This window comes from Streptomyces sp. NPDC098101 (genome assembly GCF_044760185.1).
Classification (GTDB): domain Bacteria; phylum Actinomycetota; class Actinomycetes; order Streptomycetales; family Streptomycetaceae; genus Streptomyces.
Genome location: NZ_JBIWAS010000004.1, coordinates 169,894 through 631,266 on the forward strand (window position 1 = coordinate 169,894; position 461,373 = coordinate 631,266).

The following is a 461,373-nucleotide window of genomic DNA, read 5'->3' on the forward strand; positions in this document are numbered from 1 at the left end:
TCGCCGAGGCCTGCGGCATCCGGCACTTCACGGGCCCCGCCGGTTCGGCCACCTGGTTCGACTGCAACGCCCTGCACGGGTCGGGCGACAACATCACCCCGTACCCCCGGAGCAACGTGTTCCTGGTCTTCAACAGCGTGGAGAACCTCCCGGAGGCGCCCTTCGCCGCCCCGGTCCGGCGTCCCTCCTTCATCGCCGCGCGCCCGTAACCCCGGTACGCGTCCGCGCAAAGGGCTCGCGTCCCGGTCTCCCGGGGCGCGAGCCCTTCGCGTACGTGCCGCCGGTCGCTCACCCGGTGGCGCGCGGCTGCTCGAACATGCCCTCGCGCAGACGGTTGAGGCTGCGGGCCAGGAGCCGCGAGACGTGCATCTGGGAGACGCCGAGCCGCTCGCCGATCTGCGACTGCGTCAGCTCCTCGACGAAGCGGAGGTGGAGCAGCAGCCGGTCGCGCTCGTCGAGGGCCCCCACCAGCGGGGCGAGGGTGTGGAAGTCCTCGAAGAGCGCGAGCGCCGGGTCCTCCTCGCCGATGAAGTCGGCCAGGGCCGCCTCGTCCTCCTCGTCGCCGCCGTTGATCGCGGCGTCCAGCGAGGTCGAGTTGTAGCCGTTCGAGGCGATCTGCGCCTCGACCACCTCCTCCTCGGGAAGACCCATCAGCATCGCCAGCTCCGCGACCCGGGGCGCCCGGCCGAGCCGCGAACTCAGCTCGTCGGTCGCCTTCGCCAGCTCCACGCGCGCCTCCTGGAGCCGGCGGGGCACGTGCACCGCCCAGGTGGTGTCGCGGAAGAAGCGCTTGATCTCGCCCACGATGTACGGCACCGCGAAGGTGGCGAACTCCACCTCGCGCGAGAGGTCGAAGCGGTCGATCGCCTTGATCAGGCCGATCATGCCGACCTGGACGATGTCCTCCATCTCGTCGGCCCGCGCGCGGAACCGGCCCGCCGCGTACCGCACGAGCGACATGTTCATCTCGATCAGGGTGTTCCGGACGTACTGGTACGCCTCGGTGCCCTCCTCCCGCTCCGCCAGCTCGCGGAGGAACACCTTGGTCAGGGTACGGGCGTCCTGCGGCGCGACCTCGTGGGGAGCGTCGAGGACGGGCAGGTCCTCACACGTACCGCTCGTCACGTACGTCGCCATCGCCTCGGCCGTCTCGATGCGCACGCGACAACCTCCTCTTTCTCACGGTCCGTTCAGCAGTTCCGGTTCTCGTACCCCCACTTTCCGAACGCATTCCCCGAAACGGGACGTCCCCTCCGGTCGGAGTGGCGCGCATCACTTCCGTACGAACGGGCAGGCGAATTCCGTCACCTGTTGAGGAATCAGGAAGAAAGGGACCTCGTGATGAACACTCGGAGCGACACCCGGTCCCGTACGCCGGCGGCCCCGACGGCCCGCCCCGGCGCCGGAGCGTACGGGCCGTCGCCGGTCGGTACGCCCGCGCAGGCGCGGCAGCTGGTCTGCCACACGCTCGCGGCCCTCGGCCCCCTGCCGCCGGGCCAGGTCGACGACCTGCTGCTCGTCACGTCGGAGCTGGTCACCAACGCGCACCGGCACGGGGGCGGGGTCACCGACTTCGGCATCGCCGTCGGTCCCGACCGCGTGACCGTGTCCGTGGCGGACGCCAGCGGGGAGGCGCCGCGCCACGAGCGCCGCGAGGAGCTGCGCCCCGGCGGCTTCGGCTGGCCGATCGTGCTGCGCCTGTGCCGGGAGGTCACCGTGGACACCCGGCCGGACGGCAAGACCATCCACGCGGCGGTGACGGTGGACCGGTGAGCGGCGGCCGCGCCGGAACGCGCGGGACGGCGGACGGAAGGACGAGAGGGGTGACCACGCCCGAAGCGTGGTCACCCCTCTCGCGTTCCCCTTCCGGGGAAGGCGTCCCCCTTTTCCGGGGGACGGTGCCGCAACGTTTGTTCAGAGCAGGTCCCGACGGTCGTCCTCGGTGACCGTCGGTGCGACCGGGGGGACGATCATCCGGCGCCGGCGCAGCACGCTGACGTAGGCCGCCGTTCCGATGATGCCGACCGCCATGAGGATCAGCCCGACCAGATCGAGATTGACCCCCTCCATCTGCCAGTCCGACGCGAACGTGAGAATGGCCCCCACCGCGATCAGAATGATGAAAGCTCCCAGACCCATGATTCCTCCCTAGTGGGTTGGACGGTCATCGGGTACCCAGGACCGGCGTCCTCATCCCCGATCTCCCCGCACGGGCCGTTCGGTGACCGGGAGTCAGGAGCCCGTCCGCGCGGGCTCGCCCTCCTTCGGCCGGTCGGGGGCGTCCGCCGGCGGACCGTGCAGCCGTACGGATTCGGGGCCGGCGGAGTGGCGTTCGGCCCAGGTCTCCAGGGCGGCGCGGCAGGCGTGGTCGAGGTGCTGGAGTCCGGAGAGGTCCAGTTCGACCGGGCGGTCCCCGGGCAGGGCTTCGAGCGTGTCGAGTATCTTCGGCAGCCGCAGGAAGGTGACGTTCCCCGACAGGCTGACGCGCACCGGTCCGTGGCCGTCGTCGACGCGCTCGACGCGGAGGTGGGAGGCGTCCCAGGCCGCCTTGGCGACGGAGAGGGCGAGTCCGATCAGGACCCCCTCGAACATGTTGACGGTGACGATCGCGACGGCCGTCACGACGAGGACGAGCGCCTCGCCCCGGTGGCCGCGCCACAGCGTGACGAGCCCCTTGAAGGGGATCAGCTTCCAGCCCGCGTGGACCAGGATCCCGGCGAGCGCGGCGAGCGGCACGTACTCCAGGGTGGCGGGCAGCAGGGCGGCGAAGAGCAGCAGCCACACGCCGTGGAGCACCCGGGAGGCCTTGGTCCTGGCTCCCGCCTGGACGTTGGCCGAGCTCCGTACGATCACGGCGGTCATGGGCAGCGCGCCGAGCGCGCCGCAGAGCGTGTTGCCGACGCCCTGGGCGAGCAGTTCCCGGTCGTACTCGGTGCGCGGTCCGTCGTGCAGCCGGTCCACGGCCGCCGCGCTGAACAGCGATTCCGCCGAGGCGATCAGCGCGAAGGCGAGGACGGTGCCGAGCAGGGCGAGGTCGGCCAGGCCGGCGAAGGCGTCCGCGCCGGGCACGCGCACGGCGTCCAGGACGCCGCTCACCCGCACGGTGGCGACCGGGAGGTCGAGGAGGGCGGTGGCGAGGGCCGCGAGGAGGACCGCGACGAGCGCGCCGGGCACGGCCCGTGCCTTCGACGGCAGGTGCTTCCAGCCCACGACCACGAGGATCGTGCCGGCCGCGACGGCGAGCGGCACCAGGTTGGCGGGGGCGGTCAGCGCGCCCACCAGGGCGGCCGGAAGTCCGGCGAGCCGGGCGAGGCCGGAGTCGGGGGCGTCGAGGCCGGCCGCCGCGTAGAGCTGGCCGGCCACGATGACGAGGCCGATGCCCGCGAGCATCCCCTCGACGACCGAGAGGGAGATGGCCCGGAACCAGCGGCCCCATCTCAGCAGGCCCATGAGGATCTGGAGCAGTCCGGCGAGGAGCACGATGACTCCGAGCGCGGCGAGCCCGAAGGTGCGGACCGCCTCGAACACGAGGACGGTGAGGCCTGCGGCGGGTCCGGAGACCTGGAGGCTGCTGCCGCGCATCAGGCCGGTGACGATCCCACCGACGATGCCGGTGATCAGGCCGAGTTCGGCGGGCACGCCGGAGGCGACGGCCACGCCGATGCAGAGCGGCAGCGCGACGAGGAAGACGACGAGCGAGGCCGCGAAGTCCTGGCGGAGATGGGGAAACTGCCGGAGGCGGAGCGAGGAGGGTGACATGAGGATCTCCCCTCATGGGGTTCGAGAGCGGGGGGCGGGCCGGTGGTCGCACGGACGAACGGGGCGGGGCGGAACGGCCCGTGGCCGGGCACGGCACGTCCCTCCCCGGCAGTCCCACCGGCATCACGCTTCACCAAGAAGAGGTCAAGCGAAGACCAACGAAGGGTAATACGCACTGGTGGGCCGGACCGTGAACAACCCGGCCCCGGGCAGGGGTTTCCGACCGGAACCGGACGGAAGTTGACGCGATCACCCCTACGGAGGGCGCGCGGGGGCGCGGAACGCCGGAGCGCATCGGGTCACAGGCGCCCGCACACGCGCACGGCGGGAGGGCGTACGGTCGCCCGGCGGGGCTCACACGGGCGCCGGGCCCGGGTTCACCACCAGTAGGCGGGGTACTTCGGTGCCGCGCGCCGGACGCGGGAGGCGGCGAACGCGGTCAGGACGAGCAGGACCGTGGAGCCGAACAGGAGGGGGACGAACCGGCCGGGGGCGGGCGCCTGGAGCACGACGACGACGGCGGTCGCGCAGGCCGGCGAGTGCGGGGTCCGGGCCAGGGTGGTGAGCGCGAGGGTGACGCCGGCGGCGAGCGCGGCGGCCCAGGCGCTGCCGCTCGCGGCGGCGGCCACCGCGTATCCGGCGCCGGCGCCGAGCAGATGGCCGACGACCACGCTCCGGGGCTGGGCCAGGGGAAGCGCGGGAGCGCAGTGCACCAGGGCGGCGCTGGCGGCCAGCGGGGGTATCAGGACGGGCTCGTGGAGGAGGGCGCCGAGGCCGACGAGCCCGAGGAGGGCGGCCGTGGCGGCGCTGACGCTGTGGACGGCGGCCCCGGGCGCGGGCCGGGCCGGGGCCCGCCCGGCCATCCTCGTCCGCCGGGGACCTTCCGAAGCGGAGCCGGGGGCGGGGGCGGTGTCGCGACCGGGAGCGGTGCCGGGACGGGCGGCGGCGTCGAGGCCGGGGGCCGCACCGGGGACGGCAGGGGCGTCAGGAGCGGCGGGAACGGCGGGAACGGCGGGGGCGGTGTCGGTGCTCATGCGATGCGGTGTTTCCGGGGCAGGCGGCCGGGGCCGGGCGAAGCGGGGACGGGTGGTCGTACGGGTCCCTGTGGTCGACAGTCGGCCCGGTCTCGCGCCCGGTCCTGGTGCGGCGGCGCAACCTCCCCCCACTCTAACCAGCGGTTTCGTGGCGTCGCGGGCGGGGTCGGGAGAGGATCCCGGCATGAACGAGACTCCACGCGCCGACACAACGGGCACGGCAGGCACGGCGGGCACGACCGGCGCACCCGGCACCGCCTCCTTCGCCCTCCTCCCCGGCGCCCCGGACTCCCCCGTCCTCCTCCACGTGCCGCACTCCTCCCGCGCGGTGCCCCCGGACGTGCGGGCCGGGATCCTGCTCGGCGACGACGAACTGGCGCGGGAGCTGGACCACATCACCGACGCGCACACGGCGGAGATCGCCGCCTCGGCCGCCGCGACGGCGGGCACGGCCCCCTGGCGGTTCGTCAACCGGCTCTCCCGTCTGGTCGTCGACCCCGAGCGCTTCCCGGACGAGCGGGAGGAGATGGCGGCCGTCGGGATGGGCGCGGTGTACACGCGCACCACGCACCGGGCCGGGCTGCGGCCGGACGGGTTCGACCCGGCGCCGCTGCTCGACCGGTACTTCGCGCCGTACGCGCGGGGCATGACCGGGGCCGTGGCCGACAGGCTGGCGGCGACGGGCCGGGCGGTGGTGATCGACGTCCACTCGTACCCGGGCGAACCGCTGCCGTACGAGCTGCACGGCGACGGTCCCCGGCCCCCGGTCTGCCTCGGCACCGACGCCTTCCACACGCCTCCCGCGCTGCTCGACGCGGCGCGGGAGGCGTTCGGCGGGTTCGGCGGGGTGGGGACGGACAGCCCCTTCGCCGGGACGTACGTGCCGCTGCGGTACTACGGCCGGGAGCCCCGGGTCCACGCGCTGATGGTCGAGATGCGCCGGGACCTCTACATGAGCGAGCCGGGCGGGGCGGCGGGCCCGGGGGCGGCGGCCCTCGGAGCGGCCCTGGCGCACCTGGTGGACGCCGTGTCCCGCACGGTCTGAGGCCCGTCCCGCACGGGCCCGGACAGTACCCTCTCCATACCGGCGTAAAATGGGGCAAATGAGCATATCCCGATACGAGCTGGTGTTCACCGACGTCACGGGCGCCACCCAGGACGTCGTGGTCGTGGAGCGCACCCTCTACAAGGGCTCCGGGGGGCACCCCGTCTACACCGACCCGACCGGCATCATCCGCGCGGAGATCAGCGACCGGGGCGAGGTGCGCGTCATGCCCTCCGGAGGGCACCAGGACCCCGCCCACGCCGTACGGGCCCGGGCCCTGCCCGAGGACGACGCCGAGGATCCCGCCTCCCCTGCCCCCTGATTCCCCCTGAGGCCGCACGCCCCGGGCCCCGGTCGCCACCCCCCGTTTTGGTTTGTCGGACGATCGTCAATACGATCCGGCGATGATCACGAGAAAACGGCTGGCGACCGGGGCCTGCGCGCTGCTCGCCGCTCTGGGCGCCGCGCTCCTGCCGACCCACGCGGTCGCCGACGCGCCGGCGGCGAAGGAATCCCCCAAGGTCGAGCTGGTCCTCGACGTCAGCGGCTCGATGCGGGCCAAGGACATCGACGGCAAGTCCCGCATGGCCGCGGCGAAGCAGGCCTTCAACGAGGTCCTCGACGCGGTGCCCGAGGAGGTGCGGCTCGGCATCCGGACCCTGGGCGCCGACTATCCGGGACAGGACCGCAAGCAGGGCTGCAAGGACACCCGCCAGCTCTATCCGGTGGGTCCGCTCGACCGGACCGAGGCCAAGACGGCGGTGGCCACCCTGGCCCCCACCGGCTGGACCCCGATCGGTCCCGCGCTGCTCGGCGCGGCGAAGGACCTGGAGGGCGGTGACGCCACCCGCCGGATCGTGCTCATCACGGACGGCGAGGACACCTGCGCCCCGCTCGACCCCTGCCAGGTGGCCCGGGAGATCGCGGCGAAGGGCATCCACCTCGTCATCGACACCCTGGGCCTGGTGCCGGACGCCAAGACCCGGCAGCAGCTCACCTGCATCGCGGAGGCGACCGGAGGCACGTACACCTCGGTCCACCGCACCGATGAACTCTCCCGCCGCGTCCGGCAGCTGGTCGACCGCGCGGCCGACCCGGTCGTCACGCCCGTCGCCGCCCGGGGCGCCGCGCGGTGCGCCGACGCGCCGGAGCTGAAGCCCGGTCTGTACACGGACCGCGAGTCCTTCGGCGAGCACCGCTGGTACCGGGTGGACCTGCTGCCCGGCCAGGAACTGCGCGCCTCCGTCAGCGTGTCGGCCGACCGCGCCGTCAACGACGACTACGGGGTGCTGCTGCGCGCCGTCACCCGCCACGGCCGGGAGATCACGCGCGGCTCCGAGGCCGGCGACGGCCGCACGGACGTCATATCCACCGGACTCCGCTACCCGAAGCCGGAGTTGGACGGCACCGACTCCGACGACCTCAAGCCGGCCGCCGAGACGGTCTGCCTCCAGGTCAGCAACTCCTTCTCCGCTCCCCCGTCGGTCAAGACCACGCCCGGGATGCCGATCGAGCTGACCGTGGACGTCGTCGACGGTCCCGCGACCGCGTCCGACGTGGCCTCGTTCGGCCTCGGCCGGGGCTGGTGGCTGCTCGGGGCACTGGTGCTCACCGGCTTCCTGGCCGGTCTGATCTGGGGCTGGCTGTCCCGCTGGCGTCTCGCCGTCTGGAGGACCCGCTGATGCGCACCGTACGCACGCTCGCCGCGGCCGCGCTCGCGGGCGCCGCCCTGCTCGGGCTCGCGGCTCCGGCCGCCGTCGCCGACTCGCCCTCCGCCACGGCGACTCCGGACACCCGCTCCACCCAAGGGCCCACGGAGGCGGGCACCACCTTCCGCACCGCCGCGCGGTTCCTGCCGGGGCAGCAGGCGACCGCGCAGGCCGCCACGGGCGACTACCTGTACTGGGTGTTCCCCGCGGACACCGGGCAGCGCCCGACGGTGAACGCCTCGGTCACCCTGCCGGACGCGGCCCTCCGGCACGGGCCCTCCACCTGGCGGATCGACGTGTACGACGGGCTGCGGCGCCGTCAGCCGTGCATGTACGGGATGCAGTCCCGCACGGCGGCGAAGGACGCCGCGAAGGTGGAACTCGCCTGCGTGCTGCGTCCGGTGCGCGCCTCGGCCGACGCCTGGGCGAACGACCCGCTGCCGGGCAGCTACTACGTCCGGCTGACCGTCACGGGCCTGCCGGACGAGGACCTCGGCCAGCCGTTCGGCGCCCGGCTCGGGGTGGACGTCAAGGACGAGGGCGGCGCCCACGCCACGGACGGGGCGCTCGCCGCGCCGCTCGTGCCGGGCGCGACGACCGCCGACCGGGCGGACGCCGACGCGGGCCGTCCGTCCGCCGTGGAGGCGGCGGCCCCGGAGGACGGCTGGTCCTCCGGCTGGTGGTCCGACCGCTGGCTCTGGACGCTGGCGGGCGGCGTCCTCGCGGCGCTCGCGGGCATCGGCGGCTACGTCCTGACGCGCGGCGCGGGCCGCCCGTCACGGGTTCCGCCGGCCGCCTGACCCCGCCCGGACCCGTCGAGGGCCCCCACCGCTTCCATGCGGTGGGGGCCCTCCCCGTCCCGCTGGCCACCCCCTCCAGCAGTTGACCATTCAATATAATTAGATGGATTTGCCCCGTTTCCGACCGATTCCTCTGGTAAGAGGCGTGGATAAGCGAGACGAGAGAGAGCAGGAGGGTCGACATGATCGCCCGAGAGCAGATCCACGCCGTGCTGGACCACCCCGTCTACGACGCCGAGGGCAAGAAGGTCGGCGACGCGAAGCACATCTTCGTCGACGACGCGACCGGCCTGCCGGAGTGGGTGACGGTGAAGACCGGCATGTTCGGCACCAGTGAATCCTTCGTCCCGATCAAGGACGCGGCTCTGGTCGACGACCACCTGGAGGTCCCGTACCCCAAGTCCACCATCAAGGACGCGCCCAACGTGGACGTCGACGCCGGCGGACACCTCTCCGAGAGCGAGGAGCACCGTCTCTTCGACCACTACGGCATCGCGTGGGACGACGCCTGGCAGCAGGCCAACCAGCCCGGTGAGGGCGGCTGGGCCCACGGCGGCACCGGCACGGGCACCACGGCCGGCACGGAGACCGGGACCGCGACCGGCCCCATGGGCACCGCCGAGGGGTTCGCGGCGGGCGGCGCCGCCGGACGCGCCGCGCACACGGACGACGACGCGATGACCCGCTCCGAGGAGCAGATGCACGTCGGCGTCGAGCGCACGGAGGCCGGACGCGTCAGGCTGCGCAAGTACGTGGTGACGGAAGAGGTCCAGCAGACCGTGCCCGTGAGCCACGAAGAGGTGCGGATCGAGCGGGAGCCGATCACCGACGCCAACCGTGACGAGGCCCTGTCCGGCGCGGAGATCACCGAGGCCGAGCACGAGGTCATCCTCCACGAGGAGCGCCCCGTCGTGGAGACCCGGACCGTTCCGGTCGAGCGGGTGAGCCTCAAGGCCGACGAGGTCGTGGAGGAGCAGACCGTCTCGGGCGAGGTCCGCAAGGAGGAGATCGAGGTCGAGGGCCTCGAGAACCCGGACGACCCCGACGCCCGCGGCCGGAAGTACTGACCGCCGGACGACCGGCCGGTGCCGCCCCGCGAGCCGGGGCGGCACCCCCTGATACGGGAGCTCGCGCTCCTGGGCGCGAAGGCGAAGTCGCGCCGCACCGGTGGCCCGCCCCTTCCGGGGGCGGGCCACCGGCCCGTCGCGGCCGGGGTCCGTCCGTCACGCCATGCGGCGGGCGCCCTCCAGGACGGCCTGCCGGATGCGGTGGTAGGTGCCGCAGCGGCAGATGTTGCGGATCGCGTCGAGGTCGGCCTCGGTGACCTCGCGGCCGGCCTCCCGGGCCCGCCGGACCGTCGCCACCGCCGTCATGATCTGCCCCGGCTGGCAGTAGCCGCACTGGGCGACGTCGAGGTCCAGCCAGGCCTCCTGCATGGGGTGGAGTTCACTCCCGACGGTGTCCGGGAGGCCTTCGATGGTGGTGACCTCGTCGGTCGGCGCGAGGTCGTCGACGGGGACGGCGCAGGGCGTGAACTCCCTGCCGTTGAGGTGGCTCGTACAGGCCCGGCAGACGCCGACCCCGCAGCCGTACTTGGGCCCGGTGACGCCGAGGACGTCCCGGAGGACCCACAGGAGCCGGACGTCGCCCTCGACGTCGGCGGTGACGGCCTCGCCGTTCAGGATGAAGGTGTGCTGCGGCACGGGGGCTCCAGGTCTCAGAGGGCGCGGGCGCGGCCGTCGACGGGCGAGGCGGGGACGGGCGGGACGGTCGGCAGGGGGGTGAAGGCGAGCGGTGCGGCGTGGTTGAGGGGGAAGACCGTCGGCATCGTGCCGGTGGCCCGGCCGTAGGCGCAGGCGACGGCGGCCATGGCCCCGGCGACCGCCAGCTCCCCCGCGCCGCCCGGCTCGTCGCCGGTCGGGGGCATCACGATGATCTCCAGTTCCGGCGGGGTGTTCCACTGCCGGGTGTAGAAGTACTGGTCCCAGCTGCCTTCGAGGAAGTGCCCGTCCTCCAGGTGGAGCCCGGAGGACAGGGTGATCGCGATGCCGTCCGCGATGCCGCCCATCATCTGGGCCTCCAGGCCGCGCGGGTTGACGGCGAGGCCGACGTCGACGGCGCAGACCACCTTGGTCACGCGCGGCCCGGTGTACGCGTTCGGGACCTTCCGGCCGGTGGTCTCCGGGCGGCAGTCGATCTCCGCGAGGACCGCCACCGCCGAGTGGTACTCGGTGTGGACGGCGATGCCCTGGGCGGTGCCGGCGGGCATGGTCCGGCCCCACTCCCCCGCCCGCGCCACCTCGTCGAGGACGGCGCGGGCCCTCGGGTCCTTCACCAGGCGGCGGCGCAGCGCGTACCCGTCCTGGCCGGTGCGCTTCGCCACCTCGTCCAGGACGAGTTCCTGGGCGCAGCGGACGTTGGGCGAGTAGATGTTCCGCATGGAGCCGGTGTTGAAGCCCTTGTCGGTCTCGGCGAGCAGCTGGGTGGTGACGCCGAGGTGGTAGGGGCTGATCTGGGTGAGCTGGAACATCGTCTCGGAGAACGCCAGGTCGGCGACGGGCAGTCGGGCCGCCTCCGCCGTGAGGAGTTCGCCGATGCCGTGCCCGAAGTCGGTGGCGATCGAGGTGTGGCGCTGCTCGTACGTGAGGATCTCGCCGAGCGCGTAGGTGGCCCGCACCCGTGAGGTGGACATCGGGTGCGTACGGCCCTGGCGGAAGTCGTCGGTGCGGTGCCACATCAGTTTGACGGGCTTGCCGAGGGCCTTGGAGACCTCGGCGGCCTCGTGGGCGGCGTCGTGGAAGAGCTTGCGGCCGAAGGAGCCGCCGCCCTCGGTGACGTGGACGCGGACGGCCGAGGGCGGCAGGCCCAGCGCGAGGGCGATCTGTTCCTGGGCGACGATCGGCGCCTTGAGCGAGGCCCAGATCTCGGCGGAGTCGGTACGGACGTCCGCGATCGCGCAGTTGGTCTCCAGGGCGGCGTTGCTGGCGAAGTGGAAGGTGAAGCGGGCGTCGACGGCCTTGGTGAGGAGCGGCAGCGGCGGGACGACCAGCGGGAGTTCGGCCCGGCGGAGCTTGGCCAGGACGGTGGCGTCGGAGGCGCCCTCGGCGGTGCCGGGGCCCCAGTCGACCCGGAGGGCGCGGACGGCGTCGACGCACTGGCCGAAGGTGCGGCCGCGGACGGCGACGCCGGTGGAGACGGTGACGACGTCGGTGACGCCGGGCATGGCCCGGACCTCGGCGAGGTTGGCGACGGAGCGGACCGTGCCGTTGATGGTGGGCGGGCGGCAGATCATGGTGGGCAGCGCGTCCGGGACCCGGAGGTCCATCGCGAACTTCTTGCGCCCGGTGACCGCGGCGAGGGCGTCGATCCTGTTCCGGCCGGTGCCGACGACGCGGAAGCGGGAGCGGTCCTTGAGGGTGACCGCGACGGCGGAGTCGGAGACGGCGGCCGCCTTCGCGGCGAGTTCGCCGTAGCCGAGGAGTGCGCCGGTCGGGGAGAGGACGGCGCCGGCCTTCGTGGTGAGGGTGCCGACGGCCTGGCCGAGGACGAGGGAGGCGGCGTGCAGGAGCCGGCCCCGGGCGACGGCGGCGGCGACCCGGAGCGGGGTGTAGGTGGAGACGGTGGTGTTGGAGCCGCCGGTGAGCTGGTTGAAGAGCAGTTCGGGCCGGGCGTCGGCGAGCGTGACCCGCACCTTGTCCAGGGGGAGGTCCAGCTCCTCGGCGACGAGCATGGCGCTGGAGGTGGTGACGCCCTGCCCCACCTCGGCGCGGGGCAGGGCGAGGTGGGCCGTGCCGTCGGGGTCGAGGCGGATCGTGAGGAGGTGGCTGGTGGGCAGGGCGGCGAGGGTGAGCAGGTCGTTGAGGTCGAGGAGTTCGGCCGGGCCCGGGGGCGAGGGGACCAGCGCCGGGGCCGCAGCGGCCGCGCGGGGCGCGAGGGCCTCGGCGCCGAGCTGGGCGGCGACGGTGAGGGTGGGGGCGGCGAGGACGTACCCGAGGAAACGGCGGCGGCCGATGCCGGGCGCGTCGCCGGGACCGGGACCGCCTGTGCCGTGTCCGCCGGTGCCGGATGCGCCTGTGCCGGGTGCGTCGCCGGTGTGCGGCCCGTCGGCGCCGCTCGTGTGGTGCTCGTCCCGCCCCGGGCGGCGCCTCGTCATCCGGTTGCCCTTTCGCCACGGCCCCGGCCCCTACCGCCGGGTCACCTCGAATGCGGTGATCATCGCTCATGTGGGCGGCCCGCGGGGCCCCTTCGGGAGAGACGGCCGTAGGGTGCCGCCATGACCGAGACCGCACGCGTCACCGCCGTCCGCCGCTCGTACGACACCGTCGCCGCCGACTACGGGCGGCTGCTCGCCGACCAGCTGGACGCGGTCCCGCTGGACCGGGCGGTGCTCGCCGGGTTCGCGGAGGAGGTGGAGCGGGCCGGCCGGCCCCGTACGATCGGGGACCTCGGCTGCGGGACGGGGCGGGTGACGTCCCATCTACGGAGCCTCGGCGCCGAGGTCTTCGGAGTGGACCTGTCGCCGGGCATGATCGCGGTCGCCCGCGCGACCCACCCGGGACTGCACTTCGAGGTGGGGTCGACGACGGCGCTCGACCTGTCGGACGCCTCGCTGGGCGGGGTCCTCTCCTGGTACGCGACGGTGCACATGCCGGAGGACGAACTCGTCGCCTCCTTCGCGGAGTTCCACCGGGTCCTCGCACTGGGCGGGCAGCTTCTGCTCGCCTTCAAGGCGGGCGACGAGCGGGTACGGCTGGAGCGGGCGTACGGGCACGAGGTCGCCCTCGACGTGTACCGCCGGTCACCCGACCGTCTCGCGGACCTCCTGGCCTCGGCCGGTCTCGTCGAGTCGGCCCGTCTGGTGCGGAAGCCGGAGGCCGGGGAGAAGACGCCGCAGGGCTTCCTCCTGGCGCGCAAGCCGCGCGACCGAGCCGAACCGGGGGCGCGCGCCGCACCGGACCTCCGCGCCGCTCCGGGGTCCGGCGCCCTTCCGGAACCGGGCCCCGCCTCGGAGCACGGCCCCGCCTCGGAGCACGGCGCCCTTCCGGAGCCCCGTGCCGCTCCTGAGCTGGGCGCGGGAGATCCGGGCGCGCTGGCCGCCGCCCGCGATCAGGGCGTTGACGGAGGCCATCGGGTCCGCGCCGACCGACCGGGCGAGCAGGGCGCCGACGAGCACCGGTCCGAGGGCCACCGCGAGGGCGGCACCGGTGGCGGTGACGTGCTGGAGGGGGCGGCTGCGCCGGGCTTCGGAGGTCATGCGCCCAGTCAAGCGGCGGGCGGGGGCCGCCGTATCGGTCGGCGTACTCAGGTGCCCGCACCGCGCTACTCAGGTTCGGTCCGTGCGGGCCCGCCGGCCCGCCCCGGCGTACCGTGGGCGGGCCGACCGTACGAGCACGAAGGAGCCCCGCCGCCATGGCCGACTACCGGATCGAGACCGTCCGCACCGGATACCGGAACTGGACCGCCCGCAACGACCGGGGCGCGGAGGTGCGGATGGCCGCGGCGGACGACGCCGACGCGCAGCCCTCGTTCACGCCGGTCGAGCTGCTGCTCGCCGCGATGGGCGGCTGCGGCGGGCTCGTGATCGACCGGACCGCGCGGGCGGTGGACCACGACGACCTGCGGATCGTGGTGGAGTCGGTCTCGGGTCCGGAGGACGACGGCCGGGTGGGCCGGATCCGGGTCAGCTACGAGTTCGACCTGCCGGACAGCAACCCGAAGGCGGCGGAGGTGTTCGCGCGCGGGGTGCGCCTGACCCATGAGAAGTTCTGCACGGTGAGCCGGACCGTGGAGCACGGCGCGCGGGTCGAGGCGGTCCTGCCGGACGGCACGGTCGGCTTCGAGGGCTGACGTTCCGCCGGGCCGGGTCCTTCACTCCTCGATCGCGCCGCCGATCCGGCGCAGATGCCGCCGGAAGGTGTACGAGGGGTCCTCGGCCCGGCCCGCCAGATAGGCGTCGAAGCGGGTCTGCTCGCGCAGGGTCCGCCCCTCCTCGATGCGGCGGGCCTGCTCCCGTTCGGTGCGGAAGAGGGACAGCGCGGTCTCCAGGACGGCTCCGGCCCGGTCGGCGGCCACGAACAGCACCCCGTCGTCGTCGGCGAACACCACGTCGTCCGAGGTGACCTCGTGCTCCCCGAACCGCGCGGAGCGCAGCGCGTCCGGCTCCCGCGGGTCGAGGCGCACGGGGCCGGGGGCGTGGCGGCCGTACGAGAAGACGGGCAGTCCGATCCGGACGAGGTCCGGGGTGTCGCGGTGCAGTCCCCAGACGGCGATCCCGGCGACGCCCGCCGCCCGGGCCTCCAGGACGGCGAGGTCCCCGACGCAGGCCTCGTCGCGGCGGCCGGCGTTGTCGATGACGAGGACGTCCCCGGGCTCCGCGCGCGTGAAGGCCTCCAGGAAGACGTCGACGCTTCCGTAGTGCCGGACGGGGAGCGCCCGCCCGGCGAGCCGCTGCCCGTCGACGACGGGCAGCACCCCGGCGGGCGCGGCGCGCAGCGGTTCCCCGAGCCGTACGCAGGCGTCGGCGACCAGGGGCGTGGAGAGCTCGGCGAAACCGGCGAGGTCCTTCGGCATCGGGCGTTCCGTTCCGTGAGGCGGGCGGGTTTTCGTGATGCTAGGGGGTGCGCCCGGACGGAGGACAGTTCCGGCCGCCCGGCGTGCGGGCGGAACCGTGCCTTCCTACGATCGGTGGAGGGACACGTCTCTCTGCTCTGTCCGAGCGGAACGGGAGCGAGGGAACATGGCAACCGAGGACGCCGCACCCGAGGACCGGCCGGCGGATCTGAAGCACAACGCGATCGGCTTCGTCGACGCCCTCGTCATCGGGCTCAACTCCACCTCCCCCGCGTACTCCATCGCCGCCGTGATCGGCCCGATCGTCGCGCTCGCGGGGATCTACGCGCCCGGGGTGATGGTCGCGTCCTTCGTCCCGATGCTGCTGATCGCGTCGGCGTTCTACTACCTGAACAAGGTCGACCAGGACTGCGGGACGACCTTCTCGTGGGTCACGCGCGCGATGGGGCCCTGGGCGGGCTGGCTGGGCGGCTGGGCCATCGCGATGACCGGCGTCCTGGTCGTCGGCTCGCTCGCCGACGTGGCCGTAAGCTTCGGGCTGCTCGCCGTCGGCCTCGACGGCTGGGTGGAGAACTCCTTCGTGCGCCAGCTGCTCACCGTGCTCCTCATCCTCGTGATGACGGCCGTGTGCGTCATCGGCACCGAGCTGTCGGCCAGGGTGCAGAACGTGCTGATCCTGGCCCAGGTCGTGTTCCTGCTGGTCTTCGTGTGCGTGGCGCTCGCCAAGGTGTACGCGGGGACCAGCGCGTACGACGCGGTGGAGCCGTCGTTCGACTGGCTGAATCCGTTCGGCGCCGGCGGCGCGGCCCTCACCGGGGGGCTGCTGCTCGGCGTCTTCATCTACTGGGGCTGGGAGTCGGCGGTCAACCTCACGGAGGAGGTGGAGGACTCGGCGACCGCCCCGGGCAAGGCGGGCCTGTGGTCGACGGTGATCCTGCTCGTGACCTACGTGTCGGTGGGGTTCGCGGTGGTGGCCTACGCCGGTCCCGGCTTCCTCGCGGAGAACGCCGACGAGGAGGAGTTCATCTTCGCCCAGCTCGCCGGGGACGTCCTGGGCGGCTGGGACTGGGTGCTGCTCCTCGCCGTGTCCACGTCGGCGATCGCCTCCACGCAGACCACCATCATCCCGGCCTCCCGGACCGCCCTGTCGATGGCCCGCCGCCGGGCGCTGCCCGCGTACTACGGGCACATCAGCACGCGTTTCCGCACCCCCGACGTCAGCACGTGGTGGGTCGCCGGGATCGCCATCGTCTGGTACCTGACGGTGAACCAGATCAGCGAGAACGCGCTCCTGGACTCGCTCACCGCCCTGTCGCTGCTCATCGCCTTCTACTACGCGCTCACCGGGGTGGCCTGCGCGGTCTACTACCGCCGTCACCTCTTCGAGAGCCTGCACAACTTCCTGCTGATCGGGCTCGGCCCGCTGGTGGGCGCGGGGCTGCTGACGTGGCTGCTCGTGCGGTCGGTCGCCGACATGTCCGACCCGGCGAACTCGTACAGCGGCAGCTCGTGGCTCGGTCTCGGTCCGCCGCTCGTCATCGGCCTCGGCATCGCCGCCGTCGGGGTGCTCATCATGATCGTGTGGCGGCTGCGGGCGCCCGCCTTCTGGGACGAACGTCCGGGGGTGGCCGATCCGGACGTGGTCCGGGGCATCCGCGAGGGGAGGGACTGAGATGGCGATCGTGCTCGGGTACGACGAGTCGCCGGGGGCCGCCCGCGCGCTGCGGATCGCGGTCGAGGTGGCGGCCGCCTTCGACGAGACGCTCGTCCTGGTCTACGGCGCGGCGGCCCCCGGTCCCACCGGGGAGGAGTACCGCTCCCACCACGACGCCGTCCTGCAGGCCGGCCGCACCGGTCTGGAGCACGCGGTCGCGGAGGCCGACCGGGCGGGCGTGCCGACCGTCGTCGAGGTCATCGACGAGAAACCGGCCCAGGCCCTCATCGACGCGGCGACCCGCCACGCGGCCCGGGTCATCGTGGTCGGCAGCTGGAGCGAGAGCCCGATCCGCGGCGCCCTCCTCGGCTCCACCCCGCACAAGCTGCTCCACATGTCGACGGTGCCGGTGCTCTGCGTGCCGCCGGAGGAGTGAGGGCTTCCGGAGGGGGCGGCGGGGTCACTGGACGACCGTGACGCGGGCCAGGGCCCAGGAGGTGTGGTCGAAGGAGGTCCTGTCGTTGGCGTCGGTGACCTCCAGGCGGAGGACCCGGACGCCCCGGACGTCGAGGTCGAGGGGGACGGGGCCGGTGGCGGCGGTCAGGACGCCGGTGGTGTGCAGGATCCGGTCGTCGCCGTACACGGTGGCGCGGGTGGCGCCGACGGAGCTCTGGCGGGCCGAGAAGTCGTCGATGCCGACCAGGGCGGTGAAGCGGTCGGCTGCGCCGCCCAGGTGGAAGGCGACGTCGCTGTACGCGTGGACGCCGAGGCCCTTGGGATACGGGGTGCCGCCGAAGGAGATCGGGGTGCCGTCGCCCGCGGCGTTCTTGCCGTTGGAGGCGTCGCGCTCGACCGGGCCCCAGCCGTTGACGGCGCTGATCCAGGGCAGGTCGGAGAGGTAGCCGTCCCGGGTGGGCGCCGGGGGCGGGGTGGTGGCGGTGCCGGTGGCGGCGTACCGCACCGGGCCGCCCGGGGCGGTGGCGGTGCCCTCGGCGGTCAGCGTCCGGGGGGCGCCCGCCGGGGCGCCGGCGGGCGGGGTGACCTGCCAGGCGGCGGTGAGCCGCGCGCCGGGGGCGAGCCGCGCCGCCGTGGTGGCCGTGGTGGCGCGCGCTCCAGCCGGCCGGGACCTCCAGGGCGAGGGCGGCCGAGGTCCAGGGGCGCGCCGAGCCGTTGGCGAGGACGGCGGTGGCGGTGAAGGGCTTCCCCGGCACGGCGAGGGACGGCACCGTCAGGGACGCCCCGAAGGGGGTGCGCGGGTACTGGTCGCGCCAGGAGGAACGCATCAGGGCGACCAGTTCCGTGACCCGGGCCGGGTGGCGGGCCGCGAGGTCGGAGGTCTCGCCGGGGTCGGTGGCCAGGTCGTACAGCTCGACCTGCCACTGGTCGTCGGGGAGCGCGCGGTCGCGGACGGGGGCGAAGCGGACCGCCTTCCAGCGGTCCTTGCGGAGCGCCTCGGCGAGCCAGCCGGCGCGCTGCCCGTCCTGGGCGTTGGCGCGGGAGGTGACGCCCCTCTCGTCGCGGTACCAGTAGAGGTGGTCGTGGCGGGCCGGGTCCGTGCCGCCGGTGAGGAGGGGCGCGGCGGACAGGCCGTCCACGTCGGTGGGGGCGGGGGCGCCGCCGAGTTCCGCGAGGGTGGGGAGGAGGTCGGTGAGCGGGGTCGGGCGGTCGCTGGTGCCGGGCCGGACCCGGCCGGGGCCCCAGGCGACGAGGGGGACCCGGATCCCGCCCTCGTACAGGTTGCGCTTGTAGCCGCGCAGCGGTCCGTTGGAGTCGAACAGGTCGGGGTTGACCCCGCCTTCCTCGTGGGGGCCGTTGTCGCTGGTGACGAGGAGAACGGTGTCGTCCTCCAGGCCGTGGGCGCGCAGCCGGTCGACGACGTCGCCGACGAGGGCGTCGAAGAGGCTCACCTGCGCGGCGTGCCCCTTGTTGGCCTCGCTCCAGTTCCGGGAGGCGTACGCGCCGGTGTCGGGGACGTCGCTGGGGGCGTGCGGCACGGTCGGGGTCAGGAAGAGGAGGAACGGTTCGGCCGCGTGCCGGTCGACGAAGTCGAGGGCCTTCCGGCGCAGCAGGTCCGGCGCGTAGGCGCCCTTGGCGCCGTTCGCGTTGGCGGGGATCGTCTCCTTGGCGCCGTTGTGCCAGAGGTACGCCGGGTAGTACTGGTGGGCGTGGCCGTGGTCGATGTAGCCGTAGAACTCCTCGAAGCCCCGGGCGTTGGGGTGGCTGTCCTGGCCCGCGCTCTCCGGTCCGAAGCCCCACTTGCCGATGAGGCCGGTGCGGTAGCCGCGCGCCCCGAGCACCTGGGCGAAGGTGGTGTCGGCGGCCGTGAGGGCGCCCTGGGCGCCGGACGGGTTGGCGCGTACCGTCGCGTGCCCGGTGTGCAGCCCGGTGAGGAGCGAGCAGCGGGAGGGGGCGCAGACGGCGGCCGTCGCGTAGGCGTCGGTGAAGCGCAGTCCGGCGGCGGCGAGCGCGTCGACGCGCGGGGTGGAGATGAGTTTCTGTCCGTACGCGCCGAGTTCGCCGTGTCCGAGGTCGTCGGCGAGGACGACGACCAGGTTCGGCGGCCGGGTGGCGGCCGCCGGGGTGTCGACGGCGGCCCCGGGCGCCGCCGGTGCCGTCCCGGCCGTCAGCGCCTCGGCGGTGCCGGTCGCCGGCAGGGCGCCGAGGCCGAGCGTGGCGGCGGACCCGGCGAGGAAACGGCGGCGGCTGGACATGGCGGGGCTCCTTGGGCGGAGGGGGAGGAAGGCGGGGCGGGGCACGGCCCGTCGCCGATCATGGACGTGCCCGCTCCGGCGGACCATGCACAGGACATGAAGAACGTGTGACACGGCGCCGGCCGCCGGGCCCGGACCCGGACGTCCCGGCCGGACGACCGCCCCCGCCCCGCCCGTGGGCCCTAAAATCGAGGGGCCCGCGCGGAGCGGCGGGGCCGTGCGGAAGGGGGCCGGTGGTGAGGTGGAGCGCCGATGCCCTGGTGGGGGTGCTCGTCGTCCTGACCGGTGTGGGGCTCATGACGGCCGGTGTGGTCTGGAAGGGGCGGGCCGTACGGCCGTTCGCCGCCTCGCGGGCGCGGTCCGTCGCCCGGCGGGAGTACGCCCGGGACCTCCAGCGGGCGGCCGACCTGGTGATCGCGGCGGCCCGCCGGGCCGCGGGCGAGGGCGAGCCGGCGATCGTCACCGTGCAGGCCGTGGTGCGGATGACCGAGGAGCGCTACGGCTACGACGGGGTGGAGCGGCGGCACGCGGCGGCGGCGCTGCGGCGCCGGTACGAGCACGGGCGGTGCGCCGCCGACTGCGTCACGGACGCCTACGGCTGAACGTCCTTGCCGGGCACGGGCGTTCCCTGGTGGTAGTACATGCGCAGGTGTCCGCCGTCCGCCTCGGGCGCGCGGCGCCAGAGCGAGCTGCGCCGGGCGTGGTGGCCGTCGCGGACCGTCTCGTAGGTGAGGTGGACGACGCCGGGCGCGAGCAGCGTCCCGGTGAAGGCGGCGGGCTCGTAGTGCGTCCCGGCCTCGGTGTCGCCGGCCATGCCGGGGAGGGCGTCGAGCATCTCCTCGTACGTCCAGCGGCGGCCCGAGGCGCCGACCTCGGTGAACTCGGGGTCGAGGAGTTCGACGGCGAGCGCGCGGGAGGCGCGCACGCCGGGGTCGAGGAGGCGCAGTTCGCCCTCGACGGCCTCGCGGACGTCGGAGTCGGCGTGCCGGGGGGCCCTGGTTCGCTCGTCTTCTTCCATACGGACATTGTGCCGCCCCGCCGTGCCGTCCGGCCCGGGGTCTCCCGGGCCGGACGGTACGCGGGCGGGCTCCTTACTCGAAGGCCGCGGCGGCCTCCTTCAGGGCGGCGGCGACGGCCTCGGGCGCGTCGGGGCCGGGGGCGCCGGGCCGGTAGGTGACGGAGCGGAGGCGGCCGGTGAAGCGGAAGGAGCGGTGGCGTTCGTAGAGCGGCCAGGAGACCGGGGACTTGCGGTCGACGCCGACGCTGATGCCCTGGAAGGGCGCCATGCCGATCAGCTGGTGGACGCTGTCGGGCGCGGCCCGGTGCTCGCCGTCGACGGTGACGGCGAACCGCCAGCGCAGGCCCTCCTCGGCGGTGGCGGTGAGGAGGACGTCGTGCGGGCCGGGGCCGAGGGGCCCGGCGTCGGTCTCGTGGAGGGTGCCGTACTCGTTGTACGCGAGGACCAGGCGCCCGTCCTCCACGTACAGGCTGTAGCCGCCGCCCTGGTCGCCGTGGGAGACGAGGACCCCGTCGCCGGTCTCCTCGACGGCGACGGCGATCTCGAAGGAGCGCAGGGAGACGAGCCGGGAGGAGCGGTAGCGCTCCAGTTCGGGGGTGCCGGGCAGCAGCGTGAGGGGGCGGGTCAGGCGCTGTTCGGCGGGGTTGCGGCGGGCGAGGGCGCCGCTGTGGTCGGGCAGCGGGAAGACGCCGTTGCGCCAGGCCGCGTCCTCCCAGGCGGCCGACAGCTCCTTGACGAGTTCGGGTTGTTCGGCGGCGAGGTCGTGGATCTCGGTGGGGTCGGTCCTGATGTCGTACAGGGCCCACTCGGAGTCGTCGTAGGGCGCGCCGGGGCGGTGCAGGGTGACGAGTTTGCGGCCGTCGCGGTAGTGGCTGCGGTTGCCGGTCATCTCGCAGTACTGCTCGGGGTGGGTGGAGTCGTGGGCGGGGTCGGCGAGGACGGGGGTGAAGCTGACGCCGTCCGGCTCCTGGAGGGGGACGCCCCGGCGGCTCTCCGGCCGGGCGAGACCGGCGAGTTCGAGGAGGGTGGGGGCGATGTCGGTGACGTACTGGTACTGGGGGCGGAGTCCGGCGGCGAGCCGGCCGTCGCGGACGCCGTCCGGCCAGGACAGCACGAAGGGGACGCGGACGCCGCCGGCGTAGGTGTGGCCCTTGTAGAGGCGGAAGGGGGTGTTGGAGGCCATGCCCCAGCCGCGCGGGTAGTGGACGAGGCTGCGGGGGCCGCCGATCAGCTCGGGGTCGCGGTCGACGTCGGGGTCCCAGTCGCCGGGGAGGCGGGGGTGGTGGACGAAGCGGCTGAAGTAGGAGCGGGTGCCCTCGGCGCCGCCCTCGCCGGTGCCGCCGTTGTCGGAGGTGAAGACGACGATGGTGTTGTCGAGTTCGCCGAGCGCGTCGAGGGTGGCGGTGAGCCGGCCGAGGTTCTGGTCGATGTTGTCGACGAGGGCCGCGTACACCTCCATGTAGCGGGCGTAGAGCTTCCGTTGCTCCTCGGTGAGGGAGTCCCAGGCGGGCACGTCGAGTCCGGCCTCGCTGTTGCGGGCGGGGAGTTCGGTGCCGGGCGGGAAGAGTCCGGCGGCGAGCTGGGCGGCGAAGCGGCGCTCGCGCAGGACGTCCCAGCCCTCGTCGTAGCGGCCCCGGTGGCGGGCGATGTCCTCGGCCCTGGCCTGGAGGGGGCCGTGGACGGCGTTGTGGGCGAGGTAGAGGAAGAAGGGCTTGTCGGGGTCGTGGGCGCGCAGCGACTTCACCATGGAGATCGCCTGGTCGGTGATGTCGTCGGTGTAGTAGTAGTCGTCGGGGAACTCGTCGATGTCGAGCGGGCTGTTGTCCCGGACGAGCTGGTGCGGGTGGAAGAGGCTGGTGAGGCCCTCCAGGACGCCGTAGTACTGGTCGAAGCCCTTCTGGAGCGGCCAGTTGCCCCGGTGGTCGGCGGCGTTGGAGGCGGAGTCGCGGACCAGGTGCCACTTGCCGACGGCGTAGGTGGCGTAGCCGGCGTCGTGGAGGAGTTCGGCGAGGGTGGGGATGTCGTCGGCGATCTCCATGCCGTAGCCGGGGAAGCCGGGGTCGGAGTTGGCGACCATGGCGTAGCCGACGCGGTGCGGGTTGAGGCCGGTGAGCAGGGCGGCGCGGGCCGGCGAGCAGAGCGGCATGGTGTGGTAGTTGGTGAGCCGCACGCCGTCGTCGGCGAGGGCGTCCAGGACCGGGGTGGGGATCTCGGAGCCGAAGGGGCCGATGTCGCTGAATCCCATGTCGTCGACGAGGACGACGACGATGTTCGGGGCCTTGGCGGGCGGGGCGGTACGGGCGGGCCAGGCGGGCTCGGACTCGGCGAAGGTGCGGCCGACGCGTCCGGCGAAGCCCTCGTAGGGGTCGCGGCGGGGAGGGGTCGGTGCGGCTTCGCCGGGGGTTCCGGTGGTCATGCGGGGGCGGGTCCTTCCGGGGTGAGCGAGCGGGCGACGCGGAAGCCGCCGTGGCCGGTCGAGGAGTCGGGCGTGTTGTGGGAGCGGGCGGCGACCCGGTAGCGGTTGCAGTAGGAGGCGTGGCAGAGGTACGAGCCGCCGCGGATGACGCGCTCGGCCGTCTCGGCGGGTGCGGTCGGGGCGAAGGCATCGGCGGGGGCGAAGGCGTCGGCGGGGTCGAAGGCATCGGCGGGGGCGAAGGCGTCGGCGCACCACTCCCAGACGTTGCCGGAGGTGTTGTACAGGCCGTGGCCGTTGGGCTCGTACGCGGTGACGGGGACGGTGCCGATCCGTCCGCCGGGGCGGTCGGAGCGGTGCGGGAAGTCCCCGAGCCAGGTGTTGCACCGCTCCCGGCCGTCCGGGGTGAGGTCGTCGCCCCACGGGTAGCGGGCGCCGTCGAGGCCGCCGCGCGCCGCGTACTCCCACTCGGCCTCGGTGGGCAGCCGGACGTCCGCCCAGGCGCAGTAGGCGAGGGCGTCGGCGTACGAGACGTGCGTGACCGGGTGGTCGGCGCGGCCTTCGAGGTCGGAGCCGGGTCCTTCCGGCGCTTGCCAGGAGGCTCCTTCGACACCGAGCCACCAGGGGGCCTGCGGGACCCGGCCGAGGACGTGGCGCCCGGCGGCGGGGTGGAGCAGCAGGTGGAAGACGAAGGAGGAGCCGAAGCGTTCGGCGTCGGTGCGGTGTCCGGTGGCCTCGACGAACCGCGCGTACCGCGCGTTGGTGACGGCGGTGGCGCCGATCGCGAAGGGCGCGACGGTCACCTCCCGCACGGGCCCCTCGTGGTCGGCGGGGTAACCCTCGCCGAAGGCGTCGCCCATGCGGAAGGTGCCGCCGGCCAGTTCGAGCAGGGCCTGGTCCGGCGGGGCGGTGCGTACGGTCGGCAGCGGGAGCAGCTCGACGGCGGCCGGGTGGCCGTCGCCGCCCGCGCAGGTGCGGCCGGGGGTGCAGCAGGCGCTCACGCGGACACCGCCTCCGCCGTGACGGGCAGGGGCACGGCCGTGACCGGTACGGGTTCGGGCGCTGCGGCGAGCAGCGCGCGGGTGTAGGGGTCGCGGGGCCGCTCGCACAGCTCGTCGGCGGCGCCGGTCTCCACGATCCTCCCCTCGTGCATCACGGCGATGCGGTGGCTGACCTGGCGGACCACGGCCAGGTCGTGGGCGATGAAGACGAGGGCGAGGCCCAGGTCGCGCTGGAGGTCGGTGAGGAGGCCGACGATCTGCGCCTGGACGGAGACGTCGAGCGCCGAGACGGGTTCGTCGCAGATGAGGACGGACGGCTCGGGGGCGAGCGCGCGGGCGATGCCGACGCGCTGGCGCTGGCCGCCGGAGAAGGACCGCGGGTGCCGGTCGGCGGCGGCCGGGTCCAGGCCGACGAGACGGAGGAGCTCCGCGACGCGGCCGGGCCGCTCGGCCGGGGTGCCGAGCCCGAAGGCCCGCAGCGGCTCGGCGACGATCTCCCCCACGGTCATGCGCGGGTTGAGGGAGGCGTACGGGTCCTGGAAGACCATCTGGACGCGGCGGCGCACGGCGTGCAGTTCGGCGCGGCCGGGGCGGGTGACGTCCCTTCCTCCGAGGAGGATCCGGCCGCCGTCGGAGGGGTGGGCGTGGGCGAGGACCCGGGCGAGGGTGGACTTGCCGGAGCCGGACTCGCCGACGATGCCGAGGGTCTCCCCCGCCGCGAGGGTGAGGGAGACGTCGTCGAGGGCGGTGAAGGTGCGGCGGCCCCGCCCCCGGTACGTCTTGCGGAGCCCTTCGGCGGCCAGGACGACGGCGCCGGGCGCGGGCCGTTCGATCCGGACGGGCGGCGGGGGCGGCGGCAGCGGCTCGGCCCGTTCGGCGGCGGGCAGGCAGGCCGCGCGGACGGTGTCGGTGAGGGCGACGAGCGGGGGCGCGGTCGTGCGGCAGTGGTCCTCGGCGAGGGCGCAGCGGGCGGCGAACGCGCAGCCGGCCAGGGGGAGGGAGAGGTCGGGCGGGGTGCCGGGGATACCGGTGAGGCGGGTGCCGGAGGGCGCGGAGAGCCGGGGCACGGCGGCGAGCAGGCCGGCGGTGTAGGGGTGCCGGGGCCGGGTGAGGACCTCGGCGGTGGGGCCGTCCTCGACGACGGTGCCGCCGTACATGACGAGCACCCGTTCGCAGGCGCGGGCGACCACGCCCATGTTGTGGGTGATGAGGACGAGGGCGGTGCCGGTGGTGCGGGTGAGCTCGCCGAGGAGGGTGAGGATCTGGTCCTGGACGGTGGCGTCGAGGGCGGTGGTGGGCTCGTCCGCGAGGAGGATGTCGGGTTCGCCGGCCAGGGCCATGGCGATGAGGATGCGCTGGCGCTGGCCGCCGGAGAACTGGTGCGGGTGGTCGTCGAGGCGGCGCTCGGGGTCGGGGATGCCGACGAGGCGCAGGAGTTCGACGGCGCGGGCGCGGCGGGCGGCCTTGTCGCGACGGGCGCCCTTGGGGCTGCGGGACGGCTTGCGGGGGCTGGTGGTGCTGGTGCTGGTCTCGGTCTCCGTACTGATTCCGGTGCTGGTACCGGTACCTGTGTCTGTGGCGGCCGTGGACCCGCGGGCCCGGTCGCCGTGCGCCCTGAGCACCTCGTCGAGGTGGCGGCCGATGCTGAGGACGGGGTTCAGGGCCGTCATCGGGTCCTGGAAGATCATGCCGATCCGCGCGCCGCGCACCTCCCGCAGCCGGTCCTCGGTGGCGGCGGCGAGGTCCTCCCCGTCGAGGAGGACGGAGCCGCCGGTGATCCGGCCGGTGCCGGGGAGCATCCGGAGCAGGGCCAGGGCGGTGGTGGACTTCCCCGAGCCGGACTCGCCGACGACGGCGAGGGTCTCGCCCCTGCGGAGCGTGAAGGAGACGTCCCGGACGGCGTGCAGGGGCCGGCCGTCGGGGGTGGTGAACCCCACGTCCAGGCCCCGGACGTCGAGGAGCGGAGGGGTGGTCATCGGCGTATCTCCCGGTTCAGTGCCTCGGCGACCAGGGAGAGGCCGAGGACGAGCGCGGTCACGGTCACGAGCGGTCCGGCGGCGAAGTGCGGGGCCTGGGCCAGATAGGGCATGGACTGGCTGAGGACGGCGCCGAGGGTGGGTTCGGGCGGCCGGACGCCGACGCCGAGGAAGCTCATGGCGCCTTCGATGAAGACGGCGACGGTGAGGGAGACGGCGATCTGGACGACGAGCGGGTCGGCGGCGTTGGGCAGGATGTGCCGGGTCAGGATCCGGCCGCCGGAGGTGCCGCCGACGCGGGCGGCCGTCACGTACTCCCGGCCGCGCTGGACGAGGATCCCCGTGCGCAGCAGCCGTCCGAAGACGGGGATCTCGGCCAGGGCGATCACCAGGATCACGGGCAGCCGGCCGGGGCCGAGGATCGCCGTGATGGCGAGCGCCAGGATCAGTCCGGGGAAGGCCAGGATCAGGTCGAAGGCGCGCTGGACGACGGTGTCGGCGACCGGGTGGGCGGCGGCGGCCAGGGCGAAGAGGCAGCCGAGGGCCGCGCCGAGCGGCACGGCGACCGCGATGATGCCGAGGTCCGCGCGGATGCCGTGGAGCAGCCGGGACAGCAGGTCGCGGCCGAGGTCGTCGGTGCCGAGCGGATGTCCGGGGGTGCCGGGTCCGGCGAGCGTCAGGGCGCTCTGGTCGGTGGGGGCGTGGCCGGAGAGCAGCGGGGCGAGGAGTCCGGCGAGGACGACCAGGCCGACGAGGGCGAGTCCGGTGCGGCCGCGGGCGGTGGCGAGGGCGGCCCGGTAGGGGTGGCGGGGCCGGCGCGCGAGGGGCGGTGCGGCCTTCGTGAGGGTGGTCATGGCGGTCACTCCCACCTGATCCGGGGGTCGAGCCAGGCGTGGACGAGGTCGGTGAGCAGTTGGACGAGGACGAAGACGGTGACGAGGAGGAGCAGCAGGTCCTGGACGACGGGGTAGTCCCGGCGGACCAGGGCCTGTTCGGCGAGCTGGCCGAGGCCGGGCCAGGCGAAGATCGCCTCGACCAGGACGGCGCCGCCGAGGAGGTTGCCGGTCTGCATCCCGAGGAGGGTGACGACGGGCGGGAGCGCGTTCGGCAGGGCGTGGCGCCAGAGCAGGCGGCGGGGGGCGACGCCGGCGGCGGTGGCGGTGCGGACGTAGTCCTCGTCGAGGGCGCGTTCGATGCCGTCCTTGAGGTAGCGGCCGAGGACGGCGGCGCTGGGCAGGGCGAGGCAGAGGGCGGGCAGCAGCAGGTACTGGACGCCCAGGTCGGGTGCGGTGAGGAGGGGGACGCGGCCGCCCGGGGGCAGCGCGCCGAGGAGGACGGAGAAGAGCAGGACGAGGAGGACGCCGGTGACGAAGGGCGGTACGGCGAGGGCTCCGGTGGTGACGACCCGTACGGCGGTGCGCACCCAGGGGCTGCGGGAGGTGGCGCCGAGGATGCCGAAGGCGGCGCCGAGGACGACGACGAACAGCAGGGCGCCGAGGGTGAGTTCGACGGTGGCGCCGAGTCCGTCGGCGATGAGGTCGGCGGTCTGTCCGCCGATCGCGTAGGACGGTCCGAGGTCGCCGGTGAAGAGGTCGCCGAGCCAGTGGAGGTACTGGGCGGGCAGGGGTTCGTCGAGGCCGAGGCGCGCCCGGATGGCGGCCTCGGTCTCGGCGCTCGCGTCGGGTCCGGCGAGGACGGCCGCCGGGTCTCCGGGGACGAGCCGGAGGACGGCGAAGACGACGAAGGAGGCGACGAGGAGGACGAGGAGCGCGGAGGGGAGCCTCCGCAGCAGATAGCCGCGCATCTCAGCCCGCCAGGTAGGCGTCGTCGAGGTTGAGGTAGGCGAACTTGTTGAGGGTGACGCCGTGCAGCTTCTTGGCGGCGACCTGGACGGAGCCCCGGATGACGAGGTCGATGATGAACGCCTCGTCGAGGAGGGTGTCGGTGATCTGCTGCCGCAGGGCGTTGGCGCGGGCGCCGGTTTCGGGGGTGGTCCAGGCCTCGCGGACGACCTTGGTGTAGTGGGCGGAGCGGAACTTGGAGGTGTTCTTGGCCTCGTTGAAGGGATAGGCGCTGACGGCGAGGGTGGACGGCTGGACCTGGGCGAAGCCGTGGCTCATGGTCCAGAGGCCCGGCATGGACTGGGAGATGAGGTTCTTCTGGGCGGTGGCCGGGTCGGTGGGTTCGAGGGTGACCCGCACGCCGATCTGCTTGAGGTCGTACTGGATGGCCTCGGCCACCGCGGTGTCGCCGGGCAGGTTGATGTGGAGGAGCGGCAGGTCGAGCGTGGTGTGGCCGGCGGACTTGAGGAGTTCGCGGGCCTTGCCCGGGTCGTAGGTGTAGTGGGTGCGGCCGGCCTCGCTGAAGGCGGGCGAGGACTTGGGCCAGGGGGTGGCGGAGGCGAGTCCGTAGCCGCCGAGGACCTGCTTGAGGATCCGCTCGCGGTCGATGCCCCAGGCGAGGGCCTGCCGGACGGTCTTGTCGTTCAGCGGGGCGACGGTGGTGTTGACGCCGAGGTAGTGGGCGCCGCCGCCGGTGGCGTACTCGCTGATGACGAGTTCGGGGTTGGCGGCGAGGACGGCGAGGTTCCGGCCGGGGACGCCGTAGGAGAGCTGGGTCTGGCCGGTGCGCAGGGAGGAGAGGAGGGCGTCGGCCTGGGCGACGACGCGGAACTCGACGGCGTCCAGGTAGGGGCGGTCGGGCTGCCAGTACTTCTCGTTGCGGGTGAAGCTCAGGCCGGTGCCGGGGCTCCACTTGGTGAGCTTGAAGGGGCCGGTGCCGTTGAGCTTCTTGCCGGCGACGGCGTCCTCGACGCTGTTCCGGTCGGTGATGATCATGAACTCGAAGAGGTCGAACAGGTTGTTGACCGGGTGGGCGAGCTTGAGGACGAGTTCGTGGTCGCCGCGCTTCTCGAAACCGGTGATCGCGGCGGCGGTGGCCCTCAGCTGGGCGGCGCGCAGCGGGTTCTGGAGGTTCTTCACGGCGAAGATCACGTCGTCGGCGGTGAAGGGCCGGCCGTCGTGGTAGGTGACGCCGGTGCGCAGCTTGAGGGTGATGGAGCGGCCGTCCTCGGCGTACGCCCAGGAGGTGGCGAGCTCCGGCTGCGGCTTCAGCCGGTCGTCGTAGCGGACGAGGGTGTTGTAGATCAGCCGCTGCTGGAGCGACTGGCCGCTCTGGGCGAAGAGCAGGCTGGGCGTGAAGTCCGAGTTGATGGCGACGGTGAGGGTGCCGCCGCGCCGGGGCTCCGTGGACGCCTTGGCGCCGGGCGCCGGGGACTCGCCCTCGGCGACCGCCGAGCGGCAGCCCGCCAGGCCGAGTCCGAGCAGCAGGGTGCCGCCGCCCGCGGCGCGCAGGGTGGTGCGCCGGGAGAGGGCGGTGGGCGTGGTGGAGAACAGCTCGGTCATCGATGCCTGCCTGTGAAAGGGGTGGAGGTCCGCAGGGCGCGCGGAATTCTTTCCGCTGCGGAAGGAAGGAGCCACGAGAAGGGGTGGGGAGGGCGCCCGGGGCCGGGTACGGAGGTACGCGGAACCGGTCGGGGGATTCGGGGGATCGCGGAGAGGTGCGGCGGGGAGCCCGGGAGCCGCGGACCCGCCGGGAGCGTCGGGTCCTTCGCGTCACGGCGCGGCCGGAACGCCGGGGCGCTCGCCGGCCGTCGGTGACGGGGGTGCGGCGGGCGGACCGGGTCCTACGGGGCCGGTACGGGAGCGGCACGGCCGGTGCGACGACCGGCGCCGGGATCAGGCGCGGACGGCACAGACCGCGCTGGCCTGTCGACAGAGGTCGACGTGCCTGCGGGAGATGAGGCGCATGTCCGGATTCACGGGAGCAATATGACAGCGGCTTCGCGGAGCGGTCAACCGGCGTTGACCGCATTCTGAGACGACCTCACCCTTTCCCCTCTGCGGGCAGGAACTCTTCGAGGGTCTCAAGAGGCCTTCTGAACAGGGGATTGAGGAGAACCGTGCCCGCCGCGACGGGCAGCGTGGCCGGTCCGGCATGTGGACTGACGATGCGTTCGGGGTCGCCACAGACGTGCGAGAGGTCGATCGCGGCGCCCCGGATCTCCTCCAGGTAGTCCGGTTCGATGACGCTGGCCTGCTCGGTCACGACGACCAGGTCGGGGTTGAGGACGTCGAGCAGGAGCGCCACCGCGCGGCCGACCGCGCGGGCCCGTTCGCGCAGCAGCCGGTCGGCGCGCCGGTCCCCGGCCGCCGCCGCGTCCACCACGAGGGAGGTGTCGGGCTCGGGCACGATGCCGCGGCGCACGGCGGTGCGCCCGAGGGCGGTGTTGGACGCGGTCGCCTCCAGGCAGCCCGAACGCCCGCACGGGCAGGGGGCCGTGGAGTCGGGGACGGGCAGGTGCGCCACGTCGCCGGCCGCCGCCCCGGGCCCCTGGTGCACGACCCCGGCGAGTCCGACGGCCGCGTCGACGACGTTGCCGACGAAGAGGTGCACGAGGCTGCGGCGGGCGGCGGGCCGGCCGAAGAGGATCTCCGACTGGGCGATGGAGCGGGCGTGGTTGTCCAGGCGCACGGTGCGTCCGCCGAGGCCCCGGGCGAGTTCGGCGGCGAGCGGCCGGCGGCGCCAGCCGAGGGCGTCGTGACGGACCACCACCCCTTCGGCGGGGTCCACCCAGCCGCCGATCGCGGCGCCGACCCCGAGGAGGGGGCGGCCCCGGGTGTGCGCGTCGAGGAAGCCGCGCAGCTCGCGGGCGAGCTCCCCGGGCAGGGTGTCCGGCGCGATGCCCTCGTGCGCGTGGGTGTGCCGGGCCAGGACCCGGCCCCGCAGGTCGACCAGGGCGAAGGTCGAGCCGGGGACGCCGAGGTGGACGCCGCCGACGACGGGCCCTCCGGTGGCGCCGATGTGCAGGTCGACGGGGATCTGGGGCCGTCCCACTCCCCCGCCCCCGGCGAGTTCGGGCAGTTCGCGCAGGAGGCCGAGCCGGGTGAGGTCGGTGGCCTGGCGCGAGACGGCGGCGGGGCTGAGGCCGGAGAGCCGGGCGACGGCGCCGCGGGCGACGGGTCCGTGGTCGAGGACGGTCCGCAGGACGGTGGCGGCGTTCGCCTCGCGCCTGCCGTCGCCCGCCATCCGGGGGCCGTGCGGGGTGATCGTGGTCATTGGGAGAGCCTCTCTCGGTCGCCGGTGCGGCGGTCCGGCCGGTGGTGCGGGTCCGGTTGTCGCCGCGGTGGTCCGGTCACTGTTGCGGGGGTGTGAAATCCCGTACGGCCGCCGGTACGGCCGCCGTCCGCCGTGCGGAACCGGCCGCGTTCCACGGAGCGGAGGGAATCACCGCTGGTCAAGGCGGGTTCGGCAGGGTACGCAGGGCCGGGGCGGCGGCACCGGGCAGGCGCCGATTCAACCACCGGGGGCGGCGGTTCGGGGAGCGGACCGGCGCTTGACGCGCGGCGGCGGCCGCTGCGAGGCTCCGGGACATGTTCGCGACCTCCTCCTGTCCCGCCGTCTCCGGCGTCTGACCCTCGCGACCCTTCGCGTGACCGGTCCGCCGGCCCCGCTCCCGTGACCCGGCCGCCGCCGGACCCGCCCTCGTACCGCACCGGGACCCTCACCCCGCTCCCGGCACCGGCGCCCCCGTCCATAGGGACCCACGCGCCGATCGATTACTTCCGCTCCGAGATTAATTCCTCCGGGCTTGCTTCCCGGACCTCCGAAAGGACCCCGTCATGTCGACCGCAACCACCTCCCCCGACGTCCGGAAGGACACCGCCCGGAAGGCCGCCGCCCAGGGGATCACCGTCCAGAAGGTCGGCGGCCGCCTCGGCGCCGTCATCTCCGGCGTCCGCCTCGGCGGCGACCTGTCCGCCGAGACCGTCGCCGAGATCCGCGCCGCGCTCCTGGCCCACAAGGTCGTCTTCTTCCGGGGCCAGGACCACCTGGACGAAGAGGCCCAGGAGGCCTTCGGGCGGCTCCTCGGCACGCCCGTCGCCCACCCCACCGTCCCCTCCGCCGACGGCCGTTACTCCTTCCCGATCGACTCGGACTACGGCGGCCGGGCCAACCAGTGGCACTCCGACGTGACCTTCGTGCCGGCCTACCCCGCCTTCTCGATCCTCCGCGCGGTCGTCATCCCGCCGTACGGCGGCAACACCCTGTGGGCGAACACGGCGACCGCGTACGAGAACCTCCCCGAGTCGCTGCGGGCGCTGGCCGACGGCCTGCGCGCGGTGCACTCCAACGACTACGACTACGCGGCCCTGCGCCCCGGCGTGCTGCCCGAGCAGCTCGTGCGCTTCCGCGAGATCTTCGCCTCGACGAAGTTCCTGACCGAGCACCCGGTCGTGCGGGTCCACCCGGAGACCGGCGAGCGGACCCTGCTGCTCGGCAACTTCGTGCAGCGGATCAGCGGTCTGACGGGCGCCGACTCCCGGGACCTGTTCTCCCTCTTCCAGCGGCACGTCGAGCGTCCGGAGAACACCGTCCGCTGGCAGTGGCAGGTCGGCGACGTCGCCATCTGGGACAACCGCGCCACCCAGCACTACGGCGTGGACGACTCCGACGAGCACGACCGCAAGCTGCGCCGGGTGACCATCGACGGCGACGTGCCGGTCGGCGTGGACGGGCGCTCCTCGGTGCTGCTCTCGCCCGAGTCCGTGCCGGACCCGGCGTTCGGCATCGCCTCCGGCGCCTCGACGGCGGACACCGCGACGGACGCGACGGCGGACACGGCGGCCGGCGCGGCGGAGACCCCCGCCGCATGACGGGAGTCCCGCCCCGGGTGATCGTGGTCCTCACCGACCAGCAGCGGTGGGACACCACGGGCGTCCACGGCAATCCGGCGGGGGTGACCCCCGAGTTCGACCGGCTGGCCCGCGAGGGCACGCTGGTCGAGCGGGCGATCACCCCCAACCCGGTCTGCGCGCCGGCCCGCTCGGCGCTGCAGACCGGCCGCTGGCCGACCTCCACCGGGGTCTTCCGCAACGGGCTCCCGCTGCCGGAGGACACGCCCACCCTCGCCTCGGTGCTCGGCGCGGCGGGGTACGCGACCGGATACATCGGCAAGTGGCACCTGGCCGGCGAGGAGAACCCGGACGGCCCCGTGCCGCCCGCGCGCCGGGGCGGCTACGCGCACTGGCTGGCCTCGGACCGGCTGGAGTTCACCTCGGACGCGTACCGCACGGTGGTGCACGACGAGGAGGGCGAGCCGGTCCGGCTGCCGGGCTACCGCTCGGACGCCCTGGTCGACGCGGCGATCCGGTTCGTCGCCGACCACCACGACCGGCCGTTCCTGCTCTTCCTCTCGCTGCTCGAACCGCACCACCAGAACCCGACGGACGACTACCCGGCCCCCGCCGGGTACCGGGAGCGGTACGAGGGCCGCTGGCTGCCGCCGGACCTCGCCGCGCTGAGCCCCGGCGCCCCGCACGGCGGCGCGCACCGGCACCTCGGCGGCTACCTGGGGCAGGTCAAGCGGGTGGACGAGGGGGTGGGCCGGCTCCGGGACGCGCTGCGCTCCCTGGGCATCGAGGACGACACGGTCCTCGCCTGGACCGCCGACCACGGCTCCCACTTCCGTACGCGCAACTCCGAGTACAAGCGGTCGGCGCACGACTCCTCGGTGCGGGTGCCGTGGGCGCTGACCGGCCCCGGCTTCCGGGGCGGCGGCCTGGTCCGGCGGCCGGTGTCCACGGCCGACCTGATGCCGACGCTGGTCGAGGCGGTGGGGCTCGACGTGCCCGAGGGGGTGCAGGGCAGGTCGCTGCTGCCGCTGGTCGGCGGCGGGACGGACCCGGACCGGCCGGAGTCGGTCTTCGTCCAGATCAGCGAGGACCACGTGGGCCGCGCGGTGCGGACCGAGCGGTGGAAGTACGTGGTGTCGGCACCGCCCGGGACCGACGCCTGGCGCGAGCCGGCGGCCGACCGCTACCGGGAGACGGAGCTGTACGACCTGGCCTCCGACCCGTACGAGCTGGAGAACCTGGTGGGGCTCGTCTCGCACCGGGAGGTGGCCGACGGGCTGCGGGAGGCGCTGGCCGGATGGCTGCTGCGGGTGGAGGGGGCGGAACCGGTGCTCGAACCGGCCGAGCCGCGCACGCTCCCCCAGCGGCACCCGGACTCCTTCCCGCACGACCGGGTGCCGTGGGAGGGGGTGAGGTTCGGACACCACTGAGGTACACGACCACGGATCGGGCGGGTCAGGCGGGCTTGGCGTAGTCGCCGAAGCCGGCCCAGTCGAGGACCACGCACGGCTCGTCGCCGAGGACCCACGCGTCGTGACCGGGTTCGACCCGCATGAAGTCGCCCGGTCCGAACTCCTCGGTCTCGCCGCCGTCCATGACGACCTTCAATCGGCCGCCGACGACGTATCCGACGTGCGCGGCCCGGCAGCTGTCGGTGCCCGCGATCGGTTTGACGTGCTTGGTCCACTGCCAGCCGGGCTCGAACACGGCGCGGCCGACCGGGCCGCCCGCGTCGGTCAGCAGGTCCAGCCTGCCCTTGCCGTCCTCGAAGGGGCGGGTCTCGTCCGCCGCGTCGAAGCTTCTCCGCACGATGCCGGTCATCATCCGCTCCCGGCGCTGGAAGGCCGATTCCCCGAGTTCCCTTCCAGGCTACGCCGGTCCTTTGCCGAACGGGCGGCGCCCTTTGGCGGAACCCAGCACATCCGGAGCCCGAATTCTGTACACATCCCTCAAGGGACAGAACTACACATAAAGGCCAGATAAGAGCACAATGAAACAGCGGCGCATTGCGCCGCAAGCGCGGCCCGACTTGCAGGACGCAGAAGGAGGCGAGTCACATGGCCGACGTCTCTCATCGACCCGGTGATATCTCGGGGCACCCCGACGCACCGGAAATGCGGGACCGATACGCCCGTATGCTCCAGACCCGAGGTGTGGCGGCGGTCGAGGAACTCGTGATCCTCGCCGGCGTCTACGCGGCGATCTCGGCCTGGACGGTCCACTTCGCCGCGGCCCGGCCGGAGCTCGCCCTCAGCAACCTGGTCGTCGGCATCGGCATCGCGCTGCTCGGCCTGTGCATGTCGATGGTGCCGGAGCGGTCGCAGGACCTGAACTTCGTGGTCCTGCTCCTCGGCGCGTGGCTGATCGTCTCGCCGTGGGTGGTCACGCGGGGCCCGGACACGGGCATGATCCTCAACAACGTCATCACCGGCGCGTGCGTCTGCCTGTTCGCGCTCACGGCCGGCGGACTGCTCATGAGCAAGAGGAGGACGTGACGTCCGGGACCTCTCCGTCCCCCCACTGACCCCCTTCGGAACGGCGGCACCCCAACTACCAGGAGGTGCCGCCGTTCACTGTCCCCCATGGACGAACCGCATCCGGACGGTAACGAATTGACCCACACCGTTTCGGCCACCTAAGTTCTGCGTAAAGCTTGCTCCACAGGGACAGGCTCTCCCGCTCGCATACCCAGTCCTTGGGGGGACAAAGTGAACTGGTACCTCGACGTTCTCAAGAAGTACGCGGTGTTCAGCGGCCGAGCGCGCCGCAAGGAATTCTGGATGTTCACGCTGTTCAACTTCATCGCAGCGGTCATCCTCTCCATCCTGGACAACATCCTGGGCATACAGATCCTGAGCCTCATCTACACGCTGGCCGTCTTCCTGCCGGCCCTCGGCGTGTCCGTCCGGCGTCTGCACGACACCGGCCGTTCCGGCTGGTGGATCCTGATCGCCCTGGTCCCGCTCGTCGGCTTCATCGTCCTGCTGGTCTTCAACTGCCTCGAGGGCGAGCAGCAGCAGAACGCCTACGGCCCGAACCCGAAGCTGGCCCCGGCCTACTGACGGTCCCCGCGCCGAAGCACCACACCTGTCCGTGGCCCCCGGAGGATTCCTCCGGGGGCCACGGCCGTGTCACGTCCGGGCGTGGGCCCGGCGGGCCGCGTCCAGTTCGGCCCGGTCGGGCGGCCGGGCCCCGGCCCGGGAGACGGTCACGGCCGCCGCCGCCCCGGCCCGCGCGAGGAGTTCGGCCAGCTCCCCGGCGGCGAGGGCGCCGAGGGCCGCCCGGTCCCGCCCGGCCAGCGCGTCCAGGACGGCCGACATGAACGAGTCGCCCGCGCCGACGGTGTCGACGACGTCGACCGGGGGCGCCCCGGCCGCGACCGTGTGGTGCCGGGTGACGGCGAAGGAGCCGGCCGCGCCCCGGGTGACCAGGACGACGGCCGGGCCGAGGTCCAGCCAGCGGGCGGCGACGGCCTCCGGCTCCTCCCCCGGATACAGCCAGGCCAGGTCCTCGTCGCTCGCCTTGACCAGGTCGGCGAGGGCGACGCAGCGTTCGACCCGGGCGACGGCCGGGCCGTGCTCCCCCATCAGTTCGGGCCGCACGTTGGGGTCGTAGCTGACGGTGGCCCGGTCGCGCAGCCGCTCGGCCCCGGCCAGGACGGCGGCCGCGCCGGGGGCGGTGACGGCCGCGATCGAGCCGATGTGCACGTGGGCGGGCGCCCCGGCGGGCGGTTCCCCGGCCTCCAGCGTCCAGGCGATGTCGAAGGCGTACGTGGCCCGGCCCTGCGCGTCTAGGCCCACGACCGCCGACGGGGTGCGCTCGGGACGGCCGCGGCTCTCCACCCGTACGCCCGCGTCCTTCAGATGGGCACCGATCAGACGCCCGGCGGGGTCGTCGGCGAGCTGGGTGAGCAGGGTGACGTCCCGGCCCAGACGGGCGAGTCCGTACGCGACGTTGGCGGGGCTGCCGCCGGGGTGGACCCGGTCGGCGGCGCCGGAGCCCTCCGGCGCGCGGACGATGTCGGCGACGCACTCGCCGATCACCAGGAAGGACATGGTCGGAACTCCTCGGAGCGGGAGCGGACGTCCCGGCCGCCGACCGTATCGTGTCACCCGCGGCGCCGCCGGTACAGCACCTGGTGGGCGTCCCACTCCACGAAGGACTCGGCGTGCTCCAGGCCGACGGCCTCCAGGAGCCGGCGGGAACGGTGGTTGGCCTCCTGGGTGACCGCGACCACGCTCGGCCCGCTCTCCAGGGCCCGCGCGACGGCCGCGCCGACCGCCTCGCGCGCGTACCCGTGCCCCCAGTGCTCGGGCAGGAACTGGTACGAGACCTCCGTCTCCCCGCCCCGCCCGCCGTCCTCCACCGTGACGAGCCCGAGGAGGACGCCGTCCTCGGCGCGGACCACCGCGTGGAAGCCGGGCGCCCCGACGATCCGCCGCTGCCGGATGCGGATGACGGGCCCGGTGACGGGACCGCCGAGGTGGCGCCGTACCTCGGGATCGGTCCACAGCCGCGTCACGGCCGGCAGGTCGCCCCTGCGGACGGGCCGCAGCAGCAGCCGCTCGGTGCGGAGCGGCCGCGCCGCCGGGACCGGGGCCCGGGCCGGGCTCTCTGAGGGGGACACCGGTCCATCCTCTCAGCCCTTCCGCCCGTCGCGGAGCGGGCCCCGGGCCCCGGGCCGCCGCGTCAGAGGCGGTGCACGGTGTGGAGCTTGACGGCGTACGTGCCCGTGCCGTCCAGGGTGGAGGATCCTCCCAGGTCGGCCATGGTCGGTCCGTCGCAGGTCTTGCGGCTGGAGAGGAAGCGGCGCTTCCCGTTCGTGTCCCTGCCCAGGTAGATGCCGACGTGGTCGACCGTGGCGGTCTGGCCGTCGTCGCCCGAGTCGGCGTTGAAGAGGACCAGGTCGCCCGGCTGGAGCCGGGCCGCGGCCGGCGGGGCGCCGCCGGCCGTCCGGTCCACGCGGACGCCCGGCGCGTACTCCGCCATGTCGCGGGACTTGCGGGGCAGCCGGGTCCCTGAGGTGTCCGCCCCGGCCGCCAGGGGGACGCCGTGGTGGTGGCCGAAGACCATCCGGGTGTAGCCGGAGCAGTCCAGGTTGCCGACCTGCGCGCTCGACGGACCGGTGTACGTGCCGTCCGGGAAGGTCCAGCCGAGGTTCATGTACTCGTGGAAGTCGGCGCCCTCGTAGCGGTTGCCCCGCGGGTCGAGGTGGCCGTAGCCGGCCCGGCCGAGGACCTGGCGGCCCGCCGCGGGACCGGCACCCGCGGTCACGGCCGGGCCGCCCGGCAGGAACATCGCCGCGCAGGCGAGCACGTCGGGTGCGGTCGAGCCGGCCCAGGCCCGGACGCGGGCCTCCAGCTCCGGGGTCCACGTGCCGTCGAACGGCCGGTCCAGGACGCGCACCCAGTCGTTGTGGGTGACGGTCGGCGGCGCCTCCCAGGTCGCGTCGGTCACCTCGAAGCGGCTCACGGTCAGCTTGACCGGCAGGTTGGTGCAGCCGTCGTTGGCGAGGGCGCGCAGTCCCACCCGCCCCTTGCCGAAGGTGGCGTCGGCGGCCTCGACGGTCCAGGCGGCGGGTTCGGCGCCGGCCGCGCGCCAGGCCTTGGCCCTGATCCCGGTGCCCTCGCGGCGGACCCGTATGGTCCACGCGGTTCCGGCGGCGACTCCGGTGGCCAGGGGGACGACCGGCGCCAGCTGCGTGACGGTGTCGGCGACCTCCTTCTCGACGCGGAGCTCGACCGCGCCCGAGGTCGTGAACGACAGCCTGGCCCGGTAGTTGTTGTGGGTGTCCTGGTAGCCGAAGGACAGGGCGTACGAACACGCCTGGCCGGTGGGCACCTTGTCTAACGAGGCCGTCGCGCGCACGTCGACGTCGGTGATCTCGCCGTCGCGGACGCTGGCGTGGCGGCTCGCGTAGTCCGTGGTGAGGCTGATGACGCCGGCGCCGGGGGTGACCGCGTAGTCGCCGGCCGGGCCGCCGAGGGTGGTCCAGCCGCCACCGCCGGGCGCGGTGCCCCAGTACACGCGGTCGGCCTCGGGGAGCGCCGGGTCCGGCAGGGTGCGCCGGAAGTCGTCGGCGAAGGGTCTCTTGTCCTCGGTGAAGGTGCGCTCGGGGCCGGGCAGGACCACCGTGCGGGCGCCGAGCGTCAGGAGCGCGACGCGTCTGCCGCCGGAGGTGACCTCGGTGCGGGCCGGGGTGCCGGGCAGTACGGCGGTGTCGAGCGCGCCGAGGGTCACGGAGGTGAACCAGTCCGCGCCGAGGGGGCCGACGGTCACGGCGGAACGGGGACCGCCGAGGCCGGTCGGGAGCGCGGCGCCCGCCGGGGCGGCGTCGGGGGCGGCCGCCTGCGCGGCGCGGGCCGGGGCCGCGGTCAGCGGGACGAGGGGAACGGAGGCCGCGGTGGCGGTCAGCGCGGTCAGCAGGGTGCGCCGGGAGGTGCCACCGCCGTGGGAGGTGTGAGTCATGGGAGTCATCATCCGGACGGCCGGGAGGCGGTGTGCGACCGGGGGCCGAAAAGCCTTGGTGGGGACGGCTGTTCCCTCCCCGACCGGCCTCGTACACGCTTCCGTCGCCTTCGAACCTTTGCCCCATCCGCCCCGCTCCTCCCTCACCCCCGCCCCACCAGCGGGTTTCCGCGCCGACCCACCGTCTTCCGCCACGGAGCGCCCCGTCGTGGCCGATAGCCGCCGGGCCTTTGACATATGCCAGGAGCACCACCGGATCGAGTGTTGCCAAACCTCTTACGAGCCGTCCCGGGCTGTGCAACAGTCGTATGCGGGCCGCCTCTTCACACTCGGCCGCGCCGCGCCTGTATCGGAGTACGACATGCCGTCCCCTCTGTTCGCGGACCGCCCCGCCCAGCCGCCGGAGCCGGGCGCGGTGGACGCGCTGATCTCGCAGACCCGCCGCCTGCGCGGCGAGGTCGACGCCGTCCGCCGGGACGCCGTGGCGGACGAAGACGACCCCCAGCAGCGCTGGCAGCGCGCCCTGTGCGACCTCGCCGTGCACCAACTCGACGATCTGGGAGTCCAGTTGGGTCAGCTGCGGGCCGGCGTCCCGGTGGAGGTCCCGCCCGGGGAGGAGACCGGCCCCGCTCCGGGGTTCGCGGCCGACCCCGAGCCCGGCACCGCGTACGGCACGAGTGCCCCGGCACGCACCGGCGCGCTGCTCTCCCGGGTCGGCAGCGCCGAGTGGAACCTGCTCACCGACGAGGTCAGCTGGTCCGAGGAGCTGTACCAGATCTTCGGCCGCACCCGGGAGAGCGGCCCGCTGTCGCTCGACGAGATGCCCACGCTGGTCTTCGCCGAGGACCAGCCCCTCCTCCAGGGGATGGTGACGGACTGTCTGATCGACGGGAAGCCGATCGACGGCGAGTTCCGGATCGTACGGGCCGACGGGCGGGTGCGCACCGTCCACATGACCGGCGAGCCCGTCCTCGACCCCGACGGCTGCACCGCCTCCATGTGGGCCGTCCTGCGCGACGTCAGCGAACTGCGGCGCAGCGAGCGGGCGGTCAGGGAGAGCCGGGCCGGCCTGGAGCGCAGCCGGGACATCGAGCGCACCGAGCGCCGGGTCGCCGTCGAGCTCCAGGAGGCGGTCCTGCCGCCGTGGCGCGGCTCGCTGCACTTCGCCCACGACGGACCGGCCCCGCTCGACGTGGCCGCGCACTACCTCCCGGCCGTCAGCACCGGACTGATCGGCGGCGACTGGTACGACGCGCTCGCGCTGCCGGGCGGGGACGCCCTGCTGACCGTCGGCGACCTGACCGGCCACGGGGTCGCCGCGACCTCCTCCATGGCGATGCTCCTCGGCGCGCTGCGCGGCATGGCCGTCGCCGGGATCCGCCCCGCCGCCCTGATGGGCCACCTCAACCAGCTCCTGGAGACCTCCGTCCAGCCCGCGCTCGGCAGCGCGATGTGCTGCCGGTACGACCCCGTCGCCCAGACCCTGACCTGGGCGCAGGCCGGCCACCCCGCCCCGCTGCTCTTCCGCGACGGGACGGGACGCGCCCTCCCCCGGCCCGAGGGCGTCCTCCTCGGGGCGACGACCGGCGCCGCGTACGACGAGGCCGAGACCCGACTGCTCCCGGGCGACCTGCTCGTCCTGCACACCGACGGGCTGACCCGCCACGGCGGTGCGGACGACGACACGGGCACACGGCGGCTGCTCGCCCTCGGCCCCCGGCTCGCCGGAGCGCGGGACGCGCAGGAGGGCGTGCGGGTGGTGATCGAGGAGTTCGGCGAGGAGTCGCGCGAGGACGACGCCTGCGTGATGGTGGTCCGGGTCGGCCACTGAGCCCGACCCGTGAACGGCGGTCCCGGTCCCCGGCCCCTGGAAGGGCCGGGGATCACGCCTGTCCCGGCCTCGGACGGTTCACGGGCGACCGGGTCAGGGCCAGCTGGATCTCCTCGCGCAGGACGTCGGTCCTGGCGTGGTCGGCGTACTGGCCGGTGAGCCGGTACATCTCCCGCAGCCGGTCCCAGGTCCGGTGGGACGAGGTGTCCCCCATGGAGATGAGGGCGAGCCGGGCGTACCGGTCGGCCTGCTCCGGGTCGTCGGCGAGGAAGCAGGCCGAGGCGAGGGAGATGTGGTCGAAGAGCTTCGACCGCTCGTGCCCCTTGCTCCGCAGGTCGAGGGCCAGCTTGGCGTGCCGCTGCGCGGGGATCGCGGCGCTCGGGTCGTGGTCGGCGAGGGTGCGGTAGGCGAGGGCCTCCATGCCGTGCATGTCGGCCTCGTCGAAGTTCTGCATCCAGCTCGGCGTCTTCTCTTCCCCCCGGTCCGACACGAACAGCTCCTCGGCCTCGCCGAGGGTGCGGCGCATCGCCTGTCCCCGGCCCATCGACGCCTGCGCCCAGGCCTCGATGGTGTGGAACATGGCCCGGGTGCGGGGCAGCAGCCGCTCGCCCGAGCCCGTCTTGGCGAGCTTCATCAGGTCGAGGGCGTCGTCCGGGCGGCCCAGGTGCACCATCTGGCGGGCGGCCCGGGACAGCGCCTCGCCGGCCCGGGGCCGGTCGCCGCTCTCGCGGGCCGCGTGGGCGGCGATGACGAAGTACCTCTGCGCCGTGGGTTCGAGGCCGACGTCGTGGGACATCCAGCCCGCGAGGACGGCCAGGTTGGCGGCGACGCCCCACAGGCGCCGCTGGAGGTGGTCGGGGTGGCGGTAGGCGAGCATCCCGCCCACCTCGTTGAGCTGGCCCACCACGGCCTTGCGCTGGAGACCGCCGCCCCGGGAGGCGTCCCAGGCGCGGAACACCTCCACGGAACGCTCCAGGGCGTCGATCTCCTCCGACCCGATGGGGGCGGCCTCGTAGCGGTCGAACCCGGCGGGGTCGGCGTGGAGGGGATCGGTGGCACGCGGAGCGGCGCCCGGGCGGGCGGGGTCGGTCTGCAGCCAGTCGTGCATGGCGTTGCTGAGTACGGAGCCGGCGGCAAGCGCGGCACCCGCGCCCACCAGGCCGCGTCGGTTGAGCATGAGGTCCATTCCCGTGAATTCGGTGAGGACCGCCGCCGTACGATCGGGTGCCCAGGGCAGTTGGTCAGGGTTCTCCGTCGTGCCGACGTCCTGCCGTTTCCCCACACGCCCGTGTCGTACGAACCCGAGGTCCTCGATGGTCACGACACGGCCGAGTCGCTCGGTGAACAGTGCTGCCAGCACCCGGGGGACGGGATCGCGCGGGGTCTCGCCCCGGTCGATCCACCGCCGCACCCGCGAGGTGTCGGTCGCCAGCTGGGGGTGGCCCATGGCCGCCGCCTGCCGGTTGACGAGCCTCGCGAGTTCGCCCTTGGACCAGCCGGCCAGGCCGAACAGGTCCGCGAGACGGGTGTTGGTTTCTCCGGTCACGTCTAAGCCCCCAGGTTCTCGGCTGAGTTGACAGTAACCCCCTGTCATGGGGCTGGCGACTATTCGCCAGGGTTCGCCAGGGTGCGCCCGATGTTCCGCCACCCGCGCACGGGTGTCAGGTAGGAACGCGCCACCCCGCCCCGTCGACCGGCCCTCATTCCCCAGGGTGCGGACCGGGGGCGGGCGGGGCGACGCACGCAACTCGTCGGCGCACGAAGGGATCTGTCACCTCCATGTACACAGCATCGTCCTCCGTGTCCGCCCCGCCCCGGCCGCAGCACCGCATCGTCCCCGCCGGCACCGGCCCGTACCTCGCCCCCGCTCCCCAGGCCGTCCGGCCGAGGCGCTGGGCGGGCGGCACGGGCACCCAGCCGGTCAGCGGCAGAATCGATCTGTCCGGCCCCCAGGGCGCGCAGCTGAAGATGGCGATCGCCTCGGTCCACCGCATCTGCCCGGAGTTCAAGCCGGTGCAGGTACTGCGGCGCAGCGGTCGTTCCGTACTGATCGTCGGGACGACCGGGCGGGCCACGGCGGTCGCGAAGTGTTTACTGGACCACTCCCCGGCCTGGGTCGAGCGGTTCCGGCACGAAATAGCTTCCTACCGCGCCTTCGTCCGGCACCGTCCGCCGGTGCGGGCGCCCCGGCTGATCGCGGCGGACCCGGAGAACTGCACGCTGGTGATCGAGCGGATGCCGGGACGGGCGGCGGCGCTCTCGCGCCACCCCGTCGAGGCCCCGCCGCGCGCCGACGTGCGGGCCGCGCTCGGCGCGATCGCCCGGCTCAACGCCTGGCGGCCGCCGGCCGGGACCTTCGACGCCCCGCTGGACTACGGCTCCCGGATCGCCCGCTACCACGAGCTCGGGCTCTTCACCGACCGGGACCGGGACGACCTGCAGAAGCTGATGCACGGTCTGGCGCACGCGGGCGGCCGCCAGGGGATGGGCCAGTTCTGCCACGGCGACGCGCTGCTCTCCAACATCCTGCTCTCCCCGGCGGGACCGGTCCTCGTGGACTGGGAGCACGCGGGCTGGTACCTGCCCGGCTACGACCTGGCGACCCTGTGGGCGGTGCTGGGCGACGCGCCGCTGGCGCGGCGCCAGATCAGTCAGCTCGCCCAGCAGGCGGGCCCGGCCTCCCGGGACGCCTTCCTGGTGAACCTGATGATCGTGCTGACGCGGGAGATCCGCACCTACGAGACGGCGGTGCAGCGGACCATGAAGGAGGCCCCGCCGGCCGGTTCCGTACCGGTGCCCTCGGGGACGCTCGCGCCCGGTGAGGAACAGCGGCTGCTGCTCAGGCGGCTGCACGACGACTGCGCCATGGCACGGCGGGCCGTGCGCGCGGCGGTCGGGACGCGCTGAGAGGCGGGTCCTGCCGACCACGGGGGTGGTGCGCCGTGCGCCCGGTGCCGACACACCGGGACGCGGCGCACCGGCTTTTCCGGCCGTGTCCTCTCCCTCCGGAGACCCCTCCAGTGGTCCACTCCAGTGACGCGTCCCAGGCCCGGGGCCCGTCGTCGCGAAACTCCGCCATCCGGCCTCCATTCCCGCTCTGACGTGGGAACTTCCCCCGGTGTAGGTGTGATTGACGGATCGTTCGGGAGCCGATACCCCTGTACGGGTTCGGCCCCGCACGCCCCCCCGTGTCACCCCCACGCCTTGGAGGCCGCCTTGCTCCGTTCCGGGTCCCGCAGACGTACGCCGAGGGCGGTGGGCGCCCTGGCGTCCGCCGCCCTGCTGTTCCCCCTGCTGTCCGCCGCGCCGCCGGCCGGTGCCGACGCGCCCGGGGCGGGGTCCCTCCAGGGGCAGTTCGCCCGGGCGGCCGCGCGCCACGGCGTGCCGGAGAGCGTGCTGCTCGCCGTCTCGTACCTCCAGTCGCGGTGGGACGGCCATCGCGGTGCGCCGAGCGTGACCGGCGGATACGGGCCGATGCACCTGACGGACGCGGTGACGGCCCTGACGCGGGCCGCCCCGCACCACTCGGACGGCGAGGAGGACCCGCGCGGCGACTCCTCGCGCCCGGCGCGCACGGAGGCGCCGGCGGCGGTGCCGCCCGCCGGGCGGCTGCCGGAGCGGCTGCGGACCCTGGAGCGGGCGTCCGCGCTGTCCGGGATCCCGGCCGAGGAGCTGCGGACCCGGACGGGTGCCAACATCGAGGGCGGCGCGGCCCTGCTCGCCGCCGCGCAGCGGGAGGCCGGGCTGCCCGCGAGCGCGGACCCGGCCGACTGGTACGGGGCGGTGGCGCGGTACTCCGGCGCGGACGACTCGGCGACGGCGGCCGCGTACGCGAACGACGTGTTCGACGTGATCCGGTCCGGGGAGACCCGGACGACGGACAGCGGGCAGGTGGTGACGCTCCGGGCCGACCCGTCGGTCGCGCCCGCCACGGGGCAGGTGGCGGCGCTCGGTCTGCGGGCGCCGGCCGCCGGTCCCGTGGAGTGTCCCCGGACGGTGGCCTGCGAGTGGATCCCCGCGCCGTACGAGGAGTTCGGGGACGGCGACTACGGCAACCACGACAAGGCGAACAGGCCCGTCTCCCAGTCGATCGACTACATCGTGATCCACGACACCGAGGCCACGTGGGACGTCACCCTGGGCCTGGTGCAGGACCCGGAGTACGTGTCGTGGCAGTACTCGCTGCGCTCCTCCGACGGGCACGTGGCGCAGCACCTGCCACTGAAGGACGTCGGCTGGCACGCGGGCAACTGGTTCGTGAACGCCAAGTCGGTGGGCCTGGAGCACGAGGGCTTCCTGACCGCGCCGGACTCCTGGTACACGGAGGCGATGTACCGGTCGTCGGCGCGCCTGGTGCGCTACCTCGCCGCCCGGTACGACATCCCGCTGGACCGGCAGCACGTCCTGGGGCACGACACCGTGCCGGGCACGGTGACGTCCTCGATCCGGGGGATGCACACGGACCCGGGTCCGTACTGGGACTGGGCGCACTACTTCCGGCTGCTCGGCCGTCCGATCGTCCCGAGCGCCGGTCCGCACGCGGGCGTGGTGACGATCCGGCCGGACTACGACACCCACAAGCCGGTCTACACGGGGTGCGAGACGGCCGGGACGGCGTGCGCGCCGCACGGCAGCGGGGCGGTGCGCCTGCACACCGCGCCGAGCACCGACGCGCCCCTGGTGAAGGACGTCGGGCTGCGGCCGGGCGGGGAGGACTCCACCACGGGCGTCAACGACACGGGCGCGCGTGTCTCGACGGGGCAGAGCTTCGCGGTGGCGGAGCGCCGGGGCGACTGGACGGCGGTCTGGTACCTCGGGCAGAAGGCCTGGTTCCACAACCCGCGCAGGCAGCCGACGGCGGTGGACGGACGGGGGCTCGTCCTGACGCCGCGCGAGGGCCTGGCGGAGGTGCCGGTGTACGGGCGGGCCTATCCGGAGGCCTCGGCCTATCCGGCGGGCGTGCCGGTGCAGGCGGTGTCGCCGCTGCCGTACAGGCTGCTCGCCGGGCAGCGGTACGTGGTGGGCGACCGCACCCCGGGCGAGTACTTCTTCGCACCGACGTTCGACACGTCCGGGCACACGGTCGTCCGGGGCCAGGAGGAGTACTACGAGATCCAGTTCGGCCACCGGGTGGCCTTCGTGAAGGCCTCCGACGTGCGGGTTTCCCGGATCTAGCGAGAGGGCGGCCGAAAGGCGCGGGGTGGTGCCGGACGCGCGGTCCGGCACCACCCCGTCGGCGTTCATATGACTATTCGGGAGATCGTGTGCGCCGTACGGGCGAGGGGTAAGGCTGGGCCGGTCAGACGCCCCTCGCACACCGGAAGGCCCCCCAGCACATGCCACAGCCCTTCGTCATGCCGGATTTCTACGTCCCGTATCCGGCGCGTCTCAACCCCCACGTGGAAGCCGCCCGCACGCACACGCGTGACTGGGCGCGGGAGCACGGGATGCTGGAGGGCTCGGGGGTCTGGGAGGAGCACGACCTCGACTCCCACGACTACGCGCTGCTCTGCGCCTACACGCACCCCGACTGCGGCGAGGAGGCCCTGAACCTCGTCACCGACTGGTACACCTGGGTCTTCTTCTTCGACGACCACTTCCTGGAGGTCTTCAAGCGCACCCAGGACCGGGCCGGGAGCAAGGCCTATCTGGACCGGCTGCCGCTGTTCATGCCGGCGGACCCGGCGGACATGCCCGAGCCCTCCAACCCGGTCGAGGCGGGCCTCGCGGACCTCTGGCGGCGGACCGTCCCCGCGATGTCCGAGGGCTGGCGGAAGCGCTTCTCCGAGGCCACGGAGCACCTGTTGTACGAGTCGCTCTGGGAGCTCGACAACATCAACGAGGGGCGCGTCGCCAACCCCGTCGAGTACATCGAGATGCGCCGCAAGGTGGGCGGGGCGCCCTGGTCGGCGGGGCTCGTCGAGTACGCGGCGGGGGCGGAGGTCCCCGACCGGGTGGCGCACTCCCGGCCGCTGTGCGTGCTGCGGGACACCTTCTCGGACGCGGTGCACCTGCGCAACGACCTCTTCTCGTACCAGCGGGAGGTGGAGGACGAGGGCGAGAACAGCAACGGCGTGCTCGTCCTGGAGCGGTTCCTCGGCTGTACGACGCAGGAGGCGGCGAACGCCGTCAACGACCTGCTGACCTCGCGCCTGCACCAGTTCGAGAACACGGCCCTGACCGAGGTGCCGCTGCTCGCCGCCGAGAAGGGGCTCACGCCGCAGGAGTGCGCGGCCGTCGCGGCGTACGCGAAGGGGCTCCAGGACTGGCAGTCCGGCGGCCACGAGTGGCACATGCGCTCCAGCCGGTACATGAACGAGGGCATGGTCGGCGGCCCCTCGCACCTGGACGGGATCATCGGCACCTCGGCGCTGGACGTCCGGAACCTCTTCGGGCGGCCCGCGGCCTCGCGGTTGCGGGCGCTCACCCACGTGCCGCACCAGTACGTGGGGCCCTCGCTGCTGCCCGAGTTCGACCTGCCGTACCCGCTGGCGCTCAGCCCGCACCACGCGGAGGCGAAGCGGCGCTCGGAGGACTGGGCCGAGCGGATGGGACTCCTGGACGACATCTGGGACCGGCCGATGATGGAGGGCTTCGACCTGGCGCTGTGCGCGGCGGGGCTCGACCCGGACGCCACTCCGGAGGAGCTGGAGCTCAGCTCCGAGTGGCTGACCTGGGGGACGTACGGGGACGACTACTACCCGTTGGTCTTCGGCCGGCCGCGCGACCTGCCCGGCGCGAAGGAGCAGACCGACCGGTTCAAGGCCTGTATGCCGCTGGAGGACCCGGCCCTGGGGGCGGCGCTCGCCGTGAACCCGATGGAGCGCTCGCTCGCCGATCTCTGGGCGCGGACGGCGGGTCCGATGTCGCCGGAGGCGCGCGGGCAGCTGCGGCACGCGCTCGACGCCATGCTGGACAGCTGGCTGTGGGAGCTGCACAACCAGGCGCAGCACCGGGTGCCCGACCCGGTCGACTACATCGAGATGCGCCGCTCCACCTTCGGCTCGGAGCTGACCACCCTGCTGTGCCGGCTGCGGCACGCCGACGCGCTGCCGCCCGCGCTCTACCGCACGGGCACGGTGCGCGCCCTGGAGCGGTCGGTCATGGACTACGCGACGCTCCTCAACGACCTCTTCTCGTACCAGAAGGAGATCGAGGTCGAGGGCGAGGTGCACAACGGCGTGCTCGTGCTCCAGAAGTTCTTCGACTGCGACTATCCGACGGCGGTCGCGATGGTCAGTGACCTGATGCGGGGCCGGCTGCGCCAGTACGAGCACGTGAAGAAGCATGAAGTGCCGCTGCTGTACGAGGACTTCGGTCTCGACGAGGAGGGCAGGGCGGCCTTCGGGGCGTATCTGCGGGAGCTGGAGGACTGGCTCGCCGGAATCCTCAACTGGCACCGGGGCGTGCGGCGTTACCGGGCCGAGGACGTGCGCTCGGGCGCGGGGACCCCGCTGCTGGGGCACGGCCCGAAGGGGCTCGGCACCTCGGCGGCGCGGGTGGTGGACCTGCTCGGGTCCGCGCCGCGCTGAGACGCGCGGCCGTGCACGCGGGCCCCCGGGAGAGTCCCGGGGGCCCGCGGGTCTCAGGAGCGGCGGCCGCGCAGCTCGTCGATCTCCCGGCGCTCGCGCTTGGTGGGACGCCCTGCGCCCCGGTCGCGGACGGCGGCGACCGCGACGTGCTCGCGCGGCGGCGGGGGCGGGCTGTTGTCCACGTACGCCTCGGCGGCGACCGGCGGGCCGATCCGCTTGGCGTGCAGCACCTTGACCTCGACGATCCGCTCCCGGCCGCCGTGGAAGACCCGGACCTCGTCGCCGGGCTTCACGGGCTGGGCGGGCTTGGCCCGCTCGCCGTTGACCTTGACGTGCCCGGCCCGGCAGGCCGCCGCGGCCTGGGAGCGGGTCTTGGTCAGGCGGACCGCCCAGATCCAGCTGTCGACGCGCGCGCTCATGCGGCCCCCGCTCCCCCGTCAGCCCTGCTGGAACAGCTCGGCGGGCAGCGGCTTGAGCAGCGCGTACAGGTCGTCGGTGATCGGCCGGTCCCAACTGGCGATCGTCACGAGGACGTTGTCGCTGCGGTCGAACTGGACGCAGGAGATGCGGCTCTCGGAGAGCTTGAGGCGGCGGACGATGAGGAGGTTGTCGCCCTGCATCACGGGGACGTCCTCGGTGTCGAGCACCTCGACCGGCTCGTCGTTCTCCAGGGCGGCGAGGAGCTGCGCCACCTCGAAGGGGATCTGGCCGTCCGCGAGCTCGCGGGCCGGGGAGCCCTCCGGCAGGTTGCCGATGATCATCGCGGGGCCGCGGCCGCCGAACAGGTCGTACCGGAGGAACACTCCCTGACAGGAGCCGTCGGGCGCGGGCAGCAGGCCGGCGCCGAGATTGCCGGGCCAGTCCCCCGGGTCCATGGCCAGGACGTCGAAGTCCGGACCCGCGGGTGTGGCGGCGCTGCGGCGGCGGAGGAAGGACATACGGCCATGGTACGTGCCCCACGGGGGGACGCGACGCGCCGGGCGCCTCCACACCGCGGCCCCGCCCGCACGGGGGCGGCACCGCTCGCACTCCGTGCTCCGGAGGCCCTTCGGCGGGACCCGTGGTGACCCCAGGCGCATGAATGGTCGCTTTGGGTGCACCGTACGGACGGCCGGGTCCCCGGTGCGTCCACGGCTCCGGGCGGCCCGCGCGGCCGGGGCCCGGACCTCCGGGCCGACGGGGCCGCGCGGGTCACCCGGTCCGGCCGCCGGACCGCTCCGCGAGCCGGTTCAGGACGACCAACGCCTCCTCGGCGCGGGCGTGTTCGACGAAGAGGTGGTCGTGGTGGAAGCCGGCCACCACGTTGCAGCTCATGCCGGCGCCGGCGAGTTCGCCCGCGACGGCGGCCGTGAGCCCGACGGCGTCGAGCGCGGAGTGCACCCGCAGCGTGATCCGGCCCGCCACGTAGTCGTACGCGAGGGAGGTCGCGTCCGCCTCCTCCTGCCGTACGACGAGGGTGAGGCCTTCGGTCTCGGCGACGGTGACCACCGGGGCGAGCCCGGCCGGGGCGGGGCCGTCCACCGTGGTGAAGACGTACCGGCCGGGGTCGAGTTCCGGTCGCAGGCCGGCGAGGAGCCGGGTCAGATCACGTTCCGCGTTCATGCGCGCCAGGGTAGGCGGATCCGGTCACGCGTGCGCCGGGCCCGCCGCGAACGCCAGGGGCGGGGCGATCGCCTGGGCGTCCGCGCCCTCGCCGACCCACAGGCCGATGAAGAGGGCGGCGGTGGCCTCCAGGAGGGCGGCGCGGTCGAGGCCGCCGGCGGCGAGTGGGGTGCAGCCCGTGTCCCGGACCAGGTCCGCGGTGAGTGCGAGCGCCTCCTCGTCGTCGGCGCAGACCGGGACGGCGAGGGGCCGGCCGTCGAAGACGGGCGGGGTCATCCGCCAGACGTCCTCGTGGCACAGGTTGAAGGCCTTGACGACCCGCGCCCCGGGCGCCGCGTCGGCCAGTCGGCGGGCGGCGGAGGGGCCGCCGTCCGTGAGCAGCCGGAAGCCGGGGCCCACCGGATTGGAGCAGTCCAGCAGGACCCGCCCGGCCAGGGAGGACCGCAGGTCCGCGACGACCTCCGCCCCCGCCCCGTACGGCAGTGCGGCAAGGACGACGGCACCGAACCCGGCCGCTTCCTCCAAGCTCCCGTGCCGCGTCCCGCCGCCCAGCCGGGTGGCGAGCCGTTCCGCCCGCCGCCCGTCGCGGCCGCCGACGAGCACCTCGTGGCCCGCCCGTACCCAGTGGGTGGCGAGGGCGTCCGCCATGTTGCCCGTTCCGAGCACACCGATCCGCATCGTTCCCGTCCTTCCGGTCTTCCTGTCCTCCGGCACTTCGGGAACGACATTAGGGAGCCGGTCGGGCACCATCCGGTACGTGACTTCCGACGGATACCTCGCCGACTGCCGGGCCCGCCTGGCCTTCGACCTGCTCGCCAACACCTGGAACTCGGTGGTGCTCTGGGCCCTGCGCGACGGTCCGAGCCGTCACGTCGAACTGCGCGGGCGCGTCGGCGGCATCAGTTCCAAGGTCCTCACCGAGACGCTGCGGCGGCTGGAGTTCAACGGCCTGGTGGAGCGGCGCGTCCGCGCGGGGACGGCGGCCCGGGTCACGTACGAACTCACCCCCCTGGGGCGGACCCTGCTCGGTCCGATCGACGCGTTCGGGGCGTGGGCCTTCGAGCACGGCGACGAGGTGATGGCCGCGCAGGAGCGCCACGGAGGGTGAGGGACGATCCCCTTACAGGCCGAACTCCCTTATGAGCGACAGGAATTCGGTGGGGCGGTCCGCGTGGACGAGGTGTCCGGCGTCGAGGGTGACGAGGCGGGCGCCGGGGATCCGGTCGGCCAGCCAGGACAGCCGTTCCTGGGGCACGTGGCTGGTCGGGCCGCCGGCCAGGACGAGGGTGGGGGCGGTGATCGACCCGAGCCGGTCGCGCCAGTCGGGGTCGGGCGCGTTCAGCTGGGCGTCGGTGGCCGGGACGATCTCCCAGTCGAAACCGAGGGGACCCTCGGGGCGCTCGGCGACGGGGCGCGGCGGGTCGAGCGGGAAGAAGACCGGGGGCTCCTCCAGGACGAGGCGGCCGACGAGTCCGGGTTCGTCCCGGGCGAGGAGGTACGCGGCGGCGGCCCCCATGGAGTGGGCGACGACGGTGGCGCCGGTGAGGCCGAGGGCCTTGAGGAAGCCGCCGAGCTCGTCGCGGAAGGCGTCGAAGCCGTAGCCGCCGGGCCGCCGGTCGCTGAGCCCGTGGCCGCGCAGGTCGAGCGCGTACACCCGGTGGTCGGCGGCGAGGTCGGCGGCCACCTCCGCCCAGGTGGCGCCGTTCTCGCCGCGTCCGTGGACCAGGACGACGGGCGGGGCGTCCTCCGGTCCCGTGACCCGGTGGGCGAGGCGGACGCCGTCCACGGTGACCGTGCGGACGGCGGGGTCGAGGAAGGCGGCGACCGTGCGGGCGAAGGCGTCCGGGTCGTCCACCCAGGGGTGGTGCCCGGCGCCCGGCTGGACGGCGAGCTCGGCCGACGGGAAGAGGGCGGCCGCCTCGGCGGCCTTCGCGGGGGTCGGTCCGGGGTCGTGCTCGCCCGCCAGGACCAGGACCGGCGCGGTGAGGGCGGCGAGGGCGCGGCGGGTCGCCGCCGGGTCGTAGGCGCCCTCGCCGTGGTAGGCGCCGGCGGCCTCCCAGCGGGTCTGCCGGTGGGAGGCGGCCGCGTGTTCCCGGGCCGCCTCGTCCCAGCGGCCGTAGGAGAAGGGGGCGGCGATCTCGCACTCGCGGGACAGCGGGGTGTCGGGGCCGGTCGCGTCGAGCGCGGCCCTGGCCTCCGGGTACCAGGGCCGGTCGGCGAAGACCTCGGCGGCCGCGTCCCACTCCTCGTCGGTGCTGGTGACGCCGAGCGCGCGGGCGGCGGAGGTGACGAGGACGAGGGAGCGGATCCGCTCGGGACGGGCGGCGGCGTAGAGGGTCGCGAGGTTGCCGCCGGCCGAGTGGCCGAGGAGGTCGATCCGGTCCAGGCCGAGGTGGGCGCGGAGCGCCTCGACGTCGCCGACCTGCCGGTCGCAGCGGTACGTGCCGGGGTCGGCGGGCTCGGCGCTCGCTCCGGTGCCGCGGGCGTCGAGGAGGACGAGCGTGCGGTGGGCGGTGAGCCCGCCGAGGTCCCCGAGGTAGCCGGCGTCGCGCATCGGGCCGCCCGCCAGGCACACCAGCGGCTCGCCCTCCCCCCGTGTCCGGTAGGCGAGCTCGGTCCCGTCATACGTCGTGAACGTCGGCATCCGCCGATCCTCACCGGCCCGTGGTGATCTTGGCAACGGATTTCGCCGAGAGCGCGGGGCCGGGCGCGCGATACGGTGGACGGGCCGCTCCCCCGGCACCTTCCCCCGACCCCTTGAGGAATCGTCCCACCGTGCCCGACACCCGGGAATCCGCCCTGCGCGGCGACTGCGCCAGCTGTTTCGGTCTGTGCTGTGTGGCCCTGCCCTTCGCCAGGTCGGCGGACTTCGCCGTGGACAAGTCCTCCGGCGAGCCCTGCCGCAATCTGCGGGAGGACTTCCGCTGCGGCATCCACACGCGGCTGCGGCCGAGCGGTTTCCAGGGCTGCACGGTGTACGACTGCTTCGGCGCGGGGCAGCGGGTCTCCCAGGTGACCTTCGGCGGCGTGTCGTGGCGCGAGGCGCCGGAGACGGCGGGTCGGATGTACGAGGTGTTCCCGGTGGTGCGCGGGCTCCACGAGCTGCTGCGGTACCTCACCGAGGCCCTGGCGCGGCCCGCCGCCCGTCCCGTCCGCGCCGGGGTGCGGGCGGCGCTCGCCCGCGTGGAGGCGCTCGCGGCGGGGACGCCGGACGCGCTGGAGGAGCTGGACGTGAACGCGGTGCGGGCCGAGGTGAACCCGCTGCTGCTGCGGACGAGCGAGCTGGTCCGCGCCACGGCGGGCGGACGGCCGAAGAGCCGGCGCGGGGCGGACCTGATCGGCAAGCGGCTGCGCGGGGCGAAGCTGCGGGGCGCGGACCTGCGCGGGGCGCTGCTCATCGCCGCCGACCTGACGGGCGCGGACCTGTCGCTCGCCGATCTGATCGGCGCCGACCTGCGGGACGCCGACCTGTCGGGCGCGGACCTGACGGACGCCCTCTTCCTCACGCAGCCCCAGCTGAACGCGGCCCGGGGGAACGCCGCCACCCGCCTCCCGGAGGGCTTCGAGCGCCCCGCGCACTGGGCGGTCTGAGGGGGCGGGTCTCAGACCTCGTACGTGTACGGGGTCGTGGTGGTCAGTTCCAGGAAGCCCAGGCGGCGGAGGATCGGGCGGCTCGTGGGCGCCGCGTCGACCTGGACGTGGCGGTGGCCCCGGTCGGCGGCGACGCGGGCGCGGTGGGAGACGAGGGCGCGGTAGAGGCCGCGGCCGCGCCAGCCCTCGACGGTGCCGCCGCCCCAGAGGCCCGCGAAGTCGGTGCCGGGGTGGAGTTCGAGGCGGGCCGCGCTGACGGGCTGGCCGTCGGCGAGGGCGACGACGGCGGCGAAGGCGCCGGGGTCGGCCGCCAACTGGTCCAGGAGGCGGCGGCCGATGGGGGCGCTGTCGGTGCCGAAGGCGCGGGCGTGGACCTCGACCACCTGGCGTACGCCCGTCTCGTCGGTGACGGCGCGGAGTTCGACGCCCTCGGGCAGCGGGACGTCCCGGGGCAGGGCGGCGGCCTCGGCGGCCATCAGGGTCTCGGGCTCCCCGGCGGTGAAGCCCGCGGCGCGGAGGCGTTCGCCGAGGTCGGCGGGGGCGTCGTGCCCGTACAGCTTCCATTCGAAGGACAGGCCGGCGGCCCGGTAGTGGGCGATCTGCGCGGCGACGGCGGCGTCGGCGCCCGCCGGGTCGTGGGCGTCGAGTCCCGACCAGAGGACGCCGTTCCAGGCGTGCGCGGGGCCGGTGGCGCGGACGACGTCCCCGACGCGCTCGACGCGGCTGCCGGGGCCGTCGGGGCGGACCTCACGGCGCATCTGGCGGTCGTACAGGTCGCGCAGCTCGTACGGGTCGCGGGGGGCGTGCGGTGCGCGCGGGTCATACGGGTCGCGGGGCTCGGGCGGTGTGCGCGGGTGCCGGGGTTCCATGGCGGTCACTCCAGCAGCCGGGCCGGGGCCGGGCAACGGGTTTTGGCGGGCGGGGGCGGTGCGGGGCACGTGGCCCCTCCGGGTGATCGGCGCCCCGTCTCCCGGTTCCCCGGGTCCGACCCCTTGCCAAGCCCCCCGTACCTCCGGTTTTACTGACCCGAGCGGAGCTACCGAATGATCGGTAGGTTGCTTGGAGAGTGTGCGGGAGCGCGTGGAGGAGCGGCGCATGACGGAAGAACTGCTGGACGACGGCGAGCGGCTCGGGCGGGAGGAGCTGGCGGCGCTCCAGCTGGAGCGGCTGCGCGCGACGCTGCGGCACGCGTACGAGAACGTGGACTTCCACCGCCGCTCCTTCGACGCGGCCGGGGTCGCCCCGGACGACTGCCGCACGCTCGCGGACCTGGCCCGCTTCCCCTTCACCACCAAGGCGGACCTGCGCGACCACTACCCCTTCGGGATGTTCGCCGTCGACCCGTCGCGGATCCGGCGGATCCACGCCTCCAGCGGCACCACCGGCCGGCCCACCGTCGTCGGCTACACCGAGGGCGACCTGGACGTCTGGGCGGACGTGGTGGCCCGCTCCCTGCACGCCGCCGGGGTGCGCCCCGGGCACAAGGTCCACGTGGCGTACGGCTACGGCCTGTTCACCGGCGGACTCGGCGCCCACTACGGGGCGGAGCGCCTGGGCTGCACGGTGATCCCCGCCTCGGGCGGCATGACGGCCCGGCAGGTGCGGCTGATCCAGGACTTCCGGCCCGAGGTGATCATGGTGACCCCCTCGTACATGCTGACCCTGCTCGACGAGTTCGAGCGGCAGGGCGTGGACCCGCGGTCGACCTCCCTGAAGGTGGGCGTCTTCGGGGCCGAGCCGTGGACGGAGGAGATGCGCAAGGAGATCGAGGAGCGGTTCGCGATCGACGCGGTCGACATATACGGCCTGTCGGAGGTCATGGGGCCGGGCGTGGCGCAGGAGTGCGTGGAGACCAAGGACGGCCTGCACATCTGGGAGGACCACTTCTATCCGGAGGTCGTGGACCCGTTCACGGGCGAGGTGCTGCCGGACGGGGAGGAGGGGGAGCTGGTCTTCACCTCGCTCACCAAGGAGGCCGTGCCGGTGGTCCGCTACCGGACCCGGGACCTGACCCGGCTGCTGCCGGGGACCGCGCGGGTCTTCCGGCGGATGGAGAAGGTCACCGGGCGCAGCGACGACATGATCATCCTGCGCGGGGTGAACCTCTTCCCCACCCAGATCGAGGAGATCGTCCTGCGCACCCCGGCCGTGGCCCCGCACTTCCAGCTGCGCCTGACCCGGGAGGGCAGGCTCGACGCCCTGACCGTACGGGCCGAGGCCCGGCCGGACGCGACGGCCGGGGAGCGGGCGGAGGCGGCCCGGGCGATCGCGGCGGCGGTCAAGGACGGGATCGGTGTCTCGGTCGGGGTCGAGGTGGTCGACCCGGAGACCCTGGAGCGCTCGGTGGGGAAGATCCGGCGGATCGTGGACCTGCGGGAGTCCGTGTAGGGCCGTCCGCGGAAGGGGTCGTCAGCCCAGGAAGGCGAGCAGCCGGGCGTCGAGCCGCTCCGGTTCGGTGAGCGGCAGGGAGTGGTGGGTGGCGCCCGGGAGCAGGACCACTTCGGCTTCGGGGAGCGTGCGCCGGACCCGCTCCGCGACCTCGGCGGCGCGGTGGGCGCGACCACGCTCCGCGAGCAGGACCAGGAGCGGTGCGCGCAGGTCGGCGGCCCGGGGCCGGCGGCCGGTGACGAGCTTGCGTCCGGGGGCGGTGGCGGCGAGGGCGTAGAGGCGCTGCCAGGCCGCGTCCGGGCGGGTGCCCGCCGTCTCCCGGGCCAGGAAGGCACGGGCGCGGGCCTCACTCGGGCGGATCAGGAGGGGCAGCGCGCGCAGCAGGTAGCCGGGGCGGAACCCGGCGAAGACCTGGGTGGGGTCGACCAGGGCGAGGCGGTCGACCCGCTCCGGCGCGTGCAGGGCGTACCGGGTGGCCAGCCAGGCGCCGTACGAGTGGCCGCACAGGTGCGTGCGGGTGAGGGCGAGGCCGTCCAGGAGCGCGTCCAGCCAGGCCGTCAGGTCGTCGGCGTTCCTCAGGGGCCTGCCCCGGCGTTCGGTCCGGCCCGCGTCGCCGAGGAGGTCGACCGCGTGGATCCGGTACCGCGCGCCGAGGGCCGGCGCGTTGGCGAACCAGACCAGTCCGGTGGCGGAGCCGCCGGGCAGCAGCACCAGCGGGGGGCCGTCCGCCGGGCCGTGGACGTGGACGCGGGTCGGTCCGTACGGGGTGTCGACGTCCCGTTCCTCGGTGGACTCGGGCCAGCGGGCGCGGAGTTCGTCGTAGGCGAGGTCGAAGGCGGACGCGGGCATACGCGTTCCTCTCGCTGAGCGATAGTCTCGTTCGGCGAGATATTACGCGAGGGTTCGAGGACGTGGGGAGTACGAATGGACGACGGAAGTCCGGCGATGCGGCTGGTGCACCTGCTGCGGGCGGTCACCGTCGAATTCGACCTGCTCGGCGCCGAGTTCGCCGCGCGCGAGGGACTGCACCCCACCGACGTGCGGGCGCTGGTCCACCTGCTGGACGCGGCCCGGGACGGCACCCGGGCCACGCCCGGCCGGCTCGGCGAGCGGCTGCGGCTGAACTCCGCCGGGACCACCGCCCTGGTGGACCGGCTGGAGCGGCTGGAACTCGTCCGGCGGGAGCGGGACGCGGAGGACCGGCGGCGCGTCCTCCTCCGGGTGGAGGAGAAGGCCGTGGAGCTGGGGCGGGCCTTCTTCGGGCCGGTCATCGGCGAGGTGGTGACGGTCGCGGAGGCGTTCGAGCCGGACGAACTGGAGACCGTGCGCCGCTTCCTGGCCTCGGTCCTCGACTCCACCGGGAGGACGCGCCCGGAGTGAGGGCCCGCGGGGTCCCCGGCGCGGGACGCGCTCGTGGCTCCGGGTCGGCGGCACCATGGACCGCGTACGGAGCGGCGTCGCCGGAGTGCGGTGCCCCGAGCGGAAGGGCCGAGGGACCATGGGGAACGACGGCGAGCGGATCCGGGAACTGATCGTGCGGTGGGCGCGGGCGGTGCACGAGGGGCGGATCGACGCGGTGGTGGAGGACCGGGCCGAGGACGTCGTGATGTTCGACGTTCCGCCGCCCTACGAGGGGGTGCGGGGCGTCGACGCCTATCGGGAGGTCTGGCCGGCGTTCTTCGCGTGGCAGGAGCAGGGGGCCGTCTTCGACATCGAGGAGCTGGAGGTGACGGCGGGGCAGGACGTCGCCTTCGCCCACGCGCTCGTGCGGTGCGGCACCGAGGAGGAGCTCGCGGCCCGTCCCGGCTTCCGGCTGCGGCTCACCCTCGGCCTGCGCAAGGAGGCGGGCCGCTGGGTGGTCGCGCACGAGCACCACTCCTTCCCCGACCTGAGCGGCCCCGACCCTCAAGAGGAAGAGGCCGAGGCCCGGATCCGCGCCGTGCACGAGCACTGGTTCGAACGCACCGCGGCGAAGGACCTGGAGGGGTTGATGCGGCACATCGCGGACGACGTCGTCTCCTACGAGCACGACGCCCCCTTGCAGTACGTGGGGCGCGACCGGGTGCGGGAGGTGTGCCGGCAGGGCCTGGAGTCGGCGCCGGGGACCGTCACCTGGGAGGTCCCCGACATGCGCGTGCTGGTCCGCGACGACCTCGCCGTCGTCTGGGGCCTCAACCGCATGACCGCCCGGGAGGCCGACGGCACGGCCTCGGAGTCCTGGTCCCGGGGCACCCGGGTGCTCCGGCGCCGCGACGGCGAGTGGACCATGGTCCACCAGCACGTCTCGTATCCCTACGACGCCCGCACGGGCGAGGCGAGGACCGACCTGAGCCCGTGACCGGCCGCGGTGGGGGCGCTTCCCGGCCGGGAGGGCGTCTCAGGCCTTCGTGAACCGGTCCCTCAGTTCGCGCTTGAGGATCTTGCCGCTCGCGTTGCGGGGCAGTTCGGGCACGAAGTGGACGTGCTTGGGGGCCTTGAAGTGGGGGAGCTCCTCACGCGCGTGGGCGAGGAGTTCGGCCTCGGTGACCTCGCCGCGCGGCACGACCACGGCGGTGACCGCCTCGATCCAGCGCTCGTTGGGGAGGCCGATCACGGCCGCCTCGGCGACTCCGGGGTGGGTGTAGAGGACGTCCTCGACCTGGCGGGAGGCGACCAGGACGCCGCCGGAGTTGATGACGTCCTTCACCCGGTCGACGATCGTGTAGTAGCCCTCGGCGTCGCGGACCGCGAGGTCGCCCGAGTGGAACCAGCCGTTCCTGAAGGCCGCCCGGGTCTCCTCGGGCTTGTTCCAGTAGCCCTCGCAGAGCTGCGGCGATCGGTAGACGATCTCGCCGGGGGTGCCGTCGGGGACGTCGTCGCCGTTCTCGTCGACGACCCGGGCCTCGACGTGGCGGACCGGGCGGCCGCACGAGTCCATCCGGCCCTCGTGCTCGTCGGGGCCGAGGACGGTGGCGAGCGGGCCGATCTCGGACTGGCCGAAGCAGTTGTAGAAGCGCAGCTCCGGCAGCCGGGCGCGCAGGCCCTCCAGGACGGGCACGGGCATGATCGAGGCCCCGTAGTAGGCCTTGCGGAGCGCGGAGAGGTCGCGGGTGGCGAACTCCGGGTGGTGGGCGAGGCCGATCCAGACCGTCGGCGGGGCGAACAGGCTGTCGGCGCGGCCCGCTTCGACCAGGTCGAACAGGACGGCCGGGTCGGGGCCGTCGACGAGGGTGTTCTCGGCGCCGACGGCGAGGTAGGGCAGCAGGAAGACGTGTGTCTGGGCCGAGTGGTAGAGCGGCAGGGCGTGCACGGGCCGGTCGTCCTCGTGCAGGTCGAGGGCCTCGACGGCGCTCGCGTACTCATGGGCCAGGGCGAGGTGGGTCATCATCGCGCCCTTGGGCAGGGCGGTCGTGCCCGAGGTGTAGAGCAGCTGGACGAGGTCGCGGGCGTCGCGGTCGGTGTCGTACGCCTCCGGTTCGGCGAGCGCGTCGAGCAGCGAACCGGGCGCGTCCCGCAGCGGCCTGACGGGGAATCCGGCCGGGATCCGGTCCGCGAGGGCGGGGTCGGCGAGGACGAGCGAGCTGTCCGACTGCTCCAGGACGTACGCGAGGTCGTCGCCGGTCAGGTGGTGGTTGACCGGCACGTGGACGAGGCCGGCCCGGGCGCACGCCAGGAACGCGATGAGGTAGGCGTCGGAGTTGTGGCCGTAGGTGGCGACCCGGGCGTACTCGGGCAGCCCGATGCCGTGGCGGGCCTCCCGCAGGACGGCGGCGGCGGTGGACACGGCCGCGTCCAGCTCCGCGTAGGTCCAGCTCCGGTCGGCGTACCGCAGGGCGGTCCGGTCGGGGACGCGCCGGGCGCTCGCGCGCAGGACGCCGTCGACGGTGCGGCTGGGGAGTCGGCTCATGGCGCGATCCTCGGCGCGTGCCGTACGGCCGGTCAAGTACCGTGCGGCGCGGCGGACATGGTCCGGCCCCGGATGCCGTCCGGGATGTTGACAAGGGGACGCCCGGCTGGGTGCATGGTCCGATCCGCAGTGCTCCACCGTCACCGGGAGGCACCTTGCACCTCCGCCCGCACCTCCGTGCCCGACTGAAGCGCCTGGCGCTCGCCGGGGCGGTCCTGGCCCTCGTCACCGCCTCGATGCCCGCGGACGCCGCCGGTCCCGGCTCCGGGGGCCGGGACCACCGCCCGTCGGACCGGGGCCTGTCGGCCGTCGTCCGGTACACCGAGTACGGGATCCCGCACATCGTGGCGAAGGACTACGCGGACCTCGGCTTCGGCACGGGCTGGGCGCAGGCCGCCGACCAGGTCTGCACGCTCGCGGACGGCTTCGTGACCGTGGCCGGCGAGCGCTCCCGGCACTTCGGTCCGGACGCCGCCCCGGACGGCTCGCTCTCCTCCGCGACCACGAACCTCTCCAGCGACCTGTACTTCCGCGGGGTGAGGGACGCCGGGACCGTCGAGCGGCTCCTGCGCACCCCCGCGCCGGCCGGTCCGAGCCGTGACGTCCGGGAGCTCATGCGCGGCTGGGCGGCCGGGTACAACGCCTGGCTGCGGAAGAACCGGATCACGGACCCGGCCTGCGCGCGGGCCGGGTGGGTCCGTCCGGTGACCGCCCTCGACGTGGCCCGGCGCGGGTTCGCCGTCTCGGTGCTCGGCGGCCAGGGCCGGGCGGTCGACGGCATCACCGCCGCCCGGCCGCCCGCCTCCTCCCCGGCGGACGGCTCCTCCCCCGGCGCGCCCGACCCCGGCCGGACCGCCGGGGCAGCCCGGAAGCTGTTCGACGCCTCGGACGCCGCCATGGGCTCCAACGCGGTGGCCTTCTCGGGGGCCGTGACGGCCGACGGACGCGGGCTGCTCCTGGGCAACCCGCACTACCCCTGGCAGGGCGGCCGCCGCTTCTGGCAGTCGCAGCAGACCATCCCGGGCGAGCTGAACGTCTCGGGCGCCTCGCTCCTCGGCACGACCGTCGTCAACATCGGCTTCAACGACAAGGTCGCCTGGAGCCACACCGTCGCCACCGGAGTGCCCCTCAACCTGCACCAGCTGGCCCTCGTCCCGGGCGACCCGACCTCCTACCTGGTGGACGGGAAGCCGGAGCGGATGACGCCGCGCACGGTGACGGTGGCGGTCGGGGGCGGCGCCCCCGTCACCCGTACCCAGTGGTGGACCCGGTACGGGCCGGTCGTCGACCGGCTCGGCGCACAGCTCCCGCTGCCCTGGACGACGGCCGCGGCGTACGCGCTCAACGACCCCAACGCGGCCAACCTGCGCGCCTCCGACACCGCGCTCGGCTTCGGGAAGGCCCGCTCCACGCGGGACGTCGCGGACGTCCTGAGGCGCACGCAGGGGCTGCCCTGGGTGAACACGGTCGCGGCGGACGCGGGCGGGCGCTCCTTCTTCGCCCAGGCCCAGCTGCTCCCCCGGATCACCGACGAGCTGGCGCAGCGCTGCTCCACCCCGCTCGGCCGGGCCGTCTACCCGGCGTCGGGCGTCGCCGTCCTGGACGGCTCGCGGTCCGACTGCGCGCTCGGCTCGGACCCGGACGCGGTGCAGCCCGGCGTCTTCGGGCCGGCGCGGATGCCGGTGCTGCGGGACGCGCCGTACGCGGAGAACTCCAACGACAGCGCCTGGCTGACCAACGCCGACCGGCCGCTGACCGGCTACGAGCGGATCTTCGGGACGGTCGCGACGCAGCGTTCGCTGCGCACCCGGGGCGGGATCGAGGACGTGGCGGCGATGGCGGAGCGGGGCCGGCTGACGGTGTCCGACCTCCAGCGGCAGCAGTTCGCGAACCGGGTTCCGGCCGGTGACCTGGCGGCGGCCGACGTGGCGGGGGCCTGCCCGGCGGCGCTGCCGGGCGATCCGGAGGCCTGCCGGGTGCTGGCGGCCTGGGACCGGACGGTGGACACGGGCAGCCGGGGCGCGCTGCTCTTCGACCGGTTCTGGCGGAAGTTCACCGGGACCGTGCCGGCGGCGCAGCAGTGGCTCGTGCCGTTCTCGGCGGCCGACCCGGTCCGCACCCCGCGCGCCGTGAACACGGCCGCGCCGGGCTTCGCGAAGGCGCTCGCGGACGCGGTGGCGGAGCTGCGGGCGGCCCGGATCCCGCTGGACGCGCCGCTCGGCGCGCACCAGTTCGCGGTGCGGAACGGACAGCGGATCCCGCTGGGCGGCGGGACCGAGTCGCTGGGCGTCTGGAACAAGATCGAGCCGGTGTGGAACGCGGCGGGCGGCGGCTACACGGAGGTCGCGCACGGGACCAGCCACGTGCAGGCGGTCGGCTGGGACGGGAGCCGCTGCCCGGTGGCCCGGACCCTGCTGTCGTACTCCCAGTCGTCGAACCCGGCGTCGCCGCACCACGCCGACCAGACGCGGCTGTACGCCGGCGAGCGCTGGGTGACCTCCCGGTTCTGCGAGAAGGACATCCTGCGCTCGCCGGCGCTGCGGGTGGTGGTCGTCAGGGACTGAACGACATGAACACGAAGGCGGCGAAGATGGAGAGGTGGACGCCGCCCTGGAGGAGCGTGGCCCGTCCGGGCACCACGGTCAGGGCGCTCACCACACCGGTGAGGGCGAGCAGGACCAGGTGGAGGGGGCCCAGGCCGAGCACCAGGGGCCCGGACAGCCAGATCGAGGCGAGCGCGATCGCCGGGACGGTCAGACCGATGCTGGCGATCGCGGAGCCGTAGGCGAGGTTGAGGCTGGTCTGCATCCTGTCCCGGCGGGCCGCGCGGACGGCGGCGAGGGTCTCGGGGAGCAGCACCATCAGGGCGATGACGACGCCGACGACCGCCTTGGGCAGACCGGCCGACTCGACGCCGTCCTCGATGGTGGGCGAGATCAGCTTGGCGTTGCCGACGACGGCGACGAGGGCGAGGAGGAGCAGGCCGAGGCTGGTCCAGGCCTCGCGGTTGCCCGGCGGGGCGGCGTGCTCGTCCTCCGACTCGTGGCCGGGACGCGGGACGGGGAGGAAGTAGTCGCGGTGCCGGATCGTCTGGACGCCGACGAACACGCCGTACAGGAAGAGGGAGGCGACGGCGGCGAAGACGAGCTGGATGCCGGAGAACTCGGGGCCGGGGTGGCTGGTGGTGAAGGTCGGCAGGACCAGCGTCATCGTGGCGAGGGTGCAGACGATGGCGAGCGCGCCGCCGGAGCCCTCGGCGTTGAAGACGGCGACGCGGTTGCGGAGCGCGCCGACGAGGAGGGAGATGCCGACGATGCCGTTGCAGGTGATCATGACGGCGGCGAAGACGGTGTCGCGGGCGTAGGTCGAAGTGCCCTCGCCGCCTCCGACCATCAGGGTGACGATGAGTCCGACTTCGATGACGGTGACGGCCACGGCGAGGACGAGCGAGCCGAAGGGTTCGCCGACGCGGTGGGCGATCACCTCGGCGTGGTGGACCGCCGCGAGGACCGCCGCGAGGAGGCAGAGCGCGATGAGCCCCACGACGAAGCCGGGGAGGTCACGCCCCCAGGCCGCGCCCAGGGCGATCGCCGCCACCACTGGTCCCCAGGTGGTCCACTGACGTGTCAATGCCGCCGTGCTCGAACTCATGATCCGCATCCTGCCACAAAGGGGGCTTTCGCCCGATTTCGGTCATTCCAGGGGTTCGGTGAGGCCGCGCTCGTACGCGGCGAGGGTCTCGATGAACATCCGCCGCTCCCTCGCGTCGAGCGGAGCCAGGGCCGCACGCCAGGCGTCCGCGCTGCGTCCGAGCCAGCCGTCGATGGCGGCCCGGTACCGCTCGGAGATGGAGACGATCTTGCGCCTCCGGTCGGTGGGGTCCTCGACCCGCTCCAGAACGCCCTTCTTCGCCAGGTCCCCCGCCATCAGGCTGACGGTGGTGGGGGCGACCTCCAGATGGGCGGCGAGCTCGTTGACGCTCAGCGGTCCGTCGAAGAGGAGGTGGGCGAGCAGGGAGAGGTGGCGGGGGGCGAGGGTGAGCGACTGCAGGTCCTCGGGGATCCTGACGCGCTTGACCCGTGCGACCGTCCGAGGCATCAGCAGCAGCAGCGTGCGCACGGCCTCGTCCAGATCCGGTCCGGGGTCCTCGTCCTCCTCATGGGCGTTCTGCACGCGCACCCTTCCCCTTCATTTCGGTTTCAAACTCTTTATTTTGCTTTGAAAGCAAAGAGATCTTTACGGATGATGCTACCTGAAGGGATGTTCGAGGGGAGCCGTTTGGCCGCTGTGACCGGTGGGAGACAGTGGGCACGACGGAGGATGCGGCGAGACAAGGACGTTCGACCCGGCGCGCGTTCGGCGGCGGGCTCCTGGCCCTCGGAGGAGCGGTGATGATCGGTGCGGTGCCGGGTGCCGGTCCCGCGGCGGGGGCCGAAAGCGGGTCGGGAGGCGGTCCCGGGACCGGGATCCCCGCGCGGCGGACCACGCTGCGGCGCGGTTCGGCCGCGCGGGCCGGACTGCTCGCACCGCAGCTGGACCGGCTGGTGACGGAGGCCGAGGCCTTCCTCGGCCCCTCCCCCGTACACCCCTGGTACGCGGGCGCCGTCCTGCTCGCCGGGCGCGGCGGGACCGTGGCCCTGCACCGGGCGATCGGCTCGGCCGTGCGCTACGCGGGCTACGACGAGAAGACCGGCACCGGAATCGAACTGCCGCCGGAGCGGCGGCGGCCGATGACCGGGGACACCGTCTTCGACCTGGCCTCGGTCTCCAAGCTGTTCACCTCGATCCTGGCGGTGCAGCAGATCGAGCGCGGGGCGCTCGATCTGGAGGCGAGGGTCACGGTGTACCTGCCGGAGTTCGGCGGCGGCGGGAAGGGGGATGTCACGGTGCGTCAGCTGCTGACCCACACCTCCGGGTTCCGCTCCTGGATCCCGCTCTACCGGGAGCCGACGCGGGAGGGGAAGCTGCGGCTGCTCTGGGAGGAGAGGCCCGCGAACCCGCCGGGGTCCGCGTACCTCTACTCCGATCTCAACCTGATCTCGCTCCAGTTGGTCCTGGAGGAGATCACCGGTCGCGGTCTGGACGTCCTGCTCCACGACGAGATCACCGCTCCGCTCGGGATGCGCCGCACGCGCTTCAACCCGCCGCCCTCCTGGCGGCCGGACATCGCCGCCACCGAGGACGCCCGGCCGCCCTGGTCGGGCCTGGACCGGGGGATGGTGTGGGGCGAGGTCCACGACGAGAACGCGTACGCGCTCGGCGGGGTCGCCGGGCACGCCGGGGTCTTCTCGTGCGCCTGGGACCTGGCGGTCCTCGCCCGCGCCCTGCTCAACGGCGGGGCGTACGGCCCGGCCCGCATCCTCTCCTCCGCGTCCGTGGAGCTGATGTTCACCGACTTCAACACGGCCTTCCCCGGCGACGCGCACGGGCTCGGCTTCGAACTCCACCAGCACTGGTACATGGGCGCGATGGCCACGCCCCGCACGGCCGGGCACACCGGTTTTACCGGCACCGGCCTCGTCCTGGACCCGACGACCGACGCCTTCCTGATCGTCCTCGGCAACTCCGTGCACCCGGTGCGCTCCTGGCGCTCCGGCTCCGCGCCGCGCGTCGCCGCCGCGAACCGGCTGGCCAGGGCCGTGCCCGTACGGCCCGCCCGGGGGCGGACGGCCTGGTTCTCCGGCATGGAGAGCGGCACGACCGCCACCCTCGCCCTGCCGCCGGTGCCCGGCGCCGCGCGCCTGGAGTGCGCGCTGTGGTGGGACACCGAACCGGACGCGGACGCCGCCTTCCTGGAGGCCTCCCGCGACGGCGGGGCGACCTGGGAGCCGCTGCCGTTCGTCACCGCACGCCCGGGAGGGGAGCCGGTGGCGCACCCGGCGGGGGCGGTGGGCGGCTGGTCCGGGCGCGTCTGGCACCGGCTCGCGGCCGGGGTGCCGGGAACGGCCCGGGGCGCCGTCCCCGTACGGCTGCGGTGGCGGTACACGACGGACGCGCGGTACGTCGGACGGGGCGTGTACGTGGACGGGGTCCGGGTCCTCGACGCCGCGGGACGCCCGCTCTTCGACGAGGCCCGGCCCGCGGACGGCGCGCGGATCGAGGCGGTGGGGTGGACGGCGTCCCGGGACTGACCCGCCGCTCCGGCCCGGGTGCGGCCCGGGTCCGGCCCGGGTCCGGTCCGGGTCCGGTCCGGGTCAAAAAGCTCCTCAGCCGGCCGCCGTGCGCAGTTCCGTCAGGAGCGGGCTGATCAGGGGGTGTTCCTCGGCTCCGCGCCGTACCGCAGCGAAGACCCGGCGGGTGGGGGCGACCCCGTCCACGGGGCGGATCCCGACGCCCGTGAGGTCCATCCCGCGCAGCGCGGAGCGCGGCACGAGGGCGACCCCGGCGGAGGCGGAGGCGAGGGCGACGACGGCGCGGAAGTCGTCGGAGACGTGCGCGAAGCGGGGCGCGAAACCGGCGTACTCGCAGGCCAGGACGGTGACGTCGTGGCAGGGGTTGCCGGTGGACTGCCCGATCCAGTCGTCCTTGGCGAGGGCGGCGAGCGCGACCCGCTCGCCGGCCGCCAGCGGGTGGCCGGGCGGCAGGACCGCGTCGAAGGGCTCCGCGTAGAGCGGCACGCGGGTGAGGCGGTCGTCGTCCTCGCCGGGGGCGCCCCGGTACTCGACGGCGACGGCCACGTCCACCTGCCGGTCCAGGACCATGAGCAGGCTCTCGTCGCCCTCGGCGTCCCGCACCCGGACCCGGATGCCGGGCGCGGTGCGGGCGAGCGCCGTGAGGGCGGGGGCCACGACGAGGCCGATGCCGGTGGCGAAGGCGGCGACCGTGACCGTACCGGCCTCGCCGGAGCCGTAGGCGGCGAGCTCGGCCTCGGCCCGCTCCAGCTGGGCCAGGACGGCGTTGGCGTGGCTCAGCAGGATCTCGCCGGCCGGGGTGAGGCGGGCGCCCCGGGCGCTGCGCTCCACCAGGCGGTGGCCGGTCTCCTGCTCCAGGGCGGCGAGCTGCTGGGAGACGGCGGAGGGGGTGAGGTAGAGCGCGGCGGCCGCCGCCGTGACCGTGCGGTGGTCGGCCACCGCACGGAGGATGTGCAACCGCCGCGCTTCGATCATGCTCCCAGTCTCGCAGGCCGGAGGGGCTGCTCCGGCCCGCGGACCGGGGTCCGCTCCGCGCCCTAGCCGGCCAGGGCGGCGCGGGCCGCGACGAACGCGTCCACGGCCCGGTTCACGTCCTCCGTGGAGTGGGCGGCCGAGAGCTGGACGCGGATGCGGGCCCGGCCCTGCGGCACGACCGGGTACGAGAAGCCGATCACGTACACGCCGCGCTCCAGGAGCAGCTCGGCCATGCGTCCGGCCTCGGAGGCGTCGCCGATCATGACGGGGGCGATGGCGTGGTCGCCGGGGAGGACGTCGAAGCCCTCCTCGGTCATCCGGGAGCGGAAGAGCGCCGTGTTGGCCCTGAGGCGCTCGCGCAGGTCGCCGGCGGACTCCAGGAGGTCGAGGACCTTGAGGGAGGCGGCGGCGATGACCGGGGCGAGGGTGTTCGAGAAGAGGTACGGGCGGGAGCGCTGGCGCAGCAGGGCGACGATCTCGGCGCGGGCGGCGACGTAGCCGCCGGAGGCGCCGCCGAGGGCCTTGCCGAGGGTGCCGGTGATGATGTCGACGCGGTCCATGACGCCGTGCAGCTCGGGGGTGCCGCGGCCGCCGGGGCCGACGAAGCCGACGGCGTGCGAGTCGTCGACCATGACCATGGCGTCGTAGCGCTCGGCCAGGTCGCAGATCTCGTCGAGCGGGGCGACGTAGCCGTCCATCGAGAAGACGCCGTCGGTGACGATCAGCCTGCGCCGGGCGCCGCCCTCGACGGCCTCCTTCAGCTGTCGCTCCAGGTCGGCCATGTCGCGGTTGGCGTAGCGGAAGCGGCGGGCCTTGGAGAGGCGGATGCCGTCGATGATCGAGGCGTGGTTGAGGGCGTCGGAGATGACGGCGTCCTCGGCGCCGAGGAGCGTCTCGAAGACGCCGCCGTTGGCGTCGAAGCAGGAGGAGTAGAGGATCGTGTCCTCCTGGCCGAGGAAGGAGGAGAGGCGCGCCTCCAGCTCCTTGTGGACCTCCTGCGTGCCGCAGATGAAGCGGACGGACGCCATGCCGTAGCCCCAGCGGTCCAGGGCCTCGTGGGCGGCGGCGACCACGTCGGGGTGGTCGGCGAGGCCCAGGTAGTTGTTGGCGCAGAAGTTGAGCACCTCGCCGGGGCGGCCGCCGGCGGTCACCTCGACGGTGGCCGACTGGGGGGTGCCGATGACGCGCTCGGGCTTGTGGAGTCCGGCCCGCTCGATCTCTTCGAGGGTGGCTCGGATGTCGTCGCGTACGGAATCGAACATGGGTCAGGCTCCCGCAGTCCAGTCGAGGATGATCTTGCCGCTCTTGCCGGAGGCCGCGTCGTCGAAGGCGGCCTCGAAGTCGGTGTACGCGTAGCGCCCGGTGATCACGGGGGCGAGGTCGAGGCCGCCCTCCAGGAGCACCGACATGGCGTACCAGGTCTCGAACATCTCGCGGCCGTAGATGCCCTTCACCGTGATCATGGAGGTGACGATCTTCGCCCAGTCGACGGCGAAGTCCTCGCTGGGCAGGCCCAGCATGGCGATCTTGCCGCCGTGGGTCATGTTGGCGACCATGTCGCGCATCGCGTGCGGGTTGCCGGACATCTCCAGGCCGACGTCGAAGCCCTCCTTGAGCCCGAGGGTGCGCTGGCCGTCCGCGATGGTCCGCTCGGCCACGTTCAGGGCGAGGGTGACGCCCGTCTTGCGGGCGAGTTCGAGGCGCTCCTCGCTGACGTCGGTGATGACGACGTTGCGGGCGCCGGCGTGCTTGGCGACGGCGGCGGCCATGATGCCGATCGGGCCGGCGCCGGTGACCAGGACGTCCTCGCCGACGAGCGGGAAGGAGAGCGCGGTGTGCACGGCGTTGCCGAAGGGGTCGAAGATCGCGGCGACGTCGAGGTCGACGGGGACGCGGTGCACCCACACGTTGGAGGCGGGCAGGACCACGTACTCGGCGAAGGCGCCGTCGCGGCCGACGCCGAGGCCGATGGTGGCGCGGCAGAGGTGGCGGCGGCCGGCCAGGCAGTTGCGGCACTTGCCGCAGACGAGGTGGCCCTCGCCGCTGACCAGGTCGCCGACGGCGATGTCGGCGACGTCACGGCCGGTGTGGACGACCTCGCCGACGAACTCGTGGCCGAGCGTCAGCGGGGTGTCGATCGTCTTCTGCGCCCAGCCGTCCCAGGAGCGGATGTGCAGGTCGGTGCCGCAGATGCCGGTCCGCTTGACCTTGATGAGGACGTCTCCGGGGCCGGTCTCCGGCTCGGGCACGTCCGTGAGCCAGAGTCCCGGCTCCGCCTTCAGCTTGACCAGTGCCTTCAATGCAACGGCTCCCGACGTGCGTGTCCTGTGATGTGGGGGTGAGGGCAGGGCTGTGCGCCCAAGATCCCTGGAAGAGAATCTTCCGTACGCGCGGCTCCGGGTCCATCGAGGATTTCTTAAGCGCGCTCGCAGATCAGCTTCACACCCCGGGCGGGGGCGGCCCGACGTCAACACGCGGAGGGGGAGGTCACCCTTCCGGGGAGGCGCCGGGCCGGGGAGGTCATTGGCCCAGGACGCTCATCGCCGCGTTGTGGCCGGGGATGCCGCTCACTCCCCCGCCCCGGATCGCGCCCGCGCCGCACAGGAGCACGTTGGGGTGGCGGGTCTCCACGCCCCAGCGGCCCTCCCCCTCCCCGTCGGGGGACCCGTCCGCGTACGGGAAGGAGAGGTCGCGGTGGAAGATGTGGCCGCCGGGCAGCCGCAGGTCGCGTTCGAGGTCGAGCGGGGTCTTCGCCTCGATGCAGGGCCGCCCGTCGGCGTCGAGGGCGAGGCAGTCGGTGATCGGCTCGTCCAGGTGGGCGTCGAGCTGGGCGAGGGTGGCGTCGAGGAGTGCGGCGCGGGCGCGGTCGTTGTCGGCGGCGAACAGCCGGGCGGGGGTGTGCAGTCCGAAGAGGGTGAGGGTCTGGTACCCCCGGGCGGCGAGCTCCGGTCCGAGGATCGTCGGGTCGGTGAGGGAGTGGCAGTAGATCTCGGAGGGCGGGGCGCCGGGGAGGCGGCCCGCGGCGGCCTCGGCGTGGGCGGCGGCCAGCTGTCCGTACCCCTCGGCGATGTGGAAGGTGCCGGCGAAGGCCTCGTGGGGGTCGACGGAGCGGTCCCGGAGTTTCGGCAGCCGGGTGAGCAGCATGTTGACCTTGAGCTGGGCGCCTTCCGGGGCGGGCGGGGGCGGGTCGCCGAGCAGGGCGGCGAGCTCCTGCGGGGAGGCGTTGACGAGGACGTGGCCCGCCTCGACGGTGCCCTCGCCGTCGGCGGTGCGGTATGTGACCTCGGCGCGGCGCCCGTCGGTCTCGATCCGGGTGACCTCGTGGCCGGTGCGGAGGTGGGCCCCGGCGGCGCGGGCCGCGTCCGCGAGGGCGTCGGTGAGGGCGCCCATGCCGCCCACGGGCACGTCCCAGTCGCCGGTGCCGCCGCCGATGACGTGGTAGAGGAAGCAGCGGTTCTGGAGGAGGCCGGGGTCGTGGGCGTCGGCGAAGGTGCCGATGAGGGCGTCGGTGAGGACGACGCCGCGGACCAGGTCGTCGGCGAAGTTCTCCTCGACGGCGACGCCGAGGGGCTCCTCGAAGAGCGTCCGCCAGGTGTCGGCGTCGTCGACGCGGGCGCGCAGGGCGGCCCGGGTGGGGAGCGGTTCGGTGAGGGTGGGGAAGATCCGGCGGGCGGCCCGTCCGGTGCGGGCGTAGAACGCCTGCCAGGCCTCGTACTCCCGGTCGGAGCCGGTCAGCGCGGCGAAGGAGGCGCGGGTGCGCTCGGGGCCGCCGCCGACGAGGAGGCCGCCGTCGCCCTTGGGGGTGTACGAGGAGACGGACCGCTTGCGCACCCGGAACGTCAGCCCGAGCTCCCGGACGATCTTCTCCGGGAGGAGCGAGACGAGGTACGAGTAGCGGGAGAGGCGGGCGTCCACCCCGGCGAACGGGCGGGTGGAGACGGCCGCCCCGCCCGTGGAGCCGAGCCGTTCCAGGACGAGGACGGTGCGCCCGGCGCGGGCCAGGTAGGCGGCGGCGACGAGTCCGTTGTGCCCGCCCCCGACGACGACGGCGTCGTACGGGGCGGCGGGCGCGGGGGTGCCGGGGAGCGGGGCGGAGGCGGTCATGGCTCATGCTCACACGCGGGCGGGGGCCGGGGAAGGGGACGGGGCCGGGACCCGTGGCCCTCCGTGGGGGCGGTCAGGCGGAGGCGGCTCCCCGTGGGGGCGTGGCCGCGCCGAGGAGGAGGGCGGCGGCCTCGGTGGGGCGGCCGAGGCGCTCCAGGCAGTGGGCCTCGTCCTCCAGGGCGGCGACGGTGTCGGGGTGCGCGGGGCCCAGGAGCCGGGTGCGGGCGGCGGCGACGGCCCGGTGGGTCTCCAGGGCCTCCTCCCAGCGGTCGAGGCGGCCGAGGGCGACGGCGGTCTCGCGGCGGCTGAGGAGGGTGTCCGGGTGGTCGGCGCCCAGGGCCCGTTCGCGGGCGGCGTGGACGTCCCGGGACTCCGCGAGCGCCTCCTCCCAGCGTCCGAGCCGGCCGAGGTTGACGGCGAGGGCGTGGCGGGCGCGCAGGGTCTCGGGCCCGTCGGGGCCCTGGGCGCGGGTGCGGGCGGCGATCAGGTCGCGGCAGACGTCCAGGGCGTCGGCGGCCTGGCCGAGCCGTCCGAGGAAGACGCCGGTCTCGTAGCGGGCGGCGAGGGTCTCGGGGTGGTCGGCGCCGAGGGCCGAGGCGCGTGCCTCGGCGACCGCGCGGTACTGGGCGAGCGCCTCCTCCCCGCGTCCCAGGCGCCCGAGGACGTGGGCGACCTCGTGGCGGGTCGCCAGGGTGTCGGGGTGGGCGGCGCCGAGCAGCCGGGCCCGCGCCTCCGCGACCTCGTGCGCCGTGCGGTACGACTCCTCCAGGCGCCCGAGGCGGCCGAGGGTGAAGGCCAGGTTGTGGCGGCAGCGCAGGGTGTCGGGGTGGTCGGGGCCGACGGTGCGCTCGCGGGCGGCGATCACCTCGACGTAGAGCTCGTACGCCTCGGGGTGCCGTCCGAGGCGCCCGAGCGCGTACGCCCGCTCCTGGCGCGCCGCGAGCGTGTCGGGGTGGTCGGCGCCGAGGACGCGGGCGCGGGCCAGGGCGACCCGGCCGAAGACGTCCAGGGCGTCGGCGGGGCGGTCGAGGCGGGCGAGGGCGAAGCCGACCTCGTAGTGGCTGGCGAGGGTGTCGGGGTGGTCGGCGCCGAGGACCCGCGCGCGGTCCTCGGCGACGGACCGGTGCACCGCCTCGGCCTCGTCCCAGCGGCCGAGCCTGCCGAGGCCCATGCCGGCCCGGTGGCGCCCGGCGAGGACCGCGACCAGCTCGGCGGGGGGCGCGGCCGGGGCAGGAGGGGTCGTGGCGGTGGCGGGTGCGGCGGTGGTCCATTCGGTGGTGAGGACGGCCGCGGCGGGGTCGTGGACGGCCGGGCGCGGACCGGCGGCGGTCCCGGCCGGACGGTGTCCGGCGCTCATGCCGCGGGCCCACGCGGGCGCGACGGGGACGGGCGCGGGGGCGGGCCCGGGGTCCACCGGCACAGGCCGGGTCGGCGGCAGGGGCGGCTGCGCGGGCACGCCGGGCGGCGGGGCGAACGGGGAGGGGCCGGCGCGGCCCGAGACGATCCGGCGGCGCAGGTCCCCCGCGTCGGCCGGCCGCTCCTCGGGGACCTTGGCGAGCAGGTCGACGACGAGGCGGTCGAAGTAGTCGGGCAGCTCGGCGCGGTGGGTGCGCGGCGGGCTCGGCACCGTGTCGCGGTGGCCGATGAGGATCGCCCAGGAGTCGCCGAGGTCGAAGGGCGGGGCGCCGGTGGCGAGTTCGTAGAGGACGCAGCCCAGCGAGTAGAGGTCGCTGCGGTGGTCAATCTCGCCGCCGCCGATCTGCTCCGGGGACATGTAGTGGGGCGTCCCCATGGCGATGCCGGTTCCGGTGAGCTTGGAGGTGAAGCCCATGTCGGCGCCGAGGCGCGCTATTCCGAAGTCGCAGATCTTCACCGTGCCGTCCCGCAGCCGCATGATGTTCGCGGGCTTCAGGTCGCGGTGCACGATGCCCTGGCGGTGCGTGTAGGCGAGGGCGTCGGCGACCTGGTCGGCGATCTCGACGAGGTCCTGGACGGGCAGCGGGTTCTGGGCGTTGGCCGCGAGGAGCTGGCTGAGGTTGCGGCCCTCCAGGAGCTCCATGACGAGGAAGAGCACGCCCTCGTACTCGCCGAAGTCGTGCACGACGGTGATGCCGCGGTGCTGGAGCGCGGCGGCCACCCGGGCCTCGCGCCGGAAGCGCTCGCGCACGACGTCGCGGGCGTGGGGGTCCTGCTGCGGGCCGAGGGGTTTGAGGCACTTCACGGCGACGCGGCGGCCGAGCGCCTCGTCGGTGGCGCGCCACACCTCGCCCATGCCCCCGCGGCCGATGACCTCGTGCAGGCGGTACCGGCCCTGGATCAGTCTGGAGTCCCCCATCGCGTGCCGCCGCCCCCGTCGATTCCGTGCGCCCTTTCCGGTGTGTCCAGTATGGCCGCCGGGTCGGACAGTGGATACGGGGTGGGGTACGCGTACGGATCGGGCCGCGTCTCCGGTCCGAGCCGTTCCACGGCGCGCAGGACGTGCCGGGGCGGCAGCCTCCAGCGCAGGCCGGAGGGGATGCGGCGCAGGAGGCGGGCGGTGGCGGCGAGCCGGCGGGTGACGGTCTCCGGGGGCGGGGCGGGCCGCCCGTAGAGGGCGTGGGCGTACAGGGGCAGGGTGTCGTACGCGAGTACCGTGACGCGCCGCCAGATCACTTCGCGCGCCGGTACCAGGACGGGTTTGACGGGCGGGCGGCGCAAGAAGTCCTCGACGGTGCGGGCGTCGGGCCCCGCGGCGAGCCGGGGGCGCACCGCCTCGAAGTAGGCGGCGAGTTGCGCGGTGGACGCCGGGACGGCGTCCGGGTCGAGGCCGACGAGCCGGGCCGAGGCGCGGTGTTCGGCGACGTAGCGGTCCGCCTGGGCGTCGGTGAGCGGGATCCCGGAGCGGCGGGCGACGGAGAGGTACGAGTCGGTCTCGGCGCAGTGGACCCAGAGCAGCAGCTCGGGGTCGTCCACGCCGAGCCGCCGGTGGATCCGGCGGACGCGGGCGCCGGCCGCCTCCGCGGCCTCGGTGGTCCCGTAGCTGAGGGTCCCGACGAAGTCCGCGGTCCGCAGCAGGCGGCCCCAGGGGTCCTGCCGGAAACTGCTGTTGATCATGACGCCGCGAACGGCGACGGGGTGCAGCGCCTGGAGCCACAGGGCCCTGACTCCGGCGATCCACATCACCGGGTCGCTGTGCAGCTGCCAGGTCACGGAGCGGGGCCCGAAGAGCCCGGGATCGGCGTCCTGCCTCATGGCGTTCAGGCTACGCCGGAACGGGGAGGCGGGAGCCCGCCGTGCGGGCCTTTCCGGGCGGGGTCGCCGCGCTTCGCGCCGGGGACGGGGTGAGGGTCCGGGTGGGTCGCGCCCCGGAAGGGGCGGGTCTCAGGGCGTTCCGCGTTGGCGGGAGGCGTAGGCGCGGGACTTGTTGCGGTTTCCGCAGACCCGCATGGAGCACCAGCGGCGGCTGCGGTTCTTCGAGACGTCCCAGAAGGCCCATCCGCAGGTGTGCTCCGCGCAGCGCTTGAGCCGGGCCGCGTCCCCGGCCGCGACCAGTTCGCTCCACGCGATGGCGAGCAGCGCCAGCGGTTCGCGCTCCGGGGGCAGTTCCGCCGAGGGGACCAGGGTGCCGTGCGCGGTGACGCGCACCGGGTGCGCGGCGAGGACCCGGTCCGCCCCGGCGAGCAGGCCGGGGTCGGGGACGTCGCCGACGTGGGCCCCCAGCTCCTCGCGGAGGCCGGCGCGCAGGGCCAGGTAGCTCCGGTGGACTTCGTCGGGGACCGTGCCGGGCGCGTCGAGCAGGCCCCGGTCCTCCAGCCAGCCGGCGAGTCCGGCCGGGGTGGCGATCTCGTCGCTCCCCTCCTCCACGTCGACCGTGTTGGCGAAGGCCTCCACGAGGACGGCCGGGGCGGGCTGTTCCAGCACGGCGGGCTCCTTTCGTCCGTACCTGGCACCACCCACTCTACCGGCTAAGCGTTTAGACGGTTGCGGAGGCGGCCGGTCGTGCGCCAGAGTGGTCTCACCGGCTAAAGCGTTTGACGGTTAGGGGAGGATCATGGTCACCGTGCTGTCCGGAGGGGCGAAGACCGGCGAGGAGTCCGGTCCGCCGGACCCCCGCCGCCGCAACACCCCGGTCCTGGTCGGCTTCACCGCCGTCACCAACCTCGCCGACGGAGTGGTGAAGATGGCCCTCCCGGTGCTCGCCGCCCGGCTCACCGGCTCCCCCGCCGAGGTCACCGCCGTCTCGCTGACCCTCACGCTGCCCTGGCTGCTCGTCGCCCTGCACATCGGTGTGCTCGTCGACCGCTTCGACCGGCGGCTGCTGCTCTGGGGCGCGAACGGGGCCCGGCTGGCGGCGACGGTCTGGCTCACCGCCTCCGCGGCGGGCGGCGGCCTCGCCCTCGGGACGCTCCTCGCCGCCGGGGCGGTCCTCGGCGTCGCCGACGTCCTGGCCTCGACCTCCGCCTCCGCCCTGGTCCCGGCCGCGGTGCCGGAGGAGCGGCGCGAGGGCGCCAACGCCTGGATGGTGGGGGCCGAGACCGTCGGCCAGGAGTTCGCCGGACCCTTCGTCGGCGGGCTGCTGCTGGCCGCCGGGACGGGGATCGCCCTGGGGGCGACGAGCGTCGCGTACGCCCTGGCCGCCCTCGCCCTGCTCCTCCTGGTGGGCCGTTTCCGGGCCCCCGCCCCCGCCCCGGACGCGGTGGCCGTCCCGGTGAACGCCCGGATCGCCGAGGGGATGCGCTTCCTGTGGCACGACCGGGTGCTGCGCACGCTGTCGCTGATCGTCGCCGTGCTCGCCGCCGTCTGGGGCGCCTGGCTGGCGCTCATGCCGCTCTACGCCCGGCAGGCCATGGAGCTCGGTCCCCGCGAGTACGGCATCGTGCTCAGCGCCCTCGGCGTCGGCGGGCTCGTCGGCGCGATGACCGTCACCCGGGTGAACCGGCTGCTCGGCGCGCGCTGGGCGATGTTCGCCGACCTGGTCGGCACCGCCCTGATGGTGGCCCTGCCGGCCCTGACCACCGACATCCGGGCGGTGGCGGCCGGGGCCTTCCTCGGCGGCATGGGCGGCACCCTCTGGACGGTCAACGCCCGCACCCTGACCCAGCGCGTGGTCCCCGACGAGATGCTCGGCCGCTACAGCGCGGCGGCCCGGCTCTTCAGCTTCGGCGCCATGCCGCTGGGCGCGGCCCTGGTCGGCCTCCTGGCCGAGTGGGGCGGGATGCGGCTCGCCTTCGGCGTCTTCGCGCTGGCCGTCGCGGTGACCCCGGTCCCGTTCCTCAGGAACGTCACCCCGTCCGCCCTGCGGGCCTTCCACGCGCGCTGAGCCGCCCGGAGGCCCGTCCCCTCCGGGTGCCCCTGGCCCATCCGGCCCCTCTTGCGGGCACGCCGCCCTGTGTCACGCCCCCTCCGGGCGGATCGCGCACCACCATGGGGGGTGTGCGCGCCCGGGCCGTGGCGGGGGCGTGTCCGGCGCGGCGCGCGGGGCAGACGCCCCCCGGAGTACACCAGGGCGGGTCGGCCGGGCGATCGCGCCCGTTCACACGACGGAGGAGACATGCGCAAGAACAGGCGCTCGGACGGCGCGTCCCCGACCGACGAGGAGATCGACGCGCTCGACGCCCACTGGCGGGCGGCCAACTACCTCGCCGTCGGACAGATCTACCTGATGGACAACCCGCTGCTGCGCGAACCCCTGGAGCCGGAGCACATCAAGCCCCGGCTGCTCGGGCACTGGGGCACCTCCCCCGGCCTCAACCTCGTGCACACCCACCTCAACCGGGTGATCCGGAACCGCGGCCTGGACGCCCTGTGCGTCTGGGGGCCGGGGCACGGCGGCCCGGCCGTGCTCGCGAACTCCTGGCTGGAGGGCAGCTACAGCGAGGTCTACCCGGACGTGAGCCGGGACGAGGAGGGCATGGCCCGGCTGTTCCGGCAGTTCTCCTTCCCCGGCGGGGTGCCGAGCCACGTGGCGCCCGAGACCCCGGGCTCGATCCACGAGGGCGGCGAGCTGGGCTACTCCCTGGCGCACGCGTACGGCGCCGCCCTCGACAACCCCGGCCTCCTGGTGGCGTGCGTCATCGGCGACGGCGAGGCGGAGACGGGACCGCTCGCCGCGTCCTGGCACGCGAACAAGTTCCTCGACCCGGTCCACGACGGAGCCGTCCTGCCGGTCCTCCACCTCAACGGCTACAAGATCGCGAACCCCACCGTGCTCGCCCGGCTCCCCGAGGCGGAGCTCGACGAGCTGCTGCGCGGCTACGGCCACGAGCCCCTGCACGTGACCGGCGACGACCCGCGCCGGGTGCACCGCGCGATGGCGGCGGCGATGGACACGGCGCTCGACCGCATCCGGGACATCCAGCGCGAGGCCCGCGACGGCGGCTCGTCCGAGCGGCCGAGGTGGCCGGTGATCGTGCTGCGCACCCCGAAGGGCTGGACCGGCCCGGCGGAGGTCGACGGACTGCCCGTCGAGGGCACCTGGCGCTCCCACCAGGTGCCCCTGCCGGGCGTACGGGAGAACGCGGAGCACCGCGCGCAACTGGAGGCGTGGCTGCGCTCGTACCGCCCCGAGGAGCTGTTCGGCGACGACGGCGCGCCGTCCGCGCGGGTGCTGGCCTGCGTGCCGGACGGCGAGCGCCGGCTCGGCGCCACCCCGCACGCCAACGGCGGCCTGCTGCGGCGGGACCTGCCCGTACCGCCCCTGGAGCGCTTCGCCGTGGCGGTGGAGGAGCCGGGCGCCACCCGGCACGAGCCGACCGGGGTCCTCGGGGACCTCCTGGAGGCCGTCATGGCCGCCACCGCCGACCGGCGCGACTTCCGGCTCGTCGGCCCCGACGAGACCGCGTCGAACCGCCTCCAGGCGGTGTACGGGGCCAGCGGCAAGGCCTGGCAGGAACCGCTCCTGAAGACCGACGAGCACCTCGACCGGCACGGGCGCGTGATGGAGATCCTCTCCGAGCACATCTGCCAGGGCTGGCTGGAGGGGTACCTGCTCACCGGCCGCCACGGGCTGTTCTCCTGCTACGAGGCGTTCGTCCACATCGTCGACTCCATGGTCAACCAGCACATCAAGTGGCTGCGGACCTCGCGCACCCTGCCCTGGCGGGCGCCGATCGCCTCGCTGAACTACCTGCTGACCTCGCACGTGTGGCGGCAGGACCACAACGGCTTCTCGCACCAGGACCCGGGCTTCGTGGACCACGTGCTCAACAAGAGTCCCGAGGTCGTCCGCGTCTACCTGCCGCCGGACGCCAACACCCTGCTGTCCGTCGCCGACCACGCGCTGCGCAGCCGCGACTACGTCAACGTGATCGTCGCCGGAAAGCAGCCCTGCTTCGACTGGCTCTCCCTGGACGAGGCCCGCGCCCACTGCGCCCGGGGCGCCGGGGTGTGGGAGTGGGCGGGCACCGAGGACGGCACCCGCGAGCCGGACGTGGTCCTCGCCTGCGCGGGCGACGTGCCCACCCAGGAGGTGCTGGCGGCGGCGAGCCTGCTGCGGCTCCACCTGCCCGACCTGGCGGTCCGGGTGGTGAACGTGGTCGACATGACGCGGCTCATGCCCCACGAGGAGCACCCGCACGGCATGACCGACGGGGAGTACGACGCGCTGTTCACCACGGACCGGCCGGTGATCTTCGGCTATCACGGCTACCCCTGGCTGGTGCACCGGCTGGCCTACCGCCGGGCCGGGCACGCGCACCTGCACGTGCGGGGCTACAAGGAGATGGGCACCACCACGACCCCGTTCGACATGGTGGTGCGCAACGACCTGGACCGCTACCGCCTGGTGATGGACGTGATCGACCGCGTGCCCGGTCTGGGCGTACGGGCCGTGGGGGTGCGGCAGGCCATGGCGGACGCCCGTACCCGCCACCACTCCTGGATCCGGGAGCACGGCACCGACATGCCCGAGGTCGCCGACTGGACCTGGACCGGGTCCGGCGCCCGGCGCGAGGACACCCCGTGACGGACGGTCCCGGGGGCGCCGTGTCCGATCCGCCGGCGGCCGGCGCGCCGACGCGGGTCTTCCTCGTGGACGACCACGAGGTGGTACGGCGGGGGCTGCGCGACCTGATCGACGACGAGCCCGACATGGAGGTGGTCGGGGAGGCGGCGACCGCGGACCAGGCGCTGGCCCGGGGCCCCGCCCTGCGGCCGGACGTGGCCGTCCTCGACGTGCGGCTGCCCGACGGCGACGGGATCGCGGTGTGCCGGGAGCTGCGCTCGGCGATGCCCGGCCTGGCGTGTCTGATGCTGACCTCGTTCGACGACGAGGACGCCCTGATCGACGCCGTCATGGCGGGGGCGGCGGGGTACGTGCTCAAGCGGATCAAGGGCTCTGACCTGGTGTCGGCGGTACGGACGGTGGCCACCGGGCAGTCGATGCTCGATCCGGCCACCACGGCCCGGCTGATGCGCTCGCTGCGGGAACCGGAGACGGCGGGGCCGCCGGAGGACGAGCGGCTCGCGGCGCTCTCCGAGCGGGAGCGGGCCGTCCTGGAGCTCGTCGGGGAGGGGCTCACCAACCGGGGGATCGCCGAGCGGCTCTTCCTGTCGGAGAAGACGGTCAAGAACCACATCTCGCGGCTCCTGGGAAAGCTGGGCGTGGAGCGCCGCGTCCAGGCGGCGGTGATCGCCGCGCAGGCCCACGAACACGGGCGCGGGCGCGAACATGGGCGCGAACACGGACACGGGGCCGGGGACGGGTGACCTTCGTCTCCGGACGGCTCGCTTCCGGACGGTTCGTCTCCGGGTGACTCTATTCCGGGCGGCCGGCCCCGGACGGCTCGTCTCCGGGCGGCCGTCTCCCGGAAGGCCCACCACGGCTCACCCCCGGGCGGTCTCCAGGGGTACGCGCCATGTGAGGACCGTGCCGCCCGGCGGGTCCGGACGGGCGAGGACGGACAGGGTGCCGCCCAGGCGTTCGGCCCGCTCGGTCAGGTTCCGCAGGCCGCCCCGGCGCCCGCCCTCCCGGACGCCCACGCCGTCGTCGGCCACCGTGACCGCGAGGACGCCGTCCCCGACGACGACCGCCACCTCCGCCCGGCGGGCCTTCGCGTGCCGGGCCACGTTGGTGAGGGCCTCGCCGATCACCGCGACCACCTCGTCGGCCGCCCCGGCCGGCACGTCCGTGTCGAGCAGGCCCTCCATCCGCAGCGCGGGGGCGAAGCCGAGCGCGGAGGCGGCCGAGTCGACCGTCTCGACGACGCGGCTCCTGAGCTTCGGGGCCGTCCCGGGGGCCTCGTGCTCCCGGAGGCCGAAGACGGTCGAGCGGATGATCTTGATGGTGGCGTCCAGATCGTCGATGGCCCGGGTCAGCCGGGACGCCGCCTCCGGGTGCTCCACGAACCGCCGGGCGCTCTGCAGCGTCATGCCGGTGGCGAACAGGCGCTGGATCGCGAGGTCGTGCAGGTCCCGGGCGATGCGGTCGCGGTCCTCCAGGAGGCTCACCTGCTCGGCGTCGCGCCGCCGGTCGGCCAGTTCGAGGGCGAGGGCCGCCTGCCCGGTGAAGACCGGCAGCGCGGTGATCTCGGCGCCCGTGAAGGGCGGCCGCCCGGCGCGCCGGGCGAGCACCAGCACGCCGCTCGGCCGCTCCTTCGTGCCGACCCTGACGGCCACGGCGGGCCCGAAGCCCTCCCACCGCTCGGGCCGGACCGTGATCCGCTCGTCGGTCCCGACGTCCGCGACGGTCACGAGACCGTCCTCGGCGAGGGCGACCGCCGCCAGGGTGCCCCCGCCGCCGGGCAGCACCGCGCCCCGGTGCGCGTCGGCGCGCTCGCCCCGGGCCAGCGCCCCCAGCGGTTCGCCGCCCGGCCCGACCGGGTGGAAGACGCCCGTGTCGGCGCCCGCGATGTCCACGGCCCGCTCCAGCATTCCGTCGAGGACCTCGGTCTCCGCCGCGCCGGACAGGAGGGCGCTGGTGAAGTCGGAGCTGGCGGCCAGCCAGCGCTGGCGCAGGCGGCCCTCCTCGTAGAGGCGGGCGTTCTCGATGGCGATGCCGGCCGCGACGGCCAGGGTCGTCACGACGGCCTCGTCCTCCGCGTCGAAGTCCGCCCGGCCCCGCTTCTCGGTCAGGTAGAGGTTGCCGAACACCTCGTCGCGGACCCGGATCGGGACGCCGAGGAAGGAGTGCATCGGCGGGTGGTGGGGCGGGAAGCCGTACGAGGCGGGGTGGTCGGCCAGTTCGGACAGGCGCAGCGGTTCGGGGTGGCGGATCAGCTCGCCGAGGATGCCGTGCCCGGAGGGCAGCGCGCCGATCCGTTCGCGGAGTTCGTCGCCGATGCCGACGGGGAGGAAGGCGGAGAGCTTCCGGTCGTCGCCGATGACGCCGAGCGCCCCGTACTCGGCGTCCACCAGGGTCACGGCGGACTCCACGATGCCGCGCAGCACCTGGGGCAGGTCGAGCTCCCGGCCGACGGACATGACGGCTTCGAGGAGTCCGTGGAGCCGGTCCCGGGTCCCCCGGACCTCGTCGACGCGCGTCTGGAGCTCGTCGAGCAGTTCGTCGAGGCGCAGCCGCGGCAGCCGCGCGTCCGCCGACCCCGTGTTCTCCCGGCCCATCGAAACCTCCGGTCGCGTCGGGCGCCCGTGCGACGCCAGCCGCGCCCGGTCCCACCGTAGCCCCCGGGTCCGGTCCGCTCCTGCCGGACGCGTCCGCCGGGGGCCGCCGGGGCGAGGGGGCCGAAGGTCCCGCCCGCGCGGGTGGGGCCGGTGGGTCCGAAGAGGGGGCCGTTCGGCCCTCCCGGTCTCCCGGCGGGCGACGGACGGTGGGAGGTACGGGGCCGTCCCCACGGGCCCCGGGCCCCACTCGTCCATCCGTCCGCCCCCACCGCACGCACAGTCAGGACGAACCGTGATCACCACCGCTCTCACCCGCACACTCGTGGCGTCGCTGGTCGAGGACGCCGTCACCGCGCCGTCGATGCACAACGCGCAGCCGTGGAGGTTCGTCCACCGGGCGGCCACCGACACCGTCGAGCTGTACGGCGACCCGTCGCGCGAGATGCCGCGCGCGGACCCCGACCGCCGCGCCCTCCACCTCGGCTGCGGAGCGGCCCTGTTCGGGCTGCGGGTCGCCGCCGCGCACCACGGTCTGCGCGCCGTGGTGCGGCCGCTGCCCGACCCCGGGGACCCCTGGCACCTCGCCGACGTGCGCCTGGAGGAGGCCGCCGAGGCGGACGGAGAGGAGGGCGGGGAGCTGTCGGCGCTCCGGCCCGCGCTCGCCGAGCGGCACACCAGCCGCTTCCCGTTCACGGAGGAGCGGGTCCCCGCCGAGATCCTCGACGGGCTCCGGGCCGCCGCCCTCCTGGAGGGGTGCCGGCTGGTCGTCCCCGGGGACTGGCACACCGAGGCCGTCATGGGCCTGGTGCACGCCTCCGAGATGTTCGAGGCCGCGGACGCCCGGGTCCGGGCGGAGATCGCCTCCTGGACCCGCACCGGCGCGGCCGGGGAGGACGCCCGGACGGAGGGGATCCCCTCGTACGCCCTCGGGCCGAGGCAGTACGACGTCACCTCCCCGGTGCGGGACTTCGACCCTCCGCGCCGGGTCGCGGAGCGCGGTGCGGCGCGCTTCGAGAGGGATCCGCAGATCGCCCTGCTCGGCACGGCGAAGGACACCCCTCGGGAGTGGCTGGCGGCGGGGCAGGCCCTCCAGCGGGTCCTGCTGCGGGCCACGCTCGACGGGCTCGCCACCTCCCTGACGTCCCAGCCGCTGGAGTGGCCCGAACTCCGTCCGCTCGCCCGGGACCCCCTCTCCACGACGGGCTTCGTCCAGATGGTGATCCGTGTCGGGTACGGGCCCCGGGGGCGGGCGACTCCCCGCCGGCCGGTCTCCGAGGTGCTCGCGTTCGCCTGAGCCCCGGCCCGCTCCGGGCCCGGAGTTCACAGCCGGAACCAGCGCTCCTCCCCCGCCCCGACGTCGTGCCGGCGGTCGCCCGGGAGGACGACGGTGAGCGGGCTCCCGGACGAGGCGGGCACGCGGACGGACAGCCGTCCGGGGAGTACGCGCACGCGTACGCCCCGGTGGCCGTGGAAGCAGATCGTGAAGGCGAACCGGGGGATCTGCGCCAGGGCCACCGGTTCCACGCGGAGCCCCTCCGGGCCTGCCTCCAGGCCGGTGATCCCGCGCTCCACGAGGTCGACCGTGCCCGCCATCGCCCCGAGGTGGATGCCCTCCCCCGTCGTCCCGCCCTGCACGTCGGCGACGTCGCCGAGCAGGGCCTCCTCGCAGTACCGCCAGGCGTCGGCGCCCTTCTGCCGGGCGATCACCCAGCCGTGGACGAGGCTGCTGAGCGTCGAGCCGTGGCTGGTGCGCCGCAGGTGGTACGCGACGGTGGCACGCCAGACGTCGTCGTCGAGCCGGTGGCCGAGCCGGGCGAAGAGTCCGTACAGCTCGGCGGGCCGGAAGAGGTAACCGAGCATGAGCGTGTCGGCCTGTTTGGAGGCCTGGTAGCGGTTGACCGTGTCGCCCTCCGCCTCCAGGATCCGGTCGAGCCTGCGAATGTCGCCGTACCGCTCCCGGTATCCCTCCCAGTCGAGTTCGGCCAGGTCGCCGTAGCCCTCGAACTGGCTGATCACGCCCCGGTGGAACGGGATGTGGAGGCGCCGGGAGACGTCGTCCCAGCGGGACAGCTCCTCGTCGTCGAGCGACAGCTCCTCCGTCAGCTCCGCCCGCCGGGCGCCGGGGAGTTCGGCCAGGAGGTCGAGGCCCCGGGCCAGGACCCAGGCGGCGGTCGCGTTGGTGTAGGCGTTGTCGTCGATGCCCGGGGCCGTGGCGTCGGGGTAGGCGTCGTGGTACTCGTCGGGGCCCATGACCCCGCGGATCCGGTAGCGCCCCGGGCCGGGGTCGAAGGCGGCGGCGCCGGCCCAGTGGCGGGCGACCTCCAGCAGGATCTCGGCCCCCTCGGCGTGCAGGAACCCCCGGTCGCCGGTGGCCTGCGCGTACTGCCACACGTTGTACGCGACGGCCGAGCCCACGTGGCGCTGGAGGTGCGAGTGGTCGGGGAGCCAGCGCCCGGAGCGGGGGTTGAGGTGCAGTTGCTGGGTCTCCTCCCGGCCCGAGCTCGCGCTCTGCCACGGGTACACGGCGCCCGCGGCACCGGCCCTGCGGGCCTCCTCGCGGGCGGCCGGGAGCCGTCGGTGGCGGTACAGGAGCAGGGCCCGGGCCACTTCGGGGAAGTGGAGGTTGAGATGGGGCAGGACGAACAGCTCGTCCCAGAAGACGTGTCCCCGGTAGGCCTCGCCGTGCAGTCCCCGGGCGGGGACGCCGACGTCGAGCTCAGCCGTGTGCGGGGAGAGCGTCTGGAGCAGGTGGAACAGGTGGAGGCGCAGGATGCGGCCCACCTCCCCGGGGACGGACAGCTCGCCCTCCTCCCAGAGGCGCCGCCAGGACGCCTCGTGGGTGGCCAGGAGCCGGGGGAAGGCGGGCGCCCGGGCGACGTCGTCGCAGGCCTCCGTGCGCGGGTCGCCGTCGGGCCGGTCCGCCGAGGTGCGCAGGGCCAGGGTCTTCACGAGCGTCGCCGGGCGGCGGGGGCCGACCGGCAGGCGGTACGTCCGGACGGTGCCGGTCGGCGTGGCCGTCCCCCCGGCGGACGCCCCGGGGCGGGTGTCCGTGCGGACGGCCAGGGCGAGGTGGAGGACCGGGTCGGTGGTGCGGCAGGAGAGCCAGGCGGTCCCGCCGGGCCCGAATCCGCTGCGGTGGTCCGTGAGGTGGCTCCCCTCCAGGCTCCGGTACCGCTCCACCCCGGCGTTGACGACCGCGCCGTCGAGGACGGACTCCACCTCGACGGCGCCGGTCCATCCGTAGGCACGGAACGTGCTGCGCTGGGCCGCGAGGCGCGGGTCGCCCATGTGCACGATCCGGGTGTGGCCGACGCGCAACGCACGTCCGTCCGCGTCGCGGAAGAACAGGTTGCGGACGAGCGTGCCCGCCCGCAGGTCGAGCCGTACGCCGTAGTGGCGCAGCTCCGGGGAGTCGGGGGTCAGCCAGGGGCCGGGCGGTCCGCCGTCCGGGAGGCAGCGGTAGCGCAGGCGGGTCCAGTCGGGGAGGTTGACCATGTCCTCGTTCTCGACCCGCCGGCCGGCGACGGCCGAGGTGCGCCGGTCGTAGCAGCCGGCCAGGTAGGTGCCCGGGTAGTGGACGGGCCCCGCGGGGCACTCGGGCGCGGAGCCCCGGGTGGCGAACCGCCCGTTGCCGAGCGTGCAGAGCGACTCGACGAGCCGCTCGCGCGCCGGGTCGTACCGGTCGTAGGTCCACGTCCAGTCCTCGGTCATCGCCGCCCGTCCCGTGTGCTCCGTGCCGGTGGGGTCATCGCCGTCCGTCCCACGTCTCCCGGACCAGCGTGGTGAGGTCGGGGACGACCAGGTCGGCGCCCTCCTCGCGCAGGGGGGCCGTGCCGCGTCCGTCCGGGGCGCGGTCGAGGCCGACGACGAGGCCGAAGCCGCCCCGGCGGGCCGCCCGTACTCCGGCGAGCGCGTCCTCGACCACGGCGGTGTCGCCGGGGCGGGTGTCCAGGAGGGCGGCCGCGTGGAGGAAGAGCGCCGGGTCCGGTTTTCCGGGGAGGGCGAGCCGGGCGGCGTCCCCGCCGTCCACGACGTCCGCGAGGAGCCGGTCGAGGCCGGTGTCCGCGAGGAGCGTCCGGGCGTGGCGGGACGCGGAGACGGCGACGCACGGGACGCGGAGGGCGCGCAGGGCCGTGAGGGCCTCCGCCGCGTCCGGGAAGGCGGTGACGGCCCCGGCGGCCAGGGCGTCCAGGAAGGCCGCCTCCTTGCGGGCCGCGACCGCCCACACGGTGTCGCGGCCGGGCGGGTCGCCGGGGCTTCCGGGCGGGAGGCGGATGCCGCGGGAGGTCAGGAACGCCTCCGCCCCGTCGTAGCGGGACCGGCCGTCGACGTGGCGGCGGTACTCGGCGTCCGCGTCGAACGGCGCCGGGTCGACGGCGCCGTCGGCCGCCCGTCCGGCGAGGCAGGCGTCGAACGCGGTCTTCCACGCCGCCGCGTGCGCGGTGGCGGAGTCGAGGAGGACGCCGTCGGTGTCGAGGACGACGGCCCGGGGCGGCGGAGGGTCCTCGTGGCGCCCGTTCACGCGGCGGCCGGAGGGCCGGGGACCTGGACGGCCGTGTGCTGCGGGCCGCCGAGCGCGACCTTGAGGGCCCCGGTGTCGGCCGCGCGGCCGAACACCTCGTACGCCTCCTCCATCCGTCCGAGTTCGAAGCGGTGGGTGACCAGGTCCTTCGCCGGGAGCCGGCCGGCCGCCAGCATGTGCAGCAGCATGGGGGTGGACGTGGTGTCGACGAGGCCGGTGGTGATCGTGACGTCCTTGATCCACAGGTCTTCGAGGTGGAGGGTCGCGGGCCTGCCGTGGACGCCGATGTTGGCGACGCGGCCGCCGGGCCGGACCATCCGGGTGCACGTCTCGAAGGTCTCTGGGAGTCCCACGGCCTCCATGACGACGTCGGCGCCCAGGCCGTCCGTCAGGTCGGCGACGAGCTGTTCCGGTCCTTCGCCGGCGGCCACGGTGGCGTCGGCGCCGAGCTTGCGCGCGGCTTCCAGACGGGTCGCGTCGGGGTCGACGGCGACGATCCGGCCGGGGCTGTAGAGGCGTGCGGTGACGATCGCGGCGAGGCCGACGGGTCCGGCGCCGACCACGACGACCGTGTCGGCCGGCCGGACGAGGCCGTTGAGGACGCCCACCTCGTAGGCGGTGGGGAAGATGTCGGCGAGCAGGACGGCGCCGAAGCCGTCGACCGCGCTCGGGAGCGGGTGTACGGACAGGTCGGCGAACGGCACCCTGACGTACTCCGCCTGCGTGCCGTCGACGGTGTGCCCGAGGATCCAGCCGCCTCCGCCCCGGCACTGGCCGTAGCGGCCCTCGCGGCAGAAGCGGCAGCGGCCGCAGGCGGTGACGCAGGAGATCAGGACCCGGTCCCCGGGCCGTACGGTACGGACGTCCCGGCCGGTCTCGACCACCGTGCCGACCGCTTCGTGGCCGAGCACCCGGCCCGGTGTCACCTCCGGCACGTCGCCCTTGAGGATGTGCAGGTCCGTGCCGCAGAGGGTGACGACGTCGACCCGCACGATCGCGTCCGCGGGGTCCTCGACGCCCGGGTCGGGGACGTCCTGCCAGGCGATGCGGCCCGGCCCCTGAAAGACGGCGGCCTTCATGCTGCCCACCCACTTCCCGTACGGCGTTCGGGTGTCCTTCTCCCTCAGGTTCGGCCCTCGCGGGATGCCGGCGCATGGGCCGGTCGGTCCCGGAAGAGGACCGCTCGGACCCCTCGTCCCGCCCGGCGCCGGAAGCGGGGCTGCTCCTCGACCGAGGTCCTCTTCCAGGGTTCCGCGAAGCCGCGCGGCCGCAACCGGAACGGGGCCCGACCGGCACCGGCCCCGCCACCGCCACACACTCCGGCAACACTCCCGCAATACCCCCCGGGGTAAAATGACCCCGCCCCGCGCGGGCCCGACGACGGACGGCGGGCCCCGACGACAGACGGCGGGCCCCGACGACAGACGGCGGGCCCCGACGACAGACGGCGGGCCCCGACGACAGACAAGGACCACCTGCGCCATGACCACGCCCACCGCCCTCGGCACCGACGAGGCACGCACCCGCCTGCACGAGCTGACCGTGATCGACGTGCGCACCCCGGGCGAGTTCGCGAGCGGCCACCTGCCCGGCGCGCTCAGCATCCCCCTGGACCGGATCGGGGACGCCCTGCCCGAGATCCGCGGGGCCGCCGACCGCGGGGAGGTCCTGGTGGTCTGCGCCTCCGGCGCCCGCTCGGAGAGCGCCTGCCGGACCCTCGCCGAGCACGGCATCTCCACCGCCACGCTCGCCGGCGGCACCGGCGCCTGGGCCGACGGCGGCCACGACCTGCACCGCCCCGAGGGCGGCCCGCGCGCCTCCTGGGCCATGGAGCGGCAGGTCCGCCTCACCGCAGGCTCCGTCGTCCTCCTCGGGCTGCTCCTCGGCCTGCTCGTCCACCCGGCCTTCCAGCTGCTCTCCGCAGGCATAGCCGCCGGTCTCGTCTTCTCGGCCGTGACCAACACGTGCGGCATGGCCGTCGTGCTCGGCAGGCTGCCCCACAACCGTCCCCGCCCCGCCGACCTCGAAGCGGCCCTCGCCGCCCTGCGCGCCCGCTGACGCCACGGGGCTCCCCGTGCGCGGCGCCGGCCGGCCGCGCATGATCGAAGCATGTCCCAGGTGACGACCACGGATCTGTACGAGGTCACGACGGCCCTCTCCTACCTGCGGGAGGACATGCGGGCACGGGCCACCTTCAGCCTCTTCGTGCGCGATCTGCCGCCGGGACGCGGCTTCCTCGTGGCCGCCGGACTCGAACCGGCCCTCGACCACCTCTCCCGGTTCCGCGTGGGCCGCTCCGACGTCCGGGACTTCGCCGAGACGCTGCGGCGGCCCGTCGAGGACCTCGAACCGCTCCACGGCCTGTCCTTCGACGGGGAGGTGCGCGCCGTGCCGGAGGGGCGGATCGTCCTCGCGGGCGAGCCCCTCCTGGAGGTCACCGCGCCGCTGCCGCAGGCCCAGCTGGTGGAGACGTACCTGCTGTCCCTCCTCTGTCACCAGACGGCGGTCGCCTCCAAGGCGGCGCGGTGCGTGCTGGCCGCCGCCGGGCGTCCCCTGGTGGACTTCTCGGCGCGCCGGGCCCACGGGCCCGAGGCGGGTGTCCAGGCGGCCCGGCTGTGTGCCCTGGTGGGCTTCGCCGGCACCAGCAACGTCGCCGCCGCCCGCCGGTACGGCATCGCGGCCGCGGGCACGATGGCCCACTCGTACGTGGAGGCCTTCGGCTCCGAGGAGCGGGCGTTCCGGGCGTTCGCCCGCACCCACCCCGGTCCGGTGACCCTCCTCGTCGACACGTACGACACCGAGCGCGGCGTCGCGACGGCCGCGCGCGTGCTCGCGGACCTGCGGCTCGGCCCCGGGTGCGGGATCCGGCTCGACAGCGGCGACCTGGGCGCGCTGGCCCGCCGGGCCCGTGCCGTGCTCGACGGCGCGGGCCTGGCGGACGTGCGGATCGTCGCGAGCGGCGGGCTGGACGAGTACGGCGTCGACGCGCTCGTACGGGAGGGGGCGCCGATCGACGCGTACGCCGTGGGGACGAAGGTCGGCACGGCCGCCGACGCGCCGTATCTGGACGCGGCGTACAAGCTGGTCGAGTACGACGGGCGGCCGGTCATGAAGCTGTCGCCGGCGAAGGCGACGGCGCCGGGCCCGAAGCAGGTCTTCCGCGGCCCCGGTTTCCGCGACGTCGTCGGCCTGGCGCACGAGGAGCCGCCCGGGGGCACCGAGCCGCTGCTGCGGACCGTGATGCGCGGAGGGCTGCGGACGGAGCCGCCCGACACCCCGGCGGCCGCCCGGGAGCGCTTCGGGAAGGACCTCGCCGCCCTGCCGGAGGAGGCCCGGCGGATCAAGCGCCCGGTGCCGCCCGTGCCCACGGCCACGACCCGGCTGTCGGTCCTGACGAGCCTGGTCCGGCACCGGATCGAGGCGGGCGGCTGAAGGGCGGGACGCCCCGGACGCCCTGGACGCCCTGGACGCCTCGGACGCACCAAATGCCCCGGACGCGCTGGACGCCTCGGACGCACCCCGGCCCCGGGCCGGAGCGGGACGCGTCCGGGCCGGGGCCGGGGTGACGGGACCTAGGGCAGGAGCTCGTCCATGGAAGCGCGCCCCTTCTCCGCCATCCGGCGTTCCGCCCAGGCGAGGTTCTTCGGGGTCACGTCGCGGCCGGAGGCGAGGACCAGGTCCTCCGCCGTGAACTCCCCCTCCGATCCGGCGTGCAGCAGCCGGTCGGGCGTCGGGAAGTCCCCCGGGGACGTCTTGTCGGGCTCAGCGTTCATGCCGCCTCCTACGTGTTCGTCCGGCACTCGCCATTGTGGTGTCCGGTCGGCGAGAACGCATCCGGGGCCGGAGGGGCCCCGGCGCCGGGCCGTCGTACGAGGTCGGCGGCGGCCCTCGGGGACAGGGCGGCGCCCTCCTCGTGGTGGCGGGCGTACGCCTCCGGGGCGAGGGCCGCGCGCAGGGCCCGCTCCGCGCGGGTGCGGATCAGGGTCTCCGTCTCCGAGGTGAAGGGACGGAAGCCGCCCGTACCGGGACCCGCGTGGGCGTCGTACGCGCCGAGGAGCCGGGCCCCGGTCTCGGCGTCACCCGGCCGGCCCCGCCCGCCCCGGGCCCACGCGGCGGTCCCGAACTGGGCGACGAGGAGGTGCGGGGCGACCAGGTGGGCGAGGGTCTCCACGTCGACGACGGCGCGGGCCAGCCGTTCGAGGGCCTCGCCGTAGGCGCCGTCCAGGCAGTCGAGCCAGGCCCACGTCCCGCCGGCCAGGCCCCAGAAGAGCGACGGGGTGACCTCGCCGAACTCGCCCTCCAGTCGGGTGAGCTGGTCGCGGGCGAGCCCGGTGCGTCCGGTGTGGCCGTAGTGCTGGACGAGCAGCATCCGGCCGGCGCCGGCGGCCTCGGCGCCCCACTCCCCCGCCTCGTTCGCCGCCTCGACCAGGAGCCGTTCGGCCGCCGGGTCGCCCTCCGGCCGGAGTCTGAGCCGCACGGCGGCCAGGCGCGCGGTGAAGACGGGCACCTGGGAGCGCGCGCCGACGCGGGCGGCGGCCTCGGTGGCCCGCTCGAAGTCGGCGGCGGCCTCGGCGAGCCTGCCGGTCTGCTCGTAGGCCTCTCCCCGGGCGGCGAGGGACTCCGCGATCCCCCAGGCGTCCCCGGCGGCCTCGAAGAGGGCGAGCGCCTCCTCGGCGTCGGCTTCGCGGCCGGCGAGCTTGGCGCGCATGAGGAGGGCGAAGCCCAGGTCCCAGCCGGGTGCCTGGTCGCGGCAGGCGCCGACGATCTCCGTGAGGGTCTCGTCGAGGCCGGTGAGCTCTCCGGTCATCAGGCGGGCGAAGTACCACATGGTGCCCGGCTGCCGGCAGGTCTGCGGCAGGCCGGGACGGTACGCGGAGACGAGGGCGGCGAGCCGGTCACGGGTCCCGGGGCGTTCGAGGACGGTGGCGCCCGCGCCGCCCTCGGTGGCGAGCGCGTACAGCCGGCCGCCGCGCCGGGCCTCCCAGAGGCGTTCGCCGGTCCACGGCGGCGGCACGTCGGTGCACCGCCCGTCGAACGGCAGCGCGCGCCGGACGGGCTCCTCGAAGGGGTCGGGGCCGAGGCGCGCGGCCTCGGCGGCCCAGGTGCGGGCGTCGACCTGGTGGTTGCGCAGCTGCCAGAACCAGCTGAGGCAGTGGACGAGGCAGAGCACCTCCTGCTCGTCGCCGAGGGCCAGGGCGGTCCTCAGGGCGCCGCGCAGGTTGTCGTGCTCCCGTTCGAAGCGGGCGATGGCGGCCACCTGCCCGGACCCGCGCAGCTCCGGATCCGTACGCCGGGCCAGTTCCCGGTAGTACACCAGGTGCCGGCGCTCCACCTCCGCCCGCTCCCCCGCCTCCGCAAGCCGCTCCCGCGCATACTCCGCCACCGTCTCGAGAAGCCGGTACCGCATCCCCCCGTCCACCGGACCCGCCACCACCAACGACTTGTCCACCAACGCCCCAAGGACGTCCAGCACATCCGGACCCGCCCCGTCCGCACACACCGCCTCCGCCGCCGCCAGATCACACCCACCCGCGAACACCGCAAGCCGCCGCAACACCACCCGCTCCGGCCCATCGAGCAGCTCCCACGACCAGTCCACCACCGCCCGCAACGTCTGCTGACGCGGCAACACCGTCCGCGCCCCCGCCGTCAACAACCGAAAACGATCATCCAGCCGCTCCGCCACCTGCCGCACCGACAACATCCGCAACCGCGCCGCCGCCAACTCGATCGCCAACGGCAACCCGTCCAACCGACGGCACACCTCCTCCGCCGCCACCGGATCCTCCCCCACCGAAAACCCCGGCCGCGCCGCCGCACCCCGCTCCCCCAACAACCGCAACGCCACCCCCACCGGCAACGGACCCAACGGCCGCACCACCTCCCCCGGCACCCCCAACGGCTCCCGACTCGTCGCGAGCACGGTCACTCCGGGGCAGCGCGTCAGCAGCGACTGCGCGAGCTGCGCCGCCGTGCCGACGACGTGCTCGCAGTTGTCGAGGACCAGCAGCATCCGGCGGGTGCCGCAGTGCTCCACGAGGTCGGCGAAGGGGTCCTTCGGCGCGGCGTCGGGGACGGGCGGGCGCTGCCAGAGCTGCGTCTCACGGGCCCCGAGGGCGGTGAGGACGGCGGCGCCGACCGTGGACCCGTCCCGTACGGAGGCGAGTTCGGCGAGGTGGACCGGGCCGTCGTACGTCTCGGCGGCCTCCAGGGCGAGGCGGGTCTTGCCGACGCCGCCGGGCCCGGTGAGGGTGACGAGCCGCCGGTCGCCCCAGGCGGCGGCGAGGTCTCCCAGTTCGTCGTCGCGGCCGATGAAGGAGGTCAGGCGGGCGGGCAGGGCGCCCGTCGGGCCCTCCCGGCCTGCGGGTCGCTCCTCCGCGAGGAGGTCGGCGTGCAGGGCGCGCAGTGCGGGCCCGGGGTCCGTGCCGAGGCGTTCGGCGAGGGCGGTGCGCACCTCCTCGTACGCGGCCAGGGCCTCGGCGGGCCGTCCGGCCGCCAGCAGGGCGCGGATCCGCAGGGCCTGGAGGGGTTCGTCGAGGGGCTGCTCCGCGGCGAGGGCGGCGAGCGGCGCGAGGATCCCGGCTGCCCGCCCCAGGGCCAGGTCGGCGGCGAACCGGTCGCGGCGCGCCTGCGCGTGCCGCTGCTCGACCCGTACGACCAGGGGGTCCGCGTCCCGGTCCGGGAGGTCGGCGAGGGCCGGGCCGCGCCAGAGCCCGAGGGCCTCGTCCAGCAGGACGGCAGCCCGCCCCGCATCCCCGGCCGCGAGGACGGCGGACCCCTCGGCGGCGAGCCGTTCGAAGCGGTACAGATCGACGTCGTCCCGGTCGGCGGCGAGGCGGTAGCCGCCGGGTCCGGAGGCGACGGCCTCCCGGCCCAGGGCCCGGCGCAGCCGGCCGACGAGGGCCTGGAGCGCGGCCGTGCGGTCCTGGCCGTCGGCCGGGTCCGCGTCCGCCCAGACCCGTTCGATCAGCGCGCCCGGGTCGACCGCGCGCCCGCCGGCCGCCGCGAGCGCGGCGAGCAGGGCGCGGAGCCGGCCGCCGCCCAGGACGGCCTCCGTCCCGTCGTCGGTACGGAGGGCCTGACACGGACCGAGGACACGGTAGGACGGCTGCACCGGCCCATTCTGCCCCGCCCGTGCCCCGGGCCCCACCGATATCCGGGGCCGCGCCCGGCGCCGGTGCGCCCCCTCCGTCCGCCCCGGTCCTTCGCGGCGAACTCGCGCCACGCCGTGTCACCGCCATGGCGTCGCCGGGGTGCGGGTTCGACAATGGGGGGGATGACCGATGACGACCCGCGTACGCGCAGTGGCGAGATCGGGCCCGCCGAGTGGCTCGCCATGAACCGGACCGGCAGCTTCGACTGGGATCTCGACACGGGCAGCATCGATGCCGACGAGTCCGGGCTGCTGGTCTTCGGTGTGTCCCCGGACGCCTTCGACGGGTGTCCGGAGACGCTCGTCGCGCGCCTCGACCCCGAGGAGCGGGTCAAGCTCCGGGGCGTCGTGCGCGAGGCCGTCAAGAGCGGCGCGGCCTCGTACACCGCGCACTTCCCCATCCCGCAGGACGACGGACCACCCCACTGGACGCACGTGCAGGCGCGGATCCTGCGCTCGCCGGACGGGCGGGCCCGGCGGATCGTCGGCGTGGTGCGGGACACGACCGCCGAGGTGATGCACTTCGCCTTCGTGCGGGACCTGGAGAAGCGGCGCGAGGTCCAGACGAACATCGTCGAGCGGACGACGAACGCGCTGTCGCGCGCGGTGACCGTGGACGACGTGACGGCGGCCCTGACCGGGCCCGGCGGCCTGGCGCGGCTGGGGGCGGACGGTCTCGCGCTCGGGCTCGTGGAGAACGGCTCGCTGAACATCATCGCGCTGAGCGGGGAGTCCCTCGACGTGCTCGACGGCTTCCGCAACCGGCGTCTCGACCGGCGGCTGCCGCTGGCGGAGGCGGTGCTGAGCGGCCGGCCCCGGTTCGCGTCGTCCTTCCCGTCGCTCGGGCGGGAGTTCCCGGAGCTGGCCCCCTATCTGCCCCGGCTCGACTTCCGGGCCGCCTGCTACCTGCCGCTGGTGGCGCAGGCGCGCTCGCTGGGCGGGATGGCGCTGTTCTACCGGGGCCGCACCTCGTTCAACCCCGACGAGCGGAACCTGGCGCTGGGGCTCGCGGCGATCGTCGCCCAGTCGCTCCAGCGGGCGATGCTCTTCGACGAGGAGCGGGAGCTGGCGACCGGGCTCCAGGCGGCGATGCTGCCGCGCCGGATCCCGGAGATCACCGGCGGGCAGATCGCCGTCCGCTACCACGCGGCGTGGAGCGGGCGGCAGGTCGGCGGCGACTGGTACGACGTGATCCCGCTGCCGCGCAGCCGGGTCGGGATCGTCGTCGGCGACGTCCAGGGCCACGACACGCACGCGGCGGCCATCATGGGCCAGCTGCGGATCGCGCTGCGGGCCTACGCGGGCGAGGGGCACGCCCCTTCGACGGTGCTGGCGCGGGCCTCCCGGTTCCTGGCCGAGCTGGACACGAACCGCTTCGCGACCTGTACGTACGCGCAGGTGGACCTGGCGAGCGGCACCCTGCGCGCGGTGCGGGCCGGGCACCTGGATCCGCTGATCCGGCACAACGACGGGCGGGTGGGGCAGCCCAAGCTGCGGGGCGGGCTCCCGCTGGGCCTGGCGACCGTGTTCGGGGACGAGGAGTTCCCGGAGACGCGGCTCGACCTGGTGCCCGGGGAGACCCTGGTGCTCTGCACGGACGGGCTCGTCGAGCAGCCCGACTCGGACATCTCGTCCGGTCTCGCCGCGCTCGCCGGGGCGATCGCCAGCGGTCCGCCGCAGGCCGAGGCGCTGGCCGACCACCTCTCCGACCGGCTGTGGGAGCGGTGGGGTTCGGGCGACGACGTGGCGCTCCTGGTGCTGCGGCGCAGCCCGGACCCGGGCACGCCGAAGGCGCCGCGCATCCACCAGTACATCCACCAGGCCGATCCGCAGGGCCTCTCGGACGCGCGGGCGGCGGTGGGGCAGGCGCTGCGCGACTGGGGGATGCGGGAGCTCGCCGACGACGCGGAGCTGCTGACGGGCGAGCTGCTCGTCAACGTGCTGCTGCACACGGAGGGGGGCGCGGTGCTGACCCTGGAGGTGCTGCCCGAGCCGGTGCGGCGGGTGCGCCTCTCGGTGCAGGACCGGTCGAGCGCCTGGCCCCGGCGCCGTACTCCGGGCGAGGCGGCGACGTCGGGGCGCGGGCTGCTGCTGCTCGACGCGCTGGCCTCCCGGTGGGGGGTCGAGCCGCGCGGCGAGGGCAAGGCGGTGTGGTGCGAGATCGGTCCGGTGCAGGTGCCGGCCGACGCCGCTCCCGGCGGCGGGTGAGCCCGCCGCCGGGAGGAGGGGGTCCGGGCGGGGTCAGGCGCGCTGCCACACCGTGGTGGCGTTGCAGAACTCGCGGATGCCGTGGCCGGCGAGCTCGCGGCCGTACCCGGAGCGCTTGATCCCGCCGAAGGGGAGCGCCGGGTGGGAGGCGGTCATGCCGTTGACGAAGACGCCGCCGGCCTCCAGGTCGCGGACGAAGAGGGCGACCTCCTCCTGGGAGCGGGTCCAGACGTTGGAACTGAGGCCGAACGGGGAGTCGTTGGCGACGGCCACGGCCTCCTCGGCGTCGCCGACCGCGTAGACGGTGGCGACCGGCCCGAAGGCCTCCTCGCGGTGGATCCGCATCTCCGGGGTGACGCCGGTGAGGACGGTGGGCCGGTAGTACCAGCCGTTCCGCAGTTCCTCGCCCTCGGGGCGGTGGCCGCCGCAGAGGGCGGTGGCGCCCTTCTCCACGGCGTCGTCGACGAGTTCCTCCAGGTCGGCGCGGCCCTGCTCGGTGGCGAGGGGGCCGACGTCGGTGGACTCGTCGAGGGGGTCGCCTACGGTGAGGGCGTTCATGGCGGCGGTGAAGCGCTCGGAGAAGTCGTCGTACACGTTCCGGTGGACGATGAACCGCTTGGCGGCGATGCAGGACTGGCCGTTGTTCTGGACGCGGGCGGTGACGGCGGTCTTCACGGCCGCGACGACGTCGGCGGAGGGCATCACGATGTACGGGTCGCTGCCGCCGAGCTCCAGGACGGTCTTCTTGATCTCGTCGCCCGCGACGGAGGCGACGGCCCGGCCGGCCGGTTCGCTGCCGGTGAGGGTGGCGGCCACCACGCGGGGGTCGCGCAGGACGCCCTCGACCTCGCGGGAGCCGATGAGGAGGGTCTGGAAGCAGCCCTCGGGGAATCCGGCCCGGCGGAAGAGGTCGCCCAGGTAGAGGGCGGTCTGCGGCACGTTGGAGGCGTGCTTGAGGAGGCCGGTGTTGCCCGCCATGAGGGCGGGCGCGGCGAAGCGGATCACCTGCCAGAGCGGGAAGTTCCACGGCATGACGGCGAGGACGGGGCCGAGGGGCCGGTAGTGGACGCGGGCGGTGTCGGCGCCGGAGTCCTGGACGTCGCTCTCCGCCGGGTGCTCGTCGGCGAGCAGTTCCTCGGCGTGGCGGGCGTACCAGCGCATGGCCTTGGCGCACTTGGCGGCCTCGGCGCGGGAGGCGGCGATCGGCTTGCCCATCTCGACGGTCATGGTGCGCGCGATGTCCTCGGTGTCCTCGTCGAGGAGGCTCGCGGCGGCGCGCAGGAGGCGGGCGCGTTCGGCGAAGGAGGTGGTGCGGTACCGGCGGAACGTCTCGTGCGCGGCGGCGACGCGGCGCTCGACCTCCTCGGGCCCGTGGGCCTCGTAGGTGCGCAGCGTCTCGCCGGTCGCGGGGTTCACGGTGGCGATGCCCATGGCCTGTCTCCTCCTGCGTCGGCCCCCGTCCGACACCAACCTTCCGTGAAGAGCGGCGCGGCGCAACAGGGGCGGGACGGCGGGGTGACCCCGCTCGGCACCGTGCGGGCGTCCCGGGCGGTCAGGCGGTGAGCCAGGTCAGGGCGCCGGCGAGGTGGGCCCGGAAGAGCGGGTCGCGGTACGCCTCCGGGGCGTGGCCGAGGGCGGTGAAGAGGACGCGTCCCCGGTCCGCCTCCCGGCACCAGACGAGCGGGTGGTCGTCGCCGTGGGTGCCGCCCCGGTACGAGGACTCGTCGGCCCGGGCCAGGACCCGCACCCCCCGGGGGGCGGAGGTGAAGTTGTACCACTCGTCCGTCCACGCCCAGCGGGCCGGGAGCGGGGCGGTCGCCGGGTGGTCGCCGGGGGCCGCGAGGACGGTGCCGGGCTGGACCTCGGGGTGGCCGTCGAAGCGGGTGCCGAGCAGGTCCCCGTAGAAGGGCCAGTCGGGTTCGGCGTTGGCGGCCGCGTGGACGGCGAGGAGGGCGCCGCCGCCCCGCAGGTAGGCCTCGAAGGCGGTCCGCCCTTCGGGCGTCAGGATGTTTCCGGTCGTGGAGAGCAGGACGACGACGGCGCACCGGGCGAGCCGTTCGGGCGTGAAGGCGCCCGGGTCCTCGGTGACCTCGGCCGTCCGGCCCGCTTCCTCCGCCAGCTCCACGAGGGCGGCGGCGCCGTCGGGGATCGAGTCGTGGCGGTACCCGGCGGTGCGGGTGTAGATCAGGACGTCTGCGGTGGACACGGGGCGGGCTCCAGAGGCGGAGGAGGGGAGGAAAAGGCGGAGGAGAGGAGGAAAAGAAGGGGAGAAAGCGCTTTCTCCGTGCGCTCCGACCGTAGTCACCCGGCACCGCGCCCCGCAAGGCACGGATCGATCCGTTGTCGTATCGGATGCATCTCTGTATCTTTTGGCGCGCCGTTCCCGCCCGCCCCCGCCACCCGTTCCATGGAGGAGCCGCCATGAGCACCGTGCCGCCCGCGCTCGCCGCCGCCGTCGGGCCGCTGCCCGAAGGGGTCGTCCTGCCGCTGCCACCCTCCTTCGAGAGCGTCGAGGAGGAGCGGCGGTACCGCAAGGAGCAACTGGCCGCCGGATTCCGGATCTTCGGCCGGTTCGGCTTCTCCGAGGGGGTCGCCGGACACATCACCGTCCGCGATCCCGGCGACCCGAACGCCTTCTGGGTCAACCCGTTCGGGATGAGCTTCACCCAGATCAAGGCCTCCGACCTGATCCTGGTCGACCACGAGGGAGTCGTCCTCGAAGGGCGCCGCCCCGTGAACCGGGCCGCCTTCGTCATCCACTCGCGGGTCCACGCCGCCCGGCCGGACGCGATCGCCGCCGCGCACTCGCACTCCCTGCACGGCAAGGCCTTCTCCAGCCTCGGGATCCCGCTCGACCCGATCACCCAGGACGCCTGCGCGTTCTTCGAGGACCACGGGATCTACGACGACTACCGGGGCGTGGTGAACGAGACCGAGGAGGGCGAGCGGGTCGCCAAGGCCCTCGGCGCGTACAAGGCCGTGATCCTGAAGAACCACGGGCTGCTCACGGTCGGGCAGTCCGTCGCCGAGGCCGTGTGGTGGTTCGTCACCATGGAGCGCTCCTGCCAGGCCCAGCTCCTCGCGATGGCCGCGGGCACCCCGCAGCTCATCGACCGGGAGACCGCGCTGCTCACGCGCGGGCAGGTCGGCGGGCACCTGGCCGGCTGGTTCCAGGCGCGCCCGCTGTGGGATCAGATCACCGCGTCCGACCCGGACCTCTTCGACTGATCTGCCGGGCCGGGGAGTTCGCGCGTCGAGGCCTCCAGGAACCCCGGGAGGAACTGGCGTTCCAGGCTGCCCGGCGGCAGTTCGTCCGGCTCCACGTAGCTCTGCGCGAGACCGCCCTCGCGCAGGGCGATGAGCAGGCGCGCGAACCGGTCGGCGTCCACGGTGAGTTCGCGCCCGGCCCGGCGCAGGACGAGGGTGAGGCCGCGGGCGATCTCCGCCCGCAGCCGCTCGTCGTGGCGCGCGAGCACCCAGGCGGCCTGCGGGTCCCGGATGGCGTGCAGGGTGAACTCGGTGGTCACCAGGTACCAGTCCCGCTCGTCCGGCTCCACGCGGGAGGCCAGCTCCGCGAGCCGGGCCAGGGTGTACTCCTCGGCCGTCAGCGCGTCGATCGACTCGGCGAGCCGCCGCACCGTCCGGTCGCTGTGCTCGTCGAAGAGGGCGAGGAAGAGTTCCTCCTTGCTCGCGAAGTTCGAGTAGTACGCGCCCCGCGTGTAGCCGGCGCGCTCGCAGATCTGCTCGATCGTCGTCGCGTGGAAGCCGTGCTCGGCGAAGGTCTCCAGGGCGGCCCTCAGGAGCGCCGCACGGGTGCGGGGCCGCCGCTTGGTGACACCTTTCGGCACGGGTGGTTCCTCCAGTTCGTCCGGGCCGCTCCCGCGGCGGACGCCCACCATACCGGCGCCTCCCGGCCGGGCGGGGATCAGCTCCGGCGGATAAAATTCCAGACATGGGAGAGCGGCCAGCCGCGCCTGCGGCGCCCGACCTGGTCCTCGAGATCGACGGGGACGCGACGCTCATGGACCCGAGCCGCGTCTACCGCGTCGGACGGGACCCCACCAGCGACATCGTCCTCTCGGACGCCCGGGCGTCCTGGCACCACGCGGTGCTCAGGGCCTCCGCCGGCCGGTGGACCCTGACCGACGAGGACAGTACGAACGGCACCTTCGCGGACGGCCGGAAGGTGGCCGGGGCGCGGGAGGTCGGCGCCGGGACCGTCGTACGGTTCGGCCACCCGGAGGACGGCCCGCGCGCCGTCCTCTCGACCGGTGCCCGGGCCCGCCCGGCGGATCCGGGACCCGCGCCCGGAGCCGTGTCACCGCCTCTGCCCCCGCCCGTACCGGAACCCGAGCCCGAGCACGTACGGGAGCGGGAGCCGGGACCGGACGCGGTACGGGAACGGGAGCCGGCCCCGGAGCCGGAACGCGTCCCGGAGCCGGAACGCGTCCCGGAGCCGGAGCACGCGCCGGAAGAGCGCGGACCGGAGGAGCACGTACCGGAAGGGCGTGTGCGGGAGGAGCACGTACGGGAGCCGGAGCCCGCGCCCGAACCCGTACGGGAGCCGGGACCCGAACCCGTACGGGAGCCGACGCCGGCCCCCGAGCCGGAGCCCTTCCCCGGGCCGGGGCCCGCCCCCTCCCCCGACCCCGTACGGGAGCGGGAGTCCGGGCCTCCCCGGCCTCCTTCCGTGTCGCATCCCGCCGCCACCGGCACCTTCCGGCAGCCGACGTCCGTCCGGCCGCTGCCCACCCACAGCATCCGCATCGGCCGTGCCCCCGACAATGACGTCGTCATCTCCGACCTCGTCGTCTCCCGGCGCCACGCCGAACTGCGCGCCCATCCCGACGGCACCTACTGGATCCACGACCTGGGCAGCCACAACGGCACCTTCCTCAACGGCCGGCCCGTCACCGACGCCCGGGTGACGCCGGAGGACATCGTCGGCATCGGGCGGTGCGCGTTCTGTCTGATCGGCGGGCAGCTGGTCGAGTTCACCGACACCGGCGAGGTCTCCCTCGACGTGCGGTCGCTCGCCGTCACCGTCGACCACGGGCACAAGACCCTCCTGGACGAGGTGTCGTTCCCGGTGGGCGAGAAGTGCCTGCTCGCGGTCGTCGGACCGTCCGGCGCCGGGAAGTCCACCCTCCTGAACGCCCTCACCGGCCAGCGGCCCGCCGACCGGGGCACGGTGCTCTACGACGGCCGCGACCTGTACCGGGACTACGCCGAGCTGCGCCAGCGCATCGGGCTCGTCCCCCAGGACGACATCCTGCACCTCCAGCTGACCGTCCGCCGGGCCCTGGGGTACGCCGCCGAGCTGCGGTTCCCCGAGGACACCGAGCGCGCGGAACGGCAGGCCCGGGTGGACGAGGTGATCCGGGAACTCGGGCTCGTGGAGCGCGCGGACCAGCCGATCCACAGCCTCTCCGGCGGCCAGCGCAAGCGGGTGAGCGTGGCCCTGGAGCTGCTCACCAAGCCCTCCCTCCTCTTCCTGGACGAGCCCACCTCGGGCCTCGACCCCGGCATGGACCGGTCCGTGATGCACATGCTGCGCGGGCTCGCCGACGACGGACGCACGGTCGTCGTGGTCACGCACAGCGTGCTCAGCCTGGACGTCTGCGACCGGCTGCTCGTCCTCGCGCCCGGCGGCCGGGTCGCCTACTACGGCCCGCCCTCCGAAGCCCTCGAGTTCTTCGGCTTCGAGGAGTGGCCGGAGGCCTTCGAGGCCTTCGAGAGGGAACGGGACCGCGACTGGGCGGGCGGCTACCGCTCCTCCCGCTTCCAGCGCCGGTACATCACCGACGCCACGGCGAGCCCGGACCTGCCCCTGGGCGGCGGCGTCCCCGCGGACGAGGTGCGGGCCCCGCCGCCGAAGGCGCAGAGCTGGGGCTCCCAGCTGCGGACCCTGGTGCGCCGCTACGCGGCGGCGCTCTCCGCCGACCGCACCTTCATCGTCATCATGGTGGCGCTGCCGTTCGTCATGGGGGCGATGGCCCGCGCCCTGTCGGAGGGCAGCCTCAACCCCGAGTCCTCGCTGAACGTCCTGCTCATCCTCTGCGTGGGCGGCGTCCTCACAGGCGCGGCGAACGCCGTGCGCGAACTCGTCAAGGAACGCACGATCTACCGGCGCGAGAGAGCCGTCGGTCTGTCCCGCTCGGCCTACCTCGCCTCCAAGGTGGTGGTCCTCGGCCTGATCACGGTCGTGCAGTCGGTCGTCCTGACCCTGGTGGCCCTGATCGGCGTGCCGCTGAACGTGCCCGGCGGCAAGGGGGTCCTGATGCCCCCGCTGGTGGAGATCACCCTCGCTGTCGCGCTGCTGTCCTTCACCGCGATGATGCTCGGCCTGTTCGTCTCCGCCCTCGTCCGCAAGGAGGAGGTGACGATGCCGCTGCTGGTCCTGCTCGCCATCGTGCAGGTGGTGTTCTGCGGGGCGCTCCTGACCGTACGGGGCACGCCCGTCCTGGAGCAGCTGGCCTGGCTGGTGCCCTCGCGGTGGGCGTTCGCGGCGATGGGCGCGACGATCGACATCGGGAAGGTGGCGCCGAGCGACAAGACCACCGATCCGCTGATGCGGCACACGGCGGAGGCCTGGCTGTTCGACATGGGCATGATGGTGGTGCTCTGTCTGGTCCTCGGCCTGGTCGTGGCCCGGCTGCTGCGCCGCCACGAGCCGGTCGTCATGCGGAGGTAGGCCCGTGACCGTCCCCGTGTCCGAGTACGTGCCGGACTTCCGGCCCACCCACGTCGTGCCGCGCGACGGCCTGCCCGCCTGGGAGGCGCCCGATCCCGAGCTGCCCACGGCGCCCCTGGACGCCTTCCTGCCGGTGCGCCTGGAGGAACGGAGCGGGGACTGGGGGCGGATCCAGTGCTCCAACGGCTGGACGGCCTGGGTCGACGCGCGGCTGCTCGTCAGCGTCCCCGACGACCCTCCGGCGGCGGGCCGGCCCCTCACCAGGACCGCCGATCCCCGTCCGCTGATCGCCCGCGCCGAGGACGCCCTCGGCCGCTACCGGCGGGCCGCCGAGGAGCTGGGCGCGGGCCGCCTCGACGGCGAGGCCTTCCGGCTGCGGACCCGCGGCCTGCGGGTGGGCATGGTCGTCGACGGCGAGTCGGTGTGGCTGTACGACGCGGAGCACGAGCGCTGGGTGTACTGCGACGGCGCGGGACTCAGTACGTACGCGTCCGGGGCCGCGCCCTCGGTCACCGCTCCGGCGCCGCACGTCGCCGAGGAGGCCGGTGTTCCGGTGGGCGACGACGTTCCGGTGGGCGACGACGTTCCGGTGAACGGCGGTACTCCGGTGAACGGCGGTACTCCGGTGAACGGCGGTACTCCGGTAGCGGGCGGTGCTCCGGCGGCGGGCGGTCACGAGCCCACTCGGGTGGTGCCCGTCGGACACGACCCGACACAGGTGGTGCCCCTGGCCGAACCGGCGGCGTCCGGGCCGCCCGAGGCGTCCGAGGCATCCGGGCCGCCCGAACCGCCCCCGCCGACGCAGGTGGTGGAGCAGCCGCCGGCCGGGGCGGTGGAAAGGCCGCCGACGCAGGTCGTGGAACAGCCGTCCGAGGAGGTGGAGCCGCCTCCGCCGACGCGGGTCGTGGAGCGGCCGCCGACGGGTGAGGGCTGATGGCCGGCGGGGCGCACGCCGACCCGGACCTTCCGGCGGGCCGGCCCTCGGGGCTCGTCGGCAAGGAGATCGCCGGCTACCGCCTGGAGGGCGAGATCGGGCGCGGCGGCATGGCCGTGGTGTACCGGGCCCGGGACCTGCGGCTCGACCGTACGGTGGCGCTGAAGCTGCTCGCACCCGAGCTGGCCCGCAACGACACCTTCCGCAAGCGCTTCGCGCACGAGTCGCGGGTGGCCGCCTCGATCGACCACCCGCACATCGTGCCGGTCTTCGAGGCGGGCGAGACGGAGGGCGTGCTCTACATCGCCATGCGGTACGTCGCGGGGCAGGACCTGGTGGCCCTGCTGCACCGCGAGGGGCCGCTGCCGCCCGCGAAGGCGGGCAGGATCGCCGTGCAGGTGGCCTCGGCCCTGGACGCGGCGCACGCGCACGACCTGGTGCACCGGGACGTGAAGCCCGGCAACATCCTGGTGGCCGAGGGCACCGACCGCGACCATCCGGAGCACGTGTACCTGACCGACTTCGGCCTGACGAAGAAGTCGCTGTCCCTGACGGGCTTCACGACGGTGGGCGAGTTCGTGGGGACCCTCGACTACGTGGCGCCCGAGCAGATCTCGGGGAAGCCGGTCGACGGCCGGTGCGACGTGTACGGCCTGGCGTGCGTGGTGTTCGAGACCCTGGTGGGCGCGCCGCCGTTCCGCCGGGACACCGACTGGGCCGTGCTGTGGGCGCAGCAGTACGATCCTCCGCCCCCGCTCTCCGAGGCGCGGCCGGAACTCCCGGGGGCGGCGGACGCGGTCTTCGCGAAGGCGCTGGCGAAGACGCCGGAGGAGCGGTACGGGACGTGCCTGGAGTTCGTCACCCAGCTGCGCGCCGCCCTGGCGTCGGGCGCTCCGGGGACGGCGGGCCCGGTGGTGGCCGGAGCGCCCCGGCCGCTCGGTCCGCCGCCCGCCCCGCCCGCGTGGGCGCGCCCGGTGTTCCGGGAGCTGTAGGGCCGGAGGGCCCCGGGGGTTGCGGGGTCCTGGAGTCGCGGGGCCCGTAAGCTGTAGGGCCGGGGAGTCAGCGCGCGCCGGACGGCCCCGGCCGCTCGACCTCGCCCTTCCGGCGGAACCGGGAGGCGAGGAGGCCGGCGAGGAGGCCGAGGACCAGGCCCCACAGGAGCGCGAAGCCGGCGATGGTCCAGACGTGCGGGCGCAGCAGCACCTGTCCGCCGAGCGAGTCGAGTTCGCCGATGCCGAGGACCGAGAGGCCGAAGCGGGCCTCGACGTGGGTGACCGGGGCGGCGACCAGCATGGTGAGCGCGAAGGCGACGCCCGTGCGCAGGGAGTGCTGCCGGAGCCTGGTGCGGGCCGGGGAGCGGACGGCGGCGGCGAAGGCGGCGCCGAGCACCAGGACGGCGGCGACCGGGAGCAGCCACCAGGCCCGCCCGTCCTGCGCGGCGAGCGAGGACAGGTCGATGGTCGAGAGGTCCGGGGCGCCGCCGCTCCCGCCGCGCAGGACGGCGTCGAGGACCTGCGGCACGGGCAGCCCGAAGGGTCCCTCCGCCCTGCCCTCCCAGGAGCCGCCGATGCCCACGCCGAGCGCGAGCCAGGTGATGTTGGGCAGGCCGAGCAGGAGGACCGCGAAGGTCTCGGCGGGACGGCCCCTGGTCGCGGCGACGACGAGCCCGACGATCAGGCCCACGAGCACGTACGCGAGCAGCAGCAGGAGCATCGCGCGGGCGACGGGCCGGACGGGTTCCTGGTAGCGGACGAGCCGGGACGGCAGGGGGGTCGCGCGCGAGACGAGGAGGGCGACGAGGAGCACGCCGAGGATCCACAGGAGGCCGTAGAAGAGCGTGGGTCCGAGGTCGGTGCGGAAGCCGACCGTCGGGTTCACCGAGTCGAGGAGGTCGCCGAAGAGGTCCATGAGCGGGTCCTCGGTCTCCCGGCCGCCGAGGGTGATCCGGAAGTCGTGGCGGGCGAGGGCGGAGAGGCCCGCGAGGGCGAGCAGCCAGAGGACGACGACGGATCCGGCGCGGAGCAGGAGTTCGCGGGCGCCGGTCACCGCGTGGTGGCGCAGGGGGCGCAGGAAGCAGTAGCCGGTGACCAGTGCGCCCACCAGGGTGACGGTGAGGGGCATGGCGGTCAGTTGGGCCTGGGTTCCGGCGAGGGCTCCGGCGTCGCCGGAGAGTTCGACCTTGCCGCCCGTCGCCATGACGACGACGGCGGCGAGGACGGCGGTGAAGCCGCCGGGCAGGTCGGCGGCGCCCGCGGCCCAGAGGCCGAGCCCGGCGACGACGCCCATCGCGAGGTACCCGGCGACCACGGCCGCCAGGGCCTGGAGGGCGATCCGGGCGAAGAGCCCGGCCGGGGTCGCGGCGGGCCGCGTGGAGGTGGGGGGCCTGCTGCTCACGGTGACCACGCTAGTACCGGGTACGGCCGCGCGCTTGCGGACGGGGCGCCCGCGGCGCCGAACGGAGCCGGGGGCGCGGAGCGTCTCCGCTTGCGGGCGGGCACCCGTCGGCGCACACAATGGGCCCGGAACGGAAGAAAGGGAAAAACGTGACTTCCCACCCGCCGTCCGGGCCTCCGTCCGGTCCGCCGTCGGTTCCCCCCACAGGTCCCCCTTCGGGTCCCCTCTCGGGCCCGAGCACACGCCCGGGCGCCTCCGGCCCCCCACCGTCGTCCGGACCGCCCACCGGCGGTTCCGGCGGTTCCGGCGGTTCCGGCAGCTCGGGCGGTTCCGGGGGCGGCGGTTCCGGTGGTTCCGGCGGCGGCCCGGACGACGGGGGTTCGTCCCGCTATCCGGGTGACGGCGGCAAGGGCGGCGGGCCCTGGTGGCGTTCCGTCCCGAAGGTCGCCTCGATCACCGCCGTGCTCGTGGCGGCCGTCGCCCTGATCGTCGTGCTCACCAGCCGCTCCGGCGACGACGGCGGCGGTACGACGAAGGCCGGCGGGGAGGTCTTCCTCCAGAGCGCCTCCTCGTCCGGCCCGGACCCGTTCACCCGGACGACGGTCAGCTCCACGGGTTCCGCCCCGCCGCCCTCGCTGCCGCCCCGCAGCGGCTCGGCGGAGACCGGCACGCCCCGGGTCTCGGGCGGCACGCCGGGCCTCTACGGCGGGACGAAGTCGGTGGCGAGCTGCGACGTGGAGCAGCAGGTGCGCTACCTCTCCGGCGAGCCCGCGAAGAACGCGGCCTTCGCCTCGGTCGCGCGCGTCTCCGCGAACGAGGTGCCCGGCTATCTGCGCTCCCTCACCCCGCTCCAGCTCCGGGCCGACACCCGGGTGACGAACCACGGCTTCAAGGACGGCTCCGCCACCGCGTACCAGGCGGTCCTCCAGGCCGGCACCGCGGTCCTGGTCGACGACCGGGGGGTGCCCCGGGTGCGCTGCGCCTGCGGCAACCCGCTGACCGAACCGGTGGCGCAGAAGAACCCCCGGACGACGGGCACCCCCTGGCCGGGCTACCAGGCCGACCAAGTGGTCGCGGTCGCGCCCGCCACGACGGTCGTGAACGTCTTCGTGGTGTACGACCCCGAGGACGGCGACTGGTTCGCGCGGAAGCACGGCGACACCGGCGGCGGTGACGAGCCGACCTCGCCGCCGACGTCGACTTCTCCGGCGCCGTGCCCGCCGGGCTCGTCGCCGTGCCCCGGTGACAGCACCTCTCCCGGCCCGTCGACGTCCTCGCCGGAGCCGCGACCCGACTCCTCGCCGCCCCCGCCGGAACCGCGGCCGGACTCGTCCCCGCCGGCGCCGCAGCCCGACTCGTCACCGCCCCCGCCCGAGCCGCAACCCGACTCCTCGCCCCCGCCGCCCGAACCGCAGCCCGATTCCCCGCCCCCGCCCGAGCCTCAGCCGGACTCCTCCACCCCGAACTCGGGTCCGGCCCCGGAGACCTCGGGGGACACCCCGGCGGACCCGAACACGGGCGGGCCGGCGGCCGCCCGGGCCTGATCCGGACCGGCCCGCGCCGAACAGGGCGCCTTCCACGGGGCGGCGCCTTATTCGGGTGCCCGTCCGGGAGGACGCGTGTACGGTCCACCGAGTGGAATCACTGACCGAGAAACAGATCCGCTCGTCCTTCGTGAACTGCACCAAGGGCGAGGCGGCGCGGCTCAAGCTGCCGCTCGACTTCGCCGAGCTTCCCTGGGACGACCTGGACTTCCTCGGCTGGGTCGACCCGGGCGCACCGCTGCGCGCACACCTGGTCGTGCCCCGCGAGGACGGGCCGCTCGGCGTGTCCCTGCGGGTCCCGGCCGCCGGCCGGACCAGCGCCATGAAGTCGAGCATGTGCCAGGTCTGCCTGACCGGGCACGCCTCCTCGGGCGTGACGCTCCTCGTGGCGCCGCTCGCCGGGAGCCGCGGCCGCGAGGGGAACACGGTCGGGATCTACCTCTGCGCCGACCTCGCCTGCTCCCTCTACGTCCGGGGCAAGCGGCAGCCGAAGCTGCGCGGCCGGCGCCAGGAGGAGTCCCTCACCGTCGACGAGCAGATCGCCCGTACGACGGCCAACCTCGACGCCTTCGTCCGGCGGGTCACGGCGGGCTGACGGCCCGCCGCGCCCCCGCGGCCGGGACGGCTCAGCGGAAGGCCTGCTCGCCGGTGAGCGCCTTGCCGATGACCAGGGAGTGGACCTCGCTCGTGCCCTCGTAGGTGAGCACCGACTCCAGGTTGTTGGCGTGGCGCAGCACCGGGTACTCCAGGGTGATGCCGTTGGCGCCCAGGATCGTGCGGCACTCGCGGGCGATCGCGATCGCCTCGCGCACGTTGTTCAGTTTGCCGACGCTGACCTGCTCGGGGGTGAGCGCGCCCGCGTCCTTCAGGCGGCCCAGGTGGAGCGCGAGGAGGATGCCCTTGCCGAGCTCGACGGACATGTCCGCGAGCTTCTGCTGGGTCAGCTGGTACGAGGCGAGGGAGCGGGCGAAGACCGTACGGTCCCGGGCGTAGGAGATCGCCGTCTCCAGGCAGTCGCGGGCGGCGCCGAGCGCGCCGAAGACGATGCCGAAGCGGGCCTCGTTCAGGCAGCCGAGCGGGCCCGAGAGGCCTCGGGCCTCCGGCAGCATCGCGTCGGCCGGCAGCCGTACGTCCTCCAGGACCAGTTCGCTGGTGACGCTCGCCCGCAGCGACAGCTTCATCCTGATCTCGGGGGCGCTGAAGCCGGGGGTGCCGGCCGGGACGAGGAAGCCCCGGACGCCCTCCTCGGTGCGGGCCCAGACGACGGCCACGTCCGCGACGGAGCCGTTGGTGATCCACATCTTGGTGCCGTTGAGCACCCAGTCGGAGCCGTCCCGCTTGGCGTTGGTCCGCATGGCGCCGGGGTCCGAACCGGCGTCCGGCTCGGTGAGGCCGAAGCAGCCGATGTACTCGCCCGCCGCCATCTTCGGCAGCCACCTCAGCTTCTGCTCCTCGGAGCCGTACTTCCAGATCGCGTACATGGCGAGGGAGCCCTGCACGGAGACCAGGGAGCGCAGCCCGGAGTCGACGGCCTCCAGCTCCAGACAGGCCAGGCCGTACGCGACGGAGTTGGTGCCCGCGCAGCCGTACCCCTCCAGGTGCATACCGAGCACGCCGGTGCCGCCGAGGGTGCGGGCGAGCTCGCGGGCGGGGATCTCGCCCTTCTCGAACCAGCCGGCGACGTGCGGCCGCAGCTCGCGGTCGGCGACGGCCCGGACGGTGCGCCGGATCTCGCGCTCCTCGTCGGTCAGCAGCCCGTCGACGGCGAGCAGGTCGAAGGGGTGGACGGGGGTGGACGGCGACTTCACGGACGGCCTCCTGGCGGTGGGCGACGGGCGCCTGTGACGGGTGGTGACGGGCGCCTGCGACGACTCGGCGTGCCGAAGCGTAGCCGTACATCGGATATTGGATCCAGTATTGAAAATCCGCCGGGTCGGCCCTACGGTCCGGTGGACTGGATCCAATATCCGAATCCGATGTATTGGATCCGATGCATTGGATCCGACATCCGGTCGCCGATCCCGAGGAGAGCGGAATGCCCGCAGACCAGCCGGACCCGTCCCCCGACGCGCCCCGCACCGCGCCCGGCGCCCTGTCCGGGATCGTCGTCGCGGACTTCGGCCGGGTGCTCGCCGGGCCGTACATGACGATGCTCCTCGCCGACCTGGGCGCGGACGTGATCAAGATCGAGCGGCCGGGGTCGGGGGACGACACGCGCGCGTGGGGGCCGCCGTTCGCGGGCGGGGAGGCGACGTACTTCCTCGGGGTGAACCGGAACAAGCGTTCCGTGTCGCTCGATCTGACGGATCCCGGCGGCCTGGCGGCGGCGCGCGCGATCGTGGACCGGGCGGACGTCCTGGTGGAGAACTTCCGGCCGGGCACGATGGAGAGGCTGGGCCTCGGCTACGAGGACGTGCGGGCGACGAACCCGGGGCTCGTCTACTGCTCGGTGACCGGTTTCGGCACGGCGGAGGGCGCCCGGCTCCCGGGGTACGACCTGCTCGTCCAGGCGATGGGCGGTCTGATGAGCGTGACGGGCGAGCCGGAGGGCCCGGGGACGAAGACGGGGGTCGCCCTGGTCGACGTCGTCACCGGTCTGCACGCGGGCATGGGCGTGCTCGCCGCGCTCCGGCACCGGGAACGCACCGGAGAGGGCCAGCGCGTCGAGGTCTCGCTGCTCGGCTCCCTGCTCTCCGCGCTCACCAACCAGGCCGCCGCGCACCTGGGGGCGGGGGTCGTGCCGCGCGCGATGGGCAACCGGCACCCGAGCATCGCCCCGTACGAGGTCTTCGAGGCGGAGGACCGGCCGCTGGTCCTGGCCGTGGGCAACGACCGGCAGTTCGGGGCGCTGTGCGAGCGGCTCGGCCTGCCGGAGCTGGCCGGGGACGCCCGCTTCGCGACCAACTCGGCCCGGGTGGCCCACCGGGAGGAGCTGGCGGCGGCGCTCGCCGGGCCGCTCGGCGGCCGTACCGCCGACGGCTGGTTCGAGGAGCTGACGGCGGCCGGGGTGCCCTGCGGGCCGATCAACGACCTGGCGGACGCCTTCGGTCTGGCCGACCGGCTGGGGCTCGCCCCGCGCGTCCCCGAGTCGGCGGCCGGGCCCGGTCAGGTGGCCCATCCGATCCGGCTGGGCGCCACTCCGGCCTCCTACCGGGCCGCTCCCCCGCGCCTCGGCGAGCACACGGACGCCGTGCTCGCCGAGGAGGGACGGGCCCCGGGCGCGTCCTGACCCGGGGGAAGGTCCGAAGGATCCGTAGGAAGATGGTCACGCCGGAGGCGCGGTCCACCGGAGGAGCGATCCGCCGGCGGCGGCACGAGGAACGGAAGGTCACAGGCGATGAGCAGCGCGGTGCAGAAGCGGCGGCCGCAGACCGCCCAGCAGTTCGTCCTGGAGGAACTGCGGCGCGCCATCACCACCGGGGAGCTCAGGCCGGGCGACCAGATCCGCCAGGACGCCCTCGCGGCGCGGTTCGAGGTGAGCCGGGTGCCGCTGCGCGAGGCCCTCAAGGCCCTGGAGGCCGAGGGTCTGGTGGTCCATCACATACACCGGGGCTACTTCGTCGCGGAGCTCTCGCTCGACGACCTGGAGGAGATCTACCGGATCCGGGAGCTCCTGGAGACGGAGGCGGTCCGGCTGGCCGTGGGGCGGATGCCGGAGGGCACGGTCGGCGCGCTCGAACGGATCCAGCGCGAGGTGGAGCGGGCCGCCGACGCCGGGGACGTGCCCGCGATGGCGGCGGCGAACCGGCTCTTCCACTTCACCCTGATCGAGGCGTCGGGGATGCCGCGCCTCGTCCGCCTCATCGCGACCCTGTGGGACTCCACCGACGCGTACCGCTCGCTGTACTACGCGGACGCCCCGCACCGGAGACTGGCCGTGCGGGAGCACCGGGCCGTGATCTCCGCGCTCCGGCACGGCGACGAGGCGGCCGCCGTCCGCTGGCTGGACGAACACCGGGCCCACGCGGTGGTGGCCCTGCGCACGGTCCTGGAACGGGACGCCGACTGACCCCGCCTCCCGCGCGGAACCGGCGGACCCCTCCCCCGTGGAAAACCGAGTGCCGTCCGCGAGGGCGCCCCCTAGGCTCGTCCGCATGGAACACGGGGGCTTGGTCAACGTCGTCGACGTCGAGGCGACCTGCTGGGAGGGGGAGCGCCCGGCCGGGCAGGTGAGCGAGATCATCGAGATCGGGCTGACCGTGGTCGACCTGGGCGCGCGGGAGCGGCTCTCGCGGCACGGGATCCTGGTCCGGCCGGTCCGGTCGCGGGTCAGCGCGTTCTGCACCGAACTGACCGGCCTCACCCAGGCGGAGGTCGACACCGGCCTGGACTTCGCCGCCGCCTGCCGGCTGCTCGCCACCACGTACGGGGCGGGGAGGCGGCCCTGGGCGAGCTGGGGCGAGTACGACCGCAAGCAGTTCGCCCAGCAGTGCCGGGCCACCGGCGCCCCGTACCCCTTCGGGCGGCGCCACACCAACGCGAAGACGGTCTTCACCGAGGCATACGGGCTCGCCCGGCGCCCCGGCATGGCGCAGGCCCTGGAGGTGGCGGGGCTGCCCCTGGAGGGGCGTCACCACCGGGGCGAGGACGACGCGTGGAACATCGCCGCCCTGGTGCTGCGGATCGCCGGGCGGGGTGCCTGGCCGGAGGACCCGGATCCCAACAGCTGAGACTTTGTGGTCCACATGACGGACGAGACTTGTGGGCGGAGCGTCCGCGCGGCAAGGATGCGGCCATGACTCCCGCCCTCGTCTCCCGCCGCCACGTGGATCTTCTGCGTGTCGCGGGGATGCTGTGTCGGTTCGAGTCCTGTTGTCGCGCGGCCTGTTGCTGAGCCCCTTCCCGGCTCTCCTCCTTCCTTCGCGCCGCCGGCGGTTCTCCTCCGCCGGCCGTCTCCGCCGCGTCCGGCGCTCCGGGCCCTGAACTCCCGGGCCCCCGGTCACGTTTCCCGCGCGGGACGGCGTTCCGTACGCCCGTCCGCGTCCCGCACTTCTCCCGAGGTACGCCCGCATGTCCTCTTCCGCCGCCCCCGTACTGCACTGGTTCCTGCCCACCGGTGGTGACGGCCGCGACCCCGGCGGGGTCACCGCCGTCCAGGGCCGCACCGCCGCCGCGACCCGGCGCGGCGCCGACCTCGGCTATCTGGCCCAGGTGGCCCGCGCGGCCGAACAGGCCGGTTTCGCCAAGCTGTTGACGCCCGTGGGGCTCGGCTGCGTGGACCCCTGGGTGCTGACGTCGGCCGTCGCGGCGGTGACCGAGCGGATCGGCTTCCTGGTGGCGTTCCGGGCCGGGCTCGCCCAGCCGACGCTGATCGCCCAGCAGGCCGACACGTTCCGGCGCCTGTTCGGCGACCGGATCGCGCTGAACGTGGTCACCGGCGGCGACCCGGTCGAGCAGCGGGCGTACGGCGACCACCTGCCGAAGGACGAGCGGTACGTCAGGACCGGCGAGCTCATGGAGGTGGTGCGGGCGCTGCTCGACGGCGGCACGGCCGACCTGAAGGGCCGTCACGTCCGGGTGGAGAACGCCCGGTTGCACGATCCTTCCGTGCGGCATCCGGTCCCCCTCTACTTCGGCGGGGCGTCGCCGGAGGCCGAGGAGGTCGCCGCCCGCCACGCCGAGGTGCAGCTGCTGTGGGGCGAGCCCCCGGCCGCCGTCGCCGAGCGCGTCGCCCGGGTGCGGGAGAAGGCCGCGCGGGTTGGGCGCGTCCCGCGCTTCGGGATCCGCCTCCACGTCATCACCCGCGACACCTCCGCCGAGGCCTGGCGGGAGGCCGACCGGATCCTGGCCGGGTTCGATCCGGAGGCGGTCCGCGCCTCGCAGGAGCGGTTCGCCCGGATGGACTCGACCGGGCAGGCCCGGATGACCGCGCTGCACGGCGGCTCCGCCGAGCGCCTGACCGTCTCCCCCAACCTGTGGGCGGGCATCGGGCTCGTCCGCGAGGGCGCGGGCACGGCCCTGGTCGGCTCGCACGACGAGGTCGCGCGGCGGCTCTTCGAGTACGGGCGGGCCGGCATCGACGAGTTCGTCCTGTCCGGCTATCCGCACCTCGAAGAGGCCTACCGGGTCGGCGAGGAGGTCGCGCCGCGGCTGCGGGCGCTCACGGAAGCGGCTGGCGCGGAGGCGGCCGGCACCGAGGCGATCGGCACGGAGGCGGACGGCGCACAGGCAGGCAGTCCGCAGGCGACCGGCACGCAGGCGGCCGACGCCCGGGCGGCCGGGGAGGTGGCGGCGTGACCCTCCTCGACACCGTGAAGGAGTCCGGAACCGGCTCCTCGGGGGCCGCCCCCGCTCCCGGGCGGCCCGCCCGCCGGATACCGGCCGGGGTGGCGGCCCTGCGCTGGACCGCGCTGCGGCTGCTCGCGCTCGCGGTCCTCCTCGCCGCCTGGCAGGCCGTGGTCGCGGCGGGCGTCTGGCCGCGCGTGCTCGTCCCGTCCCCGGGCGACGTGTGGCAGGCCTTCGTGAAGGCGTCCACCGTCCACGACGGGGTGCGCGGCATCAGCGGCCACCTACTCGTCGAGCACCTGGCGGTCTCGCTGCGCCGGATCGCGATCGGCACCGGTTACGCGGCGCTCGTCGGGATCCCGCTGGGGCTCCTCATCGGGGTGGTGAAGCCGCTCGCCGTGGTCCTGGAGCCGGCCGTCACCTTCCTGCGCACGCTGCCCCCGCTGGCGTACCTCTCGCTGCTCGTCATCTGGTTCGGCATCGACGAGTCCCCGAAGATCTGGCTGCTGCTCGTGGCCGCCCTCCCGCCGATCGCGGCGGCCACCGCCGCGGCCGTCCGGGGCGTTCCCACCGATCTGGTGGAGGCGGGGCGGGCCCTGGGCGCGGGGCCGGTGGCGCTGCTGTTCGCCATCCGGCTGCCGTCGGCGCTGCCGGAGATCCTCACGGGGGTGCGGATCGCCGTCGGCATCGCGTACACCTCGGTCGTCGCCGCCGAGACCATCAACGGCGTCCCCGGCATCGGCGGCATGATCCGCGACGCCCAGCGCTACAACCAGACCGACGTCGTCATCGCCGGGATCATCGCCATCGGCCTCTCCGGAATCCTCCTCGACGCGCTGTTCCGGGGCCTGGAGCGGGCGGCGGTCCCCTGGCGCGGCCGCGCCTGACACCCCTCTCTTCTCTTCCCCTTCTTCTCTCCGTCTCTCTTCCCCGAAGGAACCGTCATGCCCTCCTCCCGTCGCGGCGCCGTGCTCGTCGCCTCCGCCACCGCCCTGCTGCTCGCCCTCACCACGACCGCCTGCGGCGGAGCCGACTCCGGGGACGGGGGCAAGGGCGGAAAGGTCCGGGTGCGCATCGCGTACCAGGCCATCCCCAACGCCGACCTGGTGGTGAAGAACCAGAAGCTCCTGGAGAAGGCGCTGCCGGACGCCGAGGTTTCGTGGGTGAAGTTCGACTCGGGCGGCGACGTCAACACCGCCGTGATCGCCGGGTCCGTGGACCTCGGGCTCCTCGGTTCGAGCCCGGTCACCAAGGGGCTCTCGGCGCCGCTGAACATCCCGTACAAGGTGCTGTGGATCCACGATCTGATCGGGGACAACGAGGCGCTCGTCGCCAAGAAGGACATCGCGTCCGTCGCCGCCCTCAAGGGGCGGAAGATCGCCACCCCGTTCGGCTCGACCGCCCACTACTCGCTGCTCGTGGCACTGGAGTCGGCCGGGCTCCGGGCCTCCGACGTGACGCTCGTCGACCTCCAGCCGCAGGACGCGCTCGCGGCCTGGCAGCGGGGCGACATCGACGCCGCCTACGTGTGGACGCCGAGCCTGACCGAGCTGAAGAAGGACGGGAAGGTACTCGTCTCCAGCCGGGAGATCGCGGCGAAGGGCAAGCCGACCGCCGACCTGGGCGTGGTCACCGACGCGTTCGCGGCGAAGCACCCCGAGATCGTGGACGCCTGGCTGAAGGCCGAGGACCAGGCGGTGAAGCTGGCCAAGAGCGACCCCGCGAAGGCGGCCACCGCGATCGGCGCCGAGCTCAACCTGAGCCCCGAGGAGGCCCGGAAGCAGCTCGCCGAGCTGGTCCTGCTCACCGCGAAGGAGCAGCAGGGAACCCCGTACCTGGGCAGGCCCGGCGCCCCGGGCGCGCTCGCGGCGAACCTGCACGACGCCGCCGTCTTCCTGAAGGGCCAGAAGGCCATCGACGCCGTGCCGGACCGGTCGGTCTTCGAGAAGGGCCTCGCGCTGAAGGAGCTGGCCCGTGTCGGCGGCTGAGCGCGTGTCGCCGTCCGGGGCCGGTACGGAAGCGGCGCCGGGCACCGCCGACGTCGAGCTGTCGGGCGTCGGGGTCCGCTACGGCACGGCCAGGGCTCCCGTCGTCGCGGTCTCCGACGTGTCCCTGACCGTGGCGCCCGGCGAGTTCGTGGTCCTGGTCGGCCCGTCGGGCTGCGGCAAGACGACGCTGCTGCGGCTCGTGGCGGGCTTCGAGCGGCCCGTCACCGGGAGCGTGGAGGTGCGCCGGAAGGTCGGCGTGGTCTTCCAGCAGCCCCGGCTCTTCCCCTGGCGCACGGTCGGCGGCAACCTCGCCTTCGCCCTGGCCCGGCACGGGGTGGAGCGGTCCGCGCGGGCCGGGCGGATCGAGGAGCTGCTGTCCCTGGTGGGCCTGTCCGGCATGGCCGGGCGGCGCACCTGGGAGCTGTCGGGCGGGCAGCAGCAGCGCGTCGCGATCGCGCGGGCGCTCGCGACGGAGCCGCAGGTCCTGCTGATGGACGAGCCGTTCGCGGCCCTGGACGCGCTCACCCGCGAGCGCCTCCAGGAGGAGGTGCGGGCCCTGGCGTCGGCCACCGGCGCGACCGTCCTCTTCGTCACGCACTCGGCGGAGGAGGCGGTCCTGCTCGGCTCCCGGGTCCTGGTGATGGCGGCGGGCCCCGGCCGGGTGGTCGCCGAGGTCGCCGTCCCCCTGCCCCGCGATCCGGGCACGGACGTGGCCGCCCTGCGCGGCGACCCCGGCTTCGCCGCCCTGCGGTCGGAGCTCGCGGCGGCGACGCGAGCTCCGGCGGCCTGAGCAACGGGGCCCGAGGACCGGAGGACGGGCCCGGGGGACCGGAGGACGGGCCCAGGGGACCGGAGGACGGGCCGGGGCGATCACGGCGCCGGGGGGCTGCGGTTACCCTGGCGCCGGACGCGAGGAGGAACCATGGCGCGGATGTCTTCGGCCGAACGGCGCCGGCAGCTGGTCGAGGCGGCGATCAGGGCGATGACCAGGGACGGGGTCGCCCGGACCACCACCCGGTCGATCTGCGCCGAGGCGGGGGTGTCGCTGAGCGTCTTCCACTACTGCTTCGAGTCCAAGCAGGCGCTCCTGGAAGCGGCGATCGAGACGATCACCGACAACTACGTGGCGCGCGTGATGTCGGCGGTGGAGCCGGGCGCCACCCTGCGCGAGACTGTCCGGGGCGCGCTCCGGACGTACTGGGACCACGTCACCGCCCACCCCGGCGAGCACATGCTGACGTACGACCTGACCCAGTACGCGCTGCGCGAGCCGGGGTTCGAGCACCTGGCGCGGGCCCAGTACGAGCAGTACGTGGCGTCGGCGGCCGATCTGGTGGAGCGGGTGGGCGCGGTGCGGGGGATCGGGTCGAAGGTGCCGGTGGAGGTGGTCGCGCGGTACCTGGCGGCGGCGATCGACGGCCTGACGCTCCAGTTCCTCGTCCTCGGCGACAAGCACGCGGCGGACGGCCACCTGGACCTGATGGCCGATCAACTCGTGGCCCTGATGGAGGGTTGAGGAGTACGGAGCCTCCCTCGCCCGTGAGTAGGTCATTTGTCCCGGACCCTTGACTCGGTCGTCCGGCACCGCGATCCTCGGCACGCCCGGTACTCCTCCACCGACCGGAGGCTCGCTGCCCATGACTCGACCCCTCTCGCGCGGGAGGCGCGGCGGACCCGCCCTCCTGGCGCTCGTCCTCGCCCTGGCCGCCGTCCTCTTCGGCTCCGCCCCGGTCCCCGCCGCCCCCGGCGGTTCGTGGTGGGAGCCCGTGTCCCGTCCCGCCGCCGACTCGCAGATCAACGTCACGGGCGCGCCGTTCACCGGAACGGACGCCCGGGGCGAGGTGCGCGGGTTCGTCGACGCGCACAACCACCTGATGTCCAACGAGGGCTTCGGCGGCCGGCTCATCTGCGGCCGGACGTTCTCCGACGCGGGCGCGGCCGACGCGCTCAAGGACTGCCCCGAGCACTACCCCGACGGCTCCGGCGCGCTGTTCGAGAACATCACGGGCGGCGCCGACGGCCACCACGACCCGGTCGGCTGGCCCACGTTCAAGGACTGGCCGGCGCACGACTCCCTCACCCACCAGCAGAACTACTACGCCTGGGTCGAGCGCGCCTGGCGCGGCGGACAGCGCGTCCTGGTCAACGACCTGGTGACCAACGGCCTGATCTGCTCGATCCTGCCCCGCGACCGGAGCTGCGACGAGATGGACTCGATCCGGCTCCAGGCCCGCAAGACGTACGAACTCCAGGACCACGTCGACCGGATGTACGGCGGTCCGGGCAAGGGCTGGTTCCGGATCGTCACCGACGCGGCGCAGGCCCGCTCGGTGGTCGAGCAGGGCAAGCTCGCGGTCGTCCTGGGCGTGGAGACCTCGGAGCCGTTCGGCTGCAAGCAGATCCTCGACGTCGCGCAGTGCGACAAGGCCGACATCGACCGGGGCCTGGACGAGCTGTACGGGCTCGGGGTGCGCAGCATGTTCCTGTGCCACAAGTTCGACAACGCGCTGTGCGGCGTCCGCTTCGACGAGGGCGCCATCGGCACGGCGGTCAACATCGGCCAGTTCCTGTCGACCGGCACCTTCTGGACCACGGAGAAGTGCGCGGGCCCGCAGCACGACAACCCGATCGGCCTGGCGGCGGCCCCGGTGATGGCGTCGAAGCTGCCGCCGGGGGTGAGCGTCCCCTCGTACGCCTCCGACGCCAAGTGCAACACCCGGGGTCTGACCCGGCTCGGCGAGCACGCCCTGCGGGGCATGATCGACCGGGGGATGATGCTGGAGCTCGACCACATGAGCGTCAAGGCGGCGGGCCGGGCGCTGGACATCCTGGAGTCCGAGGAGTACCCGGGCGTCCTGTCCAGCCACAGCTGGATGGACCTGGACTGGACCGAACGGCTCTACCGCCTGGGCGGTTTCGTCGCCCAGTACATGCACGGCGCGGAGGGCTTCATCGGGGAGGCGGGGCAGAAGGCCGCGCTCCGCGCGAAGTACGGGGTCGGCCTCGGCTACGGCACCGACATGAACGGCGTCGGCGGCTGGCCGGGCCCGGTCGGCACCGGCGCGCCGAACGCCGTGAAGTACCCCTTCCGCAGCGCCGACGGCGGATCGGTGCTCGACCGTCAGGTCACCGGGCAGCGCGTCTGGGACCTCAACACCGACGGCGCCGCGCACCACGGCATGGTCCCCGACTGGATCGAGCAGATCCGGCTCACCCCCGGCGGTCCGGGCGTCGTGGACGAGCTGGCCTCGGGCGCGGAGTCGTACCTGACGACGTGGAAGGCGACCGAGGACCACGAGCCGGGGGTGAACCTGGCGGCGGGCGCGCCCGCGTCGGCCAGTTCCTCGGAGTGGAACCCGTTCACGAGCTACGCGCCGGGCCGGGCCTTCGACGGCGACACGGGCACCCGCTGGGCCAGTGACTGGTCGGACGACCAGTGGCTGCGGGTGGACCTCGGGTCGGTCCGCCCGGTCGGGAAGGTCACCCTCGACTGGGAGCGGGCGTACGCGAGCCGGTACCGGATCGAGCTGTCCGACAACGGCACGGACTGGCGGACGGTGTGGTCCACGACCGCCGGGGACGGCGGGTACGACACGGCCGAGTTCCCGTCGCAGTCGGCCCGTTACGTACGGGTCCACGCCGAACGGCGGGCGACGAAGTGGGGGTACTCGCTCCACGAGGTGGCGGTCCACCGGGCCTGAGCGACCGTGCGGCGGGGGGCCGGGCGGACCGGAGGACGGTCCGGCCGGCCCTCCGCCTTCCCACCCCCTCGTTCCGAGAAGGTCCCCGGTGCGGGATCATGGAATCCGGAACGCAGAAGGGACGGAACGGACGATGAGGCACCGCAGTGTCGCGGACCTGATGACGCCCACCGCGGTCGCGGTGCAGCGCGGGACGCCGTTCAAGGAGATCGCGCGGCTCCTCGACGAGTACGGCATCACCGCGGTCCCGGTGGTCGACGACGAGAACCGGCCGGTGGGCGTCGTCTCCGAGGCGGACCTGCTGCGGCGGCACACGGCGAAGGACGGGCCGAGCACGGCGGAGGCGATGATGACCAGCCCGGTCGTCACGGCCCGGCCGTCGTGGACGGCGGTCGAGGCGGCCCGGCGGATGGAGCGGCACCGGGTGAAGCGGCTGCCGGTCGTGGACGCGGAGGGGCGGCTGATCGGGGTGCTGAGCCGGAGCGACCTGCTCCAGCTGTTCCTGCGCAGGGACCGTTCCATCCAGGAGGAGATCCGCGAGGACGTGGTCGTCCGGATCCTGCGCCTCTCCCCGTCCGCCGTGCACATCGACGTCGACGAGGGCCGGGTGACGCTGAGCGGCGCGCTGGAGCGGCCGGGCATCGGCCCGATCCTGGTCCGGCTGTGCGAGACGGTGGACGGGGTCGTGGAGGTCGTGGACCGGTTGACGTACGGGGAGAACGGGCAAGACGGAGAGGCCGGGCGGGACGGGAAGAACGTCGGGGCCTGAGGGGGTCTCGCGCGGGAGGCCCTTCCCGGGGCGGGCGGGCTCCGCTCGCCGGGCCGCCGCTCTCCCGGGGACGGGCCCGGCTCCTGGAGCCGTCCCCCTTTCGGCTTCGGCGGCGCCCTCCGTCAGGTGACCGCCTCCGGCCAGCCGTACCCGGGCCCCGTGTGCTGGGGCACGGTCCCGGCGCCCGCCGCCTCCATCTCGCGGTTGGCCTCCCGCATCAGCTTGCCCGCCAGGTCCTTCATCGCCCGGCTCGCGGCCAGCTCGTCGCCGATCGCCGGCACGTCCGTGTCCGTCGGGTTGCAGCGGGCGGAGCCGTGGCCCGTGAGCGTCGAGGTCCCGGTGCTCAGCCGGGCCTCGGCCCGGGTCGTACCGCCGTCCTCGACCAGCTCCAGGCCGACCTTCCACTCCAGAGTGCGGGTCATGGTGTGCCTCCTCGCACCGTCGGCCGCGCGGAGACGGCGCACGGCCCCTTCCGTTGCCTCCAGGATCCCACCGGTGGGGGCCCCGGCGCGCGGGGACGGCCCCGGGCCCGGGGTGCCATCGGCGTTCCGATGGCACCCATGGGTTTCCCCATTGGTGGCCCTCCGGGCTCCGGACTACGGTCGGAGACGTCCCCCGCTTCCCCGCACTCCCCCGGAGAATCCCGTGTCCAAGATCCTCTTCGTGATGACCGGCGCCGACCACTGGACCCTCGCCGACGGCAGCAAGCACCCCACCGGCTTCTGGGCGGAGGAGGTCGTCGCCCCCTACGAGGCGTTCGAGGAGGCGGGCCACGAGGTCGTCGTCGCCACCCCCGGCGGCGTCGTCCCCACCGTCGACGAGGGCAGCCTGGCGCCCGAGTACAACGGCGGGCGGGAGGGCGCCGAGAGGACCGCCGCCGCGCTCGCCTCGATCGAGGCGATCAAGCACCCGATCGCCCTGGACGACGTGGACCTCGACGCGTACGACGCCGTCTTCTACCCCGGCGGCCACGGCCCCATGGAGGACCTCGCCGTCGATCCCGTCTCCGGCCGGCTGCTCGTGGCCGCCCTCGACTCCGGCAAGCCCGTCGCCGTCGTCTGCCACGGGCCCGCCGCGCTCCTCGCCGCCACCCGCCCCGACGGCACGAACGCCTTCGCCGGGTACGAGGCCGCCGCCTTCACCAACGCCGAGGAGACCCAGGGCGGGCTCGCCGACAAGGCGAAGTGGCTCCTGGAGACCCGGCTGACCGAGGCCGGCGTGAACGTCCTGGCGGGCGAGCCGTGGGCGCCGAAGGTCGTCGTGGACCGGAACCTGATCACCGGCCAGAACCCCGCCTCGTCGGCCCCGCTCGCGGCCGAGGTCGTCGGGCGCCTCGCCTGACCGCACCCTCCACAGGAACACGGACAGCCTTTTCGCATGAGGCACGGGGATCCCGACGGCGGCGCCGGCGCGGCACGGCCGGGCGCGCCGGACCTGAACCTACTGCGCACGTTCCTCGCGGTGTACCGCTCCGGCTCGTTCACCGCCGCCGCCGGGCTCCTGGGCCTCTCGCAGCCCACGGTGACCGACCGGATCCGCGCCCTGGAGCGGCACACGGGCCGCGAGCTCTTCGAACGGCTGCCGCGCGGCGTCGCCCCGACCGCCGTCGCCGACGACCTCGCGGCCCGGGTCGCGGCCCCGCTCGACGCGCTCGCCGCCGCGACCGGGCACGAGGCGGCGCCCCACGAGCGGGCCGCGCCCGTCCATCTGGCGGGCCCCGCCGAGCTGCTGTGCGTCCGCGCCCTGCCCGCCCTGGCCCCGCTGGTGGAGGACGGCGTACGGCTGCGGATCACGCCGGGCCTGACCGACCGGCTCCTCGACGAGCTGCGGGCGGGCCGGCACGACCTGGTGATCGCCACCTTCCGGCCGCGCGGGCGGTCCCTGGTCGCCACCCCCCTGATGGACGAGGAGTTCGTCCTGGTCGCCGCGCCCGGGTGGGCCGGGCGGGTGAAGGCGCGGCTGGCCGCGGAAGGCCCGGCGGCCCTGCACGCGGTGCCCCTCGTCGCCTACGCCGAGGACCTGCCCATCGCCCGCCGCTACTGGCGCCACGTCTTCGGCGCGCGGCTGTCCCGCCCGGCCGCCGTCACCGTCCCCGATCTGCGGGGCGTCGTCGCGGCGGTGGCCGCCGGGGCCGGTTTCGGCGTGCTGCCGCGCTACCTCTGCGCGGCCGAACTGGCCTCCGGGGCGCTCGTGCTCCTCCACGAGCCGGAGGACCCGCCCCTCAACACCGGCTACCTCGTGCGGCGCCCGGGTCGGGCCGACAACCCCGACGTCGCGCGCGTGCACGACCGGCTGACCGGGGCGGGGCGTTCGTGGTGAGCCCGGCGCGACCGGCTCCGGGGCGGTCCCGCCCGCCCCGGGCGGTATAACCGGGGCATGATCTACCACGTCGTCCCGCTCGCCGCATGGTCCGCCCGCCCGGAGCGGCCGTACGCGCCCGCGTCCCTGGCCGAGGAGGGTTTCGTCCACTGCGCGCCCGACGAGCCGACCGCGCTCGCCGTCGTCAACGCCTTCTACCGCGACTCCCCCAGGCCCCTCCTGGCGCTCGTCCTCGACGAGGACCGACTGTCCTCCAGGACGGAGTGGGAGGCCGCCGTTCCCACCCCGCCGCCGGGCGTCCCGGACGGGACCCTCTTCCCGCACGTGTACGGACCGCTCGACCGCGACGCCGTCGCACGGGTCCTGGAGATCACCTGGGACGGGACCGGCCGGGCCACGGGGACGGCGCCGGTTCCGGTGTGATGACGCGCAACCGGTGTGATGACGTGTAAAGCGCGAGCCCCCCGCGTGTTCCCCGGGCCGCGCGGTCGCGGTGCGCGAGCATACGGACGCCGACACGAGCCCCCCTCACCCCGTGGGTCCGGCCGGGCGATTCCGGCCCGCGGGCGCCACGGCGCGTGACGGGCGCGGGTCGCAGTGCTCGACGCAAGAACACCGACACAGGAAGAAGGACGGACGTGTCCGGCAGCGAAAGCGAGAACCCGGCGATCCCCGCCCCCACTCCGGCGCCGACCCGGCCCCGGACCAACCGGGACTGGTGGCCCAACCAACTGGACCTCCAGGTCCTCCACCAGCACTCGTCCCTCTCCAACCCGCTGGGCGAGGACTTCGACTACGCGGCGGAGTTCGCGACCCTGGACCTCGACGCCCTCAAGCGGGACGTCTTCGAGGTAATGACGGCCTCGCAGGACTGGTGGCCCGCCGACTACGGCCACTACGGGCCGCTCTTCATCCGGATGAGCTGGCACGCCGCCGGGACGTACCGGATCGCCGACGGCCGGGGCGGCGGCGGCTCCGGCGCGCAGCGCTTCGCGCCCCTCAACAGCTGGCCGGACAACGCGAGCCTCGACAAGGCGCGCCGTCTGCTGTGGCCGGTCAAGCAGAAGTACGGCCGGAAGATCTCCTGGGCCGACCTCCTCGTCTTCACCGGCAACTGCGCCATGGAGTCCATGGGGTTCAAGACGTTCGGCTTCGGCTTCGGCCGGGAGGACATCTGGGAGCCGGAGGAGATCTTCTGGGGCCCCGAGGACACCTGGCTCGGGGACGAGCGCTACAGCGGCGACCGGGAGCTGACCGGTCCCTTCGGCGCCGTGCAGATGGGCCTGATCTACGTCAATCCCGAGGGTCCCAACGGCAATCCGGACCCGCTGGCCGCCGCCCGTGACATCCGGGAGACGTTCGGCCGCATGGCGATGAACGACGAGGAGACGGCGGCGCTCATCGTCGGCGGCCACACGTTCGGCAAGTGCCACGGCGCGGTCGACCCCTCGTACATCGGTCCGGAGCCCGAGGCCGCCCCCTTCGAGCAGCAGGCCCTCGGCTGGCGGAACACGTACGGCACGGGCAAGGGCGCCGACGCGCTGACCAGCGGTCTGGAGGGCGCGTGGACCTCCCGGCCGACGAAGTGGGACAACGGCTTCCTGGACAACCTGTACGGGTACGAGTGGGAGCTGACGACCAGCCCGGCCGGCGCGAAGCAGTGGACGCCCACGGACCCGTCGGCGAAGGACACCGTGCCCGACGCCCACGACGCGTCGAGGAAGCACGCCCCGATCATGCTGACGACGGACCTCGCGCTGAGGCTGGACCCGGTCTACGGGCCGATCACGAAGCGCTTCCACGAGCACCCGGACGAGCTCGCGGAGGCGTTCGCCAAGGCCTGGTACAAGCTGCTGCACCGTGACATGGGCCCCCTCTCGCGCTACCTGGGGCCCTGGGTCCCCGAGCCGCAGCTGTGGCAGGACCCCGTTCCCGCGGTCGACCACGAGCTGGTCTCGGACGAGGACGTCGCCTCCCTCAAGCGCCGGATCCTCGACTCGGGCCTCTCCCTCCCCCAGCTGGTCACCACCGCGTGGGCGTCGGCGGCGAGCTTCCGCGGCACCGACAGGCGCGGCGGGGCCAACGGGGCGCGGATCCGGCTCGCGCCGCAGAAGGACTGGGAGGTCAACGCCCTGCCCGAGGTGACCGGGACCGTGGAGGCCCTGGAGCGGATCCGGCGGGACTTCGACGGCGAGCAGGACGGCGGGAAGCGGATCTCGCTCGCCGACCTGATCGTCCTGGGCGGGTGCGCGGCCGTCGAGCAGGCCGCGCGGAACGCCGGGCACGACGTCACCGTCCCGTTCGCGCCGGGGCGCACGGACGCCTCGCAGGAGCAGACGGACGTGGAGACGTTCGCCGTGCTCGAACCGGCGGCGGACGGCTTCCGCAACTACCTCCGGGGCGGCGAGAAGCTGTCGCCGGAGACCCACCTCCTCGACCGCGCCAACCTGCTGACACTGACCGCTCCCGAGGCGACGGTCCTCGTCGGCGGGATGCGGGTCCTGGACACCGGTTTCGCGGGGTCGCCCCACGGTCGCTTCACCCACCGTCCCGAGGCGCTGACCACCGACTTCTTCGTCAACCTGCTCGACATGGGCACGGAGTGGAAGACCTCGGCCGCGGAGGAGAACGTCTTCGAGGGCCGCGACCGCGTCACGGGCGAGCTCAAGTGGACCGCCACCCCCGTCGACCTGGTCTTCGGCGCGCACTCCCAGCTCCGCGCCCTCGCGGAGGTGTACGCCTCCGAGGACGCGGGCGAGAAGTTCGTGCGGGACTTCGTGGCGGCGTGGGACAAGGTGATGAACCTCGACCGGTTCGACCTCGCCTGATCCCGCCGCCCCCCGGCCGGCCTTCCGGCGGCCGGCCGGGGCGGCCGGGTCGGGGCCGTCGGGATTCCCGGTGTCTGCCGGAGCGATTGCCGGGTATCCGGATCCCGTACGGACGACGTGGGCGGCCCTCGAAGGAGTGAAGAGCGTGACGGTCAAGGCGATGGGGTGGGCGCACTCGTTTCCCGTGTCCGGGGGCGTGCGGGCCGGCCGGCAGTGGACCCGGCGGCACCTCGCCTCCCTGCCGTGGACCGAGCGGGAGCCCGAGACGGTGGACTCCGTGGTCCTGGCCGTCTCCGAACTGCTCACCAACGCGCACATCCACGCGCACAGCGACGCGCAGCTCGTGCTCACCTGGGACGGCGACTGCCTCCACATCAGCGTCCACGACGAGGACCCGGCGCTGCCCCGCCCCCGCGAGGCGGCCGAGGGCGCGGTCTCGGGGCGGGGCGTGAACATCGTGCGGGCCCTGGCCGACGAGTGGACCATGCGCTGCCAGCGGCACGGCAAGACGGTCACGGCGTGCTTCCGCCCCGCCCTCGCGCCGGACGACGACCGCTAGACGACCAGCGGACGAGGGACGAGCGGCAGGGGATCGGGTGGCCCGCGTGCGAGGCGCGGGCCACCCGATCCCCTGTGCGCCGTGCGTCAGGGCTTGTTGGCGAGGGCCCCGAGGTACTGGTTCGTCTGCTCCAGCCGCGCTTCCACGCCGTTCGTCCGCTCGGACACGGCCCTCAGCTCGTCACGGACCGCCAGCAGGGCCAGGACCACGGCCTTCGCGGCGGGGTCGGACACGTCCTCCAGGGCCGCCCGGGCCTCGTCGGCCGGCGGAACGGGTCGGGATGCCTGTGCCATGGCTGCTCCTCCTGTCCGGCCGCCCATCGGCCGTTCCCGTACGTGTGCCCCGAAACTCCCCGTACGGACAGACGGCGGTCCGTCCGGAGGAACCGGCCGGTCAGCGCCGCTCCCCGGGGGCGGAGGTGTGGTCGCGGTGGCCGTGGGTGCGGCGCCGCTCCTTCATCTCGGCCTCGTAGAGGTGGTCGCGGCCCTCGGCGAGGGCGTCGACGGCGTCGCGTTCGAGTTCCTTGAACGGCTCGTAGTACGTGCGGTCGTAGGACTCGACGACCTGGTACGTCCAGTGGCCCGGGATGACGTTGCGGCCGAGGATCTCCCGCTCGACGAGACCGGCCCACTCCTCGTGGCCGGCCCTCCGCAGGAGTGCCACCGCCCGGTCCAGCTCCAGGTCGGCGGTGCCGGTCAGCTGGTGGAAGGAGTACAGGTGGCCGCGGGCCCGTTCGGTGGTCTCCAGGGCCTTGGAGAGCGAGCCCAGCGCCTCCACCGTGAGGTCGCTGACGTTGTCGGGCCGTACGCGGTGCCGGTCTTCCTCGTGGTTCATGCCCGACTGCCTGCCCCCGGGCCCCCGGGAGTACACCCGGCCCGACCGCGCGTGGTCCGACCGGGGCAACGGGCCGGGCGGACGCGGATCAGCGGCGTCCGGCACGGTTTCCGCCCTCCCGGGCGGCGAGGCCGCCGGGTCCGAGCAGGCCCGTGGCCCGCAGGGGCGCCCGCTCCTCGATGCGGGGCAGGGTCCGCGCCGAGGACCAGGCGACGAGCGCGGGCAGGAGGGGGCGGACGGGCTGGACGAGGCGCAGCCACGGGGGCGCGTAGACGGTGGCGGAGCGGCGGCGGACCGCCTCGGCCAGCCACGACGCCACCTTCTCCACCGGATACACCTTGCGCGCGGGGCGCGGCATGTGGGCGCGGAGCTCCCTCAGGACGTCGTGGGCGTCCACGTCCCGCACCATGTCGGTGTCCGTCCAGTGCAGGTACGCGATGCCGACGCCGACGCCCCGGTGGGCGCACTCGGCGCGCAGCGACTGGGCGAACGACTCGGCCCCCGCCTTCGACGCGCAATAGGCGCTCATCATGGGGGCCGAGCCGAAGGCCGCGGTGGAGGCGACCTGGAGGAAGTAGCCGCGCGAGGCCAGCAGGCCGGGCAGGAACGACCTGGCCGTGATCGCGCTGCCCACGAGGTTGACCTCGATCACGCGGCGCCACGTCTCCGGGTCGGAGGCGGCGAACGGGCCGCCCTCGGCGACGCCCGCGTTGGCGATCACCACGGAGGGCTCCCCCAGGTCGCGGGTCACCCGGCGGGCCGTCCGCTCCATCAGGTCGTCGTCCGTCACGTCGACCTCGTAGCACCGGCTCTCCACGGGCAGGTCCCGCGCCACCCGCTCCAGCGTCTCGGCCTCCCGCCCGAGCAGGGCGATCCTCATGCCGCGGCGGGCCAGCTCCCCGGCGAGCCCGGCTCCCAGGCCGCGCGCCGCGCCCGTCACGACCGCCGTCCGCCCCCGCAGGGGGTTGCCGTGGGACATGCCTCTCCAAAGGGTCGCACCGGGCGTCCCGGTTCCTTCCCCCACCGGCCGCGGGGCTCCTCCCATGGCACCACCGGGTCCGGCGGTCCGCCGTCCCGGCTGCGCCGATTGCCGCATCGGCCCGTACGGGCGCGGGACGACGAAAACCCTCCGGGCAGGTGTGAAACCCGGGATCGGGGACAGGTGCGTTCTGAGCTGTGGGCGGACGCCCCGGCGACGGACGGCGGGAGGACCGGGAGCACGCCCGGGGCGGTGGGGAGGGGCAGCGGGGGCATGATCGGCGCCGGTCGGCGGTGACGTATCGTCGGGACGGATTTCGGACGGCAGGACGAGCAGGACAAAGTGAGGGGAAAACGCATGGACAGCGAAGACTCGAAGCGGTTGCTGGAACTACTGACCACGCGGCAGTCCGAACTGGTGGCGCAGTGGGAGCAGACCGTCGGAGCTTCGCTGCGCGGACGCGTGAGCAGCGCGGAACTCGGCCGGGAACTGCGCGAGCTCTACGACGCGATCACCGAGGCCGTCGCGAAGGGAGGCCTGGCGGGCCGGGGCGACCGGTTCGCCGTCGTGCGCAGCCTCCTCGTCGAGCTGTCGCGCACCCGGGCCCGGCAGGGGTTCACCCCGACCGAGACCGCCGTGAGCGTCTTCGCGCTCAAGGAGGTCCTGGAGCCCTTCCTCGGCGGATCCGTCGAGGACGTGCGCGCCTACCTGCAGTTCTCCCGGCTCCTCGACGACCTCGGCCTGTTCACGGTGGAGGAGTACGCCCGGACCCGCGAGGAGATCATCTCCACGCAGTCCCAGCAGCTGCTCGAACTGTCCACCCCGGTGGTGAAGCTGTGGGACGGGGTGGTGGGCGTGCCGCTCGTCGGGACGCTCGACTCCGCGCGCACCCAGGTGGTCATGGAGAAGCTGCTCCAGGCGCTCGTGGACTCCAACTCGACGCACGCGATCATCGACATCACCGGTGTGCCGGCCGTCGACACCCAGGTCGCGCAGCACCTCCTGAAGACCGTGGTCGCCGCGCGGATGATGGGCGCGGAGTGCACCATCTCGGGCATCCGGCCGCAGATCGCGCAGACCATCGTGGCCCTGGGCATCGAGTTCGGGGACATCCCCACGAAGGCGACCCTGGCCGACGCCCTGCGCCACGCGCTCGTGGAGATCGACAAGGCCGCCGCGGCCCGTCCGGCGGGCCTGCTGTGAGCGACCGCGTACCGGTCCTGAAGATCGGCGACATCCTCCTGGTCTCGATCCAGGTGGACCTGGAGGACCAGATGGTCCTCGACCTCCAGGACGACCTCTCCCAGCAGATCGTCGCGACCGGCGCCCGCGGGGTGGTCATCGACATCTCGGCGCTGGAGATCGTCGACTCCTTCGTCGGACGCATGTTGGCCACCACGGCCGCCATCTCCCGCGTCCTGGGCGCGGAAACGGTCGTCGTCGGGATGCGCCCGGCCGTCGCGATGACGCTGGTGGAGCTCGGCCTCTCGCTGGGCGGCGTCCGCACGGCGCTCAACCTCGAACTCGGCCTCGGCTACCTGCGCCGGGCGCAGGACACTCCTCCGGCACGCCGGTGAAGGAGTATCCGGCCGACGAGGCCTCCCGGGAGGAAGTGGAGATCCGGTCCAGCGGCGACGTCGTCAAGGCCCGCCAGGCGGTGCGCGTCCTCGCCCAGCGGGCCGGCCTGTCCCTGGTCAACCAGACCAAACTGGTCACGGCCGCCAGCGAGCTGGGCCGCAACACCCTCATCTACGGCGGGGGCGGCACGGCGCACGCGGTCATCGTCCGCGACGTGGCGCGCGTCGGCGTGTGGGTGAGCTTCTCGGACACCGGTCCGGGCATCCCGGACATCGAGCAGGCCCTGACCGACGGCTGGACGTCGGGCAGCGGCATGGGCCTGGGCCTCAGCGGCGCGCGGCGCCTGGTCGACGAGTTCGAGCTGGACTCGGCGCCGGGCGCCGGAACCAGGGTGACGGTGCTGAAGTGGGCGCGGTGAACCCGGTGGCCGGTGACGAGACCGAGGCCGAGGACGTCGTGTGGCTGCGGCTGGACGTCGCCGTCGCCGCGGCCGCCCGGCGGGAGGCGGCGCGCCTCGCCCGGCGCGTCGGCATGGCCCCGGCCCGGGTGGCGGAGATCGAGCTCGCCGCGACCGAGGCGGCCACCAATCTGCAGAAGCACGCCCGGGACGGCTCCCTGGCCCTGCGGGTGATCACCCTCCGGGACCGGGCCGCCCTCGAACTGCTCTCCGTGGACAGCGGTCCGGGCATGGCCGACGTGGGCAGCGCGCTCACGGACGGGGTGTCCGGCAGCGGCACCCTGGGCGTGGGCATGGGGGCGATCGCCCGGTTCGCCGACGTCTTCGACGTCCACTCCCTGCCCGGCCGCGGTACGGCCCTGCTCGCGCGGTTCTGGTCGGGGGACGCCCCCGGCCCGTTCCCCGGGGCGGACGAGCCCGAGGTCGCCGGTCTGACCCGCCCGATCAGCGGCGAGGAGGTCTGCGGCGACACCTGGGCCGCGCGCACCGAGCACGGTCCGGACGGCGCGCCGACGGTCACGGTCATGATGTGCGACGGGCTGGGGCACGGCCCGATGGCGGCGCTCGCCGGCGAGCGCGCCCGGGCCGCCTTCCGGACCGGCTCGCACCGGAGCCCCCAGGACGTCGTCCGGACCCTCCACACGGAGCTGCGGGGCAGCCGGGGCGCGGCGATCACGGTCGCCCGGGCCGACTTCTCCCGGGGGACCGTCGAGCACTGCGGGGTGGGCAACATCAGCGCGTTCGTCGTCAGCGGCGACAAGCGCGGCACCCTCCTCTCCCTTCCGGGGATCGTGGGCCACCAGCTGCCCGCGCTCCGGTCCTTCCGGACCGCCCTGGATCCCGGCGCGGTCCTCGTCCTGCACTCGGACGGGCTGAGCGACCGCTGGTCGCCGGCCGGCCTCCCCGGTCTGTTCACCCGGCGGCCCGCGGTCGTGGCGGCCCAGCTCCTCGGGCAGGCCGGAGTGCGCCGCGACGACGCCGGCATCGTCGTCGCCCGGGCGGACCGGCGGTGAGGCAGCCGCACGTCGACGGTCTCTGCGTCCTTCCGCTGGCCGTCGAACGGGACGGGTTTGAACTGCGCAGGCGCGGACAGTTGGTGTGCCGGGCCCTGGGCCTCGAAGGGCACGAACTGGTTCGAGTGGTGACGGTACTGAGTGAGGTGGGACGTGACCTCCTGGGAGCTCCGGGACTTCGCGTGGAGCTGGACGTGGCGAGCCCCGTCGGGGAGCCCGAGCTCTTCCGCGCCCGCTTCACCTGGAACGGGCCCCGCGTCCCCGGCCGTGACGCGCTCGACGCCGCCGGACGCCTCCTGGACCACTGCCGGTACGACGCGTCGTCCGGGGAACACGCGTTGACGGTGGGTCAGCGACTGCCCGCCTCCCAGGGGCGTTCCGGGCAGCGGGCGGAGCGCGCCCGCGCGGCGCTCCGCGACTCGGGGGACCTCAGCATGGGCGAGGAGCTGCGGATCCAGAACCGGCAGCTCCTCCAGGCCCTGGAGGAGTCCAGGGCGCAGCAGGAGGAGCTGCAGCGGCTGAACGCCGAACTGGAGGAGACCAACAAGGGGGTGGTCGCCCTCTACAGCGAGCTGTCGGCGGAGCTGGAGGAGACCAACACGGGCGTGGTGGCCCTCTACGCCGAGCTGGAGGACAAGACCCGGCAGCTGCGTCTCGCGAGCGAGGCCAAGACCCGGTTCTGGGCCAACGTGAGCCACGAGCTGCGGGCCCCGGTCAACTCGGTCATCGCCCTCGCCCGTCTGCTGCTCGCCTCCGACGCCGATCCGCTGACCGAGGAACAGCGCCAGCAGATGTCCCTCATCGCCGGCTCCGGGAGCACGCTCCTCGCCCTGGTCGAGGAGCTCCTGGACGTGGCCAAGGCCGAATCGGGCCGGCTCGAACCCCATCTGGTCCCCACCGACCTGCGGACCCTGCTGCACCAGCTGCGCGGGACGCTGCGCGGCATGGCCCGCGACGGGGTGCGGCTCGACATCCCCGACGTACGGGACGTGCCGGAGCTCGTCACCGACGAGGTCATGCTCACGCGCGTCCTGCGCAACGTGCTGTCGAACGGCCTGAAGTTCACCACGGACGGCGAGGTCCGCCTCACGGTCGGGACCGAGGACCGGGCCGGACGTCCCTGGTTCGTCTTCACCACCACCGACACGGGCATCGGGATCGCCGCGGACCAGCAGGACCGCGTCTTCGAGGAGTTCTACCAGGTCCTGGGCACCCACCAGCGGGGGCAGCCGGGCACCGGCCTGGGCCTGCCCTATGCGCGCAGGCTGGCCGGTCTGCTCGGCGGCGTCCTCACGCTGACCAGCGAACCGGGCGCCGGGACCAGGGTGCGGGTCGAGATCCCGGCCCGTCCCGACCCCGCCTCCCCGGACGCGCCGCCGCCCGGGAGCGCCGACGGCGTCCGGACGGGGTCGCTGGTCGTCGTGGACGACGACCCGACGTTCGTGGAGCTGCTCCGGCCGGTGCTGGGCCGGGTGGCGCGGAAGGTGACGGAGGTGTCGGTCAGTTCGCGGGCCGTCGACGTCATCCGCGCGGAGCGGCCCGACGCGGTCCTGATCGACCTGGCGATGCCGGCCCCCGATGGGTACGTGCTCCTCCAGGTCCTGTCCCGCGACCCGGAGACCGCGCACATCCCGGTCGTGGTCCTGACCTCGACCGACCCCGGGGACGTGGACCGCTCCCGGCTCACCCACGCGCGGGCCGTCCTGGGCAAGACGCACCTGACGCCCGAACGCATCGCCCTGGCCCTGGCCCTCGCCCCGGCCGGGCCCGACCGCACCCCTCCGGCGGAGGCCGGTGAGCAGCACACGCCCGGAGAGGCCACGTCGTGATCCCAGGCCAGCCCCCGTCCGACCACTCGCCCGCGCGCATCCTGATCGTGGACGACAACCCGACCAACCGCTACGTCCTGAGGACCACGCTGTCCCGGGCGGGCCACACCGTCGTGGAGGCGGAGGACGGCACCGGGGCGCTCGCGCTGCTCAAGGACGCCGACGCCCTGCCGGAGGTGGCCGTCGTCGACGTGCGGCTGCCCGACATGACCGGTTTCGAGGTCTGCGAGCGCATCAAGGCCGATCCCGCGACGGCGGCCCTTCCCGTCCTCCACGTCTCGGCGTCCGCCATCACCGTCGACGACCGCACCCAGGGGCTCAACCGGGGGGCGGACGCCTACCTCACGGAGCCCATCGCCCCGGACGAGCTCCTCGCCACCGTCACGGCCACCCTGCGCTACGCGCGGGCGCGCCGCCGGGCCGAGCGCCTCGCGGACCGCCTGCTGCACCTGAACGAGGCGACCCTGCTCCTCTACAGCGCGGACAGCGCGGCCGGGGTCGCCCGGGCGGCGGCCAGGGGCGCGGCCATCGTCCTGGGGGCGCCCGCCGTGGCGTCGATCATCTCCCCGCACGGGGAGCCCGCCTCGGCGGCCGGCACCGCCACGGGCGGGAAGGCCTCCTCCGACACGGTCGTGGACGTGCGGCTGGACGCCCGCGACCTGCCTCCGTACCACGAGCTCGGCGACCGCACCGGGACGCGGCTGCTCACGGTCCACGCGCGCGAGTGGCCCGGTCTCCCGCACGGCCTCGTGCCGCACGGGAGGCTCACCGTGGCCGTGGCGCGCGCCAAGCCCGGCCGGCAGCCGGTGTGCCTGGCGGTCCCCGCGGAGTCGGTCGCGACGCCCGACGACGAGCAGCTCCTGGCCCAGCTGGCCCAGGCGTGCGCCCTCGCCCTGGAGGCCCTGCGGAGCTACACCGAGGAGCACGACCTGGCGCTGACGCTCCAGCGGAGCTTCCTGCCCGAGACGCTGCCCGACTCGCACCTCGCCGACCTCGCGGTGCGCTATCTGCCCGCCAGCGACCACGCGGAGATCGGCGGCGACTTCTACGAGGCGCTCCCCACCCGGGAGGGCCTCCTGCTCGCCGTCGGCGACGTCGCGGGCCACTCCCTGGACGCGGCCATGCTCATGGGGCAGATCCGCCACGCCCTGCGCGCCTACGCCATCGAGGGGCATCCGCCGCACGACATCCTCGGGCGCCTCGACCACCTGCTGACGGCCGTCGGGTCACGGCTGACCCTCACGCTGTGCATCGTCTTCATCGACGAGGCCACCGGTCTCCTGCACATCGCGAACGCCGGTCACCTGCCGCCGCTGCTGCGCACCCCCGACGGGCGCGTCCGCTCCGTCGAGGAGCACGGGCCGCTCCTGGGCATAGGCATCCCGCACCCGGCGAGCACCGTGGTGGAGGCGCCGCCCGGCTCCGTCCTCGTCATGACCACCGACGGTCTGATCGAACGCCGCCACGAGCACCTGGGGCTCTCCCTGGAACGCCTCGAATCCGCCCTCGAAGGCCTTCCGTCGGACGTGGAGGGGATCTGCGACGGCCTCCTGGAGGCGTTCCCGCCCAACGGGGAGGACGACATCGCGCTGATGGCGGTGCGTATGACCGGCAATGGCCGGTCCCTCACATTGTGAGGCTTGTATGTGCATGTGGGGTACGGGTTGCGAGCGCGGGGGTGGGTACGAGACGGTTGCCCCAGGACAACTGTCGTCCCTGGTAGGAAGGTGGTGGGGCGCGCATCGCGCGTGCCTCCGTTCGTGGCTGTTTCCCGCGGTTTTCCCGCCCGTTCCTCCCGCACCGGCCTCCGGACCGGTACGGCGTGGATCGAGGCCCCCTACCCCGTACTGGTCGTGGACCGGCACGGCGGTCTCGTGCGGATCAACGAGGCCGCCCGGCTCCTCCTGCCCGACGCCGCGAGCGGCGACCGGCTGGACGAGCGGGTGCCGTCCTGGCTGTCGGACGCCCACCGGCGCCTCTGCGACGGGCCGCCGGACGCCGGACCCGGGCCGCCTTCCGGGCGCATCCGCGACCGCCTCCTGGAGGCGCACCCCACGACGGGCGACGACGGCGACGTGGTGTGGTGGCTGGTCGACGAGACCGACCGCCGCTTCGCCGAGACGGCCCTGGTCGACGTCCGGGCGCGCTCCGAGATCCTCGCCGAGGTCTCCGGCGCGCTGCTGTCCACGCTGAACGTGCAGCGCTGCATGGAGATGGGCGCCGCGATGGCCGCCGAGCACCTGGCCGAGGGCGCCGTCCTGGTGGCCCCGCCCCAGGGCCGGCGCCATCCGCTGACCTTCGCCCGCCGGGGCGGCCCCGTCACGCGGGCCGTCCGGCAGGTCGACGTCTCCGGCGTGCCCGGCCTCGACGAGGCCCTCCAGGGCTTCCCGCCCGTACCGGCCCGCTGGATCGATCCCGCCGACATCCCCGACTGGGTGGTCCCCGAGGGCTTCACCTCGCCGGTCGGTTCCGTCATCGTCACACCGCTCCCCGGCCACGGGGTGCCCGCCGGGGCGCTCATCCTGCTGCGCTCCGGCACCGAACGGGCCTTCACCGAGAGCGAGGAGGTCTTCGCCCGGCTGTTCGCGGCGCGCGCCGGGGCCGCGCTGTCGGCCGCCCGCCTCTACACCGAGCAGGCCGCCATCACCGCCACGCTGATGAGCGAGCTGCTGCCGCCGGTGCTGCGCCACGTCCACGGCGTCGAGTACGCCGGCGGCTACCGCGCGTCGAAGGACCACGAACGGATCGGCGGGGACTTCTACGACGTCCACCCGAGCGCCGACCCCTCCGGGGAGACCCTCGTCGTCCTGGGCGACGTCGCGGGCAAGGGCCTGGACGCGGCGGTCCTGACCGGCAAGATTCGCAACACGCTGCACGCCCTGCTGCCGCTGGCCGACGACCACCAGCGGGTCCTGAACCTGCTCAACGGCGCGCTGCTCTCCTCGCACCACACCCGCTTCGCCACCCTCGTGCTCGGCTCCGTGCGCCGCCGGGACGGCCGGACGCGGCTGCGGCTGACCAGCGCCGGGCACCTGCCGCCCCTCCTCGTCCGCGCCGACGGCACGGTGGAGGAGGTCGCCACCCGCGGCACCCTGGTCGGCGCGCTGCCGGCCGTCGAGGCCCGCACGGTGGAGACCGTGCTCGCGCCCGGGGAGACCTGTCTGCTCTACACGGACGGCATCGTCGAGGCCCGGGGCGGGCCGCTCGGGGACGAGTTCCTGGGCACGGAGCGTCTGAAGAGGGCCCTGGCCGAGTGCGCGGGGATGCAGGCGGAGGCGGTCGTGGAGCGGATACAGATGCTGGCCGCCCAGTGGCTGCACGACGGCCGGCACGACGACATGGCCGTCGTGGCGGTGACCGCGCCCAGGGCCTCCTCGCTCTCCACGGGCGACGGACACGGCCGGTACGGCGGGAGGAACACGTGAGCGGTCCCACCGCGACGGACACGGTGGTGGAACGGCTGTGGCGGGCGGCGGTGGAGGGCGACGAGCCCGCTGCCGCCTCGGCCGTCCACGAGGCCCTGGCCACGGGCGTGCCGGAGGAGACGCTGCTCCTGGAGGTGCTCGCGCCGGTCCAGGCGAGGGTCGGCGCCGAATGGGCGGCCGACCGCCTCACCGTGGCCCAGGAGCACGCCGTCACCGCCATCAACGAGCGGATCGTCGCCTCCATGGCGCACCGCCGTGCCGCCGGCCGGGCCGTGCCGCCCCGGGGCCGCGTCACGGTCGGCTGCGTCGACGGCGAGTGGCACGCCTTTCCCGCCCGTCTCGTCGCGGAGTTCCTCTCCCTGCACGGCTGGCGGGTCGACTACCTCGGGGCGCAGACCCCGACCCCGCACCTGGTCGCCCATCTGCACCGGAGCTATCCCGACGCCGTCCTGCTGTCCGGGTCGATCCCGACCCATCTGCCGGCCGCCCACGCCGCCATCACGGCCTGTCAGGCCGTGGGCGTCCCGGTCCTGGCGGGCGGGCGCGCCTTCGGTCCCGACGGGCGGTACGCGCGCACGCTGCGCGCCGACCGGTGGGCACCCGACGCGCGCGGCGCGCTCGCGGTCCTGGAGGAGGGCGTGGCCCGGCCGGACGCGTCGGCCGGGCGGCAGACCGTGGACGACCTGCCGCACCTGGCCGACCAGGAGTACACGCTGGTCGTCCGGTCCCGGCACCGACTGGTCGGGCAGGCGCTGGCCGACCTGGAGGACCGGTTCCCGCCGATGCGCGCCTACGACGCCCTCCAGCGCGAGCGCACGGCGGAGGACATCGCCCACATCGTCGACTTCCTGGCCACCGCGCTCTACGTGGACGACCCCGACCTGTTCACCACGTTCCTCACCTGGACGGCCGACGTCCTGCGGGCCCGCCGCGTCCCCACCCGTTCCCTGGTGGCCGGTCTGGAGGTCCTGGCCGACCGGTTGCGCGACTTCCCCCGCGCGACGCACGCGCTCGAACGGGGCGCGGCGGCCCTGGGCGCGCACGCCGTCCGTACCGTCCCCGGTCCCCGCCCGTGAACGGTTTCCCCTCCACGGAGTTCACCCTCGACGTCGTCCGCGAGCCCGTCTCGCTGTACGTGCGCGTGAGCGGGGACCTCGACTACGACAGCTGCGACGAGCTGGTCGACGCGGTGACCGAGAACCTGAGGGGCGGCGGGGCGCCGCCGCGGGGCGTGCGCCTCGACTTCGACGGTCTGACGCACATCGACTCCTCGGGCCTGTCCGCCCTGCTGCTCGTCCACCGCCGGGCCAGTGCCCTGGGCGCCGTCCTGTACCTGGAGAACCGTCCGGACTTCCTGGAGCGCCTGCTGCACATCACCAACGTCCTGGACCACCTCACCGGTCCCGCGACCGGGAGGGGGCCCGACGGGGGCGCGGACCTCAGCTGGCCGGGGAGGGGCCCGTACTGACGATCCGGAAGTGTTCGAGGGTGCCGCTGATGTCCAGGACCCGTCGCACCGCGGAGTGCAGGGGGCCGATCAGCACCAGCTCGCGCCCGTCCGCCGCGTGGCGGCGCCGGATGTCGAGCAGCGCGTTGAGGAGCATACTGTCGGCGAACGTGACCCGGGAGAGGTCGACCGCCGTCATCGGGGAGGCCGCCTCGTCGGCCGCCGCCCAAGCGGCCTCGACCTCCTCCACGTCGTCGTGGTCCATCTCGCCGCGCATGGCGATGACGAAGACCTGCTCGTGCCGGGTGAGGTGCACTTTTCCCTGGGGCGCCGCATACATGGCGTCATCCTCACATCGGCGGACGCCGCCGCGCCAGCCGCCCCGGGCCCGGCGGCGCACGGGCCGCACCCCCGGAGCGGCTCTGCTCCGGGGGTGCGGGGGCGGTGCGGGTGGTGCGGGCGGTGCGGATCAGAACTGGAGCGACCAGGCGTTGACGTAGCCGGTGTCGTTGACCCAGTTGTCGGTGACGCGGAGCTTCCAGGTGCCGTTGGCGGCCTTGGCGGAGGCGTCGACCGTGAACGTGCCCTGGACGTGGTCGGCGCCGTCGGAGGAGTTGTAGTTCTTCAGGACGAACGCACCGCCGTCGGGGGCGACCAGCTCGACCTTCAGGTCGCCGCGGAAGGTGTGGCGGATGTCGACGGTGACGGCCAGGTTCGCGGGGGCGTTGCCGGTGACGCCGGTGACGGTGATCGGCGACTCCACGGTGGCGTTGTCGCGGATCTGGACGTCGTCGGTGTTCTCGAACTTGTTGCCGGTGGGCGGCGGGGTGGTGCTGCCGGTGCCGGTGTACAGGAGCTTGTTCGGGGAGCCGGTGCGCGGGTCGGTGACCTTGCCGGAGGTGGCGTCGGCGACCAGCTTGTCGCGGACCTGGGCCGGGGTCCAGGTCGGGTTGGCGGCGAGCAGCAGGGCGGCCGCGCCGGCGACGTGCGGGGCGGCCATGGAGGTGCCGCTCATGGACTGGGAGGCGGTGTCGCCGGAGTTGGACGTGGAGACGATGCCGTCGCCCGGGGCGAAGATGTCCAGGCAGGAGCCGTAGTTGGAGCCCTGGCCGTTGGACCAGCCGGTGGCGCGGGCGTCCCGGCTGTTGGTGGCGCCGACGGTGATGGCGGCCGGGGTGGAGGACGGGGAGTAGGAACACGAGTCGGCGTTGTTGTTGCCGGCCGCCACGACCCAGGTGACGCCGGAGGCGATGGAGGCCGCCACGGCGTCGTTCACGGACTGGGTCTTGCCGCCGCCGATGCTCATGTTGGCCACGGCCGGCTTCGCCGCGTTCTTGGTGACCCAGTCGATGCCGGCGAGGACGGGGGCCCAGGTGTCGCCCGAGGTGCCCTGGCAGTTGAGGACCCGGACGCCGATCAGCTTGACGCCCTTGGCGACGCCGTACGAGCCGCCGCCGACGGTGCCGGCGACGTGGGTGCCGTGGCCCTGGCAGTCGGAGGCGTTGGAGTCGTTGTCGATGAAGTCGTAGCCGCTGACCGCGCGTCCGCCGAAGTCGCGGTGGCTCATGCGGATGCCGGTGTCCACGATGTACGCGTTCACGTTGGAGGCGGTGGTGCCGTAGGTGTAGCTCTTGTCGACCGGCAGGTCGCGCTGGTCGACGCGGTCCAGGCCCCAGGAGGGCGGGTTGGGCTGGGTGCCGACGGCGTACGCGACCGCGTCGGCCTCCACCCGGGCCACCGACGGGTCGGCGGCCAGTTCCTCGGCCTCGCTCTCGCTCAGCTTCACCGCGAAGCCGCGCAGGGCGGCGGTGTAGGTGTAGCGCAGGCTGCCGGCGTGGCGCTTGGTCAGGGCCTTCGCGGAGGCGGGCACGTCGGCGCGGGCGACCGAGTCCTTGAAGGTGACGATGTAGGAGCCTTCGACCGCGCCGGGGCGGTCCGCGCCGACGATGCGGCCCTCTCCGCCGCCCGGCGGTACGGGGGCGGCGGTGGCCCCGGCGGTCGAGGCGGCTCCGGCGAGCAGGGCGGCACTGGCGCCGACGGCGAGCAGGCGCCGGAGGGCGCGAGCGTCGAACTCCATGGTTTCTCCCTTGAGAGGTGTCCGGGCCCGGCTCGGGCCCGGAGGGCTGCACCCGTCGCCCCGGTGGGCTCCGGACACGCCCTTCGGTGGTGGGGAGGCGCGTGTCCGGAGGTCGGCCGCCGGTCCACCGGGACGCGATCCTGTTGGGATCATGACAATCGCCTGGTCGTGGCGGCCGTGCGGGCGCCTTCGGATGCCGGCGCCCACGGCGGTGGGGTGTGGGGTGGCGCGTCGCACGGAGTCGGCTCCGTGCGACACGGGCCCGGCCACGCCGGACGACCGCGTGGGGTGCGGCCGTCCCCGTACCTCCGCCGGCTGGGGACCGCGGTGTACGGGACGGCGTCGCCGGACCGCCCAGAGCTTCGGTCAGACGGGAGGAACCCAGCAATCCGTAGCGCTACCCAAAGAGTGGGAGCGGGCCGCCCGCATTCCGTAGGTGGTGGACCCCTATTGCGGCCCCGGCCGTCCGGAGGGTAGACCACCTGCCCAACGGGGCCGCGGCGGACGGCGGCCTTCCGGGTGGCCGGTCGGCGAGAGGCGGAGCCGTGGAGAGACGTTCCTCCGGTACGGGGTCCCCGGGTGCGGGGCGCGGCGAAGGGGCGTCCCGCGGGGGCGGGTTCGTCGGGCGGGCCGAGGAGGCGCGGCGGCTGCGGGAGGCGCTGCGGGCGGGGCCGGGCCTCACCGTCGTCCGGGGGGAGGCGGGCGCGGGGACGTCCCGGCTGGTGGACGAGGTGCTCGGCCGGGCGGAGTTCGCGGAGTGGACGCAGCTGCGCGGGACGTGCCCCGACACGGCGGACCCGGTGCCGCTCGGGCCCGTCGCCGACGCGCTGGCCGGGCTGCCGTACCGGCCCGCCCCCGCCGGCCGGCCGCTGCCCGCGGTGACCGGGGCGGTCGGCCTCCTCGTACCGGAACTGGCCGACCGGCTGCCGCGCCCGCCCGCTGCGGCGGCCGATCCGGAGGTGCGGCGCGGGCTGCTGCCGCGTGCGGTCGGGGCGCTCCTCGCGGCGGCCGGGGACACCGTGCTGGTCGTGGAGGACGTCCACCACGCGGATCCCGCGACCCTCGCCCTGCTCCGGCACCTGACGGGGGCGGTGCCGGCCGGGCTGCGGCTCGTCGTCACCGAGGACGCGGCGGCCGGGCTGCCCCTCCTCGGCGTCCGCGCCCCGGCGGGGGCACGGGTCGCGGAGATCGCCGTCCGGCCCTGGACGCCCGGGGAGACGGGCGAGTTCGTCCGCCACTGGCTCGACGCGCACCGGCCGGACCGGGCGGACGAGCGGGAGGACCTCACCGCCCTCGTCCACGACCTGACCGGCGGACTCCCCTCGGCCGCCGTGGAGTTGCTGCGGGACGCGGGGGAACTCCTGCGAGGACACGACGGGGAGGACGGCCTCCGCTGGAGGGGCGGGGCGGCGGAGCCCCGGGGAGCGCGGGGCGACGGGGTCGCGAGCCCCCGGGCGGGCGAGGCCGACGAGGGGGCCGGGGCCCGGGCGGGCCGGGGCGAGCGGGTGGCGGGGCTCCGGGCGGACGGGGCCGATGGGGCGACGAGTCCCTGGGCGGGCATGGCCGACCGGGCAGGGACAGGCCGGGCCGAACAGGCGGCGAACTCCCGGGCGGGCGAGGGCGGCCGGGTGGCGGAACCCTGGACGGGCCGGGGCGAGGGAACGGCGGGTCCCCGGGCGGGCGAGGGCGGCCCGGCGGCGGAGTCCTGGGCAGGGTCGGGCGAGCGGGTGGCGGGGGGCGTGTTCGGGGCCGTGTGCGAGGTCGGGGTGCCCGTGCGGGTGGGGCGGGAGCTGGCCCGGCGGTGCGGGCCGCTCGACGGGGACGCGCGGCGGATCGTCGAGGCGGCGGCCGTCCTCGGCCTCCCGGTGTCCGTCGGCGTGCTCGCCGAGGTGGCGGACCTCGCGCCCGAGCGGGCCGAGGCGGCCGTGGACGCGTGCGTACGCCGGTCCGTGCTGCGGGCCGACGGGCCGTGTCCCGGCTTCCGGCACCCGCTGGACCGCCGGGCCGCGCTGGCACGCCTGTCCGGGCCCCGGCGCGCCCGGCTGAGCCTGCGCGCCGCCCGGGCCCTGCGCCGGGGCGGCGAGGGGCCGCCGCCGCTGGCCGAACTCGCCCGGCTGTACGCGGCGGCCGGGCGGGTCCGCGAGGCCCTGCGCTGTCTCGTCACGGCCGCCGACCGGGCGGCCGCCACGGGCGACTACGCCACCGCCACCCGCCTCTACACCCGGGCCGTCGCCGAGGACCCGCGCGCGGAGGGCCGGATCCGCACCGCCGCGAAACTGGCCCGCACCGCGCAACTGGCCCGCGCGGGCGAGCCGGTGGTGGCCGCCGTGCGGCGGGTCCTCGACGAGGACGACCCGCCGCCCCGGCTGCGCGGCGAGATCCGGCTGCACCTGAGCGTCGTCCTGCGCAACCAGAGCGGAGGCGCGCTCGACAGCCTCAACGAGGTCGCCCGCGCCGTTCCCGACCTGGAGGCGTCCGACCCGCAGACCGCCGCCCGCGCCATGGCGGTCGCCGCCATCCCCTCCATCAAGGGCTGGCCCGTCGACCGCCACCGGGAGTGGCTGGAGCGCGGCGAGGCGCTCGCCGACCGGGTCACCGACCCGGTCGCGCGGGCCGCCGTCGCCGCCAACCGCGCCACCGCCCTGATGCTGCTCGGCGACCCCCGGGCCTGGACCGCCGCCGAGGCGCTGCGCGGCCCGGCCGGGTCCGCGATGGAGGCCGCGCACCACGCCCGGGGCTGGACCAACCTGGCGCACGCGGCCAGCGCCCTCGGATACGGAGCCCGGGCCCGGGAGTTCCTGGACCGGGCCACCGACGGGCTCGCCGACACCAGCAGCCCCTATCTGGAGGGGCTGATCCAGACCGCCCGTCTGGTGCTCGCCTGGCACGAGGGCCGCTGGCAGGGCCTGCACGCGGCCGCCGACCGCACCGCTCGGCTCTACCGGGAGATACCGGACCTGACCTCCGAGGCCATGCTGGTCCGGGGGCTGACCGCGCTGCACGTGCTCGGCGACGTCCCCCGGGCCCGCCACGACCTGGCGGAGGCCGCCCGTACGACCCGTTACGACACCGGGCTCATCCTCACCGCCTCCGCCGCCGCCACGGCCCGCGTCCATCTGGAGGCGGGGCGGCCCGGGCGGGCGTGCGACGCGGTGGAGGAGGTGCTGCACCGCCTGGAGCGGACCGGCGGCTGGGTGTGGGCCGGGGAGGTGCTGCCCGTAGCCGTGGAGGCCCTGCACGGCAGCGGGCAGACCGCGCGGGCCCGCCGGCTCGTCGCCGACTTCGCCGCCGGGACCGCCGGCAGCGACGCGCCCGCCGCCCGGGCCGCCCTGACCGTGTGCCGGGCGCTGCTCGCCGAGGCCGGGGGGCGGCCGGACGAGGCCGTCGGCCTGCTGGCCGACGCGGAGGAACGGTGGCGGCTGCTCGGCCGCCCCTTCGACGCGGCCCGGGCGGCGGAGGCCCGCGGGCGCTGTCTCCTCGGCCTGCGCGGGGAGGCGGCGGCCGACGGGGTCCAGGAGGTGGTCGAGGTGTACGGACGGCTCGACGCCCGCTGGGACGTGGCCCGTTGCCGACGGCTGCTGCGCCGCCACGCCATCGTCACCACCCACCGCCGCGGCCGCCTCGGCTACGGCGACCAGCTGTCCCCGCGCGAGCAGGAGGTGGCCCGGCTGGTCGTCCAGGGCCGCGCCAACCGGGACATCGCCGAGAGCCTGGTCCTCTCCACCCGGACCGTGGAGCACCACGTGGCGCGCATCATGCGGAAGCTGAACGCCTCGTCCAGGACCGACATCGCGCCTGCGTGGTGGGGAGACGGCGGGACGGAGACGCGCGGGCGGTAGGGAGCCTCCTGCCGATCGGGCCGGAGGGGATGTCGGACCCCTGTGGCAGGGTGGATCGCGGGCGGGGGAACCGTCCTCGACCGACCCCGGAGAACGCAGGGAGCAGCACGTGGACGACGCCGCCACCGGCACGGACCGCCGCAGCGCGGAGCGCGGGCGCTCGGACCTCGCCGTGCTCACGGCCTGGTGGCGGGGGCTCGGCGGCGACGGTTTCCTCGCGCTCCCGCCGCCGACCCGGAGCCGGTACACCCAGTCCGACGGCCACGAGGACGCCGCCGAACTCGCCGCGTCGCGGGGCCTGCCGACGCCGCTCTCCTTCGCGTACTGGCACTGGCAGTCCCACCGGCGGGCCTTCGACCGCTCCGGCGCCCTGACGGGCGAACTGCTGCTGCACTGGGGCGGCGACCACGGCACCGTCGCCGCCGGGCTCGGCGAGGGGCCCGCCGGTTTCCGGATCGTCGACAACGGGCCCGGGGGCGCCTTCGGCCTGGACCGGGTCACCGCCCGGGACGAGACGGGCCTGCCCGATCCGGCGGACCCCGACGGCGTGCGCCAGTTCCTCGGCGCGCTCGACGAGCCGATGGACCGCAGCGCCCCCTTCCTCCGTTACCGGCCGCTGTCCCCCGCCGAGGCCGCGTGGCTCCACGAGCGGCTGCGCGGCCCCCTGGTCCTCTCCGCCGCGACCCGGTTCGCGGTCTCCCTGGAGCGGCGGGACGGGCTCACGCCCGACGAGACGGAACGGCTGCTGCGGGCCTGGCGGGAGGAGTACGCGGGGCGGCCCGCGGAGTGGAGCGCCTGGCGGGAGCTGCTCCACGCGCTGCTGCGCCACGGCTCCGAGGAGGCGTGGCAGGCCGTCGCCGAGCTCGGGCCCCGGGCCGCCCCCGTCCTGGCCCGGGTGCCGTCCGAGCGGGGCCTGGCCGTCGTGCGGGAGACCGCGCTCGCCGGTGACCGGGCCGCGGTCCACGCCTGGCTGACGCTGCACCGCGCGCTCCGCGAGCCCGACGCGGTACGGGCCGCGGCCGCCCTCGCGGCCGAACTGGAGGCGCACGGCGCGCCGGAGGCCTCCTCGCGCGGCCTGCACCAGGCGCTGGTCGGGGCCGTCACGGCCGACTGGCGCCGGGAGACGGGCGCGGACCACCGGGCCGGCCTGTCCTGGTCCGCCCTGACGGCGGTCCGCCTCAGCACCGACGAGCGGCTGCCGCGCGCCCTGCGCGTCCTCGCCGCGGACGCGGCCCGCGACCGGGTGGAGCTCGTACGGGAGGAGGCGCTCCGGCCCGGTCACGGCGCGTTCTCCGGCATCGGCGCCGACGACGTGCTGGCCGCCGTGGACCGCTACGAGGCCGCCCGGGACGGGCTCCTGTCCGGCACAGGACCCGATCTCACCGCCTCCGAGGGGACGCTGGGCGACCTGTGGCACCGGTACCGGACGCTCACCGACGCCGACGTCCGCTGGCTGCGGGAGCGGGTGGCCGACCCGGGGACCGATCTCCAGGGGCTCGGCTTCTGCCTAGAACTCCTCCTCGCCCACGGCCTGGCCGGGGCAGCCGAGGTCGAGGCGCTGCTGCCGCGCCGCCTGAAGGACCTCACCAAGAAGTACCGGACCACGTACACCGAATGGCGCCATCCGCTCGTCACCCTGACGTGCCTCGCCCTCGACCTGGACCATCCGGCGGCGGGAAAGCTGGTCTCCTGGTGGAACGGGGCCCGGCCGGTCTGGAAGGACGAGCTGCGGCTCCTGACCCACCTCGGCGCCCCCGACGAGGCCAAGGCCGCCGAGTTGTGGGACGCCGTCACCTCGCCCGCCCACGACGTGGGGCAGCTGATGACCTGGGTCCTGGTCCGGGCCCGGCTCGACGGGGAGCACCCGCTGCTCGTCGCCGACCGGCTGCTCGGCGTTCCCGGGATCCGCTCCCACACGCTGGACCGCGTGCTGATCGGCGTGGCCGACCCCGAACAGCCGCTGTGGCACTACGCCGTCGACGGCCGCAGCCGGAGCTGGTGGCAGCGCGCCCTGGAGGTCGCCGAGCACCCCGGCCTCTCCCCCGGGGCCCGCGCGATCGGTCTGCGGACCGCCCGCGCGCACTCCCTGGTCCGCCACCCGGACCAGCTGAGACCCGCGCCGACCGGGGCCGAACGGGCGGCGGCCGTGGCTTGGATCGAGCGGCACGCCGACGAGTGAGGCACGCCGACGACTGAGGCGCGCCGCTCGTGGGCCGACGGTCACCACGCCTCGGTGTCCGCCGAGGCGCGCTCCGCCGGTTTCGCGCCGCCGGACGTGCGCAGCCGGGCCGCCACGAGGGGCAGGACGAGTACGGAGAGCATCGCCGCGCCGACCAGCGCGGCCGCCTCCTCGCCGTCGATGAGTTCCTGGTCCACCCCGATGGTGGTGACCGCGACGACGAGCGGCAGGCACGTGGCGGCGTAGAAGGCCAGCGCCGACCGGTCGGACCGGCCGAGGTCCCGGGGCGCGAGGAAGTACACGGGCAGGCCCCGCACGACGAGGAACAGCAGCAGGAAGAGCGGGACGAGCGCGAGCGTCCCGGGGCTCCCCAGGAGTTCGTCGAGCCGGAACTCGATGCCGGTGACCACGAAGAACAGGGGCACGAGGAAACCGAAGCCGATCGCCTCCACCTTGCCGAGGATCTCGGCGCTGCTCTCGGGTGCCGCGGCGTCGAGCACGAGCCGGGTGAGCACGCCCGCCGCGAAGGCGCCGAGGAGCACGTCGAGGCCGAACGCCTCCGACAGCCCCAGCATTGCCGCGAGCAGCAGCATGACGAAACGGACGGCGAACTGGCCGCTGCTGTGGAGCGTCTTGACCATCAGGCGCGACAGCCACGGGGCCGGGGGCCGCATCGCCAGGACCACCGCCCCGGCGGTGATCAGCCCGAACGCGACGAGGACGGCCGCGGACTCCGCCGGTCTGCGGCCGCTCAGGAGCAGCGCCATGGCGATCACGGGCCCGAACTCGCCCACCGCGCCGAACGCCATCGTCACGTCCCCGAAGCGGCCCTTCAGCTCCCCGGCGTCCTTGAGGACGGGAAGCACGGTGCCCAGCGCGGTGCTGGTCAGCGCCGTGCCGACGACGAGGCCCGCCGAGACGTCCCCGCCGCTCAGCAGCAGGGCGATGCCCAGCCCGGCGGCCAGGGAGACCAGCCACGCCCCCAGCGAGCGGCGCAGGAGTCCGCCCCGTACGTTCGCGAACTCGATCTCGTACCCGGCGAGGAAGATGAGCATCGACAGACCGAGCTCGGACAGGACGTCGATCACCTCGTCCGAGCGCGCCCATCCGAGGACGTCCGGGCCGATGACGATGCCCAGGACGATCTCGAAGACGACCAGGGGGACGCGGACCCGGCGGGAGACGCCGTCCGCGAGCAGGGGCGCGAGGACCGCGACGGACATGATCAGGAGGAGGGTGACGGCGGAGGGCACCTCCGGTGTTTAACACGCGGCGCGCGGATCGCCGGTGAGGCCGTTCCGGAGGGTGCCGTGGGCTCACGCCGAAGGCGGCGGGGACCCGGGGGGCGCGAGCGGGAACGGTCCTTCCGAGGGGTGCCCTCCTCCGGTGCGCGAGCGGGAGCGGTCCGGTCGGGGCCCGTCGGTCAGCCGTCGGTGACGCCGTCGGTGGGCAGGAGGACCTTGCCGGTGTGTCCGCCGACCTCCCTCCTGCGGTGCGCCTCGACGGCCCCGTCCATGGGCGGCCGGTCCTCGACGAGCAGGCGTACGGATCCGTCCTCGATCATCGGCCAGACCTTGTCGCGGACCTCCGCGACGACCGCGGCCTTCTGCTCCTTCGTCCGGGTGCGCAGCTCCCGCACCCGCGCGGCCTTCTCCGGACCGCCCACGGTGCTGACGACGCGGGCACCCAGGGGCCTGGGCGACCTGGATCGCGACGGAGCCCACGCCGCCGAGTCCGCCGTGCACGAGGAGGGTCTCCCCCGCCTTCAGACCGGCGGTCATCACGAGGTTGGGCCAGACCGTGGCCGTCACCTCCGGCAGACCGGCTGCCTCGACCAGGCCGACCCCCTTCGGCACGGGCAGCAACTGCCCGGCACCACGAGGGGTGCCGGGCCGGGTGTGGGTGGGGTCAGTCGTTGTGGAGTGCGGTGGTGAGGAAGTCGATGGCGAGTTTGCGGGCGATGTTGGCGGCGCGGGTGTCGCGGAGGCTGTCGAGGAGGAGGAAGTCGTGGACCATGCCGGCGACGCGGACGGAGGTGACGTCGACGCCGGCTTCGCGGAGTTTGTTGGCGTACTTCTCGCCCTCGTCGCGCAGGACGTCGGCCTCGTCGGTGATGACCAGGGTGGTGGGCAGGCCCTTGAGCTGGTCCAGGGTGGCCCGGAGGGGGGAGGCGTGGTGTTGGGTGCGCTGGGTGGGGTCGGTGGTGTAGGCGTCCCAGAACCATTTCATGCCGTCGCGGGTGAGGTAGTAGCCCTCGGCGAACTGGTGGTAGGAGGGGGTGTCGAAGTCGGCGTCGGTGACCGGGTAGAGCAGGCACTGGGCCTTGAGGTCGATGCCGCCGCGTTCCTTGTTCATCAGGGCGAAGACCGCCGACATGCAGCCGCCGACGGATTCGCCGGTGACCGCGATGCGGGTGGTGTCCAGGCCGTGTTCGGCGCCGTGTTCCAGGACCCACCGGCCCACCGCGTAGTTCTGTTCGACCTGGGTGGGGTACTTCGCCTCCGGTGCCCGGTCGTAGACCGGGAAGACCCCCGCCGCACCCGCACCGACCGCCAGTTCACGGAAGAGCCGGTCGTGGGTCTTGTCGTCGCCGAAGACCCAGCCCGCGCCGTGGATGTAGAAGACCACCGGCAGCGCTCCGCCCACCCCCTTGGGGCGGATGATGCGGGTACGGACCGTGCCCCACTCCCCCGCGTCCACCTCCACCCACTCCTCGTCGACCTCCGGACGCGGCACACTCGCATCACTCTGCAGGCCGAGCAGGATGTCACGGCCCTTCTCGGGCGGGACCTCGTAGATCCGCGGATGCGGATCCGTCGCCTCGCACAACTCCTTCGCGGCCGGTTCGAGATAAGGGGTGATCGGAGGAGGAAGGTCGGTCATGTCCGCTCCCTGTCGCGGGCACACGGGTGCCCTGTTCGCGCGGCCCCGACGGCCGCGACCGTCGCACACGCCTAACCCAGGCGCGGCACTGCCTGTTTCCATCCTTTAGGTCCCTTTTGCCCGCCGCAACCCGGCCGGGCGGCCCGTCGCGCGGCCCGCCCGGCGTACGCGTCGCCGCGCGTCCGGCACCGGCCGGGACGGCGGACTTTTCAGGGGCTCCCGGGCGCCCGGAGCACGCCCAGGACCGCCTGCCGGGTGCGCAGGAGCAGTGCGGTGGGGTCGGGCTGCCGCACGGCCAGGCCGACGCCCGCGCAGAAGACGCGGGTGGCCAGGGCGCGGACCGCGTCCTCGTCGTGGAGCGCCCCGGCGCCGGGCAGGCTCCGGGAGAAGGCCTCGAACAGCGCGTTCGGCTCCCCTTCCTCCGCCGTCGCGCGTTCCTCCGCCGCCGCGAGCAGGGGCAGGAGGGCCGGGCGCTCGCGCGCCACGACCACCGCCGCTTCGAGCAGCCGGTCGAGGAGCGCCCCGGGCGCCGGGTAGTCGGGGCGGGAGGGGGCGTAAGGCTCCCGCTCCGCCACCTGCCGGAACCGGTCCGCGAGGCGTCGGCCCAGCTCCTCCAGGACGGCGCCCCTTCCCGGAAAGTACTGGTACAGGCTTCCGGGGGAGATGCCGGCGTGCCGGGCGAGGGCGTTCATGCCGAGGGCCCGTACCCCCGCGTCCGCGACGAGTTCCTCCGCCGCGTCCACGATCCGGTCGATCCGGTGCTCTCCCCGCGCCTGGCGCCGGCGCCGTACGGGCGCCGGCGCGCCGGGCGCCGGGCCGTCCCGAAGGGCCATCTCCTCCTCCGCGTCTCCCCCGCGCCTCGTACCGGTGCCGTCCGCCCGGAGGGCCGGGCGCGGCCCTCACGCCTCCGGCAGGGTGATCTCCCTCTTGAGGATCTTGCCGCTCGGGCCCAGCGGGAGCTTGTCCACGAGCCACACCCCGCGCGGGTACTTGTAGGCCGCCACGCGCTCCTTGACGTACTCCCGCAGCTCCTCGGGGGTGGCCCGCGCGCCGGGGCGGAGCACGACCGCGGCCGCGACCTCCTCGCCCAGCTCGGCGTGCGGGACGCCCACGACGGCGGCCAGGGCGACGGCGGGGTGCTCGTGCAGGACCTCTTCGACCTCGCGCGGGTAGACGTTGTAGCCGCCGCGGATGATCATGTCCTTCTTGCGGTCGACGATGTACAGGTAGCCGTCCTCGTCCGCCCGGGCGAGGTCGCCGGTGCGCAGCCAGCCGTCGGGGACGGCGGCCTCGGTCTCCTCGGGACGGTTCCAGTACCCCTTCATCACGTTCGGCCCCCGGACGGCCAGTTCGCCGATCTCGCCCGGGGCCACGTCCCGGCCGCCGTCGTCCACGAGCCGCACCTCGACGTCCCGGATGGGGGTGCCGATGGAGCCGGCCTTGCGCGGGCGGTCGGGGTGGTTGAACGTGACCACCGGGCTGGTCTCGGACATGCCGAAGCCCTCCAGGACCGGACAGCCGAACCGCCGCTCGAAGCCGTGGAGGATCTCCACCGGCAGCGAGGCGCCGCCGGAGATGCACATCCGCAGCGTCGAGACGTCGGCCTCGGACGGGTGCTGGAGCAGCGCCGCGTACATGGTCGGGACGCCCTCGAAGACGGTGGCCCGCTCGCGGGCGACGGCCTCCAGGACGGCCCCCGGCTCGAACCGGGGGATCAGGACGAGGGAGGCGCCGCTGCGGACGGCCGCACTCATGGTGCAGATCTGGCCGAAGATGTGGAACAGGGGCAGGCAGCCCACGACCACGTCCTCGGGCGTCATCCGCTGGATCTCGACGCCGTTGACCTCGGTGTTGTGCCGCAGGCCCGCGTGGGTGAGGACGGCGCCCTTGGGGCGGCCGGTGGTGCCGGAGGTGTACAGCAGGACGGCCGTGTCCTCGCCGTCCGCGTCGGCGACGCCGGGCAGCGGCTCGTGCCCGGCGAGGGCCGCGGCGAACGCGGCGGGTTCGACGGCGGTGTGCCGCACCCCCGCGGCGGCGGCCCCCTTCGCGCCCTCGCCCGGCGCCTGGTGCCATTCGAAGAGGCGCACGGCGCCGGAGTCGGCGAGGTGGTACTCGGTCTCCCTGGTCTTCAGGAGCGGGTTCATCGGGACGACGACCGCCCCGGCGCGCAGCACTCCGTAGTACAGGACGACGAACTCGGGGACGTTGGGCAGCATCAGGGCGACCCGGTCGCCCGGCCGTACGCCCTCGGCCCTGAGCAGGGCGGCGGCGCGGGCGCTGTGCTCGTCCAGCTCCGCGTAGGTGAGGACCCGCTCCCCCAGCCGCAGCGCGGGGCGCTCGGGCTGCCGCCCGGCCGTCTCCACGAGGAACCCTGCCAGATTGGCCATGACCCGCCTCCGTTACACGAGATCACCAGATGTTTACATCGCCGACATCTTGTCGCCGTCCGGCGGCATGTCCTATGGCCTGCGCGACAGCAGTCGGACCCCCGGATTGTTCGCCGCGACAAAAGAGGGCGGCTAAGCTGCGGGCATGGACCTTTCGGGCGTGGTCGCGGCGCTTCGTTCGAGGCTTCCCGAACTGGCCGGGAGGATGGCGCTGCGCATCCGCGCGGAGGTCGACGCCTACCAGGACGAGTCGCTGATCCCCCTGGACTCGCTGCGGACCTCCTGCGCCGCCAACGCGGACTTCGTGCTGACGCACCTCCGCCGCGAGGCCGCCCCGGACCCGGAGGCGGCCCGCGAGACCGGGCGGGCCAGGGCGGAGCAGGGCGTCCCGCTGGCCGACACCCTGCGCGCGTACCGCATCGGCTCGGAGCTGCTGTGGACGGAGATCGTCGCGGAGGCGCGCACGCGTCCGGAGGTCTCGGACGACCTGCTGGTGTCGGAGTCCGCGGACTTCTGGGCGTTGTTCGGCCTGTACGCGGAGGCGGTGGCGGGCGCCTACCGGGAGACGGCCGCCGAGCTGACCTCGCGGGGACGGGCGCGGCGCTCCGCCCTGGTGGAGGCGCTGTTCACGGGCGTCATCACCGACCGCACCCTGTGGGAGGCCGCCCGGGAGCTGGGGCTGCCCGAGCAGGGGCCGTACGCCGTCGCCGTCGCGGAGGCCGGCGCCCCGGGCGAGGATCCCCTCGCGGGCGTGGAGGCGACGCTGCTCCGGGCGGAGCTGCCTTCCGCCTGGAGGTCGCTGCCGGACCAGCGGCTCGCCCTGATCGCGCTGCCCACCGCCTCGGCGGAGAGCACCTGCCTCCGCGTCCTGCGGCGGAGCCGCGCCCGGGTGGGGGTCAGCCCGTCCTTCCCCTCGCTGCGGGGCGCCCCGCAGAACCTGCGCTTCGCGCGCCTGGCCCTGTCCGGGCTGTCGGGCACCGGTCCCGGCGTGGCCCGGTTCGACGACGACCCGCTGGCGATGGTCGTCGCCGCGGCGCCCGCCGAGGCGGCCCGCCTGGTGGAGGTGACGCTGCGGCCGGTGCTCGACCTGCCGACCGCGGAGCGGTCCCGCCTGCTGCGCACCCTGGAGCACTGGTTCGCCTCCGGCGGTTCGGCCGACACCACGGCCCGGAGCCTCTTCGTCCACCCCAACACCGTCCGCTACCGCCTCCGGCGCGTCGAGGAGCTGACGGGCCGGTCGCTCTCCGATCCCCGCGCGGCGGCGGCCGTCGGCGCGGCCCTCCTGGCGGTACGGGACCGGGGGACGGACCTCGCGGAACGGCCGACGGACACCGGCTGATCCGGGTCGGGGTGCGGATCCGGTTTCAGGTCCGGTTCCGGGGACCGGGGCCGGGGTGCGGGTCCGGGGCCGGCCCGCCGGGGACGGGGACGGACGGACCCGACGGGTCCGGGCGCGCGCCCGGCGACGAGGCGCGCGGCGATGGCGTTCAGCCGCCCGGGGTCACGCGCTTCCGTCGTTCACGAGCAGGATCTTGCCGAGGTGACCGCCGGCCTCCAGGAGGCGATGACCCTCGGCGGCGTCGGCCATCGGGACGGTCCGCTCGATCACCAGCTTCACGGCGCCGTCCTCGATCATGGGCCAGACGTTCTCGCGCACCGCGGCCACGACCTCGGCCTTGTACTCCTTCGTACGTGTCCGGAGCGTCGTCCCGTGCACCGAAGCCCGCTTGAACACGATCTCCGCGAGGTTCAGCTGCCCTTCGAGGCCCTTCTGCAGGCCGATGACGACCAGGCGCCCGTCCGCGGCGAGCGACCGGACGTTGCGCTCCAGGTAGTCGCCGCCGACGACGTCGAGGATCACGTCGTAGGGGCCGTGCTCGGTGAAGTCCTCGGTGCGGTAGTCGATCGCCACGTCGGCGCCCAGCTCCCGGGCCTGCACGGCCTTCTCCCGGCCGCCCACGGTGGTGACGACGCGGGCGCCCAGGGCCTTGGCGACCTGGATCGCCATCGTGCCGACGCCACCGGCGCCGCCGTGCACGAGAAGGGTCTCCCCCGCCTTCAGACCGGCGGTCATGACGAGGTTGGACCAGACCGTGGCCGTCACCTCGGGCAGGCCAGCCGCCTCGACCAGGCCGATCCCCTTCGGCACGGGCAGCAGCTGCCCTGCGGGGACGGCGACCTTCTGCGCGTAACCGCCGCCGGTCAGCAGGGCGCAGACCTCGTCGCCCACCTTCCAATCCGTGACGCCCTCCCCGATCTCGCTGATGCGACCGGAGACTTCGAGGCCCGGGTACGGCGACCAGCCGGGCTGCAGGGGGTAGAGCCCCCAGCGCTGCATGACGTCCGCCCGGTTCAGCGCGCTGGCGACCACGTCGACGACGACCTCGCCGGGAGCGGGGGTCGGGTCCTCGACCTCGGTCCACTCCAGCACCTCGGGACCACCGTGCTCCCTGATCGATACGGCCTTCATGACGACTCCTTTTCCCTCACGGGTTTCCACCACGGGAAAGCCAGAATGTTTACGTTGCATACATTACGCCCCGGAGTGTGCGGTGTCAACATTTGAGGCGTGTGGGAGGGAAAGAGCCGGAACGTCACCCGAACGTGGCCCCGGAGCGCGAAAACACCCCGCACCTCCTGACGTGCGGGAGGTGCGGGGTGGGACCCGGGGCCGTCGGCGTCCCCCACGGACACCGGCGGCCCCGGAGCTCGGCGGGAGCCCTGCGGGTCCCGGGCTCGGTGGCGGGAGCCCTTCGGGTTCCCGGCTCGGCGGCGAGGCCGTTCAGGCCCGGGCGGCCGGCTCGCGGCGCGGGGGCTCCTGCTCGGCATCCGGCCGGGCGGCGGGGGCGGTCCGCGCCGGGGCGGGCAGGCGCGCGCCCTCGATGTCGACGTCCGGGAGCAGCCGGTCGAGCCAACGGGGCATAGTCCAGGCGCGCCGCCCGAGCAGGGCCATGGCGGCGGGCACGAGCGTCATCCGGACCACGAAGGCGTCGATGAACACGCCGAAGGCGAGCGCGAAGCCGATGGACTTGATGATCGGGTCCTCGTTGAAGACGAATCCACCGAAGACCGCGATCATGATCAGCGCGGCGGCCACCACGACCCGCGCGCTGCTGGAGACGCCCCGGGCGATGGCCTCGGCCGGATCCTTGCTGTGCTCGTGGTGTTCGCGCATCCGGCTGACGAGGAACACCTCGTAGTCCATGGCGAGGCCGAAGAGCACGCCGGTGAGCAGGATCGGCAGGAAGCTGGTGACCGGTCCGACCGCCGCCACGTCGAGCAGGCCGTTCAGGTGGCCCTCCTGGAAGACCCAGACCGAGGCGCCCAGGCTCGCGCCGACCGAGAACAGGAAGCCGAGCGCCGCCTTGAGCGGCACCAGGACCGAGCGGAAGGCGAGGGCGAGGAGGACGAGGGCGAGGAGGACGATGACACCGATGAACAGGGGCAGCGCGTCGCCCAGCTTGGCGGCGACGTCGATGGCCATGGCCGTCTGTCCGGTGACGTAGAGGGTGCCGCCCGCGGCGGCGACCTCGGGCGCCTTGTCGCGCATCCGGTGGACCAGGTCGGTGGTGGCCTGGGCGTCGGGGCTCGACTTCGGCGCCACGGACATGACCACGACGCCGCCGGAGGGCGCGGCCACCGGGGGCGAGACGGCGGCCACGTTGGCGTCGGCGGCCAGCGCGCCGCGCAGTCGGGTCACGGTGTCCTGCCGCTGGTCCCGCGGGATGCGTTCGGTGTCCACCACGGTGATGAGGGTGGCGTTGAAGCCGGGGCCGAAGCCCTCGGTGAGCAGGTCGTAGCTCTTGTGCTGGGTGCTGGCCTCGGGCTGGGAGGCGTAGCTGGGCAGGCCGAGGCGCAGGTCCTTGGCGGGCAGGGCGAGGGCCAGCAGGCCCAGGACTCCGGCGACCAGGACGACGGCCGGGGTACGGGTGACGCCGCGGGCCCAGGCCAGGCCCCAGGAGCCGGGGGCCCGGTCCTTGCGACCGCTCTCGCGCCTGGGCCGGCGCGGGCGCATCCGCTCGCCGAACACGCCGAGCACGGCCGGGAGCAGGCTGATGGCGACCAGGACGGCGATCAGGACGGTCACGGCGCCGGCCAGGCCCATGATCGTGAGGAACGGGATGCCGGTGATGGCCAGGGCGGCGAGCGCGATGACGACCGTGGCGCCGGCGAAGACGACCGCGCTGCCGGCCGTGGCGGTGGCCCGGGCGATCGACTCCTCCCAGTCGGCGTCGGGGTCGGCGAACTGCTCGCGGTGCCGGGAGATGACGAACAGCGCGTAGTCGATGCCGACCGCCAGGCCGATCATCAGGGCCAGGACGGTCGCGGTGCCCGTCATCTCCACGAAGCGGGAGACGAACATCGTGCCGAGCACGCCGACGGCGACGCCCAGGAGCGCGGTGATCAGCGGCAGTCCGGCGGCGACGACGGAGCCGAGCGCGACGGCGAGGATCACGAAGGCGACGACGACGCCGACCAGTTCGGCCGGGCCTCCGGCCTCGGCCTGCGGAAGCATCGCGGAGCCGCCCAGCTCGACCTGCATCCCGGCGTCGCGGAGGGGCTGCACCGCGGCGGCCAGCTCCTCCTTGGCCTCCTCGGGCACCTCGGGGGCCTCTTCGGTGAACCGGACGTCGGAGTAGGCGATGCTCCGGTCGGACGACACCGCGCCGACCTCGGCGGGCCGGGAGACGTTGACGACGCCCTCCACCCGCTCCGCCTCGCGCAGGACGCCGTCGAGCGCCTTCTGCCGCGCCGGGTCCGTGACCCGCTCCCCCTCGGGGACGGCGACCACGATGCGTACGACCCCGCCCGCGGCGGGAGGGAACTTCTCCTTGAGGAGGTCCTGCGCCTCCTGCGCCTCGACGCCGGGGACGGTGAACTCCGTGGACGTCTTTCCGTGCAGGGTCGCTCCCAGACCACCGACGACGGCGAGCAGGAGTATCCAGGTCGCGATCACCCAGCGGCGGCGGCGGACCATCCAGCGCGCCCAGGCGTACAGGCGTGAGGCCATCGGTGCATTCCTAACCGGTAGAAACCCTGACCAGAGAGATCACAAGGGAGAGAGGCGTGGTGGAGGGGTCAGAGCGGTCACCTCCACCACGCACTACAAAGTAACGCATTTTTGCAGTCGACTGTAAATTAGCTACCGATGGTAAGGTTCTCGCATGACGGGTGACAGCCTCAGGGAACGCGGCAAGGCGCGGCGCAGGGAAGCGATCCTCACCGCGGCCTACGAGCTGTTCGCCGAGCGGGGCTTCGACGCCACGAGCATCGCCGACATCGCCGAGGCGGCCGAGGTCTCGCCGCGCACGGTCACGCTGTACTTCCCGACCAAGCTCGAACTGGCGATGGAGCACTTCAACGCCTTCGTCGCACAGCTGGCCGCCGCCCTGCACGCCCGGCCCGAGGGGCAGGGCATCCTCGACACCGTGGAGCGGTGGCTGCGCGAACAGGCGGATTCCCAGAGCGAGTTCGACGACCTCTACGACCGGATGCTGGAGTCCAACCCCCAGCTCAAGGGACTCTGCCGGGGGCGCCTCACCGACGTCGTGCAGGACGGCGCCCGGCTCCTCGCCGAGGAGCGGGGGTGGCGTCCCGACGCCTTCGCCCCGCGCATCCTGGCGGCCACGGTGGCCAGCGTGATCAGCGAGCTGACGCACCGGTCCGAGCCGGGCGACCTGGAGACCGCGATGACCTTCATCCGCGCCGCGGCCGCCACCCTGCGGACCGGCGACTGACCGGACGTCCGGGCCCCGCCGCCGCGCGGAGCACGGTCAGCCGGTCCCGGGGGCGCCCTGGATCGTCAGCAGGATCCCCGGCTCGCGGTCGCGGACCGCCTTCGCGGCGTCCACGAAGGAGGCGACGAGCGGATTCGGCCGGTCCGCGCGGTGGGCCACGGCGACGACCGACCCCGGATGGTCCTCGATCGTGAGGAACCGCACCCCGGGACGGGGCGAGTAACGGCGGGCCGCCGCGGGGGTGATGCAGCAGGCCATCCCGGCGGCGACGACCTCCACCTCCTCGCTCTGGGAGTGCGTCTCGACGAGGTTCCGCGCGCGCTTGCCGCCGCGATGGGCCGCCAGGGTCCAGAAGTCGCGCCAGACGCCGTCGTCCGTGCGGCCGATGGCGATCGGTTCGTCGAGGAGGTCCGCCACGCGGACCCGGTCGCGGGAGCCCAGCCGGTGCGCCGTGCTCACCCCGACGACACAGGGCTCGGTGAACAGCGGCGCGACCACCAGGCCGTGGGTGGAGCTGGGAAGCCGGATGAACGCGACGTCGGTGGTGGCGCCGGCCAGACCCGCCGAGGGGTCGGCGAAGCCGAACTCGTGCAGTTCGACCCGGACTTCGGGATGGCGGCCGGTGAACTCGCCCAGGATGTGCGTGGTCAGTTCGAGCGCGGCACCGACGACGAAGCCCACCCTCAGCGTGGCCCGCTCCCCCTGCCCCACCCGCCGCGCCTCGGCCACGCCCCGGTCGAAGCGGGCGAGCACCTCGCGGGCGGCGGCCAGGAACACCTCCCCGGCCGGAGTGAGCTCCACCCTGCGGGAGGTGCGCCGCAGCAACGGCGTCCCGAGCTCGGCCTCCAGCTCGGCGATCTGCTTGCTCAGCGACTGCTGGGCGACGAAGAGCTTCGCGGCGGCACGGGTGAAGTGCAGCTCCTCGGCCAACACGACGTAAGAACGCAGTCGGCGCAGGTTCATATCCACAATCCCCGGATTGTAGATCGCGCCGAGATGAGTGTTTCACCTCACACCCGGTCCGCCGCCACCATGAGCCATCCGCGGGTGTCACGGGGCCGGGTCCGGGCAGCGGGAGCGGTCCGCTCTCCGGTGGCCCGAGATTCAGGAGGACGAGAGATGAAGAGGGAAACCGTTCCGGCGGGCACCTGGACCAACTGGGCCGGCGACGAATCCTGTACGCCCCGCCAGGTCCTGCGGCCGGGCTCGGTGGAGGAGGTCGCCGCCGTGACCGGGCGGGCGGCCGCCGAGGGCCGGACCGTCCGGGTCGTCGGAGCCGGTCACTCCTTCAACGACCAGGTCTGTACCGACGGCCTGCTGCTGAACCTGGACCGGATCAGCGGTCTGCGGCACGTGGACGCCGGGGCGGGGCTCGTCACGGTCGGCGCGGGCACCCGCCTGGCCGATCTGAACCTCCAGCTCGCGCTCCACGGCCTCGCCCTGCCCAACCTCGGGGACATCGACCGGCAGAGCGTCGCGGGCGCCCTGTCCACCGGCACCCACGGGACGGGCCGGAAGCTGGGCAACCTCGCCACCCAGATCGAGGCCCTGGACCTCGTCCTGGCCGACGGCACCACGCTGACCTGCACCGAGGACGATCCCGAGGTCCTGCGGGCGGCCCGCGTGAGCCTCGGGGCGCTCGGCGTCGTCACCGGCTACACCCTGCGCGTCGTCCCGGCCTTCGCGCTGCGCGCCGAGACCGGCACGATGCCGCTCGACCGGACGCTCGACCGCCTGGACGAACTCGTCGACGGCAACGACCACTTCGAGTTCTTCCTGTTCCCGCACGCCGAAGCCGCCCTGGTGAAGCTGAACAACCGCACCGACGAGCCCGTCCGGCCGCCCCGCGAAACGGCCAGGAGGATCGCCGAGTTCGCCGAGAACGGCGTCTTCGAAGCGGCGTGCCGGGCGGGCCGCCGCTTCCCGTCCCGGATCCCGTTCCTGAACCGGGCCGTCACCCGGCTCATGGCTCCCACGGAGCACGTCGACCGGAGCCACCGGGTCTTCGCCAGCAGGCGTTCGGTCCGGTTCACCGAGATGGAGTGGGCCGTGCCGCGCGCCGCCTGCGCCGAGGTCCTCCAGGAGATCCGGCGGACGATCGACCGCGACCGCCTGGCCGTGGGGTTCCCGATCGAGGTGCGGTTCGTGGCCGGGGACGAGCTGTCCCACCTCAGTCCGGCCTACGGGCGCGAGACCGCGTACCTCGCCGTCCACATGTACCGGGGGATGCCCTGGGAGCCGTACTTCCGCGCCGTCCAGGACATCGCCCTGGCCTTCGGGGGCCGGCCGCACTGGGGCAAGCGGCACCTGATGGAGGCGGAAGGGCTCGCCGCCCGCTACCCCGCGTGGGACCGGTTCCAGGCGGTCCGCGCGCGGCTCGATCCCCGGGGCACCTTCACCAACGCCCATCTGCGCCGTGTGCTCGGCCCCGTCGGGGACCCGGGCACCGCGCCCTCCCCCGCCGGCGTACGCACCCCGAAGGAGCGGTAGGGGTCGCCGTCAGGGCCGGGGGGCCGCCGGCGCGCCCACCGTCATGCGCGTCATGGCGCGGTACCGCTCCGCGAGCTCCCGCGGGGAGTGCTCGCCCCCGGCGCGGTACCACTGCGAGACGCCCGTGCACATGGTGACGATCGCCCGGCCCGCCTCGCGCGGGTACGGGGTCGTGAAGACCCCCCGCGCGACGCCGTCCTCGATGACGCGGTCCATCAGGCGCTGCTGGCGGTCGCGGGCGGCGATGTACGTGGTGCGGGCCTCCCCGGTGAGGCTGCGGATCTCGCTGGAGGCGATGAACGCGAGGTCGCGCCGGTGGGCGTGGAACAGGACGAGGCACTCCACGAGCAGGTCGAGCCGTCGCGGGACGTCGTCGCCTGCCTCCTCCAGGGCCGCGGTGCTGCGCCGCCACAGGTCCTCCATGGCGTGGGAGACGAGCGCGACGAGCAGCGCCTGCTTCGAGGCGTAGTGGTAGTACAGGCCCGGCACGGACAGCTCCGCCCGGGAGGCCACGGTCCGGATCGTCGTCCCGTGGTAGCCGTGCTCCACGAAGCAGGCGAGCGCGGTCTCCAGGATGGGCGGCAGTCGGCTGCCCGAGTACGCCCTCCACGCCACCCCGGCATCGGTCTCGGTCACGGCACTCCCCTCGCCCCGGATCTTCGTCGCGTCGGCACGCCAGTATGCAGCGTCGTCCGGTCCGCGACGACGGCAGACCCCTTGACACGGCGCTCCCGCTGCGCCGATCCTTCACCGAGCGATCGCTCGGTAACCCCCATTCTCGCACCGCGTGGACCGAGCGCGCCATGGACCGAGCGAGCGCTCGGTCGCCAAGGGCCCGCGCACGGCGCGGGCGGGAGGGACGAGAGATGACGGTTCCCGGAAACCCCCTTGCGGGTTCCTTGCCCCCCACCGGCGCCGCGGCCGGGACGACGCCCGGCCACGACTCCCTCGTGGCCGCGTGGCGGGACCGCGTGGCGAGGAATCCGGAGGGCGTGGCGCTGCGCTACTTCGACGGCGCCCTGACCGCGCGGGAGGCGGACTCCGCGTCGGACGCCCTGGCCGCCGCGTTCGAGGCGCGCGGCACCCGGCCGGGCGACCGCGTCGGCGTGTACCTGCAGAACGTCCCGCAGTACGCGCTGGTGCTGCTGGCCCTGTGGAAGCTGGGGGCCACCGCCCTGGGGCTCAACCCGATGTACCGGCGCCAGGAACTCCGCCGGATCATCGACGATTCCGGGGCGGTCGGCGTCGTCTGCGCGGACGCGGACGTCCACGAGACGCTCGGGACGCTGGCGGGGAGCACGGTCCGGTGGCTGATCAGCACCTCGCCCCTGGACTACCAGTCGAGGAACGACCCCCGGGTCTTCGCGACGGCGGAGCGCCACGCTCCGGCCCCGGACGGCGATCTGACGGCGCTGATCGGGGAGTTCGCCGGCCGCGGCCCCTCGCCCGTGGAGCCGACCCGCGACGACGTCGCGTTCCTGACGTACACCTCCGGTACGACGGGGCCGCCGAAGGGCGCCATGAACACCCACGGCAATGTCCTGAGCGTGGTGGAGACCTGCGCGTCCTGGACGGGCGTGGACGACGGGGACGTCGTGCTCGCCGTCGCCCCGCTGTTCCACATCACCGGCGCGGTGGTCAACGCGGTGCTCTCCCTGCTCACCGACACCACGCTCGTCCTGACGGGCCGGTTCCGCCCCGAGGTCGTCCTGGAGGCCTTCGCCGAGCACGGGGTGACCTTCACGATCGGCTCCATCACGGCGTTCCACGCGATCCACGAGCTGCCGCAGGCCGGTCCCGGGCACTTCGCGTCGGTGAAGGCCCTGTACTCCGGGGGCGCGCCGATCCCGCCCGCGACCGTCGAGCGGTTCCGGGAGCGGTTCGGCGTCTACCTCCACAACGGCTACGGGATGACCGAGACGACGTCCGCCGTCATCGCCGTGCCCCCGGGGGAAAGGGCGCCGATCCACCTGCCGAGCGGGACGCTGTCCATCGGCAGGCCCCTGCCGGGCCTCACCGCGCGGGTGGTGGACCTCCACGGCCGGCCGGTGCCGAGCGGGGAGCAGGGCGAGCTGGAGCTGAGCGGGCCGCAAGTGGTGCCCGGGTACTGGGGCAAGCCCGAGGCCACCGGGCAGGCGATGCCCGGCGGCCGGCTCCGTACCGGTGACGTCGCCGTGATCGACGAGGAGGGCTGGGTCTACCTGGTGGACCGGCTCAAGGACCAGATCAACGTGTCCGGCTACAAGGTGTGGCCGCGCGAGGTCGAGGACGCGCTGTACGAGCACCCCTCGGTCCTGGAGGCCGCCGTCGTCGGGGAGCCGGACGAGTACCGCGGCGAGGTCGTCGTCGCCTACGTGTCCCTCAAGACGGGCGCGGACGCCACCCGGGACGAGCTGATCGCGTTCTCCCGCGACCGCCTGGCCGCCTACAAGTGCCCCCGGCGGATCCACTTCGTCGCCGAGCTGCCCAAGACCCAGAGCGGCAAGATCCGCCGCGCCGAACTGCGCGGGACCGGTCCCGCCTCCCCTGCGAAGGACTGATCCAGTGAGCGGGAACCACACCGGCCAAGGCCGTTTCTCGGGCCGCGTCGCCGTCGTGACCGGCGCCAGCCGGGGCATCGGACTGGCCGTCGCCGAACTGCTCGTCTCCGAGGGGGCACGGGTCTGTCTCACCGCCCGCAAGGCCGGACCCCTGGAAGAGGCCGCCGCGGCCCTCCCGCCGGGCAGCGTCGTCACCGTCGCCGGCCGGGCGGACGACCCCGAGCACCGCCGCGAGGTCTTCGACACCGTCGCCCGCGCGTTCGGCGGACTCGACGTCCTGGTGAACAACGCCGGGATCAACCCGGCCTACGGCCCCCTCACCGAGCTGGACCTCGACGTCGCCCGCAAGGTCCTCGAAGTCAACGTCCTCGCCACCCTCGCCTGGGTCCAGGACGCGGTGGCGCGCCGGGACCTGGGCTTCGCCGAACGCGGCGGGGCCGTCGTCAACCTCTCCTCGGTGACCGGGGAGACCCCGGCGCCCGGGATCGGGCTCTACGGGGTGAGCAAGGCCGCCGTGTCGCACCTGACCAGGACGCTGGCCGTCGAGCTCGGCCCGGAGATCCGCGTCAACGCCGTGGCGCCGGCCGTGGTGAAGACCCGGTTCGCCGAAGCCCTGTACGAGGGCAGGGAGGACGAGGTCGCCGGGGGTTACCCCATGAAACGCCTCGGCCTGCCCGCCGACATCGCCTCCGCCGTGGCCTATCTGGCCTCGGACCAGGCCTCCTGGGTCACCGGCCAGGTCCTCACCGTCGACGGCGGCCTGACGGTCGCCGGCGGCACCGCGTGAAAACCGCGCCCGAGCCCGCGCCCGCACGCGCACCCGAACCAGCACCAGCACCCGCACCCGCACCCGCACCCGAAAGGACCGTCATGCCCTTCAGCGATCTCCCTCCCGAGGTGGAGGAACTGCGGCAGCGCACGCGCCGGTTCGTACGCGAGATCGTCGTCGACGAGGAGCCCGCGCCGGGCGGTCGTCTCGACCAGGTCACGCGCGACCGCCTGCAGGCGGCGGCGAAGGAGGCCGGTGTCTTCGCGCCGCACGTGCCGAAGGAGTACGGCGGGCAGGGCCTGCCCGTCCAGCACTGGTCCCCGGTCCTCCAGGAGGCCGGCTACTCGCCGATCGGCCCCTCCGCGCTCAACTGCATGGCCCCCGACGAGGGGAACATGCACATGCTCAACCTCATCGCGACCGAGGAGCAGAAGAAGCGCTACCTCGCGCCGCTGGCCTCGGGGGACGTCCGGTCCTGCTTCGGGATGACCGAGCCCCACCCGGGGGCGGGCTCCGACCCGGACGCGCTGCGGACCCGGGCCGTGCGCGCCGACGGCGGCTGGATCCTCGACGGGCACAAACGCTTCACCAGCGGCGCCGTCGGTGCCGGATTCTGCATCGTCATGGCCCGCACCCCGGCCGTCGACGGCTCCCCCGAGGGAGCCACCATGTTCCTGGTCGACATGGACAACCCCGGCATCCGGGTCGGCGAGCCGATCCACACCGTCGACCGCGCCATCGACGGCGGCCACCCCCACCTGTACGTCGAGGACTGCTTCGTCCCCGACCACGCCGTGCTCGGCGAGGTCGGGCTCGGCTTCCGGTACGCGCAGGTACGGCTCGGCCCCGCGCGGCTCACCCACTGCATGAGGTGGCTGGGGCTCGCGCGCCGGGCGCACGACATCGCCCTCGACCGCGCCGGGAAGAGGGAGCTGTTCGGCGGCCCGCTCGACTCGCTCGGCCTGGCACAGCACCTGATCGCCGAGTCCGTCATCGACATCGAGACCTCCGACGCGATCATCACGAAGACCGCCGCGCTGCTGCACAGCGACCCGAAGGCGGGCTCCGCGATGTCCTCGGTCGCGAAGGTCCACTGCTCGGAGGCCATCCACCGGGTGATCGACCGCGCCGTCCAGATCTGCGGCGGGGACGGGGTCTCCGACGGGCTCCCGCTGGCGCAGTACCTCAACGAGGTGCGCCCGTTCCGCATCTACGACGGCCCCAACGAGACCCACCGGTGGGCCATCGCCCGCCGGGCCTCGGCCGCCCGGCGCGCCGCGGTCCGGGCCGGCGAGTCGTACCAGGGCGACGCCGTCGTCAGCCGGGACGGGGGCGCGTGATGCACACCGTCCCGGACGGGGTCGAGGTCGTCGCGAGCCAGGACCAGGCCCGTCACCTCGACAGCCCTCCGCTCCTGGTCCTCGACGCGGTCACCGGCTTCCTCGACGCGCACGGCATCGGCGGCGGACCGATCGCGTGGCAGCGCATCGGCGACGGCCACTCCAACGTCACCTATCTGATCGAGCGCGGCAGCCACCGGGTCGTCCTCCGCCGGGGTCCGCGCCCGCCGCTGCCGAGGTCGACGCACGACATGCTGCGCGAGGCCCGCGTCCAGCGGATCCTCCACGGGCACGGGGTGCCGGTCCCGGAGATCCTCGCCGTCTGCGAGGACACGTCGCTCCTGGGCGTGCCCTTCTACCTCATGTCCCACCTGGACGGGACGGTCGTCACCGACGCGATCCCGGCCCACCTCTCCTCCCGCGAACAGCGCGGCGCCACCGGCGAGGCGGTCGTCGACGCCCTGGTCGCCCTGCACCGCATCGACGTGACCGAGGGGGAACCCGCCTCCCTGGGGTCCCCCGAGGGATACCTCCGCCGCCAGGTCGACCGTTTCGGCGGACTGTGGGAGGTCAACGCCTCGCGCGCGCTCCCGGCGGTGGAGCGGATCGCGGACTGGCTCGGCCGCAACCTGCCGGCGAGCCAGGCGGCCTCGGTGGTGCACGGCGACTACCGCATGGGCAACCTCATGTTCGCCCCGCGGGCCCCGGCCAGGGTCCTCGCGATCCTGGACTGGGAGATGGCCACGCTCGGCGATCCGCTGGCCGACCTGGGCTATCTGACCGCCACGTACTCCGAGGCGGGCGCGCCCACCACTCCCCTGGAACTGACGACGGTGACCCGGGCGCCCGGGTATCCCACCAGGCTCCAGCTGGCGGAGCGCTACCGGTCCCGCACGGGCCTCGACCTCACCGCGCTCCCCTGGTACCAGGCCCTCGCGCTGTGGAAGGCGGCGATCTTCTGCGAGGCGATCTACACCCGCTGGCGGCGCGGCGAGCGTCCGGGCGACACGGACTTCGGGCCGTCCCTGGAGGCGGGCGTCCCCCGGCTGCTGGGCACGGCCGCCCAGTACGCCGGTCTGATCGCGACTCCCCGCACCTGACGCCCGACGGCGCTCCCCCGCGGTACCGAACGTCATTCCGCCCTGCCCGAGAACAGTGAAGGAGCAGTCATGAGCAACGCGCAGACGGACCCCGGAGCGGCGACCGGGGAGAGGGCCCGGCCCGCCCCCACCCTGCGGTCGCGGCGCAGGTCCCTCTTCGCCAGCACGGTCGGCAACGTCCTGGAGTGGTACGAGTGGAGCGCCTACGCGGTGTTCGCGCCCTTCATCGCCACCGTCATGTTCAACCCGTCCGATCCGGTGTCGGCGCTGCTGTCCACGCTGGCCGTCTTCGCCGTCGGCTTCCTCATGCGTCCGCTGGGCGGCATCGTCTTCGGGCGGATCGCCGACCGGCGCGGCCGCAAGTTCGTGCTGGTCACCACCATGCTGATGATGGCCGGCGGCAGCCTGGTCATCGGCCTGATGCCGACGTACTCCTCGATCGGGGCGTGGGCCTCGCTGGTCCTGCTGCTCGCCCGTACGGTCCAGGGGTTCGCCCACGGCGGGGAGTCCGCGACGGCCAACACCTACGTCGCGGAGATCGCGCCCAGCGAGAGGCGCGGCCTGTGGGGAAGCGTCGTGTTCGTGGCGATCTTCGGCGGGTCGGCGCTCGCCTACTCGGTGGGCGGGGCGGTGACGTCCGTGCTGTCCGACGGGGCCGTCGCCGAGTGGGGCTGGCGCGTCCCCTTCCTCTTCGGTGCCTTCCTCGCCCTGGCCGCCCTGTACCTGCGGCGCGGCATGGACGAGAGCGAGGTGTTCTCGGAGGGCGCGTCGGACGGGGAAGCCCGGCCGCTGCCCCGGAGGCAGGTGGTCCGTGCCGTCCTGCTCGTCATCACGATGACCTCGGGGATCACCGCCGCCCACTACACCTGGACCTCGTACGTGTCCACGTACGCCATCACCCGGATGGGGATGGACGCCGGTGTCGCCTACTGGTGTTCGGTGGCGGCGCAGTGCGTCGCCCTGACCACCCTGCCGCTGTGGGGGCTCCTCTCCGACAGGGTCGGCCGCCGTCCGATGATGATCGCGTTCGCGGTCCTGATGATCGCCTTGCAGCTGCCGCTCACCGGTCTGATCGGCCCGGAGGGCTGGACGCTCCTGGTGGCGTCGTCGGTGGCGCTGGCCGTCGTGGCCATCCCCGGGGCGCTCCTGTCGGCCACGATGGCGGAGAGCTTCCCGACGCGGGTGCGCACCCAGGGCATCGGGTTCGCGTACTCCGTCTCGGTCGCCGTCTTCGGCGGCACCGCCCCGTATCTGAACCAGCTCTTCGTCGAGCTGGGCGTGGCCCGGCTCTCCGGTCTCTACATCATGCTGCTGTGCGCGTTCACGGGCGTCGCGTGCTTCCTCATGCGGGAGACCAGGGGCATCCACCTGAAGGACGCCTGACGCGGTTCACGGCGCGGTGGGGGGCAGGGCGAAGCGGAAGGCGCCCGCCCCGCCGCCGAGCTGGAGCCAGAGGTACTCGGGCTGGGTGACGACGCGCAGGGCGAGGGCGGCGCAGCCGGGGCAGCGGGCGGTCAGGCCGGGTTCGGGGCCGTAGACGTGCAGTTGGGCCACGGTCGCGGGACGGCGGCAGGAGGGGCACAGCCGCCAGGCGGTGGTCGGGTCGACGGCGAAGACCTCTCCGAGCGGGCCGGCCAGGGCGTTGCCGTCGAGGTACAGGGGGTGCTCGTTCATGGCGGGGTTCCTCACCGTGCGGCGCGGATGGGTCAGCCGAAGCGTTCGGTACGGATCCGGTCGGGCGCGTGTCCGGCGGCCAGGAGCAGGGCAGCGGCGTGTTCGACGAATCCGGTCGGGCCGCAGACGTAGCAGCGGGCGTCCTTCGGGGACGGCAGGACCGGCAGGTCGGGCTCCGTCATGCGTCCCGGGGGGCGTGCGGAGCCGTCCGGCGCGGTGCGGGTGTAGAGGAGGCGGACGTCCACGACGGCGCCGGCGGCGTCGAGTTCCGCGGCGTACCAGACCTCGTCCGGGGCGCGTACGGAGTGGACGAGGGCGCAGGGGTCGCCGGAGGCGGACGCGAGCCGGGCGCGCAGCATCGCCATCAGGGGCACGATGCCGGAGCCCCCGGCGACCAGCAGGAGCGGGCCGGATTCCTCCGGCGTCCACACGAACCAGCCTCCGAGGGGCCCCTTGACCTCGACCTCGGCGCCCACGGGGAGGTCGTCGGCCAGGTACGGGGAGACCTCGCCGCCGGGCGCCGCCTGGACCCCCAGTTCGATCCTGTCGGTGTCGGCGGGGGCGGCGAGCGAGTAACTCCGTACGGCCTGGTAGCCGTTGTCGGCGGTGAGCCGTACGTCGACGTGCTGGCCCGGCAGGTGTCCGGGCCACCGGGGGACCTCGAACTCCAGGGTGCGGCCGGTCGCGGTCTGCCGCGTCCGCTCCGTGAGGCGGGCCCGGCGCCAGCCGTGCATCAGTCGCTCCAGTAGCGCTGTTCGCGCCAGGGGTCGCCGTAGGAGTGGTAGCCGGCGGACTCCCAGAAGCCCGGTTCGTCGTCCAGGGTGAGAACGAGGCCCTTGACCCACTTGGCCGACTTCCAGAAGTACAGGTGGGGGATGACGAGCCGGGCCGGTCCGCCGTGGTCGGGGGAGAGCGCGTAGCCGTCGAAGGAGTGCGCCAGCCAGGCCTTGCCGTCGGTGACGTCCTCCAGCGGGAGGTTGGTGGTGTAGCCGTCGAAGGACTCGGCGACGACGAAGTCGGCGGCGGTCTCGACCTCGTCGAGGAAGGCGTCGAGGGGGACGCCGCGCCAGCGGGTGTCGAACTTCGACCAGCGGGTCACGCAGTGGATGTCGACGGTGGGCTCCTCCTGCGGGAGCGCCATCATCTCCTCCCACGTCCACGTGCGGCTCTCGCCGGTCTCGCCGGTCACGGTGAACGACCACCGGTCGGTGGGGACGTGCGGGGTGGGTCCCGCGGACAGAACGGGGAACGACTCCGTCGGGTACTGCCCCGGCGGCAGCCGGGACACGAGGTCGCGGGCCTTGCCGCGGAACCCCGGTGACAGCTCGCCCATGGGGTCACTCCTCTCGCTCGAAGTCGGCTTCCGCCCGTTCTTCGTCGCGGTCGGCCTGGGCCCGGGCGTACAGCTCGCGCACGAACCCGCGGGCGTCCTCGGGAGGGATGCCGGGGCCGAGCCGGAGCAGCCGGTCCGTCCAGGGGTCGAGGGGGTCGCCGGGGTCGTTCATGGGGGCCTCCCGGTGGGCCGGGGCCGTCCGCCCGTCCGCCGGTGGCGGACCGCGGGGCGGCCGTCCCCGTGCGTACCGCTCCTTCGTTCTCCTTCCCATGGTCCCCGCCCGCCGTACGGGTGCAACCCGGCGTCCCGGGTCCGGGGCGCCCGCCGGTCAGACCGTGACGAGTCCGAGTTCGGCGCAGCCCCGGCGGAGCGCGTCGGGTCCGAAGGCGGTGACGGGTCCCACGACGCCGGGGGTGGCGCCGGGGCGGGTGGCGAGGCGGTCGGCGGCCCAGGCGAGGAGTTCGCCGGTGAGGCCGTAGGGGTTGGGGCCCTCCAGGTGGACCTCCGCCAGCGGGGCCTCTCCCGGGACGCCCGAGGAGGCGACGGCGACGACGTGGGAGGGGATCCGTGCGCGCAGGGCCGCGTCGGGGCCGCCGGGCGGGCCGGCGAGGAGCGGCCGGGTCAGCGCGTCGGCGATCCTGCCGCCCGCCGGCAGACGGGTGGCGGCGTCGACCAGGCCCGAGTAGAGGGAGATGGGGCGGCTGAGCGGGGGGAACCAGCCGTTGTAGACGGTGACGTCGTCGAGGGAGGGGAACTCCTCCGGCAGGAACAGCACTTCGGTGCCGGAGACGAGGAACGCGGACTTGCGGCGGCCCCGCACGGTGAAGCGGCGGACGCGGGAGGCGGTGCGCTCGTCGACGAGCCGCTGCCGGTGCCGGCGGGGCGAGGGCAGGGTCATGCCGTCGCGCATGGTGGTGCGCGTCCCCCGGCTGATCCCGCGCCAGATGGGGCCGGTGGCGAAGTAGCCGATGTCGACGGCCCGCGCGGTCGGTCCCGCCTGCCGGAGGGCGAGGGCGGCGGCGAGGGCGCCGGGGACGTAGTCGTACCCGAAGGCGGGCAGCATCACCGCGCCGGTCTCCCGGGCGCGCCGGTGGTGCCGGGCGTGCAGGGTGCGGACGAAGCCGACTTCGCCGCTGGAGTCGAGGTAGTGGGCGCCCGCGTCGGCGGCGGCCCGTGCCACGGGAAAGCCGAAGCGTTCGAAGGGGCCGACGGTGGTGATCAGCACGTCGCCGCGCCGCAGGTGTTTCCTCAGGTCGTCGGGGGTGGCGGCGTCGACGACCAGGTGGTCGAGTCCGCCGGAGCGTTCGGCCAGGGCCGCCAGTGCGGCGGGGTCGCGTCCGGCGAGCGTCGGCCCGGCGCCCCTGCGGAGCAGGGCGTCGAGGACGAGGCCGCCGGTGTAGCCGGTGGCGCCGAGCAGGACGACGCGGCCGGTCATCGCTTCCTTCCCAGGAGCGGGTGGGTGCGGGACACGGCCTTGGCGACGAGGGCGAAGGAGCGGGAGGTGTGCGGGGCGTAGATCAGGCGCAGGGTGTCGGGCCTGGTGGGCTTGGAGAGGACGGGCTTGCGGTGGCTGAAGGTGTCGAAGGACGCCTTGCCGTGGTAGGCGCCCGTGCCGGATTCCCCGACGCCGCCGAACGGCAGGTTCGGGACGCCGAGGTGGATCATCGGCGCGTTGAAGACGAGGCCGCCGGAGGAGGTCTTCTCCAGGAGGGCCCGCCGGGCCTCCTTGTCGCGGGTGAACGCGTACAGGGAGAGGGGCTTGTCGCGGGCGTTGACGAAGTCGACGGCCTCGTGGACGTCGCGGACGGTCAGGACCGGGAGGATCGGGCCGAAGATCTCCTCGGTCATGGCGGGGGCCCCGGGCGGCACGTCGATGAGGACGGTGGGGGCGAGGTAGCGCTCCCCCGCGTCGCGGGCGCCTCCGACGAGGAGGTCGCCCTCCGCCGTGAGCCCGCTCAGGCGTTGGAAGTGGCGGTCGCTGACGATGCGCCCGTAGTCGGCGCTGGTGCGGGGGTCGGGGCCGAACATCCGGTGGACGGCCTTCGGCAGCTCGGCCAGCAGGGAGTCGCGGGCGGCGCGGGTGATGAGGACGTAGTCGGGGGCGACGCAGGTCTGGCCGGCGTTGGTGAACTTGCCCCAGGCCAGCCGCTGGGCGGTGACGGCCATGTCGGCGGTCTCGTCGACGAAGACGGGTGACTTGCCGCCGAGTTCGAGCGTGACGGGGGTCAGGTGCTTGGCCGCGGCGGTGGCGACGATGCGGCCGACCGTGCCGTTGCCGGTGTAGAAGATGTGGTCGAAGCGCTGCGCGAGCAGCAGGGTGGTCTCCTCGACCGCTCCTTCGACGACGGCGACGGCGTCCAGGTACCGGGGCAGGAGGTCGGCGAGCAGGGCGCTGGTGGCGGGGGCGAGTTCGCTGGGTTTGACGACGGCCGCGTTGCCGGCGGCCAGGGCGCCGACCAGCGGGTTCAGGGTGAGGGTCACCGGATAGTTCCAGGGCGCGATGATCAGGCAGACGCCGAGGGGTTCGGGGTGGACGCGGGCCGTCGCCGGTTTGATGTTCAGGGGTACGGCGACCCGCCGGGGCCTCATCCAGCGGTCGAGGTGGCGCAGGGCGTGCTCGATCTCGGCCAGGACGCCGCCGATCTCGGTGAGGTGGGACTCGGTGCGCCCCTTGCGCAGGTCGTCGTAGAGGGCTTCCTCGATGGCCGGGACGTGGTCCCTGAGGAGGCGGCGCAGGGCGTGGAGTTGGCGTCGGCGCCAGGCGGCGGGCCGGGTGACGCCGGAGTCGAAGGCGGCCCGGAGCCGTGCGACGGTCTCGGGTATGTCCTGGTCCTGCGGTGTCACGGTTGCGGCGGTGCCGGTCATGGGTGCGGGGCCTTCCGGGCGGGGGCTGTTTCTCGTACGGCGGTCAAGGGGGCGTTTCTCGTACGGGGCGCGTGCTGGGGCGGTTAGCGTCCCGTCGTCGCGGTGACGTCGGCGACGAGGCGTTCGGCGAGGGATTGAGAGGACGGCGGGTTCTGCCCGGTGTAGAGGTTGCGGTCGACGACCACGTACGGCCGCAGGGGCAGCCGGGCCTTGGAGTACTCCGCGCCGCTCTCCCGCAACCGGTCCTCCAACAGCCAGACGGCCTTGCGGCCGAAGCTGTTGAACTTCTCCTCCAGATTCGAAAGACCCGTCATCCGGTAACCGGTGAACGGCCAGGACCCGTCCCCGTTCCTCGCCGCGAACGCCGCCGCCGGCGCGTGACACAGCAGCGCCAGCGGCCTGCCCGACGCCAGGAACCGGGTCAACAGCGCACCGGAGACCGGATCCACCGCCAGATCCTCCATCGGACCGTGCCCACCCGGATAGAACACCACGTCGAAATCGTCCGGATCCATCTCCGCCAGCACCCCGGGACTGTCCAGCCGGTCCCGGATCGACTCCAGATACGCGGCCACCTCACGCAGCCTCCACGGCCACCCGGCCGTCCTCGACATGCTCAACCGGTCCAACGTCGGAACCTTCCCACCCGGCGTCGCCAGAGTGATCTCCCACCCCGCCGCCGAGAAGACCTTGTGGGGCACCGCCAACTCCTCACCCCAGAAACCCGACGGATGCACCTCCCCGTCCCGCAACGTCCACCGGTCAGCCGCCGACACGACGAACAACACCCTGGTCACCACGGACCCTCCTCTGGCCGAAACGGATTCATCGACGTTCCGATGGGCGCATCCACCGATACGCGCACAAAGGGCTCACACCATCATCCGCCCCGGACCGGGCACGGGCGACCGGTCGCGGTCGGTCCCTCAGGTCACCGTGGCCGACATCGTGGCGGCGGCGGGCATCTCCCAGCGCAGCTTTTCCGCTACTTCAGCAGCGAGGAGGACGTCGTCTTCGGCGACCGCGTCCCGCCCACCGCATGGACACCGACGCGGGGCGCTGGAAGCGCATGGCCCGCGTCATCTGCGGCACGCCAGGCCTGCGGGCGCGCCACCTCGAAAAGCACCTGGCCCGGACCGGTGTCCTCGTGCCCGGGGTCGCGTCCCGGATCGACCCCGACGCCCCCGGCGGATCCCCCGCGCCTGACCGGGCGGGCCGCCCGGCCCCTACGCCCCCGCCGCCGCCCCCGTCCGCTCCGCGTCACCGCCCGCCTCCGCCGCGCGGCGCTGCCGCAGTACCGCCGCGAGCATGGTGACCAGGACGCCGACGACCGCCCAGGCCGAGAGGACCAGCAGGGCGGAGGTCATGCCGTTGCCGTGGAAGTACGAGATGGAGCGGGCCGCCCAGGTGCCCGCGCCCGGTGGCAGGGCGGGGCCGATCGCCTCCCAGAACGGCGGCAGCATCGGCGCGGGGAAGGCGCCGCCCGCGCTCGGATTGCCCGCGATGACGACGAGCAGGATCGCCAGGCCGATCCCGATGACGCCGAAGAGCCCCTGGAGGGCGAGCGTGGCGGCGCCCACGGCGAAGATCAGCAGCGCGCCCAGCCCCCACAGCGCCCACACGCTGCCCGGCAGGGCCCCCAGGATCGGTCCGACGATGACCGCGCCGCCGAGGCCCCCGGCGAGCGCGACCAGGGTCATCGTGCCCAGACGGGTCGCCGCGCGGGTCGGGTTGGCCGGGCGGGCTCCGGCGCTGATCGCCAGGATCGACGCGCACAGATAGGCGCCGACGCACCAGCCGATGACCAGGTAGAACGAGGACAGGCCGTTGAAGTCGTGCGGGGAGGCCGGAGCCACGTCCACCGTGCGCACGGTGCGCCCCTGGCTCTTGTCCACGGTGGCGATCAGGGTGCCCAGCGCGAGGGAGAGGGCCCTGCCGCCGCCCGAGGCCACCAGCAGCGTGTCGGTGGTTCCGGCCGGGTTCACCACCAGCGCGCCGTAGATGTCCCGGTTGACGATCTGGTCGCGCGCCGTGCGCTCGTCGGGCAGCGCGCGCGGGTCCAGCGGCGAGCCGGGCAGCCCGTCCAGGCGGGCCACCGTCTGCCCGGCCACGGTCTGCGGCGCCACCACGCCGAGGGCCACGTCCTTGAGCCGGGGCTCGTGCAGCGCGCCCACGTAGGAGGCGACGAAGAGCAGCTGGAGGGCGATCACTCCGATCACCAGCATCGTCGCCCTGGGCGTGACGGCGTCCTTCACCTCGGACAGGGTGCTCTGTTTCATGGCCTCCACGGTCCGGGACGCCGGGTGTCCGCGCAGGCGGGAGACGCCCGAATGGCTGTCGGCGCGCCCGGGGCGCCCCGGTGGCCGGACGCGGGAGGGGAAGCCCCGGCGGCCGGACGCGGGAGCGCCCGTCTGCGACGCAGCCCACACCCCTCAATGTTTACGTTGATTACATTGATGCGCTAATGTGAGTGGTGCACACATCGTAGGCGATCAAGATGGAAGAGAGAATCCGTATGACCAGCGAGCTGTTCTCGCCCCTGCCCCTGCGCTCGGGTCAGAAGCTGAGGAACCGGATCGCGAAGGCGGCCATGGAGGAGAACATGGCCGGGGCCGGCCAGCTCCCCGACGAGCAGCTGTTCACGCTGTACCGGCGCTGGGCCGCCGGCGGCACCGGACTGCTGATCACCGGCAACGTCATGGTCCACGCCGAGGCCCTGACCGGCCCCGGAGGCGTCGTCCTCGACGAGAACGCCCCCCTGGAGCCGTTCATCGCCTGGGCGAAGGCCGCCAAGTCCGGCGGCGGCGCGATATGGATGCAGATCAACCACCCCGGCCGCCAGGTCGCCTCCGACATGCCCGGCGTGGTGTGGGGCCCGACCGACATCGGCGTCAGCCTGGGCAAGCACAGCGGCCGCTTCGGCCGCCCCACCGCCATGACCCCCCGGCAGATCGAGGAGACCGTGACGCGGTACGCGGTGACCGCGCGCCGCGCCGAGGAGGCCGGCTTCGACGGTGTCGAGGTCCACGCCGCCCACGGCTACCTGCTCTCGCAGTTCCTCTCCCCGCTGGTCAACAAGCGCACCGACCAGTGGGGCGGGTCCCTGGAGAACCGGGCCCGGATGCTTCTCGACATCGTCCGCGCGGTCCGCGCCGCCGTCTCCCCCTCCTTCGCCGTCGCGGTCAAGCTGAACTCCGCCGACTTCCAGCGCGGCGGCTTCGACGCGGACGACGCCCGCCAGGTCATCGAGATGCTCGAACCCCTCGGCGTCGACCTGGTCGAGCTCTCCGGCGGCAGTTACGAGAGCCCCGCCATGACCGGTCGCTCCGCCGACAGCCGGACCCAGGCGCGCGAGGCGTACTTCCTCGACCTCGCCAAGGACCTCGTCGGAACCAGCCCGCTGCCGCTCATGCTCACCGGCGGCATCACCCGCCGCGTCACCGCCGAGAAGGTGCTCGACAGCGGCGTGGCCGTCATCGGCATGGGCACCGCCCTCGCCGTCACCCCCGACCTGCCCGACCGCTGGCGCAAGGGCCGCGAGGCCGACCGGCAGATACGGCGGGTGACCTGGTCCGACAAGGCCCTCGCCTCCGCCGCGAGCATGGCCCAGGTGCGCCACCAGATGCGCCGCCTCGCCCGGGGGAGCAGCCCCCGGCCCGGCACCCACCCGGCGATCGCCCTGGTCTCCGAACAGCGCAAGCAGCGCAAGGCCCTGCGCGGTTACCGCGCCTGGCTGGCCGGGCCCCGGAAGGCCGCCTGAACGACCCCGCCCCCGCGGTTGACACCGTAAACATGGCCTCTTACCGTCATGTATATGCCGCTTACATCAGAGTGAGGAACCCCCATGTCTTCGAACCAGCCCCTGTCCTCGGACCAGCCCCTGTCCTCCGGCCCGAAGGACACCGTCAAGGTCGACCTCGGAGGCCGCGAGGTCACCGTCCCCAAGGGCGGCCTGTACGACCGCTACCGGATGGCCCCCGACCTGGACGCGATCGCCCGCGACCCCCGCGTCAGCGGCGTGGACTTCTTCCGGAAGATGCCGAAGATCAAGGTCGACTCCCCGATCGGCCCCACGCTCACCCCGAACTTCTACTACGCCATCTCGACCGCCCGGCTCACGATGATCGCGCCGTCCCGCGCGATCCGCGCCCGGCTTCCCGAGGAGCTCTCCCCGCTGGAGGTCGCGCCCGGGCTCGGCCTGATCTCGGTCATGTTCTTCCGCTACGACGTGGCCGACATCGACTTCTACACCGAGGCCGCCGTCGGCATCGCCGTCAAGCCCGCCCGGCACGGCGGGCTCGGCTTCTTCGACCTCGTCTCGGGCCTGAAGAACGAGCACCTGCACTCCTACGTCCTGTCCCTGCCGGTGAACTCGGAGATCGCGCAGGTCCGCGGCCACGACGGCTACGGCTTCCCCAAGTGGGTCACCGACCTCGACGTCGCCATCGACCACCACCGGACGACCGCGCGGGTCGCCAACGGCTCCGGCGGGGTCGACCTGGCGCTCCTGGCGAACACGCCGAAGCAGACCGCCCACCCGAGCGGCGAGCGGGTCGGGTCGCTCACCTCGTACACGACGATCGACGGCGCCTGGCACTCCACCCTGAACCAGACCAACGTGCTGAACGCCGGGACGACCCGCAGCACCGGCGGCATCACCCTCCAGCTCGGCGAGGGCCGCATGTCCGACGACCTGCGCTCGCTCAAGCCGAAGCGGACCATCCAGTTCGACGTGATGACCGAGGGCCAGGCCGCCCTGCACATGCCGGTGCCCACCTCGGTCCACAGCCGCAGCAAGTAACAGCAGAGGAGCCCCGCCATGGCCACCACCCACGCCGCCCCGACGACCGTCCGCGGCCCGAGCCTCCCCCTGTCCCTCACCCCCGACTTCCTCCAGCGGCTGACCACCCGGGTCTCGGCCGCGCCGAACGCCGCCCGGGTCACCACCAGCGCCCCCTACACCGGCGTGCCCCTGGCCGACCTCCCGGTCTCCACCCCCGGAGACGTCGAGGCCGCGTTCGTCCGCGCCCGCGCCGCGCAGAAGTCCTGGGCCGCCACGCCGATCACGGAGCGCAAGCGGATCCTGCTGCGCTACCACGACCTGGTCCTCGCCCGTCAGGACGAGGCGCTGGACCTGATGCAGGCCGAGAACGGCAAGACCCGGCGCGACGCGTTCCTCGAAGTGGTCGACATCGGCATCGTCTCCCGCTACTACGCGCGCAACGCCGCCAAGTACCTGAGCCCCAAGCGGCGCAAGGGCGCGATCCCGCTGCTCACCCACACCACCGAGCTGCGCCACCCCAAGGGCGTGGTCACCGTCATCTCGCCGTGGAACTACCCGCTGAGCATGGCCGCCAGCGACACCATCGCCGCCCTGCTGGCCGGCAACGCCGTCGTGCAGAAGCCCGACACCCAGACCGCGCTCACCGCCCTGTGGTCGATGGACCTGATGTACGAGGCGGGCCTGCCCGAGGGCGTGTGGCAGATGGTGATCGGCCGGGGCAGCTCCATCGGCGGCGCGCTGATGGACAACGCCGACTACATGATGTTCACCGGCTCCACCGCCACCGGACGCCAGATCGCGAGCGACGCCGGCCGGCGCCTGATCGGCGCCTCCCTCGAACTCGGCGGCAAGAACGCCATGATCGTCCTGGACGACGCCGACATCGAGAAGGCCGCCGACGGCGCGGTGGCCGCCTGCTTCCCCTCCGCCGGGCAGCTGTGCGTCTCCATCGAGCGCCTGTACGTGGCCGAGTCCGTCCGGGACGAGTTCGTCGCCGCGTTCACCGCCCGCACCGAGAAGCTCAGGATCGGCGCGGCGTACGACTACAGCGTCGACGTCGGCAGCCTGACCACCCCGGCCCAGCTCAAGACGGTCACCGAGCACGTCGACGACGCCGTGGCCAAGGGCGCCACCGTCCTGGCCGGCGGGAAGGCGCGGCCCGACCTCGGCCCGCTCTTCTACGAGCCGACGATCCTCACCGGCGTCACGCCCGACATGACGCTGCACTCGCACGAGACCTTCGGGCCCGTGGTCTCCGTCTACACCTACCGGGACGTCGACGACGCGGTCGCGCAGGCGAACGCCACGGCCTACGGGCTCAACGCCAGCGTCTGGTCGCGGAACGGCGCCCGGGGCCGGGCCGTCGCCGCCCGCGTCCACGCCGGGACCGTCAACGTCAACGAGGCCTTCGCCGCCGCCTGGGGAAGCGTCGACGCCCCGATGGGCGGCATGGGCGACTCCGGGCTCGGCCGCCGCCACGGCGCCGACGGCATCCTCAAGTACACCGAACCCCAGACCGTCGCCCACCAGCGCGTCCAGGGCTTCACCCCGCCGGCCCGCGTCAGCCCCGAGACCTGGGCCGCCCTCCTGACCGGAGCGCTCAAGGTCCTCAAGGCGGCCGGCGTCCGCTGAACGGCGGGCGGCGTGCGGCGGCGGCCCCGGTCGGGCCGCACCGCGAAGGGAGGGCGGCCCGTGCACGGCACAGGCTCGCCCCCTCCGCCCGGTCCCCCGGAGCCGGGTTCACGGGTTCGTGGTGTTCCGCGTCCCGGCCAGCCAGGCGCGGTAGCGGCGCAGGGCCCTGCGCTGCTTGCGCCGTTCGGAGAGCAGGGCGAGCAGCGGGCTGGTGCCCGGCCTGGTGTCGCGGCCCCGGGCCAGGCGGCGCATCTGGTGGCGCACCCTGGCCATGCTCGCGACGGCGGCGAGGGCCTTGTCGGACCAGGTCACCGGCTCCATCAGGCGGTCGGCCTCGCGGTGGTTCCGCCACCGTTCGGGCAGGTCGGGGGTGAGGGTGAGGGCGGTGCCCATGCCGACGACCGCCACGCCGTTGTAGAGGACCCGTTCGGCGGTGACGCGGCGGGTGATGCCGCCGGTGAGCATGAGGGGCAGCGGGCTGGTTCCGACGAGGTCCTTGGCGAGGTCGAGGAAGTACGCCTCCCGGGCCCGGGTGCTGTCGTCGGCGGGGCGGCCGGTCATGGCGGGGCTCTCGTAGCTGCCGCCGGAGAGCTCGACCAGGTCGACGCCGAGGGGTTCGAGCATTCCGATGACCTGGCGGGCGTCGTCCGTGTCGAAGCCGCCGCGCTGGAAGTCGGCGGAGTTCAGCTTGACGGCCACCGCGAAGGACGGCGGGACGGCACTGCGGACGGCGTGGACGACGTGAAGGAGCATCCGGGCCCGGTTCTCCAGGGACCCGCCCCATTGGTCGGTGCGCTTGTTGACCAGCGGGGAGAGGAACTGCGAGAGCAGGTACCCGTGGGCGGCGTGGATCTCCACGCCGTCGAAGCCCGCCCTCTCCGCGCGATGGGCCGTGACGGCGAACCGCGTCACGGTCTCCTCGATCTGCCGGGGGGTCATGGCGGTGGGGCGGCCGAAGCGGCCGCTGTGCCGGCCCAGGCTGACGCCGACGTCGGACGGGCCCCACACCACGCCGGGCATTCCGGAGGCGACCTGGCGGCCCGGATGGTTGAGCTGCATCCACATCACGGCGCCGCCGGACTTGCCGGCCTCCGCCCACGCGGCGAAGGGCTTCAGGGGCGAGTGCTCGTCGAGCACGACGCCGGAGGGGGCGGTGAGCGCCTCGGCGTGGACCATGACGTTGCCGGTGATCAGCAGCCCGGCGCCGCCGGCGGCCCAGCGCCGGTACAGCGTGAGCGTCCGTTCGTCGGGAAGCTGGCCGGCCCCGGCCATGTTCTCCTCCATGGCCGCTTTGGCGATCCGGTTGCGCAGTACCTGACCGGAGCGGAGAAGCAGGGGTGAGAACAGCTCGGTGGTCATCCCGGTTTCCTCTTCCTTTTCGATCACTTACGATGTATACGACGTTCACATTAGAGAGGAAATGTGAACAGTGTGAACATTAAGGATGTGTGACCCATGGCACAGACCGGCACGTACCATCACGGCGACCTGCGCGCCGCCTGCCTGCGCGCCGCGCGCGAACTCCTGGAGGAGGACGGCAGCGCGGGCCTGTCGCTGCGCGCGGTCGCCCGCCGCGCCGGGGTGTCGGCCACCGCCCCCTACCGCCACTACGCCGACCGCGACGCGCTCGTCTCCGCCGTGGCCGCCGAGGGGTACCGCGAGCTCGCCGAGCACCTGGCCGGGGCCCACCCCTCGCCCTCGACGCCCGACGAACTCGCCGCGGTGGCCGTCGCCTACGTGCGGTTCGCGCTGGAGCACCCGGCCCTGTTCCGGGCGATGTTCGCCGAGCCCTGCGACCCGACCAGCGCGGAGCGGGTCGCCGCGACCGCCGCGATCTCCGAGTACGTCCGGGGCATCGTCCGGGCCACCTTCCCGGACGTGGACGCGGAAGCCCTGTCGACCACGGTGTGGGCCCTGGTCCACGGCCTGGCCTTCCTGCACCTCGACGGCAAGCTCGACACCTCCACCCCCGAGGTGGTCGCCGCCCAGGTCACCGCCGCCGTCCACGCGCTGTTCCAGGCCTCCCCCGCGATGTCCTCCGAGACGGCGGCCGTCGCACCGGCGGCGGTCTGAGCCGACGGCACAGGACCGGTCCCGGGGCCGTGCTCAGCGGTAGGTGAGCAGGCGGCGCCCGTCGCCGGCGAAATGGGCGTGCTCGTTGAAGGTCAGCAGAGTGGTTCCGGACGCCCCCACCGCGAGGGTGGTGACGGAGGCGTTGACGGTCACGCGGTGGAGGGCGGCGATCCCCTCCCCGGGCAGGGAGAGCAGCGCACCGCACAGTGCGGCGAGCACGCCGCCCGAGGTGACGACGACCGCGTCGCGCCCCCGGCCGAGCGCGGCGGGCAGCTCGGCGAGGCCGGCCGCGACGCGCCCGGAGAACGCGGCCCACGTCTCGCCGCCGGTCGTACCGGGGCCCCGCGTCCATGCCAGCAGGGCGTGGTCGAGCCGGTCCTGCTCCGAGGCGGTCCGCCCGGACGCGGGGGCGTAACGGGCGAGCAGGCCGAGGTGGTCGTACTCGTTCCAGCGCGGGTCCTGGTGGAGCGGTCCCCCGAATCCGGCCGCGTCCGCGAGGAGACGGGCCGTGTCGCGCTGGCGGACCAGGGTGCCCGAGACGAGATGCGGGTCGCGCAGGCCCCGGCGGGCGAGTTCCCGGCCGACGGCGGCGGCCTGGGCGCGGCCGGGGCCGGACAGGACGTCGTAGTCCTCCGCCCCGGCGGAGGCCTGTCCGTGGCGGACGAGGCAGATGAGCGGCATGGCGGTGCCTTCCCTCCTTCTTTCGAGCAATGCTCGGTAACAGGGCCGGAGACGTGCCGGACGGGACGGGCCCGGGGACGTCAGGGGTGCTCGGCGGTGAAGCGGTCCATGATCCGCTCCAGGCCGTTCACGAGCAGGTCGACCAGGTCGGCGGGGGTGACGACCTCGTCGGTGGCGCCGAGGGCCATCTCCTCCGCCATGGCCAGCCAGCCGCGGACGGCCAGCCGGTGCAGCGGCGTGGGGTCGTGGACCCCGGCGGCGTCCAGGACCCGGTCGGTCAGGACGCGCCGGTTGTCCTCGAAGACCTCCAGGACCCGTTCGTCGCCGCCGGCCGCGGCCCGCACCACGGCCACGTAGTTGTCCTTGCGCCGCCGGACGAACGACACGAAGCCTTCGACGATCCCGCGCACCCGCTGCGCCGGAGTGCCCTCCTCCGGCGCCTCGGCGTGCAGCAGCAGACGGTCTCCGGCGGCCCGCACGACCGCGACGTAGTAGTCCCGCTTGGTCGGGAAGTAGTGGAAGAGCAGCCCGCGCGAGATGCCCGCCTCGGCGGCCACCTCGTCGATGGACATCTCGTGGATGGGACGGGTGGTGAGCAGGCGCAGGCCGATGTGGATCAGCTGCGTCCGGCGCTCTTCCGGCTTCAGCCGCACGCGGGTGGGCGCGGTCTTCGCGGTCACGGTCACTCACCCTAGGCTGCTGAGCAATGCTCGACAAGGGTTTGCGGGCACTCATGTTGACGCTGCACACTCCGGCTCGCGGCTTGACGCTGCACACTCCGGCTCGCGGCGCGGCTATCCCTGTTCGCCGCCGCCGGGGGACTCGTCGCGCAGCCGCCGGGAGCGCAGGACCAGGAGCATCTCGAACCGGCGGTCGGGGTCGTCGAGCACGTCGCCCCACAGTTCGCGGATCTGCCGCAGGCGGTAGCGGGCCGTCTGGGGGTGCACGCCGAGGCGGTGGGCGACCTCCGGGGCCCCGCCGGAGGTCTCGATCCAGGCGAGCAGCGTGTCGGCGAGACGCCGCGCCTGGGCGGGGGCGACGTCGTTCAGGGGGGTCAGACAGCGCGCGGCCGCCGCGTCGACGAGCTCCCGGGAGGGAAGCAGAAGCAGTTCCTCGACGCGGTCCGTGCAGTGGTGCAGCCCGTCGTGGGGCAGGAGGCCGTCCTCGACCAGCCGGACGGCGGTCTCCGCCCAGCGCAGGGACTCCACCGCGGCGGCGAGCGGCACCGTCGGCCCGATCGCGCCGGACCATCCGGCCGTGGCCCGCCGGACGTGATCGGCGCGGCCCGCGACGTCCGGGTCCGGGACGACCACGCGGGGCTGCTCGCTCTCCATGTCGAGGAGGACGCCCCGGCCGAGGGCGGGGGCGACGGCCTCGCGCGCGGGCCGGATCAGGACGCCCACCGCGACGGTGGCCGGCAGTTCCCAGCCGATGCGCGCGGCGCGCTCCCCGAGGGTCTGGGCGGGATCGGGGTGCCGGCTCGAAAGGAGCCGGTCGATCAGCCTCCGCTGCAGGCGCAGGCGCTCCCCCTCCTGCCGGGCCATGGCCTCGGCGTAGCCGCGTACCGACTGCTCGACCAGGCCGTCCAGGTACTTGAAGCCGGCCTCGGCGAGTTCGTACATGGCGGGTGCGGCGATGTCGACCTGCTGGCCGATCTCGGCGAACCGCCGCCAGGCGAGCCGGACGCCGAGGCGGTAGACGGCCTGGAGCGAATCGTGGCTGCGTCCCCTGAGCCCCTCCGCCCGGCCGAACTCCTGGAAGACCTCGTCGGCCACGCGCGGATCGGCCTCCCCGGACAGCAGCTGCTGGACAAAGCCTTCGATGGCGCGCCGGATCCCGACGAGGGACTTCGGCTCGCCCGGCACCTCCTCCGCGGGGCGCAGCCGGGGGAACTCGTGGCGGATCGCGCGGAGGATCTCCCCCGCGAGCTCCGCCGACTCCGACAGCACGATGGCGGCGAAGCGGTCGACCTTGGGCGGGGGCACGTCCCCCCAGACGATTCGGGTCATCGGCTCGCCGGGGCCGTGTCATAGGTGACCAGCGGCACGTTGGGCTGCTCGGGCACGGCGTCGAGCACGGCCACGATCCCGAAGGCGGCGCCCACGGCGAGCACCGCGGCGATCACGACGGTTCCTGTTGCGGCGATCAGTCTGCTCATTGTGTCGGGTCAGCTCCTCGTCGGAGGCGTCCCCACCCCGGCCCCCACAGCCGACGGACAGTGTTGACAGGACATTGACATCGCGTCAAGTGCTGCCTAGCGTCGTCGGCCACAAGGGCTTGACCGGGCCCTGAGGTCCGTGCGTCTCCGTGCGAGTTGTCCCACCAGGAGTCCCGGATGCGCCGTACCGCTTCACCCTTGTCCCTGTTCCTGCTCGGAGCGGGGGTGTTCCTGCTGGTCCTGGCCCCCCTGCTGGTGTCCCACGTCCTGCCGGAGGCCAAGCGCACCCCGCTCGACGTCGACACGACGACCGTCTTCACGGGCAGCGGCAGCTACTTCGACACCAAAGCGCTGAAAACGCTGCACGACCGGCCGCTCACCGTCACGCGGCAGGTCCGCGGCGACGTCGCCGAGGGCGTGAGGAGCGGCAACGCCGTCTGGGACGTGTCCACGTCGGTCGACATCGACGCCACCCTGCCGGCCTCCGACACCCGGGACTCCCTCCAGTGGACCGTGGAGCGGTGGGTGACGGACCGGCGCACCAACGAGCCGGCGCACTGCTGCGGCGAGTCGCCCGTCTTCGACGGCGAGGCCTACCTGAAGTTCCCCTTCGACGTCGAGAGGCGCGACTACCGCTGGTGGGACGGCACGCTCGGCGCCGTCGTACCGCTCCGCTACACGGGCCCCGGCACGGTGCGGGGCCACGAGGGGCTGCGCTTCACCGGCAGCGTCCCGCCCACCCGGACCGGCGTGCGCCAGGTGCCGGGCAGGCTGGTGGGCCTCCCGGACCGGCCGCAGGTGCTCGCCGAGGAGTGGTACGCCAACGGCGGCATCGAGCTGATCGTGGACCGGCCCACCGGGCGGATCCTCTACGCGGCGATCGGACCCCGGAAGACCCTGCGCGCGCCCGAGTCCGACAAGGACGCCGTCGTGCTGCTGTCCAGCGGGAAGCTCGCGTTCACCGAGGCCACCCAGCGGCAGCAGGTGAGCCTCGCGGCGGCGGACGGCGGCAAGCTGCGGCTGCTCGGCGACACCCTTCCCCTGGGAGCGGGCGTGCTCGGAGCGGTACTCGCGCTGATCGGCGGAATTCTGGTGGCGCGGGGGCGAAATGTCCCAACCGCGCGCGACTGACGCTCACTTGGCAACACATCGCCCCGTCTGAGCGGCGGCCAAGTTGTCATACCGGTGAGTAGCCCTGCGTGGATCACCTGCCGAAGACTGTCGTCCCCAACCAAGCACGACCTCACCCCGGTCTCCCCTGCCCACCCCCGTTCCGCTCCCGCCCCGCCCCCACGGTCCTCCTTCCCCTCCACCGGTATCCCCGGCCCCGTCTCCTTCCCCGCCGAACGAGTTGGAGCGCACATGCCCCAGCACGTCCCTTCCCCACCGCTCGCGCCGGTTCCGCCGCCTCCCCACCAGCCCCTGGTCGGGACCGTGCAGACCCGCGCCCGCCGGAGCGAACCGCCCCGGCGCATCGCCTTCCTCGCCCACCGGGGCCTGGGCAACCCCGCCGCGGGCGGTTCGGAAGTCCTGATCGACCGGATCGCCTCCGGACTGACCGAGTCCGGCCACGACGTGACGCTGCTGTGCGGCGGCACCGCGGCGCCCCGTCCCTACCGCGTCGTGTCGGCCGGAGGCCCCTTCGGGCACTTCGCCGGCGCCCGGTCCGCCTTCGCCCGGCACGTCGGTTCGTGCGACCTGCTCGTCGAGGTGTGCAACGGGATGCCCTACCTGTCGCCGCTGTGGCACGACGGCCCGACGGTGTGCCTGGTCAACCACGTGCACACCGACCTGTGGGGAATGCGCTTCCCCCGGCCCGTCGCCCGTACCGGCCGGCTGCTCGAACACTGGGCGCTCGCCCGGGCCCACCGGGGCAACCTCCTGGTCGCCGTGTCCCCCTCGACCGAGGAGGCGCTGCGCGCGATCGGGGTGCCGCCGGAGCGGATCCGCGTCGTGCACAACGGCGTCCACGAGCCCGCGCCCCGGACCCCCCGGTCGGCGACGCCGGTGTTCGTCGCCCTCGGCCGACTCGTCGACTACAAGCGCATCGACCTCCTGCTGCGCCTGTGGGAACGGGTCCGGCCGGTGACCGGCGGACGGCTCGTCGTCGTCGGCGACGGGCCGGAACGCGGCCGCCTCGAACGACTGGCGGGCCCCGGCGTCGAGTTCACCGGCCAGGTGTCCGAGGAGGAGAAGCACCGTCTGCTGTGCGAGGCGTGGCTGCTCCTGCACCCCGCCGCCGTCGAGGGCTGGGGGCTCGTCGTGACCGAGGCGGGCGCGCGCGGCACACCGACCCTCGGGTTCGACGTGCCGGGGCTGCGCGACTCCGTCCGGGACGGCGTCACCGGCGTCCTGGCGCGCGGGGAGTCCTCCTTCGCCGCCGCCTGGTGCACCCTCGCCCTCGACACCGAGGGCCGGGAGGGCATGGGCGAGGCCGCCGCCCGGCACGCCGCCGCGTTCCGGTGGAGCGGTACGGTGCGCCGCTTCCGCGCCATCGCCTCGGAGGCGGTGGAACGCGCCCGGCCGCGCGGCCGGGGCGGGCCCGCGGAAGGCGCGCGCACGTGAGGGATCCGTCGTTCCGCCGTTCGCTGACGCTCTTCCGGGCCTTCCTGCGCGAGCAGGACGACCCGCACACCGCGTACGAGCTCCTGGCCAGGGACGCCGCCGACCAGATCGAACGCCACGTCCGGCTGGACGGCAGGATCGTCCTGGACGTCGGCGGCGGCCCGGGCTACTTCACGAGGGAGTTCCGCCGCCGGGGCGCCCACGGCTACCTGTTCGAACCCGACCTCGCCGGACTGGCGTCCGACCGGAGGGCGGGGGCCGTCGTCGCGGACGGCTATCTGCTGCCGCTGGCCGACGGCACGGCCGACGTCTGCTTCTCCTCCAACGTCCTGGAACACGTGCGCGACCCCGGCACGTTCCTCAGCGAGCTGGTCCGGGTCACCCGGCCCGGCGGCCTGATCTACGTCTCGTTCACCAACTGGCTCTCGCCGTGGGGCGGCCACGAGTGGGCGCCCTGGCACTACCTGGGCGCCGAGCGCGCACGGGCCCGCTACGAGCGGCGCACCGGCCGGCCGGCCAAGCACCGGCTGGGCGAGAACCTCTTCGCGATCGGCGTCGGCCCGACCCTGCGCCGCGTCAGGAACCGGGACGACGTCGAGATCGTCTCCGCGCGCTCGCGCTACTGGCCGGTGCTCCCCGGGGCCGTCACCCGGGTGCCGGTGCTCCGCGAGTTCGCGACGTGGAACCTCCTCCTCCTACTTCGGCGGTGCCCATGACCACCACGCTCCACGCCCGTCCGCCGGCCCCGCCCGGCCCCGAGACCGGCACGGCGCCGTCGCCGCCGCCGAGGGCGTCCCGGCGCTGGCTCCTCGGCTTCTGGGCGGCGGTCCTCCTCGCCTTCCTGGCGGTCTCACCGGGCCGGATGACGTTCGACACCAAACTGGGCGTCGTCACCGACCCGTGGAAGTTCCTCGGCGACCTGGGCCAGTTGTGGCACGACCGGGCCGGCTTCGGCGGCATCGCCGACCAGTACGTCGGCTACCTGATCCCGATGCTGCCCTTCCACGCCGCCGCCGACCTGGTGCGGCTGCCGGTCTGGCTGGCCGAGCGGCTCTGGCTCTCGATCGTGGTCACCACCGCCTTCTGGGGCGCCCTGCGCCTGGCCGAACGGCTCGGCGTCGGCACGCACGGCCCTCGGCTGGTCGGCGCGGCCGCCTACGCGCTGTGGCCGACGTTCACCATCGTCGTCGGCTCCACGTCCGCCGCCGCCCTGCCCGGCGCGATGCTGCCCTGGGTGCTGCTGCCGCTCACCCGCGCGGAGACCGGCCCACGGGTGGCCGCGGCGCGCTCCGCGCTGCTGATCCCGCTGATGGGCGGGGTGAACGCCGCGTCCACGCTGGCCTCGCTGCTGCCCGTCGGCCTGTACCTGCTGTCCCGCCCCGGGGGCCCCCGCAAGCGGGCCCTGATCGCCTGGTGGACGCCGTGCGTGATCCTCGCGACGTCCTGGTGGATCGTCCCGCTGCTGCTCCTGGGCGTGTACGGCGAGAACTTCATGCCGTACGTGGAGACCTCCTGGACGACCACGGGGACGATGTCGGCGACCGAGGTGCTGCGCGGCGCGGGGAACTGGGTGGGCTACCTGAACTTCGGCGAGCCGTGGCTGCCCGCCGGCTGGACCGTCGTCTCGTCGGCCCTCGCGGTGCTCTGCTCGGCGCTCGCCGCGGCGCTCGGCCTCGCGGGCCTGGCCCGCCGCGACCTGCCGGAGCGGCGCTGGCTGGTGCTGACCGTCACCGTCACCGCTCTGATCACGCTCGCCGGGTACGGCGGCGCGCTCGGCGGCCCCTTCCACGGGACGGTGCGGGACTGGCTGGACGGGCCGCTGGTGCCGTTCCGGAACGTCTACAAGTTCCAGACGGGCCTCGCCCTCGCGCTGGTCCTCGGCCTCGTGCACCTCGCCTCCCGGGGCCTCCCCCGGCCGCTGCCGGTCCGGGCCCGCCGCCTCGGGCCCGTCGTGGTCGCCGTCCTCGTCCTGCCCGGCCTCGCCTGGCCGTACCTCAACGGCACGATCCTGCAGCCGGGGGCGTTCCGCAAGCTGCCCTCGCACTGGGAGGCGACCGCCGACTGGCTGGCCGAGCACGCCCCCGAGGACCGCGCCCTCGTCGTCCCGGCGACCGCGCACGGCATCCACATCTGGGGCTCGACGATCGACCAGCCCCTGGACGTCCTCGCCCGCTCCCCCTGGGCGCAGCGCGACTACGTGCCGTTCGGCACCCCCGGCAACCGGCGCGCCCTGGACGCCGTCGAGCAGGCCCTGGCCTCCGGCGGCGAGGTCCCCGGGCTCGCCGCGTACCTGACCCGGGCGGGTCTGTACCACGTCGTCGTGCGCAACGACCTCGACCCGGACCAGCTCGGGCACGTGCCCACGGCGACGGTGAAGCGGACCCTGGAGGCCTCCGGGTACCGCCGGATCACCGGCTTCGGCCCGCTCCTGACCGACGGCCGCATCCCCGACGACACGCCCCTGCAGGTCGAGGGGCTCTATCCGCGCCAGCGCGCGGTCGAGATCTACGCGCCCCCGGAGGGCACCCCGCGTCCCGGCCCGGCCCGGACGACACCGGTGGCGGACCTGGCGGTGGTCAGCGGCGGGCCGGAGTCCCTGCTGCCCCTGTCGGCGTCGGGCGCCGTGACCGGCCGGGCGACGGTCCTGGCCGGCGACGCCCATCCCGGCGCGGACGCCCCGGCGCTCTACGCGGCCAGTGACGGGCTGCGCCGCGCCGACACCCGGTTCGGCCTGGTCAACTCCGGCACGTCCCACACGTACGCCGAGGGGGAGCGCAACGCCGAGGGGGCGGTGCAGGACCCGGGAGCGGAGCCGCGCCAGATCCTGCCCGTCTCCGGCACGCGCCACCAGACCACCGCCGTCCTGCGGGGCGCGGAGTCGGTGACGGCCTCGTCGGTGGGCAACTGGCTGTTCCACCTCCCCCAGTACGACCCCGTCAACGCCTTCGACGGCAACCCGGACACCGCCTGGGCCGAGGGCTCCCCCGGATCGCCCCGGGGCGAGTGGCTGCGGATCGCCTTCACCGGCCCGACCCCGGTCCCCGGGAGCCTCGACCTCACCCCGCTGCCCGGGAGCGAGGTGCGGGCCGCGCCCACGTCGGTGCGGATCGAGACCGACCGGGGCAGCCGGGTCAGCCCGCTCCGCCCCGACGGCAGCACCCAGCGGGTCGCCGCGCCGGAGGGCGAGGCGACCTGGCTGAAGGTGACGGTCCTCGCGTCCCAGCAGGGCCGCCCGGGGCTGACCGGCGCCGGGTTCTCCGAGGTCTCCGTGCCCGGCGTTCAGGTGACACGGATGCTGCGGCTTCCGGCCGACGCGCCGCGCGAGGTCACCGGCGCGGTGGCGTACTCGCTGAACCGCGGCAGCGATCCCGGCGGGCTGTCCGTCGCGCCCGCCGAGGTGGGGCTGCACCGGCAGTTCACGGCGGCCAGGACCGGCGAGTACACCGTGCGGGCCTCCGCCCTGCCCGTACCGGGCAAGGAGCTCGACGACCTGCTGTTCGCCCTCACCGGCAAGCGGGACAAGCTCCTGGTGAGCGCCGACTCGACCGCCCGGCTCGGCACGAACCTGAGCCCGCGCAACCTGACGGACGGCGACCTGACCACCGCGTGGGTGGCCGGCGACCGGCCCGTGCTCCGGCTGTCCTGGCCGAAGAAGACCTCCGTCGGCGAGATCGTCCTCGCCGCGGCCGGCGGCCTGGCCAGCCGGCCGGAGCAGATCCGGATCAGCTCGCCCGACGGCGCCGCCATCGCGTCCGTCGACGAGAACGGGATCGCGCGGTTCTCCCCCGTCGTCACCGACCGGATGGACGTCACGATCTCCCGCGTCGCGCCGCTGACCCTGCACAACCCGGTGGCGGACGCGCAGTTGCAGCTGCCGGTGGGCCTGAGCGAGCTGTACGTCCCGGCGCTCGCCGCGTACCGGGCGCCGCAGCCGGACCCGGAGAAGAGGTTCACGCTGCCGTGCGGGAAGGGCCCGGTCCTCTCGGTCGACGGGCGGTTCCTGGAGACCCGGGCCGAGGGCCGGATCGGGGACCTGACGCAGCGCCGCCCGATCGCCGTCTCCCTGTGCACCGAGGGCGGCCGGGTGGCCCTGGAGCGCGGCACCCGCACCGTCGAGGCCGGTGACACCGGTCCCCTCGCGGTCACCCGCGTCGACCTGACGAACGGCGAACCGCCGGCCGCCTCCGCGACGCCCCGGACGGTGGAGGTCGTGTCGGGCGGCGGCGACCGGCGCGTCCTGCGGGTGGGCGCGGGCGAGGCCGCGTACCTCCAGCTCCACGAGAACCACAACGCGGGCTGGAAGGCCGAGCTCGACGGGCGGGAGCTGCGGCCGCTGCGCGTCGACGGCTGGCAGCAGGCCTGGCTCGTCCCCGCCGGCGCGGGCGGCTCGGTGACGCTGGTGTACGAGCCCTCCCGCCTGTACGAGGCGGGGCTGGCCGTCGCCGGGGTGCTGCTCCTGGTGCTCACCGGGCTCGCGCTCGCCGGCCGCCGGGGACGCTCCGTACCGGCGGAGAACACGGTGGAGGAGGAGCCGCCCGCGCCCGGCCTGCTGCTCGGCACGGTCGTGCTGACCCTGGTGGGCGTGGTGATCGCGGGGCCGTGGGCGCTGCTCGTGCCCGTGCTCGCCGTGGTCGCCCGGCTGCGTCCGGCCCTGCTCGGCCCCCTCGCCCTCGTGGCGATGGCCGGGGCCGGGATCGCCGCCCTGACGGGCAGCGGCGAACCGACCGCCCTGGGCCGGGGGGCGTACGGGCCGATCGCCCAACTCCTCGCCCTGATCGCGCTGTTCGCGGCGCTCGTCACCGTGCGCGGCGAGCGCGTCCCCCGGGGCGGCACCCACCGCGCCGGGACGGCGACCCGGCCCCCGGCCGAGGGACGGGAGGCGCCCGGCGGGCACGGCGGACGGGAGACGTCCGGACCCGCGGGCCGGGACGCCGGCGGCCCGTGGCCGCCCGACCGGCCGGGACGCGCCGGGGAAGGGAAGCGCTGATGGCCACCGAACAGCGGACGGAGGTCTTCGGACCGGCCCCGGACCGCGAGCCGCCGCGCGTGCCGTTCCCGGTCGCGGACGAGATCGCCCGGCACTGCGCCGACCCGCGCGAGCCGAACACCGTGCACCTCGAGATCCACCTGCCGGGCCGGATCGAGCCGGACCGGCTGCGCGAGGCGTTCGGCCGGGCGCTGTCCCTGCACCCGCGGGCGCTGATGCGGGAGCGGCGGCGCGGACCGTTCGCACGGCGCTACGAGTGGGAGCTGACGGACCGTCCCCGGGCGGACGTGGTGCTCTTCCCGCCGTGCGCGCCCGGAGCCCTCGCGCGCGCCCGGGAGCGGGCCCTCGCCGTGGCCCCGTCGCTGCTCGCCGCGCCGCCGCTGCGTCTCGAAGTGGTCGAGGAGCCCGGTGCCGACGGCTGCGTCCTGCTCCTCGCCGTGCACCACACGGCGCTCGACGGGCCCGCCTGTCTGCGGATCGTCGCGACCGCCGCGGAGATCTACGGCGGCTCCGCCGCGCAGCCGGTCGCCCCGCCGGTCCGTCCGCCGGCGGGGCCCGCGCCCCGGCCCGCGGGTTCGCGGGCGGCGGTGGCGCGGGTCGCGCCGGGGAGCCCGCAGGGCGCTCCGGGGAACGCGCTGCTGGTCACCGAACTGCCGGTGCCCCGGCGCGCCCCCGGCGCCCCGCACACCGTCAACGACCAGCTGATGGTCGCCACGGCCCTGACGGTCGCCGACTGGAACCGCCGCCGGGGGGCGGCCGAGCGGCCGCTGCGCGTCACCATGCCGGTCGACGACCGGACCCGGGGGCCCGCGATGCCGATCGGCAACGGCACCCGGCTCGTCGAAGTCGGCTTCGCTCCCTCCGAGTTGGAGCCGGAGGCGGACATCGGCGCCCTGCTGCGGATCACGGCCGGGCGCACCCGCGCCCTCAAGGCGGTCGCCCGGCCGCCCCTGGGGCGCGGGGCCGCGCTGCTCGCCTCGCCGGTCCTCCCGGTCGCCGCCCGGGCGGCGCTGACCCGGGGCGTGCGCCGCCTCGCGGCCCCGTGGATCTCGACGACGCTGCTCAGCAACCTCGGCCGGATCCCCTACCCGTTCGACTTCGGCGGGGCGGGCCGGGCGCGGGCGGTCTGGATGTCGGCCCCGGCCGCCATGCCGCGCGGCCTGACGTTCACCACGGCGTCGACCGGCGGCCGGCTCCATCTGGCGCTGCGCTGGTCGCGGACCCTGCTGGGCGACGAGGACGGGGCACTGCTGTGCGAGATGTTCACCGACCGGCTGGCGGCGACCGACGCGGAGGCACTGTGAGCGGCCCGGACGGCGTGCCGACCGACTTCCCGAGCGGCCGGGAGGACATGGACCCCACCGGCCCCGGCGGGCCGCCGGGGTTGCGGGACTTCTACGAGAACCCCGCCGTCCCGGTGGCCTCCGGGGACGCCCGGAGCCGCCGGCAGGCCCGGCTGCTGGCCGGGGCGCTCGACCGGCCCGGCGCGCTCGTCCTCGACGTCGGCTGCGGCGACGGCACCGCTGCCGCCGTCGCGGGGCCGATCCTCGCCGGGCACCGGATCGTGGGGGTCGACTGGTCCCACGACGCGCTGCGCCGCGCCCGGCCGCGCCTCTCCCACGTCGTGCGCGGCGAACTGGACGGCGGCGGGCTGCCGTTCGCCGACGGGTGCGCGGACGCCGTGCTGTTCAGCGAGGTCATCGAGCACCTCGTCGACCCGGACCGGGCCATGGACGAGCTGCGGCGCGTCCTGCGGCCGGGCGGCCACCTGATGCTCTCCACCCCCAACCTCGCGGCCTGGTACAACCGCGCGCTGCTGCTCGCCGGGCGGCAGCCGGTGTTCTCCGAGGTGAGCCTCCGGGGCATCCACGGGCGTCCCGGTACGGAAGTGGTGGGGCACCTGCGGCTGTTCACGGCGCGGGCACTGCGCTCGTTCCTGCGGTCGGCCGGTTTCGAGGACGTACGCGTCTCCGCCGCGCCGTTCCACGGCGTGCCGCGCGGACTGCGCCTGATCGACCGCGCCGCGTGCGCGGTGCCCTCGGCGGCGTCCATCCTCCTGGCGCACGCCCGGCGGAGGTAGCGCCCGTGTGGTGGGGCGTGGGCGCGGCGCTGATCGCCAACCTCCTCTACAGCGTCGGCTTCGTCCTGGAGAAGCGGGCGCTCGGCGGGCTGCCCGCGCTCTCCGCCGGGCGGCCGGTGCGCGTGGTCGTCACGCTGGTGACCAGTCCGCTGTGGCTGGCCGGCGCGCTGGCGCTGGCCGCCGGTTTCGCCGCCCAGCTGGTCGTCTACCGGACGCTGCCGATCGCCGCCGCGCAGGGCATCTTCGTCTCCGGTCTCGTCCTGCTCCTGCTGCTCTCGTCCGCCGTCCTCGGCGAGCGGCCCACGGGCCGGGAGCGCCACGCGCTCGGTGCGGTGCTCGTGGCGCTCCTGATGGTCGTGGCGTCGGTGCGCGAGGGGGACGAGGTCGTGGGCGGGGAGGCGCCGTGGGGCCTGGTCCTCGCGGTGTCCGTCCCGACGCTCGCGGCGGGGGTGGCGCTCTACGCGCAGGTCGAACGGCGGGCGGGCCGCCGCCACCGGGTGCCGACGAACGGCATCGGGTACGGCGTGGCCGTGGGCCTGCTGTACGGCGTCAGCTCGCTCGCCGTCAAGGGCGCGGCGGGCAGGCTCACGGGCGGCGGGGCGGGCGAGGTGGCGCGCGCGCTGCTCGGCTCGCCCTACCCGTACCTGCTGCTGTTCACCGCCGGTGCCGGGCTCGTCATGTCGCAGACGGCGCTCCAGCGGTGCCGCGCGTCCCTGATCGTGCCCGTCTGCACGACGGTGACGGCCCTGTTCACGGCGGTGGTGGGGACGCCGGTCTTCGGAGAGAGGCTCCCGGACGATCCGCTGCCGCTGTTCCTCCGCGTGGCGGGGACGGCACTGGCCCTGTCGGTGCTGCTCGCCATGCCCCGTCACGATCCCCCGGCGCCCGCGGCGCGGCGCCGGGGCCGGACCCGTCCACCATCGAAGAGCGAGGATCCCCATGGACACCGACGAGACCCTGCTGCGCATCCTGGCCTGCCCCCTCGACAAGGGGCCGCTCACCCTGCCCGCGGGCCGGGACGCGCTCTATAACCCCCGGCTGCGCCTGCGTTACCCGATCGTGGACGGCATTCCGCAGCTGCTGCCGTCCTCCGGCCTGCGCGTCTCGGCCGAGGAGCACGAGCGGTACGCGGCCGCGGCGGAGGGCTGAGCGGCCCGGGAGCGGGCGGCGGCGCGGTCCGTGCTCAGTCGCGCGGTCCGCCGGGGGTGTCGGCGGGGTCGCCGGTGGCGGGGACGGGCGGCGCCGCCGGCCGGAGCTTGAGCCAGACGAGGAAGAAGAGGCCGAGGGCGAGCATGGCCAGGCCCGTCCAGAGGTTGATGTTGACGCCGACGGCCTTCTCGATGTCGGCGTCGTCGGCGGTGACGCCCGCGAGGGTCACGATCACTCCGTAGAGGGTGAACAGGCCGCCGATGATGCGCCGGATGTCGAAGAGCCGGGCGGCCGTGGCGGACTTCCGTTCCAGCTCGGAGACTTCGTGGTGCAGTTCGGACATGGTGGGTGCCTCCGGGCGTTCAGAAGGAGTACGGCAGGTAGCAGAGGGCGGCCAGGACGACGGCTCCCCAGCCGAGGAGGGCGGGGCGCCGGTACCAGGCGTCGTCGCCGTCGGACGGCGCCTCGTCCATGCCAGGCGACCTCGTCCCGTACACGAGGCCAGCCAGTTCGGCCTCGGGCTTGGGGGCGGTGAAGAGGGTGACGACGACCATGACCACCGCGCCGGCGACGAAGCCGACGATGGCCGAGACGAAGTTGGCGCCCTGGTCGGTGGGGATGTCGACGACGCCCTGCTCGTAGATGACGAAGTAGTTGACCATCGCGGCCACCGTGCCCGCGATCAGGCCCCAGAAGCCGGACTTGACCGAGGCGCGCTTCCAGAACATGCCGATGACGAAGACGACGAACATCGGCACGTTGAAGAAGGAGAACAGGGTCTGGAGGTACCCCATGATGTTGGAGAAGCCGGCGGCGAGGAACGCGGTGCCGATGGAGGCGAGGACGCCGAGGGCGGTGACCAGGCGTCCGAAGCGCAGGTAGTAGCCGTCCTCGCGGCCCTTCACCACGTACTTGGCCCAGATGTCGGCGGTGAACACGGTGTTGAACGAGGACACGTTCGCGGCCATGCCCGCCATGAAGGCGGCGAGGAGGCCGGTGACGGCGATGCCGAGCACGCCGTTGGGCAGCAGCTCCTGCATGAGCAGCGGGACGGCGTCGTTGTAGGTGAGGCCGGATCCCCCGGTGCCGATCTCCGGTACCAGGACGGCGGCGACCAGGCCGGGGATCATCACCACGAAGACGATGAAGATCTTGGGGAACGCGGCGATGAGCGGGGTGCGCTTGGCGGCCGACAGGTTCTTGGCGGACAGGGCCCGCTGCACCTCGGCGAAGTTGGTGGTCCAGTAGCCGAAGGAGAGGACGAAGCCGAGGCCGAGGACGATGGTCAGCCAGTTGGCGCCGAGCGGGTTGGCGTCGCCGATGCCGGTGCCGCCCCAGGCGGACAGGAAGTCGGCGCCGTGGCTCTCCTCCAGGGAGGAGGTCAGTCCGTCCCAGCCGCCGACCCGCTTGAGGCCGAGGATCGTGAGCGGAATGAGCGCGGCGAGGATCACGAAGAACTGCAGGACCTCGTTGTAGATCGCCGAGGACAGGCCGCCGACGGTGATGTACGCCAGGACGAAGAACCCGGCGACGACGATGGAGACCCACTGCGGCCAGCCGAGGAGCGCCTCCACGACGATCGACAGGGCGTAGAGGTTGACGCCCGCGATGAGGATGGCGGCGAAGGCGAAGAGGACCGAGCTGAGCAGGTGCGCGGGCCGGTCGAAGCGCTGGAGCAGGAACTCGGGGACCGAGCGGACCTTGGAGCCGTAGTAGAAGGGCATCATCACCAGGCCGAGGAAGACCATGGCGGGGATGGCGCCGATCCAGTACCAGTGGACGACGGCGACGCCGTACTGGGCTCCGGTCGCCGCCATGCCGAGGATCTCGGTGGCTCCCAGGTTGGCGGCGACGAACGCGAGCCCGGTGACCCAGGCCGGGAGCGACCGGCCCGAGAGGAAGAAGTCGAGACTGGTTCTCACGCTCGCCCGGGCGGCGAAGCCGATGCCCAGGACCACGACGAAGTAGATCGCCAGGATCGAGTAGTCGAGCCAGTTGGTGGGGAGCCGCAGCTCCGCGGCCAGGTGCATGGGGTACTCACTTCGTCGCCCGAAAGGAACAGGCGCGAACCTACGCACGAAGCGACAGGAAGTGAACAGTCCGCTTGGTTATTTTTGATTGATTGTGATCGAACGTGGTGGAAATATCTGGCAAATGACCACCTAAGGGGCCACCGGACGCCACGTGGTGCGTGAACGGCGGGGCGACCCGGGCGTCCTCCCGTCCGGTACGAGGACGTCGTCGCCGTACAGTGCCCGGGCCCAGTTGGCCTGGTAGATCGTGTCGAGGTAGCGCTCGCCGAGGTCCGGGGCGATGGCGACGGCGGTGGTGCCCCGGGTGCCGTGGCGGGCGAGCCAGCCGGTCGCGCCGCTGACGACCGTGCCGGTGGACCCTCCGAAGAGGAATCCGCGCCGGGCGAGCATCCGGCAGGTGCGGACGGTGTCCGCCTCCTCGACGGACACCGCCTCGTCCACGTACGCCTCGTCGAGCAGCGGCGGCTTCATGCTCATGCCGAGGCCGGGGATCATCCGGCGTCCCGGGACGCCGCCGAAGACGGCGGAGCCGACGCTGTCCACGGCGACGATGCGCACGGACGGGTTCCAGGCGCGGAAGAACCGCGCGCAGCCCATCAGGGTCCCCGTGGTGCCGACCCCGACGAAGAGGGTGTCGAGCCGCGGGAACGCGCGGGCGATGGCGGGCGCCGTCCTGCGGTAGTGGGCCTTCCAGTTGTTCGCGTTGGTGTACTGGCTGAGCCACACGCACCGGTCGTCGGAGGCGCACAGGGCGCGGACGAGGGCGAGCCGTGCGCCGAGGAGGCCGCCGCCGCCCGCCTCGTCGGAGACGACGTGCACGTCGCTTCCCATGGCCTCCATCATCAGGCGGGTGGTCAGGTTGCAGTGGGAGTCGGTGACGCAGAGGAAGCGGTAGCCCTTGCCGGCCGCGATCATGCTCAGCGCGACGCCGAGGTTGCCCGAGGACGACTCGACGAGGATCGAGTCCTCGGTGAGGAGCCCGCTCCGTTCGGCGGCCTCCACCATCTCGGTCGCCGCCTTCAGCTTGATGGAACCGGCGAAGTTGAAGCCCTCGCACTTGAGGAACAGCGGGTGCCCGGTCGTCGGCCCGAGGTCGACGTACAGGTCCTCCTCGTTGAAGGCCTGCGGGACGGATATGACGGTCACGGTGATCTCCTTCTCGTGGTCGGACCGTCCGGCCGGGGCCCGGCGGGACGGGGCCGCCTCATCCGTAGCGGTTCAGTTCGTCGAAGAAGCGGTCGACGAGCAGCAGCCCGCCGGACCGGGCCACCTCGTCGTACACGTACTTGCCGACCGCGAGGTCGAGGACTCCCAGGCCGAAGGGCGAGAAGATCACCGGCCGGTCGGGCGGTGGCGTCACGCGTCCGGCCATGACGTCGTCGAGCGTGCCGTGGAGGAAGTCCCGGCCGCCGGTGAGCCGTTCGGTGAGGTGGGGCGAGGTCGACTCCCGGAGGACGTGCTCGACGTCGTCGACGATGTTGGTCGCGGCCAGCAGGACCTGGGGGGCGAGGTCGCGCAGCGAGATGTGCAGCACGAGCGGGTTGTGGTCGAACCACGAGGCCTCGGTGACGTGCGGCCGGGCGGCGACGGTCGCGAAGACCACCAGGTCGCTGGTGCGGACGAGCGTCTCGGCGTCGTCGTGCACGGTGACGGGACCGGTGTTCCCCGTCTGCTCCAGGTAGAGCCGGAAGCCGGCCGCGCTCTCCGCCGACAGGTCGTGGACGCCGGTGTGCTCGAACGTCCAGCCGGTGCCGGCGAGATAGGTGTGGACGTAACGGGCGATCAGTCCGGTGCCGACGAAGCCGACGCGGGTGGGCCTCGGCCGGCCCCGGCTGAGCCGGTCGGCCGCCGCCGCGGCGGACGCGGCGGTCCTGGCGGCGCTGATCACCGAGCTCTCCATGCAGGCGAAGGGGTAGCCGGTGGCGGGGTCGTTGAGGATGAGGACGGCCGAGGCCCTGGGGAGGCCCGAGCGCACGTTCGCGGGGAAGCTCGCGATCCACTTGAGCCCGTCCACCCGGGTCCCGTCCCCTCCCAGGGAGGCGGCGAGGGCGATGATGCGCGAGGCGGGCCGGTCGGTGAACCGCAGGAACGAGGAGGGCGGATTGACGGTCCGCCCGGCGGCGTGCAGCCGGTAGGTCGCTTCGACGACCTTCGTCACCTCGTCCTCCCGGCCGTGGAGCACTTCCTTGACCTGCCGTCCGGGGACGACGGCGAACGGCGGTACGGCGGGTGCGGCGACGGTGGCGGTCATGCCCCGGCCCTCCTCGGCGGCCGGCCCGGGGACGGCGGGTCGACCGGGTCGATCGGGTCGGCCATGGCCACCAGGACGTCGCGCGGCCCGGTGTAGGCCTCCCGGCTGTGGGCGGTGCGCAGGTTGTCGACGACCATCAGGTCGCCGGCCCGCCACGGCCTGCGGACCGTCGCCCCGGCGTAGGCCTCGTTGATCCGCTCGACCACGTCGCGCGGCACCGGATCGCCGCCGCCGTAGCGCGTGGTGAAGGGCAGGCCCCCGGAGCCGTACTCCTCGATCAGGAACTCCCGCACCTCGGGGGCCATGGTCCATTCGCTCAGGAAGGCGATCTGGTTGAACCAGCAGCGCCGGCCGTCGGCCGGATGCCGCACCACCGCGCCGCGCCGCTGGCGCGTGCGCAGCGTTCCGTCGGGCTGCCACGCGGTCTCGATGTCGTGGGCCGCGCAGTACGCGTCGACGGCTCCCCGGTCCTCGGTGCCGAACGCCTGGGACAGGGTGGCGCCGATCTCGCCGTTGTAGGAGCGTTCGAGCAGCCAGCCCTCCTCCTCGAAGCGCTCGACCAGGGACGCGGGAAGGGCGTCGAGGACGTCGGCGGCGTCGGCGAGGGCGGTGGCCCCGCCGTCGGCCGGCGGCTCCAGGCAGGCGAAGAACAACAGCCCGGGGCAGCGGCGCGCGTAGCTCAGCTCGTGGTGCATACACATCGGCTGGTTGGCGGGCCAGACGGCCGACGAGTAGACGCCTTCGCCGCGCGTCTCGCGGGCGGCGAAGCCCTCCGTCTCCTTCATGGGGCGGCCGGCCACCTTCCGGACGGCCGCCTCGACGTCGGCCGGGCCGCGCAGGTCCAGTCCGCCGACGAGGACCGCGCCGTGCGCGGCGACCAGGTCGCGCAGCTCCTTCCGGTGGGCGTCGGTCCAGGCGGCCGGGTCCGGGGGCGCCTGGCTTTCGCGGATCGTCGTGGGTTCCGGTGTCTCCTGCTTGCGGAACAGTGCGGACAACATGTCGTTCCTCTCCCTCGGTACGTGGTCACGGGGTCGCGGGCGGCGCGGGGGCCGCCGGGGGGCGGGGGGTGCGTTCGTCGATCAGGGCGGCCAGGTCGGCCAGGACGGGACGGGCCGTCAGGTCGCGCGGGGAGACGGCCCGGTCCAGGGCGACGGCCAGGCGGACGGCGGACAGGGAGGTGCCGCCGAGGTCGAAGAAGTCGTCCCGGCGGCCGATGCCGTCGGCCGGTACGCCCAGGACGCGCGCCCAGGCCGCGGCGAGCCGCCGCTCGGTCGGCGTACGGGCCGGGCGGTGCCCGCCGCCGCCGGACCGGCCGGGGTCCCGGGCGAGGGCGCCGAGGGCCGCGCGGTCGGTCTTGCCGTTGGCCGTGCGCGGCAGGGACCGCCGCCAGTGCGCGGCGGACGGGACCATGTACGCGGGCAGCAGCTCGCCGAGCCCCCGGAGCAGTACGTCCTCGGCCACGGGGCGCGGTCCGGTGCAGAACGCCACCAGCTGCCGTGCGTGGGCCTCCTCGCCGGTGACGACGACGGCGCCGTCGCGGACGCCGGGAAGGCGCAGCAGGGCGCTCTCGACCTCGCCGGTCTCGACGCGGAACCCTCGGATCTTCACCTGGGCGTCGCGGCGGCCGAGGAACTCCAGCTTCCCTCCCGGCAGCCAGCGGCCGAAGTCGCCTCCCCGGTAGAGGCGCCGGCCGGGGTGGCGCGGATCGGGGAGGTACGCCTCCCGGGTGCGCTCCGGGTCGTTCACATAGCCGCGGCTCACGCAGACCCCGGAGAAGACGACGGCTCCGGGGGCGCCGAGCGGCACCGGCGTCAGGTTGTCGTCGACCACCTGGATCCGCACGTTGGCCACGGGCCGGCCCAGCGGTATCCGGTCGCCGTCCGGCACGCCCGTCAGCACCTCGTGGTTGGTGTCGTCCGACGTCTCCGTCAGGCCGTACGCGTTGACCAGCGGGATCCCGGGCAGCGCGGCGAACCAGCGCCGGACGAGCCCCTTGCGCAGCGCCTCCCCGGTGACCGACACGCGACGCAGGTCGGGCGGCCGGCGGGGCGCGCGCTCCAGCGCGGAGAGCAGGACGTCGAGGTACGACGGGACGACCTGGAGCACCGTGACGCGGCCCTCGGTGACGGTGTCGAGGAACGCGGCGGCGTCGAGGACGGCCTCCTGCGCGACGAGGAGCGTCCGTCCCCCGGCCAGCGGTCCGGCGAGGAGCTGCCAGAGCGAGATGTCGAAGCACTGGGACGCGGTCTGCGCCACGACGTCGTCCTCGCCGATGCCGAGGTCCTCGATCTTCGCCAGGAGGTGGTTGAGCATCCCGGCGTGCTCGCACATGACGCCCTTCGGCTCGCCGGTGGATCCGGAGGTGAAGTAGACGTAGGCCAGTCGGTCCGCCGCCACCGGGACGGCGGGGTCGTCGGCGCGGGCGGTGCCCTCGGCGACGTCGGGGACGGGGAGCGTGCGCGTGCCGGGGCGGGTGCCGAGGGCGCGGTCGAGGTTCCGGGAGGCGTCCGGCTGGGCGAGGACGAGGTCGCAGTCCGCGCGGGCGAGCATCGCGGCGATGCGTCCGGGCGGGTGGTGGGGGTCGACGGGCAGATAGGCGCCGCCTGCCTTGAGGACGCCGATCACCGCCGCCATCCAGTGCGGCGTGCGTTCGGTGACCACGGCGACGACGTCCTCGGGCTCCAGTCCTTCGGAGAGCAGGGCGCGCGCCAGCCGGTTGGCCCGTTCGTTCAGCTCGCGGTAGGTCCAGCGCGTGCCCCGGTACTCGACGGCGACGGCGTCGGGCCGCTCGCGCGCCCGCTCCTCGAACAGTTCGTGGAAGCGGCGGTCCGGCAGCGGCCGGACGGGGCCGGCGAGTTCCTCGGTCTGGAACCGGATCTCCTCGGCGGACAGCAGGGTGCCGCGCTCGTGGTGCTCCTCGGGGGCGGCGGCGATCCGTTCGAGGGCGCGGAGGTGGTAGCCGCCGATGCGGGCGGCCGCGCCGCCGTCGAGGACGTCGGTGCGGTGGCGCAGGCGCAGGGCGGGCGGGTCGTCCCCGGAGAGGCTCACGTACAGGACGGTGCCGTCGGGAACGGACCCGGCTCCGTCCCCGTTCCCGTACGGGTCGAACACGACCTCGGGCGGGGTCGCGGGGAGCGCGTCGGCTCGCGGGCGCTCCGGGCGGGACAGGAGGCGGAGCGCGTGGTGGGCGTCCGTCACCAGGCGGTGCCAGGTGCCGGGCCGGACGACCAGTCGGCAGGCCGTCGGGCGGGAGGCTCCCGGGAGCAGGCACCCGGTCGTGACCTCGGGGTCGGCGGACAGGACGGCGAGCACCTTCGCGTGGGCGGCCAGGAGGACCGCCGCGACCGGCACCCCGAACTCGCCGGCCCGGGCCCGCAGCGCGGCGGCCAGCCGGGCGGGCAGGACGGTCCCGGTGTGCTCCGCGATGCCGGGCACCGGGTCGGGGGCCCACCGGGGCAGGGTCGTGTACGCGGGGAGGCCGGAGGTTTCCGCGCGCGGCGCGCCCGCGACGGTCGCGTCCCTCATCGCCGTGGCCGTCATCGCGGTGTCCGTCGTCGCCGTGTCCGTGGTCGTCGTGTCCGTCATCGTCGTTCGCCTCCGTGGCCGTGGGCGTCGTGCTCGGGGGCCGCCGGTCGCGCGGGGTTCCCCGACCAGCGGTCGTGCGCGGGGACCGTCTCGCCCTTCATCAGGAAGCAGTCCGCCGCCAGGTGGGCGCCGTCGCCGACCGTGGCGCCGTAGTGGACGAGGGCGCCCACCCCGAGCGTGCAGCCGGAACCGATCCGGCTGGCGTCGGACTTGAAGGTGCCGTCCTCCTGCGAGTGGCACTGGACGACGCTGCCCGCGTTCAGGGTGCAGCCGTCCCCGATGGTGACCATGGACCGTTCGGTCAGGCCGCAGCCGTCGTCGAACACCGCCGCGCCGATCCGGACGCCGAGCAGCCGCCACACGAGGGGCTTGAACGGAGTGCCGTTCAGGGCCTGCAGGTACGTCTCCGCCGGGACCTTCCAGTACCGCTCGCGCCGCCAGAAGCGGACGTCGTAGATCGAGCAGAAGAGCGGCCCGAGCGGGTGGACCGCCGTGACCAGGCGCTCGACCAGCACGGAGTACAGGACGGTGAACGGCAGCAGCGCGACGTTGGCGAGGGCGACGGCCGTGACGCCCCACTGGGCGTACAGGTCGGCCGCCGCCGCGTAGAGGAGCGTGACCCCGAAGAAGTAGAGCCAGCCGGTGAGCAGGAACCAGGCCATGGTGGCGGCGTTGTGCCGGTTCTTGGCGCGCAGGCCGCGGCGCAGGCCGTCGCCCCGGGCGAGGTCGTCGAAGGTGCCGTCCCGCGCCACCGAGCGGGGGATCTCGAAGCTCGGCGATCCGAGGAGGCCCACGTCGTGCCGGAGCGGGCCGTGGACGGGGACCATGACCTTGGTCGCCAGGAGGCAGTTGTCGCCGGTCCTGCCCCCGGAGGGGTAGGCGATCCTGTTGCCGAGGAAGTTGTGCGCGCCGATGACGGTGCGGGTCACGCGGAAGGACGTGCTCGAATAGTCGGCGTTCATGAGCGACAGGCCGTCCGCGACCATGGTCCCCCGGCCCACGGAGCTCAGCAGGGGGCTCTCGTGCTTGACCGCGGTGCCGAAGTTCGAGCCGGTCTGCTCGGCGGTGGACAGGTCGTAGCCGATCCAGCGCAGGTAGGGGACCACGGCGGAGCTGTCGCCGAACAGGCGCGTCATGAACCTCCTGTTGGTCAGCAGGGCGACCGTCCGGTGGGCCGCGTGGTGGACGCCGTACAGGGGGTAGACCCGGCCGGGGGTCACGAGCCGGCCGAGGACGCGGGGGACGACGGCCAGCGCGAGCAGGGCGACCGGAACGGCCCCGAAGAAGACGACGCCCGTCACGAGGAGCAGGTCGGCGTAGAAGACCCAGTCGGCGAGCGCGGCGGGCCCCGGTTCGAGCAGCGTCGTCAGCTGCGGGGCCTTCGCGAGCAGCACGTCCAGGCATCCCACGGCGATCGGTGCGAACACCAGCAGCGCCATGACGATCTGGGCGGCGCCGTGGGCCGCGCGCCGTGCCGTGCCGCAGCGGGCCGGGGCCACGGCCAGGAAGTCGGCGTCCGTCGGCTGTCCCGGGGAGCCGTGCCAGTGCTCGCCGTCGGGCACGTGCTGGCCCGGGTGCAGCGAGGACGCGTGCCCGAGCTGCGCCCCGTCGCCCATCGAGGTGCGGATGTCGAGGACCGTGGCCTCGCTGACGACCACGTCGCGCCCGAGGACGACCGGGCCCGTCTCGATCGCGGCGTCGTGGGCGCGGTAGCAGCCGAGCAGGGCGTCCTTGCGGATGACCGTGCGGTCGCCGACCGTCAGCAGGTCGGTGCAGACGGGCACGCTCCGGGCGAGGACGGTCACGCCCCGTCCGATGTGCGCGCCGAGGGCCCTGAGGTAGAGGACGTAGAGCGGGGAGCCGACGGACAGAGCCATCGGATTCGTCCGTATCAGCGTCTTGACCAGCCAGAACCGGACGTACGCGAGGCTCCAGACCGGGATGCGGCAGGGCTTCCAGCGGCCGACGAGGACCCATTTCGCGACGACCGGCAGGGTGCACAGGACCAGCAGGGCGGCGGCGCCGAAGACGACCGACCTCAGGTAGTCGTCCCAGAGGCCGGTGCCGGCGGAGATCCAGTCGTAGCCGCGGGCGGTGACGAGGGCGAGGAGGAAGGCGTAACCGGCGAAGCACAGCAGTTGCAGCGCGCCGCACAGCACCTGGCGCCGGTGTTCCGGCGGGGGCGCGGGGCCGGGCGGGCGGGCCCCGGGGGCGGGGACCGCGGCGGCGGGGGCCGGCCGGTCGCCTTCGAGGGCGGTGCTCAGGCTTCTGATCGTCGGATGCCGGTAGACGTCCCGCATCGACACGTCGGGAAGGCCGTCCTGCTTCCTCACCCGTGCGCAGAAGTGCGCCATGACCAGGGAGTCCGTGCCCAGTTCGTCGAAGAAGTGGCTGTCGGGGGGCACGTCGTCCAGGTGGGCGACGTCCGCGAGCAGCCGGGCCAGCTCCCGCTGCGTTCCGGTGGCCGCGCGGTTCTCGGCGTCGAGCGACTTCTGCGTCATGAGGGGACTCCCCGGGGGGCGGCTGCCGTGCGACGGAGGTTCGGGGCGACCGGCCCGTGCGGCGGGACGGTCTTCGACGGATGTCGTACAGGTGATTCGTTGCCGTCCCCCGGAGCGACGAAGATCCCCGCGAACTTCTCGTCCTCCCTCGTCCTCCGCGCTCCTCCCCCCCTCCTCGTGTCCTCGTGCCGGCGGTCTCCCGGTCCTCGCCGGCCCGGCGCGCCGCCGTGTCGCGGACGTACGCTGGGAGGACTCCCGTCGGACCCCCGAGCAGCATCGCGGAGGGCGGCATGACCGACCCCTTCGGCTTCCTCACCACACCCCGCCGGCCCGTTCCCGCGCGGCCTTCCCCGGAGCGCCGGGGCGACTGGGACGAGGTGTACGCGGGCCAGGCCCTGCTGCCGCTCGTCGCCCTGCAGGCCCGTCGCTGCATGGACTGCGGCGTCCCCTTCTGCCACGGGGGCTGTCCGCTGGGCAACCTCATTCCCGAGTGGAACGTGTACGCGGCCCACGACGACTGGCGCACCGCCTCGGAACGGCTGCACGCGACCGACAACTTCCCCGAGTTCACCGGGCGGGTCTGTCCGGCGCCCTGCGAGGACGCCTGCGTCCTGTCGCTCACCGGGGAGCCGGTGACCATCAGGAACGTCGAGCAGGCCATCGCCGACGAGGCCTGGGCGCGGGGCCACGTCCGCGCCCACCCGCCGGAGCGGCTGACGGGCCGGTCGGTCGCGGTGGTGGGCTCGGGCCCCGCCGGCCTCGCGGCGGCGCAGCAGCTCACCCGGGCGGGCCACGGCGTCACGGTCTTCGAACGGTCCGACCGGGTCGGCGGGCTGCTGCGCTACGGCATCCCCGACTTCAAGCTGGAGAAGCGGTGGCTGGACCGGCGCGTCGCGCAGATGCGGGAGGAGGGCACGCGGTTCCGCACCGGCGTCGACGTCGGCACCGATCTGGACGCGACCGCGATGCGGGACGCGCACGACGCGGTGATCGTGGCCGTCGGGGCGACGGAGCCGCGTGAACTGACCGTACGCGGAAGGACGTCGGAGGGCGTCCACCAGGCCATGGAGTACCTGACGGCGGCGAACCGGGCGGCCGGGGGCGACCGCTCCCGGCCGGCCGTGACGGCCGAGGGGAGGGATGTGGTGATCATCGGGGGCGGTGACACCGGGACGGACTGTCTCGGCACCGCCCTGCGCCAGGGCGCCGCGTCCGTCGTGCACGTGGACATCAACCCGATGGCGGGACCGTCCCGGCGGGAGAGCGAGCCGTGGCCGCTGGTCCACCCCCGGATCCACCGCGTCTCCCACGCCCACGAGGAGGCCCGCGACCGGGACGGCGACGATCCGCGGGTCTTCGGTACGGCCGCCCTGTGGTTCGAGCACGACGCGGCCGGCCGCGTCGAGGCGGTGTGCCTCACGGAGGTGGACCCCTCGGACAGGGCTCCGCGCCCGGGAACCGAGCGGACGCTGCCCGCGCAACTGGTGCTGCTCGCCCTGGGGTTCCGGGGCCCCCGGCACGGCACGCCCCTCACGGCGGCGCTCGGGCTCGTCCCCGACCACCGGGGCAACTTCGCCCGCGCCGCCGACTTCGCGGCACGACCGGGGGACCCGGCGGGCCGGCCGGTCCCGGACGGGGTCTTCGTGGCGGGCGACGCCGGACGCGGACAGTCCCTCGTCGTCTGGGCCCTCGCGGAGGGCCGCTCCGCCGCGGCGGCCGCGGACCGCTACCTGAGGGGCTCCAGCGACCTCCCCGCCCCGATCACGGCGTCGGACGGGCCGCTGGCGTAGCCGGGACGGGAGGGAGGGAACGGACCTCGGGACGACCGGGCGGGCCCGGAATCCGGATGCCGGTGGCCGGTGGCCGGACGGGCTCGGAGGTAGGTTCCGGTCGGCCGGGCAGGTCCGGAGGCGGGTTCCGATCGGCCGGACGGGTCCGGAGGCGGGTTCCGGCCGACCGAGCGGGCCCGGCAGCCGGGTTCCGGTCGTTCCCGGTCCGTACCGGCGGTGATCCGTCACCCCGGTGCGTCATCCGGCGGCGGCGCGGCTTCGAATCCTCAGTACGGCTCCACGGCCGCCGGTCCGTCCCCACCGGCCCGACCCCTCCAGGGGGCAGTCATGATCACCACGATGCCGCCGCCCGGCGCGACGCCCCCCGCGCGGCGCAGGAGTGCTCACCCGATTGCCCGCGCCGTGCGGCGTCCGCGCGGGACGGCGGGCAGAGTCGGGCAAGGGCGACCCCCGTGCACCGAAGCCGTGGCGCGAGCGCGGCGGCCGACCGACGCAGAGGACGGTGAGCAGCGCGTGCCGCAGGGACCCGAGCACGACGCGGGGCTGGAGGAGCTGCTGAGCCGTTCGGCCGGCGGGGACCGGGAGGCGTTCACCGGCGTGTACGACGCCCTCGTCGGCCCGGTCCTGGGTCTGGCCCACCGGATCCTGCGCGACCCGGCGCAGGCCGAGGAGGTGGCGCAGGACGTCATGATCGAGGTCTGGCGCACCGCCGACCGCTACCGGCTCGAACGCGGCACGGCCAGGACGTGGGTCCTCACCCTCGCCCACCGCCGGGCCGTCGACCGGGTGCGCGCCGTGCGGGCGAGCGCGGACCGGGAGCGGCGCGCCGCGATGCTGTCCTCCGCGCGCTCCTTCGACGAGGTCGCCGAGACCGTCGAGGGCAGGGACGAGTACCGGCGGGTGTACCGCTGTCTCGGCGGGCTCGACCCCGTCCAGCGGGTCCCGCTCGTGCTCGCCTACTACGAGGGGCTCACCTGCCTCGAAGTGGCCGATTCCCTGTCGACCCCGGCGGGAACGGTGAAGTCGAGGATGCGCGCGGGCCTGCGGAAGCTCCGCGCCTGTCTGGAGGGCGGATCATGAAGCCTGCCGGGAGCCCGCACGACGACGCCGGGGCGTACGTCCTCCACGCCCTCTCCCCCGCCGAGGAGGCCGCCTTCGAGAACCACCTCGCGGGCTGCGACGCCTGCCGCGCCGAGGTCGCGGAGTTCCGGCGGGCGACGACCCTGCTCGCGTCCGCCGAAAGCGTCACCCCTCCCCCCGAGCTGCGGCGGCGGACCCTCGAACGCGTCGGAACCGTCCGCCAGGAGCACGCGCCCCGCCCGCCCCGGCCCCGCAGGCGCGTGCTGGACGTGGTCCTGGCGGCGTCCCTGGCCGCGGCCGTCGCCCTCGGCGGCATCGCCCTGTGGCAGCACTCGCGGGCCGAGGACGCCCGCGCCGGGGCCGCCCTGGCCGAGGAGCGGGCGCGCGGCTACGGTTCGGCCTTCGCCGACGTCCTCACCGCCTCCGACGCCACCCTCCACACGGAGCGGCTGGCCGACGGGACGGCCGTCGCCGTCGTCGTCTCCCGGGGCCAGGACCGGGCGGCGTTCACCGCCGGCGGCCTGCCGGCCCTGACCGACGACCGGGTCTACGAACTCTGGTACGCCGCCGAGGCGGGCGGCCTGCGGCCCGCCGGCCTGCTCCCCGGCACCGGCGGGGCGGCGACCCGCCTGCTCGAGGGCCCCCTCGGCGACGCCGTCGCCGTCGGCATCACCGTCGAACCCGCCGGGGGTTCCGAGCAGCCCACCACCGAGCCCCTGGGCCTCGTCCCCCTCGGAGCGTGAGCCGACGGCGTCCGTACCGGGGTCAGCGCTGGTTCAGCGGGAGGGCGATGTCGACGACCTGGCGGGACGCGGGGAAGGCGCCGACGAGGGCGGCGCGGCCGGTGAGGAGGTCGACCCGGTAGAAGCGCTGCTTTCCGCCGGTGTTCAGGGCCGCGAAGCCGTGGTTCGTCCCGTCGGAGGCCTTGTAGTAGATGTCGAACCCGGCCGAGGGACCGGCGTCGGCGCCGAGGCCGCCGGTGGGGGCGAGGGTGCCGGCGTTGGCCGGGGACTGCAGGGAGACGCGGTCGTTGACGGTGTCGACGTCGAACAGCGTGGTCGCGGTGGCCGCGTCGAGGTCGTTGTTGGTGTACGCGGCGCCGGTGACGCCGAGTGCCGTGGACGGCAGTGTGGTGGGGTTGGTGAGGGTGCCGTCGGCGGTGGTGGTCCTCGGGGCGGCCGGGTCGTCGATGTTGTGGCGCAGGTTCTGGCCGGTGTCGCCGATGACCCGCAGGCGGTTGGCGGCGGGGTTGAAGTCGACGCCGAAGTGCTTGCCCCGGAGGGCGACGGTCAGCTGCGAGACCTTCACCGCGGCGGCCTTGTGGTCGAGGGTGTAGACGCCGCCCTTGTCGCCGACGCCGTACAGCTTGCCGTTCTGGACGCGGAAGTCGATCCCGACCAGCTTGCCGTCGCCCTTGAGCCCGCTGACCTTGCCCAGGGACCGGGCGCCGGACGGGTCGGTGACGGCGAACTCCACGAGCCGCTGGTCCGAGGTCAGACCCACGCTCGTCAGACGGTGGGCGCGGTCCCGCGACGCGGAGGCCCCGGGGCCCTCCGCCTTCGCCGAGGCCAGTGCGGGGGAGATCAGGGAGGCGGCCACCGCGGCGGCGGCCACGGCGGTGGGGACGACTCGGGTACGCATGGGAGGACTCCGATCGGTCGGCGGTCCGCGCCCTCGTCGGCGCGGATCCGCAGACCCTTCGGCGCCGCTGTCCGCCGGGGATGGGTGCCGGATTCCACAACCCCCCGGACGGCCCACAAAAGTCCTACCGGCACGCCCGCGCACCGGCCGACACGCGCGGCTGCGGCGGATCTGGGCCGTTTTCTCCCGGAGCCGGGGTTGGCGCACGTCACCCGCCGTATGCCGCGGCCCGTGGACGCCGGGCCGTAAGGTGATGCCATGCCTAGAACTTCTCCTTCCGTCGCCCTCGACGCCCTCCTCGCGGGCAACAAGCGCTTCGTCTCGGGCTCGCCCGAACACCCGAACCAGGACGCGGCCCGCCGAGCGGAGCTGGCCCCTGGACAGGACCCGTTCGCCGTCGTCCTCGGCTGCTCCGATTCGCGGCTCGCCGCCGAGATCATCTTCGACCAGGGCCTGGGGGACCTGTTCATGGTGCGGACCGCGGGGCACGTGATCGGCTCCGAGGTGCTGGGGAGCGTCGAGTACGCCACCAGCGTCCTCGGGGCCCGTCTCGTCGTCGTGCTCGGGCACGACTCGTGCGGTGCCGTCGCCGCCGCCCGTGCGGCGGTCGAGGACGGCTTCGCGGCGAGCGGCTTCGTCCGCGACGTGGTGGAGCGCGTCACGCCGAGCATCCTGGCCGCGCGTGCCGCCGGTCTCACCTCGGACAGCGACGTGGTCGACGAGCACATCCGTCACACCGCCGACCTGCTGCTCGACCGTTCCCGTCTCCTCTCCGAGCAGGTCGCGGCCGGCGAGGTCGCCGTCGTCGGCCTGGGCTACGCGCTCTCCGAGGGCAACGCCCGCGTCGTGACGACGCGCGGCGTCGAGGCCCCGGAGGGGACGCCGGCCGCCCTGGCGGCGGCCGGGACCGGGGAGAAGGCCCCCACCGCGTAACCCTCCGTCCGGTCCGACGCGGGCCGGGTGCCGTGCCCCTGAGGGACGCGGTACCCGCGCCTCGCGGAAGGCCTCGTGAGGGCCGCGCGGGGCTTCGCGGAGAGCCGCGCGGGGATGCTGCGCAGGGGTCTCGTGGAGGGGTCTCATGGAAGGGCCCTCACTCGATGCCTGCGGCCCGTGCCACGCACCCCTCGGCGCCCCGGCATCGCGCGTCTACTACGACCAGAAGATCCCCCAGGGCAAGCATCACACCCAGGCTCTGCTCTGTCTCGCCCGACGACGGGCCGATGTCCTCTTCGCGATGCTCCCGGGTGGAACCTTCTACGAACTCCAACCCGTCAGGGCGACTTGAGATCGGCTTGCCCACCGCCCATGCCCATGGTCAGCTACGGCCCTGGGGGGACGAGCATTCCGAGCGTCTAGCACTCATCCGTTGCCGGCTCGCGGGCGAAACCGTCAACAACACCGTCGGCATCAAGGTCGTCAGCGGCCCCTTCAACGGACGGAGCAAGATTGTCGAGCTCGACCAGTCAGGACTACCGCCCGCAGGCTTCCGAGTTCGCCCTGGTCGAGCATCAGAACCCTGGAACTCTGCCGCCAAACACATCTACCTGCCAGTTCGAGTCCCCGACACCGCTGCGGGCTGGATCTACGAATACGCAGGCATCGACACAGCGGCCGACGCGCACTCCGCCGCCACCGGGGGCCCTACTCATCTGGGCTCGGGCACAAAGGCGTTGGGTCGCATAATTCGGAGACGAATTCCCCAGTCCAACGTGGCAACATGCGGCAATGCCCCTTCGACACCCCGACGGCGACTACGCGATCACCACGATGTACTCCGTACCCGATGACGCCTGGTACCTGGAACTGGATCTCGTGGCCGTGCAACGGAATCTCATCACCGCAATCGTCCCCGACGAGGATCCGGCGCGGGAACCCACGGTGTGCTTCAACCCGCACGCAGAGCACACCGACATTCCGTACGACGTCATGCGCTGGTTCATGCACCAGGTCGACGAAGAGATCCGTACCTCCCGCGCCTGGATGCGGCTGAGACCGGAGTTGGTCGAGATCATCCGCCAACTCCGCCAGGAGTACATGGGCGTCATCGACGATGACTCCTTTCCCCGGGTTCTGGCGGACGTACGCCTCACGGTCCGCGAGGCAGACCTCCCCGACGTCCTGGAGGCCGCCTTCGGACGACACCCTGACGGCACCCTCAGAGAACACCCGCAAATGCTCCAGCCCGTGGACGGTCGAGAACACGGGGCCTAAAGGCCGTCCCGTAACTACGGTTGCGGGTGTGACTGATTCCCCATGCTGCTTGTCAAGCAGCGGGACGTAGGCTGCGACTCATGGAATCGTTGATCGCTGCCGTCCGTGAGCAGGAAGAAGCTGCCCGTTTTCTCGTTTGGCCGGGTGACTTCGACCTTCACCGAGGCGATCATGTCGAGGAAGTGCATCTCGCCTCGGGTGCCGCGCTCGAGGGGTTTGCCGGCGATGGTGCTGGCGGCACGTTCTTCTTCTGCGGTGAAGGCGGAGAGGAGCGTCCGGTCCTCTACGCCGACTCCGAAGGAGGTGCGGCTCTGGTTGCCATCGGCCTGCACGAGCTGGTGCGGCTGCTGCTGGTTGTCCCGTGGTGGCAAGGCTGCCAGACGTTCACGGACGAGGAGAGTCGCGCGCTTGAGGCTGAGTATCTGGAGGACATGCCGGACCTCGCGGCCAGGAGGGACCGTGCTGCCGCAGCCCTTGGACTCGATCTTCCGGGTCGGGCCGAGGTCCTGGCTCGCTTGAGGGAGGTGGCCACTCGGCTGGGAGAAGACTTCGTTTTGATCTACACGCCGGAGGGTCACCCCTATGAGCCGCTCTTCACGGCCTGAGGCTCAGGCCGCGGCGAGACCCCGCTGGGGAGGCCGAGCCTCGAAGGTGCGCTGATCGCGTATGAGGACCACAGGACGTCGAGGCGTCGCCGAGCAAGGGCGAGGATCGCCTGCTTATGACTCTGTTCCTCGGCCCGTTTGCGGTCGTAGAAGAGTGATTGTCAAGAGCTGTGGATCGGTGGGCGGGGCGAGGGTGAGGTGCTCTCGTGCTGTCGTGGTTCCGTCGATGGTTCGGTGAGTGCCGAACCGTCCGGCCGGTAGCGTCCGAGTCCTGTGCGGGAGATGCCCGCGCTGGTGAACGCCGGAGGCGACCCGATGTCGGAGACAGATCTGAAGCAGCAGCTCGCCGAGCGATTCCGCGAAGTCAACGGAGACCATCCGATGACCGGTACCGATGACGCATACGTCAGCGCGCAGTTCGTTGTCCTGGAGGAACTGTGCGCGATTCATGGCCGCGATGCCGATGCGGTCCGTCGGCTGATGCTGGGGCAGCGTCTGCCGCTTCCGGGATATCTGCGCTCCGACGGTGCCGAGATGGTGCCGGCCGACCTGTTCGCTCTCGCCGACGAAGCCGGCGGCATAGAGCTGCTCGAAGCGTGGTTCACCGCTCACTGGGCTGACCCGGTCACCGGGAAGGCGGAGTGGAATGCGTATCTCAGCGGACAGTACGTGTGCCTGCACTCGGTGACCCCGGCAGCCATTCAGCGCAAAGATCACCTGACGACCGCGATCAGCGCCGCGGCGAACGAGCCGGATGCCGGTTCAGCACGGTGGTCCGAGCGGCTGCACGCACTGGTCGACGAACTCGACACGCTGGAACCGGCGTTCACGGCCTACGACCGTCTTCGGTTCGGCGGACCCACGTCCCGGGACACCTGCATCGACGCCCCGCGCGCCCGCTTCCCGCGCCCGTGACCCGGATCCACGGGTGGCGTTCCGCGGATCGGTTGCGATCGCTCATGCCGCGCGGGCTTCGGGACGTTCGACTAGGTGGCCGCGTTCGAACGGCAGCCCTGACCTGCTCCTCGACATCGCGCGGAAGCTGTACCGATTGAAGGGGACTCGGCAGCAGGATCCGGAACTCGCCACGTTCTCAGGGATGCTCGCCAGCGAGATGGACCGGGAGATGCGACTGGAGGTCCCCCGGCGGCTCACCGGCAGTGCCGCCGTCTACTGCACCGACATCGTCGTCGCCCGCAGGCATCTCCCGGGCCGGACGCCGAGCGAGTCGGTCGTCCCTCTCCTCATCGCTCCGGAACACACCGAGATGACGATGATGCTGCCGAGCCGCTTCTGGCCGACGTCGACCTGATGACACGATCAAGATCGGGGCCGCTCGAACGTGTCGCCCATCACCCACCTACGAAAATGGGGAGAAGCGTCCCCTATGACCTCTACCGGTCAGGAACAATGCGCCAGGCGGTCTCAGGAGAACTTCAGGGATAACGTTCAGAGCGAAGTCGCAGGAGCAGAGGCAGGGCAGGGCAGGGCAGAGAGATGTGTGTCGTGGATACGGCTGTCAAAGAAGCTGCCGTTGCCCAGTTCCTCCACGGGTATCCGCAGATGGTGCAGGCCGCGTGCGACCACCCCGCGCTGCTGGGCTGCGCCGACGTCGACTGGTCGCGAATTCCCGGGTGCCCTGCCGGAATCCCGGCTCTGCTCCGCAGCCTCCTGGATGAGGAAGCCGGCCCCGCGGCTCTGCCCGTGCTGGAGAACGTCCTGATGAACGGCGTCTTCCACATGAGTGCCGCGATGCCGGCCGCCCTGCCCTTCTTGATCCGCCTGGCAGCCGTCCCCGACATCGCGGTGCGCTCCGACCTGGTGGAAATCCTGGTCGTCGCCGCTGAGCTGTCCCTCCCCGTCGACGCCGACGACGAGCACCAGGTGCTGCTGTTCGGGAAGGACGACGATCACCCGGAACGCGAGTGGTGCAGGGCCGTCTTCGCCGCACACGCTTCCGCCGTGCGCGCCTTGCTGGAGGATGAGTCCCTCCCGGACGGACTGATCAGCGTGGACGACCGCGAGCGCCTGCTCGAAGTCGTGGAACCACAACGATCTCCCTCCTGACGCTTCGCAGGCCCGCCGATCTCCTCGAAAGCACCTTGCTCACCACATACGCGGTGGCAGCGTCCCGTTCAGTCGTCGAACCACACGACGAGGCGCACGTTGTCGTCACCATGCTGTTCCGCGAGTTCTCTCATGGCTTCCCAGACGGGTTGCCACTCGCCGGTTTCGGTGACGGCATCCCTGCGGCGAATGGTGACCGATCTGTAGAGCGTGTCCTCGACGAGCCACTCGCTCCCTTCGGGCCACTCCCGCACCTCGCCGAATTCAAGGCCGACAGCCTCGGCGAACTCGGCGTTCCAGGAGGCCTTGCTCGTCATCCTGAGCCCGCTCGGCGTCCTGCGGTATTCGTGCAGCCGACTGTCGGGCTTCTCCGCCGGCTCGTCCCAGTCGACGGCCTTCACCTCGGCCCATGTGATCCACGTGGTGCCGTGAAGACCGTCCTCGCCGTACCACTCGGTCACCTGGGCGAGCCGCGCGCTCACGGCGGCCGAGGCGTCGGCGGGGAACCCCCTGCCCGCGGCCAAGGGCAGGAAGTTCGCGTAGTTGCGGACCCCGAAGAGACAACCGAACGCGTCGTAGTTACGGACATCGTTGAGGGAGTTGAGGTCATGCGCGCTGTACCAGGTCGGTTCCCGATCGCCTCGCCGCACCCGGTACTCGACGAAGCCGTCCATGTCTGTGCCCATGCCAGGCATCCTCCCGACGCCGTCAAATGATTTCGCCCCCGTGGGGCGACGCCCGCCGCCCGAAGGACTGATCCGTTCCCCCGGTCCCGTACCGGCCCCCGCGACGGGGACGAGCGGCTCCACTGGAACGGGTACTCGTACCGCCTCGCCTTGCTGGACCGGCATCCGGAAGGGGACTGGCGCCGCCGCCCGAGCACGGACCCGCGGCAGCGGCCGTGTCCGCCGGGAAGGCGGGCTTTCAGATCACGCGGCGCCGGGAGCGGCCTCCAGGGCCACCACGACCATCACCGGGAGGTCCGTGTCGTGCTGGACCACACCGGCGGTCAGGGTCCGGCCGTCGAGGATCCACTTCCCCAGCGCGATGAACTCGTCCTCGTCCTCCGCCGTCCGTTCGGCCTCGACGAGGCGACCGGCGAAGGAGGAGCGCTCGATCCCGGGGAGGAGACCGGCGAGGACCCGCTCCCCCTCCTCGTAGACGGCTTCCAGGTCGTCGAAGTAGCCCGACGCGTCGACGTCCCGGATCCAGACGGCGAACGAGACGCAGACCGTCCCACCGACAGACGTAAGCCTCTCGCGGTTCCGCCACCGGCGCCTGCCGCATCTCGTGTCCCCACACCCCACACGTCACGGCCGGACCCTGTCACGGGAAATCCCCGTCTCCCTCCTCCTGCTCCCACCGAAGCGCGAACGGCCCGGTCGGCGGCGGCCCGAGGCGGGTCGTGCGCGCCACCGAGTGGCGTGCCGGGTTCGTCGCCGCTTCGGACGGCCCGTCGGCGGCCGCCGGAGCGGTGGCCGTGCGGAGATTTCCGCGCCCCGGCCCCGGCGGGGTGTCGCCGACGACAAGGGTTTTCCCCGATGCCTACGTCCCGCTCGTGGGAGCAGGGTGGCGCTCTCTCCGGCTCACGGAGTTTCCCCCTCTGAGAGGACGTCACGTGAAGTCCCTTGCGCATCAGGAACGTTGGCGGAAAGCGGTACTGGCCGGTGCGGGCGCGGCGCTCGTCGTCGCCGGGCTCGGCGTCTCGCCGGCCGGGGCGGGGGTGCCGGCCGGCGCTCCCGTCCCGGTGGCCGGTGACGGGCCGGTCCCGGCAGGTCTGCTCGCCGCGGTGCGGCGTGATCTGGGGCTGACGCCGCAAGAGGCGGTCGACCACCTCGCCGCCGAGAAGCGGGCGTACCGCACGGCCGGAGCGGTCCGTGCCGTCCTGCCGGGCGGGAAGGTGACCGGCATGTGGTTCGACGCGGCCACGGACCGCTTGAACGTGGCGGTGGCGTCGGAGGCCGACGCGCGCACCGCCCGTGCGGCCGGGGCCGACGCGCGCGTCGTGGGCCGTGACCGTGCCGCGCTGGACGCCGCCGTCGACCGTGTCGGCCGGATCGTCGGCGCGGGGCGTGCCCCCGGCGTGGTGGGCTGGGGCGCGGACGAGGCGTCGGCCGACGTCGAGGTACGGGTGGAGGCCGGACGGGTCGCCGGGGTCCGCGCCGCGCTGCGGGTCCTGGGCTCCTCGGTGCGCGTCGTGGCGGCGGAGCGTCCCCGTCAGCAGCAGGGGGACGTCGTCGGCGGGGAGAAGTGGGTGCCGGGCAGCGAGAGCCCGTGCTCGATCGGCTTCTCGGTCTCCGGGTCGGGCGGCACAAAGGGCTTCCTGACCGCGGGGCACTGCACCAACGACGCGAACCAGCCCGCCTACGGCAAGGACGGAACGCGGCTCGGCACGTCCAACCAGGGCGGCTCCCACAGCGTCAACGCCTCCGAAGGGGACTTCGGTCTCGTCGGGGTCGACCAGGCCGGCTGGGCCCTGTCGCCGAAGGTTTCCGGTCACGGCGGCGGAGACGTGACGGTGACCGGCGCGCAGGACGGCGTGGTCGGCACCTCGGTGTGCCGTTCGGGCCAGACCAGCGGCTGGCGGTGCGGAAAGATCACCAAGGTGAACCAGACCGTGGACTACGGCAACGTGGTCATCGGCGGCCTGTCGTACACCGACGCCTGCTCCGCCGGCGGCGACTCCGGCGGCTCGTACGTCACGGCGACGGGCGGCAAGGCGGTCGGGCTGCACTCCGGCGGCGGCTCGGCCACCTGCTCGGGCGGCAGCGGCGAGAGGTTCACCATCTTCCAGCCGGTCAACGAGGCCCTCGCGAAGTGGGGGCTGAGCCTGGTGACCTCGGCTCCGCAGCCGGGCACCGTCACGGTGGCCGCCGTCGCCGGTCAGAGCTCCGTGCTCGGCCGGAGCGTCTCCCTGCCCAACAGTGCCTCCGGCGGCACCGCCCCGTACACCTGGAGCGCGACCGGGCTCCCCGCCGGACTGTCGATCGGCGCCACGACGGGGACGGTGTCGGGAACGCCCACGGCCGCCGGATCGTCCTCGGTGACCCTCACCGCCACGGACAGCGCCGGCGCGTCCGGTTCCGTCTCCTTCACCTGGGCCGTCACCGACGCCTCGGGGACCCCGCCGGCCCTCGCCCACCCCGGAAACCAGACCGTCCGGGTGGGCCGGGCCGTCGTCCTCCCGCTCCCCGTGACCGGCGGCACCGCCCCGTACACCTGGAGCGCGACCGGCCTCCCCGCCGGACTGTCCATCGGCGCCACGACGGGCACCGTGTCGGGAACGCCCACGACCTGGGGCATGACCACCTCCCGCGTCACCGTCACCGACGCCGCCGGGCGCTCCGCCTCGGTCTCCTTCGGCTGGAGCGTCTTCTACTGACGGTGCCGCCGCTCGTCGGGCGGCGTCCACGCACGCGGGGCCGGCGGGCACGGGGGGCCGCCGGCCCCGTCCTCGTGCTCTCCGGCGTCCCCGGGGACGAGGCGCGGCGCGAAGGAGGCGGCCAGGGCGCCGCGCGAGCGGACGCCGAGTTTCCGATAGACGCGGCTCAACGACGCCTCCACGGTCTTGACCGACACGAACAGGTGCTGTGCCGCCTCCTGGTTGGTGGCGCCCCGGCACACGAGCACGGCGAGGCGGTGCTCGGACGCGGTGAGGAGCGACTCGGGCGCTTCGGCCCCGGCCGTCTCCGTCCGGGCGGGGGCGGCCCGTCCGGCGAGTCTGCCCAGCAGATCGGCCGCCTGCTCCCGCCAGGGCTCGGCGGCGCAGGCGGTGAAGACCTCCTCGGCCCGTCGCCACGCCGTCCGGGCGGCGGCCTGGCGGCGGCGGGAGCGTTCGAGACGCCCCCACGCGAGGAGGGTCCGGCCCGCCTCCAGCGGCAGCCCGGCGTCCTCGAAGAGTGCGTGGGCGGTCCGGAGACGGGCCTCGGCCGCTCCGGCGTCGCCCCGGCGCAGCAGGCAGGCGGCCTCGGCCCGGTACAGGCCGGCGGTGAAGGTGCCGACGGAGAAGCCTCCGGCCGCGAGACCGGAACGCGTGCGCTCCAGCAGTTCCTCCGCCCTGTCGAGGGTGCCCGGCGAGGCGGCGAGGCTCTCGACGGCATCGGGCTGCCAGCGCAGCATCGTCGGATCCGCCACCCGCTGGTCGCGTTCGACGGCCTCGACCTCGGCCAGGGCCGTCGCGGCCACCGCCGCCTCCCCCATGGCCAGCCGGCAGGCCGCCCGCACCCACAGGCTGCGCGAAAGGTGGATGACGTCGTGCTCCTCCCGGCTCGCGCGCACGGCCAGACCGGCCAGCCGTACGGCTTCGCCGAAGCTGCCGCCGGCCTGCTGGGCGAGCGCGGCCGTGTACCAGGCGGGCCCGGGGGACAGTCCGTGCCGCGCCGTCAGGCCGACGGCCCGGGCGCTCCGTTCCAGGGCCTCCGCGCAGTGTCCGGACCGGGCTTCGGCCTCGGCGAGGCTGCGCAGGACGTCGACGAGGTCCTCGACGTTGCCGACGGCCTCGGCCTGCGGAAGCAGGGTGAGGAGACGGTCGCGCGCGTCGGTGAGCCGGTCGTCGAAGACCGCGTGCCGGGCGGCCAGGTACTCCGGGCTGTTGCGGATTCCCATGGCCGCGGCGGAGGCGTGGAGCCCGAGCGCCCGGTCCAGGGTGTGCCGTGCGGGTGACGGGCGTCCGGTGATGCGCTCCATCCGGGCCCGCATGGTCAGCGCGGCCGCTTCGAGCGTCGTGTCGCCCGCCCGGCGCGCCAGTTCGGAGGAGCGGGTCGCGGCCCGGAGGGCCCGTTCGGGTTCGCCCCGGCAGACGTTGGTCTGGATGGCGCGGCGCAGCTCCACCTGGGCCAGGAGCCCGGGGTCGCGGCCGGCGAGCGCTTGGGCGGCCCCGAGGAGCGGTTCGGCTTCGACCAGGGCCTGGCCGTGCGCGTCGACGAGGGCCAGCGCGGCCGCGAGCCGGTCCCGGCGCGGGGCCCGCATCCGGTCGAGTTCCGCGCGGACCTCCGCCGCGACGCCGACGGACGAGGAGGCCGCGGCGTCGCGGGCGGCCCGGGCCAGGCGGCGCAGGCCGTCGTCCCGGGCGTCGACGGGCGTGAGCCGGGCGGACAGGACGAGCAGCTCCGCGGCCAGGGCGGGTTCGGCCGCGGCGCGGGCCTTCCCGGCGGCCCGCTCCACCCGTCGTGCGAGCCCGCCGTCGGGGGTCTCCTGCGCGAGGGCGAGGTGCCGGACGCGGTGCACCGGGTCCCGGGTGGCCGCTGCCAGGGACCGGTGGACGCGGCGCCCGCCCCGGGCTCCCGCGTCGTCGGCCGCCGCCTCGCGCAGCGCTCCGCACGCGAACCGCACCGTGCCCGAGGCGTCGGTGCCGACCAGTCCGGCCCGTTCCGCCACGGCCACCCGGGCCTCCGCGTCCGGGTGGCCGGCCCGTACGAGGAGACCGGTGGTCGGGTGCCGGGCCAGCGCGGCCGCGGTCAGGGTCGTACGGACGTCCCTCGGCAGGGTCCGCAGCCAGGTGCGTGCCGCGTCACGTGCGGCGCCGGCGAGTTCGAGGCGACCGCTCCCCGCCGGTGTCCCGGCGAGCGCGGCGCACGCCTCGCGGGTGAGCAGGGGATGGCCGCCGCAGTGCCGGTGCACCGCCGGTGCCCAGCGGCTCGGCAGTCCGGCCCCGGTCAGCCGGTCCGCCGTCCAGGCGGTGTCGAGGGGCCGCAGCGGGAGGACCGCCGCGTAGGAGCCGAGGAGGCGTTCGGCGGCAGGGGTGTCGCCGGGCCGGGCGGCGGCGCGTTCGGCGGCGAGGACCGACAGCGGCGGTCCGCCCGTCCCGACCGGGCCCGCGAGCGCGTGGACCGCGTACGCCAGGACGTCGGCGCTGCGCTCGTCGGTCCACTGAGCTCCGTCGACGACCAGGACGGCTCCCGGGTGCGCGGCGAACAGCGCCGTCACCGCGATCCGCAGGAGCCCGTGGTCGGGCTCGGGAACGGCCTGCGCGGGGGACGACGTGGCGAGGGCGAGCAGACGGTCCGCGTACGCGGCCGGCAGCGCACGGAGGTGTCCGGGCGGGCAGCCGAAGGCGAGGAGCTTCCGCAGGACCGCGTACGGGGAGGCACGGTCGTCCTCCCGCGCCGCCGACAGGAACACCGCGCCGGCCGGGGCTCCCGCGCGCAGGCGCTCGTTCACGGCGGCGAGGAGCGTGGACTTGCCCGTCCCCCACGGACCGCGGACCACCACGCGCCGCTCCGTACGGAGCAGACGCAGGACGTCCTCCGGCCCGGGCCCGTCCCGCCCGCCCGGAGCGGCGGGAACGCGGCTGCGCATGATCGTCCGCGACGTCATGCGCACACTGTACGACCGACCCGTAGCGCGGCCAACGGGCTCTCGCCGCCCGGGTGCGCCGGTCGTCCCGACCGCTTCGGCCTCCGGGCGCGACCTACGGGCGAGGCTCCGGGCCGCCCCCGTGCGCGTACGTGGCCGAGCGTCGCACCCGTGCGCGCGCACGGCCGAGCGCCGATAATTTCGCCATGCCGTGCGCACGCGAGGCGCATCCCGTCGACCCCGCCCTGACGTAGCGTCAGGTCTCACCAGGAGGTACTCATGAGGATGCTGATCAACGTCCCCGAGAGCGTCGTCGCCGACGCGCTGCGCGGGATGGCCGCCGCGCATCCCGAGTTGACCGTGGACGTGGAGCGGCGGGTCGTGGTGCGGCGGGACGCGCCCGTGGCGGGGAAGGTGGCGCTGGTGTCCGGCGGCGGGTCCGGGCACGAGCCGTTGCACGGGGGGTTCGTGGGGCCCGGGATGCTCGCCGCTGCCTGCCCGGGTGAGATCTTCACGTCCCCGGTTCCGGATCAGATGGTGCGGGCCGCCGCCGCGGTCGACAGCGGGGCCGGGGTGCTGTTCGTCGTCAAGAACTACACCGGGGACGTGCTGAACTTCGAGATGGCGGCCGAGCTGGCCGAGGACGAGGGGATCCAGGTCGCCAAGGTGCTCGTCGACGACGACGTGGCCGTGACCGACAGCCTCTACACGGCGGGGCGGCGCGGCACCGGGGCCACGCTGTTCGTGGAGAAGATCGCCGGGGCCGCCGCCGAGGAGGGCGCCCCGCTGGAGCGCGTGGAGTCGATCGCCCGCCGGGTCAACGCGCGGTCCCGCTCCTTCGGGGTGGCCCTGAGCGCCTGCACCACCCCCGCCAAGGGCGGTCCCACCTTCGACCTTCCCGCCGGGGAGCTGGAGTTGGGCGTCGGCATCCACGGCGAGCCGGGCCGCGAGCGGCGGGCCATGATGACCTCCCGGGAGATCGCGGACTTCGCCGTCGACGCCGTCCTGGAGGACCTGCGCCCCTCCGGGCCGGTCCTCGCCCTGGTGAACGGGATGGGCGCGACCCCGCTCCTGGAGCTGTACGGATTCAACGCCGAGGTGCAGCGGGTCCTCGCCGAGCGCGGGGTGCCGGTGGCCCGGACACTGGTGGGGAACTACGTGACCTCGCTCGACATGGCGGGCTGCTCGGTCACCCTCTGCGAGGCCGACGAGGAGCTGCTGCGCCTGTGGGACGCGCCCGTCCGGACCCCCGCCCTGCGCTGGGGACTGTGAACGGGACGGGAGGGACCGGTGGATGACGGTACGGAAGTGGGAGACGGCATGACGGAGACCTTCGGCGCGGAGTTCCTGGTGCGCTGGCTGACGGCGGTGGCCGAGGACGTCGGCCGCGAGGCGGACCGGCTCACCGAGCTGGACTCGGCCATCGGCGACGCCGACCACGGCGCCAATCTGAAGCGGGGGTTCGCCGCCGTGGCCGAGACCCTGGCGAAGGAGCCGCCCGGGACGCCCGGCGCGGTGCTCACCACCGCCGGACGGCAGCTGATCTCCACGGTGGGCGGCGCGTCCGGACCGCTGTACGGGACGCTCCTCCGGCGCGCGGGGAAGGCGCTGGGCGACGACGGCCGGGTCGGGCGGGAGCGGCTCGCGGAGGCGCTCGGCGCCGGCGTGGCCGCCGTGTCGCAGCTCGGCGGGGCCCGGGTGGGCGACAAGACCATGCTGGACGCGCTCGTACCGGCCGTGGAGGCGCTGCCGGAGTCGTTCGCGGCGGCCCGCGCCGCCGCCGAGGAGGGCGCCCTCGCGACCGTGCCCCTGCGCGCCCGCAAGGGCAGGGCGAGCTATCTGGGCGAGCGGTCGGTCGGGCACCAGGACCCGGGGGCGACCTCGTCGGCCCTGCTGTTCGCGGCGCTCGCCGCCACGGCGGCCCCGGAAGGGGAGGAAGGGTGAGCCCGTCGAAGGCGGAGGAAGCAGAGGAAGTGAAGGGAGCGGAGGAAGTGGAGGGAGCAGAGGAAGTGGAGGGGGCAGAGAGGGCAGCGGGGGCGGGGAGTACGGGGCCCGTCGGCGTCGTGCTCGTCTCGCACAGCGCCACGGTCGCGGCGGCGGTGGCCCGGCTGGCCCTGGGGCTCGCCGGCGGCGGCGACGGGCCGCCCCTGGTGCTGCCCGCGGGCGGGACCCCGGACGGCGGCCTGGGAACGAGCTCCGAGCTGATCACCGCGGCGGCCAAGGCCGTCGACCGGGGCGCCGGGGTGGCGCTCCTGGTCGACCTGGGCAGCGCCGTGCTCACCGTGAAGGCGCTCCTCGCCGAGGGCGACGAGCTGCCCGGGAACTCCCGCCTGGTGGACGCGCCCTTCGTCGAGGGCGCGGTCGCGGCGGTGGTGACGGCGAGCGCGGGCGGGGACCTCGACGCGGTGGAGGCCGCGGCCTCGGAGGCGTACTCCTACCGGAAGGTGTGAACGCACCGGACCCGGGCCCTCCGGCACCGCGCGTGGTTACCGAGTAGTAGACATCACGCCCCGATTCTTCTGCAACTAGTTGCATAACCTGCGGGGGTCCCCTACAACAGGGGGTGACGATCCTGCGCGAGGAGGCGCCCCCATGACCCCGTACCCGCATCTGCTCAGCCCGCTCGACCTCGGGTTCACCACCCTGCCCAACCGGGTGATCATGGGCTCGATGCACGTCGGCCTGGAGGAGGCCGAGCACGGGTTCGCGCGGATGGCCGCCTTCTACGCCGAGCGCGCCCGCGGCGGCGTGGGCCTGATCGTCACCGGCGGCATCGCGCCCAACGAGGCCGGCCGCCCCTGGGACGGCGGGGCCAAGCTCACCACCGCCGAGGAGGTCGCCGAGCACCGGCTCATCACCGACGCCGTGCACCGGGAGGGCGGCCGGATCGCGATGCAGATCCTGCACTTCGGCCGGTACGCGTACCACCCCGCCCTGGTCGCGCCCAGCCCCCTCAAGGCCCCCATCAGCCCCTTCGCGCCGAACGAGCTGACCGACGCCGAGGTCGAGCAGACCGTCGAGGACTACGTCCGCTGCGCCGAACTGGCGAAGGAGGCCGGGTACGACGGCGTCGAGGTGATGGGCTCCGAGGGCTACCTCATCAACGAGTTCATCGCCGCCGCGACCAACCACCGCACCGACCGCTGGGGCGGCTCGTACGAGAACCGCGTCCGCTTCCCGCTGGAGATCGTCCGCCGGATCCGCGAGCGGGTCGGCGAGGACTTCATCCTGGTCTACCGCCTCTCGATGCTGGACCTCGTCCCCGGCGGCTCCACCCTGGAGGAGGTCGTCCGGCTCGCCAAGGAGATCGAGGCGGCGGGCGCCACGATCATCAACACCGGCATCGGCTGGCACGAGGCGCGCATCCCCACCATCGCGACCTCCGTGCCGCGCGGCGCCTACACCTGGGTGACGAAGAGGCTGATGGGCGAGGTGTCCGTCCCGCTCGTCACCAGCAACCGCATCAACACCCCCGAGGTCGCCGAGGAGATCCTCGCCGACGGCCGCGCCGACCTGGTCTCCCTGGCCCGGCCCTTCCTGGCCGATCCCGACTTCGTCGCCAAGGCCACGGCCGGCCGCGCCGACACCATCAACACCTGCATCGGCTGCAACCAGGCCTGCCTGGACCACACCTTCAGCCTGAAGATCACCTCCTGCCTGGTCAACCCGCGCGCCTGCCACGAGACCGAGCTGGTCCTCTCCCCCACCCGCCGCGCCAAGCGGATCGCGGTGGTCGGCGCGGGCCCGGCCGGGCTCTCCTGCGCGGTGTCGGCGGCCGAGCGCGGCCACGCCGTCACCCTCTTCGACGCCGCCGCCGAGATCGGCGGCCAGCTCAACGTCGCCAAGCGGGTGCCGGGCAAGGACGAGTTCGACGAGACCCTGCGCTACTTCCGCGTCCAGCTCGCCGAGCACGGCGTCGAGGTGCGCCTGAACACCCCGGTCGCGGCGGCCGACCTGGACGGCTACGACGAGGTCGTGGTCGCCACCGGCGTCTCCCCGCGCACCCCCGCCATCGAGGGCGTGGACCACCCGAGCGTCGTCAGCTACCTGGACGTGCTGCGGGACGGCGCGCCGGTCGGCGAGCGGGTCGCGGTCATCGGCGCCGGGGGCATCGGCTTCGACGTCGCGGAGTTCCTCACGGACGGCGGGGAGGGCGCGAGCCGGGACCCCGAGACGTACTTCCGCCAGTGGGGCGTGGACACCTCGTACGAGAACCGGGGCGGGCTGCGGACGCCCGAGCGGACCGCTCCCCCGCGCCAGGTGCACCTGCTCCAGCGCAAGGACAGCAAGGTCGGCGCGGGCCTCGGCAAGACCACCGGGTGGATCCACCGCACCGAGCTCAAGCACCGCGGCGTGGCCATGGTGGCGGGCGTGACGTACGACCGGATCGACGACGAGGGCCTGCACGTCACGATCGGCGGCGAGTCCCGGGTGCTCCCGGTCGACACGGTCGTCCTCTGCGCGGGCCAGGAGCCGCGGCGGGACCTGTACGAGGAGCTGGTGGCGGCGGGCCGCACGGCGCACCTCATCGGCGGCGCGGACGTCGCCGCCGAGCTGGACGCCAAGCGGGCCATCGACCAGGGCACCCGCCTCGCCGCCGCCCTGTGACCGCCGCCCGGTGATCCGTGTGCGGTGACCACCACGACTGTCGTGGTCGCGGTGGTCGCCGCGGGCCCCGAACCTAGGATGCGAGCATGTCCCTGCCGCACGCGATCCTCACCGCGCTGCTCGAGAAGCCGTCCTCCGGCCTCGAACTGACGCGCCGCTTCGACAAGTCGATCGGCTACTTCTGGTCGGCCACGCACCAGCAGATCTACCGCGAGCTGGGCAGGCTGGAGCAGGCGGGGCACATCCGCGCCCTGCCCGCCCCGGTGCCCGTCCGGGGACAGCGGAAGGAGTACGAGGTGCTGCCCGCGGGCCGCGCCGAGCTGGGCGACTGGGTCGCCAGGTCCGAGGACCCGAAGCCGATGCGGTCCGCCCTGCTGCTGCGGATGCGGGCGGCCGCGATGGTCGGCGCGACGGGGCTGAGGCCCGAGTTGGAGCGCCATCTCGCGCTGCACCGCGAGCAGTTGGCGGAGTATCTGGCGATCGAGGCCAAGGACTTCCCGGCGGAGCGGCGGAGCACCGAGCCGGACCGGCTGCGCCACCTCGTCCTGCGGGGCGGGATCGACCTGGAGCGCTTCTGGGTGGAATGGCTGACCGGCGCCCTTGCGGAACTGGATCGGGAGGAGTAGCCCCGGCGGGTACGGCCCGGTGCCGGGCGATACTGGGTGCCTGCCGGTTCCACGACACGAAAGGGCGGGTATGACCGACGACTTGGGGCGCCGCGCGACACGTCACGCGGTGGTCATCGGGGGAAGTCTCGCTGGACTGCTTGCCGCACGGGTCCTCGCCGAGCACGCGGAGAAGGTGACGGTCGTCGAGCGCGACCGCTTCCCCGAGGGACCGGAGGCGAGGCCCGGCGTTCCGCAGGGCCGGCACCTCCACGTCCTGATCGCGGGCGGGCAGGAGGCGTTCGACGAGCTGCTCCCCGGTTTCACCCGGGAGCTGGGGGAGCTGGGCGCGCCGAAGGTGGGCATCCCGCAGGACATGATCCAGTGGCAGAACGGCAGCTGGTTCCGCCGGTCTCCCGCGACCGCGCACTTCTTCACCGGTCCGCGCCCGCAGCTGGAGTGGCTGGTGCGGCGGCGGGTGTTCGCGGATCCGCGGATCGAGCTGGTCGAGGGCACCGAGACCGTGGGCCTGACGGGGGACTCTTCGCGCGTGCGGGGCGTACGGCTGCGGGAGCGCGGCGCGGGGGCCGGCGGGGAGACCCGTACGCTGGCGGCCGATCTGGTGGTGGACGCCTCCGGGCGGTCCACGAAGGCCGCGGACTGGCTGGCGGGCATCGGCGCGGAGGCGCCGCACGAGGAGACCCTCGACACGGGCCTGGCGTACGCGACCCGGGTCTACGGGACGCCGTCCGGCGGCCCGGACACCGACGCGCTCGGCCACTACATCGTGCCGAACCCCGGGCAGGTGTACGGCGGCGTGGTGCTGCCGCTCGGCGACGGGCGGCACCTGGTGACCCTCTCGGGGCTGCGCGGCGACGAACCGCCCGCCGAGGAGGGCGCGTTCGAGGAGTACGCCAAGCGGCTGCCGCATCCGGTGATCAGCGACTGGCTGGCCCGGGCGGAGCCGGAGTCGCCGGTGTACGGCTTCCGGAAGACCGCCAACGTCCGGCGCCGGTACGACCGTCCGGGGCGCCGCCCGGCCGGTTTCCTCGCCACGGGCGACGCGCTGTGCGCCTTCAACCCGATCTACGGGCAGGGCATGGCGGTCGCCGCGCTCAGCGCGGTCGCGCTGCGCCGGGCGCTCGCCGATCCGGGGCGGACGCCGACGACGCGGGTGGTGCAGCGGGCGCTCCTGGACGCCTCGAAGCAGGCCTGGGACATCTCGGCGGGCGCCGACAAGAAGATGCCCGGGGCCACGGGGGACGCGGCGAGCCCCGGTCCGCTGGACCGCGCGGTCGGCTGGTACCTGGGCCGGGTGCAGCAGCGGGCGGCGGGCGATCCGGCCGTCGGGGCGGCGTTCCGCTCGGTGTTCAGTCTGACCGCGCCGCTGACGGCCCTGTTCGCGCCGTCGGTGGCCCGGGCGGTGCTCTTCGGGCCGCCCGTCGAGACGCCGTCCGGGCCGCCGCTGCGGCGCGACGCGTAGGCCGTCCGGGTGAGGCCCCGGGGCCGGGACGGGGGCGGCCGGCGGAAGCCGGCGTCCGGTTCAGACTCCCGGGGCCGCCGTGATCATGCCGGCGGCGATGGCCGCGCCGAGCGCCGCGTAGTCGTCGGCGTTCTGGTGGGCGTAGGCGAGCGCGAAGTCGGCGAGGGCGTGGTCGAAGACGTCCGAGCCGCCGAGGTAGGCGGCGATGGCGACGCGGTCGCCGGAGCGGGCGTGGGCGCGGGCCAGGGCCCGGCCGCAGAGCCGGGCGTAGTCCCGCAGCATGGCCGGGGACATGGTCTCCACCTCGGCCGAGCCCTTCATGTCGCGCAGTTGACGCCAGTAGAAGTGGCGCTGTTCGGGGCCGGTCATCCAGCCGAGGAAGATGTCGCTGGCGGCCTGGATGAGGCGCTGGCCGCAGACGACCCGCTGCCCCTGGTGGGGGTAGGCGGTGGGGGCCAGGTACTCCTCCAGGACGGAGTGGCCGGCCTCCTTGATCTGGAGGATGAGCGGGTCGGCCTCGTTGCGGCCTTCGAGGAGGAGGACGAAGCAGCGGGTGCCGACGCTGCCGACCCCGACGACCTTGCGGGCGGCGTCGAGGAAGCGGTAGCGGTCGAGGAGCAGCCGCCGTTCCTCGGCGAGGGAACTGCGGTAGTCGCTGAAGACCTTGCCGAGGGTGACCCGGTCAATGTCCGTGGTGCGTTCGAGGAGCGGCGGGTCGTCGGCGATGTGCCGGTGTCCGGTCGCGTCCGCCTCGGTGAGCTTGTCGAAGGCCTGGAGGCTGGTGCGGCGGCGGGCGCGGGCGAGCCGGTTCTCCAGGCGGCCGCGGTCGCTCCGGCGGACCAGGGCCGGGAGGTCGTCGGCGGCGATCCGCTCGTACCAGACGGCGAGTTCCCCGAGGCCGGCCAGGCGGCGCATGGACGTGCGGTACGACTCGACGGCGACGAGGGCGGCGCGGCGGGCCTTGGTCCTGGTGGCGCCGTTCTGGAGGGCCGCGACGGTGACGCTGGCGGCGAGCCGTTTCACGTCCCATTCGAAGGGGCCGGGGAGGGTCTCGTCGAAGTCGTTCACGTCGAAGAGGAGCGTCCGTTCGGGTGAGGCGTAGACGCCGAAGTTGAGGAGGTGGGCGTCGCCGCACAGCTGGACGGTGAGCCCGGTGTCGGGCTGGGCGCCGAGGTCGGCGGCCATGACGGCGGCGGCGCCGCGCAGGAACGCGAAGGGGGAGGACGCCATCCTGCCGTACCGGAGGGGGACGAGGTCGGGCAGCCGGTCCCGGGACTGGCGCTCCAGGACGCCCAGCGGGTCGGGCCGCTGGGAGCTGGGTATCCAGCGGCCGTGGGAGGATCGGGAGACGCGCTTGCGGGCCTCCCTGCCCCGTGCGGCGCGCTCCGACGGCGTCGTCATCCGGCCTCACCCGCCTCTCCCGCCGGGGCGGACTCGGCCCCGTCACCTGGAACCTCATTACAAGGCGCAACGCGCGTTTCGGCCACTCTTTCCGCCGGGACTGGCAAAATGGTTTAGACCAATGATAGGAATTGATCACCCATACGGCCCATGCGGTCACGCTGAGCAAAGAGAGGGTTGATCATGGCCGAGCCCGATTCCGGGGCGGCGGCGGAAGTGCCGCTCTACCTCCGGGTCGCCGCCGCCCTGCGTGAGGATCTCGCCCAGCGGCGCATCTCCCCCGGCAGCAGACTCCCTTCGGAACGTTCGCTGTCCCAGCGCTACCACGTCAACCGGCAGACCGTACGGAGCGCGCTCCAGCTCCTCCGCGACGAGGGACTCGTCGTCACCGACCGGCGCGGCACCTTCGCCGCGGGTCCCGGGGCCGAGGCCCGCGCCGAGGATCCCGGCCCCAGGGTCCACCGGCCGTCCTTCCCCGGCGGGCCCCGCGCGGCGGGGACGCTGGTGCGGGCCTCGCTCGCCTGGGAGCCGCCGCCCGTCCCGCTCGCCCCGCGCCTGCTGCTCGCCCCCGGCGAACCGACGCTCGTCCACCGGCACGCGGTGCTCGATCCCCGGGGATCGGCGCTCCAGCGGGCGGTGTCGTGGTTCTCCCGGCCCGCGCTCACCGAGATCCCCCAGCTGGCCCGCTACCGGCGGGGCCGGGACTGCCGCCAGCAGCCCGATCTGCGCCTGCTCTACCACTGGATGCACCAGGCGGGGCTGCGGGTCGTCCACCGGGAGTCGGTGGGCGTGCCGGCCGACCCCGGGACGACGGCCGGCGGCGCGGCCCGGCTGCTCGTCCACCGGGTGGTCAGCGATCAGCACGGACGCGCCCTGGAGATCTCGGACATCGATGTCGCGGCCCGGTCGGCGGCCTGGACCTACGAGTTCAGCGCCTGACCGCACGACGCGACGGACGTCCGGGCCGCGTCGATGCGGCCCGGGCGTCCGTCGCTCACCGCGTCACGCCACGGGGGGCAGCGGTTCAAGGGCCGCGTGCCAGGCGGGAGGCAGGGCGGCGACGCCGGTGCGGGCGGCGACGACCCCGCCCGCGATGGCGCAGGTGGTGTCGATGTCGCCGCGCCCGGCGACCGTGACCCACAGGCCCTCGTGCAGGTCGTCGAGGTGCCCCGCCGCACACCACAGGGCGTACGGGACGGTGTCGGGCCCCGACATCCGGTAGCCGGAGCCCAGGACCTCCGCGGCGTGCCGGACCGAGGTGCGCTCCGGCATCCGGGCCGCGATCCGGACCCCCGACCGGACGTCGCTGTCGGGGAGCCGTTCGGCGACCGCCCGGAGGAAGTCCGGTCCGGCCGGGGCGGGTCCGCCCCGGCCTCGGGTCGCCAGCGCCGCGGCGAGGGCGACCGCCACCGCTCCGGCGACGGCCTCCGGGTGGTGGTGCGAGACCTCGGCCTGGCGGGCGGCCTGCTCGGCCGCCGCGTCGAGGTCGGCGGCGTGCCAGGCACCGAGCGGGGCGGCCCGCATGGCCGCGCCGTTGCCCCAGGAGCCCTGCCCGCCGAACTGTCCGGCCACCACGTCCCGCCAGGGCTCGCCCGCGGCGATCCGGCGCAGCACGTCGTGCATGGAGGCCCCGTAGCCCCGGTGCGTGTCCTCGGCGTAGGCCGCCGCGAGGCGCAGGGCCAGACGGTCCCGGTCGACGGTGCCCCCGCCCTCGATCAGCTCCCGGACGAGGACCAGCGCCTGGGCGGTGTCGTCGCTCCACCGCCACAGCGGCTCCGGGGGCGGGGTCCGCGCCTCCAGGGCCGCCGTGCCGTCCCTGCGCAGGATGCCGAACCAGCGGTCGCCGAAGGCGTCGCCGAACGCGAGTCCGTGCAGCGAATCCCGTACGGCGGCAGGCAGGTTGCTCATCGGGTCAGTATCGCGACGCGCCTGTTCTCCGGCACTCCGTTTTCGGCGCCGCCGGGCTCGGCCTCAGCCGGACTCCCGGCCCCCGGCCTCAGACGGGCTTGCGCCACACGGAGACGTGCTTCGCGGAGTCCTGGACGAACGGCGACCCGTCCCAGTCCGCGACGCGGCGTTCGAGTTCGAGCCCGGCGATCCGCGCCATCAGGTCGAGTTCGGCCGGCCAGGCGTAGCGGTGCCGGGAGTTGCCCCGGCGGTAGCGGCCGTCGTCGCCGTCGCGGGTGAAGTGGTGCGAGACCAGGACCTGTTCGACCAGGTCGAAGGTGTCGAAGCCGAGGTGCCGCTCGGAGACGTCGAACGGCACCGCGACCTGGCCGGGCGGCAGGGACCGCAGCGGCGGCACGACCAGCTCGACGACGAACCGGCCGCCGGGCTCCAGGTGCCGCGCGGCGTTGCGGAAGCACTCGACCTGCTCGTCCTGCGTGAGCAGGTTCGAGATGGTGTTGTAGACGAGGTAGACCAGGGCGAACCCGCCGGGGACGGTCGTGGTGGCCATGTCCCCGATGGCCACGGGGAGCGTGTCCTCGTCGGCCTTGCGCCGCAGCACCGCCGCCATGTGCTCGGACAGCTCGATCCCCACCACCGGCACGCCGCGCTCCCGGAGCGGGACGCCCACGCGGCCGGTCCCGACGGCGAACTCCAGCGCCCGGCCGTCTCCGGCGAGGTCGGCGAGGAAGTCGAGAGTCGGTCCGAGGACGGCGGCCGAGGACATCTCGGTCTCCTCGGCGTCGTAGCGGTCGGCGGTCGCACGGGTCCACAGTTCGCTGCTCGTCATGGACGTCCACTCTGCCGAGCGCCGGGGACGCTGTCGACGCATTTACCTGCCGCCGAGCGGGGCCCTCGGCCCACCGGGCGGGCCCTAGACGATCCCCTCCGCGATGTCCGCCTCCTCGCGGGCCGTGCCGTACGCGGTCGGCGTGCCGTACGAGCGGCGGGCGACGTACCACCAGACGCTGGCCAGGACGAGGACGACGGCGAGGGCGATGACGGCGTAGTTCATGGTGTCGACCGTCACCGGCGACTTCTGCGGCAGGCAGAAGAGGACGGTCACCAGGGCCACCCAGACGACGGCGGTCCAGCCGATCGGCCTGCTCCAGCGGCCCAGGCTCCACGGGCCGGGGGTGAAGCGCTTCCCGGCGCGCAGCCGCAGGTAGATCGGGATGGCGTAGGCGGGCGTGATGCCGATGACGTTGATGGCGGTCACGGCGCCGTAGGCGGTGGCCGAGTACAGCGAGGGCACGGCGATGAGCGCGGCCACGCCGACCGAGAGCCAGACGGCGGGGACGGGGGTCTGGGTGCGGGTGCTGACCTTCCGCCAGAGCGCCGAGCCGGGCAGGGCGTTGTCCCGGCTGAAGGCGAAGACCATCCGGCTCGCGGCGGCCACCTCGGCGTTGCCGCAGAAGAGCTGGGCGACGATCACGACGAGCAGCAGGGCGGTGGCTCCGCCGGTGCCGAGCGCGTCCAGGAGGATCTGGGCGGGCGGGACGCCGGTGGCGCTGTTCTGCGTGGCGGCGTAGTCCTGGATCGCGAAGGTCAGTCCGGCGAGCAGGGCGAAGCCGGCGATCCAGGAGACCCAGATGGCCCGCACGATGCCCTTGGCGGCGGCGACGGAGGCGTTCGAGGTCTCCTCGGAGAGGTGGGCGGAGGCGTCGTAGCCGCAGAAGGTGTACTGGGCCAGGAGCAGGCCGATCGCGGCCACGTAGAAGGGGTTGGCCCACCCGGTGTCGTTGACGAACTCGGTGAAGACGAACTCGGCGGACTGGTGCCGCTCCGGGATGATCGCGAGGGCGCCGACGATGACGGCGACGCCGGCCAGGTGCCACCAGACGCTGATGGAGTTCAGCACGCTGACCAGGCGGACGCCGAAGAGGTTCAGGACGGCGTGGAGCAGCAGGATCGCCAGGAAGATGAGGAAGGTGGAGCCGACGGTGGGTTCGAAGCCCCACTGGAGGTTGAGGAAGGCCCCGGTGAAGAGGGCGGCGCCGTAGTCGATGCCGGCGATGGCGCCGAGCAGGCCGAGGAGGTTCAGCCAGCCGGTGTACCAGCCCCAGCGGCGTCCGCCGAGCCGGTCGGCCATGTAGTAGAGGGCGCCGGAGGTCGGGTAGGCGCTGGTGACCTCGGCGAGGGCGAGGCCGACGCACAGGACGAAGAGGCCGACGCCGGCCCAGCCCCACAGCATGACGGCGGGGCCGCCGGTGCCCAGGCCGAAGCCGTAGAGGGTCATGCAGCCGGAGAGGACCGAGATGACCGAGAAGCTGATCGCGAAGTTGCCGAAGCCGCCCATGCGGCGGGCGAGGACGGGCTGGTAGCCGAGCTCCCTCAGCCTCTCCTCCTCGTCCTGGACGGGCGGTGGCTTGCGTATCGCGTCGGCGGGCGCTTCGGTGCGGGCCATGGGGACCTCCGGGGGACGAACGGTGAGCGGGAAAAGGGGGACGGAAAGGGGAAGGGGCCGGGGGGAGTACGGGAAGGGGCCGGGCGGGCGTCAGTCGCCGAGACAGCGCGCGCGGGCCCGGAGGAAGACCTCTTCGGCGAGGGCGCGGTCGTCCGGACGGGCGGTCCGGTGGGCCCACGGCAGTGTCGTGTAGTACGGGCCGAGCGCCTCGAAGACCCGGGTCGCGTCGTCGAAGCGGAGGGCGCCGAAGAGGGCGTGCGCCAGGTGGTTGAGGTCGAGCAGGGAGGCCTCGTCGACGGCGCAGAAGAAGAACCAGGTGTCCAGGGCCCGCTGGGCGTCGCGCACGGCGTCCTCGGCGACCCAGTGCAGGTCGAGGGCGCGCTCGTGGCCGCGCTCGCGCCGGTAGCGCTCGACGCGCACGTAGAGCGGCAGGGCGTGCAGGGCGGAGCCGACGGGTGCGGAAGAGGCGGCCCAGTGGGAGTAGTTGACGGCTTCGGAGAGCGGTCCGGAGCGCCGGGCGTAGACGAACTGGAGCATCCGGTGGTGCGCCTCGCGGTTGTGCGGGTGGCGCTTCTCCGACTCGGCGAGCAGGCCCCAGGGGCCGGGCGGCAGCATGGGGGCCGGTGGGGCGACCCGGTGCTCGGCCCGGTGCTGGGGGCCGTCGAGGGCGGCGAGGGCGAGCAGGCCCACCCAGGGCACCGGGTCGGCGGGCGAGCGGTCGACGGCCTCGTGGCAGGCGGCCCTGGCCTCCTGCCGGAGCTGTCCGGCGCGGGCGTGTCCCGAGCGGTGGGCGCGGACGGCCCGCTCGACGGCGACGCGGCTGTGCATCACCGCCATGGCGGGGCTCTCCGGCTGCTCGTCGCGCCAGGTGCGGACGACGTCGGTGCCGGCGGCGACGGTGGCGAGGACCTGGGTGCGCCGGGTCCAGGCGCCCCAGTCGGAGGTCTCGTCGAGCAGCCGGGCCATGGCCACCCAGCGGCCGGTGCGTAAGTCCTGGAGGGCGTGGCGCAGGGCGTGGTCGTGGCCCGCCGGGTGGTAGACGGGCCGGAAGCCTTGGCCGGCCATCAGGGGGCGGGGCGTGGTGTGGGCGGCATGGTTCCTCGGTGGATGGGGAGGGGTGGTCAGCCCCGTGGACGGTGTCCCGGCCATTGATCGGCGATCACTATAGAGCGCTCTGGACTCGACCGGTCCTCTTTCTTTCTCGACGGCAACTATCAAGCCAACGACCGAATTTGACTTACTGTCAGGTTCGCTCACGGACCTGACGGGGTCGCCCGGCGAGGCTTGACGAAGCCCCGCGCCGACGGCACCCTGACCCTTTTCGGTGACCGGACGGTCACCGAACGGGACCACCGGACGGGAGCGACAGGATGACGGGCGGCCCGGTACTCGCCGTCGACCAGGGCACGTCGGGCACGAAGGCCCTCGTCCTCTGTCCGGAACGCGGCGTCCTCGGCAGCGGTGCGGCGCCGGTCCGGCCCCGGTACCTGCCGGGCGGCCTGGTCGAGGCCGACCCGCGCGAGCTGTACGGCTCCGTGGTCGCCGCGGGGCGGGCGGCGCTCGCCGACGCGGGCGTCCCGGTCGTGGCCGTCGGCCTCGCCAACCAGGGCGAGACCGTGCTCGCCTGGGACCCCGCCACCGGCGAACCGCTCACCGACGCGCTCGTCTGGCAGGACCGCAGGGCCGCCGGGATCTGCGCGGAACTCGCTCCGCACGCGGAGGAGCTGCGCCGTCTGACCGGCCTGCCGGTGGACCCCTACTTCGCCGCGCCGAAGATGGCCTGGATCCGCCGCCACGCCACCGGCGCGGGCGCCGTCACCACCAGCGACGCCTGGCTCGTCCACCGGCTCACCGGCGCCTTCGTCACCGACGCGGCGACCGCCGGGCGCACCGGGCTCCTCGACCTCGACACGGTCTCCTGGTCGGAGACCGCCCTCGACCTGTACGGACTCGGCGGCGAGCCGCTGCCCCGGGTGGTGGACTGCGACGCGCCCGTGGGCACCACGACCGCCTTCGGGCCGCCGCTCCCCCTCACCGGCCTCCTGGTGGACCAGCAGGCGGCGCTGCTCGCGCAGAGCGCCGACGACCCGGCCGCCGTCAAGTGCACGTACGGCACGGGGGCCTTCCTGCTCGCGCGGACCGGCTCCGCCCCTCTGCGGGCCGCCTCGGGCCTGGTGAGCTGTGTCGCCTGGCGGCTCGGCGGGCAGGTCACCCACTGCCTGGACGGCCAGGTGTACACGGTGGCGTCGGCCGTGCGCTGGCTCACCGACCTCGGGGTGATCTCCGGGGCCGGGGACCTCGACGCGGTCGGCGGCGCCGTCCCGGACGCCGGGGGCGTCACGTTCGTCCCCGCGTTCGCCGGGCTCGCCGCGCCCTGGTGGCGGGGGGACGTGCGCGGCTCGCTCACCGGCCTCGGCCTGGACACCGGCCCCGGGCACCTGGTGCGGGCCCTGTGCGAGGGCGTCGCCGCCCAGGTCGTGGAGCTCGCCTCGGCCGCGGCGGCGGACCGGGGCGCGCCGCCGACCTCGCTGCGCGCCGACGGCGGCCTGACCCGGAGCGTGCTCCTCATGCAGACCCAGGCCGACCTGCTGCAACGGCCGGTCGAGGTCTCCGCCCTGCCCGACGCCACGGCCCTGGGGGTCGGCGCGGTCGCCCGCCTGGGCCGCTTCCCGGGGCTCGCGCTCCGGGAGGCCGTACCGGAGTGGAAGCCGTCGGCGGTGTACGAGCCCCGGATCTCCGCCGACGAGGCGGAGGCGCGCCTGGCCCGGTTCCGCGCGGAGGTCGCGGCGCTGCTGGAGCGGCCGGGGGCGACGGCGGGCGACGGCGGGGCGGGGTGAGGGCCACCGGGGGCCCCGACGGTCGACGGCAGGGCGGCGCGAGGGTTGCCGGAGAGGTCACCCGGACGGGGCCCCTCCCCGGCGGCGAGGGTGCCGCGTACGACGTCGTGGTGGTCGGGGCCGGGGTCGTCGGGGCCGCGATCGCCCGCGCGCTCGCCCGTCACCCGCTGCGGGTCGCTCTCGTGGAGGCCGCGAACGACGTGGGCGACGGCACCTCGAAGGCCAACACGGCCATCCTGCACACCGGTTTCGACGCCGTCCCCGGCACCCTGGAGGCCCGGCTCGTCCGCGAGGGGCACCGGCTGCTCACCGCGTACGCGCGGGAGACCGGCATCCCCGTGGAGCCGCTCGGCGCCCTGCTCGTCGCCCGGGACGAGGCACAGCGCGCCGCGCTCCCCCGCCTCGCGGAGAAGGCCGGACGCAACGGCCACCGCACCACCCGGATCATCGGCGCCACCGAACTGGCCGCCCGCGAGCCGCACCTGGGGCCCGGCGCGCTCGCGGCGCTCGACGTGCCGGGCGAGTCGATCGTCTGCCCGTGGACGACCGTCCTCGCGTACGCCACGCAGGCCGTCCGCTCCGGGGTGGACCTGCACCTGAACTGCCGGGTGGAGGAGGTGCGTCCGGGCGATCCGCACCACCGGCTCGTCACCCGGCGCGGCCCGCTCCGGACCCGTCACCTCGTCAACGCCTGCGGGCTGTACGCCGACGCCTTCGACGCCCTGGTCGGGCGCGAGGACTTCACGGTCACCCCGCGCCGGGGCCAGCTGCTCGTCTTCGACAAGTTCGCCCGCGACCTGGTCCGGCACATCCTGCTCCCCGTGCCGGGACCGCTCGGCAAGGGCGTGCTCGTCTCCCCCACCGTGTACGGGAACGTGATGCTCGGGCCCACCGCCGAGGACCTCGACGACAGGACCGCGACCGGCACGACGGCCGGGGGGATCGCCGGCCTCCTCGAACAGGGCGGCCGGGTGCTCCCCGCGCTGCTCGACGAGGAGGTCACCGCCGTCTACGCGGGACTGCGGGCCGCCACCGGCCGGGAGGACTACCGGATCGCCGCGCATCCCGCCCTGCGGTACGTGACGGTGGGCGGGATCCGGTCCACGGGGCTCAGCGCCTCCCTGGCGATCGCCGAGCACGTGCTCGGCTTCCTGGCCGACTGCGGACTCGACCCGGGACCGGAGCGGCCGCTCGCCCCGGTCCGCGTGCCGAACCTGGGCGAGGCCTTCCCCCGGCCGTACCGGGACGCCGGACTCATCGCCCGCGACCCCGACTTCGGGGCGGTCGTCTGCCACTGCGAGCGGGTCACCCGGGGCGAGATCCGGGCCGCGCTCGCCTCCACGATCCCCCCGGGCGGCCTCGACGGACTGCGGCGCAGGACCCGCGCGCGGGGCGGCCGCTGCCAGGGGAACTTCTGCGGCCCGGAGGTCCGGGCCTTGTTCGAGGAGGCCCGGAACCCTCCGGGGGCGTACGAGGGGGACGGCCGGTGAACCGTACGGTCGACGTGCTCGTCGTGGGCGCGGGTCCCGCCGGGCTCGCCGCGGCCGCCCGGCTCGCGGCGGCGGGCGCGGGCCGTGTCGAGGTCCTGGAGCGGGAGCCGGAGGCGGGCGGGGCCCCGCGCCACTGCGTCCGCCCCGGGTTCGGCGCGGACGCGCGGGGGCGGCCCCTGGACGGGCCGGGCTACGCGCGGCGCGCGGTGCGGGAGGCCCTGCGGGCCGGGGCCGCCGTCCGCACCGGCGTCTCGGCCACGGGCTGGGCCGGGCCGCTCGCCCTGGACGTCACCTCCCCGGCCGGACTCGAACGGATCGCGGCCCGCGCGGTGCTCCTCGCCACCGGGGCCCGCGAACGGCCCCGCAGCGCCCGGCTCGTTCCCGGCACCCGGCCCGCCGGAGTGCTGACCACGGGCGAACTCCAGCGGACGGTGGCGCTGTTCGGGGCCCGGAGCGAGCACGTGGGCCGGCGGGCGGTGGTCGTCGGCGGCGAGCCGGTGGCCCGGGGTGCGGTGCGGACGCTGCGCTCGGCCGGGGTGGAGGTGGCGGCGGTCGTCACCGAACTCCCCTTTGTGTCGGTCGGGTTCGGGGCCGTTCCGGTGCTCACGGGCACGGTCGTGACGGAGCTGCTCGGACGCGGCCGGGCGACCGGGGTCGCGGTCCGGGGGCGGGACGGCCGCGCGTCCGTCCTGCGGTGCGACACGGTGGTCCTCACCGGCGACTGGATCCCGGACCACGAGCTCGCCCGCGCCCGCGGGCTGCCGCTCGCGCCGGGCACCCGGGGCCCGGTGACGGACGGCGCCTTCCGCACCGCCGCTCCCGGGGTCTTCGCGGCCGGCGGCCTCCTGCACGGCGGGGAACCGGCCCCGGTGGCCGCCGCCGAGGGACGGGCGGCGGCCGACGCGGTGCTCGACCACCTCCACGGCCTCCCCCGAAGCACGGGTATGGCCCCGGTCACGGCGGCGGGACCACTGCGGTGGGTGACGCCCGGACTCCTCGGCCCGGAGGCCGCGCCCCTGCTCGTACGGCCGGAGCGCCGTCTCGTACGACCGGTCCTGACCGTCGCCCAGGACGGCGTACGGCTCCGGAGCGAGCGGCTGCGCGGGACGCTCGTGCCGTGGCGTTCCGTACGGCTCGGGCCGGGCTGGACGCGCGGAGCGGATCCGGCGGGCGGGCCCGTGACGGTCCGCGCGGAGGAGGGGTCCGCGGAGGCGTGAGGCTCCGGCGGACGTGCGCCGGGGCACACCATCGGGGGCGTCCCGGCGGGCTGCGCGGGCGGGGGCCTTCGGACACACTGGGTCCCATGCCGGTCAAACGCAGCGCGGGTCTCCTGGTCTTCCGCCGGACGGCGGACGGGGGCGTCGAGGTCCTCATCGGTCACATGGGCGGGCCCTTCTGGGCGTCCCGCGAGGAGGGCGCCTGGTCGATCCCCAAGGGGGAGTACGAGCCGAACGAGGCGCCCGGCGCGGCGGCCCGCCGGGAGTTCCGGGAGGAGCTGGGCCTCGACGCCCCCGAGGGCGACTGGATCGACCTCGGGGAGAGCCGGCAGCGCAACGGGAAGCTCGTCACCGCCTGGGCCGTCGAGGGCGACCTGGACCCGGACCTGGTCGTGCCGGGCACCTTCACCCTGGAGTGGCCGCCGCGCTCCGGCCGCCTGGAGGAGTTCCCGGAGATCGACCGGGTCGGCTGGTTCGCCCCGGAGGCGGCGGCTCCGCTGCTCGTCGCGGGGCAACAGGCCTTCCTGGAACGGCTGGCGGCGCACCTCGGCGGGCGGGGCTGAGCCGGATTGTCAGAGGCGTGCGAGAAGGTGGTGGGAGCCGAACTGTCGAGAGGGAGCCCGACATGACCACGATCACCGCCGACGAGCGCGCGGCGGCCCAGGCGTATCTGCGGCTGCTCGAATCCACCCGGGCCGTCCTCGAGGACCCGCGGCTCGCCCCGTACGCGGGGGCCATGCTCGTCCGTCCCATGGCGGAGGCCGACGAGGCGCTCCGCGCGGCCGGCCTCGCCGGGAACGAGGACCGGCTGCTGCGCGTCGTCTCCTCGCTGCGGTCCTGCGTCAGACGGACAGTCTGACCGGGAGCGTGCGGACGCTGTTGCCGACGAACCCGGCGTGGCGGGTCAGGCCGTCCTCCGGGACGGCCAGGTCGAGCGCGGGGAAGCGGGTGAAGAGGGCCTCCAGGGCGGTCGTGGCCTCCAGACGGGCGAGCGGGGCGCCCAGGCAGTAGTGGGGGCCGTGCCCGAGGGAAAGGTGCTTCGCCGTCGTGGCGCGGGTGACGTCGAAGCGGTCGGCGTCCGGGCCGTGCGCCTTGGTGTCGCGACCCGCCGCCGAGTACCCGGCCAGGACGGGGGTGCCCCGGGGGATGAGGGTGCCGTCGACGGTGAGGTCGCGGGTCGGGTAGCGGAACGGGAAGTAGCTGACCGGGCTGTCCCAGCGGAGGGTCTCCTCCACCACGTCCGCCCAGGTCGCGCGGCCCTCGACGACCAGGGCGAGCTGGTCGCGGTGGGCGCAGAGCGCCCGGACCGCGTTGGTGATCAGGTTCAGGGTGGTCTCGTGGCCCGCGATGATCATCAGGAGCAGGGTGCCGATGAGCTCGGGCCCGCTGAGCCGGTCGCCGTCCTCGCCGTGGGCGGCGATGAGGGCGCTGGTGAGGTCGTCGCCGGGGGCGGCGGACTTGGCGGTGACGACGGAGGCCAGGAGCGCGACGAGTTCCTGGTTGGCGGCGACGGCCCGCGCGGGCTCGGTGTCGGTGGCGACGACCAGGCTGGAGAGGCGGTGCAGCCGGTCCTGGTGGGCGGGGTCGACGCCGAAGAGTTCGCAGATGACGCCGAGCGGCAGCGGCAGCGCGTAGTGCCGGCGCAGGTCGGCGACGCCGCCGCCCGCTTCGGCGGCCCCGGCGAGGTCGTCGAGGAGTCCGGCGGTGACCGCTTCGACGCGGGGGCGGAGCTCCTCGACCCGGCGGGCCGTGAAGGCGCTGCTGACCAGGGTGCGCAGCCGGCGGTGGTCGGCGCCGTCCGCGGTGGTCATGCCGGGGACGGTGGCGAAGGTCCGCAGCGGCCACCCTTCGGGTATGCGGCCCTCGGCGAGGGCGGTGAAGTGCCGGGCGTCCTTGGCTACGTCGGGGTGGGAGAGGAACTCGCGGAGCGCGTCGTGGCCCAGTACCGCCATGCCCTCGACCTCGCCGGGCAGGACCACCCGGGCCACGGCGCCCTCGGCGAGCAGCCGCGCGTTGTCCGCGTGCGGGCAGCCGCCCGCCGGGTCGGGGCGGTGGGGCGGCCGGGCGGAGGCGCCGTCGGCGGAGTGCGGTGTATGCACGTCGTTCGCGGTGTTCGCGGTGTTCGTGTCGTTCGCGGTGTTCACGGAAGGGACTCCTGACTGCGGAGACGGGCCGGGACGGCACGCGAGGGGTCAGATCCTACGGTCAACCACGGTGTTCCCGTGCGGAGTTGTCCGGCAGGGCGGGATCCCCGGCAGGACGGCTCGGGGGAAGCGGTGACAGGCCTGCGCGCAGGGTGCTCCGGTGCGGAACGGGGGTGCTCCCGTACGGGTGTGAGGGCGCGTCACCCGCGATCCCCGCGCGCCCGGCGCCGGTCCGGACCACCCGGTCGGCCCACGACGCGCCGCCGTACGCCACGCCCGCTCCCCCGGTCGGCTCACTTCGATCTGCGGGTTCGCCCCCTCCTCCCTACGGTGGCCGAATGATCGTCACGTCAGCTGTCCGTCACGCTGCCGCCGGTTCCGCGGCCCTGCTGTTCGTGCTGCCCGTTCCGGCGGCCGTCGCCTCCCCCGCCCCCACGGTCCCGTCCGTCTCCTCCGCCGTCGGGGAACCCGCCCCGCCCGTGCGCCGGCACGTCGACCCGGCCCGGCTCGACCGGTCGGGCGTGCAGGTGCAGCCGCTGGCGGGCGCGCCCCGGCTGCCCTCGGCCTCCGCGCTGTCGTGGGTGGTCGCGGACGCGTCCACGGGCGAGGTGCTCGCCGCCCGGAACGCGCACCGGAAGCTGCCGCCCGCCAGCACGCTCAAGGCGCTGTTCGCCCTCACCGCGCTCCCCCACCACGACCCCTCCGAGCGGCACACCGTGGCCGATTCCGAGCTGACCGGCATCGGGGCGGGCAGCAGCCTGGTCGGGATCAAGGAGGGGTACACGTACAAGGTCTCGGACCTGTGGAACGGCGTCTTCCTCAGCTCCGGGAACGACGCGGTGCACGTGCTCGCCGCGATGAACGGCGGCTGGGACTCGATGGCCCGGAAGATGCAGGAGAAGGCCCGCTCCCTGGGGGCGAACGACACCCACGTGGTGTCCCCGGACGGCTACGACGCGCCGGGGCAGGTGTCCTCCGCGTATGACCTGGCGGTCTTCGGCCGGGCCGGTCTCCAGGATCCCGCGTTCGTCCGCTACTGCTCGACGCGGTACGCGGACTTCCCGGCGGGCTCGTGGTCGTACGGCATCGCCAACACCAACCGGCTCCTGACCGGGGAGAACGGGGTGGACCGCTACCCCGGGCTCATCGGCATCAAGAACGGCTACACGAGCAACGCGGGCAACACGCTGGTCTCCGCGGCCAAGCGGGGCGACCGGACCCTGGTCGTCTCGGTGATGAACCCCCAGGAGGGCGGCGGATACGCCGTGTACGAGGAGGCGCGGTCCCTGCTCGACTGGGGCTTCGACGCGGCGGAGCGCGTCCAGCCGGTGGGCTCCCTGCTGCCGGAGCGCCCGAAGGCCGAGGCGGACGCCCGGGCCGTGGCGGCGGGGGCGGAGGCGGGAACGGCGCCCGCCGGGGACGCGGGCACGAAGGACGCCCCCGCGAAGGGCGCCCCCTCGCAGGGCGCCCCGGCACGGAACGCCCCGGCGTCGGCCCCCTCCGCGAAGGAGGCTCCGGCACAGGACGCGTCGGCACCGGGCGACCCCGCCCAGGGCGCACCGGCGCGGACCGCCCCGGCCGGGGGCGACCCCGGCGAGGCCGCCGCGGCGACGGCCCCGGACGCGTCGGCCGGCCTCCCGCTGGGCCTGATCGGCGCGGCCTGCGCGGCGGCGCTCGCGCTGTGGGGATGGCGACGCCGGTCGGGCACGGGCGACTCCGGGCAGGAGTGAGGGGCACGGGGTGAGGAGCGCGGAGGCGCGGGGCCGTGCCCAGACGCGGGCGGGCGGTCGCGCGGCGCCGGTGGCACCGGGCCGTACGGTCCGACCCGGCCCGATCGGGGCCCCGCGCGACCGCCCCCGCCCCGCACCCCGCCCCCGGTCAGGCCCCCACGTACTCCGCGAGGTGCTCCCCCGTGAGGGTGGAGCGGGCGGCGACCAGGTCGGCGGGGGTGCCCTCGAAGACGATCAGGCCGCCGTCGTGGCCGGCGCCGGGGCCGAGGTCGATGATCCAGTCGGCGTGCGCCATGACCGCCTGGTGGTGCTCGACGACGATGACGGACTTGCCGGAGTCCACGAGCCGGTCGAGCAGGCCGAGGAGCTGCTCGACGTCGGCGAGGTGGAGGCCGGTGGTCGGCTCGTCCAGGACGTAGATCCCGCCCTTCTCGCCCATGTGGGTGGCCAGCTTGAGCCGCTGCCGCTCGCCGCCGGAGAGCGTGGTGAGCGGCTGGCCGAGGGTCAGGTAGCCGAGGCCGACGTCGGCGAGCCGGGCGAGGATCCGCTGCGCGGCCGGGGTGGCGGCCTCGCCGGAGCCGAAGAACTCCCCGGCCTCGGTCACGGACATCGCGAGGACCTCGCTGATGTCCCGGCCGCCGAGGAGGTATTCGAGCACCGAGGCCTGGAACCGCTTGCCCTCGCAGTCCTCGCAGGTGGAGGAGGTGCCGGCCATCATGCCGAGGTCGGTGTAGATGACGCCGGCGCCGTTGCAGGTGGGGCAGGCGCCCTCGGAGTTGGCGCTGAAGAGGGCCGGCTTGACGCCGTTGGCCTTGGCGAAGGCCTTGCGGATCGGTTCGAGCAGCCCGGTGTACGTGGCGGGGTTGCTGCGCCGGGAGCCGCGGATCGGGCTCTGGTCGACGGAGATCACCTCCTCGCCGGCGGGGAGCGAGCCGTGCACGAGGGAGCTCTTGCCGGAGCCCGCGACGCCGGTGACGACGGTGAGGACCCCGAGGGGGACGTCGACGTCGACGTCCCGCAGGTTGTGCGCGGACGCGCCGCGGATCTCCAGGGCGCCGGTGGGCTCGCGCACCGCGTCCTTGAGGGACGCGCGGTCGTCGAGGTGGCGGCCGGTGACGGTGCCGGAGGCCCGCAGGCCCTCGACGGTGCCCTCGAAGCAGACGGTGCCGCCGGCCGTGCCGGCGCCGGGGCCGAGGTCCACGACGTGGTCGGCGATGGCGATGGCCTCCGGCTTGTGCTCGACGACGAGGACCGTGTTGCCCTTGTCGCGGAGCTGGAGCAGGAGGTCGTTCATCCGCTGGATGTCGTGGGGGTGGAGACCGACGGTCGGCTCGTCGAAGACGTAGGTGACGTCGGTGAGCGAGGAGCCGAGGTGGCGGATCATCTTGACGCGCTGCGCCTCGCCGCCGGAGAGGGTGCCCGCCGGGCGGTCGAGGGAGAGGTAGCCGAGGCCGATCTCCACGAAGGAGTCGAGGGTCAGCTGGAGCGCGGTGAGCAGCGGGGCGACCGAGGGCTCGTCGAGGCCGCGGACCCAGGCGGCCAGGTCGCTGATCTGCATCGCGCAGGCGTCGGCGATGCTGATCTTCCCGATCTTCGAGGCGCGGGCGCCCTCGGCGAGCCGGGTCCCGTCGCACTCGGGGCAGGTGGTGAAGGTGACGGCCCGCTCCACGAACGCCCGGATGTGGGGCTGCATCCCCTCCTTGTCCTTGGCCAGGAAGGACTTCTGGATGCGGGGGATCAGACCTTCGTAGGTCATGTTGATGCCCGCGATCTTCATCCGGGTCGGCTCCTGGTGGAGGAAGGCCTCCTGCTCCTTCTTGGTGTACGAGCGGATGGGCTTGGCCGGGTCGACGAGGCCGGACTCGGTGTAGAGGCGGTAGTTCCAGCCGCCGACGGTGTAGCCGGGGATGGTGAGCGCGCCCTCGTCCAGGGACTTGGAGTCGTCGTAGAGCTGGGTGAGGTCGATGTCGGAGACGGTGCCCCGGCCCTCGCAGCGCGTACACATGCCGCCGGTGCGCTCGAAGGTGGCCTTCACAGCCTTCTTGGCGCCCTTCTCGACGGTGATCGCGCCGCTCGCCCGCACGGAGGGGACGTTGAAGGAGTACGCGCCCGGCGGGCCGATGTGGGGCTTGCCGAGGCGGCTGAAGAGGATGCGGAGCATCGCGTTGGCGTCGGTGGCGGTGCCGACCGTGGAGCGCGGGTCGGCGCCGAGGCGCTGCTGGTCGACGATGATCGCGGTGGTCAGGCCTTCGAGGACGTCGACCTCGGGCCGGGCGAGGGTCGGCATGAAGCCCTGGACGAAGGAGCTGTAGGTCTCGTTGATCAGCCGCTGCGACTCGGCGGCGACGGTGTCGAAGACGAGGGAGCTCTTGCCCGAGCCGGAGACGCCGGTGAAGACCGTGAGGCGGCGCTTCGGGATCTCGATGCTGACGTCCTTGAGGTTGTTCTCGCGCGCTCCGTGCACCCGGATCAGGTCGTGGCGGTCGGCGGCGTGCGGCACGGACGTCTGCTCGTCCGACCGGGGGGCCTTGCTCATCGTGTCTCCAGCTGTCGCGCGGGGCCGAAAGGGTGGTCCATCGCGTCCGGTCCCGCTCGGCGGGGGCCGCGATGCCCATGACCGTCACGCTAACGGGGGCACGGTGGTGACGCTTCTCGATTCCTGATCTCTTGCGGCGGTACGGGTCTCCCCCGGCGGTACAAGTCTCCTCCGCCGGTACGGGTCTCCCCCGGCGGCGCGGAAGGGACCGGGCCCGGGGTCAGGCTCCGGGCAGGCCCTCCAGGGCCGGCCGGGCCGGGGCGCGGTTCCCGGTCACGTACCGTTCGGCGGCGCGGACCGCCGCGCGGGCGCTGCGCTCCCCCATCAGGACGCAGAGGGTGTACGCCGTGTCCTCGAAGCGCCGGAGGGCCGACAGGTCGCGGGGCCGGGCGAGCACGGTCCGCTCCTGGGCGCGGTAGTGCCGGAGCAACCGGTCGACCGTGTTCCTGTCGGGCAGCAGCATGGCGTCCTCCTGTTCCTGCGTCGCTCCATACTGGCGGCCGTCGGCCACGCCCGCGACCCGCGCGGACACGGTGGGTGACGGAACGGGAGGGCGCGGGGACGCCGGGGTCCGGGGCGCCCGCTCCCCGGACCCCGTTGCCGGGCCGTCAGCGCGGGGCGGCCGACCAGTCGACGATGCGGATCCCCGCGCCCGCCGCCTCCCGGCCCCGGCAGTGCGAGCGGTGGCGGCGCAGGACGGCGTCGATGTCGAGGTGGCGGGCGAACTCAGGGCGCGCGGCGAGGCGTTGGGCGTAGGCCCAGAGGGCGGGGTGGCCGGCGACGCGTTCCATGGCGGCGGCGTCCAGGTGCCAGCGGTGGACGGTGTCGAGCTGGACGAGGGTGACCCAGACGTGGACGTCGGCGAGGGTCGGCCCGTCGCCGAGGACGTACGGCCGGTGGGCGAGGCGGTCTTCCAGGGAACCGAGGGCGGCGAAGAGGACGCCGAGGGGCTCGTGGTGGGCGGCCCGGTCGTCGAGCCCGAGTTCACCGGCCCGCTGGGCGGCCCGGTTGACGCTCAGCTCGCACAGGTCGGCGACGGCGTCGGTCTCGGCGCGGTGCTCCTCCGGCAGCAGGTCGGGGCCGTCGCCGCGGAAGCGCAGGGCGAGGTCGCGGAGGATGTCGGGGACGTGGGTGGTGACGATCCGGCCGGTCCAGCCGTCGCTGAGGACGGGCGCGGAGGCGGGGCCGTCGTACAGGTGGGCGCTGGCCTCGTACAGCGGGCGGAGCGCGGCGTATCCGCCGTCGGGGGCGTCCGGGGTGTCGGGCAGGACGGTGAGCGGGAGGGTGTCGTCGAGTCCGAGGAGGCCGTGGGTGAGGGCGATGCTCAGACAGCCGGGACTGGACGGGGCGACGTGGAGGCGGTAGCGGTGCGGTACGGCGTAGTGGCCGCTGCGCACGTCGCGGCCGATGCGGCCGCGGAAGGCGGGCGCGGCGGAGGCGGGCAGCAGCGAGGACGGGACGACGGACATGCTTCTCCCTCGGGGGTGCTCGGTGCCGGTGCGGGGCGGCGCGCGGCGGCGTCGGTCGCGGCGGCGCGACGACGGTGCCGGCCGGGCGGGCCCGGATCGGCGGAGGTGCGTACAGGAGGAGGCAGACGGACCGCGGCGAAGGGGGCCCGGCGGGCGGAGGCGCGTACGGCCGCCCGGGAGGCGACGGCGACTACGCGGCGCTGCAGACCCGCAGCAGATCGATGTGGCGGCGGGACGTCAGGGGCAGGGAACGCGGGAGGAGCGCGGCGGATGCGGTGTCCCTCCGGCCGGTGCGTCCCATGTTTTCCTACCCGTTCGCTCGGTTTTCCCGTCCATGAGTGTCCGGCCGGTCACGGACGGCGTCAAGGGTGCGGTACGGCTCGTCTCACCGCGTGGTACGGGGCGTCCCACGGGCGAGCGGTACGGCACGCCCCACGGGCGCGTGATCCGTCCCGACCGTACGGAATAATGCGCCCATGCGCATTTCAGCCAGGGCCGACTACGCGGTGCGTGCCGCCCTCCAGCTCGCCGCCGCCCGGGACGCGGGTCCGCTGAAGGCCGAGGCCATCGCGGAGGACCAGGGCATCTCGCACAAGTTCCTGGAGGGCATCCTCGGGGACATGCGCAAGGGCGGCCTGGTGCAGAGCCAGCGCGGCGGCAACGGCGGGTACTGGCTGGCCAGGCCCGCCGAGACCATCTCGGTCGCGGAGGTCATCCGCTGCGTGGACGGCCCGCTGGTCTCCGTGCGCGGGGAGCGGCCGCCGGAGCTGTCGTACACGGGGCCCGCCGAGTCGCTCCTGACGCTGTGGATCGCGCTCCGGGCGGGGGTCCGCGAGGTGCTCGGGGTCTCGCTCGCGGAGGTGGCGGCGGCGAAGCTGCCGGCCGGGATCGTCGCGCTCGCCGACGATCCGGAGGCCTGGACCAACCCCTGATCCACCGAGTCAACCCCGCGCGACCTGCGCGGACTTGACCCCGTCTCATCGGTCAAGACGGCCTTGTCCAGCCTGCGGACGCCTCTTGGGGAGGGGCGGTCACCTCTGCCACTATCCCTACTATTCCAGTGGGGATACTAGGGATCATGTGAGGTGACGTGAGTACGCCGAGGAAATCGCCGAAGAGACCAGCTGTACGCACCGCCTCCGCACCGGCGGGCCGCGCCGTCGACCGGCCCGCCGACGACGAGATCTGGCCCCGCGTCACCCGGGAGCTCGCCGACGACCTCGCCGTCGACGCCCTGGCCAGGGACCGGGCCGGGAAGGCGCCCTTCGACGAGGTCGCCCGGCTCCAGGAGGCGGGACTGCCCGCCCTCCTCACCGCGCCCGGACCGTCCCGGCGGGGCGCCGACTGGCGGGCCGCGTGCGCGGTCGTACGGGAGATCTCCGCCGCCGACAGCTCCGTGGGCGAACTCCTCGCCCACCACTACGCGCTGTCCTGGAGCAGCCGCTTCTTCGGCCCGGCGCACGAGGCGCGCACCCCCCACCGGGCGGACGCCCCGCCCACGACGACCGCCGCGCACTCGCCGGAGGACGCGCCCGGCACGGAGAGCGCGTCCGGAGCGGGGACCCCGTCCGGCACGGAGAACGCGTCCGGAGCGGACGGCGCACGACGGCCGGGTGCCGCCCACCGCCGCCCGCTCGCCCTCGACGTGTGTACGGCCGAGGAGCGCTGGCTGCTCGCCGGAGGCGTCGAACCGCCGCGCGCCACCACCGAACCCGGCCTCACCCTCACCCCCGCCGAGGGCAGCGGCGGCGGCTGGATCCTCGACGGGCGCCGCGCCTTCGCGTCCGGCGTCACGGTGGCCGACCGGCTCGTCGTCGGCGCGCGCCCCGGCGGCACCGGCGACCTCCTGGTCGTCCTGGTGGACCCGGCCCACCCGGGGGTGTTCACCGACGCGGGCACGGACCGGGTCGGGCAGCGCCTGGCCGGCGCGGGCACCGTCACCTTCGACCACGTCCCCGTACCGCCCGAGCACGTCCTCGGCGTCCTGCCGCACGACGAGCACGCCGTCGCCCCGTTCACCACCCTCGCCCCGCTCGCCCTGCGGCTGCTCCTCACCCAGGTCGGCCTCGGCATCGCCGAGGGGGCGCTGGCCGAGGCCCGGGACATCAGCCGCGCCGACCAGGCCGGACCGGTCCCGGCCGGCGGCGCGGGCGGCCCGGCGGCCGGGGACGGCGCCGCCCCGGTCGGGTCCGGGGACGACCCGTACCTCCTCCTCGCCTACGGGGAGCTGGCGACCGCCGCGCACGCCGCCGCCGCGGTGGTGGAGCGGGCGACGGACGCCCTCGCCCGCGGTCTGCACACCGAGTGGTCGCTGACCCTGGAGGAGCGCGCCGACATCTCCGTCCTCGTCGCGGCCGCCGAGACCGTCACCGGCCGGGCGGCCGTCCACATCACCACCCGCATCCTCGAACTCGTCGACGGCACGGCGGGCGCCGACTCCCGGGGCGGCGGACCGGGGTTCGACCGCTTCTGGCGCAACGCCCGCGCCCTCACCGCCCCGACGCGGGCGGACCACCGGCTCCGGGACATCGGGGACCACTACCTCAACGGCACCCACGCCCGGCTCACCCTGCTGGCCTGAGCCGGGCCCGGCCGGACCCCTCCGTCCCGGCGGAGAACGGCATGTCGGGACGTACGGCCCTGCCGCCGGGCGGCCGTTGGGCCCAAGCTGGTGGGGAAGGGGTCCGCCGGCCGGCGGACCCGGCACCGCACCGACGGAGGCAGTCTGATGAGTCGTGAGATCGTCGCAGGAGTGGACGGTTCCCCGGAGAGCCTCGCCGCGGCCGACTGGGCCGCCCGCGAGGCCCTCCACCGGGGCCTCCCGCTACGGCTCGCGCACGCCTGGCGCTGGGAACCCCTCGATCTCCCCCTGGTGCAGGACCCCGAGGCCCAGGGGCGGGCCGCGCACGCGGTCCTGCGCGAGGCCGAGGCGGAGATCGCCCGCCGGCACCCGGGTCTGGAGCTCTCGGCCGAGCTGCTGCCCGACACCCCCGTCGCCGCGCTGCTCGGCACCGGGGAGCGGGCCGAGATGCTCGTCATCGGCTCGCGCGGCCACGGCCCCGTCGCCGGGTTCCTGCTCGGCTCGTACGGGCAGCAGATCATCGCCGGCGCCACCCGCCCCGTGGTGGCCGTCCGCTCCCGCGACGGCGAGCAGGCCGAACCGCCCGCCGGGCCCGTGCTCGTCGGTCAGCTCGGCGGCCCGGAGGACAGCGCCGCCGCCCTCGGCTTCGCCTTCGCGACCGCCGCCGCGCGCGGGGCGTCCGTGCGGGCCGTACGGGCGTGGAGCCTGCCGTCCCTCTACGCGTACAGCCCGGCCTCGATGCGGCTCGCCGACGAGGCCGGCGGGCTCGTCCCGTACGAGGAGAAGGCGCTGCGCGAGGCGCTCGGCCCCTGGCGGGAGAAGTACCCGGAGGTCCGGGTCGAGGAGCACGTGGAGCTGGGCAGCGCGGGACAGGTGCTGCTCTCCCAGTCGGGGGTGGCACAGCTCCTCGTCGTCGGGCGGCGGGCCAAGAAGGGGGCCGTCGGTCCGCGGATCGGATCCGTGGCGCACGCGGCACTCCATCTGGCTCCCTGCCCGGTGGCGGTCGTTCCGCAGGGCTGAAAGGCTTCCGCGTGAGCTGACGCGCCGGGTTGACGAGGAGTGTCGGGACGGCCGGAGCCGGAAAGAGGTGTCACCGTTGCCCCCGGCGGCTCGCCCCGGCGCCGGCCGTCCGGCGACCCCGGCGAGAGAGCGGAGCCCCATGCGGTACCACGTCCGTCCCCGACACTCCGACCGGCCCGCGCGGGCGGGCGGACGGCACCGTGGCAGAGGCGGGCCGCGCCGCCGCCCGGGTTTCCGCACGGCCGTCACCGTCGCGGGAGCGGCGGCCCTCGCGCTCACGGTGGCGGCCGGGGCGTACCTCGCCTCGACGGCGGCCGGCGGCCCTGCGGCCACCGCCTCCCCCGCCCCCGTGCCCGTACGGGCCGAACCGGAACCGGAGTTCCGGCCGGGACAGGCGCGGACGCAGGTGCGGGAGCTGCGGCCCGTCCAGGTCCCCGGGGGCGGGACGGCGGGCGTCGGGAAGGCCGAGCGGTACGCCAGGGACGTCGTCGCCCTCGTCAACGCCGAGCGGGCGGAGGCCGGTTGCGGGCGGCTGCGCTCCGAGAAGCGGCTGCGGGCGGCCGCCCAGGCGCACGCCGACGACATGGCCGCCCGCGACTACTACGCGCACGGCAGCCCGGAGGGCCGGGACGGGGGCGACCGGATGAGGAGCGCCGGCTACGCGTGGTCGACCTGGGGGGAGAACATCCACCGAGGCCCGAAGAGCCCGGCCCTGGCCGTGGCGGACTGGATGGAGAGCGCCGGCCACCGGGCGAACATCCTCAACTGCGCCTTCGAGGACATCGGCGTCGGGGTGTCCCTGGACGCCGGCGGCCCCTGGTGGGTGCAGAACTTCGGCGCGCGGCGCTGAATCCGGCCGTCATCCCCGGCCGGGGGCGGGCGCGGCCAGCTTCTGCACCCAGACCGTGCCCCGGGGGCTCGGCACCGACGCCACGCCGGTGTCCCGGTAGCGGCAGTCGAGCATGTTCTCCTCGTGCATCGAGCCGTCCCGCCAGTCCTCGACGACGGCCTCCGGATCGGCCGCGCCCCTGGCCAGGTTCTCGGCCCAGGCGCTCCAGTCGTACCCCTCGGCGGTGATCCGCGCGTCCGCGAAGTCGCCCTCCGGGCTGCTGTGGCCGTAGTAGCCCCGCGCGACCATGTCGCGGGCGTAGGCGCGGGCCGCCGCGACGAGCCGGGGGTCGGTGCGCAGCGGGGCGCACCCGGCCTCCGCCCGGAGCCGGTTGACGAGGCGGGTCACCCGCTCCCCGGGGGTGGGCGGCGGCGGGGGCGGGGTGGTGCGGCGGGGCGTCGGGGTGGTGGTCGTCGGCGCGGGGGCGGGGGTGGTGGACGGCGGGGCCGGGGGCGTGGTGGTCGGCGCGGGGGTCGCCGGGGGCGCGGCGACGGGCCGCCCGGGCCGTACGCGCGCCTCCGGCTCGGAGGGTACGAGGAGGGAGACGGCCCCGAGCACGGCGACGGCGGCGACCCCGGCGAGGACCGCCCCGCGCCCGGGCGCCCACCGGCCGGCGGATCCGTCGCCGGTGGCTGCGGGGCCGCTCCCGGGGGCGGCGGGCCCACCGGCCGTGTCGAGGGGCGCGCCCGCCCCGTCCCCGTACCCAACGGGTTCCAGGTCGGGTCCGGTCGCCGTGACGGCGGCGATCCCGAGCGGGGGGACGAGTCCGATGCCGACGAGGAGGCCCTCGACGGGGGCGAGGCCCCGGCGGCCCGTCGCGCGGGCCGTGCAGGCGTCGCAGGCGCGCAGGTGGCGGGCGATCCGTTTGCGCCAGAGCGGGGCCGGGGTGCCGTCCCAGGGGCCGAGGATCTCCGTCAGCTCCGGGCACGGCGGCAGGGCGTCGAGGGCGCGGACCACCGCCCGGCCGGTCTCCAGGCGCTCCTTCATGCGCTGGACCCGCACGGCGGCGTGCTGCGGGGGGACGCCGAGGCCCTCGGCGAGTTCGGCGCGGGTCAGCTCGCCCGCGGCCTCCAGCCACCACAGGGCGAGGAGCTCCCGGTCGTCCCCGTCGAGCCAGCGGGTGGCGCGGGCCACGTCGCGGCGCTGTCCGGAGAGGCCGAGGCGGAGGATGGTGAGTTCGGTGAAGTCGCCGGCCGGGTCGGCGAGGTCGGCGGCCCGGTCGAGGCCGGGGACGGGGGCCTGCCGGCGTTCGCGCCAGCGGCGCCGTATCCCGTTCATCGCGATGGCGACGAGCCAGGACCGGAACCTGGCGGGGTCGCGGAGTCCGGGCAGGCCGTCGAGGGCGCGGACCATCGTCTCCTGGACGATGTCGTCCGTGTCGGCGTGGCCGTCGAGGGCGCGGCCGACGATGTTGTGGACGAGCGGCAGGTAGGCGCGGACCAGTTCGTCCCTGGCGTGGACGTCACCGGCCCCGGCCGCCTCCACAAGGGCGGTGGTGCGGCGCTCGTCGCTGTGCATGGATCTGCTCCCTCGTCCCGGGTCCGTGTCCCCCGTCTTCCGGAGACCCGTGGGCGCGGGAGGGATAACACTTCTCGTGGTACCGGATACGTGTCGTGTTCGGGTCCTCCCGGTGTCCGGGTGCCCCCGGCACCGGGGTGCCGGGTCCTACACCAGGGGTCCGGGCAGTCTCGGGACCGTGGCCCCGCGGCCCTCCCGGACGGCCTCCACGACGGCGTCGTGGAGTTCGCGGCTCTCCTCCTCCGATGCGCAGGGGACGGGACTGCCCGACATGGTGAACCAGTCGGACGCGCCGCTGTACTGCACGGCCACACGTGCTTCGCGCTCGGTCCAGGTGGTGTGCACGGTCAGATCGCCCGTGACGGTCCCGGCCTCGTCGGTCAGCACCCCACCTCGCCCGGTGTAGACACCGGTGGTCGTCCAAGATGCCCAACTCATCCATCCAGGTTCACACCCGGATGCCGTATGCGCCACCGACGGGACCGCCCCGGCCGGAGGAGACTCCGGCAGGGGCGGTACGGGGCCGCGCGCCGGATCAGGCGAGGGACGCGAGGGCCTCGTTGAGCGTGGCGGACGGGCGCATCACGGCCGCGGCCTTGGCCGGGTCGGGCTGGTAGTAGCCGCCGATCTCGGCCGGGGAGCCCTGGACGGAGATCAGCTCCTCGACGATCTTGCCCTCGTCGGCCGCGAGCTTCTCGGCGAACGGGGCGAAGGCCTTGGCGAGCTCCGCGTCCTCGGTCTGCGCGGCCAGCTCCTGGGCCCAGTACAGGGCCAGGTAGAAGTGGCTGCCGCGGTTGTCGATGCCGCCGAGGCGACGGGTCGGCGACTTGTCCTCGTTGAGGAAGGTGCCGGTGGCGCGGTCGAGGGTGTCGGCGAGGACCTGGGCGCGGGTGTTGCCCGTGGTGGTCGCCAGGTGCTCGAAGGAGGCGGCCAGGGCGAAGAACTCGCCGAGGCTGTCCCAGCGGAGGTAGTTCTCCTTGACGAGCTGCTGGACGTGCTTCGGGGCGGAGCCGCCGGCGCCGGTCTCGAAGAGGCCGCCGCCCGCCATCAGCGGGACGACCGACAGCATCTTGGCGCTGGTGCCCAGCTCCAGGATGGGGAAGAGGTCGGTCAGGTAGTCGCGCAGGACGTTGCCGGTGACCGAGATGGTGTTCTCGCCGCGGCGGATGCGCTCCAGGGAGAACTTCGTGGCCTCGACCGGGGACAGGACGCGGATGTCCAGGCCCTCGGTGTCGTGCTGCGGCAGGTACCGCTCGACCTTGGCGATGAGCTGCGCGTCGTGGGCGCGCTCGGCGTCCAGCCAGAAGACGGCCGGGTCGCCGGTGGCGCGGGCGCGGGTGACGGCGAGCTTGACCCAGTCCTGGATGGGCAGGTCCTTGGTCTGGCAGGCGCGGAAGATGTCGCCCTCGGCGACCTCCTGCTCCAGGACGACGTCGCCCGCGGAGTTCACCAGGCGGACGGTGCCGGCCTCGGCGATCTCGAAGGTCTTGTCGTGGGAGCCGTACTCCTCGGCCTTCTGCGCCATGAGGCCGACGTTGGGTACGGAGCCCATGGTCGACGGGTCGAAGGCACCGTGGGCGCGGCAGTCCTCGATGACGGCCTGGTACACGCCGGAGTAGCTGTGGTCCGGCAGGACGGCGAGGGTGTCGGCCTCCTGGCCGTCCGGGCCCCACATGTGGCCGGAGGTGCGGATCATGGCCGGCATCGAGGCGTCGACGATGACGTCGGACGGCACGTGCAGGTTGGTGATGCCCTTGTCGGAGTCGACCATCGCGAGGGCGGGGCCCTCGGCGAGCTCGGCCTCGAAGGAGGCCTTGATCTCGGCGCCCAGGTGCGGGACGCCGTCCAGGCCGTTGAGGATCGAGCCGAGGCCGTCGTTCGGGGAGAGGCCGGCGGCGACGAGGGCCTCGCCGTACTTGGCGAAGGTCGCCGGGAAGAAGGCGCGCACGACGTGGCCGAAGACGATGGGGTCGGAGACCTTCATCATGGTGGCCTTGAGGTGCACGGAGAAGAGCACGCCCTCGGCCTTGGCGCGGGCGACCTGCTCGCCGAGGAAGGTGCGCAGGGCGGCGGCGCGCATGACGGCGGCGTCGACGACCTCGCCCGCGACGACCTTCAGCGGCTCGCGGAGCTCGCTGACGGTGCCGTCGGCGGCGGTGAACTCGAAGCGGAGGGTGTCGTCGGCGTCGATGACGACGGACTTCTCCGTGGAGGCGAAGTCGTCCTCGCCCATGGTGGCGACGTTCGTCTTGGACTCGGGGGTCCAGGCGCCCATGCGGTGCGGGTGGGCCTTGGCGTAGTTCTTCACCGAGGCCGGCGCGCGGCGGTCGGAGTTGCCCTCGCGCAGGACCGGGTTGACGGCCGAGCCCTTGATCTTGTCGTAGCGGGCGCGGATCTCGCGCTCCTCGTCGGTCTTCGGGTCGTCCGGGTAGGCCGGGAGGGCGTAGCCCTGGGCCTGGAGCTCGGCGACGGCGGCCTTGAGCTGCGGGATGGACGCCGAGACGTTCGGCAGCTTGATGATGTTGGCCTGCGGCGTCTTGGCCAGCTCGCCCAGCTCGGAGAGGGCGTCGGCGATGCGCTGGCCCTCCTCCAGGTACTCCGGGAAGACGGCGATGATGCGGCCCGCGAGGGAGATGTCCCGCGTCTCGACCGTGACTCCGGCCTGCGAGGCGTACGCCTGGACCACGGGCAGGAACGAGTAGGTCGCCAGGGCAGGCGCCTCGTCGGTGTGGGTGTAGATGATGGTCGAGTCAGTCACCAGGGTGCTCCGCTCCACGTCTGCGTATGCGAGATTGCTCGACATCAAGATATCTCGTGATCGAGGTCCTCGGTAAAGGGCCCCACGAGCTCCTCGTCCTCCGGCGCCCCGGCGGCCTCGGCGAAGGGGCCGCCGAGCCGGTACGGGGGCGGGGGGCCGTCCACGTCGACGTGGCGGAGCAGCAGGAGCAGGACGATCCCGGCGGCGGCGGTCACGCCAGCGGCGAGGGCCTGTCCGCAGCGGTGGGCGAGCCGGAGCTCGGCCGGGTCGTAGGGGGCGGTGGCGGGCAGGGCGAGGGTGTCGCCGAGGAGCCAGATCCCGGCGGCGAGGCCGCCGGCCGCGACGAGGACGAGCGCGAGGAGCACCGGGAGGGCCACCGGGGCGGGCAGGCGCCGGGGGCCGGGGCGCACGTCGCCCTTGCGGGCGCGCAGGGCGAGGATCCCGCAGAAGACGGCGAGGACGAGGAGGGCGGCGGCGATGACGTCGCCGGGCCGGTGCCGGCCGTCGGCGAGGGTGTACGCGCCGACGGCGACGGCCCAGAGGGTGGCGGCGCCGACGACGGGGGCGCGCAGCCGGTGGGGGACGACGAGGACCAGGCCGAGGGCGACGCCCAGGGCGAGGACGGTCTGGGCGCTGGGGAAGCCGCTGGGCAGCAGGGCGCCCGCGGTGTCGGCGAGGCGGGGGCGCGGCGCGTACAGCCGGAGCAGTCCGGTGAGGGCGAGGGCGGTGACGACTCCGCCGGCGGCGAGGCCGGTGAGCGCGTACCGCCTGCGTATGAGGCCGACGGCGAGGAGGAGGACGCAGCCGAGGACCAGGGAGAGGGTGGTGAGCCCGGCGAGGGAGGGGTGGTCGCGGAGCAGGGCGGCGACGGCGGTGTCGGCGCGGCGGCCGGTCGTGGCGGCGTCGCCCCAGCGGCGGCCGGTCGCGGTGAGGACGAGTCCCGCGTAGACCACCGTGAGCAGGAGGACGGCCCCGAGGCAGCCGCGCCGGGTGCGGGTGCGGACGCGGGTGGCGAAGGAGCCGGCGGCCTCGCCCGCCACGGCGGCGTACCACCAGGTGTCACCGGCCCTCAGCGGCCTCGGGGAGCCGCCGGTGCGGGGCCTGTCGTAGGAAGCCATGCCCCGATTCGAACCCACGCCCGGCCGCCCCGCCCGCTGGGCTCGTCCGAACGACACGCCGGGCGGTGCGCCGGGAGCGGGAACCGGGCGGGCGGCCCCCCGCGTCTGCTCCGGAGACCGTACGCACACTCCGGGGGGAGACGTCTCACATGTCGATGCCGCGCAAGATCGGGATCGGGCTGCTGGTCCTGATCGCGTTCGGGTTCCTGGCCCCGAACGGCTGGTACGTCCTGGGCGCGATCGTGGTCGCCCTGGTGATCGCGGGGTTCGTGGCCTTCGAGGCGATGAGCGACTCGCACCGCTCCCACCGCCCCGACGGGCGCCGGTTCCGGCCGGGCCGGGGCGGGGACGGGCGCTGGATCATCCACGACGAGGACCGGGGTCCCCGCCCCTGACGGGGGGCGGGGCCGGGTGGCCTCAGCCGTTCCGGCGCGGCATCTGGGCGCGGACAATGAGGACGAGGGCGCAGAAGATGCCGGCGAAGGCGAGGGTGCCGACGCCGCTCCTCAGGGCGGGGTCGTCCAGCAGCGCCGAGACCGTCAGGACCGCGAACGCGCCCGCCATCACCAGCTGGGCCCGGCCGAAGAGTTCGACCCGCTGGACGTACCGCCGCTGCGGGGGCAGCAGCCAGCCGGTGCGGAGGGCCGCCGTGCCGGCGGCGACGAGCAGCAGCGCGAAGATCCCGGAGGGCAGCGCGAGGTACGCGGATTGCCAGGACACGGTCCACCCCCTGTGTCCCCGGCGCCCTGCCGGGATCGGCGCGATCATGCCACAGGAGTGACGGACCGGACCCTCAGGAGGAGGCGCGGACCACCAGTTCGGTGGGGAGGATCCGGCGGGGCTGGTCGCCGGGGTCGCCGGGCGAGGCGATCTCCCGGAGGAGCAGGCGGGCCATGGCCCGGCCCATCTCCTCGATGGGCTGGCGCACGCTGGTGAGCGGCGGGTCCATGTGCCGGGCGACGGCGGAGTCGTCGACGCCGACGAGGGCGACGTCCTCGGGGACCCGGCGGCCCGCCTCGCGCAGGACGGCCCGCGCGCCCGCCGCCATCACGTCGGAGGCGGCGAAGACGGCGTCCAGGCCGGGCCGGCGGTCCAGGAGCTCCCGCATGGCCCGGCGTCCGCCCTCCTCGGTGAAGTCGCCGTGCGCGACGAGGGCCCCGTCGGCCGCGAGCCCCGCCTCGGCGAGGCCTTCGCGGTAGCCGTCGAGGCGGCAGCGGGCGACGTACATGTCGAGCGGTCCGGTGATGGTGGCGACGGCGCGCCGGCCGCGCGCGGCGAGGTGGGCGACGGCGGTCCGGCCGGCGCCGGTGTTGTCGGAGTCGACGAAGGCGACGCTCTCGTCCCGGGAGCGGCGGCCGTTGAGGACGGCGGGCAGGCCGAGGGCGCGGACCCGGTCGGGCAGCGGGTCGTCGTCGTGCACGGAGACGAGGAGGACGCCGTCGACGCGCTGCGCGGCGAGGTACTGCTCGAAGCGCTGCCGCTCCTGCTCGCTGCGGATCAGGGTGAGGAGCAACTGCTTGTCGGCGTCGGCGATTTCGCCGCTGACGCCGCGGATGATGTCGAGGAAGTACGGCTCGGCGAAGAGCCGCGCCTCGGTCTCGGGAATGACCAGGGCGACGGCGTCGGTGCGGCTGCCGGCGAGGGCGCGGGCGGCCCGGTTGGGGACGTAGCCGAGCTCGGCGACGGCCCGTTCGACGGCGGCCTTGGCCTGTTCGCTCACCTTCGGGGAGCCGTTGATGACCCGGGAGACCGTGCCGCGGCCGACTCCGGCCCGCGCGGCGACCTCCTCCAGGGTGGGCCTGCCGGTCTGCCGTCCGCTCGCCGCCATGTGCCGCTCCTCCCCCTCGGGCCGTCGCCCCCGCCTGCGTCGCCCGCGAACCTATCAGGCGGTGCGGGGCGCTTCCCGGGGCCTGAGGGAAGGGCCCGGAGCCCGGCCCGGGCCCCTGCCCCGGCCTCGCCCGAACCCCGGCCCAGCCCTGCCCGAACCCCGGTCCGGATCCCCGTCTCAGCCCCGTCCCGGCCTCGCCCGGAGCCCGGCTCGGCACCCTGTCCCAGCCCTGCCCGAACCCGGGTCCGGATCTCCGCCTCAGTCCCGCCCCAGCACCACCCGACCCCCGGCCCGGGCCCGGCTCGAATCGCGGGGCGGGTCCGGTCCGGAACCCGCTCCGGACCCCTTCACGGACCGCGCCGCCGGGGCTGCCGGGTGGCACGGAGGCCACTTTTCGTATCCCCTCCGCCGCCCTCCGTATTGCCGCAGGTCAAACCGACCTTATGTGCATAAGACACTCTTTCGGCGTACCGTCATGGGGTTCCCTTCCTCTTCGACGCCCCGGGAGAGCGCGTGCCCCGCTCCACGACCGACCATGCCCCGACGCCCCGCGAGGGGCGCCGTCCGCGTCTCCGGACGGCCGCGATCGCGACAGGCGTGGTCGCGGTGGCCGCCGGCGGCCTGTACGGTGCGGGCCTGCTCGCCACCGGGGACGACATATCCGCCGGCACCCGGGTCGCCGGCATAGACATCGGCGGCATGAGCCGCTCCCAGGCCGAGGCGAGACTCGCCGCCGAGGCCCCGGCCGAGTGGAAGGCGCCGATCCCCGTGCGGGTCGGCGACGAGGCCTCGGCCGTGGACCCGGCCGCCGCCGGACTGACCGTGGACGTGGCGAAGACAGCCGAGCAGGCGGCCGACCCCTCCCGCGACCCGGTCACCGTCGTCCGGCGCCTCTTCTCCTCCGGCGAGCGCGACCTCCGGCCGGTCTTCGCGTACGACGAGGCCAAGGCGAAGGCCACCGTGGCCGACCTCGCGAAGCGCAACGACCGCGCGGTCCGCGAGGGCTCCGTCGCCTTCCGCGACGGGAAGGCCGTCGCGACCCAGCCGGTCACCGGCCGGAAGCTGGACACCGGCCGGGCCGTCGAGTCCCTCCGCGCGGCCTACCCGGCGGCCACGGGCGCGGCGCCGGTCGCCCTCCCCGTCGCCCTGACCCAGCCGAAGCTGCCCGCCGCCGAGGTGAACCGCTTCCTCGACGCGTACGCGAAGCCCGCCCTCTCCGGTCCCGTGACGCTCACGGCGGGGAGCGAGCGCCTGCGGATCTCCCCGGCCACCCTGAGCGACCACCTCACCGTGAAGAACGACGACGGGCACCTCAGCGGGAACCTGGACGCGGACGCGCTGCTGCGCGACCCGGACGTGGCGCGGCCGCTCTCTTCCCTGACGAACGCGCCGACGCAGTCCACCCTCGGCGTGCGGAACGGCAAGGTCGTCGTGGAGTCGGAGGGCCGGCCCGGCCACGAGGTGACCGCGAAGGCCCTCGGCGACGCCGTCCGCCCGCTGCTCACCCGGACCGGCGACGCGGCCCGTACGGCCACGGTGGCCACCAAGGTCACGCGGCCCGACCTGACCTCCGACTCGCTGGCCCGCCTCGGCATCACCGAGCAGATGTCCTCGTTCACGGTGAACTTCCCCTCGGCCCCGTACCGGACGACGAACATCGGCCGGGCGGCCGAGCTGATCAACGGCTCGCTCGTGCAGCCCGGCGCGGTGTGGAGCTTCAACAAGACGGTGGGCGAGCGCACCCCGGACAACGGCTTCGTCGACGGCACGATGATCCTCGACGGCCAGTACCGGTCCGCGCCCGGCGGCGGCGTGTCCGCCATGGCCACCACCGTCTTCAACGCCATGTTCTTCGCGGGGGTGAAGCCCGTCGAGTACGGCGCCCACTCCTTCTACATCGAGCGCTACCCGGCCGGCCGCGAGGCGACCGTCGCCTGGGGCAGCCTGGACCTGAAGTTCCGCAACGACACGGGCAAGCCGATCTACATCAAGGCGAGCGCGACGGACTCCTCGGTGACCGTGAGCTTCCTCGGGACGAAGAAGTACGACTCGGTGGAGGCGGTCGCCGGTCCGCGCACCAACCTCACGCAGCCGACGAAGCGCGAGGGCACCGGCAAGGCCTGTGTGCCGCAGCCCCCGCTGGAGGGCTTCGACATCTCGGTGGACCGGGTGTTCAAGAACGGCGGCGCCGAGGTCAAGCGGGAGACCTTCAAGACCCACTACACCCCGCGCGACGAGGTGACCTGCACGGTGGACGGCGGGGAAACCCCCGAGAAGGCCCCGGCGAAGACTCCGCAGGAGATCGCCGACGGGCGCTGACGCGCGCCGCCGGAAGGGTGTCTTCCCGTCCGGCCCGGGCATGACTTCGGAGCGCGGCCCGCAGGGGCCCGCCGGGAACGCCCCCGGACACCGCGAGCCGGGCGCGGCCTTCCGGCCGGGCCCCGGACCCCCCGGCGGGCCGGCCGATCCGCCGGAGGCCCGCCTTGGCACAGCGCACCGACCCCTGCGAGCGGCTGCTCGGCGACGCCGTGCGCGCGGGCGTCGTGCCCGGCGCCGCGTGGGCCGCGGGCGACGCCCGCACCACCCTGTCGGCCGGGGCCGTCGGCCTCCTCGACCCGGCGGACCCCGCCGGGCCGACGCGCCCCGACACCCTCTTCGACGTCGCGAGCCTCACCAAGGTCCTCACCGTCTGGGCCGTGACCGGCACCCTCGTCGACGCCGGCAAGCTCGACCCGTCCGCCCCGCTCGGCTCGTACTGGCCGGAGGCCGCCGGGCGGCCGCTCGCCGACGTCACGGCCCACCACCTCCTCACCCACACGGCGGGCCTGCCGCTGCGCGCCAACCTGCGGCACCTGTACGGCTCCGACCCGCAGGACGTACGGGACGGGGTGCTGTCCGAGCCGCTGCGGCACCGGCCCGGGGAGGCCGTCGCGTACACCGACCGGGCGGCCCTGGTCCTCGGCTACCTCGCCGAGCACCTCACCGGGCTGCCCCTCCCCCGGCTCGCCGGGGAGCGGGTCTGGACGCCCCTCGGCATGACGGAGACCCGGTACGGGCCGCTGCCGGACGCCCTGCGGGAGCGGTGCGCGCCGACGGAGCACGACGAGGAGAGCGGCGTACGGCTCCGGGGCACCGTCCACGACTTCTCGACCCGGCTCCTCGGCGGCGCCTGCGGCATCGCGGGCGTCTTCACCACCGCCGAGGACATCGGCCGCTTCCTGCGCCACCTGCTCGACCCGGTGCCCGGGACCTTCTCCGCCGCGTGGACCGCCGCCTCGCTGCGCGTGCGCACCGGGCCGCTCGACCCGCCGCGCGGGCTCTTCTGGCACCCGGCGCCGGGCACGGGTCCGGCGGACGACGTCTGGGCGCACTTCGGCTTCACCGGCACGGGCCTGTGGGTCTCGCCCGCGCGGGGACGCTGGGCCGTCCTGCTGACCAACCGGCTCTACCTCACCCGCGATCCCGGGCCGCTGGCCCGGGTCAGGGACGCCTTCCGGACCCTGGCCCTCTCCTGACGGGCCTCCCGTCCCGTCAACGGGGCCCGGAGGGGTCCTCGTCACACCCCGTACCCCTTGATCGATCGAATGGGCCGGGGGTTACCATATGAGCGCCGCCTAGCTCGAAAGATAAACTTGTGACTGTCAATGACGACTCGTTCACCAGCTGGAAGAACCGCGAGGAGATCGCGGAGTCGATGATCCCGATCATCGGGAAGCTGCACCGGGAGCAGGACGTCACCGTCCTCCTCCACAGCCGCTCCCTGGTGAACAAGTCGGTGGTCAGCATCCTCAAGACCCACCGCTTCGCCCGGCAGATAGCCGGCGAGGAGCTGTCGGTCACCGAGACGCTCCCCTTCCTCCAGGCGCTCACCACCCTCGACCTCGGCCCCTCCCAGATCGACATCGGCATGTTGGCCGCCGACTACAGGACCGACGACCGCGGTCTCTCGGTGGCGGAGTTCACCGCCGAGGCCGTGGCCGGCGCCACCGGTGAGAACAAGATCGAGCGCCGCGACGGACGCGACGTCGTCCTCTACGGCTTCGGCCGCATCGGACGCCTCGTCGCCCGCCTCCTCATCGAGAAGGCCGGTTCCGGCAACGGCCTGCGGCTGCGCGCGATCGTGGTGCGCGGCGACGGCGAGCAGGATCTCGTGAAGCGTGCCTCGCTGCTGCGCCGCGACTCCATCCACGGCCAGTTCCAGGGCACGATCACGGTCGACGAGGAGAACAGCTCCATCGTCGCCAACGGCAACACCATCAAGGTGATCTACGCCAACGACCCCTCCGAGGTCGACTACACCGCGTACGGCATCGAGAACGCCATCCTGATCGACAACACCGGCAAGTGGCGCGACCGCGCGGGCCTCTCCAAGCACCTGCGCCCCGGCATCGACAAGGTCGTCCTGACCGCGCCCGGCAAGGGCGACGTGCCGAACATCGTGCACGGCGTCAACCACGACACGGTCAAGCCGGACGAGCGGATCCTGTCCTGCGCCTCCTGCACCACCAACGCGATCGTCCCGCCGCTGAAGGCGATGGACGACGAGTACGGCGTGCTGCGCGGCCACGTGGAGACCGTCCACTCGTTCACCAACGACCAGAACCTCCTGGACAACTACCACAAGGCCGACCGCCGCGGCCGTTCCGCGCCGCTCAACATGGTGATCACCGAGACCGGTGCCGCCTCGGCCGTCGCCAAGGCGCTGCCGGAGCTGAAGGCCCCGATCACCGGCAGCTCGATCCGCGTCCCCGTCCCGGACGTCTCGATCGCGATCCTGAGCCTGCGCCTGGGCCGCGAGACCACCCGCGACGAGGTCCTGGAGTACCTGCGCGACGTCTCGCTGCACTCGCCGCTGAAGCGCCAGATCGACTTCACCACGGCCCCCGACGCCGTCTCGATGGACTTCGTGGGCTCGCGCCACGCGTCGATCGTCGACGCCGGCGCGACCAAGGTCGACGGCGACAACGCGATCCTGTACCTGTGGTACGACAACGAGTTCGGCTACTCGTGCCAGGTCATCCGGGTCGTCCAGCACGTCTCCGGCGTGGAGTACCCGACCTTCCCGTCGCCGGCGGTCTGACCTCCGCGACGCCCGGCGAGCGCGCCGCACTCCCCGCCGGGGTGCGGCGCGCTCCCGTTCCCGGGGCGGCGAACCGGAGGCCCGGTCACCGGCGTCCCTCCCGCCATGGAGACGTTCGTCCACGGGACACGCCAGCTGCTGCGCTTCGCGGTGCTCGAGGTGCGCTGCTGCGCCTTCGCCGTCGCGCTCGTCGGCGGGATCGCCGCCTCGACGCTGCTGCCCGAACCGCCGATCGCCCGCTACGACCTGCTCCTCCTGTACGGCATCGGGCTCACGCTCCTCGCGTGGCGGATCGGCTGGGACACCGGCCGGGACGTCGTCGTGATCGCCTGCTGCCACGCCATAGGCCTGCTCTTCGAGCTGGTCAAGGTGCGGATGGGCTCGTGGAGCTACCCGGAGGAGGCGCTGACCAAGTTCGGCGGCGTCCCCCTGTACGGCGGGTTCCTCTACGCGGCCGTGGGCAGTTACGTGTGCCGGGCCTGGCACCTGTTCGACCTGCGGCTCACGGGCTACCGGCCCCGGGTGACGGCGGTCCTCGCCGGCGCCGTGTACGTGAACTTCTTCAGCCACCACTGGCTGCCCGACGCGCGCTGGGCGCTGGCGGCGCTGCTGCTCGTCGCGACGGCGGGCACGTGGGTGCGGTTCCGGGTCGGGGCCCGGGACCACCGGATGCCGCTGGCCCTGTCGTTCGTCCTGATCGGCTTCTTCCTGTGGGTCGCGGAGAACGCGGCCACGTACGTCGGCGCCTGGAGCTATCCGCACCAGCTGGGCGGCTGGGAGCCCGTCCCCCTCTCCAAGTTCGGCGCGTGGGCGCTGCTGATCAGCGTGACCTTCGTGCTGGTGGCGGGCGGCGGGCGGGGCGGTGGCCGGAAATTTGTCCTCGACGCGCCCGGGTGAGAGATTTGTGGATTTCCCGCGCCGGAGCCGCCGACGTGCTACAGTCGATGCCAGTTGCAGTTGTGGTTCCCAAATACTTACAAGTGCCTTCGACGATTCGACATCGTCAGGCACTTGATTTGTTTTCGGTGCAGTTTCCGGACGGGGCAATCATCACGGCGACTCCGGGTTCCGCACAGTGCGGTTCCCAGGGCTACGCCCCGAAGGAGATATTGACATGGCCAATGGCACCGTGAAGTGGTTCAACTCGGAAAAGGGCTTCGGCTTCATCGAGCAGGAGGGTGGCGGCCCGGACGTGTTCGCCCACTACTCCAACATCGCCACCTCCGGCTTCCGTGAGCTCCAGGAAGGCCAGAAGGTGACCTTCGACGTCACGCAGGGCCAGAAGGGCCCGCAGGCGGAGAACATCCTCCCCGCCTGACGTTGACACGTCCGACGCGGCCGGTGTCCTCACCCGTGTGGTGAGGACACCGGCCCGTCGCGTTTTCCGGATTTCCCACGGACCGGAGACCGTTCGCCGCTCCCGCGGCGCGTCCGGATCCCTACGCACACGCCATTCGGTACGTCGCGGTGATTCACGGGTCCACGACCCGTCGTGAATTCCTCGGAGCGCACCGTTTCGAGGAAGGTCACATGAACAGCACACCCCGTACGGACGACGCCCGGAAGGACGAGAGCACATCGTCCTCGACACCGGTCGGCGGCTTCGCCGAGCTCGGCCTGCCGGCCGAGGTGCTCCGGGTGCTCGGCCGTCTGGGTGTCGACGAGCCGTTCCCGATCCAGGCCGCCACCCTGCCCGACGCCCTCGCGGGCCGCGACGTCCTCGGGCGCGGGCGGACCGGGTCCGGCAAGACGCTCGCCTTCGGCCTCCCGCTGCTCGTACGGACCGCCGGACGCCGGGCCGAGGCGCGCAGGCCGCTCGCCCTGGTCCTGGTGCCCACCCGGGAGCTGGCCCAGCAGGTCACCGACGCGCTCGCCCCGTACGCCGCCGCGCTGAAGCTGCGCCTGGCGACCGTGGTCGGCGGCATGTCGATCGGCCGGCAGGCGACCGCGCTGCGCGACGGGGCCGAGGTCCTGGTCGCGACGCCGGGCCGCCTCATGGACCTGGTGGAGCGCAAGGACTGCCGGCTCGAACGGGTGGCGGTCACCGTCCTCGACGAGGCCGACCAGATGGCCGACCTGGGCTTCATGCCGCAGGTCACCGAGCTCCTGGACCAGGTGCGCGCCGAGGGGCAGCGGATGCTGTTCTCCGCCACGCTCGACCAGAACGTCGACCTGCTCGTCGAGCGCTACCTCAGCGACCCGGTCGTGCACTCGGTCGACCCGTCGGCCGCCGCCGTCTCCACCATGGAGCACCACGTGCTCCACGTGCACGGCCCCGACAAGTTCGCCACCGCCACGGAGATCGCCGCCCGCGACGGGCGGGTGATCATGTTCCTGGACACCAAGCACGCCGTGGACCGCTTCACCAAGCACCTCCTCGGCAGCGGCGTACGGGCGGCGGCCCTGCACGGCGGCAAGTCCCAGCCGCTGCGGACCCGCACCCTGGACCGCTTCAGGACGGGCGAGGTGACGGTCCTGGTCGCCACCAACGTGGCGGCGCGCGGCATCCACGTCGACGCGCTCGACCTCGTCGTCAACGTCGATCCGCCGGCCGACGGCAAGGACTACCTGCACCGGGGCGGCCGCACCGCGCGCGCCGGCGAGTCCGGCGTCGTCGTCACCCTGGTCACCCCCGAGGAGCGCCGGGACGTGGCCCGCGTCATGGCCGACGCGGGCATCCGCCCCCACGTCACCCGGGTCCGCTCCGGCGAGGCCGAGCTGACCCGCATCACCGGCGCCCGCAAGCCCTCGGGCGTCCCGGTCGCCGGCAGCGCACCCACCCAGGAGGGCGCCAAGCGCGGTGGCGCCGCCTTCCGCGGCATCGGCACGGTCCCCGGCCGCCCGGGCCGCGCCAAGAACGAGTCCCGCCGCGCCGCCGAAGCCCGCCAGACGGCCGAGGCCCGCCGAGCGGCGAAGGTCCGCCGGGGCGGGTGACCCCGGCGGGGGCGGCGCTCAGGACGCGAGCCGGGTCACGTCCGTGATCCGGCACGTGATCTCGGAGGCGATCTGGTTCAGCCCCTGGGCCTTCACCTTCGCCTCCTGGCCCGGTGCCACGGCGCTGGACGAGACGACCGCCTCGTCCAGCCGCTTGTTCGACGCGTCGACGAACTCGACGTTCACGAAGTAGGTGCTGGCCTTGCTGGACCGGTTGGTGATCAGCAGTTCCGCGCTGGGCCACTTCGTGGACGGGTCCACCGCACAGGCCTCGATCTTCACGTCCCCCCTGGGTCCGTCCTCCTCCCGCGACTCCCGCACCGGGGACGGCGTTGTCGTGCGCTCCGGCTCGTCGTCCCCGCCCCCGGAGGCGAGCGTGAGGGCGAGGATCGCCACGATCAGGACGACCACGCCCAGACACGAGAACCCGATGACCTTCCCCGTCCTGCCCTTGCGGCGGGGAGGCGGCCCGCCCGGCGCACCGGGCGGCGGCTGTCCCCAGCCGGGTGGCGGTTCCTGATTCGACATGCGGCCAGCATCCGCTCGGCCCCACGGCCACGCACGCGGACTACTCCATACGGGTGAGACCCGCCGCTCAGCGCTCCGGAGTCCTCGTGGTGATCAGCGTGGCCGCGAGCAGGCTCGCCAGGAGCAGGAGGGCCGAGGTGCACCAGAAGGTGACGGAGTAGCTGTCGAGGACGGCGGTGTTGATCTGGGCGACGGAGTCGGAGAGGGCTTCCGGCAGGTTGTCCTGGGTGAGGGGGAAGCCGTTCTTCGCCGCCTCGACCAGGGGTTGCGGGATGTTCCGCTCCGGGCCGAGCCGGGCCGGGATCAGGGCGGCGAGGACGGTGCCGAGGAGCGGGAAGGCGATCCAGCCGCCGAGGTTGTGGGCCGTGAGGACCGTGGCCGCCGTGCCTCCGGCGTGGGACGGGACGGCCGTTCCGGTGGCGGTGGCGAGGAGCGGGCCCAGGGCGAGGCCGAGGCCGAGGCCGACGAGGAAGGTGGCGGGCAGGAGGAGCGGGAGGTACGAGGAGTCCGCGTCCAGACCGGTCAGGAGCGCCGTGCCGACCGCGGCGAGCAGCAGGCCCGGGGCGATCAGGTGGCGGGGCGGCAGCCGGTGCTGGAGGGGGCCCGCGACCAGGGTGGAGCCGAGGAGGACCGCGCCCGCCATGGGCAGCAGGAGGAGCCCGACGGCCCCGGGACCGCGGTACTGGACGCCCTGGAGGTACCGGAACAGGAGCAGGAACAGGGTGAGCGCGCCCGTCCCCGCGAAGAGCAGGACGAGCAGGGATCCCACGCGGTGGCGGTCCGCGAGGACGCGCGGGGCGACGAGCGGGCCGCCCGTCCGGGTCTGCCACCCCGCGAAGGCCAGGAGCAGGACCGTGCCCGCCACCAGCGGGACGACGGTCCACAGGTCGCTCCAGCCGCGACCGTCGGAGCCGTACGTCCCCTCGACCCGGTGGAGGCCGTAGACCAGGGCGAGCAGCGCGCCGGTGCCGAGCAGCACGCCCGGCGCGTCGAACCGCACGGAGGCGCGGTCCGGCCGGTCGTTCCACAGGCGGCTCGCGACGAGGGCCACTGCCGCGGCGAGCGGCACGGCGGCGTACAGGCTCCCCCGCCAGTCCAGGGCGTCGACCAGCAGCCCGGACGCGTACGTGCCGATCGCGAGGCCGCCGCCGACGGTCACGGCGTAGATCCCGAAGGCCCGGCCGCGCTCCCTCGGGTCGGTGAACCCGCCGCAGACCAGCGCGAGGGCCGCCGCGGAGAGCAGGGCGGCGAACACGCCCTGCAGGGCGTGGGCGACGACGAGCTGGACGGAGCCGCCCGCCGTGGCGCCGATCGCGCAGGCCCCGGCGAAGCCGATCGAGCCGACGGTCAGCACCCGCCCGCGCCCCAGGAGATCCGCGACGTGTCCGCCGAGGATCAGCAGTCCGCCGAACGCCAGCGCGTGGGCGAGGTACATCAGCCCCAGGTCGTTCACGGCGAGCCCCAGGTCGTGCCCGATGGCCGGCAGGGCCGAGTCGACGGTCGACGCGCCCACGACCACGAGGAGTTGCGCCAGTACCGCCGCCGTCAGGCCCCACCAGCGCCGGGGTGACGGCGCGGGCGCGTCGGCGGCGGTGGGAGCCGCCGACCAGGCGCCCGGCCGGGCTCCCGGCACCGCGCCCGGCACCGCTCCGACGGCGGGCCCGAAGCCCGGCGCGGGGGCCGCCGCCGGGGTCGTGGGCGCGTACGCGGGCGGGGCGGGGACCGGGCGGGGCACCGGGACCGGCCCGGCCGGGATCCTCGGATCCGGCACCACCGCCCGTATCTCCGGCGCGAAGTCCAGCAACTGGGCCGCACGACGTCCGAGTTGGGCCAGGACGGAGCCGGGAAGCCACTCCTCGTCCCGGTCCGGCACCGTGCGGGCGGCGACCTCGGCGGGTGTGGGCCGCCGCGCCGGGTCCTTGTCCAGGCAGGCGCGGACGAGGTCGACGAGCGACTCCGGCACGCCCGTCAGGTCCGCCTCCTCCTCCGCGATCCGGAAGAGGTGCGCGTTGAGCCCGGTCTCCGTGGCACCGAAGAGCAGCCGCCCGGTGGCCGCGTACACGAGGACGGCGCCGAGGCAGAACACGTCGCTGGCGGGGGTGAGTTCGAGCCCGCGCACCTGCTCCGGCGACATGAAGCCGGGCGAGCCGATCAGCATCCCGGTGCGGGTGTGCAGGCTGTCCCCGGCGAGGCTGTCCATGGCCCGCGCGATGCCGAAGTCGATGACGCGCGGCCCGTCGACCGTCACCAGGACGTTGGACGGCTTCAGGTCGCGGTGGATCAGACCGGCGCCGTGCACCGACCCCAGGGCCACGGCGAGCCGGTGGGCCAGGACGCGGACCGAGTGCTCGGGCAGCGGCCCGAAGTCCCGGGCGACGACGGTGGTCAGGTCCGGGCCCGCGATGTACTGGGTCGCCACCCACGGCACCGGCGCCTCGGTGTCGGCGTCCAGCACGGCCGCCGTCCACTCCCCTCCCACCCGGCGGGCGGCCGCCACCTCGCGCGCGAACCGGCGGCGGAACTCGGGGTGCCGGGCGTGCTCGGCCTGCACCACCTTCACCGCGACCGTCCGCCCGGCCTCCGACCGGCCGAGGTACACCAGGCCCATGCCGCCCGCGCCCAGCCGGGCGACGATGCGGTACGGGCCGATGGCGGCCGGGTCCTCGGACATCAGCTGTTCCACGGAAGAAACCTCCGGGTCGTGGCGTTCTTCTTCACCGACGGGGGGTTCACGGCGCTCACCGGCGCCCCTCCGGACGAACCCGGGACACGCTACCGGGCCGCTCCGGATCCGCCCCCACCGCGCTCACGAAGGACGTGTCATGAAGATCGGCATCATCGGCGCCGGCAACATCGGCGGCAACCTCACCCGTCGTCTCGCGGCCCTCGGCCACGACGTGTCCGTGGCCAACTCCCGCGGCCCCGAGACGCTCGGCGCGCTCGCCGAGGAGACCGGGGCCACCCCGGTCCCCGTCGGCGAGGCCGCCCGCGACGCGGAACTGGTCGTCGTGACCATCCCCCTGAAGAACGTCCCCGACCTGCCCGGCGACGTCCTCTCCGGCGCGGCCGAGGGCTTCGTCGTCCTCGACACCAACAACTACTACCCCCGGGAGCGCGACGGCCGGATCGCCGCCATCGAGGACGAGGGCCTGACCGAGAGCCGGTGGACGGAGAAGCACCTGGGCCATCCCGTCGTCAAGGCGTTCAACGGCACCTACGCCCAGGACATCCTCGACCGGCCGCGCCCGGCCGGGGACCCCGAGCGGATCGCCCTGCCGGTCGCCGGTGACGACGAGGCCGCCAAGGACACCGTCCGCGCCCTCATCGACGAGCTCGGCTTCGACACGGTCGACGCAGGCGGCATCGACGACTCCTGGCGGCAGCAGCCCGACACCCCCGTGTACGGGCTGCGCGGGGGCGTGGACGCCGTGACGAAGGCCCTCGCCGAGGCCTCCCCCGAGCGCCCCGCCGCCTTCCGGGGCTGAGCGCGCGGCACCGCGCCCGGCCCGGCGGACCGCACGGTCCCGGGCCGGGCCGCTCACGCCTCCCCCGGGGCGCAGGACATCCCGCGGGCCTCGTGGCACGCCGTCGCCGCCGACGAGGGAGGGCGTGACGACGATCCGGCCGTTCGCGCGGGCTGACTCGCCCGCGTGCAGGCCGAGTTCCGTGGCGCCCCCGGAGACGGAGGTCGCGGGGGTACGGGGTGCGGTCGGCGTCAAGCATGGCGCGTACCAGGGCCACGGCGGGCGCTCCATCGGTCTTTCTCCTTACTTCACGCCGGCCGGACCCGGTGCGCGGTGCGGTACGCGATTCAGTGCGCGGCGCGTTCGCCGGACGGGTCGGCGACCACGATCCGCACGTGCGGGGGCGCGTACGAGCGCGCCTTGCGGACCATTTTGGCCAGATCGAACTTGGCGCGCGGGACGGCGACATGGACCGGTGCGGGCATCGCCGGGTGTGGCGGGGGCACGTCCGCGCCCGCCGGCGGGGTCGCTCCGGTCCTCAGCCGCGCGCCGATCAACGTCTCCCGCCCGCCCGGCGGTTCGGCCACGACGAACTGGGTGACGTCGCTCCACGGAAGCAGCGTGGTGCCGAACCGGGCGCCGGCCGCGTCGAACTGGAACGCCGTGCGCCGGTTCTCGTACCAGGCGATGACGAAGGGGACCGCCGCGACGATGACGACGCCGCCCTTCATGTCGAGCGCCCAGCCGAGCAGCAGGGCGAGGGCGACCACGCCCACGATCGCGCCCCACAGGCCCGCCTGGTCCCGGGCGGAGAAGGGGTGGGCGACGCGGTAGCGCTCCCAGCGGCCGCCGCGGCGGGTGGGCCGTGCGCCGGACGCGTCCGGGGACGGGGACGGGGACATGGGAGGGCCTCTCTCGACAGTTCGGCGGTGGGGCGGTGCGGCGGGGGACGGTTCTGCGGGGGGGTGCGGCGGAAGCGGGAGCGGGTCGCGTTCGCGATCCGTACCGTCACGGCGGTCCGGTCCCGCGACGGCCGCGGGGCGGCAGCCGACACTGCCGCCCCGCCCTGTGCGTCGTCACCCGGCACCTCCGCCCCCCGTCGATGCGTGGGCGCCCGACACAACTCGGCCAACCCTGGGGCACCGCGTTGCAAGGGCGATGAAATCCTGTTGAAGCAAGGACCTTGAAGAACTGCGCGGGCACGGGGCGCACGGAAGACACGGGGACGCGAAGTGGACGAGCGGGCAACGGGGCCGGGCGGAGCCCCTGCCGGTGCGGGGGAACGCCTGCGGATCGACCTGCTCGGATCCGTCCGGGCCCGGCGCGGCGGGACGCGGATCGCCCTCGGACCGGTGCGCAGGCAGGCGGTCCTCGCCGCCCTGGTGCTGCGCGCGCCGGCCTTCGTGACGTACGAGCGGCTCCTCGACGACGTCTGGGGCGCCGAGCCGCCCGGGACCGGCCACCGGGTCCTGCCGAGCTACGTCTACGCGCTGCGCAAGGCGCTCGACGCGCCGGACGCCGGGCCCGGCGGGTCGGTGATCCTCGGCGGGCGCGGCGGCTACCGCTTCGTGCCCGAGGGGGCCGGGACCGACCTCGCCGAACTCGCCGAACGGACCGCCCACGCCCGGCGGGCGAAGGCCGCGGGCGACCTCGACGCGGCGCTCGACCACGGCGGCCGGGCCCTGGAACTGCTCCACGGCGAGCCCCTGCCGGGACTGCCGGGGCCCCTCGCCGGGAGCGAGCGGCAGCGCCTCGCCCGGCAGCGGCGCGCGCTCCTCCAGGACCGGGCGGAGTGCCTCGTCCTGCTCGGGCGGCACGCGGAGGCCCTGGACGGGCTCATGGCGGCGCCGCCGGACCCGCCGCACGACGAGCCGCTCGCCGCCCTGCGGATGCGCGCGCTGTACGGCACCGGCCGGCAGGCCGAGGCCCTGGCCGTCTACGGGGAGACGCGCCGCCTGCTCCTCGACGAGCTGGGCGTGGAGCCGGGCGAGGAACTGCGCCGGGTGCACCAGGCCGTCCTGCGGCGGGACGACCGGCTCCTGCTCGGCGGGGCGGACGAGGGCCCGTCCGGGGAGCGGGGCCGGGTCGGCGCGGGTTCCGGTGGTGGAGAACGGCCCGCCGTCGGGGGCGAGTCCGGGCACGACGGCGCGCCCCGCCCCCTCGGCGGTACGGACGGCACGGACCGTACAGGCGGCTCGGACGGTACGGGCGGCTCGGACGTCGAGCACCACCTCGGCGACGGCTCCGCCCCCTCCGGTTTCCCCCGCCCCCGGAACGAGGAGCGCCCCGGCCGTCCCCGTCACCCCGACCGGCCCCGCCGCCCCCTCCGGCACCGCAACGAACTCCCGGGCGACACCGCCTGTCTGATCGGGCGCGAGGCGGAACTCGCCCTGCTCACCGCTCCGGTGGCCCCGGGGGCGGTGTCCGTCATGACCGTCGACGGTACGGCGGGGGTCGGCAAGACGGCCCTGGTGGTGCGCGCCGCCTGGGCGCTGGCCGACGCCCACCCCGACGGCTGCCTGTTCGTGGACCTGCACGCGCACGGCGCCGCCCACGAGGCCGTCGACCCGCGGCGGGCCCTGCGGCGGCTGCTTCGCGCGGTCCGCGACCGGGGCCACGGGGTCCCCGACGAGCCGCGGGACAACCAGGACGGGGACGGCCCGGACGACCTGACGGAGCTGGTCGCGGCCTGGCGGGCCGCCACGAGCGGGCTGCGGCTGCTGCTCGTCGTGGACGACGCCCGCAGCGCCGAGCAGGTGCGTCCGCTGCTGCCCGCCGGGCCCGGGAGCCGGGTCCTCGTCGCGGGCCGGCAGCGCCTGCCGGGGCTCGACGCCGACGTGCGGCTCACCGTGGAGCCCCTGGACACGGGGGTCGCGGTCGGGCTGCTCCGCGAGCTCCTCGGCACGGACCGGGCGGACCGCGAGCCCGAGGCGGCCCGCGAACTCGCCCGCCGCTGCGGCGGACTGCCGCTGGCGCTGCGCATCGCGAGCGCCCGGCTGCAGAACCGCCCGTCGTGGACCCTGGCCTTCCTGGCCGGGCGGATGTCCGACGACGCGCGGGGCCTCGGTGAGCTGCGGGCCGAGGACCGCAGCGTGGAGGCCGCCTTCCGGCTGTCGTACGACCAGCTCGCCCCGGGGCTGCGGCGCGGTTTCCGGGCGGTGGGCCTGGCCCCGACGGCCCGGTTCGACGACCTCGTGCTCGCCGTCATGCTGGGCCGCTCCCGGCGGCACGCCGAGGAGGTCCTGGAGGACCTGGTCGACGCGAGCCTGGTCCAGCAGCCGCACCCCGGCCGGTACCGGCTGCACGATCTCGTACGGGCCCACGCGCGGCAGCTCGCCGGGGAGGCGCCCGAGGAGGCCGCGGCGGACCGGGACGCGGTCCTGCGGCTCTACACGGCCGCCGGGCGGCTCGCCGCCGACTGGGGTCCTGACGCCTTCCCCACCGGGCCCGAGGACGCCGGCGACGCTCCGTTCGCCGACTGGCGGGAGGCGTCCGCGTGGCTGGGCGCGGCGGGCGGGGAGCTGGTCGACGTGGTGGCGTACGCGGTCGCCGCCGGGGAGTTCGACCACGCCTGCTGGATCGCCGAGGCGCTGGTCGACCACCTGCTCGGGCAGGGCCAGCACCACGAGTGCCGGGCCGCCCTGGAGCTCGCCCTGTCCTGTGCGGACCGGTCGTCGGATCTGCGGATGCCCGCCGCGCTGCGCAACTGCATGGGGTTCCTCGACGTGCACCGGGGGCGGTTCCGGCAGGCGCACTCCTGGTTCGCGGACGCGCTGCGGCACGACTCCGGCCACGGCGATCCCCGGGACGGCGTCCGGGCCGTCGCCGGCCTGGGGGTCACGGAGTGGACGCTGGGCCGCGTCGAGGAGGGCACGGCCCTGCTGGAGGAGGCGGTGGAGCGGGCGGCCGGGCTCGGCGACGACTGGCTGGCCGGGGTCGTGCACTGCAACCTGGGCGCGATCCAGCATCGGCGGGGGCGGTACGAGGAGGCCCTGGAGCTCTACGGCACGGCCCTCGCGCTCGCCGAGAAGAGCGGCCGGCCCCGTCCGGTCGCCAGCAGTCTGTGCTTCGTCGCCGAGGCGCAGCTGGCCCTGGGGCGGACGGCGGAGGCCGTCGGGCTGCTGCGGCGGGCGGCCGATCTGGCCCGCGAGGCCGAGGACCCGCCGCTGCGGGCGGCGACGCTCTCCCGGCTCGCCGCCGCCGAGCACGCCCGGGGCCGTCTGGGCCCGGCCGTCGACACCCACCACGAGGCTCTGTCCGCGCTGACCCGGCACACCAGCACGTGGCTGGAGATGCAGGTCCGCGTCCGGCTGGGCGGCACCTACGCGGCCGCGGGGCGGCACGCCGAGGCCCGCCGGGAGTTCGAGGCCGTCCTCGCCCTGCCCGGCGCCGACAGCCACCCGCACGAGTACGGCCTGGCCCGCGACGGGCTGGCCGGTGCCACGCCGCCGGTCCCGGTCCCGGCTCCGGCTCCGGCTCCGGCTCCGGCTCCGGGGGAAGGTGCCTGACGTCAGAGGGGCACGATCGTCGTCTCGGTCGCCTTGAGGCCGGTCCAGACCGGCACCCCGTCCGCCAGGCCGAGTTCGGCGGCGGCCTGCGGGGTGATCTCGGCGACGAGGTCGGGGGCGTCCGGGGAGGTGACGAGGACCCGGAGCCTGCTGCCGCTGGCGGTGATCTCCCGTACGGTGCCGGGCCAGACGTTGCGGGGGCTGCCCGCGGGCCTCTCGCGGTGCAGGGACACCGCCTCGGGCGCGACGATCGCGAGCGCCGGGGTGCCGGGCGGCGGGGGTTCGGCGGCGACCAGGGTGCCGCCGCCGTCGAGCGCGAGGCCGTCCGGGGTGGCCGTGCCGGGCCAGGCGTTGCGGCCGAGCATCCGGGCGACCCAGGGGGACCGGGGATGGCGGGTGACCTCGGCGGGGGTGTCGTCCTGGAGGGTGCGGCCGTCCTGGAGGACGAGGACGCGGTCGGCGAGGGAGACGGCCTCGACCGGGTCGTGGGTGACGATGAGGCAGACGCCGCCGAAGCCGGCGAGGTGGGTGCGCAGGGTGTGCCGGACGTGCGCCCGGGTGGTCTGGTCGAGGGCGGCGAGGGGTTCGTCGAGGACGAGCAGCCGGGGGCGGGCGGCGAGCGCCCGGGCGAGGGCGACCCGCTGGGCCTGGCCGCCGGAGAGCTGCGCGGGCTTCCGGTGTCCCAGGTGGCCGACGCCGAGCCGGTCGAGCCAGGCCTGTGCCTCGCGGCGGGCCCCGGCCCGGGCGACGCCCTGGGCGCGCAGGCCGTAGGCGGTGTTGGCGAGGGCCGACAGGTGCGGGAAGAGCGCGCCGTCCTGCGGCACCCACGCGACGTGGCGGCGGTGCGGGGGCAGCGCGGTGACGTCCTCGTCGCCGAGCCGGAGGTCCGCGTGGGCGCGGGGGGTGAGGCCGAGCAGGGCGCGGAGCAGGGTGGTCTTGCCGGCGCCGTTGGGGCCGACGACGGCGATGGTGGTGCCGGGTCCGGCGTCCAGGGTGAGCCGGGTGAAGCCGGTGACGTCGGCGTGCAGCGCCCACCGGCCGCCGGGGGCGCCTCCGTCCGGCGGCTCCGCCGCGACGGGTTCCGCCACGGCCGGTCCCGCCGTCGCCGGCTCCTCGACGGGAGCGGGTCGGCGCCTCCGGTCCGCCGGGGTGCCGGTCCAGCGGCCGCGCAGGGCGATGAGGACCGCCATCGCGATGGCGAGGAGCAGGAGGGAGACGGAGGTGGCGGCGCCGGGTTCCTCCTGGAGCAGGAGGTAGACCTGGAGCGGCAGGGTCTGGGTGGTGCCGGGCAGGTTCCCGGCGAAGGTGATCGTGGCGCCGAACTCGCCGAGGGCCCGCGCCCAGGTGAGGGCCGCGCCGGCGAGGATCCCGGGCGCCACCATCGGGAGCGTGACGGTGAAGAAGACGCGGACCGGCGAGGCCCCGAGGGAGGCCGCCGTCTCCTCGTACCGGGGCCGGAGCCCGCCGAGGGCGCCCTCCAGGCTGATCACCAGGAAGGGCATCGCGACGAAGGTGGCGGCGACCACCGCGCCGGAGGTGTGGAACGGCAGGGTGAGGCCGAAGGTGTCCTCCAGCCACGGCCCGAGCAGTCCGCGCCGGCCGAAGGCCAGGAGCAGCGCGACGCCGCCGACGGTCGGCGGCAGGACCATCGGCAGCAGGACGAGCGAGCGGACGAGCGCCTTGCCCGGGAAGGGGACGCGCGCGAGGAGCCAGGCCAGGGGGACGCCGAGGAGCAGCGAGAGGCCGAGCGCCCAGAAGGAGACGAGGAGCGACAGCCGCAGCGCCTCGACGGTCCCCGGTGCCGTCAGGTGGCCGGCGAGACCGCCCCACTCGGTCCGTACGAGGATGCCGGCCAGGGGCAGTGACAGGAAGGCCACGGCCGCCAGCGCGGGCAGCGCGAGGGCGAGGGGCGGCCGGGGGGTCCCGGGGCGCCTCGCCGAGACGCGGGTGCCTGCTCGTTTCATCGTTCGGTCCCGGAGAGGTGGAGGCGTGGAGCGGAGGGGCTGCCCGTTCCCCCGTACGGGCAGCCCCTCCCGATCGTGGACGATCCCGTACGTTACGGCTTCTGGAAGCCGGCGTCCTGGAGGATCTTCTGCCCCTCGGGCGAGGACAGCCAGGCGACGAACGCGGCGGCGGCCTCGGCGTTCTTGGAGTCCTTCAGGATGGCCGCGGGGTACTGGGCGACGGCGTTCTGGTCGTCGGGGATCTCGACGGCGTCGACCTTGTCCTTCGCGCTCTCGGCGTCGGTCTTGTAGACGAGTCCGGCATCGGCCTCGCCCAGTTCGACCTTGCTGAGCACGGCGCGCACGTTGGGCTCCTGGGAGACCGGCTTCACCGTGATCTTCTGCTTGTCGAGGATCTGCTTGCTGTACTTGCCGGCGGGGACCTCGGGGGCCGCGAGGACGACCTTGAGCTTGGTGTCGGCGAGGTCCTTCAGGTCGTCGACCTTGTGCGGGTTGCCCTCGCCGGTGGCGATGACGAGGCGGTTCTTCGCGATGACCGCCGGGGTGCCGGTGTCGGCCTTCACCTTGTCCATGCTCTTGGTGTCGGCGGTCACCAGGACGTCGGCGGGCGCGCCCTGGGAGACCTGGGCGACGAGTTCCTGCGAACCGGCGAACGAGAAGGTCAGCTCCGTACCGGGGTGGGACTTCTCGTACGCGGCGCCGGCCGTCTTGAACACGTCGGTGAGGGAGGCGGCGGCGAGCACGGTGAGCTTCGCCGCGGGGGCGCCGCTCGCGGAGCCGGAAGCGGTGGCCGTGGAGCCGCCGGTGTCCTTCTCGCCGCCGTCGCTCGAACAGGCGGCGAGCGGCACGAGCAGGGCGGCGGTGAGCACGGCGGCGGCGGTACGGCGCCCGGCGGGGGTGAGGGACATGGGGATCGGGACTCCTTGGGAACGAACGGAAGGTGCGTGGACGGGCCGGCCGCGCCGACGGCCGAGGTGTTCGGGTACTGCGTGGTTCCGGAGCTGTCTGGTTCCGGTGCCGTGCGGTTCCGGAGCTGTGGTTCCGTACTGCGTGGTGTCCGGTGCCGTGTGGTTCCGGTGCCGTGTGAGGGGCGGTCAGGTGCGGTCGGTGCGCACGCCGGCCGGCCGCGCGCGGGCGGTGGCCCGCGTGCCGGTTCCCGGTGCCCGTTCCCGCGCGACGCGCCCGGTGGTACGGGGCTGCATGTGCGACACGTTAGGCCTCGTTCCCTCTCATCTGCAACAAACTGGTGGGTCTCTCCATCGCGGATGAGAGGCTGGTCGTAGGAATCGACGAGGGGCGGCGTCCCCGGTCTCAGGTTCCGGACGGGAGGACTCCGGCGAGCCGGGCGGGGCCGATCCAGATGCCGGTGACGGCGCTGACGTAGCGGGCGCCGCAGCGGTCGGACGGGACGACGAGCTGCGGGCCGTCCCCGTCGAGGTCCCGGTCGTCCATCCGGGTCGCGAGCAGGACGGGGGCGTCGCCGAAGTCCGCGTCGATCTCCGCCCACGACAGGAGCGCGTGGTGCCCGTCGCCGCCGCTGACGGCGAGCAGGAAGCGGGAGCGCTCCTTGCGGCGGGCGGGGTCGAAGCGGGGGCGCGCCGCGGCGACGACCTCCCGGAGGAGGGGCCCGGCGAAGGTGTGGCGCCGCGGTCCGTCGGTGGCGCAGTCGAAGACGACCTCGGCCCGGTGCTGCTCACCGCCCCGGCGCAGGTCGGCGACGGCGAGCGTGACGGGGCGGGCCACGTCCCCCCACAGGGCGAAGGATCCGGCGGGTACGGGCGGGGCGGCGGGCGTCGGGCGGGGTGCGGTGTTCGGTCGGCTCATCGTCGGTCCCCTCGCGGCGGTCGGTGCTGCGGCTGCGCGCAGTGATACCCGGCCGCCGGAGCGGGGAACCGTGATTGCCACCCGGATCCCGCTCGTACCGCCGCATCTGTGAGCTTTCTACGAGGCTTCGCCTCATGGGTGCCCGTCCTTCCCGCCGACGTTCCGGGCCCGGCGGTCGAGGGCGAGCCAGACGCGGTCGCGGGTCAGCGGCAGTTCGGTGAAGCGGATGCCCGTGGCGTCCCGCAGGGCGTTGGCGAAGGCGGGGGCGACCGGGTTGAAGGGGCTCTCGCTCATCGACTTGGCGCCGAGCGGGCCGATGGCGTCGGTCGTCTCGCTGAAGTGGACCTCGGTGCGGGGCACGTCGGCGTACTGGGGAAGGCGGTAGCGGCGGAACGCGGCCGTGGTGACCTCGCCGCGTTCGTCGACGCGGACGGTCTCGAAGAGGGTGGCGCCGAGGGCCTGGGCGACCCCGCCCTCGACCTGGCCCCGGCACTGCATCGGGTTCATGACCTTGCCGGCGTCGGCGGCGTGGACGCTGCGCAGGACGCGGATCTCCCCGGAGTCCGGGTCGACGGCGATCCGGAACCACTGGGCGTTGAAGGCGACCGAGCGCGGCGAGCCGCCCCAGTGCCCGTCCGCCGCCAGCTCCCCGGCTGCGCCGAGCGCGTGCCCCGCCTCGTACAGCTCCTTCAGGGTCACCGTACGGCCCGCGCAGTCGACGGACTCGGCGCCGAGCACGCACAGGTGCCGGGCGACGCCGGTGTGCCGGGCGGCGAGGGTGCGCAGCCGTTCGGCGAGCGAGGTGGCGGCGAGGAGGACGGCCTTGCCGGCGACGACGGTGCCGGCGGAGCCGAAGGCGCCGGTGTCGTGGCGCACGACGTCGGTGTCGGACTGGCGGACGGCGGTCCGGTCCTCGGTGGTGTTCAGGGCGCCGACGGTGATCTGCTGGTGGACGGTGGTGGTGCCGTTGCCGAACTCGGCCGTGCCGACCGCGATGTCGTACGTGCCGTCCTCCAGGAGGGAGACGCGGGCGTCGGCGTAGTGGCCGCCGGGCGGTCCGGTGGCGATCATCGCCAGGCCCGTGCCCTGGCCCACGAGCCAGCCCTCGGGGGCGTCCTCGGCGCTGCGGTCCCCGGCGAGGGCGTTCCGCACGACGGAGAGGCACTGGTCGAGTCCGTACGAGGCGATGTGGAGGTCCTCCTCCTCGCCGATCGGGCTGTGCATCCCCTCCCCCGGGCCGATGACGTTCTTCTCGCGGAAGACGAGCGGGTCCATGCCGAGCCTGCGGGCCAGTTCGTCCATCACCGACTCGACGGCGAAGGTGACCTGGCCGAGGCCGTAGCCGCGGAAGGCGCCGGCCGGGACGACGTTGGTGTAGACCGAGTAGGCGTCGACCTTCTTGTGCGGGGCGCGGTAGACGGCGAAGGACTCGCCGACGCTGTGGAACATCACCGCCGGGCCGTGGTTGCCGTACGCGCCGGTGTTGGCCACCACCCGCATCCGTACGGCGGTGAGGGTGCCGTCCTTCCGCGCGCCGGCCTTGATCCGGACGGTGAAGGGGTGGCGGGTGGTGGCGCCGTGGAACTGCTCGGCGCGGGTGTACTCCAGCTTCACGGGCCGCCGCAGCTTGAGGGCGGCGAGGGTGACGATGTCCTCGGTGAGCATCTCCTGCTTGCCGCCGAAGCCGCCGCCGACCCGGCCCGCGACCACCCGCACCCCGTCCTCCGGCAGGCCGTACAGCGCGCACAGGGCCCGCCGGGTCAGGAACGGGGTCTGGGTGGAGGAGCGGACGGTGAGCCGCTCGCCCGTGCCGTCCTCCTTCGGCTCGAAGAAGGCGACGCAGCCGTGCGTCTCCAGGCTGGCGTGCTGCACCCGCTGGGTCCGGAAGGTCTCCTCGTACACGACGTCCGCCTCGGCGAAGCCGTCCTCGACGGAGCCGATCTCGCCGTGGACCTCGCCCGCGACGTTGTCCGCGACCCGGGCGATGCGCTCCCGCGGCCCCTTGCCCGCGTGGACGACGGGCGCGCCGGGGCGCATGGCCTCCTCCGGGTCGATCACGTACGGCAGTTCCCCGTACGTCACCTCGATCCGGCGGCAGCCCTCCTCTGCGGCCCGCTCGCTGTCGGCGACGACGGCGGCGACCCGCTGGCCGACGTACCGGACGACGTCGTCCAGGACGCGGGTGTCGTCGGGGTCCTCGGTGGGGTGTTCGTGGCGGGCGCTGGAGTACAGGGTGGCGGGGGCGTCCTCGTGGGTGAGGACGGCGTGCACGCCGGGGACGCGGAGCGCGGCGGAGGTGTCGACGGCGAGGATCCGCGCGTGCGGGTGCGGGGAGCGCAGCAGCTTCATGTGCAGCAGGCCGGGGACCTCGACGTCGAAGGTGTAGCGGGCGGTGCCGGTGACGACCCCGGGGCCGGCGGGGGCACGGACGTTGCGGCCCACCGCCTCTCCCGCGCGGGGCCGTTCGGTGTGCTTCACGCCCCGTACGGCGTCCTCGATCGCCCGGTAGCCGGTGCAGCGGCAGATGTTGCCCTTGAAGGCGCGGGGCAGGTCGTCGAGCTTGCCGTCGTCGTGCGGGGTGTCCCGCTCGGCCTCCAGGGCGGCGGTCGTCATGAGGAACCCGGCGGTGCAGAAGCCGCACTGGTAGCCCTGCGCGTCGAGGAACCTCTCCTGTACGGGGTGGAGTGCGCCGTCCGGGGAGGCGAGCCCCTCGACCGTGGTGACGGAGCGGCCCTCCGCCCGCACGGCGGGGTAGAGGCAACTGTGCACGGGTTCGCCGTCGACGTGGACCGTGCAGGCCCCGCAGTCGCCCGCGTCGCACCCCTTCTTCACGCCGAACCAGCCGCGCTCGCGGAGGTAGGTGCGCAGGCACTGGCCGGCGCGCGGCTCGATGCCGGACGGGCGTCCGTTGACGTGGAGTTCGAAGCTCATCGGTCGTCCTTCCGGCGGTCCCGGGTCAGCTCGTCGCGGACCTCCTCGGCGAGGCGCAGGCCCATGTGGCGGCGCCACTCGGGCAGTCCGTGGATGTCGTCGAACCAGTCCTCGTCCCGTACGGCGGTCTCGATCGCGGACCGGAGGCCCGCGCGCGTGGGCGGCAGCGGGAACCAGAACCGGAACGGGCGGGTGGTGGCGGCGGTCACCGTGACCGCCAGCGAGCCGTCCACCGGGTCGAGCGCGCCGATCACCAGCGCGCCGGACCGGCCGAGCCCGTACAGCGAGGCCTGCCGGAAGGCCGTACGGCACCCCAGTGCGCGTCCGGGCAGCGTCACCGAGCGCAGCAGTTCGCCCTCCGCGAGGTCCTTGAGGCCCGCGCCCCGAATGAATGCGGCCACCTTCACCTCGCGCGTGGAGCCGTCCTGCGCCCGGAGGAGGCAGCTGCCGTCGAGGGCGGCGGCGAGCGAGATCATCGGTCCGGCCGGGAGGGCGTTGCACAGGTTCCCGCCGACGGTGGCCGTGTTCCAGATCTTGAAGGAGGCGAGGAAGGCCCGGCAGCACTGCTCGAAGAGCGGGGCGGCGGGGGCGTCGAGGAGGCGCCGTCCGAAGCGGGACAGCTGGGTGATCGTGCAGGTCGCGGCGATCTCCAGCGAGCCGTCCGCGTGGCGGGTGAGCGGCTCCCAGCCCATCCGGCCCAGGTCGACGAGGCGGCGCAGGTGGGGCTGGGGCTCGGAGAACAGATAGGTCCCGCCGCCCAGCCACGCGTCGCCGGGGCGCCAGGGCTCGGCGCGGCGCGCGTCCCTCACGTCCGTGATCGTGTTCAGATCCATCCCACCCCTGCCTCCTGTGCTGCCGCGTCCCGGCTGCCGTCTTGAGGGCGCCTGGTCTTGAGGGCGCCTCGCCCCGAGGGCCTTGCCCTGAGGGCCTTGTCTTGCGGGCCTTGCCCTGAGGGCCTTGTTTTCGAGACGGCGCCGCCCGGCTTTCGGCCGTTCCGTTCAAGCCGGTTCGTTCAGGCCAGTGAAGCCCGGCGGAGCCCCCCGGCACGACTGGACGCGAACCCGGAAATCGTCCGTCTCCCGGACCCCCGCGCTGGATGATCCACCAGGAGGCGTTCTCCGTCCGGAGCCGGGCATCTACGATGCAGCGACCCGCATTCGCCTCGTGAATGTGAGGGCGGGCCCGTCCCGCGACCGCGCAAGGAGCCTCGTATGCACGTCGACCACCTCCTCCGACTCGACCGTCTGGACCTCTCCCTCGTCTGGGGCGACGAGACGCTGCTCGGCCAGGAGATCGCCGGGGTCACCGCGACCGATCTGGAGGACCCGACGCGTTTCCTCCAGCCGGGCGAGGTCGTGCTCAGCGGGCTCGTGTGGTGGAGCCGGGACGACGCACCGGCCAAGACCGACCGTTTCGTGTCCGCCCTGCGACGGGCGGGGGCGGTGGCGCTGCTCGCAGGCGAGGAGACCCACGGGCACGTGCCGCGCGAGCTGGTCGACGCGTGCCGCAGGCACCGCGTCGCCCTCGTCTCCGTGCCCCCGCACACCAGCTTCCGGGCCGTCACCGAAGCCGTCTACCTGCGCCAGTGGGGCGAGCTCGGCCGGCACGCCCCCGGCGGCCACCACGCCCTGCCGGAGAACGTCCGCCGGGACCTCGACCGCGCCCTGGAGGGCGGCGCGACGACCGGCGAACTGCTCGACCGGGCCTTCGCCCACCTCGGCGCGCCCGTCTGCCACCTGCTCACCGCCACCGGCCGGACCGTCGCCCGCACCGGCGACGCCGCCCGCCTCTCCGCCCGGGAGGCCGCGGAAGCGCTGCGCGACGGGCGGGGGACGACGCTGCGCGTCGAGGCCGAGGGCACGGACTTCGACACCTGGCACCTGCACCTGCCGGAGGAGGGGCGGGTGCCCCCGAGGGTCCTCCAGGAGATATCCGAGCTCCTCGGCCGGCACCGGCGCGGCCGGGACCGGCACCGGGCGGCGCGCGACCTCGCCGCCGCCCGGCTCGTGGAGGCCGTCGGCGCCCTGCGCGCCGACACCGACCGACTGCGGGGCGCGCTGGACTCCTGCGGCCTGGCGGACCGGGCCGCGTACACGGTGGTCGCCGCGGCCCTGGAGCCGGACGGGGACGCCGGTGCCGACGGCGTCGCCGCCCTCGCCGAGGCGCTCGGCCACCTGCCGTCCGCCGCGTTCGCCGCCGCCCGGGGCGCCGACGGCGAGACGGTGGCCGTCGTCGCCCACGAGGGGAGCGCGGCGGACGCGGTGGAGGAGGGCCTGCGCGCGGCGTGGCCGCTGGTCCGGGACTGCCGGCCGGAGAGCGCCTGGCGGGTCGGTCTGAGCCTGCCCGTCACCGACCCCACGTCGCTGAACACCGCGCTGGCGCAGGCCCGTTACGCCCTCGCGGCGGTCCCCGCCGCGCCGCCCCGGGTCGCCGGGCTCCGCGATCTCGGCGGGCTGGCCCTGCTCCTCGCCGGTGTCCCCTCCGGCGTACGGGAGGTCTACCGCGCGACGGTCCTCGGCCCCCTGCTGGGCGCCGGGCGGGGGTCGGGCGCCATGCTCCTGGAGACCCTGGAGGTGTTCCTGGCGCACGACTGCTCCTGGGCGAGGACCGCCGAGGCGCTGCACATCCACGTCAACACGGTGCACTACCGCGTCGAGCGCATCGAGACCCTCACCGGCCGGGACCTGTCCCGGCTCGACGACCGGGTGGACCTGCGCGCCGCCCTCCTCTGCCGCTGACCCGGATCCGGCCGGGACCGTTCGCGGCGGGGGTCGGGTCAGGTCGGGTCGGGTCAGGTCAGGTCAGGTCAGGTCGATGTGGACACTGGTCGACTTCACCCGGGCGGTGACCGTGGCCCCGACGTCGAGCCCCAGTTCCTCGACCGCCTCGCGGGTCACCAGGGACACCAGCCGGTGCGGTCCCGCCTGCACCTCCACCTGGGCGGCCACGTCGTCGGTCCGCACCCCGGTCACGATGCCCACGAAGGAGTTCCGCACGGAGGTCGCCACCCCGTCCTCGGGGACAGCGTGCAGCCCGGCGCCCCGCTCCCGGGCGAAGGCGGCCAGGGCCTCGCCCCCGATCGACCGCCGGCCGGACCCGTCGCGCTCCACGGCCAGCCTGCCCCCGTCCGCCCACCGGCGAACGGTCTCCGAACTCACTCCGAGCAGCCGCGCGGCCTGCCCCATGCTGTACGACGGCATCCCCGCACTCTAGGGCCTGTCCTGCCGACCGGGCCGGGCGGGCGCGGCCGGGGCAGCCCCCGCGACCGGGGAGAATGGCGTACCGGCGCGGTGCTCACGGCGCTCCGCCCCCCGTGGTGCGTCCGGTGTAACGCCCCGTGCGCGAGGGGCGTGATCGTCCGGAAACCGGGACTTCCTACGGTCGTGGCCGTGGGAGACCTCCCGTCCGGGAGGCGATGAGGAGGGGTGCCGATGGAGCCGGAGGGCGGGACTTCGCGGACGGTCTGCTCGTACTGCGGGGTCGGCTGCGGCATCGTCCTCGATGTCGCGCGCGACCCGGCGACCGGGCTGCGGCGGATCGTGAAGGCGTCCGGCGACAAGGCGCACCCGGCCAACTCCGGGCGGCTGTGCACGAAGGGGGCCACGAGCGCCGACATGATGGCGGCTCCGGGCCGGCTCGGGAAGGCGCTGGTGCGGGCGGAGCGCGGGGGCGAGCCGGTCGAGACGGACGTCGACGCCGCCGTCACCGGGGTCGCGGGGCGGCTGCGCGCGATCCTGGACGAGCACGGGCCCGACGCGCTGTCCTTCTACGTCTCCGGGCAGATGTCCCTGGAGGCGCAGTACCTGGCGAACAAACTGGCCAAGGGCTTCGTCCGCACCCATCAGATCGAGTCGAACTCGCGGCTGTGCATGGCGTCGGCCGGCTCCGGCTACAAGCTGTCGCTCGGCGCGGACGGGCCGCCCGGCTCGTACGGGGACTTCGACCACGCGGATGTGTTCCTCGTGATCGGCTCCAACATGGCGGACTGCCATCCGATCCTCTTCCTGCGGATGATGGACCGGGTGAAGTCGGCCGGGGCGAAGCTGATCGTCGTGGACCCCCGGCGCAACGCCACCGCCGACAAGGCGGACCTCTTCCTGCCGGTCGGGCCGGGCACCGACCTCGCCCTGCTCAACGGGCTGCTGCACCTGCTCGTGGAGAACGGGCACGTCGACAGCGAGTTCGTCGCGGAGTTCACGGAGGGCTGGGAGGACATGCCCGCCTTCCTCGCCGACTACCCGCCCGCGAAGGTCGCCGGGATCACCGGCGTCCCCGAGGCCGACCTCCGGGAGGCCGCGCGGTGGATCGGCGAGGCCGGCGCCTGGACGAGCTGCTGGACGATGGGGCTCAACCAGTCGACGCACGGCACCTGGAACACCAACGCGCTCGTCAACCTGCACCTCGCCACCGGCGCGATCTGCCGCCCGGGCGCCGGCCCCTTCTCGCTGACGGGGCAGCCCAACGCCATGGGCGGCCGGGAGATGGGCTACATGGGGCCGGGGCTGCCCGGCCAGCGGTCGGTGCTCGTGGACGCCGACCGGGCCTTCGTCGAGGAGCTGTGGAACGTCCCCGGGGGGACGCTGCGGACCGAGGCGGGGCGCGGCACGGTGGAGATGTTCGAGCGGATGGCGGCCGGGGACATCAAGGCCTGCTGGATCATCTGCACCAACCCGGTCGCCTCGGTCGCCAACCGCAGGACCGTCATCGACGCCCTGGAGGCCGCCGAACTGGTCGTCACCCAGGACGTGTTCGCCGAGACCGAGACCAACGCGTACGCGGACGTGGTGCTGCCCGCCACGCTGTGGGCGGAGTCCGACGGCGTCATGGTCAACTCCGAGCGGAACCTCACCCTCGTCCAGGGGGTCGTGGACCCGCCCGGGCAGGCCCTGCCCGACTGGCGGCTGATCGCCCGGGTCGCCTGCGCGATGGGCTTCGCCGACGGCTTCACGTACGACTCGGCGGAGGAGGTCTTCGAGGAGCTGAAGCGGGCGTGGAACCCGCAGACCGGCTGGGACCTGCGCGGCGTGACGTACGACAGGCTGCGCGCCGCTCCCGTCCAGTGGCCAGCCCCGACTCCCGACGGGCCCGACCGCAATCCGGTCCGGTACGTGAACGACGGCGTCAGCCAGACGCTCCTGGAGCGCGAGGACGGCACCCGGCCCCGGCTGGTCTTCCCGACGGCGAGCGGACGCGCCCGGTTCTTCGCGCGCCCGCACCTCCCGGCGGCCGAACTGCCCGACGACGCGTATCCGTTCGTCCTGAACACCGGGCGCCTCCAGCACCAGTGGCACACGATGACCAAGACCGGCAAGGTCGCCAGGCTCGGGAAGCTCAACCCCGGCCCGTTCGTCGAGATCCACCCCGAGGACGCGGCGGCCCTCGGCGTCGCCGAGGGCGACGGCGTGGAGATCGCCTCGCGGCGCGGGCGGGCCGTCCTTCCCGCCGTGGTCACCGACCGGGTCCGGCCCGGGAACTGCTTCGCCCCGTTCCACTGGAACGACCTGTTCGGCGAGTACCTGAGCATCAACGCCGTCACCAACGACGCCGTCGATCCGATCTCCTTCCAGCCCGAATTCAAGGTGTGCGCGGTGACCCTCGCGAAGACGACCGCTCCCGTGCCCGTCGCCCGCCCGGAGCGGGAGCCGGAACCCGGGCAGGAGACGAATCCGGGACGGCGGCCGAAGCCTGATCAGGGCCCGGGCGGAGGGGCCGTGCCCGCGCTCGCCGCCCTGTTCGGCGTCGGGGACCTCACCCCTCCCCCGTTCACCGAGCCGGAGCGCCGCTACCTGGCGGGCTTCCTCTCCGGGCTCGCCGGAGCGCCCGCCGACGGCCGCGTGCCGGTGCTCCCGGCGTCCGCGCCCTTCGCGCCGGAGCACGGCCTCTGGGTCGACGGGGTCCTGGCCGGGACGTTCTCGCGGGCCGGAGCACCGGCGCCGCTCCCGCCCGGCGCGCCGGAGCGGGACGGGGCGGGGACCGTCCCCGCGCGCCGTCTGCTGCTCCTGTGGGCCTCCCAGACCGGTACGGCCGAGGAGTTCGCCGCCGGTGCCGCCGGGCTGCTGGCCGAGGCCGGGCACGCCCCGGCCCTGCTGCCGATGGAGAGCGCCGACCTCGGGGGGATCGGTCCCGACGCGGACCTGCTGGTGGTGACCAGTACGTTCGGGGACGGCGACGCCCCGGACAACGGGGCGTCCTTCTGGCGGACGCTGGCCTCCCCCGAGGCGCCCCGGCTCGACGGCGTCCGCTTCGCGGTCCTGGCCTTCGGCGACTCCGGCTACGCCGACTTCTGCGGGCACGGGCGGCGGGTGGACGAGCGCCTCGCCGAACTCGGCGCCACCCGCCTCCATCCCCGTACCGACTGCGAACCCGACCACGAGGAGAGCTCGGCGGCCTGGCTGGCGGCGCTCCTGCCGCTGCTCGCCGCCCCGGCTCCGGCCCCCGCTCCCGCCTCCGCCTCCGCCTCCGCGGGGCGGGTCGGCGCCTCGGGTGCGGTGCGGTCCGGGGAGTACACGAAGGCCTCGCCGTTCCCCACGCTCCTCGTCGGCAACCGGCTCCTGAGCCTGCCCGGTTCGCAGAAGGAGGTGCGGCGGTTCGCCTTCGACACGCGCGACGGTGAGCTCGCGTACGAGGCGGGCGACGCGCTGGGGGTGTGGCCGGTGAACGGCGGCGGACCGGTCGCCGAGTGGCTCGCGCTCACGGGGCTCGACCCCGACGAGCCGGTCGACGCGGGCGACGCCGGGCCCCTGCCGCTCGCCGAGGCGCTGCGGACCCGGCTCGACATCACGCACGTCACCCCGGACCTGCTGAGGTTCGTGGCCGAGCGGTCCGGGAGCCACGACCTCAAGCGGCTGCTGCGCCCCGGCAACAAGGACGAGTTGGCGAAGTGGGGGTGGGGGCTCCAGCCGGCCGACGTGATCGGGGGCTTCCCCGTCCGCGCCTCCGCCGCCGAGTGGACCGGCGTGCTGAAGCGCCTCCAGCCGCGCCTGTACTCGATCTCCTCCAGCCCGCTGGCCCACCCGGGCGAGGTCCGGCTCACCGTCTCCGTGGTGCGCTACACCAACGACCGGGGCCGGGACCGCACCGGGGTGTGCTCGGCCTATCTCGCCGACCACGCGGACGACGGCCCCGTCCAGGTCTTCGTGCGGCGCTCCCCGCACTTCCGGCCGCCGGCCGACCCGGCCGCGCCCCTGATCATGGTCGGTCCCGGGACGGGCGTGGCCCCCTTCGTCGGCTTCCTGGAGGACCGCCTGGCCCGGGGCCACACCGGTCGCAACTGGCTGTTCTTCGGCGAGCAGCGCGAGGCCACCGACTTCTACTACCGCGAGGAACTGGAGGCCCATCTCGCCTCCGGCCACCTCCACCGGCTCGACACCGCCTTCTCCCGCGACCGGCGCAACAAGGTCTACGTCCAGGACCGGATGCGCGAACACGGCTCCGTCCTCTGGTCCTGGCTGCGGGACGGCGCCCACTTCCACGTCTGCGGCGACGCCGCCCGCATGGCCAAGGACGTCGACCACACCCTGCGCGAACTCGTCGCCCACCACGGCCGGATGGGCGACGAGGAGGCGGCGGCCTACGTGGAACGAATGGCGGCGGACCGGCGGTACGTGCGCGACGTGTACTGACGCGGGGCGGGGCTCAGCCCGCGGTGATCCGCAGGACGCCCGTCACCGTGCCCTGGAGGTAGGCGCCGTCCGGGGCGACGGTGCCGGCCATCTGGAGGGTGTCGTAGAGGGATCCGATGCCGACCTGCTTGGAGCGGGTGACGCGGCCGGTCGCGGGGTCGATCTGGACGTAGCGGTAGGGGTCGAGGATGCCCGTTCTCCTGGTGCCGGGGATGAGCGGGTCGCGGACGACGGTGTGCAGGGTGTTCGTGGCGGTGGACAGCTTCGGGACGGCCGCCGAGCGCAGGGTGTTGTCCCAGACCGTGGCGCAGCCGGTGCCGTCGGGGCGGATGTCGACCCGGGTCAGGCCGCCGGCGAAGTCGGCCGAGGAGGGGACGGAGGGGCCCGCGCCGTCCGGGAGCGCCGGGTACGGGTAGCCGTAGGTGCCGGCGACGAAGACGCTGTTGCCCGCGCCGACGGGCGAGTTCTCGCTGCCGGGGCCGCCGGAGGCCTGGAGGACGGGGATCGAGCAGATCTCCGCGCCGCCGTCGGTGCGGTACACCTTGAGGCGGACGGTGGTGTCGGCGTTGTCGACGATCGCGACGTAGTCGGTGCCGGTCCTCGGGCCGAGGAAGGTCGGGGTGGAGCCGCTGCCCCAGCTCAGCAGGCCCGGCTTGCGGGCCTGCCCCCGGTCGTACGCCTGCCGCCAGGCGATCTCCGGCGTGCCGTCGGCGCCCGCGGTGAGCAGGTAGGTGGCGTGGGTGCTGGTGACGGCGGTGCCCTCGGGGGCGGTGGAGATGCTGTTGGCGACGCGCTCGCCGGCGGGCAGGCGCAGGGTGGAGACCTGTCCGGTCCGGTCGTCGGCGAGGCCGACGACGCCGTTGCCGGTGGCGAACCAGACGCGTCCCTGCCAGTCCGGCGAGAGGCCGGTGACGGCGTCGTCGGCGGGGACGGCGGAGGCGAGGGAGAGGCTGCGGTCGACGGAGAGGCGCCACTTCCCCGAGGCGTCCTTGCGGTGGGCGACGCGCAGGAGGCTGCGGCTGCCGTCCACCACGACGAGCCGGTCCTCGTCGTCGAGGTAGGCGTAGACGCCGCCGAGGAGCGAGCCCTTGGTGAGTGGGAGGCTGGTGAGGGAGGAGCCGTCGGCCGGGTTCAGCAGGTGGACGGTCGGGACCTGGCCGAAGATCGGGGTGCACAGGACGACCGGGTGGCCGTCGGAGCCGACGAGGACCGTGGGGCAGGCGGAGGCGAGCGCCACCCGCTTCGAGGACAGGTTCCCCGCGCCGGGGCCCGCCAGCGGGGTGGTGTCCGAGGAGCCGGTGTCCCCGTGCATGGTGGCGGTCCCGTCGGGGCCCGCGTACGGGTTGTGCGGCGGCACGGGGACGCGGTCGGCCGTGGGGGCGGCTCCGGCGGGGACGGCGGTGGCCGCGAGGGCGAGGGCGGAGAACAGCGCGGCGACCAGGGGCCTGCGGCGGGCACGGGGGCGTGCGGACGGGACGGCCATGACGAGGACGGGATCCTTCCGGAACGGGGGTGGGGGCGCGCACACAATGGGTGGGGCGCCCGTGGGCGGGGGTGGCCGTGTCCGGGCGCGGGGGAAGCCCGTACGGGCGGAGTGGTGCGTACGGGCGGGGCGGCGGGCACGGCGGGGCGGGCCCCGCTCGTCCCCGGGTCGGGGGTCCCGGGATCGCCAGGAGGAGGCGGGGCCGGTGAAGGCGGGCGGGGCGTTACGCGGCCGGGGTCCGGCTTCGACGGACGGCGGCGTGCGGGAAGCGCGGGGAGCGCGGGCCGCGGCCGGGGCGATCGGGGCCGTGGCCCGGCCGGACGCGGTTCCGGTGGCCGTGGAGGACGGCGGCCGGGGTCAGCGCACGCTACAGAGGGCGCCGGACGTGCGCGCGAGGTCGACGTGACGTCGTCGCGTGAGGGTCGTCCGGCGGCTCTTCATGTGCATGATCGAACCAGGTGCCCGTCGGCGGGGTCAAGGCGCACCGGCCCCCGTTCCACGGAGTGGGACGGCGGTACGGAAGGCGGCGCGGGCGGCTTCGACGGCCGGGCCGCGCACGGGAGTTCGCCCCGGCCTCACCACCGGCCGCCGGAGCCCCCTCCGTGTCCGCGCCGGTGCCGGTGCCGCCGCTCCCGGCCGTCGAAGAGGTTCACCGCGAGGGCCGCCATGACGAGTCCCGCCGCCAGGAGCAGCCCGTGCGGGACGACCCCTCCGACGACGACGGCCGCGAGGGCCAGGGCCATGGCCAGCCAGGCCCGGCCGCGCCGGTACTCGCGGGGGCGCCGGGGGCGGCCCTCGCCCAGGCCGCGGGCGAAGCGGGGGTCGTCGCGCCACATGACGGCCTCCAGGTCGGCGAGCCTCTCCTCGTCGGAGTCGCCCATGACGTTTCCACTCCTCTCGGTGGCCGGCGGCCCGGCGGGACGCCGGTCAGGCCAGGACGAAGTAGCGCAGCCAGACGTACAGGCCCGCGATGGCGGTGGTGACGGCCGTGACGACGAGGCCGTACCTGCTGAACTGCCAGAAGGAGATCGGGTGGCCCGCCCGCTCGGCGATGCCGACGGTGACGACGTTGGCGGAGGAGGCGATGATCGTGGCGTTGCCGGCGAGGTCCGCGCCCAGGGCGAAGGACCACCAGAGCATCCCGGCCCGCTCGGTCCCGCCGGAGGACTCGACGATCTCGGAGACGATCGGGCTGACCGAGGCGACGAACGGGATGTTGTCGATGACGGCGGAGGGCACCACCGAGCCGAAGAGCAGGGCCATCGAGGCGCCGAACAGCTTCCCCTCGGTGGCCCGGGCCGCCGCCTCCCCGATGTCGGTGATGACCCCGGTCTGCACCATGGCGCCGACCATGACGAAGAGCCCGGCGAAGAACGCCAGCGTCTGCCACTCGACGTCCGCCACCACCTTCTCGGGCTTCAGCCGGGAGACGGCGAGCAGGATCAGTCCGCCGCTGATGGCCACGACGGAGGGCTCCAGGTGCAGGGCGGTGTGCAGGACGAAGCAGACCATCACCAGGCCGATGACGACGCCGCTGACGACGAGGAGCCGTTTGTCGGTGATCGCCTCCCGTTCGTTCATCGCCATGACCTCCTCGGCCCGTTTCGGGTCGTAGGAGAACGACTTCCGGAACATCCAGCGGGCCATCACCGCGAAGACCAGGATCAGGAAGGTGGTGATGGGGGCCATGTGGAGCAGGAAGTCGTTGAAGGAGAGCCCGGCCCGCGAGCCGATCATGATGTTGGGCGGGTCGCCGATCAGGGTGGCGGCGCCCCCGATGTTGCAGGCCATGACCTCGGCGATGAGGTACGGCACGACGGGGAGGCCGAGCTTGCCGCAGACCGCGATCGTGACCGGGGCGATCAGCAGGACGGTGGTGACGTTGTCCAGCCAGGCCGACAGGACGGCCGTGGTGAGGATCAGGAGCACCATCAGGCGGTACGGGCGGCCCCGCGAGCGTTTCGCGGCCCAGATGGCCACGTACTCGAACACGCCGGTGCGTTTGAGGACGGAGACGATCAGCATCATGCCGAGGAGCAGGAAGAGGACGTTCCAGTCGATGCCCGTGTGCTCGGAGAAGAAGGCCTTCTCCGGACTGGTCGCCCCGATGAGGAGCATCGCGACCGCGCCGCCGAGGGCCGCGGCGACCCGGTGCACCCACTCCGTGGCGATCAGTACGTAGACGGCCGCGAACACCGCGATGGTCGCCCACGTGGTCACGCTCACGGCGGACCCGCCCGGTGGGGAGGACGGCCGGGTTCGGGCGGGGTCTCCGGAGCGGTGAGGGGGCTCCGTGGTCTCCAGGGGGGACGTGTCATGGGCGCGGACTCCGTTCGTGCCATGGCCTGGAACGCCGGCGTCACCGGCCGGACCCGCACTCCGTGCGCCCCGCCTCGTGCACCGCCCCGGCGGCCGGGCCGCCGGGTGCTCCTCCACCCCACCATCCCCCGGGGCACCATCCGCCCGCATCGGGGTCGGCACCCATTTCCGCCGGTCGCACGCCGTTCCGGCCGCCGTCGGCAGAAGTGTCCGTCATGCCCGTTTCAGGGGGCGCCTTCGCGGCAAGTCGCCCGGCATGATGCAGATCGGGTACACGATGATGACCGAGCAGGCCGGACCCCGTGAGCTGGTGGGCCACGTGGCCGAGGCGGAGCGCGCCGGATTCGACTTCTCCGTGATCTCCGACCACTCCTTCCCGTGGCTGGACTCCCAGGGCCACGCCCCGTACGCGTGGAGCGTCCTGGGGGCGGCGGCGCAGGCCACCTCCCGCATCCCGCTGATGACGTACGTGACCTGTCCGACCTTCCGCTACCACCCGGCGGTCGTGGCGCAGAAGGCGGCGACCGTGCAGCTGCTGTCCGAGGGCCGGTTCCGGCTCGGGCTCGGCTCGGGCGAGATCCTGAACGAGCACGTCGTCGGCGCGGGCTGGCCCTCGGCGGGCGTCCGCCTGGAGATGCTGGACGAGGCCGCCGGAATCATCCGCGACCTGTTCTCCGGCGAGTACGTGACCCACCGGGGGACCCACTTCCAGGTCGAGAACGCCAAGCTGTGGGACGTCCCCGACACTCCCCCGCCCCTCGGGATCGCCGTCTCGGGCCCGCACTCGTGCAGGGTCGCCGGGCGCCGGGCGGACCTGGTGATCGCCACGGAGCCGAAGGGCGAGCTGCTCGACGCCTTCGACGAGCACGGCGGCGCGGGCAAGCCGCGCGTCGGCCAGGTGCCGGTCTGCTACGACCCCGACCGGGACGCGGCGGTGGCCCGCGCCCACGACCAGTTCCGCTGGTCGCTGGGCGGCTGGGGCGTCAACTCCGAGCTTCCGCTGCCCTCCGGGTTCGCCCAGGCCACCGAGACGGTCCGCCCCGAGGACGTGGCGGAGAACATCCCGTGCGGCGACGACGTCGACGCGTTCGTGGAGGCCGCCCGTCCGTACGCCGAGGCCGGGTTCACCGAGCTGGCCCTCGTGCAGATCGGCGGCGGGCACCAGGAACCGTTCATCCGCTGGGCGGAGAAGGAACTGCTTCCGGCCCTGCGCGACCTCTGAGCACGGGTGGGGGCGGGGCACCGTCCGTGAGCGAATGGATCTTCTCCGCGAGGGTAGCCGCCGTTCCGAACGAACTGCCCCGTCTCCGACAGGAAGGGCGATCATGCTTCTCTCCTCTCTCCCCCCGGCCGCCCCGCCTTCCCTCCTGGCCGCCGAGGGGTCCTCCTCGCTCCTGCTGATCGTGATCGGCGTGGTGGTGGCCGCCCTGCTGCTCGGCGGGTTCTGGTGGGGCTCCCGGCGGGTGGCCCGGCGGCGGGAGGCCCCGGGCGTGGCGCAGCCGCCGGCGGCGGAGGCGCGGCGGGACTCCTGGCAGCCGCCGGAGGAGTCCGAGCGGGAACAGGGCCGCTGAGGAGCGGGACCGTGAGGATTCCGACGAGGAACTCCGTGCGGGCGTGCGCTCCGGCGGGCCGCCGGTTCCCGGCCCCCGGCTTCCCATCCCGGGCGGGAGGCCGGTCGCGGTGACCCAGGTGACCCGTCCCCCCGGCGAGGACCTCGCCGCCCCGCCGGTCACGGACGTACGGGCGGACGCGCCGCGCGTCTACCGGCTCCCCGGGGTGTACGCGCCCCAGGGCGACACCGCGCTGCTGCTCGCGCGGCTGGCCCGCGAGGAGCTGCCGCGCGGGGCGCGGTCGCTCGACCTGTGCACCGGGACCGGCGTCGTCGCCGTCGCCTCCGCCCTGCGCGGGACCCGGGCGACCGCCGTGGACATCTCGCGCGCCGCCGTCGCCACGGCCCGGCTCAACGCGCTCCGGCACCGCTGCCGGGTGCGGCTGCTCCGCGGCGACCTGGAGGCCCCGGTGGCGCACGAGCGCTTCGACCTGGTCACCGTGAATCCGCCGTACGTGCCCTGCGAGGACCCGGAGCTGCCCGCGCGCGGCCCCCGGCGCGCCTGGGACGCGGGGACGGACGGGCGGCTGCTCCTCGACCGGGTCTGCGCCCGGGTGCCGGAGCTGCTCACCCCCTCCGGGACCCTGCTCGTCGTGCAGTCGTCGCTCTCCGGCGTCACCGCCACCCTGGACGGGCTGCGCCGGGCCGGGCTGCGCCCCCGGGTGACCGACCGCCTCGCCCAGCCCTTCGGACCGGTCATGTCCGCCCGCGGCGACTGGTTCGCCGCCCGGGGTCTCGTACCGCCGGGGACGCGCGCGGAGGACCTCGTCGTGATCCGCGCGTCCCGCGCGTGAACCCCGCCCCCCGGCCCGTACCGCCCGCGCATGGGAGCGGTGCGGCGGGGCAGCCGCGCGGGAGAAGAGCCGAGAGACCCGACGGGTGGTGTGCGATGTCCCCTTCCCCGGACGTACGGCCCGAGGCCGTGCCCCCGGCGCGGACGGAGGGGCCCGCGCGGGACGCGCCGACCCTGGTCCGGCCCCTGGACGACGGGCCGATGCTCGTCGAGGGGCCGGTGGACGTCGTCATGCCCGACGGTTCGGTGCGGCACTGCGAGCGGCCGGTGGTCGCCCTGTGCACGTGCCGGCGGAGCAGGCGGGCCCCGTTCTGCGACACCAGCCACCGCCACCGGCAGCGGCGCGACCGCCCGGCGGCCGACTCACCGGAGGACCCGACCCCATGACCACCGCCCCGCGGACCGTCCGTACGACCTCCGGCGCGCCCGGGGTCCCCGAGGCGCGCGGCGAGGTGTCGCGGGCGGTCCGGCGGCGGCTCCTCGGCGACCCCGGGGCGCTCCCCGACGGCCCGGAGATCGCGCGCCTCGACCCGTACGGCGAGGACCTCCAGCTCGCCCTGCACCTCTGCTACGCCCTGCACTACCGGGGGTACGACGGGGTCCCCGAGACCCTCGAATGGGATCCGCACCTGCTGAGGACCCGGGCCCTCTTGGAGCACCGCTTCGAGAGCGCGCTGCGCCACGACTGCCGGCACCGCGGGGACGTGGACGAGGAGCTGGGCGCCCTCCTGGTGGAGCCCGCCGAGCCCACCGGCGTCTCGGCGTTCCTCGCCTCGCGGGGAGAGCGGTGGCAGGTGCGGGAGTACGCGGCGCTCCGCTCCGTGTCGCAGCTCCGGGAGGCCGACCCGTACCTCTGGGTGATCCCCCGGCTGCGCGGCCGCGCCAAGGCGGCGATGGTCGCGATCGAGTACGACGAGTTCGGCTGCGGGCGCGCCGACCGGATGCACGAGCGGCTCTACGCCGACCTCATGGTGGACCTGGGGCTCGACCCGGAGTACGGGCGGTACGCGGACGCGGTGGGGGCCGAGACGCTGGCGGCCGTGAACCTGGCGACCCTGCTCGCCCTGCACCGGCGGCTGCGCGGCGCGCTCGTCGGGCACTTCGCCGCCGTCGAGGTGACCTCGCCGCCGGCCGCCGCCCGGCTCGTCGCGGCGATGCGGCGGACGGGGGCGGGACCGGCGGCGGAGCGGTACTACGACGAGCACGTGGAGGCCGACGCCGTCCACGAACAGCTGGTGCGCCGGGAGGCGGTGGGCGGCCTCCTGGAGGACGAGCCCGGCCTGGCCTCCGACGTCGCCCTCGGCATCGCGGCGACCGTGCTCCTGGAGGACCGGCTCGGCGACCACGTGCTGGCGGCCTGGACGGAGGGCCGGAGCGCGCTCCGTACGCCGCTTCCCGACCGGGCCTGACCGGCGGGGCGGGCGCCGGGCGGAACCTTTCGACGCCGGACGCGCCCGCGCCCGCGCCTCGTCAGCCGCTCTCGCGGGCCGCCGCCACGGAGTCCCCCGCCGCGTCCCCCGTCGCGTCCTCCTCCGCCGTCCCGGGCTCCGGCTCCCAGCGCAGCAGGTCGCCCGGCTGGCAGTCGAGGACCTCGCAGAGGGCGCCGAGGGTGGTGAAGCGCACCGCCTTGGCGCGTCCGTTCTTGAGCACGGCGAGGTTGGCCGGGGTGATGCCCACGCGTTCGGCCAGCTCGCCCGCCGACATCTTGCGCCGGGCCAGCATCACGTCGACGTCCACGACGATCGGCATCAGATCACCTCGGCCAGCTCGGCCCGCATCCGCTTCGCCTCGGCCTCGCGCTCGACGGCCTGGGCGAGCAGCGTCCGCAGCACGAGCACGATCAGGGCCACGCCCAGGACCGCCAGGCTCGCCCCGCAGATCAGCAGCACGACGCCCGGGGCGACGGCCTCGCCGGGCGCCAGGAGGACGGCGAACGCGAACACCAGGGCGGCGCCCGCCGCGAAGGCGCCGGTGACGACGTCCACGTACCGGAAGGCCGCGTGCGAGAAGACCGTGCCGCGCCGCACCATCGTCACGAGGCGCCACACGCAGACCAGTACGGTCTGCGCCGCCAGCGCGCCCAGGACCAGGAGCACCAGCACCGGTGTGCGGAGGTGGGCGTACTCCGGCCTGAGCCCGTCCAGGTCGGCGGCCAGGAGCGGCACCATCACCGCCTCCACGAAGACCGAACCCGCGAGCAGCCCCACGAGCACGGCCCGCAGGGCGAGCACCGTCAGCTTCCCCATGACATCCCCTTCGATCGAAAACCGATAACAAGCTATCGATATTCGATAGGTACGGCAAGGGGGTGGCGGTCCCGTCAGGGATCCGGCCGGGTGTCAGGGCTCGCGGCGGACGAGCAGGAGGGCGACGTCGTCGGTGCGGTGGTCGGGATTCCTGACGTGCCGGATCAGTCCGTCCGCGAGGGCGTCCAGGTCCCCCGGCCGGGACCGCGCGAGACGGCCCGACAGCTCCGCCGTGGCCGTGCCGATGTCGACGCCGGGCGTCTCGACCAGCCCGTCGGTGTAGAGCGCCAGGACGGAACCGGGCTCCCAGGGCACCTCCGTGGTGGCGTACTCGACGTCCGGGGCGATCCCGAGGAGGAGGCCCGGCGGGGTCTCCAGGAGGCGGGTCCGGCCGTCGGGCGCGCGCAGGAGCGGCGGCGGATGGCCCGCCGTGGCGAGCCGCAGACGGTGGCGGACCAGGTCGAGTTCGGCGATCAGACAGCTGGTGAAGCGGTCCGGCTCCAGGTCGTTCAGGAGCTTGTTCGTCCGGGCGAGGACGTCGCCGGGGGACGCGCCGGCCGTCGCGTGCGCGTGGACGGCGGTGCGCACCTGCCCCATGAGCGCGGCGGCGTTCGGGTCGTGCCCCTGGACGTCGCCGATGACCGCGATGACGGTGTTGGGCGCGGCGCGGATGAGGTCGTAGAAGTCGCCGCCGACGTCCATGCCGTGACCCGCCGGCAGATAGCGGGCGGCGACCTCGACCCCCGGGAAGGGGACCAGTCCGTGCGGGAGCAGGCTGGTCTGGAGGCTGCGCGCGAGGGAGTGCTTGGCGTCGTAGAGCCGGGCCCGGGCGAGGGCCTGGGCGATGAGGCCCGCCAGGGAGGTGAGCAGGGCCCGCTCGGCCGCCGGGAAGGAGCGCGGCCGCTCGTACGAGAGGATCAGGGAGCCCACCGGGCGGCCGGAGGCGATCAGCGGCAGGAACGCCCAGGCGGAGCGGTCCTCGTAGCGCGGGGCGTGGGGGTGGGCGCGGTACAGGTCCTCGGGGCTGGTGAAGAAGACGGGGACGCCGGTGGCGAGGACCTGGGCGTCGGCGACCTCTGCCGTCAGGGGCGTGCCGTCGTACCGGTCCACGAACTCCTGGCTGTAGCCGCGGTGGCCGATGATGCGCAGCCGTCCCTCGTCCGCGCTCATCAGGACGAGGCCGCGCGGGCCGAAGGCGGGCACGATCTGGTCGGCGACCAGCTCGACGACGTCGTGGACGCCGGCCGCCTCCGCCAGGGCCGCCGCCATGTGCATGAGGTGGTAGACGGCCCCGGCGCCCACGGGCTCGGCGTGCCGGGGCGGCGGGGCCGGACCCCCGGAGGGGGCGGGCGCCACAGAGGCCGCGGAGGGGGCGGGCGGGGCCGCCGCGCCCGCCCCGGGCTCCCGCCCGGCGCCCTCCCCCTCGCCGGTCGCGGAGGGTCCCGCGACCCGGGTGATGTGGACGCTGATGCCGGTGGCGTCCGGGTACAGCTCGAAAAGCAGCCACGTCGCCGGGCGTCGCATGACGGTGAAGGACATCGGCAGCCGGGTGACCACCGCCGCGCGGTAGCAGTCCTCGAACACGGGGTCGTTCAGCCAGAGCACCGCCTCCCACGGGCGTCTGCCGAGCAGCGCCGCCGCGCCCGCCTGGAGCAGTTCGGCGGCGGCGGTGTTGAGGAAGGTGAGGCGTCCGTCGAGGTCCAGGGCGCAGCAGCCGACGGGCAGCCGTTCGGCGAAGTGGAGGGCGGTCCTGGCCAGGACGGGGTCCGTCTCCGGGGGCCGGGCCGGGTGCACGACGCGCGGTTCGGAGGGGTAGGAGGCCGGTTCCCGCTCGGCCGCCCGGCGCAGCAGCCGGGCGGCCCGGCGGCCGCAGCGGTCGAGCGCCGCGCGCTCGCGGTCGTCGAGGTGGGGCGGGTGCCAGACCGGCCAGAGCAGCACGATGCCGCCCCACACGGCGGTGTCGTCGGCGATCGGGGCGGCGGCGAGGAGGAAGTCGTACGGCAGCACGATGCCCAGGCGCGGGTAGCGGCGGGCGATCTCCTCCTGGCCGCCCAGCCACACGAGCGCGCGGTCGCGCATGGCGTCGACCACCGGGATCGGCGCGTCGGCCGGGATGCGGACCCAGGGGGCCGCGATCTCGCGGGAGACGCCCGACACCAGCGCCAGGCGCAGCATGTCCTCCCCCGGCACCCGGAGGTACACGAGGCCGATCGAGGCTCCGGTGTCGCGCATCACGTCGACGAGGACGGCGTCCCACCGTCCCGCGTCGAAGACGTCCTCGGCGTCCGCGCCCGCGGGCTCTCCCATATCCGGACCCTACGACGGGCCCGTCCGGGACGCTCGACGGGACCGGCCCATCGGTGGACCGCACGGGGCGGGCCCCATGGAAGCTCAACTTAGGTTAGGCTCAGCTAAGTCCCGATCGAAGGGTGAGGGGGTGCGGGCACATCCACTTTTCGGGTTCCTCCCGAAGGTCGCGAACGATTCCACGGACGGCGACACGGATGACGACACGAACGGCGATCCGGGCGGGGGCGGCGAACGGCGAACGGTCCGCGCGACCAGCCCCGTCCACGGGGGCCGGGGGCGCACGGGGCCGGGCCCCGTCGCGCGGTCCCCGTCCGACGGGGCGCCGCGCGACGTTCGCCGGGACGCACGGCCGGGGGCCCGTACCGGCAACCCCGCGCCCCCACCCTGGAACGGCGTCGCGCCGCCCCCCTCCCCGGGGCGGCGTCCCCCACACGTACGGAGAGAGACGGAAGAACATGACCGTAAGGGTCGCGGTGGCCGGTGCGAGCGGCTACGCGGGCGGGGAGATACTCCGCCTGCTGCTGTCGCATCCCGGCGTGGAGATCGGCGCGGTGACCGCGCACAGCAGCGCGGGCCGGACGCTCGGCTCCGTACAACCGCAGCTGGCGGAACTGGCGGACCGGGTCCTCGACGAGACCTCGGCGGCCGCCCTGCGCGGTCACGACGTGGTCTTCCTGGCCCTGCCGCACGGGCAGTCCGCCGCGTACGCGCGGGAGTTGGACCCCGACACGCTGATCGTGGACTGCGGGGCGGACTTCCGCCTGCGCGACCCGGTGGCCTGGAAACGCTTCTACGGCTCCGAGCACGCCGGGACCTGGCCGTACGGCCTCCCGGAACTCCCCGGCGCCCGGGACGGGTTGAAGGGCGCCACCCGGATCGCCGTGCCCGGCTGCTATCCCACGGCGGTCACGCTCGCGCTGTTCCCCGCGCTCGCGGCCCGGCTCGTGGAGCCGGAGGTCGTGGTCGTCGCGGCCAGCGGCACGTCGGGCGCCGGACGGGCCCTCAAGCCGCACCTCCTCGGCGCCGAGGTGATGGGCTCCATGACCCCGTACGGAGTCGGTGGCGGCCACCGGCACACCCCCGAACTCGTCCAGAACCTCTCCCTGGTGGCCGGCGAGCACGTCACCGTCTCCTTCACGCCGACGCTCGCCCCCATGCCCCGGGGCATCCTCGCCACCTGCTCGGCACGGCTCCGCCCCGAGGCACTCGCGGCGGGCCCCGAGGCGGTGCGCGAGGCGTACGCATCCGCCTACGCCGACGAGCCGTTCGTCCGGCTGCTGCCGCCCGGGCAGTGGCCCTCGACCGCCGCCGTCCTCGGGTCCAACACGGTCCAGGCACAGATCGCCGTGGACCCGGACGCCGGCCGGCTGATCTGCGTGAGCGCCATCGACAACCTGACGAAGGGCACCGCGGGTGGCGCGGTGCAGAGCATGAACGTCGCCCTCGGCCTGCCGGAACGGCTGGGCCTGCCCACGAATGGAGTCACTCCGTGAGTGTGACCGCTGCACAGGGATTCCTCGCCTGCGGCATCGCCGCCGGCATCAAGGAGTCCGGTGACCGCGATCTGGCCCTGGTGGTGAACCGGGGGCCGTCGCGCGCCGCCGCCGGCGTCTTCACCTCCAACCGCGTCCAGGCCGCGCCCGTACGCTGGTCCCGGCGTGTCCTGGCCGACGGCCGGATATCCGCCGTCGTCCTCAACTCCGGCGGCGCCAACGCCTGTACGGGACAGGCCGGCGCCGTCGACGCGCGTCTGATGGCCGAGCGGACGGCGGGCGCGGTGGACGTGGACCCGCACGAGGTCGCGGTGTGCTCCACCGGTCTGATCGGCGTACGGCTGCCGATGGACCGCGTCACCGAGGGCATCGCCGCCGCCGGCGGACTGCTCTCGGCGGACGGCGGCGAGGACGCGGCCGTCGCGATCAGGACGACGGACTCGGTCCACAAGACCGCCTCGGTGACCCGGGACGGCTGGACGGTCGGCGGCATGGCCAAGGGCGCGGGGATGCTCGCCCCCGGTCTCGCGACCATGCTGGTCGTGCTCACCACCGACGCCGACGTGGACGCGGAGACGCTCGACGGGGTGCTCCGCGCGGCGGTGCGGACCACCTTCGACCGGGTGGACTCGGACGGCTGCATGTCCACCAACGACACCGTCCTGCTGCTGGCTTCGGGAGCCTCCGGGACCGTCCCCGCCCCGGAGGCCTTCGCCGAGGCCGTGCACGCGGTCTGCCTGGACCTGGCCGGGCAGCTGGTGGCGGACGCCGAGGGCGCCTCCAAGGAGATCGAGGTGAACGTCGTCGGCGCGGCCTCCGAGGAGGACGCCGTCGAGGTGGGCCGGTCCATCGCCCGCAACAACCTCCTCAAGTGCGCCCTGCACGGCGAGGACCCCAACTGGGGCCGGGTGCTCTCCGCGATCGGCACCACGGCGGCCGTCTTCGACCCGGACCGGCTGGACGTGGCGATCAACGGCGTCTGGGTGTGCCGGGACGGCGCGGCGGGCGAGTCCCGGGACAAGGTCGACCTGTCGGACCGGAGGATCGTCGTCACCGCCGACCTGCGGGCCGGCGACGCGTCGGCGGTCCTCTGGACCAACGACCTGACGGCCGAGTACGTCCACGAGAACAGCGCGTACAGCTCATGAGCGGGCCCGGGACGACACGGACGGGGACGCTTCCCCACGCGCGGCCGGGCGAGAACCCGGCCGGAACGGCCGGCACGGCCGCCGACACGGTCACCGCCGCCGCCGACCTGCCCTGGGCCGAGGAGCTGCGGGGCCGGACGGTGGTCGTCAAGTTCGGCGGGAACGCCATGGTGGACCCCGCGCTGCACCGGACCTTCGCGCAGGACGTCGTGGAGCTGTGGCACGCGGGCCTGCGGCCGGTCGTCGTGCACGGAGGCGGACCGCAGATCAGCGCCATGCTCGACCGCCTCGACCTGGAGGTCCGCTTCGAGGCGGGCCTGCGAGTGACCACGCCCGAGACCATGGACGTGGTCCGCATGGTGCTGACCGGCCAGGTGCAGCGGGAGCTGGTCGGCGCCCTCAACGCCCACGGCCCGTTCGCCGTGGGCCTGTCGGGCGAGGACGCGCACACCATGACCGCCGTGCGGCGCCCCGCGTGGGTGGACGGCGAGCCCGTGGACATCGGTCTCGTCGGCGAGGTCGTGGCCGTGGAGACCGCCGCCGTGCGCGCCCTCCTGGAGGCGGGCCGCATCCCCGTGGTGTCGCCGGTCGCCCGGGGCGAGGACGGGGAGGTCTACAACGTCAACGCCGACCTCGCGGCCTCCGCGCTCGCCGTGGCGCTCGGCGCGGACCGGCTCGTGGTCCTGACCGACGTCGAGGGCCTCTACGCGGACTGGCCCCGCAGCACCGAGATCATCGACCGGCTGACGGCCGGCGAACTGGACGCGCTGCTCCCGGACCTGGCGAGCGGAATGCTCCCCAAGATGGAGGGCTGCCTGCGGGCGGTCCGCGCGGGCGTCCGCGCGGCCCGGGTCGTCGACGGCCGGGTGCCGCACGCGCTCCTCGGCGGCGTCTTCGCCGCCGACGGGCCGGGCACGACCGTGGTCCCCGACCCGGAGACCCCCTCCGCCCCCGTACCCGCTCCCCCGTCCGAGGAGGACGACGCGTGACCGCCGCCGACAGCACGAGGACCCTCACCGATCGCTGGCGCGCGGTCATGATGGACACGTACGGCACTCCCCCGCTGGCCCTGGTCCGGGGCGAGGGCAGCACCGTCGAGGACGAGGCGGGCCGTACGTACACCGACTTCACCGGCGGGATCGCAGTCAACACCCTGGGCCACGCCCATCCGGCCGTCGTCGAGGCCGTCCGGGAGCAGGTCTCCCGGCTCGGCCACGTGTCGAACCTGTTCGTCGCCGGGCCGCCCGTCGCCCTGGCCGAGGAGCTGCTCCGGCTCTTCGGCAGGCGGGGCAGGGTCTTCTTCGCGAACTCGGGCGCGGAGGCGCTGGAAGCGGCCTTCAAGATCGCCCGCCGGACGGGGCGCCCGCACGTGGTCGCCGCCGAGGGCGGGTTCCACGGGCGCACCATGGGGGCCCTGGCGCTCACCGGCCAGCCGGCGAAGCGCGAGCCGTTCCTGCCGCTGCCCGGGGAGGTCACCCACGTCCCGTTCGGGGACGTGGAGGCGCTGCGCGCGGCCGTCACGGAGGAGACCGCGGCGGTCGTCCTCGAACCGGTCCAGGGCGAGGCCGGGGTCGTCCCCGCGCCCGAGGGGTATCTGCGGGCCGCGCGGGAGATCACCCGGGCGACCGGCACGCTGCTCGTCCTGGACGAGGTGCAGACCGGCATCGGGCGGACCGGCCACTGGTTCGCGCACCAGGCGGACTGGGACGTGGACCCCGACGTGGTCACCCTCGCCAAGGGCCTGGGCGGCGGGCTGCCGATCGGCGTCGCGGTGGCCTTCGGGTCGGCGGCCGGGCTCCTCGGACCCGGCCAGCACGGCTCCACGTTCGGCGGCAACCCGGTCGCGTGCGCGGCCGGCCTCGCCGTCCTGCGGACCATCGAGGCCGAGGGGCTGCTCGCCCGCACCGTGCGGTCGGGCGAGCGGCTGCGCCGGGGCATCGAGGAACTGAAGCACCCCGCCGTCGCCGAAGTGCGCGGCGCCGGCCTCCTCCTGGGCGTCGTGCTCACCGAACCGCGGGCCGTCCCGGTCCAGCGCGCGGCCCAGGACGCCGGCTTCCTGGTCAACGCGGCGGGCCCGTCCACCGTACGGCTCGCCCCCGCGCTGACGGTGACGGAGGAACAGATCGACGCCCTGGTGGAGGCGCTGCCGGGGATCCTCGACGCCTGAGCACGACGGAGGGCGGGCCGGGAAGCCGTTACGGCTCCGGGCCCGCCCTCCGTCGTGACGTACCGGTGTGCCCGGAGACCGTCAGAGGGCGCAGAGGGCGTCGATGGCGGCGTTGGTCAGGTTCTGCACTCCGACCCCTCCGGGGCCGGCCATGTTGTACTGGTTGGTGGCGACGGCGGCCTGGGCGCCGTCCTCGCGGGTGAGGACGGCGGTGTAGTACCCGTAGATGGCGCCGCCCTTCGTCCAGACCTTGCCGCAGTTGCCCGGGCCGTTCACCACCTCGTGGGCGAGCCCGAAGGACAGGTTGGACTGGCCGGGGTAGGCGACGAGGGTCTTGAGCTGCTCCAGCGTCGCCGGGGAGAGCAGGGTGCCGTCGAGCAGCGCCTCGTGGAGGGTCGCCAGGTCGTCCAGGGTCGACACCATCGCGCCCGCCGCGCCGGAGAACTGGACGTTCAGGGTGGTGACGTCGACGTAGGGGCGCTCGCCCCAGTGGTAGAGGGGAACGGCGTAGCCCCGGACGTGGTTGCCGTACAGCTTCGGATCCGACGTGGGGTAGCTCGTGCCGGTGAGGCCGAGCCGGTCGATGAGGCGGGTCCGCACCTCGACGGCCGGTTCGTTGCCCGTCACCGACTTGATGATCATCCCGAGCAGGATGAAGTTGGTGTTGCTGTACTTGACGCTCGTGCCCGGCGCGAACAGCGGCGCCCGCTGCATGGCCTGCCGCACCAGCTGGGCGGGCGGGAAGGGCTTGTTCGGGTTCTCGTACGCGTCGACGGTGACCCTGTCGAGGTATTCGGGCACGCCCGAGGTGTGGTTCAGCAGCTGGCGCACCGTGATCTTCCTGCCGTCGTTGCCGTTGCCGGTCACGGCGCCCGGCAGCCACCGGTCCACGGTGTCGTCGAGCGACAGCGCGCCCTGGTCGGCCAGCATCAGGGTGACGGCGCCGATGAACGGCTTGGTGTTGCTCCCAATGCGGACCTGAGCCTTCGGGTCGGTCGGCGTCCGGGTGGCGCGGTCGCCGACGCCCGCCGTCAGGTACCGGCGCGCTCCGTCCTCGCGGAGCAGGGCCGTGGCGCCGGGGTATCCGGCGGCGACCACCGCGTCGAGTCCGTCCTGCATCACCTGGTCGGCGGTCCGGGTCGGCGTGCCGTGCACCGGTCCGGCAGCCGTGAACGTGAGCGCGGCCGCCACGGCCAGGGCCGCTCCGGCCTTGCGAGTGAACAGAGAAATGGCCATGGGAGATCTCCTTGGTCCGCTGTGCAGCCGCTCTCACGAGGAGGCCTGCTGTGGATGCGTTGCGGGGCGTCGGGCGGAACGGTCCGGGAGACGGCCGTTGGGCGTCGTCAGCGGCACCGTCGGGCCGGTCGTCGCGCGTGCGGATTTTTGACCGCACGGCTCCTCACCGGCCCGGCCGACTCTCCCGCGACACGCTGCTTTTCCGGTGAAGTCCCGTTGAAGCAAGGGGATTTCTGCCGAGCGCCTCGGTGCCGCCGACACGTCGGGGGACCCGTCGAGGAGGCGTCACGCGAGGGGCTTGTTCACAGCTTCTTCCCCTGTGTCGCCTCCTGGCCGTCCACGAAGGTCGCCACGATCTCGATGTCCCCGATCCGGGAGGGGTCGACGGCGTACGGGTCGTCGGCGAGGACGACGAGGTCGGCGCGCTTGCCGGGGGTGAGGGTGCCCGCGGTGTCGTCCCAGCGGCAGGCGTGGGCTCCGGCGACCGTGTAGGCGCGCAGGGCCTCGTCGACGGTGATCGCCTCGTCCGGGCCGATCGGGCGGCCGGAGAGGGAGGTGCGCTCGACCATGAACTGGACGGCCCGCAGCGGCGATCCGTCGGTGACGGGGCGGTCGGAGCTGCCGACCAGCGTGACGCCGTGGTCGAGGAAGCCGCGGCCCCGGTACATCCAGGGCGCCCGGTGCGGGCCCATGACCGTGGCGTAGTCGTCGCCGAAGTACCGCAGGAAGTTGGGCTGGACGACGGCGCTGAGGCCGAGCCGGGCGAAGCGCGGGAGCTGGTCGGGGCGGATCAGGCCGGCGTGTTCGACGCGGTGGCGGGCGTCGGGGCGGGGGCGCAGCTCCTGGGCCCGTTCCAGGGCGTCCAGGGCGAGGTCGGCGGCGCGGTCCCCGATGGCGTGGACGGCGAGCTGCCAGCCGGCGAGGTGTCCGTCCACGATGAGGGAGGTCAGGTGCTCGGGGTCGGCCTGGAGCTGCCCGGTGCCGTCCGTGCCCTCGTAGGGCTCGGTGAGCGCGGCCGTGCGGGCCATCATCCCGCCGTCGGTGTAGATCTTGAGCGCGCCGACGGACAGCCAGTCGTCGCCGAAGCCGGTGCGCAGGCCGAGGTCGAGGCCCCGGGGGATGCCGTCCCGTTCGTGGGCGCCGAGCGGCTTGAGGGTGTCGGCGCCCGGCATGAGCTGGACGCGCAGGGGCAGCCGGCCGCGGTCGCGCAGGAGTTGGTAGGCGCCGAGCTCGGCGGGGCTGTGGCCGAGGAGGCCGCCGCCGATGCCGGCCTCGGCGCAGGCGGTGACGCCCTCGGCGAGGCAGGCGCGTCCGGCGTGCTCGATGGCGTCGGCGAGCTCCTCCTGCGCGTACGGGAGGCGGAGCCGGCGCACGGCGCCCATCGCGCTCTCCACCAGGAGGCCGTCGTCGTGGGGGACGTCGGCGGGGAGCAGGTCGAGGACGGAGCTGTCGACGACGCAGGCGTGGCCGGAGGTGTGCATGAGGAAGATCCGGTGGCCGGCGGCGACCCGGTCGAGGTCGGCGGCGGTCAGGTGCCGGCCGAGGGCGCGCTGGTCGTAGTCCCCGACGTGGATCCACGTGCCGGGCGCGTTCCGGCGGGCGACCGCGTCCGCGACGACGGCGAGGGCGTCCTCGATCCGTTCGGCGCCGGCGAGGCTCGGGGAGCTCGCCTTCAGGCCCGTCCACGCCAGGTGGACGTGGCTGTCGATGAAGCCGGGGAGCACGGTGGCGCCCTGGAGGTCGACGACCTCGCGCGCGGGCAGGCCGCTCACGGCCTCGTCGAGGCCGACGATCCGGCCGTGCCAGATGCCAAGGTCGTGGGCGACCGGGTGGTCGGGGTCCATGGTGAGGACGCGCGCGTTGGTGATTCTGGTGCACAGCATCATGGGCGGGTCCGTCCCTAGGGGGGTTCAGGGGGTCTTGGCGAGCGCCGTGCCGTCGGTGTCCTCCGCCTCGTACCGCCGGGGTGCGGCGGGGACCATGAGCGGGGTGCCGGTCTCGGGGTCGTCGATGATCCGGCAGGGCAGGCCGAAGACGTCCTCGACCAGGTCGGCGGTCATGACGGAGGCCGGGTCGCCCTCGGCGGCGACGATGCCGCCGGGGCGCATCACGATGAGGTGGGTGGCGTAGCGGCAGGCCTGGTTGAGGTCGTGCAGGACGGCCACCACGGTGTGTCCCTTGCGGGCGTGGAGTTCGGCGCACAGGTCGAGGACCTCGACCTGGTGGGCGATGTCGAGGAAGGTGGTCGGCTCGTCGAGGAGGAGGACGGAGGTCTGCTGCGCCAGGACCATGGAGAGCCAGACGCGCTGGCGCTGGCCGCCGCTGAGGTCGTCGACGGGCCGGTCGGCGAGGTCGAGGACGCCGGTCTGGCGCATGGCCTCGGTGACGGCCGTCTCGTCCTCGGCGGACCACTGCTTCAGGAGCCGCTGGTGCGGGTAGCGGCCGCGGGCGACGAGGTCGCCGACGGTGATGCCGCCGGGCGCGCTGGAGGACTGCGGGAGCAGGCCGAGGCGGCGGGCGACCTCGCGGGAGCGGTACGAGGAGATGGCCGCGCCGTCGAGGTAGACCTGGCCGGCCTTGGGCGTGAGCATCCGTGCGAGCGCCGAGAGGAGGGTGGACTTGCCGCAGGCGTTGGGTCCGACGATCACCGTGAAGGAGTGGTCGGGTATGTCGACGCTGAGGGAGGTGGCCACCGTCCGCCGGTCGTAGGAGAGCGTGAGGTCCTCGGCGCGCAGCCGGGGTCCGGGGGTGTTCTTCGCGGTCATGCGCGGCTCTTTCGCGACTCGGTGATCAGCAGCCAGATGAGGTAGGTCCCGCCGAGGGCGCCGGTCGCCGTGCCGACGGGGAGGAGGGCGGGCGCGAAGGCCCGCTGGACGACGAGGTCGCTCAGGGCGAGCAGGACGGCGCCCATGAGGGCGGAGGACAGCAGGGCGGGCGCGGGGGACCCGGTGAGCCGGCGCACCACCTGGGGGGCGGCCAGCGCGATGAACCAGATGGGCCCGGTCACGGCGGTGGCGAACGCGGCGAGGGCGACGCCGATGACGAGGAGGGCCGTACGGGTGCGGTGGACGTCCACGCCGAGGGCGGTGGCGGTGAGGTCGCCCATCTCCACCATGGCGAGGCGGCGGGAGAGGAGGAGGGCCGGGGGCAGCAGGACGGCGAGGGCGAGGCCGATCGCGTTGGCGTGCGTCCAGGTCCGGTTGCCGAGGCTGCCGATCAGCCACGCCTGGGCCTCCAGGGCCTCCTGGAAGGTGGCCCGGGTGATCAGGTACGAGTTGACGGCGAGGAGCAGGGCGCTGACGCCGACGCCGATGACGACGAGGCGGAAGCCCTGGAGTCCGCGGCCGATCATGAGGAGGTGGACGGCGAGGGCGGTGGCGAGGCCGCCGGCCAGGGCGCCGAGGGCGATCTGGGTCATGCTGCCGTGCAGGACGACGATGACGACGAGGGCGCCCACGGCGGAGCCGTTGGTGAAGCCGATGATGTCGGGGCTGCCGAGGGAGTTGCGGGTGAGGCTCTGCAGGATCGCCCCGCTCACGGCGAGGGCCGCGCCGACGAACACGGCGCTCAGGACGCGGGGCATCCGGAGGGTGTTGACGACGAAGTCGGCGGCCCCGGAGTCGTTCCCGGTGAGGGCGCGCAGGACCTCCCCGACGGTGAGCGGGAAGTCCCCGGTGGTGAGGGTGGTGCCGACGACCAGCACCAGGGCGGCGAGCAGCAGGACGGTGACGGCGACGGTGCGCCCGTGCACGCGCAGGGAGACGGCGCGGCCGACGCGGACGACCCGGCCGCCGACGACGCGGGGCGCGGGGGCCTTCGCCTCTCGTACGGGGACGCTCACAGCATGACCAGCTTCCGTCGGCGGCAGAGCGCGATGAACAGGGGGGCGCCGATGAAGGCGGTGACGATGCCGACCTGCACCTCGCCGGGGGCGCCGAGGACGCGGCCGAGGACGTCGGAGCCGATGAGCAGGACGGGGGCGAGGAGCGTCGAGTACGTGAGGACCCAGCGCTGGTCGGGGCCGACGACGAAGCGGGCGATGTGCGGCACGGCCAGGCCCACGAAGCCGATCGGTCCGGCGGCGGCGGTCGCGGCCCCGCACAGCAGCATCACGGCGAGGGCGGCGAGGAGCCGGGTGCGGCCGACGTTCACGCCGAGGGCGCGCCCCACCTGGTCGCCCATGGCGAGGGCGTTGAGGGAGGGGGCGAGGAGGAGGGCGACGACCAGGCCGGTGGCGACGAACGGCAGGACCAGGAGGACGATGTCGTGGTAGCGGCCCGCGAGGGAGCCGACCGTCCAGAAGCGGAACTGGTCGAAGGCCTCCGGGTCGAACAGCAGCACGCCCCAGTTGAAGGCGTAGAGGACGGCGGTGACGGCCGCTCCGGCGACGACGAGCCGGTCGGGGGTGGCGAGCTTGCGGCCGGAGGAGCCGAGGAGGTAGACGCCGACCGAGGCGACGGCGGCTCCGGCGAGGGCGAACCAGACGTAGCCGAGGGGCGAGGCCACGCCCAGGAAGGCGATGGCCACGACGACGCCGGCGGAGGCGCCCAGGTTCACGCCGAGGAGGCCGGGGTCGGCGAGCGGATTGCGCGTCAGGGCCTGCATCAGCGCGCCCGACAGGCCGAGGGCCACGCCGACGAGGAGGCCGAGGAGGGTGCGGGGCACGCGGTAGTCGTGGACGATGACCGAGGCCTCGGACCCGTCGGGGTGCCACAGCAGTTCCCAGGTGGAGGCGAAGGGGATCCCCCGGGTGCCCACCCAGACGCTGAGCAGCGAGACGAGGAACAGCGCTCCGAGCGTCACGAGGAGGCCCAGGCCGCGCAGGGCGAGGGTGGCCGGGCGCACGGGGGGCGCGGCGGGCCCGTCGGGGCCGCCGGTCCTGCCTCCGGACGCCGTCTGGATTTCGACGGACAACGGCCACTCCCCCTGACGGCGGTTCGCGCCCCCGTCCGGCCGTGGGCCCAAGACGGGTGCGCCGCACGTGATTTGACGTGCCGAACAGGTCAACTTAGGTGAGCCTAACCGGATCGCACCGACGGGTCAACGCGCCCTCCCGACCTGCGGTCGCGCCCGCACCCCCGGGGTCCCGCGGCGCCCTGCGGGCCCCCTTGGCAGCACCCCTCATTAAGGTAGCCTTACCTAACTATCTCTCTCTTCGTGGAGGCTTCCCATGCCCGCTGGAGGACCAACGGGAGGCCGCGTCCTCCGGAGAGCGCTCGGCGACCAGCGCCGGCGGGTCGGCGGGGCCTCGCTCCTCGCCATGGCCCACCAGGCGTGCGAGGCCCTCGTGCCGGTCGTCATCGGCCTCACCATCGACGAGGCGGTGGGCACCGGGTCCTCCGGGGCGCTGCTGCGCTGGCTGCTCGTCCTCGCCGGGCTCTTCCTCGTCCTCTCCACCTGCTACCGGATCTCCGCCCGGTTCGCCGAGGGCGCGGGCGAGAGCGCCGCGCACCGGATCCGGCAGGACCTCGCCGACCGGGTGCTCGACCCGAGGGGCGGCGCCGACACCGGCCGGCTCCCGGGCGCGCTGACCGCCGTCGCGACCGGCGACGCCCGCCGGGTCGGCTCGGTCGCCTCCGCCCTGCCGTACGCGCTGTCCGCGCTCACCGGACTCGCCGTCAGCGCGGTGGCCCTGCTCCGCACCTCCGTCCCGCTCGGGCTGCTCGTCCTGCTCGGCGTGCCGCCCCTGCTGTGGATCGGCCACCTCATCAGCCGGCCCCTGGAGCGGCGCAGCGAGGCCGAGCAGGAGCACGCCGCCCATGCCTCCGGGGTCGCCGCCGACCTGGTGGCGGGGCTGCGCGTCCTGAAGGGCATCGGCGCCGAGCGGGCGGCGGTCGCCCGCTACCGGGAGACCAGCCGGAGCTCGCTGGCCTCGGCGCTGCGGGCGGCGAACAGCCGGGCCTGGCACGACGGGGCGATCCTCGCCCTGACGGGCGTCTTCATCGCGGTGATCGGCCTGGTCGGCGCCCATCTGGCGATGCGCGGCACGATCAGCGTGGGCGACCTGGTGGCGGCCGTCGGCCTCGCCCAGTACCTCCTGGGCCCCTTCCAGCTCCTCACCTACGTCAACGGCGAGTTCGCCCAGGCCCGCGCCTCGGCCGACCGGATCGCCGAGGTCCTCGCCTCGCCCCCGGCCGTCGCCGCCGGTACGGCCCCGCTCCCCTCCCCCGTCGCCGGACGGCTGCGGCTGCGGGGCCTGACCCACGGAGCGCTGCGCGGCCTCGACCTCGACGTCGCGCCCGGCAGCGTCGTCGGCGTGGTCTCCCGGGACCCGGCCGCCGCGAACGACCTGCTGCTCTGCCTGGGCCGGGAACGGGAGCCCGCCGAAGGGACCGTGGAGCTCGACGGCGTCCCGCTGGCCGACCTCGACCCCGGCGACGCCCGCCGGGCGATCCTGGTCGCCCACCACGACGCCGACCTGTTCGAGGACAGCCTCCTCGCCAACGTGCGGGCCGGGGCGGGCGACGGCGCGCCGGACGTCGGTCCCGCGCTCGCCGCCGCCGCGGCGGACGACGTCGCCGAGGCCCTGCCGGACGGCGTGCACACCGTCCTCGCCGAGCGGGGCCGGTCGCTCTCCGGCGGCCAGCGCCAGCGGGTCGCGCTCGCCCGCGCCCTGGCCGCCGACCCGCCGGTCCTGGTCGTCCACGACCCGACCACGGCCGTCGACACGGTCACCGAGGCCCGCATCGCCGTCCGGCTGCGGGAGCTGCGCCGGGGCCGCACCACCCTCCTGGTCACCACCAGCCCGGCCCTGCTCGCCGGGACCGACGTCGTGGTGGTGCTCGACGGGGGGAGGGTGACCGCCGAGGGCAGCCACCCGGAGCTCGTCGCCTCCCACGAGACGTACCGCTCGGCGGTGCTGGCATGACGGCCGGCCGCGACGCGACCGCGCCGGGCGCCGGCGCCAAGGACGAGGACGAAGGACGGACGATGAGCGGATCCGGCACGCCCGACGGCGCGCCCGTGCCCACCACGACCGACCCGTACGAAGACGCGCCCCCGCCCGGGCGCGCCCTCCTGCCCACCGCGACCGGCGCGCAGACCCTCGCCGTCGTGCGCGGGCTGGTGCGCCGCCACCGGCTGCTCGCCGTGACCGCGCTGACCGTCCTGGTCGCCGGGACCGGCATCGGGCTGCTGACCGCGCCCCTGCTCGGCCGGATCGTGGACCTGGTCGTGGACCGCGGCGGCACGGCCGCGCTGACCGTGCCGATGGCGCTGCTCCTCGCGGTGGCCGTGGCCCGGGGCGTGGCGACCGCCGTCGGCAAGTCGCTGGTCGCCCGGCTCGGCGAGACGATCCTCGCGGACCTGCGCGAGCGGTTCATCGACCGGGCGCTGCGCCTGCCGCTGGAGCGGGTCGAGAAGGCCGGCTCGGGCGACCTGACCGCCCGGGTGACGGGCGACGTCACGCTGATCGCGCGGGCGGTCCGGCAGGCCCTGCCCGAGTTCGCGAACGCCTTCCTCACCATCGTCCTGACCCTGGTGGGCCTCGCCGTCCTCGACTGGCGCTTCCTGCTCGCCGTCCTCGTCGCCGTCCCGGTGCACGTCCTCACCGTGCGCTGGTACATCCCGCGCGCCGCGCGGATCTACGCCGAGCACCGGGTGGCGACCGGCGCCCTCCAGCACCAGCTGCTCGACAGCGTCGGGGGCGTCCGCACCGTACGGGCGTTCCGGCTCACCGACCGCCACGCGGACCTCCTGGAGAAGCGGTCGGGGGCGGCCGTCGACCTGGCCGCGAGCGGAATGCGCCTGGTCTCCGGCTTCTTCTCCCGCCTGAACGCCGCCGAGTTCCTCGGCATGGCCTCGATCCTCGTCACCGGCTTCCTGCTCGTCGACGCCGGATCGGTGAGCATCGGTACGGCCACGGCCGCGGCGCTCTACTTCCACGGCCTGTTCAACCCGATCAACGCCGCGCTCTTCCTCATCGACGACGCCCAGTCGGCCGGGGCGAGCCTCGCCCGCCTGGTCGGCGTGTCGACCCTCCCGGCCGAGCGGGAGCCCGAGGGGCGGCCCGCCGCGCCCGTGGACGGCTCGGTCAAGGTGACCGGGCTCGGCCACTCCTACGTGGACGGGCACCCGGTGCTCCACGAGGTCGACCTCGACGTGCGGTGCGGCGAGCGCGTCGCCCTGGTCGGCGCCAGCGGCGCGGGCAAGACCACGCTCGCCAAGCTGATCGCGGGCGTCCACGAACCGGCGGCCGGCACGATCTCCCTGGGCGGCGTGGACACCCGCGAGCTGGGCCCCGCCGGGGTCCGCCGGGCCGTCACCCTGATCAGCCAGGAGGTGCACGTCTTCTCCGGGCCCCTCGCCGAGGACCTGCGCCTCGCCCGGCCCGGGGCCACGGACGAGGAGCTGCGCGCGGCCCTGGACCACGTCGGCGCCCTGGAGTGGGCCGACGCGCTCCCCGAGGGCCTGGCGACGGTCGTGGGCGAGGGCGGCCACCGGCTCACCGTGACGCAGGCCCAGCACCTGGCCCTGGCCCGGCTCGTCCTCACGGACGCGCCCGTCGCCCTCCTCGACGAGGCGACCGCCGACGCGGGCAGCGCGGGCGCCCGGGTCCTGGAGACCGCCGCCCTGCGCGCCCTGGAGGGCCGTACGGGTCTGATGGTGGCCCACCGGCTGCCGCAGGCCGCCGCCGCGGACCGGATCGTCGTCCTCGACGGGGGCCGGGTCGTCGAGAACGGCACCCACGAGGAGCTGGTCGCGGCGGGCGGGCACTACGCCGAGCTGTGGTCGGCCTGGTCGGACAGCCGCCGCGAGCCGGCCGCCGTGCTCGACTAGGCGGTACTACGGAACGGAGGAAGGGCCCCTCCCGGTCGGGAGGGGCCCTTCCCCTTGTCGTGCGCGGGCTCAGCCGCGCCCGGCCGCCGGGCCCGCCGGGCGCGGGGCGGTCCGGTGGTTCTCCACGTACGTGACGCAGGCCTCCCTGGTGTCCTCTCCGAAGACGGTGCGCCAGCCGGCCGGCGCCGACGCGAAGGACGGCCACAGCGAGTGCCGGCCCTCCGCGTCGGCCAGGACCAGGAAACGGCCCCGCGGGTCCTCGAACGGGTGGGTGGTCATGCGTCGTCGCTCCTCGTGGACATGGCGGTGAACAGCTCCGAGAGCGGCTGCTCCGGGTCGGCGACCACGGCGCGCAGCAGCCCCTGGAGTTCGCCGGCGAGCCGCCGCGCCTTGGCGGCGCCGAACAGGTCGGTGGCGTGGATGAGGCCGCAGTGGACCGGGCCGTCGCCCAGCGGCTCGTAGAAGCTGAGGGTCAGCCGGGCCCGGGTCGAACCGGTCGGCACGGCGTCGAGGGAGCCGACCCCGCCCTCCAGGCGGTCCAGGTCCGCCTGTTCGTGGTGGATCACCATGACCTGCGGGCCCTCCGGGGGCAGCCCGGCCGCCCGGGCCACCTCCTCGAAGGGGACCTCCTGGCGGTCGAGGGCGCTCAGGGTGGTCTCCCGGACCCGGGAGAGCAGTTCGGCGAAGGTGGGGTCCCCGGCCGTGTCGGTGCGCAGGACGAGCGTGTTGAAGAAGCAGCCCACGAGGTCCGCGAGCCGGTCGTCGCCGCGCCCCGCGGCCATCGTGCCGAGCGGCAGGTCCGTGCCCGCGCCGTGGGCGGTGAGCAGGGCGGCCAGGGCGGAGTGCAGGACCATGAACATGCTGGTGCCGGTCGTCCGGGCCAGCGCGTCGACGGACGCGTGCAGCTCCTCGTCCAGGACGAAGCCGACGTGGCCCGCGCCGGGCACGGACGTGTGCGGGGCGTCGGCCGGGAGGGCCAGGGCGGCCGGCGCGTCCTTCAGGACCTGCCGCCAGTACGCGAGCTGGCCGGCCGCCCTGCTGTCCGGGTCGTCCGGGTCGCCGAGGACCTCGCGGGCCCAGCGGGCGTAGTCGGCGTACGAGACGGGCAGCGGCTCCCAGTCGGGTGCCCGGCCCTCCGTACGGGCCGTGTACGCGGACGTCAGGTCGCGGAAGAGGGGAACGACCGACCATTCGTCGACGGCCAGGTAGTGGAGGGCCAGGAGCAGTGACTGCCGTCCGTCGGGGGCGGTCAGGAGGTGGGCCCGCAGCGGGGCCTCGCGGTCCGGCGCGGGTGCTCCCCCGGCCAGTTCGCGCAGCCGGGCCTCCGGGTCCGCGCTCTCCTCCCGCACCAGCACGGGCGGTGCGGCGTCGACGAGGTGCAGGACGCCGTCGCGTTCGGCGAAGGCGGTGCGCAGCGGCTCGTGGCGGGCCGCCACGTCGGCGAGCGCGGCCGCCAGGGCCTCCGCGTCCAGGCCGCCGGGCGAGCGGAGCACGAGGGCGTGGTCGAAGGCGGGGGTGCGGCGGTGCGCGTCCCACTGGAGGCGCTGGACGGGCGCGGCGAGCCGGGGCCCCTCGGGGTCCCCGGCGGGCAGGAGCGCCGGGCGGGCCGCGGCGGCCCCCTTCAGCTTGGCCTCCAGGCCGGCGACCGTGAGGGCGTCGAAGACGTCGCGGATGCTCAGCTCGACCCCGAACTCGGCGCGGACGCGGCCCAGGAGCCGCATCGAGGCCATGGAGTGGCCGCCGAGCGCGAAGAAGTTGTCGTGGACGCCGACCCGGTCGAGGCGGAGGATCTCGCGGAAGAGTCCGGCGAGCCTCTCCTGGGTCTCGTTCGCCGGGCGGGCGTCGCCGGTCATGGCGGCCCAGTCCGGCGCGGGCAGCGCCTTCCGGTCGAGCTTGCCGTTGGGTGTGAGGGGCAGCGGTCCGCCGAGCGGGACGACGAGCGCCGGGACCATGTACTCCGGCAGGACGCCGGCCACGTGGGCGCGCAGCTCCCCCGGGTCGGGCTCCCCCTCCCCCGCCTCCGAGACGGCGTAGCCGACCAGGCGCACGATGTCGCCGTCGCGGTCGGGCACCACGGCGGCCTGGGCCACCGACGGGTGGGAGGCGAGCGCCGCCTCGATCTCGCCGAGCTCGATGCGGAAGCCGCGCACCTTCACCTGGGTGTCGACGCGGCCGAGGAAGTCGACGTTGCCGTCGGCGCGCCAGCGGGCGCGGTCGCCGGTGCGGTACATGCGGGAGCCGGGCGGGCCGTACGGGTCGGCCACGAAGCGCTCCGAGGTGAGTCCGGGCTTGCCGAGGTAGCCGCGCGCGAGGCCGCGTCCGGAGACGTACAGCTCGCCCGCGACGCCCGGCGGGACCGGCCTGAGGCGCTCGTCGAGGACGTAGCAGCGGGTGTTGGGGTCGGGCCGGCCGATGGGGATCCGGCCGGACGGGCGGCCCGGGTGCTCGCGGGCGGGCCACAGGGTGGAGTTGACGGTCGCCTCGGTCAGCCCGTACGCGCAGATCAGGTGGGCGGTGGTGCCGAAGCGCTCGAAGAGGTCCGGCGGCACGGTCTCGGTGCCGACGAGGACGGTCGACCCCTCGGGCAGGGCGCAGCCGGGCGGCAGGGCGGAGACGAGGGACGGCGGCAGGATCATGTGGGTGATCCGCTGGTCGGCGAGGAAGTCGGTGAGGGCGGGGCCCGCGACCCGGGCCTCGTCGGTGATCAGGACGAGCCGGCCGCCGTGGCAGAGCGCCATGGCCAGCTCGAAGACGAAGACGTCGAAGCCGACGGAGGCGAACTGCAGGACGCGGCTGTCGCGTTCCAGGCCCATCCGGTCGACGGCGGTGGCGACCAGGCTGGAGATTCCCTCGTGGGGGACGACGACGCCCTTGGGGCGGCCGGTGGAGCCGGAGGTGTAGATGACGTACGCGGCCGTGTCCAGGACGGCCGGTCCGCTCCCGGGGCGGGTGTCCGGCAGGTCGCGCAGGGCTGCGGCGGTCTCCGGCGCGTCGAGCAGCACCATGGGAACGCCCGGCACGTCGGGGATCTTGCCCGCGATCTGCTCGGTGGCGACCACGAGGGCCGCGCGCGAGTCCTCGATCATGTACGCGAGGCGGTCGGCCGGGTGGACCGGGTCGAGCGGCAGGAACGCGGCGCCCAGCTTCATCGCGGCGAGGACCGTGGCGACCGTGTCGACCGAGCGGGGCACGGCCACGCCGACGACGCTCTCGGGTCCGGTGCCCCGGGCGGCCAGGAGGGCGGCGACGCGGTCGGCGCGGGCGTCGAGTTCGGCGTACGTCACGGAGCGGGAGCGCTCCACGACGGCGACCGCGTCGGGGCGCTCGGCCAGCCGCCGGGCGAAGAGGGCCGGGAAGGTCTCCTCGTCGACCGTGCGGGCCGTGGCGTTGAACTCCTCCAGGACCAGGTGCCGTTCGGCGCCGTCGAGGATCTCGGCGCGGGAGACGGGCCGTTCGGGTGCGGCGACCAGGGCGGCGACGAGGGTGCGGAGGCGTTCGCCGATCCGCTCGGCGGTCTCCCGGTCGAAGAGTTCCGTGGCGAACTCCAGGCGGCAGCCGAGGGAGCCAGGGCCGCCGTCGGCCGGGGTGTGCTCGGTGAAGGAGAAGACCAGGTCGAACTTGGCCGAGCGGATGCGGAAGGGGAGGTACGCGGCGGTCAGGCCGGGCAGGGCGAGGGCGTCGCCGGTGCGGGCGTGGTGGCCGACCATCACCTGGAAGAGCGGGTTGCGGGCGAGGGACCGGGTCGGGTTGAGCTTCTCCACCACCGCTTCGAAGGGCACGTCCGCGTGGGAGAACGCGGCGAGGTCGGTCTCCCTGACCCGGGCGAGGAGTTCGGTGAAGCTCGGGTCGCCGCTCAGGTCGGTGCGGAGGACCAGGGTGTTGACGAAGAAGCCGACGAGGTCGTCGAGGGCTTCGTCGCTCCGGCCCGCGATGGGCGCGCCGAGGGGGATGTCGGTGCCGGCGCCCAGGCGGTGGAGGAGGACGGCCACGGCGGCGTGCGCCACCATGAACATGCTGGCGCCGGTCTCCCGGGCGAGCCGCTTGAGGCCCTCGTGGACGTCGGGGTCGAAGACGACGTCGAGTTCGGCGCCGGTGAACGCGGGGCGGGCCGGGCGCGGCCGGTCCGTGGGCAGCTCCAGCTCCTCGGGGGCGCCGTCCAGGACCGTGCGCCAGTGCTCCAGCTGCCGGGCGGCCCTGCTGTCCGGGTCGGCGGGGTCGCCGAGGAGGCGCTGCTGCCACAGGGCGTAGTCGGCGTACTGGACGGGCAGCGGCTCCCACTCCGGCACCGTGCCGGCGGTCCTGGCCGCGTAGGCGGCGGCGAGGTCGCGGAGGAAGGGGCGGTCGGACCACTCGTCGGTGGTGATGTGGTGGAGCAGCAGGATCGCGGCGTGGTCCTCGGGGCCGAGCTCCACGACCGCGGCGCGCAGCGGGAGTTCGGCGGCGAGGTCGAAGGGCCGGTTGACGGCCGCGTCGACCAGGCCGGGCAGCTCGTCCTCGGTGGCGGTGAGCCGCTCGACGGCGGGCCGCGCCTCCCCGGCGGGCAGCACCCGCTGGAACACCCGGCCGTCGCGCTCCGCGAACACGGTGCGCAGGGCCTCGTGCCGGGCGGTGACGTCGGCCAGGGCGGTCTCCCAGGCGTCGGTGTCGAGGGGGCCGCGCAGCCGCAGGACCAGCGGGAAGTTGTAGGCGGCGGAGGCGGAGTCGATCCGCTGGACGACCCAGAGGCGCTGCTGCGCGTGGGAGAGCGGCAGTTCGTCGGGGCGCTCGCCCGCGGTGAGGGCGGGGCGGGCGGGGCCCGTGGCGCGGTCGACGCGTTCGATCAGTTCGGCGACCGTGGGGGCCTCGAACAGGTCGCGGATGGCGAGTTCGGCGGCGAGCGCCGTGCGGGCGCGGCTGACCAGGCGGGTGGCGAGGAGCGAGTGGCCGCCGAGGTCGAAGAAGTCGTCGTCGATGCCGACGGCGTCCCCGGGGAGTCCGAGGGCGTCGGCGAAGAGGTTCCGGAGGGTCTCCTCGCGCGGGGTGCGCGGGGCGCGGCCGGTTCCTCCGGAGCGGGCGGGGTCGGGGGCGGGCAGGGCGCGGACGTCGAGCTTGCCGTTGACGGTCAGCGGCAGGGTGTCCACGGCGACGAGCGCGGCCGGGACCATGTAGTCGGGCAGGGCGGCCTTGAGGTGGGCGCGGAGTTCCTGGGGGTCGGGGGCGTCCCGCTCGGGCACGTAGTAGCCGACCAGGCGCTTGGTGCCGGTGCCGGTGTTCACGACGACCGCCGCGTGGGCGACGCCGGGGTGCGCGGACAGGGCCGTGGCGATCTCGCCGAGTTCGACGCGGTAGCCGCGGATCTTGACCTGGTCGTCGGTGCGGCCGAGGAAGTCGAGGAGTCCGTCGGGCCGCCGGCGCACGAGGTCGCCGGTGCGGTACATCCGTTCGCCGGGCTCTCCGAAGGGGTCGGCGACGAAGCGTTCGGAGGTGAGGGCGGGGCGGTCGTGGTAGCCGCGGGCCAGGCCGGTGCCCGCGATGTACAGCTCGCCGGGGCAGCCCGGCGGGACCGGGCGCAGCATGGAGTCGAGGACGTGGGCGCGGGTGTTGCGGATGGGCCGGCCGACCGTGGGGGTCGCGCTGTCGGCCGTGGAGGCACCGAGGGTGTTGATGGTGTACTCGGTCGGCCCGTACAGGTTGTAGCCGTAGCAGCCGTCGGTGTCCCGCAGCCGGTTCCAGACCGTGTCGGAGACGGCCTCGCCGCCGAGCAGGACCAGGGCGGGCCGGTGCTTCCCGGCCGCCTCGTCGTGGTCGAGGAGGCCCTCCTCGACGAGGAGCTGGGCGTAGGTGGGGGTGACGTTGACGACGTCGACCCGGTGCCGGTCGCAGTAGGCGACCAGGGCCTCGGCGTCGCGGCGCAGCTCCTCGTCGCAGACGTGGACCTCGTGGCCCTCGACGAGCCAGAGCAGTTCCTCCCAGGACATGTCGAAGGCGAAGGAGACGGTGTGCGCGATGCGCAGGCGCCGTCCGCCGGCCGAGGCGATGGCCGGGGCGAAGATCTCCTCCTGGTGGTTGAGCTGCATGTTCGTCAGGCCCCGGTAGGGGGTGACGACGCCCTTGGGGCGGCCGGTGGAGCCGGAGGTGTAGATGACGTACGCCGGGTGCTCCAGGCGGCCGGGGGTCCCGCGCGCGAAGGCGGGGCGTTCGGCGTCGGTGATCCCGGCGCCGGACAGGGCGCTCAGCTCGAAGGCGACGTCCGGGTCGTCCAAGGCGATCTCGGGGGCGAGCGGGCCCGTCTCGCCGCGCAGCGTCGGGGCCACGGCGAGGGTGGTGAGCAGGCACAGCGGCCCGGTGTCCTCGACCATCAGGCGCAGCCGGTCGGCCGGGTGGTCCAGGTCGAGCGGCAGGTAGGCGGCGCCGGTGCGCAGGACGGCGAAGAGGGCGACGACCATGTCGAGGGAGCGGGGCAGCGCCAGGGCCACCGTGCGCTCCGGGCCGGCGCCGGCGGCGAGCAGCAGCCGGGCCGTCCGGTTGACGCGCGCGTCGAGTTCCGCGTAGGTGAGGGACCGCTCGCCGAAGACCAGGGCGGTGTCGTCGGGGGTGCGGGCGGCCTGGGCCGCGAGCATGTCGGCGACGGTCTCGTGGGGCACGGGCTCGCGTCCGGCGGCGTGCCCGGCGGTCAGGGCGGCGCGCTCGGCGGGGAGCAGCAGGTCGAGGGCGGCGGTGCGGACGGTGGCGGCGTCCGGTCCGGCGAGGAGGTCCGCGAGCCGTTCCAGGACGGCCGTGAACCGGCCGAGGACGGTGGTCGCCGCCTCGGCGTCGAACAGGTCGGGGCGGGCCGCCAGGGTGACCCGCAGCCGGGTCTCGGGGGTGACGATCAGGGTCAGCGGGAAGTGGGTGCCGTCGACGTTGGAGACGCCGGTGATGCCGTGCCGCTGCCGGAGCGCGGCGGCCCGGTCCTCGCCGTCGGCGGAGCGGAGCACGAAGAGGGTGTCGAAGAGGCGGCGGTGGCCGGTCTCCCGCTGGAGGGTGCCGAGGCCGACGTGCTCGTACGGCATGACGGCGGCCCGCTCGGTCTGGAGGCGGCGCAGCAGGTCGAGCAGCGGCTCGTCGGGGGCGAACGCGGTCCGGGCCGGGACGGTGTTGAGGAACATGCCGATGATGCCGGCGGCGTTCGGCAGGTCCGCCGGGCGTCCGGCGACCGCCGTGCCGAAGGCGACGTCGCGGCGGCCGGTGGCGGCGGAGAGGACCAGGCCCCAGGCGGCGTTGAGGACCGTGTTCAGGGTGAGGCCGTGGCGGCGGGCGGCGGCGCGCAGCCGGTCGCTCGTCCCCGCCGTCAGGACCGCGTCGAAGTCGGCCGGGATGACCGGGCCCGCGTCGCGGCCGGTCGGGGCGACCAGGGTCGGCTCGTCGAAGCCGGCGAGCGCGCCGCGCCAGGCGTCGACGGCCTCGGCGGTGTCCTGGCCGTCGAGCCAGGCGAGGTAGTCGCGGTACGAGCCGGGGGCGGGCCGGCCGGCGGGGTCGCCGCCGTTCTCGTACAGGGTGAACAGCTCCTCCAGGAAGAGCCAGGCGGACCAGCCGTCCCACAGGATGAGGTGGTGGGTGACGACGAGCCGGTCGCGGCCTTCGGGGAGGCGGATCAGGCGGAGGCGGCAGAGCGGCGGGGCGGACAGGTCGAAGCGCTGCCGCCGGTCGGCGGCGAGGAGTTCCTCCACGCGCGCGTGGCGCTCGTCGGCGGGCAGTCCGGACAGGTCGGTCTCGGTGAGCGGGATCTCGGCGCCGTCGACGACGAACTGGACGGGCCGGGACAGGCCGTCGCCGGTGAATCCGGCGCGCAGGCCCTCGTTGCGGTCGAGGAGCGCGCGGCAGGCGGCGCGCAGCCGGTCGGCGTCGAGGCGGTGGTCGAGGTCCAGGGTCTCCTGGGACAGGTAGACGTCGAGGGCGTCCCCGGCGTCGTAGGTGGCGTGGAAGTACATGCCCTCCTGGAGCGGGGAGAGCGGCCAGACGTCGGTGACGGTCAGCCCCGCCGCGATGTCGGCGACGCGGGCGGTCTCCTCCTCGGTCAGCTCCAGGCCGCCGAGCGGGGCGGCCGGGGCCTGCGGCTCCTGGGGGGTCGCGGCGGCGGTGAGCTGGTCGAGGAGGGCCTTGAGGGCGGGGTCGACCTGGTTCTGCCGGGCGAGGACGGCCCGGAGCGCGGCGGCGGCCTGTCCGGCGTCGGTGGCGGAGACGGTCACGGCCGGGGCCTCGGGGGCTTCCACGGGCTCGGGTCCGGCCGGTGCCGCCGCCGCGAGGGCGGCGGGCGTGCGGTGCCGGAACACGTCGCGCGGGCTGATCGTCAGTCCCCTCTCGCGGGCCCCGGTCGCAACGGCGATCGAGGTGAGGCTGTCGCCGCCGAGGACGAAGAAGTCGTCGTCGGCGCCGATGTCCGGGATGCCGAGGACGGCGGTGAAGACCTCGCACAGGGCGCGTTCGCGGGCGTCGCGGGGCGCGCGTCCGCCCGCCCGGGGGGCGGGGGACGGCGAGGGCAGGGCGTTCTGGTCGAGCTTGCCGCTGGGCGTCAGGGGCAGGGCGTCGAGGACGACGACGGCGCCCGGCACCAGAGGGGCGGGCAGGAGGCCGGCGAGCGCGTCGCGCAGGGCTCCGGAGTCCGGCGCGGGCGCGCCGGGGGCGGGCACCGCGTAGCCGACGAGGGCGCCGTCGCGGACGACCACGGCGGCGCGGCCCACGCCCGGGAGTCCGGCGAGGGCGGTCTCGATCTCGCCGAGTTCGACGCGGTTGCCCCGGATCTTGACCTGCCGGTCGGTACGGCCGAGGTACTCGACGGCGCCGTCGGCCCGGCGGCGGACGAGGTCGCCGGTGCGGTACATGCGGCTGCCGGGCGCCCCGAAGGGGTCGGCGACGAACCGCTCGGCGGTCAGGGCGTGCCGGCCGTGGTAGCCGCGCGCCAGCTGGACCCCGGCGAGGTACAGCTCGCCGGGCACGCCGTCCGGGACGGGCCGCAGGAAGGAGTCGAGGACGTGCAGGCGGGTGTTCCAGACGGGCCGGCCGATCGGGACGGCGGGCTCGTCGGCGCCCTCGTAGGGGAAGTGCGTGACGTCGACGGCGGCCTCGGTGGGGCCGTACAGGTTGTGCAGCGGTACGGGTCCCCGGCCGGGCCGGGTCGTCAGCTCCGTCCAGCGGCGGGCGTCGGGGCCGGTGAGGGCCTCGCCGCTGCAGAAGGCCCTGCGCAGGGGCGCGGCCCAGTCGGGTGCGCCGGGCGCGGCCTCCAGGGCCTGGACGAAGGCGGCCAGCATCGAGGGGACGAAGTGCAGGGTGGTGATCCGCTCGGCGCGGATCAGGTCGGCCAGATAGCCGGGGTCGCGGTGGCCGTCGGGGCGGGCGAGGACGACGGCGGCGCCCTCGGTCAGGGCCCAGAAGAACTCCCACACGGACACGTCGAAGCTCGCCGGGGTCTTCTGGAGGACCCGGTCGTCGGCGGTGAGCCCGTACTCCCCCTGCATCCAGGCGAGGCGGTTGACGATCGCCCGGTGGGTGACGGCGACGCCCTTGGGACGGCCGGTGGAGCCGGAGGTGTAGATGAGGTACGCGGGGTGGTCGGGGCCCGCCTCCGTGCGGGGCGCTTCGGGGCTGGGCGTGTCCGGGCGGGGCGCGTCGGGGCGGGGCGCGTCGGGGGCCTCCTCCTCGCGGTCCACGAGGACGGCGTCGAGGCCGGGGGCGGCGGGGAGCCGGCCGGCGGCTTCGGCGGTGGTGACGACTGTGCGCGCGCCGGAGTCGGCGAGCATGAACGCGACCCGGTCGGCGGGGTAGTCGAGGTCGACGGGCAGATAGGCGGCGCCCGCCTTGTGGACGCCGAGGAGGGCGACCATCAGCTCCGCCGAGCGGGGCACCGCGACGGCGACGAACTCCTCGGGGCCCGCGCCCCGGGCCCGCAGCCGCCGGGCGAGGGCCTCGGCGCGCCGGTCGAGTTCCGCGTACGTGAGGGTGGTGTCCCCGTACACGACGGCGGGCGCGTCGGGGGTCCGGGCGGCCCGCGCGGCGAAGAGCGAGGCGAGGGTGGCGTCCGGCTCGGGCAGCGGGTGGTCGGTGGCGTTGAGCGCGGCGAGGCGCTCCGCCTCGCGGTCGGAGAGGAGGCCGATCCGGGCGACCGGGCGGCCGGGGTCGGTGACGAAGGTGCGCAGCAGCGTCTCGAAGCGGTGCGCGAGGACGGCGACGGTCAGCCGGTCGAGGCGGGCCGGGTCGTGGGTGAAGCGGAGCGACAGGTGTCCGCGGGGCTCGGCGACGAGCGCGAGCGGGTAGTGGACGGCGTCGAGCACCTCGGTGCCGGTGACCAGGGGGGTGGCGGCGGGCGGTCCCGCCGGGTGGTTCTCGAAGACCACGAGGGTGTCGAAGAGTTCGCCGCCGCCCGCGAGCCGCTGGATGTCGGCGAGGCCGAGGTGCTGGTGGTCGAGGAGCGCCGCGTGCTCGTCCTGGACGCGCCGCAGCAGCTCCGCGAGGGGTTCGTCGGGGCGCAGGAGGACGCGGACGGGGACGGTGTTGATGAAGAGGCCGACGGCCGCGTCCAGGCCCTCGACCTCGGTGGTGCGGCCGGAGACGGTGCTGCCGAAGACGACGTCCCGGGCGCCGGTCAGGCCGCCGAGGAGGAGGGCCCAGGCGCCGTTGAGGACGGTGCTCGGGGTGAGGCCCTCGCGCCGGGCGCGGGCGGTCAGTTCGGCGGTGAGGGCCTCGGGCAGGCGCACGTCGACGCGCTCGGTCCGGGTGCGGGGGGCGTCCGCGCCGTCCCCGGCGGGGGCGGGCAGCCGGGTCGGTTCCTCCAGACCGGCCAGCGCCTCGCGCCAGGCGTCCCGGGCGGCGTCGCGGTCGCGCGTGGCCAGCCAGGCCAGGTAGGGGCGCGGGTCGGCGGGCTCGGGCAGGGTCTCCCCCGCGTACGCGGCGGTCAGCTCGCGCAGCAGGACGGTGACGGACCAGCCGTCGGCGACGATGTGGTGGAGGGTGAGCAGGAGCCGGTGGCGGTGGCCGTCGCGGACCAGGGTGGCGCGCAGCAGCGGCGGTTCGGCCGGGTCGAAGCCCCGGGCGCGGTCCTGCCGCAGGATCTCGTCCAGGTCGGTGCGGGCGGTGTCGGCCTCGTGCCACGGGAGGGTCGCGCGGTCCGCGAGCCGCTGGACGACCTCGCCGCCGGGCAGCTGCCGGAAGGAGGCGCGCAGCAGCGGGTGGCGGTCGAGGAGCAGCTGGAGGGCGTCGCGCAGCCGGCCGGGGTCGACGGGCTCCGCGAGGTCGAGGAGCTCCTGGACCACGTACAGGTCGTCGGCGTCCTCGTCGTACACCGCGTGGAAGAAGAAGCCCTCCTGGAGCGGGGAGACGGGCAGGGCGTCCTCGTCGAGGGCGACGGGCGGGAGCGGCGCGGGTCCGGGGGCGACCGGGGCCGCGTGGGCGGCGAGCGCGGCGACCGTGCGGAGCCGGAAGACGTCGCGCGGGGTGAGCGCGAGACCGGCGGCGCGGGCGCGGTTGACCAGCTGGATCGCGACGATGCTGTCGCCGCCCAGCTCGAAGAAGCTGTCGTGGATCCCGGCCGACGGCAGGCCGAGGACCTCGGCGAAGAGCGCGGCGAGCGCGGTCTCGGCGGGGGTGGTGGGCGCGTCGTCGCCGGCCATCGCGGTCCACCGGGGCTCGGGCAGGGCGCGGCGGTCGAGCTTGCCGTTCGGGGTGAGCGGCAGGGGTCCGTCGAGGCGGACGAGGGCGGAGGGGACCATGGGGGCCGGGAGGGTCTCCGCGATCCGGGCGCGGGCCGCGGCGACGGCGGCGTCGGCCGCTTCGGCATCCGGTCCCGTCCCGGTCACGAGGTAGCCGACGAGGCGCTTGACGCCCCGGTGGTCGTCGCGGACGAGGACGGCGGCCTGGGCGATGCCGGGGCAGGCCATGAAGGCGCTCTCGACCTCGCCGGGTTCGACGCGGTGGCCGCGGATCTTGATCTGGCCGTCGGCGCGGCCGAGGAATTCGAGGTTGCCGTCGGCGCTCCAGCGGACCCGGTCGCCGGTGCGGTACATGCGGGCGCCGGGCTCGTCGGCGTACGGGTCGGCGACGAAGCGCTCCGAGGTGAGCCCCGGGCGTCCCAGGTAGCCGCGGGCGAGGCCGCGCCCGCCGACGTACAGCTCGCCCTCGGCACCGACGGGGGCGGGGCGCAGGGCCGAGTCGAGGACGTAGGCGCGGGTGTTGGGGTCGGGTCGGCCGATGGGCGCGGGGCCCGGCCGGTCGGCGTCGGCAAGCCAGAGGGTGGAGTTGACGGTGGCCTCGGTGAGGCCGTAGGCGACGACGACCCGGACGCGTCCGGCCCAGCGGGCGATGAGTTCGCCGGGCACGGCCTCCGTGCCGACGACGAGGACGGAGCCGTCGGGCAGTTCGCACTCCGGCGGCAGCGCGGAGACGAGGGAGGGCGGCAGGATCATGTGGGTGGCGCGGTGGCGGGCGATGTAGTCGGTGAGGGCCGGTCCCGCGACGCGGCGCTCGGCGGGGACGAGGATCACCCGGCCGCCGACGCACAGCGACATGACGAGGTCCCAGACGGTCACGTCGAAGCCGGCCGAGGCGAACTGCACGATCCGGCTGTCGGCGGTGACGCCGATGCGGTCGGTGGCGGTGGCGATCAGGCTGCCGACGCCGTCGTGGGAGACCACGACGCCCTTGGGGCGGCCGGTGGAGCCCGAGGTGTAGATGACGTACGCGGCGTGGTCGAGCGTCACGGGGACGGCGGGGTCCGCGGGGTCGAGGGCGGCGAGCTCGGCGGCGGTGGCCGGGTCGTCGAGCAGGACGCGGGCGGCGCCGGGCGCGTCGGGCAGGGCGGCGGACAGCTCGCGGGTGGTGACGACCGTGCGCGCGCCGGAGTCGTCCAGCATGTGGGCGATGCGGTCCTGGGGGTGGTCGGCGTCCAGGGGCAGGTAGGCGGCGCCGGCCTTCATGACGGCGAGGAGGGCGACCACCAGGTCCGGGGAGCGGGGCAGGGCGACGGCGACGACGTCCTCGGGGCCCGCGCCCCGGGCGGCGAGGAGCCGGGCGAGGCGGTTCGCGGCGGCGTCCAGCTCGGCGTACGTCAGCTCCTCGTCCTCGTGGACGAGGGCGACGGCGTCGGGGGCGAGGCGGACCCGCTCGGCGAAGGCGGCGGGCCAGGTGGTCTCGGGCGCGGGCCGGGGCGAGACGCCGAACTCGCCGAGCAGCCGGGCGCGCTCCTCCCCGGAGGTCAGCTCGACGTGTCCGACGGGCCGGTCGGGGTCGCCGGTGAGGGCCTCCAGGACGGCGAGGAAGTGCCGCCGGTGCCCGGCGAGGGCGCGCGCGTCGCAGACGTCGGCGTCCGCGTCGAAGTGGATCCGGAGGCCGTCGGCGTCGTCGAGGTCCCCGAAGGTGAGGGCGAGGTCGCCGACCGGGCCGAGCCAGTGCGGGACGAACTCGGCCTCGGCGCCGTCGAAGCGGACCCCGTCGGGCTGGGGCAGGACGTTGACGGTGGGGCCGACGAGTTCCCGTACGCCGTCGGTGAGGCCGAGGTCCCTGGCGAGGTCCTCGGCGCGGTAGCGGCTGTGGGCGAGGAGTGCGGAGACGCCCGTGACGACGGCGTCCAGGAGCCGGGCGACGGTCGTGTCGGGGCGGACGGCGAGGCGCAGCGGCAGGATGTTGGAGACCATGCCGGGGACGTCCCGCGTCGCGGGGTCCCGGCGGGCGGTGACGGGGAGGCCGAGGACGAGGTCCTGTTCGCCGGTGGCGCGGTGCAGGTGGACGGCGACGGCGGCGAGCAGGAGGCGGGAGAGCGGCGCTCCGGCCCCGTCCGCGCGGGCGCGCAGCCCGGCGACGGTCGCGGGGTCGAGGAGGGCGGTGTCGCGGACGCGGCGGCGCATGGGGGCGGTGGCGCGCGGGACGAGGCGGACCGGTTCGGGCCGGCCGGCCATCCGCTCCCGCCAGTGGGCGCGGTCGGCGGCGTACTGCGCGGAGGAGGCGTACGCGGTGTCGGCGGCGACGAGCCGGGCCAGGGACCAGTCGGGGGCCGGGGCCGCGTCGCCGAGGGTGTGGAGGTCGCCGGCGCGGCGGCTGATGAGGGCGACGCCGGCGCCGTCGACGAGGAGGTGGTGGTAGCGCTGGTACCACCAGATCCGGTCGTCGGCGAGCCGCAGGAGGGCCTGGGCGAAGAGCGGGCCGCCGGCCGGGTCGGCGGGGCGGTCGCGGTCGGCCTCCATCCAGCGGTGGGCGGCCTCCTCCGGGTCGGCCTCGCCCCGCAGGTCGACGCGGGTCACGTCGACGGGGAAGCGGGTGGGGACCTGGCGCGGGGCGCCACCGGCGTCGGTGATCCGGACGTGCAGGCTCTCCGCCTCCTCCACGGCCCGCCGGACGGCGGTCGCGAGGCGGTCGGGGTCGACGTCTCCGCGGAGTCTCAGGACGAACGCGATGTTGTAGGCCGAGCCGTCCGGCTCGATCTGCTGGGCCAGCCAGATTCCGGACTGTCCGCCCGTGAGGGGGAGTCCGTCGGCGGTCGTCCGGTCCGACTCGGCGTCAAACATCGTTCGAGGGTGCCTTTCCCTGGTGGTGCGTCGGTGGGGTGGAGCGGGGCACGGCCGCCCGCCGCGGCCCGTGCGCACCCCGCCCGCCCGCCGGACCGGCCGGCGGAGCGGCTGACGGACGGCGGGCGGGCGGGCGGACGGCGAGCGGGCCGTACGGGGCGGGGGGCGCGTACCGGCCGTCGCGCGACGGCGACTGCGCGACGGCGGTTACGTGGTGGCGGTTACGTGACGACTACCTGACGGCGGTTACTTGACGGCCGTCAGGAGCGGCTCGATCTCGTCGATCGCGTAGGGGATGGAGAGGACCGTGTTGAAGGAGAAGGCGGCGCCGATGTCCGGGTCCTGGTAGGGCACGAACAGGTCGCGCTTCTCCTGGTTGACCTTCAGCTTCTTGTAGAGCGGCTCGGCCTTGATGCGGTCGTTGGCCTCGGTGCTGGAGGTGACCCAGACGAGGCGGTCGGTGTCGAGCACGTTCAGCTTCTCGGCGCTGAGCTCGGCGACGTTCCAGCCCGGCTTGGCGAGGGCGTCGATCTCGGGCTTCAGCTTGAAGCCGAGCTCGGAGAAGAAGATCGCCTTGGGGTCGGTCTTGGTGAAGGCCGAGTACTTGCCTGCCTCGAAGCTGTCGGCCACGGTCAGGGTCTTGCCCGCCCACTCGGGGTGCTTGTCCCGGACGGCCTTGAAGCGCGCGTCGACGTCGGTGATCAGCTTCTCGGTCTCGGGGCCCTTGCCGAGGGCCTTGCCGATCTGGCGGGTCATGACCTGCCAGGGGGCGCCGTAGTCCGGGTGCTCCTTGGGCTGGGCGACGACCTTGGCGATCTTGGAGAGGGTGTCGTACTGCTCCTTCTTCATGCCCGAGTACTGGGCGACGATCAGGTCCGGCTTGAGCGCCGCGATCTTCTCGACGTTGTACTCGTCGCGCTCGCCGACGATCTGCGGCGGGGTCGAGCCCCACTTGTCCTTGGTCCACGGCCACTTGCCGTACGGCTTCTCCTTGAACCAGTCCACCGAGCCCACCGGCTTGACGCCCAGGGCGAGCACCGCGTCCTGGTCGGAGAGGCCGAGCGTGACGACCTTCTTGGGCTCGGCGTCGATCGTCGTGCTGCCGTACTTGTGCGCGACGGTCACCGGGAAGGCGCCGGCGGACGACGTGCTCGCGCTCGGCTCGCCCGACGGCTTGGCCCCCTCGGTCTTCTCCGTGCCGCTCCCACAGGCGGCCAGAGCGAGTGCGGCGACGGCGGCGACGGCCGCGCGGGGGGCGTTTCTGGCGAACCGCGCCAGAGCGGGGCGTGTACCAGTGGACACGTATGTTCCTTTCGCGGGGACTTCACGGTGCTGCCGCGCGTCCGGCGCGAGGCGCGTCCGGCGGTGCGCGGCGGTGTGGGGGGTGGAACCAAGGGGGCCGCCCGGGGTCCGTGCGACCGGTGTGACGGGTATGACGGGTATGACGGGTATGACGGGTATGACGGGTGTGACTGGTCGGCGGTCCGGCGGACGCGCGGTCCGTCCGGCGGGCCCGGGTCCGTCCGGCGGTCCGGCGTCCGTCCGGCGGACGGGAAGCTGTCCGGTGGGCGGACCCCCGGGCCCCCGGGCCGTCCGGCGGATCGGGGCCGGACGGGCCCTAGCGGCTCGTGCCGATGCCGCCGGCGATCGGGCTGACCGGGTCGGAGGAGTCCCCCAGTCCCCGTTCGAGGATCGACTCCAGGATCTCGCCGACCCTGATCGCGGTGTTGGAGAGCAGCGACGACGTGATGCCGTGGGTGTGCTCGGTGCCGCCCTGGAGGTAGATGCCGCAGCGCAGTTCGGGGTCGGTGGCGACGCGGTAGTCCCGCTCGACGCGGACGCGGCCCAGGTCGTCGCGGCGGCAGCGGTCGGCGACGTCGCCGAGGAGGCCGAGGCCGTCGGCCTGCCGGTAGCCGGTGGCGAAGACCACGACGTCGGCGTCGAGGAAGCTGTCCTCGCCGGTGACGAGGTTGGCGACGGTGGCGCGGACGCCGTCCGGGCCCTCCTCGACGCCGGTGAGGCGGGAGACGTTGATGAAGCGCAGCCGCTCGTTGCCGAGGACCTTCTCCTGGTACGCCTGCCGGTAGAGGTCGTCGATGAGGTCGATGTCCACCACGGAGTAGTTGGTGTTGCCGTGGTACTCCATCAGCTTGCGCTTGATGTCGTCGGGCGCCGTGTAGTACTCGTCGACCGCCGAGGGATCGAAGATGCGGTTGGCGAAGCTGCTGTCGTCGGCGGGGCTGTAGCCGTAGCGCGAGAAGACGGCGCAGATCTCCGCGTCCGGGAAGCGGCGGTGGAGGTAGGCGACGTTCTCGGCGGCGCTCTGGCCGGCGCCGACGACGACGAAGCGGGCGGGGTCGGCGCCTTCGAGGCCCTCGACCTTGGCGAGCAGCTCGGAGTTGTGCCAGACGCGGTCGCCGCGCTCGACGCCCTCGGGCATGAGCGGGCGCAGGCCGGTGCCGACGACGAGGTTGCGGGCCCGGTGGACCACGGTCTCGGTGCCGGAGCGGGCCGTCACGTCCAGGTACTCGATCACGCCGTCGCGGACGACGGGCTCCACGGAGACGACCTCGTGGCCGTAGGAGACCATGTCGTCGACCTTGGCCGCCGCCCACTCGAAGTAGTCGTGGAACTCGACGCGCAGCGGGAAGAGGTTCTTGTGGTTGACGAAGTCGATCAACCGCCCCTTGCTCTGCAGGTAGCGCAGGAAGGTGTACTCGCTGCTCGGGTTCCGCAGGGTCACCAGGTCCTTGAGGAAGGAGACCTGCATGGTGGCGTCGTCGATGAGCATTCCGCGGTGCCAGCCGAAGCGGGGCTGCCGCTCGAAGAAGTGGGCGGTGACCGTGTCCTCTCTTCCGACGCTCGCGTTGTGCTCGCTGAGCGCGATCGCCATGGCCACGTTGGACGGCCCGAAGCCGATGCCTATGAGGTCGTGGATCAGCGGTGCGTCGTCAGGAAGAGCCTGAGACATGTCACTCCCATCGTGCGGGACAGCCGCCTGTCAGGCGTGCTGTCAGGCGTGGGGAACGGCGGAGTCCGGGCATGACGGCACCACGGCACCACCAAGCGAACTTAGGTAAAGCTAACCTGATCTGGCCGGACTGTCGACGGGACGAATCGGACACCGACCACCCCCCACTGGTCAACTGGCCAGTAAATTCGCGTCGTTGCACCATTAGGTTAGGCTTGCTTTACTTGCGAGCGATCCACCGCTCTCCCCGAGGAGGAACTTGCCCATGCGGGTCGTCATGTTCGGTTATCAGACCTGGGGCCACCGCACCCTGCAGGCGCTCCTGGAATCCGAGCACGACGTCGTGACGGTGGTGACCCACCCGAAGAGCGAGCACGCCTACGAGAAGATCTGGAGCGACTCCGTCGCCGATCTGGCCGAGGCGCACGGCGTCCCCGTGGTCATCCGCAACCGGCCCGACGACGAGGAGCTGTTCCAGCTCCTGAAGGAGGCCGACCCGGACATCATCGTCGCCAACAACTGGCGCACCTGGATCCCGCCGCGGATCTACACGCTTCCCCGACACGGCACGCTGAACGTCCACGACTCCCTCCTCCCCCAGTACGCCGGCTTCTCACCCCTGATCTGGGCCCTCCTCAACGACGAGCCCGAAGTCGGCGTCACCGCGCACCTGATGGACGAGGTGCTCGACGCCGGCGACATCGTCCTCCAGAAGGCGGTCGCGGTCGAACCGAAGGACACGGCCACCGACCTCTTCCACAAGACCGTCGACCTCATCGCCCCGGTCACCGTCGGCGCGCTCGACCTGATCGCCTCGGGACAGAAGGAGTTCACCCCGCAGGACCGGTCGCGGGCCACCTTCTTCCACAAGCGGGCGGAGGAGGACATCCGGATCGACTGGACCTGGCCGGCCGGGGACCTGGAGCGCCTGGTCCGCGCCCAGTCCGCGCCGTACCCCAGCGCCTTCACCTTCCACCGGGGCAAGCGCCTCGAAGTCGTCTCCGCCGTCGTCTCCGAGCAGCGCTACGGCGGCACCCCGGGGCGGATCTTCTACCGGGAGGGCGAGGGCGTGGTGATCGTCGCCGGCGCCGACGCCCGCACCGGCCGCAACCACGGCCTCGCGATCACCCGCGTCCGGACCGAGGACGGCCGCGAACTGCCCGCCACCGAGTACTTCACCTCCATGGGCGGCTATCTGACCGCCCGTCCCTGACCCTCCACCCCTGACCCTCCGCGCCTGACGGGGGGTCACCCAGAACACCGGTCCGCCCCGGACGGTCCCGGGGCGGGCCGGTACATTGCAGTTAAATTAGGTTAGCCTAACCTAACCGTAGCGGCCCTTGCGGGAGTTCGGCCGCCGCGCACGGCACGTGGACAGCGAGGAACAGCGATGGAGCACCCGGTCTTCTCCGGCACCGCACACGACCCGGACGGCGCGCGGTTCGCCGTCGTCGGCATATCGAACATGCCGACCGACTGGGCGCAGGTGCTCAGGGGCCTGGCAGGCGGCGACCTGACGCTCCTCACCGTCCCGCCCGCCCCCGGCACCACCGCCGTCGAGGCCGCGGTCACGGCCCCGGAGCGCCCGGCGGCCGGGCCGCCCTCCCTGAGCATGACGCCGCCCAGCGTGCTCGACCTCAACGCGTACCTGATGTACGCGCTCGGCAAGGCGGCCCGGCGCAGGCTCCAGGACCGGCTGACCGCACGGGGATTAAGGCTCTGGCACCTCACCGTGCTCGCGCTCCTCTCCGATCTGGGCCCCCAGATGAAGACCGTCCTCGCCGCGCGGCTCGACATGAACGCCAGCGACCTGGTGCGGATCGTCAACGACCTCGTCAAGACGGGGTACGTGGACTGCGCCCGGGACCCGGAGGACCGGCGCCGGATCGTGGTGCGCCTGACCCCCGAGGGCGGCTCCGCCCTGGCCGAACTCGGCGCGGACATCGCCTCGGCGGACGACGAGGTCCTCGCCCCCCTCGACGCGGAGGAGCGCCGGCTCCTCTCCTCGCTGCTGCGCCGCGTGCACACCCACCTGGAGGCGGGAGCGAGGACGGCCGCGCGCCCCTGAACGGGGCCGCGCGGCCGTCCCGTGCCCGGGGGTCCTCAACGGCGGCCGCGTACGAGCGGGTTCCCAGCGGCAGCCGCGTACGAGCGGGCCCTCAGCGGCGGTTGCGGACGAGCAGGTGGAGGAAGTACGGCGTGCCGATGACGGCCGTCATCAGGCCGGCGCCGAGCTGGGCCGGCGCGATCACCGCCCGGCCCACCAGGTCGGCGGCGCAGACCAGCGCCGCGCCGAGGAGCACCGCCACCGGCACCACGCGCACGTGCCGGCGGCCCACCAAGGCGCGGGCCGCGTGCGGGGCGACGAGTCCGACGAAGCCGATCGTGCCGGCGGCGGCCACGGCGGTGGCGCTGAGCAGGACGCTCAGCACCAGGAAGCCGAGGCGCCCGCGCCCGAGGTCGAGCCCGAGGAGCCGGGGGGTGTCCTCGTCCAGCGAGACGAGGTCGAGCTCCGCGCGGCGCAGGAAGGCGACGACCAGACCCGCCGTCAGGACCACGGCGAGGGGCACCGAGTCGGGCAGGGTCCGCCCGTAGGTGGAGCCCGAGAGCCAGGTGAGCGCCTTCGTCGCGTTGAACGGGTCGGTGAGGACGATGAGCAGGCTGATCAGCGCGGCGCTCGCGGTGGCCGTGCCGAAGCCGATCAGGACGAGCCGGTTCTGCTGGAACCCGCCGCGCGCGGCGAGGCCGAAGACCAGGACGGAGCTGACGGCGGAGCCCGCGAACGCGGCGCCGGCCACGCTCCACGAGCCGGCCAGCGGCACCGTGGTGACCAGCAGGACGGCGCCGAGCGCGCCGCCGCCGGAGACGCCCAGGATGTTGGGCTCCGCGAGCGGGTTGCGGGTGACGGCCTGGACGAGCGTGCCGGCCAGGGCGAGCGCCGCGCCCGCGAGGAGCGCCGCGAGGACCCGGGGCACCCGGGTGTCGAGCACGAAGGAGACGGTGCGTCCGGCCCGGCCCTGGGCCCAGTTCACGACGTCGCCCAGGAGCAGCTTGGAGTCGCCGAGCAGCACCGCCGCGACGGCCACGCCGACGAGCACGGCGACGAGCACGGCGGTGGTGACGAGGAAGACCGTACGGCTCCTGATGCGCAGCCTGTCGACCGGTGTGGTGCCCGCGGTGTCCTTGACCCGGGCGGCCATGACGATCAGGAAGACGGCTCCGACGAGGCTGGTGACGACGCCGGTCGGCACGGCGACGGCGACGTCCGCCGGGATGACGGCGCGCAGCAGCACGTCCGAGCCGAGGACGAGGGCGGCGCCGACGAGGCCCGCGACCGGCAGGCCCGCGCGGGAGCGGTGGAGCCGCGGGGTGCGGCGCGCGAGGGCGCGGACGAGCGCGGGGGCGCACAGGCCGACGAAGCCGATCGGTCCGGCGAGCGTGACCGCGGCCGCCGAGAGGAGCGCGGTGAGGACGACGGCCGTGACGCGGGTGGAGCGGACGGGGACGCCGAGGCCGCGGGCCGCGTCGTCGCCGAGGGCCAGGGCGTCGACCCGGCGGGCGAGCAGCAGCAGTCCGGCGACGGCGGCGAGGGCGACGGGCGCCATCTGCAGGACGCCGTCGAAGCCGCTCTGCGCGATGCTGCCCTGGTTCCACTGGTAGAGGCCCTCCGTCTCCCTCGGGAAGAGCAGGAGCAGTCCCTCGGTGACGGCGGTGAGGCCGAGGGTGAGGGCGCTGCCGGCGAGGACGAGGCGGACGGTGCCCGCGCCGAGGCCGGAGAGGCCGAGGACGACGGCGGCCGCGGCCAGGCCGCCGGCGAAGGCGATTCCGGAGGTGGCGAAGAGCGGCAGGGAGACGCCGGTGACGGCGGCGACGCCGAGCGCCAGGTAGGAGCCGGCGTTGACCGCGACGGTGTCCGGCGAGGCGATGACGTTGCGGCTGACGGCCTGGAGGGCGGAGCCCGCCATGCCGAGGGCGGCGCCGACGAGGAGTCCGGCGACCGCCCGGGGCAGCCGGGAGGCGACGACGACGGACGCGTCGGCGGGGTCGGCCCGGCCGGTGAGGGCCTTCCAGACCTCGGCGCCGCCGACGGCGGCGGTGCCCTGGGTGACGTCGACGAGGGCGAGGCCCGCGACGAGGAGGACCAGTGCGGCCGTCACCGCGGCCGCGCCCCTCCGGGACGTGACCGTCTGGGGACGGGTGGAGGGTGTGGTTGCGGTGACGGCCATGGTGTTACTTCGTCAGCTCCGTGACGACGGAGTCGATGTACTTGTTCATCGACTCGGGTCCGCCGAACATCCAGATGCCGTCGGGCAGGCGGTGGACGTTGCCCTTCTTGACGAACGGCAGGGAGGTCCAGACCTTGTCCTTGGTGAGGACGCCGGTGAAGGGGTTGCTGGTGGGGTCCTCGTCGTTGCCGATGTAGGCGAAGTGCACGTCGCCGATCTTGGTGAGGCCCTCGACGTCGGTGGCGCCGAGGCCGTAGGCCGGGTCGCCCTGGACGGTCCAGGCGTTCTTCAGGCCGAGCTTCTCGTTGACGGCGCCGATGAGCGAGCCGCCGGTGTAGGCCCGGAGGGAGACCTGGTTGGCGTTGAGGTAGCCGTCGGCGAAGGCGTACTTCGCGCCGGCGAGACCGGCGGCGGCGAGCTTCTTCCTGCCGTCCTCGGTCTTGGCCTCGAAGTCCTTCTTCAGCCGGTCGGCCTCGGCGGTGGTGCCGGTGGCCCGCGCGATGAGGTCGAGGTTCTTCGTCATCTGCCCGATCGGGTCGGCCCCGTCGGCGGACTTGAGCTCCAGGACGGGCGCCACCTTGCGCAGCTGCTTCACGACGGCCGGCTTCAGGTCGCTGGTGGCGACGATGAGGTCGGGCGAGAGGCCGGCGACGGTCTCCACGCTGGGCTCGCCTCGGGTGCCGATGTCCTTGGCGTCGTTCTTCAGCGGGACGGCGGAGTCCCAGGCCTTGTAGCCCTTGACGTCCGCGACGCCGACGGGGTCGACGCCGAGGGAGATCAGGCTCTCGACGACGTTCCACTCGGTGCCGACGACCTTCTTGGCCGGGCCGTCGAGGACGACCTTCGTGCCGGCGGAGTCGGTGAGGGTGATGCTCTCGGCGGTCTTCTCCGCCTTCTTGTCCGCGGCGGGCTCGGTGGTGCCGCAGGCGGTCAGGGCGAGGGCCGCGGCGGTGGTGGTGGCCGCGGCGAGGAGGAGGCGTCTCATGAGGGGGTGGTGAGCCTTTCGCTTCGCGTGTGGTGCCGGCCGATGGCGCGGGTGCGCAGCCGGCCGGTCAGGGGGTCGGTGTCGACTTCGATGCGGATGCCGTACGTGTCGGTCAGCCGCTCCGCCGTCAGGACGTCCTGCGGGGAGCCGTCGGCGACGACCCGTCCGGCGTGGAGGAGGACGACCCGGTCGGCGACGGCGGCCGCCTGGTCGAGGTCGTGCAGGACGGCTCCGACGGCGATGCCGTGGTCGTCCGCCAGGTCGCGGACGAGGTCCAGGAGTTCGACCTGGTAGCGCAGGTCGAGGTAGGTGGTGGGCTCGTCCAGGAGCAGGACGCCGGTCTCCTGGGCGAGGCAGCTCGCGAGCCAGACACGCTGGAGCTGTCCGCCGGAGAGGTGTTCGGCGCCCCGGTCGGCGAACTCGGCGACGCCCGTCAGGGCGAGGGCGCGGTCCACGGCGGTGCGGCCGTCCGGGTCGGCCTTCCCCCAGCGCCCCCGGTAGGGGTAGCGGCCGAACTCGACCACGTCCCGTACGGTCAGGCCGCCGGGGGTGGGGCGTCCCTGGGTGAGCAGGGCGACGTGGCGCGAGAAGTCGCGGGGGGACAGCGCGAGGCCGTCGGTGTCCCCGTCGAGGACGAGCGCGGCGGTCCGGGGCCGCTGGAGCCGCGAGATCGTCCGCAGGAGCGTCGACTTCCCGCTGCCGTTCGGGCCGACGAGGACGGTGACCTCGCCGGGGCACAGCGTCAGCGCCGCGTCGTGGACGACGTCGACGCCCTCGTAGGCCACGGTGACTCCCGTGGCCGCCAGTTCGTGGCCGCGGGGACCGCCGGCCGCGGATCTCTCTTCTCCAGCTCGCACAGCCGTAGGTTAGCCTAACCTAAGTGTTGGGCGAAACGGGGGGTTGCCTCCGCGTGAGCAAGAGGAAAATCCGCCAATCCGTCGGCCATCGGCGCACGGTGGGTAGGGGCCGGAGAGGACTTCCCCCTTCCGGACGGAGCGGACCGACCGTGTGCACTGCCGAGGACTGTCCCGTACGGGCCGCCGCCCGGGCGCGCACCCCCGCCGGCCTCGACGCGCGGCTCGTGCGGTGCCGGGCCTGCCCGCGCCTGGTGGCGTGGCGGGAGGAGACCGCCCGCGTGGGGCGCGCCGCGTTCCGGGGCCAGGAGTACTGGGGGCGCCCGGTGCCCGGCTTCGGTCCCCCGGACGCCGCCCTGCTGATCAGCGGCCTGGCCCCGGCGGCGCACGGCGGGAACAGGACGGGCCGGATGTTCACCGGCGACCGGGCCGGTGACCTCTTGTACGCGACGCTGTACGCGCTCGGCCTGGCCTCGCGGGAGACGGTCACGGGCCCCGGCGACGGGCTCGAACTGTACGGGGTCAGGGTCACGGCCCCGGTGCACTGCGCCCCGCCCGACAACCGCCCCACGCCCGGGGAACGGGACGCCTGCCGCCCCTGGCTGGCCCGCGAGGCGCGGCTGCTGCGCCCGTCGCTGCGGTCCGTGGTCGTCCTGGGCGGCTTCGGCTGGCAGGCCGCGCTGCCCGCCCTGGCGGAGGCCGGCTGGGTGGTGCCCCGGCCGCGCCCGAAGTTCGGGCACGGGGTGCGGACGGTCCTGGCGCCGGCCTCCCCGGCGGACCCTCCGCTCACGGTGTTCGGCAGTTACCACGTGAGCCAGCGCAATGTGTTCACGGGCCGGCTCACGCGGGAGATGCTGCGCGAGGTGCTCGCGGAGGCCGCCCGCACGGCCGGCCTCCCGGTGACGGAGTGACCCCGGGCCCGCCGGGCGTCACACGTCCTGGACCCGCCGGAAGGGCCGGTCCGCCTCCAGTTCGAACGCGAGCTCCAGGAGGGTCCGTTCGGCGCCGGGGCGCCCCGCGAACATGACGCCGACGGGCAGCCCGTCCTCCGTCGCGCCCACGGGCAGGGAGAGCGACGGCGTGCCCACGACGTTGTCGATCGGCGTGAACGCGACGTACGCGAGGATCCGCTCGATCAGCGTCGGGTACGGGACGTCCGGGGCGAGGTGGCCGAGCCGGGGCGCGGGGTGGGCGAGGACCGGGGAGAGGACGAGGTCGAGGCCCCGGAAGGCCGCCGCGTACGCCTCCTTCGTGCGCTTGAGCCTGCGCAGGACGCCCGGGGTGCCCCGCCAGTTCTCCAGGTAGGTCGCGCGCAGGCCCCGGCTGAGGCCGTCCATGCGGCGGCGGTCGAAGTCGGCGCCGAGGGTGCGGCCGGTGGTGCCGAGGAGGAACGACAGGAAGCCCCAGTAGGTGAGGAAGTCGTCGGTGAAGCGGGGGTCGACGGCGATCTCCACCGGTTCCACGGCGTGGCCGAGCCGTTCGAGCCTCGCCACGGTCTCCGTGACGGCGGCCCGGGTGACGGCGTCGGAGGGGACGCCGGTCGGCGAGTCGAGGAGGAAGCCGACGCGCAGCCGGCGCTCCGAGGGGCCCTCCACCAGGCCGAGCGGCGGCAGCTTCGGGTTGCGCCAGTGCCGCTCGGCGGCCGCGAGGAAGACGGCGGAGTCCCGTACGGAGCGGCTGACGACCCCGTCGGAGACGATGTCGAGCGGGAGTTGGCGGCCCTGGGCGCTGGGCACGACCCGGCCCCGGGTCGGCTTGAGCCCGACGAGTCCGCAGCAGGCGGCGGGGATCCGGATGGAGCCGCCGCCGTCGTTGGCGTGCGCGATCGGCACCGCTCCGGCGGCCACGAGCGCCGCGCTGCCGCCCGAGGAGCCGCCCGCCGAGTGCGCGGTGTTCCAGGGGTTGCGGACGGGCTCGGCGCCCTCGTACTCGGTGGACGGGCTGAAGCCGAACTCGGGGAGCCTGGTCTTGCCGAGGACGGTGACGCCGCTGCTGAGGAACTGCCGGGTGAAGGCCGCGTGCCGGCGGGCGGGCCCCGGCGTGAAGGCGGCGCTGCCGTGGCCGGTGGGCAGGCCCCGGTAGTCGGTGTTGTCCTTGACGAAGGTCGGCACTCCGGCGAGGAGGCCCGTTCCCGGTCCGGGCGAGGGGTGTTCGGCGTGCGCCTGGACGGCGTGGAGCCGTCCCTCCACGGCCCGTACCCGCTCGGCGGCGTCCCGGGCGGCCTCGGCGGCGCTCACCTCGCCCCGCCGGATCGCCGCCGCGAGACCGACCGCGTCGTGTTCCCCCAGGGCGTCGTCCCGGAAGGCGTGCACCGTGGTCCGTTCGTCGAAAGTCGTCACCGCTGCCCCAAGTCCCCGCGTGTGGTTGGTTGGCCGCCATCATCGCGTACCCACGGGTAACAGGCGAGGGCCGGAAGGAATTCGAATTCTCGCCCACCCTGAAACAGAAATGGTTAGGTTAGGCTAAGCTAACTGAATTTCACGCGCTTGGCCCACGGCCACCGCGGCAGGGAGGGAAACAGCATGGGACTGCCGGCCATCGATTCCTACGCCATGCCCGACCGGTCGGCCCTCCCCCGCTCCAGCGCCCCCTGGCGCATCGATCCGGAGCGCGCCGCCCTCCTCGTCCACGACATGCAGAACCACTTCGTCGGACGCTTCCCGGCCCAGCAGCCGCCCGTCGTGGACCTCGTCGGCAACATCGTGGCCCTGCGCGAACTGGCCGGAGCCCTCGGCCTGCCCGTGGTCTTCAGCGCCGAGCCGACCGTGCGGCGCGGCCTCGCCGCCGACGTCCGGTGGCCGGAGACCGCCGACGGCCCCGGGGACACCGCGATCATCGAGCCCCTCACCCCGCGCCCCGGCGAGCACCTGCTCCCCAACGCCCGGCAGAACGCCTTCCTCCGCAGCCACCTCGGCCGGCTGCTGCGCGAGGAGGGGCGCGACCAGCTGATCATCTGCGGGGTCTACGCCCACCTCGGGGTGCTGCTGACCGCCGCCGACGCCTTCATGAACGACATACAGCCCTTCGTCGTCGCCGACGCCGTCGCCGACTACTCCGCCGAGGAGCACGAGATGGCCCTGCGCTGGGCCGCGCGCAGCGGCGTGGTCTGTACGACCGACGACCTGCTGCGCGGCCTGCTGCTCGGCAGGAACCGGCGCGACGCCTGACGCGCCCGGCGCGCCTCCCCCGGGAGACGCGCCGGGCCTTGCCGGGGGTCAGGAGGCGGCGCGCTCCAGGACCCAGAGGCGGTGGTCCCAGCCGACGTCGGCGCGGGAGCGCACGACGAGGCCCGCGCTCCCGGCGAGCGCCGCGATCTCCTCGGCGTCGCGCACCCCGGAACCGAAGGCACACTTGAGGCGCAGGTGGTGCAGGACCGCCTCCATGTCCTCGGGGTCGCCGGTCGCGACCTGCTCGACCAGGAGCAGGGTGCCGTCCTCGGCGAGCGAGGCGGCGGCCTCGGAGAGGGTGTGCGCCGCGTCCTCGTCGTCCTGCCACTCCAGCTGGCGCGACATCAGCAGCGTGCGCGTGCCGGCCGGTACGGCGCCGGAGCCGGCGACCAGGTCGATCCGGGGCAGCAGCTCCTCGTCGATGATCGCCTCGCGCAGCACCCGGAGCACCGAGGGCATGGCGACGATCCGCGCGCGCAGCTCGGGGAACTCCTTGACCAGGGTCTCGACCACGGTCGCGACCCCGTGGCCGGTGGCGGTCAGCTCGGTGACGGCCGACCAGTCGTGGGCGCGCAGCACGCCGGGGCCGATCCAGCGGGCCTCGTCCTCGACGGCGGCGCGGGCGGTGTCGGCGATCCGGGACTCCCGGGCCATCTCCTCGGTCAGGGTGCGCCCGGCGAGGGTGCGGTAACCGGCCTTCCCGGTGCGGACGGTGTTCAGCAGCCCGGAGAGGGAGGCGTCGAACGCGGCCTCGGCGCCCTCCAGGTGGTACTCCTCCGCCGAGTGGTCGTCCTCGACCAGCTCCTCGCTGATCGGGGTGAGGCTGTAGTTGCCCTCGCCGTCGGTGGCGAGCAGCTCGATCCCCACGAGGTAGTCGAGGAGGGCCTTGAGGGTGGCGGGGTGGGCCCCGGCGCTCCGGGCGATCTCGGCGGCGTCGCGCACACCCCGGTCGACCAGGTCGAAGACGCCGAGGGTGACGGCGGTCCGGATGGCGTAGGGGGGCGCCAGGTCGGTGAGTTCGTGCAGGCGCTCGTGCGCGTCGTCCTCGTCCTCCTCCGTCACCACGGGGGCGTCGGGCAGCGCCTCGGCCGAGGCGGAGTCGGCGGCGGGGACGGCGGGCGCGGTGCGGCGCCAGTAGCCCGTGATGTGGGTCTGCTCGCGCGGCACCTGCCGCTCCGTCGCGAGGTGGCGGCGGATGCCCTTGAGGGTGACGGCCTCGCCGGCGACCCAGGCGAAGACGGTGCCGGGCAGCCAGTCGGCGGCGCGGACGGCCTGCTCCAGGAGGTCGGTGGTGCCGGCCGGGGCGCCGTTCCGGGAGAGCCAGACGATCTCGGCGTCGGCCTTGGTGGGCAGCTCCTGGCGGTGGCTGTCCTCGCCGACCTCGATGAAGACGCGGGCCTTGGTGCCCTCGGGCATCTCGGCGAGCCAGCGGCCGATGGCGGGCAGGGCGGTCTCGTCGCCGACGACGAGGATCCAGTCGGCGCCCTCGGGGTGGCTGTGGGACATCTTCGGTCCGGCGATCCAGGCGCTGTCGCCCGGGGCGGCGTTCTCGGCCCAGGTGGAGGCGACGCCGCCGTCGTGGCGGACGAAGTCGAAGACGATCTCGCCCTTGTCGGGGTCGTGGCTGACCGGGGTGTAGTCCTTGGCGACGGGCCGCCCGTCCGACCAGTCGAGGCTGCTCACCTGCTGCCGGGGCAGGACGAGGCGTCCGGTCTCGTCGGCGAAGAAGAACTTGACGTGGTCGTCGAAGCCCTCGGTGCGCAGGGCGGGCAGTTCCAGGCCGTCCTTGACGAAGGCGTCGAGCTGGGGTCCGCCGAGGGTGAGGCGGCGCATCCCGGGGGTGAGGTTCTCGGCGCGCAGCACGGTCAGCTCGCGCAGCACGATGGGGAAGGTGACGACCGAGCGGGGGCTGCGGGTGGGCATGGGTACTGCTCCTTCGTACGCGGCGCGGGGAGGCCTTGTAGGTCCGGACGGACCGGTGGGCCGGGTGGGCCGGTGGCGCGGTGCGCCCGGCCCACCCGGCCCGTGCGGGTGGTGAGGTGCTCCCCTTCGGGGAGCGGGGGTCACTTGCCGGCGACGGCGCCGGCGAGGATCGGCGTCAGCTTCTCGACGACCCAGGGGGCGCTGAGGGCGTCCGGGTAGGCGACGGCGGAGGAGAGGGTGTTCTCCGAGGGGATGACCGCGTAGTGCTTGCCCTTGACCACCTTGAGGGACTGGAACAGCTTGTTGGTCTCCAGCTCCTTGGCGCTGAGCAGGCCGTTGTCACCGAAGGGGTACGTCATGAGGAGGACGTCGGCCTCCAGCTCGTCCAGGTTCTCCAGGCTGACGGCGTTCTTGTCGGCCTTGTAGCTCTTGGCCTTGTCCGTCTTCTTGAAGCCGAGCTGCTCGAAGACGCCCGGGTCCTGGTCCGCGTAGGACATGAAGGTGATCTGCTCGGGGTGGACGACCGCGTAGGTGTACGTCTTGCCCTTGAACTCGGGGTGCGCGGCGGCCGCGTCGGCGGTGGCCTTCTCGTTGGCCGCGATGACCTTCTCGGCCTCGGCGGTCATGCCGAGCGCCTTGGCGGCGGTCTTGAGCCGCTCCTGCCAGGTGAGGGTGTCGGAGTGCGCCTTGTCGGTGAAGGTGACGACCGGGGCGATCGGCGCGAGCTTGGCGTAGTCGGTGTCCATCGACCAGGTGTTCATGCCGAGGATGACGTCCGGGGCCTCGGCCGCGATGGCCTCGTAGTCGGTGCCGTCGGTGTCGTCGTACGTCTTGAGCTTGCCGGCGCCGAGCTTGGTGATGGCGCGCTGCTTGTACTCGGGGACGGGGCCGCCGTCCTCGGCGTCCGGGGTGATGACCGGGACGAGGCCGAGGGCGAGGGCGATGTCGGTGTCGCCGTCGGAGACGGTGGCGACCTTGAGCGGCTTCTTCTTGACCTCCGTCTTGCCCCAGGCGTTGGGGAGCGTGACCGGGAAGGCGGCCTCGGCGGCGCCGGTGCTCGCGCCGCCGGACGGCTTCTCGTCGGCCTTGTCGTCCGTGCCGCCGCAGCCGGCGAGCAGGGTGGCGCACGCGGCGGCGGCGATCAGGGTACGGGCGGTGGAGCGCCGTGCGAACGGTCTGGCGAGGCGGTTCATGGTCAGTTCTCCTGCGAGTGGTGACGGCGGCCGAGCGGGAAGATCTGCGGCCTGGCGGTGTAGGGGTGGGGTACGACGACGCACTTGAGGCCGAAGACGTCGGCCACGGTCCGTTCGTCGAGGACCTCTTCGGGCGGGCCCTGCCGGATGATCCGGCCGCCGCGCATGGCGACGATCGTCGAGGCGTACAGGGCCGCCTGGTTGAGGTCGTGGGAGACGAGCACGATGGTCTTGCCCGTCTGTTCGTTGAGGTCGGCGAGGAGGTCCATGACCTCGATCTGGTGCGCGACGTCCAGGTAGGTGGTGGGTTCGTCGAGCAGCAGGGTGGGGGTGTCCTGGGCGAGGGCGAGGGCGATCCACACGCGCTGGCGCTGGCCGCCGGAGAGCTGGTCGACGGGGCGGTCGACGAGTTCGGCGGTGCCGGTGGCCTTGAGCGCCTCGGCGATGATCACGTCCTCGTGCTCGTCGCGGCGCCGGCCGAACTGGCGGTGCGGGTGGCGGCCGCGCCAGACCAGGTCCCCGACGGTGATGCTCTCGGGGGCGACCGGGGACTGCGGCAGGACGCCGAGCCTGCGCGCCACCTCGCGGGTGGGCAGGCGGTGGATGTCGGCGCCTTCGAGGAGGACCGATCCGGCGGCCAGGGGCAGCAGTCGGGCGATGGACTTGAGGAGCGTGGACTTGCCGCAGGCGTTGGGGCCGACGAGGGCGGTGATCCGGCCCTTCTCGATCCGCAGGGACAGGTCCTCGATGACGGGCGTCTTCCCGTACCCGGCGCTGATGCCACGGGCTTCGAGCTGGTGGGGCGCGGTGGCCTCGGGGCTCTCGGTCTGCGGGGTCACGGTGTGTGTCACGAGGCTCCCTGCCTGCGTCGAAGGATCAGCCAGACGAAGTAGGGGGCGCCGAGCAGCGCGGTGAGGACGCCGGTGGGCACCGGGCTGATCAGGGGTGCGTGCTGGGCGAGGACGTCGGCGCCGAGCACGATGACGGCGCCGATGCCCGGGGCGAGGAGGGTGGAGCGTTCGGTGCCCACCAGGCGCACGGCGATGGGTCCGCTGACCAGGGAGACGAAGCCGATGGGGCCGACGACGCTGGTGGCGAGGGCCGCGGCGGCGGCGCCGAGGAGCAGGACGCCGACGCGGGAGGCGGTCACCCGGGTGCCGAGGCCGGAGGCGAACTCGTCGCCCAGGGTGAGGGTGGCGAGGGGGCGGCCGATGAAGAGCGCGGCGAGCGCGCAGGCGCCGAAGCCGACCGCGAGGGTGGTGACGCCGTTCCAGTCGGCGGCGCTGGTGCTGCCGACCGTCCAGCGCATGGCGATGGCGATGGTCTGCTGGTTCGCCACGGTGAACAGGTAGTTGGTGTAGGCGGTGCAGACCGCGCTGAGGCCGATGCCGACGAGGACCAGGCGGTACGTGTCGATCCCGCCGCGCCAGCTGAGCGCCTGGACGGCGGCGACGAGGACGAACGAGCCGATGACGGCGGCGACCGGGACGCCGAGGGTGAAGGCGGCGGGGGCGTAGAGCAGCGCGGTCGCGGCTCCGGCGCCGGCTCCGGCGGAGATGCCGACGATGTCGGGGGTGGCGAGCGGGTTGCGGATCAGCCGCTGGTAGAGCGATCCGGCGAGGCCGAAGAGGGCTCCGGAGAGGAGCGCGGAGAGCGCCCTCGGCATCCGCAGCTGGAAGATCATGTAGTCGGCGAGTCCGTCCCTCATGCCGAGGGCGGCGGGAAGGACGTCGGCGGGGTCGAGCCGGCCGATGCCGCCGAGCAGGACGGAGGCGGCGGTGAGTCCGAGGAGCGCGACGACGAGCACGGCGGCGGTCACGGCGGCGCGGCGGTTGCGGACGCGGCGGTCGGAGCGCAGGTGCGCGACGACGGCGGGCGTGGTCGGGGAGTCCGGTCGCGGGGACCGGGTGTCGAGAGCGGTCATCACATCCGCACCAGGTCGCGGCGGCGGGCCAGCCAGACGAAGAAGGGGGTGCCGACGATGGCCGTCATGAGGCCCACCTGGACCTCGCCGTGGTCGAGGACCAGCCGGCCGGCCGTGTCGGCGCCGGTGAGCAGGACGGCTCCGACGGCCATGGAGATCGGCAGGGACCAGCGGTGGTCCGGTCCGACGAGGAGCCGGGCGCAGTGCGCGGCGACCAGTCCGACGAAGGCGACGGGGCCGACGGCGGCGGTGGCGGCGGCGCAGAGCAGGACGGCGACGGCCGCGGCGGTGAGGCGGGCCCGTTCGACCCGGACGCCGAGGGCGCGGGCGGTCTCGTCGCCGAGGCCGAGGATGTTGAGGGTGCGGCCCAGCGGCAGGGCGAGGAGCAGGCCCACGATCACGAAGGGCATGACCTGGCTCAGGACCTCGGCGCGGCCGGTGAGCTGGCCGACCGACCAGAAGCGGAGGTGGGCGAAGGCCTCCTTGTCGCGGACGACGAGGAGGGTGATGAGGGAGGACATCACGGCCGCGAGGGCGACGCCGGCGAGGACGAGGCCGACGGCCGAACTTCCGGCGTCGGTACGGGTCCCGATGAGGTAGACAAGGGTGGCGGCCACGGAGGAGCCGAGGAGGGCGAGCCAGAAGTAGCCGCCGGCGTCGGTGACGCCGAGGAACATGATGCCGAAGACGACGAACATCGAGGCGCCCTGTTCGACGCCGAGGATGCCCGGGTCCGCGAGGGGGTTGGCGGTGAGCGCCTGCATGATCAGACCGGAGGCGCCGAGCGCCGCGCCGACCGCGAGGCCGAGGAAGGTCCGCGGGATGCGCTCGGTCCACAGGACGTGGGTGTTGAACGCCTGGTCCCCCGGGTTGAGCAGGATGCGGACGACCTCCAGGGGCGAGATGTCCCGGGCTCCGAGCCCGATGCCCGCGACGAGGGTCACGAACACCGCCACGACGGCGAGCACGGCGACGGCCGTGCCCCGGGAGACCCGGGTGCGGACCTGCGGAGCGCCCCGATTCCCTTCCGGTGGCGGGGCTTTCACCACCGGCGTGGACGGTTGTGTCATCTGTTGTCCTTGTTCTCACGGCTCGTACGGCGACTTAGGTTACCCTTGCCTAACCTTCGGGAATACAACCCGGAGGCCGACCGATCACAGCGAGGGGCCGGGGTCCGAACCGGCTCCCGGACCACGGGGGGTGGCCTGCATGGCCGACGGCACGACACGGACGGCGAACGAGGACGCCATCACGGCGACGGGGCACTCCACGCACGTGCACGACTTCCACCAGTTCCTGTACGCGCCCCTGGGCCGGATCACGGTCACCACGCCGGACGGCGCGCACGAACTCACCGCCCCCCTGGGCCTGTGGCTCCCGGCCGGGACCCCGCACAGCGCCCGCTTCGATCCCGAGTCCCTGGTCCTCACGGAGTGCTTCGACCCCGCCGCGCACCGGCTTCCGCACACCCGGACCACCGCGATCCGGATCGACGACGCGACCCGGCGCCATCTGCTCGCCCGCACGCGCGGAGCGGCGTCGGAGGCCGACGACGCGGTGATGTTCGCCTCACTGACCTGCGTCCGGACCCGCCGGGAGGTACGGCTCCCGCTGCCCCGTCCGACCAGCGAGGCCGCCCTCGCCGTCGCCGGCACCCTGCTCCGCAGGCCCGACGACCAGCGCACCGCGACGGAGTGGGCCGAGAGCCTCTACGTCAGCTCGACCAGCCTGCGGCGGGCCTTCCGGTCCGAGACCGGGCTGGCCTTCTCCGAGTGGCGGACCCGGGTGCGCCTCAACCACTCGCTGGAACTCCTGAACCAGGGGCACCAGGTCGGCGCGGTCGCCGCCAAGGTCGGATTCACGAGCACGAACGGCTACATACTGGCGTTCCGGCGGCACTTCGGGCGCACTCCGGGGGCCTGGAGCAAGGAGTGCGCGGACCGCCCGACGGGGTGAGGCGGGGCGGATCAGGGCACCTCCGCCGCACCGGGAGGGGTCCCGGGGAGTGACTTGACAGTCACTAGCCTCTAGGCGATTTTAGGTAAGCCTTACCTAAACGCCCGCTTCCCGGGCGCCCCACCGACCCGAACCACCGGCCCCTCGCGCTCCGCCCCACCGGGCGGCCGCACGCGGGGCCGCACCGGCGCGAGGAGAGACCCATGACCGCGACCAACCCCTTCGAGGACGACGACGCCCGCTACTTCGTGCTCGTCAACGCCGAGAACCAGCACTCCCTCTGGCCGGCCTTCGCCGAGGTGCCGGACGGCTGGACCGTGGTGCACGGCGAGGACTCCCGGCAGGGCTGTGCCGCGTACACCGAGGAGCACTGGACGGACCTGCGTCCGGCCAGCCTCGCCGCCCGTTCCTGACGTCGCCGCGTCCCGGCCGGTCTCCCCGGCCGGGAGGGGCCCGGCCGCGTCATCCGAGGGCGCGGACCAGGATCCGGGAGCCGCGCGCGGGGTCGAGCGAGGCACGCCACACGGGCGGCGCCTCCTCGTCGCCGCCGGGGGTGAACCCGTACCGCAGGAACAGCAGCCCGCTGCCGGTGGTCGCGGTGAACACCCGGGTCGCGCCCCGCGCGCCGGCCTCTCCGAGGGCGGCGTCGAGGAGCGCGGAGCCGATGCCCCGTCCCTGGTGTCCGGGCGCCACGCAGAAGTTGTAGAGCACGGCCGCCGGGCCGCCCCGCGCGTCGGTGCGGGCACGGAGGCCCACGCAGCCCGCCAGGTCCCCGCGCCCGGCTTCCACGACCAGGAAGTCCGTGGCCGCGAGGGCCAGTTCGGCGGCCGTCCGGTCGCGCAGGGCCCCCTCGCGCACGAACGGCCGGGACAGCCGGCGGACGGCTTCGACGTCGCCGCTCCCGGCGGTCCGGACGACGGCGGCGGGGGCCGGCGGAAGCTCCGGGCAGGGCAGGGCTGTGCTCAACGTCTTCTCGCTCTCTGGTCACTGACATTTCAACAGACCGTGGTGGCGGCACCCGCCTGTTTGACTCCACGATAGTGATTTAGGTAAGCCTTACCTAACCAAGCTTGATCCATCGGACCGGAAGAGGACCCAGACCATGGCCGACGCGGCCGGACAGCAGACCTTCGCCCTGGAGCGGCTCGTGCGCGACGTCGCCGACGTGCTCTACGTCGAGGCCGAGGAGGTCGACCCGGACGAGAGCCTGCTCGATCAGGGTCTCGACTCGATCCGGCTGATGAGCCTGGTGGAGACCTGGCGGGCCGACGGCGCCGAGGTCGGCTTCGTCGAACTCGCCGAGCGTCCCACCCTCCGCGACTGGGCCGCCCTCCTCGGGCAGCCGGCGGGAGCGTCCCGTGCGCGCCAGTGACCTCCTCATCGACATCGGCCCGCTGCGGACCAGCCGGGACTTCCGGGCGATCTTCATCGCCCGGATCGTGTCCCTCTTCGGCCTCGGCATGGCCATGGTGGCCCTCTCCAAGCAGGTCTACACCCTGACGGGATCCAGCTTCGGCGTCGCCGTCTCCAGCATGATCATGAGCGTTACCGTCCTGGCGGGCTCCCTCTGGGGCGGCTGGGCGGCCGACCGCATGGACCGGCGGAAGCTGATCCTGTGGGCCCGCGCCTCCGCCGCCCTCGCCTTCGCCGGTCTCGCGGTCAACGCCTTCACGCCCGAACCGCAGCTGTGGGCGATCTACCTGTGCGTCGCCTGGGACGGGCTCGCCACCGGGGTGAGCGTCACCGCCCTGATGGCCGTCGCCCCCACCCTGGTCCGCCCCGACCAGCTCCCCGCCGCCGGTGCCCTGATCTCCCTGACCGGCGAGATCGGCTCGGTCGCCGCCCCCTTCCTCGGCGGTGTGCTGCTCGCCCTGGCGGGCCCCGCACCGGTCTTCGCCTTCACCGCCCTCACCACCGGCGTCACCACCCTGCTGCTCCTCAGGCTGCGGCCGCTGCCGCCGGTCAAGGACGACGAGGACGACGACACCGAGGACTCGGGCTCGCCGCTCACGGCCTTCCGGTACGCGGTGCGCAACCGCGTCGTCGGCGGACTGCTCGCCCTCGGCGGGGTCAACGCGGTGTTCAACATGCCGGTGGTCCTCTTCCCCGAGATGATCGACAAGCGGTTCGGCGGCGGCGACGTCATGCTCGGCCTGCTCTACACCGCCCCGGCCATCGGCGCGATCGTCGTCTCCGCCACCAGCGGCTGGATCACGCGCGCCGCCCGCCCCGGACGCCTGCTGCTCACCGCCGCGTTCGTCGGCGGCCTGGCCATCGTCGGCTTCGGCCTCAGCGGCAGCGTCGTCGTGGCCTTCGTGATGCTGGCCGTGGGCGGCGCCGCCGGCACGGTGTACGAGATCCTCGAGTACGCCCTCGTCCAGCACAACACCCCGGACCGGCTGCGCGGCCGCATGGTCAGCGTCCTCACCGCCCAGGGCACCACCGGCGGCGTCGTCGGAGACGGCGAAGTCGCCCTGGTGGCCAAGTGGTTCAGCCCGGCCGGCGCCGCCTTCGTGAACGGCGTGGTGTGCGCGGCGGCCGCCGTGGTCGTGGCCGTCGCCGTCCCCGGGCTGCGCAGGGCGACCCTCCCCCGGGAGGAGTCCGAGGACGACGGGCCGCCCGCCGGCGACCTCGTCGCGGTGACGCCCACCGGTACGGGCCTCACCACCGCCAAGCCGCTCACCGCCGAGGACCTTCCCCCGGCCGGCGGCTGACACCGACCGGGCGGGGCGCCGCCGGTGCCACCGGCCCGGCACCGGCCGGCGCCCCGCCCCTCCCCCTTCACCCCTCTCCGTCCCGTCCCGCCGCAGGCCCCGAGCCGCCGCGGGTGACCCCTGGAGCAAGATCCATGACCGAGCGTGCTCTGCGACGCCTCGCCCTGACCGGGGCCCAGACCGGAGTCTGGTACGGCCAGCGGCTCGACCCCGACTCCCCGGTCTACAACGTCGGGCAGTACGTCGCCGTCGACGGCGCGCTCGACCCCGACCTCTTCGCCACGGCCCTGCGCCGGGTCCTCGGCGAGTGCGAGGCCCTGACCGTCCGCTTCGAGGAGGGCGCCGACGGGCAGCCCTCCCAGGTCCTCGCCGACGCGCCCCCGAGCGGCCCCGTCGTCGAGGTCGTGGACCACCTCGGCGCCCCGGACCCGGAGGCCGCCGCGCTCGCCGCGATGCGCGCCGACATGGCGACGCCCGCCGACCCGGCCACCGCCCCGCTGTTCGGCTTCGCCCTGCACCGGGTCGCCCCGGACCGCACCCTCTGGTACCAGCGCGTCCACCACATCGCGCTCGACGCCTACGGCTTCTCGCTCCTGTCCCGCCGCACCGCCGAGGTCTACACGGCGCTCGCGCGCGGCGAGGAGCCCACCCCCTCCCCCTTCGGCCCGCTGTCCGCCGTCGTCGAGGAGGAGGCCGCCTACCGGGACGGCGAGCGGTACGCCGCCGACCGCGCGTACTGGCTGGACCGGCTCGCGGACCGGGGCGACCACGAGCCGCTGGCCGGCGCCTCCTTCCCGGCCGCCCCCGACTTCCTGCGCGCCTCGGCCGCGCTCACCCCCGAGGCCACCGCCGGGGTCCTCGCCCTCGCCCGCGCCGCCAAGGCCACCTGGGCGGACGCCGTGACGGCCGCCTTCGCCGCCTTCCTGCACCGCTCGACCGGCGACCGGGACGTCCTGCTCTCGCTGCCCGCGATGGCCCGCCTCGGCTCGGCCTCCCTCGCCGTCCCGGCGATGGTGGTCAACGTGCTGCCGCTGCGGGTCGCGGTCCGCCCGGACCTCCCGCTGGCCGAGCTGGTCGCCGAGGTCGCCGCCGGCGTCCGCGACCTGCGCCGCCACCAGCGCTACCGCGCCGAGGACATCCGCCGCGACCTCGGTCTCGTCGGCCGCGACCGGGGCCCCCTCGGCCCGATGGTCAACGTCAAGGCCTTCGACAACGCCCTCGACTTCGCCGGCGCCCCCGGCACCGTGCACAACGTGGCCGCCGGACCGGTGGACGACCTCACCCTGGCCGTCCGCCACGACACGGCCGCCGGCCGGATCGCCTTCGAACTCGACGCCAACCCGCGCGCCTACGACGCCGAGGGCCTGAACGCCCGCTGCGCCGAGTTCGTCCGCTTCCTCACCGAGGCCGTCACCGCCGGACCCGACACCCCCGTGGGCCGCCCCGACCTCCTCGACGGCGCCCTCCTGGAGACCCTCGCCGGACAGGCCGCCGCGACCGCCCGCGCGATCGCGCCCGGCACCGTCGTCGAGGCCTTCGCCGCCCGGGTGCGCGAGCACCCCGAGGCCGTCGCGCTCGTCGCGGGCGCCGAGGAGCTCACGTACGCGGAGCTCGACGCCCGGGTCGACCGGCTGGCCCGGCTGCTCGCCGCGCGCGGCGTCGGCCCCGAGCGGTTCGTCGGCATCGCCCTGCCGCGCGGCGCCGAGCTGATCGTCGCCCTGCTCGCCGTGCTCAGAGCGGGCGGCGCCTATCTGCCGCTCGACCTCGAATACCCGGCCGAGCGCCTGGAGTTCATGGTCGAGGACGCGCGCCCGGTGTGCGTCCTCACCACCCTGGCCGCCGCGGCCGACGCCCCCGACGTGCCCGGCACCGAGACCCTCGTCCTGGACTCCCCCGACGCGCTGTCCGCGCTCGCGGACCTGGCCGGCGAGCCCGCCGGGCCGCTCCCGGCCCCGGACGGCGACCACCCGGCGTACGTCATCCACACCTCCGGCTCCACCGGCCGCCCCAAGGGCGTGGTGATCCCGCACTCCGCGCTCGCCAACTTCCTGCGGATGCAGGCCCACGAGCTGGCCATGGAGCCCGGCGACGGGCTCGTCGCCGTCACCACGGTCTCCTTCGACATCGCCGCCCTGGAGATCCACGTCCCGCTCATCAGCGGCGCGGCGGTCGTCCTCGCGGGCCGCGACACCGTCCGCGACCCGGCGGCCCTCGCCGCCCTGGTCGAGGCCCACCGGCCGGCCGTCATGCAGGCGACGCCGTCGCTGTGGCACGCCCTCCTGGAGGAGGGCGCCCCGCGCGCCCTGGCCCGCACCAAGGTCCTCGTCGGCGGCGAGGCGCTGCCCGCCGCCCTCGCCGAGCGCCTCGCCCGCACGGCCGCCTCGGTCACCAACGTGTACGGGCCGACCGAGGTGACCGTCTGGGCCACCTCCTCCGTCCTCTCCCCCGAGCACACCGGCACCCCGGACATCGGCCTGCCGTTCTGGAACACCCGCGCCCACGTCCTCGACTCGGCGCTCCGCCCCGTCCCGCACGGCCGCCCCGGCGAGCTGTACCTGTCCGGCGACCAGCTGGCGCGCGGCTACCTCGGCCGCCCGGCGCTCACCTCCGAGCGGTTCGTGGCCGACCCGTACGGCCCCGCGGGCTCCCGCATGTACCGCACCGGCGACCTGGTGCGCCGCCGCCCCGACGGCGTCATCGACTTCCTCGGCCGCGCCGACGACCAGGTGAAGGTGCGCGGCTTCCGCATCGAACTCGGCGAGATCGAGACCGCCCTGACGGACCGTCCGGAGGTGGACCGGGCCGTGGTCGTGGTCCGCGAGGACATACCCGGCTCCCCGCTCCTGGTCGGCTACGTCACCGGGGCGGGCGACCCCGCCCCGGACGCGGCCGGACTGCGCGCGGCGGTCGGCGAGCGGCTTCCCGCGCACATGGTGCCGTCGGCCGTGGTGGTCCTGGACGCCTTCCCGCTCACCGCCAACGGCAAGGTGGACCGGCGTTCGCTGCCCGCGCCCGACCTGGCCGGGTCCGCCGCGACCGCCGGCCGGACCCCCCGCGACGCCCGCGAGGAGATCGTCGCCGGGGCGTACGCGGACGTCCTGGAGCTGGCCTCGGTCGGCCCCGACGACGACTTCTTCGACCTCGGCGGCCACTCGCTGCTCGCCGCCCGCGTCGCGGCCCGGCTGCGCACCGCGCTCGGCTCCGACTGCGGCGTGCGGGACGTCTTCGAGGCCCGTACGCCCGCGGCCCTGGCCGAGCGGCTCGCCGCCCGCACCGCGTCGGGCGCCCGCCCGGCGCTCACCGCCGGGGAGCGGCCCGAGGTCCTCCCGCTGTCCGACGCCCAGCACCGGCTCTGGTTCCTGCACCAGCTGGAGGGCCCCAGCGCCACGTACAACATCCCGTTCGTGGCCCGGTTCGGCACGCTCCTGGACCCGGCGGCCCTGGACGCGGCCCTCGGGGACGTGGTGGCCCGGCACGAGACGCTGCGCACGGTCTTCGCCGAGCACGACGGCGAGCCCCACCAGCGGATCCTGGACCCGGCCGACGCCGGGGTGCGGCTGCGCGTGGAGGAGACCGCCACGGACGGTGTCGACGCGGCCGTGGAGACGGCCCTCGGGCACCTCTTCGACCTGTCGGCGGAGGCCCCGGTGCGGGTCACCCTGGTCCGCGACACCGGGCGCGGCGCCGACGCCCTGGTGGTGCTGCTCCACCACATCGCCAGCGACGAGTGGTCGATGGGCCCGTTCCTGAACGGCCTCGAACACGCCTACGCGGCACGGCTCCGGGGCGAGGCGCCCGAGTTCGCCCCGCTGCCGGTGCAGTACGCCGACTTCGCGCTCTGGCAGCGCGAGGCCCTGGGCGACCCGGCGGACCCGGAGTCCCCCGCCGCCCGGCAGGCCGCCCACTGGCGCGAGGCGCTGGCCGGCCTTCCGGCCGAGGCGACCCCGCCCGCCGACCGGCCCCGGCCCGCCGAGCCCGACAACGCGGGCGGCATGGTGCACCACGAGGTGCCCGCCGCCCTCGCCTCCGGCATCCGCCGCCTGGCCCGCGAGTCCGGCACCAGCGTCTTCATGGTCGTGCACGCGGCCGTCGCCGCCCTGCTCCACCGGCTCGGCGCGGGCGACGACATCCCCCTCGGCAGCCCGGTCGCCGGCCGGTCCGACCCGGCCCTGGACGGTCTCGTCGGCTTCTTCGTGAACACGGTGGTGCTGCGCACCGACCTGTCCGGCGACCCGACGTTCGCCGCCCTCCTGGAGCGGGTGCGCGGCACCGACCTGGCCGCGCTCGACCACGCCGACCTGCCGTTCGACGCGGTCGTGGAGGCGGTCAACCCGGAGCGCTCCCTCACCCGGCACCCGCTCTTCCAGACCATGGTGTCGCACAGCACCGTCACCCAGGACGTGCGCGCCCTGTTCGGCCTGGACGCGGCCGTGGACCGCACCGACCCGGGCGTCACCAAGTTCGACCTCGACGTCACCTTCTCCGACAGCGCCCACGGCGACGAGCTCGACCTCGAGGTGTTCTACTCGTCCGCCCTGTTCGACCGGGCCACGGCCGACGCGCTCGCCGCCCGCCTCCTGCTCCTCCTGGAGCAGGCCGTCGCCGCCCCGGAGACCCCGGTCTCCGCGTACGAGCTGCGCTCCGGCGAGGAGCGGGCGCTCCTGGAGCGGTGGAACGACACCGCCGTCGACCACTCCGGCGCCGGCGTCGTGGAGATCCTGGCCGAGCGCGTCGCGGCGACGCCCGACGCGACCGCCCTGGTCTGCGGCGACCTGAGCCTCACCTTCGCCGAGCTCGACGACCGGGTCACCCGGCTCGCGCTGCTGCTCGCCGCGGAGGGCGTCGGCCCGGACGCCGTCGTGGCGCTCGCCGTGCCCCGCTCGGCCGAGTCCGTCGTCGCCGCCTTCGCCGTCCTCAAGGCCGGCGGCGCCTACCTGCCGCTCGACCTGGACCACCCGGAGGAGCGCCTGGCGTACATGCTGGACGACGCCGCGCCGGTCTGCGTCGTCACCACCCGGGCCGTGGACGGCCGGGTCCCGGACGCGAACGGCGCGCCCCGGCTCGTCCTGGACGACCCGGCGGTACGGGACCGGCTGGCGGCCGCCGAGGGCCCGGCGCCCCGCGCGCCGCGCCCGGACGACCTGGCGTACGTCATCTACACCTCCGGCTCCACCGGCCGCCCCAAGGGCGTCGGCCTGCACCACGCCGGTCTGACGAACCTGTACCGGGACCACGAGCGGCAGCTCTACCGCCCGGTCGCGGACCGGCTCGGGCGGCGCGTGCGCGCCCTGCACACCGCCTCGTTCTCCTTCGACTCCTCGTGGGAGCAGCTCCTGTGGCTGATCGCGGGCCACGAGCTGCACGTCCTCGACGAGTACGGGCGCCGCGACGCGGACGCCGTCGTCGCCCACGTGCGGGAGGCGCGGATCGACGCGCTCGACGTCACCCCCTCGTACGGCCGCCACCTGCTCGACGCGGGCCTGCTCGCGGGCGGGCACCGGCCGCCGCTGTTCCTGCTCGGCGGCGAGGCCGTGCCGCCCGCCCTGTGGACGGAGCTGCGCGCGGTCCCCGGCGTGGAGACGGTGAACTACTACGGTCCCACCGAGTTCACGGTGGACGCCCTGGTCGCCCGGGTCACCGACTGCGAGACCCCGGTGGTGGGCCGTCCGCTCGACAACACCCGGGCGCACGTCCTGGACGCCCGGCTGCGGCCGGTGCCGCCCGGCGTGCCCGGCGAGCTGTACCTCGCGGGCGTCCAGAACGCCCGCGGCTACCTGGGCCGTTCCGTGCTCACCGCCGAGCGGTTCGTGGCCGACCCGTACGGCCCGGCCGGCTCCCGCATGTACCGCACGGGCGACCTGGCGCGCCGCCGCGCCGACGGCCTGATCGAGTTCCTGGGCCGCGCCGACGACCAGGTCAAGATCCGCGGCTTCCGCGTGGAGCTCGGCGAGATCGAGGCCGAGCTGACGGCCTGCGAGGGCGTCGCCTCGGCGGCCGTCCTGGTCCGCGAGGACGTCCCGGGCGTGCCGCGCCTGGTGGCGTACACGACCGGCGGCGCCGACCCGGACGCGGTGCGCCGCGAGGTCGCCGGGCGCCTGCCCGAGTACATGGTCCCGGCGGCGGTCGTCGCCCTGGACGTCCTGCCGGTGAACGTCAACGGCAAGCTGGACCGGACCGCCCTGCCCGCGCCCGCCGTGACGGCCGCCGCGCCGTCCCGCGCCCCGCGCGGCGCGACGGAGGAGCGCCTCGCGGAGGCGTTCGCGGAGGTCCTGGGCCTGGCGTCGGTCGGCGCCGAGGACGACTTCTTCGCGCTCGGCGGGCACTCCCTGCTCGCGACGCGCCTGGTGGCCCGGGTGCGGGCGGCGGGCCGCGCCTGCTCGGTGCGGGACGTGTTCGAGGCGCGTACGGTCGCGGCGCTCGCGGCCCGGCTCGCGGAGCGGACCGCCTCCGAGCGGCCCGCCCTCGCCCCCGCCGTGCGCCCCGAGCGGCTGCCGCTCTCGTACGCGCAGCGGCGCCTGTGGTTCCAGTACGACATGGACGGCGCGAGCTCCACGTACACCGTCCCGCTGGCGCTGCGGCTGCGGGAGCGGCCCGACGTCGACGCGCTGCGCGCCGCGTTCGGGGACCTGGTGGCGCGCCACGAGGTGCTGCGGACCGTGTTCGCGGAGGCCGACGGCGAGCCGTACCAGCGGATCCTGGCCCCCGGCGAGGCCGAGGTGCCGTTCGCGGTCCGCGAGGTGGCCCCGGAGGCGCTCGCGGACGCGGTGGAGGCGAAGGTCGCCGAGCCCCTGGGCCTGGAGTCCGAACTCCCGCTGCGGGTCACGCTGTTCGGCACGTCCGCCGGCGAGCACGTGCTCGTGGTGCTGCTGCACCACATCGCGACCGACGAGTGGTCCACCGGACCGCTCCTGGCCGACCTGGACACCGCCTACACCGCCCGCCTCGCGGGCCGGGCCCCGGAGTTCCCCGAACTCCCCGTCCAGTACGCCGACTACGCCCTCTGGCAGCGCGAACTCCTCGGTGACGCGGCGGACGACTCCTCCCTGGCCTCCCGCCAGTCCGCCTTCTGGCGCGACGCCCTGGCGGGGCTGCCGGAGGAGCTGGCACTGCCCACCGACCGGCCCCGGCCCGCCGTCCCGACCCACCGGGGCGACACGGTCACGGCCGAGCTTCCGGCCGGCCTCGTGGCCCGTCTCGACCGGCTGGCGGCGGACTCCGGCGCGACCATGTTCATGGTGGTCCACGCGGCCGTCGCGGCCCTGCTGCACCGGCTCGGCGCCGGGGACGACATCCCCCTCGGCACCCCGGTCGCGGGACGCGGCGACAGCGCCCTCGACGGGCTCGTGGGCTTCTTCGTCAACACGGCCGTGCTGCGCACCGACCTGTCGGGCGACCCGTCCTTCACGGAGCTGCTCGGCCGCGCCCGTACGGCGGGGCTCGCGGTCCTCGACCACGCCGACCTGCCCTTCGACGCCGTCGTGGAGGCGGTCGCCCCGGTCCGCTCGCTCGCCCGCCACCCGCTGTTCCAGACGATGGTGGCGTACGAGGGCGGCGGTCCGGACCTGTCCCGGCTGCTCGGCACGGACGCCGGGGAGTTCCCGGTGCGGGGCGGCGCGGCCAAGTTCGACCTGGAGATCCTGTTCCGGCGCACCGGGGACGCGGACGGCGCCGGCATGACCTGCGGTCTGCGCTACGCGACCGACCTGTTCGAGCGGGCGGGCGCCGAGCGCCTGACGGAGCGGCTCGTCCGGCTCCTGGAGGCCGTGGCGGCCGCGCCCGACGCGCCCGTGTCCTCGGCTGCCCTGATGGACGGGGACGAGCGGCGCCGGGTCCTGGAGGAGTGGAACGCGACCGAGCGGGTCGTGGACGGCCCCCGGACCCTCGCGGACCTGGTGGCGGCGGGCGCGGCGAAGGCCGAGGGCCCGGCCCTGGTCTTCGAGGACGAGGAGCTGTCCCGCACGGAGTTCGACGCGCGCGTCAACCGCCTCGCACGGCTCCTGATCGGCCGGGGCGTGGGACCGGAGTCGGTCGTCGCCGTGGCCCTGCCCCGCTCGCTCGACCTGCTGATCGCGATCCACGCCGTGGTGCGGGCCGGAGGCGCCTACCTGCCGCTCGACCTCACCCTGCCCGCCGACCGCCTCACCCACATGACGGACACCGCGCGTCCGGTGTGCGTCCTGACCGACCTTCCGTCGCTCGGCGCGCTGCCGGCCGGCGTGGAGGCCGAGCCGGTGGTCCTGGACGCGCCCGAGGTGCGCGCGGAGCTGGACGGCCTGGCCGACGGCGGGGTCACGGACGCGGACCGGCGGGCGCCACTGCTGCCGCGCCACCCGGCGTACGTCATCTTCACCTCCGGCTCCACCGGCCGCCCCAAGGGCGTCATGGTCGAGCACAAAGCCATCGTCAACCGTCTGGCCTGGATGGAGGGCACCTACCGGCTGACCTCGGCCGACCGGGTCCTCCAGAAGACCCCGACCACGTTCGACGTCTCCGTGTGGGAGCTGTTCTGGCCGCTCGCCCAGGGCGTGCCGCTCGTCGTCGCCCGGCCCGAGGGGCACCGGGACCCGGAGTACCTCGCGGAGCTGATCCGCGGGCAGCGGGTCAGCGTGCTGCACTTCGTGCCGTCGATGCTCCAGGCCTTCCTGGACTCGGTGGACGTGGCGGACTGCCCGGGGCTGCGCCTGGTCGTGTGCAGCGGCGAGGCCCTGCCCACCGACCTGGTGAACCGTTTCCACGCCTCCGCCGGGGACCGGACGGTCGCCCTGGAGAACCTGTACGGGCCGACCGAGGCCGCGGTGGACGTCACCGCCGCCACGGCCCTCTCGGGCGCGACGACGGCCTCGGCCTCCATCGGCTCCCCCGTGTGGAACACCCGCGTCCACGTCCTGGACCACCGGCTGCGGCCGGTCCCGGTCGGCGTCCCCGGCGAGCTCTACCTCGCGGGCGTCCAGCTCGCCCGCGGCTACCTCTCCCGCCCCGACCTGACGGCGGAACGATTCGTCGCGGACCCGTACGGGCCCGCCGGATCCCGCATGTACCGCACGGGCGACCTCGTCGTCCGCCACGCGGACGGGCGGCTCCAGTACCTCGGCCGCACCGACGACCAGGTCAAGCTGCGCGGCCTGCGGATCGAGCTGGGCGAGATCGACGCGGTCGTGGCGTCGGCCCCCGGCGTGGCGCACGCGGTGACCCTGGTCCGCGAGGACCGGCCCGGCGTGCAGCGGCTCGTGGGGTACGTCGTCGGCACCGGCGACGGGCCGGTCCCCGTGGACGCGGTGCGCGCCCACGCGGCCTCCCGCCTGCCGGAGTACATGGTCCCGAACGTGTTCCTGGAGATCCCGGCCGTTCCCCTCTCCCCCAACGGCAAGCTGGACCGGCGGGCCCTGCCCGTGCCGCCGGACGCCGTCGCCGGGCCCTCGCGGGCGCCGAGGGACGCGCGCGAGGAGATCCTGCTCGGGATCGTCGCGGCCGTGCTCGGCCTGGAGACGGCCGGCGTCGAGGACGACTTCTTCGACCTCGGCGGCCACTCCCTGCTCGCGGCCCGCGCGGCGAGCCGGATGCGGTCCGCCCTCGGCGTGGAGTGCTCGGTGCGGGACGTGTTCGAGGCGCGTACGGTCGCGGCGCTCGCGGCCCGGCTCGCGGAGCGGACCGCCTCCGAGCGGCCCGCCCTGGTCCCCACCGTGCGCCCCGAGCGGCTGCCGCTCTCGTACGCCCAGCGGCGCCTGTGGCTCTTCGACAGCGTCCGGGGTCCGGGGACCGCGTACAACGTGCCCTTCGCGGTGCGTCTCGACGGGCCCGTGGACGCGGCCGCCGTGCGCGCGGCCGTGGAGGACGTGGTGGCGCGGCACGAGGTGCTGCGGACCGTGTTCGCGGAGGCCGACGGCGAGCCGTACCAGCGGATCCTGGCCCCGGGCGAGGCCGAGGTGCCGTTCGCGGCGCGCCGGGTCCGCGCCGGGGACCTGGCCGCCGAGGCGGAGGCCGCCTCCCGGTACGTCTTCGACCTGGCCCGGGAGATCCCGGTGCGGGTGACGCTGCTCAGCGCGTCCGACGAGGAGCACGTGCACGTGCTGGTCGTGCTCCTGCACCACATCGCGACCGACGAGTGGTCCACCGGACCGCTCCTGGCCGACCTGGACACCGCCTACGCGGCCCGTGCCGCCGGCCGGGCCCCGGAGTTCCCCGAACTCCCGGTCCAGTACGCCGACTACGCCCTCTGGCAGCGCGAACTCCTGGGCGACACCGAGGAGTCGGACTCGACAGCGGCACGTCAGGCCGCGTACTGGCGGGAGGCGCTCGCCGGACTGCCGGAGGAGCTCGGCCTGTTCACCGACACCCCGCGCCCGGCGACGCCGACGCACGGCGGCGACGTGGTCCCGTTCGACGTGTCCGCCGCGACGGGTGCCGGGCTCGCCCGGATCGCCCGCGACTCCGGCGCGACGATGTTCATGGTGGTGCACGCGGCCGTCGCGGCCCTGCTGCACCGGCTCGGCGCCGGGGACGACATCCCCCTCGGCGCCCCGGTCTCCGGGCGCGGCGACGAGCAGCTCGACGGGCTCGTGGGCTTCTTCCTGAACACGCTCGTGCTGCGCGCGGACGTGTCGGGCGAGCCGACGTTCGCCGGTCTGGTCGACCGGGTGCGGGACGCCGGGCTCGCGGGCTTCGCCCACGCCGACCTGCCGCTCGAAGCGGTGGCGGAGGCGGTGGGCGCGGCCCGCTCCCAGGCCCGCAACCCGCTGTTCCAGGCGATGGTGACCTACCACTCGGTGTCCACCGAGGTGTCCTCGCTCTTCGGGGTCACGGCCCGTGAACTGCCGGTGGAGATCGGCGGGTCGAAGGTCGACCTGGAGTTCGCGTTCGGTGGCTCGGAGGACGACGGGCGGATCGAGGGCGGCCTGCGGTACGCGACCGACCTCTTCGGCCGGGCGGGCGCCGAGCGGCTCGTGGAGCGGCTCGTCCGCCTCCTCGACGCCGTGGCGGCCGACCCGGGCGCCCCGGTCTCCTCCCTGGAGCTGATGGACGGGGACGAGCGGCACACCCTGGAGGGCTGGAACGCGACCGAGCGGGTCGTGGACGGCCCCCGGACCCTCGCGGACCTGGTGGCGGCGGGCGCGGCGAAGGCCGAGGGCCCCGCCCTGGTCTTCGAGGACGAGGAGCTGTCCCGTACCGAGTTCGACGCGCGGGTCAACCGCCTCGCCCGGCTCCTCATCGGCCGGGGCGTGGGCCCCGAGTCGGTCGTCGCCGTGGCGCTCCCGCGCTCGCTCGACCTGCTGATCGCCATCCACGCCGTGGTGCGGGCCGGCGGCGCCTACCTGCCGCTCGACCTCACCCTGCCCGCCGACCGCCTCACCCACATGTGCGAGACGGCCCGGCCCGTCGCCGTCCTCACCGACGCGGCCTCGGCGCCGGACCTTCCGGCGGGGCTCGCGGCGGAGCGGATCGTGCTCGACTCGGCCGCCGTGGCGGCGGAGTGGGCGGGCGCGGACGCGCACGCGGTGACGGACACGGACCGGCGGGCACCGCTGCTGCCGCGCCACCCGGCGTACGTCATCTTCACCTCCGGCTCCACCGGCCGCCCCAAGGGCGTCATGGTCGAGCACGAGGCCATCGTCAACCGCCTCCAGTGGATGCAGGGCGCGTACGGGCTCACGCCCGCCGACCGGGTCCTCCAGAAGACGCCGACCACGTTCGACGTCTCCGTGTGGGAGCTGTTCTGGCCGGTGGCACAGGGCGTGCCGCTGGTCGTCGCCCGGCCGGACGGTCACAAGGACCCGGAGTACCTGGCCGAGGTGATCCGCGAGCGGCGGGTCAGCGTGCTGCACTTCGTGCCGTCGATGCTGGCCGCGTTCGTCGCGGGCGTGGAGATCGCGGACTGCCCGAGCCTGCGGCTCGTGGTGTGCAGCGGCGAGGCCCTGCCGACGGACCTCGTGGACCGGTTCCACGCCTCCGCCGGGGACCGGACGGTCGCCCTGGAGAACCTGTACGGACCGACCGAGGCCGCGGTGGACGTCACCGCCGCCACGGCCCTCCCGGGCGCGACGGCGGCCTCGGCCTCCATCGGCTCCCCCGTGTGGAACACCCGCGTCCACGTCCTGGACCACCGGCTGCGGCCGGTCCCGGTCGGCGTGCCCGGCGAGCTGTACCTCGCGGGCGTCCAGCTCGCCCGCGGCTACCTCTCCCGCCCCGACCTGACCGCCGAGCGGTTCGTGGCCGACCCGTACGGGCCCGCCGGATCCCGCATGTACCGGACCGGCGACCTAGTCGTCCGGCACGACGACGGGCGGCTCCAGTACCTCGGCCGCACCGACGACCAGGTCAAGCTGCGCGGCCTGCGCATCGAACTGGGCGAGATCGACGCGGTGCTCTCCGGGGCGCCCGGGGTGGCCCGCGCCGTCTCGGTGGTCCGCGAGGACCGGCCGGGCGTGCGCAGGCTCGTCGGCTACGCCGTCCCGGCGGGCGACGGACCGCTCGACGCGGACGCGCTGCGGGCGCACGCGGCGACGCGCCTCCCCGAGTACATGGTCCCGGCCGTGATCCTGGAGATCCCGTCCGTGCCGCTCTCCCCGAACGGCAAGCTGGACCGGCGGGCCCTCCCGGTGCCGCCGGAGCCCCGCCGGGCGGCGGCCCCGGCCGCGCCGGCCGCCCCGGCGGCCGCCGCCGAGACGCCGGCCGAGCTGCTCGCGCGGCTGATGGCCGAGGTCCTCGGACTGCCCGAGGTCGGCCCGGAGGACAACTTCTTCGAGCTGGGCGGCGACAGCATCGTCTCCATCCGGTACGTCAGCCAGGCCCGCAAGGCCGGGTTCACGGTGACGGCCCGTCAGGTGTTCCAGCACCCGACCCCGGCCGGTCTGGCCGCCGTCGCCGCGCCCGCCGCCCCGGCGGGCAAGGCCCCGGAGCGTCCGGCCGAGCAGGCGACGGGCCCGCTGGTCCTGCCGCCGGTGGCGCACTGGTTCGCGGGACGCGGCGGCGCGTACCGCCGGTTCTGCCAGGCCCGTCTGGTGCTGCTGCCCGCCGGGGTGCGGCACGCGGACCTGGAGACCGCGCTCCAGGCGGTCCTGGACCGGCACGACGGTCTGCGGCAGGTGCTGAGCGTGGCGCGGCCCGGCGTGTGGAGCGCCGAGGTCGCCCCGGTGGGCTCGCTGACGGCCGCCTCGCTGCTGCGGACGGTGGACGCCGCCGGGCTCGGTGCCGAGGCGCTGCGGGAGCTGGTCTCCCGCGAGTCGGACCGGGCCGCGGGCGAGCTGGACCCGGAGTCCGGCCGGACCGTGCGGGCCGTGCGCTTCGACGCCGGTCCCGGCGAGCCGGGCAGGCTGCTGCTCGTCGCCCACCACCTGGTGGTGGACGAGGTGTCGTGGCAGATCCTGCTGCCGGACCTGCGGGCCGCGTGCGAGGCGGCGGCGGAGGGGCGGACGCCCGCCCTCGACGCCGTGCCGACGGCGCTGCGGACCTGGACGGCGGGGCTGCTCGCCGAGGCGCAGAGCGCCCGGCGGACCGCCGAGCTGGACCGGTGGCTCGCCGAGTCCGCGACCGGCGGGCGGCTCCTGACGGACCGTGCGCTCGACCCGGCGCGGGACACGGTGGCGACCGCGCGGCGGCTCACCGTGCGGCTCTCCGCCGAGCGCACCGAGCCCCTCCTGACCGCCGTGCCGCAGGCCTTCCACGGCACGGTCAACGACACGCTGCTCACCGCGCTCGCGCTCGCCGCGGGCGACTGGGCGGCCCGGCAGGGGAAGCCGGCGGACGGCCTGACCGTGGAGCTGGAGGGCCACGGCCGGGAGCAGGACCTCGTCCCGGGCGCCGACCTGACCCGTACGGTCGGCTGGCTGACCAGCGTGTACCCGCTGCGGCTCACCGCGGACTCCTACGACGCGCGTGCGGTCGTGGGCGGGACGCAGGACGCCGGGGCGGCCCTGAAGGAGATCAAGGAGCGGATCCGCGGGGTCCCGGACGGCGGGATCGGCGCCGGGCTGCTGCGGTACGCCAACGCCGCCACCGCCGGTCTGTTCGACCCGGAGGACCGCCCGGAGATCCTGTGGAACTACCTGGGCCGGCAGACCGCCGCCCGGCAGTCCGCCTGGGGACCGGCCGAGGAGGCCGACGCGCTCGCCGTCGGCCCCGAGCCGGACGCCCCGCTCGCGTACCCCCTCCAGGTGGACGCGGAGGTCGAGCACGGTCCGGACGGGCCGGAGCTCGCCGCCTCCTTCCTGTGGGCGGGCGACGTCCTGTCCCAGGACACGGTCGCGGCGCTCGCGGACGGCTGGACGGCCGCCCTCGACGCGCTCGCGGCCTGGGCCGCGGGCGGGGTCACCGCCGGGCACACCCCGTCCGACCTCGACCTGCTCGACCTCGACCAGAACCAGATCACCATGCTCGAAGAAATGTGGAGGGCCCAGCAGTGACGCAGGCTCGTATCGAGGACATGCTGCCGCTGTCCCCCCTTCAGCAGGGGATGCTGTTCCACTCCGTCTACGACGACGGGGCGGCCGACGTGTACACCGTGCAGGTGTCGGTGGGGCTCTCGGGCCCGGTCGACGCCGACCGCCTGGAGCGGGCGGCCGCGGCGCTGCTGCGCCGGCATCCGAACCTGCGGGCCGGCTTCTGGCACGAGGGGGTGCCGCAGCCGGTGCAGTTCGTGCCGGCGGAGGTCGTCTTCGGTCTGGAGCGGGTCGACCTGACGGAGGGCGGCGCCCCGGGCGCTTCGCCCGAGGACCGGCTCGCCGGGCTGCGCCGGGCCGAGCTGGCCCGCCGCTTCCAGTTGCACCGGCCGCCGCTGCTGCGGCTCGTGCTCGCCCGGATGGGCGAGGACGACCACCGCCTGGTGATCACGGTCCACCACATCCTGGTCGACGGCTGGTCGATGCCGCTGCTCGTCGGTGACCTGCTCGCCCTGTACGCGGCGGACGGGGACGCCTCGGGGCTGGCGCCGGTGCGCCCGTACCGCGCCTATCTGAAGTGGCTGAAGGAGCAGGACGCCCCGGCCGCCGAGGCCGCCTGGCGGGACGCGCTCGCCGGGGTCGAGGAGGCGACGCTGGTCGCGGAGCCCGACCCGGCGCGCACCCCGGTGCGGCCGGGCGTGCGGACCCTGGACCTCTCGGAGGAGGCCACCGCCCGCCTGACGGCGACGGCCCGCCGTCTGGGCACCACGCCGAGCACCCTGATCCAGTGCGCCTGGGGCCTGCTCGTCGGCGGTCTGACGGGCCGTCGGGACGTGCTGTTCGGTCTGACCGTGTCGGGCCGTCCGGACGAGATACCCGGCGTCGAGTCGATGCTCGGCCTGTTCATCACGACCGTCCCGGTGCGGCTCTCGGTCCGCAACGAGGAGACGGTCGAGGGGCTGCTCCGCCGCTTCCGCGACGAGCAGAACTCCCTCCTGGCCCACCACCACCTCGGGCTGCGCCTGATCCGCAAGCAGAGCGACGCGGGCGAGCTGTTCGACACCCTCGTCGTCATCGAGAACTACCCGGTGGACCCGGCGGCGCGCGAGACCGTCGCCGCCGGGGTGCGGGTGACCGGGGTCGAGGCGGAGGACGCCACCCACTACCCGCTGACCCTCGCGGTGTCCCTGGACGCGCGGGCCACGCTGCGCCTGGAGTACCGCCCGGACGTCTTCGACGACCGTCGCGCGGGCCTGATCGCCGACCGGCTCGCCCACGTCCTGGACCGGATCGCGGAGGAGCCCGGCACCCGGGTCGGGGCGCTGCCCCTGCTGCCCGAGGCGGAGTCGGCGCGGGTGCGCGGGAGCTGGCCGGGGACGGTGCGGGACGTGCCGTCGGGCACGGTCGCGGACGTGTTCGCGGAGCGGGTCGCCCAGGCCCCCGACGAGGTGGCGGTGGTGTGCGGCGGGGAGTCGCTCACCTTCGCGGAGGTCGACGCGCGGGCCGCGCGGCTCGCGTCGCTGCTCGCCGCGCGGGGCGTGGGCCCCGAGTCGGTGGTGGCGCTGGCCGTGCCGCGTTCGGCGGAGACGGTGGTGGCGATCCTCGCCGTCCTGAAGTCCGGCGGCGCGTACCTGCCGCTCGACCTGGACTATCCGGCGGAGCGCCTCGGTCTGATGATCGACGACGCCCGGCCGGCGTGCGTGGTGACCACCGCGCGCGGCCTGGAGCTGCTGCCGGCGGCCGGTGACGGGCCGGAGCGGATCGTCCTGGACGCGCCGGAGACGGCCGCCGCCCTGGCCGGGGCCCCGGCGGAGTTCGCCTCCCCGGCCGTCGCGGACGGGCACCCGGCGTACGTCATCTACACGTCCGGTTCGACCGGGCGCCCCAAGGGCGTCGTGCTGACCCACGGCGGTCTGTCCAACCTGTACGCCAACCACATCGCGGACGTCTTCGGCCCGGTGGTCGAGGCGACCGGCGGCCGGCGCCTGCGCGCGCTGCACACGGCGTCGTTCAGCTTCGACACCTCCTGGGAGCAGCTCTTCTGGCTGGTCGCCGGGCACGAGCTGCACGTCCTGGACGAGGTGGGCCGCCGGGACGCCGAGTTCGTCGTGTCGTACGTGCGGGAGCACCGGATCGAGACGATGGACGTCACCCCGACGTACGCGCTCGGGCTGCTCGACCAGGGCCTCCTGGACCCGGCCGCGCACCGTCCGGCGCTGCTGCTGCTCGGCGGCGAGGCGGTGCCGGAGGCGCTGTGGTCGGCGGTGCGGGCGGCGACCGGCGTCATGTCGGTGAACCTGTACGGCCCGACCGAGTACACGGTGGACGCGCTCGCGGCGGACCTGGCGGCCTCGGCCACCCCGGTGGTGGGCCGGCCGATCGGCAACACGCGCGCGTACCTGCTCGACGCGGCGCTGCGGCCGGTGCCCGCCGGGGCGACCGGCGAGCTGTACCTCGCGGGGCACGGCATCGCGCGCGGCTACCTGGGCCGGTTCGCGCTGACGGCCGAGCGGTTCGTGGCCGACCCGTACGGGGCTCCGGGGTCGCGGATGTACCGCACCGGCGACCTGGCGCGGCTGCGCGCCGACGGGGAGATCGAGTACCTGGGGCGGGCCGACGACCAGGTGAAGATCCGGGGCTTCCGGATCGAGCCCGGCGAGGTCGAGTCCGCGCTCGCGGCGGTCGACGGCGTCGGCGCGGCGGCCGTGGTGGTCCGCGAGGACACGCCGGGGGTGAAGCGGCTCGTCGGCTACGTGACGGGCACGGCGGACCCGGCCGCGATCCGCGAGGAGCTGGCCGCGGGCCTGCCCGACTACATGGTCCCGGCGGCGGTCGTGGTCCTGGACGCGCTGCCGTTCACGGTCAACGGCAAGCTGGACCGGGCGGCGCTGCCCGCGCCGGTGTTCGGCGGCTCCGAGGGGTCGCGGGCGCCGAGCGGGGAGCGCGAGGAGGCCCTGTGCCGGGTCTTCACCGACGTCCTGGGGCTCGCCTCCGTGGGGGTGGACGACGACTTCTTCGCCCTGGGCGGCGACAGCATCGTCTCCATCCAGCTGGTGACCCGGGCCCGCAAGGAGGGCCTGGTGCTCTCCCCGCGCGACGTGTTCGAGCGGCGGACGATCGCGGCGCTCGCGCTCGCGGCCCGCACGCCGGAGGAGAAGGCGGCGTCCGCCTCGGCGGTCGACGCGGACGCCCCGCTGGTGGACCTCGACGAGGCCGGCCGGAAGGTCCTGGAGCAGGTCTTCCCGGGCGCCGAGGAGGTGCTGCCGCTGGCTCCGCTCCAGGAGGGCCTGTACTTCCACGCCCAGTACGACGACCGGGCGCTCGACGTCTACCTGATGCAGAACTTCGTGGAGCTGCGGCACGCCGTGGACACGGCCGCGCTGCGCTCGGCGTTCGACGCGATGCTGCGCCGCCACCCGAACCTGCGCTCGGCGTTCTGGCACGAGGGCCTGCCGGGTCCGGTGCAGGTGGTTCCCGCCGAGTGGGAGCTGCCGTGGGAGGTCCGCGACCTGACGGGTCTGGACCGGGCCGCGCAGGACGAGGCGCAGCGGGAGTTCTCGCTGGCGGACGCGGCGACCCGGTTCGACCTGTCGGCGCCGCCGCTGATGCGCGTGACGCTGCTGAAGTTCGCCGAGGACCGCTGGATGCTGTGCGTGACGCAGCACCACATCCTCACCGACGGCTGGTCGGAGTCGCTGTTCTTCGAGGAGCTGTTCGCGCTGTACGGGGCGGGCGGGCGCGAGGAGATCCTGCCGCCGGTCACGCCGTACCGGGAGTACCTGCGCTGGCTCGCGGGCACCGACGGGGACGCGGCGCGGGCCGCCTGGCGCGACCACCTGTCGGGCCTGGACCAGGCGACCCTGGTCGCGCCGGCCGACCCGACGCGGCAGCCGGTGACGGCCGAGGTGGTGGACATCGCGCTCGGCGAGGAGACCAGCGACCGGCTGCGGTCGTTCGCGCGGGGCTCCGGCGTCACCCTGAACACGGTCCTCTCGGCGGCCTGGGCGCTGTCCCTGTCCGGGATGACCGGCCGGGACGACGTGGTGTTCGGCGCGACGGTCTCGGGCCGTCCGGCGGACGTGCCGGGCGTCGACCAGATGATCGGCATGTTCATGAACACGCTGCCGTTCCGGGTGACGCTGCGTCCCTCGGAGACGCTGCGGGACCTGCTGGTCCGGATGCAGGGCGAGCACGCCGACCTGCTGCCCCACCACTACCTGGGGCTCGGCCCGATCCAGCAGGGCACGGGGATCGGTCAGCTCTTCGACACGCTGTACGTGTTCCGGAACACGCCGCTGGACGACGCGGCGCGCGAGGAGGCCGTGGAGCGGCACCAGATCGGCTGGACGCACAGCGTCGACGGCACGCACTACCCGCTGACCCTGGCGGTGACCCCGGAGCGTTCGCTCGAACTGAGCCTGGCGTACCGGCCGGACCTGTACGACCGGGAGACCGCCGAGCGGCTCGCGGGCCGGCTGCGGCTGCTCGTGGAGCAGTTCGCGGCGGGCGGGGCGACGCCGGTGGGCCGGCTGCGGACCCTGGAGTCCGCCGAGCGGGACGCGCTGCTCGCCCTGGGCGACGACACCGGGTACGACGTGCCGGACGTGCCGCTGGTGGACCTGTTCGCCCGGCAGGCGGCGCGGACCCCGGAGGCCACGGCGCTCGTCTTCGAGGACGAGCGGCTGACCTACGCGGAGCTCGACGAGCGGGCCAACCGGCTCGCGCGGGCGCTGATCGCGCGCGGGGCCGGTCCGGAGCGGACGGTGGCCCTCGGGCTGCCGCGCTCGGCGGACTTCGTGGTCGCGCTGTTCGCGGTCCTGAAGGCGGGGGCGGCGTACCTGCCGCTGGACCTGGACCACCCGGTGGACCGGCTCGCCGCGATGGTCGAGGACGCGGTGCCGGTCTGCCTGGTCACCGTGGACGCCGTACGGGGCCGGGTCCCGGTCGTGGACGGCGTGCCGCCGCTCGCCCTGGACGACCCGGCGGTCGTCGCCGAGCTGGCGGCGCTGTCCGGCGGTCCGGTCGCGGAGGAGGAGCTGACGGAGCCGCGCGACGGGCGCCACCCGGCGTACCTGATCTACACCTCGGGTTCGACCGGCCGCCCCAAGGGCGTGGTGGTGCCGGGCTCGGGTCTGGTCAACATGCTGCTCAACCACCGGGAGCGGATCTTCGACCCGGCGGTGAAGCTGGCGGGCGGGCGCCGGATGCGGGTCGCGCACACGGTGTCGTTCGCGTTCGACATGTCGTGGGAGGAGTTCTTCTGGCTGGTCGACGGGCACGAGGTGCACGTCATCGGCGAGGAGCTGCGGCTCGACCCGGCGGCCCTGACGGCGCATTACGACCGGGTCGGCATCGACGTCGTCAACGTCACGCCGTCGTACGGACAGCAGCTGGTCGACGCGGGTCTGCTCGACGCGGACCGGCACCGTCCGGCGCTCGTGCTGCTCGGCGGCGAGGCCGTGCCGGACTCCCTCTGGTCGCTCCTGGAGGAGACCGAGGGCACGATGGGCTACAACCTGTACGGGCCCACCGAGTACACGATCAACGCGCTGGGCGCCGACGTGGAGATGAGCGTCTCGTCCTGCGTGGGCCGGCCGATCCACAACACCCGGGCCTATGTGCTCGACAGCGCGCTGCGGCCGGTGCCGCGCGGGGTGCCGGGCGAGCTGTACCTGGCGGGCGCGGGTCTGGCCCGGGGCTACTTCGCGCGTCCGGCGCTGACGGCGGAGCGGTTCGTGGCCGACCCGTTCGGCGAGCCGGGCACGCTGATGTACCGCACGGGCGACCTGGTGCGCTGGCGCGAGGACGGGCAGATCGACTACCTGGGCCGGGCCGACCACCAGGTGAAGATCCGCGGCTTCCGGATCGAGCTGGGCGAGATCGAGTCGGCGCTCGCCGCCGCTCCGGGGGTGGCCGCCGCCGCGGTGGTCGTGCACACCGGGGCGAACGGCGTGAAGCGGCTCGTCGCGTACACCGTGCCCGCCTCGGACGCGGTCCGCACGGACCCGGAGGCGGAGACGGCCGCGCTGCGCGCCCTGCTGTCGGCGACGCTGCCGGAGTTCATGGTGCCGTCGGCGTTCGTCGAACTGGCGGCGCTGCCGCTGACGGTGAACGGCAAGGTGGACCGGGCGGCGCTGCCCGCCCCGGTGTTCGCGGACGCGGGCGGCGGCCGGCCGCCGAAGGACGCCCGCGAGGAGCTGCTCTGCGGGATCTTCGCGGACGTGCTCGGTCTGGAGCGGGTCGGCGTGGAGGACAACTTCTTCGAGCTGGGCGGGCATTCGCTGCTCGCGATGCGGCTCGTGGGGCGCATCCGCGACGAGCTGGGCGTGCCGGTGCAGGTGGGCACGGTCATGTCGGCGCCGACGGTCGCGGACGTGGCGGCCCGGATCGGGTCGGACTCGCGCCGGGACGCGCTGCGGGTGCTGCTGCCGCTGCGCGAACGGGGCACGAAGGCGCCGCTGTTCTGCTTCCACCCGGCGTCCGGGTTCAGCTGGCAGTACACGGGTCTGCTGCGCCATCTGGACGCGGACCGGCCGCTGTACGGCGTGCAGTCGCCGGGTCTGGCCGGGGAGCTGCCGGAGGCGGCCGACGTGGCGGAGCTGGCCGAGCTGTACCTGACGGCGATCCGGGAGGTGCAGCCGGAGGGTCCGTACCACTTCGCGGGCTACTCCTTCGGCGGGACGGTGGCGCACACGCTGGCCTCGATGCTCCAGGAGCGGGGCGAGGAGGTCGCCTTCCTGGCGCTGCTCGACGCCTATCCGCCGGAGCGGGACGACTGGTCGTACCTGGACACGCCGGACTGGCGCGAGCGCCTGGAGCGGGAGGAGAACGGCTTCCTGCTCTCGGTGGCGGGCCTGGGCGCGGAGGAGTCCGGGCGCGGCGAGCTGACGCGGGAGGAGGCCGTCGCGGCGATCCGGGACAGCCAGGGCCTGCTGGCCGGGTTCGACGAGGAGCTGCTGCGGGCGATCGTGGACACCAACGTGCACTGCGTGCGGCTGCTCTCGCGCAGCACGACCCGTCACTTCGACGGCGACGTGCTGTTCTTCACGGCCTCCCGCACGACCGCGCCGGAGGACGTGCCGGGCACGGTGTGGCCGGCGTACGTGTCGGGGACGCTCACCGAGCACGTCCTGGACCGGGGTCACGACGAGCTGATGGCTCCCGAGGTCCTCGCGGAGATCGGCCCGGTCCTGGACGGGGCGCTGCGCGCGGTCGCGGAGGGGGGCCCGGTTTCCGGGCGTTCGGGGGCCGTTCGGCAGGCTCCGGAGCGCGAACGCCTTTGAACGGCCCCCGGGAACCGATGGGCAACCGATGAGACTTAGGCTAGGCTTACCTAAGTACGAGGAGAGATCGTGACGGATATCAACGGACCGGGCAGACCCGGACCGGGCGGAAACGGGCCGGACGGCGCGGCGCCGGGCGGCGACGTGTCGAACGGTACCGGCCCGCACGGCGAGTTCGCAGGCCGTGTGGCGCTGGTCACCGGCGCCGCCCAGGGCATCGGCGAGGCGGTGGTGCGCGCCCTCTCCGCGCGCGGAGCCACCGTGGCGGCGACCGACCGCTCGGAGCAGGAGCTCAAGCGGAGCGTCGCCCGGCTGTCCGAAGAGACCGGCGCGGACCCGGCCGCCGGGCCGGTCGTCCCGTACCGGCTCGACGTCACCGCGCCGGACGACGTGGCGGAGACCGTGGAGCGCGTCTCGCGCGAACTCGGCCCCGTGGACATCCTGGTGAACGTCGCCGGGGTGCTGCGGACCGGACCGGCCGTCGAGACGACGGACCGCGACTGGGCGGACGTCTTCGCGGTCAACACGACCGGGGTCTTCCACCTGTCCCGCGCCGTCGTCGCCGGCATGGCGGCCCGGGGCTCCGGCTCCGTGGTGACGGTCGCCTCCAACGCGGCGGGCATACCCCGCGCGGACATGAGCGTGTACGCCGCCTCCAAGGCGGCGGCCGTGGCCTTCACCAAGTGTCTGGGCCTGGAGGTGGCCGCCCGGGGCGTGCGCTGCAACGCCGTCTGTCCCGGTTCCACCGACACGCCGATGCAGCGCTCCCTGTGGGACGGCGACTCCGTCCCGGACAGCGTCCTCGACGGCGACCTCGCCGCCCACCGCACCGGCATACCGCTGCGCCGCCTCGCCCAGCCGGAGGACGTCGCGGAGGCGGTCGTCTTCCTCGCCTCCGACCGGGCCCGCCACATCACCATGCAGGACCTCTACGTCGACGGCGGCGCCACCCTGCGCTGACGGCCCGCGCGGCGCGGCCCCCCGGCCCCCGGGGGACCGCGCCGCCCACCCACCTCATCGAACCAAGGAGCCCACCCGTGTCGACGGTCCCCCAGGTCGCCGCGCACCCGCCCGCGTCCGCCTCCATACCCGCGCCCGCCCCCGTACCCGCGCCGGTCGCCGCGCCCGCCGCCGCGCCCGTCCGCCCGTCCGCGCCCACCTCGTCCGCCGTCGGCGCCGCCACCGGACTGCTCGACGCCTTCCGGGCCGGCGACCGCTTCCTCGCCACGCCCACCCGGACCCTGCTCGCCCACGGCGTGCTGAGCGAGGTCCCGCACGGCACCGACCCGATCGCCGAGCGGGTGGCCGACGCCCTCGCCGAGGCCCGCGCCGGACGCCACGCCGCCCCCGTCGTGATGGGCGCCATCCCCTTCGACCAGGACGCCCCGGCCGCGCTCGTCGTGCCCGAGACCGTCCGCACCGGACCGGCCCTGGCCTCCGACCCGCTCGTCGCGCTGCCCGCCGACGCCCCCCGCGCCGGTGCCTGGACGGTCCGTCCGCACCCGGCGCCCGAGGTCTACGCCAAGGGCGTCGCCGCCGCCGTCGACCGCATGTGGAACGGCGAGTTCAGCAAGGTGGTGCTCGCCCGCACCCTGGAGGTGACCGGCCCCGACGAGCTGGACATCGCCGCCATGGTCCGCCGGCTCGCCCGCCGCGACCCCTGCGGCTACACCTTCGCGCTGCCCACCCACCCCGGCCGCACCCTGCTCGGGGCCAGCCCCGAACTCCTGGTCTCCCGGCGCGGCAACCAGCTGGTCTCCAACCCGCTGGCCGGCTCCACCCCCCGCAGCGACGACCTCGCCGAGGACGTGCGGCGCGCGGCGGCCCTCCTGGAGTCCGCCAAGGACCTGCACGAGCACGCGGTCGTCGTCGACGCCGTGCACCAGGCCATGGCGCCGTACTGCTCCACCATCGACGTCCCCGCCCGGCCGTCGCTGATCCGCACCGCCGCCATGTGGCACCTGTCCACCACGGTCACCGGCACCCTCGCCCACCCCGAGGTGTCGGCCCTGGAGATCGCCTCCTCGCTCCACCCCACCCCGGCGGTCTGCGGCACCCCGACGCCGCTGGCCCGCGAGGTCATCCGGGAGACCGAGCCCTTCGACCGCGGCTTCTTCACCGGCATCGTCGGCTGGGGCGACGCGGACGGCAACGGCGAATGGGTCGTCACCATCCGCTGCGCCGAGGCCGAGGAGCGCACCCTGCGCCTGTACGCGGGCGCCGGTGTCGTCGCCGCCTCCGTGCCGGAGGACGAGACCGCCGAGACCGCCGCGAAGTTCCGCACCTTCCTGCACGCCGTGGGAGCCGAGCTGTGACCGCCCCGACCTCTCCCCTCCCGGCCGTCGCGCCCGCCGACGCGCCGTACACCACCCCCACCTGGCCGGCGGAGTTCGCCGAGCGGTACCGGGCGGCCGGCTGGTGGGAGGGCATCACCTTCGGGACGATGCTCCGCACCCGGGCCGAGGCCCACCCCGACCGCGTCGCCGTCGTCGACCGCGCGGGCCCCGGCGGCGCCCGCCGCGCCTGGACCTACGCCGAGCTCGACCTGCGCGCCGACCGCCTCGCGGCCGGACTCTCGGCGCGCGGCATCGGCGCCGGTGACAAGGTCGTCGTCCAGCTGCCCAACGTCGCCGAGTTCCTCGAAGTGGTCTTCGCGCTCTTCCGCCTCGGCGCGCTCCCCGTCTTCGCGCTGCCCGCGCACCGCGAGTCGGAGATCTCCTACTTCTGCTCCTTCACCGGCGCCGCCGCCTACGTGATCCCCGACGTGCACGGCGGCTTCGACTACCGCGCCCTGGCGACCACGGTCCTCGCCCGCTCCCCCGAGCTGCGGCACGTGTTCGTCGTCGGCGAGGACGCCGGAGCCTTCGAGGCGCTGGCCGACGTCCCGGCCGAGCCCGTCGACCTGCCCGACCGCGACCCCTCGGAGACGGCGTTCCTCCAGCTCTCCGGCGGCAGCACCGGCGTGCCCAAGCTGATCCCCCGGACGCACGACGACTACGTCTACTCGCTGCGCGGCTCCGCCGAGATCTGCGCGCTCGACGAGGACAGCGTGTACCTGTGCGTGCTGCCCGCCGCCCACAACTTCCCGCTCTCCTCCCCCGGTTCGCTGGGCGCGCTGTACGCGGGCGGGCGGGTCGTCATGTGCCCGCAGCCGGCCCCCGACGTGGCGTTCCCGCTGATCCAGGACGAGGGCGTGACGATCACCGGCCTGGTGCCGCCGCTCGCGCTCGTCTGGATCGACGCCGCCCCCGGCTCCGCGTACGACCTCTCCACCCTGGACGTGCTCCTGGTCGGCGGCGCGAAGCTGGCCGACGAGGTGGCCCGCCGGGTCCGGCCCGCCCTGGGCTGCACCCTCCAGCAGGTCTTCGGGATGGCCGAGGGCCTGGTCTGCTACACCCGGCTCGACGACGACCCGGAGACGGTCGTCACCACCCAGGGCAGGCCGATCTCCCCGGACGACGAGATCAGGGTCGTCGACGACGAGGACGAGGACCTGCCGGTCGGCACCACCGGCCACCTGCTGACCCGGGGCCCGTACACCATCCGCGGCTACTGGAACGCGCCGGAGCACAACGCCCGCGCGTTCACCGAGGACGGCTTCTACCGCACCGGCGACCTCGTCCGGCTCACCCCGAGCGGCCACCTGGTGGTCGAGGGGCGCGCCAAGGACCAGATCAACCGGGGCGGCGAGAAGATCGCGGCCGAGGAGGTCGAGAACCACCTCCTGGCGCACCCGTCGGTGCACGACGCCAACGTGGTGGCCGAGCCCGACCCGTACCTCGGCGAGCGCAGCTGCGCGTACGTGATCCGCCGTCAGGGGGCGGAGGAGGTCAAGGCGCTGGTCCTCAAGCGCTTCGTCCGGGAACGCGGGCTCGCCGCCTACAAGGTCCCCGACCGGATCGTCTTCGTCGACGCCTTCCCCACCACGGGCGTCGGGAAGATCTCCAAGAAGGACCTCCGCGCGGAGAGCGCGGGCGCCTGACCGCCCCGCCGCCCCTCCCCGCTCCCCCGTCCCACCCCACCCTCACCGCCCCATCCCTCCGAAACGGACCGTCATGAGCCTCCCCGCCGTCCCGCCCTACCCGATGCCCCGCCCCGGCGACCTGCCGGCCAACCGGGTGGACTGGACCGTCGACCCGGACCGCGCCGTGCTCCTGGTGCACGACCTCCAGAACCACTTCCTGGCCCCGTTCGACGAAGGCGCCGAGCCGCTCACCGCGCTGCTCGCCAACCTGAACCGGCTCCGCAAGGAGGCCGCCCGGCTCGGCGTGCCCGTCGTCTACACCGCCCAGCCCGGCGGCCAGACGCCCGAGCAGCGCGGCCTCCAGCAGGACTTCTGGGGCCCCGGCGTCCCGGACGACCCGCAGGCCGTGGCGATCGCGGACGCCGTCGCGCCCGAGCCCGGCGACATCCGCCTCACCAAGTGGAAGTACAGCGCCTTCGTCCGCACCGACCTCCTGGAGCTGCTGCGCGAGCAGGGCCGCGACCAGCTCGTGGTCACGGGCGTGTACGCGCACATCGGCGTCCTGATGACGGCCTGCGACGCGTGGATGAGCGACATCCAGGCCTTCGTCGTCGCGGACGCCGTGGCCGACTTCTCCGAGCGCGAGCACAAGATGGCCCTGGAGTGGGCGGCGGGCCGCTGCGCCGTCGTCACGACCACCGAACAGGTATTCTGACGCGTCATGCGCTACGAGGAGGTCCCGGGCCACCCGGGGGTCGTCACGGCCTCCGTTGCGGAGGCCGCGGCACCGGCCCGCGCGCTCGCGTCCGTGCTCGACGACGACGAGCGCGCCCGGGCCGCCCGCTTCCTGTTCCCGGTGGACGCGGACCGGCACCGGGTCGCCCACGTGCTGCTCCGGCTCGTCCTGGGCCGTCACGTGGGCGAGCCGCCGGAGCGCCTCGTCTTCCTCCGGCAGCCGTGCGCCGGCTGCGGCGGCCCGCACGGCAAGCCGTACCTCCGGGGCCACGACGTGCACTTCTCGCTCTCCCACTCCGGGGACCGGGTCCTGGTGGCGGTCGCTCCGGTGCCGGTCGGCGTGGACGTCGAGACGGTCCCGGAGGACAGCCTGGTGCGGGACATGACGGGCGCCCTCCATCCGCGCGAGCGGGCGGAGCTGGACGCCCTCCCGGCCTCCGTCCGGCCCGCCGCGTTCGCCCGCTGCTGGTCCCGCAAGGAGGCCGCGCTCAAGGTCTCGGGCGTGGGCCTGGCGCGGGGCGCCGCCGAACCGTACGTGGGCACCGTCGGCCGGCCGGCCCCGGTCCCCGGCCTCCGCGTCACCGACCTGCCCCCGTTCGAGGGCCACGCCGCCGCCCTGGCCCTGCTGGTCACCCCGGCGGACCACGCCTCTCCGTGACCGCCCGACCCCTTCGGGTCACTCCGCCGCATGGAACGCCCGGTTCGGGGAACTCGGCCTGAGGGGATCGCCGGGGGGCACGCGACGGAGAGAGAACCATGGCTTCTGAAGTGTCACAGGCCTCCTCACCCGGCCCCGGGGAATCGACGGTCACCACCGCCGTACCCGCCCGCCTCGACCGGCTCCCGTGGTCGCGGTGGCACTGGATGATCGTGATCGGCCTCGGCACCGTCTGGATCCTGGACGGCCTGGAGGTCACGATCGTCGGCAACGTCGCCGGCCGCATCGCCGAGGACGGCAGCGGCCTCGACATCACCGCCGCGCAGATCACCGGCGTCGCCGCGGCCCTGTACGTGGCCGGAGCCTGCTCCGGCGCGCTGTTCTTCGGCTGGCTCACCGACCGCTACGGCCGCAAACGGCTCTTCATGGTGACGCTGGTCGTCTATCTGGCGGCGACCGCGATGACGGCGCTGTCGTTCGAGTCCTGGTGGTTCTTCCTCTTCCGCTTCCTCACCGGCTTCGGCATCGGCGGCGAGTACGCGGCGATCAACTCCGCCATCGACGAGCTGATCCCCTCGCACTACCGCGGCCGGGTCGACCTCATCATCAACGGGAGCTACTGGCTGGGCGCGATCGGCGGCTCCCTGCTGTCCGTCGTGATGCTGGACACCGACATCTTCCCGAAGGACCTCGGCTGGCGGCTCAGCTTCGCCCTCGGCGTCGTCCTCGGCCTGGTCATCCTGCTGGTGCGCCGGCACGTCCCGGAGAGCCCCCGATGGCAGTTCATCCACGGCCACGGCGACGAGGCGGAGGAACTCGTCGGCGCCGTGGAGAAGGAGATCGAGAAGGAGAAGGGCGCCCCGCTGCCCCCGCCGGACCGCGAGATCACCATCCACCAGCGCAAGAGCATCGGCTTCGGCCTGATCGCCAAGACGGTGTTCCACACGTATCCGCGCCGGGCGGTCCTCGGGCTCTCGCTCTTCATCGGGCAGGCGTTCCTCTACAACGCCATCACCTTCGGCTTCGGCACCATCCTGATCACGTTCTTCAACGTGCCCACGGGCAGCACCGGCTACTACTTCGCCGTGATCGCCGCGGGCAACTTCCTGGGACCGCTGCTCCTCGGCAAGCTCTTCGACACGGTCGGCCGCCGGATCATGATCTCGTCGACGTACCTGCTCTCCGGCATCCTGCTGTTCGGCACCGCCTGGCTCTTCGACCGGGGCTCGCTGAGCGCCACCACGCTGACCGCCTGCTGGTGCGTGGTGCTGTTCTTCGCGTCGGCGGGCGCGTCCAGCGCGTACCTGACCGTCTCCGAGATCTTCCCCATGGAGACCCGTGCGATGGCCATCGCCTTCTTCTACGCCCTCGGCACGGCGGCCGGCGGCATCAGCGGGCCGCTGATCTTCGCGGAGCTCACCGAGTCCGGCGTCGTCGGCGACACGGTCCTCGCCTTCCAGATCGGCGCGGGCCTGATGTGCGCGGCCGGTCTCGTGGCCGCCTTCCTGGCGGTCAACGCCGAGCGCCGCTCCCTGGAGGACATCGCGGAGCCCCTGTCGACGGCGCGGCCGTCCTCCTCCGCCGACACGCGATGACGCCGAGGGCGTTTGGATCCGCGAATTGCGCGTATGCGTTCGATGTAAGCGTTCGATAAGCACGGAACGGGCCGAACGGCACACGCGAAGGAGACGGACATCATGGGAATCGTCGCTTGGATCGTCATCGGACTGCTGGCGGGCCTCATCGCGAAGGCCCTGACCCCGGGTCGCGACCCGGGCGGGTTCATCATCACCACGCTGCTCGGCATCGCGGGCGGCCTCCTCGGCGGCTGGCTCGGCAAGGTGATCTTCGGGGTCGACTCCATCGACGGCTTCTTCGAGCTGTCGACCTGGATCGCGGCCATCATCGGCTCGGTGATCCTGCTGCTCCTCTACCGCCTCTTCACCGGCGGCTCGCGACGCCACGCCTGAGGGCGTGAGGCCAGGTCACCCGGCCCCGCACCCCGCTCCGCGTACGGCCCCGCCCTCGCTCCCGACGAGGACGGGGCCGACGCCTGTCCGGCGGCCGGCGGCCCGCCCGCACGGACCGTCCGCTACCGTGGGGCCCGCTCCCCGCCCGGGCCGGACGCGTCCGGGCGTTCCGTCCCGCACGCCGAGGAGGCCCGCGTGTCCCCCGTCCGCCCCTCCGTCGCGTGCGCGGACCACGGCGTTCCACTACCGCCCCGAAGGACCACCGGACGGCCCGGCCGACCCCCGCTCCCCGAATCCGTTCGGGAAAGCCGGGGGATTTCTGTTATCGGCCCGGCGCCCGGTGGTCTCCCATGTGTTGGCCCCCGAGGACGACCGGAACAGGCAGGGTGATTCGAGCATGAGTACACAGCAGCTCACGGAGCTGGTCAGGGCGGCGCAGAGCGGGGATCCGCAGGCCCAGGACCAGCTCCTCACCCACCACCTGCCGCTGGTCTACAACATCGTGGGCCGGGCGATGAACGGTCACCACGACGTGGACGACGTCGTGCAGGAGACGATGCTGCGGGCCCTCGCCGGGCTCGGCGGCCTGCGCGCCCCGGACAGCTTCAGGTCCTGGCTGGTGGCCATCGCCATGAACGTCGTCCGCGGCCACTGGCACCGGCAGCAGACCGGTTTCGCCACCGGCGGCCTCGACGACGTCCGCGACCTCCCCCAGCCGGGCGCCGACTTCGTCGGCCTGACCGTGGTCCGGCTGAACCTGTCGGGCCAGCGGCGCGAGACCGCCGAGGCGACCCGCTGGCTGGAGCCGGACGACAGGGCCCTGCTGTCCCTGTGGTGGCTGGAGTGCACGGGCGACCTGACCCGCTACGAGGTGGCCTCGGCCCTCCAGCTGTCCCCCGAGCACACGGCGGTGCGCGTCCAGCGCATGAAGGCGCAGCTGGACGCCGCCCGCGTCGTCGTGCGGGCGCTCACGGAGAACCCGCTGTGCCCCGACCTGAGGTACGAGCTCGGCGGCTGGGACGGCCGTCCGTCCGGGCTCTGGCGCAAGCGAATAGCCAGGCACGCGCGTGCGTGCGTGCACTGCGCGGGCCTGTCCCACGGCCTCTACCCGGCCGAGGGCCTGCTCGCGGGACTCCTGCTCGTCCCCCCGGCCGGACTGCTGCTCGCGACCTTCCGCGAGCGGGCGGGCCTCGACCTCGCCACCGCGTCCGCCGCGTACGAACCGATGGCGACGACCGGACACCAGGTCGGATACCAGCACGAATACCAGGCCGGTCACCAGCCCGGATACGGGACCGGATACGAGACCGGTCACCCGACGGAATACCCGGCCGGATACGGAAACGGATACGAGACCGGATACGGGACCGGGCACCAGCAGCCGGGAACGACCGGCTACGAAGCGGCGGGAGCGCCCGGCTACGAGACGGCCGAATCCCCCGCGTACGCGTACCCGCACTCGCACGAAACGGCGGAAACGCCCGCATACGCCTACGAACCGATGGAGGCGGCGGAGACGGCCGAGCACGTCTACGCCTACGAGCCGGCGGAGCCGACCGGGTACGAGGCGGCGGGAGCGCCCGGAGCGAGCCCCTCCCCCGTCCTGGGCGCCCGCAGCGCCCGCAACGCGCGGCGCCGCAGGCGGCAGGAGCAGCAGCGTGGGCGCCGGCGCGTGGCCATCGCCGCGAGCATGGCGGTGGCCGCCGTCACCGGTGGGGCCTTCACCCTGGTCAACGGCCCCGACGAGGACGACCTGACGGCCCTGGACGCGCCGCGCGCCTCGACCGTGGACCTCACGGTCCCCGCGTCGGACCCGGCCTCGTCCCCCATGACGGCCACCGCTTCGGCCCCGGTGACCCCGACGGCCACGCCCTCGGGCACGCCGCGCCCCAGCAAGAGCGTCTCCGCCAAGCCCAAGGCCACGCCGTCGGCGTCGGCCCCGGCCACCACGAAGGCCGCCGCCCCGCAGACCCCGCGGCCGACCGCGGACAAGCCGACCGTCAGGCCCACCCAGGCACCCGTCACGAAGGAGCCGACGACCCCGAGCCGCCCCACGGCCACCAAGCAGGACTCCGGTCACACCTCCGTCGAGGAGCAGGTGATCGCCCTGGTCAACGCCGAGCGGGCCAAGGAGGGCTGCGGCGCCGTCACCGGGAACTCGCTCCTGGCGAAGGCCGCCCAGGGCCACTCCGACGACATGGCCGCGCGGGACTTCTTCGACCACACCAACCCGGACGGCGCCGGGCCGGGCGAGCGCGTCACGGCCACCGGGTACGGCTGGTCCACGTACGGCGAGAACATCGCGATGGGCCAGCAGACGGCGGAGCAGGTGATGGAAGCCTGGATGAACAGCCCCGGTCACCGCGCGAACATACTGAACTGCTCGTTCAAGGAGCTGGGCGTCGGCCTGCACACGGGCGACGGCGGCCCCTACTGGACCCAGGTCTTCGGCGCGCGCTGACCCGGGGTCCCGCGCCGGGTCCGGCACCGGGGTTACGGTCGGCGGCATGGTGGGAGATCGTCAAGGGTGGCTCCGGTGCCTGCTCGGCGGGGCCGTGTTCGTCGTGGGGATGGCCGGCACCACGCTGCCGACGCCGCTCTACCCGCTCTACCAGGAGGAGTTCGGGTTCTCCGAGCTGACGGTGACCGTGGTGTACGCCGTGTACGCCTTCGGGGTCATCGGGGTGCTGCTCCTCGCGGGCAACGCCTCGGACACGGTCGGCAGACGGCCCGCGCTGCTGTGGGGCCTGGGGTTCGCGGTGGCGAGCGCCGTCTGCTTCCTGTGCGCCGACGGCCTGGGATGGCTGTACGCGGGCCGGCTGCTCTCGGGCCTGTCGGCGGGCCTGTTCACGGGCGCGGCCACCGCCTACGTCATGGACCTGGCCCCGCCGGGCGGCGCGTCCCGGGCGACGCTCGTGGCGACGGCCGCCAACATGGGCGGCCTCGGCTGCGGCCCCCTGCTCGCCGGGCTGCTCGCGGAGTACGCCCCCGAGCCGCTGCTGCTCCCGTTCGCCGTGCACCTGGTCCTGGCGGTCCTGTCGGCCGCCGTCGTCCTGCGGCTGCCGGAGACCGTGCGGGAGGTCCGGCCCCTGTCCGCCGTACGGCCCCGGTGGCCCGCCCTGCCCGCGCCGGTGCGCCCGGTGTTCGTGCCGGCGGCGCTCGCCTCCTTCGTGGGCTTCGCCCTGTTCGGGGTGTTCACCTCGGTCAGCCCCGCCTTCCTCGCCCGCTTCCTGCACGTGGACAACCACGCCGTGACCGGCCTGGTCGTGGCCCTCGCCTTCTTCTCCTCGACCGCCGGGCAGCTCGCCGTCGGCCGCGTCGGGGTGCCCCGGTCCCTGCCCCTGGGCTGCGCCGTGCTCTTCGCCGGTCTGGCCCTCCTGGCGGGCGCGCTCGCCACCGACCTGTTCGCGCTGGTCGTCCTGGCCGCCGTCGTGGGCGGCACCGGTCAGGGCCTGACCTTCCGCGCGGCCCTGTCCGCCGTCGCCGGGGCCGCGCCGGAGGAGCGGCGCGCGGCGGTGATCTCGACCCTGTTCCTGGTCGCGTACACGGGCATCTCCCTGCCGGTGATCGGCGTCGGCCTCCTGACCGGCCCGCTCGGTCTGGAGCGGGCGGGCCTGGTGTTCACCGGCTGCATGTTGCTGCTCGTCGCCTGCGCGGGCGCCTATCTGCTCCGGCGGCCGGCACGGACGGGGACGGGGTGACGGGACTCGGCCGCGGCCGTACGGGGCGCGGCGGTTCGGGTCTCACGACAGGATCTCGACGTACCCGTCGGTCCCGTGCACGCGGATCCGCTGCCCGTCCCGGATCAGCCGGGTGGCCCCGTCCAGGCCCACGACGGCCGGCAGGCCGTACTCCCGGGCGATCACCGCGCCGTGGGTCATCAGGCCGCCCACCTCCGTCACCAGGCCCGCGATGCCGACGAACACCGGTGACCAGCTGGGGTCCGTGAAGGCCGTGACCAGGATGTCGCCCGCCTCCAGGTCGGCCTCCTCCATGTCGAGGACGACGCGGGCCCGGCCCTCGACGGTGCCCGCGGAGACCGGCAGGCCGACGAGGGCGCCGGCCGGGACGTCGTCCCGCCGGTAGGACCCGTCGAGGGCCTCGCCGTCCGAGGTCAGCACCCGGGGCGGGGTGAGCGTCCGGTACGCCCGGAACTCCTCCTCGCGCCGCCGGACCAGCCCCCGGTCCACCCGCCGCGTACGGACGGCCTCGTGGAACTCCTGGAACGTGAGGTAGAAGACGTCCTCCGCCCGGGCGAGCGCCCCGGCCCGCACCAGACGCTCCGCCTCTTCCAGCAGGGCCCGCTTGTAGACGAAGGAGCGGCTGACGATGCCGTACTTCGGATACTCGCGGTATCCGACGAAGGTCCGGACCCGGTCGATCATCCGCTTGGTCTCGGCGGCCTTCCGTTCCCCGTCGGGCAGGGCCCGCAGACGGGTCAGAACGTCCCTCTCCTTCTCCAGGGCCCTCCGCCGGCCCTGCTCGAAGCGCCGCTCGGCGGCGCCCGGCCCGAAGTTCCTGACGTTGTCGAGGAGGGCGGGCACGAGCGCGGCGGGGCGCTCGCGCCAGCGCGGCCTGGTGATGTCGATCTCGCCGACGCAGCGCATCCCGTACCGGTCGAGGTAGGCCTCGATCGCGTCGCGCGCCCCGGACCCGCCCGGGAGCTTCGGCAGCTCGTCCAGGAAGTCGTCGTCCTCGACGCGGCCCAGGAAGGCCACGACCTCCGGATGGGGGCGGATCGCGTCGGCGACGTCGAGCAGGGCGAGGCCCATCTCGGACGTGATGTTGTCGGGGGCGGAGAGCGTCAGCGTGTCGGCCGCGTTCTTCTCGCCCAGCCACTCGTGGAGCCTGTCGTTGAGCCACCAGGTGGCCTCCATGCCCGCCGTGAGCACCTGGAAGCTCAGCGGATCGCCGAGGACCCGCTTGTGCTCCTCGAAGGCTTCGAGGAGGAAGTCGAACAGCTCCGGTCCGGTCTTCGTCCGGATGTCGCGCTCCAGGGCGGCGACCGACGCCCGGCTGCGCTCGATCAGCGCGGTGACGATCGCCGGATCGGTCGCGAGGGGGGCGGGCGCCCCGGGCCCCTTGGCCGGGCCGGGCTCCGGGTCCGGGAGCGAGGGGACGAAGCCGTCGCGGGCGAGGACGGTCTCCAGGGCGTCCCTGATCAGCGGATCGCCCTTCCCGATGACGTCCAGGAGCGCGGCCCGGCTCGCGGGCGAGGCCAGGCGCCGGGTGACGTCGACGAACAGCCTCCCGCCGGCCTCGTGCATCGGCACCATGGCCGTCAGCTGCCACAGGGAGTACCCCAGGGGCTTCATGGCGTCGGTCATCATCTGCTGGTGGCCGACCGAGACGTAGACGTGGTGGTCACCGTCGCCGGTCTCGGGAACGGGGAAGAGCGTCGTGATCGGCCGGCTCTGGACGATCCGGAAGTCGTCGTCGACCAGACACCACTCGATGTCCTGCGGGCGGCCGAAGCGCGCCTCGATCCGCCGTCCGAGCCGCACGAGCCGCAGGACCTGCGCGTGCGTCAGCGCCGGCCGCTCCCGCCGGTCCGCGTCGACCTCCACCTCGTGCGTGCCGCCGCCGGGCAGGGGCCGGACGGCATACCGCTTGACGGCGATCGCCGCGGAGACGACCTCGTCGTCCCGCACGGTGAAGACGTCCGGGTTCACCAGTCCGGAGACGAGGGCCTCGCCGAGCCCGAGGCCGGCGTCCACCGTGGCCGTCCTCCGGTCGCCCGTGACCGGGTCGGCCGTGAACAGGACGCCGGCCGCCTCGGGGAAGACCATCCGCTGGACGACCACGGCCATGTGGACCGTGCGGTGGTCGATGCCGTTGCGCCGGCGGTAGGTCACGGCCCGCTCGGTGAAGAGCGAGGCCCAGCAGCGGACGACGTGCCGGAGGACCTCCGCCGCGCCCGTGACGTTCAGGTGACTGTCCTGCTGGCCGGCGAAGGAGGCCGTCGGCAGGTCCTCCGCCGTGGCGCTGGAGCGGACGGCGTAGGCCTCGTCCTCGCCGAACCGGACGAGGGCGCCGGTGATCGCCTCCGCGACGTCGTCCGGGACGGCGACCGCCTCGATCGTCCGGCGGATCTCCGCGCCGAGCGCGCGGGTCGCCTCCCGGTCGTCCGGGTCCGCCCGGGACAGCCGGTCGAGCAGTCCGTCGAGCGACGGCGTCAGCGCCGTGACCCGCCGGAAGGCGTCCGTCGTCACGCAGAAGCCGTCCGGCACGCGGACGCCGTCGATCCGCGACAGCGCGCCCAGGTGCGCGCCCTTGCCTCCGACGGCCGCGACCCGCGTCTCGTCGGTCTCCCGCAGGTCCCACACGTACCGCGCGTTCATCGCGCCCCTCTTTTCCGCAGGTCATGGCTGAGGCCGACGATTCTGCGCCACGACCGGGGCCTTGCCGCAAGCCCCCCGGTGCGCTATAAGTTGACCATGGCGAGGAGAGCGATCTCCTCGCCTTTGTCGTTCCCTCGCCTTCGTCGTTACCCCCGGTCCCTCCCGGGCGGATCAGGACGCCGGGGCCGTTGTCAGTGGGGCGCTATAGCTTCGGAGTTGTTCGAGAAGCTGTGCGAGAGGGGGCGGGCCCATGGGTGTCCGGCATGAGTTGAGGGTCGTACTGGTCGATGTGAACGCCGAGGTGGTGGCGGCCTGGCGGTCCGCGTTCGCGGACACGCCCGAGGTCGAGATCCGGCGGGGCTCCCTGCTCGACGTCGACGTCGACGCGTGGGTGTCCCCCACCAACGCGCAGGGCCGGATGGACGGCGGTGTCGACGCCGTCGTCAAGCGGTACCTCGGCGCCGGCATCCAGGTGCGGGTGCGGCGGGCGATCCGCGAGCGGTTCGGCGGGAGCCTGCCGGTGGGCAGCGCGGTGTGCGTCCCGTCCGGGGCCGCCGTGCCCCGGTACCTGATCTCGACTCCGACCATGCACCAGTCCTCGCAGGACGTCGGCGAGACCATGAACGTGGCTCTGGCGTGCGCGGCCGCGTTCCAGGCGGTGCACCTGCAGAACCGGGCCGAGCCCGGCAGCGTCCGGTCGGTGGCCCTGGTGGGCCTCGGCGCGCAGACGGGGCGGGTGCCCGCGCAGGTGTGCGCCAATCTGATGTGGACGGGCTACACCCTGTTCCACGACCACGGGTTCGCGGACTACGACGAGTTGAGGGCCGCGGTGCTGGGGCAGCTCGACGACATCAGGGGAGCGGGGTCCGCGCGGCGGGTCCGGATCGACGTGCCGCAGCCGTCTTCCTTTCGCCGCTGACCCGGAGACCGCTCAGGTCCCGCAGGACGACACCGCCCCCTCCGTACCGAACCCCGGGAGTTCCGCACCCATGACCGACGCCGACGTCTCCGCCTCGGGTGATCCGCTGAAGCTGGCCGAGCTGTTCACCGGCGGCGGCGAGCCCTGGCTTCCGCTGCTCGGGCCGGTGATCGAGGCGCGGCCGGGGGCCGCCGACTTCATCGGCCCGCAGCGGAGCCCGGAGGTCGTGCCGGTACGGGAGTTGACGTTCCAGGCGCTGAAGCCGCATCCGCCGCACAAGTGGAAGGTGGTGGCCTTCGGCCAGAACCCGTATCCGCGGGCGGAGAGCGCGACCGGCATCGCGATGTTCGACAACACCTTCAACGACTGGGAGGACAGCCGGTTCGGCCGGGTGGTCAGCATCCGCTGTCTCATCAAGGCCGCCGCGATGTGGAAGTACGGCATCGCCAAGAAGACGCCGGTCGCCGACGTCCGGGCCCTGCTGGAGAAGGAGGACACGGTCCGGCCGCCGGAGTGGTTCCAGGCGATGCTGACCCAGGGCGTGCTGCTGCTGAACGCGTCCCTCACGGCGAGCGCGGACGGGACGGTGCCGACCGACCGGCACACCGCGTTCTGGCGGCCCGTGGCCGAGCAGATCGTCGAGGAGATCCTCCGGGCCAAGCAGGAGGCCGCGGAGGAGGACCGGGGGGTGGTGTTCACCTGGTGGGGCGCGCACGCCCGGAGCCTGAAGAGGGTCGTCCAGCGGCTGGAGAAGAAGTACCCGGGGGTCGAGGTCCGGCACCTGGACCACGTGAACCCGGCGGCGCAGGGGGACGCCTTCTGCGAGGGCGACCACTTCTCCCGGGTGAACGACGCCCTGGCGGCGGTGGGGGCCGAGCCGGTCGACTGGCTGCCGCGGAAGGGCTGGGACCGGGAGGCGGCGGGGGCCGGCGGTCCGGAGGGCGGTGGTGTCGCCGAGCGGATGGGGGCGTTCATCGCGTCGACGATGGAGCTGCACCAGCTGTATCTGGAGCGGCTCACGAGCGTCAAGGACGAGGGGCTCGTCCTGCCGCCGATCACCGGCGTGTTCGACACCCCGCTGATGGACTTCCCGAAGGCCGTCGAGCCGGTGTCCCGGGTGCTCCGGAACCTGGACGGGCACATCGAGCGGTCGCGTCTGTTCGGCGAGGCGAGGGCCGCGTCGGCGGAGGACACCGGCGGGCTGTCCGCCGACGCGATCGCGGCGCTGTACCTGTACACGTGCGAGTCGGCGTTCTACCGCGAGATCAACGCCGTGCTGCGGTCGCCCGACCGGGAGCGGCTGGTGCCGTATCTGCCGTACCTGCGGCTGCTGTTCTCGGCGGTGGCGGAGCTGCCGGCGCGGAAGCAGCCGCTGTGGCGGGGCGTGGCGCTCGATCTGCGGTCGCAGTATCCGGTGGGGCGGACGGTGACCTGGTGGGGCGTGTCCTCGTGCACGTCCGAGGCAGCCGTGGCCCGGGGGTTCCTGGGGAACCGGGGCAAGCGGACCCTGTTCGAGGTGACGCCGGCGCGGGCGGTGGGGATCCGGCGGTTCTCCGCGTTCACCGGCGAGGAGGAGTACATCCTCACGCCGGGCACCCGGCTGGAGGTGACGGAGGTGAAGGCCGAGCGCGGGGGCCTGTGCACCGTACGGCTGACGGAGCTGGAGGGGCCGGGTCCGGTGTCCTGAAAGGGCCCCGCTCCGGATCGGCCCGGAGCGGTCCGCCCCGGCGCGGTCTTCGTTCCGGGAGCGGTCCGTCTCAGAGGAGTCCGACGGTCCGGGGCGGGGCGTAGACGTGGCGGGCGAGGTGCTCGCCGCCGCAGCGGACCATGAGGTCCTGGTGCGGACCGGGTTCCCGCTCGCGGGCGATCCGCTCCTGGTGGCGGGCGCAGGTCTCGCAGGCGGGGTCCCAGTCGGGCAGGAGGTCGCGGTGCCGGGCGGCGAGGTGCGCGCCGAGGGCGATCTGGGTGGTGACGGTGCTGTCGAACGGGTCCCAGTCGACGCCGCGTTCGCCGGTCAGGCGGAGTTCGGCGATCCGGTCGCCGACGCTCCGCATGGTGCGGTAGAGGCTGGCGCACTCGTCGCAGTCCCACATCCAGGGCGGGGGCAGGGGCCACTCGTGGCCGGGGTCGATCTCGTCCGGGCTCATGGGAGGCACGATAGTCCGCGGGGCCCGGGACTCCGGGCCCTTTCCCCGAACAGGGGGCTACCGCCCGGTACCGGGGCGCGGCCGCCCCGGGCACGCTATGACGCGCCTCCCCGGCCGGGCTACAGGTCCTCGCAGAGGGCGCGGGCCCGGTCCAGTTCCTTCTTCACCTCCGCGTTGAACTCGAAGGCCACGGAGAGCCGTTCCCGGGAGCCGCGGACGGCCTGGGCGAGCGGCTTGTACCGCGCGTCCCCCGCCGCCGCCGACGCGGAGAGCGCGTCGGCCGCCGCGTAGCGGTTCAGGGCGATCTCGCCGGCGGGGCCCTTCTCCGTGTACTTCGCCGGGTCGAACCCGTCGAGCGCCCGGCACGCGGCCCGCGCGTCCCCGGCCGCGCCTCCTCCGGAGGAGGCGGTGTTCCCGCTCAGCGCCCAGGCGACGCCCGTCCCCGCCGCGCCGAGCACGAGCCCGGCTATGAGGGAGAGGACCACGGTGCGGGTGCGGTGGGGGTCACGGGGCCGCGCGGGGGCCGTCGGCGCCGGGGCGGTGTGGGGCTGCTGTGGCTGCATCGGGCAAAGGTAGCCCGACCCCTCACCACCCGGGCAAGGGGTCGGTCGTCCCGAGGCGCCGCCGCACGGGGAACGGCCTCACCGGAAGGGGGGGCGGTGAGGCCGTTCGGTTCCCGTGGGGGAAGCGGGAGGAGGGGAGCCGTCACTCCATGGGGGCGAGCATCCCCTTGCGGAGGCGGGCCAGGTTCCGGGAGAGCAGCCGGGAGACCTGCATCTGGGAGATGCCGAGCCTCTTGCCGATCTCGGACTGCGTCAGTTCCTCGACGAAGCGGAGGTGGATCAGCAGGCGGTCCCGCTCGCCGAGTTCGGCGACGAGGGGGGCGAGGGCGTGGAAGTCCTCGAAGAGCCCGAGCGCCGGGTCCTCCTCTCCTATGAGGTCGGAGAGCATGGCGCCGCCCTCCTCGCCCTCGCCGCCGACGGCGGCGTCGAGCGAGGTGGAGTTGTAGCCGTTGGAGGCGATCCGCGCCTCGATGACCTCGTCCTCGGAGAGGTTCATCAGGGCCGAGAGCTCCGCCACGCTCGGCGAGCGGCCGAGGCGGGAGCTGAGCTCCTCCGTCGCCTTGGCCAGCTCGACGCGGGCCTCCTGGAGGCGGCGGGGGACGTGGACGGCCCAGGAGGTGTCGCGGAAGAACCGCTTGATCTCCCCCACGATGCAGGGGACCGCGAAGGTGGTGAACTCGACCTCGCGGGAGAGGTCGAAGCGGTCGATGGCCTTGATCAGTCCGATGGTGCCGACCTGGACGATGTCCTCCATGTCGTCGCCGCGGGCCCGGAAGCGGCCGGCGGCGTAGCGCACGAGCGACATGTTCATCTCGATCAGCGTGTTGCGGGCGTACTGGTACTCGGGAGTCCCCTCCTCCAGTACGGCCATCCGGTCGAAGAACACCTTCGACAGTTCGCGCGCGTCCTTCGGCGCCACCTTGTCGGGGGCCTCGAGTACGGGAAGGCCCCCCACGGTCCTCTCGGCGCCGGTCTTCGTCTCGTTCAGCACTGTGGTCGGCACTTCGATGACCCCCTCTTTCGTCGACAACCCGTCTTCCCCCGGACGGCCCGCATACCCCCGCTCTCGCGGAGCATTCACGTCTTCTCGAAATTTCTTTTCGGCGCCGTGCCGGCCCCCTCGTCCGGGCGGTCTCAGACGAGGGCGAGGCGTGCCCGGACCCGCTTTCCGGACGGGTGGGGCTCCACGCTGACGCTCTCGCAGACGGCCACGACGATCTCGACGCCGTGCTGGCCGATGCGGCCGGGGTCGTGGCCCCGGGGCACGGGAGAGGCCTCCAGGCAGTCGAACACCGAGATCTCCAGCGCGTCCTCGAACAGTTCGAGCAGCAGGCGGCAGGGGCCGGGCGCGTGGCGCACGGCGTTGGTCACCAGCTCGCTGACCACCAGGCGCGCGAGGTCGACGCGCTCGCGGGCGACCGGCCGTCGCCCCGCGGCCGGGGACGCGGTGAGGAAGTCGGCGGTGAAGTCGCGGGCCGACGCGACCATGCCGTCGTCGGCGTCCGTACCGTCGTAGTCGACGCTCGCGTACAACAAGGGCCTCTGTGTCGCACGCTCCGCGGCGATCGCGTCCGTCATCGACCTGCCTCCCCTCACACGGCTCGGTGCCGTGCTCCGTACCTCATCCTGCGCACCTTCCCTCCTTTGCGATTTCCACACCGTCCGCATCCGAGAACACGGACGCGGACACGACCGTACTCATACGGCGGGAGGGCCGGGAAGGTCTTCGCGGCCCTCTCCGGTGGCCGGGCTCCGCCCGGCGGGGCGGCCGTGCCAGTCCAGACAGAGTACGAGAACGTCGTCCGGAAGTCCGCCGGGGGCCTCTTCGCGCAGCGCCCGGACGACGGCCCGGGGGGTGTCCGCGCAGGCCGTGCGGCGGGTCCGCGCGATCGCGCGGCGCACCGAGCGGTCGAGGGCCGCGTCACCGGCGCCCGGCGGGGGCTCGCCCCGGTCGCAGGCGACGAAGACCAGCCGGTCGCCGGGGAGGACGCGGAGCCCCTGGGTGGCGTAGACGGTGTCCTCGAACATGCCGAGGGGCAGCTGCCGCTCCAGGTGGATCCGCTCGGTGACCGTCTCCCGGTCCCGCCAGACCGTGGGCGAGCCCGCGTCGACGACCCGGACCTCGCCGGTGGCGCGGGCGAAGCTCAGCAGGAGGGCGGAGAGGGAGCGCTCGCCCCGGTGCTGTCCGTAGAGCGCCTGGTCGGTGAGGCTGGCCTGGCCGACCAGGTCGAGTCCGGCGCGCCGGGCGTTGCGGATGGCGTTCAGGGCGAGGTTGCTGACCAGCGCGGAGGGGGTGTCGGGCCCGGTGCCGTTGGCGACGACCAGGGTGAGTTCCTCCTCGGTGGCGCACCAGTCCAGGACGTGTCCGCCCGAGGTGTAGGAGGGCTCCCAGTAGGCGTACAGGTCGAATTCCGCGCCCGTGCAGGCCTGCCCGGGGAGCACGCCCCACTGCATCTCCGCCGGGACGCTGAGGGGGCGCGCCCTGCGCGTCCGGCGGTACAGGTCGGTGTGGCGGTCGGCGACGCGCAGGGCGTGTCCCAGCGTTTCGGCGATGTCGGCGAGTTCCTCGGTCACCGCGGGAGTGGCCAGGTCCGAGGGGAGGACGACCACGAGGACGCCACAGCGTTCGCCACGAACCGTCACAGGAAGGCAAGCGGTCGCCGTGGGCCCGTCACCACCGAAAAGATATGGTTGCTGTGTGGAAAGTGCGCGGCCCGCGGGTCCCGACCCCACGGTCGCGTGCCGCACCCCGGCCGGAGCCTGCACGGGTTCGACGGGACGCAGCGACGTGCGCCCGTAGTCGACGAGCAGGAGGTCGGCGGAGAGCACGGCGAACCGCTGTGCCAGATCGACACGGAGGGAGTCCAGGAGGCGGTGTGGCGGCGCCCCGCGCAGAGCGCGTTCCACAGTCACGTGTCGATCCACCGAGCCCGTACCGCCTTCTGGAGAGATGTGGAGATGACCGGCGCGTCGCGAGGCCGACGCCTTCGGCCCCGGACGCCTGAGGAGTGTCGGTAGCCATGGACACGAACCCCGCCCCGTCCCAGCGGGAGCCGCAGGAGACGGCACAGGCCGCCCGGGAGCTCATCGAGCTTCTGGAGGTGCTGTGGGAGCGCGGCCGGGACATGGTGTCGTCGACACCGGTGTCGGCCTCCCAGCTCCGCGTGCTCTACAGCCTCGACCGCGAGGAGGGCATCAACCTCCGCGCGCTCGGGGAACTGCTCGGTTCCGCGCCGCCCTCGGTGAGCCGCATGTGCGACCGCCTGGAGGCGCTGGGATTCGTGCAGCGGCTGCCCAGTCCCGTCAGCCGCCGGCAGCTGGAGCTGCATCTGACCGTCCGCGGCAAGGCGTACCTGCGCGATCTGCGGGTCCAGCGGGAGGAGGCCCTGCTGGCGGTCATCTCCGGTATGACCCCGGCGAGCCGCAAGGCGCTGCTGCGGGGTCTGACGGGCTTCCAGGACGCGCTGGACAAGGAGAGACCGTCGGCGCCCCCGGTGCGCCGGGGCGCGCCGCTCAAGGACGTCCGGTCCGCCTGACCCCCGCGCGCCGTGCGCGCCGCCCGGTCGCGTGCCCCATGTCCCACTTGTCACCCTCTGCTCGCCCACGACGTGTCCACCCCGGACACGAGCCAGGTGTTGCACCAAGGATACAGTTGCCGCACGGCAACTGTTGACACCGGGCGTACGGGTGGGCGGGCGCGGAGCGGATCAGGCGTCGGTGCCTTCCGCGAGGGCGGGTCCGGGGAAACCGGGCCCCGCGTCGGGCCCCTCCTGCCGGCCGTACCAGTCGAGGCAGACGACGAGCGCGTCGTCCTCCAGCGGGGCGTCGCCGTGGTAGGCGGCGAGTTCGCGCAGGACCGCGCCCGGGACCTGGGCGGACGGCAGCAGCTTGGTGGCGGTGAGCGCGCGGGACAGTGCCCGGTCCCCGTAGCTCTCCCCGTCGGGGGAGGCCGCGTCGTACACCCCGTCGCTGCCGAACAGCAGCCGGTCCCCCGGGCGGACCGTGAGGCGCTGCGGCGTGTAGACGGTGTCCTCGAACATTCCAAGCGGCAGCTGGGCCTCGAACGAGACGGCCTCGACGGAGCGGTCCCGCAGGCGCCACAGGCGCGGCGATCCGGCGTCCACGGCCTCCACCTCGCCCGTCGCGAGGTGGAAGCGCAGCAGGAGCACCGAGACGAAGGCGTCGCCCCGGTACTGCGCGTACACGGCCTGGTCCGCCAGGGCCGCCTGGTCCGCGAGGCCGAGGCCGGCGCGGCGGGCGTTGCGGAGCGCGTTGAGGGCGAGGTTCGTCAGGAGGGCGGCCTCGATGCCCTCCCCCATCCCGTTGGTGACCGTCAGGGTCAGGTGGTCGGCCGAGGCCGACCAGTCGTAGTTGTCCCCGAAGATCGCGTAGGCGGGTTCCAGGTGCGCGCCGAGGGCGAACTCGGGACGGACGCAGGAGCGGCCCGGCAGGAGCTGCCACTGCATCTCGGCCGCCAGCGTCAGCCGGCTGGCCCGCCGCGCGAGGTCGTACAGGTCCGTGTCGCGCTCGGCCACCAGGATCTCGTGGCCGAGCGCCTCGCAGACGTGCCGCAGCTCGGGCAGCAGGGGGACGAGGTCGCTGCCCGCCGGCAGGGCGACGGTGAGGACGCCCATCCGGTCCCCCCGGACGGTGACCGGCAGGTGGACGGAGACGGCGTCGGCGTCATGGGTGACGTACGGGTCCTGGGCGCCGAAGGCACGGCCCTGCGGGCTGTCGTGGATGAGGACCGGCGGGGTCGTGTGGGGCACGCGCTCGACGAGCTGGAGCGACCGCAGCGCGTAGTCGGCGAGGCGGAGCTCCACCCGCAGCGCTCCGCACTGCCGCCGCAGGGCGTCCGCCACGACGTTCACCAGCAGGTGCGGAGCGGCCCGGCGCAGTGCCTGCTCGACACCGGTGATCTCGTCCACGTGTTCCGGCTTCTCCTTCTCTTCTCCGTCCGGGGCGCGGCCCCCGCCCTCCGGCGGGGCCGCCCCGTCCTTCGTACGGTTCTCTAGCTCTCGTGCCCCGCCGCGACGAGCGCATCCGCCACGTCGGCGTGCAGGGGCGTGGTCATCGTCAGACCCGTGATCTCCAGGATGCGGCGCACGGCCGGGGTCGGCGCGGCGAGGTGCAGGTCGCCCCCGGACTCCCGGGCGTCCCGTCCCGCCCTGATCAGGACGTTCAGGCCGGAGGAGTCCATGAAGTCCAGGGCGGAGAGGTCCAGGACGAGGTGGCGGCGGCCGTGCAGGAACTGGTTGGCCAGGTGGTGGTGGAGGAAGGTGGCCGTCTCGATGTCGAGTTCGCCCCCCACGGAGAGGACCGCCGTGACGGCGTCACGGACCTCCACTTCGACGTCCAGGTTCACTTCGCGTTCGGTCATGCTCCCTGCTTTCCACGGAGGAGGTGATGGTCGGTCGGGCGGGCGCGGTCAGGTGACGCGCACGCCGATCAGGCACGTGTCGTCGTCGGTGTCGGACTTGCTGTGCGTGAGCAGCAGGTCCAGGCGCCGTTCGAGGCCGTCGGCCGGGGTCTGGGCGGTGGCGAGCAGCTGGTCCAGGGAGTCGTGCACGGAGGTGTCCCGCCGCTCGACGAGGCCGTCGGTGTACATCAGCACGGTGTCCTCGGGCTCCAGCTGGATCTCCGCCTCCTCGTACTCGGCCTCGGCGAGGGCCCCGAGCAGCAGCCCCTGGAGCAGCGGCAGCGTGCTGGCCCGGTCGCCCCGTACGAGCACGGGCGGGAGGTGTCCCGCCCTGGCCCAGCGCAGGGTGCGGGTGGTGGGGTCGAAGACGCCGCAGACGGCGGTGGCCGTGACCTGGGCGGTGAGGTGGTGCGCCACGTTGTTCAGCCAGGACAGGAGCTGTCCGGGGCCCGCGCCGGTGACGGCGAGGCCGCGCAGGGCGTTGCGCAGGACGACCATGCCGGTGGCGGCCTCGATGCCGTGTCCGGCGATGTCCCCGACGCACAGCAGGATCTTCTTGGACGGCAGGACGACGGCGTCGTACCAGTCGCCGCCGACCAGGGACTCGGTCTCGGCGGGCCGGTAGCGCACGGCGACGTCGAGGCCCTGGGCGTCGAGCGGGGCCCTGGTCGGCGGCATGATGGCGTGCTGGAGCTGGAGGGCCAGCCGGTTGCGCTCCGCCGACTCCTGTTCGGTCACGGCGAGTTGGTCGCGGGTGGCCGCCAGGGCGACCTCCGTCCAGTGCTGCGCGGAGATGTCCTGGTAGGCGCCCCGCACGGCGAGGAGCCGCTCGTCGGTGTCGAGGGAGGGTTCGGCGATCACCCGGATGTGGCGGGTGACGCCGTCCCCGCGCACCATGCGGAAGGCCGTCGAGCTCGCCCGCCGCTGGTGCAGCACGGCCTGGAGGAAGCGGCCGATGGCGACCGCGTCGTCGGGGTGGGCGTGCGCGGTGAGGTCGCGCAGGGAGACCGGCCCCTCGGTGAGGTCCCGCCCGAAGAGGTCGAAGAGCTGCCCGTTCCAGGTGATCTCCCCGGTCTGGACGTCCTCCTCGAAGCCGCCGATGCGGCCGAGGCGCTGGGCGTGCTGGAGCAGGCTGGCGAGCCGGGCGGTCTCGTCCTCGATGCGCCAGATCAGGAGCACGCTGTCGCCGTGCCGGCTGATGCTGAGGTCGGCGGCGGACGCGAGCGGCACCTGGTCCACGAGGGCGGTGAGCCGGGTCCGCCGGGCGCGGAAGGGCTCCCCGGTGGCGTAGACGCGCTCGATCCGCTCGAAGAGCTCGTTCTCGCCGGCCGTCGTGGGGTACGCCTCCAGGAGCAGGGCCCCGTCGACGGCGCCGCGCGAGCGGCCCGCCGGGTCCTGGAAGTGCTCGTTGGCGTGGCGGATGCGGAAGTCCCGCAGGCGTCCCTCGTCGTCCAGGTGGGGGGTCAGGACCAGGGCGGGGTCGTAGAGGCCGTCGGCGAGCTCCACCAGCTCCGACGCCCCGGCGGCCGCGTCCGGGAGCCCGCGCGTCCGCACCGGCTGCACGGGGAGGGTCTCCAGGGTGTGGGCGCACAGCTCGGCCAGGGCCTCGATCTGGCGCTCCACCGCCTGCGGCTGGGGTTCGAGGGGGCGGGGCCAGCAGATCTCCAGGACGCCGTGGATCCGTCCGCCGGTCCCGGCGGGCACCGCGACCCGGCCGCCGTCGGGGTGGCGGGCGTGGCCGATGGAGGGGATGCCGGCGGTCGCGAGCGAGCGGAAGCGGACGGTCCCGCGGGCGGTGAGGGCCTCCCGGGCCACGGTGGCCACGCCGGGCGGCACGTAGCGCCAGCGGGCGGGCTCGTCGGCGCCGAAGCCCGCGTGGCCGCAGAGGGTCAGGGAGGCGTCGGGGCCGGTGGTCCAGATGGCGACGGCGACGGCGCCCAGGGGGGCGAGGGCGTGTTCGAGGAGGGACTCGGCGACGGCCTGGCTGTCCCCGGCGTTGAGCGCGGCGCTCTCGGCCGTGCGCAGGCGTACGGCGACCGAACCGTCGGCCCCGGCGTCCGTCCCGCCGGTCCCGGTGTCCGGCTCCGTCCCGTCCGGCGGCCGTACGGTCCTGACGAAGTCGTCGGCGACCTCGGCGACCCGGTCGTGGGCGGCCTGGTTGATGATCTCCGCGGCCAGTTCCAGCTGGGAGAGCCCGGCCTGGCCGGCCAGTTCGGCGAGCTGCCTCGCGGCCTGGGCGGGGCCGCAGCCGAGCCGCTCGACGATGACGCCCTTGGCGAGCTCGATCAGGGCGCGCCCCTCGGCCGCGGCGTGCGCGGCGCGCACCTCCCCGCGCAGCCGCTCCACCGTCGCGGCCAGCCGGCCCACGGTGGAACGGTCGTCCGGCGGGTGCCGCTCGTCCCCGGGGGCGGGCGGGGACACGGCGGGTCCGACCGGTGTCGGAGAGCCGTCCCCGTGGGGACCGACGGCGGGGTATCCGCCGTGGCGGTGGGGAGCACTCATGACGCGGACTCCTCAGGGGGGCGGCGGCCGGGGCCGCGGGCGGACGGGGGGGAACGGAGCGTACGGAAGGAGGTGCCGGGGCGGGGGCCGGTCAGTCGTCGAGCCAGCGGCGGATGCAGCCGATGAGGTCGTCGGCGTCGACCGGCTTGGTCACGTAGTCGCTGGCGCCCGAGGCGAGGCTCTTCTCGCGGTCCCCCGGCATGGCCTTGGCGGTGACCGCGATGACGGGCAGGGTGGCGTGGGCGGGCATCTGCCGGATCCGGGAGGTGGCGGTGTAGCCGTCCATCTCGGGCATCATCACGTCCATCAGGACCAGGTCGATGTCGGGGTGCGCGGCGAGCGCCTCGATCCCCTTGCGGCCGTTCTCGGCGTGCAGGACCTTGATGCCGTGCAGCTCCAGGATGCCGCTCAGGGCGTAGAGGTTGCGGGCGTCGTCGTCGACCACCAGGACCGTACGGCCGTGCAGGGTGGTGTCGATGGTCTGGGGCGCCGGGGGCCGGTGCTCGCCGCGCACCAGGGGGACGACGTCGCCGGGCTGGTCCGCGGACAGGTGCAGGGCGATCCGCTCGCGCAGTTCGTCGAGGCTGGAGAGCAGTTCGAGGGGGCGCCGGCGGGCGCGGGTCTGGAGGGCCCGCTCGTGCTCGGCGGTGAGCCTGCGGTTGTTGTGGGCGAGGACGGGGACGGTGCGCAGCGCCTCGTCGCCGTCCATGGCGTCCAGGAAGTGCAGGGCCTCGCCGTCGGCCATGTCGACTTCGAGGACGACGCAGTGGAACGGCTGGGTGGCGAGGGCGGTCGCGGCCTCCTGCGGGCCGACGGCCGTGATCAGCTCGATGTCCTCCCGGTCCGCGCGGTCGCGGCCCGCGGCCAGCTCCACGACGGCGTTCTCGGCGACGAGCGAGAGCAGCCCGCGCGGGCGCTCCTCGATCACGAGGAGGCGCCGGATCTGCCGGGCGGGCGGGGCAGCGGGCAGGGCGGGGCGCACGACGGAGGCTTCGGCGAGTTCGGCGGTCTCCTCGCGCTCCTCGGGCCGGACGGCCGGGACGCGGTCGGACTGCTCCTTGAAGTCGGCGCGGGCGACGGGCAGGTAGAGGGTGAAGGTGCTGCCCTCGCCGGGCCGGCTGGAGACCGTGAGGGCGCCGCCGAGCAGGTAGGCGATCTCCCGGCTGATGGACAGGCCGAGGCCGGTGCCGCCGTACTTCCGGTTGGTCGTGCCGTCCGCCTGCTGGAAGGCGCCGAAGATGGCGTCCAGGTGCTGGGCGGCGATGCCGATGCCGGTGTCCTTGACCCGGAAGGCGACGACGGGGCCGCCGCGGTGGACCGTGGCGGGCAGCTCGTCGTCCGCGGCCGGTTCGATGCGGAGTTCGACGCTGCCGCGCTCGGTGAACTTGACGGCGTTGGAGAGCAGGTTGCGCAGCACCTGCCGGAGCCGGGAGTCGTCGGTGACGAGGTCCACGGGGACGCCGGCGGCGGTGGCGACGGTGAAGGTGAGGCTCTTCTGCGTGGTGAGCGGCCGGAAGGTCGCCTCCACGTAGTCGAGGAGGCGGCGCAGCGCCACCCGTTCCGGGTTGAGGTCCATCTTCCCGGCCTCGACCTTGGACAGGTCGAGGATGTCGTTGATCAGCTGGAGCAGGTCGGATCCGGCGGAGTGGATGATGCCGGCGTACTCGACCTGCTTGGCCGTGAGGTTGCGGGTCGGGTTCTGCGCGAGGAGCTGGGCGAGGATGAGCAGGCTGTTGAGCGGGGTGCGCAGCTCGTGGCTCATGTTGGCGAGGAACTCGGACTTGTACTTGGAGGCCAGCGAGAGCTGCTGGGCGCGGTCCTCCAGCTCCTGCCGGGCCTGCTCGATCTGGAGGTTCTTGGCCTCGATGTCGCGGTTCTGCGAGGCGAGCAGGGCCGCCTTCTCCTCCAGTTCGGCGTTGGAGCGCTGGAGCTCCTCCTGCTGGACCTGGAGCTCCTCGGAGCGGGCCCGCAGCTCGTCGGCGAGGCGCTGGGACTCCCCCAGGAGTTCGTCGGTGCGGACGTTGGCGACGATCGTGCTGAGGTTGACGCCCACCGTCTCCATGAGCTGTTCCAGGAAGTCCCGGTGCACGGAGGTGAAGGGGGTGAAGGAGACCAGTTCGATGACGCCGAGGACCTGGTCCTCGACGACGATCGGGAGCACGATCAGGCTGCCGCCCGAGGCCTGGCCGAGGCCGGAGGAGATGTACACGTAGTCGCCGGGCACGTTCTCGGCGGCGATGGTGCGGCGGCTGCGGGCGGCCTGGCCGACGAGGGACTCGCCGAGGCGGAAGCGGTCGCGGCTGTCGGCGGGGCGCCCGTAGGAGCCGACGAGCTTGAGCTCGACGCCCTCCGCGCCGTCCTCGGCGAGGTAGAACGCGCCGTACTGGGCGGACACCAGCGGGGTCAGCTCGTCCATGACGAGTTCGGCGACGACGGCGAGGTCCCGGTGGCCCTGCATCAGCTCGGAGATGCGGGCGAGGCTGGACTTGAGCCAGTCCTGTTCCTGGTTGGCCCGGGTGGTCTCGCGCAGCGAGCCGACCATCGCGTTGATGTTGTCCTTGAGCTCGGCCACCTCGCCGGAGGCGTCGACGGTGATGGAGCGGGTCAGGTCGCCCTCGGCGACCGCGCTCGCGACCTCGGCGATGGCGCGGACCTGGCGGGTGAGGTTCCCGGCCAGCTCGTTGACGTTCTCGGTCAGGCGCTTCCAGGTGCCGGAGACGCCCTCGACCTCGGCCTGGCCGCCGAGGCGGCCCTCGCTGCCGACCTCGCGGGCCACGCGGGTGACCTCGGCGGCGAAGGAGGACAGCTGGTCGACCATGGTGTTGATGGTGGTCTTCAGCTCCAGGATCTCGCCCTGGGCGTCGACGTCGATCTTCTTGGAGAGGTCGCCGTTGGCGACGGCGGTGGTGACCTGGGCGATGTTGCGGACCTGGCCGGTGAGGTTGTTCGCCATCGAGTTGACGTTGTCGGTGAGGTCCTTCCAGGTGCCGGCCACGTTCGGCACCCGGGCCTGGCCGCCGAGGCGGCCCTCGGTGCCGACCTCGCGGGCCACGCGGGTCACCTCGTCGGCGAAGGCCGAGAGGGTGTCCACCATCGTGTTGATGGTGTCGGCGAGCGCGGCGACCTCGCCCTTGGCCTCCACGGTGATCCGGCGGGACAGGTCGCCCCGGGCCACGGCGGTGGCGACCTGCGCGATGGAGCGCACCTGGCCGGTGAGGTTGGACGCCATCACGTTGACGTTGTCGGTGAGGTCCTTCCAGGTGCCCGAGGCGCCCCGGACGGTGGCCTGGCCGCCGAGGTTGCCCTCGGTGCCGACCTCGCGGGCGACGCGCGTCACCTCGTCGGCGAAGGCCGAGAGCTGGTCGACCATCGTGTTGATGGTGTTCTTCAGCTCCCGGATCTCGCCGCGGGCGTCGACGTCGACCTTCTTCGACAGGTCGCCGCGGGCCACGGCGGTGGCGACGTGCGCGATCGAGCGCACCTGGCCGGTGAGGTTGGACGCCATGGAGTTGACGGAGTCGGTGAGGTCCCGCCAGGTGCCGGAGACGCCCTTGACGTCCGCCTGGCCGCCGAGGATGCCCTCGGTGCCGACGTCACGGGCCATGCGGGTGACCTCGTCGGCGAAGGAGGAGAGCTGGTCGACCATCGTGTTGATGGTGTTCTTGAGCTCCAGGATCTCGCCGCGGGCGTCGACGTCGATCTTCTGGGAGAGGTCGCCCTTGGCGACGGCGGTGGCGACGTGAGCGATGTCACGGACCTGGGTGGTGAGGTTGCCCGCCATCGCGTTGACGGAGTCGGTGAGGTCGGCCCAGGTGCCGGAGACGCCGGGGACCTCGGCCTGGCCGCCCAGGGTGCCCTCGGTGCCGACCTCGCGGGCGACGCGCGTCACCTCGGAGGTGAAGAGGGAGAGCTGGTCGACCATGCCGTTGAAGACGCTGGAGATCTCGCCCATGAGCCCGCCGGCCTCGTCGGGCAGACGGGTGCCGAAGTCTCCGTCGCGCACGGCGGTGAGGCCGGCCAGGAGCTGGCGCAGCTCGGCCTCTCCCACGGCGGCCGGTCCCGGCCGCCGTGCGGCCGAGGAGCCTTCGATCGTCGTCTCAGACATGCCTCATCCTCGTTCGCTCGCCAGGCACCACGACGGTCCTGAACACGGCCACGGCCGCAGGTCGGACCGCCGCTCTCCCGGTACGACTCCGACCTCGACCGTTGTCATACGACAATAAACGACGACCCTACTCCCCCGTGATCGTCGCGAGGAGGGCGGTGGGCGATCGGGCGGCCGGAACGAGCCGGTGCGGAAGGGGCGGAGCGCCCCCCGGGTGTCGTGGACTCGCCACCGCACGCCCCCCACCCGGCCGCATACAACGCGGGGGCCGGGGTAAGCGGCGCATCGAACCGGGCGGTCGGCGCCCTGACGGCGAGGGGAGACCCACTGTGTTGATGGCCCATCCCGCGGTGTTGAGCAACCTGATCGAGCAGTACGAGACGCTGCGGGTGCTCCACGCGGAGAACGGAAGCCCCGAGGTGCGGCAGCGCATGGACGACATCGCGTACACGCTGTGCGTCTCCACCGGCACGCGCGACGTGGACACGGCCCTGGTCGCCGCCCGTCACCGCCTGCCCGGCGCGCGTCCCGAGGACGACTCGGTGCTGATGGCCTGATTCCGTACGCCGGAACCCGGCACATCCCTCTCCCGGAGGGACGTGCCGGGTTCTGTCGTGTCCGGGTACGGAAGAGGGGACGACGTGACCGCGCCCGCCACCGGTGTCGGTGGCGGGCGCGGTCGGTGCCCGGGGGTGCGGGCGTGCTACCAGCGGTACCAGCGGCCCGAGCCGCCCTTCGGCCGGGCCACGAAGCCCAGCAGCCAGAGGACGAGCACGATCACGGCCACCCACCAGAGGGCCTTCACCGCGAAACCGGCGCCGAAGAGGACCAGCGCGAGCAGCAGAACCAGAAGAAGGGGAACCATTTCTACAACCTCCGAATTATCATGTACCCCGCACCCGATTTCCCGTACCTCGGAAATTCCCGTCATGCTCGAAGGGAATGCGGATCTTCTTTTCCGGTGGCCGGGAAATCGAATCCGGGGCGTTGCACAAGCCGTCGAAAAGTCAGGGGGAGGGGCGGTCCCGGGGGCCCGGGGGCCGCCCCTCGGCGCGTGTCAGATGCGGCCGCCGGTGAGCCGGGTGATCGGGCCGCGCGAGCGGGTCCCCGTCCGGCGTCCCAGGGCGTACGCGCCGGTGAGCGCGGCCGCGCCGACGGCGGCTGCGGTGCCGCTCGCGAGCGTCTTGCGGGTGCGCACGGCGGTCCATACGGCGCCGCCGGTGCCCCGGACGGCGTGGACGGCCGCGAGGGTCTTCTCCGCGAGGGGCGCGGGAAGCACGGCCAGTGCTCCGCCCACCGCCCCTCCGGTCTCCCCGGTCGCGTTCCCGGTGCCGTCCGAAACGGTGCGCGGACCGTTCCGGCCGGACCGGCTCTCGTTGCTCTGTTCCCATGCGCTCATGGACTTCGTTTAGCCGTGCCGGGCAGAAACAAACCCCCCTTCGCACGAATTCGCGGATCTTCCGTTCACCATTCCGGGTCCTCGTCGGAAGCGGTCCGGGTGAAGGAGTAGGGAATCCAGGGGCCGGTGATCTCCACGCGCAGTCCGGACCGGACCTCCTCGGGTCCGGGGACCGCGTCGAGGAACTCCCGCTGCCCCTCGTCGGGGACGAGGTACGCGGCGTTGAGCACGTTCCGGCCGGAGGACCGGAAGAGGTGCGTCTGCCGGGGCGCGCGCAGGATCGCCTCCGCCGCCGCGCGCGCGAGCGTCTCGTGCAGCTCCCGGGCGGTACGGGCCGCCGCGTCGCCGGCGGCCGGTTTGCCGGGCGTCTCGTCCGCGTACAGCCTGACGCCCCACTCGTGGGCGCCGGTCAGCCGGCCGAGGGCCTCCGACAGGCCGCTCTCGCCTTCTTCCAGGAAGCGGCGCACGCCCGTCTCGCCGCGGCGGACGGTCCCGATCCGCAGGGGGACGGTGGTGGTCCGCCGGCCCGCGGCGGCCACCACGCCGTGGTGGGCCCTGGCCATCGTCGCGAGCCAGTCCAGGTCTTCGAGCCGTTCGCGGAGGGGCGCCTCGTCGAAGTCGGCCGCCGGGACCGGTTCGACGACGGCGGTCAGGCCCAGGTGCTCGACGGTGGTGAGCCCCTCGCCCAGGGTCACGTCGGGCGGGGGGTCGACGGGCGGTCCGTCCAGGTCGGCGGACCGGACGACGGCGTACACGTACAGCAGCGGTTCGTCGCTCATGACTCCCGCCCCGTCTCCGGACGGCCCGGGAGCGCGTGCTCCCGGCGGAGGACCCCGGCGCTCGGTGCCACGGCTCAGCCCGCCTGGACGAAGCTGTACGGGGGCAGCGGACCCGTCACCTGCTCGCGCAGGTGCTCGTGCTCCTGGTGGAGGGCGCGCACGGCCTCCAGGAACGCGTCGCGCCGGTCGCGTTCCACCAGGAACGACAGGTTGGCGAGGCGGCCCGCGTCGCGCGGGCCGCGTACCGTGGCCGCCGCGTAGGGGGCGAGGGTCCGCTCGACGAGGGCGACGTCGGCCTTCTCGCGGTCGGCGACGGCCAGGGCGACCAGCTCGCCGAAGGAGGGGCCCTCCCCGGGGCTCCCGCCGTCCGGCGCGCGGCCGGCGACGTGCCGGGCCATCAGGTCGGGGTCGTCGGCGAGCACCGCGTGGAGCACCGCCTCCTCGTCGTGGTGCACCTTCAGGTTGAACTCGTCCTTGCCCTCCAGCGCCTTCAGCCGCTCCACGTAGAGGTCGTGGTGCTCCTCCAGGACCGCGGCGACCGTCGCGTCGTCGGGGGAGATCCCGCCGAACCGCAGGGGCAGGACCGGGCCGTCCTTGGCGGCCTCGATCACGACGTGCTGGTGGGCGAGGAGGTCGCGGCGCTCGGCCTTCGGTTCGGGCGGCGCGTCGCTGCACAGGGCCACCAGGTCGCCGCCGCGCACGGCGCGCACGGGCATCGGTGGGTCGCCGATGCCCTCGATGGCGTCGGGGAGTTCCCGGTCGGCGGGGGCTATTCCGTAGACGTACGTGCTCATGCTGCTCCTCCCGGTGGGTCGGAGCGCGGCGGCGCGACCCGCCGCCGCTGCTCCTGCCGCTCTCCTCCTCGCCGCCCGGCCACGGGCGCGGTGCGGAGGGCGGGCCGCGGCTTTCCTCCCCTCTCGCGTTGCCGGGCGGCCACCCCCCAAACGGGGCGGGGCGAACCGGACGAGCCGCTCCGGCGCCGCGATGACCGCGCCGCAAGCTTCCGGCTTCCGGCTTCCGGACGGGCATCGTGGGCAGGCGGGACGGTGGACCCGTACCCCCGCGAAAGGACATCCCGTGACACGCACCGTCGCCCAGGTCGTCGTCGACGCCCTCGCAGACCTCGACGTAGGCCACGTCTTCGGCGTGGTCGGTGACGCCCTCAACCCGCTCACGGACGCCATCCGCACCACGGACGGCGTCGAATGGGTCGGCTGCCGGCACGAGGAGGCCGCCGCCTTCGCCGCCGGGGCGCGGGCCCAGCTGTCGGGCCGGCTCGGCGTCTGCATGGGGACGGTGGGGCCGGGCTCGGTCCACCTCCTCAACGGGCTGTACGACGCGGCCAAGAGCGGCGCCCCGGTCCTCGCGATCTGCGGCCAGGTCCCGCTGTCCGAGGTCGGCGGCGACTACTTCCAGGAGGTGGACAACGACCTGCTGTTCCGGGACGTGGCCGTCTACCGGGCCACCGTCACCTCCCCGTCCCAGATGCCGAGGCTCCTGGAGTCCGCGGTCCGGGCGGCCGTGACGCGCGGCGGCGTGGCGGTCCTCACCGTGCCGGGGGACCTCGGGGACCGGAAGGTCGAGGACGACCGTCCCGTACGGTTCGCCCTCCCCCGCCCGGCCGTCACCCGGCCCGACGACCCGGCCCTGGCCGAGGCCGCCGGGGTGATCGACGAGGGCTCCCGGGTCACCCTCCTGGTGGGGCGGGGCGCGCAGGGCGCCCGCGAGGAGGTGCTGCGCCTCGCCGAGCACCTCTCGGCCCCGATGGTGCTCACCCTCAAGGCCAAGGAGGGCTTCGAGGCGGACAACCCCTACGAGGTCGGCCAGACGGGCCTGATCGGCAACCCCGCGGCCGCCCACGCCCTGGACGCCTGCGACACCCTGCTCATGCTCGGCACCGACTTCCCGTACCGCGACTGGTATCCGGAGGACTGCCGCGTCGTGCAGATCGACCTGCGGGAGGAGCGCCTGGGCCGCCGCGTGCCGGTGGACGTCGGGCTCGCCGGGGACGTCGGGGCCACGCTGCGGGGCCTGCTGCCACTGCTCGCGCCGGTCGGGGACCGCGCGCACCTCGACGACGCCCGCGAGCGGTTCCTGAAGTGGGAGGAGGAGCAGGCGCGCCTCGCCGACCCGGCCCACGACGAGCGGCTCGTCGGGCGGGTGCGGGCGATGTTCGACAACCGGGTCCACGAGATCCGGCCCGAGGCGCTCGCCGCCGCCGTGGACCGGCACGCGGCCGAGGACGCGGTCTTCACCTCCGACACCGGCATGGCCACCGTCTGGCTCTCGCGCTTCGTGCGGATGCGGGGCACCCGCAGGCTGCTCGGCTCCTACAACCTGGGCTCCATGGCCAACGCCATGCCGCAGGCGCTCGGCGCCCAGCTCTGGGACCGCGACCGCCAGGTCGTGGCGTTCTGCGGCGACGGCGGTCTGAGTATGCTCCTGGGCGACCTGATGACGCTCCGCTCCGAGCGGCTCCCGGTCAAGCTCGTCGTCTTCGACAACCGCCGCCTCGGCATGGTCAAGCTCGAACAGGAGCAGGCGGGCCTGCCCGAGTTCGGCACCGTCCTCGACAACCCCGACTTCGCCGCCGTCGCCGAGGCCGTGGGCCTGACCGGCATCCGGGTCACCGACCCGGCGGACCTGGACGACGCCGTGCGCCGGGCCTTCGACGCCCCGGGGCCGGTCCTCCTGGACGTGCTGACCAACCCCGAGGAGGTCGCTGTCCCCGGCAAGCCGACCGTCTCCCAGGGCTGGGGCTTCGCCATCGCCAAGATCAAGGAGAACCTGCCGTCGGGCGGCAACTGACCGCCCTCGCGGCGGACTTCCCGGGCGGGGCCGGCCACGGGCCTCCTCAGCCGCCCGCCCCGCCCGCCCCCTCAGCCGCCCGTCTCACCCGCCCCGCCCGTCTCGTCCATCCCCTCCGCCTCGATCTCGGCCCACACGGTCTTGCCCTCGCTCGTGTAGCGCATCCCCCAGTTCTCCGCGAGGGTGGCGCAGATGAGGAGCCCCCGGCCGCCCTCGTCGACGGCCTTGGCGTGGCGCAGGTGGGGGGCGGACCGGCCGGTGTCGCCGACCTCGCAGATCAGCAGGGTGGAGTCGGTGATGAGGCGGAGGGTGAGGGGGGCGGCCCCGTAGCGGATGGCGTTGGTGACGAGTTCGCTGACGACGAGCGTCGCCGTGAACGGGTCGACGGGGTGGTTCCACTTCCGGAGCTGCTCCTCGACGTGGCGGCGCGCGATGCCGACGGCGGAGAAGTCGAAGGGGACGGTCCACTCGGCCAGTTCGCTCGGCGACAGGTACCGGGTGCGGGCGAGGAGCAGGACGCGGTCGGGGGCGAGGAGCCGGGCGACGTCGTCCGCCATCGCCTCCGGGGAGCGTCCCGGGTGCGCGAGGGCGTTGACCAGGTCCTCCGTCCGCGTGTCGCCCCCGCCCGGCGCCATGCAGAGGGTGCTGCCCTCGGGGAGGACCAGCGTGGCGCAGGCGAAGGGCGGCCCCTCCGCGCCGAGCAGCGGGCCCTCCTCGACCGGCCGGGTGTCGACCGAGCCGTCGGGGCGGACGACGGCGAGCAGCGAGGTGCCGGCGCGCGCGATGTCGAGCCGTCCGCCGACCGGGTCGTGGACGGCGACGGTGCAGCTCGCCGTCGCGCCGTCTCCCCCGGGCCCGCTCTCCTGCTCCCCGGCGAGCCGGAGGGTGGTGGCGTGGAGGCGGGCGAGCAGTTCGTGCGGGTCGAGGTCGAGGGTGGTCAGGCTGTAGACGGCGGTCCGCAGCCGGCTCATGGTGGCGACGGCGCTGAGCCCGGCCCGGTCGACCTGGCCGACGACGAGCGCCACCCGGGCGCCCGAGAGGGGGATGACGTCGTACCAGGAGCCGACGCCGCTGCCGTCGGGCTGGTTGCGCCGGGCAACGTCGACGGCCTTCTGGGTGGCCTCCTCCTGGCGCAGCGGCCAGCTCTGGAGCGCCGTCATGACGATGTGCTCGCGGGTGAACCGCAGGGCGTTCTCCAGGCAGGTGGCCGTGCGGGTGGCGATGCCCTCGGCCAGTTCGAGGTCGTCCTCGCCGTACGGTTCGGCCCCTTCCGCGCGCTGGAAGACGACGGCTCCGAAGACCTGTCCCCGGACGAGCAGCGGGGCGACGAGCCGGGTGCCGCCGGGCACGCCCGTCTCCTCGGGGGGAAGCAGGCGGGGTTCGGTCGGCAGCACCTCGCCGAAGATGCCGGGGAGCAGGAGGGCGCCGGCCGTCGGGATCCGGGGGCCGGCCTCCGTCCCGCCGGTCGCGGTGCAGCGCAGCAGGGGGGCCGGGTCGTGGGACCGGAGGCCGGGCTCCCTGCCCCTGAGGACGGCGTCGGTGAGGGCGACCACGACCGTGTCGGCGAAGCGCGGCACCGCGACGTCGACCAGTTCCCGGGCCGTGCGCTCCACGTCCAGGCTGGAGCCGATCCGTTCGTGGGCGTCGTGCAGCAGCCGGAGGCGGGCCTGGGCCCGTTCGCGTTCGGTGACGTCCGTGCTGGTGAGGACGACGCCCAGGACCCGTCCGGCGCCGTCCAGGAGGCGGTGGGCGGCGACGGAGAAGACGTACTCGCTGCGCGGGTCGGTGAACGGGTGTCCCCTGACGAGGTGGTCGAGCCTCGGCCGGCCGGTGGCGAGGACCTCCCGCAGCATCTCCTCGTCGACGTCCACGCCGAGGGGGGCGTACGCCTCCGTGGCGGGCAGGCCGATGATCCGCTCGGCCGGGATGCCGCGGATGCCGACGGCGACCGGGTTGACGCGGACGACGCGCAGCTCGGTGTCGAGCACGTGGAGGCCGATGTCGGACTGGGTGAAGATGGCGTCCAGGACCGCCTCGTCCCACTGGTCCGGAGTGCCGGGACGGGAGAACCGTCCGGGATCCGCGTTCATGCGTCCCTCCTCCATCTCGGGCCGGGCACGTGTCGGGCCGGGGCGCGTGTCAGGCCAGGACGGTTCCCAGCGCGGACCGGGCGACCTCCGGGTCGGAGAGGCCGTGGTACGGCGGCGGGATCTCCCTGTCGACGCCGAAGTGATGGTAGACGGCGGTCATGGCGGAGCGGACCGCGTACTCGGCGGTGGCGGCGGCGCCCTCGGGGATCTCGACGAACTGGCCGAGGAAGGCGAAGTTCCGCGCCCCGTCGGGGACGACGAGGGGGCGGTCGGAGGCGGTGCGGCGCTGGAACGGGGCGCCGGCGTAGGGCATCCGGACGGTGGCGATCCGGGTGGTCTCCCGGACCTCGTCCGCGATGTCGTCGAAGCCGAGGTGGCCGAGGAGTTCGTCGAGGACCTCGGCGCCGGTGCAGTCGTGCATCCGCTTCGGCACGTGGTCGCCGGGGACGCCGCCGGACAGCGCGTGGCCCCACAGCGTGTACGTGTCCTCCTCCTGGTCGCGGAAGTGGGGCTGGGCCGGGACCGCGAGCGAGAGGAGCCAGCGGGAGTCCTTCCAGGTCATCAGGGCGCCCTCGCCGGGGACGTCGCCGGTGTGCTTCTGGATGCGGTCCAGGAGGAGGCGGCCGGTCGTGGTGAGGGTGAAGGACTCCCCCTCGGTCTCGTCGATGTTCCCGCAGAAGGCGTGGGGGCGGCCGAAGTCGGGGGCGTTCCTGGCGATCGACTCCCACAGGCGCCAGGAGCCGTCGCGCCTGTCGCGGACCAGTTCGGGGACGGTGGCGCCGTCGCCGTGGGCGGTGTCGGCGGTCATGGAGCCGAGGGTGAGGAACGCGTAGTCGTCCTCGCCCAGTTCGACCGTCCCGGCCTCGGCGCCGTCCCGCCGCAGGTGCAGGCGGGAGAGGCGGCGGGCGGCGGGCCCGGAGAAGTCGGCGTCGGCGACGGTGACCCCGAGGTCGGTGCGCACGCCCCGGGCGGTGAGCCACTCCTGGAGCGGCCGGACGACGGAGTCGTACGGGTTGTACCGGCCGCGCCGGACCCCGGACAGGGTGGGGAGGCGATCGAACTCCTGGACGAAGGCGAGGAGGTGCCGCTTGAGTTCGACGGCCGAGTGCCAGGCCTGGAAGGCGAAGGTGGTGCGCCACATGCACCAGAAGTGGGTGGCGAAGAAGTGCGGTTGGAAGAAGTCGTCGACGCGCCGGGCCCCGATCAGCCGCTCGGGCAGGGCGAGCAGCCGGGTCAGGTCGGCGCGGTCGCGGGCGTCCAGGCCGAGTTCCGAGGCGTCGGCGATCGTGCGGTCGCCGTCGATGATCCGAGCCCTGGCGTACGTGGGGCGCTCGGCGGCGAAGGCGCGGATCTCCTGCCGGACGGAGACCGCCGGGTCGTCCAGGGTCGGGATCGTCTCCAGGAGGTTCCACAGGCACACGCAGTGCGCGTCCTCGAACGTCCGGCCGAACAGGGTGACGTGTCCGCCGTCGCGCGTCGGGGCGCGGCCGCCGGCCAGCGAGCCGCCCGTGACCGGCAGCTGTTCCAGGACGCGCACGTTCTCGCCGGGCACGCCCGCGTCCCGGACGAGGAAGGCCGCCGCGGCGAGCGAGGCGATGCCGCCGCCGACCAGGTGGACCTTGGAGTTCTTCGATGCCGGCACGGACTGACCTCCGGTTGCGGTGGAGGGACGCGGCGCGGGCGGTCGAGCGGGCGCGGCCCCGGTGTCGACCCTCCCGCGGGGCGGCGGGGCGGGCGAGGCGGCGGGGGCCGTACGGGTGAGGGGCGCTCCCGCCCCGCCGCGGGCGCGTGCGGCGGGGCGGGAGCGGGGCCGTACCGGCTACGACGCCGGGACGGTGTCCACGAAGGCGGTGCCCGACGAGCGGTAGGCGGCGACCTTGGCGGCCACCTGGGCCGGGGTCAGGACCTGGTCCTTGACGTGCAGGACGTAGTCGACCTTCTGGTCGTAGGAGCGCGGGGTGGTCGAGGTCTGGCCCGCCAGGTCGATCAGCCACTGGTTGAAGTTGATCGACATCGGGCGCTCGGGCAGGTAGCGGGCGTCGTGCCGGCCGAACTCCTGGCCGTCGACGTAGTACACGATGCTGTTGTCGTCGATGGTCAGGACGAGGTCGTGCCAGCCGGCGTAGCTCGCCCGGACCTCGGAGTGCTGGTTGACGGCCTCCCAGGGGTCGGGCCGGTAGGTCTCCCACGAGGTGGTGTAGAGGATGTTGCCGGGCTCGCCCCAGCCGCCGTTGGGCAGGTACTCGAAGTCGTACTCGGCGTAGTCGTCGGCCATCGGGGCCTTGAGGTCGTTGATGGTGAAGAAGGTCTGGACGACCCGGTCGCCGTCGGGGCCCGACACCGGGGCGTCGGAGAAGCGGACCCGGGCCGCGTAGGTGCCGTTCTTGAACTTGGTGGCCTTCGTCAGGACCTCGGTGTGGCGGGTGGACTCGCCGGTCCCGGCGGTGGAGGACCGCAGGTTCATGATCGAGTTGGTGCCCTCCTTGGCGAAGGTCACGTTCTCGGGGGCCCAGGTGGCGCCGGGCACGCCGGGGCCGCCGGAGTTGGACCGGACGCTCCAGCCGTGGTTGCCGATCGCCGGGTCGGTGTGCCCGGTGTAATCGAAGTCGTCGAAGAGCGCGGCCCCGGTGGGCGGCGGGGTGGTCGGGTCGGTCGGCGTGGGCGTCGGGGTGGGGTCGTTGCCCGCCGGGGCGGTGCCCCAGACCGGGACGCCGCCGACGGTGGCGGTGACCTTGGTCCAGTTGGCGTACGCGGTCTGCGCCGGGCCGAAGGAGTAGTCGTCGCTCTGGTTCAGCGGCTGCCAGTTGGAGCGGTGGAAGCGCAGCTGCAGGTCGCCGGTGTCCGCGCCGGGGGCGAGCGTGCCGGCCCCGGCGGTGAAGCCGACCTCCAGGTAGCGGTCGGCGGTCGCGGTGGGGTTGCTCAGGGTGCCGAAGGTGCCGGTGACGTTCGCGCAGCCCTTCACGGCCCAGGAGCAGGCGTAGGTGTACGAGGCTCCCGCGTCGGCCTTGAAGTAGTAGCGCACCTTGACCTGGCTCAGGGGCACGCCGGTCGTGCCGGTGTTGACCACCTTGAGCCAGGGCTCGACCTGGTCGCTGCCGGTGGCGCTCTGGCGGTACTGGACGGTGACGGCCTCGCCGGCGGCCGCCGCCGGGAGGGCGGTGAGGGCGGTGGCGCCGAGCCCGGTCACGGCGGCGACGGCGAGCGCGGCGCGGAGGCGCGGGGTGCGCGTCCTGGTCTGGTCGCTCATGGGGTTCCTCTCCTCAGAGGTGGGGGACGGGGGTTGCGGTGGAGAGACGGCGCGGCACCCCGAGGGCGTCGAGCCGGGTCCTGTGGTGGCGCAGGCGCTCCTGGAAGCCGGTCCAGTCGTGGCGGCCGGTCCAGACGACCTCCGCGAGGGCGCAGAGACGGGGGAAGGTGAGGTACTCGGCGTGCGCGGCGGTGGGGACGTACTCGGTCCACAGCTGGACCTGGGAGCCGAGGACCCGGGCGGCCTCCTCGGGGCTCCAGTCGGCCGGGGCCGGGTCGTTGCCGTGGACGGTCCGCAGGTCGACGACCTCACCGGCCTGGCCGGGCGGCTCGGCGGGGCTGGCGGACTGGGGGTAGTCGAGGTAGGTGGTCCGGTGGGGCGCCATGACGACCTCGTGGCCCCGGCGGACGGCGGTGCGGCCGTGGTCGGAGTCGCGCCAGGGCATGACGGTGAAGTACGGGGGGAGGTCGGCGCCGTTCTCGGTCCAGCTGAGCGGCCGGCGGCCGGCCCGCAGCAGGTGGCTCCCGATCCGCTCCATGAACCAGCCGTGCAGGGCGTCGGGGCCGGGCAGTCCCTCCTCGGCGACCCGCCGGAGGGCGTCCGGGGAGGTGTGCCACTCGGTGGTGGGGCACTCCTCGCCGCCGATGTGGACGTACGGCGAGGGGAAGACGTCCATCACCTCGTCCAGGACCGTGCGGCAGAAGTCGAGGGCCGTGTCGTGGACGCCCAGGATGGTGTCGCACACGCCCCACCGGTCCCACACCTCGTAGTCGCGGCCCGGGGTGTTGCCCAGCTCGGGGTGGGCGGCGAGGGCGGCGCGGACGTGGCCGGGCATCTCGATCTCGGGCACGACGGTGATGCCGCGCTCCGCCGCGTAGGCCACCAGGCCGGTGAGTTCGGCGCGGGTGTAGGCGCCGCCGTGGGGCGCTCCGCCGATCTCGGTGAGGCGGGGCAGGGCGGCGACCGGCATCCGCCAGCCCTGGTCGTCGGTGAGGTGGAGGTGGAGGACGTTGAGCTTGTGGAGGGCGAGGAGGTCGACGTAGCGGCGCAGGTAGGAGACGGGGCGGAAGCGGCGGGCGACGTCGAGCATGGAGCCGCGCCAGGGGAAGCGGGGGGTGTCGGTGATCTGCACGCAGGGGACGGTCCAGGCGACGCCGCCGACGGGTTCGTCGGCGAGCGCCTCGACGGGCAGGAGCTGGCGGAGCGTCTGGACGCCGGCGAGGAGGCCCTGGGGGCGGGCGGCCCGGAGCAGGACGCCCGCGGTGCCGACGGTGAGGCCGTAGCCCTCCTCGCCGAGGCCGGTGAGGGCGGGGTCGAGGGCCAGGACGACGGAGCCGTCCGTCCGGGCGGGCAGCGGCAGGCCGGTGGCCGGGCCGAGCAGGGTGCGCAGCAGCCGGGCGGCGCCCTCGGCGCCGGGGGTGACCCTGAGCGCGGTCGCGGCGTCGAAGGTGAAGCGGCCGGGCAGCGGCGAGAGGTGGGTGGGGTCGGGGACGAGACGGGGCAGGGGCATCGCGGTGCGTTATCCCTTCACGGCTCCGCCGGTCATTCCGGCGGCGACCCGGCCCTGCAGGACCAGGAAGAGGACGAGGACGGGCAGGGCGAAGAGCGTGGAGGCGGCCATGGTGGCGCCCCAGTCGGTGCCGAAGACGTTGGAGAAGGACGAGAGCCAGACGGGCAGGGTGCGGTCGTCCTGGTTCTTGATGATGAGCATGTTGGCGAAGGCGAACTCGTTCCAGGCGGTGATGAATCCGAAGAGCGAGGTCGCGAGGAGGCCGGGGGCGAGCAGCGGGAGGGTGACCCGGCGGAAGGCGGCGGCCCGGGTGCAGCCGTCGACCTGCGCGGCCTCCTCCAGTTCGGCCGGGACGCCGGCCAGGAAGGAGCGGAGGGTGACGACGGTGAAGGGCAGGGTGATCATGAAGTAGATCAGGCTGAGGGTCACCAGCCGGTCGAGCAGGCCGGCGTCCCGGGCGATGACGTACATCGGGATCAGGAGGGCCTCCCAGGGGGCCATCTGCGCGACGAACACCATGAGGAGGAAGGCGCGCCGGCCGCGCCAGCGCATCCGGGCGACGGCGAAGGCGGCGGCGAGGGCCACGACGAGGGCGAGCAGGACGCAACCGGCGGTCACCAGCAGGCTGTTGCGCCAGAAGATCCAGAAGCCGTCGGCCGCGACGGCGTGCCGGAAGTGGTCCAGGGTGACGGAGACGGGCAGGAAGCCGGGGGTCTCGGACTGGATGTCGCGGGTGGGCCGGAAGGCGGTGAGGACCATCCAGTACACCGGGAAGACGGCCAGGACGAAGACGGTCACGGCGGCGGTGTTCAGGGGGAGCCGCCGCAGGGCGCGGGGGGTCACCGGTCGGCCTCCTGTCGGAGCAGTTGGCGGAAGTAGGCGATCAGGACGGCGACGAGGATGAGGACGGTGAGGGTGGAGACGACCGCCCCGAGGTCGTAGCGGTGCAGGGACTGCGCCACCCGGTAGGCGTAGACCGGCAGGGTGGTCGTCGCCTCGCCGGGGCCGCCCTTGGTGACGGCCCAGATCTGGGCGAAGCAGCGGAAGACCCAGATGACTTCGAGGCAGAGGACCAGGCCGAAGACCGGCCGCAGGAGGGGCAGGGTGACCGAGCGGAAGATCCGCCCGGCGCCGGCCCCGTCGAGCCGGGCCGACTCGTACAGCTCGGCGGGGACGGTCAGGAGCGCCGAGTGCAGGGTGATGGCGACGAAGGGGACCGACTGCCAGACCACGAGCAGGACCAGGACGGTGAACGCGGCGGGGCCGTCGGCCAGCCACGAGTAGCCCTCGAAGGACTCGAACCCGAGCCGGACGAGCACCCAGTTGACCACGCCCAGGCGGGAGGCGAAGAGCCACTGGAAGACGGTCGTGGTGGCGATGACCGGGCTGGCCCAGGCGAGGACGAGCCCGCTGGTCACCAGGATCCGCAGGGTCCGGCCGAGCCGCTGCATCATCAGGGCGACCAGGGTGCCGATCACCATGATCAGGACGACGTTGACCAGGGTCCACCAGAGGGTGCGCCGGACGACCTCCCAGAACACGGGGTCGGCCAGGACGGTCCGGTAGTTGTCGAGCCCCGTGAACCCGGCGCCGCCGCGGATGAGTTCCCCCATGCCGTACTCCTGGAAGGAGATCAGCAGGTTGCGCACGAGGGGGTAGCCGAGGAGGAGCGTTCCGCCGAGGACGGTCGGGGCGACGAGGAGGTAGGGCCACGGGGCCGGCCCGTGGGGACGTCTCACGAGCCGAGGGTCCTGGTGATGCTCTCGGACGCGGTGCGCGCCGCGGCGGCGGGGTCGGCGCCGGTGAGCACGGCGGTCATGTACTGCTTGATCGGGTTGGTGGCCTCGACGGCCGCCCACTGCGGGGAGTTGGGGGTCGCCCGGCCCTGCGCGGAGCCGGCGGCCATCACGGCCGTGCCCTCGTCGTCCTGGACGACCCGGGCGAGGGAGGTGCGGTTGGGGACGTAGCTCATGGTCCTGGCCATGTCCGTCTGCCACTTCTCTCCGGCCAGCGCCTTGACCACCTGATAGGCGGCGTCGGGGTGGGTGGAGGCCTCGGGGACGATGAAGTCGGAGCCGCCGGTGAAGACCGCGCCGGGCTTGCCGGCCGTGCGTCCGGGGAGGGGGAAGAAGGCGAGCTTGCCCTTGAGGGCGGGGTTGATCTCCTCGACGATCTTCGCGCCGCCGGGGACGGCGATGATCTGGGCGACGTCGCCCTTGGCGAAGACCTCGGCCTGCGGGGGCTTGGACTCGTCGGCGTCCTTGGGGCCCTTGCCGAGGGCCTGGAGCTTCCGGTAGAAGTCCATGCCGGCGAGGGCCTGCGGGGTTTCGAGCGCGCCCTTCCACTTCTCGCCGTCCCGGACGGCGAGGTCGCCGCCGGCCTCCCAGACGAAGCCGGAGAGGGTGTACCAGTTCTGGCCGGGGAGGTAGATGCCCTGGACCTTGCCCTTGTTGAGCTTGGCGGTGGCGGCGAGCCATTCGTCCTGGGTCTTCGGCGGGGTGACGCCGGCCGCGGCGAAGAGGTCCTTGTGGTAGATCACGACGCGGCTGGCGCCGTACCAGGGGACGCCGTACTGCTTGCCGTCGACCTTCCCGGGCTCGGCGAGGCCGGGGAGCCAGTCGGCGCCGTTCAGTTCGGCGACCTTGTCGCTGAGGTCGCGCACGCCGCCGCTGGCGGCGTACTGGGCGACCTGGGTGTTGCCGACCTCGATGACGTCCGGGGCGTCCTTGCTGGCGAGGGCGGCCGTGACCTTCTCGCCGATGCCGTCCCACTCCTGGATCTGGATGTCGAGGTCGATGTCCCGGTGCTCGGCCTCGAAGCCGGTGCGGAAGCGGTCGAGGAAGGCGTCGGTGACGCTGTCCTTCATGATCCAGACGGTGACCTTCTCCGGTCCTCCGGCGGCCTTCGGGTCGTCCTGGCCGCCACAGGCCGTGGCGGCGAGCGTGACGGCCACCGCGAGGGCGGTGGTTCTGCTGAGGGGACGGATCTTCACGGGCACCTCGCTGCATGGTTGACCAATTGGTCAAGTGGTCAGGTGTGTGAGCAGAAGGTGGCACGGACCGTTCTGGCCGTCAATCCCCCGGAAAACATGTGCCGTTCACTCGACGACAGGTCAAGGTGCCGGGTTACCATCGGACTTACCAGTTGACCAGTCAGGATCAACTGATCAGTCAGGGAGAGCGGCATGAAGGACGGCTCCTCCAGCGGAGTGCTGAAGCGGGAGCGGGTACGGGAGCACCTCCTCGGCCTGATCGAGGCGGGCGGACCGGGCGACCCCATCCCGTCGGAGCGCACCCTCTGCGCCGCCCTCGGCGTCTCGCGCCCCACCCTGCGCGCGGCCGTCGACGAACTCGTCGCCACGGGCGCGCTGGTACGGGAGCACGGGCGCGGCATGTTCGTCGCCCCCGCCAAGATCGTGCAGCAACTCGCCCCGGACGAGGCGGCGTTCGCGGTTCCCCGGGCGTCGGGCACCTGGTCCAGCACCGTCCTGGAGTCCGCCACGATCCGGGCCGGCGCCCGCATCGGCCGCCGCCTCCGCCTCTCCCCCGCCGCCGAGCTGCTCTACGTCGCCCGGCTCCGGCTCGTCGACGGCTCGCCCATGGCCATCGAGCACCTGCACATCCCGGCGGACCTGGTCGGCTCCGCGCTCACTCCGGAGGAGCTGGAGGCGGGCGACCTCTACGACCACCTGCGGGAGCACCACCGGGTCCGGGTCAAGGAGGCGACCCAGTCGATCGAGCCGACCGTCGTCAGCGAGGACGAGGCCGCGCTCCTGGACGTCCCCGTGCTCTCCCCCGCGCTCCTGATCGAGCGCCTCACCCTCGACGCGGCCGGGCGGCCCGTCGAGTACGTCCATTCGGTCTACCGGGGCGACCGCTACCGCATCGTCTCCCGCCTGGACTTCACCCGCGACGGCGTCGTGACCTCTTCCACCGAGGGGGATGCATACTGACCCGCGACGGACGGCACGGCGGGGAGGGGCGGGCGTGGAGCTCAAGCGGGAACGGGTACGGGAGCACCTGCTGACCGTGATCGACGGCCGCCGCCCCGGCGACGCCATCCCCTCCGAGCGCACCCTCTGCGCCGCCCTGGGCGTCTCGCGGCCCACGCTCCGCGCGGCCGTCGACGAGCTGGTGGCGACGGGCCTGCTGGTGCGGGAGCACGGCCGCGGGATGTTCGTCGCGCCCGACAAGGTCACCCAGGAGCTGGTCGCCGAGGACCGGTCGGCGGGCGCGCCCCGGAGCCGGGGCGACTGGACGAGCACGGTCCTCGACCTGCGCACGGTACGGGCCGGGGCCCGGATCGGCCGGAAGCTGGCGGTCTCCCCCGCGGCGGAGCTGGTGCACGTGACCCGCCTCCGGCACGTCGACGGCGCCCCGATCGCCCTGGAGCACCTGCACGTCCCCGCCGACCTGGTCCCCGGTCTCACCGCCGCCGACATGGAGGGCGGCTTCTACGCCCATCTGCGCGAGCGGCGCGGGATCCGCACGGCCCACGCGGTCCAGTCCATCGAGCCGACCGTCCTGAGCGAGGAGGAGGCCGCCCTCCTCGGCGTCCCGGTCCTCTCCCCCGCCCTGCTCTTCGACCGGACCACCTCCGACACCACCGGCCGCCCCGTCGAGTACGTCCGCTCCCTCTACCGGGGCGACCGCTACCGCATCGTCTCCCGCCTCGCCCTGGACACCCGCCGGTCCGACCACCCGGCACCGGGGACGGAGCGGACGGGGGCGTGGTGGGGGACGGTGGAGTGACCGGCGGGGGCCCGGAGGAGACCCGGCCGCCCCGGCGCGGACGCGCCGTCAGGAGTAGTCCGGGCACTCCTCGGCGAAGCCCTGCGAGACGGGCTGCCACACGCCGTGGTCCTCGCGCCCGCTCAGCCGGTCCGCCTCCTCCGCGGCCTCGGCGAGCTGGGCGGTGGACAGCGGGACGGCGGCCGTGAAGACCCGCCCGACGTGACGGCAGAGCAGCACCGGGCGGATCTCCTCCGCGTACGGCTCGCCGGCGACCGCGAACAGGTCGGGCAGGGTCCAGCCCAGCGGCCCGGCCACGGCCCGGAGCTGGTAGCGCCGGTGGGGGGCTGGGCTCCCGGCGCGACACCATCCCGTACAGCGTGCTGCGGGACAGCCCCATGAACGGCAGTTCCCGGACGCCGAAGCCCCGGTTGCGGATCAGTCCGTCGAGCACGGCGGCGAATCCGGTCTCGGCGGGGCGGTGGTACGGCGAGGGCGGTCCCACGCGGACTCCGGGGGCGGCGACGCGCGGCAGGGCGCGGACGAAGCCCTCCAGGGCGGCCAGTTGCGCGTGGTCGCAGTGGGCGACCCGGTGGGTGAACCGCCTCACGGTCTCGGGGTCGCGCTCCGGAGGGAGGAGTTCCGCCGGTACGGGACGGCCCGCGAGGACCAGCAGGTCGGCCTCGGGCACGTCGAGTTCGACGGCGAGTCCGGCGAGGCGCGACAGGGAGGTTCCGGTTCCGCTCGCGGCGAGTTCGGTCAGAAGGGTGGCCCGTTTCATACGAGGAAGGTAACGGGGCGGGCCGTCCGGACGGCCGGGGTCCGGAGGGGCGGCCCGGTTCGGCCCCCGGTGGGCGCCCGGGGGCGCCGCGCTCCGGGGCGGGCGGGAAAGTCCCGGTCACCTCGGGGAACGTTCCGGGAGGGGGAGGGCGCATGACCGCTTCGCTCCCGGTTTATGGAATGTGCACGGGAAGGATCGTTCCGTTCCGGAGGCGAACCTGTTCTGATTGGTGGTCAGCAACTGTTGGGTGATTGCCGGCCGTTCACGACGGGCAGGTTTGGAGGGTTGTGGGGCGGGCACCGCCCGGCCTCGCGGCCGGGGGCGGTTGTCGTCACGTAAGAGAAGGAGGTCGGTCCTCATGACCGTGCGCACCGTCGAGCCTCCGCAGCTGTGGATGCCCCACCCGCTGCGGGTGAACCCGTACCTGTCGAACCTGCACGAGGAGAGCGAGACCTGGGCGCGCGAGATGGGGATGCTGGAGGGGTACGGAGAGCTGCCCGGCCAGCGGCCCATATGGTCCCGGGCCAAGTTCCACGCGATGACCGTCGACCAGCTGACCGCGTGGACCCTCCCCGACGCCTCGCTGCCCGCGCTCCGGCTCAACCACCGGTTCAACATATGGGCGCTGGCCTGGGACGACCACTTCGCCTCCGCGTTCAAGCAGACCGGTGACCTGCCCGGCGCGCGGCTCTTCACCGCCCGGCTGCACGCCTTCCTGCGGCCCGAGCCCGACGCCCGCCTTCCGGAACCGGAGAACGCCGTCGAGCGGGGCATCGCCGACCTCCAGCAGCACCTCTTCCCACCGGGGTTGGCGCACTGGCGGCACGACTTCAACCGGGCCCTGGCCAGGTACGTGGACGCGGGGGTCGAGGAGCTGGCCAACAGCCGCACCGGCCGCGTCCCCCACCTGATCGACTACGCCCCGTTCCGGCGGGAGAGCTTCGCCGCCCACACCGCCCCCTACTCCGTCGAGCTGGCGACCGGCGCGCGCGTGCCCGAGCAGATCCGGCACAGCCGGACCGTCCGCGCCCTCCTGGACGCCTTCATGGACTTCATGGGGCTCGCGAACGACATCGCGTCCTACGAGCGGGAGGTCCACGAGGAGAACGACGTCAACAACCTGGTCGTGGTCGTCGGGACGTCCCTCGGGATCGCCCTCCACGACGCCGTGCCCGCCGCCCTGAACCTGGTGAACGCCCGGCTGCGGGACTTCGAGCACCTCCGGCAGAACGAGGTGCCGCTCCTCGTGCGGCGGGCCGGGCTCGACCGGGAGGAGCGGGCCGAGCTGGAGGCGTGGCTCCGGGGGGCCTGCGGGTTCCTCTCCGGGATCCACGCCTGGTACACCGGCGCGCCCCGCTACACCTCGTCGGACGTGCCGTTCCCGGAGTGACGGCGGCGGGTCCGGGCCCGCCGCCGTCACCGGGCGGGGTGGCCTATCCCCGGCGCAGCAGGCGCTTCACGCGCGTCCACCACGAGGCGCGTTCCCCGGGCCGGCGCGTCTCCCCGGGCGCGCTCGCCGGCACCGGCGGCACCGGCGGGACCCCGTCGCTCCGGACGGGCGGGGCCGGGAGCGGGGCCGGGCCGTCGTCGACCCGGGGGGCGCGCGGGGAGAAGCTCACGGGCAGCGCCGTCAGGTGCCGGGCCCAGGTGCTGGAGCGCCAGGTGAGGCTCTCCTCCGGGACCGACAGGGCGATGTCGGGCAGCCGGGTGAGCAGCATGTCGATGCCGGCGTCGGCGATGATGCGGCCGATGTCCTGGCCGGGGCACTCGTGCGTACCGGCGCTGAAGGACAGGTGCGCCCGGTTGTGGTGCACGGGGGCCGCGGGGTCCGGGCGGATGGCCTGGTCGACGTTGCCCGCGGCCAGGCCGAGGAGGAGCATGTCCCCCGCCTTGATCTCCCGTCCGCCGAGGGTGGTGTCGCCGTTGGCCCAGCGGCCCGGGCAGACCATCAGCGGCGGCTCGTCCCAGAGGACCTGCTCCACCGCCTCGGGCAGGGTCATCTGGCCGCCGGCCAGCGAGCCGCGGAACCGGGGGTCGGTGAGGACCATCCGCAGGACGTTGGACATCAGGTTGGCCGTCGTCTCGTACCCGGCGAGCAGGATGAGCCGCAGGTGGTGCTTGACCTCCTCGTCCGTGAGGCCGGCCGGGTGGGCCATCAGCGCGGAGGCGATGTCGTGCCCCGGGTGGGCGCGCTTGGCGACGACGAGCCGTTCGAGGCTCTCCAGGACGAAGGCGTTGCTGGCGAGCGACGTCTCGGTGGCCTTGAAGAGGTCCCGGGCGGCGTGCACGAGTTCGGGCGCGTCCTCGTCCGACATGCCGAGGAGGTGGATGAGGGTGAGCATGGGCAGGTGCTCGGTGAACTGCCCGACCAGCTCCGCCTCGCCCTTCTCGCAGAACCCGTCGATCACCTGGTGGGCGAAGCGGGTGATGTGGCGGCGGACCCCCCGGTGGTCGAACTGGCTGAGGCCGGCCGTGACCGCGCCGCGCAGCCGCTGGTGCTCCTCGCCGTCCGCGCAGACGCAGTCGGGGCGCCAGCCGATCATCGGCATGAGCGGCGAGGTGGCGGGGTCGATCTCCCCGCTGCGCCAGCCGTGCCAGACGCGGGGGTCGCGGGAGAACTGGGTCGGGCGGCTGGCCACGTCGCGGTTCTCCAGGTACCCCAGGACGAGCCAGGCGCGCACGTCGCCGTCGAGCAGGACGGGCGCCACCGGGCCGTGGGCGGCCCGCAGTTCCTCGTACAGGCCCATGGGGTCCGTCGCCGCCGCCTCGCCGTAGAGCCGGGTGGCTCCGTCGGTTCCGGTGGCGGCGTGGGCCGGGCAGCCGGGGGGCGGGACCCGGCCCGCCTGCGCGGTGGCCTGTTCGGCGGGTGGGAAGGTCATGCGGTCTCCTGGGCGGCGACGAGGGTGTGCAGGTAGTCCATCAGCGAGAGCAGGGCGTCGCGGCAGGACGCCCGGTCCCGCGCGTCGCAGGCGACGAGGGGCACGGAATCGCCGAGGGCCAGGGCGGTGCGCAGTTCCTCCACGGGGTACTGCGGGGCCTCCGGGAAGGTGTTGACGGCCACGACGAAGGGGACGCGGCGGTCTTCGAGGCGGGTGATGACCTCGAAGCAGACCTCGATCCTGCGGGTGTCGACGAGGACCACGGCGCCGAGCGCCCCTTCGAAGATGCCGTTCCACAGGAACCAGAAGCGCTCCTGTCCGGGGGTGCCGAACAGGTAGAGGACCAGCTCCCGGTTGATGCTGATCCGCCCGAAGTCCAGCGCGACGGTCGTGGTGTTCTTGCCCTCGGCGCCGGGATTGTGGTCGATCCCGACGCCCGCCTGCGTCATGGTCTCCTCGGTGGTCAGGGGCGGGATCTCGCTCACCGCCCCGACCATGGTCGTCTTGCCGACGCCGAAGCCGCCGACGATCACGACCTTGACGCCCCTGGCGCTGTGCGGCAGCAGCACGTCGGTGCCGCGCGGGCCGGGAACGAGCGTGTCAGAGCTTGCGTAGTCCATGGATCACCGCCTCCAGTAGGCCGCGTTCGGGAAAGTTCGCCACCGGCACGGGTGCGATGGCCTCGACCCGCTCGTTCTCGACGAGCTTGGAGAGGAGGACGGTGACGACGCTGAACGGAAGGCTGAGGTACGCCGAGACCTCGGCCACCGAGAGCGGATAGGCGCACATGGTGAGGATGGACGCCTGCTCGGGCTGCATCGAGGCGTCGGGCGTGTCCCGCGCCACGATGAGCGTGACCAGGTTGAAGCCCTTGGCCGAGGAATCGGAGCCGCCGGTGATGACGTAGAGCGGAACGGGGTTGCCTTCATTCCAGGGGCCCGGGGTCTCCGATGTCACATCGCCTGCCTGACGTCCTGCCGGGGCGGGCTGGTCATGTGCTGGCCGATCCGTGCCACCAGGGTCCTCATGCGGTCGCCGAGCAGTCCGGCGTCCACCTCCTGGTCGGCGAGGACCGCGAGGTAGGCGCCGGGGCCGGCCGCCATCAGGGAGAAGTAGCCGCCGTCGGCCTCGATGCCGACCATCCGCGTCGAACCGTCGCCGTGCGGGAACATCTGGGCGATGGCCCGGGCCAGGCTCTGGAGGCCGGAACAGGCGGCGGCGATGGCGTCGGCGGTGTCGGGCGCCGTGTTCGCCTGCCCGATGCTCAGCCCGTCCGCCGAGAGGATGACCACGTGGCGCACGAACGGAACGCTGCTGACGAGTTCCGTGAGCATCCAGTCCATGTTGGGCAGTGGCTGCATGTTACTCGACCTCATCTGAAGGCTCGCTGGGGAAGGGGGAAGGTTCGGCGGCCGCTCTCTTCTCGCCGTTGAACGCCTCCCACATCAGGCCCGGCTGGGGAGACGGTCGGGAGGAGGCCGGCGTGGCGGGGGTCGTGGGGCCCGTCACCACGACCGGGATCGGGACGGGCGACTCGCGCCGCCGCTGCGGGAGGCCGTTGGGGGCTTTCCTGACCTCGCCGTTCTCCGCGGCGAGGGCGGGCGACGGCAGGGGTGCGGGCATCGGCGGGGGCGGGGGTGGAGGCGGGGGCGTCGGTGCGGACACCGGCGCGGTGCGGACGGGGCCGCCGAGGGTCCGGCCCGGTCCGGCCGCGCGCCTCTTGGCGAAGTCGTTGTGCCGGGCGGGGGGCTGGGGCATGGTGGTGATCAGTCGCCGGGGGACGAGCACCACGGCCCGTACGCCTCCGTAGGCGGAGGTGCGCAGGTGGACCTCGCAGCCGTGCTCGCGGGCGAGGCGGCTGACGACGGGCAGGCCGAGCTGGGTGACCTCGCCCAGGCTGGCGAGCTGGATGGTGCGCTGCGACTGCGCCATGACGCGCTCGACGCGCTGCCGGACCTCCTCGGTGAGGCCGACGCCCCGGTCCTCGATCTCGATCGCGACGCCGGAGGGCACCTCGTTCGCGGTGACCTCCACGGGGGCGTGCGGGGGCGAGAACGACGTGGCGTTGTCGAGCAGTTCGGCGAGCAGGTGCATCAGCGGCTCGGAGCCGGGGCCGGTCACGGCCACCTCCGCCACGGCCCGGAGCTTGACCCGGGGGTAGTCCACGATGCGCGACATGGCTCCGCGCAGGATGTCGTAGAGCGGGATCGACTTCGACCACTGGCGTCCGGGGCGGGCGTCGCCGAGGACGGCGATGCTGGCCGCGAGGCGGCCGATCAGGGCGTTGCGGTGGTCGACGTCCTGGAGGCCGCGGGAGACCACGATGTCGTTGCCGTGGAGGATCTGCATGGCGTGCAGGTCCTTGGCGAGCTGGTGCACGATCGCCTGGACGCGGCGCGCGACCGCCACGAGCGCCCGCTGGGAGGCGTCGCGGGTGTGCTCCTCGGCCTCCACCGCGTCCAGGACGGTCCGCAGGGCGCCCTTGAGGGCGTCGCCGAACTCCTCGTCGAGGTGCCCGCCGAAGTCGACGGCGCGCAGGATGTCCGAGGCGGGTTCGCCCCGCTTCAGCCGGGAGACGGCCGCGGGCAGGAGTTCTTCGGCGAGCCAGACGGTGGTGGCCCGCTGGTCGGCGAGCCGCCCGAGCAGGGCGGCCTCGCGCTGCTCGTAGTACTTCGCCGCCCCTTCGCTCGCCCGTCTGTGGCGGGCCGTCTCCGCGGCACGCAGCCGGCGCGCGGTCCCGGCCGAGGTGAGGGCCGCCAGGACGACCGCGGCGAGACCGCACCAGGCGACCGGTGTCCGTATCTGTGCAGGGCAAAGGAGGAGTGCCAACAGCGAGGCTCCCGCCAGAACTCCCGGGGGGAGGAGCCATTCCCGGACGACCGGAGTCGGCCGGGCTCTGGAAATCGAACCTGCACGAACCATCAGGAGGGTCCCTAAGAAGTCTGGAATGAGCGGACCGTGGGGGTGCGGTGCGCCGAAGGGAACGGAGCCGGACTTCATTCGGGCAGGTGTACGCGTGCTCCGATGAAATCCCGACGGGCGGAAACCCGGGGGACCGATCCGGGAATCGCACTGGTGGGCGCTTTCCCTCACGGCCTTGCTCCGTCCGCGCGCCCACGGCGTTCATGACTCGCTGTAAGCGCTGCGCAACACACCGGTGAGCATAGTCAGTTCGGGTTCGCCGTGTGACGGAGCCGAAAGGACAACCTCCACCGGTCATTCCGGTCGCATAAAGCGACCGGCGGCCGTACCTGAAATGCAATAAACCGATCAAATTCTGTCGTCCACCCCTCGGGGCGGTGCTGCGGAACGACCCGCCGACCGCCATCGGATCCGCCGCGACCATTGACAGGTTCATCCCACCCTCCCATCCTTGAGAGCGCTCTCAAGAGTTCGATCCCCCTCATGGATTCCCCCCACACGGAGTCCCCCCACCTCCCAGGAGCCCCACGTGTCCGCACGTCACAGGCGCACGCGCGTCCGACTCGTCCCCCTTCTGGTGGCCGCCGCGCTGATCGGCACCGGCGTCACCGTCGCCGTCTCCTCCGACCCCGTCGAGGCCGCCGTCCCCGCCACCATCCCGCTCACCTTCACGAACAACTCCGGTCGCGGAGAGCAGGTGTACGTCTACAACCTGGGCACCGAGCTCTCGACGGGCCGGCAGGGGTGGGCGGACGCGAACGGAACCTTCCACCCCTGGCCCGCCGGGGGCTCCGTCCCCGTCCCCGCGCCCGACGCCTCCATCGCCGGCCCGGCCAACGGGCGGTCGATGACGATCCGGCTGCCGAAGTTCTCCGGCCGCGTCTACTTCAGCTACGGCCAGAAGCTGAACTTCAAGCTGGCGACGGGCGGCCTCGTGCAGCCCGCGGTCCAGAACCCGAGCGACCCCAACCGGAACATCCTCTTCAACTGGTCCGAGTACACCCTCAACGACGCGGGCATCTGGCTCAACAGCACCCAGGTCGACATGGTCTCGGCGCCCTACGCGGTCGGCGTGAAGCGGCCGAACGGTTCCGTCGCGAACGCGGGCCGCCTCAAGCCCGGCGGCTACCGGGGCTTCTTCGACGCGCTGCGCGCCCAGCCCGGCGGCTGGGGCGGCCTGATCCAGACCCGCTCCGACGGCACGGTGCTGCGCGCGCTCGCGCCGGGCCACGGCATCGAGGCCGGCGGCCTGTCGGCGGGGGTCCTGAACGACTACGTCAACCGCGTCTGGAGCAAGTACTCCACGTCGACCCTGACCGTGACGCCCTTCGCGAACCAGCCCTCCGTGAAGTACTACGGGCGGGTCTCGGGCAACGTCATGAACTTCACCAACGGGGCGGGCCAGGTCGTCACCTCGTTCCAGAAGCCCGACTCGGACAGCGTCTTCGGCTGCTACAAGCACCTGGACGCCCCGAACGACCAGGTGCGCGGCCCCATCTCCCGTACGCTCTGCGCCGGTTACAACCGGTCCACCCTGCTCACCAACCCCAACCAGCCGGACGCCTCGTCGGCGAACTTCTACAAGGACGCGGTGACCAACCACTACTCCCGCGCGATCCACGAGCGGATGGTGGACGGCAAGGCGTACGGCTTCGCCTTCGACGACGTCGGCGCGCACGAGTCGCTGGTGCACGACGGCAACCCGCAGCAGGCGTACGTGACGCTCGACCCGTTCGACTAGACCGGGCCCGGAGGGAACGGCGGAAGCCCGCACGGCCGGCCGGGGAGGTCGGTCGCGCGGGCTTCGGTGTGTCGGGCGGGAAGGTCAGGGCGTCATCTCGTACGCGCCCGAAAGGGCCTCGACGCGCTGCCAGACGCGGCCCGAGCGCGCCTCGTCGACGACGGGGCGGCGGACCGCGCCGAGCGCCCAGAGCTGCTGCTGCTCGGTCGCGGAGTCCTTGCCGTGCAGCTCGACGGCGTGCGCGGAGAAGTCGCGGACGAGCACGGCGAACAGCTCGTCGAGGACGTCCTCGTCGAGACCGGTGAGGGCGGCCTGCTCCAGGACCAGCTGCCCGTGGACGACCAGGGCGAAGAGCTGGCCGACGGCGAGGAGCAGGTCGAGGTCGCGGCTCTGCTCCTCGTCGGGGGCGGCCTTGAGGACGAACTCGCAGAGCGCGTCGGCCTGTTCGCGGAAGCGGGCGACGTTGGCCACGTGGGCGTACGCGTCGTAGGCGGCGCGCCAGTCGTGGAAGCGGACCGAGCCGAGGCCGCGGGCCGGGCCCTGGCGGAAGAGGAAGGCGTCGTCGGCCGCGTCCAGGCGGGTCGGGACGGGCTCGTACGCGACCGGGTCGAGGAGGTGGTTGCGCAGGAACTTGAGGATCAGCGCCAGGTTGACGTGGACGGTGCCCTCCAGCTTCGGCAGGCCCCGGATCTCCACGGCCGCCTCGGCGAAGTAGTTGTCCTTCTCGAAGCCCTTGGCGGCGATGACGTCCCACATCAGGTCGATGACCTTCTCGCCCTCCGTGGTCACCTTCATCTTCGTCATCGGGTTGAAGAGGAGGTAGCGGCGGTCCTCGGGACCGGCGGTGCGGAAGTAGTCGACGGCCCGGTCGCTGAACAGCTTCATGCCGACCAGCCGGACGTACGCGTCGGTCAGCTCGCGCCGCACGTGCGGGAAGGCGGTGACGGGGCGGCCGTACAGGATCCGGTTCTGCGCGTGGGTGACGGCCTCGTACATCGCGTGCTCGCAGATGCCGATGGAGGCGGTGCACAGGTTGAACTTGCCGACGTTGACCGTGTTGAGGGCGGCGTCGAAGGCGGCGCGGCCGGTGTGCAGGACGTCCTCGGCGGCGACCGGGTAGTCCTCCAGGCGGAACTCGCTGACGTACTTGGAGGAGTCGACGACGTTCTTCACCAGGTGGTACGCGTCGTGGCGGCTGTCGGCGGCGAAGAAGACGTAGCCGTCGGGGCCCTCGACGTCGGTGCGGCGGCCGAAGACCGAGACGAGTCCGGCCGCGTTGCCGTTGCCGATGTAGTACTTGGAGCCGGTGGCCCGGAAGCCGCCCTCGCCGTCGGGCGTGAGCAGCATGTCCGTGGAGTAGATGTCGGCGCCGTGGGTCTTCTCGGAGAGGCCGAAGGCGAACACCTCGCCCTGGGAGAGGAGCTCGGCGGCGCGGGCGCGGGCGGCGGCGTTGTCGCTCTGCCAGACCGGGCCCAGGCCGAGGATGGTGACCTGCCAGGCGTACCAGTAGTCGAGGCCGTAGAAGCCGAGGATCTCGTTGAGGGCGGCGATGCGGGCCGTGTCCCAGCGCTTGTCGCCCTCGTCCTCGCCGGCGGCGGAGGACGGGGTGAGGAAGGTGGCGAAGAGGCCCTCCTCGGCGGCGAAGGCGAGGAAGTCGCCGAGCCAGGCGCGGGTCCGGTAGTCCTCGATGAGCCGGCGCTTGCCGCGCGCCTCGAACCAGTCGACGGTGGCGCGCAGGAGCCGGCGGGTCTCCGGGTCGAAGTGCTCCGGGTCGTAGGTGTGCGGGTTGAACAGCAGCGGGTCGGCCATGAGGTCCGCCTTTCCGGCTCGGGATGAGGGTGGTGGTGAGGGTGCGGGGGGGACGGAGGGGTCCCGGGGTCAGCGTCCGGGCCCGAAGCGGGCGAGCGTGGCGAGGACGTCGTCGAGCCAGGCGATCATCATGCGTTCGTACGCGATGCCGCCCCGCAGCACGACGTGCTGGAGCTCCCGCTCGGCGTCGGGCGGGCCGTCCGCAGCCGGGCCCGTCCGGCCGTCCGCCGCGTCCGGCTCCCCGAAGTCGCGCGCCTCGCCCGCCAGGTAGTGGGCGAGGCGGTCCGTGTGCGCCGTCCGGTGCCGTTCGACCTCGGCGATCAGGGCGGCCGGGTCGTCGAAGGCGGCGCCCCGGATCTTCACCGCGAGGTCGTGCCGCACGCTCTCGGGCTCGATCGGTTCGTGCAGCCACGCGGAGAGCGCGTCCCGGCCGGGACCGGCGACGGAGTACTCCTTCTTGTCCGGGCGGCCCTGCTGCGGCACGTCCCGGACGTCGATCCAGCCGTCGCTCTCCATGCGCTTGAGCACGCGGTAGATCTGCTGGTGGGTGGCGGTCCAGAAGTAGCCGATGGACCGCTCGAAGCGCCGGGCCAGCTCGTAGCCGGATCCGGGCTTCTCCAGCAGGGACACGAGGATCGCGTGGTCGAGCGCCATGGCCCCGATCTTGCTATGCAACGAGTTGCATAGCAAGGCCGGGCGAGGCCGGTGAGACGCGGCTCACCCCGGATCCGCCGCGCACGGAGTTCACGTCCACGTCACACCCGGCTCTTGCCGCCCGCTCGAACGGTCGTTCATGATCTGCGCCATGCCAGCAGACGCCAGCGCCGCTTCCGGGCCGGTCCCTCCCCTGCCGCGCCGGGTACGCGTCGGATACGGGCTCGGCTCCCTGTGCACCGGCACCTTCGCCACCGTGCCCGGACTGATCCTCCTGTACTACCTGACCGACGTCCTGGCCGTGCCCGCCGCCGTCGCCGGCTTCGCGGTGTTCCTGCCCAAGGCGTGGGACGTCCTGGTCAACCCGTTCGTCGGCGCCCTCTCCGACCGCAGCCGGCTGCGCGGCGGACCGCGCCGGCCGTTCCTGCTCCTCGGGGCGTGCACGCTCCCGCCGCTCTTCGCGCTGGTCTTCGCCGCGCCGCCGCTGCGCGGGGCGGCCGCCGCCGGATACGTGGCCGTCCTCTTCCTGCTCGCCGCCACCGCGTACGCCGTCTTCCAGGTGCCATACGTGACGATGCCCGCCGAGATGACGGAGGACCCCGCCGAGCGCGGCCGGGTCCTCGGCTGGCGGGTCGGGTTCCTCGGCGTCGCGATCCTGCTGTCCGGGGCGCTGGCCCCCGCGATCGCCCACGCCGGCGGGGACGGCCCGGCGGGCTACCGGCTGATGGGGGTCGCCGTCGCCGTGCTGCTCGCGGTGGGCATGTTCGGGGCGTGGTTCACCACCCGGTGGGCGCCGGTGGTCGCCCGGAGCGAGGCCGAGCCCTCGCTGCGGGCGCAGCTCGCCGCCGCCCGCTCGAACCGCCCGTTCCTCTTCCTGGCGGGCATGTGGACGCTCCAGGCCCTCGCCGTCGGCGTGATGCTCGCCGGGGTGCAGTACTTCGCCACGTACACCCTGGGCTCGCCCGCCGCCGTCACCCCGCTCTTCGCCGGTCTGATCGGTCCGCTCGTCCTCGTCATGCCGCTGTGGACCCGGCTCGCGCGCCGCTTCGGCGCGAAGACGGCGCAGTGGTGCGCGTCGCTGCTCTTCACCGGCGGCGCGCTGCTGCTCGCCCTCACCCCGGTGGCCGGACCGGCCCTCGGCTACGGCGCGGTCGCGGTCATCGGCGTCGCCTACGCGGGGCTCCAGCTGCTTCCGCTGACCATGCTCGCGGACACCCTGGCCGCCGACGCGGTGCGCACCGGCCGGCAGCGGGCGGCGACCTTCACCGGCCTGTGGACCGCCGCCGAGACGCTGGCCTTCGCCCTGGGCGCCGGGGTGTTCGCGCTCGTCCTGGCCGTGACCGGGTTCCGGTCCTCCGACGCGGAGCACCGGGTGGTCCAGCCGGAGGCGGCGCTCACCGGCATCTCCCTCGGCATGGGCCTGCTGCCCGCCGTCCTGGCCGCCGCGAGCCTCTGGCCGCTGCACCGCTACCGCGAGGACCCCTCCGGAGCCGTACCCGCCGTACCTGCCGCCCCCTCCGTCCCCTCCGTACCCGAACAGGCTGCCCCGCAGCAGGAAGCGAAGGCCCGCCGTGCCGACTGACCCCGTCGTCCCCGCCCGTTCCGCCGCCGAGGTCCTCGCCGAGCTGCGCGGTCTGCGGGAGGCCGACGCGCCCACCCGGGGCGGCCGGACCTTCGCCTACGTGTACGACGCCGGGGTCGAGGGCCTCGACGAGCTGGCCGCCGCCGCGTACACGGCCTTCGCCACCGTCAACGGCCTCGACCCGACCGTCTTCCCGAGCGTGGCCCGCCTGGAGAACGACGTGGTGGGGGCCGTCGCCGCGCTGCTCGGCGCGCCCGGCGCCCGGGGCACCTTCACCAGCGGCGGCACGGAGAGCATCCTCCTCGCGGTCAAGGCCGCCCGCGACCACGCGCGCGCGGAGCGCGGAGTGACGGCCCCCCAGCTCGTGCTGCCCTCCACCGCGCACGCCGCGTTCCACAAGGCCGCGCACTACCTGGGCCTGGAGACGGTCGTCGTCCCCGTCGACCCGGTCACCTTCCGCGCCGACGCCGCCGCGACCGGCGCGGCGATCACGGACCGCACCGCCCTGGTGGTCGCCTCGGCCCCCTCGTACGCGCACGGGGTGGTCGACCCGGTGGCGGAGATCGCGGCGGCGGCCGCCGGGCGGGGCGTGCTCTGCCACGTCGACGCCTGCATCGGCGGCTGGCTCCTCCCCCATCTGCGGCGCGCCGGGCGGACGGTGGAGCCCTTCGACCTGTCGGTGCCCGGGGTGACCTCGCTCTCCGTCGACCTGCACAAGTACGGGTACGCCGACAAGGGCGCCTCCGTCGTGCTCTACCGGGACGCCGGGCTGCGGCGCCACCAGTACTTCGCGCACGCCGGCTGGCCCGGCTATCCGGTGGTCAACCCCACGGTCCAGGGCACCAAGTCCGGCGGGCTGCTCGCCCAGGCGTGGGCCGTCCTGCGGTACGTCGGCGAGGACGGCTACACGGCCCTGGCCGGGCGGGTCGGCGAGGCCTCGGACCGGCTCCTGGCCGGGCTGCGGGCGGTGCCGGGGGTGCGGGTGCTCGGCGACCCGGCCGCCGGGCTCGTCTCCTTCACCGTCCTGGACGACGCGGGCGCGCCGGACCTGAGCCTGCTGCTGCACCTGGCCGACGAGATGCGGATCCTCGGCTGGTACCTCCAGCCCCAGCTCTCCTTCGACGGCCTGCCGCCCAACCTGCACCTCACGCTCACCCCGGCCACCGCCGGCCGGGTGGACGCCCTGGTCGAGGACCTGGTGACGGCGCTCGGCTCCGCCCGCGCGCTGCCTCCCGTGACGGTCGATCCGGCGCTCGTCGGCTTCGCCGCGCGGCTCGACCCGGCGACGCTCGGGCCGGACGAGATCGCCGCCGTCCTGGCCTTCGCGGGGCTCGACGGAGACGGGGGCCTGCCCGTACGGACGGCACCGGTGCTCGCCCTGCTCGACGCGATGCCGGGTCCGCTGAAGGAGCGGCTCCTCGCGGAGTTCGTCGGGTCGGTCTTCCACAACGGGGGCTGAACCGGGCCCCGTTCCTCCCCTCCGCCGAAAACCCGTGGGCACGGGAAGGGGCGAGGCCGTACCGTTCCGCCGGTGGAGATCGCCTTCAGGAAACTCACCGACGACCGGCACGAGATCGTGGTGCGCGACCGCGAGGGGCCGGACGTGCGGCTGCCGCCGCGGCCGACCGGCCCGACCCTGCCGCACGGACCTGGTGCACGCGGTCGTCGAGAGCGCCCTGGGGATCGACGACGGGTTCTGGGGCGCGACGGCGCGCGGCGCGACCTTCGAGGGCTTCGAGCGGATCGAGCCGGGGCGGCACCGCCGCTCGGGCCTGAAGGTGCTGCGCCGCGAGGGTGACGCCGTGATGGCCGCCGAGCTGTCCGTCAACTGGGCCTACCGCGTCTGGCGGGGCCTGCCCACGGAGGGCCGGGGCACGGGCCGCCCGCCCCTCTCCCCGGAACGGGTCGCCCTGACCACCGCCCCGCTCGACGCGGCGGCGGCCCGCTGGAAGGGCGTCCCTGAGGGCGGCGAGCTGGTGTGGCGCTGGGGGACGGACGGGCGGTAGCCCCACCCCCGGCCCCGCCCCCCGCCCCGTGCCGGGCTCCGCGTGCGCACCCGGTGGTCCGGGGCGACCATCGAGGTATGGCTGGTAACCCGACGGCCACGCGGGACGGCGCTGCCGCCTCGCGTGCGCCCCGCCAGAAGCTGGCGCTCGCGGCCATGCTCTTCGCGGTGTCGATGACGTTCATCGACCAGACGATCGTCTCGATCGCCGCCCCGAACATCACGGCCGAGCTGGGCCTCTCCGCCTCCGGGATGCAGTGGGTCGTCAACGCCTATCTGCTCTCCCTCGCCGCGTTCTTCGCGCTCGGCGGGCGGCTCTCGGACATCTTCGGGCACCGCAGGATCATGCTGACGGGCACGCTGCTCTTCGTCGTCTCGTCGGCGCTGTGCGGTGCCGTGCCCTCCGGGGACTTCGCGCTGACGTGGTTGATCGTGTTCCGCGCCACGCAGGGCCTGGGGGCCGCGCTGATGTTCCCGGCGGCGCTCGCCGTGGTCATCGCGGTCTTCCCGGTGGAGCGGCGCGGCCGGGCGCTCGCCCTGTTCTTCGGGCTCTCCGGCGCCCTGACCGCCCTCGGCCCGCTGCTCGGCGGCTGGCTGACCGCCTGGACCTGGCGGGCGATCTTCTGGGTGAACGTGCCGGTCGCGATCGTCGCGATCGTGCTGACCGTGCTCGCCCGGGTGCCCGAGAGCCGCCGCCGCGAACGCCTCGACGTCGTCGGCGCCGTCCTGGTCGCCGTCGGCATGGGCCTGAGCGTGCTCGGCTTCCAGCAGGCCTCGTCCTGGGGCTGGGGCGGCGTCGCGACCTGGGCCTGCATCGTCGGCGGCGCGGTCGTCCTGGTGCTGTTCCACGGCTACGAGCGGCGCACCGCGCAGCCGCTGATCAACTTCGACGTCTTCCGGGACCGGGCGTTCACGGTCGACAGCCTCGTGCTGTTCTTCGCGATGCTCGCCTTCGTGCCGGTGTTCTTCTTCGCGTCGGTGTACGCGCAGGTGTCGCTGAGCGCCTCGCCGAACCAGGCCGCGCTGTTCCTGCTGTACTTCTTCATCGGCTTCGGCCTCGCCTCCCAGTGGGGCGGCAAGATCCTCGACAAGCGGGGCGCCCGCCCGGCCATGAAGATCGGCTGCGCGCTCGGCGCGGTCGGCTTCTACCTGTGGGCCCAGAAGCTGACCGACCTGTCGATGCACGACCAGTGGCCGTACGCGGCCATGGCGGGCGCCGGCATCGGGTTCCTGCTCGCCCCGGCCTCCACCGACGCCGTGAACCGCTCCATCGGCGCCTCGTACGGCGAGGTCACCGGCATCACCCAGACCGTCCGCAACTACGCGGCGGCCATCGGCATGGCCGTCTTCAGCACCGTCCTCGCCCACGTCTCCGCGAACCGGATCACCGACACGCTCACCGGGCGCGGGCTGCCGCCGGCCGAGGCGGAGGCGACGGCCGGGAGGGTGGCGGAGGCGGTCACCGGCCATCCGGACGGCCGGGCGCCCACCGGGGACGGGCCGATCGCCAAGGCGCTCCAGGGCGCGGGCGACGCGATCCGGATGGACTTCGCCGAGGCGAACCAGTGGGTGTTCTACGGGATGGCGATCGCGCTGGCCGTGGCCTTCCTGTGCGCCCTGGCGCACCCGGGGACGCGGGTCACCGAGAAGCCGCCGGAGGAGTGAAGGGCCCTATCCCGTCAGGCCGGGGAAGCGGAACTCGGTGCGGCGGCGGCCGGTGGTCCCCGGCTCCAGCACCGCGCTGGGGTACGCGGGGCGGTTGGGGGCGTCGGGGAAGTGCTGGGGCTCCAGGCACACCGCCCCGTGGCGGGGCAGCGGGCGGCCCTCGGGGTCGGTGAGCGTGCCGTCGAGCTGGTTGGCGGTGTAGACCTGGAGTCCGGGGGCGGTCGTCCACACCTCCATCGCGCGGGTCCCGCCCGGGGCGGCGAGCCGTGCGGCCCGGCGCGGTGCGGCGGACTCCCCGGCCTCCCCTCCGGAGAGCGCCCAGCAGTGGTCGTAGCCCCCGGCGCGGCGGATTTGCTCGTCTCCCCCGGCCAGGACGCCCTCGCCGAGGCGGCGCGGGGAGGTCAGGTCGAAGGGGGTTCCGGCGACGTCCGCGACCGGGCCGAGGGGGATGCCGTCGGGGTCGACGGGCAGGTATCCGGCGCCGTCCACCCCGAGGGTGTGGTCCAGGACGTGCCCGCCGTCGGCCGCGAGGTTGAAGTAGGCGTGGTGGCTGAGGTTGACGACGGTCGTGCGGTCCGTGGTGGCCGCGCAGTCCAGGGAGAGCGTCCCGGCGGCGTCGAGCGCGTACACGGCGGTGACGTCGAGCGCGCCGGGGAAGCCCATGTCGCCGTCGGGGCTGTGCAGGCGCAGGCGCAGTCCGGCCGTGTCGCCCTCGGTGAAGGGCGTCGCCTCCCAGACCCTGCCGTCGAAGCCCCGGGGGCCGCCGTGCAGGGCGTGGCCCCGGTCGTTGACGGGGATCTCGTGGGCCGTCCCGGCGAGCGTGAAGCGGCCGTGGGCGATGCGGTTGGCGTAGCGGCCGATCAGCGCCCCCAGGTAGGGGCTCTTCTCCGCGTACCGGTCGAGCGAGGGCAGCGACAGGACGACGTTGCCGGTGCGGCCGGTGGTGTCGGGGACGCCGAGGGCGTGCAGGACGCCCCCGTAGGTGAGGATCTCCGCGTACACGCCGGAGGGGGAGTCGAGGCGCCAGAGTGGGACGTCCTCTCCTTCCGGGGTGGTGCCGAACGGCCGGTGACGGACGGTGGGTCGGGGCATGGGGAGTCCTCGGGACGGGTGGGCGGGGGAAGTGCGGTGCGGTGCGGGGGCGGCGGGGCGGGGGTCAGTCCGCGTCCCCTTCCCCGGGGGCCGGTGCGACCGTGTGGGCGCCGCCGGTGGATTCGCGGATCGCGAGCCGGTAGCCGGGCCTGATGCGCCGGGGCTCGGTGACGGTGCCGCCCGCGAGGCGTTCGACGAGCCGGTCGACGGCGTGTCGGGCGATGGCCCGCTTGTCCGGGCAGACCGTGGTGAGGCCGATGGCGCCGTAGCGGCTCTCCTCGATGTCGTCGAAGCCGACCACGGCGATGTCCTCGGGGACCCGCAGGCCGCGTTCGGCGAGGGTGCGCATCGCGCCGAGGGCGATCAGGTCGTTGTAGGCGAAGACGGCGTCGGGGCGGGCGCCCCGTTCGAGGAGTTCCGCCATGGCCGCGGCGCCGTCGCCGCGCCCGTAGCCGTCGGTGGCGACGACCAGGGTCTCGTCGGGTTCGACGCCCGCGGCGGCGAGTTCCTCGCGCCAGCCGCGCAGCCGCAGGTGGGCGGGCTGGCGTTCGCGGCCGGTGCGGGAGCCGAGGAAGGCGATCCGCCGCCGGCCGAGGTCGAGGAGGTGCCGGACCGCGCTGCGGGCGGCGGCCACGTTGTCGATGGCGATCTGGTCGTACGGCGCCTCGTACTCGCGCTCGCCGAGCAGCACGAGCGGCGAGGTCTCCTGCCGGGCGAGCAGGTCGTCGTTCTCCAGGTGGATGGGGCTCAGGATGAGGCCGTCGATGACGTGGGAGCGGAACTCCTGGCAGACCAGGAGCTCCCGCTCGCGCAGTCCGGCGGTGTGGTCGACGAGCACGGTGTAGTCGTGCTGGGCGGCGGCGTCGATGACGGCGCCCGCCAGCTCGGCGAAGTACGGGTTGCCGAGCTCGGGGACGGCGAAGGCGATGATGCCGGTGCGGCCCTTGCGCAGGTGCCGGGCGGTGAGGTTCGGACGGTAGCCGAGCTCGTCGATGGCCCGCTGCACCTTGGCGCGCATCTGGGGGGTGACGTGGGGATAGTTGTTCACCACGTTGGACACGGTCTTGATCGACACGCCGGCCCGCTGCGCGACGTCCTTGAGGCTGACGCCCACGGAACTCCTCTGGTTCGGCTCTGACCGGGCGGACCGGTGGTCCGGATGGTCCGGGTGGGGTTGGCTCCGGCGTCAGAGCGTTCTTCTGCTCCGTGAAACGTACCGCTGTGCCACGACGACCAGGATCAGGAAGCCTCCGCTGACCACCGACTGGTACGAGGAGTTCAGCGAGCCGATCTGGTTGATGAGGTTCTGGATGACGGCGAGCAGCAGGACGCCCCACAGGGTGCCGCTGACCGAGCCCGCGCCGCCGACCAGGAGCGTGCCGCCGATGACGACGGCGGCGATCGCGTCGAGCTCCATGCCGGTGCCGATGATGGTGACGCCGGAGGAGAGCCGGGCCGCGTTGAGGGCCCCGGCGAAGCCCGCGAGCAGGCCGCTGAGCACGTACACCGTCACCTTGGCGCGGGCGACCGGCAGTCCCATGAGGGTGGCGGCGTCGCCGCCGCCGCCGACGGCGAACAGGGTCTGTCCGAAGGAGGTGCGCTGGAGGACGACGCCGCCGACGCCGAAGAGGGCGAGCGCGACGAGGATCGGGTGGCCGAAGCCGAGGACGCTGCCCTGGCCGAGTTCGGCGAACGCCGAGCCCTTGGGCACCAGATGGGTGGTGGCGCCCTCGTCGGTGAGCGCGAGCAGCAGTCCGCGCGCGCCCAGGAGGGAGGCGAGGGTGACGATGAAGGGCGCCATGCCGGCGCGGGCGATGAGCAGTCCGTTGAGCAGGCCGATCGCCCCGCACACCACGAGCGGTACGAGGAGCGCCGGCAGCAGGCCCCACTGCGAGGCCCAGGCCGCGAGGACGCCGCCGAGGGCGAAGACGGAGCCGACGGACAGGTCGATGCCGCCGGTGATGATCACCAGGGTCATGCCGAGGGCCACGATCGCCAGGAACGAGGCCTGGACGAGGACGCCCCGGGCGTTGTCGAGGGTGGGGAAGGTGGGGTAAGCGAAGGAGGCGATCAGCACGACGAGGAGGAGGACGGCGAGCACGCCCTGGCGCTGGACCAGGGAGAGGAGGCGCTCCGGGCCGGAGGTCCCGGCGGCCGCGCGGCCGGTCTTCGCGGGGGCGCCCGTCCCCGGTGCGGTGAGGGAGGAGGTGGGGTTCATCGGGATCGGCGCTCCCGTGCGACGTAGACGGCGGCGACGATGATGGCCGCCTGGGCGATCTGGGCGGTGGAGTCGGGCAGGTCGTGCTTGACGAGGGTGGCGCGCAGGAGCTGCATGAGCAGGGCGCCCGCGACGGTGCCGAGGACGCGGACGGAGCCGCCGCTGAGCGGGGTTCCGCCGACCACGACGGCGGTGATGGCGGAGAGTTCCATCAGGGTGCCGAGCGAGGACGGGTCGCTGGCGGTGAGGCGGGCGGTGGCGAGGACTCCGGCGAGGGCGGCGAGCACCCCGCACAGGACGTACACCCCGGTCAGGACGCGCTTCACGGGCAGGCCGGCCAGGCCGGCGGCGGCCCGGTTGCCGCCGATGGCGACGATCTGGCGGCCGAAGGTGGTCCGGTGGACGAGGAGGGCGACGGCGAGCGCCAGGGCTCCGGCGACGATCACGACCAGGGGGACGCCGAGGAGGCTGCCGGTGCCGAGGGCGAGCAGGTCGGGGTTGACGATCTGCTTGAGCTGTCCGTCGGCCAGGACGAGCGCGAGGCCCCGGCCGCCGACGAACAGGGCGAGGGTCGCGACGATGGGTTGCAGCCCCACCACGGAGACCAGGGTGCCGTTGATCGCGCCGACGAGGGCGCCCGCGAGGAGGGCGACCAGCAGGGCGGGCACGAGTCCGTAGCCGAGGTAGAGCGGGAGCAGCGCCGTGGCCAGGGCCATGGCGGAGCCCACGGACAGGTCGACGCCCTCGGTGCCGATGACCAGGGCCATGCCGAGGGCCACGATGACGATCGGGGCGACCTGGACGAGCTGGGTGCGGAGGTTGTCGGCGGTGAGGAAGTGGTCGGTGAAGAGGGCGTTGAACAGCAGGAGCGCGGCCACGGCGGCGTAGACGCCGTACTCCTGGAACCACGCGGCGGCGTTCGGCCGGGTCCCGGCGGCGCGGGCCGGTGCCGCGGTGGCCTGGGTGGTCATCGGGGGTCCTCCTCGGCGGCCGGGGCGCCCGGTGCGGTGGGGTCGGGGGTCTCGGTGGTCTCGGTGGTCTCGGTGGTCTTCGTGAGCGGTACGGGGCCGGGCTCGGGCCCGGTCCCGGGTCCGGCTTCTCCGGCGGGTGGCGCGTGGTCGGCGAGGGCCGCGAGCAGGGCCTCCTCCGACACGTTCTCGCCGACCAGTTCGCCCGCGGCGGCGCCGTTCCTGAGGACGACGATCCGGTCGGCGCCCTCGACCAGCTCCTCGATGTCGGAGGAGATCAGGAGGACGGCGAGGCCCTCCTGGGCGAGTTCGTCGATGAGGGCCTGGACCTCGGCCTTGGCCCCGACGTCGATGCCCCGGGTGGGTTCGTCGAGGAGCAGGACCTTGGGTTCGAGGCAGAGCCAGCGGGCCAGGAGGACCTTCTGCTGGTTGCCGCCGGAGAGTTCGCCGACCTTCTGCTCGGGGCTGGACGCCTTGATCCGCAGCCGCTTCATGAAGATCTCGACCACGCGGTCCTGCCGCGCCCGCGAGACGACGCCCGCGCGCGAGAGCCGGGGCAGGGCGGCGAGCACGATGTTCTCGCGGACGGACAGGCCCGGGACGATGCCCTCGGCCTTGCGGTCCTCGGGGAGCAGGCTGATGCCGGCGCGGATCGCGCGCGCGGAGGAGAGGCGGCCGAGCGGCGCCCCGCCGACGCGGACCTCTCCCCCGTCCAGGGGCAGGGCTCCGGCCAGGGCCTTGGCGGTCTCGCTGCGGCCGGAGCCGAGCAGGCCGCCGAGGCCGAGCACCTCGCCGGGGTGGAGGGCGAGGGAGACTCCGTCGAGCTGGTGGCGGCGGGTCAGGCCGGTGGCGGTCAGGACGGGTTCGCGGGTGATGTCGTGGCCCTCGGCGCCGAAGCTGGTCACGCCGTGCCGGCGCACCTCGGAGATCTCGCGGCCCAGCATCATGGACACCAGCCGGACGCGGTCGAGTTCGGCGAGCGGGCCGGTGTGGATGTGCCGGCCGTCGCGCAGGACGGTGACCCGGTCGCAGATCCGGTAGAGCTCGTCCATGCGGTGGCTGACGTACACCACGGCGATGTCGCGCCGGCGCAGGTCGTCGATGACCCGGAAGAGGGTCTCGACCTCGCGCGGTTCCAGGGAGGAGGTGGGCTCGTCCATGACGACGACGTGGGCCTCGACGGAGACCGCGCGGGCGAGGGCGACCATCTGCTGGGTGCCGATGCCCAGGGTGTTCAGGGCCCGGCGGGGGTCGACGGTGACGCCGAAGCCGCCGAGGAGTTCCGCGGCCTCGGCGTGCATCCGGGCGAAGTCGATGAGGCCGAGGCGGTTCTTGGGCTCCCGGCCGAGGAAGATGTTCCGGGCCACGCTCATCAGCGGGACCAGGTTCACCTCCTGGTAGATCGTGGAGATGCCGGCCTCCTGCGCCTCGGAGGGGCGGGCGAACCGCACCGGCCGTCCCGACAGGAGCAGTTCGCCGCCGTCCGGGCGGTGCACGCCGGTGAGCACCTTGATGAGGGTGGACTTGCCGGCGCCGTTCTCGCCGACGAGGGCGTGGGTCTCGCCGGCGCGGAGGGTGAACGAGACGTCGTCGAGGGCGACCACGCCGGGGAAGCGCTTCCCGACGCCGCGGGCCTCCAGCACCGTCGGCGCGGTGCCGCTCGCCGCGGACGCCGGCGTTTCGGGGGGTGCCATGAACGTGGCCTTCCAAAGAGGGGTGATGAAGGGGGTGGGGGTCGGGGCCGCCCCCGTCGCCGCGCGGCGGTGAGCGAGACCGTCGCGGGCGGGGAGGCGGGGCGGCCCCTCGGCCGGGCGGAGACCCGGCCCGGTGGGCGTACGGACCGGGCCGGGGTTCCCGCCGGAACCACGGACCCGGCCCGTACGGATCGGGGGGTACCGGTCGGAGAACCGGTACCGGCCTCGCGTCGACGCCGGTCGCGGACCGGTGCCGGGGGCGGTGCCGGTGCCGGTGCCGGGGGCGGCCGTATCTCAGTACCGGCCGTATCTCAGTGCCGGTTGTGGACCGGTGCCGGCTGTATCTCAGTACCGGCCGTGCGTCGGTGCCGGGCCGTACCTCGGTACCGGCCGTGCGTCAGTACGCTCCGCCGAGAGATTCCTTCGCGTTGGCCGGGTCGTAGGCGCGGTCCGCGATGATGACGTCCTCGGGGATGCCCTCGCCGGCGTAGAACTTCTGCGCGGTGGCGAAGGCCAGCGGGCCGAAGCGCGGGTTGGACTCGATGACGGCGTTCAACTCGCCGTTGACCAGGGCCTGGACGGCGTTGCGGGTGCCGTCGATGGACACGATCTTGACGTCCTTGCCCGGGGTCTTGCCCGCCGCCTTGAGGGCGGTGACGGCGCCGAGGGCCATCTCGTCGTTCTCGGCGTAGACCGCCGTGATGTCGGGCTTCGACTGGATCAGCTGCTCCATGACCTGCTGACCCTTGTCGCGGGCGAACTCGCCGGTCTGCTGGGCGACGATCTCCAGGCCGGGGGCGGTGGCCTTCACCTGGTCGACGAAGCCCTTGGTGCGGTCGGTGGTGACGCTGTTGCCGGAGGAGCCGAGCAGGATCGCGACCTTGCCCTTGCCGCCGGTCGCCTTGGCCATCGCGTCGGCGGCCCGCTTGCCCTGCTCGACGAAGTCCGAGCCGAGGAAGGCCAGGTAGTCCTTGCAGGCCGTGGCGTTGATCTTGCGGTCGATGGTGAGGACGGGGACCTTCTTGGCGGCGGCGGCCTGGAGGGCGGGCTCCAGGCCGTCGGAGTTGAGCGGGGCCACGATGAGGAACTGCGCGCCCTGGGCGAGCATGTCCTGGATGTCGCTGATCTGCTTGGACAGCTGGGACTGCGCGTTCGTGGTGAGGAGCTTCTTGACGCCGATCTTGGCGGCCTCGTCCTTGATGGACTGCGTCTCGGCGATGCGGAAGGGGTTGGCCTCCTTCTCCGACTGGGAGAAGCCGACGATCGCGTTCTTGAGGTCGAGCTTCGGAGCGCCGTAGGTGGTGAGGGTGCAGCCCCCTCCGGCGGCGGACGCGGTGGGCGTCTGGACCGTCTGGGCGCCCTGGCCGCTGTCGCCGCCCGCGTTGTCCGCGGTCTCCGACTTGGCGCAGCCGGAGAGGGCGAGCGCGGCGGTGGCGACGACGGCGCAGGTGACGGAGAGGGTGCGGGTTCTCTTCGGAAGGGTCGGCGAAAGGGTCATCGGGAGGACACTCCTTGGCGGGGGACAGCACCGCCGAGTGGCGTGCGGTCGCGCGGGGCTGGGAAGAGGAGCCGGTCCGCCGCGATGGGCCGGCGGACCGCTGGTGCGCGGCCCCGATCCGCTCGGATCAAGGCCCTGGACTGGGAAGACCACGGCTCGGAGCCACCGTTCGACTGGTCGGCGGCTTCGGCTTTACAACGTTATAACCGCGTCCCGGCGAACGCTGCAAGAGGCCGGGGCAACGTTTCCGGAATGCGTCCGCGACGCGAAGCGGCCGTAACGGCCCGCCGGGTGACGGACCGTCGCCACCGCCTCCGCGAGGGGTCTGGACAGCCTCCGCACCGCGTGCTGTCATTCCGCTGCACACGATTTTCCAACGTTGGAATGACGGCCGTCCCCTGCCGCCGGCACCTCCCGTGCCGGTGGACGGACGGGCCGTACGCCGTCGTCCCCGGCCTGTCGGCGCGTCCGCGCGGCGACCGCCGGGCCACCCGTGCCCCCGAGGCGGACACGCGGCCTCACCGGAGTGCCTCCGCCGTCACGCCCTCCCGGGCCCGGTTCCGATTCCCCTCTCCCCGAGGAAAGACTCGATGACACGACGAAACATCCGCCCCCGAACCGGAACGTGGGCGCTGCTCACCGCGGCCGCCCTGGTGCTGTCCGCGGGCGTCCCGGCCGCCACCGCGGCGGCCGCGCGGCCGGCCGGGTCCTCCCCCGCGTCCGCCGCCTCACCCGCCTCCCCGTCCGCCCGGGACGCCGCCGTCCAGGTGCACGGCCTGAAGGGCGAGTACTTCAGCATGTCGGCGCCCGGCGCCCGGGACTTCGCCGAACTCGGCGGCGTCTCCCTCGACCCGCAGATCGACTTCTCCGGCCTGACCGGCACCTTCCAGTCGCTCACCGGCCGGTCCGAGCACACCACCGCCCGCTGGACCGGCCGGATCGAGGCCCCGGTCACCGGCGACTACACCTTCCACGGCATCGGGGACAACGGCTTCCGGCTGTTCGTCGACGGCGAGCCGGTCATCGACCACTGGGTGCCCGACTGGGACCGGGAGCAGACCAGCGCGCCCGTCCGCCTCGAGGCCGGTGAGAAGCACGACTTCCGCCTGGAGATGTTCCAGGACGTCGGCGGCGCGAACATGTTCCTGCGCTGGTCGACGCCCACGCTGCCCAAGCAGCTCGTGCCGGAGTCCGCGTTCACCCCGCCCGACGACTTCGAGGTCTACCCGGTGGAGCCGACCGTCCCGGCGGACGGACGACAGCTGCGGCTGCGGTTCGACCACCGGGTCGGCGGCCTGGAGAAGGTGGCGGAGCACCTCACCGTCGAGGCCGACACCACCCCGATGCCGATCAGGAGGGTCCGCGTCGCCCCGGGCGACCGGAACACCGTCCTCGTCGACCTCGCCGAGCCGATCCAGAAGGGCCAGCGGGTACGGATCGACTACGACGGCCTCGGCGGCCTGCGGAACGGCGACGAGACCGTGCCCCGGATCCTGCGCTCGGCCTCCAACGCCTCCGCCCACCGGCTGACCACCGAGTGGGGCGACGAGCTGGACGAGAAGCACCCGCTGCCGGAGTACCCGCGCCCGCAGCAGGTGCGCGCCAAGTGGAAGAACCTCAACGGCCCCTGGCAGTTCGCCGGGGCCGGAGCCGGGGAGACGCCGGTCTTCGGCAAGGACCTGGCCGAGCGGATCACCGTCCCGTTCCCGGTCGAGTCGCAGCTCTCCGGGATCGAGCGGCACGAGGACCACATGGTCTACCGGCGCCTCGTGGACGTCCCGAAGGACTGGAAGGTCGGCAAGGCCGGCAAGGGCGACCGGCTGATGCTCCACTTCGGCGCCGTCGACTACCGGGCCCGCGTCTGGGTCAACGGCAAGCGGGTCGCCGAGCACACCGGCGGCTACAACGCCTTCAGCGCCGACGTCACCGACGCCCTCAAGGCGAAGGGCCCGCAGGAGATCGTCGTCGCGGTCACCGACACCGGCGGCCCGAACCAGCCGACCGGCAAGCAGTCCACCCGCCCCGGCGGCATCTTCTACACCCAGTCCTCGGGCATCTGGCAGACGGTGTGGATGGAGCCCGTCGCCCCCGTCTCCATCGACGACGTCGTCACGACCCCGGACATCGACACCGGCACCCTGGCCGTGAGGGTCGAGTCGGCCCGCGCCTCGGCCGGCGCGCGCGTGGAGGCCGTGGCCCGCGACACCCGCGGCCGGGTCGTCGGCCGGACCACCGGACCCGCCGGTGCGGAGCTGCGCCTGCCGGTGGCGAACCAGCGCCTGTGGAGCCCGGACGACCCGTACCTCTACGACCTGGAAGTGCGGCTGACCGACGGCAGGTCGTCCGACCGGGTCGACAGCTACTTCGGGATGCGGAAGATCGCGGTCGAGAAGGTCGGCGGCTTCCCGAAGCTGGTGCTCAACGGCAAGCCGGTCTTCTCCCTGGCCACCCTCGACCAGGGCTTCTGGCCGGACGGCCTCCACACCCAGCCCAGCGACGAGGCGCTCGCCTTCGACCTGGAGGCCCACAAGAAGCTCGGCTTCAACGCCGTGCGCAAGCACATCAAGGTGGAGTCGTCGCGCTGGTTCTACCACGCCGACCGGCTCGGGCTGCTGGTCTGGCAGGACTTCGTCTCCGGCGACCTCACCGACGAGACCGGCCGCAAGGCCTTCGTCGACCAGGGCCGCGAGATGATGCGCCAGCACCACGACTCCCCCTCCGTCATCGGCTGGATCGTCTTCAACGAGGGCTGGGGCGAGTGGAACCGGGAGGAGACCGGCCGGATCGCCGAGGCCGTGAAGGCCGCCGACCCGTCCCGGATCGTCAACGCCCACAGCGGGGTCAACTGCTGCAACTCCAAGGGCGATTCCGGCAAGGGTGACGTCCTCGACCACCACGACTACAACAACACCGACGCCCCCTACCCGGACCACCGGGTCGCGATGGACGGCGAGCACGGCGGCTTCACTCTGCGCACCCCCGGCCACATGTGGCCCGGCGCGCCGACCGTGATCTACAGCGGCGTCGCCGACAAGGAGGCGCTGACCCGTAAGTACGTCGAGAACACCGAGAAGTTCTACCTGGAGGCCGCGGGCGCCGAGCTGTCCGGCTCCGTCTACACCCAGATATCCGACCTGGAGAACGAGCTCAACGGCCTCTACACGTACGACCGCAGGGAGATCAAGGTCGATCCGGTGCGGGTCCGCGCGATCAACCGGAAGGTGATCGCAGCGGGCGCGGCCGCCGGGCAGCGCGCTCCCCTGAAGGGCGGTGCCTCCTGGTCCCTGGACGAGGGCACGGGCACGACCGCGCGGGACTCCGGGCCGCAGCGGCGTCCGCTCGCCCTGAACGGGGGCGCCGCCTGGGCCCCGGGCGTCGGCGGCAGCGCGCTGAGGTTCGACGGGAAGGGCGGCTTCGCCCAGACCGACGGCCCCGTCGTGGACACCACCGCGAGCTACACCGTGTCCGCGTGGGCCGCGCTCGACGCCCTGCCGGGCAACTACGCGACCGTGGTCAGCCAGGACGGCCGGCGCCAGGAGAACCCCTTCTACCTCCAGTACGGGCAGGGCGCCTTCGCCTTCAGCACCCCGGGCGGCAACCGGGCCCGGTACGCGACGACGCCCGAACTCGGCCGCTGGTACCACCTGGTGGGCGTGCGGGACACCGTGAGGAACGAGATCCGGCTGTACGTGGACGGCGCCCTCGTGGCGACGGCGGCGCCCGGCCCGGCGGACGTGAGCACCGGACCGCTCGCGGTCGGACGGGCCCGGTGGGGCGGCGGGAACGTCGACTTCTGGAACGGTGCGGTCGACCAGGTGCGGGTGTTCGACAAGGCGCTCTCCGCCGAAGAGGTGACCGCGCTGCACACGGCCGAGAAGCCGTAGCCGGCACGGGGGAAGGCGGGTCCTTCCGGGCGGCAGCGCCCGGAAGGACCCGCCGGTGTCCGTCAGGGAGCCCAGGGGGCTTCGAGCGTCCAGCCGCTGTCGGCCGTGAGCGTCTGCGGCCGGTCGAAGCCGCCGCTCCCGGCGCCCGAGGCGATGTACACCGCGGACTCGAAGTGGCGCAGGTACGCGCCGGGGACGTTCAGCGACTCGAAGGTGACGCCGGTCCCGCCGACGCCCGGCCGGGTGCAGAAGGTGGCGTCCTGCCGGAAGAGCGCGGAGCCGTCGTCGGGCGCGGTGCGCACCCGGCTCTCGGCGTGCCGCAGGAACCGGCCCGGGTAGTTCACCGACTCGAACGAGTAGCAGGACGAGTCGGCGAGGCCGCGCCGCACCGTGAACGTGGCGTCCTGCTTCAGCAGGGCGGTGCTGCCCCCGTTGACGACCTCGGTCCGGGCGAGGCTGTCGGCGTGGCGCAGGTAGCGGTCGGTGTGGCCCCAGGTGGTCACGCGCAGCGAGCGCCGCACGTCCGTGGGCAGCAGGACGGAGCTGCGCCAGAGCGCGGGCTCGCCCGTGTTCCAGGTGGCGTCCGCCGCGAAGGAGGAGGCCGAGTCCCAGGGGTTGGCGCCGCCGCTGCGGGCCAGGTACACGTTGTCGGCGTAGTGCCGCAGGTACGAGCCGGGGAAGTTCAGCGACTCGTACGAGGTGCCGCCGGCCGCGAGCCCGGTGCGGGCGCACCAGGTGGCGTCCGCCGCGAACGATCCGCCCGTGTCGCCGTCGAGGCGCACGCGGCCGGCGGAGTGGCGCAGGTAGCGGCCCGGGAGGTTCACCGACTCGAAGGAGTGGCAGCGCGGGTCAGCGAGTCCGGCGACGGTGCGGAAGGAGGCGTCCTGGCGGGCCCCGTCGGCGGAGGCGCCGGTCAGCACGTCGGTGCGGGCGAGGGAGTCGGCGTGCCGCAGGTAGCGGTCGGTGTACCCGGGTGTGGTGACCCGGAAGGAGCGCACGTGGCCGAGGGTGTGGCCCGGTGTCGCGTTGAGGTTGCGGGAGGCGGCGATCAGCGAGCCGTGGGCGGCGCGCAGGGCGGCGGTGTCGACCTTCTGGACCCGCCGGTCGTAGGTGAGCAGGCCGTTGTACTCGCCCTCGACGTCGGTGATCTCGGTGTAGACGTAGGCGGAGACGCCCTTGGTGGTCATGAGCGCCTGCACGTCGCGGACCATGCCGGTGTACCGGTCGTTGAGCTGGGCCGCGCTGAAGACCTGCTCGTAGGCGAAGAACTGCCCGTTGGGGCTGTACTCGTGGCCGGGCGTGCGCAGTCCGATGCCGCCGAACTCGCCGAGGACGGAGATCCGGGCGGCCGAGGGGCGGGGGGCGTCGGGACCGGTGTAGACGTGCCAGTCCATGATGTCGCCGTTGCCCGGATCACCCTTGGAGACGCAGCAGTTGTAGCCGCTGTGGGAGTTCATGAGGCGGCCGGGGTCGTAGTTCTCCAGGTCGGTGGTGACCCGGCGGGTGTCGTCGAGGTTCCACTCGCCCCAGCCCTCGTTGAACGGGACGTAGGCGACGACGGCCGGGGAGAACCGGTGCTCGTCGACGATCTCGCGGGCCTCGGTCTCGAACTGGGCGATCTGCGCCGGGGTGCGGCCGGAGTCGAAGGCCGGCGTGGAGGGGATGTCCTGCCACACCAGGAGTCCGAGCCGGTCGGCGTGGTAGTACCAGCGGGCGGGCTCGACCTTGATGTGCTTGCGCACCATGTTGAAGCCCAGGTCCTTGTGCTTCTGCAGGTCGGAGGCGAGGGCGGCGTCGGTGGGCGCGGTGTAGAGGCCGTCGGGCCAGAAGCCCTGGTCGAGGGTGCCGATCTGGAAGACGAACTCGCCGTTCAGGGTGGGGCGCAGGATGCCGTTGACGAGCTTCTTGCCGACCTCGCGCATCCCGAAGTAGCTGGTGACGGTGTCGACCCCGGCGCCCGAGGCGTTGCGGAGGGTGACCCGGAGGTCGTACAGGAAGGGGTCGTCGGGGGACCAGCGGCGGGCGTTCGGCACCGGTACGGAGAACTCGGTGAAGCCGCCGGTGGCGGTGCCGACCACCTGGGCGCCGTTCAGGGCCTCGGCGCGGACGGTGTGGCCGGTGACGTCGCCGCGGGTGAAGACCCTGACCCGCGCGGTGTTGGTGGCGAGGTCGGGCCTGATGTCGACGGAGTAGATCGACGAGGTGGGGGTGGGCTCCAGCCAGACGGACTGCCAGATGCCGGAGGTGGGGGTGTAGAAGATGCCGCTGGGGTTGTTCACCTGTTTGCCGACCGGCTGCTTCTCGCCGCGCCCGTCGGTGGGGTCGTAGACGCGGACGACCAGCTCGTTGGAGCCGGCGCGCAGTTGCGGGGTGATGTCGACCTCGAAGCGGTCGTAGCCGCCCTTGTGGCTGGTGACGCGGGTGCCGTTGACCCAGACGGTGGCTTCGTGGTCGACGGCGCCGAAGTGGAGTTGCACCCGGCGCCCGGACCAGTTCTGGGGGACGGTGAAGGAGCGCTTGTAGAACATCAGGTCGCGGTTGTCGTTCCGCATGATCCCGGAGAGCGCGGACTCCACCGGGTACGGGACGAGGATGCGCTCCGGCAGGGTCTGGCCGAGCGGCGGGGCCGCGTTGCGGTCGACGTTGCCGGAGGCGTCGGCGGGCGGGTTGAGGAACTCCCACTCTCCGTTCAGGGACTGCCAGTCGGGCCGCGTCATCTGGGGACGCGGGTACTCGGGCAGGGGGTTGGTGGTGGACACCTGAGAGGTCCACGGGGTGGTCAGGGGCGGCGTCTTGGGGACGACGGCGGCGGAGGCTGCGGTGGTTCCGGTGAAGAGCAGGCCTCCGGCCATCGTCAACAGGGCCGCCAGGCAGGCGACGACGCGTCGCATCGGGCTCCTCCTGGGCAGGACGGCGCCCGGAGTCCGGCACGCGTCGGGGCCGTCCGGCCGTTCGGCGTGCGGGAGTCCGTGCGGAGTTGACGAGCGGCTCGAACGAGGTCCCGTCCGGCGGGTTCCTGAACCGGACGGGTCCGAGGGGCGGAGCGCCCCGGTCCTCGGCGGCGGACGAGGTGGGGAGGAACCTAACAGGAAACAGTTCTCAACGGAATCACCCAGGAACCGAAAAGAAACAAACAATTTCTCTCGCACTGGCTCCAGGATGTGCGCGCTCCCATGTTGACATGCCCATCCTCAGTCGAGATCCTGCGGACGCGGGATTACATCGATGTAAACCCTGTCGGCCGGCCTCACCGGGAGCCACCATGACACGTGCACGACGTCCCTCCGGGGCGCTCGCCCTGGCCCTCTCCCTGCTCTTCGCCCTGGTCGCGGCCCTGCCCGGGGCCGCTCCCGCCGAGGCCGGACAGACCTCGCTGCGGGCCGCCGACCCGAGCGTCCTGCGGGTCGGCTCCACCTACGTCGCGGTGCAGTCGACCGGCAACGGCATCGACGTGCGCCAGGCCTCCTCGACGGCCGGGCTCGCCACCGCGCCGGCCCGCCGGATCTGGACCGACGTCCGGAACCTCGGCGAGGTGTGGGCGCCGGAGATCGTCCGCGACGGCGGGCGCTACCACGTCTACTTCACGGCCGGCCGGGGCGCCGCCCACCGGATGTACGCGATCAGCTCCGCGAGCCCCGACAGCGGGTACACGGCGGAGACGAAGCTCGCCCTGCCCGACGACAAGTGGGCCATCGACGGCACCCTGTTCACCTTCAACGGGCAGCGCTGGTTCGTGTGGTCCGGCTGGGCCGGGGACACGAACGTCGAGCAGAACCTCTACATCGCCCGGATGAGCGGCCCCACCACCCCGACCGGGGCGCGGTACGTCATCTCGCAGCCGCGCGAACCCTGGGAGCGGGTCGTCGGCAACCCGTACATCAACGAGTCCCCCGAGGCGATCAGGGACCCGAACGGGCAGCTGCACGTCGTGTACTCCGCCAACGGCAGCTGGAGCGACCGGTACTGCCTGGCCGACCTGCGGCTGCGGGCGGGCGGCGACCCGACGCACGTGTGGGACTGGTACAAGTCGAACGGCTGTCTCTTCGGCTCCCACCGCGACGCCATGATGTCCGGCTGGGACCCGACGCTGCGCGTCGACGGCCCCGGCCACCACACCTTCGTCCTGCTCGACGGCGACATCGCCACCAGCCCGCCGGCCGGCCCGACGTTCCCCCTGATGTTCCACGCGGTGCCGAAGGGGACGCCGTACGCCTGGGAGAACCGCTACTGGTACACCGGCGGCTTCTGCTGGTGGGGCGGCACCACGTACCGGCGGGCCAACGTGCCCGGCGCGAACACGGACACCGGCTGGAGCCTGAAGTTCTTCGAGTAGGCCGCGTCGAGTGGGCCGCTTTGAGTAGGCCGCGTCGAGTGGGCCGCTTTGAGTGGGCCGCTTCGAGTGGGCCGTCCGCGCCTTTTCTCGTCCCGATCGCCCCGACCCGCATCCGGAAGCACCGCCCGGAGCGAATCACGGGCAGCATCCACGGACCGGACGGGCCGGTCCGGGCGAGGAGGCCGCCATGCGCGTCGGCGGAAAGCGCGTCCTGGTCGTGGGGGCGACCGGCAGCGTCGGAGGGCTCGCCGCGGGGCGGCTCGCGGAGCTGGGGGCGTCGACGGCGCTGGCCGGCCGCGACCGGGCCCGGCTCGCCGGGCGGGCCGCCGACCTGGGCGGACGCCCGTACCGGTCCTTCGAGGCCTACGACCTGGGCGCCTGCGGGGCGCTCGCCCCCTGGGCCGCCGAAGCCCTGGGCGGCCTCGACGCCGTCGTGGTCGCCCTGGGGGTGGCGGGCTTCGGCGCCGCCCGGGACGTGCCCGAGGCCGCCGCCGAGCACCTCCTGGCGGTGAACGCGCTGGCCCCCATGGCGATCGTCCGGGGAGCCCTGCGCGTGCTGCCGCCGGGCGGCGCCGTCTCCGTCGTGACCGGAACGATCGTCGACCGCCCGGTGTCCGGCGCCGCCGACTACGCGGCCGCCAAGTCCGCGCTCGCCGCGTGGCTCGGCGTCGCGGCCCGCGAGTCGCGCCGCACCGGGTCCTCCGTCCTGGACGTGCGGCTGCCCCACCTGGACAACGGCTTCGCCGACCGCGCCGTGGTCGGCACTCCCCCGCCCCTGCCCGAGGGGGCCGACCCGGCCGGGGCGGTCGAGTCGCACCTCGTCGCCCCGCTCCTGGAACGCCTCGGGAACGCGACGGCGAAGGGCGCGAGGACATGACGGAGCACCCGCCCTCCGGGGACGGTCCCGCGCGCCCGGCCTGGCGCGTGGCGCCCGACGGCGGCCGTACGGCGCCCCGGCACTGCGCCCATCGGGACGCCCCGGAAGGCCCCGGGGCCCTGCCGGGGGCCGTGTGCGCGCCGTGTGCGGCACGGGGCCGTTCCTGGCGGCGGCTGCGGTGGTGCGCGACCTGCGGGCACGTGGGGTGCTGCGACAGCTCCCCCGGCGCGCACGCCCACGCCCACCACCTCGCGACCGGCCATCCGGTGGCGGTGTCCCTCGCCCCGGACGAGGACTGGGCCTGGTGCTTCGCGGACGAGCTGTTCCTGGTGCGGGCGGAGGACGGTTGAGGGCCGGGCGCGGGCTCCCGGCGCGGTTCAGCCCACGCCGGTCAGCGTGGCGTAGACGACCGTGTTGGCCCGGTAGCCGGTGTCGCCGGACCAGTCTCCGCCGCAGGTGATCAGACGCAGTTCCGGGCGGCCGGAACCGCCGTAGACCTCGTCGTCGGGGAAGCTGTCCTTGGCGTACTCCTCCACCGCGTCGACCGTGAAGAGGGCCGTACGGCCGTCCGCGCGCTCGATCGCGATCCCGGCGCCCCGCGTCAGGGAGCCGAGCCGGTGGAAGACGGCGGGCCCCGCCGGGGTGTCCAGATGGCCCGTCAGGACGGCCGTCCCCGGCGAGCCGGGCGGGGTCCCCCGGGCGTACCAGCCGGCGAAGGCCGGGAGGTTCGGGGGCGGCGGCTCCAGCCTGCCCTCCCCGTCCAGCGCCAGGCGCATCAGACGGGCGTCGACCCCGATGGCCGGGATCCGGACCCGTACCGGATCCGACGCGGGAAGCGGCTCGGGGGCGGCGTCGGGGCGGTCCGGGACCTCCCGCACGACGGCCCGCGCGTCCGCCGGACGGGCCCGCTCGGCGGACGGCGGGGCGGCGGGGCCGCCCATCGCGTCGGCGAGCAGCAGCGCACCGGCGAGCGCGGCCCAGGCGAGCGCCCTGGACGAGGGGGCGTACCGCGGCCGCGGGCCGCCGGGCCGCGTCAGGCCCGGGCCCCCGTGCCCGTGGCGCGCCGGCGCATCTTGAGCGCGCCGCCCGCGACGGCCGCGCCCACCAGGAGCCAGCCGAGGCCGAACTCGGTCTCCTTGCCGGCGGTCCCGCCGAAGCCTGCGTCGACGGCGCCGTTCGGACGACCGGAGATCCGGTACGTGGCGGTCAGCTTCTTCCGGGGCGGGCACTTGAGCGTCACGGTGTCCGTGCCGGAGGCGGCGTTCTTCGGCAGCCGGAACTCGCCCTGGAGGACGCCCTTCCGGTCGCCCGGGAGGAGGTGGAACTTCCCGCCCGCTACGGACTCGCCCTTGCCGTAGGTCTCCTTGCCGCAGGCGGTCGTGGTGACGGTGACGGTGTCGCCCGGGGACGCCGTCCCCGGGGTGACGCGGACGTCCCCGGCCGCCGCGGCGGCTTCGCCCTCGGCGGCCAGGGCGGTGGAGGGGGGCAGGACCAGGGCGCCGACGATCAGGGCGGCCGTGGCACCGGTACGGGCGAGACGCATGTTTTCTCCTCCGGGGGAGCGGTTCCCGCCCGGCTCGTCCGCGCGGCTCCTGTGCTGTGCTCCGAGCACGAGGGAAAGGCCCGCCGTTGATCATCGCAACGCGAGCGGCGCCCGGCGGTGTCGCCCGGTCGGGCCCCCGGCCGCCGCCTCCGGCCCCGTCGCCGCAGGTCACGACGGTGGGCCCGGGACGGCGAGAGCGATCCTCCCGGGGAGGCGAACGGGTTAGGCCTGACGTCGGATCAGGTGACGGCCCGTCCGCCACGGGTGCCTCCGGCGGGGGTGCGGGACGGAGGGGGGTGGGGCGGTCTACGGGGGCACCGGGGTACGGGGGACGGGGCGGGGCCCGGATCGGAGCCCGGATCAGGACCCGAATCAAGACCCGGATCGGGACCCGGATCAGGGCCCGGCGTACGGCCCGGATCAAGGCCCGGCGTGCGGCCCGGCGTACGGCCCGGTCGGTGTCCCGGTGGCGTTCGGGGGACGGGCTGCCCGGCCGGGTGATCAGCGGTGGCGGGCCGGTGGGCCCGCTCATAGCTTCGCCCTATGACCAGACGACAGATCGCCCTCGTGGCCTGTGCCGTGGCCGTCGTGACGACCGGCGTGGGCGCCGCCCCGCCCTCCGCCCCCGACGCCGCCTCCGCCTCCCCGTCCGCCTCCCGGAAGGTGCACCGGGTGAAGCCCGGCGAGTCGATCCAGAAGGCCGTGGACGCCGCGCGCCCGGGGGACAGCATCGTCCTCTCCCCCGGCACCTACCGCGAGAGCGTCACCATCACCACGCCGGACCTGACCCTGCGGGGCTCGACCGTCTTCCCCACCGTCATCGTGCCCGGCAAGGCCGCCTCCGGCGCGTGCGCCGAGGCCGGGCACGGCATCTGTGTGACCGGCACCGCCCAGCGCCCCGTCGAGAACGTCACCGTGCGCTCCCTGACGGTCCGGAACTTCGCCAGGAACGGCCTGTGGGCCTCCCGCACCGACCGGCTGACGGTCCGGGGCGTGACCGCCGAGAAGAACGGCAACTGGGGCATCGCCCAGGAGCGTTCCGTGCGCTCCGTGCTGACCGGCAACACCGCCCGGGACAACGCCGACGCCGGCCTCTTCGTGTCCAACACCACCGACACGGAGGAGGGCGCCGTCGACGCGAAGGGCACGCTGATCAGCCACAACCGCCTGTCCGGCAACCGGATCGGCCTCACCGTGCGGCGGCTGCGGAACGTCACCGTCGACCGCAACGAGGCGACCGGCAACTGCGCCGCGGTCTTCGTGGTGGGCGACGAGTCCACCCCGCGCGCCGGCGCGATGAGCCTGCGCCGCAACCACGTCCACGCCAACAACAAGTACTGCCCCAAGACCCCCCGCCTGCCCTTCCTCCAGGGCTCGGGGATCGTCCTCACCGGCGCCGAGGAGACCCTGGTGGCCGACAACCGGATCGAGGACAACAAGGGCACCTCGCCGCTGTCGGGCGGCATCGTGCTCTTCAAGAGCTTCGTGGGCGCCCTCAACGAGCGCAACGAGATCCGCGACAACGTCGTGCTCCGCAACGGCACGGCCGACCTCGCCAACCGCGACACCGGCAAGGGCAACACCTTCCGCGGCAACACCTGCGAGGTCTCCGAGCCCGCGGGCATGTGCTGACCCCGCTCCTCCCCCTCCCCCACTCCCACCCCCACTCCCCTGTTTCCCCCCGGCACGACAGAGAAGGCAAGGCGACAGATGACGACCGTTGACCCGGTGAGGACCGTCGACCCCGCTCCCCCGCCGCCCATGCGGCTGAGGGAGCTCGTTTTCGGAGCGGCGTGCGCCGCCGCCGTGCGGGCCGCCGCCCGGCTCGGCGTGGCGGACGCCCTCCAGGACGCGCCCGCGAGCGTGGAGGACCTGGCGGCGGCGGTGCAGGCCGAGCCGCGGACGCTGCGCCGGCTGCTGCGCGCCCTGGCCTGCCAGGGGATCTTCGCGGAGCAGCCCGACGGCACCTTCGCGCACACCGAGATGTCCCGGCTGCTGCGCGAGGACGACCCGCACAGCCTGCGGTACATCGCCCTGTGGTGCACCGAGCCGTGGACGTGGGACGTCTGGCCGAGGCTCGACGAGGCGGTGCGCTCCGGCGGCAGCGTCTTCGAGGACGTGTACGGCAGGGAGTTCTTCCCGTACCTCAACGAGGACGCGCCGGAGTCCGCGTACGTGTTCAACCGGGCCATGACCACGTCGAGCCGGCAGTCCGCGCAGGACGTGGCCGACCTGATCGACCTGACGGGCGCGGCGTCGGTCGCGGACATCGGCGGCGGTCAGGGGCACGTCCTGGCGAGCCTCCTGGAGCGGCACCCCGCCCTGGAGGGCACGCTGCTCGACCTGCCGGGCGTGGTGGGGAACGCCGACCCGCGCCTGCGGGAGGGCGGCGCGCTCGCCTCCCGGGCCCGGGTCGTGGCCGGGGACTGCCGCGAGGACATCCCGGTCGAGGCCGACGTGTACGTCCTCAAGAACATCCTGGAGTGGGACGACGACAGCACCCGCAGGGCGCTCGCCAACGTCCGGCGGGCGGCGCGGCCCGGCGCCCGGGTCGTCGTGATCGAGAACCTGGTGGACGACACGCCCTCGATGCGGTTCACGACGGCGATGGACCTGCTGCTGCTCCTCAACGTCGGCGGTGCCAAGCACACCCGGGAGAGCATGGTGGAGCGGCTGACGGACGCGGGTCTCGTCATCGGCGGGGTCCGCCCGGTGAACGCGTACCTGCACGCCTTCGAGTGCACCGTCCCCGCCTGACCGGAGGAGTCCCCTCCCCCGGGTCTCCCGGGGGAAACCCGAGGCCGCCGGCTCCGCGTCGTACGCGGGGCCGGCGGCCTTCGGTTTCCCGTGCCTCGGGTCCGGTCAGGAGGCGGGTTCCCGCTCCCAGCGGTAGAAGCACCGCGCCATGGCGTCCTGGGGGGTGCGCCAGGTCTCCGGGTGGTACGCGCTGACGTACGTCGACAGGCGCTCGCTGACGTTCCGGAACTCGGGGTGCCCGGTCAGCTTCGCGATGGCGGGCGCCGGGTCCCGCTCGGACTCGATGAGGTGCAGGTAGACGTCGTCGCCGAACTGGAAGAGGCTGCGGCGGGAGACGCCCACCAGGTGGGGCAGTTCGCCGCCGTCCGAGGCGGCGAACACGTCGGCGATCGCCGGCGCCGAACCGGGCGCCATGCGGGCGACGATCAGGGCGTGGTGCATCGGGCGTTCCTTCCTGGGACCACTCGGTCCGCTCGGTCTGCTCGGTCTGCTCAGTCGGAGAGGACCGGGGCGGGCCGGCGCTCGCGGGCGACCTGCTCGATGCGGTCCCGGATCAGGGCCATCTGGGTGCGGGAGTTGCGGTTGATGTTGTCGGTCATCCAGTCGTCGTCGACCGGGGCGTCCGGCTTCATCGCGAAGTCCTGCACCCAGCGCATGTGGACGCCGGCCGGGGTCTCCTCGTACTCCCACCGGATGTCCATGTGGGCGAAGGGTCCGGTCTCGACGCGGCGGGCGGTGACGGTCCGGCGCGCGCGGTCCGGGGTGCGCTCCGAGACCCAGCTCCAGACCTTGCCGGACTCGTCCGGGTGCATGGTCAGGCGGAAGGTCGTCGTGTCGCCCTCGCGGGAGAGGATCTCGACGGAGGCGTACTCGCTGAAGAGGGAGGGCCAGTTCTCGAGGTCGTTGGTCACCTCCCAGACGAGGTCGAGGGGCGCGTCGACGGTGATGCTGTTGTCGGTGTGTCCTGACACGTCAGACTCCGGTGGTGAGGGTGCTGTTGACGAGGCCGAGGAAGTCGGCCGGGGTCTTGCTGCGCTCCGCGTCGGGCGGGAGCGCCACGCCGTAGCGGTTCTCCAGCTCGCCGACGATGCCGAGCAGGCCGAGCGAGTCGACGCCGAGGGCGCTGAAGGGCACGTCCGAGGCGTTGCGGAGGTCCTCGGGGGCGACGGTGACGCCCGCCGACTGCTTGACCAGCGCGGCCAGCTCGTCGAAGGTCAGTTCGGTGATGCTCATCTCTGCTCTCCTTCTCCCGCCCGGGTCCACCGGGCGGTCTCGTCGCCGCGGCGCACGACCAGCGCGGCGTTGGATCCCATGAGGCCCCTGCTGAGGACGAGGGCCGTCCGCAGCTCGGCGGGGCGGGCGCGCGACACCACCAGATCGATGTCGTGGCAGATGTCGAACACGTTCGGGGTGGGGGGCACCAGGCCGTGTTCCATCGCGAGCACCGCGGCCGCGACGTCCAGGACGGGGGCCCCGCAGTAGGCGCGGCCGGTCCCGGTCTTGGGCGCCGTGACGGGCACCCGGGCGGCGTGCGGGCCGAGGGCGTCGGCGAGCGCCAGGACCTCGGCGCGGTCCGCCTCGGGGACGCCCAGGGCGTCGGCGAAGACGACGTCGATCTCCTCCGGGGCGCAGCCGGCCTCGTCGAGGGCGACCCGGATCGCGCGGGCGAGCCCCTCCCGGGACTCGGCCCAGCGGGAGGCGCCGGTGAACGTGGCGCCGTGTCCGGCGACGACGGCCCGGACGGCCGTCCCCCGGTCGCGGGCCCGGTCCTCGTCCTCCACGACGAGCACGGCGCCGCCCTCGGCCGGCACGAAGCCGCAGGCTCCGGCGGTGAAGGGACGGTAGGCCCGGTCGGGCTCCTCGACGGTGCTGAGCTCGGGGTAGCCGAGCTGGCACACCATCGAGTACGGGGCGAGGGGGGCCTCGGCGGCGCCGACGACCATCGCGCCCGTCCCGCGCCGTACGGCCCTGGCCGCGTGGGCGAGGGCGTCCAGACCGCCCGCCTCGTCGCTGGCGACCACGCCGCACGGTCCCTTGAAGCCGCTCCGGATGGAGATCTGGCCGGTGCTGGCGGCGTAGAACCAGGCGATGGACTGGTACGGGCCGACGAACTTGGAGCCCTGGCCCCACAGCTTCTGCAGCTCCCGCTGGCCGAACTCGCCGCCGCCGGATCCGGCGGCGGTGACCACGCCGATGGAGTACGGGTCCCCGGGAGCGTCCCGGCCGAGGCCGGCGTCGTCGAGGGCCAGCGAGGCCGCCGCCATGGCGTAGTGGCTGAACCGGTCGGTCTGGACGAGGAAGCGGTCCTCGATGAGGGTCGAGGCGTCGAAGGACCTGACCTCGCCCGCCACCTTGAGGGGCAGGTGCTCGCACCCCTCGCGGGTGATCCGGTCCAGGACGCCGATGCCCTCCTGGACGGACTTCCAGTACGTGTCGGCGCTCAGTCCGTTGGGGGCGATCACCCCGATGCCGGTGACGACGGCGCGCTTGGGCTGCTCCGTGCTCATCGTGTCCTCCCTGCCGGCTCCGTCAGGAGCACGGCGGACTGGAAGCCGCCGAAGCCGCTGCCGACCGAGAGCACGTTCCTGAGCTTCCGGGGGCGGGCGGTGCGCGGCACGTAGTCCAGGTCGCACTCGGGGTCGGGGACCTCGTAGTTCGCCGTCGGGGGCACCACCTGGTGCTGGAGGGCGAGGACGCAGGCGGCGACCTCTATCGCGCCGATGGCCCCGAGCGAATGTCCCACCATGGACTTGATGGAGCTCATGGGGGTCTCGTAGGCGTGGGCGCCCAGGGAGCGCTTGACGGCGGCGGTCTCGTGCCGGTCGTTCTGCCGGGTGCCCGAGCCGTGCGCGTTGACGTAGTCGATCAGCGTGGGGTCGAGCCTGGCCTGGTCGAGCGTGCCGTCGATGGCCCGGGACATCTCCAGGCCCTCTCCGGTGAGACCGGTCATGTGGTAGGCGTTGCCGTAGGTGGCGTAGCCGCCGATCTCGCAGTAGATGTGCGCGCCGCGCGCCCGGGCGTGCTCGTACTCCTCCAGGACGAGGACCGCCGCGCCCTCGCCCATGACGAAGCCGTTGCGGCGGTCGTCGAAGGGCTTGGAGGCGTGCTCGGGGTCGTCGTTGTCGGGCGAGGTCGCCTTGATGGCGTCGAAGCAGGCCATGGTGATCGGGGAGATCGGCGAGTCCGACGCCCCGGCGATGCAGACGTCCGCCCGGCCCTCCTGGATGGTGTGGAAGGCGTAGCCGACGGCGTCGAGGCCGGAGGTGCAGCCGGTGGAGACCGTCTGGACCGGGCCGCGGGCGCCGAAGCGCTCGGCGACGAACGAGGCGAGCGTGCTCGGGGAGAACGCCAGGTGCAGTTTGGGGTCGGCGGCGCGGTGGTCCACGTCCCACCGCTGTCCGCCCGCGCTGACCAGGACGTAGTCGTGTTCGAGCCGGGTGGTGCCGCCGACGGCGCTGCCCAGCGAGACGCCGACGCGCCACGGGTCCTGGGTGGCGGTGTCGAGCCCGGAGTCGCGGACGGCTTCGCCGGCGGCGACCGCGGCGAACTGGATGTACCGGTCGGCGTGCAGGCTCAGCTCGGGGTCGAGGCCGTGGGCCAGCGGGTCGAAGTCGCACTCGGCGGCGATGCGCGAACGCAGGCCGGCCGGGTCGAACAGGGTGATGCCGCGGGTCGCGGTACGGCCTTCGGCGAGGAGGTCCCAGAAGGCCGCGGCTCCGGTGCCGCCCGGGGCGACCACGCCGATCCCGGTGACGGCCACGCGCCGGTTCACTCGATGGCCCCGGTGCGTTCGGGGACCTGACCGGGGCCGCCCACGGTCAGCTGCGGTCCGACGGGCGCGGTCAGCGTCTCCTCGGTGTCGACGTGGCCGAGGCTCGGGTGCGGGGCGAGCGGGCCCAGGTGGAAGACCATGCGGGCCTCCTCGTCGCCGACGTTGCGGAAGCGGTGCCGCACGTCGATCGGGATCAGGAGCCCCTGGTCGGGCCGGAGCGCGTACGTCTCGCCGTCCAGGTCCACTTCGAGGGCGCCGGAGACGACGTACACGAACTCCTCGGAGTACGGGTGGTAGTGCTCGCCGATGCGCTCGCCGGGCTTGACGATGGCCAGGCCCATGAAGCCGCTGGTGGAGCCCACGGCGGCCGGCGTGAGCATGGCCCGCAGGTCACCTCCGCGCCTGCGGTTGGGCTCCGTCTCGTCCAGGCTCACGATGAGGGGCTGCTGGTGGGGCATGGGTGATACCTCCGGGTGGGGCGGTGGCGTCCGGGCGGGGCCGCGGCCGTCGGTCAGGAGTCCGCCGAGGTGCGGTCGGTGACGGGCAGCATGTCGGCGTGCGACAGGAGCCGGTTGATGTTGCGGTCCGTCGTCAGGGAGCCCTCGACGCCGATCGCGGCGCCGTCGAGGAGGGCTTCGAGTTCCGCGGCCTTCCCGGGGCCCTTGAGGCCGAGGGAGGCGACGGGGTCGAGGTCGAGGTCGCCGGTGACGTCGACGAGGCGCACCACGATGTCGTCGCGGTGGAAGACGGTGCTGCCGTACACCGGGCTGTCCGGGTCGTCGGCCGCGGCGGCGTCCTGGTGGGCGAGCAGCCGGGCCAGGTCCATCCCGCGGCCCTCCTTCGCCGGGTAGTACAGCGCGTGGCGCCGCAGGCCGGCCGGGGCGGGCCGGTCGGCCACCACGTGGTGCACGGCCGGGAGCGCGGCCCGGGTGAAGAAGACGCGGGCCGACTCGGGGTCGGTGAGGTCCCGCTCCTGCTCCAGGTACGGGTTGAGGGCCTCCTCGACGGCGCGGACCTCGGGCTGGCGGGCGACGTGGCGCAGGGCCGCGAGGAGGTCGCCCTCGACCTCCACGGCCCGCACGACGCGGTTGCCGTGCATGAAGAGGGAGGTGCGGCGCAGCCGGGTGTTCTCGTCGACCTGGGCGCGGGGCGAGTCGTAGCCGGCGAGGATCTCCGCGACCTTGGACTCCGAGCCCGGCTTGACGGTGAAGGTCAGGGCGTGGCGGGCCACGCCGTCGCCCTCGCGGGCCGCGACCTGGAGGTCCGCCGGCGCCGCGTCCTCGGCGAGCGGCCGGCCGCCGCCGGTCTCCCGCAGGACGCTGTAGCGCATCGAGCGGGTGTCCCGGACGCAGCTGTGCATCGGCTTGACGACCTCGACGTGGTCCTCGCTGTTCACCCAGGCGAGGAAGGGCGGGGCGCTCTCCCACTCGCTGGTGATGAGCCACTGCGAGGGGTTCTCGATGGACTGGCAGAGCTGGTCGCTGATGTGTCCGGGGACGGCGGCGACCTGCTTGCGCATCAGCTCGTACGCTTCGAGGAACTGCTGCTGGGCGCCTTCGTACAGGTCGAGCAGCAGGATCACGCGCAGCCTGGAGCCGTCGAACGCCGATTGCGAGACACGTGCCGAAACGGTCATCCGGCGCACCTCTTCTTTCTTCGGGAGTTTCCTGGGGGGCTTCTTCGGATCTTCTTCGGATCTTCTTCGGGAATCCGCTTCGGGGAAGCCGGGAGGGGACCGCCGTGCCGAGGGGCAGGGGTCGTCATGTGCCGATCGTCTGCGCGTCCCCGCGGGTCGCGCGAGTTCCACGGGGCGGATGAGTGAACCGCGCGTCATTCGGGTGCCCCGGACGCGCGAAGCGGTTTCCGGAGGGCATGGATCTCCATCCCACCCCCGACTCGCGTCACAGGTGACGCTGGAGGCACTCGATGAACCGATTCGAAGGGTCCGGCGAGGTCGTCCACCGCACGTCCGTCCTCATCGTCGGCGGCTCTCTGGTCGGACTGTCCGCCTCGCTCTTCCTCGGACGCCTCGGCGTGCCGCACGTGCTCGTCGAGCGCCACGCCGGCACCTCGATCCATCCGCGCGGGCGCGGCAACAACGTCCGCACGATGGAACTGTTCCGGGGCGCCGGAGTGCGGCCGCGCATCCGGGACGCCGCATCGGTCCTGTCCGGCAACAACGGCATCCTCCAGGCGCCGAGCCTGGCCGGGGACGCCGGCGAGTGGCTGTTCCGGGAGATCGACCCCGGCGGCGGCCTCGCCCGCTTCAGCCCCGCCGAATGGTGCCTGTGCAGCCAGAACGACCTGGAGCCCGTGCTGCGGGAGACCGCCCTCGAACTGGGCGGGGACCTGCGCTACGCGACGGAGCTGATGTCCTTCGAGCAGGACGCCGAAGGGGTGACCGCCCGGGTCAAGAGCCGCGAGACGGGCGAGCACACCACCTTCCGCGCCGACTACCTCGTCGCGGCGGACGGCCCGCGCAGCCCCGTGCGCGAACGGCTCGGCATCGGGCAGAACGGCCCCGGCGACCTGTTCCACAACGTGAGCGTCACCTTCACCTCGCGGAACCTCACGGACGTCGTCGGCGACCGGCGCTTCATCGTCTGCTACCTGACGGACCCGGGGGCCGACGGGGCCCTCCTGCCGGTCGACAACCGGGAGCGCTGGGTGTTCCACGCGCCCTGGCACCCCGAGCGCGGCGAGACCCTGGAGGAGTTCACCGACGAGCGGTGCCGGGAGCAGATCCGGCGGGCCGTGGGCGTGCCGGACCTCGACGTGGAGATCACCGGCCGGGCCCCCTGGCACGCCGCCCAGCGGACGGCCGAACGGTACGCGGAGGGGCGGGTGTTCCTGGCCGGCGACTCGGCCCACGAGATGCCGCCGACCGGGGCCTTCGGCTCCAACACCGGCATCCAGGACGCCCACAACCTGGCCTGGAAGCTGTCCGCGGTCCTGGACGGCTGGGCCGGTCCCGGCCTGCTCGCGTCCTACGACGCGGAGCGCCGCCCGGTCGCGGAGGCGACCAGCGCCCGCGCCTCGGCCCGTTCGGTCGAGCACAGCCACCCGGGGTACGCCCCCGATCCCGGCGTCGCCCCGGCGGGCCGGAAGGGCGGCATCCTCAACGTGGTCCTGGGCTACCGCTATCCGCGGGGCGCGGTCCTGGGCGCCGACGGAACGCTGCCGGTCGTGCCCGACGGGCTGCGCCTCACGGGCGAGCCGGGGACCCGGTCGCCCCACCTGTGGCTGGACCGGTCCGGCGACCGGATCTCCGCCCTCGACCTGTACGAGCGGTTCCCGGTGCTGCTGAGTTCGGCGGGCGGCACGGGCGCGTGGCACGCCGCGGCGGCCCGGGTCGCGGAGCGGCTGCCGGTGCCGCTCGTCTCGTACCGGATCGGCGCGGGGCCGGACGCCGAGCTGGTCCCGGAGCCCGGCACGGACTGGGCGGAACTCCACGGGGTCACGGAGGGCGGGGCGGTCCTCGTCCGGCCCGACGGCTTCGTCGCGTGGCGCTCCGAGGAGGCCGTGGAGGACCCGGAGGAGGTGCTGCGGGCGGCCCTCACGGCGCTCTTCGACCCGGCGTGACCCGAAGCCTCCTTTCCGCCCGGGGACTCCGGGCGGAAAGGAGGCTTCGTCGTGGGCGGCGCGGGGGCTCCCCCACCGGCGCCGCCCGTGCGGAACCGGTCAGAAGCGGTCCTGCCGGCCAGGAAGGCCGGGGAGGCCCGGGAGACCCGGCAGGGCCGGAAGGCCCGGGAGCGCCGTCGGCGGGAGCCGCAGGCCGTCGAGCCGCTGGTTCGCCGGGGTCCGGCAGGTCAGGTCCTTGAGCGGCAGCCGGCCCGTCACCAGGTAGGCGGTGGTGAACTTGTCGGCGCAGGACCCGGAGCCGTAGACGCCGTGCCCCACCCCGTCCAGGACGGTGATCATCCGGGAGCCCTTCATGGCCCGGCGCATCCCCTGGCCGCTGACCAGCGGCGTCTGGGAGTCCCACTCGTTCTGCAGGACGAGCGCGCGGACGGTGTTGTTCACCTTGGTGGCCGGCTCCGCGCCCTGCCCCCAGAACGCGCAGGGCTTGATGTGGGACGCGAAGTCGCCGTACAGCGGGTAGGCGGCCTTGTCGCGGATCGCGTCGCGGCGGTACTGCTCCGGGTCGCGCGGCCAGGCGCGGGTGTCGGCGCACACCACGGACCAGAAGCTCGCGTCCCCGTTGTCGGCCGGGACGGAGCGGGCGAAGGACGGCCGGGCGGGGGCGGTCGGCGGGCCGCTCCGCGACGGGGCGGCGGTCGGGGCCTTTCCGGCGGCGGCATCCCTGAGTTGGGCGACCGTCTCGGCGGCGTCCGCCACGTAGAAGAACATGGCCCGCCAGGAGCGGATGTCGTCACCGGACAGGAGCAGGCCGTCGAAGGCTATGGGCTTGCGGTTCGCCCCGGCGACCAGGTTCCAGAAGGTCGCGCGGACCTCGGCCGGGGTGCTGCCCAGCCCGTACGTGGCGTTCCGCGCGGCGGTCCACTC

357 protein-coding genes and 9 pseudogenes (2 of these 366 cut by a window edge) are annotated in these 461,373 nt (G+C 74.3%); 177 read left to right on the top strand and 189 right to left on the bottom strand.

From position 1 onward, the window contains the following. On the top strand, positions 1–209 hold the 3' end of the coding sequence (gene thpD / locus ACIQVI_RS19385) for an ectoine hydroxylase (protein WP_391054236.1). It extends 676 nt beyond the left edge of the window; the window shows 209 of its 885 coding nt (coding positions 677–885); its start codon lies beyond the left edge, outside the window; its stop codon occupies positions 207–209. Positions 210–288: 79 nt separating this feature from the next. Here thpD and ACIQVI_RS19390 read toward each other — a convergent pair whose 3' ends face one another. Beyond that, positions 289–1,137, bottom strand: a complete 849-nt coding sequence (locus ACIQVI_RS19390; protein ID WP_383415847.1) for an RNA polymerase sigma factor SigF — start codon at positions 1,135–1,137, stop codon at positions 289–291. A 204-nt stretch (positions 1,138–1,341) separates the two neighbouring features. Between ACIQVI_RS19390 and ACIQVI_RS19395 the strand changes: the two genes are divergently transcribed. Then, complete coding sequence (locus tag ACIQVI_RS19395) at positions 1,342–1,773, top strand: ATP-binding protein (protein ID WP_403597252.1); 432 nt, start codon at positions 1,342–1,344, stop codon at positions 1,771–1,773. 141 nt (positions 1,774–1,914) lie between these two features. Here ACIQVI_RS19395 and ACIQVI_RS19400 read toward each other — a convergent pair whose 3' ends face one another. The 3 genes from ACIQVI_RS19400 to ACIQVI_RS19410 form a co-directional block, all read right to left on the bottom strand. After that, positions 1,915–2,139 carry a DUF6458 family protein gene (locus ACIQVI_RS19400; protein WP_351973659.1) on the bottom strand — a complete coding sequence of 75 codons (225 nt, stop codon included), beginning with the start codon at positions 2,137–2,139 and terminating at the stop codon, positions 1,915–1,917. A 93-nt stretch (positions 2,140–2,232) separates the two neighbouring features. Then, positions 2,233–3,759 (bottom strand): SulP family inorganic anion transporter, encoded by a 1,527-nt coding sequence (locus ACIQVI_RS19405; protein ID WP_351973658.1) that lies wholly within the window; start codon positions 3,757–3,759, stop codon positions 2,233–2,235. Positions 3,760–4,136: 377 nt separating this feature from the next. Next, positions 4,137–4,793 (bottom strand): HPP family protein, encoded by a 657-nt coding sequence (locus tag ACIQVI_RS19410; protein ID WP_403597256.1) that lies wholly within the window; start codon positions 4,791–4,793, stop codon positions 4,137–4,139. A 184-nt stretch (positions 4,794–4,977) separates the two neighbouring features. Here ACIQVI_RS19410 and ACIQVI_RS19415 point away from each other — a divergent pair, with 184 nt between their 5' ends. The 5 genes from ACIQVI_RS19415 to ACIQVI_RS19435 all read left to right on the top strand — a co-directional run bounded on the left by ACIQVI_RS19415 (position 4,978) and on the right by ACIQVI_RS19435 (position 9,414). Then, a complete protein-coding gene (locus tag ACIQVI_RS19415) occupies positions 4,978–5,838 on the top strand; it encodes an N-formylglutamate amidohydrolase (protein WP_403597259.1) in 861 nt (286 codons plus the stop codon). Between the two features lie 58 nt (positions 5,839–5,896). Continuing rightward, on the top strand, positions 5,897–6,160 hold the full coding sequence (locus ACIQVI_RS19420; RefSeq protein ID WP_403597262.1) for a DUF6296 family protein: 264 nt from the start codon (positions 5,897–5,899) through the stop codon (positions 6,158–6,160). Between the two features lie 82 nt (positions 6,161–6,242). Beyond that, the gene (locus tag ACIQVI_RS19425) at positions 6,243–7,520 is read left to right on the top strand and encodes a VWA domain-containing protein (protein ID WP_351973654.1); all 1,278 of its coding nucleotides are present in this window, start codon (positions 6,243–6,245) and stop codon (positions 7,518–7,520) included. After that, positions 7,520–8,347, top strand: coding sequence for a hypothetical protein (locus ACIQVI_RS19430; protein WP_403597265.1), 828 nt, complete (start codon positions 7,520–7,522; stop codon positions 8,345–8,347). Before ACIQVI_RS19425 ends, ACIQVI_RS19430 begins: the two co-directional genes overlap by 1 nt. A 182-nt stretch (positions 8,348–8,529) precedes the next feature. Beyond that, positions 8,530–9,414, top strand: a complete 885-nt coding sequence (locus ACIQVI_RS19435) for a DUF2382 domain-containing protein (RefSeq protein ID WP_403597268.1) — start codon at positions 8,530–8,532, stop codon at positions 9,412–9,414. 156 nt (positions 9,415–9,570) lie between these two features. Here the strand turns inward: ACIQVI_RS19435 and ACIQVI_RS19440 are convergent, their stop codons facing one another. Together ACIQVI_RS19440 and ACIQVI_RS19445 are read right to left on the bottom strand one after the other, a co-directional pair. Continuing rightward, positions 9,571–10,050, bottom strand: coding sequence for a (2Fe-2S)-binding protein (locus tag ACIQVI_RS19440; protein ID WP_403597271.1), 480 nt, complete (start codon positions 10,048–10,050; stop codon positions 9,571–9,573). Between the two features lie 14 nt (positions 10,051–10,064). Continuing rightward, positions 10,065–12,500, bottom strand: a complete 2,436-nt coding sequence (locus ACIQVI_RS19445) for a molybdopterin cofactor-binding domain-containing protein (RefSeq protein ID WP_403597274.1) — start codon at positions 12,498–12,500, stop codon at positions 10,065–10,067. A gap of 120 nt (positions 12,501–12,620) precedes the next feature. Here ACIQVI_RS19445 and ACIQVI_RS19450 point away from each other — a divergent pair. After that, positions 12,621–13,055 (top strand): annotated as a pseudogene (locus ACIQVI_RS19450) (class I SAM-dependent methyltransferase); the annotation flags it as partial. A gap of 90 nt (positions 13,056–13,145) precedes the next feature. On the opposite strand, the gene ACIQVI_RS19455 reads toward ACIQVI_RS19450, so the two are convergent. Further along, positions 13,146–13,601 carry a hypothetical protein gene (locus ACIQVI_RS19455; RefSeq protein ID WP_403598793.1) on the bottom strand — a complete coding sequence of 152 codons (456 nt, stop codon included), beginning with the start codon at positions 13,599–13,601 and terminating at the stop codon, positions 13,146–13,148. A gap of 155 nt (positions 13,602–13,756) precedes the next feature. Here ACIQVI_RS19455 and ACIQVI_RS19460 point away from each other — a divergent pair, with 155 nt between their 5' ends. Then, a complete protein-coding gene (locus ACIQVI_RS19460; protein ID WP_351973942.1) occupies positions 13,757–14,194 on the top strand; it encodes an OsmC family protein in 438 nt (145 codons plus the stop codon). 21 nt (positions 14,195–14,215) lie between these two features. Here the strand turns inward: ACIQVI_RS19460 and ACIQVI_RS19465 are convergent, their stop codons facing one another. Next, complete coding sequence (locus ACIQVI_RS19465; RefSeq protein ID WP_403597277.1) at positions 14,216–14,917, bottom strand: RraA family protein; 702 nt, start codon at positions 14,915–14,917, stop codon at positions 14,216–14,218. Positions 14,918–15,083: 166 nt separating this feature from the next. Between ACIQVI_RS19465 and ACIQVI_RS19470 the strand changes: the two genes are divergently transcribed. Together ACIQVI_RS19470 and ACIQVI_RS19475 are read left to right on the top strand one after the other, a co-directional pair. Beyond that, a complete protein-coding gene (locus ACIQVI_RS19470; protein WP_403597280.1) occupies positions 15,084–16,589 on the top strand; it encodes an APC family permease in 1,506 nt (501 codons plus the stop codon). Position 16,590: 1 nt separating this feature from the next. Beyond that, positions 16,591–17,007: a universal stress protein gene (locus ACIQVI_RS19475; protein ID WP_351972411.1), complete on the top strand. Its 417-nt coding sequence runs from the start codon at positions 16,591–16,593 to the stop codon at positions 17,005–17,007. Between the two features lie 24 nt (positions 17,008–17,031). On the opposite strand, the gene ACIQVI_RS19480 is transcribed toward ACIQVI_RS19475, so the two are convergent. After that, on the bottom strand, positions 17,032–17,532 hold the full coding sequence (locus ACIQVI_RS19480; RefSeq protein ID WP_403598688.1) for an NPCBM/NEW2 domain-containing protein: 501 nt from the start codon (positions 17,530–17,532) through the stop codon (positions 17,032–17,034). 415 nt (positions 17,533–17,947) lie between these two features. Next, positions 17,948–19,369 (bottom strand): annotated as a pseudogene (locus tag ACIQVI_RS19485) (arylsulfatase); the annotation flags it as partial. Between the two features lie 149 nt (positions 19,370–19,518). Here ACIQVI_RS19485 and ACIQVI_RS19490 point away from each other — a divergent pair. After that, entirely contained in the window at positions 19,519–19,884 is a 366-nt protein-coding gene (locus ACIQVI_RS19490) for a hypothetical protein (RefSeq protein WP_351972409.1), read from the top strand. Here ACIQVI_RS19490 and ACIQVI_RS19495 read toward each other — a convergent pair. From ACIQVI_RS19495 to ACIQVI_RS19535, 9 genes are all read right to left on the bottom strand, one after another. Next, on the bottom strand, positions 19,875–20,300 hold the full coding sequence (locus ACIQVI_RS19495; protein WP_351972408.1) for a DUF4440 domain-containing protein: 426 nt from the start codon (positions 20,298–20,300) through the stop codon (positions 19,875–19,877). The genes ACIQVI_RS19490 and ACIQVI_RS19495 overlap by 10 nt on opposite strands. A gap of 73 nt (positions 20,301–20,373) precedes the next feature. Then, a complete protein-coding gene (locus ACIQVI_RS19500; RefSeq protein ID WP_403597285.1) occupies positions 20,374–22,716 on the bottom strand; it encodes an arylsulfatase in 2,343 nt (780 codons plus the stop codon). Next, positions 22,713–23,603 (bottom strand): formylglycine-generating enzyme family protein, encoded by an 891-nt coding sequence (locus ACIQVI_RS19505; RefSeq protein ID WP_403598691.1) that lies wholly within the window; start codon positions 23,601–23,603, stop codon positions 22,713–22,715. Before ACIQVI_RS19505 ends, ACIQVI_RS19500 begins: the two co-directional genes overlap by 4 nt. Before the next feature lie 107 nt (positions 23,604–23,710). Continuing rightward, positions 23,711–25,690 (bottom strand): dipeptide ABC transporter ATP-binding protein, encoded by a 1,980-nt coding sequence (locus tag ACIQVI_RS19510; RefSeq protein WP_403597288.1) that lies wholly within the window; start codon positions 25,688–25,690, stop codon positions 23,711–23,713. Continuing rightward, a complete protein-coding gene (locus tag ACIQVI_RS19515; RefSeq protein ID WP_351971601.1) occupies positions 25,687–26,544 on the bottom strand; it encodes an ABC transporter permease in 858 nt (285 codons plus the stop codon). The genes ACIQVI_RS19510 and ACIQVI_RS19515 overlap by 4 nt, the downstream gene beginning before the upstream one ends. Positions 26,545–26,549: 5 nt before the next feature. After that, complete coding sequence (locus tag ACIQVI_RS19520) at positions 26,550–27,494, bottom strand: ABC transporter permease (RefSeq protein ID WP_351971600.1); 945 nt, start codon at positions 27,492–27,494, stop codon at positions 26,550–26,552. A gap of 1 nt (position 27,495) precedes the next feature. Further along, positions 27,496–29,094 (bottom strand): ABC transporter substrate-binding protein, encoded by a 1,599-nt coding sequence (locus ACIQVI_RS19525; RefSeq protein WP_403597293.1) that lies wholly within the window; start codon positions 29,092–29,094, stop codon positions 27,496–27,498. A 333-nt stretch (positions 29,095–29,427) separates the two neighbouring features. Beyond that, on the bottom strand, positions 29,428–29,688 hold the full coding sequence (locus tag ACIQVI_RS19530; RefSeq protein WP_403597296.1) for a putative leader peptide: 261 nt from the start codon (positions 29,686–29,688) through the stop codon (positions 29,428–29,430). After that, entirely contained in the window at positions 29,576–30,808 is a 1,233-nt protein-coding gene (locus ACIQVI_RS19535) for an ROK family protein (RefSeq protein WP_403597299.1), read from the bottom strand. The genes ACIQVI_RS19530 and ACIQVI_RS19535 overlap by 113 nt, the downstream gene beginning before the upstream one ends. Positions 30,809–31,371: 563 nt before the next feature. Between ACIQVI_RS19535 and ACIQVI_RS19540 the strand changes: the two genes are divergently transcribed. Continuing rightward, the gene (locus ACIQVI_RS19540) at positions 31,372–32,406 is read left to right on the top strand and encodes a TauD/TfdA dioxygenase family protein (protein ID WP_403597302.1); all 1,035 of its coding nucleotides are present in this window, start codon (positions 31,372–31,374) and stop codon (positions 32,404–32,406) included. Then, positions 32,403–33,815: a sulfatase-like hydrolase/transferase gene (locus ACIQVI_RS19545; RefSeq protein ID WP_403597305.1), complete on the top strand. Its 1,413-nt coding sequence runs from the start codon at positions 32,403–32,405 to the stop codon at positions 33,813–33,815. The genes ACIQVI_RS19540 and ACIQVI_RS19545 overlap by 4 nt, the downstream gene beginning before the upstream one ends. Before the next feature lie 25 nt (positions 33,816–33,840). Here the strand turns inward: ACIQVI_RS19545 and ACIQVI_RS19550 are convergent, their stop codons facing one another. After that, entirely contained in the window at positions 33,841–34,206 is a 366-nt protein-coding gene (locus ACIQVI_RS19550; RefSeq protein WP_351971604.1) for a cupin domain-containing protein, read from the bottom strand. Positions 34,207–34,520: 314 nt separating this feature from the next. On the opposite strand from ACIQVI_RS19550, the gene ACIQVI_RS19555 reads away from it, so the two are divergent. Continuing rightward, positions 34,521–34,880, top strand: a complete 360-nt coding sequence (locus ACIQVI_RS19555; protein WP_403597309.1) for an SPW repeat protein — start codon at positions 34,521–34,523, stop codon at positions 34,878–34,880. A 213-nt stretch (positions 34,881–35,093) separates the two neighbouring features. Then, complete coding sequence (locus ACIQVI_RS19560; protein ID WP_403597312.1) at positions 35,094–35,447, top strand: DUF805 domain-containing protein; 354 nt, start codon at positions 35,094–35,096, stop codon at positions 35,445–35,447. Positions 35,448–35,516: 69 nt separating this feature from the next. On the opposite strand, the gene ACIQVI_RS19565 is transcribed toward ACIQVI_RS19560, so the two are convergent. From ACIQVI_RS19565 to ACIQVI_RS19575, 3 genes are all read right to left on the bottom strand, one after another. Continuing rightward, positions 35,517–36,440 carry a carbohydrate kinase gene (locus ACIQVI_RS19565; RefSeq protein ID WP_403597315.1) on the bottom strand — a complete coding sequence of 308 codons (924 nt, stop codon included), beginning with the start codon at positions 36,438–36,440 and terminating at the stop codon, positions 35,517–35,519. 53 nt (positions 36,441–36,493) lie between these two features. Then, complete coding sequence (locus tag ACIQVI_RS19570; protein ID WP_351973163.1) at positions 36,494–37,012, bottom strand: GNAT family N-acetyltransferase; 519 nt, start codon at positions 37,010–37,012, stop codon at positions 36,494–36,496. A gap of 62 nt (positions 37,013–37,074) precedes the next feature. Next, a complete protein-coding gene (locus ACIQVI_RS19575; protein WP_403597320.1) occupies positions 37,075–38,853 on the bottom strand; it encodes an NlpC/P60 family protein in 1,779 nt (592 codons plus the stop codon). Between the two features lie 361 nt (positions 38,854–39,214). On the opposite strand from ACIQVI_RS19575, the gene ACIQVI_RS19580 reads away from it, so the two are divergent. Continuing rightward, a complete protein-coding gene (locus ACIQVI_RS19580) occupies positions 39,215–40,684 on the top strand; it encodes a PP2C family protein-serine/threonine phosphatase (RefSeq protein WP_403597323.1) in 1,470 nt (489 codons plus the stop codon). A 52-nt stretch (positions 40,685–40,736) separates the two neighbouring features. On the opposite strand, the gene ACIQVI_RS19585 is transcribed toward ACIQVI_RS19580, so the two are convergent. Further along, positions 40,737–42,230 (bottom strand): hypothetical protein, encoded by a 1,494-nt coding sequence (locus tag ACIQVI_RS19585; protein ID WP_403597326.1) that lies wholly within the window; start codon positions 42,228–42,230, stop codon positions 40,737–40,739. Positions 42,231–42,463: 233 nt separating this feature from the next. On the opposite strand from ACIQVI_RS19585, the gene ACIQVI_RS19590 reads away from it, so the two are divergent. The 3 genes from ACIQVI_RS19590 to ACIQVI_RS19600 all read left to right on the top strand — a co-directional run bounded on the left by ACIQVI_RS19590 (position 42,464) and on the right by ACIQVI_RS19600 (position 48,216). Continuing rightward, a complete protein-coding gene (locus ACIQVI_RS19590; protein WP_403597329.1) occupies positions 42,464–43,591 on the top strand; it encodes an aminoglycoside phosphotransferase family protein in 1,128 nt (375 codons plus the stop codon). Positions 43,592–43,939: 348 nt separating this feature from the next. Beyond that, positions 43,940–45,859 carry an N-acetylmuramoyl-L-alanine amidase gene (locus ACIQVI_RS19595; RefSeq protein WP_403597332.1) on the top strand — a complete coding sequence of 640 codons (1,920 nt, stop codon included), beginning with the start codon at positions 43,940–43,942 and terminating at the stop codon, positions 45,857–45,859. Between the two features lie 161 nt (positions 45,860–46,020). Beyond that, entirely contained in the window at positions 46,021–48,216 is a 2,196-nt protein-coding gene (locus ACIQVI_RS19600; protein WP_403597335.1) for a germacradienol/geosmin synthase, read from the top strand. A 53-nt stretch (positions 48,217–48,269) separates the two neighbouring features. On the opposite strand, the gene ACIQVI_RS19605 is transcribed toward ACIQVI_RS19600, so the two are convergent. The 4 genes from ACIQVI_RS19605 to ACIQVI_RS19620 form a co-directional block, all read right to left on the bottom strand. After that, positions 48,270–48,635 carry an RNA-binding S4 domain-containing protein gene (locus tag ACIQVI_RS19605; RefSeq protein WP_403597338.1) on the bottom strand — a complete coding sequence of 122 codons (366 nt, stop codon included), beginning with the start codon at positions 48,633–48,635 and terminating at the stop codon, positions 48,270–48,272. 18 nt (positions 48,636–48,653) lie between these two features. Then, positions 48,654–49,154, bottom strand: coding sequence for a hypothetical protein (locus ACIQVI_RS19610; protein ID WP_024757478.1), 501 nt, complete (start codon positions 49,152–49,154; stop codon positions 48,654–48,656). Positions 49,155–49,407: 253 nt separating this feature from the next. After that, the gene (locus ACIQVI_RS19615; RefSeq protein ID WP_403597341.1) at positions 49,408–49,818 is read right to left on the bottom strand and encodes an ACT domain-containing protein; all 411 of its coding nucleotides are present in this window, start codon (positions 49,816–49,818) and stop codon (positions 49,408–49,410) included. Positions 49,819–49,842: 24 nt separating this feature from the next. Further along, on the bottom strand, positions 49,843–50,496 hold the full coding sequence (locus ACIQVI_RS19620; protein WP_351974027.1) for an NAD(P)-binding domain-containing protein: 654 nt from the start codon (positions 50,494–50,496) through the stop codon (positions 49,843–49,845). A gap of 79 nt (positions 50,497–50,575) precedes the next feature. On the opposite strand from ACIQVI_RS19620, the gene ACIQVI_RS19625 reads away from it, so the two are divergent. Next, the gene (locus tag ACIQVI_RS19625; protein WP_121829653.1) at positions 50,576–50,926 is read left to right on the top strand and encodes a helix-turn-helix domain-containing protein; all 351 of its coding nucleotides are present in this window, start codon (positions 50,576–50,578) and stop codon (positions 50,924–50,926) included. A gap of 12 nt (positions 50,927–50,938) precedes the next feature. Here ACIQVI_RS19625 and ACIQVI_RS19630 read toward each other — a convergent pair whose 3' ends face one another. After that, positions 50,939–52,462, bottom strand: a complete 1,524-nt coding sequence (locus ACIQVI_RS19630) for an alpha/beta fold hydrolase (RefSeq protein WP_403597346.1) — start codon at positions 52,460–52,462, stop codon at positions 50,939–50,941. Between the two features lie 131 nt (positions 52,463–52,593). Here ACIQVI_RS19630 and ACIQVI_RS19635 point away from each other — a divergent pair, with 131 nt between their 5' ends. Next, positions 52,594–53,409 carry a pentapeptide repeat-containing protein gene (locus ACIQVI_RS19635; RefSeq protein ID WP_403597349.1) on the top strand — a complete coding sequence of 272 codons (816 nt, stop codon included), beginning with the start codon at positions 52,594–52,596 and terminating at the stop codon, positions 53,407–53,409. 11 nt (positions 53,410–53,420) lie between these two features. Here ACIQVI_RS19635 and ACIQVI_RS19640 read toward each other — a convergent pair whose 3' ends face one another. Further along, a complete protein-coding gene (locus tag ACIQVI_RS19640; protein WP_403598694.1) occupies positions 53,421–54,167 on the bottom strand; it encodes a GNAT family N-acetyltransferase in 747 nt (248 codons plus the stop codon). 337 nt (positions 54,168–54,504) lie between these two features. On the opposite strand from ACIQVI_RS19640, the gene paaK reads away from it, so the two are divergent. Beyond that, entirely contained in the window at positions 54,505–55,797 is a 1,293-nt protein-coding gene (gene paaK, locus ACIQVI_RS19645; protein WP_403597352.1) for a phenylacetate--CoA ligase PaaK, read from the top strand. A gap of 21 nt (positions 55,798–55,818) precedes the next feature. On the opposite strand, the gene ACIQVI_RS19650 is transcribed toward paaK, so the two are convergent. After that, entirely contained in the window at positions 55,819–56,646 is an 828-nt protein-coding gene (locus tag ACIQVI_RS19650) for an alpha/beta fold hydrolase (protein WP_403597355.1), read from the bottom strand. 75 nt (positions 56,647–56,721) lie between these two features. Here ACIQVI_RS19650 and ACIQVI_RS19655 point away from each other — a divergent pair, with 75 nt between their 5' ends. From ACIQVI_RS19655 to ACIQVI_RS19665, 3 genes and pseudogenes are all read left to right on the top strand, one after another. Further along, a complete protein-coding gene (locus ACIQVI_RS19655) occupies positions 56,722–57,177 on the top strand; it encodes a MarR family winged helix-turn-helix transcriptional regulator (protein ID WP_403597358.1) in 456 nt (151 codons plus the stop codon). Between the two features lie 118 nt (positions 57,178–57,295). Next, positions 57,296–57,715: pseudogene (locus ACIQVI_RS19660) on the top strand (nuclear transport factor 2 family protein); the annotation flags it as partial. A gap of 12 nt (positions 57,716–57,727) precedes the next feature. Beyond that, positions 57,728–58,135: pseudogene (locus tag ACIQVI_RS19665) on the top strand (YybH family protein); the annotation flags it as partial. Between the two features lie 39 nt (positions 58,136–58,174). Here ACIQVI_RS19665 and ACIQVI_RS19670 read toward each other — a convergent pair. Then, on the bottom strand, positions 58,175–59,683 hold the full coding sequence (locus ACIQVI_RS19670; protein WP_403597361.1) for a fatty acyl-CoA synthetase: 1,509 nt from the start codon (positions 59,681–59,683) through the stop codon (positions 58,175–58,177). Between the two features lie 215 nt (positions 59,684–59,898). On the opposite strand from ACIQVI_RS19670, the gene ACIQVI_RS19675 reads away from it, so the two are divergent. After that, entirely contained in the window at positions 59,899–62,247 is a 2,349-nt protein-coding gene (locus ACIQVI_RS19675) for a penicillin acylase family protein (RefSeq protein WP_403598697.1), read from the top strand. Here the strand turns inward: ACIQVI_RS19675 and ACIQVI_RS19680 are convergent. Further along, complete coding sequence (locus ACIQVI_RS19680) at positions 62,237–63,334, bottom strand: ionic transporter y4hA (RefSeq protein WP_351973102.1); 1,098 nt, start codon at positions 63,332–63,334, stop codon at positions 62,237–62,239. The two genes, ACIQVI_RS19675 and ACIQVI_RS19680, sit on opposite strands and share 11 nt — an antisense overlap. Before the next feature lie 42 nt (positions 63,335–63,376). Beyond that, positions 63,377–63,781 carry a MarR family transcriptional regulator gene (locus ACIQVI_RS19685; protein ID WP_351973106.1) on the bottom strand — a complete coding sequence of 135 codons (405 nt, stop codon included), beginning with the start codon at positions 63,779–63,781 and terminating at the stop codon, positions 63,377–63,379. A gap of 293 nt (positions 63,782–64,074) precedes the next feature. On the opposite strand from ACIQVI_RS19685, the gene ACIQVI_RS19690 reads away from it, so the two are divergent. Continuing rightward, on the top strand, positions 64,075–65,814 hold the full coding sequence (locus ACIQVI_RS19690) for a serine hydrolase (protein ID WP_403597365.1): 1,740 nt from the start codon (positions 64,075–64,077) through the stop codon (positions 65,812–65,814). A 75-nt stretch (positions 65,815–65,889) separates the two neighbouring features. Here ACIQVI_RS19690 and ACIQVI_RS19695 read toward each other — a convergent pair whose 3' ends face one another. The 7 genes from ACIQVI_RS19695 to ACIQVI_RS19725 all read right to left on the bottom strand — a co-directional run bounded on the left by ACIQVI_RS19695 (position 65,890) and on the right by ACIQVI_RS19725 (position 74,793). Further along, positions 65,890–66,789 carry a LysR family transcriptional regulator gene (locus tag ACIQVI_RS19695; protein WP_403597368.1) on the bottom strand — a complete coding sequence of 300 codons (900 nt, stop codon included), beginning with the start codon at positions 66,787–66,789 and terminating at the stop codon, positions 65,890–65,892. A gap of 62 nt (positions 66,790–66,851) precedes the next feature. Next, positions 66,852–68,051 carry a glycine C-acetyltransferase gene (locus tag ACIQVI_RS19700; protein WP_403597371.1) on the bottom strand — a complete coding sequence of 400 codons (1,200 nt, stop codon included), beginning with the start codon at positions 68,049–68,051 and terminating at the stop codon, positions 66,852–66,854. 3 nt (positions 68,052–68,054) lie between these two features. Beyond that, positions 68,055–69,089 (bottom strand): L-threonine 3-dehydrogenase, encoded by a 1,035-nt coding sequence (gene tdh, locus ACIQVI_RS19705; protein WP_121829664.1) that lies wholly within the window; start codon positions 69,087–69,089, stop codon positions 68,055–68,057. A 220-nt stretch (positions 69,090–69,309) separates the two neighbouring features. After that, entirely contained in the window at positions 69,310–70,893 is a 1,584-nt protein-coding gene (locus tag ACIQVI_RS19710; protein ID WP_403597375.1) for a phytoene desaturase family protein, read from the bottom strand. 73 nt (positions 70,894–70,966) lie between these two features. Next, positions 70,967–73,228: a tetratricopeptide repeat protein gene (locus ACIQVI_RS19715; protein WP_403597378.1), complete on the bottom strand. Its 2,262-nt coding sequence runs from the start codon at positions 73,226–73,228 to the stop codon at positions 70,967–70,969. After that, on the bottom strand, positions 73,210–74,124 hold the full coding sequence (locus ACIQVI_RS19720) for an oxygenase MpaB family protein (RefSeq protein WP_403597381.1): 915 nt from the start codon (positions 74,122–74,124) through the stop codon (positions 73,210–73,212). The genes ACIQVI_RS19715 and ACIQVI_RS19720 overlap by 19 nt, the downstream gene beginning before the upstream one ends. A gap of 129 nt (positions 74,125–74,253) precedes the next feature. Continuing rightward, positions 74,254–74,793, bottom strand: a complete 540-nt coding sequence (locus ACIQVI_RS19725; RefSeq protein WP_403597384.1) for a CGNR zinc finger domain-containing protein — start codon at positions 74,791–74,793, stop codon at positions 74,254–74,256. A gap of 130 nt (positions 74,794–74,923) precedes the next feature. Here ACIQVI_RS19725 and ACIQVI_RS19730 point away from each other — a divergent pair, with 130 nt between their 5' ends. The 3 genes from ACIQVI_RS19730 (at position 74,924) to ACIQVI_RS19740 (ending at position 79,578) form a co-directional block, all read left to right on the top strand. Continuing rightward, a complete protein-coding gene (locus ACIQVI_RS19730) occupies positions 74,924–76,192 on the top strand; it encodes an MFS transporter (RefSeq protein WP_403597387.1) in 1,269 nt (422 codons plus the stop codon). Between the two features lie 231 nt (positions 76,193–76,423). Beyond that, positions 76,424–78,835: a phosphoketolase gene (locus ACIQVI_RS19735; protein ID WP_403597390.1), complete on the top strand. Its 2,412-nt coding sequence runs from the start codon at positions 76,424–76,426 to the stop codon at positions 78,833–78,835. Between the two features lie 20 nt (positions 78,836–78,855). Continuing rightward, positions 78,856–79,578, top strand: coding sequence for a response regulator (locus tag ACIQVI_RS19740; RefSeq protein WP_403598700.1), 723 nt, complete (start codon positions 78,856–78,858; stop codon positions 79,576–79,578). 117 nt (positions 79,579–79,695) lie between these two features. Here ACIQVI_RS19740 and ACIQVI_RS19745 read toward each other — a convergent pair whose 3' ends face one another. Then, the gene (locus ACIQVI_RS19745; protein ID WP_403597393.1) at positions 79,696–81,429 is read right to left on the bottom strand and encodes a GAF domain-containing protein; all 1,734 of its coding nucleotides are present in this window, start codon (positions 81,427–81,429) and stop codon (positions 79,696–79,698) included. Between the two features lie 292 nt (positions 81,430–81,721). On the opposite strand from ACIQVI_RS19745, the gene ACIQVI_RS19750 reads away from it, so the two are divergent. Then, positions 81,722–82,723: an Acg family FMN-binding oxidoreductase gene (locus ACIQVI_RS19750; RefSeq protein WP_403597396.1), complete on the top strand. Its 1,002-nt coding sequence runs from the start codon at positions 81,722–81,724 to the stop codon at positions 82,721–82,723. 26 nt (positions 82,724–82,749) lie between these two features. On the opposite strand, the gene ACIQVI_RS19755 is transcribed toward ACIQVI_RS19750, so the two are convergent. From ACIQVI_RS19755 to ACIQVI_RS19765, 3 genes are read right to left on the bottom strand one after another with little or no spacing between them, the layout of a single operon-like run. Next, entirely contained in the window at positions 82,750–85,140 is a 2,391-nt protein-coding gene (locus ACIQVI_RS19755) for a glycosyl hydrolase family 65 protein (RefSeq protein WP_351971607.1), read from the bottom strand. A gap of 34 nt (positions 85,141–85,174) precedes the next feature. Continuing rightward, a complete protein-coding gene (locus ACIQVI_RS19760) occupies positions 85,175–85,951 on the bottom strand; it encodes an HAD family hydrolase (protein WP_403597400.1) in 777 nt (258 codons plus the stop codon). Beyond that, complete coding sequence (locus tag ACIQVI_RS19765; protein ID WP_403598703.1) at positions 85,948–87,030, bottom strand: alcohol dehydrogenase catalytic domain-containing protein; 1,083 nt, start codon at positions 87,028–87,030, stop codon at positions 85,948–85,950. Before ACIQVI_RS19765 ends, ACIQVI_RS19760 begins: the two co-directional genes overlap by 4 nt. Before the next feature lie 403 nt (positions 87,031–87,433). Here ACIQVI_RS19765 and ACIQVI_RS19770 point away from each other — a divergent pair, with 403 nt between their 5' ends. Both ACIQVI_RS19770 and ACIQVI_RS19775 read left to right on the top strand, forming a co-directional pair. After that, positions 87,434–88,009 (top strand): rhodanese-like domain-containing protein, encoded by a 576-nt coding sequence (locus ACIQVI_RS19770; RefSeq protein ID WP_403597403.1) that lies wholly within the window; start codon positions 87,434–87,436, stop codon positions 88,007–88,009. 51 nt (positions 88,010–88,060) lie between these two features. Then, complete coding sequence (locus ACIQVI_RS19775) at positions 88,061–89,383, top strand: nicotinate phosphoribosyltransferase (protein ID WP_403597406.1); 1,323 nt, start codon at positions 88,061–88,063, stop codon at positions 89,381–89,383. Between the two features lie 140 nt (positions 89,384–89,523). Here ACIQVI_RS19775 and ACIQVI_RS19780 read toward each other — a convergent pair whose 3' ends face one another. Both ACIQVI_RS19780 and ACIQVI_RS19785 read right to left on the bottom strand, forming a co-directional pair. Continuing rightward, positions 89,524–89,724, bottom strand: coding sequence for a hypothetical protein (locus ACIQVI_RS19780; protein ID WP_053640636.1), 201 nt, complete (start codon positions 89,722–89,724; stop codon positions 89,524–89,526). An 8-nt stretch (positions 89,725–89,732) separates the two neighbouring features. After that, positions 89,733–93,065: an ATP-binding protein gene (locus ACIQVI_RS19785; protein WP_403597409.1), complete on the bottom strand. Its 3,333-nt coding sequence runs from the start codon at positions 93,063–93,065 to the stop codon at positions 89,733–89,735. A 162-nt stretch (positions 93,066–93,227) separates the two neighbouring features. On the opposite strand from ACIQVI_RS19785, the gene ACIQVI_RS19790 reads away from it, so the two are divergent. Next, positions 93,228–95,312, top strand: a complete 2,085-nt coding sequence (locus ACIQVI_RS19790) for a SpoIIE family protein phosphatase (RefSeq protein WP_351971612.1) — start codon at positions 93,228–93,230, stop codon at positions 95,310–95,312. Positions 95,313–95,345: 33 nt separating this feature from the next. Here the strand turns inward: ACIQVI_RS19790 and ACIQVI_RS19795 are convergent, their stop codons facing one another. Both ACIQVI_RS19795 and ACIQVI_RS19800 read right to left on the bottom strand, forming a co-directional pair. After that, positions 95,346–96,743: an NADP-dependent succinic semialdehyde dehydrogenase gene (locus ACIQVI_RS19795; RefSeq protein ID WP_351971613.1), complete on the bottom strand. Its 1,398-nt coding sequence runs from the start codon at positions 96,741–96,743 to the stop codon at positions 95,346–95,348. A gap of 121 nt (positions 96,744–96,864) precedes the next feature. Continuing rightward, complete coding sequence (locus ACIQVI_RS19800; RefSeq protein ID WP_403597414.1) at positions 96,865–97,518, bottom strand: ThuA domain-containing protein; 654 nt, start codon at positions 97,516–97,518, stop codon at positions 96,865–96,867. Between the two features lie 215 nt (positions 97,519–97,733). On the opposite strand from ACIQVI_RS19800, the gene ACIQVI_RS19805 reads away from it, so the two are divergent. Continuing rightward, positions 97,734–98,540, top strand: a complete 807-nt coding sequence (locus ACIQVI_RS19805) for a class II aldolase/adducin family protein (protein WP_351971615.1) — start codon at positions 97,734–97,736, stop codon at positions 98,538–98,540. Here the strand turns inward: ACIQVI_RS19805 and ACIQVI_RS19810 are convergent. Next, positions 98,504–99,160 carry a TetR/AcrR family transcriptional regulator gene (locus ACIQVI_RS19810; RefSeq protein WP_351971616.1) on the bottom strand — a complete coding sequence of 219 codons (657 nt, stop codon included), beginning with the start codon at positions 99,158–99,160 and terminating at the stop codon, positions 98,504–98,506. The genes ACIQVI_RS19805 and ACIQVI_RS19810 overlap by 37 nt on opposite strands. A gap of 104 nt (positions 99,161–99,264) precedes the next feature. Between ACIQVI_RS19810 and ACIQVI_RS19815 the strand changes: the two genes are divergently transcribed. The 3 genes from ACIQVI_RS19815 to ACIQVI_RS19825 are packed head-to-tail and all read left to right on the top strand — an operon-like array spanning position 99,265 to position 103,932. Beyond that, a complete protein-coding gene (locus ACIQVI_RS19815) occupies positions 99,265–102,006 on the top strand; it encodes an FHA domain-containing protein (protein WP_403597418.1) in 2,742 nt (913 codons plus the stop codon). Positions 102,007–102,010: 4 nt separating this feature from the next. Beyond that, a complete protein-coding gene (locus tag ACIQVI_RS19820; RefSeq protein ID WP_403597420.1) occupies positions 102,011–102,940 on the top strand; it encodes a hypothetical protein in 930 nt (309 codons plus the stop codon). Beyond that, complete coding sequence (locus ACIQVI_RS19825) at positions 102,940–103,932, top strand: serine/threonine-protein kinase (RefSeq protein ID WP_403597423.1); 993 nt, start codon at positions 102,940–102,942, stop codon at positions 103,930–103,932. Before ACIQVI_RS19820 ends, ACIQVI_RS19825 begins: the two co-directional genes overlap by 1 nt. A gap of 67 nt (positions 103,933–103,999) precedes the next feature. On the opposite strand, the gene ACIQVI_RS19830 is transcribed toward ACIQVI_RS19825, so the two are convergent. Continuing rightward, entirely contained in the window at positions 104,000–105,343 is a 1,344-nt protein-coding gene (locus ACIQVI_RS19830; RefSeq protein ID WP_403597426.1) for a streptophobe family protein, read from the bottom strand. A gap of 140 nt (positions 105,344–105,483) precedes the next feature. On the opposite strand from ACIQVI_RS19830, the gene ACIQVI_RS19835 reads away from it, so the two are divergent. Both ACIQVI_RS19835 and ACIQVI_RS19840 read left to right on the top strand, forming a co-directional pair. Further along, positions 105,484–106,878 (top strand): DUF6777 domain-containing protein, encoded by a 1,395-nt coding sequence (locus ACIQVI_RS19835; protein WP_403597429.1) that lies wholly within the window; start codon positions 105,484–105,486, stop codon positions 106,876–106,878. A 91-nt stretch (positions 106,879–106,969) separates the two neighbouring features. Then, on the top strand, positions 106,970–107,473 hold the full coding sequence (locus ACIQVI_RS19840) for an FBP domain-containing protein (protein ID WP_403597432.1): 504 nt from the start codon (positions 106,970–106,972) through the stop codon (positions 107,471–107,473). Positions 107,474–107,504: 31 nt separating this feature from the next. Here the strand turns inward: ACIQVI_RS19840 and ACIQVI_RS19845 are convergent, their stop codons facing one another. Further along, entirely contained in the window at positions 107,505–108,686 is a 1,182-nt protein-coding gene (locus ACIQVI_RS19845; protein ID WP_403597436.1) for an acyl-CoA dehydrogenase family protein, read from the bottom strand. A gap of 227 nt (positions 108,687–108,913) precedes the next feature. Between ACIQVI_RS19845 and ACIQVI_RS19850 the strand changes: the two genes are divergently transcribed. From ACIQVI_RS19850 to ACIQVI_RS19900, 11 genes are all read left to right on the top strand, one after another. After that, positions 108,914–110,107, top strand: coding sequence for a CaiB/BaiF CoA transferase family protein (locus tag ACIQVI_RS19850; RefSeq protein WP_403597439.1), 1,194 nt, complete (start codon positions 108,914–108,916; stop codon positions 110,105–110,107). 108 nt (positions 110,108–110,215) lie between these two features. Then, positions 110,216–110,887: a GntR family transcriptional regulator gene (locus tag ACIQVI_RS19855; protein WP_403597442.1), complete on the top strand. Its 672-nt coding sequence runs from the start codon at positions 110,216–110,218 to the stop codon at positions 110,885–110,887. A gap of 85 nt (positions 110,888–110,972) precedes the next feature. Continuing rightward, positions 110,973–111,548: an exonuclease domain-containing protein gene (locus ACIQVI_RS19860; RefSeq protein WP_403597445.1), complete on the top strand. Its 576-nt coding sequence runs from the start codon at positions 110,973–110,975 to the stop codon at positions 111,546–111,548. A gap of 65 nt (positions 111,549–111,613) precedes the next feature. After that, a complete protein-coding gene (locus tag ACIQVI_RS19865; RefSeq protein WP_403597449.1) occupies positions 111,614–111,712 on the top strand; it encodes a putative leader peptide in 99 nt (32 codons plus the stop codon). 176 nt (positions 111,713–111,888) lie between these two features. Beyond that, positions 111,889–113,115 carry an LLM class flavin-dependent oxidoreductase gene (locus ACIQVI_RS19870; protein WP_403597452.1) on the top strand — a complete coding sequence of 409 codons (1,227 nt, stop codon included), beginning with the start codon at positions 111,889–111,891 and terminating at the stop codon, positions 113,113–113,115. Then, entirely contained in the window at positions 113,112–113,990 is an 879-nt protein-coding gene (locus ACIQVI_RS19875) for an ABC transporter permease (RefSeq protein ID WP_403597455.1), read from the top strand. The genes ACIQVI_RS19870 and ACIQVI_RS19875 overlap by 4 nt, the downstream gene beginning before the upstream one ends. Positions 113,991–114,047: 57 nt before the next feature. Next, on the top strand, positions 114,048–115,091 hold the full coding sequence (locus ACIQVI_RS19880) for a glycine betaine ABC transporter substrate-binding protein (RefSeq protein WP_403597458.1): 1,044 nt from the start codon (positions 114,048–114,050) through the stop codon (positions 115,089–115,091). Beyond that, positions 115,078–115,881 carry an ABC transporter ATP-binding protein gene (locus ACIQVI_RS19885; RefSeq protein WP_403597461.1) on the top strand — a complete coding sequence of 268 codons (804 nt, stop codon included), beginning with the start codon at positions 115,078–115,080 and terminating at the stop codon, positions 115,879–115,881. Before ACIQVI_RS19880 ends, ACIQVI_RS19885 begins: the two co-directional genes overlap by 14 nt. Before the next feature lie 132 nt (positions 115,882–116,013). Beyond that, a complete protein-coding gene (locus ACIQVI_RS19890) occupies positions 116,014–116,607 on the top strand; it encodes a TetR/AcrR family transcriptional regulator (RefSeq protein WP_403597464.1) in 594 nt (197 codons plus the stop codon). Positions 116,608–116,728: 121 nt separating this feature from the next. Beyond that, positions 116,729–118,792: a discoidin domain-containing protein gene (locus ACIQVI_RS19895; RefSeq protein WP_403597467.1), complete on the top strand. Its 2,064-nt coding sequence runs from the start codon at positions 116,729–116,731 to the stop codon at positions 118,790–118,792. A gap of 133 nt (positions 118,793–118,925) precedes the next feature. Further along, the gene (locus tag ACIQVI_RS19900) at positions 118,926–119,561 is read left to right on the top strand and encodes a CBS domain-containing protein (RefSeq protein WP_351969733.1); all 636 of its coding nucleotides are present in this window, start codon (positions 118,926–118,928) and stop codon (positions 119,559–119,561) included. A gap of 122 nt (positions 119,562–119,683) precedes the next feature. Here the strand turns inward: ACIQVI_RS19900 and ACIQVI_RS19905 are convergent, their stop codons facing one another. Continuing rightward, positions 119,684–119,983, bottom strand: a complete 300-nt coding sequence (locus ACIQVI_RS19905; protein ID WP_351969732.1) for a DUF1876 domain-containing protein — start codon at positions 119,981–119,983, stop codon at positions 119,684–119,686. A 223-nt stretch (positions 119,984–120,206) separates the two neighbouring features. Between ACIQVI_RS19905 and ACIQVI_RS19910 the strand changes: the two genes are divergently transcribed. The 5 genes from ACIQVI_RS19910 (at position 120,207) to ACIQVI_RS19930 (ending at position 125,267) form a co-directional block, all read left to right on the top strand. After that, positions 120,207–120,902, top strand: coding sequence for a type 1 glutamine amidotransferase domain-containing protein (locus tag ACIQVI_RS19910; RefSeq protein WP_403597471.1), 696 nt, complete (start codon positions 120,207–120,209; stop codon positions 120,900–120,902). A gap of 36 nt (positions 120,903–120,938) precedes the next feature. Then, positions 120,939–121,880 carry a LysR family transcriptional regulator gene (locus ACIQVI_RS19915; RefSeq protein WP_403597474.1) on the top strand — a complete coding sequence of 314 codons (942 nt, stop codon included), beginning with the start codon at positions 120,939–120,941 and terminating at the stop codon, positions 121,878–121,880. 57 nt (positions 121,881–121,937) lie between these two features. Continuing rightward, a complete protein-coding gene (locus tag ACIQVI_RS19920; protein ID WP_403597477.1) occupies positions 121,938–122,303 on the top strand; it encodes a DUF952 domain-containing protein in 366 nt (121 codons plus the stop codon). A gap of 215 nt (positions 122,304–122,518) precedes the next feature. Beyond that, positions 122,519–124,708 (top strand): catalase/peroxidase HPI, encoded by a 2,190-nt coding sequence (gene katG / locus ACIQVI_RS19925; protein WP_403597480.1) that lies wholly within the window; start codon positions 122,519–122,521, stop codon positions 124,706–124,708. Between the two features lie 145 nt (positions 124,709–124,853). Next, positions 124,854–125,267, top strand: coding sequence for an ATP-binding protein (locus tag ACIQVI_RS19930; RefSeq protein ID WP_403597483.1), 414 nt, complete (start codon positions 124,854–124,856; stop codon positions 125,265–125,267). Positions 125,268–125,353: 86 nt separating this feature from the next. Here ACIQVI_RS19930 and ACIQVI_RS19935 read toward each other — a convergent pair whose 3' ends face one another. The 3 genes from ACIQVI_RS19935 to ACIQVI_RS19945 all read right to left on the bottom strand — a co-directional run bounded on the left by ACIQVI_RS19935 (position 125,354) and on the right by ACIQVI_RS19945 (position 127,080). After that, positions 125,354–125,560 carry a hypothetical protein gene (locus ACIQVI_RS19935; protein ID WP_121832677.1) on the bottom strand — a complete coding sequence of 69 codons (207 nt, stop codon included), beginning with the start codon at positions 125,558–125,560 and terminating at the stop codon, positions 125,354–125,356. Between the two features lie 100 nt (positions 125,561–125,660). Next, positions 125,661–126,101, bottom strand: coding sequence for a hypothetical protein (locus ACIQVI_RS19940; RefSeq protein WP_351969726.1), 441 nt, complete (start codon positions 126,099–126,101; stop codon positions 125,661–125,663). Between the two features lie 88 nt (positions 126,102–126,189). Continuing rightward, the gene (locus ACIQVI_RS19945; protein ID WP_351969725.1) at positions 126,190–127,080 is read right to left on the bottom strand and encodes an SDR family oxidoreductase; all 891 of its coding nucleotides are present in this window, start codon (positions 127,078–127,080) and stop codon (positions 126,190–126,192) included. 357 nt (positions 127,081–127,437) lie between these two features. Here ACIQVI_RS19945 and ACIQVI_RS19950 point away from each other — a divergent pair, with 357 nt between their 5' ends. The 9 genes from ACIQVI_RS19950 (at position 127,438) to ACIQVI_RS19990 (ending at position 136,850) form a co-directional block, all read left to right on the top strand. Next, positions 127,438–128,283 (top strand): STAS domain-containing protein, encoded by an 846-nt coding sequence (locus ACIQVI_RS19950; protein ID WP_403597488.1) that lies wholly within the window; start codon positions 127,438–127,440, stop codon positions 128,281–128,283. After that, the gene (locus ACIQVI_RS19955) at positions 128,280–128,657 is read left to right on the top strand and encodes an STAS domain-containing protein (protein WP_030213278.1); all 378 of its coding nucleotides are present in this window, start codon (positions 128,280–128,282) and stop codon (positions 128,655–128,657) included. Before ACIQVI_RS19950 ends, ACIQVI_RS19955 begins: the two co-directional genes overlap by 4 nt. After that, positions 128,654–129,076, top strand: coding sequence for an anti-sigma regulatory factor (locus tag ACIQVI_RS19960; RefSeq protein WP_121832680.1), 423 nt, complete (start codon positions 128,654–128,656; stop codon positions 129,074–129,076). Before ACIQVI_RS19955 ends, ACIQVI_RS19960 begins: the two co-directional genes overlap by 4 nt. Then, positions 129,073–130,128 carry an ATP-binding protein gene (locus tag ACIQVI_RS19965; protein WP_403598706.1) on the top strand — a complete coding sequence of 352 codons (1,056 nt, stop codon included), beginning with the start codon at positions 129,073–129,075 and terminating at the stop codon, positions 130,126–130,128. Before ACIQVI_RS19960 ends, ACIQVI_RS19965 begins: the two co-directional genes overlap by 4 nt. Then, complete coding sequence (locus ACIQVI_RS19970) at positions 130,125–131,957, top strand: ATP-binding protein (RefSeq protein ID WP_403597493.1); 1,833 nt, start codon at positions 130,125–130,127, stop codon at positions 131,955–131,957. The genes ACIQVI_RS19965 and ACIQVI_RS19970 overlap by 4 nt, the downstream gene beginning before the upstream one ends. After that, complete coding sequence (locus ACIQVI_RS19975; protein ID WP_403597496.1) at positions 131,954–133,594, top strand: SpoIIE family protein phosphatase; 1,641 nt, start codon at positions 131,954–131,956, stop codon at positions 133,592–133,594. Before ACIQVI_RS19970 ends, ACIQVI_RS19975 begins: the two co-directional genes overlap by 4 nt. A gap of 123 nt (positions 133,595–133,717) precedes the next feature. Further along, a complete protein-coding gene (locus ACIQVI_RS19980) occupies positions 133,718–135,382 on the top strand; it encodes a PP2C family protein-serine/threonine phosphatase (protein ID WP_351969720.1) in 1,665 nt (554 codons plus the stop codon). Beyond that, on the top strand, positions 135,379–136,458 hold the full coding sequence (locus ACIQVI_RS19985; RefSeq protein ID WP_403597500.1) for a B12-binding domain-containing protein: 1,080 nt from the start codon (positions 135,379–135,381) through the stop codon (positions 136,456–136,458). The genes ACIQVI_RS19980 and ACIQVI_RS19985 overlap by 4 nt, the downstream gene beginning before the upstream one ends. After that, positions 136,455–136,850, top strand: a complete 396-nt coding sequence (locus tag ACIQVI_RS19990) for an STAS domain-containing protein (RefSeq protein ID WP_403597503.1) — start codon at positions 136,455–136,457, stop codon at positions 136,848–136,850. Before ACIQVI_RS19985 ends, ACIQVI_RS19990 begins: the two co-directional genes overlap by 4 nt. Here the strand turns inward: ACIQVI_RS19990 and ACIQVI_RS19995 are convergent. Continuing rightward, the gene (locus ACIQVI_RS19995) at positions 136,822–137,169 is read right to left on the bottom strand and encodes an STAS domain-containing protein (RefSeq protein WP_351969717.1); all 348 of its coding nucleotides are present in this window, start codon (positions 137,167–137,169) and stop codon (positions 136,822–136,824) included. The two genes, ACIQVI_RS19990 and ACIQVI_RS19995, sit on opposite strands and share 29 nt — an antisense overlap. Before the next feature lie 129 nt (positions 137,170–137,298). Continuing rightward, positions 137,299–138,906 (bottom strand): S8 family peptidase, encoded by a 1,608-nt coding sequence (locus ACIQVI_RS20000; protein WP_403597506.1) that lies wholly within the window; start codon positions 138,904–138,906, stop codon positions 137,299–137,301. Between the two features lie 545 nt (positions 138,907–139,451). Here ACIQVI_RS20000 and ACIQVI_RS20005 point away from each other — a divergent pair. Both ACIQVI_RS20005 and ACIQVI_RS20010 read left to right on the top strand, forming a co-directional pair. Then, a complete protein-coding gene (locus ACIQVI_RS20005; protein WP_403597509.1) occupies positions 139,452–142,745 on the top strand; it encodes a LuxR C-terminal-related transcriptional regulator in 3,294 nt (1,097 codons plus the stop codon). 109 nt (positions 142,746–142,854) lie between these two features. Then, positions 142,855–144,924 carry a hypothetical protein gene (locus tag ACIQVI_RS20010; protein WP_403597512.1) on the top strand — a complete coding sequence of 690 codons (2,070 nt, stop codon included), beginning with the start codon at positions 142,855–142,857 and terminating at the stop codon, positions 144,922–144,924. Between the two features lie 41 nt (positions 144,925–144,965). Here ACIQVI_RS20010 and ACIQVI_RS20015 read toward each other — a convergent pair whose 3' ends face one another. The 5 genes and pseudogenes from ACIQVI_RS20015 to ACIQVI_RS20035 form a co-directional block, all read right to left on the bottom strand. After that, entirely contained in the window at positions 144,966–146,147 is a 1,182-nt protein-coding gene (locus ACIQVI_RS20015) for a cation:proton antiporter (RefSeq protein WP_403598709.1), read from the bottom strand. Between the two features lie 200 nt (positions 146,148–146,347). Further along, a pseudogene (locus ACIQVI_RS20020) lies at positions 146,348–146,798 on the bottom strand (zinc-binding dehydrogenase); the annotation flags it as partial. A 34-nt stretch (positions 146,799–146,832) separates the two neighbouring features. Next, positions 146,833–147,807 (bottom strand): alpha/beta hydrolase, encoded by a 975-nt coding sequence (locus tag ACIQVI_RS20025; protein WP_403597515.1) that lies wholly within the window; start codon positions 147,805–147,807, stop codon positions 146,833–146,835. A gap of 209 nt (positions 147,808–148,016) precedes the next feature. Then, positions 148,017–148,640 (bottom strand): TetR/AcrR family transcriptional regulator, encoded by a 624-nt coding sequence (locus tag ACIQVI_RS20030; RefSeq protein ID WP_403597518.1) that lies wholly within the window; start codon positions 148,638–148,640, stop codon positions 148,017–148,019. Between the two features lie 66 nt (positions 148,641–148,706). Beyond that, the gene (locus ACIQVI_RS20035) at positions 148,707–150,194 is read right to left on the bottom strand and encodes a long-chain fatty acid--CoA ligase (RefSeq protein WP_351971543.1); all 1,488 of its coding nucleotides are present in this window, start codon (positions 150,192–150,194) and stop codon (positions 148,707–148,709) included. Between the two features lie 145 nt (positions 150,195–150,339). On the opposite strand from ACIQVI_RS20035, the gene ACIQVI_RS20040 reads away from it, so the two are divergent. Then, positions 150,340–151,533, top strand: a complete 1,194-nt coding sequence (locus ACIQVI_RS20040) for a PucR family transcriptional regulator (RefSeq protein WP_403597521.1) — start codon at positions 150,340–150,342, stop codon at positions 151,531–151,533. A gap of 162 nt (positions 151,534–151,695) precedes the next feature. Here ACIQVI_RS20040 and ACIQVI_RS20045 read toward each other — a convergent pair whose 3' ends face one another. Continuing rightward, the gene (locus ACIQVI_RS20045; protein WP_403597524.1) at positions 151,696–152,664 is read right to left on the bottom strand and encodes an NAD(P)H-quinone oxidoreductase; all 969 of its coding nucleotides are present in this window, start codon (positions 152,662–152,664) and stop codon (positions 151,696–151,698) included. A gap of 312 nt (positions 152,665–152,976) precedes the next feature. After that, complete coding sequence (locus ACIQVI_RS20050) at positions 152,977–155,205, bottom strand: MMPL family transporter (RefSeq protein ID WP_403597527.1); 2,229 nt, start codon at positions 155,203–155,205, stop codon at positions 152,977–152,979. A 154-nt stretch (positions 155,206–155,359) separates the two neighbouring features. On the opposite strand from ACIQVI_RS20050, the gene ACIQVI_RS20055 reads away from it, so the two are divergent. Beyond that, positions 155,360–155,932 carry a TetR/AcrR family transcriptional regulator gene (locus tag ACIQVI_RS20055; protein WP_403597530.1) on the top strand — a complete coding sequence of 191 codons (573 nt, stop codon included), beginning with the start codon at positions 155,360–155,362 and terminating at the stop codon, positions 155,930–155,932. A gap of 36 nt (positions 155,933–155,968) precedes the next feature. On the opposite strand, the gene ACIQVI_RS20060 is transcribed toward ACIQVI_RS20055, so the two are convergent. Further along, positions 155,969–156,895 (bottom strand): LysR family transcriptional regulator, encoded by a 927-nt coding sequence (locus ACIQVI_RS20060; protein WP_403597533.1) that lies wholly within the window; start codon positions 156,893–156,895, stop codon positions 155,969–155,971. Between the two features lie 156 nt (positions 156,896–157,051). On the opposite strand from ACIQVI_RS20060, the gene ACIQVI_RS20065 reads away from it, so the two are divergent. After that, the gene (locus tag ACIQVI_RS20065) at positions 157,052–158,422 is read left to right on the top strand and encodes a D-arabinono-1,4-lactone oxidase (RefSeq protein ID WP_403597536.1); all 1,371 of its coding nucleotides are present in this window, start codon (positions 157,052–157,054) and stop codon (positions 158,420–158,422) included. Between the two features lie 9 nt (positions 158,423–158,431). Here ACIQVI_RS20065 and ACIQVI_RS20070 read toward each other — a convergent pair whose 3' ends face one another. Beyond that, a complete protein-coding gene (locus tag ACIQVI_RS20070; RefSeq protein ID WP_403597539.1) occupies positions 158,432–159,058 on the bottom strand; it encodes a TetR/AcrR family transcriptional regulator in 627 nt (208 codons plus the stop codon). A gap of 263 nt (positions 159,059–159,321) precedes the next feature. On the opposite strand from ACIQVI_RS20070, the gene ACIQVI_RS20075 reads away from it, so the two are divergent. From ACIQVI_RS20075 to ACIQVI_RS20095, 5 genes are all read left to right on the top strand, one after another. Next, a complete protein-coding gene (locus ACIQVI_RS20075) occupies positions 159,322–160,962 on the top strand; it encodes a class I adenylate-forming enzyme family protein (protein WP_403597542.1) in 1,641 nt (546 codons plus the stop codon). 4 nt (positions 160,963–160,966) lie between these two features. Further along, positions 160,967–161,749: an SDR family oxidoreductase gene (locus tag ACIQVI_RS20080; RefSeq protein WP_351971534.1), complete on the top strand. Its 783-nt coding sequence runs from the start codon at positions 160,967–160,969 to the stop codon at positions 161,747–161,749. Positions 161,750–161,832: 83 nt separating this feature from the next. Beyond that, positions 161,833–163,071 carry an acyl-CoA dehydrogenase family protein gene (locus tag ACIQVI_RS20085; protein ID WP_403597545.1) on the top strand — a complete coding sequence of 413 codons (1,239 nt, stop codon included), beginning with the start codon at positions 161,833–161,835 and terminating at the stop codon, positions 163,069–163,071. After that, positions 163,071–164,171 (top strand): phosphotransferase family protein, encoded by a 1,101-nt coding sequence (locus tag ACIQVI_RS20090; protein WP_403598712.1) that lies wholly within the window; start codon positions 163,071–163,073, stop codon positions 164,169–164,171. The genes ACIQVI_RS20085 and ACIQVI_RS20090 overlap by 1 nt, the downstream gene beginning before the upstream one ends. Before the next feature lie 69 nt (positions 164,172–164,240). Next, positions 164,241–165,554 (top strand): MFS transporter, encoded by a 1,314-nt coding sequence (locus ACIQVI_RS20095; protein ID WP_403597548.1) that lies wholly within the window; start codon positions 164,241–164,243, stop codon positions 165,552–165,554. 6 nt (positions 165,555–165,560) lie between these two features. On the opposite strand, the gene ACIQVI_RS20100 is transcribed toward ACIQVI_RS20095, so the two are convergent. The 8 genes from ACIQVI_RS20100 to ACIQVI_RS20135 all read right to left on the bottom strand — a co-directional run bounded on the left by ACIQVI_RS20100 (position 165,561) and on the right by ACIQVI_RS20135 (position 172,322). Then, the gene (locus ACIQVI_RS20100; protein ID WP_351971531.1) at positions 165,561–165,845 is read right to left on the bottom strand and encodes a DUF6510 family protein; all 285 of its coding nucleotides are present in this window, start codon (positions 165,843–165,845) and stop codon (positions 165,561–165,563) included. Between the two features lie 32 nt (positions 165,846–165,877). Next, on the bottom strand, positions 165,878–166,579 hold the full coding sequence (locus ACIQVI_RS20105) for an FAD-binding oxidoreductase (RefSeq protein WP_403597552.1): 702 nt from the start codon (positions 166,577–166,579) through the stop codon (positions 165,878–165,880). After that, positions 166,579–167,178, bottom strand: coding sequence for a sulfite oxidase-like oxidoreductase (locus ACIQVI_RS20110; RefSeq protein WP_351971529.1), 600 nt, complete (start codon positions 167,176–167,178; stop codon positions 166,579–166,581). The genes ACIQVI_RS20105 and ACIQVI_RS20110 overlap by 1 nt, the downstream gene beginning before the upstream one ends. A gap of 4 nt (positions 167,179–167,182) precedes the next feature. Next, positions 167,183–167,350, bottom strand: a complete 168-nt coding sequence (locus ACIQVI_RS20115; protein ID WP_351971528.1) for a hypothetical protein — start codon at positions 167,348–167,350, stop codon at positions 167,183–167,185. Positions 167,351–167,506: 156 nt separating this feature from the next. Beyond that, positions 167,507–168,613: a saccharopine dehydrogenase family protein gene (locus tag ACIQVI_RS20120; RefSeq protein WP_403597557.1), complete on the bottom strand. Its 1,107-nt coding sequence runs from the start codon at positions 168,611–168,613 to the stop codon at positions 167,507–167,509. Beyond that, positions 168,610–170,043, bottom strand: a complete 1,434-nt coding sequence (locus ACIQVI_RS20125; RefSeq protein ID WP_403597560.1) for an aldehyde dehydrogenase family protein — start codon at positions 170,041–170,043, stop codon at positions 168,610–168,612. The genes ACIQVI_RS20120 and ACIQVI_RS20125 overlap by 4 nt, the downstream gene beginning before the upstream one ends. Before the next feature lie 83 nt (positions 170,044–170,126). After that, positions 170,127–170,840, bottom strand: a complete 714-nt coding sequence (locus ACIQVI_RS20130; RefSeq protein WP_403598714.1) for a type 1 glutamine amidotransferase domain-containing protein — start codon at positions 170,838–170,840, stop codon at positions 170,127–170,129. Between the two features lie 429 nt (positions 170,841–171,269). Then, complete coding sequence (locus ACIQVI_RS20135; protein WP_403597562.1) at positions 171,270–172,322, bottom strand: DUF3533 domain-containing protein; 1,053 nt, start codon at positions 172,320–172,322, stop codon at positions 171,270–171,272. A 236-nt stretch (positions 172,323–172,558) separates the two neighbouring features. Between ACIQVI_RS20135 and ACIQVI_RS20140 the strand changes: the two genes are divergently transcribed. From ACIQVI_RS20140 to ACIQVI_RS20150, 3 genes are all read left to right on the top strand, one after another. Next, entirely contained in the window at positions 172,559–173,803 is a 1,245-nt protein-coding gene (locus ACIQVI_RS20140; RefSeq protein WP_403597565.1) for an NADH:flavin oxidoreductase/NADH oxidase family protein, read from the top strand. An 84-nt stretch (positions 173,804–173,887) separates the two neighbouring features. Continuing rightward, positions 173,888–174,844, top strand: coding sequence for an acetoacetate decarboxylase family protein (locus ACIQVI_RS20145; RefSeq protein ID WP_403597568.1), 957 nt, complete (start codon positions 173,888–173,890; stop codon positions 174,842–174,844). Between the two features lie 18 nt (positions 174,845–174,862). Further along, on the top strand, positions 174,863–176,458 hold the full coding sequence (locus ACIQVI_RS20150; RefSeq protein WP_403597571.1) for a succinic semialdehyde dehydrogenase: 1,596 nt from the start codon (positions 174,863–174,865) through the stop codon (positions 176,456–176,458). A gap of 108 nt (positions 176,459–176,566) precedes the next feature. Here ACIQVI_RS20150 and ACIQVI_RS20155 read toward each other — a convergent pair whose 3' ends face one another. Next, positions 176,567–177,817, bottom strand: coding sequence for an NADH:flavin oxidoreductase/NADH oxidase family protein (locus ACIQVI_RS20155; RefSeq protein ID WP_403597574.1), 1,251 nt, complete (start codon positions 177,815–177,817; stop codon positions 176,567–176,569). A gap of 96 nt (positions 177,818–177,913) precedes the next feature. Between ACIQVI_RS20155 and ACIQVI_RS20160 the strand changes: the two genes are divergently transcribed. Next, positions 177,914–178,531 (top strand): TetR/AcrR family transcriptional regulator, encoded by a 618-nt coding sequence (locus ACIQVI_RS20160; protein ID WP_403597577.1) that lies wholly within the window; start codon positions 177,914–177,916, stop codon positions 178,529–178,531. Between the two features lie 33 nt (positions 178,532–178,564). On the opposite strand, the gene ACIQVI_RS20165 is transcribed toward ACIQVI_RS20160, so the two are convergent. From ACIQVI_RS20165 to ACIQVI_RS20180, 4 genes are all read right to left on the bottom strand, one after another. Next, positions 178,565–179,212, bottom strand: coding sequence for a histidine phosphatase family protein (locus ACIQVI_RS20165; RefSeq protein WP_403597580.1), 648 nt, complete (start codon positions 179,210–179,212; stop codon positions 178,565–178,567). A gap of 80 nt (positions 179,213–179,292) precedes the next feature. Then, positions 179,293–179,892: a TetR/AcrR family transcriptional regulator gene (locus ACIQVI_RS20170; RefSeq protein ID WP_403597583.1), complete on the bottom strand. Its 600-nt coding sequence runs from the start codon at positions 179,890–179,892 to the stop codon at positions 179,293–179,295. Positions 179,893–180,006: 114 nt separating this feature from the next. Then, positions 180,007–181,221: a helix-turn-helix domain-containing protein gene (locus ACIQVI_RS20175; RefSeq protein WP_351972234.1), complete on the bottom strand. Its 1,215-nt coding sequence runs from the start codon at positions 181,219–181,221 to the stop codon at positions 180,007–180,009. After that, positions 181,218–181,370 (bottom strand): hypothetical protein, encoded by a 153-nt coding sequence (locus ACIQVI_RS20180; protein WP_167345333.1) that lies wholly within the window; start codon positions 181,368–181,370, stop codon positions 181,218–181,220. Before ACIQVI_RS20180 ends, ACIQVI_RS20175 begins: the two co-directional genes overlap by 4 nt. A 177-nt stretch (positions 181,371–181,547) precedes the next feature. Here ACIQVI_RS20180 and ACIQVI_RS20185 point away from each other — a divergent pair. From ACIQVI_RS20185 to ACIQVI_RS20220, 8 genes and pseudogenes are all read left to right on the top strand, one after another. Continuing rightward, a pseudogene (locus ACIQVI_RS20185) lies at positions 181,548–182,532 on the top strand (DUF3068 domain-containing protein). 200 nt (positions 182,533–182,732) lie between these two features. After that, positions 182,733–183,935, top strand: coding sequence for a glycosyltransferase family 4 protein (locus tag ACIQVI_RS20190; protein WP_351972236.1), 1,203 nt, complete (start codon positions 182,733–182,735; stop codon positions 183,933–183,935). Beyond that, positions 183,932–184,651 (top strand): bifunctional 2-polyprenyl-6-hydroxyphenol methylase/3-demethylubiquinol 3-O-methyltransferase UbiG, encoded by a 720-nt coding sequence (locus tag ACIQVI_RS20195; protein ID WP_121831312.1) that lies wholly within the window; start codon positions 183,932–183,934, stop codon positions 184,649–184,651. The genes ACIQVI_RS20190 and ACIQVI_RS20195 overlap by 4 nt, the downstream gene beginning before the upstream one ends. Next, positions 184,648–188,922 (top strand): alpha-(1->3)-arabinofuranosyltransferase family protein, encoded by a 4,275-nt coding sequence (locus tag ACIQVI_RS20200; protein WP_403597588.1) that lies wholly within the window; start codon positions 184,648–184,650, stop codon positions 188,920–188,922. Before ACIQVI_RS20195 ends, ACIQVI_RS20200 begins: the two co-directional genes overlap by 4 nt. Then, a complete protein-coding gene (locus ACIQVI_RS20205) occupies positions 188,922–190,226 on the top strand; it encodes a condensation protein (RefSeq protein ID WP_403597591.1) in 1,305 nt (434 codons plus the stop codon). The genes ACIQVI_RS20200 and ACIQVI_RS20205 overlap by 1 nt, the downstream gene beginning before the upstream one ends. Positions 190,227–190,273: 47 nt before the next feature. Beyond that, positions 190,274–191,002, top strand: a complete 729-nt coding sequence (locus ACIQVI_RS20210) for a class I SAM-dependent methyltransferase (protein WP_403598717.1) — start codon at positions 190,274–190,276, stop codon at positions 191,000–191,002. A 5-nt stretch (positions 191,003–191,007) separates the two neighbouring features. Next, the gene (locus ACIQVI_RS20215; protein WP_403597594.1) at positions 191,008–192,033 is read left to right on the top strand and encodes a hypothetical protein; all 1,026 of its coding nucleotides are present in this window, start codon (positions 191,008–191,010) and stop codon (positions 192,031–192,033) included. Continuing rightward, entirely contained in the window at positions 191,942–192,151 is a 210-nt protein-coding gene (locus ACIQVI_RS20220; RefSeq protein WP_351970619.1) for a Trm112 family protein, read from the top strand. Before ACIQVI_RS20215 ends, ACIQVI_RS20220 begins: the two co-directional genes overlap by 92 nt. Positions 192,152–192,185: 34 nt before the next feature. Here ACIQVI_RS20220 and ACIQVI_RS20225 read toward each other — a convergent pair whose 3' ends face one another. From ACIQVI_RS20225 to ACIQVI_RS20255, 7 genes are all read right to left on the bottom strand, one after another. Then, a complete protein-coding gene (locus tag ACIQVI_RS20225) occupies positions 192,186–192,494 on the bottom strand; it encodes a hypothetical protein (RefSeq protein WP_403597598.1) in 309 nt (102 codons plus the stop codon). A 19-nt stretch (positions 192,495–192,513) separates the two neighbouring features. Continuing rightward, complete coding sequence (locus ACIQVI_RS20230; RefSeq protein ID WP_403597601.1) at positions 192,514–194,181, bottom strand: sodium:solute symporter family protein; 1,668 nt, start codon at positions 194,179–194,181, stop codon at positions 192,514–192,516. A 132-nt stretch (positions 194,182–194,313) separates the two neighbouring features. Continuing rightward, complete coding sequence (gene sbnA, locus ACIQVI_RS20235) at positions 194,314–195,330, bottom strand: 2,3-diaminopropionate biosynthesis protein SbnA (RefSeq protein ID WP_403597604.1); 1,017 nt, start codon at positions 195,328–195,330, stop codon at positions 194,314–194,316. Positions 195,331–195,388: 58 nt separating this feature from the next. Next, positions 195,389–196,435 (bottom strand): 2,3-diaminopropionate biosynthesis protein SbnB, encoded by a 1,047-nt coding sequence (gene sbnB / locus ACIQVI_RS20240; protein ID WP_351970623.1) that lies wholly within the window; start codon positions 196,433–196,435, stop codon positions 195,389–195,391. After that, positions 196,432–197,433 carry a TauD/TfdA family dioxygenase gene (locus ACIQVI_RS20245; protein WP_403597607.1) on the bottom strand — a complete coding sequence of 334 codons (1,002 nt, stop codon included), beginning with the start codon at positions 197,431–197,433 and terminating at the stop codon, positions 196,432–196,434. Before ACIQVI_RS20245 ends, sbnB begins: the two co-directional genes overlap by 4 nt. 25 nt (positions 197,434–197,458) lie before the next feature. Continuing rightward, a complete protein-coding gene (locus ACIQVI_RS20250; protein WP_403598720.1) occupies positions 197,459–199,960 on the bottom strand; it encodes an amino acid adenylation domain-containing protein in 2,502 nt (833 codons plus the stop codon). 56 nt (positions 199,961–200,016) lie between these two features. Then, positions 200,017–202,521 carry a Pls/PosA family non-ribosomal peptide synthetase gene (locus tag ACIQVI_RS20255; protein ID WP_403597610.1) on the bottom strand — a complete coding sequence of 835 codons (2,505 nt, stop codon included), beginning with the start codon at positions 202,519–202,521 and terminating at the stop codon, positions 200,017–200,019. Between the two features lie 290 nt (positions 202,522–202,811). Between ACIQVI_RS20255 and ACIQVI_RS20260 the strand changes: the two genes are divergently transcribed. The 3 genes from ACIQVI_RS20260 to ACIQVI_RS20270 all read left to right on the top strand — a co-directional run bounded on the left by ACIQVI_RS20260 (position 202,812) and on the right by ACIQVI_RS20270 (position 206,134). Further along, on the top strand, positions 202,812–204,311 hold the full coding sequence (locus ACIQVI_RS20260) for a glutamate synthase subunit beta (protein WP_403597613.1): 1,500 nt from the start codon (positions 202,812–202,814) through the stop codon (positions 204,309–204,311). A gap of 513 nt (positions 204,312–204,824) precedes the next feature. Then, positions 204,825–205,391, top strand: coding sequence for an ECF RNA polymerase sigma factor SigK (gene sigK / locus ACIQVI_RS20265; RefSeq protein ID WP_403597616.1), 567 nt, complete (start codon positions 204,825–204,827; stop codon positions 205,389–205,391). Then, the gene (locus tag ACIQVI_RS20270; protein ID WP_403597619.1) at positions 205,388–206,134 is read left to right on the top strand and encodes an anti-sigma factor domain-containing protein; all 747 of its coding nucleotides are present in this window, start codon (positions 205,388–205,390) and stop codon (positions 206,132–206,134) included. The genes sigK and ACIQVI_RS20270 overlap by 4 nt, the downstream gene beginning before the upstream one ends. 22 nt (positions 206,135–206,156) lie before the next feature. On the opposite strand, the gene ACIQVI_RS20275 is transcribed toward ACIQVI_RS20270, so the two are convergent. Further along, the gene (locus ACIQVI_RS20275) at positions 206,157–207,032 is read right to left on the bottom strand and encodes a DUF4394 domain-containing protein (protein ID WP_403597622.1); all 876 of its coding nucleotides are present in this window, start codon (positions 207,030–207,032) and stop codon (positions 206,157–206,159) included. Positions 207,033–207,290: 258 nt separating this feature from the next. Between ACIQVI_RS20275 and ACIQVI_RS20280 the strand changes: the two genes are divergently transcribed. The 4 genes and pseudogenes from ACIQVI_RS20280 to ACIQVI_RS20295 all read left to right on the top strand — a co-directional run bounded on the left by ACIQVI_RS20280 (position 207,291) and on the right by ACIQVI_RS20295 (position 209,848). Next, positions 207,291–207,965, top strand: a complete 675-nt coding sequence (locus ACIQVI_RS20280) for a carbonic anhydrase (protein ID WP_403597624.1) — start codon at positions 207,291–207,293, stop codon at positions 207,963–207,965. A gap of 199 nt (positions 207,966–208,164) precedes the next feature. Continuing rightward, positions 208,165–208,317 (top strand): annotated as a pseudogene (locus tag ACIQVI_RS20285) (IS110 family transposase); the annotation flags it as partial. A 440-nt stretch (positions 208,318–208,757) separates the two neighbouring features. After that, complete coding sequence (locus ACIQVI_RS20290; RefSeq protein ID WP_403597627.1) at positions 208,758–209,243, top strand: hypothetical protein; 486 nt, start codon at positions 208,758–208,760, stop codon at positions 209,241–209,243. A gap of 80 nt (positions 209,244–209,323) precedes the next feature. Then, positions 209,324–209,848, top strand: coding sequence for a hypothetical protein (locus ACIQVI_RS20295; RefSeq protein ID WP_403597630.1), 525 nt, complete (start codon positions 209,324–209,326; stop codon positions 209,846–209,848). Between the two features lie 3 nt (positions 209,849–209,851). On the opposite strand, the pseudogene ACIQVI_RS20300 reads toward ACIQVI_RS20295, so the two are convergent. Further along, positions 209,852–210,000, bottom strand: a pseudogene (locus ACIQVI_RS20300) (IS110 family transposase); the annotation flags it as partial. A gap of 163 nt (positions 210,001–210,163) precedes the next feature. Between ACIQVI_RS20300 and ACIQVI_RS20305 the strand changes: the two are divergent. From ACIQVI_RS20305 to ACIQVI_RS20315, 3 genes are all read left to right on the top strand, one after another. Further along, positions 210,164–210,763: a DUF6058 family natural product biosynthesis protein gene (locus ACIQVI_RS20305; protein WP_403598723.1), complete on the top strand. Its 600-nt coding sequence runs from the start codon at positions 210,164–210,166 to the stop codon at positions 210,761–210,763. A 184-nt stretch (positions 210,764–210,947) separates the two neighbouring features. After that, positions 210,948–211,160 carry a hypothetical protein gene (locus ACIQVI_RS20310; RefSeq protein WP_403597633.1) on the top strand — a complete coding sequence of 71 codons (213 nt, stop codon included), beginning with the start codon at positions 210,948–210,950 and terminating at the stop codon, positions 211,158–211,160. A 194-nt stretch (positions 211,161–211,354) separates the two neighbouring features. Then, entirely contained in the window at positions 211,355–211,915 is a 561-nt protein-coding gene (locus ACIQVI_RS20315) for a hypothetical protein (RefSeq protein ID WP_403597635.1), read from the top strand. A gap of 68 nt (positions 211,916–211,983) precedes the next feature. Here ACIQVI_RS20315 and ACIQVI_RS20320 read toward each other — a convergent pair whose 3' ends face one another. Together ACIQVI_RS20320 and ACIQVI_RS20325 are read right to left on the bottom strand one after the other, a co-directional pair. Continuing rightward, the gene (locus ACIQVI_RS20320; RefSeq protein ID WP_403597638.1) at positions 211,984–212,601 is read right to left on the bottom strand and encodes a hypothetical protein; all 618 of its coding nucleotides are present in this window, start codon (positions 212,599–212,601) and stop codon (positions 211,984–211,986) included. A 243-nt stretch (positions 212,602–212,844) separates the two neighbouring features. Beyond that, positions 212,845–213,222 (bottom strand): hypothetical protein, encoded by a 378-nt coding sequence (locus tag ACIQVI_RS20325; protein ID WP_403597641.1) that lies wholly within the window; start codon positions 213,220–213,222, stop codon positions 212,845–212,847. Between the two features lie 311 nt (positions 213,223–213,533). On the opposite strand from ACIQVI_RS20325, the gene ACIQVI_RS20330 reads away from it, so the two are divergent. After that, positions 213,534–215,297: a putative Ig domain-containing protein gene (locus ACIQVI_RS20330; RefSeq protein ID WP_403597644.1), complete on the top strand. Its 1,764-nt coding sequence runs from the start codon at positions 213,534–213,536 to the stop codon at positions 215,295–215,297. Here the strand turns inward: ACIQVI_RS20330 and ACIQVI_RS20335 are convergent. Then, positions 215,291–218,230: an AAA family ATPase gene (locus ACIQVI_RS20335; RefSeq protein WP_403597647.1), complete on the bottom strand. Its 2,940-nt coding sequence runs from the start codon at positions 218,228–218,230 to the stop codon at positions 215,291–215,293. The genes ACIQVI_RS20330 and ACIQVI_RS20335 overlap by 7 nt on opposite strands. Before the next feature lie 258 nt (positions 218,231–218,488). Between ACIQVI_RS20335 and dhaK the strand changes: the two genes are divergently transcribed. The 6 genes from dhaK to ACIQVI_RS20365 all read left to right on the top strand — a co-directional run bounded on the left by dhaK (position 218,489) and on the right by ACIQVI_RS20365 (position 224,905). Further along, positions 218,489–219,481, top strand: a complete 993-nt coding sequence (dhaK, locus tag ACIQVI_RS20340) for a dihydroxyacetone kinase subunit DhaK (protein WP_403597650.1) — start codon at positions 218,489–218,491, stop codon at positions 219,479–219,481. Between the two features lie 48 nt (positions 219,482–219,529). Continuing rightward, positions 219,530–220,153 (top strand): dihydroxyacetone kinase subunit DhaL, encoded by a 624-nt coding sequence (dhaL, locus tag ACIQVI_RS20345; protein ID WP_403597653.1) that lies wholly within the window; start codon positions 219,530–219,532, stop codon positions 220,151–220,153. 65 nt (positions 220,154–220,218) lie between these two features. Continuing rightward, positions 220,219–220,659 (top strand): PTS-dependent dihydroxyacetone kinase phosphotransferase subunit DhaM, encoded by a 441-nt coding sequence (locus ACIQVI_RS20350; RefSeq protein ID WP_403597656.1) that lies wholly within the window; start codon positions 220,219–220,221, stop codon positions 220,657–220,659. 142 nt (positions 220,660–220,801) lie between these two features. Further along, positions 220,802–222,817 (top strand): FAD-dependent oxidoreductase, encoded by a 2,016-nt coding sequence (locus ACIQVI_RS20355; protein WP_403597659.1) that lies wholly within the window; start codon positions 220,802–220,804, stop codon positions 222,815–222,817. Between the two features lie 86 nt (positions 222,818–222,903). Then, the gene (locus ACIQVI_RS20360; RefSeq protein ID WP_403597662.1) at positions 222,904–223,443 is read left to right on the top strand and encodes a PadR family transcriptional regulator; all 540 of its coding nucleotides are present in this window, start codon (positions 222,904–222,906) and stop codon (positions 223,441–223,443) included. A 70-nt stretch (positions 223,444–223,513) separates the two neighbouring features. Beyond that, complete coding sequence (locus ACIQVI_RS20365) at positions 223,514–224,905, top strand: FAD-dependent monooxygenase (RefSeq protein ID WP_351973407.1); 1,392 nt, start codon at positions 223,514–223,516, stop codon at positions 224,903–224,905. A 60-nt stretch (positions 224,906–224,965) separates the two neighbouring features. Here the strand turns inward: ACIQVI_RS20365 and ACIQVI_RS20370 are convergent, their stop codons facing one another. Next, positions 224,966–226,306, bottom strand: a complete 1,341-nt coding sequence (locus ACIQVI_RS20370) for a DUF2252 domain-containing protein (RefSeq protein WP_403597666.1) — start codon at positions 226,304–226,306, stop codon at positions 224,966–224,968. Between the two features lie 183 nt (positions 226,307–226,489). Here ACIQVI_RS20370 and ACIQVI_RS20375 point away from each other — a divergent pair, with 183 nt between their 5' ends. Beyond that, positions 226,490–227,245: a GntR family transcriptional regulator gene (locus ACIQVI_RS20375; RefSeq protein WP_351973409.1), complete on the top strand. Its 756-nt coding sequence runs from the start codon at positions 226,490–226,492 to the stop codon at positions 227,243–227,245. Between the two features lie 63 nt (positions 227,246–227,308). Here the strand turns inward: ACIQVI_RS20375 and ACIQVI_RS20380 are convergent, their stop codons facing one another. The 4 genes from ACIQVI_RS20380 to ACIQVI_RS20395 form a co-directional block, all read right to left on the bottom strand. After that, positions 227,309–228,214, bottom strand: coding sequence for an ADP-ribosylglycohydrolase family protein (locus ACIQVI_RS20380; RefSeq protein WP_403597669.1), 906 nt, complete (start codon positions 228,212–228,214; stop codon positions 227,309–227,311). 88 nt (positions 228,215–228,302) lie between these two features. After that, a complete protein-coding gene (locus ACIQVI_RS20385) occupies positions 228,303–229,043 on the bottom strand; it encodes a class I SAM-dependent DNA methyltransferase (RefSeq protein ID WP_403597672.1) in 741 nt (246 codons plus the stop codon). An 84-nt stretch (positions 229,044–229,127) separates the two neighbouring features. Next, positions 229,128–230,660 (bottom strand): amino acid permease, encoded by a 1,533-nt coding sequence (locus tag ACIQVI_RS20390; RefSeq protein WP_351973991.1) that lies wholly within the window; start codon positions 230,658–230,660, stop codon positions 229,128–229,130. 90 nt (positions 230,661–230,750) lie between these two features. Continuing rightward, a complete protein-coding gene (locus tag ACIQVI_RS20395) occupies positions 230,751–231,725 on the bottom strand; it encodes a hypothetical protein (RefSeq protein ID WP_351973992.1) in 975 nt (324 codons plus the stop codon). Between the two features lie 305 nt (positions 231,726–232,030). On the opposite strand from ACIQVI_RS20395, the gene ACIQVI_RS20400 reads away from it, so the two are divergent. The 5 genes from ACIQVI_RS20400 to ACIQVI_RS20420 all read left to right on the top strand — a co-directional run bounded on the left by ACIQVI_RS20400 (position 232,031) and on the right by ACIQVI_RS20420 (position 237,063). Next, complete coding sequence (locus tag ACIQVI_RS20400) at positions 232,031–233,497, top strand: FGGY family carbohydrate kinase (protein WP_403597676.1); 1,467 nt, start codon at positions 232,031–232,033, stop codon at positions 233,495–233,497. A gap of 110 nt (positions 233,498–233,607) precedes the next feature. Further along, entirely contained in the window at positions 233,608–234,987 is a 1,380-nt protein-coding gene (locus ACIQVI_RS20405) for an FAD-dependent oxidoreductase (RefSeq protein WP_403597679.1), read from the top strand. Next, positions 234,984–236,204, top strand: coding sequence for an FAD-dependent oxidoreductase (locus ACIQVI_RS20410; protein WP_403597682.1), 1,221 nt, complete (start codon positions 234,984–234,986; stop codon positions 236,202–236,204). The genes ACIQVI_RS20405 and ACIQVI_RS20410 overlap by 4 nt, the downstream gene beginning before the upstream one ends. An 86-nt stretch (positions 236,205–236,290) precedes the next feature. After that, entirely contained in the window at positions 236,291–236,767 is a 477-nt protein-coding gene (locus ACIQVI_RS20415; protein ID WP_403597685.1) for an NUDIX domain-containing protein, read from the top strand. A gap of 62 nt (positions 236,768–236,829) precedes the next feature. Next, complete coding sequence (locus ACIQVI_RS20420) at positions 236,830–237,063, top strand: hypothetical protein (RefSeq protein ID WP_351972637.1); 234 nt, start codon at positions 236,830–236,832, stop codon at positions 237,061–237,063. Here the strand turns inward: ACIQVI_RS20420 and ACIQVI_RS20425 are convergent. Then, the gene (locus tag ACIQVI_RS20425) at positions 237,047–238,303 is read right to left on the bottom strand and encodes a cytochrome P450 (RefSeq protein WP_403598726.1); all 1,257 of its coding nucleotides are present in this window, start codon (positions 238,301–238,303) and stop codon (positions 237,047–237,049) included. The genes ACIQVI_RS20420 and ACIQVI_RS20425 overlap by 17 nt on opposite strands. A 383-nt stretch (positions 238,304–238,686) precedes the next feature. Between ACIQVI_RS20425 and ACIQVI_RS20430 the strand changes: the two genes are divergently transcribed. Further along, positions 238,687–240,078, top strand: a complete 1,392-nt coding sequence (locus ACIQVI_RS20430) for a serine hydrolase (RefSeq protein WP_403597688.1) — start codon at positions 238,687–238,689, stop codon at positions 240,076–240,078. Between the two features lie 148 nt (positions 240,079–240,226). On the opposite strand, the gene ACIQVI_RS20435 is transcribed toward ACIQVI_RS20430, so the two are convergent. The 3 genes from ACIQVI_RS20435 to ACIQVI_RS20445 all read right to left on the bottom strand — a co-directional run bounded on the left by ACIQVI_RS20435 (position 240,227) and on the right by ACIQVI_RS20445 (position 244,083). Continuing rightward, on the bottom strand, positions 240,227–242,614 hold the full coding sequence (locus ACIQVI_RS20435; protein ID WP_403597691.1) for an ATP-binding cassette domain-containing protein: 2,388 nt from the start codon (positions 242,612–242,614) through the stop codon (positions 240,227–240,229). 220 nt (positions 242,615–242,834) lie between these two features. Continuing rightward, complete coding sequence (locus tag ACIQVI_RS20440; RefSeq protein WP_351972640.1) at positions 242,835–243,146, bottom strand: DUF5133 domain-containing protein; 312 nt, start codon at positions 243,144–243,146, stop codon at positions 242,835–242,837. A gap of 76 nt (positions 243,147–243,222) precedes the next feature. After that, positions 243,223–244,083 (bottom strand): glutathione S-transferase C-terminal domain-containing protein, encoded by an 861-nt coding sequence (locus tag ACIQVI_RS20445; protein ID WP_403597696.1) that lies wholly within the window; start codon positions 244,081–244,083, stop codon positions 243,223–243,225. A gap of 476 nt (positions 244,084–244,559) precedes the next feature. Here ACIQVI_RS20445 and ACIQVI_RS20450 point away from each other — a divergent pair, with 476 nt between their 5' ends. The 4 genes from ACIQVI_RS20450 to ACIQVI_RS20465 all read left to right on the top strand — a co-directional run bounded on the left by ACIQVI_RS20450 (position 244,560) and on the right by ACIQVI_RS20465 (position 248,534). Next, positions 244,560–245,015 carry an Rrf2 family transcriptional regulator gene (locus ACIQVI_RS20450; protein WP_121833568.1) on the top strand — a complete coding sequence of 152 codons (456 nt, stop codon included), beginning with the start codon at positions 244,560–244,562 and terminating at the stop codon, positions 245,013–245,015. A gap of 158 nt (positions 245,016–245,173) precedes the next feature. Beyond that, a complete protein-coding gene (locus tag ACIQVI_RS20455; RefSeq protein ID WP_403597699.1) occupies positions 245,174–246,664 on the top strand; it encodes an acyl-CoA dehydrogenase in 1,491 nt (496 codons plus the stop codon). Between the two features lie 147 nt (positions 246,665–246,811). Beyond that, positions 246,812–247,684 carry a universal stress protein gene (locus ACIQVI_RS20460; protein ID WP_403597702.1) on the top strand — a complete coding sequence of 291 codons (873 nt, stop codon included), beginning with the start codon at positions 246,812–246,814 and terminating at the stop codon, positions 247,682–247,684. A 139-nt stretch (positions 247,685–247,823) separates the two neighbouring features. Next, on the top strand, positions 247,824–248,534 hold the full coding sequence (locus tag ACIQVI_RS20465) for a CAP domain-containing protein (RefSeq protein WP_403597705.1): 711 nt from the start codon (positions 247,824–247,826) through the stop codon (positions 248,532–248,534). A gap of 9 nt (positions 248,535–248,543) precedes the next feature. Here ACIQVI_RS20465 and ACIQVI_RS20470 read toward each other — a convergent pair whose 3' ends face one another. The 4 genes from ACIQVI_RS20470 to ACIQVI_RS20485 all read right to left on the bottom strand — a co-directional run bounded on the left by ACIQVI_RS20470 (position 248,544) and on the right by ACIQVI_RS20485 (position 253,967). Continuing rightward, positions 248,544–250,091, bottom strand: coding sequence for a sigma-70 family RNA polymerase sigma factor (locus tag ACIQVI_RS20470; RefSeq protein ID WP_403597708.1), 1,548 nt, complete (start codon positions 250,089–250,091; stop codon positions 248,544–248,546). Between the two features lie 147 nt (positions 250,092–250,238). Then, a complete protein-coding gene (locus ACIQVI_RS20475; RefSeq protein WP_351974144.1) occupies positions 250,239–250,529 on the bottom strand; it encodes a hypothetical protein in 291 nt (96 codons plus the stop codon). A 97-nt stretch (positions 250,530–250,626) separates the two neighbouring features. After that, positions 250,627–252,849 (bottom strand): NADP-dependent isocitrate dehydrogenase, encoded by a 2,223-nt coding sequence (locus ACIQVI_RS20480; RefSeq protein ID WP_351972025.1) that lies wholly within the window; start codon positions 252,847–252,849, stop codon positions 250,627–250,629. 44 nt (positions 252,850–252,893) lie between these two features. After that, positions 252,894–253,967: a phosphatase PAP2 family protein gene (locus ACIQVI_RS20485; protein ID WP_351972024.1), complete on the bottom strand. Its 1,074-nt coding sequence runs from the start codon at positions 253,965–253,967 to the stop codon at positions 252,894–252,896. A gap of 149 nt (positions 253,968–254,116) precedes the next feature. Here ACIQVI_RS20485 and ACIQVI_RS20490 point away from each other — a divergent pair, with 149 nt between their 5' ends. After that, positions 254,117–254,362 carry a hypothetical protein gene (locus tag ACIQVI_RS20490; protein ID WP_351972023.1) on the top strand — a complete coding sequence of 82 codons (246 nt, stop codon included), beginning with the start codon at positions 254,117–254,119 and terminating at the stop codon, positions 254,360–254,362. Positions 254,363–254,384: 22 nt separating this feature from the next. Here ACIQVI_RS20490 and ACIQVI_RS20495 read toward each other — a convergent pair whose 3' ends face one another. Beyond that, positions 254,385–254,687, bottom strand: a complete 303-nt coding sequence (locus tag ACIQVI_RS20495; protein WP_351972022.1) for a hypothetical protein — start codon at positions 254,685–254,687, stop codon at positions 254,385–254,387. Positions 254,688–254,760: 73 nt separating this feature from the next. Then, positions 254,761–255,795, bottom strand: coding sequence for a LacI family DNA-binding transcriptional regulator (locus ACIQVI_RS20500; RefSeq protein ID WP_403597714.1), 1,035 nt, complete (start codon positions 255,793–255,795; stop codon positions 254,761–254,763). Positions 255,796–256,308: 513 nt separating this feature from the next. Here ACIQVI_RS20500 and ACIQVI_RS20505 point away from each other — a divergent pair. The 6 genes from ACIQVI_RS20505 (at position 256,309) to ACIQVI_RS20530 (ending at position 263,809) form a co-directional block, all read left to right on the top strand. Continuing rightward, the gene (locus tag ACIQVI_RS20505; RefSeq protein WP_403597717.1) at positions 256,309–258,114 is read left to right on the top strand and encodes a VanW family protein; all 1,806 of its coding nucleotides are present in this window, start codon (positions 256,309–256,311) and stop codon (positions 258,112–258,114) included. Between the two features lie 164 nt (positions 258,115–258,278). Then, positions 258,279–259,310 carry a serine hydrolase domain-containing protein gene (locus ACIQVI_RS20510; RefSeq protein WP_403597720.1) on the top strand — a complete coding sequence of 344 codons (1,032 nt, stop codon included), beginning with the start codon at positions 258,279–258,281 and terminating at the stop codon, positions 259,308–259,310. Between the two features lie 119 nt (positions 259,311–259,429). Then, positions 259,430–260,875 (top strand): glyceraldehyde-3-phosphate dehydrogenase, encoded by a 1,446-nt coding sequence (locus tag ACIQVI_RS20515; protein ID WP_403597722.1) that lies wholly within the window; start codon positions 259,430–259,432, stop codon positions 260,873–260,875. Between the two features lie 105 nt (positions 260,876–260,980). Next, entirely contained in the window at positions 260,981–261,772 is a 792-nt protein-coding gene (locus tag ACIQVI_RS20520; RefSeq protein WP_403597724.1) for a DUF817 domain-containing protein, read from the top strand. Positions 261,773–261,989: 217 nt separating this feature from the next. Next, positions 261,990–262,193 (top strand): cold-shock protein, encoded by a 204-nt coding sequence (locus tag ACIQVI_RS20525; protein WP_015031667.1) that lies wholly within the window; start codon positions 261,990–261,992, stop codon positions 262,191–262,193. Between the two features lie 212 nt (positions 262,194–262,405). Then, complete coding sequence (locus ACIQVI_RS20530; protein WP_403597727.1) at positions 262,406–263,809, top strand: DEAD/DEAH box helicase; 1,404 nt, start codon at positions 262,406–262,408, stop codon at positions 263,807–263,809. A gap of 18 nt (positions 263,810–263,827) precedes the next feature. Here the strand turns inward: ACIQVI_RS20530 and ACIQVI_RS20535 are convergent, their stop codons facing one another. Both ACIQVI_RS20535 and ACIQVI_RS20540 read right to left on the bottom strand, forming a co-directional pair. Then, positions 263,828–264,337 (bottom strand): FxLYD domain-containing protein, encoded by a 510-nt coding sequence (locus ACIQVI_RS20535; protein WP_403597730.1) that lies wholly within the window; start codon positions 264,335–264,337, stop codon positions 263,828–263,830. A 67-nt stretch (positions 264,338–264,404) separates the two neighbouring features. Beyond that, entirely contained in the window at positions 264,405–267,020 is a 2,616-nt protein-coding gene (locus ACIQVI_RS20540) for an MDR family MFS transporter (RefSeq protein ID WP_403597733.1), read from the bottom strand. On the opposite strand from ACIQVI_RS20540, the gene ACIQVI_RS20545 reads away from it, so the two are divergent. Then, entirely contained in the window at positions 266,986–267,822 is an 837-nt protein-coding gene (locus tag ACIQVI_RS20545) for an NADPH-dependent F420 reductase (protein ID WP_403597736.1), read from the top strand. The two genes, ACIQVI_RS20540 and ACIQVI_RS20545, sit on opposite strands and share 35 nt — an antisense overlap. Before the next feature lie 326 nt (positions 267,823–268,148). On the opposite strand, the gene ACIQVI_RS20550 is transcribed toward ACIQVI_RS20545, so the two are convergent. Continuing rightward, a complete protein-coding gene (locus tag ACIQVI_RS20550; RefSeq protein WP_403597739.1) occupies positions 268,149–268,703 on the bottom strand; it encodes a hypothetical protein in 555 nt (184 codons plus the stop codon). Between the two features lie 330 nt (positions 268,704–269,033). Between ACIQVI_RS20550 and ACIQVI_RS20555 the strand changes: the two genes are divergently transcribed. Next, on the top strand, positions 269,034–272,309 hold the full coding sequence (locus ACIQVI_RS20555) for an AfsR/SARP family transcriptional regulator (RefSeq protein WP_403597742.1): 3,276 nt from the start codon (positions 269,034–269,036) through the stop codon (positions 272,307–272,309). A gap of 2 nt (positions 272,310–272,311) precedes the next feature. Here the strand turns inward: ACIQVI_RS20555 and ACIQVI_RS20560 are convergent, their stop codons facing one another. The 5 genes from ACIQVI_RS20560 to ACIQVI_RS20580 all read right to left on the bottom strand — a co-directional run bounded on the left by ACIQVI_RS20560 (position 272,312) and on the right by ACIQVI_RS20580 (position 279,861). After that, positions 272,312–274,273 (bottom strand): ABC transporter permease, encoded by a 1,962-nt coding sequence (locus ACIQVI_RS20560; protein ID WP_403597745.1) that lies wholly within the window; start codon positions 274,271–274,273, stop codon positions 272,312–272,314. 92 nt (positions 274,274–274,365) lie between these two features. After that, positions 274,366–275,181, bottom strand: coding sequence for a molybdate ABC transporter substrate-binding protein (modA, locus tag ACIQVI_RS20565; RefSeq protein WP_403597748.1), 816 nt, complete (start codon positions 275,179–275,181; stop codon positions 274,366–274,368). A gap of 403 nt (positions 275,182–275,584) precedes the next feature. Continuing rightward, positions 275,585–276,097, bottom strand: coding sequence for a molybdopterin-dependent oxidoreductase (locus tag ACIQVI_RS20570; RefSeq protein ID WP_351970676.1), 513 nt, complete (start codon positions 276,095–276,097; stop codon positions 275,585–275,587). Positions 276,098–276,229: 132 nt separating this feature from the next. Next, a complete protein-coding gene (locus tag ACIQVI_RS20575) occupies positions 276,230–279,028 on the bottom strand; it encodes a molybdopterin-dependent oxidoreductase (protein ID WP_403597752.1) in 2,799 nt (932 codons plus the stop codon). Continuing rightward, a complete protein-coding gene (locus tag ACIQVI_RS20580) occupies positions 279,025–279,861 on the bottom strand; it encodes an FAD binding domain-containing protein (RefSeq protein ID WP_403597755.1) in 837 nt (278 codons plus the stop codon). The genes ACIQVI_RS20575 and ACIQVI_RS20580 overlap by 4 nt, the downstream gene beginning before the upstream one ends. A gap of 378 nt (positions 279,862–280,239) precedes the next feature. On the opposite strand from ACIQVI_RS20580, the gene ACIQVI_RS20585 reads away from it, so the two are divergent. Continuing rightward, positions 280,240–281,766: a PucR family transcriptional regulator gene (locus ACIQVI_RS20585; RefSeq protein ID WP_403597759.1), complete on the top strand. Its 1,527-nt coding sequence runs from the start codon at positions 280,240–280,242 to the stop codon at positions 281,764–281,766. A gap of 63 nt (positions 281,767–281,829) precedes the next feature. On the opposite strand, the gene ACIQVI_RS20590 is transcribed toward ACIQVI_RS20585, so the two are convergent. Continuing rightward, the gene (locus tag ACIQVI_RS20590; RefSeq protein ID WP_351970680.1) at positions 281,830–282,228 is read right to left on the bottom strand and encodes a TOBE domain-containing protein; all 399 of its coding nucleotides are present in this window, start codon (positions 282,226–282,228) and stop codon (positions 281,830–281,832) included. Between the two features lie 231 nt (positions 282,229–282,459). Between ACIQVI_RS20590 and ACIQVI_RS20595 the strand changes: the two genes are divergently transcribed. After that, entirely contained in the window at positions 282,460–286,650 is a 4,191-nt protein-coding gene (locus ACIQVI_RS20595) for a molybdopterin-dependent oxidoreductase (protein WP_403597762.1), read from the top strand. A 13-nt stretch (positions 286,651–286,663) separates the two neighbouring features. Here the strand turns inward: ACIQVI_RS20595 and ACIQVI_RS20600 are convergent, their stop codons facing one another. The 4 genes from ACIQVI_RS20600 to ACIQVI_RS20615 form a co-directional block, all read right to left on the bottom strand. After that, positions 286,664–288,133: a hypothetical protein gene (locus tag ACIQVI_RS20600; protein WP_403597765.1), complete on the bottom strand. Its 1,470-nt coding sequence runs from the start codon at positions 288,131–288,133 to the stop codon at positions 286,664–286,666. 357 nt (positions 288,134–288,490) lie between these two features. After that, positions 288,491–288,580, bottom strand: coding sequence for a putative leader peptide (locus ACIQVI_RS20605; RefSeq protein ID WP_351970684.1), 90 nt, complete (start codon positions 288,578–288,580; stop codon positions 288,491–288,493). Between the two features lie 128 nt (positions 288,581–288,708). After that, complete coding sequence (locus ACIQVI_RS20610; protein WP_351970685.1) at positions 288,709–289,014, bottom strand: DUF3040 domain-containing protein; 306 nt, start codon at positions 289,012–289,014, stop codon at positions 288,709–288,711. Between the two features lie 46 nt (positions 289,015–289,060). Next, positions 289,061–290,359 carry an SLC13 family permease gene (locus ACIQVI_RS20615; protein ID WP_403597769.1) on the bottom strand — a complete coding sequence of 433 codons (1,299 nt, stop codon included), beginning with the start codon at positions 290,357–290,359 and terminating at the stop codon, positions 289,061–289,063. 349 nt (positions 290,360–290,708) lie between these two features. Here ACIQVI_RS20615 and ACIQVI_RS20620 point away from each other — a divergent pair, with 349 nt between their 5' ends. From ACIQVI_RS20620 to ACIQVI_RS20640, 5 genes are all read left to right on the top strand, one after another. Next, positions 290,709–291,674 (top strand): LLM class F420-dependent oxidoreductase, encoded by a 966-nt coding sequence (locus ACIQVI_RS20620; RefSeq protein WP_403597772.1) that lies wholly within the window; start codon positions 290,709–290,711, stop codon positions 291,672–291,674. Positions 291,675–291,777: 103 nt separating this feature from the next. Further along, positions 291,778–292,023 carry a DUF6479 family protein gene (locus ACIQVI_RS20625; RefSeq protein WP_121830703.1) on the top strand — a complete coding sequence of 82 codons (246 nt, stop codon included), beginning with the start codon at positions 291,778–291,780 and terminating at the stop codon, positions 292,021–292,023. 118 nt (positions 292,024–292,141) lie between these two features. Beyond that, the gene (locus ACIQVI_RS20630) at positions 292,142–292,855 is read left to right on the top strand and encodes a HemK2/MTQ2 family protein methyltransferase (protein WP_403597775.1); all 714 of its coding nucleotides are present in this window, start codon (positions 292,142–292,144) and stop codon (positions 292,853–292,855) included. A gap of 95 nt (positions 292,856–292,950) precedes the next feature. Continuing rightward, positions 292,951–293,241, top strand: a complete 291-nt coding sequence (locus tag ACIQVI_RS20635; RefSeq protein WP_351970689.1) for a CDGSH iron-sulfur domain-containing protein — start codon at positions 292,951–292,953, stop codon at positions 293,239–293,241. After that, a complete protein-coding gene (locus tag ACIQVI_RS20640; RefSeq protein ID WP_403597778.1) occupies positions 293,238–294,263 on the top strand; it encodes an iron-containing redox enzyme family protein in 1,026 nt (341 codons plus the stop codon). The genes ACIQVI_RS20635 and ACIQVI_RS20640 overlap by 4 nt, the downstream gene beginning before the upstream one ends. Positions 294,264–294,324: 61 nt before the next feature. Here ACIQVI_RS20640 and ACIQVI_RS20645 read toward each other — a convergent pair whose 3' ends face one another. The 3 genes from ACIQVI_RS20645 to ACIQVI_RS20655 all read right to left on the bottom strand — a co-directional run bounded on the left by ACIQVI_RS20645 (position 294,325) and on the right by ACIQVI_RS20655 (position 297,407). Next, positions 294,325–294,603, bottom strand: coding sequence for a helix-turn-helix domain-containing protein (locus ACIQVI_RS20645; protein ID WP_403597781.1), 279 nt, complete (start codon positions 294,601–294,603; stop codon positions 294,325–294,327). Continuing rightward, complete coding sequence (locus ACIQVI_RS20650; protein ID WP_403597784.1) at positions 294,603–295,100, bottom strand: DUF2975 domain-containing protein; 498 nt, start codon at positions 295,098–295,100, stop codon at positions 294,603–294,605. Before ACIQVI_RS20650 ends, ACIQVI_RS20645 begins: the two co-directional genes overlap by 1 nt. A gap of 93 nt (positions 295,101–295,193) precedes the next feature. Then, a complete protein-coding gene (locus ACIQVI_RS20655) occupies positions 295,194–297,407 on the bottom strand; it encodes a PP2C family protein-serine/threonine phosphatase (RefSeq protein WP_403597787.1) in 2,214 nt (737 codons plus the stop codon). Positions 297,408–297,865: 458 nt separating this feature from the next. Here ACIQVI_RS20655 and argC point away from each other — a divergent pair, with 458 nt between their 5' ends. Genes argC through ACIQVI_RS20675 form a run of 4 tightly spaced genes read left to right on the top strand, consistent with a single transcriptional unit; the run spans position 297,866 to position 302,218 of the window. Further along, positions 297,866–298,903: an N-acetyl-gamma-glutamyl-phosphate reductase gene (argC, locus tag ACIQVI_RS20660; protein ID WP_403597790.1), complete on the top strand. Its 1,038-nt coding sequence runs from the start codon at positions 297,866–297,868 to the stop codon at positions 298,901–298,903. Further along, positions 298,900–300,051: a bifunctional glutamate N-acetyltransferase/amino-acid acetyltransferase ArgJ gene (argJ, locus tag ACIQVI_RS20665; RefSeq protein WP_403597793.1), complete on the top strand. Its 1,152-nt coding sequence runs from the start codon at positions 298,900–298,902 to the stop codon at positions 300,049–300,051. The genes argC and argJ overlap by 4 nt, the downstream gene beginning before the upstream one ends. Next, complete coding sequence (argB, locus tag ACIQVI_RS20670; protein ID WP_403597796.1) at positions 300,048–301,040, top strand: acetylglutamate kinase; 993 nt, start codon at positions 300,048–300,050, stop codon at positions 301,038–301,040. Before argJ ends, argB begins: the two co-directional genes overlap by 4 nt. A 47-nt stretch (positions 301,041–301,087) precedes the next feature. Beyond that, positions 301,088–302,218: an acetylornithine transaminase gene (locus ACIQVI_RS20675; RefSeq protein ID WP_403598729.1), complete on the top strand. Its 1,131-nt coding sequence runs from the start codon at positions 301,088–301,090 to the stop codon at positions 302,216–302,218. Between the two features lie 81 nt (positions 302,219–302,299). Here the strand turns inward: ACIQVI_RS20675 and ACIQVI_RS20680 are convergent, their stop codons facing one another. The 5 genes from ACIQVI_RS20680 to ACIQVI_RS20700 all read right to left on the bottom strand — a co-directional run bounded on the left by ACIQVI_RS20680 (position 302,300) and on the right by ACIQVI_RS20700 (position 308,368). Further along, positions 302,300–303,454: a serine hydrolase domain-containing protein gene (locus tag ACIQVI_RS20680; protein WP_403597799.1), complete on the bottom strand. Its 1,155-nt coding sequence runs from the start codon at positions 303,452–303,454 to the stop codon at positions 302,300–302,302. Positions 303,455–303,756: 302 nt separating this feature from the next. Further along, complete coding sequence (locus ACIQVI_RS20685; protein ID WP_403598732.1) at positions 303,757–305,337, bottom strand: amidohydrolase; 1,581 nt, start codon at positions 305,335–305,337, stop codon at positions 303,757–303,759. Between the two features lie 27 nt (positions 305,338–305,364). Next, a complete protein-coding gene (locus ACIQVI_RS20690; RefSeq protein WP_403597802.1) occupies positions 305,365–306,219 on the bottom strand; it encodes an ABC transporter ATP-binding protein in 855 nt (284 codons plus the stop codon). Beyond that, positions 306,216–307,295: an iron chelate uptake ABC transporter family permease subunit gene (locus ACIQVI_RS20695; protein ID WP_351973494.1), complete on the bottom strand. Its 1,080-nt coding sequence runs from the start codon at positions 307,293–307,295 to the stop codon at positions 306,216–306,218. The genes ACIQVI_RS20690 and ACIQVI_RS20695 overlap by 4 nt, the downstream gene beginning before the upstream one ends. Then, positions 307,292–308,368: a FecCD family ABC transporter permease gene (locus ACIQVI_RS20700; protein WP_403597806.1), complete on the bottom strand. Its 1,077-nt coding sequence runs from the start codon at positions 308,366–308,368 to the stop codon at positions 307,292–307,294. The genes ACIQVI_RS20695 and ACIQVI_RS20700 overlap by 4 nt, the downstream gene beginning before the upstream one ends. Before the next feature lie 256 nt (positions 308,369–308,624). Here ACIQVI_RS20700 and ACIQVI_RS20705 point away from each other — a divergent pair, with 256 nt between their 5' ends. Both ACIQVI_RS20705 and ACIQVI_RS20710 read left to right on the top strand, forming a co-directional pair. Continuing rightward, entirely contained in the window at positions 308,625–310,322 is a 1,698-nt protein-coding gene (locus ACIQVI_RS20705; protein ID WP_403597809.1) for an ABC transporter ATP-binding protein, read from the top strand. Between the two features lie 62 nt (positions 310,323–310,384). Then, entirely contained in the window at positions 310,385–312,232 is a 1,848-nt protein-coding gene (locus ACIQVI_RS20710; RefSeq protein ID WP_403598735.1) for an ABC transporter ATP-binding protein, read from the top strand. A 69-nt stretch (positions 312,233–312,301) separates the two neighbouring features. Here ACIQVI_RS20710 and ACIQVI_RS20715 read toward each other — a convergent pair whose 3' ends face one another. From ACIQVI_RS20715 to ACIQVI_RS20730, 4 genes are all read right to left on the bottom strand, one after another. Continuing rightward, complete coding sequence (locus ACIQVI_RS20715) at positions 312,302–312,511, bottom strand: MbtH family protein (protein WP_351973136.1); 210 nt, start codon at positions 312,509–312,511, stop codon at positions 312,302–312,304. Beyond that, a complete protein-coding gene (locus tag ACIQVI_RS20720) occupies positions 312,508–326,739 on the bottom strand; it encodes an amino acid adenylation domain-containing protein (RefSeq protein WP_403597813.1) in 14,232 nt (4,743 codons plus the stop codon). The genes ACIQVI_RS20715 and ACIQVI_RS20720 overlap by 4 nt, the downstream gene beginning before the upstream one ends. Positions 326,740–326,985: 246 nt before the next feature. Beyond that, entirely contained in the window at positions 326,986–328,041 is a 1,056-nt protein-coding gene (locus ACIQVI_RS20725; RefSeq protein ID WP_351972825.1) for an iron-siderophore ABC transporter substrate-binding protein, read from the bottom strand. Between the two features lie 316 nt (positions 328,042–328,357). After that, the gene (locus ACIQVI_RS20730) at positions 328,358–329,710 is read right to left on the bottom strand and encodes a lysine N(6)-hydroxylase/L-ornithine N(5)-oxygenase family protein (RefSeq protein ID WP_351972826.1); all 1,353 of its coding nucleotides are present in this window, start codon (positions 329,708–329,710) and stop codon (positions 328,358–328,360) included. Positions 329,711–329,975: 265 nt separating this feature from the next. On the opposite strand from ACIQVI_RS20730, the gene ACIQVI_RS20735 reads away from it, so the two are divergent. Together ACIQVI_RS20735 and ACIQVI_RS20740 are read left to right on the top strand one after the other, a co-directional pair. Then, entirely contained in the window at positions 329,976–330,923 is a 948-nt protein-coding gene (locus ACIQVI_RS20735; protein ID WP_403597821.1) for a methionyl-tRNA formyltransferase, read from the top strand. 177 nt (positions 330,924–331,100) lie between these two features. Beyond that, complete coding sequence (locus tag ACIQVI_RS20740; RefSeq protein ID WP_403597824.1) at positions 331,101–331,778, top strand: MarR family winged helix-turn-helix transcriptional regulator; 678 nt, start codon at positions 331,101–331,103, stop codon at positions 331,776–331,778. A gap of 91 nt (positions 331,779–331,869) precedes the next feature. Here ACIQVI_RS20740 and ACIQVI_RS20745 read toward each other — a convergent pair whose 3' ends face one another. From ACIQVI_RS20745 to ACIQVI_RS20755, 3 genes are read right to left on the bottom strand one after another with little or no spacing between them, the layout of a single operon-like run. Beyond that, complete coding sequence (locus ACIQVI_RS20745) at positions 331,870–333,936, bottom strand: iron ABC transporter permease (RefSeq protein WP_403597827.1); 2,067 nt, start codon at positions 333,934–333,936, stop codon at positions 331,870–331,872. Positions 333,937–333,940: 4 nt separating this feature from the next. Then, positions 333,941–334,921, bottom strand: a complete 981-nt coding sequence (locus ACIQVI_RS20750; protein ID WP_351973416.1) for an iron-siderophore ABC transporter substrate-binding protein — start codon at positions 334,919–334,921, stop codon at positions 333,941–333,943. Further along, a complete protein-coding gene (locus ACIQVI_RS20755) occupies positions 334,918–335,778 on the bottom strand; it encodes an ABC transporter ATP-binding protein (protein ID WP_403597831.1) in 861 nt (286 codons plus the stop codon). The genes ACIQVI_RS20750 and ACIQVI_RS20755 overlap by 4 nt, the downstream gene beginning before the upstream one ends. Positions 335,779–335,927: 149 nt before the next feature. Between ACIQVI_RS20755 and ACIQVI_RS20760 the strand changes: the two genes are divergently transcribed. After that, positions 335,928–336,686: a uracil-DNA glycosylase gene (locus ACIQVI_RS20760; RefSeq protein WP_403597834.1), complete on the top strand. Its 759-nt coding sequence runs from the start codon at positions 335,928–335,930 to the stop codon at positions 336,684–336,686. Between the two features lie 18 nt (positions 336,687–336,704). On the opposite strand, the gene ACIQVI_RS20765 is transcribed toward ACIQVI_RS20760, so the two are convergent. Beyond that, entirely contained in the window at positions 336,705–338,114 is a 1,410-nt protein-coding gene (locus ACIQVI_RS20765) for an amidase (protein WP_403597837.1), read from the bottom strand. 183 nt (positions 338,115–338,297) lie between these two features. Here ACIQVI_RS20765 and ACIQVI_RS20770 point away from each other — a divergent pair, with 183 nt between their 5' ends. Beyond that, entirely contained in the window at positions 338,298–338,942 is a 645-nt protein-coding gene (locus tag ACIQVI_RS20770; RefSeq protein ID WP_351973412.1) for an isochorismatase family protein, read from the top strand. Between the two features lie 48 nt (positions 338,943–338,990). Here the strand turns inward: ACIQVI_RS20770 and ACIQVI_RS20775 are convergent, their stop codons facing one another. The 5 genes from ACIQVI_RS20775 to ACIQVI_RS20795 form a co-directional block, all read right to left on the bottom strand. Continuing rightward, on the bottom strand, positions 338,991–340,865 hold the full coding sequence (locus ACIQVI_RS20775) for an SIP domain-containing protein (protein WP_403597842.1): 1,875 nt from the start codon (positions 340,863–340,865) through the stop codon (positions 338,991–338,993). A gap of 140 nt (positions 340,866–341,005) precedes the next feature. Then, entirely contained in the window at positions 341,006–342,058 is a 1,053-nt protein-coding gene (locus tag ACIQVI_RS20780; protein WP_403597845.1) for an ABC transporter substrate-binding protein, read from the bottom strand. A gap of 2 nt (positions 342,059–342,060) precedes the next feature. Continuing rightward, entirely contained in the window at positions 342,061–342,909 is an 849-nt protein-coding gene (locus ACIQVI_RS20785; RefSeq protein WP_403597848.1) for an ABC transporter ATP-binding protein, read from the bottom strand. Further along, a complete protein-coding gene (locus ACIQVI_RS20790; RefSeq protein WP_351972562.1) occupies positions 342,906–343,982 on the bottom strand; it encodes an iron ABC transporter permease in 1,077 nt (358 codons plus the stop codon). The genes ACIQVI_RS20785 and ACIQVI_RS20790 overlap by 4 nt, the downstream gene beginning before the upstream one ends. Beyond that, on the bottom strand, positions 343,982–345,052 hold the full coding sequence (locus ACIQVI_RS20795; protein WP_403597851.1) for a FecCD family ABC transporter permease: 1,071 nt from the start codon (positions 345,050–345,052) through the stop codon (positions 343,982–343,984). Before ACIQVI_RS20795 ends, ACIQVI_RS20790 begins: the two co-directional genes overlap by 1 nt. A gap of 139 nt (positions 345,053–345,191) precedes the next feature. Between ACIQVI_RS20795 and ACIQVI_RS20800 the strand changes: the two genes are divergently transcribed. Next, the gene (locus ACIQVI_RS20800) at positions 345,192–345,938 is read left to right on the top strand and encodes an AraC family transcriptional regulator (protein ID WP_351972564.1); all 747 of its coding nucleotides are present in this window, start codon (positions 345,192–345,194) and stop codon (positions 345,936–345,938) included. Positions 345,939–346,141: 203 nt separating this feature from the next. Beyond that, entirely contained in the window at positions 346,142–346,351 is a 210-nt protein-coding gene (locus ACIQVI_RS20805) for an MbtH family protein (RefSeq protein WP_121830477.1), read from the top strand. A 49-nt stretch (positions 346,352–346,400) separates the two neighbouring features. On the opposite strand, the gene ACIQVI_RS20810 is transcribed toward ACIQVI_RS20805, so the two are convergent. Then, the gene (locus ACIQVI_RS20810; protein ID WP_351972565.1) at positions 346,401–346,904 is read right to left on the bottom strand and encodes a GNAT family N-acetyltransferase; all 504 of its coding nucleotides are present in this window, start codon (positions 346,902–346,904) and stop codon (positions 346,401–346,403) included. A gap of 136 nt (positions 346,905–347,040) precedes the next feature. Between ACIQVI_RS20810 and ACIQVI_RS20815 the strand changes: the two genes are divergently transcribed. The 13 genes from ACIQVI_RS20815 to ACIQVI_RS20875 all read left to right on the top strand — a co-directional run bounded on the left by ACIQVI_RS20815 (position 347,041) and on the right by ACIQVI_RS20875 (position 381,335). Then, complete coding sequence (locus tag ACIQVI_RS20815; RefSeq protein ID WP_403597857.1) at positions 347,041–347,310, top strand: phosphopantetheine-binding protein; 270 nt, start codon at positions 347,041–347,043, stop codon at positions 347,308–347,310. Continuing rightward, entirely contained in the window at positions 347,297–348,652 is a 1,356-nt protein-coding gene (gene entS / locus ACIQVI_RS20820; protein WP_351972567.1) for an enterobactin transporter EntS, read from the top strand. Before ACIQVI_RS20815 ends, entS begins: the two co-directional genes overlap by 14 nt. Positions 348,653–348,786: 134 nt before the next feature. Beyond that, positions 348,787–363,048 (top strand): amino acid adenylation domain-containing protein, encoded by a 14,262-nt coding sequence (locus ACIQVI_RS20825; protein WP_403597860.1) that lies wholly within the window; start codon positions 348,787–348,789, stop codon positions 363,046–363,048. A gap of 20 nt (positions 363,049–363,068) precedes the next feature. Beyond that, positions 363,069–370,307, top strand: coding sequence for an amino acid adenylation domain-containing protein (locus tag ACIQVI_RS20830; RefSeq protein WP_403598738.1), 7,239 nt, complete (start codon positions 363,069–363,071; stop codon positions 370,305–370,307). A gap of 144 nt (positions 370,308–370,451) precedes the next feature. Continuing rightward, positions 370,452–371,267: a 2,3-dihydro-2,3-dihydroxybenzoate dehydrogenase gene (locus ACIQVI_RS20835; protein WP_403598741.1), complete on the top strand. Its 816-nt coding sequence runs from the start codon at positions 370,452–370,454 to the stop codon at positions 371,265–371,267. A 227-nt stretch (positions 371,268–371,494) separates the two neighbouring features. Next, complete coding sequence (gene dhbC, locus ACIQVI_RS20840) at positions 371,495–372,622, top strand: isochorismate synthase DhbC (RefSeq protein WP_403598744.1); 1,128 nt, start codon at positions 371,495–371,497, stop codon at positions 372,620–372,622. Continuing rightward, positions 372,619–374,289, top strand: coding sequence for a (2,3-dihydroxybenzoyl)adenylate synthase (locus ACIQVI_RS20845; RefSeq protein ID WP_351970532.1), 1,671 nt, complete (start codon positions 372,619–372,621; stop codon positions 374,287–374,289). The genes dhbC and ACIQVI_RS20845 overlap by 4 nt, the downstream gene beginning before the upstream one ends. 73 nt (positions 374,290–374,362) lie before the next feature. Then, the gene (locus tag ACIQVI_RS20850) at positions 374,363–374,986 is read left to right on the top strand and encodes an isochorismatase family protein (protein ID WP_351970531.1); all 624 of its coding nucleotides are present in this window, start codon (positions 374,363–374,365) and stop codon (positions 374,984–374,986) included. A 6-nt stretch (positions 374,987–374,992) separates the two neighbouring features. Beyond that, entirely contained in the window at positions 374,993–375,664 is a 672-nt protein-coding gene (locus ACIQVI_RS20855; protein ID WP_403597864.1) for a 4'-phosphopantetheinyl transferase family protein, read from the top strand. A 98-nt stretch (positions 375,665–375,762) separates the two neighbouring features. Further along, on the top strand, positions 375,763–377,259 hold the full coding sequence (locus ACIQVI_RS20860; protein WP_403597867.1) for an MFS transporter: 1,497 nt from the start codon (positions 375,763–375,765) through the stop codon (positions 377,257–377,259). A gap of 102 nt (positions 377,260–377,361) precedes the next feature. Beyond that, complete coding sequence (locus tag ACIQVI_RS20865; protein ID WP_351970528.1) at positions 377,362–377,634, top strand: GlsB/YeaQ/YmgE family stress response membrane protein; 273 nt, start codon at positions 377,362–377,364, stop codon at positions 377,632–377,634. Positions 377,635–378,031: 397 nt separating this feature from the next. Then, positions 378,032–380,095: a sigma-70 family RNA polymerase sigma factor gene (locus ACIQVI_RS20870; protein WP_403597870.1), complete on the top strand. Its 2,064-nt coding sequence runs from the start codon at positions 378,032–378,034 to the stop codon at positions 380,093–380,095. Between the two features lie 46 nt (positions 380,096–380,141). Then, a complete protein-coding gene (locus ACIQVI_RS20875) occupies positions 380,142–381,335 on the top strand; it encodes an MFS transporter (protein ID WP_403597873.1) in 1,194 nt (397 codons plus the stop codon). Between the two features lie 42 nt (positions 381,336–381,377). On the opposite strand, the gene rph is transcribed toward ACIQVI_RS20875, so the two are convergent. After that, complete coding sequence (rph, locus tag ACIQVI_RS20880) at positions 381,378–383,975, bottom strand: rifamycin-inactivating phosphotransferase (RefSeq protein ID WP_403597876.1); 2,598 nt, start codon at positions 383,973–383,975, stop codon at positions 381,378–381,380. A gap of 250 nt (positions 383,976–384,225) precedes the next feature. Here rph and ACIQVI_RS20885 point away from each other — a divergent pair, with 250 nt between their 5' ends. Continuing rightward, positions 384,226–384,894, top strand: coding sequence for a macro domain-containing protein (locus ACIQVI_RS20885; RefSeq protein ID WP_403597879.1), 669 nt, complete (start codon positions 384,226–384,228; stop codon positions 384,892–384,894). A gap of 70 nt (positions 384,895–384,964) precedes the next feature. Next, positions 384,965–386,581 carry an ADP-ribosyltransferase domain-containing protein gene (locus ACIQVI_RS20890; protein ID WP_403597882.1) on the top strand — a complete coding sequence of 539 codons (1,617 nt, stop codon included), beginning with the start codon at positions 384,965–384,967 and terminating at the stop codon, positions 386,579–386,581. Positions 386,582–386,651: 70 nt separating this feature from the next. Here the strand turns inward: ACIQVI_RS20890 and ACIQVI_RS20895 are convergent, their stop codons facing one another. The 5 genes from ACIQVI_RS20895 to ACIQVI_RS20915 all read right to left on the bottom strand — a co-directional run bounded on the left by ACIQVI_RS20895 (position 386,652) and on the right by ACIQVI_RS20915 (position 390,178). Then, positions 386,652–387,041, bottom strand: a complete 390-nt coding sequence (locus tag ACIQVI_RS20895; RefSeq protein WP_351970522.1) for a hypothetical protein — start codon at positions 387,039–387,041, stop codon at positions 386,652–386,654. Positions 387,042–387,160: 119 nt separating this feature from the next. After that, positions 387,161–387,604, bottom strand: coding sequence for a hypothetical protein (locus ACIQVI_RS20900; protein WP_403597885.1), 444 nt, complete (start codon positions 387,602–387,604; stop codon positions 387,161–387,163). A gap of 142 nt (positions 387,605–387,746) precedes the next feature. Then, on the bottom strand, positions 387,747–388,559 hold the full coding sequence (locus ACIQVI_RS20905; protein WP_351970534.1) for an RNA polymerase sigma factor SigF: 813 nt from the start codon (positions 388,557–388,559) through the stop codon (positions 387,747–387,749). A 179-nt stretch (positions 388,560–388,738) separates the two neighbouring features. Next, positions 388,739–389,182, bottom strand: a complete 444-nt coding sequence (locus tag ACIQVI_RS20910) for an ATP-binding protein (protein ID WP_403597888.1) — start codon at positions 389,180–389,182, stop codon at positions 388,739–388,741. A gap of 120 nt (positions 389,183–389,302) precedes the next feature. Next, positions 389,303–390,178 carry a PP2C family protein-serine/threonine phosphatase gene (locus tag ACIQVI_RS20915; RefSeq protein ID WP_403597892.1) on the bottom strand — a complete coding sequence of 292 codons (876 nt, stop codon included), beginning with the start codon at positions 390,176–390,178 and terminating at the stop codon, positions 389,303–389,305. Positions 390,179–390,624: 446 nt separating this feature from the next. Here ACIQVI_RS20915 and ACIQVI_RS20920 point away from each other — a divergent pair, with 446 nt between their 5' ends. Beyond that, positions 390,625–391,140 (top strand): MarR family transcriptional regulator, encoded by a 516-nt coding sequence (locus ACIQVI_RS20920; protein WP_351970519.1) that lies wholly within the window; start codon positions 390,625–390,627, stop codon positions 391,138–391,140. Positions 391,141–391,311: 171 nt separating this feature from the next. Here the strand turns inward: ACIQVI_RS20920 and ACIQVI_RS20925 are convergent, their stop codons facing one another. From ACIQVI_RS20925 to ACIQVI_RS20940, 4 genes are all read right to left on the bottom strand, one after another. After that, complete coding sequence (locus ACIQVI_RS20925; protein WP_403597895.1) at positions 391,312–392,532, bottom strand: PP2C family protein-serine/threonine phosphatase; 1,221 nt, start codon at positions 392,530–392,532, stop codon at positions 391,312–391,314. A gap of 83 nt (positions 392,533–392,615) precedes the next feature. Continuing rightward, entirely contained in the window at positions 392,616–392,984 is a 369-nt protein-coding gene (locus ACIQVI_RS20930) for an STAS domain-containing protein (protein ID WP_403597898.1), read from the bottom strand. Positions 392,985–393,032: 48 nt separating this feature from the next. Beyond that, a complete protein-coding gene (locus ACIQVI_RS20935) occupies positions 393,033–395,525 on the bottom strand; it encodes a SpoIIE family protein phosphatase (protein WP_403597901.1) in 2,493 nt (830 codons plus the stop codon). A gap of 91 nt (positions 395,526–395,616) precedes the next feature. Beyond that, on the bottom strand, positions 395,617–399,630 hold the full coding sequence (locus ACIQVI_RS20940; protein ID WP_403597904.1) for a HAMP domain-containing protein: 4,014 nt from the start codon (positions 399,628–399,630) through the stop codon (positions 395,617–395,619). Positions 399,631–399,959: 329 nt separating this feature from the next. Here ACIQVI_RS20940 and ACIQVI_RS20945 point away from each other — a divergent pair, with 329 nt between their 5' ends. Then, the gene (locus tag ACIQVI_RS20945; RefSeq protein WP_121829372.1) at positions 399,960–400,187 is read left to right on the top strand and encodes a DUF5133 domain-containing protein; all 228 of its coding nucleotides are present in this window, start codon (positions 399,960–399,962) and stop codon (positions 400,185–400,187) included. A 146-nt stretch (positions 400,188–400,333) separates the two neighbouring features. Here the strand turns inward: ACIQVI_RS20945 and ACIQVI_RS20950 are convergent, their stop codons facing one another. The 4 genes from ACIQVI_RS20950 to ACIQVI_RS20965 all read right to left on the bottom strand — a co-directional run bounded on the left by ACIQVI_RS20950 (position 400,334) and on the right by ACIQVI_RS20965 (position 402,602). Next, the gene (locus ACIQVI_RS20950; protein WP_403597907.1) at positions 400,334–400,495 is read right to left on the bottom strand and encodes a DUF5670 family protein; all 162 of its coding nucleotides are present in this window, start codon (positions 400,493–400,495) and stop codon (positions 400,334–400,336) included. 192 nt (positions 400,496–400,687) lie between these two features. Then, entirely contained in the window at positions 400,688–401,029 is a 342-nt protein-coding gene (locus tag ACIQVI_RS20955; protein WP_403597910.1) for a hypothetical protein, read from the bottom strand. Positions 401,030–401,094: 65 nt separating this feature from the next. Beyond that, positions 401,095–401,808 (bottom strand): GvpL/GvpF family gas vesicle protein, encoded by a 714-nt coding sequence (locus ACIQVI_RS20960; protein WP_351973561.1) that lies wholly within the window; start codon positions 401,806–401,808, stop codon positions 401,095–401,097. A 74-nt stretch (positions 401,809–401,882) separates the two neighbouring features. After that, positions 401,883–402,602 carry a GvpL/GvpF family gas vesicle protein gene (locus ACIQVI_RS20965; RefSeq protein ID WP_403597912.1) on the bottom strand — a complete coding sequence of 240 codons (720 nt, stop codon included), beginning with the start codon at positions 402,600–402,602 and terminating at the stop codon, positions 401,883–401,885. Between the two features lie 283 nt (positions 402,603–402,885). Here ACIQVI_RS20965 and ACIQVI_RS20970 point away from each other — a divergent pair, with 283 nt between their 5' ends. After that, positions 402,886–404,616 (top strand): thiamine pyrophosphate-dependent enzyme, encoded by a 1,731-nt coding sequence (locus ACIQVI_RS20970; RefSeq protein WP_403597915.1) that lies wholly within the window; start codon positions 402,886–402,888, stop codon positions 404,614–404,616. 71 nt (positions 404,617–404,687) lie between these two features. Here ACIQVI_RS20970 and ACIQVI_RS20975 read toward each other — a convergent pair whose 3' ends face one another. The 7 genes from ACIQVI_RS20975 to ACIQVI_RS21005 form a co-directional block, all read right to left on the bottom strand. Further along, complete coding sequence (locus ACIQVI_RS20975) at positions 404,688–406,706, bottom strand: SpoIIE family protein phosphatase (protein ID WP_403597918.1); 2,019 nt, start codon at positions 406,704–406,706, stop codon at positions 404,688–404,690. Positions 406,707–406,755: 49 nt separating this feature from the next. After that, entirely contained in the window at positions 406,756–408,348 is a 1,593-nt protein-coding gene (locus tag ACIQVI_RS20980) for an oleate hydratase (RefSeq protein WP_403597921.1), read from the bottom strand. A 177-nt stretch (positions 408,349–408,525) separates the two neighbouring features. Further along, a complete protein-coding gene (locus ACIQVI_RS20985; RefSeq protein WP_403597924.1) occupies positions 408,526–409,953 on the bottom strand; it encodes a cellulose binding domain-containing protein in 1,428 nt (475 codons plus the stop codon). A gap of 13 nt (positions 409,954–409,966) precedes the next feature. Then, positions 409,967–411,463, bottom strand: a complete 1,497-nt coding sequence (locus tag ACIQVI_RS20990) for a beta-N-acetylhexosaminidase (RefSeq protein ID WP_403597927.1) — start codon at positions 411,461–411,463, stop codon at positions 409,967–409,969. A 9-nt stretch (positions 411,464–411,472) separates the two neighbouring features. Next, the gene (locus tag ACIQVI_RS20995) at positions 411,473–412,306 is read right to left on the bottom strand and encodes a carbohydrate ABC transporter permease (protein WP_403597930.1); all 834 of its coding nucleotides are present in this window, start codon (positions 412,304–412,306) and stop codon (positions 411,473–411,475) included. Further along, positions 412,303–413,202, bottom strand: coding sequence for a carbohydrate ABC transporter permease (locus tag ACIQVI_RS21000; protein WP_403597932.1), 900 nt, complete (start codon positions 413,200–413,202; stop codon positions 412,303–412,305). Before ACIQVI_RS21000 ends, ACIQVI_RS20995 begins: the two co-directional genes overlap by 4 nt. Then, the gene (locus ACIQVI_RS21005) at positions 413,199–414,455 is read right to left on the bottom strand and encodes an extracellular solute-binding protein (RefSeq protein WP_403597935.1); all 1,257 of its coding nucleotides are present in this window, start codon (positions 414,453–414,455) and stop codon (positions 413,199–413,201) included. The genes ACIQVI_RS21000 and ACIQVI_RS21005 overlap by 4 nt, the downstream gene beginning before the upstream one ends. 192 nt (positions 414,456–414,647) lie before the next feature. Here ACIQVI_RS21005 and ACIQVI_RS21010 point away from each other — a divergent pair, with 192 nt between their 5' ends. Next, a complete protein-coding gene (locus ACIQVI_RS21010; RefSeq protein ID WP_351973237.1) occupies positions 414,648–415,415 on the top strand; it encodes a GntR family transcriptional regulator in 768 nt (255 codons plus the stop codon). Then, positions 415,405–416,214 carry a GntR family transcriptional regulator gene (locus ACIQVI_RS21015; protein ID WP_403597938.1) on the top strand — a complete coding sequence of 270 codons (810 nt, stop codon included), beginning with the start codon at positions 415,405–415,407 and terminating at the stop codon, positions 416,212–416,214. The genes ACIQVI_RS21010 and ACIQVI_RS21015 overlap by 11 nt, the downstream gene beginning before the upstream one ends. A 48-nt stretch (positions 416,215–416,262) precedes the next feature. On the opposite strand, the gene ACIQVI_RS21020 is transcribed toward ACIQVI_RS21015, so the two are convergent. Next, positions 416,263–416,511, bottom strand: coding sequence for a hypothetical protein (locus ACIQVI_RS21020; protein ID WP_403597941.1), 249 nt, complete (start codon positions 416,509–416,511; stop codon positions 416,263–416,265). An 821-nt stretch (positions 416,512–417,332) separates the two neighbouring features. Between ACIQVI_RS21020 and ACIQVI_RS21025 the strand changes: the two genes are divergently transcribed. Continuing rightward, entirely contained in the window at positions 417,333–418,364 is a 1,032-nt protein-coding gene (locus ACIQVI_RS21025; RefSeq protein WP_351973234.1) for a hypothetical protein, read from the top strand. A gap of 43 nt (positions 418,365–418,407) precedes the next feature. On the opposite strand, the gene ACIQVI_RS21030 is transcribed toward ACIQVI_RS21025, so the two are convergent. From ACIQVI_RS21030 to ACIQVI_RS21050, 5 genes are read right to left on the bottom strand one after another with little or no spacing between them, the layout of a single operon-like run. After that, positions 418,408–419,853, bottom strand: coding sequence for a cytochrome P450 (locus ACIQVI_RS21030; protein ID WP_351971742.1), 1,446 nt, complete (start codon positions 419,851–419,853; stop codon positions 418,408–418,410). Continuing rightward, on the bottom strand, positions 419,850–420,473 hold the full coding sequence (locus tag ACIQVI_RS21035) for an ATP/GTP-binding protein (RefSeq protein WP_351971741.1): 624 nt from the start codon (positions 420,471–420,473) through the stop codon (positions 419,850–419,852). Before ACIQVI_RS21035 ends, ACIQVI_RS21030 begins: the two co-directional genes overlap by 4 nt. Continuing rightward, on the bottom strand, positions 420,454–420,810 hold the full coding sequence (locus ACIQVI_RS21040; protein ID WP_351971740.1) for a DUF742 domain-containing protein: 357 nt from the start codon (positions 420,808–420,810) through the stop codon (positions 420,454–420,456). The genes ACIQVI_RS21035 and ACIQVI_RS21040 overlap by 20 nt, the downstream gene beginning before the upstream one ends. Continuing rightward, positions 420,807–421,214 carry a roadblock/LC7 domain-containing protein gene (locus ACIQVI_RS21045; protein WP_351971739.1) on the bottom strand — a complete coding sequence of 136 codons (408 nt, stop codon included), beginning with the start codon at positions 421,212–421,214 and terminating at the stop codon, positions 420,807–420,809. The genes ACIQVI_RS21040 and ACIQVI_RS21045 overlap by 4 nt, the downstream gene beginning before the upstream one ends. Before the next feature lies 1 nt (position 421,215). Then, complete coding sequence (locus ACIQVI_RS21050) at positions 421,216–422,682, bottom strand: ATP-binding protein (protein ID WP_403597946.1); 1,467 nt, start codon at positions 422,680–422,682, stop codon at positions 421,216–421,218. A 667-nt stretch (positions 422,683–423,349) separates the two neighbouring features. On the opposite strand from ACIQVI_RS21050, the gene ACIQVI_RS21055 reads away from it, so the two are divergent. Then, a complete protein-coding gene (locus ACIQVI_RS21055) occupies positions 423,350–424,516 on the top strand; it encodes a glycoside hydrolase family 64 protein (protein WP_403598747.1) in 1,167 nt (388 codons plus the stop codon). A gap of 84 nt (positions 424,517–424,600) precedes the next feature. Here the strand turns inward: ACIQVI_RS21055 and ACIQVI_RS21060 are convergent, their stop codons facing one another. Continuing rightward, positions 424,601–426,325 (bottom strand): acyl-CoA dehydrogenase family protein, encoded by a 1,725-nt coding sequence (locus ACIQVI_RS21060; protein ID WP_403597949.1) that lies wholly within the window; start codon positions 426,323–426,325, stop codon positions 424,601–424,603. 69 nt (positions 426,326–426,394) lie between these two features. Continuing rightward, complete coding sequence (locus tag ACIQVI_RS21065; RefSeq protein WP_403597952.1) at positions 426,395–426,979, bottom strand: PadR family transcriptional regulator; 585 nt, start codon at positions 426,977–426,979, stop codon at positions 426,395–426,397. 151 nt (positions 426,980–427,130) lie between these two features. Here ACIQVI_RS21065 and ACIQVI_RS21070 point away from each other — a divergent pair, with 151 nt between their 5' ends. The 4 genes from ACIQVI_RS21070 (at position 427,131) to ACIQVI_RS21085 (ending at position 432,231) form a co-directional block, all read left to right on the top strand. After that, positions 427,131–428,561 carry an MFS transporter gene (locus ACIQVI_RS21070; RefSeq protein WP_403597955.1) on the top strand — a complete coding sequence of 477 codons (1,431 nt, stop codon included), beginning with the start codon at positions 427,131–427,133 and terminating at the stop codon, positions 428,559–428,561. Then, a complete protein-coding gene (locus ACIQVI_RS21075; RefSeq protein ID WP_403597958.1) occupies positions 428,551–430,020 on the top strand; it encodes a pyridoxal phosphate-dependent decarboxylase family protein in 1,470 nt (489 codons plus the stop codon). Before ACIQVI_RS21070 ends, ACIQVI_RS21075 begins: the two co-directional genes overlap by 11 nt. A gap of 193 nt (positions 430,021–430,213) precedes the next feature. After that, a complete protein-coding gene (locus ACIQVI_RS21080; protein WP_403597961.1) occupies positions 430,214–430,567 on the top strand; it encodes a hypothetical protein in 354 nt (117 codons plus the stop codon). A gap of 77 nt (positions 430,568–430,644) precedes the next feature. Next, on the top strand, positions 430,645–432,231 hold the full coding sequence (locus ACIQVI_RS21085; protein ID WP_403597964.1) for an MFS transporter: 1,587 nt from the start codon (positions 430,645–430,647) through the stop codon (positions 432,229–432,231). A 6-nt stretch (positions 432,232–432,237) separates the two neighbouring features. Here the strand turns inward: ACIQVI_RS21085 and ACIQVI_RS21090 are convergent, their stop codons facing one another. The 6 genes from ACIQVI_RS21090 to ACIQVI_RS21115 form a co-directional block, all read right to left on the bottom strand. Then, entirely contained in the window at positions 432,238–433,323 is a 1,086-nt protein-coding gene (locus ACIQVI_RS21090) for an aldose epimerase family protein (RefSeq protein ID WP_403597967.1), read from the bottom strand. Positions 433,324–433,387: 64 nt separating this feature from the next. After that, entirely contained in the window at positions 433,388–434,437 is a 1,050-nt protein-coding gene (locus tag ACIQVI_RS21095) for a LacI family DNA-binding transcriptional regulator (RefSeq protein ID WP_351971731.1), read from the bottom strand. A 72-nt stretch (positions 434,438–434,509) separates the two neighbouring features. Beyond that, positions 434,510–435,541: an ABC transporter permease gene (locus ACIQVI_RS21100; RefSeq protein ID WP_351971730.1), complete on the bottom strand. Its 1,032-nt coding sequence runs from the start codon at positions 435,539–435,541 to the stop codon at positions 434,510–434,512. Next, complete coding sequence (locus ACIQVI_RS21105) at positions 435,538–436,512, bottom strand: ABC transporter permease (protein WP_351971729.1); 975 nt, start codon at positions 436,510–436,512, stop codon at positions 435,538–435,540. Before ACIQVI_RS21105 ends, ACIQVI_RS21100 begins: the two co-directional genes overlap by 4 nt. Continuing rightward, positions 436,509–438,203, bottom strand: a complete 1,695-nt coding sequence (locus ACIQVI_RS21110; protein WP_403597972.1) for a sugar ABC transporter ATP-binding protein — start codon at positions 438,201–438,203, stop codon at positions 436,509–436,511. Before ACIQVI_RS21110 ends, ACIQVI_RS21105 begins: the two co-directional genes overlap by 4 nt. A gap of 397 nt (positions 438,204–438,600) precedes the next feature. After that, a complete protein-coding gene (locus tag ACIQVI_RS21115; protein ID WP_403597975.1) occupies positions 438,601–439,701 on the bottom strand; it encodes an ABC transporter substrate-binding protein in 1,101 nt (366 codons plus the stop codon). A gap of 590 nt (positions 439,702–440,291) precedes the next feature. Between ACIQVI_RS21115 and ACIQVI_RS21120 the strand changes: the two genes are divergently transcribed. Continuing rightward, positions 440,292–443,585 carry a LamG-like jellyroll fold domain-containing protein gene (locus ACIQVI_RS21120; RefSeq protein ID WP_403597978.1) on the top strand — a complete coding sequence of 1,098 codons (3,294 nt, stop codon included), beginning with the start codon at positions 440,292–440,294 and terminating at the stop codon, positions 443,583–443,585. Between the two features lie 62 nt (positions 443,586–443,647). On the opposite strand, the gene ACIQVI_RS21125 is transcribed toward ACIQVI_RS21120, so the two are convergent. Continuing rightward, on the bottom strand, positions 443,648–444,106 hold the full coding sequence (locus ACIQVI_RS21125) for an AbfB domain-containing protein (protein ID WP_403598750.1): 459 nt from the start codon (positions 444,104–444,106) through the stop codon (positions 443,648–443,650). A gap of 36 nt (positions 444,107–444,142) precedes the next feature. Next, positions 444,143–446,476: pseudogene (locus ACIQVI_RS21130) on the bottom strand (AbfB domain-containing protein); the annotation flags it as partial. 371 nt (positions 446,477–446,847) lie between these two features. On the opposite strand from ACIQVI_RS21130, the gene ACIQVI_RS21135 reads away from it, so the two are divergent. From ACIQVI_RS21135 to ACIQVI_RS21145, 3 genes are all read left to right on the top strand, one after another. After that, entirely contained in the window at positions 446,848–447,918 is a 1,071-nt protein-coding gene (locus tag ACIQVI_RS21135) for a glycoside hydrolase family 43 protein (protein WP_403597981.1), read from the top strand. Between the two features lie 187 nt (positions 447,919–448,105). Then, positions 448,106–448,795 (top strand): SDR family NAD(P)-dependent oxidoreductase, encoded by a 690-nt coding sequence (locus ACIQVI_RS21140; protein WP_403597984.1) that lies wholly within the window; start codon positions 448,106–448,108, stop codon positions 448,793–448,795. Continuing rightward, on the top strand, positions 448,792–449,145 hold the full coding sequence (locus ACIQVI_RS21145; RefSeq protein ID WP_351973064.1) for a UBP-type zinc finger domain-containing protein: 354 nt from the start codon (positions 448,792–448,794) through the stop codon (positions 449,143–449,145). The genes ACIQVI_RS21140 and ACIQVI_RS21145 overlap by 4 nt, the downstream gene beginning before the upstream one ends. Before the next feature lie 27 nt (positions 449,146–449,172). Here ACIQVI_RS21145 and ACIQVI_RS21150 read toward each other — a convergent pair whose 3' ends face one another. Then, a complete protein-coding gene (locus ACIQVI_RS21150) occupies positions 449,173–449,736 on the bottom strand; it encodes a class F sortase (protein WP_403597988.1) in 564 nt (187 codons plus the stop codon). A 92-nt stretch (positions 449,737–449,828) separates the two neighbouring features. After that, entirely contained in the window at positions 449,829–450,338 is a 510-nt protein-coding gene (locus tag ACIQVI_RS21155; protein ID WP_403597991.1) for a sortase, read from the bottom strand. A gap of 543 nt (positions 450,339–450,881) precedes the next feature. Between ACIQVI_RS21155 and ACIQVI_RS21160 the strand changes: the two genes are divergently transcribed. Together ACIQVI_RS21160 and ACIQVI_RS21165 are read left to right on the top strand one after the other, a co-directional pair. After that, positions 450,882–451,970, top strand: coding sequence for a nitrous oxide reductase family maturation protein NosD (locus ACIQVI_RS21160; protein WP_403597994.1), 1,089 nt, complete (start codon positions 450,882–450,884; stop codon positions 451,968–451,970). A gap of 78 nt (positions 451,971–452,048) precedes the next feature. Then, complete coding sequence (locus tag ACIQVI_RS21165; RefSeq protein ID WP_351974200.1) at positions 452,049–453,095, top strand: methyltransferase; 1,047 nt, start codon at positions 452,049–452,051, stop codon at positions 453,093–453,095. 105 nt (positions 453,096–453,200) lie between these two features. Here the strand turns inward: ACIQVI_RS21165 and ACIQVI_RS21170 are convergent, their stop codons facing one another. From ACIQVI_RS21170 to ACIQVI_RS21200, 7 genes are read right to left on the bottom strand one after another with little or no spacing between them, the layout of a single operon-like run. After that, positions 453,201–453,536, bottom strand: a complete 336-nt coding sequence (locus tag ACIQVI_RS21170) for a TcmI family type II polyketide cyclase (protein WP_351972920.1) — start codon at positions 453,534–453,536, stop codon at positions 453,201–453,203. A gap of 50 nt (positions 453,537–453,586) precedes the next feature. Continuing rightward, positions 453,587–454,066, bottom strand: coding sequence for an SRPBCC family protein (locus ACIQVI_RS21175; RefSeq protein ID WP_351972921.1), 480 nt, complete (start codon positions 454,064–454,066; stop codon positions 453,587–453,589). A 1-nt stretch (position 454,067) separates the two neighbouring features. Continuing rightward, entirely contained in the window at positions 454,068–454,328 is a 261-nt protein-coding gene (locus ACIQVI_RS21180) for an acyl carrier protein (RefSeq protein WP_351972922.1), read from the bottom strand. After that, on the bottom strand, positions 454,325–455,602 hold the full coding sequence (locus ACIQVI_RS21185) for a ketosynthase chain-length factor (RefSeq protein WP_403597999.1): 1,278 nt from the start codon (positions 455,600–455,602) through the stop codon (positions 454,325–454,327). Before ACIQVI_RS21185 ends, ACIQVI_RS21180 begins: the two co-directional genes overlap by 4 nt. Next, on the bottom strand, positions 455,599–456,867 hold the full coding sequence (locus ACIQVI_RS21190; RefSeq protein WP_403598002.1) for a beta-ketoacyl-[acyl-carrier-protein] synthase family protein: 1,269 nt from the start codon (positions 456,865–456,867) through the stop codon (positions 455,599–455,601). The genes ACIQVI_RS21185 and ACIQVI_RS21190 overlap by 4 nt, the downstream gene beginning before the upstream one ends. Next, positions 456,864–457,325 (bottom strand): cupin domain-containing protein, encoded by a 462-nt coding sequence (locus ACIQVI_RS21195; RefSeq protein WP_351972925.1) that lies wholly within the window; start codon positions 457,323–457,325, stop codon positions 456,864–456,866. Before ACIQVI_RS21195 ends, ACIQVI_RS21190 begins: the two co-directional genes overlap by 4 nt. A 53-nt stretch (positions 457,326–457,378) precedes the next feature. Further along, positions 457,379–458,503 carry a TcmI family type II polyketide cyclase gene (locus tag ACIQVI_RS21200; RefSeq protein ID WP_351972926.1) on the bottom strand — a complete coding sequence of 375 codons (1,125 nt, stop codon included), beginning with the start codon at positions 458,501–458,503 and terminating at the stop codon, positions 457,379–457,381. Between the two features lie 290 nt (positions 458,504–458,793). Between ACIQVI_RS21200 and ACIQVI_RS21205 the strand changes: the two genes are divergently transcribed. Then, positions 458,794–460,449, top strand: a complete 1,656-nt coding sequence (locus tag ACIQVI_RS21205; RefSeq protein ID WP_403598006.1) for an FAD-dependent oxidoreductase — start codon at positions 458,794–458,796, stop codon at positions 460,447–460,449. A 99-nt stretch (positions 460,450–460,548) separates the two neighbouring features. On the opposite strand, the gene ACIQVI_RS21210 is transcribed toward ACIQVI_RS21205, so the two are convergent. Next, positions 460,549–461,373, bottom strand: partial view of an alpha/beta hydrolase gene (locus ACIQVI_RS21210; protein ID WP_403598009.1) — the 3' portion only. Its footprint extends 813 nt past the window's final position; the window shows 825 of its 1,638 coding nt (coding positions 814–1,638); its start codon lies beyond the right edge, outside the window; its stop codon occupies positions 460,549–460,551.

Excerpts from the sequence above, each read along its gene's own strand:
- ACIQVI_RS20580 (WP_403597755.1), bottom strand. The coding sequence starts at position 279,861 with ATGGATCTGAACACGATCACGGACGTGAGGGACGCGCGCCGCGCCGAG.
- ACIQVI_RS20110 (WP_351971529.1), bottom strand. The coding sequence starts at position 167,178 with ATGGGCGAGCTGTCACCGGGGTTCCGCGGCAAGGCCCGCGACCTCGTG.
- argC (WP_403597790.1), top strand. The coding sequence starts at position 297,866 with ATGACCGTAAGGGTCGCGGTGGCCGGTGCGAGCGGCTACGCGGGCGGG.
- ACIQVI_RS20220 (WP_351970619.1), top strand. The coding sequence starts at position 191,942 with ATGGACACCGACGAGACCCTGCTGCGCATCCTGGCCTGCCCCCTCGAC.
- ACIQVI_RS20360 (WP_403597662.1), top strand. The coding sequence starts at position 222,904 with ATGTCCCTGCCGCACGCGATCCTCACCGCGCTGCTCGAGAAGCCGTCC.
- ACIQVI_RS19710 (WP_403597375.1), bottom strand. The coding sequence starts at position 70,893 with ATGACCGCCTCCGCCCCGCTCCCCGGCACCCCCGCGCCCGCCGCCCCG.
- ACIQVI_RS20575 (WP_403597752.1), bottom strand. The coding sequence starts at position 279,028 with ATGAGCTTCGAACTCCACGTCAACGGACGCCCGTCCGGCATCGAGCCG.
- ACIQVI_RS20690 (WP_403597802.1), bottom strand. The coding sequence starts at position 306,219 with ATGACCGCGAAGAACACCCCCGGACCCCGGCTGCGCGCCGAGGACCTC.
- ACIQVI_RS19735 (WP_403597390.1), top strand. The coding sequence starts at position 76,424 with ATGCGCAAGAACAGGCGCTCGGACGGCGCGTCCCCGACCGACGAGGAG.
- ACIQVI_RS19455 (WP_403598793.1), bottom strand. The coding sequence starts at position 13,601 with ATGACCTCCGAAGCCCGGCGCAGCCGCCCCCTCCAGCACGTCACCGCC.
- modA (WP_403597748.1), bottom strand. The coding sequence starts at position 275,181 with ATGTCCCTCACCCCCGCCGGGCGCCGTACCGCCGCCGCCGTGCTCACC.
- ACIQVI_RS20275 (WP_403597622.1), bottom strand. The coding sequence starts at position 207,032 with ATGCGTACCCGAGTCGTCCCCACCGCCGTGGCCGCCGCCGCGGTGGCC.
- ACIQVI_RS20015 (WP_403598709.1), bottom strand. The coding sequence starts at position 146,147 with ATGTCCGTCGCGGTCCTCGCGCCCCTGCTCGCGGACGGCGTCTCCCGC.
- ACIQVI_RS19690 (WP_403597365.1), top strand. The coding sequence starts at position 64,075 with ATGATCGGTGCGGTGCCGGGTGCCGGTCCCGCGGCGGGGGCCGAAAGC.
- ACIQVI_RS20290 (WP_403597627.1), top strand. The coding sequence starts at position 208,758 with ATGCCCCTTCGACACCCCGACGGCGACTACGCGATCACCACGATGTAC.
- ACIQVI_RS19700 (WP_403597371.1), bottom strand. The coding sequence starts at position 68,051 with ATGTTCGATTCCGTACGCGACGACATCCGAGCCACCCTCGAAGAGATC.
- ACIQVI_RS20520 (WP_403597724.1), top strand. The coding sequence starts at position 260,981 with ATGGAGACGTTCGTCCACGGGACACGCCAGCTGCTGCGCTTCGCGGTG.
- ACIQVI_RS20105 (WP_403597552.1), bottom strand. The coding sequence starts at position 166,579 with ATGCACGGCTGGCGCCGGGCCCGCCTCACGGAGCGGACGCGGCAGACC.
- ACIQVI_RS20775 (WP_403597842.1), bottom strand. The coding sequence starts at position 340,865 with ATGCCCACCCGCAGCCCCCGCTCGGTCGTCACCTTCCCCATCGTGCTG.
- ACIQVI_RS21165 (WP_351974200.1), top strand. The coding sequence starts at position 452,049 with ATGACGACCGTTGACCCGGTGAGGACCGTCGACCCCGCTCCCCCGCCG.
- ACIQVI_RS19430 (WP_403597265.1), top strand. The coding sequence starts at position 7,520 with ATGCGCACCGTACGCACGCTCGCCGCGGCCGCGCTCGCGGGCGCCGCC.
- dhaL (WP_403597653.1), top strand. The coding sequence starts at position 219,530 with ATGACGGAGACCTTCGGCGCGGAGTTCCTGGTGCGCTGGCTGACGGCG.
- ACIQVI_RS20095 (WP_403597548.1), top strand. The coding sequence starts at position 164,241 with ATGAGCAACGCGCAGACGGACCCCGGAGCGGCGACCGGGGAGAGGGCC.
- ACIQVI_RS19770 (WP_403597403.1), top strand. The coding sequence starts at position 87,434 with ATGACCACGCCCACCGCCCTCGGCACCGACGAGGCACGCACCCGCCTG.
- ACIQVI_RS20560 (WP_403597745.1), bottom strand. The coding sequence starts at position 274,273 with ATGAAACGAGCAGGCACCCGCGTCTCGGCGAGGCGCCCCGGGACCCCC.
- ACIQVI_RS19945 (WP_351969725.1), bottom strand. The coding sequence starts at position 127,080 with ATGTCCCACGGCAACCCCCTGCGGGGGCGGACGGCGGTCGTGACGGGC.
- ACIQVI_RS19615 (WP_403597341.1), bottom strand. The coding sequence starts at position 49,818 with ATGAACGCGGAACGTGATCTGACCCGGCTCCTCGCCGGCCTGCGACCG.
- ACIQVI_RS19780 (WP_053640636.1), bottom strand. The coding sequence starts at position 89,724 with ATGAACGCTGAGCCCGACAAGACGTCCCCGGGGGACTTCCCGACGCCC.
- ACIQVI_RS20875 (WP_403597873.1), top strand. The coding sequence starts at position 380,142 with ATGGTGGGAGATCGTCAAGGGTGGCTCCGGTGCCTGCTCGGCGGGGCC.
- ACIQVI_RS20090 (WP_403598712.1), top strand. The coding sequence starts at position 163,071 with ATGCACACCGTCCCGGACGGGGTCGAGGTCGTCGCGAGCCAGGACCAG.
- ACIQVI_RS19850 (WP_403597439.1), top strand. The coding sequence starts at position 108,914 with ATGCCCGCAGACCAGCCGGACCCGTCCCCCGACGCGCCCCGCACCGCG.
- ACIQVI_RS20420 (WP_351972637.1), top strand. The coding sequence starts at position 236,830 with ATGACCACGATCACCGCCGACGAGCGCGCGGCGGCCCAGGCGTATCTG.
- ACIQVI_RS20395 (WP_351973992.1), bottom strand. The coding sequence starts at position 231,725 with ATGGCCGGCCAAGGCTTCCGGCCCGTCTACCACCCGGCGGGCCACGAC.
- ACIQVI_RS19495 (WP_351972408.1), bottom strand. The coding sequence starts at position 20,300 with ATGGAAGAAGACGAGCGAACCAGGGCCCCCCGGCACGCCGACTCCGAC.
- ACIQVI_RS20990 (WP_403597927.1), bottom strand. The coding sequence starts at position 411,463 with ATGCCCCTGCCCCGTCTCGTCCCCGACCCCACCCACCTCTCGCCGCTG.
- ACIQVI_RS19715 (WP_403597378.1), bottom strand. The coding sequence starts at position 73,228 with ATGGGGGACTCCAGACTGATCCAGGGCCGGTACCGCCTGCACGAGGTC.
- ACIQVI_RS20165 (WP_403597580.1), bottom strand. The coding sequence starts at position 179,212 with ATGCCGCTCATCTGCCTCGTCCGCCACGGACAGGCCTCCGCCGGGGCG.
- ACIQVI_RS19530 (WP_403597296.1), bottom strand. The coding sequence starts at position 29,688 with ATGCCGGACCGGCCACGCTGCCCGTCGCGGCGGGCACGGTTCTCCTCA.
- ACIQVI_RS21070 (WP_403597955.1), top strand. The coding sequence starts at position 427,131 with ATGCCAGCAGACGCCAGCGCCGCTTCCGGGCCGGTCCCTCCCCTGCCG.
- ACIQVI_RS20255 (WP_403597610.1), bottom strand. The coding sequence starts at position 202,521 with ATGACGCAGAAGTCGCTCGACGCCGAGAACCGCGCGGCCACCGGAACG.
- ACIQVI_RS20920 (WP_351970519.1), top strand. The coding sequence starts at position 390,625 with ATGGACACGAACCCCGCCCCGTCCCAGCGGGAGCCGCAGGAGACGGCA.
- ACIQVI_RS20620 (WP_403597772.1), top strand. The coding sequence starts at position 290,709 with ATGATGCAGATCGGGTACACGATGATGACCGAGCAGGCCGGACCCCGT.
- ACIQVI_RS19575 (WP_403597320.1), bottom strand. The coding sequence starts at position 38,853 with ATGACTCACACCTCCCACGGCGGTGGCACCTCCCGGCGCACCCTGCTG.
- ACIQVI_RS20200 (WP_403597588.1), top strand. The coding sequence starts at position 184,648 with ATGACCACCACGCTCCACGCCCGTCCGCCGGCCCCGCCCGGCCCCGAG.
- ACIQVI_RS20435 (WP_403597691.1), bottom strand. The coding sequence starts at position 242,614 with ATGAGCAAGGCCCCCCGGTCGGACGAGCAGACGTCCGTGCCGCACGCC.
- ACIQVI_RS19540 (WP_403597302.1), top strand. The coding sequence starts at position 31,372 with ATGTCGACCGCAACCACCTCCCCCGACGTCCGGAAGGACACCGCCCGG.
- ACIQVI_RS20460 (WP_403597702.1), top strand. The coding sequence starts at position 246,812 with ATGAGTCGTGAGATCGTCGCAGGAGTGGACGGTTCCCCGGAGAGCCTC.
- ACIQVI_RS20000 (WP_403597506.1), bottom strand. The coding sequence starts at position 138,906 with ATGGAGTTCGACGCTCGCGCCCTCCGGCGCCTGCTCGCCGTCGGCGCC.
- ACIQVI_RS21135 (WP_403597981.1), top strand. The coding sequence starts at position 446,848 with ATGACACGTGCACGACGTCCCTCCGGGGCGCTCGCCCTGGCCCTCTCC.
- ACIQVI_RS20965 (WP_403597912.1), bottom strand. The coding sequence starts at position 402,602 with ATGAGCACGTACGTCTACGGAATAGCCCCCGCCGACCGGGAACTCCCC.
- ACIQVI_RS19425 (WP_351973654.1), top strand. The coding sequence starts at position 6,243 with ATGATCACGAGAAAACGGCTGGCGACCGGGGCCTGCGCGCTGCTCGCC.
- ACIQVI_RS20500 (WP_403597714.1), bottom strand. The coding sequence starts at position 255,795 with ATGGCGGCGAGCGGACGGCAGACCGGCAGGCCCACCCTGGAGGAGGTC.
- ACIQVI_RS20705 (WP_403597809.1), top strand. The coding sequence starts at position 308,625 with ATGCCCGCTGGAGGACCAACGGGAGGCCGCGTCCTCCGGAGAGCGCTC.
- ACIQVI_RS19775 (WP_403597406.1), top strand. The coding sequence starts at position 88,061 with ATGTCCCAGGTGACGACCACGGATCTGTACGAGGTCACGACGGCCCTC.
- ACIQVI_RS20890 (WP_403597882.1), top strand. The coding sequence starts at position 384,965 with ATGACCGACGCCGACGTCTCCGCCTCGGGTGATCCGCTGAAGCTGGCC.
- ACIQVI_RS19855 (WP_403597442.1), top strand. The coding sequence starts at position 110,216 with ATGAGCAGCGCGGTGCAGAAGCGGCGGCCGCAGACCGCCCAGCAGTTC.
- ACIQVI_RS20605 (WP_351970684.1), bottom strand. The coding sequence starts at position 288,580 with ATGCACATGAAGAGCCGCCGGACGACCCTCACGCGACGACGTCACGTC.
- ACIQVI_RS20250 (WP_403598720.1), bottom strand. The coding sequence starts at position 199,960 with ATGAGGGACGCGACCGTCGCGGGCGCGCCGCGCGCGGAAACCTCCGGC.
- ACIQVI_RS20160 (WP_403597577.1), top strand. The coding sequence starts at position 177,914 with ATGGCACAGACCGGCACGTACCATCACGGCGACCTGCGCGCCGCCTGC.
- ACIQVI_RS20230 (WP_403597601.1), bottom strand. The coding sequence starts at position 194,181 with ATGCACCTGGCCGCGGAGCTGCGGCTCCCCACCAACTGGCTCGACTAC.
- ACIQVI_RS20145 (WP_403597568.1), top strand. The coding sequence starts at position 173,888 with ATGTCTTCGAACCAGCCCCTGTCCTCGGACCAGCCCCTGTCCTCCGGC.
- ACIQVI_RS21015 (WP_403597938.1), top strand. The coding sequence starts at position 415,405 with ATGCATACTGACCCGCGACGGACGGCACGGCGGGGAGGGGCGGGCGTG.
- ACIQVI_RS19790 (WP_351971612.1), top strand. The coding sequence starts at position 93,228 with ATGACCGATGACGACCCGCGTACGCGCAGTGGCGAGATCGGGCCCGCC.
- ACIQVI_RS19605 (WP_403597338.1), bottom strand. The coding sequence starts at position 48,635 with ATGAGCGCGCGCGTCGACAGCTGGATCTGGGCGGTCCGCCTGACCAAG.
- ACIQVI_RS20720 (WP_403597813.1), bottom strand. The coding sequence starts at position 326,739 with ATGTTTGACGCCGAGTCGGACCGGACGACCGCCGACGGACTCCCCCTC.
- ACIQVI_RS20470 (WP_403597708.1), bottom strand. The coding sequence starts at position 250,091 with ATGCACAGCGACGAGCGCCGCACCACCGCCCTTGTGGAGGCGGCCGGG.
- ACIQVI_RS21170 (WP_351972920.1), bottom strand. The coding sequence starts at position 453,536 with ATGCACCACGCCCTGATCGTCGCCCGCATGGCGCCCGGTTCGGCGCCG.
- ACIQVI_RS20650 (WP_403597784.1), bottom strand. The coding sequence starts at position 295,100 with ATGGGGAAGCTGACGGTGCTCGCCCTGCGGGCCGTGCTCGTGGGGCTG.
- ACIQVI_RS19865 (WP_403597449.1), top strand. The coding sequence starts at position 111,614 with ATGACTCCCGCCCTCGTCTCCCGCCGCCACGTGGATCTTCTGCGTGTC.
- ACIQVI_RS21060 (WP_403597949.1), bottom strand. The coding sequence starts at position 426,325 with ATGGCCGACCCGCTGCTGTTCAACCCGCACACCTACGACCCGGAGCAC.
- ACIQVI_RS20140 (WP_403597565.1), top strand. The coding sequence starts at position 172,559 with ATGACCAGCGAGCTGTTCTCGCCCCTGCCCCTGCGCTCGGGTCAGAAG.
- ACIQVI_RS19915 (WP_403597474.1), top strand. The coding sequence starts at position 120,939 with ATGAGGCACGGGGATCCCGACGGCGGCGCCGGCGCGGCACGGCCGGGC.
- ACIQVI_RS20865 (WP_351970528.1), top strand. The coding sequence starts at position 377,362 with ATGGGAATCGTCGCTTGGATCGTCATCGGACTGCTGGCGGGCCTCATC.
- ACIQVI_RS20950 (WP_403597907.1), bottom strand. The coding sequence starts at position 400,495 with ATGGTTCCCCTTCTTCTGGTTCTGCTGCTCGCGCTGGTCCTCTTCGGC.
- ACIQVI_RS20150 (WP_403597571.1), top strand. The coding sequence starts at position 174,863 with ATGGCCACCACCCACGCCGCCCCGACGACCGTCCGCGGCCCGAGCCTC.
- dhaK (WP_403597650.1), top strand. The coding sequence starts at position 218,489 with ATGAGGATGCTGATCAACGTCCCCGAGAGCGTCGTCGCCGACGCGCTG.
- ACIQVI_RS20365 (WP_351973407.1), top strand. The coding sequence starts at position 223,514 with ATGACCGACGACTTGGGGCGCCGCGCGACACGTCACGCGGTGGTCATC.
- ACIQVI_RS20680 (WP_403597799.1), bottom strand. The coding sequence starts at position 303,454 with ATGGCCATTTCTCTGTTCACTCGCAAGGCCGGAGCGGCCCTGGCCGTG.
- ACIQVI_RS20940 (WP_403597904.1), bottom strand. The coding sequence starts at position 399,630 with ATGTCTGAGACGACGATCGAAGGCTCCTCGGCCGCACGGCGGCCGGGA.
- ACIQVI_RS20900 (WP_403597885.1), bottom strand. The coding sequence starts at position 387,604 with ATGCAGCCACAGCAGCCCCACACCGCCCCGGCGCCGACGGCCCCCGCG.
- ACIQVI_RS19580 (WP_403597323.1), top strand. The coding sequence starts at position 39,215 with ATGCCGTCCCCTCTGTTCGCGGACCGCCCCGCCCAGCCGCCGGAGCCG.
- ACIQVI_RS21100 (WP_351971730.1), bottom strand. The coding sequence starts at position 435,541 with ATGAACCCCACCTCCTCCCTCACCGCACCGGGGACGGGCGCCCCCGCG.
- ACIQVI_RS20985 (WP_403597924.1), bottom strand. The coding sequence starts at position 409,953 with ATGAGCGACCAGACCAGGACGCGCACCCCGCGCCTCCGCGCCGCGCTC.
- ACIQVI_RS20295 (WP_403597630.1), top strand. The coding sequence starts at position 209,324 with ATGGAATCGTTGATCGCTGCCGTCCGTGAGCAGGAAGAAGCTGCCCGT.
- ACIQVI_RS19905 (WP_351969732.1), bottom strand. The coding sequence starts at position 119,983 with ATGACCCGCACTCTGGAGTGGAAGGTCGGCCTGGAGCTGGTCGAGGAC.
- ACIQVI_RS20065 (WP_403597536.1), top strand. The coding sequence starts at position 157,052 with ATGAAGAGGGAAACCGTTCCGGCGGGCACCTGGACCAACTGGGCCGGC.
- ACIQVI_RS20815 (WP_403597857.1), top strand. The coding sequence starts at position 347,041 with ATGGCCGACGCGGCCGGACAGCAGACCTTCGCCCTGGAGCGGCTCGTG.
- ACIQVI_RS19755 (WP_351971607.1), bottom strand. The coding sequence starts at position 85,140 with ATGACCGAGGACTGGACGTGGACCTACGACCGGTACGACCCGGCGCGC.
- ACIQVI_RS19395 (WP_403597252.1), top strand. The coding sequence starts at position 1,342 with ATGAACACTCGGAGCGACACCCGGTCCCGTACGCCGGCGGCCCCGACG.
- ACIQVI_RS19825 (WP_403597423.1), top strand. The coding sequence starts at position 102,940 with ATGGCCGGCGGGGCGCACGCCGACCCGGACCTTCCGGCGGGCCGGCCC.
- ACIQVI_RS19460 (WP_351973942.1), top strand. The coding sequence starts at position 13,757 with ATGGCCGACTACCGGATCGAGACCGTCCGCACCGGATACCGGAACTGG.
- ACIQVI_RS20430 (WP_403597688.1), top strand. The coding sequence starts at position 238,687 with ATGATCGTCACGTCAGCTGTCCGTCACGCTGCCGCCGGTTCCGCGGCC.
- ACIQVI_RS20600 (WP_403597765.1), bottom strand. The coding sequence starts at position 288,133 with ATGGCCGTCCCGTCCGCACGCCCCCGTGCCCGCCGCAGGCCCCTGGTC.
- ACIQVI_RS20825 (WP_403597860.1), top strand. The coding sequence starts at position 348,787 with ATGACCGAGCGTGCTCTGCGACGCCTCGCCCTGACCGGGGCCCAGACC.
- ACIQVI_RS20850 (WP_351970531.1), top strand. The coding sequence starts at position 374,363 with ATGAGCCTCCCCGCCGTCCCGCCCTACCCGATGCCCCGCCCCGGCGAC.
- ACIQVI_RS21030 (WP_351971742.1), bottom strand. The coding sequence starts at position 419,853 with ATGACCTTCCCACCCGCCGAACAGGCCACCGCGCAGGCGGGCCGGGTC.
- ACIQVI_RS20190 (WP_351972236.1), top strand. The coding sequence starts at position 182,733 with ATGCCCCAGCACGTCCCTTCCCCACCGCTCGCGCCGGTTCCGCCGCCT.
- ACIQVI_RS19685 (WP_351973106.1), bottom strand. The coding sequence starts at position 63,781 with ATGCCTCGGACGGTCGCACGGGTCAAGCGCGTCAGGATCCCCGAGGAC.
- ACIQVI_RS20390 (WP_351973991.1), bottom strand. The coding sequence starts at position 230,660 with ATGGCCCGCACCGAAGCGCCCGCCGACGCGATACGCAAGCCACCGCCC.
- ACIQVI_RS19870 (WP_403597452.1), top strand. The coding sequence starts at position 111,889 with ATGTCCTCTTCCGCCGCCCCCGTACTGCACTGGTTCCTGCCCACCGGT.
- ACIQVI_RS20935 (WP_403597901.1), bottom strand. The coding sequence starts at position 395,525 with ATGAGTGCTCCCCACCGCCACGGCGGATACCCCGCCGTCGGTCCCCAC.
- ACIQVI_RS19550 (WP_351971604.1), bottom strand. The coding sequence starts at position 34,206 with ATGACCGGCATCGTGCGGAGAAGCTTCGACGCGGCGGACGAGACCCGC.
- ACIQVI_RS21195 (WP_351972925.1), bottom strand. The coding sequence starts at position 457,325 with ATGCCCCACCAGCAGCCCCTCATCGTGAGCCTGGACGAGACGGAGCCC.
- ACIQVI_RS19650 (WP_403597355.1), bottom strand. The coding sequence starts at position 56,646 with ATGCCCGCGTCCGCCTTCGACCTCGCCTACGACGAACTCCGCGCCCGC.
- ACIQVI_RS20530 (WP_403597727.1), top strand. The coding sequence starts at position 262,406 with ATGAACAGCACACCCCGTACGGACGACGCCCGGAAGGACGAGAGCACA.
- ACIQVI_RS20645 (WP_403597781.1), bottom strand. The coding sequence starts at position 294,603 with ATGCCGATCGTCGTGGACGTCGACGTGATGCTGGCCCGGCGCAAGATG.
- ACIQVI_RS21045 (WP_351971739.1), bottom strand. The coding sequence starts at position 421,214 with ATGCAGCCACTGCCCAACATGGACTGGATGCTCACGGAACTCGTCAGC.
- ACIQVI_RS20750 (WP_351973416.1), bottom strand. The coding sequence starts at position 334,921 with ATGAGACGCCTCCTCCTCGCCGCGGCCACCACCACCGCCGCGGCCCTC.
- ACIQVI_RS20640 (WP_403597778.1), top strand. The coding sequence starts at position 293,238 with ATGACCACCGCCCCGCGGACCGTCCGTACGACCTCCGGCGCGCCCGGG.
- ACIQVI_RS20590 (WP_351970680.1), bottom strand. The coding sequence starts at position 282,228 with ATGCCGTCGTACAGCATGGGGCAGGCCGCGCGGCTGCTCGGAGTGAGT.
- ACIQVI_RS19475 (WP_351972411.1), top strand. The coding sequence starts at position 16,591 with ATGGCGATCGTGCTCGGGTACGACGAGTCGCCGGGGGCCGCCCGCGCG.
- ACIQVI_RS19610 (WP_024757478.1), bottom strand. The coding sequence starts at position 49,154 with ATGTCCTTCCTCCGCCGCCGCAGCGCCGCCACACCCGCGGGTCCGGAC.
- ACIQVI_RS20270 (WP_403597619.1), top strand. The coding sequence starts at position 205,388 with ATGAAGCCTGCCGGGAGCCCGCACGACGACGCCGGGGCGTACGTCCTC.
- ACIQVI_RS20125 (WP_403597560.1), bottom strand. The coding sequence starts at position 170,043 with ATGACCGGCACCGCCGCAACCGTGACACCGCAGGACCAGGACATACCC.
- ACIQVI_RS19590 (WP_403597329.1), top strand. The coding sequence starts at position 42,464 with ATGTACACAGCATCGTCCTCCGTGTCCGCCCCGCCCCGGCCGCAGCAC.
- ACIQVI_RS20525 (WP_015031667.1), top strand. The coding sequence starts at position 261,990 with ATGGCCAATGGCACCGTGAAGTGGTTCAACTCGGAAAAGGGCTTCGGC.
- ACIQVI_RS21010 (WP_351973237.1), top strand. The coding sequence starts at position 414,648 with ATGAAGGACGGCTCCTCCAGCGGAGTGCTGAAGCGGGAGCGGGTACGG.
- ACIQVI_RS19995 (WP_351969717.1), bottom strand. The coding sequence starts at position 137,169 with ATGTATGCGGCGCCCCAGGGAAAAGTGCACCTCACCCGGCACGAGCAG.
- ACIQVI_RS20050 (WP_403597527.1), bottom strand. The coding sequence starts at position 155,205 with ATGGCCTCACGCCTGTACGCCTGGGCGCGCTGGATGGTCCGCCGCCGC.
- ACIQVI_RS20625 (WP_121830703.1), top strand. The coding sequence starts at position 291,778 with ATGCTTCTCTCCTCTCTCCCCCCGGCCGCCCCGCCTTCCCTCCTGGCC.
- ACIQVI_RS20635 (WP_351970689.1), top strand. The coding sequence starts at position 292,951 with ATGTCCCCTTCCCCGGACGTACGGCCCGAGGCCGTGCCCCCGGCGCGG.
- ACIQVI_RS19600 (WP_403597335.1), top strand. The coding sequence starts at position 46,021 with ATGCCACAGCCCTTCGTCATGCCGGATTTCTACGTCCCGTATCCGGCG.
- ACIQVI_RS20655 (WP_403597787.1), bottom strand. The coding sequence starts at position 297,407 with ATGGGAGAGCCCGCGGGCGCGGACGCCGAGGACGTCTTCGACGCGGGA.
- ACIQVI_RS20800 (WP_351972564.1), top strand. The coding sequence starts at position 345,192 with ATGGCCGACGGCACGACACGGACGGCGAACGAGGACGCCATCACGGCG.
- ACIQVI_RS20930 (WP_403597898.1), bottom strand. The coding sequence starts at position 392,984 with ATGACCGAACGCGAAGTGAACCTGGACGTCGAAGTGGAGGTCCGTGAC.
- ACIQVI_RS20085 (WP_403597545.1), top strand. The coding sequence starts at position 161,833 with ATGCCCTTCAGCGATCTCCCTCCCGAGGTGGAGGAACTGCGGCAGCGC.
- ACIQVI_RS20445 (WP_403597696.1), bottom strand. The coding sequence starts at position 244,083 with ATGTCCGTCGTCCCGTCCTCGCTGCTGCCCGCCTCCGCCGCGCCCGCC.
- ACIQVI_RS20550 (WP_403597739.1), bottom strand. The coding sequence starts at position 268,703 with ATGTCCCCGTCCCCGTCCCCGGACGCGTCCGGCGCACGGCCCACCCGC.
- ACIQVI_RS19950 (WP_403597488.1), top strand. The coding sequence starts at position 127,438 with ATGGACAGCGAAGACTCGAAGCGGTTGCTGGAACTACTGACCACGCGG.
- ACIQVI_RS20245 (WP_403597607.1), bottom strand. The coding sequence starts at position 197,433 with ATGTTGTCCGCACTGTTCCGCAAGCAGGAGACACCGGAACCCACGACG.
- ACIQVI_RS20535 (WP_403597730.1), bottom strand. The coding sequence starts at position 264,337 with ATGTCGAATCAGGAACCGCCACCCGGCTGGGGACAGCCGCCGCCCGGT.
- ACIQVI_RS20730 (WP_351972826.1), bottom strand. The coding sequence starts at position 329,710 with ATGTCTCAGGCTCTTCCTGACGACGCACCGCTGATCCACGACCTCATA.
- ACIQVI_RS21085 (WP_403597964.1), top strand. The coding sequence starts at position 430,645 with ATGGCTGGTAACCCGACGGCCACGCGGGACGGCGCTGCCGCCTCGCGT.
- ACIQVI_RS20310 (WP_403597633.1), top strand. The coding sequence starts at position 210,948 with ATGCTCGCCAGCGAGATGGACCGGGAGATGCGACTGGAGGTCCCCCGG.
- ACIQVI_RS19555 (WP_403597309.1), top strand. The coding sequence starts at position 34,521 with ATGCTCCAGACCCGAGGTGTGGCGGCGGTCGAGGAACTCGTGATCCTC.
- ACIQVI_RS19795 (WP_351971613.1), bottom strand. The coding sequence starts at position 96,743 with ATGGGCATCGCCACCGTGAACCCCGCGACCGGCGAGACGCTGCGCACC.
- ACIQVI_RS19465 (WP_403597277.1), bottom strand. The coding sequence starts at position 14,917 with ATGCCGAAGGACCTCGCCGGTTTCGCCGAGCTCTCCACGCCCCTGGTC.
- ACIQVI_RS20280 (WP_403597624.1), top strand. The coding sequence starts at position 207,291 with ATGCCTAGAACTTCTCCTTCCGTCGCCCTCGACGCCCTCCTCGCGGGC.
- ACIQVI_RS20400 (WP_403597676.1), top strand. The coding sequence starts at position 232,031 with ATGACGGGCGGCCCGGTACTCGCCGTCGACCAGGGCACGTCGGGCACG.
- ACIQVI_RS20385 (WP_403597672.1), bottom strand. The coding sequence starts at position 229,043 with ATGACGAGCAGCGAACTGTGGACCCGTGCGACCGCCGACCGCTACGAC.
- ACIQVI_RS19535 (WP_403597299.1), bottom strand. The coding sequence starts at position 30,808 with ATGACCACGATCACCCCGCACGGCCCCCGGATGGCGGGCGACGGCAGG.
- ACIQVI_RS20115 (WP_351971528.1), bottom strand. The coding sequence starts at position 167,350 with ATGAACGACCCCGGCGACCCCCTCGACCCCTGGACGGACCGGCTGCTC.
- ACIQVI_RS19805 (WP_351971615.1), top strand. The coding sequence starts at position 97,734 with ATGAGCACCGTGCCGCCCGCGCTCGCCGCCGCCGTCGGGCCGCTGCCC.
- ACIQVI_RS20355 (WP_403597659.1), top strand. The coding sequence starts at position 220,802 with ATGACCCCGTACCCGCATCTGCTCAGCCCGCTCGACCTCGGGTTCACC.
- ACIQVI_RS20260 (WP_403597613.1), top strand. The coding sequence starts at position 202,812 with ATGACCGACCCCTTCGGCTTCCTCACCACACCCCGCCGGCCCGTTCCC.
- ACIQVI_RS19520 (WP_351971600.1), bottom strand. The coding sequence starts at position 27,494 with ATGCGCGGCTATCTGCTGCGGAGGCTCCCCTCCGCGCTCCTCGTCCTC.
- ACIQVI_RS19920 (WP_403597477.1), top strand. The coding sequence starts at position 121,938 with ATGATCTACCACGTCGTCCCGCTCGCCGCATGGTCCGCCCGCCCGGAG.
- ACIQVI_RS21105 (WP_351971729.1), bottom strand. The coding sequence starts at position 436,512 with ATGACCACCCAGGCCACCGCGGCACCGGCCCGCGCCGCCGGGACCCGG.
- ACIQVI_RS20780 (WP_403597845.1), bottom strand. The coding sequence starts at position 342,058 with ATGAACCGCCTCGCCAGACCGTTCGCACGGCGCTCCACCGCCCGTACC.
- ACIQVI_RS19900 (WP_351969733.1), top strand. The coding sequence starts at position 118,926 with ATGAGGCACCGCAGTGTCGCGGACCTGATGACGCCCACCGCGGTCGCG.
- ACIQVI_RS20055 (WP_403597530.1), top strand. The coding sequence starts at position 155,360 with ATGACGGGTGACAGCCTCAGGGAACGCGGCAAGGCGCGGCGCAGGGAA.
- ACIQVI_RS19420 (WP_403597262.1), top strand. The coding sequence starts at position 5,897 with ATGAGCATATCCCGATACGAGCTGGTGTTCACCGACGTCACGGGCGCC.
- ACIQVI_RS21160 (WP_403597994.1), top strand. The coding sequence starts at position 450,882 with ATGACCAGACGACAGATCGCCCTCGTGGCCTGTGCCGTGGCCGTCGTG.
- rph (WP_403597876.1), bottom strand. The coding sequence starts at position 383,975 with ATGAACGCGCGGTACGTGTGGGACCTGCGGGAGACCGACGAGACGCGG.
- ACIQVI_RS19720 (WP_403597381.1), bottom strand. The coding sequence starts at position 74,124 with ATGAGGCAGGACGCCGATCCCGGGCTCTTCGGGCCCCGCTCCGTGACC.
- ACIQVI_RS20830 (WP_403598738.1), top strand. The coding sequence starts at position 363,069 with ATGCTGCCGCTGTCCCCCCTTCAGCAGGGGATGCTGTTCCACTCCGTC.
- ACIQVI_RS20570 (WP_351970676.1), bottom strand. The coding sequence starts at position 276,097 with ATGAGCCGACCGAACACCGCACCCCGCCCGACGCCCGCCGCCCCGCCC.
- ACIQVI_RS20895 (WP_351970522.1), bottom strand. The coding sequence starts at position 387,041 with ATGAGCCCGGACGAGATCGACCCCGGCCACGAGTGGCCCCTGCCCCCG.
- ACIQVI_RS20180 (WP_167345333.1), bottom strand. The coding sequence starts at position 181,370 with ATGAGCAGACTGATCGCCGCAACAGGAACCGTCGTGATCGCCGCGGTG.
- ACIQVI_RS19500 (WP_403597285.1), bottom strand. The coding sequence starts at position 22,716 with ATGACCACCGGAACCCCCGGCGAAGCCGCACCGACCCCTCCCCGCCGC.
- ACIQVI_RS20025 (WP_403597515.1), bottom strand. The coding sequence starts at position 147,807 with ATGACCGACCTTCCTCCTCCGATCACCCCTTATCTCGAACCGGCCGCG.
- ACIQVI_RS20770 (WP_351973412.1), top strand. The coding sequence starts at position 338,298 with ATGGGACTGCCGGCCATCGATTCCTACGCCATGCCCGACCGGTCGGCC.
- ACIQVI_RS20035 (WP_351971543.1), bottom strand. The coding sequence starts at position 150,194 with ATGGCCAATCTGGCAGGGTTCCTCGTGGAGACGGCCGGGCGGCAGCCC.
- ACIQVI_RS20735 (WP_403597821.1), top strand. The coding sequence starts at position 329,976 with ATGCGGGTCGTCATGTTCGGTTATCAGACCTGGGGCCACCGCACCCTG.
- sbnB (WP_351970623.1), bottom strand. The coding sequence starts at position 196,435 with ATGACCGCCACCGTCGCCGCACCCGCCGTACCGCCGTTCGCCGTCGTC.
- ACIQVI_RS20805 (WP_121830477.1), top strand. The coding sequence starts at position 346,142 with ATGACCGCGACCAACCCCTTCGAGGACGACGACGCCCGCTACTTCGTG.
- ACIQVI_RS20885 (WP_403597879.1), top strand. The coding sequence starts at position 384,226 with ATGGGTGTCCGGCATGAGTTGAGGGTCGTACTGGTCGATGTGAACGCC.
- ACIQVI_RS19620 (WP_351974027.1), bottom strand. The coding sequence starts at position 50,496 with ATGCGGATCGGTGTGCTCGGAACGGGCAACATGGCGGACGCCCTCGCC.
- ACIQVI_RS21035 (WP_351971741.1), bottom strand. The coding sequence starts at position 420,473 with ATGGACTACGCAAGCTCTGACACGCTCGTTCCCGGCCCGCGCGGCACC.
- ACIQVI_RS20795 (WP_403597851.1), bottom strand. The coding sequence starts at position 345,052 with ATGACACAACCGTCCACGCCGGTGGTGAAAGCCCCGCCACCGGAAGGG.
- ACIQVI_RS19695 (WP_403597368.1), bottom strand. The coding sequence starts at position 66,789 with ATGATCGAAGCGCGGCGGTTGCACATCCTCCGTGCGGTGGCCGACCAC.
- ACIQVI_RS20745 (WP_403597827.1), bottom strand. The coding sequence starts at position 333,936 with ATGGCCGTCACCGCAACCACACCCTCCACCCGTCCCCAGACGGTCACG.
- ACIQVI_RS20675 (WP_403598729.1), top strand. The coding sequence starts at position 301,088 with ATGATGGACACGTACGGCACTCCCCCGCTGGCCCTGGTCCGGGGCGAG.
- ACIQVI_RS20860 (WP_403597867.1), top strand. The coding sequence starts at position 375,763 with ATGGCTTCTGAAGTGTCACAGGCCTCCTCACCCGGCCCCGGGGAATCG.
- ACIQVI_RS19730 (WP_403597387.1), top strand. The coding sequence starts at position 74,924 with ATGGTCACCGTGCTGTCCGGAGGGGCGAAGACCGGCGAGGAGTCCGGT.
- ACIQVI_RS21140 (WP_403597984.1), top strand. The coding sequence starts at position 448,106 with ATGCGCGTCGGCGGAAAGCGCGTCCTGGTCGTGGGGGCGACCGGCAGC.
- ACIQVI_RS19410 (WP_403597256.1), bottom strand. The coding sequence starts at position 4,793 with ATGAGCACCGACACCGCCCCCGCCGTTCCCGCCGTTCCCGCCGCTCCT.
- ACIQVI_RS19390 (WP_383415847.1), bottom strand. The coding sequence starts at position 1,137 with ATGGCGACGTACGTGACGAGCGGTACGTGTGAGGACCTGCCCGTCCTC.
- ACIQVI_RS21200 (WP_351972926.1), bottom strand. The coding sequence starts at position 458,503 with ATGACCGTTTCGGCACGTGTCTCGCAATCGGCGTTCGACGGCTCCAGG.
- ACIQVI_RS20380 (WP_403597669.1), bottom strand. The coding sequence starts at position 228,214 with ATGAGCAACCTGCCTGCCGCCGTACGGGATTCGCTGCACGGACTCGCG.
- ACIQVI_RS19890 (WP_403597464.1), top strand. The coding sequence starts at position 116,014 with ATGGCGCGGATGTCTTCGGCCGAACGGCGCCGGCAGCTGGTCGAGGCG.
- ACIQVI_RS20320 (WP_403597638.1), bottom strand. The coding sequence starts at position 212,601 with ATGGGCACAGACATGGACGGCTTCGTCGAGTACCGGGTGCGGCGAGGC.
- ACIQVI_RS20545 (WP_403597736.1), top strand. The coding sequence starts at position 266,986 with ATGGCGGCCGGGTCCTCGGACATCAGCTGTTCCACGGAAGAAACCTCC.
- ACIQVI_RS21120 (WP_403597978.1), top strand. The coding sequence starts at position 440,292 with ATGACACGACGAAACATCCGCCCCCGAACCGGAACGTGGGCGCTGCTC.
- ACIQVI_RS19470 (WP_403597280.1), top strand. The coding sequence starts at position 15,084 with ATGGCAACCGAGGACGCCGCACCCGAGGACCGGCCGGCGGATCTGAAG.
- ACIQVI_RS20955 (WP_403597910.1), bottom strand. The coding sequence starts at position 401,029 with ATGAGCGCATGGGAACAGAGCAACGAGAGCCGGTCCGGCCGGAACGGT.
- ACIQVI_RS20030 (WP_403597518.1), bottom strand. The coding sequence starts at position 148,640 with ATGGCCCTTCGGGACGGCCCGGCGCCCGGCGCGCCGGCGCCCGTACGG.
- ACIQVI_RS19640 (WP_403598694.1), bottom strand. The coding sequence starts at position 54,167 with ATGCGCCGTGAGGTCCGCCCCGACGGCCCCGGCAGCCGCGTCGAGCGC.
- ACIQVI_RS19815 (WP_403597418.1), top strand. The coding sequence starts at position 99,265 with ATGGGAGAGCGGCCAGCCGCGCCTGCGGCGCCCGACCTGGTCCTCGAG.
- ACIQVI_RS20155 (WP_403597574.1), bottom strand. The coding sequence starts at position 177,817 with ATGACCACCGAGCTGTTCTCACCCCTGCTTCTCCGCTCCGGTCAGGTA.
- paaK (WP_403597352.1), top strand. The coding sequence starts at position 54,505 with ATGACGGAAGAACTGCTGGACGACGGCGAGCGGCTCGGGCGGGAGGAG.
- ACIQVI_RS20610 (WP_351970685.1), bottom strand. The coding sequence starts at position 289,014 with ATGGGCGACTCCGACGAGGAGAGGCTCGCCGACCTGGAGGCCGTCATG.
- ACIQVI_RS20375 (WP_351973409.1), top strand. The coding sequence starts at position 226,490 with ATGGCCGAGCCCGATTCCGGGGCGGCGGCGGAAGTGCCGCTCTACCTC.
- ACIQVI_RS20910 (WP_403597888.1), bottom strand. The coding sequence starts at position 389,182 with ATGACGGACGCGATCGCCGCGGAGCGTGCGACACAGAGGCCCTTGTTG.
- ACIQVI_RS20585 (WP_403597759.1), top strand. The coding sequence starts at position 280,240 with ATGCACGTCGACCACCTCCTCCGACTCGACCGTCTGGACCTCTCCCTC.
- ACIQVI_RS19940 (WP_351969726.1), bottom strand. The coding sequence starts at position 126,101 with ATGAACCACGAGGAAGACCGGCACCGCGTACGGCCCGACAACGTCAGC.
- ACIQVI_RS20205 (WP_403597591.1), top strand. The coding sequence starts at position 188,922 with ATGGCCACCGAACAGCGGACGGAGGTCTTCGGACCGGCCCCGGACCGC.
- ACIQVI_RS20960 (WP_351973561.1), bottom strand. The coding sequence starts at position 401,808 with ATGAGCGACGAACCGCTGCTGTACGTGTACGCCGTCGTCCGGTCCGCC.
- ACIQVI_RS20475 (WP_351974144.1), bottom strand. The coding sequence starts at position 250,529 with ATGAGTTGGGCATCTTGGACGACCACCGGTGTCTACACCGGGCGAGGT.
- ACIQVI_RS20855 (WP_403597864.1), top strand. The coding sequence starts at position 374,993 with ATGCGCTACGAGGAGGTCCCGGGCCACCCGGGGGTCGTCACGGCCTCC.
- ACIQVI_RS20465 (WP_403597705.1), top strand. The coding sequence starts at position 247,824 with ATGCGGTACCACGTCCGTCCCCGACACTCCGACCGGCCCGCGCGGGCG.
- ACIQVI_RS20135 (WP_403597562.1), bottom strand. The coding sequence starts at position 172,322 with ATGAAACAGAGCACCCTGTCCGAGGTGAAGGACGCCGTCACGCCCAGG.
- ACIQVI_RS19525 (WP_403597293.1), bottom strand. The coding sequence starts at position 29,094 with ATGACCGAGCTGTTCTCCACCACGCCCACCGCCCTCTCCCGGCGCACC.
- ACIQVI_RS19445 (WP_403597274.1), bottom strand. The coding sequence starts at position 12,500 with ATGACGAGGCGCCGCCCGGGGCGGGACGAGCACCACACGAGCGGCGCC.
- ACIQVI_RS21205 (WP_403598006.1), top strand. The coding sequence starts at position 458,794 with ATGAACCGATTCGAAGGGTCCGGCGAGGTCGTCCACCGCACGTCCGTC.
- ACIQVI_RS19630 (WP_403597346.1), bottom strand. The coding sequence starts at position 52,462 with ATGCCGACGTTCACGACGTATGACGGGACCGAGCTCGCCTACCGGACA.
- ACIQVI_RS20210 (WP_403598717.1), top strand. The coding sequence starts at position 190,274 with ATGGACCCCACCGGCCCCGGCGGGCCGCCGGGGTTGCGGGACTTCTAC.
- ACIQVI_RS20870 (WP_403597870.1), top strand. The coding sequence starts at position 378,032 with ATGAGTACACAGCAGCTCACGGAGCTGGTCAGGGCGGCGCAGAGCGGG.
- ACIQVI_RS19880 (WP_403597458.1), top strand. The coding sequence starts at position 114,048 with ATGCCCTCCTCCCGTCGCGGCGCCGTGCTCGTCGCCTCCGCCACCGCC.
- ACIQVI_RS19655 (WP_403597358.1), top strand. The coding sequence starts at position 56,722 with ATGGACGACGGAAGTCCGGCGATGCGGCTGGTGCACCTGCTGCGGGCG.
- ACIQVI_RS20060 (WP_403597533.1), bottom strand. The coding sequence starts at position 156,895 with ATGAACCTGCGCCGACTGCGTTCTTACGTCGTGTTGGCCGAGGAGCTG.
- argB (WP_403597796.1), top strand. The coding sequence starts at position 300,048 with ATGAGCGGGCCCGGGACGACACGGACGGGGACGCTTCCCCACGCGCGG.
- ACIQVI_RS20975 (WP_403597918.1), bottom strand. The coding sequence starts at position 406,706 with ATGAACGCGGATCCCGGACGGTTCTCCCGTCCCGGCACTCCGGACCAG.
- ACIQVI_RS20335 (WP_403597647.1), bottom strand. The coding sequence starts at position 218,230 with ATGACGTCGCGGACGATCATGCGCAGCCGCGTTCCCGCCGCTCCGGGC.
- ACIQVI_RS21065 (WP_403597952.1), bottom strand. The coding sequence starts at position 426,979 with ATGGCGCTCGACCACGCGATCCTCGTGTCCCTGCTGGAGAAGCCCGGA.
- ACIQVI_RS20040 (WP_403597521.1), top strand. The coding sequence starts at position 150,340 with ATGGACCTTTCGGGCGTGGTCGCGGCGCTTCGTTCGAGGCTTCCCGAA.
- ACIQVI_RS20485 (WP_351972024.1), bottom strand. The coding sequence starts at position 253,967 with ATGGCTTCCTACGACAGGCCCCGCACCGGCGGCTCCCCGAGGCCGCTG.
- ACIQVI_RS19565 (WP_403597315.1), bottom strand. The coding sequence starts at position 36,440 with ATGTCCTTCCTGGTGATCGGCGAGTGCGTCGCCGACATCGTCCGCGCG.
- ACIQVI_RS19415 (WP_403597259.1), top strand. The coding sequence starts at position 4,978 with ATGAACGAGACTCCACGCGCCGACACAACGGGCACGGCAGGCACGGCG.
- ACIQVI_RS19680 (WP_351973102.1), bottom strand. The coding sequence starts at position 63,334 with ATGAGTTCGAGCACGGCGGCATTGACACGTCAGTGGACCACCTGGGGA.
- ACIQVI_RS19400 (WP_351973659.1), bottom strand. The coding sequence starts at position 2,139 with ATGGGTCTGGGAGCTTTCATCATTCTGATCGCGGTGGGGGCCATTCTC.
- ACIQVI_RS20100 (WP_351971531.1), bottom strand. The coding sequence starts at position 165,845 with ATGAACGAGCACCCCCTGTACCTCGACGGCAACGCCCTGGCCGGCCCG.
- ACIQVI_RS20225 (WP_403597598.1), bottom strand. The coding sequence starts at position 192,494 with ATGTCCGAACTGCACCACGAAGTCTCCGAGCTGGAACGGAAGTCCGCC.
- ACIQVI_RS20710 (WP_403598735.1), top strand. The coding sequence starts at position 310,385 with ATGAGCGGATCCGGCACGCCCGACGGCGCGCCCGTGCCCACCACGACC.
- ACIQVI_RS21145 (WP_351973064.1), top strand. The coding sequence starts at position 448,792 with ATGACGGAGCACCCGCCCTCCGGGGACGGTCCCGCGCGCCCGGCCTGG.
- ACIQVI_RS21150 (WP_403597988.1), bottom strand. The coding sequence starts at position 449,736 with ATGGGCGGCCCCGCCGCCCCGCCGTCCGCCGAGCGGGCCCGTCCGGCG.
- ACIQVI_RS21110 (WP_403597972.1), bottom strand. The coding sequence starts at position 438,203 with ATGGCACCCCCCGAAACGCCGGCGTCCGCGGCGAGCGGCACCGCGCCG.
- ACIQVI_RS19405 (WP_351973658.1), bottom strand. The coding sequence starts at position 3,759 with ATGTCACCCTCCTCGCTCCGCCTCCGGCAGTTTCCCCATCTCCGCCAG.
- ACIQVI_RS19935 (WP_121832677.1), bottom strand. The coding sequence starts at position 125,560 with ATGGCACAGGCATCCCGACCCGTTCCGCCGGCCGACGAGGCCCGGGCG.
- ACIQVI_RS20490 (WP_351972023.1), top strand. The coding sequence starts at position 254,117 with ATGTCGATGCCGCGCAAGATCGGGATCGGGCTGCTGGTCCTGATCGCG.
- ACIQVI_RS19765 (WP_403598703.1), bottom strand. The coding sequence starts at position 87,030 with ATGAAGGCCGCCGTCTTTCAGGGGCCGGGCCGCATCGCCTGGCAGGAC.
- ACIQVI_RS20715 (WP_351973136.1), bottom strand. The coding sequence starts at position 312,511 with ATGACCACCCACCCGTTCGAGGACCCGCGGGGCCGTTTCCTGGTCCTG.
- ACIQVI_RS19545 (WP_403597305.1), top strand. The coding sequence starts at position 32,403 with ATGACGGGAGTCCCGCCCCGGGTGATCGTGGTCCTCACCGACCAGCAG.
- ACIQVI_RS21115 (WP_403597975.1), bottom strand. The coding sequence starts at position 439,701 with ATGACCCTTTCGCCGACCCTTCCGAAGAGAACCCGCACCCTCTCCGTC.
- ACIQVI_RS19745 (WP_403597393.1), bottom strand. The coding sequence starts at position 81,429 with ATGGGCCGGGAGAACACGGGGTCGGCGGACGCGCGGCTGCCGCGGCTG.
- ACIQVI_RS20415 (WP_403597685.1), top strand. The coding sequence starts at position 236,291 with ATGCCGGTCAAACGCAGCGCGGGTCTCCTGGTCTTCCGCCGGACGGCG.
- ACIQVI_RS20740 (WP_403597824.1), top strand. The coding sequence starts at position 331,101 with ATGGAGCACCCGGTCTTCTCCGGCACCGCACACGACCCGGACGGCGCG.
- ACIQVI_RS20450 (WP_121833568.1), top strand. The coding sequence starts at position 244,560 with ATGCGCATTTCAGCCAGGGCCGACTACGCGGTGCGTGCCGCCCTCCAG.
- ACIQVI_RS19860 (WP_403597445.1), top strand. The coding sequence starts at position 110,973 with ATGGAACACGGGGGCTTGGTCAACGTCGTCGACGTCGAGGCGACCTGC.
- ACIQVI_RS19670 (WP_403597361.1), bottom strand. The coding sequence starts at position 59,683 with ATGAGCCGACTCCCCAGCCGCACCGTCGACGGCGTCCTGCGCGCGAGC.
- ACIQVI_RS21025 (WP_351973234.1), top strand. The coding sequence starts at position 417,333 with ATGACCGTGCGCACCGTCGAGCCTCCGCAGCTGTGGATGCCCCACCCG.
- ACIQVI_RS21155 (WP_403597991.1), bottom strand. The coding sequence starts at position 450,338 with ATGCGTCTCGCCCGTACCGGTGCCACGGCCGCCCTGATCGTCGGCGCC.
- ACIQVI_RS21180 (WP_351972922.1), bottom strand. The coding sequence starts at position 454,328 with ATGAGCATCACCGAACTGACCTTCGACGAGCTGGCCGCGCTGGTCAAG.
- ACIQVI_RS19895 (WP_403597467.1), top strand. The coding sequence starts at position 116,729 with ATGACTCGACCCCTCTCGCGCGGGAGGCGCGGCGGACCCGCCCTCCTG.
- ACIQVI_RS19515 (WP_351971601.1), bottom strand. The coding sequence starts at position 26,544 with ATGACCACCCTCACGAAGGCCGCACCGCCCCTCGCGCGCCGGCCCCGC.
- ACIQVI_RS20595 (WP_403597762.1), top strand. The coding sequence starts at position 282,460 with ATGGAGCCGGAGGGCGGGACTTCGCGGACGGTCTGCTCGTACTGCGGG.
- ACIQVI_RS20120 (WP_403597557.1), bottom strand. The coding sequence starts at position 168,613 with ATGACCGGCCGCGTCGTCCTGCTCGGCGCCACCGGCTACACCGGCGGC.
- ACIQVI_RS21185 (WP_403597999.1), bottom strand. The coding sequence starts at position 455,602 with ATGAGCACGGAGCAGCCCAAGCGCGCCGTCGTCACCGGCATCGGGGTG.
- ACIQVI_RS19435 (WP_403597268.1), top strand. The coding sequence starts at position 8,530 with ATGATCGCCCGAGAGCAGATCCACGCCGTGCTGGACCACCCCGTCTAC.
- ACIQVI_RS19510 (WP_403597288.1), bottom strand. The coding sequence starts at position 25,690 with ATGACCACCCCTCCGCTCCTCGACGTCCGGGGCCTGGACGTGGGGTTC.
- ACIQVI_RS20175 (WP_351972234.1), bottom strand. The coding sequence starts at position 181,221 with ATGACCCGAATCGTCTGGGGGGACGTGCCCCCGCCCAAGGTCGACCGC.
- ACIQVI_RS20685 (WP_403598732.1), bottom strand. The coding sequence starts at position 305,337 with ATGCTGTGCACCAGAATCACCAACGCGCGCGTCCTCACCATGGACCCC.
- ACIQVI_RS20305 (WP_403598723.1), top strand. The coding sequence starts at position 210,164 with ATGTCGGAGACAGATCTGAAGCAGCAGCTCGCCGAGCGATTCCGCGAA.
- ACIQVI_RS21090 (WP_403597967.1), bottom strand. The coding sequence starts at position 433,323 with ATGCCCCGACCCACCGTCCGTCACCGGCCGTTCGGCACCACCCCGGAA.
- ACIQVI_RS20370 (WP_403597666.1), bottom strand. The coding sequence starts at position 226,306 with ATGACGACGCCGTCGGAGCGCGCCGCACGGGGCAGGGAGGCCCGCAAG.
- ACIQVI_RS20790 (WP_351972562.1), bottom strand. The coding sequence starts at position 343,982 with ATGACCGCTCTCGACACCCGGTCCCCGCGACCGGACTCCCCGACCACG.
- ACIQVI_RS20045 (WP_403597524.1), bottom strand. The coding sequence starts at position 152,664 with ATGAAGGCCGTATCGATCAGGGAGCACGGTGGTCCCGAGGTGCTGGAG.